This is a genomic window from Methylophaga sp. F7 (assembly GCF_056863975.1).
This window is the reverse complement of record NZ_CM166511.1, coordinates 1,206,716-1,668,088: the sequence shown is the minus strand read 5'-3', so window position 1 is coordinate 1,668,088 and position 461,373 is coordinate 1,206,716. Positions and strand designations below refer to the sequence as shown.

Genomic DNA, 461,373 nt, shown 5'->3' with positions numbered 1-461,373 from the left:
CCGAACAACTCAAACTCGACAGTCGTTACCTGCGTGGCACCATTGCCGAAGGGCTTGAAGATGCCGTTACCGGTGCGATCTCGGAAGATGACAACAAACTGACCAAATTCCATGGCAGCTATATGCAGGATCATCGCGATCTGCGTGATGAACGCCGTCGTCAAAAGCTGGAACCGTTATATTCATTTATGGTTCGACTGCGTATTGCCGGTGGAGTGGTGACTCCACAGCAATGGCTTGGACTCGATGCGATAGCTGATGATTGCGCCAATGGCACGTTACGTATTACTACCCGGCAGACGTTTCAATATCACGAGGTTTTGAAAAAAGATCTGCGTTCATTAATGCAGCAAGTTAATGCATTAGGGTTGGATACAAAAGGCGCATGCGGTGATGTGAATCGAAATGTGGTGACAAATGTCAATCCGCATCAGTCTTCGGTGCATGCCGAAGTTCATCAGATTTCACAAGCTATAAGTGATCATTTGTGCTGGCAGTCGGGTGCCTATGCCGAGATCTGGCTGGGCGAAAAATGTGTCTATCAACCGGGTAAATCTGAAGAACCGTTTTATGGGGATCGCTATTTACCACGTAAATTTAAAATCGGTATCGCCATTCCACCTGAAAACGACAGTGATGTACTGGCCAATGATATTGCGTTAATTGCCATTATTGAAAACGACGAATTAGTTGGATTCAATGTTGCCGTCGGTGGCGGTATGGGCATGACGTATGGTGAAACGGCAACTTTCCCACGCTTAGCCACCATGGCCGGTTTTGTGCCAAAAGACCAGATTGTCAAAGCCTGCGAAACCATTGCTGCCATTCAACGTGACTTTGGTGATCGCAGTGTTCGGGCGCATGCTCGTTTTAAATACACCATTGATGATCATGGTATTGACTGGTTTAACGAAAAATTTACCGAATACCATGGTGAGGCGATGACGTCTGCCAGACCCTTTGAGTTATTATGCAATGGTGATCGATTTGGCTGGATCCAGGGTGAAGATGGTCAATGGCACTTGACCTTATATATTTACAGTGGGCGGGTTAAGGATACTGAAACACTGCAATTACGTACCGCACTTCGGGAAATCGCCAAAGTCCATACTGGCGAATTTCGCATGACCTGTAATCAGAACCTGATTATTGCCAATATCAGCCCTGAACAAAAACCGGTTATTGAAGCATTGGTTGAGCAGTACCAACTGGATATCGGTGAACGCCGTCCGGCCTTGCGTTTAAATGCGATGGCCTGTGTAGCATTGCCTACTTGTGCTTTGGCGATGGCTGAATCAGAACGTTATTTACCCACGTTTCTCAGTAAGCTGGAACAAATAATGAGTGATGTGGGCCTCCCGGAAGAGCTGATTAATATCCGCATCACCGGCTGTCCGAATGGCTGTGCCAGACCTTACCTGGGTGAAATTGCGTTAACCGGTAAAGCGATCGGACGCTATAACCTGAATCTGGGGGCTGATTTCAGTGGTCAGCGACTAAACCGTCTGTATCTTGAAAATGTGGACGAAGCCACCATCCTGAATACGCTAAAACCAATGATTGAACAGTTTGCTGCTGAACGTGAGAAAGACGAGCATTTTGGCGACTTTCTGATCCGTGTCGGTATCCTCGGCGCCGAACGCACACCAGAAATGATGCATAAGCCTTTGAAAGATTGACATAAAACACAGAGACACAGAGGTTTAAAAGAAATCTATCCGCAGATTTCGCAGATTGACGCAGATTTTTGTTAAACGAAATATTTAATTTGTCTCGGGTTACGCTACGCTAACCCGACCTACAAATTTCATTTTTTTATTAATCTGCGAAAATCTGCGTAATCTGCGGATATTTCAAAACCTAATTCATTCGACGGTATTTGATACGTTCAGGCTGATGATCTTTGCCATAACGCTTGAGGTAATCTTCGGCATATTCACTATAGTTACCTTCAAAAAACACCACGCTGGAATCGCCTTCATAGGCAATCATATGGGTACAGACACGATCCAGGAACCAGCGATCATGCGAAATGACCACTGCTGAACCCGGGAAGGCCAATATGGCTTCTTCCAATGCACGTAATGTTTCCACGTCCAGGTCGTTGGTCGGTTCGTCGAGTAATAAAACGTTGCCACCTTCTTTAAGCAGTTTGGCCATATGCAGGCGGTTACGCTCACCACCGGAGAGATCCTTCACATATTTCTGCTGATCTGAGCCCTTAAAATTAAACCGTCCACAATAGGCACGAGAAGGGGTCTGATAATTTCCGACAGTAATCATATCGGCACCATCAGCTATTTCTTCAAATACCGTTTTCTTGCCATCCAGTTCACGTGCCTGGTTTACATAAGCCAGCTGCACGGTACTGCCGATTTCGATTTCACCGGAATCGGGTTTTTCTTCACCGGTAATCATGCGGAACAAGGTAGATTTACCGGCACCGTTAGGGCCGATGATGCCGACAATTGCACCGGGGGGAATCGTCAGACTGAGATCTTCGAATAACAGTTTGTCGCCGTAGGATTTAGTGACGTTATGCAGTTCAATCACTTTGTCACCTAAACGCGGGCCAGGTGGAATATAGATTTCCTGGGTTTCATTACGTTTTTGAAATTCTTTTGAATTCATTTCTTCAAACTGTTTCAAGCGCGCTTTGGATTTTGCCTGACGACCTTTGGCTCCCTGGCGTACCCACTCAAGCTCAGCTTGAATGGCTTTATTGTGTGAGGCTTCCTGTTTCGATTCCTGTGCCAGACGTTGATCTTTCTGTTCCAGCCATGAAGAGTAATTACCTTCATAAGGAATACCACGACCACGATCAAGCTCAAGTATCCAGCCCGCGGCATTATCCAGGAAATAGCGATCATGGGTAATGGCAACTACGGTACCGGGGTATTCCTGCAGGAAGCGTTCAATCCAGGCAATCGATTCAGCATCAAGATGGTTAGTCGGCTCATCAAGCAATAACATGTCCGGGTGATCGAGTAATAACCGGCATAATGCAACACGACGACGCTCGCCACCGGATAACACCGCTACTTTGGCATCCCAGGGCGGCAGGCGTAACGCATCTGCTGCACGTTCCAGAGCATTGTCCAGATTATGACCATCTTTAGCGGTGATCAGATTTTCCAGTTCACCCTGTTTTTTAGCGAGTGCATCAAAGTCGGCATCCGGTTCGGCATAAGCTGCATAAATCGCATCCAGTTCATCCAAAGCGGCTTTGACATCAGAGACTGATTCTTCAACGATTTCCCGAACGGTTTTGCTGTCATCCAGCTCAGGCTCCTGAGGCAGATACCCGACCTTCATATTCGGCATCGGTCTGGCTTCGCCAATATAATCTTTATCCTCACCCGCCATGATGCGGAGCAGGGTAGACTTACCAGAGCCATTTAAACCCAATACACCGATTTTGGCACCAGGGAAAAATGACAGGGAAATATCTTTTAAAATTTCGCGTTTGGGCGGCACGATTTTGCCAACGCGGTTCATGCTATATACGTATTGAGCCATTTTAAAATCCAATAAAACAGGAGTTCAGTAGAAGCGGTGATTCTACCTGAAATTACTTTTGGATTCGCGGGCTGAGCGAAAATCTTTTAATGAAAAAATTAGTCATCAATTAAAATCAGCTTACCGGTTTGTGGATCTCGATATACCTGACCAACAGCTTCGTAACCACTACCATCCTGCACCTGCTGCTGCATAGTATCTGGCATTGTTGGCAGTTCCTTACCGAGAGTGATTTCCTGCGGCTGTACTTCAAAATGATCCTGTAAGTCCGAACTGAACGCGACCAGTGCAGCGATTAACCCACAGGCAAATACCAGCACAATATCAATCAAATTGGCCAATGGACCTAACGGATCTTCATCGGTATCGAGAAATGAACTGCGACGCCATTTATCCATTTTGCTGTTCCAATTCAGTTAAAGCAGCGTCATACCAACGCCGACGCATCCGACCAATGACAAAGCCGATCATGCCAGCCAATAAGCCAATAACCGTGGTATCAAACGCCACTGTCATCGCCGTAGTCAGAATTTTTAGTTGTCCTTCGCCTAATGCGGCGAGGCCTGGGCCCAAGGGAATCAAGGTGCCCATCAACCCGAGCATGGGTGCCAGTCTGGTAATAAAATCGGCCCGTTCAATTCGGCGTTTGCCCAGAGCAATCAATGCTTGGCTATCAGAATGCTGTGATAAACGGGCGATTCCCCAGAAGCGCTCGCCAATGGCAATACCGGTTTCATATACGGCCAAACCGACAAAAAACAATAACGCCCAGACGACCGGGGTTAATAACAGTCCGGTCAGCTGGTGCATTAATTCCAGTGAAAAATGTGGATACATTACATAGCTCCTTTACGACCGCGCCATAATCCTGCGGCAACGATTACTGATAATGCCAGCAACGTCCACAGCCAAAGCATTTTGCTATCGGTGGAGCTGGTTTCTGTAGTGTCCTCAGCAGCTTGATTGCTATTCTCGATTTGCTGGCTATCCTGCTGATTCAATTGTAATTCCTGTATATGAGTTGGAGGGGAGGCTGTTTCTGAAGTCTGTATTCGGCTTCGTGCCAATACGGCTTCCAAAGCTTTAGCCTGATCCGCATCGAGATGTGATTTCACAAAATCATACATTGGATGATTCGCATGGGTATGACCACTTCCGGGAATGCCTTTTTCAATAATATTGGCAGCAAACTGCTCGGCCAATTGTTTTTGAGTATTCAAATCAGCATCCCAGAATTCTTTATCTATGGCGACCAGCATCACTGCCAGGATATTGGTTTGCACATGTTGTTGATGACTATCACTTAAAAACTCATCCAATCCTAATTGCAGGCTGTCATCAACATAAACGGCTTTTACCTCTTCCCACACATGGTCAGTAATGATTTCCGGACTGGTCACCTGCCACCCCCAAAGATATTCGATAAATTCACTGCCCATGGTGCGCGCACCGGCATAACCTTCATTCATTAACGGCTTAATCCATTGTGGATTCAGATAACGGGCACGCAGCTCTCCCAGCAGGACTTGTGGCAAGTCATCGATTCGCAGATTATCGTTGTTACTGTGATTAATCACCGCGCTGCCTGGTTGCTGACCACTAACTGTTTCCACCGCCAGATTAAAACCACCCAGATAATCAAATGCATCATTGTTATCCATCAGGCCATACAGATTACTGGCACGACCCAAAAAGGTTTGTGACACTCCGGCAAGTTGCTGTTTGAACAAGTCCGGTTGCGATTCACCCTGCAAACCACTGCCATAAGCATGTGCCATACGTTTGATAAATACGTCAGCCAGTTCACTGCGATCTTCCCAGGCAGCTGAACGTTCAACCAGACGATTAATGCCAGCACCATAAGCCCCCGGGGCAATACCAAATACACGAAGGCTTGTTTCACGACCTAATTGTGCCGGATCGATATCCGGTTGTTGGGCCAGCCGTTGTATGGCCTCATTTACCCAATTGGTGGCCACCAAGTTTTTATCCAACGCTTCATCGCCGCCTTGTTGCCATTCACCTAAAGCTTCCAAAGCAGCGTTAAGGGCGACAGCCAAAGCAGGATAATCACGGATAATCAGATCTCGACTGGCATCCAAGGCCAATAAGCTGGCTTTATCCAGCAATACCAGATGTTCGCCATATAAATCCCGGAATAAACCTGAAGTGGTAAACAACACATCCAGCCGCTGTGGTTGTTCCTCATTTAATGGCAGACGTTCGAGACCTTTGATAATGCCACGGCTATTCCATATCGGGCGGACACCCAGCAGCTTCATACCAAACGCAATCATGGCACCTTCATCCCGCACTGAATCAGAGGCCCATAAAATCACCCCTTGTTTATTGCGATCGCCTACTTCATGACCTTCAATATTGCCCTTTTCGCCGGCCAAGACCGGTGCGGCCAGTTGTTGACCGATATCAAAACCCACACGGGTTGGCAGCAGGCTGCCATCCAACGCATAAAAATTACGGCCAGTGGGCAGAGCATCCGGCGTGCGAATGGGATCATTGCCTTTCCCCGGAGAGATAAAACGACCATTCAAACCATTCAAAAGCGCTTCAATCTCAGCCGCTGGAGACATTTGCAATTTTTGATAGATAGCTTGACGTTGAGCCTCGCTGGAATCGGTGTTGTCCAGAATTGAGTTCATCATGGTATCGAGTCCATCCGCGGACCAATCCCGGCCAAATACATGCAGACCCAGTGGCATAAAGGTCTCTTGAAAATTTGTCAGATAATGACCGACTTCATGCAGTAGAAAATCATCATCAATTTCATCGAAACCGGCACCACGCACTTGCAGCTCTTCATCCATGCTGGCGATCAATTCATTACGCAGACCCATAGTTTCGATTTGTTCACGCAGGCTGCGAATAGCCCGATCCCGTGTGGCTTTATCTGAAGCAGCTTCGGCGCTTTCAATCAACTGACGTAGTTGTAGCAGATCGTCATAAAGTTCAGTGACGGCGAGCGGGGGAGTCAAATGATCGATGATAACTGCCTGTCCACGGCGTTTGGCCTGTATGCCTTCACCGACGCCATCGACTATATATGGATAAAGACCCGGAACCTCACCGGCAATAATAGCGGGGTAATCATCTTCACCCAAACCTACACTGCGTTTGGGTAAAAACTCATAGGTTGAATGTCGACCAACATGCACCATAGCATCAGCGTTAAATTGCGACTGAATATAGTGATAAAACGCCAGATATTGATGTGGCGGAGGGAAAGACATATTGGCATGCAACAATTCTTCATGGATTTCCCAACCACGCGGTGGTTGCGGGCCGATAAACACATTGCCAAATTGCACGCCGGGAATCAGTAATCGATTATCCCAGACCATCACTTTGCCGGGTACTTCACCCCAACCGCGAATACCTTCAATCTGCATTTCCAATAATGCATCATGTAAGGATTCGCTATGCTGCCAGTCGGGCTGATGGCCTTGAGCAGCTGCATCGATGATCTGCTGATAATCCTGTTCCAGCTGATTTAATAAATCCAATGCTCGACTGCGGCCGGGATGACGTAAACCATCCAGTGCATGATGCAGATCCGTGGATGTTTGCTGCATAAATGCCGTTAGCAAATTGAGTTGAGATTGGCGAGTTGTCACACTGTCCAATGCCAGTGCCTGCTCAATAGCATCACGCATCCGCTGCTGTAATGCTGCCAAAGGACCATCAATCATTTCAGCCTGAACAGTTGCCGGTAACTGTTTGAACCAGCGTTGATATTCATCCGCTGTCATGGTGTTGGCGACCTTGGACATCGCTGATAATGCTTGTGCGTCTTCAGGTAAATTCACCCCTTTAAGTTGCAGCATATCCAGCAAAGATTCCGCATCTTTTGGCAGCTCACCAGTCTGATAACCTGCATTTTTCAGGCTATTCAATATTTCCAGCAGACTTTCAGGCACATTCAGATTATCAGCACCGATATTATGTCTACCGGGGGGATGGTTGTAATACACAATGGCGACACGCTTATCGGCATTGTCTTTTTGTTGTAGAGCCAGCCAGCCTTGCATGCGCAGTGCCTGACGGTTTATATGTTCTTTAATTGGTAGACTTTGCGTCAGCTGGGCCCCGGTTTGTGGGTCCATCTTTGCAGGCTCGGTCAATGCCAGAATCTGTGGCTGACTGACACCTTGCAACTCCGGCATGGCAATCCGATAATGAATCGAATCGCGAGGAATACCCTGTGAAGATAAGGCATAATCCGCCTCACTTAATTTATTAAGACGAATACCTTTTAAAACCGGAACATTAAGCTCAGTAAATAATTGTTCAACCTGCTCACGACCATCACCACCACCAATCACAAAGTCCTGAAAAGAAACGATTCCCCATGGTGTGTTTGGCAAAGATTTGTTCATCACCTTTTTGATCGTCTCAATAGCCTCAACACTGGGTTCGCCCCAGGCGGCCAATACGGAAACACATTGACTGTTCAGCGCCTGACAATACTGCTGATGCAGTTTCCATTCACCTGTTAAATCGCCGGTATCATGATCGACCAACCAGACAACAGGATTTGTTGTATCAAGTTGTTTGGCTAGTTCAGTTGGGCTTAACCATTGAGTTTTATCGTCTTTATGCAAAGCAAAGCGTAAAGCCCCAACAGGTTGTAATTCGGCTTTTTTACTGCCTTCTGTGAGCAACATGTCCAGCAGACTGCGTGAATTCTCTGTCGAACGGTTAACCCAGTAAGCACGAGCCTGTAACCAGTTAGCATACTCGGGATATTGAACCTGTTTGGCCTCTAACAGAGTTGTTGTGCTTAATGAGGCTTTATCACTCAAGATATGATTAGGAATAGATTGTGTAACCGGATCGCTATTTAATTCGATAAGCCGCTGGTCACTATGTAAAACATAGCGTTTTTGATCATTGTTATATTGCCGAACGAGTAATCGTTCCACAGGATCGCCAAATACACCAACCACTAATATGCTTGCACTGTTATCAATTAATTGCTGTAAGTCAGCATCAGTCAAAGCATTAAGCTGACTGACCGTGCGGATTTGAATGTCTGCATCAGGCTGTTGTTGTAATAATTGATGTGCTCCAGAGACCAAAGTCGGGGCAGAGCGATCTGACACAATAACCATTACATGATGCTCACTGGCATACGCACTTGAAGTTATCAGAGAAAACAACAGGGCAAATAGAAAAATGGGTCGGTGAAAACACAAGCGATATTTAACAATATAAGACATCAGACATCCTGCCGTAGCAAAAGCAGCTACCAGTTAGGTAAATAGCGGGCAGGGGACAGTATGGGTCTAATCTCGGAACGTTCAGGCACCCCGCCACGACTCCTTAGTTAGCTTCGGGCCGGTCTCCGGACTTACAGCTTAGCCATATTGGGGGCTGATTTTCTTTCCTGGCCATTACGAATGTTGGCGATGAAAGATAAAAACAGATCCTCGGCATCATGTCTCGTCTTCCCATACTGTTAAGTACAGTGACTGTCGATCTATCAGGCAGATAGCGACCAGAGCAATGAAATAACTGTTTACCGTTGCGGGGGCAGTACAGGAATAGCCAAATAAGAGGCGCACCTGTTTCCCGTTTAACCTTAATCACATGTAGCAATAAAGGCACCTGAAACTGCCTGCGATAATACAGACAAATGGTAATCAGTCAAACTATGCGATATTGGCAGTAATACGTTAATAAGACTGATCGTGATTTTGAGATAGTATTTGGCTGAACGTTAATAGCCCTTAGCTTTCATAGTCAGTAAGCTGTTTAATACTATGGGTAACTAATCCATAATCAATCACGACATTAAATTCAATAGAAGGAGAGTAAATATGGAATGGATATTACTAGGGATTGTCGGCCTGCTGATTTTATATGTGATTATTGAATACAATAAATTGGTTCGGCATCGCAATATCTTCCAGAATGCATTCAAACAGATAGACGTTACACTTAAGCAACGTCACGACATGATTCCGCAGCTGGTCAGCACCGTTAAAGGCTATGCCAAGCATGAACAGGAAACGCTTAATGGGGTAATTGAAGCCCGCAATCAAGCAGAAAAAATGCGTGATCAAACCGACTCGGGCGATGCAAAGTCAATGCTGGCGCTTGGACAGGCTGAAGGTGTGTTAGGTAAAGCAATGGGCGGCATCTTCGCTTTATCAGAAGCTTATCCGGATCTGAAAGCGGATGGTGCTTTCCGTGATCTGATGGAACAGCTGACCAGCATTGAAAACAAAGTGGCAGCTTCGCGCCGCGGCTACAACAATACGGTGCTTGAATATAACAATGTTCTGGAAACTTTTCCGACCAATATCCTAGCCAATATGTTCAGCTTTACTCGCGCCTCAGAGCTGGAGTTTGATGACCGTGAAGCGATTCAAGACGCGCCCAAGGTTGAGTTTTAAAAATGGCTGCAATGAGCAGCTATCAACTGGGTGCAAATGCCCGAAAACAAAGTCGATTGATGATGACTTTGTTTATTTTTTCTGTGGCGTTGATTGCAGCCGTGATTGCCTCGCTGGCTTCTGTCAGGATGAGCGGCGACAGTATTAATCAGACTGAACAGATAATGGTTAACTGGCAACTATTTGGGTTGGTTGCTGCCGGCGTTGCTATGGTGATTGTTCTGACCTCTGTTTGGAAAATAGTCACCATGGGCGGTGACGGTGCAAAGGTTGCTCAGGCTTTGGGAGCGACTGATATTAACGAGATAACCGGTGATCCCTTGGTTACACGTTATCAAAACATCGTTGAGGAAGTGGCGCTGGGAGCCAGCATTCAGACACCGCAGGTTTTTATCATTGAAAACGAACCCGGAATTAATGCTTTCGCTGCGGGTAGCTCTCCCGATAATGCGGCTATTGCCGTGACTCGTGGCGCATTAACTTTATTGAATCGTGATGAACTGACAGCAGTAGTCGCCCATGAATTTGCTCATATTCGTAACCTCGATATGCGGCTCAACCTTCGTGTAATCGGTTTGATTCACGGTTTGATGGCACTTTATGTTGTCGGACGGATTCTGATGCATTCAGGTGGGCGCGGCAGAAAAGGTGGTGCTCAAATACTGTTAATCGGAATTGCTCTGATTCTACTGGGATTACTAGGGGCTTTTATGGGAAAAATCATGCAGGCAGCGATATCTCGTCAACGTGAATATCTTGCTGATGCGGATGCCACACGTTATACCGGTGATCCTATTGCGTTAGCGGGCGCGTTAAAAAAATAGGGGCCCTCAGTCAACAAGGTGCCAATAAAGTCAGACATGATGAACTGGAAGAGGCCAGGCACATGTTGTTTGCCGAGCTTTCAAATAAAATGTCTGGAATGCTGTCTACACATCCACCTTTGGTAAAACGAATACAGGCGCTGGAACCCGGGTTTGACCCGGAGATTAACGGCTGGCCTGAAATAGAAAATGCTCAATAAAAAATTATCCCTCACCCCAAATAATACCTATTTGAAGTGAGAGATAATGGTTAACACTAATTATAGCGTCTGCGTAATAAATCGTTTACCAGGCAAAGTAATACGTAAAAGCCAACCAGTGGAGCCAATCCATAGACTAGTCCGGCTTGCAGTTGTGGTAGGTACGGTAAAGACAAGGCCATTGCAATGGTAAACCAGACATAGGCGACATATAACACCAGGAATAAGAAGCCTTCAAATCGATTTAACGTGCTTCCCAAAAAGAATAAGGGTAAACATAAAATCGCCACAGCCAACATAACAGGGACATCAATCTGCATCAGCTGTTCGCTTGCCAGTAATGGAGTAGGGGAAAACAAACCCGACAAACCCAATACCGCCAGAATATTAAAGATATTGCTACCTACCACATTACCAATAGCAATATCCCGTTCACCTTTGATGGTCGCAACGACAGAGGTCATGACTTCTGGAAGCGACGTGCCAGCGGCGATAATGGTTAAGCCAATAATGGCTTCACTGACACCAAATGATGAGGCAATCGTCACCGCACTTTGAACCAACCAGCGAGCGCCCAAAACCAGCAAGGCTAATCCGACGATGATTAGTAATACATTTTGCCAGGTCGGTACCGGTTTCGCATCAACCTCTACTGTTGCATCAATGCCCGTTTTTTTGCCCTGATAAAACAGAAACACCGTGTATAAAATGACACCACCTAACAAAATGGCTGCTTCAAGTTTGCCAATGGTGCCATCCTGAATCATCCACAATGCGACAAAACTGATGCCAATCATTATCGGTACGTCTTGACGGATCAATTGTTGTGAAACCATCAACGGCATGATTAAAGCCGCGAGACCGAGAATAAACAGAATATTGAAAATATTACTGCCCACCACATTGGCGATGGCCAGTTCAGCCTGCCCGGAAAAAGCCGCTTTGACACTGACAGCCATTTCAGGAGCACTGGTGCCAAATGCCACCACCGTTAAACCAACCACTAAAGCGGGAATTCCGAAACTGGTCGCTAAACGCGAGGCGCCTTTCACCAGTAACTCAGCTCCCATAATCAGTAGAATTAATCCTGCAACCAACATCAACCACGTCATCTTTTTATCCTTGATAAATGCTTTACAGTGAGTTCTTATTCACCATAAAGCATTAATTATTAATTACTTAGCGTTTAAATTTAAATCTGAATTTATCTACATAATGGCGTCCAGTTTCTTTTGCATTTCTTCAGCAGAAAGTCGTAATTGTGGCAGACCTTTGCGTAAGCGCTGCTGGCCCATCCAGAACACAATCGGTGCAGCGATAAACACCGATGAACTTGTACCAATCACGATACCGAATAGCATCGGTAGAGCAAAACTGGCTACTGCGCTGCCACCGGCAACTGCCATCGGTATTAATGCCAGAAATGTGGTGACTGACGTAAAGATCGTTCTAGTCAGCGTTGAAGTGATACTCTCATTAAGTAACTCCAGCATCGGTTTGTCAGGCGTTAAGCGTAGATTCTCCCTAACCCTGTCAAACACTACCACCTTGTCATTCACCGAATACCCAATCAACGCCAATAACGCAGCAACGGCCGTGAGATTAAATTCCACTCCCGCCAACACAAAAAAACCAATGGTTTTGGTTAAATCTAAGCCTATCGTTAATGTTGCCGCCAAGGCAAAATGATACTCAAAGCGAATCCACAAATAGGCCAGCATGCCAAAACCAGCAAATACAATGGCCAGAATAGTGGCATCGCGGAAATCACCACTGACTTTTGGTCCCACCATTTCAACACGCGGAAAACTGGCATCAGCCGATATTTCCGTTACCGTGGTTTTGATGCTTTCAACCACCTTACCACTCGCTACTTGTTCGGCTCCTTCCATAGGTAACCGTACAAGATAATAGTCATTATCTCCAAACTCCTGGATTGCTGCCTGGGTAAAACCTTTATCCTGCAGGGCTTTACGCAGTTGTTCAACATTGGTATCTGGCGCCTGCACCTCCATCACCGTGCCGCCGCTAAAATCGATGCCATATTTCAAACCGGGTTGAAAGAATAAACCAATCGCTGCCAGTGACAGGATGGCAGAAACGGTAATACCTACAAACCGTCCACGCATAAAATCAATCTTGCTATTGCTGAGACGATCCAGCGACTTTATACCCGAAATACTTAGTAATGCCTGTTTTGGCATCCGCTTTACCCGCCATTCCATTAATAACCGGGTAAAAGAAATCGAGGTAAACATTGACGTAATCAGACCAATCGCCATTGCCACGGCAAAACCTCGCACTGGACCACTGCCAAACATAAACAACAGACTGATCGCGATCAATGAGGTGATATTGGAATCCAGGATCGTACTGTAAGCGCGTCTGAAACCGGCATCCAAAGCAATTAGTGCACGTTTGCCACGACGGGTTTCTTCGCGGATCCGTTCATTTATCAGGATATTGGCATCAACTGCCATACCAATGCTCAGAATAATTCCAGCAATTCCAGGCAGTGTCAGTGTCGCACCTAATACACTCAACACACCAAAAATCAGACCTATATTGAGCGTCAGACTCAAACTGGCAATAAAACCCCAGCTGCCGTAAATAGCCAGCATAAAGACCAATACCAATATGGCACCAATCACCCCTGTAGTAATACCCATCGAAATGGAATCACTGCCTAAATCCGGTCCCACCGTACGTTCTTCTATAACGTTTAGTGGTGCAGGTAATGCACCGGCACGTAACAACAAGGCAAGTTCATTGGCTTCTGCCACCGTAAAGGAACCGCTGATTTCTCCACGACCACCAGCAATGACACTGCGGATAACCGGAGCGGTAATAACTTTATCGTCCAATACAATCGCCAAAGAGCGGCCAATATTGTTCTTGGTCATTTCACCAAACAACCGGGCACCTTCTTTATCCAGCTCAAAACTGACCACTGGCTGGCCATTTTCCTGACTGAATACCAGATTGGCGTCCTTAATATGCTGACCTTCAAGCGCCACCCGCTCTTCCAGAGTATAGACTTCACCTTCAGTCATACCCTGAGCTTTGATTACACCCGATGTTTCTTCATTAGCCGCCCAGTGAAAGGTCATTTTGGCGGTGGTTCCAAGCAGGGTGCGGATATAACCTGGATCATCTACCCCCGGTAATTGCACCAGAATGCCATCACTACCTTGTTTAGTAATAGTCGGGTCAACCAGACCGCTTTCGTTCAGACGCTGCCGAACAACTTTCAAGCTATGTTCAACGGCATCTTTCGTAAGATTTTCGCTATGCGCTTTAGTGGGGGTAATGGTTAAGCGATTATGGTCATCCTCTATTGAAAACAAGGCCAAACCACCTTTTGGATCTTTTATATAGGAACGAGCGATTTGCTTGATTTCAGTCAGGCGGTTGGAATCTTTTGGGATGATAATCAGCTGGTTTTTATTGACTGAAACTGGCTGAATAAAGATCCTTGCCTCACGTAAAGCATCTGTGATCTGTTCAGCTAATTGCTGATGATCATTTAGTCGTAAATCATCGATATCCACCTGCATCAGCAAATGGGAACCACCACTAAGATCCAATCCTAATTTAAAGGTATTGTCGGTAAACCAGGAAGGTAAATGTTGTGTCGTAGACTGCGGCAACACATTAGGCAATGCACTAAGCAAGCCCACAATAATAATCAGACTGAATAAAACAGCCCGTGAATAGAATGAACGCATACATAATCCTCGAAGAAAGCTTCGTTAAACAAAAAAGTTTTTAAAAGGATTATTGGAGTGGAGGTGCGCGATTTAACGGTAAATGATATTTGCCGTCACTGATAATCAGTAACGTCAAATAATACAGATCCTCAGCAAGCAATAGTGCCGCAGCAGGAAGTATCAGAACAGATGAATAAACCAGCCAGTGTTGTTCGTTATCACCATCATCTACACTTGGTGTAGCCAGATTTTCAATATCTAACAGGGACCGGAAATGATCACGTTGATTAGCTAAGGTAAGCTGATCGAACTCGGCGACAAAACCGGAGTGGGCTGAAACCGTTACCTGACGGAAATCTACCCAGCCAGCAAAGGCCAGGCTATTAAGCAAAAATAGCAATACAAACAGTTGCCAGAAATTGGCAGGGTGCTGGTCAAGCTGCTGTGTGTGGAGATGTTTCATGAACTTATTCGCTATCAAGTGCACAAATTGTGAGCTTCGCCAATAAAACAGTCAATGAAAATTACAGCAAACATCCAACTATTTTAAGGAAGGTATTTTATGGGTTTATTAATGGAAGGCCAGTGGGTCGATCGCTGGTATGACACAGATTCCAATCAGGGAAAATTTATTCGCAGCAAATCACAGTTCCGCAATTGGGTGACTGCTGATGGAAGTGCCGGTCCAAGTGGAGAGGGTGGTTTTAAAGCTGAAGCGGGTCGTTATCATTTATATGTTTCTTTAGCCTGTCCATGGGCACATAGAACGCTTATCTTTCGCAAACTTAAAAATCTGCAAGATATGATTTCCCTTTCGGTAGTCAATCCATTGATGCTGGAACATGGCTGGACCTTTGATTACGCGGAAGGGGTGATTGAAGATCCGCTGCATCAGGCGAAATTTCTGCATCAGATTTATACCACTGCCGATCCAGATTACAGTGGACGGGTAACGGTACCGGTGTTGTGGGACAAAAAGCAGAACACGATGGTCAGCAATGAATCTGCTGAAATTATCCGTATGTTCAACAGTGCATTTGATTCAATCGGTGCCAAGGCCGGTGACTATTATCCCCAGGCGTTAAGACAAGAAATTGATGCCATTAATGATGATGTCTACGACAACATTAATAATGGTGTGTATAAAGCGGGTTTTGCCACCACACAACAGGCTTATGAAGAGGCTGTTTTTCCATTATTTAATGCATTGGATGAGGTTGAAGAGCGTCTGAGCAAAAATCGCTATTTAGTCGGTAATGATATTACCGAAGCAGACTGGCGATTGTTTACCACATTGATTCGTTTTGATGCCGTGTATCACGGCCATTTCAAATGCAACCTGAAATGCATTGAAGATTATCCGAATATTTCTGAATACATTCGTGAGTTATATCAATGGCCCGGCGTGGCTGAAACCGTCAACATGCAACACATCAAAAATCATTATTATCGTAGTCATAAAACGATTAATCCAACGGGTGTGGTTCCTGCCGGGCCAATCTTAAATCTGGATAGACCACATAAAAGAAGCTAATCAATATGTGGTGGCAAGATAAAACATGACACTAGGGCTTATTGATCTTTCATATCCACCACTGCTGGCGGCTATTTTTGTGTCCGACAAGGCGGAAAGCACGCAGTGTAGCCATCCTACATAAGTGATTGACAACGCAGGCGGCCGCAAAAATAGTCCCAGCCCTACGGGTTGTGACTGAAAAAGCGCCACTCTGCGTTGCTCGTCACTTATTTAGAATAACTAAAAGGCGCTCCTCGTGCCTTGATTGACGCTTTTTCAGCTCACAACAGAGGCGGAGATGAAAGATCAACAAGCCCTAACATCAATAAAACCAAAGGCAATAATCCCCATAACAAGATAGTGCCAGAAAGTTAGTTTGGATCTCATAAAGTCTCCCGTTAATTGATGCTATTAACTTCAAGACAAGATTTAAAACAAAAAGACTGACTAATCAAACAAAATTCAATTCCGTAAGGTTTAGTTAAGTATTGGTGTCGTAGCATTAGCCTCATTTTGAGTAATGGGGCAATTTTGTGGAAAAACATACTGGATGCAAACGGCTGCTTTATGCTTTTGGTTATTCCATACAGGGGCTTTTCGCTGCACTGCGTTATGAAACCGCTTTTCGACAAGCCTTTCTGCTGTTATTAATTGCAGGCATTGGCAGTTTCTTTCTCGAGGTATCATCCGTTGAACGACTAGCCATGATCACGGTTTTATTGCTTGTGGTAATGGTTGAAGCACTGAACTCAGCATTTGAATGCGTTGTTGATCGTATTAGCACCGAACCTCATCTGCTATCGGGACGAGCCAAAGACTATGGTTCTCTGGCGGTGCTTATTGCCCTCATTATCGCTCTGGCTACCTGGCTGACCATCTTGTGGCCATTAATAGTGCGAGGCTGATGATGACTAAATTACAGTCTTTTTTTGGCCCTTATCTGATATTGATAAAGCTGCTTCTCACCGGCTTGGTTATTCTGAGTTTATCGCGTATAGGCTTAGTCGTGTGGCAGTGGGATAGGGTGGTTGCTGCGACATCACTGCCCACTATTTTCTGGCAAGGAATTCGTGCAGATTTGATTATGATGGGTATGCTGCTTGTGCCATTGGCGCTGGGCTTGCCATTACTGGCAAATCAATTAGGATGGAAGATTTGGCAAAAACTGGTGCTGATTTGGGGCGTGCTGGTTATTGTCCTTATCAGTTTTATGGAAGCTTCTACCCCCGCGTTTATCAGTCAGTATGATCTGCGTCCTAACCGCTTATTTGTGGAATATCTACGTTATCCAAAAGAAGTCTTTGCCACACTTTGGCAGGGCTTTCGTTGGCCGTTATTGATTGGAGTGACCCTCACCGTTATTTCCGGCAGCGTGACAGTAAAACTGTTGCAGCGCTGGTTGAACAATAATCAGAAACCCTGGCCAGTATGGAAGATTTGGCTTGCCTGGCCACTGTTGCTGCTGATACTTGCTTTAATGATTCGATCGTCTATTGGTCATCGACCTGCCAATCCGTCCAGCTTTGCTCTGACACCGGATGCCATGGTCAATAGTCTTATGCTGAACTCAGCCTGGTCAGTATATTTTGCGATTTACAATATGCAGCACGAATCCAATGCTGCTGAAGTGTATGGCACGATGACTGATGAAGCGATCCTGTCGGAACTACATAAAAATTATCCATGGATTGATGAAGATACTCAGCGTAAATTTCCCACCTTGAATACCCGTCAGGCCTCTGTACAGCGAGATAAACCACTCAATCTGGTGATTATTCTGCAAGAAAGTATGGGAGCAACGTTTGTTGAATCGCTTGGCGGCGAATATTCTGTCACTCCTGAACTTGAACGCCTAAAGAAAAAAGGCTGGTGGTTTGAACAGCTTTATGCCACCGGCACCCGATCAGTGAGAGGTATCGAGGCGGTAATCAGTGGCTATTTGCCGACGCCTGCACGAAGTGTGGTGAAGTTATCGCTCTCTCAACAAAACTTTTTCACCATTGCCGACCTATTAAAGCAACAAGGTTATTTCACTGAGTTTATCTATGGTGGAGAGTCACACTTTGACAATATGGCGAGCTTTTTTATTGGCAATGGCTTCGAGTCGGTGATTGATCAGCATGATTATGACAATCCGGTCTTTACCGGAAGTTGGGGTGTATCCGATGAAGATTTATTGAATAAAGCGCACCAGCAACTGCAACAAAAACATGCTGAAGGACAACCCTATTTCAGCTTGGTATTCACTTCCAGTAATCATTCACCTTATGAATTTCCCGATGGCCGCATTGAATTAGACAATCCTGTTAAACACAATAATACCAATACAGTGAAATATGCTGATTATGCGTTGGGCCAGTTTTTTGATAAGGCTATGCAAAGCGATTACTGGAAAGATACCCTATTTCTGGTGATTGCCGATCATGACTTGAATGTGTTTGGTGATGCTTTAGTGCCGATAGAGCGCTTTCAGATCCCAGGGCTAATTTTAGGCGCGGATATCCAGCCACGGAGCATACCCACTGTTGCCAGTCAGATTGATATGCCGCCTACCTTGTTATCCTTAATGGGAATAAGTGCGGAAACCCCGATGATTGGCCGTGATTTAAGTCTGGAAAGAGAGCAGCAGTCGAGCGGCCGGGCTTTGATGCAATTTGCCGACTATTACGCCTTGATGCAGGGTGAGAAAGTCACTGTTCTCAGGCCGCAAAATACGGCGCTTGAAGGACATTATTCACCGAGTACCCGGCAATTGAAAATCATCGGGCCTGCCGCTGCAGAAGATGAACGAAAAGCGTTGGCACATGTGCTATTACCCTCATGGCTGTATAGGGAACAACGTTACGATATGCCCAATTTAATACAGTAAAAACAGTCTGGAAATAACCGGCCTGAAATTATCTGTCAGATAGTTTCAGGCTTTTTTTATTTAAAAGCAGCTTAAGCTTTTCTTAAGTATCCGGCTTTATGCTAGGCAACCATAAACATCTGGAGATGATTTATGGAAGCAACCATATTAAATAATACGACACTGAAGACTGCAAAGCATTGGCAACAACGTTTGTTGTTTCCACATAAATCACTTTCGTTCATAGATAATCAATCAATTGATAAACCGGCTGTCCAGTCATTTATCAGTGAGCGGTTTAATGATGCTTTCGGAGCGGAAATCTGCCATTTTTTGCCGTACTTTCTCGCCAGTCATATGGAGGGTGAGATTGATTCTGCAATTGGTTTTCAACCGGTTCAGCAGCACCCATTATTTCTGGAACAATATCTTTCGCAGCCGGTTGAACACACCCTTAAGTTGTACGGTGTCCACACCCAACGGTCGGACATGGTCGAAATAGGTAATTTGGCAGCCAGTTTTAATAGTGGTAGTCCATTATTATTTATTTTACTGGCCGCCGTATTGGATAGGGCTAACTATCAGTGGGTGGTATTCACTGCAACCCGCCAGGTCAGGCATCTGATTTCTCGACTCCAGCTCTCAACCATCATGTTAGGTGAAGCTGATCCCCAGCGTTTGATTGATAAAACTCAACAGTGGGGCAGTTATTACCAACATCAACCGATGGTATTGGCGGGTCATCTTGCGACAGCTATTGCACATCTGCGCCAACATCAGGTGATTCAATCGTTACTGGAAACCCATCAGGATTTTGTGGAAAGCACGGCGAGGATAATTCGTCAATGAACAGCAAAATTTTACAATCCTTTGAAAAACTAGCCATTGAACAGCCAGACAACATTTGTGTGCTAGATGACGTTCAACAACGAACACGTCAACAGGTGATGCAGCAGGTTGAAGCGGTCGCAACCGAATTAATGGAATATCAACATCAGGTTATTGGTTTACTGGCTGATAACAGCGTGCAATGGTTGATTATGGATCTGGCAGCACAGCGCGCCGGAATCATTTTATTGCCATTGCCATTATTTTTTACCCCAGATCAACTGCAACATGCACTACAGAGTGCGGGGGCTATTGGGCTGATTCATGATCGTCCATTAATGATTGATGATGAGTTTCTGGGTGAAAGTCACTTTGTAAAAAGTTTGATGTTGACCTTTACAGCCTGCCGAAATATCTCAGTCATCGCATTGCCTCCTGGCACGGCAAAAATTACATTTACTTCAGGATCAACAGCCGACCCAAAAGGGGTGTGCCTGAGTAACGACAATCAATACCAAGTCAGTCAGAGTTTATTAAGCGTGCTGAAAATGGAAAATGTTCGGCATCTGGCCTTACTTCCATTAAGCACATTACTGGAAAATATTGCTGGGCTTTACACACCTTTATTAAGTGGTGGAGAGATTATATTACTTGGCATGGAGAAAACCGGTTTTTCCGGCAGTCTGTCAGGCAACATTTTTCAGTTATTATCCACCATTTCGCATTATCAACCAGAAAGTCTGATTCTGGTTCCAGAATTATTGTCGTCTTTACTAATCGCCGCTGAACAGGGATGGCAGCCACCTGAATCCTTGCAATTTATTGCGGTAGGGGGAAGTCGCGTCGCCAGCGAAATGATTGAACGTGCTCGTCAGATTGGTCTCCCAGTATATGAGGGATATGGCTTGTCTGAATGTAGTTCAGTGGTCAGTCTCAATACGCCAGTACAAGACAATCCTGGAACAGCCGGAAAGGTATTACCCCATGTAGATATCCAAATTGAAAAGGGTGAAATCATGGTGTCGGGTAATACTTTTCTGGGCTATATCGGCACGGACCTATCACATCAAAATACTGTTTCCACCGGCGATATGGGCTATCTGGATCAGGATGGATTCTTAGTCATCCAGGGACGTAAAAAACAGCTGCTCATTTCCAGTTACGGTAGAAATATAAATCCCGAATGGGTAGAAAGCGAAGTACTTGCTCATCCTGGGATTTTGCAATGTGTTTTGTTTGGTGATGCTAAACCGTATTGCACCGCATTAATTTATACCCATTTAAACGATGCTGCATTGGAAAACTGGCTATCACACGTTAATAAAAAGCTTCCAGTCTACGCACAAATTACCAAATGGCAGCGTCTTGAACAGCCGTTAACAGCAAAAGCTGGACTACTCACAGCCAATGGTCGACCAAAACGCGATCGAATTTTTACTTTTTTCAGCATGATTTGGAAGCTATCTATCAGGAGTCACAGTATGGGATTTTTTGACACACTCTGCCAGCAGACAGACGTTGAGCGACAACACTTATTTTCTGCCCCAATTATTAATCAGGCGATGCGGGGTGAAGTGACGCTGGATCTTTATATAGCTTTTCTAACGCAGGCTTATCATCACGTTAAACATACCGTTCCATTGCTGATGGCCGTTGGCTCACAATTGCCAGAACAGTATGAGTGGTTACGGGAAGCTGTTGCGGAATATATCGAAGAAGAGCTGGGGCATCAAGAGTGGATTCTGAATGATATCGCTGCATGCGGTCATGATAAAGAATTGGTGCGAAACAGTCGTCCAAATTCTGCCACCGAGCTGATGGTGGCCTATGCCTACGATACGGTTTTCCGCATCAATCCACTGGGTTTTTTTGGCATGGTTCATGTACTTGAGGGCACCAGTATTGCCACTGCAGATAATGCCGCGACAGCGATTCAAAATGCGTTGTTTTTGCCTGATAAAGCCTTTAGTTATCTACGTTCACATGGCGCTTTGGATCAGGAGCATGTGAAATTTTTTGAAGCTTTGATGAACCGGATTGACGATCCAGAGGCACAACAACTGATCATTCACAGTAGCAAAATGTTCTATCGTTTGTATGGCGATATTTTTCGGAGCCTTACAGTATGAATACGCCCCTGAATTCATCGTCCAACACTATCGTTTTAACCGGTGCCACCGGTGGACTGGGATCTGCACTGGCTAAAGTCTTGTCTGCTCAAGGTTTTTTATTGGTGTTGTGTGGTCGGAATCATGTTCAACTGGAACAGCTTAATCGTACATTAGGTGGTCAACATCACTGCATTGCCAGTGATTTAACGACAAGTGAAGGCCGTCAGGCAGTGCTTTCGTATTGCCAACAGTTTCCCAGAGGTATTAATGCATTAATTAATAATGCGGCCAGCAATCATTTCGGTCCACTCAAAGAGATGAATGAAAGCAGCATTCAGAAGATGCTCATCACCAACTTAATGGTACCTATCGAATTAACACGCTTACTACTCCCATTACTGGGAAAAGCAGATAAAGCCCAGATCATCAATATCGGTTCGGCATTCAGCCGACTCGGGTTTCCGGGATTCAGTGTTTATAGTGCCTGCAAATTTGGTCTGCGAGGCTTTACGGAAGCAATGCGTCGAGAGTTAGCCGATACACCTATCACTGTACGTTTATTTGCGCCACGCACCATTACTACAGCAATGAACGATGACAACGTGACTGCAATGAATAAAGCACTTGGAAATCATAGTGATAGTGTTGAAAACGTGGCAAGTCAGTTCGTCGATTTTTATCAGAAAACACAACGTAGTGAACAGTTCTTAGGCTGGCCCGAACGTTTATTCGGTTGGTTGAATTCAATCAATAGTCGCTGGGTGGATCAAGGCCTAGCCAAAAAACTTCCGCTGATTCAGCGTTATTGGACAGGAGCAGCAAAATGAAAAAAGTATTTGTTTTATTCTATAGTTTGGGATTATTTGTTTTCAGTCTATCGGCTCAGGCGATATCGCCTGAAGCATTGCAATTGCAATCCGCCTGGGAACATGCCAATTATGAGTTAACTGACAAACAACAGATAGAGGCGTTTGAATCATTAACTGCAAAGGCGGATGAGATAAAAAAACTCTCACCTGATCAACCGGATGTATTAATCTGGCGGGGAATTATTTATGCCAGTTATGCCGGTATTAAAGGCGGCCTTGGTGCGTTATCCATGGCAAAAACAGCCAAAGCGGATCTGGAAAAAGCCATTGAAATTGATGATCAGGCATTGAATGGTTCAGCCTATACTACATTAGGGACACTGTATTATAAGGTCCCGGGTTGGCCCTTGGGGTTCGGTGATAAGGCTACCGCAGAAAAGCTATTAAAAAATGCATTGAGATTAAATCCGCAAGGCATTGATAGTAATTATTTTTATGCTTTATTTTTAGTAGATAAACTACAATATAAAAAAGCGGAGTCTTATCTGTTATTCGCGAAAAAGGCGGCACCCAGAGCAGATAGACCACTGGCTGATAAAGGCCGTTTAATGGAAATTGATAAGGCATTGGCAGAAGTCAACAAACATATGAATAACCAAACGCATGCAAATACTGTTAATTGAAGATGATCTGTCATTGGCGCAAGGTCTTATGCGGTCGCTGCGGCATGACCGGTTTACGGTAAATCATTTAAGTCTTGGTCGTCAGGCGATTAACAGCATCAAAACTACACCGCCTGATATGGTAATTCTGGATCTGGGACTGCCCGATATGGATGGCACCGACGTGCTGGCAGAGATCCGAAAGCACAATGCTACAGTACCTATATTAGTATTAACGGCTCGTGGCAGTATTAATGATCGCGTCATCGGACTGGATGCCGGTGCCGACGATTATCTGGCTAAACCGTTTGATATTGATGAACTGCTGGCCAGATTAAGAGTGTTCGAACGCCGATTGAGCAGTCAGCAACACGCTGCATTACAAATCGGTTCCGTTAGTCTGGACAGCAAAGCCATGCAGTTAAAAGTGGATGATGCGTTGGTGGAATTACCGCGACGTGAATTTATGTTGCTGAAAATCTTAATGGAGAATGTTGGTCGTGTGCAGACCCGGGATAGTCTGGAATCAAAGCTGTACAGCTGGGGTGAAGAGGTCGCCAGTAATGCCATCGAAGTACATGTTCATCATTTACGTAAAAAACTTCCAGAAGGCTTTATTAAAACCATCCGCGGCGTAGGGTATCAAATCAGTAATCCATGAAATCAATCCGACTGTATCTCCTGCTGATATTAGTAGCTACTCTGGTACTGGTGATGTTTGTGTCGTTACTGAAAGGGTATCAGTCCAGTATTGAAACGGCACAACAATTGTTTGATGAACGTTTAATCAACACCGCTGAACTGATTGCCTCCGCTCACATTGGTCAAAATACAGTCGATTCGACGCAAAGTCCCACCAGTGATTATCTTTTTTTCAAATCTGGGATGCCAACGGCCAATTATTAACTCGCTCTAAAACTGCTCCCCATATTGCGCTAAGTCAATTTGAACAAGGATTTTATGACGTCAATTTCAAAGGCTTTCGCTGGCATAACTATGTACATCCTGATCCGCAATTTGAACGATGGATTATCGTCGGAGAACGCAGTGATGTTCGCAGTTCTATGGCGGAAGATATTGTTTTAGCCACCATATTACCGGCGTTTTTCGGCATCGTAGTGGCCGCCATAGTAATCTGGTGGTTAATTGGTACCGGGTTAAAGCCCTTGAAAACGCTTTCTGCGCAACTTTCCAGCAAACAGGCTGATGATTTAAGGCCGATTGAATTGGCCCCATTGCCCATTGAAATGAGTCAGTTGGTGAAAATTATTAACCAACTATTCTGGCGTCTTGACCAAAGTTTTCAACGTGAACAGCGTTTTGCGGCTGATGCGGCACATGAATTACGTACCCCTATCAGTGCCTTGCAGATACATTTACATAATCTTCGACAAACCTACGGGGATAACACAGAAGATTGGCAACTCATGCAGGCTGCTGTTGATCGGATGGGCCATCTGGTCAACCAGATCCTGATGCTGTATCGGACAGCGCCTGAGCAAATTGCAGCGAAAGCCGAAGCCATTGATCTGTACAAATTGGCCAGCGAGGTTATTGCACGAGATTATCAACAGTTTGAGAAGCGTCAGCAATATATTGAATTGATTGGTGAATCCGCCCAGGTGTATGGTCATTTATTTGCCCTGGAAACACTGTTACAGAACCTGCTAAACAATGCCAACAAATATGCACCGTCAAAGGGGCATATTGTCATTCATGTTCATCCCACTGAGAAAGGTGTGCGATTAACCATTGAGGATGATGGTCCCGGTATTCCGCCAGACCAGTATGAGCGTATTTTTGACCGGTTTTATCGATACCAGAACGAAAACAGTGATCTCCAATTACCCGGATGTGGTCTAGGTCTCGCTATCGTTCAACATATTATTGAAATGCATCATGCTGAGATCAAACTGACCAAATCAGCATTTGAAACGGGCCTTAAGGTCATTATAGATTTTCCTTCAGTGATGAATAAATGATGAAGTATTTTTTTATATGCATGGCTATCCTATTGATTCCAATAAAGAGTTACGCTGCGCCACCCGTATTTGAAATCCTCATCAAAGATCATCTATTTTATCCGGATGAACTAGTGATTCCCGCTGATACCAAGGTGAAATTACTGATCAAAAATCAAGATGCTACTCCTGAAGAATTTGAAAGTTATGAGCTTAACCGTGAAAAAGTCATCCCCGGCAATACTCAGGCGATCATTTTTGTCGGCCCATTAAAGCCAGGGACGTATCCATTTTTTGGTGAGTTTTTTCCTAAAACGGCCCAAGGCAGAATAATTGTCAAAGAGAGCGGTAAATAATCATGTTGCTGAATAGCGTTATTCTGGTGTTACGTGAAGTACTGGAAGCCGCCATGGTCGTAAGCCTGTTCATGGCATTTACTACTGTGAGTCAGCAAGCACGTAGCTTTCTGCTCAAGGCAATTCTGCTGGGATTGATTGCCGGTGGCGCTTATGCGTATTTTTTACCCGAGATATCAAACTGGCTGGAGGGCGTTGGTCAGGAAATAACCAATACCATTATTCATATAGGTATTTATGTATTTCTGATGGGGTTTTTATGGCTTATTTCCAGAGATATTGTCCTCCCCAATCGGCTGGTAAAAGGCATGATGATGGCAGCCATTATCCTGGCAATTAGTCGGGAAAGTGCCGAAATCATGTTATATATTTCCGGTTTTCGCAGTGATCATTTTTTGCTGCAATCCGTCGTGTCAGGCAGTTTAATTGGCTTAAGTATCGGGGTTAGCTGCGGTATTTTTTTATATCACCTGATGATTGCTTTAAAACCTGCAGCCGCAGCCAAATTCATCTGCGTGCTGGTTGTGATTGTAGGGAGCAGCATGATGTCCCAGGCCACTCAGTTTCTTATTCAAGCAGATTGGTTAGCCTCAACAGAACCCGTATGGGACAGCTCTCATATTATCAGTGAACACTCGTTACCCGGTCAGTTACTTTATGCATTGATGGCGTATGAAGCGACGCCTACCTGGAGTCAGATAATAATTTATCTGACAAGCTTGTTACTCATGTTGATCGTGATTCTTTCGGGACGATTTTCAAGGGCTATTTCACATGTTTAATTTTCAACGCCTCAGTTTTTTATTTTTTATTGTTACACTCCCGGCGCTCAGTCATGCCGATGGTAATCCGGTCGATAAAGTCTATGCGCCTTATGTACAGCCATTGGAGCGTGAAATTGAATGGAGAATGACCGATTCAGATGGGCAGCAGGTTCAACGATTAGGGGTGGGCAAAAGTCTTACCGACCGGCTGTTTATTGAAGGCTATTTGATTGGTGAAGATAATCAAAATAATGATTTTCGCTTACAGGCATATGAAATCGAAGCGCTTTGGCAACTGACCGAGCAAGGTGAATACGGTATTGACTGGGGGCTTATAACCGAACTTGAACGACAACGTGATGATAATAACTGGGAAGCAGCTGCAGGATTAATCGCTTTGAAAGAGTGGGGGAGATGGGTTGCAACCAGTAATTTCTGGCTTAAATATGAATGGGGCGAATCGCAGGAAAGTGAATTTGAAACCGCTTTATCGTTACAAACCCGTTATCGACTTTCTCGCTATTTTGAGCCGGCGGTTGAATTTTATGCTGGCGAAGATACTCGTGCATTAGGTCCAGTGTTTTTGGGCGATATCAGTCTTTCTCCCGGTAAAAAACTGCATTGGGAAATTGGCGTTCTGACCGGCTTATCTGCCAAAACCGCCGATACCAACTGGCGTGCATTATTGGAATATGAGTTTTAACGCTGTTGCATTTGTGAAATGCATTCCTCAAGCGTTTTGTTTTTAAAATCATCAATAGCTTGCTGCTTACCTTCATTGGTTTCAGCAATCGGTTGTTGATAGGCACTCAGAAGCAAGCCCCGCGTAACATTACCCATGGCGTTTTCCATTGCCTCGTGAATCGGTGTATTCATTTGTCGAAACAGCATATATGAGCCGGCTTTGCTGGCCCATTCCTCACAAACTTGTCCCTGCTCAGCCTGAACGGCAATGGCATTTGTCAGCAAAAAACCACCAAAGAAGAAACTCAACACGATTTGTTTCATTTATAAAATCCTAAATTTTTATACGATAACTTTACTGATAGCGAGATGAAGATTTTGTCAAAGGATTGAGCGAACAACTTTTTTGATGATTTAGGTTATTGTGAATTGGCATAGAGTCACGCCATGATGCTCTGTAGAATTCATAAGACAATAAAGTGATCGCGATGAAAAATAAATTTCTGGAAAGTGGCGAAGCAGGCTATCACCCACTGAAAAAATTTCGCACCATTATTAAAGGACTGCGTTATGCAGTATTAAGTGACTTCAGTGTACTTTACAAAGTAGTTGTCTCAGTCATCGTTGTACTGGTTTCGTTGTGGTTTCACAAATGGGTGGATGCCGCATTAATCATTATGGCAACTGGCTTTGCCCTGAGTGCAGAATTGTTTAATACTGCCATTGAAGCCATGTGTGATTTCGTGGAAGAACGTCATAACCATAAAATCGGCATCATTAAAGATATCGCTGCTGCAGCTGCCGGTGTGGCGATATTTGTTTGGGCTGTAGTGATTCTTTCCAGTTTTCTGGGCGTTTGGCAACGCTTGGTTTGAGTAAGCCAATTCAAAAAGTGGAGAGCAATGATTTGCTCTCCATGCATTTGTCAGATATCGCTATGAGGACCAAAAACTTCGTAATGAATTCGATCTGCAGCCACGTTTAAATCCAACAATTGTTGTTTGATGAAGCGCATAAATCCAACGGGCCCACAAATATAAAAGTGACCATCTGTCAGGGGCAGCTCAAATTGCAGGCGGTCTAATTGCATCAGACCATTTAGCGCCTGATTATCATCAGCATCATCCTGCTTATACCAATAGTAATAATGCAGCTTATCCAGCTGATTTGCCGCGTTTTTAAGCTGATCGGCATAAGTGTGCTGATTCTTATTTTCACAGGCATGCAAAAACCAGGTTGGTTGCTCGGTTTGATTCTCCAACAGGGTTCCAAGCATCGCCATCATCGGTGTGATACCGACACCGGCAGATATCAGCACCGTCGGTTTGTCTAAATGTGCCAAATAGAAATCCCCAGTGGGTGGCATTAACTCAACATGATCACCAACCTGCACTGTGTCGTGTAAATGATTGGAAACCAAACCTGCTCTTGGCTGGGTTTCACGTTTGACACTAATCCGGTAACTTTCGCCATTGAATTTATCAGAAATAGAATACTGACGGATTTCAATATTTTCTGCCTGCTCAGGTTTTACTTTAACGGCCAGATATTGACCGGGTTGGTAATTGGCAATTTCACCACCATCAACCGGAACAAAGGTAAAGCTGGTAACCAGTTCTGATTCCGGTTTTTTATCTTTCACTTTAAATAAACGTGAACCGGTCCAGCCGCCGCTTTTGTTTTGGTATTCGCTATAGATATCCTGTTCACGACCAATTAACACTTTGGCTAATAGTCCATAAGCCTGCACCCAGGCGTCGGCTACTTCATCGGTAAATTCTTCTGGTGCCATTTCTCTCAACGTTTCAATCAAATGATGACCGACAATCTGATATTGATCAGGCTGAATATCAAAACTGACATGTTTATGGGCCACTCTTTCGACCAGTTCACCTAAAGCGCCCAGATCATCAATATGCTTGGCGTACATTGCTACGGCGCTGAACAAGGCAAACTGCTGTCTTCCGGTTGCCTGATTAGCAAGGTTAAAAATATCTTTTAATTCAGGATTGTGACTGAACATGCGTTTGTAAAAATGGTCTGTGACCTCAACCCCGGCATTTTCCAGCAATGGCAGGGTACTTTTTACGATTTCAATGGTTCTGTTATCTAACATAAATAACCTCTTAACTAATTCAAACAACGGATTCTTTTTAGAGGTTGCAGAGGTTGTGCCATTTATAAAAAAGCATATAAATCAATTAAATACATAAATACGCATCAGTAGATGTGTCATATTGACATGGAAAAAACGTGTCTTTTAGACTTTTTAGTGATAGATTGACCTTAATTGAATAATTGAGTTGGCTATGCAAGATTTTGATTCAACATTATTACTTGAAGTCGCGCTGGATCTGGCGAACAGTATTAATAACGATGATCGTTTTGATCGCCTGTTGGCATCCATTCGCAAAGCCATTAAATGCGATGCCGTTGCATTATTGGGCTTGCATGAAAACCTGCTAACGCCTTTGGCCATTCAAGGCTTGTCCTCCGAAGTATTGGGTCGACGTTTTTATCTAACTGAGCACCCGAGACTTGAGCAGCTATGTAATGCCACTAAACCACTTATTTTCCCCGATAACTGTGATTTACCCGATCCCTATGATGGTTTGCTATTAGCCAGAACCGGCGATCTTCCGGTGCATTCTTGTATGGGGTTGCCATTGTATTCTGACCAAAAAGTCATTGGTCTGGTCACCATCGATAGTCTGCAGTCTGGGAGTTTTAATGCAATCAGTCCCAAAACGCTGGAACTGATAGCCGCATTGTCTGCAGCCACATTGAAAACAGCCCTCGAGTTTAAAAAGCTCGAAATTAGCGCCCAGCATGCGCAGCAACTGGTGCAGGAACTGACTCAGGAAGCCTTGTTAAAAGATGGCGGAGAACTGATTGGGCAAAGTACTGCCATGCAGACGCTGAAAAACGAAATCCAGCTGGTCGCCGGTTCGGATTATACCGTGCTGATAACCGGTGAAACCGGCGTGGGAAAAGAGCTGGTTGCACGCACTGTGCATCAATTGTCATTGCGAAAATATAAACCCTTAGTTCATATCAACTGTGCGTCTTTGCCGGAAACATTGGCTGAGGCCGAATTATTTGGTCATACCAAAGGCGCATTTACCGGAGCCGATCGTGAAAGAGCCGGTAAATTTCAATTAGCCCATGGTGGCACTCTGTTTCTTGATGAAATCGGAGAGTTGCCGTTAGCTGTACAAAGTAAGTTGTTACGGGTATTACAAAGTGGTGAAATACAACCGGTGGGTAAAGATAATGTCGAACAGGTTAATGTTCGTGTTATTGCTGCCACCAACCGGAATCTTGAAGAAGAGGTTAGCGAGGGACGTTTCAGAGCCGATCTCTATCACCGTTTGTCGGTCTATCCAATCAAGGTTCCACCATTAAAAGATAGAGATCAGGATGTTTTATTACTGGCAGGTTACTTTCTGGAAAAAACCAGTCGTAAATTAGGTATCAGGCAATTACGACTCGCTCAGGATGCTGAACTGGCATTAAGAAGCTATCACTGGCCGGGCAATGTTCGTGAACTGGAACATGTGATCAGCCGTGCTTCGTTAAAAGCCAAGGCAAAACCGACAACGACCGGTATTATTTCATTAAATAGAGCGTTTCTTGAGTTGCCAGCAACAACTATTGCTGAGAATTCAGTTGCAAAAACGGCTGAAATTAAACCTATGCTATCCCTCGACATGGATCTCAAAACCGCTACCAATGAATTTCAAAAACATTGCATTTTAACGGCCGTTACACAAGCTGATGGAAACTGGAGTGAAGCGGCCCGATCACTGAAAATCGATCGGGCCAATTTGGTCAGAATGGCAAAACGCCTAGGCATTTCGATTAAAAAATCTGTTGTAAATCATTAATTAAGTTATGCGCTTAATGAAGCCATATCAATCACAAAACGATAACGGACATCGGATTTTTCCATACGATCAAATGCCTCATTAATCTCATCCATTTTGATCATTTCGCATTCCGGCAAGATGTTCATACGTCCACAAAAATCCAGCATTTCCTGGGTTTCAGCAATCCCGCCAATTAACGAGCCTGCAATCCGACGTCGTCCGAAAATCATAGGTGCCGTATTTGGCCCTTCAACCGCGCCGATCTGCCCAACCAATACCAGTGTGGCATCATTATCCAGCAATGGAATGTAGGGATTCAGATCATGATTGACTGGAACGGTATCGATAATTAAATCAAAGCTCGAACCTGCGCCTTCCATCGCTGCCTCGTCTTTAGAGACCAGGAAAGCATGGGCACCAAGATCCATGGCATCTTGTTCTTTTTTCGGTGATGTACTGATAACTGTTACGTGAGCACCTAAACCCACCGCCAGTTTAATTGCCATATGACCCAAACCGCCCATACCGACAACACCTACGCGGCTACCTGGACCGACGTTCCATTCTCTGAGTGGTGAATACGTGGTAATACCGGCACAAAGGAGTGGGGCGGCAAGTGCCAAATCCAGATTTTCCGGGATACGTAATACAAACTCTTCACGCACCACCAGATGTTTGGAATAACCACCATGAGTTATATCACCGGTGATTCTATCGGGAGAGCCATAGGTTAAAGTAAATCCATTACGGCAGTATTGCTCATGGTCATTATGGCATTCATCACAATCCTGACAGCTATCCACCATACAACCCACCGCAACGTTTTCACCTGGTTTGAATTTGGTCACCGCAGATCCCACTTCGATTACTCGGCCAACAATTTCATGGCCAGGAACCACAGGATAGGTCGAGCTCCCCCAATCATTTCGCGCCACATGCAAATCAGAATGACAGACACCGCAATACAAAATTTCCAAGGCAATGTCATTGGCACGTAATGCACGTCTTTCAAAAGCTAACGGTGCTAGGGGAGAATCAGAAGATTGAGCTGCATAACCGATAGTTTTCATGAGAACTCCTAATTGAATTAAAGGTGAAGTAGCGGCGGACGCCATATGCTGAAACTAATAATGAGTTTAACAATAGACTAATATCATTAACGCTTTATTAATTTTGAAGATTAACCTTATTCATCATACCTTCATAAAGGTATTGCACCGTTTCAATACACCTCGGTTTTAAGATGATTGCAACCATGGTTCAGTTGTTTTGATAATTTGTAGTTTGTAAACCGTCATTATATTAGTGCGCACACTCTTTTTTGTTAATCACTGATTGGCCGGCATTAACTCTCATGTGATAATATTAATGATATTTATTCGTATTTATTAATTGAGGTCGTGTATGTCATTAATTTCAAAAAGAAAAAAACTCTGTGTTCTAATATCAATGTATTTAGTCACAGGATATGCATCTGCCGATGGCGCTTCAAAGTTGGACGCCATGATTGTCAACTCGGACTGGTTAGGTGAAACCTCTGAAGAGAGAGTTAAAACTTACGCAGGGTCAAGGGAAGTACTCACAAATCAAGAACTGCATGAAAGAGGAGCATTAAACCTTGAAGATGCTTTGCGTGGTGTAAACGGTATTCAAGTACTTGATGAGACTGGCACAGGTATTTTGCCCAATATTGGTATTCGCGGTTTGAATCCATTACGCAGTGAAAGATTACAAATACTAGTGGATGGTTACCCCATAGCTATAGGCCCTTATACAAATGTTGGTGTGTCTTTGTTCCCTGTCACATTACCGAGTATTGAAGCAGTAGATATTGTCCGGGGTGGCGCGGCTGTGCATTATGGACCCAATAATGTCGGCGGGGTGCTGAACTTGGTAACCAAACCGATTTCGCGAGAGTTTAAACAATCCATCCGTGAGCGAATTACCATTGCAGAAGATACGGGAAATGCTTATTACGATACCTATTATCGGGTTGCGGGTTTTGTGGGTGACGATCTCGGTGTGCAGCTTCAGGTAAATCTTCAAGATGGCGAAGGTTTCCGGGATCATTCAGAGACCGATGTACAAAATATCATTCTGGATGCCCAATACTTTCTTGATGATAAAAATGAGCTAGATATGCAATTACAATATTACAATGTCAATGCAGAGTTACCAGGCTCGCTTTCCCCTTCAGCTTACCGTGCAGATAGAACAGATTCACAACGTCCACATGATGCATATGATGCTGACATGTTGAGAGGAAATCTGACATGGACCTATAACCCAAACAGTAATGTAGAATTTCAATGGCGAAACTTTGCTCATAAGGCAGATCGAACCTTTGATTTCGGGCAAGGTGCAGCATTTTCTTTTGATCCGTCACTTGAAGCCGAATACGTTGCTGACTCACCTAGAATTTTTCATGTTTATGGTACTGAGCCCCGGATTACATTCAATCACGGCAATCATACTTTTATGGCAGGCGCACGCTTTGTTAAAGAGCAAGTTAGTTTTGATGTTAATCGTCTAACTCTTACTACTAATGAATACAGCCAAGTACGTAACTGGAATTTTGATACAGAAGCGGTTGCATTATATTTTAGTGACACTATTGCTCTGTTTGAGGATAAATTGAGCATTACTCCAGGTATACGTTACGAAGACGTCAGTACGGATTTTGAAGATAGAATTAACGGTACGACTAATAAAAACGAAACGGATAAATTTCTGCCTGGATTAACTGTTGGTTTTCAGGCCACCGATTCACTCTTTTTATTCACTAATGCACAACGCTCTTTGGTACCTGTTCAAACGGCTCAGGTAACTCGTGAAGGGGCTGTAGCTAATGAACTTGCTTGGAATTATGAAATAGGAGCCCGATCACAGCTATCCGAAAATGTAAGTGTCAGTGGTACTTTGTTTAGGATAGATTACGATGATCAAATTCAGTTTAATCGTACTGACAGCATATTTGAAAACCTCGGTGAAACACGCCATGAAGGTGTAGAACTTACCGCAGATTGGCAGGCAACAACCCGATTGGCGCTTGGCATCGGTTATACCTATCTGGACACAGAACAACTTAATGGTGCAAACAAAGGCAACGAATTGCCAAATGCTCCCGAGCATCATTTCAGTGCCCATGTTAATTATCGTGTGGGGCCATGGAAAACCACTCTAACGGGCCTGCATGTTAGCGAAAGTTATAGTGATGCGAATAATACAGATGAAGAAACGGTTAATGGTAGCGCCGGAAAACTCCCAGCATATACTTTAGTTAATTCGCGATTGAGCCGAGAATTTGTTGTCGGTGGAAATAATCTTGAAATAGCCGTGGCTGTTAATAATTTGCTCGATGAAGAATATTATTTTAGGGGAGTAGATGTCAGTCCTGTTGGCAGACTTCCTGCGCCCGGACGCTCTTTAATTCTTGAAGGCAGTTTAGATTTTTAACATACACTTCGAACATTAACCCGGTTACGCTTATTGATAACCGGGTTATTTTTTTTGGCTTATCTCCAGACTTTCATGAAAATATAAAATAACTTTGGGCAAATCATTGAATGTAATGAATGGCTTAGTTTTGAGGAAGAAAGGGGATTGAGATTTAAAGCTCAATGCCAAATGACCTCAATACAACCAACATAGCGTAGTAACAAATAACTGTGGCACCGATGGCAATCAAAAGGCTCCAGTAAAAATTTACGCCCATGTTCAGCAAAATAGGCAAGGTGATAAACAAAGCCAAAGAGGGAAGAACCAACCAGAAAATATTGGATGCCAAGATACTGATTTTTGTTACATCACCCGTTTCTTGATACAACCAAATGATGGCAATAACTGAAATCAAAGGTACTGAGGCCATAATGGCACCAAAGACGGAACTTCGTTTAGCTAGTTCAGAAATTACGACAATAACAACAGCGCTAACGACAACTTTAGTTATGTAGTACCACATAGGTCACCTGCATTAGTTGATAAAAATTTCGCTAGCCCCCTATAAGACTTTTTATTCTTAAATTATCGTTATTCAACAATATCACAACCATGGTTCAGATATTTTCCCCGCCTTAAATAATGCATTAAGCACTTTTTGAAAGAGCGCATTTTTGGTCTGCTTTTTATGCATCATATACACAGGAAAAGTAAATTCAGGGTAATTATCAACCTTGATCAAATCTCCTGAATGTAAATATTTTTGGACAACGCGCGTTCGAAAATAACCGCTGCCACCATTTTCCAGGATGTGCTGGAGCGCGAGCTGGCCAAGATTGATAGTCAGCTTGGGTCTTGCCAGATGTGGCAGAGCGATATCATGTTGTTTACGGAAATATTCTCCCCAATCTACATAGATATAAGGTTGTGCTTGGTTTTTAGCGGAGACATAGATCAGTTTTTCTTCCAGAACTTGTTCAACCTGAATTCCGGGACCGTATTCAGGTTGATGCACGACAATGACATCGAGTAAACCTTGCTGAAGTTTTTGATGCAACGAGGTTCGTTCACCAATTTCTGCATTAATCGCCGTTTCGGAAATATCCTGACTCAGATTGTTTAACCATTGGAGCATTAACGGACTCCAAAGACTGATTTCGCCAGCAATATTGAAAATGGTTCCGGTACCTGTCGGTAACGGTAAATTTCGCTTGGCACCTTCCCATGCCTGCACCATCGCTACCGCATGTTCAATAAACTTTTCCCCATCAAGCGTCGCGGTAGCACCGGAGCGATTCCTGATAAATAACCTGCAACCAAGCTGATTTTCGAGATTATGTACACGAGCAGTAACGGTCGTTTGAGTGACATTTAGTGCTTCTGCCGCAGCCCCGAAACTACCCAAGCGAATGATTTCCAGAAAAGTACGTGCCTGATTAATATCCATCAATAATTTTGATAATAAATAAAGATATTATTCATTATACATATCTATGATGAGCGTCCAAACTATTCACAACAAAGGTAATAGAAGAGTTTGGATATTCGTATGAATGCAAAAGAACATCAACATTACAATTATGATGTGGTGAAGTATTTCAGTGTCAGTGCGTGTATTTATTTAGTACTTGGCACGGCAGTCGGCGTATGGATTGCCTCGGAGCTCGCCTGGCCATTTCTTAACTTTGATATCCCCTATATTACCTTTGGTCGCTTACGTCCTGTCCACACCAATATCGTTGTATATGGCTTTGGTGGATCGGTATTGATGGCGACAGCCTATTATGTGATTCAGCGAACTTGTGGCGTGCGACTCTGGAGTGATCCCATGGCTTGGTTCACTTTCTGGGGATGGAATTTATATGTCATTGGCGCCATGATCACTTTGCCATTAGGCATTACCCAAGGTAAGGAATATGCAGAACTGGAATGGCCGCTGGATATTCTGCTCGCCGTGGTTTGGATTGCATACACTATTAATTTCATCATGACGCTGAGTCATCGTAAAAGCAGTCACATCTACGTTGCCAACTGGTTTTTCCTGGCCATGATGATCATGTTTACTTATCTGCATGTGATTAACAGTCTGTCGATACCCGTGAGTATGTGGAAGTCCTATTCTATCTTTGCCAGCGTTCAGGATGCGATGGTTCAATGGTGGTGGGGTCACAATGCCATTGGGTTTTATCTGACGGCTGGCTTTTTGGGGATCATGTACTACTTTGTGCCCAAACAAGCTGAGCGGCCAATCTATTCGTATCGATTATCGGTCATTCACTTTTGGGCATTGATTTTTGGCTATGTCTGGCTCGGTGCTCATCATCTCCAATACACCGCGTTACCTGACTGGACAGGCTCTCTGGGTGCAGCCATTTCATTGGCCATGATCATTCCATCATGGGGCGGGGCGTTAAATGGGATGTTTACACTCAGTGGGGCGTGGGACAAACTTCGAACAGACTATATTCTACGTTTTTTAATTGTGTCTCTCGCCTTCTACGCCATGTCCACTTTTGAAGGGCCGGTGATGGCATCCAAAACGGTCAATGCGTTATCGCATTACACAGACTGGACAATTGGGCATGTGCACTCTGGCGCTTTAGGGTGGGTCGCCATGGTTTCAATTGGCGCGCTTTATCATATGGTTGAACGGATGTGGAATACCACTATGTTTTCCGTCAGTTTAGTCAATGTGCATTTTTGGTTGGCCACCATAGGCACAGCAATTTATATCACCTCAATGTGGGTTGCTGGAATCATGCAAGGTTTAATGTGGCGTGCCTATGACGAGTATGGGAATTTGTCTTATACCTTTGTAGAGTCCGTGGCACAGATGCATCCTTATTACATTATGCGAGCCATGGGAGGATTTATATTCTTTTGCGGCGCCGTAGTGATGTTAATTAATGTACTCACAACGATTTATCTTGCTAATAAAAAAGCGTCAGAAGCAAAAGTGTCATTACAGCCAGGTTAATATGATGGATATTTTGTGGTTGTTTGCAAATATTATCGTCGCATTTTTAATGTCACATTGGCTGGTTGTTGTGACGTCTTTTATTGGTCTGTGTTGCATGCGGGTAATAGCGCTATGGGTATTTCACCCGGATAACAAAAAGCTATATGACTCACATGCCCATATTCCCTTAGAGGATTTGCTGGAAGGTGAAAAACATCAACCTTTAAAATCCAAATCATACTTTTCTATATTTTTATAAATGCGTATTACCGGGCTTATATTATTGTTTTTTGTTATATTGCTGATAAGTAATCTTTGGCTTTAATCGCGAAAGTCTACGTTTTCATCTAGGAACGATAATGAATCTTTACCGGCTTTCAAATATATTGGCCATTACGGTCGCTGCAGCATTATTACTGAGTTTAATGGTGATATTGGCCCTTGGTGGTTTTTCGCTTTTGGCTTATCTCAAAACCAGTTTGATCCAGATGTTTGGTTTTGTCATTGCCGCAACGGCTTCGCTATTTTTCTTTCTGCGACTGATTCATCAAATGCACTCCCGTGCTTATGTCATTTCCATGCTGGTTTTTATAATAGGTATCGCCGCGTTTCTGTCCGTTTCAATTGGCAAAATGTATATGTTTCAGTATCCAGTGTATGTTGAATCATATGGCCCGGGCAAAGGCCCTGGGCTTCCTCTTAACAATGTGCTGACATTCTTTCGGCATATCGGACAATTTGAGTGGATTGATGATATTGCCCATGATCCTAATAATGTGCCTGATCAGGTTTCTTCCCATAATAGCGGTTCAGAAAATGTTACCAAAATCACCTTGGAAACCAAGGAGGTTCTTGCAGAACTGGCTCCGGGTATCACCTTTAATTACTGGACTTTTAACGGCACCGTTCCCGGACCGATGATTCGGGTGAAACAGGGTGATACCGTTGAACTAACACTACACAACCACGCGACCAGTTTGCATCAGCACAATATTGATCTGCATGCCGTTACCGGTCCAGGTGGTGGGGGCGAAGCCACTGTAGTTGAGCCAGGCGAAAGTAAAACCATACGTTTCAAAACACTTAATCCAGGTCTGTTTGTTTACCACTGCGCCGTACCAAATATGGCAGTACATATGACGCATGGTATGTATGGCCTCATTCTGGTTGAACCTGAAGCAGGTTTGCCTGAGGTAGATAAAGAGTTTTATCTGATGCAAGGTGAGCTTTACACCACAGGTGCGGTTGGTCGAAAAGGCTTGCAAGTTTTTGATGCAAAAAAATGCTCGATTCTGAACCAGAATATGTGGTGTTTAACGGTCGAACCGGCGCTGTTGTCGACAATATGCAGGTGAATGTCGGTGATACCGTCAGACTGTATATCGGTAATGGCGGAGTGGCGATGAACTCTTCATTTCATCTGGTCGGCGAGATCTTTGACACCGTGTATCCAGAAGCCTCGATGAATGGTGCGCAATTCAAGAATGTACAAACCACAAATATCCCGGCCGGTGGCGCCACTATTGTGGAATTTAATGTGGATTATCCTGGGCATTATGTGCTGGTTGATCATGCCTTGATGAGAACAGATAAAGGTGCCTGGGGCGTCATTGAGGCTATCGGAGAAAAAGATCCGAACATTTTTAAGAAATTAGAAACCAATCCTTAACAAAATTTTCAAGCTGAACCAGCATTGATCTGGTTTTCAGTTATCTATAATTGATTTGGAGGAAGCTTTATGTCTCACAAGTTCAAGGTCGGGTACCATGTCACCTGGAATTCCGAAGCGGGTAAAGTTGGAGGCACGATCAGCAAAATTCACACACATGATTTTGATTACAAAGGTCACACACATCGCGCATCCAAAGATGACCCTCAATACGAAATCAAAAGCGATAAAACCGATCATATCGCCGCGCACAAAGAGTCAGCACTAACAAAAACAGCGAGCAAACAGAAGTCATAATGCTGCCGTTTTATACTGTCGGCCACTCGACTCGTACGGTGAATGAGTTTATCCAATTGTTAAGTCCAGCAGATATAACGCTTGTGGTAGATATTCGTTCATTTCCGCGTTCACGAACAAATCCTCAATATAACGAGGATGTTTTGCCACTCACTTTGGCCAAGCACCATATTGATTACCTCCATCTGACTGAACTTGGTGGACGTCGCAGCAAGATAAAAGCGATTTCAAATGAGGCGAATGGCTTTTGGAAAAATCGTAGTTTCCAAAATTATGCCGACTACGCGATGACGCCTGATTTTCAAGACGGTTTAGAAAAACTCATAAATTTAGGACGAAAAGAATGCTGCGCATTGATGTGCTCTGAGGCTGTATGGTGGCGATGTCATCGCAGAATAGTGGCTGATCATCTTATTGCACGCGGGGAGAGGGTATTTCATTTAATGAACACCGACAAAATCGAACCAGCAAGGTTGACTAAAGGTGCGATTGTGCAAGATGACAACTTAGTCACCTACCCCTATGAAGAGATAAAAATCACTAAGAGTACGACGTGATTTTCGCACTCACTGTAACTCCAGGAAACTAAATTACGACGAAAGAAAGTCAATTATCTGACCAAGAAAAAGCCATCATTCCCTTATTTCGTCAGGCATTCAGACCGTTATTTTTGTTTGGCGCAAGCTTCAGTGTGATTGCCATGTTGTTGTGGGGCTTGGTTATTTCCGGGCAACTTAACATCGAGTTTGTTGGCAACCAGTTGTTCTGGCATAGCCATGAAATGATCTTCGGCTTTGTTGCTGCAATTGTCATTGGATTTTTGTTAACCGCAGTTCAGAGTTGGACAGGGCAGCGAGCACCGCACGGCAACACGTTAATAATCATCGTACTGTTATGGCTGGCCGGAAGACTGGCATTATTATTTGGTGCAGGTTTGCCACTATGGTTAGTAATAGCGATTGATCTCAGTTTTTTACCGGTAAGCGCCTGGTTATTGGCGAAACCTATTTTACGAGCCAAACAAAATAAAAACCTGTTTTTCATTCCGGTGCTGTTATTACTGACTATCTGCAATACGTTTATGTACGCAGGCCTTGTGATGGAGCGCCCGGATATTCAGCAGGCAGGCAGTCTCAATGCCGTTTTACTGATCACACTATTAATGACGGTGATTGGTGGTCGTGTAATTCCCATGTTTACCGCAAATGGTACTCAAACGACCAAAGTGAACAATATTGCCTGGCTGGATAAAACGGCACTAATGAGTATTTGGCTGCTGTTTGCCTTACATTTTTTAATGCTGACGAAATTCATTCCATCCATTGTATTAAGCGTGTTGTTTGCTATTGCAGCAGTGCTGGTATTTATTCGTGGGTTTCGTTGGAAGATCTGGATTACGTTTCACATCCCATTGCTCTGGTCGTTACATATCGGTTACTGGTTCATATCGTTGGGGCTGTTAATGTTTTCAGCCTATTATGCCGGTCTCGCCATACCGTATAGTGTGGCTTTACATGCTTTGACTGCTGGTGCCATGGGGACAATGATTCTCAGTATGATGTCTCGGGTCTCATTGGGACACAGTGGAAGATCCTTAACACCAAAACGATTGATGTCACTGGCCTTTATGTTGATTATTTCTGTCGGCTTGACTCGAACACTGTTGATTTGGTTATTCCCAGCACAAATATCTTTTTGGTTATGGTTTAGCGTCCTTGCCTGGGCAACGGCTTACACTCTTTATGTCATTATTTATTTACCAATATTAACGACACCCAGACCTGATGGAAAGCCGGGTTAGCCCGATAACCATTTCACAAGTTAACAAAGCAGTTTTTTATTCACGCCAATAATCGTTGGCAATAGCTATTGTTTTGAATTCAATTGCCACTAGCTCAGCGGCATCCATTAATAGGGCAGGATCTTCAGCATATTTTGCTCTAACACGATGTTTGGCAGCGGCGTCAGTCTGAATGGTTCCAATGGTTTTTCGTACGATTTTAATGGCCAGCTGCCTGCCTTCATAAGGCGTTTCGGTAATTAATGTGGGACATAATTATCTTCTGCTGCCATCTCGTTGGCAGAGAGGTTAATTGGGAGTAACAACGGCAAAGTCATTAACAATATTGAATAGTACTGTTTCATTTGAGTTATCCTATTGTTTGTTGGCGAAATGTTCGCACACAAACAATATAACCCGAAAACAAGTAAGTCAAGTACCTATTTAAAATTACAGGATATCCATGGGACCGTTACTACAAGATCAAGTGTGTTTTGCGTTGTACTCAACAAGTGGGGAGGTCACCAAGGCATATGGAAAGCTGTTAAAACAACATGGGCTCACCTATCCGCAGTTTGTTGTCATGATGGCGTTATGGCAAAACGATGGTGCATCACCCACGCAGCTTGCAAAAGCAGTTGGCTTGAGCAAAGCGACCTTGTCACCCATTTTAAGAAAGCTGGAATCTAACGGATATCTTGTTAGAGAAAGTGTGCCAGATAACGATAAAACTAAATCCATGGTCTTGACTGCAAAGGGCTGTGAGTTTGCTGATGAGGGTGAAAATATTGCCAAATTGGCATTGTGTGCAACGGGTTTGAATGAGACTGAGGTTAATCAGTTAATAGCAATGTGCAATAAAATCAAAAACAATCTATAAATAAACCAGTCACAGTGTGTACCAGGTCTGTTCTTCTTTCTTCGTCAAGATAATGAGATTGAAAATGCACTAATCAAGACTCGATGAGATTTCACATTGCTTAGTTGATCACTTTTTTTAATATGTCGTTCATTACCTAAGGGTGTTTATCCGATAATTTTTCACTCAGTCACTTGACTTTAAAGACGACTGGTCGTATTTTTTACGCTATGGCAAATCTAAAAGAATTTAAAAGAGAACAAATCCTCAATCAGGGTATTCAACTGATGATGATGCACGGTTATCATGGCACCGGGGTCAAGCTGCTGCTGGATACTGTGAATGTGCCCAAAGGTTCTTTTTATAGTTATTTTGAGAGTAAAGAGAATTTTACGGCAGAAGCGATCACGCATTATATTGAGCCGTTTATAACTCGGTTACAGTCTTACCTGAACAATTCTGAGCTTGATGGCTTAGCCGCGATCAAAGCTTATTTTGAGTCTTTGACCCAAGAGCTGGAAAACTCTGATTTCAAAGGTGGTTGTTTACTGGGTGATTTGATGGGGGAGATCGGTGGTGTCAGTGATGTTTGTCGTCAGGCCTTAAAAACAGCGATTAACCAATATTGCACATTATTGGAACAAGGGCTGTTATCAGCACAGCAACAAGGAATTGTGCGTACCGATATTTCGCCTGCAACGATGGCAAGGTTACTTTTCGATGCCTGGCAGGGCGCATTACTGCATATGAAAATTGAACAATCCATTATCCCTTTGCAACGCTTTACTGCAGAACTTCTGGATAACTACATCACTAATTAATCACGCAAAGCCAAAAGGCTTTTTTTAGGCTCGAATAAAAGACGACCGGTCGCTTTTAAAGGAAGATTAACAATGAAAAAGTTTGTAATAGAAAGAGAGATTGCTGGTGCAGGTAACTTGACACAAGCAGAGTTTGACCAGATTACTGAGACATCCTGCTGTGTATTAAAAGATATGGGCCCACGAATCGAGTGGGTAGAGAGCTATGTAACCGACGATAAAATCTATTGTATTTATCGTGCACCCGATGCCGATACGATTAGAGAACATGCCGAAAAGGGTGGTTTTCCCGCTAATAATATCTCTGAAGTCAAACAAATCCTGAAGCCAACTTTTTAACACGATCACATGTGTTGAAACGGCTGACAACGAAGGAGGGTGACGATGCCTTACCTAACTAAAAATTCTGTCAAATTGTTAATGAAATGCTGCTTATTGATGGCGAGTGTGACGGCTCAAATATCACATGCTGATAATGGTTATGTGGTGAATGAGGTGTCAGAAGGCATTTTTTTCCATGAAGGCGTACATGAAGATGCCAATGAGGAAAATCAAGGCAAAATTGCCAATGTCGGTTTTATTATAGGTAATGATTGCATTGCAGTAATCGACACCGGTGGCAGTTATCTCGAAGGAAAATCATTACTTGCATCCATCAGAAAACAAAGTGATTTACCGATTTGCTATGTCATCAACACGCATGTCCATCCTGATCATATTCTGGGCAATGCGGCATTTAAAGAACCCCAAACCACTTTTGTCGGCAGTGCCAAATTACCCGCCGCAATGGCCGCAAGGAGTAGCTTCTATGAAACCAGGTTCAAGGAAATTCTGGGTGATGCATACGGCAATGCTGAATTTATTGCACCTACCCGCTTAGTCAGTATAGGCGAGCCACAAAATATCGATTTAGGCGACCGAAAATTGACACTTATGGCTTTCCCCACAGCCCATACCGATAACGATTTGGTGGTGCTCGACAACAATACCAAAACTATGTGGACCGGAGATTTGCTTTTTGTTGAGCGTATTCCCGCACTGGATGGAAGTATTAATGGCTGGCTGGATGCAATAGAGCAATTAAAGGATATGGATATTGCCACTGTAATCCCTGGACACGGCCCGGTCCTCCATCAAGACTGGAAAGCAGCACTTGAAAAGGAAAAGAATTACTTCATTCTGATTCGGCAACAAGTTCGGGAGATTATCAATGATATGGGCACCATCAATCAGGCAACTGAAAATGTTGGCGTGAGTGAAGAAAATAAGTGGCTGCTGTTTGAGGAATATCACAAACGTAATGTCACATCTGCATTTACCGAGTTGGAATGGGAATAAGGGGAATTAAAATGTTTAACAATATCTTACGTCACACACTTTGGGCAGTATCTATTACTTTTATGCTATTAAACACCGCTTACGCTAAAACAGAAAAAGAACCGATGTGGCCTGTTCTAAAAGAGATATATTTTGACAATAAAACAATTTTAACCGATGCCGATGACTGGCTGGTTTTGGAAGCTCCATCACGTGCTGAAGATGCTGCCATCGTGCCGCTGACGCTTAAATCACTCAAACCTCAGACAGCGGAAAGTTATATTAAAAATATCCACATCATAATTGATGACAATCCAGATCCTTATTCCGCCAATTTTCATCTAACTCCAGCTATGGAACAGGTGGATTTGACGTTTCGCATGCGCTTTCAGCAATATTCGAATGTCCGGGCTATTGTTGAAATGAATGACGGTACGTTACATATGGTATCGCGTTTTGTGAAAGCGTCAGGTGGCTGTAGTGCACCGGTGCAGAAAGATCCAGAGGCTGTAAAATCACGTCTGGGTAAAATGCTGATCAGGATGCGTAAGCCCGAATTAGGTCATGATGTTACGGCCCAGGTAATGATAAGTCATCCAAACTATAATGGCTTGCAGTTTGACCAGGAAACCAGACGTTATATTCCTGCTCATTATGTAAAAACAATGTCGGTAAATTATGCTGATCAGCCTTTATTTAGTGTTGATATGGGGATTTCTTTCAGTGAAGATCCTAGTGTGCATTTCACCTTCAAACCAACTAAATCGGGCGTTTTGAAAGCGACCGTTATTGACAGTAAAGAGACGACTTACACTGCTGACAAAACTATCTGAATCAAAACCAGATATGGGTAGGGTCCAATATCCGTTTTAATTATTAAAAGATTCAGCGATCTACTCCAGGATATCGGGAGTAGGTCGTTTTGTTTTAATGGTTGCAGCTGATAGGGTGGCTTATTTGAATAACGTACAGTCATAGGTTTAAATGGCAGGCAAAATAAACAATTCGCTATAAAATTATTTTAATTACAGGAAATTATCGTGCTGATTGGCAACTCCATCTATTTAGATTATCAAGCTACAACGCCTTTGGAACCTGAAGTTCGTGAAGCGATGGCGATTTATAGTGATGATCTATTTGCCAATCCACATTCAGCACATTTTCTTGGGCGCCAGTCTGCTGAGGCAGCCGAAATGGCCAGATCCACAGTTGAGTCGTGTATAAATGCATCCGCAGAAGAGATTATTTTCACTTCGGGGGCTACCGAATCAAATAATCAGGCGATTGCAAGCGTCCTGTTTGCCAATACTACAAAGCGTAACAAGATACTAATCAGTTCAATTGAACATAAATGTATTAAAAATGCGGCGTATTTTTTTGCCCATAAACTTGGCTATCAGGTGAACGAAATTCCGGTTGATTCAACCGGGTTAGTGGATATTGATGTATATCAATCCATGCTCAATGATCAGGTCTTGTTTGTTTCAATGATGGCGGTCAATAATGAAATTGGTGTGATTCAGCCCATCCAGAAACTTGTTGAATTAGCCCATAACGTTGGTGCAATTTTTCACTGTGATGCGGCACAAGCGCCTGAAGCCATTGATATTGATGTCAAACAATGGAATGTCGACATGCTGAGTTTATCGGCACACAAGGTATACGGACCGAAAGGTATTGGGGCACTTTTTATCAAAAACTCACTGCAAGCAACATTGCCACCGTTTATACATGGTGGCGGTCAGCAGTTCGGTCAACGTTCAGGTACGCTGCCTACCGGCTTATCAGTGGGGTTTGCCAAAGCGATGGAATTAAGCAGGGAAGGGGCAGAGCACAACAGAACCTGGTTGTCTTCCATGAAACAAAGGTTTATGGCTGGTCTCAGAAACAATGATATTGATTTCACTATTAATGGCACATTGGATAATGCCCATCCGGGATGCTTGAATATCAGGTTTACCAATGTTGACGCCACCAACTTATTGGCAGCGATGCAACCCGAAATTTGCGCTTCGACAGGTTCAGCCTGTAATAGTGAATATCCGCAGGCATCTCATGTTTTATCTGCCATTGGTCTTACAGAAACCGAAGCAACTTCATCGCTGAGATTCAGTTTCGGTCGTTATACCGATGAAGCACAAATTGATCGGGCTGTAGAAATTATTTATCAACAACTGGTAGAAGCATAAATCTGTAAAACGTCTCGAAACCTTAATAATCAACTAGTCAAAAAAATCGAAATATTTGCGCAAAGCAATGATTTGCTAATACAGCTGTCGTGATAAATCCGATGAATTGTATGTTTATTTAAAAATACCAATCCATACAGTTAGTTAAATTTAACTTTTCTGTATGTTTTAATTGCATACAATAAATGACAAGCATAGGATTTCTATCAAATTGTAGGTGTTTCCTACCTGATTTGAAGAGGTCCTCGTATGTGGTCACCAAGAATCCATCATGATGCCAGAGTGAAATATATTGGCATTGTCGAAGCCATCGAAGCGGATATCAAAAGCAGAAAAATAAAGCCGGGCGACCGACTACCTGCTCAACGATTTATTGCTGATGCTCTGAATGTGGATTTAACCACTGTCACACGGGCCATCAACGAAGCCGCAAGAAGAGGCTTAGTTGAAACGCAACCCGGTAGTGGTTGTTATGTTGCTCAAACATCGTTTACTCATTACAACTCAGTGCATTTGAGTGAAGGTAAACCAATCGATTTGAGCATGAACAATCCTCCTAATCCTCCCGGCATACGATTAGAGCAGGAAATTGCTCAATCACTCATCGAATTAAGTTATGCATCTAGTAAACCGATTAACCATCTCAGTTATCAGGAAACAGTTGGCCATCCTGAAGATAGGGAAGCAGGGCAGCTCTGGCTAAAAAATAAAGTCGGTAATATCACTTCAGACTTAGTATTAATTTCATCTGGTGCGCACAGTGCCCTGTTTTCCGTGCTCAGCTACTTGAAAAGAAAAGGGGCCAAGGCAATCGCCGCACCTGACTTGTCCTATCCGGGCCTGCGTTCTATTGCTGATTATCTGCAATTGGATGTGTTTGGCGTGTTGATGGATAACAAGGGAATCATTCCAGAACATCTTCATGATATTTGCCAACACCAAAAAATCGAAGCTTTATACGTTATTCCGAATATCGACAATCCAACCACCTCGACATTAACAGCGGAAAGACGACTCGCGATTGTTCAACTGGCCGAAGAGTTTAATTTTGCGATTATTGAAGATGATCCCTATGCCGTCTTTGTAGATCAAAACATCCCATCGTTTTATAGCTTGGCCTCTCAACGAGTTTGGCATATTGCTACCGTCTCTAAATGCTTATCTCCAGCATTTCGGGTTGCTTATATCGTAGCGCCAGATCTAAATGAGGCACTGGGTCTCGCTGAGGAGATGCGTACCAGCAGCCTTATGGCTCCGCCTTTAATGACAGCTGTCGTCTCAAAGTGGATTTATAACGGACGGTTTGCTTTTATCTCGAATGCAATCAAAACCGAAAATGAAGCTAGACAACAACTCGCGAGCGAGTTTTTCAAACTTAACCATATTACAACTCACCCAGCATCTCCCCATCTCTGGTTACAACTTCCAAATGGTCACAGAGCTTTAGATTTTTCCGAAAAAGCAGATCGAATCGGCGTCTCCATTGTGCCATCAACAGCCTTTGTTACTGAGAGAAGCAGGGTTCAAGCCGTTCGCGTCTCATTAGGGGTGGCGAATAACCATGATGAACTTAAGCGAGGTCTTTCACTATTGGCGGATTTATATCAACCAGGCCGGTTGAAATCCAAATCAATCGTTTAAATCGCAATTACAGAACATATAACAAAGTCCTTCTGGAGACTTAACAATGACAAAGCTATCAGACATACCTGTAAGAGTTGAAATTTATGATGCCCTAGCGGATTGGCAAGTCCATACCGGAGAAGGGGAGAAGGTGGTCGCTCGCAGAGTAAAAGGCCGTTTCCGCACCTTAAAAAACTACAGTATGTCGATATGGTTAATTTATTTTCTAGGCCCATACTTGCGTTGGGATGGCCATCAAGCGGTGTTATTTGATATTCCAAATCAGCAGTTTCATCTGTTTGGTATGACGTTATTTCCGCAGGATATATGGGTGTTATCACTGACACTGCTGTTTTTTGCCATTTTACTAGCTGCAGCGACCAGTATCGCCGGACGGGTTTTTTGTGGTTATTTCTGTTTTCAAACGGTTTGGACAGATATGTTCACCTTTATTGAAGGCAAGCTTGAAGGTAATACCCCATCAAAGGCGCATAAATTTAAAAACGCCCCGATGTCGGCAAATAAGGCTATTCGTAAAGCTACAAAACATGTGATTTGGCTTGCCATTGCAGTGCTTACCGGCATCACATTCTCAGCCTGGTTTATGGATGCGTACCAATTGTGGTCAGAAATTGTGACCTTACAAGCGCCCGTTCCAGTCTGGGTTGCAATGGGGATTTTTACCTTTTTCACCTATTGGTTTGCTGGTTTCATGCGGGAGCAAGTGTGTTTCTGGTTATGCCCATACGCACGTTTACAAGGCGTGATGTATGACCAGGAAACTGTTTTGCCAGCTTATGATGCTGTAAGAGGTGAACCTCGCGGAAAATTATCAAGATCCGGGCAAACCGAAAACCAAGGCTCATGTATTGATTGCAAACTGTGTGTGGCGGTTTGCCCGACAGGGATCGATATTCGAAAAGGTCAACAGGAAGGCTGCATTACCTGTGGTTTATGTATTGATGCCTGCGACAGCATCATGGACAAAATCGATCAGCCAAGAGGCCTGATTCGTTACGCCTCTTATAAAGAACTTCATCATGGAAAAACTAGCGTTAGCTTACTTAAACGGCCAAGAGTGCTGGTGTATTCATCCATCATGATGCTTTCAGTGGTTGGGGTCATCTACGGCTTCGCCAGTTTCTCCCCAACTTTTTTCACGGTTACACCAGAGAGGCAACCTTTGTATGTCCAGATGAGTAATGGTGAAATCCAGAATAAATACACGTTGAAGTTACTTAACAAAACTAATGAAACCCTTAATGTCAGATACAGCATTTCAGGCCTAGATACCGCTAATGTTGAAGGTCTTGACCAAGTGATCAGTATTGAGCCCGGAAAAATGGTACCCACAAACGCTTTAGTCCGTGTCGACCCCGCTAATGTGCCACGCGACAGCCTGAATGACTTTAAATTCACTGTTGAAGCTGACAATGCGGAACACATTTCTGACTCGTATAACGCTGTTTTCATCGTGCCCTGAATACTCTTTAAAGCTAAGGCAATAACAACATGTATCAATATGATTTTTACGATCAAGCGCTGGTTGATCAGCGGGTAAGACAGTTTCGCGATCAAGTTGAGCGTTATCAGAATGGCGAGCTTTCCGAAGAAGAATTCTCACCGCTACGATTACAAAATGGGCTTTATTTGCAAAAGCATGCGTATATGCTCCGGGTCGCCATACCTTATGGCACCTTGTCATCGAAACAGTTAACGATGTTGGCTGAGATAGCTCAAACCTATGACAGAGGCTACGGACATTTTACCACTAGGCAGAACATTCAGTTTAACTGGATAGAGCTTAATGATGTTCCTGCTATTTTGGCTAAATTAGCCAGCGTGGAAATGCACTCGATCCAAACTTCTGGCAATTGCGTCCGAAACGTCACCACGGAAGCTTTTGCCGGCGTTGCAGCAGACGAGATTATCGATCCACGGCCGTTTGCCGAGATCATTCGTCAGTGGTCTACTATCAACCCTGAATTTTTGTTTCTGCCACGTAAATTCAAGATTGCCGTTTCTTCATCAACAGAAGACCGTGCAGCGGTGCGTACCCATGATATTGGGTTGTATCTTTATCGTGACCGCCTGGATGATGAAGTGAAATTAGAAGTTATGGCGGGCGGGGGTTAGGCCGAACACCTATCATCAGCCAATCATTGAAAAAAGGCTTGTCATGGCGGGATTTATTGACGTATTTAGAGGCCGTGCTTCGGGTTTATAACCGCCATGGTCGTCGTGATAACAAATACAAAGCCAGAATAAAAATCCTGGTAAAAAGTATCGGTGTTGAAGCATTTTCCGAAGAAGTTGAAAAAGAATGGCAGCTGATCAAATCCAGCCCCGGTGAACTTACCGAAGAGGAACTGAACCGTGTGGCCAGTCACTTTGTCAACGAAAATTATCTCAATGCCGCCTATTCTGACTATGAACAGCAGTTGGTCGAGGATAGCGACTTTGCCAATTGGATCGCCATCAATACCCATGAACACAAACATCAAGGGTACCTGTCGGTCATCATTTCAACCAAACCTGGACCAGAAAATCCACCGGGTGATGTGAATGCCGAGCAAATGCGTGCAATTGCTGATCTTGCTGATACCTATAGCTTTGGTGAAATCCGCGTCACCCATGAACAAAATCTAGTGATTCCGTCTATACATAAAAAGGATCTGTATACCTTTTGGAATGGCCTGAAAGACACTCGGATGGCGGCGACCAATATTGGCATGTTAACCGACATGATCACCTGTCCGGGTGGCGATTACTGCTCATTGGCAAATGCCAAATCCATTCCTGTTGCAGCAGCCATTCAGAAAAAATTTAATAGCTCCAGTCAATTACAAAACATCGGGGCTTTAAGTTTGAATATTTCCGGTTGTATGAATGCTTGTGCCCATCATCATATTGGCAATATCGGCATTCTGGGTGTCGATAAAAATGGTGCTGAGTGGTATCAAATCACCATCGGCGGCGAGCAGGGGATAGATGCACGTCTGGGCAAAGTTATCGGACCTTCTTTCGGTGCACAGGATGTCCCCGATGTAATCGATAAAATTGTTGATGTCTATCTTGCTCACCGGGAGGAAGACGAGAGCTTCAGCAGCACCGTGGATCGGATTGGCATCGCGCCATTCAAGGAAAAAGTGTATTCAAACGCTGTAGAGGTTGAGGCATGAAAAACCTGATTAGCCATGTCAATTCCGAGCAAGCTTTCATCGATCACCAGGATCCGTGGGTTTATATCGAATCTTTAGATCTGATCAATGCATCTCATGCAAAAGCACAGCTTATTCTGCCGTTCGACGAATTTATTGCGTTAGATGCGTCGCAGCAAAAACTACTCGACATCCAACCGATCAAGGCGTTTTGGTTAAGCAATTCGACGGATATTCAATTATTGGCGCCATTCCTCAATGAACTGGTGTTGGTTTGTCTGAACTTTCCAAAATTTACCGATGGCCGTGCCTACAGCCAAGCCGTTGAATTGCGATCCCACCTGAAATGGCCGGGAGAGATTCGGGCTTTTGGAGATGTATTACGAGACCAGCTGGATCATATGCATCGCTGCGGTTTTAACAGTTTTGCAATACGCGAGGATAAGAATGTTGAAGATGCCTTAAAAGGTTTATCCAGTATCAGCATTAACTACTCAAATTCCGTACTTGAACCCTTACCGCTTTTCCGTCGCAGGTCGCTTTACAGGTAAGTTTTCACAGCAAGTCCACCTTTTATCACATTGAAATAATGAGTAATTTTATGCAGACAGAAAACTACAACTACACCATTGTGAAATGGTTTTCGGTAATGGCATGTATCTATTTTGTTATCGGTACAGCTATTGGTGTATGGATTGCTTCAGAGCTGGCATGGCCGGTTTTGAATTTTGATAATCCTTATTTAAGTTTCGGTCGTCTGAGACCTGTTCACACTAATACCGTCATATTTGGCTTTGCCGGCTGTACGCTGATGGCAACGTCATTTTATGTAGTACAGCGAACTACCGGTGCTCGTTTATGGAGCGATAAGCTTGCTTGGTTTACTTTTTGGGGTTGGAACCTGGTATTGCTCGGTGCCTTTATCACCTTACCGTTAGGCTTAACCCAATCCAAAGAATACGCCGAGCTTGAATGGCCAATAGATATCCTGATTACCGTGGTGTGGCTGGCCTATACATTCAATTTTTTGATGACAATCTCCAAGCGAAAACAGCCGCATATCTATGTTGCCAATTGGTTTTATGTAGCGATGATGATCATGATTACCTATCTTCATGTCATCAACAGCCTAGCCATTCCTGTTGAATTATGGAAATCCTATTCCATTTTTTCAGGTGTACAAGACGCCATGATTCAATGGTGGTGGGGGCATAATGCGATCGGCTTTTTCCTGACCGCTGGTTTCCTGGCAATCATGTACTACTTTGTTCCCAAACAAGCGAACAGACCTATCTATTCATACAGGCTTTCGGTTATCCATTTCTGGGCATTAACCTTTGGTTACGTCTGGTTGGGTGCCCATCATTTGCAATATTCAGCTTTGCCAGACTGGACGGGCTCACTCGGTTCAGCGATTTCACTGGCGATGATCATTCCATCATGGGGTGGGGCACTGAACGGCATGCTGACACTTAGTGGTGCATGGGACAAACTCAGAACAGATTACATTTTGCGGTTTTTAATTGTTTCGCTGGCCTTTTATGCCATGTCGACATTTGAAGGTCCGGTCATGTCATCCAAAACTGTAAATGCCTTATCACATTACACCGACTGGACGATTGGTCATGTCCATGCGGGCGCTTTGGGTTGGGTTGCCATGGTTTCCATTGGTGCTATATATCACATGGTTGAAAAACTATGGAATACCAAAATGTACTCCACAACATTAGTAAACCTACATTTCTGGATGGCAACAATTGGAACCGCTGTGTACATAACCGCGATGTGGGTGTCAGGAATCATGCAGGGTTTGATGTGGAGAGCATATGACGACTATGGAAATCTGTCGTATACATTTGTTGAATCAGTCGCCCAAATGCACCCTTATTATGCGATGCGTGCCGTAGGTGGCGTCATCTTTTTCTTGGGCGCTTGCGTGATGTTATTCAATGTTATCCAGACAATCTACCACGCCAAAAAAGCGCTAGTTGAAACTGATGCACAAACCATTACCCCATAAATAAGGAAGGTAAAATGATCGAAATAGTGAAAACCTTTTTTACGATGAATATGGAAACCATGACGGCAAACGATTGGTTTGGAACCGTCGTCACCATCCTGTCTTTTATACTGATGTGCTGTGCTTATTTTTGGGTTTTCCATCCCACGAATAAACATACAATAGAAGGGCATAGACACCATTTACTGACACATGATAAAGATGAACCGATTTAAGTTTAGATTGATTAGCCTAATTTGATGGCAAAACAGTCGGTACCAAATCATCAGTTTTCTGACTAAAATTGGTGTGTAGGATACTTCATGATGCAGGCTTACTGGCGTATTGCTGATATGGTCCGAACAAGGTTATTAGTTAGATTGATCATGTAAATAGAAATGCACTGTCGAATGTTAGATATATATTTCTGACAGACAGTATTAAAACAAATCCTCAAAAAATCATACTTCGAAACAGTGCCAAATAAACAAGTAAGAACAGCTGAGTATATTGATCAACGAATTTACTGATTATTCAGAATTTAAAATCTTGTGGGGTTTGTATCGTAAAACCGCTCAGATTTTAAATTCTGAACCATCTTAGAAAACCAATCATTTTTGTCATAACACTTATTATCTGAAGTTAACTCGAAACGGGTTTTTGAGGGTGGCTTATCTCTAATTCTTGCTTTTTCATAAGTTCGTATAATGTATATTATGTTAAATTTAATATCGATTAACAAGTTCAATAACGAATGTGAGTACTTAGCAACTTAATTTCGGTAACCCTATCCGTTTTGGCTTACCTCGTACATTTTCAGACCAAAAAGCGATGTTTCTATGTTGGTCCTAACCTAAATTAAGCACCATCCAAACAATTCTGTAGTGAGTGTGAAACTTAATATTGCTTTACACTGACTCTCTTATTAGTTGGTTTATAAAATAATGAGGAAATTAATATGAGCTGGAGAGAAACTGAAAACGAGAAAACCTATTCCGATGCTGAAGTCGAACAACGGCTCAAGGCTGAGTTACCTAACTGGTATCTCGAGAATGGCTGGATCCGCCGTAAATATAAAACCAGCGGTTGGAAATCCACTTTAATGGTCGTTAATACAGTCGGACACTTGGCAGAAGCCGCCTTCCACCACCCTGACCTCACTGTTTCCTATGCTTTCGTTATCGTTAAGCTCACCAATCATGCTGCCAAAGGCATTACTGATAAAGATTTTGAGCTAGCGAGAAAAATCGAAGAAGTCGTTATGTGGCAGCCAGGCCTGATTGAAGGTGGTGCTCTTGTTGGTACGCCCGATGATGCCCGTTTTAAATATATTAAATACGATTAATTATGGAACTGGAAATCAACCCTGCATTAAATGTTCTTGGTGAACCGTTACAAAGTTGCAGTCATGATCCGCTCACTGGCTTTTTTCGCGATGGATGTTGTAATACCAATGATCAGGATTTTGGCTCACATACGGTTTGTGTTGAAGTAACTCAGGCGTTTCTTGAGTTTTCAAGGTTTCGTGGCAATGATTTAAGCACCCCTGTTTCGGATTTTGATTTTCCCGGGTTAAAGCCAGGTAATCGGTGGTGTCTGTGTGCTCAGCGCTGGCTGGAGGCAGAACAACATGATGTAGCGCCCAAAGTCGTGCTTGCCAGTACTCATCAGCGGGCAACAGAGATTGTTCCATTAGCCTTATTAAAGAAATATGCGTTAGATTTGATGTGAGATTTACACTTTTAGTGATTGATTTAACATGACTAAATGGCAGCTTTAACTTGTCGTTGTACAAAGAAATCTTCGACCTGATTGATATCCTGTGTGATCGGCATGGCGGGCAAACTCCGCATAAACACTTTGCCGTATGGTTTATTTAACAGCCGTGGATCACACAGGATCAACACCCCATGATCCTGTTCATCACGAATTAATCGACCTATTCCCTGCTTTAACTGAATGACTGCAGAAGGGATCTGAATACTTCGAAACGGATTACCGCCCCGCTCCCGCAGGTTATTGATGCGTGCTTCCAATACCGGATCGCCAGGTGAGGCAAATGGAATTTTATCGATTAATACACAAGATAAAGCTTCACCGCGAACATCTACACCTTCCCAGAAACTGTTGGTGCCGAGTAATACGGCATTACCATGCTGTCGAAACTCCTCCAATAAAGTGGCTTTCGCTCCACTCCCCTGCACCATCAATGGATAATCCAGATCGGCCAGTAATTCTGCTACTTCATGCATTGCCCGATAACTGGTAAACAATAAGAAGATGCGACCCTGACTGTGCAAAATAACTTCTTTAGCAATATCAGCAACATATTGATTGTATTGCCGATTTGATGGTTCAACTGGAATATTGGGTAAATACAAAAGACTTTGTTTTGCGTAGTCAAACGGGCTTTCCCAACTGGCATATTCAGCGTTTTCTATGCCCAGATGCTGACAGAAGTGATTAAACTTGCCGGCAACGGTTAAGGTTGCTGAGGTGAAAACCCATGCTGCCGGTTTTTCTTCCAGCCATTGTTGAAAATGCTGACTAATTTCAAACGGGGTGGCATGTAAAACAAATCCGGTTGGTCGATTATCTAGCCACAGCACCAGGTTATCGTCATTTTGCTCAGAGAATAACTGAATAATATTGACTAACTCTTTAGCTCGAACATGGCATTGGGATAGGCCTGGGCTCTGTACCGCCAGTGGTTCAAGCTCTGATTCAAACACTTCAAGATAATCCACTAACTCATTGAAGTTATTTTTAATTTCGTCATTGAATAATTGCGTTAACCAGGGTGTACGTTGTTCGACATTGCCAATATGCAGTCGTAATGATTGTAGTTTGGCTTGCAGTTTTTCTGCATGTAATCCCAGAGTCTTGCTGTCGGCTGCGTGTTCCTGAACTTCCTGCACGGTATCACGACATAATTCAACGATTTGATTACTGCTGATTCGATTACCAAGAAACTGGCCTGCAATCGCTGGGAGCTGATGTGCTTCATCGATTATAAAAGCATCGGCGGTGGGTAATACTTCACCCTGCCCTGCAGATTTCAAAGCAAAATCCGACATAAGCAAGTGATGATTAATCACCACAATATCAGCTTCCTGTGCCCGTCGACGGGCTTCCACAATAAAACACTGCTGATATTCAGGACATTGCTGTCCCAGACAGTTATCTACAGTTGAGGTTACTCTGGGCCATAGGTGTGATTGGTTTTCCAGCAAATCTGATTCACTTAAATCGCCATTTTTGGAGCTTTGTGACCAATCACGTAATGACCTTAATGTGTCACTTTGTGAAAGTAATAACGGATCCTGCTCGGCAAGAGTCAGTCGATGATGACATAGATAATTACCACGGCCTTTGAGGATAGCCGCCTGAAACGGTACGGCCAACGCTTTACGCAATGTGGGTAAGTCACGTCTAAATAATTGATCCTGAAGATTTTTGGTGCCGGTGGAAATAAAGACTTTTTGACCCGATAAAATGGCCGGTGCCAGATAAGCGAAGGTTTTACCGGTTCCAGTTCCGGCTTCAGCGACTAAAACTGTAGCAGAGGCCAGAGTATCGGCAATACGCTGAGCCATTTCCTGTTGTGCCTGACGCGGATGATATCCCTTGATTTGCCTGGCCAGAATGCCGCCATCAGCAAAAATCTGTTGTAAATCATCCTGCATAACAACGTCCGTACGACTCCATTAACCAGCCTAGGTAAATCACGTAGCCTGATTATCCCAAATTTCAGGTTCTGCACCATTTTCAGCCGTCCAGATCCGTTCACCGATAATTTTGAATTGGGCGATAGACATGGCGCCGCGTTTTTTACGATTACTCTCACGATCATTCAGTGCTTCCTGAATAACCTGCTTGGAAGCATAAAATATTTCTACCGGCTGATATTCATCATCAAACAATACCAGTAACACCCCATCCCATTCCTGGGCGGGGTTCAATTGACCAATTCGTGGGGTGGATTTACTGGTATCAAAAATGGCGCGACCTTTAATCACCAATTTTTGATCGGCTAATGCGCCACTTTTACCTACGGCGTCATAACTGGAATTTAAATTATCCAGTAACTGCAGATCCAAAGATTTTGCGGCATCAAAACGGGCAATTTCCCCAGTAACTGGCAAAGTGCTGCCAGTTGCCTGACGATAACGTGCGGCCAGTTGTCGCGTTTCATGCATTAATGTATCGATGGAATATAAATCCATTTGTCTCTCTGACCGCCTTTATTCACATTCAAGCATTATACATGGCAAAAAAACGGTCTGCCTGCTTTCGCAGACAAACCGTAAATTTTGTCGAGGCTGTGAATAACCTACATACCTACGACCGTCATTTTTGCAAAAAATTCAATTAAGATTTTTTCGCATCCAGTTCTTTCTGATAATACTTATGAACCAGCTTATCCTGATTTTCCAACAGGTAATCGATGCTTGGTTCATGATTCATCGCTTTCTCGATAGCACGCGTTGTAGCACGACGATGTACATCAAATAACGCTTCATGATCCAGGTTTTCAACCGTGGTGATGCCAGGGTTTAACCAGACAGAAACGATGATGCCTAAATCATTGGCTTTTTCTTTAGGGATAGTACCGTTACGAACAGCATCCAAAACACCATTGGCAATTGCACCTTGAACCGTACCCATCAGAATATTGGTGTAGGCGGTATTTTTAACAGTCACTTTACTGACCATAATTGTTGCAGGACGAACCTGAACATCGGTATTCATCAGCGCTAATACGCGCGAGTGACCTTTAACCTGATCACCCATTAAATTGGCAAATGCGGTTCCTACTGGTCCATCCAGTTCGCCGATAACGACTTCTGGTTCCGCGGCAGTTAATGGTGGACCATCAGCGATCAGTGCTTCACCTGTTCGCATCACAATTCTTTCACTCATAAGCTATAGCTCCTTTAATTAGTGAGAGGGTTAGATAGAACAGTTCATTATCCGTGTCTGAACCTGATGTCGCAACCTTATAACCCTTTATGAGTACATAGATGCAGAGTAAACTGCACTGATTTGAGCATGGATTCAGCATGGCCGATATTGCAACACCTTATGAACGCATTGGCGGTGAACCTGCCGTTCGCAAACTTTGTCATACCTTCTACAAAATTATGTGTGAGACGCCGCAAACCGAAGTAATCCGTGGCTTACATCCGCAAAACATTCAAATCAGTGAAGATAAACTCTTTATGTTTTTGAGCGGATGGCTCGGCGGCCCCTCACTCTATATAGAAAAATATGGACACCCACGATTAAGAGCCAGACATCTTCCCTTTTCAATCGGTATTGAAGAGCGCGATCAATGGTTGTATTGCATGGCTCAAGCCCTGAAAACCATGGATCTGGATCCATTATTTGCTGAACAGTTAATGAGTTCTTTTGCCCAGACCGCAGATTTTATGCGTAATCGACAGGAAACGGAGTAAACATGCATATTGGCGCGGTCATAATTGGCGATGAAATTCTCAGCGGTAAACGTCAGGACAAGCATTTCAATCAATTGCAAATCATGCTGGCCAAACGCGGTCTTGAACTAAGCTGGACCTTGATTGTTGGGGATGATCCACAACAACTTGAACGAGCTTTGCGTTACAGCATGAGCAGTGACGATCTGGTGTTCAGTTTCGGTGGCATCGGCGCAACACCCGATGACAGAACGCGCCAGACTGTTGCGAAAATTGCCGATGTGCCATTAATCCCTCACCCCGAAGCAACTGCTGAAATCGAAGCGCGGTTTGGCGAGGATGCTTACCCCAATCGTATATTGATGGGCTACCTTCCAGAAGGCTCGAGAATAATCCCCAATACAATCAATCGTATACCAGGTTTTTCTTATGCAAACCATCACTTCACTCCGGGCTTTCCAGAGATGGCCTGGCCGATGGTCGAATGGGTTCTGGATAACCTGTATGCGCATTTAAAAAACCAGCGCCCAGCAACAGAGCAGACTATTTTTGTTCAACGTGGACGTGAGTCGGATTTGTTACCGGTAATGAATCAGATTGTTAACGATTATCCACTTCTGAAATTATCCAGTCTGCCTCATCTGGGTGATCCCCCCATATCGAATTCAGTCTGCGCGGCGATTTGGATCAGGTTGAACAAGCCATGCAATTGATTAAACAGGCGGTGGATCAAGCGGGTTTTGTCTGGTCCGATCAGTTAATCCAGTAAAACCACAGCGGTAAACTCGCCATGCAGAGCACGGTCGTTAATGTTACCGCTGCCGCGTAAAGCGATGTATCCAAGCCGTAGCGTTCACAGATCACAATACCAAAGACCATCGTCGGCATGGCAGCCGATAAAATCACCGTGGTCATAATATCGGTCGGCAAATTCAGAACCTGAGTCACCAGCCAAACACCCGCTGGCGCCATAAATAAGGTAATTGCTGCAACCGGTAATAATAGTGGTAACAGGTTCAATCGCAGACTCTGCCAGCGAATGCTCATGCCCAGTGCTATCAACATTAATGGCACCACGCCACCTGATAGCGTTTGCAACGCAGAGTGAATAAAATCAGGACGTTCCACATTGAGCAGATTTAATAGCACTGCGATGGTCACTGCCCATAATGGTGGTATTTTTATCAGGCTTTTTAATGGATGTGAGGACTGATCGTGGCTGCCATAATATCCCGCCATTAACATGCCCACCGTCATCAGTATGGGGGTACAAGCAAATAAATCGTATTGCAAAATAATGGCATTTGACCAGCTGCCAAGCACTTGATCCAATACTGGCAAGCCAAGATAGGTGACGTTGGGAAAAGTTGCCGCCAGGATCAACGCACCTTTTTGAGCATTGGTGACCGGTATCACTTTTAATACCAGCCATATAGACAAGGCTGCTGTCGCCAGACCACTCATTGCCAACAACGATATCTTCATTGAAGTGATATCAAGCGGCGCTTGCCAGATCACATCAATCACCATGGCTGGCAACAGAATATAAAAAACCAGATCGGTCAGAGCCCGGCGATGTGCCAGCGCCGGAATATGCCTGGGAGCCAAGGCCTGCCAAAGCGCACCACAGGCAATTAACACGGCCATTTGCGCCAAAACCATAAACATCGGAAGACTACCTTGAATAGAGGACGGTTGATCGTATCAACCGGTCACTGAAAACAAAAGCCAAAAGTGTATTGTTTTGCCCAATAACACTGGATTTAGCTTGCCTGACGGCAGTTGCACAGGTAATGTTAGCCCGATTACTGGATGATGTTGTAAAACAGCTGTCTCATGCTGACTCCAGCCTGATGATACCTTTAATAATGAGGTTGTTTCTTATGTCTTTATCAAAACAATTACTTATCTTGCTAACACTGATTTTTCTGATTGTGTTCTCAGTAAATTTTGTCATGAGCATGGACAATATCCGTAGTTATCTGCAGGGCGAATCGGAAGTGCATGTACAGGACACGGCAACCTCACTCGGTTTATCACTCAGTCCCCATATGGCTGATGAAACTGATCCGATTTTGCGAACCATGATGAACGCCATTTTTGATACCGGTTATTACAAGGAAATGCGTTTATTGGATGTGGATGGCAATGAATTAATTCGGCTGACCAATCCCGATGAAGTTCATGGTGTACCCAGCTGGCTTCCCCGGTTTTTTCCCATCGAAACTGCCACCGCTGTCAGTGAAATAAGTACCGGCTGGAATATTGCTGGCACCCTGCAAGTCACCAGTAATCCCGGTTATGGTTACCTCAAGCTATACGAACAATTTAAATCCACACTCAAATTTTCATCGTTCATTCTGTTAGGTGCGATTTTGCTGTTGTTGGTGGTACTGAGAATGACCTTACGTCCGTTAAAAGCCATAACAGAACAGGCAAACGATATTTCTGCTGGGAAATTTACCGTTATTGAAAATTTACCCTGGACCAGAGAAGTACGGTCAGTCGCCAAATCCATGAACAGTATGTCAACCAAAATTGGCAAAACCATTCATCACCTGAATTTGCGACTTGATAAGCTCAATGACAATTTGAATCGTGATCCACTTACAAATTTATTAAATCAGCAAACGTTCAAAGTCGATATAAAACAGGCACTCTCCATTGGCGAATTCGGCCATGTTATCTACATCAAATTCGATGACTTGAGTGCAGTGGTGAAAAATCAGGGTAAAAATGCAGTAGATGCACTGCTGAAGGATTTTGCCAGCCAGTTGCAACAACTACCATTTGCCAATCTGCGCAGTTATCGCTGGTACGGATCAGAATTTGCTGTTTTGACAACCGATAGCAATATTCAAGACATAACCCGGATTGCCGAACAGATTCAGGTTCTGGCCAACGAACTGGGGCAACAATATGAGCATAGCGACTTACTACATATGGGGATTGTTTCTTATGAACGTAGCAGTGAAGTTGAGCGACTCATGCCAGCATTGATTGAGGCCTATGAGCAAGCACGTTTGATTGAAGCCAATGCCTTTTACATCAAGGAAAACACCTTAAGTTCAATGTCTGAAATGAGCTGGAAAGCTACTATTGAACAGGTAATTAATACAGATTCGGCAATGATTACCTTTACCAACCAGGCTTACAATTACAGTGACACCGCAAAACCCCATCTGGTAATGCGTGAAGCCTTTACCGAAGTTCGTGATGCAAATGGTGATTTACTGCCTATTGGTACCTTCTTTTCAATGGCTGAAGCTTTTGATCTGGTTGAAACACTGGATAAACACATTGTGCAAAAGGTGTTGGACTTGATGGGCGAAGAATCCAATCCGGCTCCTGTGACAATCAACCTGTCTCTGGCATCAATTGCTTCAGCAGACTTCCGCCAATGGCTTGGCAAAGCAGTCATTCAATCAGGCTTATCCCCTGCCCTGTTAGCGTTTAGTGTGACCGCTTATGCTGCGGCCAAAGATCTGGATACATTCACCAATTTCAGCATCTTTGTCAGACAGTTAGGAGCTCACAGTCTATTAAAACGTTATAGCAGCGATGTGATTCCGGTGAATCTGCTGAAAGATCTGCATATTGATTACATTCGACTGGCACGCGATCTGACCACAGATATCCGTAGTAATACCAATAAACCGGACTTGCTCGATATCATTCAGGAAATTGCCCGCTTACTGGAAGTAAGAGTATTGGCAGAAAGTGCAAAAGACGAACAAGACTTTCTCTGGTTACAACAGGCTGGCTTGTTCGGGATCAGTCGTTAATCAATGTTGCTTCGGCTAAAACCTATTGTATTGACCTTACTGCTGGTTTGGTGGCTGCCGTTTTCTGTTCCATTGCTGGCAGAATTACTGATTTCAGAAGCGTTATTGCAACGCATTGAAAATGAATACGATAGTGAGGCCAGACAACGCGTTGAAGCCTGGCAAATATTGATGCAGGAAAATCAGGATTTATCAGAGCGGGAAAAACTCGCGGTAGTAAACGATTTTTTTAACAGTAATGTCCTGTTTGTCGATGATATTTTTTTATGGAATAAAGAAGATTACTGGGCTACGCCGATTGAAATGCTGTCACTGGGAGCTGGCGATTGCGAAGACTACTCCATTGCTAAATATTTCACCCTGAAACAGCTTGGCGTTGATGAAGATAAACTGCGTATCACTTATGTTAAAGCCATTGATCTGAATCAGGCACATATGGTTTTAACTTATTTTGAAAATAAACGCGCCATTCCCCTGGTGCTGGATAACCTGATTAATGAGATACAACCGGCCAGTCGTCGTCAGGATCTGACACCTGTTTACAGTTTTAATGGCACGGGGTTATGGCTGGCCAAATCCCGTGGCGAAGGACAACGGGTGGGTGATGCCTCGCGCTTATCATTGTGGGAAGATTTAGCTGCCAGAATGCGAGCCGAAACAGTTGCGGATTGAAGACAACGTTTGTCGCTACAGTGTCCGGCCAGCAATCTGATTAATCTGTGCAATCTGTTGTTGAATTTCGATTTCCAGTTGCAAAAGTTGGTGGCGATGTTTGTCGGCTATTTCCTGACTACGTAAAAAGCTTGTTAAATCCACCCCACCCATATCAAAACTACGTTGTTGCATATCAACATATTGCTGACTGACTGCATATTGTTCTTTCAATAGCATCTGTCTCTGTTGCAACGTTTTAAGCGTATCCATCGCGGCAAGCAAGTCAGCTTCAAGCTGACGTTTCTGTTGCTGCTGGGCAATCTGTAAATCGGCTAACTGCCGGCTGGCTTGTGCAATAGCCGGTTGCTGATATTGTTCATCGTTCAGGGCAAAGCTAACACCCACGCCTATGCTGTTGTTATAGGGATCGGCATGTTCATCCCGTTCACGTTTAACGCCTACAGACAGACTGGGATGTTGAACATTGTCATAACGGGCGTTGGCGATTTCACTGCGTTGTCGGGCAATTTGTTGCTCCAGCTCAGCTAATAATGGATGGGCTTTATCTATTTCAGTCGACAACGGTAAATTTTCTTCAATCACATCCGGTAAGACCTGCTGCCCGGTCAGGTATTGGTATTGATTTAAGCTTTGTTGCAAATCCATCTTTGCCGAAGCCAATTGGGACTGCATTTCCAGATGATGACTTTTTGCCAGCAAAGCTTCTGAACTGGCTAAATCCCCCCTCTACCCGATTTTCAACATTGTTAAGCAAGTTCCGGGCATTGTCCCGTAATGTTTCGGCATGGCGAACTTTGGCTGCAGAAAGCATCACTAGCCAAACATGACGTCTTACCTGTGCCGAGGCATCAAGGCGAATTCGTTGTTGATAGTAAGGCAGCTCTGCGGCCAAATGACGTGACAGATTCTGCTGATGACGTTTTTCACCGGGTAGCCAAATCGGCATTTCTACTGAAGATTCCCATTCCTGCAGACCCTCACCACTACCGATTACATCATTGAAATGATTCACCGATAAACTTAAAGGCTCAGCAAATAACTTTCCAGCAAGATCTGAACGGCTTTTTGCCAGCGCATCCATGCTGGATTCAGCTTGTCTGGCAGGGTGCTGGCTGTAAACGTAATCCGTCAGTGTTTTCAGCGTGATAGGATCCGTTTCTTCAGCATTAACGGAATAACTGACTAAAATTGAGCTCAGTCCGAATAATAAACACAGCATACGCAGTTTCATGTTCTACCCCTTATTCGGTGGTTTGTGTCTTGGCATTACGAAGTTTGGCAAAATTTTCGGAAATGCTTTCGTGGAACGACAATAATGCCGGAATGACAAGTAACACTAAAATCGTGGCAAACATCAAACCAAACGAAATCGATACAGCCATTGGAATCAAAAACTGCGCCTGAGGCGATGTTTCAAATAGTAATGGTGTGAGCCCGCCGATAGTAGTTAATGAGGTTAATAATACTGCCCTTAACCGTAAAACCGAGGCTTCAATAATTGCATTTTGGGTCTCCAGGCCTTTTTCACGTAAGTTCTTGAAAAAGGTCACCAGAATAATCGCATTATTGACCACGATGCCCGACAGCCCAAAGATGCCGAATAACGACAGAATTGTCAGGTCGATATTAAGTAACCAATGGCCGACCAGCGCCCCAATCAAGCCAAATGGAATGGCTGTCATAACCACTAGCGGCCAGCCATATGATGCGAATACCCAGGCCAGAATAATATAGATTAACGCAAAGGCCAGCAGTGTGCCCTGCTTCATATCCCCAATTGTATCGGCCTGTTCTTCTGCCCTGCCCTCAAAAACCACCTGAATACCATAACGCGCCATCAAATCAGGCAGAAATTCTTGCTGTAAATCCGCCAGAATAGTGTTGTTATTGGTCACCTGGCTGTCTACAGTCGCCGTGACATGTACCGCCAGACGGGTATCGGTATGGCGCAATACATCAAACCCTCGGCGTGCATCAAAGTGCACCACTGAATCCAGCGGCACACTACCGCCATCTGGCAGGCGAATCATAAAATCGTCCAGTGAGGCCTGAGTATTTCGTTGGCTATCTGGAAACATTACCCGAACTTCAACCTCGTCATCACCATCCTGAAAAATCTGTACCAGACGTCCGTCATAAGCCGAGCGTAGTTGTCTGCCAACGTTCTCAACCGTTAACCCCAACACCTCGCCCTGCTCCTTTAGGCGATAAATCAACTGCGACTGACCATAGGGTAAATCATCCTCAATTGCACTCACACCGGGATAACGTTGTAATGCATCAATAACTTCCCTGGCAGCCGCCTTGAGGTTATCGGTGGTGCCGCCGGTGAGCCGAATATCAATATCACTGCCAGGGGGCCTCCTCGACGTTCCGATATGGTGAAGGTTTCAATACCTGCAGGCATAACGATTTTCTCGCGCCAGGCATTAATAAATGTCTGATTACGCACATCGCGTTGGTCCGGCGAAGTCAATTCAACCTGCATTGAGGCAAAACGGTCATCCACCTGAGCATCAGACATGCCTCCGGCAGTACCCGCCGCGCCCAACTTACTGGTGGCGACATCAACCAATGGCTGATCCCATTGCTGATCAGTTTGCTGCAATGTCGCCGTGAGATGTTGCAGAAATTTATCAGCTTCGCTGCGCGGTGTTCCGGCAACAAAGCGTGCATTGGCTAATACCGTGGTGCCTTCAGGTGATGGGAAAAAGTTAAAACTGATGCGACCACCTGCCAGTAAACCAAAACTGATGATCAGTAACGCCATGGCAATACTCACCGTTAAGCCGCGATTTTTTACAGCATTGGTGACCAATGGACGGAAAAGATCATCACGCAGATAATTGAAAGCATTATCCAGGCGTGCACGTATTGCCGAAGGCTTAGCATGATGAATATTTTGAAAGCTATGGCGCAGATGGCCCGGCAGAATCAGAAAACACTCAATTAACGAGGCGATAATCACGCAAATCACCACAAAAGGAATATCGAACAGAATATTGCCAATCACACCACTGATAAGCATTAATGGAATAAACGACGAAATAGTGGTCAGCGAAGAAGATAAAATCGGTGCCAGCATACGTCTTGCACCACCTTCTGATGCTGTCAGTGATGGTTCACCACTCTGATAATGGGCAAATGCATCTTCTCCCACGACGATGGCATCATCAACAATAATCCCCAGCGACATGATCAGACCAAACAGGCTGATCATATTAATACTGCCTCCCAGTGCATATAACACAGCCAAAGCTGCCATAAACGATACCGGAATACCTACCGCTACCCAGAAAGCAACGCGCCCATGCAGGAACAGAAATAAAATGCCCAATACCAGTAATAATCCACCCAGGCCGTTTTTTAACAGCAGATTGATCCGTTCTTTAATCAGTTGCCAGCTGGCGTCATAGACTTTGAGCTCAACGCCCTCAGGCAGTGTTGCGGATTTTTCATCCAGCCACTGTTCAAGCACCCGCGCACTTTCCAGTGAATCGGCATTTTCCGTACGTTGCAATTCCAGTTCGATGGCTGGCTGCCCCTGATAAAACAGATTCATCTGTTTACGTAAGGGTCGCCTTTCAATAGTAGCCACATCTTCAAGTTTCACTAATCCATTGGCAAAATCGGACTGCAAAGCAAATTCAGCAAATGCTTGCACATCACGACCTTGATCCAGACTGCGGATCTGCCTTGTGCTTTCATCGTTGCCAATTTCACCAGCGGGTAAATCCTGACTCAGCTGGGCAATACGATCAGCAACCTCATCCAGATCCAGTCCCAATGCTTCCAATTTGGTTTTATCCAGCTGAATGGCTATTTCTTCAAGCGGTAATCCACTGATATTGATCCGCGAGATACCGCGATCCAACAGTTCATGCTCAATATCATGTGCAAGATAACGTAGGGACGCCAGGTCGCCAGTTTCACTGGTGATCAGAATGCGCGCCACACTTTCATAATTGGTGACCAGAGTGACTTCAGGTTCTTCACTATCCGTGGGTAAATTGCGGATCTGAGCAATTCGATCCTTGACCTGATCCAGTGCCTGCCCCATATCGCTTTTTTCAATAAACTCAAGGGTGACCCGTGACATACCGTAAGATGAGGTTGAGGTCATCTTTTTCACATAATCCACACTGCGAAGCTCCTGCTCTACCTGGCGGGTAATCGACTCGGCGACGTCCTCGGCACTGGCACCACGCCATTCAATGCTTACCGTAATAATATCCAGAGCAAAGGTCGGGAAAAACTGAGTATTAATACGATTTAACGACAGAACCCCGGCGAGGATCATCACCATCATCAACAGATTGGCAGCAACCCGATGTTGGGCAAAGAGACCAATAAAGTCGCGTTTCACCGTACTATTCATCTTTAATACTTACGGATAACCCATTGATGGCATTTGGTAATTGAGTAGTAATAATCTGATCACCCTGTTGCAAAGCTTCGCTTTGAATCAGCAAGCGGCTTTTGCCATCCTGATTGGAGTAATCACCGATTTTGCTGACTTGCACCGCTTCAAGCTGATTATTACGAACACGATAAACCCGATCCAAACCATATAAAGCACTGTAAGGAATGGCTACAGTATCCTGCCGAACGGGCAAATCAAGTTGGGCGCTGACAAACTGTCCTGCGGCCAAAGGTCCCGGATCACCTTGTAGGCGGAACAGGCCATCCCGTCCTGCGACATTGGCATTCACCTCACCGCTGAGGCGCTGTAATTCAAATTCATATTGCCGACCGGAAACTTCGGCAGTAGCGGTCAATTGCTGTGTTTCAAGCACTGAATAAATATCCGCCAGATAACGCTGCGGAATGGATGCACGCAATTCCAGTTGCTGCATATCATAAAGCGTCATTAAGGCATCACCCACCTGCACCCGGTCACCCTTGGCAATTTGCCGATCCGTGATTCGACCTGAAAATGGTGCTTCGATAATGGTACGACTCAAATCCAGTTCTGCGCGATCCAGTTGTGCCTGAGCCTGTTGACGGTTTGCCTGAAGTTGGGCAATTCGAATGGGATGATCCTGAATATCAAACTGCCGCTGTTTAAGCTCAAGGCTTTGTTGCGCCTGTAAAGAGATGGATTCATCCAATAAAGCCTGGGATGACAACTGGCTCTGTTGCAACTTTTCAGCACGATTCACCGCCGCTTTAGCCAGATCGACTAATTGCTGTTGCGTACCTAACAGGGCTTGATTGCGTTTAAGTTGCGACTTTTCTGCCTCGATCTGTGCATCAATCAGTGCCAGTTCGGCAGCAGCCTGTTCTACCGCCAATTGTGCTTCTCGAGGATCCAGCTCAATCAGCACATCTCCCTGTTCAACATATTCGCCATCAAACACATAAACCTCAGCGACATCTGCGGTAACAGCAGCTCGCAAATTAGCCATTTGCGGGGCTTCAAGACGACCATACAACGTTAATGTTGGTGATAATGCGGCAAAATCAATCGTCTGAGTCTCAACCAAAACACCCTTTACCGGACGATCCTGAACCGGAGCCTGAGGACGGGTACTGATCAACGTACTGAATATTACGATGGCCAATGCCACGACCAGCAAAGGGGGTAACAAACGTTTAATCAAAACCCTACTCCGTTAAATTTTCATGGGTGACTTTGGCAGATCACTCCGCTTCTGTCACGATGATTAAGCGTAACGCATCCAATTTCAGTTCAGCCTGGTGCAAATACTGCTGCAACTGTTGTTGTTGCAACTGCAGTGCTTCAATTTCTGCTGGCTTAATATGGGTGTTTTGTTCTGCAAGATGCTGCAGACGGTTCAATTCATGGTCCGTCAGCTCAGTCATTTTACTGATAGCTTGTTCAATTAACTGTTTTTGATGTTTGTCTGCCATTTTTTTACTAGCGTCAATTAAATTATCGATTCGGGATCTGGCGACCTGCACCATCTGCTGAGCAGTATGTTTGGGAATGCGGCCAGCTTGCTGATTCATTTCCTGCTCGGGTAACTGTTCTTCAAAACAACGGCCATTCTCGTCGATAACAATTCGCAGGTAAGATTCAGGAATATACCGCGTAATATTAAACTGCTTCGGTGCAGGACAATGCATTACAAAGGCGACTTCCAGTAACAAACTTCCAGCGGGGACCAGATTACTTTTTAACTGACAGAATGCGGTATTACCCAGATCAGAACTGATCACCGCATCCATTGCCGATAACACCAATGGATGCTCCCAACTCAAAAACGCCATATCCTCGCGGGATAACGCTCTGGCACGCTGATAAGTGGCCGTTAAACCGTCTTCTGGCAGGTCAATTTCATCACTTCGTAACTCATCACCACGCTGCAATATAATACTGTCAGCACTGTGAGCCTGTTGCTCAACACCGTAAGCATCAAAGAAATCATCCATAAAAGCAGCCAGTTCCAATGGGCTGCTGGCATCGTCTACCTGCATCAGGATTTCTTTTGCAGCGGCTTCATCATAGGAATTCAATGTGAGCAGTCGGTCCCGTCCCTGACTGAGACTTTCGCGTAATTGCTGCTCTGCCTTTTGGGTTTCTTTAAGCAATTTGGCAAAAGCTTTTTTGTCTTCGGGATGTCTTAGACATTGTTCCAGCTGATCAGCAAATTGTTCACGTAATGCGGCACCGGTTTTACAAACAGATTCAAACGCATTTAAACCCTGCTGATACCAGTCCAGCAACAATTGCTGAGCAGTATCCTGATAAAACGGCAGCACGATGTTGACGGTATTACGCTGGCCGATACGATCCAGTCTACCAATGCGTTGTTCCAGCAAATCGGGATTGAGCGGTAAATCAAATAACACCAGATATGAACAGAACTGGAAGTTACGGCCTTCACTGCCAATTTCCGAGCAGATCAGAATTTGTGCGCCCTCTTCATCATCAGCAAAAAAAGCCGCAGCACGATCGCGGGTAATTAATGTCATCTGTTCATGAAATACAGCGCTACGCACACCATGTTGCAGACGCAGATGTAATTCCAGCTCTTTTGCCGTTTCAGCATTGGCGGTAATTAATAAGGTTTTTTCTCCACGGTGCTGTTTCAGCCAGCTCACCAACCATTCAACCCGCGGATCCAGCTCCAGCCAGTCTTCACCTAAAAGTGTTTCTGGTTGTACCAATTGAGTAAGTTCGCTGTTGGTTTCGGGCAAAAACTGCTCTGGAAAATCCAGCGGATAAGTTGTCAACTGCCGCTCAGGAAACCCTTTAACGGTATCGCGGGTATTACGGAATAAAATCCGCCCGGTGCCGAATTGGTCTAGAAACTGCTGTTTAGCCTGTTCACGTGCTGCTTCAAATTCATCACTGTCAGCCAACGCAGATAACAACTCATCATCCAGATAAGGTTTTAATTGCACTTTTAAACGTTTGTTTTTATCGAAATCACTGGCTGATTCAACCGCCATCAATTGCTCGAGTAACAGACTGATTTGTTGATAATGCTGTTGTTCTTCCCGAAATTGCGCTAAGTCATAATAGCGATCGGGATCCAGTAACTTCAAACGGGCAAAGTGACTGTCCATACCCAGCTGTTCAGGTGTAGCAGTTAACAATAAGACTGAAGCAATCTGCTCTGCCAGTTTTTCAACCAGTTGATAACCTTCACTGCTCTCACTGCTCTGATCTTCATGCCACTGTAGATGATGTGCCTCGTCCACTACCAACATATCCCAGCTTGCCTGCAATACATCTGTTTGCATTTCAGGATGATTTTCCAGCGTCTGTAAATCAGTTAATACTAATTGAGCGCTATCAAAGGCATTGCCCTCGTCTAATTCAACCAGCGCTTCATAGCGTTCGGCATCAATCACCGTAAAAGCCAGATTAAAACGTCTTAGCATTTCAACTAACCACTGATGCACCAATGCTGAAGGTACAATCACCAGTACACGACTGGCCCGACCCTGCATGATTTGCTGATGCATAATCAAGCCAGCTTCAATGGTTTTCCCCAAGCCGACTTCATCGGCCAGTAAAACTCTGGCAGAAATACGGTTGGCCATTTGTGAGGCAATATAAAACTGATGCGGCAGACATTGGACCCGAGCGCCCAATAGTCCAAATACCGGTGACTGATGTAAACGATGAAAATATTGATGGGTTCGGAGTCGTAATTGGAACTGGCGATTTTTATCTATCTGACCAGCAAATAAACGGTCTGAGGCCTGGCTAAACTGTACAAAGCTATCCAGATCCATCTCATGAATACTGACAGCTTCTCCCTCAGCGGTTTCCCCCTGATAAATCACACAGCCATTTAAAGGATGTTTTTCACTGATGGTAAAAATCTGTCCCTTACGGGTTTTTACCTTTTCACCCAGCGGATAATCCACCCGGCTCAATGGTGCATTATTAGCGGCGTAACTGCGCTGCTCTTCGGCAGCCGGAAAGGAAATTTCAATTCGTCTTCCGGTGACTTCAATGATGATACCCAGACCTAACTCGGCCTCGCTGTTACTGACCCAACGTTGGCCAACTGCAAAACTTAATTCTGACAAACTGTGCTACCTGATTAATTGCGATGAATTTAGACATTGCCCTACCTGACAGGCGAGCAAAATATGCTGATATGGTAAATTGTCAGGCTGTATTTTCCTATAGTAAATAAGATGTCCAGCCAGTTTTTTATACTTCGCACTCCTTCAATCAGCGAATCGGAAATCAAAAAATCGCGGTTTATTGGCGTAGCTATGCATTGTGACAGTGAACAATCTGCTTTAAAACAGCTTCGACAATTGGCTGCACAGCATGCCTCTGCTAATCATCTGGCCTTTGCCTGGCGGATCCGCGCCGCTGAAGGGTTTATCACCGAACGTTTTTTTGATGCCGGCGAACCATCCGGCACTGCAGGTCGGCCCATTCTGTCACCGTTACAAGGCGAAGATCTGATTAATACGGTGGTGGCGGTCATTCGTTATTTTGGCGGGGTTAAATTAGGCACTGGAGGTCTGACCCGAGCTTATGGAAATGCCGCTAAACAAGCCATCGATGCAGCAGGCAAGCTTCCCTGGGTAGAAATGGCGCAACTCAGTTTAAAGATTGATTACAGCCAGTTACAAATGCTGGAATATCAGCTTAAACAGATCAAAGGACGAATTGTCGATCAGCAATTTACCGATATGGTCAGCGTGGTAATCGAATTGCCCGCTGAGCATCTTGTCGCAATTCGCGAACAATTCAGTTCGTAAACGTTATCAAACGCTGGTTAATGTCAACTGTACTGAAAGCAAATTGTTGCTGAATGAACTTCAGGCTATCGCGATGATAGAAAAACACATGAGTAATATCGTTTTTGTAGTGCCACTTGGCAAAATCAATACCCTCATCAAACAGCTGGGTCATACAAAACAGTTTCCCATCCGCCTTAAGCAATGATTTGAGGCGGGCAAATTCAATTGCTGGCTGATGAAAATGTTCAATAACTTCGCAACAGATAATAAAATCATATTGCTGTATTAACACGCTGTTATCCGGATAAAAAACCGGATCATACAACTTTGTCTGATAGCCTTTTTCAGTAATGATTTTACTGATAACAGGTCCAGGCCCCGCCCCAAAATCCAGACCGATTTTGTCAGAGGTAATCTGGCTTAGAATAGCCTCGGTAATTGGTGAGACAAACTGCTGATATCGTGGATCATCAACATCATTTTCATGGGTCAGATATAACGCTGTTTCGCTTTCCCGATCTGGCAGATGCTGTTTGCCCATCTGCAACGCATGACATTCATCACACTGCCAGTAATCGCGACCACGCCAATGATGATAAAAGGCTACGGGCGCGGCGCATAAGCGACAACTATTCTCGATCCACGGGTTCACAACGGTAAAAAGCTGGTCAGCAGTCCTATCAAGCCACCAAATACCCCGCCCCAGACGACCAGCCAGCCCAAATGCTGACGAATCAGGTCCTGAATCATCTGCTTGACCATTAATGGTGTCAGTTCTTCCAGTCGACTGTGAACGATAGCGTAAATCTGCCGATATAAATCATCGCTGACCGGCCCACTGCTAAGCTTTTCCCGCAGGTGCTGCTGAAAGTGTTCGCTATGGGCAATGTCATTCAACGAATGCTGCATTTTACGAACAAAAGGTTCTTTCAGTGGATTAAGCGCCTTGGCTCCGCCGACCATTGATAACATGCTGCCAAATGATGACTCCATAATGGTTGCCACCAGATTATCAAACACCGGATTCAGGTCAGTTTGATCGATGATTTCGGAAAAATCGAGTTGATGATCGCGCTTATCATCGAGCATCTCGCTGACAAAGCGATCCAGACTTTGCTGATTAAAAAACTGTTCCATTACCAGTTTTTCAATCGCTGTGCGAAACTCACTGAAGCGTGCTGTAATGACACCGGATCCATACAATCCAGGTACTTTCTCAAACAGCATATGAATGGCCAGCCAGTTCGTTATCCCTCCGGCCAAGGCAAACATTCCCATTGATAAAACCGGTTCACGCCAGGGAGTGTCCAACAATAAACCTACGCCAATCACTGCGGCCGCGCAGAGATTGGTTAATAAACTCTTATTCATCGTCAGTTAATTCTATTCAGTCTTTAGTCCAGCGAGTTAATGCTTCAATGATCTGTTGCGCCTGATCGCGGCTGGAGATATTGAATTTTGAACGTTGGCCATACTCACCATTACGTTTTTGATAGCGGCGGATCGTATATTTATCAGGACCAAACTCGCCAGTTTTGCGATCCAGATCCTGATAACGGAACATCACTGTTGCCCAGGCACCTTTGGTAAGAACAACCTTATCGAGTTCCTTGACGGTGGTCACATCGCCTTCCTGATAGGTCACCGTTAACTCATCAACTGTTTCTGACATAGTGTTTATATTCCTTTGATTTAATTAAAAAACTGTTTAAGCGCATTGTATAAATGCGAAGTATCCTGGCTGCCGGCAAGCTCACGAATCGAATGCATGGCAAAAGTTGGTACACCGATATCCAATGTGTGAACGCCAAGGTTACTGGCAGTTAACGGCCCGATTGTACTGCCACAGCCCATATCCGTTCGCACCACAAAATCCTGCACCGGCACATCAGCCAGTTCACAAAGCTGCCGGAAACGTGCACTGCTTTGACTGTTAGTGGCATAACGCTGATTGGCATTACTTTTAATCACCGGTCCTTTATTCAGGATGGGGCCATGTTGTTCATCATGCCGATCAGCATAGTTGGGGTGAATGCCATGCGCATTATCAGCAGAAATTAATAAGGAGTGCTGGATAATTCGTTGATAGCTTTCATTATCCTGGGCCAGACGCTGCAGAACGGCGGGCAAAAAGGTTCCTTGTGCGCCACTGGTCGACACACTGCCGACCTCTTCATGATCTGTGCATACCAGTAAATTGGCCTTATTTTTCGATCCAGCCAATAACGCCTGCAAACCAATATAACAGCTCAGCAGATTGTCCAGTCGCGCCGCACTGATAAAGTCTTCATTAATACCAACCAGTGCCGATGGTTGCGTATCGTAAAAACAGATTTCGTAATCCAGCACTTTACCTACATTCAGTTCACCCTGCTCGGATCTGAGCTGTTGCTCGAGTAAGGCACGGAAATCCGGTTTATCGCCCTCTTCGGTCTGCAGCACTATCGGTGGTAGATGCAGCTGCGGATTAATACTGCGATTCTGATTGACGTCCCGATCTAGGTGGATGGCCAGACTGGGAATAGTTGCCACAGGCTTTTTGAAATTAACCAACGCATGGCTTAATTGACCATCGGCATCAACAAAGCTTACGCGTCCGGCCATCGATAAATCCCGATCAAACCAGGGGTTTAACAGGGCTCCACCATATACTTCAACACCCAGCTGCCAGAATGAATTTTTTACCGTGCCCGGTTGTGGTTTGACTTTTAAACAGGGACTATCGGTATGCGCTCCCACCATTTGAAAACCGGCTTCTGCCAGATTGATATCGGGCAGGTTAAACGCAATTATGGAGGAGTCATTGCGGGTTACATAATATCCACCGGTCGATAATGTTCCCCAACTTTCTTTTTCATTGAGCTGTTTGTATCCAGCAGCCTCCAAAGCCGCTTTCATATTGGCTACCGCATGAAACGGTGTGGGTGAGGCATCAATAAAATCAAGTAAACCACGATTGAGGTTCTGGGGGGACATGCTGCTCATGATGAATTCCGGAGTATGAAACTGGACGATATGTTAACGATTTTGTCGCATCAATGTGACAAATTCAGCCGATTGTTTCAATCTTCTATGATTTGGCCACGATAAATCCGTTTACTTTTAGGCTTTGCAGAAGGTTGTTTGTCAACCGGTTGGGAGGGACTCTTAACCCTATCTGATGTTGAGTCTGTCTGCCCTTTTTCAACAACCAGATGACCACGATACATACGTGGGGTTTTAGAGTGACTGGAAGAGTCAACATTTTCAGATCTCGCCTGGCGTCGTAATCCCAGCGCGGCGAAAATATCTGCTTGATCTTCAATGCTGGCACGTCCACTTAATGGCATTTTCAGCGTACTGTTAAAACTGGTTCGTTCAATGAGTAGTCTTGGCAGTAATCTGGCAACCTCAATACCTTTTACTGAACCAAATGCCATCGCTTCAATTTGACCCTGTTCGAAAATAATATGGCAGGCTTTGTTATCGGCAGTCGTTAAAACTAGGGTCTGTTTATCTTTCAAGGTCCCCCTCTGCTGGAGAATATTTTTTCATCTCGCAAGGCGGAAATGATGAGGTGTAGTTATTTCTACATAAGTCATTTCCAACGCCGTGAGGCGGAAAAATAGTCCCAGCCCCATGGGTTGTGGCTGAAAACTCACCACTCCGCGTTGCTCGTCGTTGATTTAGACTCACTAAACTGCTCTCCTCGCGCCTTGATTGGTAAGTTTTCAGTCACAACAGAGGCGACCTTGAAAGAAAAACAGACCCTGGGTGCCGCTTTTTTGCTCGTTACATAACGTCAGAAGCAGCTTCAGAATTTCCGTTGTCTCAAGCATAAATCCCTCATTCTGTATCGTCCTGTTTTTTAGCTCGGATAATGCGCCGGGCATTACCGCCATGTAAACGACAACGATCAGCTAAAGCGCCCAGCGACCATGCTTCAGGCTGACGGATCGCCACTGATCGTTTGCACTTCTTACCGCCTGGTAATCGTGCACCACATGGTGGACGATAACGTTTGATCTTTTCCCATCCTTCCAGGGTTTGGGTGGCTTTACGAATGACTTTTACTTCCCGGGGTGACAGGCTGTTTTGGTCGACTGGACGTGTTTTTTCATCAGTGTGTCGCCACCAGTAACGCACCACTGGCAATGGCAGTCCAAAACGACGAGCCAAATCATCTGGTTTTCGGTAAATTTCCATCTCAAGCAGCGTCAATGCAGCTTGTTCCAGACGGGCAGTAAATTCGCGACTTTCTTCAGGTGTCATGCGGGTAAACAGGTGGCTGCAACGCAATAACCTCTTCGGTTAGATCTATATCTTCTGATTCGCTAATAGCCACATTGCGAACAGAAACTCCTGCATCAATCACACTTTGCGGATCACCGGTAATCAATGGATGCCATTCTGGTAACGTTTCGCCTTCAGCAAGTAAACGGTAGGCGCAGGTATCGGGCAACCAGTCAAAAAAGTGTGCCTGCTCGACGCTAAGTTGAATACAATCTGGCACAGTCTTTTGCCGATTAGCATAATCCTTACAGCGACACGTTGAAATATCCAGTAATTCACATGCCACACGTGTGTAATACATCCGGTCATCTGAATCATCTTCAAGCTTATGCAGACAGCAGCGCCCACAGCCATCGCAAAGGCTTTCCCATTCGGTATGTGTCATCTGTCCAAGACGTTTGTGTTTCCAGAACTCGGTAGATGTTTTATGCTGGTCAGTCATGAATCAATCAGTCTTATTGTCTTCGCTGCTCAGTACGCTGATACAGCAATTTGATCCGCAATCTGTATTGGTTGCGGGAGAGTCGGCCAAGCTATGCCTGAACGACTGTCAAGATACCAGATCAGAGACGCTGGCGACACCATTTGAACAAGCACAACTGAAGCAAATTCACAGTATCGATCTGGCGGTCATCAGCGACTTGACGGAAACTTTACCGTTACAGGCCGGGCAACAATGGCTGGGCTATTTACGCAATTTACATGCACCGCATATTATTCTGATTACCAATCCTGCGCTGGCGCAAAAACAGGGATGGCAATTTCGCGATTATCTGGCCATGGGCCTGCATCATATTGCCGGAACCAGTGATGGATTACAGGTGTTCAGTTATGCTATTGAAAATTACCAGCCCAAACGTGACTGGCTGAACAGTCGTTTCTGGGCAAATCCGGAAAACTATGACAAATATCGTTGGTAGGCTGTCATCAGATTGTCATCAAATCCCTCTAGTTTGCTTGGGGGTGTCGGGTTACAGAAACACTAAACAAGCTTATCGTTAATTAACCTTCAAACAAGCCATCAAAATGGAAAACATGGAAACACAAATTGATCTGAACAGCTCCGACCTTTACCTGAATCGTGAGTTGAGTCTGCTGGAGTTCAATTGGCGCGTATTACAACAGGCCCTTGACCCCACTGTGCCATTGCTGGAAAGACTAAATTATCTGTGTATTTCCAGTACCAATCTGGATGAATTTTTTGAAGTACGCGTTGCCGGTCTGATCCAACAAATCGAAATTGGTGATCCCTACCTGGAAGCTGATCAAATCAGCGCTCAGGAAGCATTAAGGTTGATCAGCATACGTGCCCATGAATTGGTTGATGAGCAATATTCGGTACTTAATGATGAGTTATTACCGTTATTGGAGCAGGAAGGCATTAAGGTCTTGCCAAGACCAATGTGGACAAGTGAACACAGTGCCTGGCTGGAACAGTATTTTCGCGATGAAATTCAGCCTATCCTTAGTCCTATTGGGCTCGACTCCTCCCATCCATTTCCCCGATTACTCAATAAAAGTTTAAATTTTATTGTATCGATGGATGGCAAAGATGCTTTTGGTCGCAATATCGGTTTTGCCATTTTACAGGCCCCCAGAGCGCTACCACGAGTGATTCAGCTACCTCCGGAATTATGTGAACCTGGGCAATATCACTTTGTATTTTTATCATCGATTATTCATGCGTTTGCCGATGATCTGTTTTTTGGGATGAAGATCAAGGGCTGTTATCAATTTCGTGTTACCCGAAACAGTGATTTGGCCATTGATACTGAAGAAACCAGTGATTTGCTGGCAACCATAGCGGATGAATTGACACATCGTAATTACGGTGACGAAGTTCGACTTGAGATTGCCCATAACTGCCCTGAAGAAATGGTTAATTTCCTGCGTGACCAGTGTGCAATGCATCAGGATAACGTCTATCTGGTCAATGGCCCGGTGAATCTAAGCCGTTTGCAGGCTTTGCATTCAATGGTTGAACGTTCGGATTTGAAATTTAAACCCTTTACTCAGGGAAGACCCAATGGTCTGACATCAGAGGTGGAAATCTTTGGGCTATTAAAACAGAAGGATGTCCTTTTACATCATCCCTATCAATCCTTTACCCCCGTCATTGATCTGATCAAACAGGCAGCTTCGGATTCCAGCGTGCTGGCCATCAAACAAACCTTGTACCGTACAGGTGCTGTTTCACCGATCGTCGATGCATTGGTCGCCGCCGCTCACGGTGGAAAAGAAGTTACCGTGGTTATTGAATTGCGGGCACGTTTTGATGAAGAAGCTAACGTTGCATTGGCTTCCAAGTTACAACAGGCGGGAGCTCATGTCGTATATGGCATTGTTGGCTATAAAACCCATGCCAAAATGCTGCTCATTCTGCGTCGTGAAAATAATAAATTACGTCGTTACGTCCATCTAGGCACCGGCAACTACCATCGTAGTACTTCACGTATTTATACCGATTATGGGTTGCTGACCTCAGATAAACAGATTGGTGAAGACGTTAATAACCTGTTTATTCAGCTGACCAGCCTTGGCAAAATTCCCAAAATGCATAAATTACTACATGCACCTTTCAATCTGCATCAAGGATTACTGGATAAAATTGACCGCGAGATTGCGCATGCCGAAGCAGGCAAAAATGCTCGCATTATCGTCAAGGTCAATGCATTGGTTGAGCCGGAAATGATTAATGCCTTCTACCGAGCTTCTATTGCTGGCGTTAAAATTGATTTGATTGTCCGCGGCATCTGTACTTTAAAACCAGGTGTTCAAGGCGTCTCAGAAAACATCCAGGTGCGCGGCATAATTGGACGGTTTCTCGAGCATACCAGGGTATTTTATTTCGAAAACGATGGACAGGTTGAGATCTGGGCCGGCAGTGCCGATTTGATGAAACGTAACCTGCTGCGTCGTGTGGAAACCTGTTTTCCGATTGAATCCAAACGACTGCAAAAACGCATTATTGCCGATCTGAATTTATATCTTGCTGATAATACCCAGGCGTGGATCCTCTCCGCTGATGGTCGTTACCATCGGGCAGCCCGCAACGAAGGAGATGAAATGATCAGTGCACAGAACACGCTTCTGGAAGAATTGGCGAAAATCAATTAATCATGCAAATCATCGCATTCTTTAATTTGAAAGGTGGCGTGGGTAAAACCACGTCTGCAGTTAATATTGCCTGGCAGGCCGCTAATGAGGGTATTCCTACTCTTTTGTGGGATTTGGATCCGCAGGGGGCTGCCAGCTGGTTGTTACAACGCAAAAGCAAGTCCAAAGCGGAAGCCAAAAAACTGTTATCTGGTAAAACGCCTATCGGTGAATTAGTTAAAAGTACCGATTATCCTTCTCTGGATATTATTCCTGCCGATTTTTCATTCCGGCAAATGGATTTGGATCTGGCAAAAGCCGGTGATAAAAAAATCAACTGGCCAAGCTTTTAGCCCCGTTTGGCGAAAGCTACTCGCTAATTGTGCTCGATTGTCCGCCCAGTTTTTCTGAACTGACTGAACAGATGTTCGCTGCGGCTGATGTGATCTATGTACCGATTATTCCCAGCCATTTGTCGATGCGTACCTTTGAACAGACACGAGACTTTTTCAAAGAAAATAATCTTAAGCCCAAACGTCTTCACCCCTTTTTCACCATGGCAGATCGCCGTCGGAGTCTGCATCGCGTCATGCTGGCCCATCCACCCAAGATGCTGAAACATGGTTTGCAAACAGCCATTCCCTATGCCGCCGTAGTGGAAAAAATGGGCGATGTCAGAGCGCCTTTAGCGGCTTTTGCAGCCAACTCGACTGTGAATAAAGCCTACGAAGCATTGTGGCAGGAAATTAAAGCCACGCTCGATAGTTCAAGCTGATTTTTGTATACGCCAGCAATAATGGATTTTTGAATTTCTTTCAAAATCAGTTGGCAAGGTTGCCTTACTAATGTCTTTTATATTTAGCCCTTGCAACGCTGACGCATCCAGTTTGAAGTCACGTCGGTTGGTGGAAAAGAAAATTTCACCTCCCGGATTTAACATGCCGGCGACTTTATGCAGCATATCGATATAGTCACGCTGTATATCAAACACCCCTTCCATTTTGTTGGAGTTGGAAAAGGTCGGTGGATCAACAAAAATCAAATCAAAACGTAAATTCTGTGTTTCGGGTTCATTTAACCAGGCCAATACATCTGCTCGAATAAACTGATGCTGCTCACCAACAAAGTTATTCAATTGCATATTATCTCTGGCCCAGCCAAGGTAGGTATTTGACATATCTACGGTGGTAGTGGATTTGGCTCCACCTGCAGCAGCATAAACCGTCGCACTGCCGGTATAGGCAAACAGATTCAGAAATGCTTTTCCTCTGCTGTTTTCAGCTAGCATCTGCCGGGTGATTCGGTGATCCAGAAATAATCCGGTATCCAAATAATCCGTCAGATTAATCCAGAAGCGAAGATCATTTTCCCGGACTTCAAAACGCTGGCGTAAAGCCGCCTGTGACTCATACTGGTTAGAACCACGTTGTTTCTGGCGTAACTTTAGCGCAACTTTATCGTCCTTTACACCTAACACAGCCGGAATGATTTGCATGACTTCATCGAGACGTTCGCTGGCTTTTAACGGATCGATATCTGCTGGCGGTGCATATTCCTGCACATGAACGTAGTCTCCATAAACATCAATAGCCACAGCGTAATCTGGTAAATCAGCATCATAAACCCGGTAACAATCCAGCTGGTTTTTGCGTGCCCATTTGGCTAAATGCCGAACATTCTTTTTCAACCGATTAGCGAACATCTCGGCTTGTGGAGAAACATTTTCCACCACCGATGAACTAACAGCAGGCTTTGCTTTGGTTTTCGGTGTTTTATCCCACGGTGAGGGGGATGCCGCCATTTCCTGCTGCACCGGTTTGGCATCACGCCGTAATGGTTTGGGGGCGCGATATGACAAGACTTCACAGGCAATCGGGCCATTGTCAAAAGGCTTGCTGTCAAATAGATTGAGGCCAGTCAATTTACCCAGCTGAGCGTTGTCAGTAATAATGGTCGTTCGCCATGCCGGTAGATGATGATTTACTAAATCACCAAGCGCTTCGTAAACATTATGTAACGAAGCGGCATCACCAATACGTTGCCCATATGGCGGGTTTGAAACGACTAGCCCAACGTCAGGTAGGGTTTGAGCGACCGTTGCCCAGTTCTGCAGATCACGATGGATAACCTGAATACGATCACTCAGTCCGGCGGCTTCTATATTGGCCTGGGCCGCCGCAACGGCAGATTTATCCTGATCCCCGCCCATTATCATCGGCAAACGTGCCAGCCCACTAAGGCGTCTTCTTTCAGCATCCGCCTTTAATTGCTGCCAGGCAGCCTTGTCATGCTGCTTCCAGTAGAGAAAACCAAAATAATCTCGCTGTAAACCTGGCGCAATATCGGCCGCCATCAATGCTGCTTCGATCAAAAAGGTACCACTACCACACATCGGATCCAGCAATGCCCAACCTTCACGGGCAAGTTTTGGCCATTCAGCAGACAATAAGATGGCTGCCGCCAGGTGTTCCTTTATCGGAGCATTCGTCTGACTGACGCGATAGCCGCGTTTATGCAAACTTTCGCCGGATAAATCAATACTGACAATTGCCTGGTTATGTTTAAGGTAGACATTTACCCGCAGATCCGGCTGATGCAAATCAACGGAAGGTCTTTTACCCGATAAATCACGCAGTCGATCAACGATGGCATCTTTAACTTTCTGCGCACCAAACTGGGTATGATGAATTTTCGAACGAAAACTATTGAAATCAATTGCCAGAGTGGTGTCTTCAGCATCGATATGCTCTTCCCAGGCGAACTCTTTAATCCCGTTATAAAGCTGATCAGTCGTTTCGGCGGTGAAGTGAGCGATTGGCATTAGCACTCTGACCGCGACGCGTGACCATAAACAGACCTGATAGGCTTCCTTTAGACTTCCGGTGAAACGAATGCTACCTGCCTCTGTTTTGTACTGTTTGATACCGATTTGTTTGAGTTCGGTTTCCAGCAACGGCAACATGCCCCGTGCTGCGGTGACGGTGAACTTGTGTTTAGTCATGAAACTATCCTGATATAATCACAGCATTTTAATACAGGTAGCTCTTCACATGGCAGTCAATGATAAACAACGCCGATATCTGAAAGGATTGGCTCACCCGCTAAAGCCAGTAGTAATGATTGGTAACGCGGGTCTTACTGAAAACGTACTGGCTGAAATTGAAAATGCTTTGGCCTATCACGAGCTGATTAAAGTCCGAGTTAGCGGCCAGGAAAAAGCTGATCGAAAGCAAATGCTCGATGAGATTGCGAAAAAAACCGGTGCAGATTTAATCATGGTAATCGGTCATATTGGTGGTTTATATCGCCCGGCTGATAAGCCTGTCATCCAGTTGCCGGGTTAATTACAAGGACAATTCATCTTGATACAAAAACCCGCTGAAACTGAACAGAAACTTGCCTCGATTATTGCCGAGCGATGGAGTGGCAAGGCTTATGATGCATCGCAGGCCGTCAGTGATGACATCATCATGGCTCTTTGTGAAGCAGCTTTATGGGCGCCCTCCTGCTATGGCGAAGCACCATGGCGTTACATTATCTGTAACAAATTCAAAGACGAAATAAGCTGGCAAAAAACATTGGATTGTCTTGCTCCGGGCAATCAGGAATGGGCGGTAAATTCACCGTTATTGATCGTGACGGCATCACTGCCCCACTTCACTCGTAACGGCAGCGAAAACCGTTGGAATGGATATGATACTGGCGCCGCCAGTCTTAATTTATGTTTACAATCAACCGCATTCGGTCTGATGTCTCATCAGATGGGTGGATTTGATGCTGATAAATTACGAGAGGCTTTAGCCATACCAACCACGGTAAATCTTTGGTCGGTAATTGCTATTGGTTATCCTGCTGCGTTGGATACGCTGAGTGCTGAAGTGTTAGAACGGGAACTAAAAGCCAGACAGCGACGTCCTTTAAACGAACATTTTTTTGAAAATCGTTGGACCGATTAAAACTTATAACAATGAAATTGAGGTAAGTAAAATGAAATCAATGGTGATTATCACAGTCCTGAGTTTATTCAGTAGCGCCGCTTATGCATACGATAAAATTTATTTGAAAAGACTGCTGGAACAAAACCAATGTCACCATTGCAATTTAAGTGAAGCACCACTTGAAGATCATGATCTGGAAGGTGCTGATATGAGTGAAGCCAATCTTAAAGGAATTATTCTTACCAATGCCAATGTAAAAGGGGCATGGTTCACTCATTCACGTATGCAGGGGGCACAGCTTGAAGGGGCAGATCTGCGTAATTCCCTAATGGATTACGCCCAGTTGATGGATGCCAATCTGAAAAACGCCAAACTTGATGGTGCGCATTTGATTTTTTCAGACATGAGTGGCGCAGACCTAACCGGGGCATCAATGAAAGGCGTTCATGATCGAGGGATTAAATTCTGCAACACCACGATGCCTGATGGTAGCGTAAATAATGATGGTTGTTAGGTTAGAAAGAAAAGCATAGTTACTGCATTATCTCTTTCAGGATGTCGTAATAAGCCTCAATTAATGTTGCTGATAAAAGATAAATCGAGCCCAGGTTAATAGTCCCGATATTTAGAGAAAAATTCCCGGTAAATTACTCCTGACATTCGTCGCAGTAATCGCTAGTATATGGCGGACAATTCAGCCATAGGAACCTATTTTGTTTTTGAAAAAAATCGTCTTCGTTTGTTTGTTGGTACCTGTTTTATCTCACGCTGCGCCCGTTACGTTGATTCTGACCAACGGTGATCGTTTGCAAGGTGATTTATTAGAACGTAATCAGGAATCCCTTACTATTAAACATCAGCTGCTTGGTGAAATGATCATTAACACCAATACAGTTTCCGAAATCAAAACAGATTATGAAGCTCTGGCTCAGCAGACCCCAACGGATGACACCCCCATTATTGAACCGGCTGACCTTGCTGAGGCTGAACCGGAAGATAATGGCCTGCTGGGGACCGGCTGGTTAACAAACTGGGAAAGACGTTTTGATTTGGGGCTGGCGGGCAGCCGTGGAAAATCTGATAACAGTCAGGTTAATGTTGCATTTAATGCTGACCTGGCAACCGAAAAAACCCGGATTAACAGCCGAACGGCATATTATTATGCTAAGTCTGAAGAGGAAACTTCCGACAACAGCTTTTTTACCTCAATTAACCGCGACTGGTTGAAACCTGAGACACCATGGTTCATGTTTGCTGGTGGGCGATTGGATGTCGATAAATTCAAGGATTATGATTATCGGCTCAATGCCAACGCCGGTTATGGTTATGAATTTGCCAATACTGATGATTGGTTATTCGTTGGACGTTCCGGTGCGGGTTTTAACAGAACGTTTGGTGGTGAACGTGAAGAATTTACCCCTGAAGGCTTGTTAGGTCTCGAAACACGCTGGCGCATTAATACTGCGCAACGTTTAGCTTTAGCCAATACGTTTTATCCTAGTTTCGATTCTTTCGATGCCTACCGGAATGTCACCACATTTGATTGGATTCTTGACTTGGATGAACGTGCTGGCGTAGCGTTAAAAGTCGGCATGACCAATGAGTATGACTCTGAAACCGAAGATGAAATTAGTAAAAACGATTTCAAATATACTTTGTCGCTGTCATGGAGTCTCTAAGGCTACGTTGTTTAGCCTAATACGTCTCCAGTAATGGAAGCAATGAACACAGTTCAACCGTTCTGATTACGCGTTTTCAGATGCTACTCTGTATACTGACGCTGAAAATTATTAAGCTCGAAGCTTCCAAGTAAATTGAAAATTAGTGAACAATCAACAGCAACAACTTAAAACTCAAGTAAAAAATACCATGCTCGCCGACCAGCACAAACTGCGTCGGCGATTAGTGCAGTTACAGAATAAATCCGCCAATGAGAGCGAATGGCTGAATCTGCAGCAACAGATTGAACGTTCAAATGAGCGCTTTCAGTTTCGTTTGAACAACCTTCCAAAGCCCTCCCTTAATGCTGATCTTCCCGTTATTGAAAGAAAGGAAGATATCGCAAAAGCCATTCAGCAGCATCAGGTCATTATTCTTTGTGGTGAAACCGGTTCCGGTAAAACCACGCAGTTACCTCAAATATGTCTTGAGCTGGGTCGCGGTGTTGGTGGTCTGATTGGTCATACTCAGCCGCGACGTATTGCCGCCCGGACTGTTGCAACACGTATTGCTGAAGAACTAAAGTCCCAAATCGGTGAAGCGGTTGGTTATAAAGTCCGGTTTCATGATCAGGTAAAAGCCGATAAAAGCTATATCAAACTGATGACAGACGGTATTTTGCTGGCTGAAACGCAAAACGACCCCTACCTGAATCAATATGACACGCTGATTATTGATGAAGCGCATGAACGCAGTCTGAATATTGATTTTCTATTGGGTTATCTCAAACAACTGCTGCCGAAACGCCCGGATCTGAAACTGATCATCACCTCGGCAACTATTGATACTCAACGATTCTCTGAGCATTTTGACAATGCACCGGTGATCGAAGTCAGTGGCCGCACTTATCCTGTTGAAATCCGCTATCGTCCATTATTAAGTCGTGATGATGACAGTGAAGATCTGGATTTTGTTGACGGTATCGTTCAGGCAGTAGATGAATTATGTCGAGTCGGGCCAGGTGATGTACTGATATTCCTCTCGGGTGAACGCGATATCCGTGATGTCTCTGAAGCACTTCGCAAACATCATCCGCCCAATACCGAAATTCTGCCATTATTTGCCCGACAATCAGCCAGCGAGCAGAACCGTGTGTTTAAAACCGGTGGCCCGCGACGTATTATTCTGGCGACCAATGTAGCGGAAACGTCGTTGACCGTACCGGGTATTCGTTATGTCGTTGATCCCGGTCTGGCGCGTATCAGTCGCTACAGTGTACGAAATAAAGTGCAACGTTTACCGATTGAGAAAATATCGCAATCGAGTGCGAATCAGCGTTCCGGTCGTTGTGGTCGTGTTGCCGCCGGGGTTTGTATTCGTTTATACGATGAAGAAGATTTTGCTGCCAGACCGGCATTTACCGATCCGGAAATTCTGCGTACCAATCTGGCCTCAGTTATTTTGCAGATGACCGCATTAAAACTGGGCGACCCGGCTAAATTTCCATTTATCAATCCCCCGCCACCGAAGATGATCAACGATGGTTATCGGTTGTTGGAAGAACTCAATGCTGTAAATGGCAAACGCCAAATAACCGAAACAGGTCGTCAGCTTGCCAAATTACCAATTGATCCGCGTATTGCCAGAATGATTCTGGCGGCAAATGATCAAAACAGTCTGAATGAAGTGCTGGTGATAGCCAGTGCCCTGAGTATTCAGGATCCACGAGAACGTCCGATGGATAAACAACAGGCTGCAGATGAAGCACATAGCAAATACAAAGACGACCGATCAGATTTTTTAGCGTTTCTTAAGCTATGGGATTTGTATCATGACCGTCAGAAACACTTAAGTCAGAACAAATTTCGCAAATACTGCAAAGAAAACTTTCTGTCTTTTCTGCGTCTGCGTGAATGGCATGATATTTATCAGCAACTGCATGTGCAAACCACACAAATGGGCTTCAAACCTAATCAGCAACCCGCTGAGTATCAATCCATTCATCAAGCCTTGCTCAGCGGTCTGTTAAGCAATGTGGCCATGAAAGCTGACCAGCATAGTTATGCCGGCACACGTAATCTGAAACTGAAAATTTTTCCTGGCTCAGCATTACATAAAAAAGGTCCTAAATGGATCATGGCGGCCGAGCTGGTGGAAACTGGACAACTCTATGCCCGGATTGTCGCCAAAATTGAACCCGAATGGATTGAACCCATTGCAGGAGATCTGGTTAAACGCCAATATAGCGATCCGCACTGGGAGAAAAAACCGGCTCAAGTAGTCGCTTTTGAAAGTGTCAGTCTCTATGGATTACCCATAGTCAACCGTCGAAAAATTCACTATGGACCATTGGATCGCCCTACTTCCAACGAGATATTTATCCGTGAAGCTCTGGTCAATGGTGATTTCAACTGTCAGGCCAAATTTTTCCAACATAATCGCCAGCTGATTGATGAAATTGAACTGTTGGAGCAAAAATCACGGCGACGTGATGTGCTGGCAGATGAAGACACTCTGTTTGCTTTTTATCATGAACGTATTCCTGACGATATTATCAATGGCCACGGCTTTGAAAAATGGCGTAAACAGGCAGAAAAGAAAGACCCTCAGTGTTTGTTTATGAGCCGTGAAATTCTGATGCAGCACAATGCTGATCAGGTTACGGTCGATAGTTATCCGGATCAGTTGCTGGTGAATCGTGTTCCGTTGCCACTTGAATATCATTTTGAGCCAGGCAAGCAACATGATGGTATTACCCAGACGATTCCGCTGTCACTGCTCAATCAAAGTGATCCGGAACGTTATGAGTGGTTAGTGCCAGGCTTATTACGTGACAAGGTGATTTTTCTGCTAAAAAGCCTGCCTAAATCCTTGCGCCGTCATTTTATTCCTGTGCCGGATTACGCCGATCGATGCCTGAAAGCATTAACGCCTTATGAAGGAGCATTGTTACCTGCTTTAACTGAGCAATTACGTAAAATGACAGGAGTTGAAATCAAAGCAGATGATTGGCGGCAGGAAGACCTGCCACTGTATCTGAAAATGAATTTTAAGCTGGTTGATGAACAAGGCGAACTGCTGGCAGAAAATCGTGATTTAAATCAGTTAAAGCAGGACTGGTCAAAAGAGGCTGCTGCCAGTTTCCGTCAGTTACCCGATTCTGAATATGAAAAATCCGGGATGACCGGCTGGGACTTTGATGCTTTTCCGGAGCATATTGTGATGCAGCAAAATGGCCTGGAAATGACGGCCTATCCTGCCCTGGTAGATCGTGGTGATCATGTGGATCTGACCCTGATGGATACCTTGCAGCAAGCTAAATCATTCTCAGCTATAGGATTGAGAAGACTATTTATGCTGGCTGAAAAAGATAACGTTAAATATCTGCAGAAAAACCTGCCGGATATACAGAAGATGTGCCTGCATTATGCCAATGTACCAGCTGCGCCATTTGAAGAGAACAAAACCCAGCAGATTTCACCATGCGAGCAGCTGAAACAGGATTTGATAGCCGTTGCCTTTGATCGGTGCTTTCTGAAAGATCAGGACTGGCCACGAGACAAACAACAGTTTGAACAACGCTTACAACAACGTAGAAGTGAACTCATTAATATTGCTAATCAGCTTGCCAGACTGATTGCCGAACCATTAAGTGAATATCATGCGATTGCCAAACGGTTGTCTGGAAATATTCCTCTGGCTGCAATGCATGCAGTTAAAGACATCCGTGAACAATTAAACTATCTGCTGTATCAGGGATTTGTGCATCACACGCCGGATGAGGCTTTACAACGGTTACCCGCCTATTTTCGGGCCATCGGTGCGCGTCTGGATAAACTGAAAACCGATCCAGCCAAAGATCGTCAACGGCAAATGGAAGTCCAGCCCTACTGGCAACGTTATCTGACCAATATCAAACGTGCTGATAATGAAGCAATGCAACAATATCGCTGGATGATTGAAGAATTTCGTATCTCGGTATTTGCCCAGGAAATTGGCACTGCCTATGCCATATCAGCCAAACGTCTCGATAAGCAATGGGCAGAATGTTAAATCTTTAACCTTTCATCACCCATTCAGTCGCAGTTCAGTTAAGTATTGTTACTCTGACTTAAACTTCAGTATGTGGAGTAAGTCATGCACAAATATATTGTTCATCTCGTTGGTATCAACGATACCTATTCTTCTGACATATCTTCACACACTCTACACGGGCAACAGTTCAGATGGATAATGCTTTCTGGAACTCAGCTGATGAAAACCGATGACATGTTAAGCTCAAAAAATCATGTCCTTTCGATCGGTCGATAATCAGCTATGAATTTACGTTTGGCAGGATTTATCTTTCTTTGCAGTAACAATTTCTGGTTGGGGGGCGTTCAGGCTCAGGTTCCCTACACCGTTACTGAAGGCAATAAACTGGATTCACAAACCTATCAAGGCTATTTGCTTTATCGAAACTGGTGTGCCCGTTGTCATGGCACTTTCGCCCAGGGACTGGCTGGCCCCAATTTAGCGAAAAGTCTTAAACAGACCTCAAAAGACGAATTCATGCAGGTATTGGTCAAAGGTAAAAATGGTCGTATCGGCATCATGCCTGGATTTAATGATAATCCCCAGGTCATCAATGGCAGAGAGCAACTTTATAATTATTTACGCGCCCGGGCAGACAATGCTATTGGCCCGGTGCAACCTGAGCAGGGATCAAAATGATACATTCACCCCAAACCTGCAGTTTGCTATTATCCACTTATAACAAGCACACTAAAATTAAGGTTATTACATGAAATTTTCCTGGTATCTGTTACTTCTGATGCTAACGTTACCTTTATCTGGTTACACCGACCATTTGCCGCCTGAAGCAGAGGCGGGAACCAGTATTAACGATATCGCCCTACCGCTGACCAAAAAAACTGCCGCAGAATTAGCTCAGGTTGAAACCGGTGGACGGGTTTTATCGGTAGATCAGGAACAATATCAAAACCATACAATTTTCCGCGTCAAAGTCCTGCATGTTGATGGTAAGGTGAAAACCTACCGCCTGGATCGGCAAACCGGATATCAAATGCAATAGCTATGCGTGTTTTATTAATTGAAGATGAACCTCACCTGCGCGAACAGATCGGTCAGCATTTACGTCAACATCAACTTACTGTAGATATGAGTGCAGACGGTGAAGAAGGCTTATTCCTCGGCTCTGAATATCCGTATGACGTTGCTGTTATTGATTTGGGGCTACCTAAACTTTCCGGAATCGAGGTCATCAAACAGCTTCGCGAACAAAACATCACTTTTCCCATTTTGATCCTGACTGCTCGCGGTCGCTGGCAAGATAAAGTCGAAGGGCTTGAAGCCGGTGCCGATGATTATCTGGTCAAACCCTTTCATTTTGAAGAATTACTGGCGCGTTTAAATGCGCTGGCGCGTCGTGCTGCAGGCTGGTCAAATTCCACTATGCGTTGTGGACCGGTAGAACTCAATCCAGCTTCTCAGCAAGTAACGGTTAATCAGTCGGCAATTGAATTAACTGCATTTGAATACCGTCTATTACATTATCTGATGCTGCACGCTGGAGAAGTTATTTCCAAAACTGAACTGACGGATCACATATATGAACAGGATCAGGATCGCGACAGCAATGTCATAGAAGTATTTGTCAAAAGGCTGAGAAATAAACTGGATCCGGATAAATCAATAAATCCGATAGAAACATTACGAGGCCGGGGTTATCGGCTGACGCTGCCTCGTGAATAAACTCAACTTATCACTGACCAATCGACAGCTGATTGCCGTTACGCTGGTATTAAGTGCGTTTCTGGGTATCTCGGCTTTCAGTTTATTTAATGCCTTTGCTGGAAGCGCCGAAACAGCCCAGAAACAACGTTTATTAAATTATGTTTATACCCTGCTGACTGCTGCTGAAATCAGCCATGACGGTAAGTTACATATGCAGGAAAGTCTGGCTGAACCAAAATTTTCTATTCCCAATTCAGGTCTTTACGCACAAATTACCAGTGGTAATAAAATTGTCTGGCAATCCCCTTCGGCTATTGGTTTATTTTTGGCTCTTCCCTATCATCCTGGCCCTTCAGAACAGTTATATAGTCAGATTAATCTTGATAATGGCATGAAGTTACAGAATCTCGCATTTGGGATTGTTTGGGAAAATGACGATGGTGAACATTTTGATTACACCATTAATGTTTCTGAAGATCAGCATATGCTGGAAGCACAGATAGATGAGTTTCAGTTAAACCTCTGGTACTGGCTCGGTGGAACCGGATTGATGTTGTTAATTGCCCAATGGTTAATCTTGCGTTGGAGTTTACAACCGCTACATAAAGCAGCAGCTGATTTACACGCTATTGAAGCGGGAAAACAACAACGTCTGGGTGATGACTATCCCAGCGAGTTACAACAGCTCACCCGAAATATTAATAACCTGTTGGATCACGAACAATCTCGTCGACAACGCTATAAAAATTCACTCGCGGATCTGGCGCATAGCCTGAAAACCCCCTTGGCTTTATTACGTTCTGAACTGGAAAGCTGTGATGATGTAACCGCCTGTAAATTGACCGGTGAGGAACAGTTGGATCGCATTAATGCTCTCGTCGATTATCAATTGCAACGTGCTGCCACTGAAGGCAAAAGTAACTTACTGGCGCCGGTTTCGATTGGAGAAATCATCACTAAATTGATGAATTCACTAAAAAAAGTCTACCAAAGTAAAAATATCCATACGCAATGCGAAATTGAACGAGATGCCATGCTGCATGCTGACGAAGGCGATATGTACGAGTTACTCGGCAATCTATTGGAAAACGCATTCAAATACTGCGACCAACAGGTCAATATCGTTTTACGCCAGCAAAATCGCAGAATTGTCGTGCGTATTGAAGATGATGGTCCTGGCGTTCCAGCACATGCCAGTGCAGATATCATCAAACGTGGCAGACGTATGGATACCCAGATTGAAGGTCAGGGACTGGGCTTGGCAATTGCCAGCGATATCGTCGAAGCTTATCAGGGCAAAATCAGTGTGCAGCAAAGCTATCTGGGTGGTGCATGCTTTTTAATCGAACTTATCGATCACTGATTTTGCTGTAATTGCTGCAGATATTTAAACAATAGTCGGGCAGATTTTGGCGGCTGTTGTTTGGCGGCTTCCTGCTTGGCATTCCGGACCAACTGTCTTACGTGTTGATTATCAAAATCTTCAAAATAACCGCGTAGATCTGTCACAACAGTATCGTCTTCTGCTAATAAGCGATCCCGCCAGTTTTCCAGTTGATGAAACTGGTCAGTTTGAGCCTGTTTAGGCTGCTTCAGCTGTTCCAGTTTCTGCTGTATTTCTTCATGATCCAGTCGGGCAATAATGCCACCGATATAACCGGTCTGCCGTTTTAAGGCCCCTTTACTCATGGTTTGGGCTTTAAGAACCGCTTCAGTTAAATCTTCGTCCAGCTCCAGTTTTAATAAGTCTTTTTTTGGCAGCTCTATTAAATCCTGACCTAACTTTCTTAACGCATCGAGTTCTCGTTTAATACGCGATTTACTCTTGGGAATCGAAGACCAATCAAATTCCTCATCAAGGTGATCCTGTTCAAATTCTTCATTCATTTTTTATTCACCTTGTACTGTAACGATCACACGACGCTGCTGCCGATGCGTTCTGTGTTCCCATAAATAGATTCCCTGCCAGATCCCCAAAGCACATTTTCCATTACTGACCGGTACCACCAGATCGGGATTAGTCAACACGGTACGGATATGCGCGCTCATATCATCCGGACCTTCATCCTGATGTAAAAACATGGGATCTCCATCGGGGACGATATGTTGCATGTAGGTTTCCAGATCACGTCTGACATCAGGGTCAGCATTTTCACAAATCATCAAAGAAGCACTGGTGTGTTGGACAAACACATGACAGGTTCCGGTAGTGATTCCCGAAGCAGATACAATTTTAGCCACATCATCAGTGATATTGATGGTGCTGCGGCCTTTCAATTCAAATTGTAATTGTTGTTGCAAAATCATTTTGTTCTACCTTTTTCAAAAGCAGCAAAGGCATTACCCGAATCGAGGCTCTTCCTTACTAAATCCCCTGCTCTATTCTGATCTGAAACCAATCCACAGTGCCATAAAGCCATTGCTGCTCCATAAACCAGCAAATCATAAGCCACCCCTTTTTCACCCTGCAATGCCGCAATTCCACGTTGGGCTGACTCTGCTGCTGTCAGTTGATCCAAATCAGGCATAACGCCTCGAGTCTGCTGATCAACACCAAATGCCTGAGGATCCAATGAACAGGGTTTTAATGCACCATCGATCAATAAAAAGTTATCCGAGGTTTCACGTAAGGTTGGCACAATCCCGCCTTCCAGACCACGTACGATCAATGCGCTGTCAAAGCCGCTCTGTTTGGCAAGATAAGCCAACACTGGCGGATAGGCTTTATGTACAAAGCCTATTTGTAGATGCGTTTTCTTAGCCTTAACCGGCATCACCAGCTTTTCCAATGTCGCCAGACTAGGGCGTTTAATCATCAAACGGCGTAAATCCTGTAACGCAAACAAACTGGGTGTGGTAATTGCCTGATCAAGATAGGCCCAGCCGGTATCAGCATGGTTTAGTTGTTCGGCCGCTTCAGCGACCGTCAACTGAATATTCACACCCGCTGCTTCTAACACCTGTGCATGGGTGACACCAAATTTCGGTGCCATTTGGTAAACACCTTGCGATAACGCTGGCAAACCACAAGCTGCCATTACGGCAGGTAAAAATGCCGCTATTGGACAATGGCGGCTAAAGCCATTAAACGGATCGGAAAGTAGCATCACATTATCCACATCAAGTGGATGTTGTCCGGTCTTTTCCTGGATAGCTAACAACAGCCCCAGATTTTCTTCATCGGTTTCCCGTTTCATTCGCAATGCAATCAGCATTACCGCCATTCGCACCGGATCCACTTCACCTGAGAGGATTTCCAGCATCGCTTCACGGCTTTCCTCAAGACTGAGATCTTTACTCAGATGGGGGCCGGTGGCGACTTTTTTGATGGCATCAGCAACTGCACTCATTTAATTAATCCACTGTATTAGGGTCGCTTCATCGACCACGTCAATCCCGAGAGATTGGGCTTTATTCAATTTGGAACCGGCATCTCTGCCCGCCACCACATAATCGGTTTTGGCAGAAACGCTGCCTGCTACTTTGGCACCTAACGCCAATAATTTTTCTTTGGCTTCACTACGAGACAAATTTTCTAAAGTGCCCGTCAGTACAATAGTTTTACCGGCCAACTCTGAATTGGCATACACCGGTTTTTCTTCCGGCCAATTGACCCCGGCTTCTAAAAGCCGCTGAATCACATCCAGATTGTGGGTTTGTCGGAAGAAAGTATAAATATGATGCGCAACTACTGGACCCACATCTTCAATTTCAATTAGCTCGTCTTCTTTAGCTGCCGTTAGTTTATCCAGATCAACAAAGTGTAAAGCGAGTGACCGGGCGGTTGCTTCACCGACTTCTCGAATACCTAATGCATATAAAAATCGTGCAAAACGGGTATTTTTAGCCTGTTCCAATGCATTCACCAGATTTTCGGCAGATTTTTCTCCCATACGTTCCAACGCTGAAAACTGTTCTTTGTTCAGATAAAACAAATCCGCTGGATCTTTAATCAGCTCAGCATCAACCAGTTGCTCAACCAGCTTATCGCCCAGCCCATCAATGTCCAATGCTTTGCGAGAAGCAAAATGTTTTATAGCTTCTTTGCGTTGTGCAGCACAGAATAGACCACCACTGCAACGCGCTACGGCTTCACCTTCTACCCGTTCAACCTCTGCCCCGCAAACTGGACAATGCTTTGGCATTACAAACTCGGTGGCATTGGCAGGACGCTTGTCTTTAACAACCTGAACGATTTCCGGAATCACGTCCCCTGCCCGGCGAATAATCACCGTATCGCCAATTCGTACATCCTTACGTCGGACTTCATCCTCATTATGCAGCGTGGCATTACTTACCGTAACACCACCGACAAAAACCGGTTGTAAACGTGCAACCGGGGTTAATGCACCGGTGCGGCCAACCTGAACTTCAATATCGACAACCTGAGTGCTTTCTTCCTGTGCCGGAAATTTATAGGCAATTGCCCAACGCGGTGCTCGTGAGACAAACCCCAAACGTTCCTGCAAACGGCTGTCATCGACTTTGAACACTACGCCATCAATTTCATAGGACAAACTGGCCCGACGCTCCCCAAGCCGATGCAGATACTCAAGGCATTCATCAACACCTTTCAATTGCTGGGTATCAGGAGAAACGGCTCCTCCCCATTCGCTGATGATCTGCATGGCTTCTGTATGGCTGGATGGACGTTCCATGCCTTGAAGTTCTCCAAGACCATAACAGAACAATGCTAACGGTCGACTCGCCGTTACTGAGGAATCGAGTTGTCTTAATGATCCTGCAGCAGCATTACGTGGGTTTACGAAAAGTTTTTCATTGTTGGCCAGGCGCTGTTGATTAAGCTTTTCAAAACCCGCTTTTGGCATATAGATTTCACCACGGATTTCAACTACTTGTGGAATATTCTTACCGTGAAGTTTCAATGGAACATTGCGGATGGTCCGAACATTTTCGGTGACATCTTCACCCACCGCACCATCTCCACGAGTGGCAGCCTGCAACAGTAAACCATTTTCATATCGAATACTGATGGCCAGACCATCCAGCTTGGGTTCAGCAGCATAAGTAATCACATCATCAGTATTAAGACGATCAAGAACACGCTGATTAAACGCTGTTAACTCGGCTTCATCAAACACGTTATCCAACGACAACATGGGCATCGCATGAGTCACTTGGGTAAATTTATCCAACGGAGCCGATCCCACCCGTTGTGTCGGTGAATCCGCAGTGATCAGTTCAGGATAATCGGCTTCGAGTTTTTTTAATTCAGCAAATAACCGATCATATTCGGCATCCGTTACCTCCGGATCATCCGCGCTGTAATACAGGAAGTTATAACGATTAATTAAGTCTCGAAGCTGTGCGGCTCGCTCGCTGATTTCAGGTGAAATCGTCATCAGATTTATTGCCTGCCTGCAAAGATAAATTTAATTCAAAGATTCGGTTACGCGCGGCTTCCAAATGTTTATCGGTAATCGGTTCACGTTTTTCGTCACAAAGGATGCCACCGAGATAGGCGGTCAGTTGCTGCGCGGTATCCAGCATTGAATCAAATACTGTCAGACCATTTACCGGGCCAGGAAGTCTGGCAAACATTAATAAGCCAGGAGTCTTCATTGAAATCAATTGATCAGGAAGCAAAGTACCGGGATCCAGAATATTCGCCACACTGAACAATGTCTGTCGGCGATTATTAACGGTATAACGATGATATATCTGCATATCACCGAAATGCATTTCCTGCTGTTCAAGTGCAGATTTGATTGCCCGTCCGGTAAACATTTGTGATTCGGGGGCCATAATGGTCAATGCCACCACCATTTCCCAATCGGGCGTATCGTCCTCTTCGTCAACATCGGCAAATTCGTCATCCATTTCCGAATCGTCGAATTCGTCGTTAACATCAGCCACATCTGAATCCATACGAACTTTGGGTCCGTCGGATAAATCCACAGTATCTTGCGCAAAAACTGAGTCAAATCGCGCGTGAAAATCACTATTCTCGTCGTTATCAAAACGATCCAGTTCACGCTCGAATTCCTGGGCACGCTGTTGCTGCCGGGAATGGCTATACCAGCCGCCAATAATCAGCGCCACTAAAACAACTACAGACAGGAGAATGATTTCTAACACTTAATTAAATCTGCCAACTCAGGGATAATAACGGTTTTGTTCACACTTAGAGATTACCTATGTCTACGCTACCAAGCAAACAACTGGAAACCTTCGATAACGCAGTACCGGAGCGGGATTATACCATCCACATCGAAACACCTGAATTTACTTGTCTGTGTCCGAAAACTGGTCAGCCGGATTTTGCCACGATTAAGATCGATTATGTACCGGATTTAAAATGCGTTGAACTGAAATCTCTGAAGCTTTACTTCTGGTCTTACCGTGAAGAAGGTGGTTTTCATGAAAAACTGACCAACCAGATTCTGACTGATTTAGTGGCTGCAACTGAACCCCGTTTTATGCGTGTTACCGGCATTTTCAATGTCCGTGGTGGCGTTTATACCAATGTTGTTGCCGAATATCGCAAAGAAGGTTGGGTCGCACCAACGCCTGTCCAGCTTCCATAAATATGCGCGAGAGCGCATGGATTGGCATTGATTTCGGCACCTCCGGGTGCCGGGTCTGCGCCGTAGACCAAAACGGCAATATTATTGCCCAGATTGAACAAAACCTTCCCGCAGCTCCACACCCTTACCTCTCACCCAAACAGCAGTCTCTTTATCTTTTTGAGGCGCTAAAAAGGCTGGTAAAGCAACTTCCCGCAGTTGTCATTGAATCCATTAGCATTGATGCGACTTCCGGCTCGGTAATGTTATCTGACCACCAAGGAAATCCTCTGACCGAGATGTTGATGTATAACGATCAACGTGCTTCCATGGCGAGTGAAAAAATAGCGGAAAAAGCACCTATCAATTCAGCAGCAAGTGGTCCCAGCAGCGGTTTGGCAAAATTGCTGTATTTTCAATTAACCCTGGCGTTACCTGAAAAATATTATCTGTTGCACCAGGCCGATTGGCTGGCTATTCAGCTCGGCGCGACACCCGGTATAACGGATTACAATAATGCCTTGAAGTCTGGTTTTGATGTAGTGGAAAATCACTGGCCCAGCTGGCTGGAATTAATAACGCCAATGAGCGTTTTACCAAACGTTGTTGCACCAGGTACGGTGATTGGCAAACTCTCAGAAGCCGTTATGCTAAAACTTGGGATAAACCAGTCAGCACCGCCCCTGATTAAAGCCGGAACCACTGATAGCCTGGCTGCATTTATCGCTACTGGGGCTCGCCGGGTTGGAGAAGGCGTAACATCCCTGGGTTCAACGCTGGTCTTGAAACTTATCTGTAAAAATCCGGTATTTGATGCTGAAACAGGTATTTACAGCCACAAATTAGGAAATCGCTGGTTATGTGGTGGCGCGTCTAACAGCGGTGGAGCAGTATTGAGACATTTCTTTACTGACGAGCAATTAATCACGTTAAGCCAGAAAATTGATTTAAACCAGTCTGCACCGGACTATTATCCATTGCTAACGCCGGGAGAGCGTTTTCCAGTTGCTGATCCAAACTATCCAGCAAAATTGTTACCCCGACCAGCGGAAGATCATCTATTTCTGCATGGGTTGCTGGCTGGCATTGCCAGCATAGAAAAAACAGGTTACCAATATCTGCAACAATTAAGTGCTACACCGTTAACGTCGATTCGAAGTGTTGGCGGTGGCGCTAACAATCCTGTCTGGACGAAGCTGCGTGAGTCTTTATTGCAGGTTCCATTTGAAACAGTGGAACATACTGAAGCAGCATATGGCAGTGCATTGCTTGCAAGAGATGGTCTTACATTATTCCAATAAGGTATTGAAAAAATGGGCGATTTTATCCATGGTTCGCGCTATTTATTAAGCGGTTTCAAACTTATCAATCAACCCGGCGTACGTCGCTTTGCCTATATTCCAATTCTGATAAATACCTTGTTGTTTGCTGGAGCGATCTGGCTAGGTATTAACCAGTTTGATTATTGGATGACACAATTGACACCAACCTGGTTACCGGAATGGTTATCCAATGCATTGATGTGGATTCTTTGGCCGTTGTTTGCGGTACTGATTGTATTAATTGTGTTTTTCACTTTTTCCATTCTCGCCAATATCGTTGCTGCACCATTTAATGGACTGTTGGCAGAAGCTGTGGAAAAACGTTTATCCAATCAGGCTCCACCTGAACAAACTGTCTGGCAATTAATTGCTGACACACCAAGAATGATTTTTAATGAATTACGCAAATTGGCCTATTTACTGAAATGGATGATTCCACTGTTTATTCTGTCGTGGATACCCGGACTGAATCTCATTGCTCCATTGTTATGGTTATTTTTTTCCAGCTGGACTCTGGCACTTGATTATCATGACTATCCAATGGGAAATCATTTAATGGGATTTAAGCAGCAACGAGAACTGCTCAGAACCAAGCGATCGTTGGCGTTAGGCTTTGGCATGACAACTTTGGGGGCAACAATGATCCCGGTAATAAATTTTCTGATTATTCCAGTCGCAGTGGCTGGTGCAACGGCCTTATATGTTGGGAAATTACAAAAGAACAATAAAATTGATCTTAACAATAGCTTTCCAACTAAATAAGCTTAAAAAAACGCCTGAAGTCATTCTTCAGGCGTTTTTTTCAACAATTATTCAGTCTTAAATCAGACTTACTTTTTTCGCTTATTTAAAAGTCGATAATTACACCAGCATAAACCGTACGATCAATATTCGGGCGTGCACCAAAAGGTTGGCGAGCCACAATTTCTTGACGGTCAAAGACATTTTCAACTTTCAAAAATACTTCTGGCCCATCCACGAATTGATAACGACTGATCAAATCCATCGTGAATAAACCGTCTGTGCGATCAAAACGACTGTCTGATTTATTACAGCCGACATCCACACAAGTTTCATCTATGTATTTAGCCACTGCGTAATTATTCCAGCCACTGCTATGTTCTAAACCAACTCTCGCACTGAACATATTTTCAGGAATATTTTGCAGTTCTAATCCACTATCAAGTTGATCACCAGATGTGGTTTCGCCGTCAGTATAGGTGTAGGTAATATCCACGGGGATCATAAAGTTACCAGCCGCAAATAATTTACCTGCTTGAAACTCAAGACCTTTAACCTCTGCTCCACCAAGGCTAAATGAACCAGAAACAGCATCATTACTGCATTTGGAAGCGATCGAACACTGCTCGACAAAGTTACTAAAGTCAGAGTAGAAAGCGATTGCCTCACTGTAGAATGTGCCTTGATTAAAACGCACACCGAATTCATAGTTATCGCTCAAACCCGGATCAGTACCATCTTCAGCTCCGGCACTAATCGGAACCATACCTTCATGGTAACCCGCTAATACTTGCCAGTTTTCCGTCAAATCATATGTTGCTGAAATACCCGGTAAAAATTCCTGATAATCATTTTCAACTTTGCTGTTAGTCGTTACGGTTGATCGGCTTGGGTCTGTATATCGCCGAGCTTTGCTTTCAACATCTTCCATACGCAGAGACAAGTTCACTAATAACTTGTCGGTAACCTGGAAATTATCGGTGATCCACATGCTTAGTGCTTGCGCTTCCTCTAAACGATTATCGCCGCCACTCACAGTATCTGCATCGCTACTTTGAAAAACCAGTTGTCCATTAATCTGATCATAGGTATCGACTGGTTGGAAACGATCCGTTTCATCGAAGTGCTGACGAACACCAAAATTCAGATCGTGTGCACCAACCAGCCAGTTGAAATTCAGCTGTGCGCCATAAGAATCATACTCACGATTATTATTCTTGTACTGAAGACCAGCAACATCTTGTGAACCATCAAGTATTGCCTGGGCGTTAGCGTCTCCAGCATTAGCTTGATCAATTAATTTGATGTTGTTGTTATATTTAAACCAGTTACGCTTGAATTCATTATGGTACAGGGTCACTGTTGAATTAAACGTGTCGCTCCATTTGAAATTATGGGTAAGGTTCAGGCCAGTATGGTCGTTATCCATATTGTCTATTTCTGTCAGTCCGTAACGACGGTTTTCATCATTTCGGAAATCATCATCAGTTAAACCTGCATAGGTTTCATTAGAATCTTCGAAGGAACGTTGGAATTTAAATAAAACTTTATTGCGTTCATCTTCCCATGACAATTTGCCGACATAATCCTGAATTTCAAACCCACTGTCCTGTCCACTACGGTCAATATCTTTGAAACCTTCATTATTACGTTGAACAGTCTCCAATAAATAACCAAAGCCACCTTCTTTACCACCGTAATAGGCATGGGTATCAAACGAACCTTCATCACTAAGCATAAACATGGCACGGCCACGATTACTCTCCGGGATCGGCGTAGAAACCAGGTTAACGACACCACCAATAGTTTGAGGTCCATAACGTAATAATGGTGCGCCTTTTAACACTTCAATCGAATGCAAACGCATGGCTGTTGGAAAATAGTAGGCTGCTGGATTGGAATAAGGAGCTGGAGCGATCAACACACCATCTTCCATCAGCGTGATATTTTGGCTGCGTTCTGGTGCTGCAGCGCGAATACCAATATTGGGACGCAAACCTAAACCATCTTCTTCCAATATATAAATACCAGGAACAGTTTTCAGAACCTGATGAATATCTGTGGTGGCCTCAGTTGTAAGCTGATCATTATCAATATAATAAGCCGATCCCGGTAACTCACGAGCAGCTTGTTCACTACCAATAACAGTTACGGAATCTAATGATTTGACATCTTCCTCTGCTGCTACCTGTGAACCATATAGTGTTCCAAGTGCCAATGTCACCACTGAAACGATAGGTTTGAACTTGAAATTTCGCGGCTTGCGAATACCATTTGCCATATTATTTACCTTCAAAATTGCCATACGTAAAGAAATGTAAAGGCGAATGGTAATGGTTCTTATTAACCAGTCAAGAATTTTTCACATCTAAACCAGGAATTTTCGGAACAATCAGTGAGAAGATGTAATAACAAATATTACAAAGCTATGAAAAATAGGTATTTAACAACAATTATGAATATTGTTGCTATTTAACAACAAGCTCATCAAGCAGGTTCTCAATATCATAATCACAGGAACCACATCCTGAAATTGCGCCAGTTTTTCGTGAGATAGTATCGGTATCGACGATACCCTGCTCGAAAAGACTGATGATCTTCCCACGAGTGGTTCCACTGCAATCACAGATCACTTCATCAGCTCTATCTGGGGCGTTATTGTTGTTACTCATGCAAGTTAGCTACCTGACAATAATAATTTTCAGAACAATTTTTCAGTTTGGTTTAGCATATTAGATAGGCTTAACTCAAGTTATGGTGCCTGTTTACTAGATCTGAAATATTGAATTAACCAGATCTAAACCATATACGACCGAGCCTTCCCGAATTCTATCCCGTTTCATTTATCCCGCAATAAGGATTTAGCCCAATGTTGAGTTATTTATCTCTTCATCAAAAAACTGACTCTTCACTCTACACAAAGACCCTTTCCGGGCTTATTACGGCTTTTTTCTCATTCTGTTTATCCAAACAGCGCAGGCAGAAACATCTGTTGAAAATGGCGATGCAGGAACAGAATTTTCACGTAACACAGTGGTTGAGATAGCCCGCCAACTTGCCGAAAAGCCCTTTAAAGCTCCGCCAAACGCGCCCGACGAATTAGCAAAACTTGATTATTCAACTTATCGACAAATAAATTTTCAGGAAAATGCAGCGATCTGGGGCAAGACCCCAACCAAATTTTCGGTTCAATTATTCGCACCTGGCTTTTTGTATAAAGATTTGATTGATATTGATGTAGTCGAAAGTGGCAAGGCTTTTCCACTCGAATTATCTGAAACATCCTTCAAGGTTCCGAATGAGGCAATTGGTAAAAAACTTGTAGAAGTTGGTAAATATGCAGGTTTACGGCTGCACTATCCAATAAACAATGACGACTATCAGGATGAGTTTATTGTATTTCAGGGAGCCAGTTATTTTCGGGTAGTTTCCAAAGGACAGCTCTATGGTATTTCTGCTCGCGGTCTGGCCATTGACGTCGCACAACCCAAAGGTGAAGAGTTTCCTCTTTTCAAACGTTTCTGGATTGAAAGGCCCTCTTCAAGTCAGAATGCCATTGTGGTGCATGCCTTACTCGATAGTAAAAGTGTTACCGGTGCCTATCGTTTCGGGATTCATCCAGGATCGCCCAGTAAAATTGATGTCGATGCCATCCTCTTCCCACGTGTTGATATTAAGCATGTCGGGCTAGCACCACTAACTTCCATGTTTATGCATGGCGGAATGGATCGCGCTGATCAATTAGATTTTCGACCTGCTGTACATGACTCTGAAGGTTTGCAAATGCGTAATGGCAAGGGTGAGCGTTTATGGCGTCCATTGAACAACCCGCAAACACTCCAAATCAGTGCGTTTATAGATGAGAACCCCAAAGGATTTGGTTTGATTCAACGCCACCGTGAGTTTGATTATTATCAGGATCTGGAAGCTAATTACCACAGACGTCCTTCTGCCTGGGTCAAACCTATAGGTGACTGGGGAAAAGGTCAGGTAGAACTTGTTGAAATTCCATCAGCTTCTGAGGAAAACGATAACGTTGTGGCGTATTGGAGACCAGCCGATGGCTTGAAAAAAGGTGAAGCGTTTGAATATGCCTATACCTTAACCTCGCCTGATGATGTTCCAGAAGACACTAATAAACCGCGCATTGTGAACAGTAGCAGTGGTCTCAAGCTCTTTGATGATAGTAAAGAAATAGTGATTGATTACAGCAATATCGATAGTCAGGATATTGAACAGATTGATGTTGTTGCCAGTATTAGCAATGGCAAAATTCTTGAAAGCCGGATTCAGGAAAACCCGCATATCAAGGGTGCAAGGGTATTTATTACTTTCGATCCTGAAGATGCCGATGTAGCGGAATTTCGGGTACAGTTAAATAAAGATGATAAATATGCTGCACCCACATGGCTTTACAGATGGTTGAGCAGGGATTGGAATAATTCTTTATGAGTGTTGATTTACGGATCGATAATACCGAAAAAGGCATGCAATATGAACGTGCCCTGCCTGCCGAATCGCCCCTGGAAATGCCCCGACATGGAGTCTACGAACAAGGACTTTCCATGCGTCATAGCCAGCGCACCTTCTTCTATATTTTGCGAACGCTTATATCGCGGTTATTCGTACTCGGTGTAATGCTTGGATTGTCCTATTACGGTATTACGGAGATTTACGGGGTATTAAGCACTACTAACGTTGTCACCAACCTGCAGTGGTTATTTTTAATTCTTTTCAGTATCAACTTTCTCTGGGTTTCGTTTGCATTTGCTCAGGCACTGCTGGGCTTTTTATTGCATCTAAAGCCTCGACTTATTAAACAGTCCGAGCAGGAACCTGACTATACAACGGCCATTCTGCTGCCCATATACAACGAAGACCCCATCCGTATCAAGGCGGCGCTCAAAGTAATGCGTGAGGATTTATTAGTCAAGGCGCCAGGAAAATATGCGTTTTTTATTCTCAGTGATACCAATAAGGCAGATGCATGGATTGCAGAAGAACAGGCTTTTTTGGATTTGATTAACAAAGACGAATCAGGCTGTCCGGTTTACTACCGTCGCCGTCAACAGAATACTGAACGTAAAGCTGGCAATATAGGTGATTGGGTACAACGCTGGGGCGGTGCCTATGAAGCCATGATCGTACTGGATGCTGATAGTGTGATGAGTGCCGAGTGCATGCTCACCCTATCCCGTCGAATGGCTGCCTCGCCTGGGGTCGGATTAATCCAGACCTTACCAACGATAGTCCGGGCCAATACGCTTTATGGACGCTTACAACAATTTGCCAACCATTGTTTCGGCCCTATTTATGCCGAAGGTTTATCTGCCTGGCATGGCCTGTCATCCAACTTTTGGGGCCACAATGCGATTATCCGAACCCGTGCGTTTGCCGAATCATCGCATCTGCCAATTTTGCCCGGTAAACCTCCGTTTGGTGGCCATGTATTAAGTCATGATTTTATTGAAGCAGCGCTGCTGCGTCGTGCAGGCTGGGGGGTCCGATTTGATACCGATATTCAGTCGACCTATGAAGAGTCTCCTCCTTCGCTGATTGACGTAATGATCCGGGATCGTCGCTGGTGTCAGGGTAACCTGCAACATACCCCTTTTATGTTTGCCCAGGGTTTTGTGTTACCCACTCGTTTACATATATTTTCCGGATTGATGTCATATCTTAGTGCTGTTTTCTGGCTGTCTTTAATTGTGGTCGGTTTGGCCATTGCCGTACAGGCAAGATATGTGCGTCCGGAATATTTCGCCAATCCTTCACTGTTCCCTACCTGGCCAGTATTTGATTCTGAGCGAGCCTTAACGCTTTTTATCGTATCTATGGCCATTGTTATTGCACCTAAGGTGTTTGGCTGGTTTGCGGCGCTGATAAATATTCCACGTTGCATGAAATTCGGCGGCCCTATTCTGCTAACAGTAAGTGTCGTTGTGGAAATGCTTATGTCGGCGCTGTATGCACCGATATTAATGGTGCATCAGTTTGGTGTGGTGGTGGGAATTTTCCGTGGCAAGGACAGTGGCTGGATGCCTCAGTCACGTGATGATGGCGCGTTAAGTTGGGCTGCTGTAGCACGAGCGCATGCTGGACATACATTATTCGGCATCATTCTCGCCATTATTGCTTTGTTACTTAGTATAGAACTGTTTTACTGGCTACTGCCGATCACAGGTGGGTTGATGTTGTCGATCCCTTTGTCATGGCTGAGTGGTGGAACCCGACGCAGCAAACTGCTTAAATGGCTTGGCATACTGCGGGCTCCAGAAGAAAAAAATCCCGCTCCCATTCTGGTGGATTTGGAGCATCAGCTTTCAGCCCTTTCTCCACAGCCCAAACAGCATGCCTTTATTCGGTTGCTAAACAATCCACAACTTTGCAACTGGCATATCGCTCAATTGCCTGACAATGCAAATCAAAAACCTGTATTTCATCCACCCAGAATATTAGCGGAATGGAAAGTACGACATGCCGACAATATGCAACAACTTGAGTCATGGCTTGAACCGCAGGAAGAGCTGGCATTTTTAAGTCAAAGAGATTGTCTGCAACAATTAAAAAGTCTGGAAAACAACTTAACCAAACAAGCGGTATAAATTTAAGAAAAACTTGCTCAGCCAGCTAATTTTGCTGGCTGGAAAAGCACAGCTATAGATTGCTAAACTTGAATCTTAGCCAGGGTTGAACAAACTTTTATCACCTCGATATGATTTTACAGACAGCAAAAATACTGGCTGTCATTCCCACTCTTCTGAAACGAGAAAATCAAAGGAGAAATTCGATGATGCGCGTGAAAGATGTGATGACAAAACAACCTTTTTACCTTGATGCAGATGTCAGCATTCAGGAAGTTTCCCAAACTATGCGAGATAAGAATCTAGGCTTTGTACCACTCAGTAAAAACAACCGAGTGATTGGCGTGATCACTGACCGGGATATTGCACTCAGAGTAGTTGCAGATTCGAAAGACCCGCATCAGAAAGCACGAAACATTGCGACCGAACGGGTTTTATATACTTATGAAGACAAACCTATTGATGAAGTTGTAAACAATATGGCTGATCAACAGGTGCAACGCCTGTTAGTGCTTAACAACCCGAACAACGAAGAGTTGGTGGGTGTTATCACGCTGGGTGACATTGCTGATAAATGCAATGACGAAGCGATGGCAAAAAAAGTGATTAATGCGGCACGGCATTATCACTAACTTTCACCGCAGCTGATAAACCAGGTTCGACTCAGATTTAACTGGGTCGAACCTTTTTCTGCACTATCAGATAAAGATGTAATTCAGGATATTGATCGTTTTCCAGATGCCGGCATACTGCCCCTGTTTTATCAATTAATTTGAGTGTCATTTCAGACGTCAGCTATCTGATCATAACTTTTAGCAACTTGTAGTGGTTTCATCAGGGTTACATCGCTCTATAATTTAGTCAAAGCGGCATGAATCCGTTCAACAGCCTGCATTAAACGCGTTTCATTGGTGGTATAAGCAAATCGCACATGCTGATCGGCCAGATGCTGCCCAAAATCATTTCCCGGGGTAATAGCAACTCCGGCTTCCTGTAAAAGATAACGGGATAAATCCATACTGTTGTTAATGGTGTCGGTTAGGAATTTGCTGCAGTCAGCATATAAATAAAACGCACCCTGAGGTTTCACCGGAATGGAAAATCCAATTTCCTGCAGCGCGGGTAACAGAACATCCCGACGTTTCTCAAACACCTCTCTGCGTTGTTCAAGTATATCCAGACTTTCTCGATCAAATGCCACCAGAGCAGCATGCTGAGCATTGGTCGGCGCAGCTAAAAACAGATTCTGAGCCAGACGATCCATCACGGGTTCAAGACTTTCAGGTACAACTACCCAGCCTAATCGCCAACCGGTCATACCAAAGAATTTGGAAAAGCTGTTAATCACTATCGCTTCGTCGTCTACTTCCAGAATGGAGGGTAAATGAACACCATCGTAATTTAACCCATGGTAAATCTCATCGACAACTAACAGACCTTGTTTAGCCTTAACAGCCTCTGAGAGGGCTTTTAAGCCGTCTTTATCAATAATGGTTCCGGTAGGGTTAGAAGGAGTGGCAACCAGGGCCATTTGGGTATCCTGATTCCAGTATTTTTCGATATGTTCTGGAGATAATTGGTAGGCCGTATCGGCACCCACTGGAACGGAAACTGCTGAGGCTTCCACGAAACGGGCAAAATGACGATTACAGGGATATCCCGGATCGGTCATCAATAAATGCTTGCCAGCCTCTAACAATGCCCCCATCACTAAAAGCAATGCCCCTGAGGCGCCAGGTGTAACCACAATCCGCCGGGGTGAGATATCCAGCCCGTATTGCTGCTGATACCATCCGGCAATTTTCTCCCGTAACGCCATTAACCCCAATGAGGGGGTATAAAAGGTATCGCCTTTATTTAATGAAGCAATTGCAGCATTAATAATCGGTTGAGGCGTCAGAAAATCCGGCTCACCAATTTCCAGATGGATAATATCCCTGCCCTGCGCCTGCAATATCTTCCCTTGCGATAATATATCCATCACGTGAAACGGTTTAATTTCCTGAGCGCGCTGTGTAACGTTAATTGGCTTGGGCATGTAAATCCTGAAGAGATTGAGCTGTTATATAGCTTGTATTAATCGGCGAACCATCGATGACTTGGCATGGGGCATCCGGTTCGCCCAGTTGGTCTACAACACAAATTGCCTGCGTGAAGTCATCATCAACAGTATAGGCATTCAGGGTTACCAATGTAGTTATTCCTGCACCAGTTGATGCCAGCAAGCCATTGGCGGAATCCTCAATGGCAAGACAGTCTCCTGCATCCAGTTGCAATTGTTGTAAGCAGTAGTGATAAATATCCGGAGCAGGTTTTTTGGCAGGCACGACATCACCCGCTGCAATACAATCAAACCAACTGAGGGCAGCCTCGCCCAACGTGGCGTTGATTAATGCTGTGACATTTTCTGCAGTAGTGGTTGTGGCGATCGCCAGGCGAATTTCTTGCTCCCTTAATTCGCCAATTAATCTTTTGATACCAGGGCGTAACTCGATCGTCTTTGCTTCCATTATCTGAGCATAATGTCGTGTTTTATCAGCATGCAGGCTGGCAATTATTTCACTATGATCACCAGCAAAACCACATTGTAAATGGAAGTTTTCCAGGTAATATTGAATACGCTCTTTGCCACCGGTTACAGCTAATAATTGTCCGTAAAGCTGTTCATCCCAATGCCAGTCCAGGCCCGCTTCGGCAAATGCGCGATTGAACGCCTGACGGTGCCCATCCCGCTCGGTTTCAGCGAGGGTTCCATCCACGTCGAATATAACGGCTTTTAAATGATTCATTAGTCTCTTTAGTCTTGAAAATGGGGTAAAATAATCTAATTATTTTGCACATGCCGGAAGCATCTGGTATAGATGCGCCCTTGATTTTTAGAAAGTATGAGGTTTGCCAACATGGACCCGACACAAAATGATGTCAAATTCACTCCGTATCAACCGGGTGATGATGAAGAATATATGAGCAAGGATATGGTAAAACATTTTCGGGGTATTCTCGAAAAATGGCGCTCACAACTGATGGAAGAAGTTGATCGTACTGTTCACCATATGCAGGATGAAGCAGCAAACTTCCCTGACCCTAATGATCGTGCCACTCAGGAAGAAGAATTCACACTTGAACTGCGTACCAGAGATCGTGAACGTAAACTGATCAAAAAGATTGAAGAATCATTGATCGACCTTGAGAAAGGTGATTACGGCTTCTGTGAATCATGTGGCGTAGATATCGGCATTCGTCGTTTGGAAGCTCGTCCAACAGCAACACTTTGTATTGATTGCAAAACACTGGATGAAATTCGCGAAAAGAACCGTGCCTGATTTTATCTGAAGACTCACCTCATACGTGACGAAAAGGTAGGTCCTGAAAGCCCTGTGATGGTCATCATCACAGGGCTTTTTTAGCGTTCGTAGATATACAGTAGATCCACACCGCTTTGCGTACCGGACTCGGCTTGTAAGGTCCAGATTTTACTTAATGTATAACGTAATTGAACAGTGCTAACCGGCTCAAAAATACCAATGCCATAGCCTAAATAAAGTTTAGGCGACAGATATTTGCCGATTTGCACGGCGGCGTTATCCGGACTTTCTCCAGTGAACTCAACAGTATCCAGCCCAAATGTGCTGGCAATTTTTTCACTGACCGCATTGCCATTGGCAATCCCCAGATTAGTGGCCGCTGAGGCCAGCATCGCTGCATCAGCAGCACTAGCCTGCCCTAATGGTCGTCCCAGCACAATATACGACAGTACATCTTCCTGGCTCATAGTTGGGTTTGAAAATAATGTGGCTTGTGGATTATTCGCTGGCCCGGTGATATGAATCCCAGCTTCATAATCTGTGCCTGTGCGAACGGCTTTAATATCCAGATCAGGATTATCAATGGCCGTTCCAGCAAACCGTACCTTGCCGTTATTGATTTTTAATTCGCGACCATAGGCAGCATAAGTACCATCATGGACCGTAATTTCGCCATCGCCTAATAACAGCTCTCCGGCTTCGCCATAAATGCGTAAATTACCTGCGAGACGACCATTAAAACCCAGGGCACGAATCAAGACGTTTTCACCCAGTTCAACCGTTACATCAACATCAGTTGCTAAACGCATTTTCTCGTCTGTCGTATCCTGCCCAACGACGACAACATCCGGGCTGGCTGAAACAGTGGTATTAAAATCCATGGGTGCAAGATCAGCAGTAGGTATTGTTACTTTACCGCCGATTTTGGCTGTTTCAGGAGTAATTCTCAGCGTTAAATCCGGGGAGGCAATCACATAGGCCTCAGGCAAGTTCATTAATTCTAACTTGTCCCCCTTAATCGTCGCATCCAGCAACCAATCAGAATCGGTCATTGTGAAGTCACCGGCCACTTCCAACTGACCTTCTGCTGATTGAGCCTGTAATAATATTTTCAAGCCGGATAAGGGATCACCATTGATGTCGGCATTAATTTCCGTCAGGGTAATCCCCATATCGACCAGAAATATCTGGCCATCACGCAAACTGATAGCAGTCGTTAATTCAGGCTGATTGAAAGTGCCCTCCATATCAACATTAAGTTCCAGTTTGCCTGCAAGTTCATCAAAGGCCAGCGTTTCCAGATTTAATGAGGCAAGGTCTTCGATAGAGTTCTGCAATTGCAAAGTGACTGGCGTATCCATGGGTGCCGCCATTACCGTTTTGATTGGTGCGGTTTGCAATCTGGCTTCAATAGGCTCTACCCCAGCAATGTCCGGCTCAATAGTGATGGCAACCATACTTTCTTCTGCTGTCAGCTGATAGCGAAGATCAACCGCATTAAATGCAATCGGTTGCTGCTGGCTTATCCCTTCAGACTGCAGTTTTAAGATGCCATCATGCAGCGATAAATTACCCGTCCCGGTAATATCTCCCTCGGTTTGCATTGCTAATTGGACTTTACCGGAAATTTCACCTGATAATGTAGCGTAGTCCTCTATCAAAGGCTTGAAAGTCGCCACCGACAATTGATTTATTTCAATTAATGTTTGTGCACCTTCTGCGGTATTTTCACCCTGTAAACAAAGCTGTGCCTGCTCAGAAGATTGCCAGCAGTGTTGGGAAATAATCTGTTTATCGGCTGATAATTGAATCGCACCCGGCTCACGTAATTGCCAGTTGCCAGCTATGTCATTGGTAACGGTCATTGACTGCAACTGTCCAGACCATTGGTCATCTTCATCCAGGCTGCCTTGCAACAGACTGGATAATGTCCCGATTTCAGATTGTATCTCCAGCGCCAATTGATGCTGGTCACGCTTGCCATTCAGGCTCAAATCAATGGAGTCGATATTCTGCTGTGCAATCGTAATTGCGGTGGATTGAATGTTCAGTTTACTTTGCTGATTATCCGTCAGATCCACCTGGGCATCTGCTGAAATCGACCCTACAGTCAGCTCATCTGCCCAACGGATAGCTGAACCTTCCAGATTGGCATTTAATTTTAATTTGGCCAGCTCACCGTAAAGTTGCCCTTCTCCACTCAGAGTGCCAAATAATTCGGGATGAAAATCCTGCAGATTCGGGGATGACAAACTCCAACTCAGGTCCAGTTGTTTTTCTACTTTGCCGTTTAATGACAATTGCGAATCCCCGAGATTTAACTGCAGATTTTCGATATCAATATCGGTATTTACCGCTTGCAGGTTACTGTCCAGTGAGAAATTACGATCACGTAACACACCATTTAAATGTAATTCCTGCACACTGGCATGAAACTCGTTTTCACCTTTATCCTGAAACGTTACCTGCGCCTGACCACTAATCAGCCCGGGCCATTCTGCAACTAAGGCAGCAGGATCGATCTGTCTCAATGTCAGTTTGCCATCAACTGCAAGCTTTTCTTTCCAATTAATGCGACCACTGAATCCTGCCCCGCCATCAGCTATTTTGGTATCGGCCCGTACATCGGTTATGCCTGCTTCCGGACTATTCGCCACCAAATTAAGAATGAGGGGAATCTCATTCACAATGAAATCTGAATCGACTGTTAAATTGAAAAGCTGTTTCTCTCCATCCAGCTTAAATTGCCCGGTATAACTTTCTACCGGCACGCCGGTTAAACTGGCAGGAAGCTGCAGATTTTTCCATTCGCCATCCAGTTGATAGGTTAACTTCGGCTGCCAGCTCACATCGCCACTGACGTCTAGTTGACCTAACGCTGACTTGATTTCAAGAGAATTAATCGAGGCCTTTTGCATATCCCCACGCAGGTAAGAAGTTATATTCCATTCCTGCTCAATGGCCTGCAAAGAACTGCTGAGAATCAAACGATAGTCCTGCAAAGTGCCATCAACGGAAAATTCACCTGAAGCCTGACCAACCAGCAGTTCAGCATCTGTCTGCCAGGGCCATTGTAATTCTGACCAGCTACCATCAATGGAAAAAACACTTTCCGTGGGATCTTCTGTAATGAAGATGTTTCCATGCAATTCGGCAAAACTGTTCTGACTGATGGCGCTCATTAAATCCACTCGCCAACTTTGTAAATCATTGGAATTGACACTTAAACTGGCTGCAACCGGTGGATTTAATGTCTCAGATTCCTGCAACTGAAAGTCGAGTTCTGCCTTGGCACTATCTAATGTACCTTGGGCATTCAGATTTAATGCTGTCAGATCACCAATTTCATTCTTCAGGATCCGTGATAATGGCAGTGTTCCACTCTCAGCCGTAAATCGCCAATCCAAATCATCAAGAATATTACGCACCATCAAGGTTTGCTCGGAAGCGAAAGGTTCGCCTAGCTGCTGACGTAACGTCATTTGCTGCAAATCACCGGTAATCGTCCCGGTAGCAGAAATAAGCCCCAATTCTGGATCATTAAGACGGGCGCCATAGTTCAAATTGGTAGCATGTGGCGAGCTCAGGTTGACGTCGCCAAGCAGTGTAAAAGCCAGAACATCCCGATTCAGTCGCAATGAAGAAATGATTAGCCGATCGTAGTTCACCCGTAATGACGTATCAAAACGATCGAACAATGGTGTTATATCACCTTGAGGACTCACCATTTCTGCATGCGTTATTCGCAAAGAACGCAAATGAATTGCCAATGGAAGACTGATATCCGGCACAGTAAAGTCTTCATCCACGGTAAGGTCTTTATCCAGCCCATCTTTCTGCTTAATTTGCAGCTGGTCGATATGCAACTGATTAATAATCAAACGGGTGGAAAGTAGCGACCATAACTGCCAGCGTGCATCAATACTTTTTATATAAAATGCATCGCCCTCTTCAGGTTCATACGAAACACCTTGCAGATAAATGCCGTCATAAAGTCGGCCACTTGCTTCATCAATTGACAGTGCTGGAAGAGATTGCTGAGTAAAATTGAGTGCGGTGTTAAAACCTGACTTTGTCATCAATAACCAATACATTGCTGCTGGAACAACCAGTAACAATACAATTGCGATTATCCATAATGCGCGTTTTATCACAAATCAGGCCCTATCACGATATGCAAACCGAAAGGCTTGTCTTCATCTGAAATTCCATTGGCTATATCAACCCGAATCAAGCCAACCGGTGAACGCCAGCGAATGCCCACCCCCACACTATACTCTATTGGGTCAGACCAACTATTGAATGCGTTACCAAAATCAGTAAATATTGCCGCACCCCAGTTTTTAACAAACATATGTTCATATTCGACACTCCCTACCGCCAGATAACGGCCCCCAATGACTTCCTCCAGATCATTCTCCGGTCCCAATGATTCATAATCAAAACCACGAATACTGTTATCACCACCGGCAAAGAAACGCAGAGAGCTGGGTAATTTTGAAAAGTCACTGACTTCTGTTGCACCAACTGTCGCGCGAGTGATAATTCGGTTTGACTCACCAAAACCCTGGATATATTTACCACGGATGACTATCTGACTAAAACTGATGTCAGATAAAATACCTTCAGCCGCACCACTTAGTTCCAAACTGACCCGTCCACCCTGTCGGGTATAAAGTGTGTTATCTGCCCAGGTTCTTGCATACGCAATACCGGGAATCAGTAATGATGTGGAAGCAGATTCGTCAGACACATCAAAACTTTCATTTAAAAACTTGATGCTACCTGTTTCTTCCCAGCCCCAACGCATTCGGTTGTAATAACTCCCAACAGCAACTGAGCGACTTTCACTGGTATCGGTATCTTCTTGTTTATATGCCGTATTAAAACCTACCGTATCAATATTTTCACTCCAGAATGGCATCTTGTAATCCGCACCGACCTGAGTGGCAATCTGCGATAGACGACTTTCAACCGAGAGTCTGTGTCCACGATCATTCACGTACCGGTTCTGCCAGCCCAGACTCATTCTGGCGCCTGTATCTGTACCATATCCGATACCTGCACTATAGCGATGCTTGAGATTTTCATTCAGCGAAACGTCTATCGGCACTTCTGCATTTTCCCGAGCTGATGTCATCGCCTGAGCTGAGACAGTGGCGAAGTAACCGCTGTTTTGTAAATTATTTCGAAGTGTGAGTAATTTATTGGCATCGAAAGGTTCACCGGGGTCAATGGGTGACATAGCCTCAAGTAGATCTGCATTGACAACGGTATCGGGAAATTCAATGTCACCGAATCGATAGCGTTGCTTTGAGTCATATTTCAGACAAATATCGGCGGATTCGGCTTCTATATCGACACGGACTTCGCTACAGGTAAACGCACCGTCAAAGTAACCATGCTCAGCTGCAAGTCTCAAAAAAGCTTTTTTGGTATTTTCATAACTTTGATGATCAAAATGGTCCCCAACCTTCAGCGGCAGTTTGTTGAGCATTTTGGTAAATGCTGGATCATTCTTGGCATCTCCCTCCACAGCGGCATCAATTTGGCGAATGATAATTGGCTGACCCAGGTCAATTTTATATTTGGCTAACCAATTATTTTCATCAGTTTCAGTTAACTCGGCTGTAATTTCGGGTGAATAATAACCATAAACGGTAAGCATGTGCTTCAATTCATCAACAGCCTGTTCATGTAAGCGTTGAACACTGCGGGAATCCAATCTTGGGCTGTTTTTTTGCCGATAAATACTTAAACCATTTATCAAGGTTTCACTCCAGTCCTTTTCTATACCCTCAAGCTCGATCTCGATATTTTTTTCGGTGTCAGCCCAAACCATAAAGGATTGAAATAAACACACAAAAAACACAAGGATGATTCTGCTATAGAAAAGTTTCGGGCATAACGGCATAGAGTCTCTGTCATGATTTACGAAGAGTGTAGAAATGAATGCATCTAATTACTGACATTTATTATGACACTTTCAACGCGACAGCGTTCTTAACTCAGGTTATTAGGACTTGCTGATCTTTTATCTCTGCCTCAGTTGTGAGCTGAATAAGCGTCAATCAAGGCACGAGGAGCGCCTTTTGTGAAATACATCCATGTAAGGGGCTGGGACTATTTTTGCCCCCGCAGAGGTGGATATGAAAGATCAACAATCCCTAATCAGTTGGGTCTGGCAGATTTTCTTTTCGAAAAGCACTCGGCGAACAACCAAAAAAATGACTGAAGCGTCGACTGAAGTGACTCAGATCATTAAAACCGTAGTTATAACAAGCCTCAGTGATACTTTGACCACCTCGTATCGCATCAGCGGCTGATTTCAATCGTACCTGCTGATGAAACTCACCCGGAGTACATCCCAGTTGTTTCTTGAACTCTACATACAAACGACTTCGACTCATGCAGGCCTGACGGCAGAGTTGATCAATATCAAGTGGCTGAGTGAGGTTTTGTTCAAGGGTATGCAGTACAGCCGTGATCCCGCTGGTATCGGGAGCTTGTTTACAATAACTCAGTAATACTTCACGTCCCTGCTCGCGAAGCAATCTGATCACCAGCTCTGAAACACCAAGATCAACCATCATTTCTTTATCCGGATCATTTCGGATATAAAAAGACACCATTTTTTCCAGTAAATGCTGCGTATCCTGGGTGTGATGTTTATGAATGATACGTGGTTTATATTCCCAGTTATATTCCGGCACATCCGTTTTGACTAAATCACGCATTCGGCTGGAAATCGCTTCAATGCGTTCACGGGAAATCTCGATAGTCAGACAAGTGGTCGGTTGCTGCTCATTGGCATCAGGAAAATCAATCTCAACATGCTCACCAGGCGGCATAACGTAAGATTCGTGGGGAACAAACAATTCACCTGAAGCATTGTAGTGATCATGCATGACTTTACGACCACTCACCATCCCGCAATACAATAAATGATCAGCATTAAGCGCTACGCCCGTTGAGCTCCGATAAGTATCGTAAATGCTCAGCTCGGTCTCCGGTCCGTTAAACGTTACTTTATTTTCTATAAGCAACTGACGATTTTCGTGCCGACCACTTGTTGGGAATGTATTCAGGCTCATAGTTTGACCTTCATGAATAATGTTGGATTGTGTAGCTGATGTTTAGGATTAGTCAAGTGATAGGAAAGTATAGCGATGAAATTGATGCCGAACTCATTTGGGAATTTTTCATAAATAAAAATAGCAAGCTTATAGAACATTGTGGTAATTTTTTTGTCACTTGTGGACTGACAGTCAAGTAATTGGGAATATGAGTCAAGTAGTTTATCCACTACAGGTCTTATGCTGAACATTTGCAAATATCAAAACAACAAGAGAGAGAGAATTATGATTTACGCAAAACCAGGTACACCAGAGTCGGTGATTTCATTTAAATCACGCTATGAAAATTTTATCGGCGGCGAATGGGTAGCCCCTGTTAAAGGCGAATACTTTAATAATATTACTCCCGTCACCGGCGAAGTTATTTGTGAAATACCTCGCTCGGGTGAAGCAGACATTGAATTAGCGCTAGATGCGGCCCATAAAGCACGCGAAGCATGGGGTAAAACCTCAGTTCAAGATCGCAGCAATATCCTGTTGAAAATTGCTGATCGTATTGAAGCAAACCTTGAAAAACTGGCTGTGGCCGAAACCTGGGATAACGGTAAAGCTGTTCGAGAAACCCTGAATGCCGATATTCCTTTAGCGGCTGACCACTTCCGCTATTTTGCTGGTTGTCTGCGTGCCCAGGAAGGCACCATGGGTGAGATTGATGAAAACACAGTGGCCTATCATTTCCATGAACCTCTCGGTGTTGTCGGTCAAATTATTCCGTGGAACTTCCCACTGTTAATGGCAGCTTGGAAACTTGCTCCAGCACTGGCAGCCGGTAACTGCGTAGTCATGAAACCCGCAGAACAAACACCTGTCTCTATTTTGATTCTTGCAGAATTAATCGCCGATTTACTGCCAGCCGGAACGTTAAATATCGTCAATGGGTTTGGTCGTGAAGCAGGTCAGGCACTCGGTACCAGCAAACGTATCGCCAAAATCGCATTCACAGGTTCAACGCCAGTTGGCTCATTGATCATGAAATACGCTGCTGAAAACATTATTCCTTCAACAGTTGAACTGGGTGGTAAATCACCAAACGTTTTCTTTGAAGACATCATGCAGCAAGAGCAGGATTACATTAATAAATGCGCTGAAGGTCTGGTGCTGGCGTTCTTCAACCAGGGTGAAGTCTGTACCTGCCCTTCCCGTGCGGTTATTCAGGAAAGCATCTACGACGAATTCATTGCTGTGGTCATGGAACGCGCCAAAATGATCAAACGTGGTAATCCACTGGATACTGAAACTCAGGTAGGCGCCCAGGCATCGCAGGAACAGTTCGATAAAATCCTCAGCTATGTTGAAATTGGTAAACAGGAAGGTGCTCAATTATTAATGGGTGGTGGTATCGCCCAACTTGGTGATGAATTCAATAAAGGTTTCTATATCGAACCAACGTTGATGAAAGGCACTAACAAAATGCGTATTTTCCAGGAAGAAATCTTTGGCCCTGTGGTCTCAGTGACCACCTTTAAAGATGAAGCTGAAGCACTGGAAATTGCCAACGACACCGAATTTGGTCTGGGTGCTGGTTTATGGACCCGTGATATGAACCTGGCTTACCGTATGGGACGTGCAATTCAGGCCGGTCGTGTATGGACCAACTGCTACCATCATTATCCAGCTCATGCTGCGTTTGGTGGTTACAAGAAATCAGGTGTGGGTCGCGAAACTCATAAAATTGCTCTGGAACATTACCAACAAACTAAAAACCTGTTAGTCAGTTACAGCACCAGCCCTCTCGGTTTCTTCTAAAGCTCACCAGTAATCAAACTAACTCTCCCCTAAGCAGTGCTTTCGGGAGAGTTTTTTATTGGATGTTCACTACATTTAACGTTGACAGCGTACTATACTCAAAAAGAGAGAATAATAAGGTAAGGTATTTATGGCTCAGAATAATATTGAATCAACTCTTCATGAAAACCGGCACTTTCCACCTTGCGAAAGTTTTTACAAAGACTCCGCTTTAAACCCTAAAAAGCTTGATGCGCTTTATGCCAAAGCAGCTGAGGATCATGAGTCTTTCTGGGGTGATTTGGCGAAACAGGAACTCGACTGGATCAAACCCTTTACTAAAACGCTGGATGACAGCAACGCTCCTTTTTATAAATGGTTTGCCGATGGTCAATTGAATGTTTCCTATAACTGTCTTGATAGACAGCTAAAAGATAACGCTGAAAAAACCGCCATCATCTTTGAAGGTGAACCCGGTGATGTACAACACATCACCTATCGCATGCTGCATGAGAAAGTCTGCGTATTTGCCAACGCTCTGAAAAAACAAGGCATTAAAAAAGGCGATCGGGTCATTATTTATATGCCGATGATCACCGAAGCGGTTGTGGCCATGCAGGCTTGTGCCCGAATTGGCGCCATTCATTCAGTGGTATTTGGTGGTTTCTCCGCTGAAGCATTAAAAGATCGTATAGAAGATACCCAGGCAAAACTGGTGATTACCGCTGACGGCGGGCATCGCGGCGGCAAAATCATCCCGCTGAAAAACACAGCAGACCAGGCATTAAGCAAAGGCTGCGAAAGTGTTGAAACAGTCATCGTTTTTCAACGTTGCAAGAATGATATCTCGATGCAGGAGGGTCGTGATATCTGGTGGCATGATGCTGAACAGGATCAAACAGCAGAATGTGAACCCGAACCGATGAATGCCGCGGATCCATTATTTTTACTTTATACCTCAGGCTCAACCGGTAAACCAAAAGGTATTCAACACTCGTCAGCTGGTTACTTGCTGAATGCCATTACCACCATGCGTTGGGTGTTTGATATTCAGGAAAAAGACGTCTTCTGGTGTACTGCAGATGTTGGCTGGATCACCGGTCATACCTATGTTGCATACGGACCGCTGGCCGTGGGTGCCACAATGATCATTTATGAAGGTGTACCTACCGTTCCGGATGCTGGACGTTTCTGGGATGTTTGCGCCCGTCACCATGTCACTATTTTCTATACTGCTCCAACAGCGATTCGCGCTTTGATGAAAGCGGGTGATGAAATTCCACAGCGTTATGATCTTTCCCATTTACGGTTATTAGGTACCGTTGGCGAACCGATCAATCCGGAAGCATGGATGTGGTATCACCGTGTTATTGGTCAGGAACGTTGCCCAATCGTGGATACCTGGTGGCAAACCGAAACCGGTGCTCATATGATTGCCCCAGTTCCATCCGTTACTGTCACAAAACCGGGTTCATGTACTCGTGCACTGCCCGGCATTGATGCAGCAGTGGTCAATGAACAAGGTGAAGCGCTTGGTCCAAATCAAGGTGGTTTCCTGGTGATCCGTAAACCATGGCCTTCCATGATCCAGACTATCTGGGGCGATGACCAACGTTATAAAGACACCTACTGGCCCTATTTCGATGGTAAATATTATCTTGCCGGTGACAGTGCTCGTCAGGATGAAGAAGGTTACTTCTGGATCATGGGGCGGATTGATGATGTGTTAAATGTTTCAGGTCACCGACTTGGCACCATGGAAATTGAATCAGCTTTAGTAGCGCATGAGGCGGTTGCTGAGGCTGCCGTCGTCGGTAAACCGCATGATATTAAAGGTGAATCCGTATTTGCCTATGTCGTGTTAAAAGGTGAACGACCTGAAGGTGGAGAAGACGAAGCAATAACCAATGAATTACGTGCCTGGGTAGCCGAACAAATCGGACCTATCGCCAAGCCGGATGAAATTCGTTATTCAGACAATCTGCCTAAAACTCGCAGCGGTAAAATTATGCGTCGTTTACTCCGTACGATTGCCAAGGGCGAAGAAATCACCCAGGACACATCAACGTTGGAAAACGAAGGTATCTTATTACAATTGCAAGGTAAGGCTTGATGGCGAAAGCCGAAACCGAAAGTCAGGAAAATCAACGGCTGGACAAATGGCTTTGGGCTGCGCGGTTTTACAAGACCCGTAGCCTGGCCGTTGAGGCTATTAATGGCGGTAAAGTGCATGCAAATGGTCAACGGGCTAAACCCAGCCGAACCATCCGTCCAGGGGATCAATTAACCATTTCGCAACCACCGTATGAATACGTCATTGATGTCTTAGGCCTGCAAAAACAACGTCGACCGGCCAGTGAAGCCCAATTGCTTTATCAGGAAACAGCTGAAAGTCGGGATAAACGTGAACTGTTACGTGAACAAATCAAAAATGAGCCGTTAGGTTTCCGTGATCAAAAAGGCCGCCCCAGTAAACGGGATCGTCGCCATATTATTAAATTCACCCGGGGCGATTAATGGATAAGACTTCCCTGCTTAATGCTGCTGACAAACAGCTTCCCGCATTACGTTATGCTGTTGAATTGCAAAAAACGGCTGCCACTGTTGGCTTTGACTGGCCGCATATTGATGGCGTGATTGCCAAGATTCATGAAGAACTGGATGAGGTTGCTGCTGAACTGGATGATGCCGATCCAAAGAAACTACAGGAAGAAATTGGCGATTTATTATTTGCTATTACCAATCTTGCCAGGCATTTGGATGTCGATCCTGAACAAGCTATAGAGCAATGTAATCAGAAATTTCTCAGCCGTTTTCAATTTATTGAAACGCAGATAATTCAGCAGGGAAAATCATTACAAACGGCTTCATTAGATGAGCTTGACGCCTTATGGGATAAGGCAAAATTATCTGATAAAAAGAATGAAGATTAATCCATAATCTATTGATTTTAAACGTCTAAAGACAGCCTAAATGCCAACATGGATGATTCGATAAAACCGTGTTGTTCATAAAAACGATGGGCAGCTTCATTATCGTTATCGGTTAACAAGGTAATGCGTTTACAGCCTTTCTGTCTGGCAAAATCAATCGCATATTTCAATAACGCTGACCCAATGCCAAGACCCCGGCTTTGAGGAGCTACCACCATATCTTCAAGAATCGCCACCCGGCTACCCAGCGCTGTCGAAATGGTGTACAACAAATTCACCATGCATACAATCTGCCCGGCATCTTTTGCGACCAGAATATCGCCGATACCGTCGCCTTCAATAATCGCTCCCAATCCTAAAGCTTGCATCTCTGCGTCTGGTTTAAATTCGGTTTCCTGACTAAACAAGGTGTCGAGTAACCGGCACAACTCAGGGATATCAGAAGGTACAGCAGTCAGTATTTCCATATTATCCGGCAGAACTTAATGATGTGGCGGTTTGAAACTGTTCCTGACCGGTATACACCAGAAAATGTTTACCTTTGGCGCGAGCGACCATGCCAATACCAATATCCTGTGCAATGCTAAGCCCCATTTCTGTGACACCACTACGTGATAAGAGTAAAGGCACCTGCATCTGTGCGACCTTAATCACCATCTCAGATGTTAAACGCCCGGTGGTATAGAACACCTTGTCATTACCTTTGACATCGTTGAGCCACATCCAGCCGGAAATCGCATCGACAGCATTATGCCGGCCAACATCCTCCACAAAGCTTAATACATCATTTCCCTGGCAAAGCGCACAGCCATGTACTGCACCGGCCTGTTTATACATTTCGTTATATTCGTTCAGGGCATGCAAAACATCGTAAATTGACTGGGCACTGAACTGGGGACATTGCAGTTTCAGTTCAGCCAACGAATCCATTACATGACCAAACATGGTGCCCTGCCCGCAACCACTGGTCGCAATTCGTCGGGACATAAGCGAATCAAGATTATTTTTCTGCTGATGGGTCGTCACCGCAACAGCATCAACGTCCCAATCCACCTGAATGGATTTGATATGGCTGATTTCATCAACCAATCCCTGATTGCGCAAATAACCAAGTGTCAGTAGCTCTGGCTGACCACCAAGCGTCATCAAAGTAACAATCTCGCGATTATCCAGATAAATCGTCAGTGGCCGTTCGCCGGTTAATGACACTTCACGGGCTTCGCCAAATTCATCTAAAACGGTAGTGGTATGCAGGCGGTTGATGCCCTGATTGGTCATTTCCGGCTGATATCTAGCCACCGGTAACACTCATATGACGGAAAATAATCGGTTGTTCTTTGATATTAAAGTCATGGCCTTTTGGCTTGATATCCATTGACTGAATAATGGCCTGTTTGAGTTTATCGAGATCACCAGGATGGCGGCGAATAATATCGCGCAAGTCCATCGAATGTTCCTGCCCCAGACATAATAGTAAACGACCTTCCGTAGTCACCCTGACCCGATTACAGCTTTCACAGAAATTATGACTGTGAGGCGATATGAAGCCGATTTTGCTGTTGCTGCCAGCAACCTGGTAATAACGTGATGGTCCACCGGTATTGGCAATACTGCTTTGCAAATCAAAATGCTTTTGTAATGTGGCCAGCACTTCATCACTACTGCAATAGCTTTCATTACGACTGTGCGTTACCTGCCCCAATGGCATTTCTTCGATATAGGAAATATCCAGATCATTATCGATAGCAAACTGAGCCAGATCGACAATCTCATCATCGTTACGGCCTTTCATGATGACCGCATTCAATTTGATGCGTTTAAAGCCCGCTTGTTTGGCAGCATCAATCCCGTCCAGTACCTGAGTTAATTCGCCAGTACGGGTTAATTCACGGAAACGTTCGGCATTCAAGGAGTCCAGACTGATGTTAATGCGATCCATACCGGCTGCAGCGAGCTTTTCAGCGTACTTGGGTAACTGGGAGCCGTTGGTGGTTAAGTTCAGCTCTTTAAGCGATGTGGTGTGCTTTAACGCGCCAATTTGCTCTATTAACCAATCGACGTTGCGACGTACTAAAGGTTCGCCACCGGTGATGCGGACTTTTTCCACCCCGAGTTCACAAAAAGCTTTTACCAGAAAGGCAATCTCTTCCAGCGTCAGCAACTGTTCGCGTGGCATGAAAGTCATCTCTTCATCCATGCAATACACGCAACGGAAATCACAACGATCAGTGATCGATATCCGTACATACGACACGCGCCGTCCGAAGTTATCGATTAATTGTGTTTGGTTATCCGTCATAATGTCTATTATGCGCTAGCTACGCTCTTTATGAGAAATGTCACAAGAATCTTTTGCAGTGGAAAAGCCAAACAAGGCATAGCCACCACAGCGACCGCTTAATCCGTTAATCAGTAGTCCCAATCCCAGCAAGGCCCACCAACTTTGGTAATACAATGCTATCGCTATTATAAACAGACCGATTATGATACGTAACGTTCTATCAATATTGCCGAGATTCTTTTTCATTGCATTGCTCCAGATACAAACAAGCCCCTTTTCAGGGGCTTGAATGAATCAATCTTATTGATTGCTGAATCAATCGTTGCCAGAGAAGGCACCGATTAAATGCAACAGGCTGGTAAACAGGTTGTAGATACTGACATACAAGGTCACAGTCGCCATGATGTAGTTTGTTTCGCCACCGTGAATGATGTTGCTGGTTTCATACAGAATCAGACCAGACATCAACAGCACGAACATTGCAGAAACCGCCAGCGACAGACCAGGCATGTTAAAGAAGAATGCTGCCAGTCCCGCCAGGAAAGCTACCAGGATACCGACAAACAGGAAGCCACCCATAAAGCTGAAGTCTTTTTCAGATTTAATCGCGTAAGCAGATAAGCCTAAAAAGACAATCCCGGTTGCGCCCAGAGCCTGCATAACAATCTGCGGACCATTGGGTAATCCCAGGTAAGCGTTAACGATTGGTCCCAGTGTCAGGCCCATAAAACCGGTCAGCGCAAATACAGAGGCAATACCCCAAACGCTGTTGCGCAGTTTAGCTGTCAGGAACAACAGACCGAAGTAGCCGATCAAGGTAATAATAATGCCTGGATGCGGCAGGTTAAACACCATTGACACCCCAGCGGTAAGCGCACTGAAGCCAAGCGTCATCGCCAGTAATACATAGGTGTTACGCAATAACTTGTTGGTTTGCAGCGCAGATTCGCGCGAACGCACAACTGTTGATTGAGTATCGTAATTCATCAGTTTATTTCTCCATTACTCAGTAAAGTATTGATGATAGGTAGTTCATCCAATGGACATCATCCTACCGGATAAGTTCTAAATGGCAATAGCAATATAAATTTCGCTTTCACTGTTGTCAGAACAAGTCATTCCTAGTAATATGCCGCGTCTTGGAGGGATGGCAGAGCGGTTGAATGCACCGGTCTTGAAAACCGGCGTGGGTTTATAGCCTACCCAGGGTTCGAATCCCTGTCCCTCCGCCAAAACAAACTAACGGACTTCGGTCCGTTTTTTTGTATCTAAGGTTTGGTAATTGCGATTTTAGCTGTTCTGTATTTAGAAATTGTTTCAGGCTACATCCTCGTGTCTATGCAACCCTTTTATACTGACAACTCCAAATTCTGTCTCCGCCACTCCACATCAACATCTCGTTGTTCTAAACAATGTCATTCCTACCACTTTGTTAGAAACTGCTTACAGCGGCCCATGTATTTAGATATGTGCCAAGCACTCAAAACGTTGCCTTAATAGCCAAATGCCGAGATAAAGTAATAGCGATGTACGTTGACGCACAGACGGTCAGCGCATTGCTGGCTAACATCAGGAGCGAGATCTCTAGCAGATTAATCCGCATGGCAGTGAACAAGGTATGGCAGGTCTCAGCTCAGCGCGATGAACACAGTGGAGAGCTACTTTTACTTAAGATGCGTAGTGTATTGGCGACCTAATCCCTACCCGCATGCTCCATACAAGACCGGCGAAAATCCTTGTGTCCTATTAGGCTTAATCACAGCGAGATCGTGCCGCTCGGCTACCGTTAGTCCTTACATAAAAGGAAGAATTATGGACAAATCTCTTTTACCATTAATATCTATAATTGATTCATATATTTCACGGAACACAGAAACCTCTCTAGTCATATTTTTATCCACAGATTTTTATCAACGAATTTTGCATTCGAACAGAACCTCGTTCAATTTAACTTATGATCCCCCCAAATTGTTGGGACATACTTTTTCCGTACGAGATGATATCGATACTATGGAGAAACAATTTTTTGTTACGAGTGAAACTGCATTATGAGTTGAATCGCCATTACTTTTTGACGCCTTTCAGCCATTTAATGTGGCAACTAGAGAGGCGAAAATAAATCAATGTAGTCACAATCCATTGATTAAGAGCGTTTGAATTCACAGATCTTAAAACCGGCATGGGTTTATAGCCTACCCAAGCTTCGAATCCCTGCTTCTCTGCCAAATAAAAAAACGGACTTCGGTCCGTTTTTTTGTATATGGGGTATGGTAATTGAAATTTTAGCTGTTCTGTATTTGCGTTCCCACGCATGAGCGTCGGAACGACTTGCAATTAAACTTATGTACATCTCCTTCTGTAACGCAGAACTTGCCTCATAGTCATGTGCATTTCCATCCTGGACTTAATCATCTGAAAATCGATATACAAGATAATTCCAATCGCAGTTATGCCAAATAAAAAGAAAAGGTCGCCCCATGTTGGTAAGAACAAGCTCAACAAAAACCGATCAATTATTTCGAGCTGAAATACGAGTAAAAACGAAACCATAATGATGATTTTATAAAAGTGCTGAGATAAGCCTACCTTCACTGCTGAACGTTCTCTTACACCTTTGATGAATATTTTCCGTAATAATCTTTGCATATCCATAACCAAGTTATTAAAGGAAAATCATATTACTCACATCATTTTTACCAGCGCATTAACCTGAAGCAAAGCAGTACTAAAGCGCTTTTTGCTCGAATTTTCGCCCTTATGAACTCACCGCTTTTGCAGATAGTGCCAGTAGCTATTCTTTAATGATAGTTTTCGTAAAATCAGGAAGAGCAGCTGTAATAGGATAGCCCGCCAACCTCAAAAAAAGCGTGAGGCTTCAACCTGTAAAATTTCTCCTCTACGTCTTTCGATTGCTCGTCGTATGGATTTGTCATGACTTCTTGCAGCTCTCGAATGAGTGAGTAGTTCCCCTCCTTCGCTTGCTGATAAGCAGGCACAACTAACCACTCCCGCAAACTGTATTTTGGATTGACCCGTTTCATCTTGTTGGATAGCTCTTCATGAGAAAACGGCTGAGACTCTGTCGTGTTGGCCTTAGCGATAAGCGCTTTCCATTTTGTGAGCCATTCTGCCCAGCGATTATTTATCCGTTCGGGGTCTTGCTTATAGGTCGGGTTCTGATAAAAGCTTTTTTGAGTGGACCAATATCATCCGGCAGCATAGAAAGTTCGCGGAAGAAAATGGTGTAATCAACTGATGTTTGCATCATCAGTGATACCAGTTCGCTAAACAACTCCTCATTAAAAGTATCAAGCCCAAGTTTGGCTGCCCACATTTTCTCCATTTGCACCTGCATTACTGATGCGAAGCTGCTTTGTATCTCGTCGAGTTGTCGCAGACTGTCCTGATGCGAAGTCAGCAATGGACGCAATGCTGTACAAAACATGTGAAAGTTTTTTTCCGCTGCAACAGGTTGATTCAAAAATGCGAAATGTTGCCCTCCTCCCGTCCATGGCTGGTAGTACGGATCAAACAGTTCGCAGAATCCAAATGGACCGTAGTCGAGTGTGAATCCCCCAGCAGCACAATTGTCGCTGTTGAAGTTACCCTGGCAATAGCCGACACGGATCCAATTCGCAACAAGTGACGTCAGTCGGTTTCGGAACTCGCGTGCAAGCATCAATACTTTTTCGGGAGTGCTGAGGTTTTGGTCAATGACGTCTCCATACTCACGATCGATGAGGTGCAAGACGATCTGCTCCAGCTCTTCCATTGCTTGTGGGTGTTCATTCTTTCGGGCACGACGACCGAATAGCTCAATTTGGCCAACCCGAATAAAAGACGGTGCGACCCTTGTCGAGATCGCTGCCGGCTCTAATATAAGCGTATCCGGATCTCTAGAATGTGAGCCTTCTGAATACCACGGACGCTTTACTTTTTCAGTTTGCGAGACGTAAAGACTCAGAGACCGTGAGGTTGGAACCCCAAGCGCGTGCATGTGCTCCTGAGCCAGAAACTCTCGTACACTCGACCGCAAAACAGCGCGTCCATCTGCGCCGCGGCAGTATGGCGTCCTGCCCCCACCTTTTAACTGCATTTCCCAATGATGACCATTGATGACGATCTCTAGTACCGAAATAGCACGACCATCGCCGTATCCGTTACCGGTCTGAAAAGGACATTGCTGGGTGTATTCTGTACCGTAAATGGACAATGCGTAGCCACTCGCCCAGCCAACCTTACGCATCGGCTCTGGAACGTATGCGAGATTGCCGGAGAACACTCGCATGAAATCGGCCGACTGAGCCAAACTATCGGCAAAGCCCAGTTCGCGAAACAGGTTTTTACTATGCGCCACGTACTCGGGATCTTCGAGTGGCGTTGGACTGACAGGAACATAATGGCCTGAGAAGACTTGACGGGGATAGTGGTCGGCTCCGTTTGATGTCGCATCAGGATCAGCATTGAGCGTGTCCATAAACGAGTAACTTACACACTTTGCAAGATTGTCGAGATTGGAGATTGTTTCCATAGAGTCGGTTTGCTGGTGTGGTCGCATTACCATCGGGCTCCTGTTAAGGTGGGGAAAAAGCTGCTTGACCGCTGATTAATCACTTGCATCGGCAGCTTGTCCGATTGCAGATCAACACTTTGAGCATAACTTTGGATCACTTTCTGATTGTCACTTGAGGGTTTGCATCTCTGACAGCTGTCACTCATGTTAGTGCTCAGCTTTTCTTGCCACTTCTCCACAATAGAAATTATCTCGTGAGCCACTATTTCTTGGATTTATAAGTTAAACCGTAGACAAAATTAGATATTGGTTAGGTGAAAGATTGCTTAGAGCGAAAGATCAGATTTAGAAACAAACTATAGGCTTTAAGACATTTTACGCAGATATTTTCGTAGTTTATACGTGGAGTATTTTTGCTTGCCATAGATCTTTAATCGTTAGGTGCAAGTTTTAAGGATAGCCTTATAAACCTGCCGCCAAAAGTTAGCCTAGAAAGCGACAACAACACAAAGTAAGGTGTAGTTACATATGATTCCATTATCCATTCTAGAACTTGGTCGTGTACGCGAAGGGTCTGATCGCAGAACGGCTCTTAATGATGCCCGGACCTATGCGCAGCATGCTGAGCGACTGGGATACAAACGCATATGGGTAGCAGAGCATCATAATATGCCTGGGGTGACGACAGCCGCCACCTCCATCGTCATTGGCCATATCGCTGCTGGGACAAATACCATCCGCGTGGGATCCGGTGGCATCATGCTGCCTAATCATGCGCCATATATAATTGCTGAACAGTTTGGGACATTGGAAGCGCTATTTCCCGGTCGTATCGATCTTGGGTTGGGCCGTGCTCCCGGCACCGACCAAATGACCTTACGGGCTTTGCGTCGAAATCCAGCCAATGCTGACAACTTTCCGCAGGACGTGCAGGAATTACAGGCTTTTCTTGCCCCCAAAGATGCCGCTCAACAAATAGAGGCAGTACCCGGTTCGGGAAGTAATGTGCCTATCTGGATATTGGGCTCCAGCTTATTCGGTGCACAACTGGCGGCGAGTCTGGGATTGCCTTACGGCTTCGCCTCGCATTTTGCCCCACAAGCGCTTTATCAAGCACTTGAGGTTTATCGGATGAATTTCAAACCCTCGGCACAACTGGATAAGCCATACGCAATGGTTGGAGTCAATGTGATCGCGGCTGAAACAGATGAGGAAGCTCGCTACCTCGCAACATCACAGCAAATGTCCTTCACTAACCTCTTTCGTGGTACTCGCGGCTTGATGCAGCCACCTATCGACGATATAGAAACCTACTGGTCGCCTCAGGAAAAAGACCAAGCAGGTCAAATGCTGGGTTGCAGTGTCATTGGAAGCCATGAAACTGTTCAAAACGGTTTGCAAAATCTTATCGAGAAAACGCAAGCCGACGAATTAATGATCGTCTCAGACATATTTGATACCACAAAGCGGCAACGTTCAATTGAAATTACCGCGCAGGCAATGGCTTGAACGTCCCCTAGATTTTGCACCAGCTAACTCTAGTAGCGTACCTTTCCAGCACTGGTTAGATCGCTTTCCAAGACATTTGAATGTGTGTATCTGTGTGGCATATTTTCTCAAAGCCAAGACGTTCATAGAATCGCAGTGCAGGTGAATTCGTTCGAAAAACCTTAAGCTCTAGCGGTACTTAGTTGGCAGCAGCCTTTGACTGTAGTTTCTTAAGTAGATGAGTGCCAATCCCTTTATTCTGATAGTCCGCTATAAGAGCAATATTTTGCAGATAAATCCTCCCGCCATCTACGCAGAACTGAACATAACCAACGATGAGGCCATTGATCGAGACAACTAATGTAGTCGACGATTCGAGCTCACTCGCGAAATTAGCTTTTTGCCATTCCCCCCCCCAAATCTGATGAATGTGTGAGTAAAATACCGTGCGATGTATCTCAAATAGAGCTTCTAATTCACCTCCACCTGCTGGACGAATATTCATACTTTCTTCCCGATCTTACGGCGAGTTAAGTTGTGAATGACACTTATCATATTCGGTAATAGCTACGATCTTCATTTTTGGTATCATAACGCTCAGCGTAACCGACACCCAACGGAGCGCGGCGCAGTTGGCCGTCCGAGTTCACGCCGTGGTTAGGCCGATGTCGCACTATTGCGTTCCTTCGATACATCAGGTCTTCCACTGACAGAGATCATGGTCCATGTTCCACCCTGCTTGAGGTAGACCTCACTCCATCTGCCGGTGACGTTGATGGGCGTTGCATTTTTGGGGACGACCATCGCGGAGTAGGAATAATGAACGACCCCCACTTTGCCCTCGTAAACCTGAACACTCAGAGGATGAAGTTCGTACTCGCGCAATTCTGGAGATTCACCGGATACCGAGTGAACTGCTGCATCTCGGTCGTGCGGGAGCGGGGCGCTCATGTCCCAACCTACATAGTCGGGATGGAGTGTGGAGCGAATCTGGCCCTCCTCCCTTCCCTTCGATAATGCCCACAGATCAACCACGCGCTTCCACAGGTCGCGTTGTTCTGGGGAGAAATCGACAATGGGTAATTGAATCGCCATGCTCTCTCCTAACTGTCCTAACGCCGCCTTAAGCGGACAAAAATAGTTGGCCACACTTTTGTTGAGGCACGAAACAAAGTCAAGTGTTTTTGTTCCGTTTAAAGGCCTTCTTAAATGCCCTTGACTCAAAGGATTAGCTTGTTTTGGTAATCACTCAACAAGGGGGCAGCCAACTTGATTTTGATATTTCGAACTTTTCCGATCCCCTCCGTGAGGTTTTAAGACTGTAATAGCCCCATTTTAAAACGGACACTCAATTATTAAGCGATAGGCTTAGACCTATCTTTAAGGAGTGTCTATGGAACGTATTGAAATTTTTACTGGCGAACAGCGTCGTCGTCGCTATACTCCGCAGGAGAAAGCCAAATTTGTTGCCATGAGTATGCAGCCAGGGTATTCGGTGTCACTGGTGGCCAGACAAAACGGCATCACCCCAAGTTTATTGTTTAAGTGGAAGAAACTCATGCAAGACGGTGGCATGTCGGCAATTCAATCTGGTGATGAAGTGGTCAGCTCAGCTGAGCACAAAGCGTTGCAGAAAAAAGTGAAGCAACTTGAGCAACTGCTTGGCCGCAAAACCATGGAAACGGAAATTCTGAAAGAGGCGCTGGAGATAGCTCAGTCAAAAAAGTTACTATCGCGCATGCCATTGTTGCCACCGGACGATTCCCTCTCATCCGAGTCGTAAGTGCACTGGGTGTGTCGCGCTCTAATCTTTACCAACGGATTAATGGGCGACAAGCCGGCCGTCCGACACGTTACAGCAAATCAGACGATGCCTTGCTGTTGCCACTGATTGAGAATTTGTGTGACAAACGTGCAACCAATGGCTATCGACGTATTACGGCGCACTTAAATCGCCAGTTAAAATCGGGAGAGCATGCATTTGTGAAAGTGAATCCAAAGCGGATTTACCGCATCATGCGACTGAATAATTTGCTGTTAGCGAAGCATACTGGTCGTGTTGGTGATAATCGAGCGCATGAAGGCAAGGTTATTACCCTTCACTCCAACACACGTTGGTGCTCAGATGGTTTTGAGATCGGCTGTTGGAATAAAGAAAAAGTCCGAGTGGTGTTTAGTCTCGACTGCTGCGACCGTGAAGTCATGAGTTATGTTGCCACCACCACTGGCATTAACGCTTTGATGGTGCAGGACGTATTGGTCGAAAGTATTGAAAAGCGGTTTGGTGATGTTCAAGAGCTACCTCGCCAGGTTGAGTGGCTGACCGATAATGGGAGTTGCTATATTGCCGATGACACTCGGCAGTTCGCGAAATCACTGGGCTTTAAGGTATGCACAACCCCCGTGAGAAGCCCTGAGAGCAACGGCATGGCTGAGGCGTTTGTGAAGACCTTCAAACGTGATTACGTGTATTTGAATGACCGACCAGATGCGGCAACCGTCATGGCGCAGTTGTCTGATTGGTTTGAGGACTACAACAATTATCATCCGCATAGCGGATTGAAAATGATGTCACCGAGGGAGTATCGAGCTCTTAAAGTGGCAAGCTAGGTGTGTCCGTTTTAGTGGGGGCAACTACAAAGACTGCATGTCTATCCGTTTGCTTGCAGACCTAATGTTGAAAGTTTTCATAGCCCAGTGCCTATCCCCGAAGAGTGGCATCAGTAATTTGTTGATTTTCTTTCCCTAACGTCGTTTTGTCCATAATGAATTTATAACCAGTAGCTCTTTCTACTTTGGTAGCTGCCAACGCAAGATAAATTGGATGCTCTGTTTTCAACTGTTCTTCTTCGCCAAGTGCATTGTGGTGATAGCTGGACCAAGGATAAAAGAGTAAATGCAGGTGATTTGTCATGATGACATAGGCATGAAGCTGGCAGTTGACTTTATCTAATGACTCTCCAATATCATGGAGAATACGAGCCATATCCCCTTCTTTTTCAAATATGTTTTGACGATTATTGCCTCGATGCATGATTTGCAGAGGCTGACTGGGTAGAACCAATCGAGGAAGTCTTGCCATGTCGTTACATCCTTGTAGCGATAAGGTTTTGGCTACTTTATTACATCAGTTTACGGAATGAAACCAAATCAAGTTGGCTGACCCCTTGATTTCTCAGAGCAGTTGTTCGTCGACTTCATCCAGCACTAGTGTCAGATTGCTATATAACGTCGCGGCGATGATGCTGTTTTGCTGAGTCAGATAACCAATTTGCTTGTGCCAAGTTTGTGTTTGATCTATTCCAGTGTTGTGTAGGGTCAGATTACATAGATTCAGCCGTAATGTTCTCGTTCTCGAATTTGTATATTAATTTTTGTTTATGGGTACTGACATCTCTCATCGCAGTACTCTAAATAGATATATCCTTTATCTCGCATACATTCAGCCCATCCTTTAGTGAGTCGTCCCATCGCTTTTATGTCATTAGGATCGTCAGGTCGTTTGGCGGCCAGGATTTTGTCATCAGAGAAAAGTACATATTCAGTTCTTCCGCTTCCGCACGCTACCGTATCGTCTAACCTGCTCTCTTTAGTCATACCTTCCTTTATCCAATGCGCGCCATAAGGTTTAACATTTACCCCCACGCTTGGATCGCCAGTCATCCAGTAACCACCTATACCACATGCAGCAAGAAAGGCACATAGAACCGCAGTAAGAAATAACTTTATGCGAAATATCATTTTACATTCCTTAAAAAAATGGAAATTGCTTGCCAGACATCTGGCGGCAGTAACTCCGCCATTGCAAATGGCGTGGAAGGTACAATAGCTACGGCGCTCCAGGCTTCATGAAATGTCTTTTCTGCATCGTTTCTGCCACGCGTCGCATTTCCCTGCTCGTCATACAAACCAGTGACTTGCCCCCCAATAAAGTCGTGCGTTCCACCAAAAGCTTCAATCAGCTTGTCCTGCCAGCTACCCGCTTTATAGGGTGTTCCAAATAAAGTGCCCATGTAACCCTGAACACCACCAGTAGCACCGGGCATCTTTTTGCCTTCTGGGTGTTCAGTAATGAAATAGTCAAAGCTCATAGGGGATTTATCATCTTTCTTAGCTGTGAACATTATTTGGCCTTCTTTCAAGGCTAATTTTGGTATGCCATTTTGATCTAGAATTGGCGTGTCATCTGGATTTTTCTGAATTGCACAACGCTCATTCATCGTTCCACACAATTTATCTAAGTCTACCCGCGTACCGCCTGTTCCAATTCCGTCTCCACGCACGCCTTCGCTTTTGCCATCAAGCAGGTTATTCAGCTTATTACCATAAGCATCTACCGCGCCTACAAACTTCTGAGAGTTTTCAATGGTGATGCGTCGCATCTCCTCAGCTGCCGCTGACAACGCTTCCTTGGTGAGTGCAGTTCCCCCAAGTCCAGTCACTCCACCGATCAACACGTTCATCACTTGTTCTTCGATACGTAACTCTTTTAGCTGTGCTTGGATGGAGGCTTTTGCTTCTTCAGTTTCAGCACTTTTGAGCTGTTCATTTAACATTTGTCTCTTGCTCTGCACGTAATCACCTACCGCTTTATTGGCTTGCTGGCCAAATTCTTGTGTGATTTTCACCTGCGCTTCAATTTCCTTGGCGACTTTCTCTGCATCAAAGATAGGGGCGATGGTATTAGCGGTTGAATTTCCTTGGCTATCGACTGCCTCTCCTTGCTCATTAATATGTACATCCCGATTGAGCACGGCTACCGTGGTGGCAGCATCATCGCCAGTGAGGTTTTGTTGGCTATCATTATCCGTGATAGTTAATGCACCCTGACTGATGGCGCTGATTGAAGTGCTTTCTGCTTTATCGTTATCTTTTCCTATACCGGCCCCAGAGAGTTGTGGTAGCCCCGCCTGAATACCCCCGCCGATGGTTGCTGAGGTAGCCTTGCCATCGTATTCAGCATTATTGCTGATGTCTGATACGGTGAGTGTTTCCGTGGTCAGATTGTTCTTGTTGTCCTGAATGGCTTGCTCTGTAGATGCGATTACAGCACCCTTGAGATTAGTATTGCCCGCCACGTTGACTTGAAAGCCTTCATCACCGGCGAATATACCCGCTTGTTCATTGACGCTGGCGTAATCACTTTTGATCTTGCTTTGACTGGAGCTAATCGAACCGCCAGCCATGCCAGCTCCTATCGGAATGCTGACACTGATACCTGCACTTTTCTGTTTGCTATCGTAGGTGCTGGTATCTTGCAAACTCTGGATATTGAGATTGCCCTCTCCCGAGTTGCCGACATCGGCCACTACTTGATTACCCCTCACTTGTGCACCGATAAGGTTGGTGTCGCTGCCGCTTTCCAGGCTAACTTTGTTACCCGCTTCTACCATGGTTTCTGTCCAGCTAACATCTGTGCCATTGGCTTTACCTTTACCTTTAGATGCGCTGGCTGTGATAGCAAGCCCATTAGTGCCAATACTAATACCAACACTTGCACTACTGTTTTTATTTTTGCTGTTGAGTGTGTCGGTGTTTTTAGCAGCAATCAGATTGACTTGATCATCAGCTTTGATTGAGATGTTTTCTCCCGCATTGATAGTACTGCCGATCACATTGACATCGGAATTGTGATCGGCCCCTGTGGCGCTGATAGTGACATCTCCTCCAGCCATCACTTGACTACCTTGAACGTTGGTGCTGGTTTGGGTGGAGGTACTGCTACTCTTAGAAGTGCCAATGGAAAGGCTGAGGTTAATGCCACCAGCTTGATTGGCTGCATCCGTCACGTCATTGCCTGTAGGTGCAGCAGATAATGCTTGTTGAGTGGAATCATAGGCATTTTTAGCTTCTAGTGCCGTCGCGCCTACCGCCAAGGCCTTCATACGTCCATCCGAGGTATCACTGGCAGCTTCAGTCATTTGTTGTGCTGTTTGAATAGCAGAGATAACTGGACTGGTAATGGCAAGCGTTAAGCCACTTTGTTTGAATTTAGTTTCATGGGTTGTATCACGGGTATTTTGCCCGGCAAGGATATTCACCTGTTGGGCACTGATATCGATATTGCCTTGCGGGGCTAGAACCTCACTGGCTTTTGGGTGTAGCGCTTGCCTGCTTCTATTGCCACATCACCTTCAACACTTCCCACGGTGCTGCCAGTTTGCTTTGTACTATTGTGAGTCTGGGTTGTATTCAGTGAGCTGGAACCCAGGGTGACACTGGCACCACTGGTACTTAGGCCACTCGTTTTGGTTTTACGCATATGAAATTCGTAAGCTGTATCCTTGGCAGCAGTGATATTCACGTTATCTCCAGCGTTTAATACGGTGCCATTATCACTGATGATATTGCTGCCACGGATATTCAGATCGTTACCAGCTTCTAACATAACGGTATCACCACTAATGGTGCTACTGATGCTGTTGTCTGCTTTAAACACATCTCGTTGAATCTTGGTTTTACTGCTGAAGGTGCTGCTTCGTTTTACCTTACGTGCCGTATCGAAGTTGCTGGTTTCACGGCCTTCGATGATGTTGATATCTTGCATAGCAGTGACATTGATTGCGCCAGCTTCACTGGTAATGCTAGCGGCAGTTGCATTAACGTCATTGCCTGCATTGAAGCTAATATCGCCCGTTGTTTGAATATCGCTGCCAATCTCCTGCGTGCCGCCATGTTTTACATAGTTTTTCGCATTACGAATGCTGCTGTTCTGTTCGGCAATCTGCACTGTGCCAAGATTGATGTTTTCTTCAGCGTTAATTTGTGTGATGCCCCCTTCACCCTGATTAACGATACTGGCCGCCATCAAGTTAACGTCATTACCTGCTGAAGCAATGAGAATGGCATCGGGATTGCTGAGATACAGTCCGGCAACACGATCTATATTCGTACGACTAAAACTGCTGGCCCCTTCGCTTTGTTTGCTGCTTTGTGTCATGCTCCGAAGATTAATATCATTGCCTGCCTCCAACAACATGGCATCTCCTGCTCTGACTTGACCGCCCATGTTGTTGATATCATCTTTCGCTTTTAATAACGTCGAATCAGCCACAATCTGACCGCCCAGATTATTGATATTGTCAGCATTCAATTCCACGATGTCGCGACCTGCAATCGTCCCCTCATTGGTCACATCCGCAGTGAGATTCATGGTGACCGTGTTGCCTGCCATCAAACCGGTGGTCGGCTGCATATCCTCTGTCTGTGGCCTTATATACACCTGAGGTACCAAGGCTTGATTAACTGTTCCATCAGGTAGCGTGACTGTTTGCTCAACCAGCCAGACAATATCGCTGGTGAGCTGAGCCATCTGCTCGGCTGAAAGTGCCACACCCGGAATAAGCTGTAAATCACTCACCTGTGTAAGAGCCGATGTCATCAACGCCTGATATTGCGCTTCATCAGTAGCGTGTCCATCAAGGAATCGACGGCCTGTTAGTTGGGCTATTTGTTCACGCACCAGACGTTGTTCATAGAAGCCATCCCCCAAACGCTTTTGCGTAGTCGCGGGATCGAATGCCAGTTGCTGCAGCATGTAGTCAGAACTTAACCAAGAGCGATAATTGGCAAAGCGTGGATTGGTTTCAATCAGATAATCTGCTGCAACATCAGGTGTGGGTTGAAATAAGTTGCTGGTGACAATCGGTAATGCCGCCGAGTTAACTGTAGTGCCACTGCCCGCTGGAACGGTATTACCATCCAATTGTGTAGTGGCAAGGTTATAGGTCACGACTTGATTGGCTGGATTGTAAGGGCCTATAACATCAACATCGTAATCATTGTCGTTGCCGTCCCAATCGTAATAATAAGCCGTGCCGCTATAGCTTGTGGTGGTCCGGCCTTCTGAATTCAGGTTTTGTACTGAGGCCCCAGTAACATCAAGGTTGCCACCCGCGATGATTTGGCTATCACTATTAAGCACGGAGCCGCTGATAAACATATCGCCACCCGAGAGAATCTGACCAGGAGCTGAGGATACGATTTGTGTTTCGTAAAATCTTTTTGTACCTAAATAGCGTGTGTATTCGCGGAATGTGTATGACCCTGCTGAACGCCATTCAACATGAACGTTACCAATATGGGCTCCAGGATAGTCAGAGGTTTCATAAATGACACTCGCCCCTCGTGGTGTAAATCGATCAAAACTACCGCTTCCAGTTTGAACAACTTCGGTAATGAGTTCGGCATTCAAGTTTTGTAAATCAGCTATGGTCAAAGCTGCATTACCTAATGCCTCGATAGTAGCACCTTCATTGATGAGTGAATCTGCTACTCCAATAGCTTGATTAGCCCCATCCAGACTACCAGCGATTGCCAGATCACCTGCACTGAATATTAAACTATCATTGCGATTTTCGATGCTCACGGCACCGATATCAAGCTGATCACGGGCGGCGATCATAGCCTCTGCATCATTGCCAAGTTGGGCGACTTGAATGCCGATTTGATCGCCAAAAATGCTACCGGTTTGACTGTTGAACAGATTGTCTGCTTTGATAAGTGTATTTACACCATCAATCATGCCGTGGTTTGTGATCGTGTCAGCAGCGGTAATATTAGTATCAAGGCCAGCTATCTCCCCATTCACCGTATTGTCGATGTTGTTGGCGCTAATTTTTAGCGATTGACTTGCAAGTATGGTCGATTGGTTGGTGATATCACCACTGGTATGTAAGTTAAGATTAGCGCCTGCTTGCAGCTCACTGGTGTGAATATAATCAGAAGCCAGGTTGATGCTAATGTCACCATCTGCTGTAACGCTGCCATCACTTTCCAGACCTGCGACATCCAACTGGATATTGCTTTTAGCACTGATAGCGCCGGTATTTTGTAGCACCCCGTCGGCAGTAATACTGACACTGCCAACGCTTGCGCCAATATCGCTAGCGTTATTTACTCCCACACCAGCTTCTGTCCCAACCATGTGAATTTTGCCTGCATACATGCCTCCCAAGGCAGCAACGTCAACCGCAAAAGCAGGGACAGCAGTTCCTGCATCAGGAGCAATACTGCTTACGTCGGTCTGATGACCATTACTATCGACATTGACCTGGTTCGTACCCGTAGTAATGTTAAGACTGTTAGCCCATATACCGGCGTTCACATCCACTGCGCGTGAAATCACGTCGGTAAAGTTAGTTTGTGAAGTATCGAGTCCATTCCCTAAAAAGTTAATCTTCCCGCCACCGACGCGATAACCAAGCAGATTGCCATTATTCAGGATGGGTTTCCCCGTCGTCAGCGTGGCGCGATTCGCATTGATAAAGCCACAACCACTGCAGCTGATACCTGCCGGATTGGCAATAACAACCTGAGCGCGATTACCGGCCACTTCAATATAACCGTTCAGTAAACTCGGATTTTGACTGTTAACTTCATTCAATATTACTTTAGCTGTGCCCCCGGCAAGGTAGGGATTGCCTTGAACCCAGCCGCCAAGTTGGGTTTGGGTATTTTTATTGCTGTTATTGAGGATAGCGCCTTTCGACTTTACATCGAACTGGCGATAGGTGTTACGTGAGACACCTGCAGCACTGGGGGTCTGAATATTGACCAGTGGCAAGCCATTTGCTGTTTCATTAACAATCGGTTGCTGATTGGCTGGGGCATTTGGATCGGCAATGATGTCTGCATAGGTTGGGCTTGTCATTATTACCAGACTACTGATGACAAGCATTGAGAAAATCAATGGGCGCAGAGTGGCGAGGACCATAGCGCAAGGTGTTGTTGGTACGATAGGGTTACTTCCCGAAGAATGACATCCGACGTTTTCTGCAACCACCATCATCAAACCGCGTGCTCTGTTAAACACCACCCTGAATTTATTTTTGTTCATCTTGTTAATCCCTTATCTCAGATGATTCAACGAAACATAAATCAAAAGGTCAGGTTCAAATTGAAACCTGTTGCCGTACTAGCTGTTTCAAACCCTCTGGGCTTTTTAAGTGCTTTTCCCATAAACACGTCATAACTAAATCCGCCAAAGCCCCCTCTTACCCCCATTACGATTCCTGCCAGCTGCCTACCTAGTAAAAGATCACTGGATTGACCGCCGACTTCGCCATAGTCCAGCCCCCAGTAAACTGCCTGCCCCGTATTGCCGATCAATGCGCTTAGGTCATTACGTAAGAACCAGCCGTTATCCGCACGTAAATTCCATTGACCGTCAAAGCCCCGAACGGTGTAACGATTACCGATAGACAGGCGATCCTGTGGTGTTAATGGTGTGAAATTATATTGGCCACGAAATTGGGTTGAGTAACGCAGAGCCTGCTCACCCCATGGAGCTTTAACAGAAAATGGCAAGTCGAAACCGAGGTCAGCCGTCAGTATTTCCATACGTGAAGTCCCTTCATCAAAGGTTTCTTCAGGCGCCTTGAGAGCATTCATTGCTCCAGTCCCCCGCTTGTAAGCTAATTTGTAATCCAGCAGCGATTGTCCTAAATACCAGGTTTGACGGAAACCGAACTCCCAGCCCGCGGTACGGCGTCTTTGCACTTCAATTTCTGTATCGTTTATGTAGTTAGAGGATTTTCTGAAGAACCCGCGAAATGAAAGATAAGTTTTATTGATGGCATTGCGATATATGAGACGACTGGCCTTGATATCCGAGTTCTGGCTGCGACCACTGTAGGTATAGGATTGATTAATACCTGACACCACTTGATGGTAGTCATAGTTGGAACTGTTAAAGCCGAATAACCAGTAACCAACGGGAAACGAATAATGAATAGTCTGGCCGTCAGATCCACGTTTGCCTGATTCGCCCCCACCCAGATCATGGTTGTAATTGACGTAGAACAAGTCATTTAGCATCAGTAAATTGTCACCAGACAAGGTAACGCCAGCCTGATATTTTCCGGTGGAATCGAACCCGGCATCATCAGCGCTGATAGTCAGTCGAAATGGAAAACGCTGCTGATATTGAATCACCACATCACTTTCACCAGGCACAGCATCAGGCCCTTTTGCTGGCTCTATCTGGATATCGACTTCTGTAGTGGGTACTCGTTTAAAATTCTCCAGACCTTGCTCAATATCCCGCAGATTCAGAATGTCTCCGCGTTGAACAGGAATCGCATTCCATTTGGTCGCTCTTGCAGATACACCTTTTGCAAAGCGAACCTTTCTGACTCTACCGGGTATCACCGTAAGTTGTAATAAACCGGATTTAAGATCCTGTGGAGCGGCCAGCACCCGGGTAGTTACAAAGCCCCGGGCAATAATGGCATTTTGAATACGGCTCATTGCGACATTAATGCCTTGTGCCCCAAGGCAACGTCCTATGGCGGAATCATTGCCATCCGTTATGGCAGATAAAGCAAACTGAAATTCTGCAGCGCTATCGCCAATCAGTGAGACATTGGTGATAGTGAAACAGGGAGATTCACTGTCTGGATAAACGAGGAGTTCTGGCGGAGAAGCTGGATTTGGTATTCGTACATCAGGAGAGATTTCCTGTTGCTCGCGAAGCTGACGCTCGCGCTCTTGATGTAGCAGTTGTTCTTGTGCGGCACGATCGATAACCGTAGCACCAGCATAAGCTGCTAGAGAAAATAAATTCCATATAACAAACGCCCCTACCCGAAGATAGGGTGCTCGTCTTCCATGACGAAATTCCATTTTTTTCTTCTTGAAGTCCTTTCAATTACCAGAAATAGTAATTCAAGAGCAAAGACACAGGCAACGCTCAATCGACATGGAATGACAAAAGTGTGCGCCAGTTAAAATTTTTATGGATAACCGATTATCTTTAATCCAGATTGATTTCAAACATTTGCTTATTATCAACTGCTGGGAAAAACGCTGGCCTTTCATGCATCAGCACGATAAGCATTTTATCCTGCCATTGCGGATACAAACACTGCCAGATGCGTTCTGCCATCTCTACATCAATGCCGTTAAATGGCTCATCCAGCAAGATCAGTTTCGACTCTTTTAATAAAAGTCTTGCCAGACAGATCCTTCGGGCCTGCCCTCCGGAAAGTTGGCTGCCGGTATCACCCAGCCAGCTGTGTAATCCTTTTGGTAGTTGTTTGGCCCAATCATCCAACTCGACTAAAGTCAGTGCCTTCCAAAGTTGTTGTTCGTCGACTTCATCCAGCCCCAGTGTCAGATTGCTATATAACGTTGCGGCGATAATGCTGTTTTGCTGAGTCAGATAACCAATCTGCTTATGCCAAGCTTGTGTTTGATCTATTCGCAATGGAATACCATTTATCAACAACTGATATGGCGTTATAAATGAGTCTGGTATTTCAAGGCCTGCCATTATATTGGCTATTGTCGACTTGCCACTCCCGGAGCGGCCACTTATTAACAGACATTCGGATGGGTTAAGTTCAAAAGCAAAAGCGGTATCTATGCTGCTGATAACCTTGGGGTGATCTGCCAGCATCATCGACAATCGCTGAAGCTCTTCCAGCGTCGATTTCTCTGAAGATGCATGCTCTGCCAGGGGTTGTAGGCGTTCAGCGGCATAACGTGTTCTGCCCCACTGCCCCAGCTGGCCTGGCAGGTTTAACAGTAACTCACCCAATCCAAACACCGCCAAAAACAACATGACGGCAACCGGTCCACTGACAAGCTGATTCTGGTAGGCAAATAACGCTGCAATAGCTACAGCGATGACCAACAGCCCATGGCAGATATTTACTATTAACTGTGCGTTGGCAATATGTCGATTTAGTTTTAGCTGTGACTCGCCAATCTCACTCAATGAACTGACTAATCTTGCTTGATCCGCTTTCTGCAGGTGTGCTGCCTGAAGTTCTAACTGTCCCTGAAGATGCTCTATGGTTTGTGAGCGGGCCTGGTTAATCTGCCGGGCATAATCGCTACTTATCTGCGAGGTTTTCCGGGTAAAAAAGCTGAAATAAATACTCCCTAACAGCAGTGTGATAATTCCGAAAGTAAGCCCCAGCGTGAACCAGAAAAAACTGATAAACACAGCAAGCAACAGCACGCTGGATAGCACAACCATTGGAGGTAACAGTAACTTTAATAACAGGCTGTCGAGATTATCCAGATCCGCAGTTAACCTACTCAGCCATTCACTATCCTGAGTATTTCGCAGTTGTTGAACCGGCAAGTCCATCAGGCCGGTAAACAGGGTTAGTCGAAATCCGGCAATGACTCTTAACACCATATCGTGACTATGCAGCCGTTCAAAATACCGTCCCACTGTCCGACTTAACGCAAAAAATCGAATACCACCACCCGGTCGGTAGATATCCAACAAGACGGCAGTGCCTGCGGTAATCGCCAGCCCGGTGATTGCCGTAGCTGTTATCAACCAGCCGGACAATGCTAATAACCCCATGGCGGATATAGCAGTTAACAAGGCCAGCAATAAAGAGATGATTAATCGCTTTTTCTGGTTTTGCAGAACTTTGAGTAACCAAAACTTAAGTGGCGCAACATTATTTTGAGAATGGCTAGACATCGTTAGTCACTCTCCCGACTGGCAAACTGCAGCTGCTGATCGGCTAGTGCCAGTACATCGGCATCATGGCTGGAAATCACTAAAATACACTGCGGTTTTAATGCAGCAAGCGCCGCCAGAACATATTGACGACTTTCTGCATCCAGACTGGCCGTCGGTTCATCAAGTAATACCAACGGTGCCGGTGAAAGTAATACCCTTGCCAGTGCCAAACGTTGTAATTGTCCTCCTGACAGACCTTCACCATGTTCATTAAGTTGGATGTCTAAATCATTGTTTCTATATGCAATTAAAGTTTCCAAACCTAACTGACTTAATACCTTTTGCATTTCCTTTTTGGTTGCATCTGGTGCCAATACGGCAAGGTTATCAGCCCAGCTGCCGTTAATGATCCACGGTTTTTGAGGCAGATAACGAATCGCTACCGATCCTATCGGCTGGTTATTTAAAAGCACTTTGCCGGATAACGGAGGCAGATAACCGGCCAAGGTATGCAATAACGTGGTCTTGCCGCAGCCGGATGGACCGTTAATCACCAGACACTGCCCTTTGCTCAACTTAAGATTGATAGGGTCCTGAAGAACATCACCAGGCTGATAACCGATACACAGATCGGTGGTAATTAAGATTGAAGAGGAATCGTCTGCAGTGAGTTCAAAAACATCCTCTGCTGGAGACTTTGTAGCGTCGTCGGGTAAATGTTTCGCAATATGTGAAGCCGCTGCCATTGCCGCGGCACGGTCATGATAGAACTGGGATAGATTTCGTAAGGGCTGAAAAAACTCGGGGGCCAGCAACAGAATAAATAAACCGCTGAATAATGTGATATCTGCCGCTGGGCCCCAGCTGATGGAGCCAAACAGGGCAAAACCGATATAGATGGCAATACTGGCAATGGCGACGCTGGTGAAAAACTCCAGAACGGCAGATGACAGAAAGGCCAGTTTCAGGGTTTTCATCACCACCTGACGATAATCCTGACTCCTCTCTTCGACTTCTGTTAAAGCCTCATTCTCTGCTGCAAACAGTTTTAACGTGGTGAGATGTTTGACGCGATCCAGAAAATGTCCGGCCAGACGCTGGCGTTGGTAAAAAAAGCGTTGATTGACCGCTTCAGCTCCCCAGCCTATCAGCATCATAAATAACGGAATTAACGGTGCCGCCACCAGTAAAAACAGTGCAGCCAGCCAGTTGTAATAAAACACCACTATTAAAATCAACAGCGGTGTCAGCAATGCCAGCAATTGTTGCGGCCAGAATCGGGCGAAATAGCCATCCATCGACTCAACATCTTCAATCAACTGGCTGGCCGCTGCACCGGGAGAACGTTGACTATGGATTAACGCACTGGTTTGTCGCCAACCACTGAGGACCTGCTCGCGTAAAAATTCTCGGGCATGCAGACTGGCCAGTTGCGAGTAATGCTCCTGAGCTCTGATCAATATCGATCGTAAAATAAGACTCAGCACCATCAGCACAATCAACATGGATTGTTCAACGAGTGGTTGCTGCTGGATGATTAAATCATAGGTCAGTTGTGCCAGAGCATACCATTGCATAATCATTGCAACGGTCGCCAACAGGCCCATAAAAACAGCCAGAAGCAATCGGCTTCGCTGCTTTTGAGTAAGCTGTTTGAGTAATAAACGTCCGGCTTTATTCAGGGCCTGTTGATCTTTCATAGCCGCCTATTCAATAACTGAAAATACGCCTGATAAAGGCGCGTGCGCGTATGTCTTCGAACGCTATGTTACAGACGCATTCCGCAGGGTATTAAGACCAACTGCCTCCAACAACGTTGGTACCTGCTTAGGTAGAGTACCTAAATTTCAGCTTTTGCGTCGTGTTGGAAGCAATTTGTCTGGGCGGTCGTGACTAGGAATTAGTGATAACCACCTTTCACCTTGCCACGGAAAATATAGTATGACCAGGCGATATAGCCCAGTACAAACGGAATCACAAACAGGAACCCCAGCAACAGGAACAGTTGTGATTCATAGGCCGAGGCTGCATCCCATAGCGTGTAATCGGGTGGCACCAGATAAGGCCATTTACTGGCGAGCAGGCCGAGATAGGTGAATAAAAACAACCCCATGGTCGCCACAAACGGCATGCCTTCCTGTTGTTTTTTAACAGAACGAAATACCAGAAAAGCACAGTAAAGCGCTAATATTGGCAATAACCAGATGATTGACACGCCATTAAACCACCGGTTGAGTACGCCTTGATCAACAAACGGTGTGTATAAGCTGACAACACCAAACACCGCCAATACGGCTATAAGCAAAATGGGAGTGATTTTATAAGCCCACTGTTGCAGTTCACCTTCCGTTTTCATAATCAGCCAAGTGCTGCCCAATAGGGCATAACCTGCGACCAGACCTAAGCCAGTAATAACAGTAAAGGGCGTTAACCAGTCTAATGCGCCACCGACATACACAAAGTTACTGGTTTCAAACCCCTGAACATAGGCCCCGACCACTGCTCCCTGTGCAAATGCTGCCACAAACGAACCACCGGCAAAGGCCCAATCCCATAAGTATTTGGTGGTATTCGCCTTAAAACGAAATTCAAACGCAACGCCACGGAAAATCAAGCCTGCCAACATCAAAAACACGCCTATATATAAGGCAGGCAGAAACACCGAATAAACCAGTGGAAAGGCCGCCAGTAATCCCGCACCGCCTAACACCAGCCAGGTTTCATTGCCGTCCCATACCGGTGCCACGGAGTTCATCATAATGTCGCGTGAATGATCATCCGGCGCGAAGGGATACAAAATGCCCTGCCCCAGATCAAATCCATCCATCAATACATACATCATTACCGCAAAGCCAATAATTCCGGCCCAGATAACTACTAAATCGAATGGCTGATCCATCACAGACCTCCTTCTAAATTGGCATTGGCAGCAGATATTGGCCGTTGAGCTTTTTCAACATCTGAATCAACATGTTCAGCGTTGGCCGTTTCCAGTCCGCCGCGAAATACTGTCATCAGATAAAACACCCCGGCACTGAACACCATGGCATACACTGCGATATAACCAATCAGCGTAAACAAAGCCATACCTCCGGTTAGAGAAGGCGTTAACCCCTGCGCATGAGTCATCTGTTCATATATCAACCACGGCGCCCGACCGGTTTCGGTCACGATCCATCCCGATAACACGGCAATAAACGGTGACAGACTCATCACCCGCAAGCCATTGAGGAAGGTTCTGTTTTCCAGATAGCGTCCGCCTCTGCGTAGCCAGAGTCCTGCCAGGCCAAACAATACCATCAGCATTCCCATCGCTACCATCACTCTAAAGGCCCAGAACACAATAAATACCGGTGGCTGTTTATCCGGCGCCACTTCATTTAATCCGGGCACTTCACCATCCCAATCATGTGTCAGGATAAAGCTGGCCAGTTTGGGAACTTTGATTTCAAAAAGATTCTGCTGATTTTCCTGATCCGGCAAGGCAAAGAGCAACAAGGGCACACCGGTTCCGGTCTCCCAGTTACCTTCCATCGCTGCGACTTTCATTGGCTGGTGTTTCAAGGTATTCAAGCCATGGAAATCCCCCACCAACACCTGTGCAGGTGCCAGGATCAGAATCAACCACAAGGAAATTGAAAGAGCTTTTTTATTGGCTTCCAACTCCCGTTTTTGCATGATGAACCAGGCAGTTACCCCCGCGACTACAAATGAAGCCGTCAAAAATGACGCCAGTGCCATATGCATAAAGCGGTAACCAAAGGAAGGATTGAAAATTGAGTTGCGCCAGGACGCCACATAATAGAGCCCATCGCGAAGTACCAGTCCATCTGGTGTATGCATTAACGAATTAGCGGCGAGAATCCAGAAAGAAGAGATAAAGGTACCTAAGGCCACCATGATGGCCGCAAATAAATGCACGCCTTGTGGGACTTTATCCCGACCAAATAACAGCACACCAAGAAAGGCTGCTTCCAGAAAGAACGCTGTCACAACCTCATAACTGAGCACTGGCCCGAGGAAATTGGCGGTTGCGTAGGAAAAGTTACTCCAGTTGGTACCAAACTGGAATGACATCACTATGCCCGAGACCACGCCCATTCCGAATACCACGGCAAATACCTGAATCCAGAACTTCGACAATCGCTGCCAGATTGGATTACCGGTCTTAAATGACAACGCTTCCAATACAGCGATGAAACTTGCCAGGCCAATCGTAAAGACTGGGAATATGGCATGAAAACACACCACGAATGCAAACTGAATTCGTGACAGTATTAGCGGGTCGAGTTCCATGGTGCCTCCGTTTTTTTGGTCAGCTACAAAAGCCGGGAATGGCCTGTTTACTGACTACAAATATCATAGGAAGTGCGACACAAAAATGATTAAGATCAATTTTTTTGGAATTTCGATAAATAACCCTACTTAAACATAGGTTAAGCATTGTCAGAAATGAATTGTTTAAGATGAGACTTGTCACTTTTATAGAGTGCTTTATGTAAGCACATGAAGATTTATTGGCATTGGGATACTTTCTTTATCAGGATAACAACGATAGTCTGGTATACGAATTTACCGAATGAAATAACGTTTCATGTATCTCAGGAGGAAAGAATATGGAAGTAGAAATTCAAGATGAAAAACATACTGGTCGAGTTGCTGCAGTTTTTGGAGATAAAGACTCAGCGAATGCTGCAAAGCAAAAACTCGTCAATAATGGTATTTCGCCTACGGTCATCAATATCGTCAAACCTGAAGACAACAATATCAGCAAAAAAATTGAACCAGAAAGTCATGGTATTGCCAAAACCATAGTGAAATCACATGGCTGGTTGGGCCTTATTGGGATGATACTCGGTTTAATCATAGCAACTGCCCTGGTCATCAGTGGCCCCGAAATGACTCAGTCCAGTCCGTTATTCACTTATCTGGTTTTTATCTTTTTTGGTTTGACCTTTGGCATGATGATCGCCGGTGCTGTATCAATACGTCCCGATCATGATCCCTTAATTACCAAAACAGTTGAAGCCAGTCATGAAAATCATTGGACAGTGATTGTGCAAACCGATGATCATGAAGAAATTGATTTGATCAAAGACCTGCTGGAAGGATCAGCCATTTCCATCAGTGAAACATTTTGATTTTTCCGTCCACTTATTCAACCAACGAGTCGGTCCTTTCCGGCTCGTTGGGAATAAATCCCAGCAAATTTTTACCTAACAGCCTTTAAACAAAAAAATATTTTTTTTATTCACCAAATTGGATCTATTTCGGTGATCGCGCATGGCATCTTAGTTACCGCCTGATCATCCCAAAGTTATCCACATCTAATGCACAATTTATGTGCAACTTATCCCCTTGCTAAGTCTTTAAAAACACATTATCTTGTGGTTCAATCATGTTGCGACCACAATTTGTTGTGGTTTGCCGTTTTTTAAGTCTTACCACACAATGCAGGGAAAATCACTATGGCGAGCGAAGCAGAACACTACACCCAACCCTCCTCTGAAACCGGTTACAAAGTTATTCGTCGTAACGGCAAAGTCACTGAGTTCAATAGCAGCAAAATTGCTGTTGCGTTGACCAAGGCATTCTTAGCCGTTGAAGGTGAAGCAGCCAAAGATAGCCGACGTATTCATGAAACCGTTGCCGAACTTACCCGTCAGGTAAGTGAAAATCTGCTGCGACGTCTGGATGATGGCGGCACCGTACATATCGAAGATATTCAGGATCAGGTTGAACTTGCTTTGATGCGTGCCGGTGAATATAAAGTCGCCCGCTCCTATGTGGTTTATCGTGAACAGCAATCTCAAAAACGTGCTGAAGAAGAACGTAAACACCCGCAACCAGCCAATGAAAGCAAACTGCATGTCACGTTGAATGACGGCACTCGCCAGCCGTTAGACATCGACCGCCTGCGTAACCTGATTGATGAAGCCTGTGAAGGTCTGGCTCAAGTAGATAACGCAGCCATCCTGCGTGATACCCAACGCAATATCTTCGACGGTGTTTCTGAAAAAGACGTCGAAAAAGCACTGGTCATGTCTGCTCGTACCTTTATCGAAAAAGATCCTGCCTACAGCACCCTGGCTGCTCGCCTGCTGATGGACAGCATCCGTCGTGAAGCGTTGAGCTTTGTTTATCAAAGCCCTCGCCAGGCATCACAAGGCGAAATGGCTGATCAATATAAAGATTACTTCAAGACTTACATTAAAACCGCTATTGAAAACGAACTGATTGATTCAGAACTGGCGTTATATGATCTGGAACGTCTGGGTAGTGCACTGAAACCAGAAAATGATTTCAGCTTTACTTACCTGGGTCTGCAAACTTTGTATGACCGTTACTTCATTCACTGCGATGGCACCCGTTTTGAATTACCACAAGCCTTTTATATGCGTGTGGCAATGGGTCTGGCCATTAATGAAATCGATCGTGAAGCCCGCGCTATTGAGTTCTACAACCTGCTGTCGTCTTTCGACTTTATGAGCTCAACGCCTACCCTGTTTAATGCTGGTACTTTACGTCCACAATTATCCTCTTGCTACCTGACAACCGTACCGGATGACCTGAGCGGTATTTACAGCGCGATGCGTGATAACGCTCTGCTGTCTAAATATGCTGGTGGTCTGGGTAATGACTGGACTCGCGTCCGTGGTCTGGGTGCGCATATCAAAGGCACCAACGGTAAATCACAAGGTGTTGTACCGTTCCTGAAAGTGGCCAATGACACTGCCGTTGCAGTAAACCAGGGCGGTAAACGTAAAGGTGCAGTTTGTGCGTACCTTGAAACCTGGCACATCGACGTTGAAGAATTCCTGGATCTGCGTAAAAACACCGGTGATGATCGTCGTCGTACCCACGATATGAACACCGCCAACTGGATTCCTGACTTGTTCATGAAACGTGTGGCTGAAGAAGGTCAATGGACCTTGTTCTCACCAGAAGAAGTGCCGGATCTGCATGATCTGACCGGTCTGGCGTTTGAAAAAGCCTACGCTGAATACGAAGAAAAAGCGGCACGTGGTGAAATCCGTAACTTCAAAACCATGCCTGCCACTGACCTGTGGCGCAAAATGCTCGGCATGTTGTTTGAAACTGGCCACCCTTGGATTACCTTTAAAGATCCATGTAACCTGCGTAGCCCACAACAACATATCGGTGTGGTTCATAGCTCAAACCTGTGTACTGAAATCACCCTGAACACATCTGATCAGGAAATCGCGGTGTGTAACCTCGGTTCGATCAATATGGTTCAGCACATTGATGCCAACGGCAAACTGGATAAAGAAAAGCTCAACCGCACGGTAAAAACAGCGATGCGTATGCTGGATAACGTTATTGAGTATAACTATTACAGTGTGCCGCAAGCGCGTCATTCCAACCTGCTGCATCGCCCTGTCGGTCTGGGCATCATGGGCTTCCAGGATGCGTTATATAAACTGCGTATTCCTTACAGCACCGAAGAAGCGGTGAAATTCGCTGATGAATCCATGGAAGCGGTCAGCTACTACGCGATTGATGCGTCTTCAGATTTGGCTGCAGAACGTGGCAAATACAAATCCTACGAAGGCAGCTTGTGGAGCAAAGGCATTCTGCCGATTGATTCCATCAAGATCCTCAAAGAAGCACGTGGCGAGTATCTGCAACAAGACGAAAGCAAAACCATGGATTGGGATGCACTGCGTGACAAGGTTAAACGTCAAGGCATGCGTAACTCCAACACCATGGCGATTGCACCGACTGCAACGATTTCAAACATCTGTGGTGTCAGCCAGTCAATTGAACCGACGTATCAGAACCTGTTCGTGAAATCGAACCTGTCGGGTGAGTTCACTGTTATCAACCCATACATGGTTGAAGATCTGAAAGCACGCGGCTTGTGGGATGACGTCATGATCAATGACCTCAAATACTACGATGGCAGCTTGCTGGCAATTGACCGTGTACCTGATGAACTGAAAGCGCTGTACACCACCGCATTTGAAATGGATGCACGCTGGTTGATTGAAGCCGCATCACGTCGTCAAAAATGGCTGGATCAAGCACAAAGCTTGAACCTGTACATGGCGGAACCATCCGGTAAGAAAATGGACAATCTATACAAACTGGCGTGGGTACGTGGCCTCAAAACCACTTATTACCTGCGTTCAATGGGCGCAACCGGTGCCGAGAAAACCAGCACCGCGCCAACCACAGCAACAACTGCTAAACCGACTGCACCACCCGTGTTAAAGCCGGTTGCCAAACAAGAAGATGACTTTATTTCAGGTGAAGGTATTGATGCACCGAAAGCCTGTTCAATCTTGGAACCAGACTGCGAGGCTTGCCAATAATGTTTAACTGGGATGATCCACTTGCCGAAAAACCGGCAACTGACAAAGTCGACAACGACCTGCTTCCTGTGTCTCAGCAAGCGGCCAATGAACTCGACACACCCGAGCCAACCTCGGCCAGTGTCAGTGAACTGCCGCCATCGAATGCCAAAGCTATTAATGCTGATGACAAACGTGTGGTGAATGGACAAGCTGATATCAATCAGCTTGCTCCATTCAAATATCCGTGGGCGTGGAATTACTTCTTAAACGCCAACAAAAACCACTGGACGCCACTTGATATCAACATGGCACAGGACGTTCACGACTATCGTCATAAACTGACGCTGGAAGAACGTCATGTTTATGAAAACGTGCTGTCATACCTGACCACCTCCGATATTCTCGCCATGCGTAATATTGGTCTGGCAGTAATGGAAAAAATGACCGCACCGGAACTGCAGATTTATCAGGCACGTCAGGTGTATGAAGAAGCATTGCATACCTGGACCTACCAGCACTGCATCGAAACCATTGGTCTGGATCAAAGTGAAATCTACAACCGCTACCGCGTAGTGCCGGAGATTTACCAAAAGATCAAACTGGCCAATGAACGTCTGGATACCGTTATGCGTAGCGATATCGATCTGCGTGATAAAGACGAACTGGAAAACTTCGTCATGTCCTATGCGTTCTTCGCCGGCATTTTCGAAGGCAGCTGGTTCTATAACGGCTTCTCACCGATCTTTGCCCTGCAACGTCGTGGCCTGATGAAAGGCACTGGCGAACAGCTGCAATACATCATGCGTGATGAAGTCATGCACGCCTCGTTCGGTATTCGGGTTTGCAAACAAATCATCAAAGAAGAAAACGTCAAACTGGATCCTAAGAAAATCCAGCAGATGTTTGAAGAAGCTGATGCAGCAGAAGCAACATACGGTGGCTATATTCTGCGAGACCCGATTCTGGGTTACTCAAAAGAAGCCCACCACGGCCAATTCCGCTACACCGCGAATCGCCGTGCCAAGCAATTAGGCTTTGAAGAACCCTTCCCCGGCGCCGAAGCCACCCTACCCTGGCTTGATGAACAAGCCAATATGAGGAAGGAGAAAAACTTCTTCGAAACCAAGGTCACCGAATATCAAACCGGTGGCGGTTTGAAATGGGATTGATTGTTTGAAATTTAAAGAAGCCAGAATAAGTGATTATTCTGGCTTTTTTTATTAAATTTAAGGGATATAAATTGTGGGCACTATCTACCAACAAATCAAAAGTGCTGATACCGCTATATGTGAAAATATTGCCTTACTTTCAGATAATCGAGCATTGCTATCACTAAATGCACTTGCCCAACTTCGCAACCTAGTTGAAGGTGTTGCAGCTCTGATTCATACGAACTCTCTTGATGCCGAGTTCAATTATTCAAATATATGTAATGCAATTGAATTCCTAAAGAGTCAAGGAGGATACAAGTACATAAGTCAATTTCATAAATTTCTTCAAAAAGCCGCCTCTCACTACACTGTTGATGGCGACTCATCTGAACGTTTAATGCTCAAGTACTATGAATACCTGTATCGTATTCGTGTTTTACTAGAAAAAAGGTATAACTTTCAAGTACTCATAAATTTAGATCAATTTCCTATTAATCTAGATCCATCATTGCGGGAATATCACGAAAAGATTTCTGAGAAAATTGAGCAATTAAATGCACATGCCGATTCTATTTTAAATACAGATTTATACTACATCCATAAAATACGTCCATTCTTTATAAAGGGCGAGATTTACTACGAAGCCACCTTTTATCGTGCTGTTAGTAGAGCTAACAAATCAGACCGTATTATTGCTTTTACTAATATCGATATATCAGACAAGTACGCCACCTACTTAACACTTGCAGATACGTTTATTGAAGTACTTAATCAGGTAATGCCAATCAAAATTATCCGGTATTGGGAAGTCTCGATACGTCCTTGTGAACTCAATAATTTTGCTCGTCTGCTAGATATAGTCTTGGCTACCCGGAGAGATACTTCTGAATATCGTTATTTAATGCAATGGTTAACATCTCGCTCAGCAACATTGCTTGACTTAGTTGAGATGAATGACGACCAATACGAAATTCATAAAGCCCAAGCGCTTTCAGCAATGACACAAGCTCAGATATTTAAAGTATTAGATTCAGCGCGTCACATCATAAAATCAAAATTAGCTGGTCATAATATTCTTCGTTATCTCATGCTTAGAATGAATAACCAAATTATAAAGTCCCAACTGCATAGCCAAGGATGCAGGCGACTATCACATATGAAGTTAAAATGGGGCTGTATTCCTTTCGATGATATGCCTTTGTGTTCGTCACTAATAGGTCATAACCCAAGGTATTGGGACCTTGTAGAAAGTATTGATATATGCAATCAAGAACATGAACTATTGGCTCGACATGTGAAGAATAACGTAGAGCATAATGGAGTTTTGTATACTCCTGTCAAGGATCTCTCTGAGTTCGAAGATGTTGACAAATTAGTACTTTCATACAATAACAACCTCTACCACTCTCACAAAGAAGAACGGTCAATCATTCAAGATAAAGGGCATCTCTTTATCAAGGGGTACGAAGATAAAGCAGTATCAATCATTGAAACTCTTCAACAAAAAGCATCATCCGGGGTAGGTGGATACACCCAAGCTGTTGGAAAATGGCTTAATGAATCGTCCTATCATATCGATGATTCATTTAAGAAAACGGCATTGCAACAACTATTCAGCGAATCATGCGTTGCTCTTATTTATGGAGCAGCTGGAACTGGCAAGTCAACTATGGTGAATCATATTGCACAGTACTTCGGCGACAAGAGGAAACTATTCCTTGCACATACGAATCCAGCTATTGATAACCTTAAACGAAAAGTAAATACACAAAACTCCGATTTCAAAACAATAAAAAGCCATCTATACCAAAATACTATTTTTCATCAATATGATCTTCTTGTTATCGATGAGTGCAGTACAGTAAGCAATACTGATTTAATTAGTATTTTAAATACTAACTTTAGACTACTAGTTCTGGTTGGTGACGTTTACCAGATCGAGTCAATTCAATTCGGTAACTGGTTTGAAATGATAAGAGCATTTATGCCAAATACAGCTGTATTTGAACTTGAAACCCCATACAGAACTGAAAACAATTCTCTTTTAGAGTTTTGGAGAAGAGTTCGGGAAATCACTGATGACATTACTGAATTTATGGCCCGTAATAATTACTCAATGCTTCTTGATAAAACACTGTTTGAAGCCCGAAAACAAGATGAAATTATCCTCTGTTTAAACTATGACGGATTATATGGCATCAATAACATTAACCGTTTTCTTCAGAGCTGCAATCCTAATATCTCACATAATTGGAGAGCCTATACATACAAAGTCGGAGATCCTATCCTATTTCACGATTCTGAACGTTTTAGACCAGTCATATATAACAATTTAAAAGGTCAAATTAAAAACATATACATTGGAGAGGCTTCAATTCAATTCGAAGTTGAGCTTAATACCTCTGTCAGTGAATTAGACGTGATCAACACAGAACTTGAATGGGTTGAAAACTCAACTGTTCGGTTCACTGTTTACGAATCAAATGATGCCGATGACGATGATGAACCACTTAATACCTCAGTACCATTTCAATTAGCATATGCAGTGTCTATACATAAGGCACAAGGCCTCGAATATGAGTCAGTTAAAATTGTTATCACCGATGCAAATGAAGAAAATATTAGTCACAGCATATTCTATACAGCAGTAACACGCGCTAGACAACATCTACAAATATTTTGGACTCCAGAAACAGAACAACGTGTTATCAGTAATCTTCGCCGTAACTCCGTTGCAAAAGATAGAGCCATACTTACTGTTAGAAACGGCCTTAATGTAGCTTAAGAAAACAAACCCGTAGGTTGGGTTGAAGAATGAAACCCAACATTTTATAAATGACATAACATTAGCGAATCGTTGGGTTTCGCAAGCTCTACTCAACCTACCCTACATTTATTTATTTTTATAATCACATGGATGGTGATTGATGCAATATCGATGGGCTTTTGTTGCCGGGGGTAGGTATTTCTTTACGGTCACTCTGCTTGAACGAGATAAATCACTGTTGACTGATCATATCGATCTGTTAAAAACCGCATTTCGCAAAGTTAAACTCGCCCATCCTTTTGATATTGATGCGATCGTGGTATTGCCTGATCATCTTCATACTATCTGGACTTTACCTGAAAATGATTTTGACTTCGCCACACGCTGGCGATTGATTAAATCGCATTTTCTCGCGGCCTACCCTCTACCGAACGAATCAATAATTCACGAAAACAAAAATCTGAACGTGGTATATGGCAACGCCGATATTGGGAGCATTTAATCTGTGATGATTTGGACTATCAAAGACATGTTGATTATATTCATTACAATCCGGTGAAACATGCTTATGTTGATAAGGCGTTTGATTGGCCTTATTCCAGCATCCATAAATTTATTGAGAGGAAAATGTTTTCGAGTGATTGGGGGGGAGTTGGTAAAACGATAAATGATGTGGATATGGGGGAACGTTAATTGGTCAGGTGTGACTGCTAGCGTTATTCACTTTTATAAGAACAATTAAGCATTAAAAAAATCCTGGCAGCATATGGCTGCCAGAGCATTTGTGTTACCAGAGCTAATTAATTAACGCAAAAGCTCAACATTTATTCATAACGATAGTTATCCCCTACTAGGACTATCAATTTTAATATTGAGACTAAAAATTCTGCTCGATAGCATTTAACAATTTTAATAAAGCATCTAGACGCTGTTGTGGCTGTCTCATTTCAAGTATTTCTTGTTTTATTATTGCTGGCATATCGAATAAGCCGTTAACCATAAAGCTAAATTCAACAGCTGATAGGTTTTGCCATTTATCACTCGCCAGCATTTTTTGAAATTCGTCATTACCATGGCCAAGAACCAATAAACGCTGCATCAGCTTTTCATGACTTTGCCTTAATTTGATCAAGTCGCCATCTTCAATCGGTTCATCTTCAAACGGCTCACAAGCCCATATATAAAAAGGCAATTGCTGTCGCACTTGTTTTAGCTCTAGTCGTTTTTCAAGATGAACAATGACAGCCATACGGCCATCATCTAGTTCCTCTTGAAGCTCTACTTTGCCAGCAGAAAAAACGTCACAAGGCTTATAGGTAGATTGGTTACTGTTAAGCGCTTCATCTCTTGTCTGCATCTGTGTCATGTTACGAACGATACCTTGGATATGACAAACGCCCATCATCACATCGTTATCGATACAGTATCTCACCATTTTTCTATAACGTGGCTCAAACACATGCAATGGAACGGGCACGCCAGGAAAATTAACTGATTCTGGTATCGGGAAAAGCGCTACTTCTATCATAGGGTCAACAGTTCCTGCCTATAGTCTTAAAGGTGACATAGTAGCAAACGTCCTTGCAACAGTGTTTCCATTAAACCCGCTTTGGGTCGCAAGTCGCCAAATTACATCTAGCTAAAAACACCCAAACCTACTCGATTCCAATCTGTTGTCTCTCAGGCTACCTGATGACTAATTATTCATTGGCTTATATGGGCCGGTACCCAGTCCTCAGATTCGTCGGGTGTCCAGAATGTCAGACGAATACCTGTTGCTGAAAATCTTCGCTAGCAAGGTAGTTTGGGCTGAGGCATGAAGCCAAACATTTCAAATATGACAAAAAATCCCATCATAAACTAAAATTACAAATCCCTTGTTGAGCTTCATAAATTCAACCCAACCTACATTTCTTCATATCATGGAGATTTACTGTTTGATCTTTCTAACACACCGCGAACATTAGGATTGAAATCCGTTTCATGCTTTTCTATCACTTTGATTTGATGTCTGGTGTTGTTTGACGACGTCCTTTTTAAAAAGACGGTAAACCCAAAGGAAAAAATAAGGCCCAAAGAACACCACAAAGAAAGTGGTCGTCATGATACCGCCGAGAACACCGATAGAGATCGCATTCTGTGCTCCTGAACCGGGGCCGGAAGCAAAAGCCAATGGCAGCACGCCTAGTATAAAAGTAAGAGACGTCATCAAAATGGGCCTAAACCGCTGTTGTGCTGCCTGATAAGCCGCATCGAAAGCCGTTTGCCCCTCTTCAAAGTTGTTTTTCGCAAATTCAACAATCAATATGGCGTTTTTCGCAGCAAGGCCAATAGTAATTAACAGTCCGACTTGAAAATAAACATCATTAGCCTGTCCAGTGCTCCATGTTGCCAACACGGCGCCTAAAATACCCAGAGGCACGGTGAGGATAATAGCAACCGGTATAGCCCAACTTTCATAAAGCGCCGCCAGGATGAAAAAAACGGCCAAAGCGGATACCAGATAAAGTAAAAGTGTATTGGTGCCTGCCTCCTTTTCTTCATAGGACAGACCTGTCCATGCCACCTCCAGCCCATCAGGAAGTTTTTCAGCTATTCTTAAAACCTCCTGCAATGCTTTACCAGAACTCACTCCTTGAGAAGTGGACCCTTGTATTTCTCTTGAGGCTGCACCATTAAAGCGTGTCAGTTTAGGTGATCCATAAGTCCATTCACCTGTGGCAACTTCTACAAGCTGTACCATATCGCCATTTTTATTTCGTACGTACCAGTCATCAATATCTTCAGGCAACATTCGGAAAGGTATGTCACCTTGCACATAAACGCGTTTTATACGCCCGTTTTCTAAAAAATCATTCACGTAAGTCCCACCGAGTGCGGTGCTCAACGTCTGATTGACAGTGCTTATAGGAACACCAAGAGCACGTGACTTGATGTTATCAATCGTTAGATCATATTGGGGACTGTCGGACAATCCGTTAAAACGAACCTGCGTCAAAAGTGGACTTTGATTGGCCATGCCTAAAAACTGATTGGTTGCATTAACCAGCGCTTGATGGCCTAGTCCCGCGCGATCAACAAGTTGAAACTCAAAACCACCGGAATTACCAAGCGCACTGACCGGTGGCGGCACCAGAGGAAAAATCATCGCATCCCGGACTTTAGATAAAGACTGTGCTGCACGGTTTTTTATATTAAAAACACTGTTTTCTTCACCCCGCTCTTCCCAACTTTTCATTTTGATAAAGGCGATACCTACATTTTGTGCTTGTCCTGAAAAGCTAAAACCTGCAGCGGCAAAAAGACCGTCTACGGCGTCCCCAGCCTCTTCAAGGTAGAAATCTTCTATAGCCTTAACTTTTTCGACTGTTTGTTCAAGTGAAGAACTGGGCGGCCCGTTTAACAGTGTAAACATTCGGCCCTGATCTTCATCGGGGAGAAAGGATGTCGGGATACGAAGGAAAGTTAAGACGGCGATAATAATAAGTACTAAAAACAATGCTGGTAAGACAAATCGATTCTCAAGCAATACGTCCAACATGTTTTTGTGACCTCGACGTAAAGCTTCAAAGCCATGATTGAATGATGCAAAAACGCCTTTATCTTTTTTTGCTTTTCTGGATTTTAAAATCACCCCGCAAAGAGAGGGTGACAAGGTCAATGCTATAAAAAGCGATATTGCCATAGCGACTGAGATAGTCACCGAAAACTGGCGGTATATCACACCCACCGAGCCCTCAAAAAAACTCATGGGTAAAAAAACAGCCCAGATAACCGCCGTAGTGCCGATAAGGGCTCCGGAAAGCTCCTTCATAGCCGATTTTGTGGCTTCCTTTGGGTCACGTTCAGGATCTTTTTCTAATTTACTTTCTACATTTTCTGTTACCACAATTGCATCATCGACCAGCATACCGATTGCAAGAACCAGTGCAAAAAGCGTCAGAACATTGATCGAATAACCGAGTATGAAGATAGCCCCGAAGGTTCCAAGCAGAACGATGGGAATAGCAATTGCTGGAATAAATGTCGCACGAAAATTTTGTAGAAATATGAAGATAACAAGAATAACCAAACCGATGGCCATGAAAAGCGTTTTCACCACATTAACGATCGATGTTTCAATAAAAGTTGAGACATCAATGGGATAAATCACTTCAAGATCGGCAGGAATAATATTATCGAAGTCTTTTATACGGTCCTTGATGCTTTGAATCGTCACCAGTGCATTAGCGCCGGGAGCAAGCTGGACAGCGATACCGGATGCTGGTTGCCGGTTCCAACGTCCGATAATATTATAATTCTCGGCCCCGATTTCAATTCGGGCCACATCTCCTAATGTGACTCTTGAGCCATCCTCGAGAACGGTTAATAAAATGGCTTCAAACTGTTCTGGAGAAGAGAGCAGAGATTGCGACGTAATGGTGGCATTAATCTGCTGCCCTTTTGCTTGTGGTGCGCCGCCTATTTCGCCTGTGGCAAGCTGAACATTTTGATCTTGTATGGCATCAATAATCTCCAGCGCGGTAATATTGAAATTATTCATACTTCGCGGATCGAGCCAGATCCGCATGGCATGTTCTGAACCAAAGCTCTGAATTTGACCAACGCCGTCAACGCGGCTCAAAGGTTCTTCAATATTGGATGCCAAAAAATCGGATATATCATTCCGACTCATTGCCCCTTCTTTGGAATAAAAGCCGATGATCAGCGCTTCACTATTGCCACCTTTTTCAACAGGAACCCCTAACTGCTGAACAATGGTCGGCAAGGAAGATAACGCTTTAGAGACTTTGTTTTGGGTTTGTACCTGAGCGATATCCGGATCAGTTCCAGGCTCAAAGGTTAGTGTAATAGTGGCACTGCCAGAGGAAGAGCTTTGCGCTTGTATATAACGAAGATTGTCGATTCCAGTAAGGTTTTGTTCGATAATCTGCGTAACGGTATTCTCAAGTGTTTCAGCAGAAGCCCCGGGATAGGTGGCAGTAATAGATACTTTAGGCGGCGCAATGTTGGGGTATTGTTCAATCGGCAACTGAAACAGCGAAAATAAACCAAACCCTATGATGAAAAGCGCGATAACCCAGGTAAAAATTGGGCGCCCTATAAAAAAGCGTGAGAACATTTCTAGCGTTTCTCAACTTTATTCTGCTGTCGCTGCCCTACCTTGATGTTTGGGGCCATCGGGGGTGGCGCTTCATCTTTAAGAGAATTCGGTGCAACTTCGAGATTCATGTCCTCATATCCAAGATCGATTGGTTCAGGTTTTACCAAGACTCCCTCACGTAACATCATCGTCCCCTCTACAATCAAACGATCCCCGCTTTCTAGCCCATTAAGAACAATCCAATTATTTCCATAGGCCGCCCCTGTGGTTACAGGAGTTTTGGCAGCTTTATTCTCAGTATCAATAACCCAAACACTTTTCCTACCCTCAGCATCTATTACAACGCTTTTTTGAGGAACCACGATCTGTTTTGTACGGCCAATCTCTTCTATGGAGGCCCAGACAAACATACCCGGCAACAGGATAGTGTCTGGATTATCAAACACAGACCGCAATCGTATTGAAGCAGTCTGTATATCAACAGAAACATCCGTTGAGTCTAAAGTGCCCTTGTGTGGGTATTTTTGTGTTGCATTATTCAGATAAAGATAAACTTGATATTCAGATTGAGATTCTTTATTCAGCCGTGCAGCAGATAAACGCTCCTGTAAATCCCGTACCTCTGATGCAGACTGCGACAAATCCACGTAAACAGGGTCAAGCTGGCGTACAGTCGCCAGCGGAACGCTTTGCTGAGAGGTAACGAGCGCACCTTTTGTAATGCTGGACGGACTTATATAACCGCTTATTGGTGCGTATACGCGCGTGTAGTCTAAATTGATTTTTGCACTTCTAACTTCAGCTTCTGCTTGGCTTACAGCAGCCTGAGCTTGAGCAAGGCTGGCCAGTGCATTGTCATACTCTTGCTGGCTGACTGCATTTGAAGTGATCAGCGTTTCATATCTATTTACCAGGTTTTGGGCATTTTCTCTTCGCGCTTTAGCATCTTGCAGATTAGCCTTGGCCATTTGATAATCCGCTTCATAGCGAGCGGCATCAATCTGATAAAGCTGCTGCCCCTCTTCTACATATGATCCCTCTTTGAATAATCGCGACTGAATGATGCCACTGACTTGTGGCCTGATTTCAGCGACCTGATAAGACACTACACGACCAGGAAGCTGATTCGTGTGTTGTATCCGTACTGGCTTAATTTCGACAAAGCCCACGTCAATAGCCTGTTGACTCATTCCGCCCTGTTCTGATGCGTTCTGTTGATTATTGTCCTGATTATCATCACATGCCGACAATGAGATAATAAGTGCAAAAATGGCAAGAAAAGACAAAAATCTAACGTTCATAGCAAAGATATTCAGCAAGCATTTCTAATCAAGTACTCCATTAATGTTGATTTAACTAAGAAACAGTAAATGCTTTTAAATCAGATGGATGGAAATGAATATGACTGTGAGTAGTCAGCGTAAAAAACTCATCCCTTGAACTTAAAAGAGGGCCAATCCTTATTGAAAGGATATGCCAAACAGCAGGCCCCCTTTAGTCCTATCAGATTGTTGTTAACCACCAAACTTTTCGTTTTCGCCAATATTCGGCGTGGTATGTTTGATATTGGCTTTAGCAAACTCATAAAGCTGGAAGGCTTTATTCTCTTTTGCCATCCAGTGTTCGCCCATTTCAATTTTAACTTCCAGTAAGGCGACATCTGGGTCGTCTTTACCTTCAGGGAACCAAGCAGCAATAAATGGATTCCAGTATTTGTCGATCAGTGTTTGATCATCTGACACCCGAGCACTTCCCGACAGTGAGACATAAACACCTTTGTCCTGATCAGAAAAGGTCAGGCAGACATCATGGTCACGATCCGTTTCGCTAACCTTCTCAGCACTGCGACGGGTATAGAACCAAAGAGTGCCATCATAGGCATCCTGAACTAGGTGCATTGGCCTGGCACGTGGCATGTCGCCATCAAGTGTGACTAACATGCCGACTTTAATATCTTTTATCATTCCCCAAATTTTTTCCTTATGTTCAGGACTAGACATAATGCAAACCTCCTAATGGAACACTATAAATAAAAATACAGCGATTACATCGCTGCTTTTGATATATCAATGACGCTTTACCATTTTTGTGAATAAAGTGATAAATCAGCTTTACACAAAAAAATTTTCTTTCTTGTAATAGTGATAACAAATAGCCCGGAAGGTTCCGGGCTATTAAAGAACTCATTGTTTCTAATGCTTAATTAAATATCCATCCAGCCAGCGTTTTTAGCCTCGTTCCATTCTTTTTCCTCAATATCACCGCTGTTATTTCCGTCGTAATGGCGATAAAGGCCTTCATGAAATTCATTTTCAGATAGTTGTCCATCTCCATCTTGATCCCATGATTCATAAATTAAATTGTATTCATCATGCTGACTCCATTCATCTTCGCTCAATTGGTTGTCATCATTCACATCCCAGTCGTCGAAAACACCACGTTCGCTTACACGATCAATAAATTCATTTTGATCTAAACTTCCGGTAACTTCGTTATCCGGCGTACAAGCTAAAAGGCTGACACTGCCCAATGCGAATATAAATGCCATTGTCAGTTTGTTTTTTCGGAAAAAAACTGTATTTGAATTAAGAAATTTCATACGATTTATCCTTTAAATTTGTTTTGAAGTAGGAAAAGTAAACATATTTATAAAAGTGACAAGTCAAAGACTTGAGTTTCGTCTTGACTGTCGGACTTTTCCTGGCGTTTATTACACTCGATATTCATAGCCATAATGAGCGTATACCTCATCCTGAAAGGCTTCATCAGCCATATTCGGCCAGTTGTCCTTATCAAAACCGGGAGCGTTTTCTAATGTGTCTTTATCCACATTCAAGATGAGACATTCTTCTTGTGTATCAACCGCTATGGCTTGCGGTGGAATGGCAAAAAGCTTATCACCCATCCCTAAAATTCCACCGAATGATAAGACGTAATATTGGACCTGGCCACGTTCGGTATTAATCATGATGTCCTTAACATTCCCCAGATCTTCACCCTGAGCATTTTTAACCTTGTCACCTTCAAGTGACGATGCAGATAAAACTATATTGTTGAATTTCATATCCATTCTCCGTTTTATTAGTTTTATGGGTTAATTACACCGATTTTTAAAATCACGTTGTGTTTTTGTGTTGCTTATAAACCTTGTGACGCTGTTGCTTTATTTAACGCATCAATGAGCCATGCTTCGGCATATTCCAACGCTAACGCGTAATCAAACATTGCGCCCTCCTCCATAAGTCTCCTAAACTCAACTTGGAGCTCTTCCTTATCCGGGCTTTCTTTTTTCATGGTCTGTAAATAAGCATAAGCAGCCGCCAGCTCTTCCGGTGAGCTTGACTCTGTGCCGCCACTATCGATGATCTGAACCACCTCTTCGATAGATTTTGCTTGTTTAAGCGCTTCGGGAATCATAATTTCTCCTTTCGGTATCTAACCTGACAATTGCACAGATTAAATTACGTATAAATGAAATAAAGTACATTTATTAACTTGATGTTTTTATTTATATTATTTTCTCTCTAAGCAAGGGAAAGAAAAACCCAAAGTACCTCCAATCCTCCTTACTCTCATCAATGTAATTATTGAGTGAGAAAGCAGAAACTGAAGACACTTTATATTGAGTTAAAACTGAGTTTGGAATTAATCTCCAAGTTGCTCTTCGAGTTCGTTTGCCATCTGTAAATGTTCTCGTAAAATGGGCAGTTTTTCGCGTGCAAATGCACGGATTGCATCATTGTCTGAATGGCTTGCACGTTCAAACAGCTCAATAGTCTCTTCGTGAGCATTGATTTGATTTTCGATGTAAGCGTCGTCGAATGATTCATCATTTCTAATGCTTAGCATCATGGCTTTAGCCATATCCATCAGTGTCGGATCGTCAGCGACTTCCAGATCTTGTTGTCTTGCGATGTCTCTCAGTTCGTTATTTGCTTTTGTATGATCTTCTATCATCCGATTAGCAAACTCATGAATTTGGGCTGTTCCTTCATCCAGAGCCATACGTGCTGTTTCAATCTCAGCAATTCCTTTCGCAGAAGCTGTTTCAACGAAATCTTCAACATCAACTGGATCTCTCGTCATATCATCCTCCCAATCAGGATTTGGTTCATTCGCAGCGTTTTCCGCTGCTATAGCACTGATAGTATTTTCATCGGGTATATCAACTTCACTTTCGTCAGCTTGAAGCTGTGCCGTTGAAAGCCCCAAAGTCGCTAAAATTGCAACGTTAAAGAGTTTGTTTTTCATATAAATTCTCCATTTCATTTGAAACGCACCCCCATCTTTAAGTGAAAAGAGAGGGCTTTCCTAAAGTTGTAGGTATTTAGCAGGGGAATATTTATGAAACTGCATACAAATTAGGCATTCCCCCGATTTAAATAAGATAAGGGGTATTACTATGCTTAACGCAATATGAATGCCAACACTAATATTGACAGCCCAATTGAGTTATTAAGCAGCTTATGGGAAATATAATATGAGTATAAATAGGCAGTTAAGGAGATGAATAAACTTGCTCACTTAACTTGAAATCGTTTTGACTGACGTTGTTTTTTCTATTTATTAATAAAAAGTGAAAAGAAAATTCAGAGAGATATGAATTTTTTACAACCGATATAACGTAATTGCTTCATGAATCGTCACAATCACCGTAGCCTTGCTGACGGACTGGTTTTACAGAGCTACAGACATTTTTGTTATTTGGGCTTAGATGAGCATTAACAAGGCTGGTTTCTCTATCTTGATCATGCCGGATGAAAGGGCAATTTAAAGTTCGCGCCCAAATGCGCTGTGCAAATCCTTGTTCCTAATAGGCTAAAACCACTATTCGAAATGGGTCATGTCTTTTGTTGTTGCAACTGCCAAAGCTTAGCGTAGACCTCATCCAGCTTTAACAAGGATTCATGGGTTCCTTGCTCAACAATTTGCCCATGTTGCATGACGACAATGACATCGGCATCCACTACAGTAGAGAGACGATGTGCAATCACCAGGCTGGTCTGCCCCTTTGAAATATCGCGAATGGCCTCCTGAATAATACGTTCAGAATGACTGTCCAGCGAAGAGGTTGCTTCATCAAACATCAATATAGGCGGACGTTTTAAAATTGTGCGGGCAATGGCTACCCGTTGTTTTTCACCGCCACTAAGCTTTAATCCCCGCTCACCGACCAGAGTATTTAAACCGTCTGGCAATTCAGTAATAAAGTCTTCTAAATGGGCCAGTTTTATGGCTTGTTCTACTTCGGCATCAGTGGCATCAATACGGCCATATCGGACATTCTCACCCAGTGTTGTATTAAACAAAACGGTATCCTGGGGCACGATACCAATTGCCTGGCGTAACGAGGCCTGTGTGACATCGCGAATATCCTGACCATCAATACGAATACTGCCGCTTTGAATATCGTAGAAACGAAACAACAACTTGATTAAAGTGGACTTGCCCGCCCCACTGCTGCCGACCACCGCGACTTTTTGTTTTGGCAGCACCTTAAAACTGAACTCGTTCAAGATCGGCAATCGGTCACTGTAACCAAAATTCACCGCATCAAACTCAATGGCACCATCCGAAATGACTAACGGCTTGGCCTCCGGTTTATCGTTAATCTGTGGGGATTTATCTAATAACGCAAACATCCGCTCAATATTGGTCATTGAGCTTTTCAACTCACGATAAACGAAGCCTAAAAAGCCCAACGGGATAAACAGCTGCATGGTGAACGCGTTGATTAAGACAAAATCACCCAGCGTGATTTGTCCCGCAATGACCTGAGAGGCTGCCAGCACCGTCATGGCTGTCATCGCGGAGGCAATAATCAACGCCTGTCCACCATTTAATAAAAATAAGGACAACCGATTTTTACGCCGAGCCTGTTCCCATTTAGCTAATTCGTCATCATAGCGGTTGGCTTCAAAAGCCTCATTACCAAAAAATTTGACGGTTTCGTAATTCAATAAACTATCAATAGCACGAGTATTACTAGTGGAGTCAGCTTGATTCGCTTCACGAACAAATGTCAGCCGCCAATTGGTGACTAACACTGAAAATGCCACATAACTGACCACTGCCAGCAATGTTATCCATGCAAAGCCGACATGATAGTTAAGTAACAAAATACCAATCACCAACACCATTTCCAACGCTGTCGGCACGATATTAAAGACCATGACCCGCAGTAAAAACCCCACCCCGGTAACACCGCGCTCAATGTCGCGTGACAAACCTCCCGTACGTCGATTTAAATGAAAGTCGAGTTCTAAAGCATGAAGATGTTGAAAGACCTTAAGTCCGATACGGCGCATTGCTCGCTCGGTAACCCGACCAAACAACGTATCGCGAAGCTCGTTAAATAAGGTTGTGGAAAGGCGTGCAACGCCGTAAGCCAGTAATAATCCAAGTGGCAGCGCAAGCATCTTATCCGATAATTGGTTGCTATCAAGACCATCCACGATGTGTTTTAAAATGAATGGCACCACAATAGTCGCTAGCTTGGCCGCCACAAGACTCAACATCGCGATGACAATACGACCACGATATTCGATAAGATACGGCCATAACGATTTTAGGGTTTTCCAGCTTAGTCTTGCCGGTTCTGCATCTGGCGGAGGAGACAAAGATCGCAATAGACATCCTTTTAATGGCGTAAGTGTTTGGAAAACACCTGAGATAAATTGAGAACGATAATGTTATCGTCTTTTACCGTGCGTATGACCTGTCTCTCACCGGATCTATCCCAATCACTCCCTGCAAAGCACAATTAGGCATGCTGCAAAGATATTGCTAGAAAAATTTAATCCGTGATGATTTAGATGATCTAAGACATATTGATTGCATTCATAGCAATCGAGCGAAAAAGATGCATGTCGATAGAACAGTTGAGTAGCCTTTAGCATTATTCATCACTTAATCACATAAAGGCATGTTTACTAATAGTAAACGCATTTTGAAAAGAAGCTTGTTTTAAATGCGTGCAAAAAGAATGGTTTGTTAAGCTTAGTGGCTCATCCAATACGACTAAAATGCCCCACATTTCAAGTTCATGCTCAAAGACGTTACAATCAATGCGCGAACAAACATGCTGCTTTACAAACTGAATTCGCACTACTAAATCAACTCGATAACATCATCTCTAGGGATAGTATGGAACATAAAATCTTATCGACTGGCGCAAAGGCGCTTGAAGTAAATCTTGATGCTATCCGTTATGGTTCTTTTGCAGAAATCGGGGCTGGCCAAGAAGTTGTTCGCTGGTTCTTTAGAGTCGGTGGTGCTGCAGGCACGATTGCTAAAAGTATCTCGGCATACGATATGAAAGTAAGCGACGATATTTATGGCAAAGCGTCACGTTATGTATCTCGTGAACGTCTGGAAGACATGCTGGATCATGAATATCACTTAATCGTGGAATGTTTAAGCGAGCAACGTGGTGATAACACGGCTTTTTTTGCCTTTGCTGATACCGTATCAGCACGTAACTATCACGGAACCAATGAATGCCACGGTTGGTTGGGTATTCGTTTTCAGACGGAACCACATGCTGCACATAGCGAAATCATTATTCATGTCCGTATGTTGGACCATGAAAATGCATTGCAGCAAGAGGCACTGGGCATTCTGGGGGTGAACCTGGTACATGGTGCATTTCATTTAAGCCATAACCCTGACTTATTGGTGAAATCACTGCTGGATAATCTAACCACGGATCGTATTGAAGTCGATATGATTGATTTTCATGGTGATGCTTTCTTGCATGTTGATAACCGTGTTATCAGTTTGAGACTGGTACAACTTGGCTTGAGTGATGCCGCGATGTTTTCGGCTGATGGCCGAGTGCTTCAACCCTCAGAGCATTTACGTAAGAAGAATGTGTTAGTAGAAAGAGGTCGGTTCCGTCCGGTGACCCATGTCAATATTGATATGTTAAATGCTGCCAGAAAACAGTTTGAAGCCGAGGATGACTCGTCTCCGGAAGAAACTGTTTCCATTATGGAAATCACTATGCATAACCTGCTTGATGGCAATGACAGCATCGATCTGGAAGATTTTATTAGTCGAGCAGATGTGTTGGAGGCCACCGGACACACGGTCATGATTTCGGACTATCCAGAGTACTATCGCTTGGCAACCTATTTATCGCGTTACACCAATCGCCGCATCGGGCTGACGATGGGAGCGCATAGTTTGATTGAGTTGTTTCATGATCACTATTACACCACGTTACATGGTGGGATTCTGGAAGGTTTTGGCCGGTTATTTAAGAATAACGTCAAACTCTATATTTATCCTTTCAAAGACGCTGAAACAAACACGTTATTCAAAGTCGATAATCTCCAGGTCGATGAACAACAGACGTATCTGTATGAGTATCTGAAAAAGGGTAATCACATCGAACAAATCGAACAGTTCAATGAAGATTACCTGCACATTTTTTCGCCGGATGTCTTGAAAATGATCACCAGCAACGAGCCCGGCTGGGAAAAATTAGTTCCTGATGTGGTCGCTGAAAAAATTAAAGCCCAGCAACTGTTTGGTTATAAACCTTCAGATTAGAGGGTGATTGCAAAACTAGGCTTGGTTAAGTTGAGTCGAAACACCACACTGGCGTATTTCACTCAACCTGTGTTGGTCTTTCGTTAAGATTTTACCTTTCGATAATGTTTCGAGACCTTCGCTCGATTACCACAGGTATCCATACTGCACCATCTCCGTTTATGGCTGCGTGAGTTATCCACAAACATCAAAACACAATCTGGATTTAAACAGCGCTTAAGATAAGTCCGTTGATCACTGGCCAGCATGTTCGCTAACTCGTAAGCCAGTAGGCCAATAATATCTGCAGTGGAGTGACAGACATTTTGATTAATTAGCTGGTACCCCTCAGACAACTGCTCAAGCTGATAATGCATTTTATAGTTTTGCAGATAGTTATTTAGTGTAGCTATAGCATCATTCTCAATACTTTCCTTCTCAATAATCTGAGTGAGAATCTGCCTTGCTTTGTCTCTGAAAGCAAGTAATTTCCCAACATCAATACCCCCCGCAAGATCCACATCAATATTGGCTTGTTCCAGCCATGCCATCACATCACTTTCAGTCGGTAATAAATCGACCAACTCACCTTTCACATTAACTTCTGTATTAATGAAATCAACGCCAAGGTTGTTACCCACAAATTCGTATTTTTGTTTTATCTCATTCATGTAACCACTATACATGCATTTGACAGGTTAGTTAAGCACTGGTAATTTATAACCTGTATAAATAACTTATACAGGTTAGTTTTATCTTAAAAGTGGAGCACACAATGAATAAACAAAATTTTAGTAATTTCTATCTAAGTAGCCCTAGAGGAAACGCCTTGGGTAAACTGGGAATTTCTGTTCGGAATGGCATATCTACTATTGGACCTGGTTTGCCATGGCTTAGAAAGTTAATGATGGGGCTGCCGGTTTTATTTATGCTCAGCCCTCAATGGTCGTCTGCACAAGTTGAAGCGGGTAGCAAAACCCAAGCCATCGCTAAATCTCAGATAACTGATGACTCATCTGTGAGATATGGCTATGAAACAGTAGAAGGTCTGGAAATCTTTTATCGGGAAGCAGGCGATAGAAACAAGCCGGTTATTGTTTTACTGCATGGTTTCCCAGCTTCGTCACATATGTATAGAGATGTCTTGGCTGGGTTGGCAGAAGATTATTATCTGATTGCACCCGACTATCCCGCTTTTGGTAATAGCAGCTTTCCAGATCCTGAAAACTTTGAATACACATTTGATAATCTCGCTCGTGTGATGGATCTGTTTTTGAAACAAAAAGGGATTGATCGGTTTTCAATGATGATTCAGGACTATGGCGCGCCGATTGGATTCAGGTTGGCTGTTAAACATCCTGAACGTATTCAAGCCATCATTACGCAAAATGGTAATGCCTACAAAGAGGGTTTGTCGGTAAAAGGTTGGGGACCGATATTCGATTACTGGAAACACAAAACCCCAGAATTGGAAACCACTATTGCGGAAAACGTGTTCACCTTTGACGGGATGAAATGGCAGTTCACTCACGGGACACAACAACCCGAAACGATACTGCCTGATACCTGGGTGCTGGCTTATGCCAACCTTACCAAACCAGGACAAACACGGGCTCAATTGGATCTGTTTTATGACTATCAAAATAATGTGCTGAAATATCCCGAATGGCAAAATTATCTGCGTAAACATCAACCACCGGTACTCGTCGTATGGGGCAAAAATGATGCATTTTTCCCTGTCGAGGGCGCTGAAGGATATAAAAAAGATGTAGAAGATCTGGATTATAACGTGCTGGATACCGGACACTTTGCGCTTGAGGAGGAAGGTCCATTTATCATTGATAAAATTAAGGCGTTTTTAACCTCACGAAATATTCAATAATCTCTGAAGGATGTTTAATTGTAATGACTTGGGCAGGTTTCGCCTGCCCAATTTTTTAATAGTTGAATAAATTATCACTATTTCGTCGAGATGATGTTACTAAGACATTTTCTCGAAAGCATATTGGGGCAAACTGGTTTCAATCTTGAGAAAGACTAGTTGATGTTCAGTTCGACTTTAACAAACCAGAAGCCAACGTCAAAAATGCATCTACCGCTTTGCTTGATGCAGCATGGGGATCCTCTGCATTGGCGATCCATAAGGAGGCGCCAAACAAGGCACCGTTAATCAGACGGGCCATCGCCAGAGAGTCAACCTCTCGCAAGACACCTTCCTCCATCAGCTTTTCAATACTGAGCTGCGTACTACGAATACAACAGTTTTTACGAGGCCACTGCGAAGGATCACCTAATACAGCGGGGCCATCTAAAAGCATGATGCGCTGTATCTCATGTTCACATGCCATATTGAGATAGGCGATGGAACCATTAATAAAGGCATCCCACGTGGTTGGGGCTTGCGACTTTATCGCTGACAGCCGCGTTGTCATTTCATCTTCAATCTGTTGAATAACAGCTTTCAGTAAGCCTTTTTTACCGCCGAAATGATGATAAAGCGCACCGCGTGTCAAGCCGGCTTCTGCCGTAAGATCATCCATGCAACTCTCCGCGAATCCATGTTGAGCAAAAGATTCTCTCGCAGATTTAATGAGCTTAGCCTGGGTCTCGGCAATCATATCTTCACGTTTTTGCGGCATCATTTTCTCCAAATTTTACATACGTAATGCATGTTAGTTGACATACAATACGTATGCGAAATACTATACATTACATACGTCGCGTATGAGCAAGAATTTCCATACTTACGTTAAGGGCAATTATACCTACCTTACACTTGCCTTCTGACATACGTATCGTATGTAAAGTTGCAGTATCAGAAATTTGCTGGAAACCCCATTTCTAAATAAAACCAAGGAGAACCACATGATAAGTACAAGAAACACGTTAAGACTGTTTTTGTTGGGTAGCATCGCTGTAATGGTGCTGTCCGCATGTGGCAATCCGCAAGCGGCTAATCAGGCTGAAGCGCCGGCTGCACCCGAAGTCAGCGTGGCCCAGGTGGTGAGTGAGCGAATTACCGAATGGGATGAATTTACAGGTCGATTGCAAGCACCGGAAACGGTCAATCTTGTGCCTCGCGTATCAGGTTATATCGAACAGATACATTTCACTGAAGGCGCTTTGGTCAATAAGGGCGATTTATTAGTACAAATTGATCCACAACCGTTTGCAGCTGAAGTCGCCAGACTTAAAGCCGACTTACAAAGTGCTGAAAGCGCTTTAGCATTGGCTGAAACCGAATATAACCGGGCAGTGAAACTCAGTAGTGCACGCGCTATATCGGATGAACTTCTGGACACCCGTCTTGCACGTAAACAGCAAACTGCTGCAAGCGTTGCATCGGTTAAAGCTGCCCTGCATCGTGCCCAACTGGATTTAAGTTACACCCGCATTACCGCTCCTATTAGTGGCAGAGTGTCTTATGCCCAAATAACAGCGGGTAATTTTGTTAACGCAGGTCAAAGCCAGTTAACCAGTCTGGTGTCGACCGACAAAATGTACGCTTATTTTGATGTCGATGAGCAAAGCTACTTGAAATACCAGCGTCTGACAGAAGCCGGCAAACGGGCTGATACCCGCGATGCCACAGCAAATCCTGTTTATATGGCGTTGGCCGATGACAGCAGTTACCAACATATTGGCAATATTGATTTTGTCGACAATAGCGTAAACCAGCAAACCGGCTCTATACGGATTCGTGCCAGTTTCCCCAACACTGACGATCGACTTTTACCAGGCTTATTTGCCCGTATCAAACTGGTCGGCAGTGACTCATATAAAGGCATCCTGATTGATGAAAAAGCCATCGGTACGGATTTAAACAACAAGTTTGTGTTGGTCGTGAATGCTGATAATCAATTGGAGTACCGCGCAGTCAAGCTTGGTGAAAAGGTAAATGGTCTGCGAATTGTGCGTGAAGGTTTATCCGCAAACGACAAAATTGTGGTGAATGGCTTACAACGCGTAATGCCCAATATTCAGATCGAACCCAAATTAGTGGATATGGCAACCAAAGAGCAATTAGCGGGTTTGCGTAAGGCTCAACAGTTGTTGGATAAAACCAGCACCTCACTGGCTGCAGAATCTGACAGCTCAGCAGATCAAGGATAAGGATAAGGAAACCTCATGTTCTCGCAATTTTTTATCAAACGGCCAATTTTTGCAGCCGTTATTTCACTGTTCTTTTTAATTACCGGTGCTATTGCAGTATGGCAACTACCCATCACCGAATACCCTGAAGTAGTGCCTCCCACTGTTGTGGTAACAGCCAATTACCCAGGGGCTAACCCTAAAGTAATTGCTGAAACCGTCGCCTCGCCATTGGAGCAGGAAATTAACGGTGTGGAAGAGATGCTCTATATGTCTTCTCAGTCCACCTCGGATGGTCGCATGACACTCACCGTGACATTTGCCATCGGCACCGATGTTGATTTAGCCCAGACTCAGGTTCAGGCCCGGGTAGATCGTGCCATGCCACGCTTGCCACAAGAAGTACAACGCTTAGGTGTTGTCACCGAAAAATCATCACCCGATTTAACCATGGTGGTGCATTTAAGTTCGCCAGATGATCGATACGACATGCTCTATCTGTCTAACTATGCGTTGCTGAATGTTAAAGACGAGTTGGCGCGAATTAACGGTGTGGGCACTGTAGAACTGTTCGGCGCCGGTGATTACAGTATGCGGATCTGGCTGGATCCTAATAAGGTCGCGGCTCTTGGTTTATCTCCATCACAAATTACTGCCGCAATCCGTGAGCAAAATCAGCAGACAGCTGCCGGAAGCTTAGGTGCTCAGCCAAGTGCTGATGCAGAATTTCAGCTGCTGATAAACGTTAAAGGTCGTTTATCTACCGAAGAAGAGTTTGGCAATATCATTATCAAAGTCGGCGACAACGGTGAGATAAGTTACTTAAAAGATGTCGCTCGTATTGAACTGGGTGCCTCAACCTATGCCCTGCGATCGTTATTAAATAATAAAGACGCCGTGGCTATTCCTATTTTTCAAGCCTCAGGTTCTAACGCGATTCAAATCTCTGACGATGTACGCGCCAAAATGGCAGAGTTATCGAAAAGCTTTCCAGATGGGTTGGCCTACGACATCGTTTATGACCCAACAGTGTTTGTTCGCGGTTCTATTGAGGCGGTAATAAAAACGCTGCTTGAAGCATTAGTACTGGTGGTACTGGTGGTTGTGCTGTTTTTGCAAACCTGGCGTGCATCCATTATTCCTTTGGTGGCAGTACCTGTGTCATTAATAGGTACGTTTGCCTTTATGCATCTTTTAGGTTTTTCACTCAATGCTCTATCGTTGTTTGGTCTGGTATTGGCCATCGGTATCGTCGTTGATGATGCCATCGTAGTGGTTGAAAACGTTGAACGGAATATACGCGAAGGCCTAACACCGATTGCCGCTACGCAAAAAGCAATGAAAGAAGTGACAGGCCCTATCGTGGCTACGACATTAGTATTAGCAGCAGTGTTTATCCCGACAGCCTTTATGTCAGGCTTAACCGGGCAATTTTATAAGCAGTTTGCTTTAACCATTACTATTTCTACTTTTATCTCAGCGATTAATTCGTTAACGCTAAGCCCTGCCCTGTCGGCGCTATTATTAAAAGCACCTGGTGAGAAAAGAGATCTGTTAACACGCGCCATGGACAAACTCTTAGGAGGCTGGTTATTTGGTCCGTTTAATCGCTTCTTTGCCCGTTTATCCAAAGGTTATGGCTGGTTAGTCAAAAAGGTCATTCGCTTTGGCGCGCTGGTTGGCATTATGTATGTTGCACTGCTGGGTTTAACGGGCGTGCAGTTTGCCACTACCCCTTCCGGTTATGTGCCAAGTCAGGACAAACAATATCTGGTGGCGTTTGCTCAATTGCCAGATGCTGCGTCGTTAGAACGTACCGAGGAAGTGATTAAGGAAATGTCGAATATTGCGCTTGAACAACCCGGCGTAATCAGCTCTGTTGCTTTCCCCGGACTGAACATTAACGGTTTTACCAACAGTCCGAACTCCGGCATCGTGTTTACCACCTTAAGCGATTTCAAGGAGCGTAACGATCCGTCAATGTCAGCTGATGCTATCGCAGCAGCGTTAAACCAGAAGTTTGCCGGAATTGAAGATGCCTTTATTGCCATCTTCCCTCCTCCCCCGGTACAGGGGCTTGGCACCATTGGTGGATTCAGGCTGCAAATACAGGACCGTGCTAGTCACGGTTACGAAGAGCTCTACAACGTGACTATGCAGGTCATGCAAAAAGCCTGGGCCACGCCTGAACTGACTGGCATCTTCTCCAGTTATCAGGTCAATGTGCCGCAACTGGACCTGGATATCGATCGCACTAAAGCCAAACAGCAAAATGTGTCACTGGATGAGATATTTCAAACACTGCAGGCTTATATGGGCTCGGTGTATGTCAATGACTTTAACCAGTTTGGCCGTACCTATCAGGTCAATATGCAGGCTGATGAGCAGTTCCGTCAGAGTGCATCACAAATCAGCCAGTTAAAGGTACGTAATGGCGATGGTGAGATGGTTCCACTGGGTTCCTTTATCAATGTTACTGATACAGCGGGTCCTGATAGGGTCATGCATTACAACGGTTTTACCACGGCTGAAATTAATGGTGGGCCAGCCCCTGGTTACAGTACCGGTGAGGCTCAGGCAGCGATTGAGAAAATACTGGCCGAAACGTTACCCAATGGTATGACCTATGAGTGGACAGAGCTGACTTACCAGCAAATTCTGGCTGGTAATGCCGGGGTATTTATCTATCCATTGGTGATTATGCTGGTCTTTATGGTGCTGGCAGCTCAGTACGAAAGCTTAAGCTTACCGCTGGCCATTATTCTGATCATTCCGATGACATTATTGTCAGCACTGAGCGGCGTTTTAATCTACGGCGGGGATAACAATATCCTCACTCAGATAGGGTTGATAGTGCTGGTGGGGCTCGCCACCAAAAATGCCATTTTGATTGTCGAGTTCGCTAAAGAACTACAAGACCATGGAATGAGCGCAATGGGAGCCATTCTGGAAGCGGGACGCTTGCGGTTAAGGCCGATTTTGATGACCTCTATCGCCTTTATTATGGGCGTGGTGCCCATGGTATTTTCAACCGGTGCCGGTGCTGAAATGCGTCAGGCCATGGGTGTGGCCGTGTTCTCCGGCATGATTGGTGTCACCTTCTTTGGCTTAATCCTAACACCATTGTTTTATTACATGCTGGCCAAGCGTGGCGAAACAAAAGCGCTGCCTTCGTCAACGGCAATAACCGATAAGGTGGAGAATACCCATGTATAACAAACACAAACTTACAACAATTGCCATATTGGTGATGACATTAAGCGCCTGCGCTGTAGGACCAGATTATCGGTCACCTGACAAAGTGGCTGATATCACTATTAGCAGCCCTTATCAGCAAGCCGAGTTGGCACAAAGCTGGTGGCAAGCCTTTGATGATGAGTCGCTGAATCGGCTAATAGATCGTGCCCTGGACGAAAACCGGACGTTAGCGCAAGCGAAAGCCAATGTCGATCGGGCTTATGCCGTGTTTCAAGATGCGGATAATGACATTCTGCCAAAAGGCACCTTGGACGCGGGCTATCAGGCCAGTGAAAACGCTATATTGCAGCAGGAAAATGAGAGTGTGATTATTCGAGGCTATAGTACCGGAGCCAATTTAAGTTGGGATTTGGACTTGTTCGGTAAATTACGCCGTGCCAGTGAAGCGGCAGAAGCGCAGGCTCAGCAGGCGGACATTCTCTGGCACGATGCTCAGGTCCAGTTAATTAGTCAGGTGGCAACCAGTTATGGTGAATACCGTGGCGCTCAGCTGCGCTTAAAAGTAGCAGAGCAAAATGTGCAAAATCTGCAACAGAGCCGCGGCATTGTCATGGCCAGACTGGAGGCCGGTATGGCCTCAGAACTGGAGCTCGCGCAAATAGATGTGCAACTACATCAAGTAAATGCCTCTATACCGGCATATCGCGTCGCTCTGTTGACTGCAGATGCAACTTTGTCTGCTTTGTTAGGACAGCGGCCCGGTCAACTAGAACTTGATGATGTACCTCGTTTACCTCAGTTAAAACACCCTGTATCCGTGGTGGAAGGTGAAAACTATCTGCGTTATCGAGCGGATGTTGCGAGTAGCGAGCGATTATTGGCTGCCCGTACAGCTGAGATTGGCGTGGCTACCGCCGATTTATATCCGAATGTATCGATAAGCGGTTTTTTGGGCTTTTTATCTGGCCCCGGTTTAACACTGGGTAGCGATACCAAAAGCTGGTCGGTTGCACCCAGTTTAAGTTGGCAGGCTGCGGATTTAGGATCCGTCAGGTCACGTATTCGTCAGGCTGAAGCCAGTTCGCAAATGGCACTCGTACAATTTGAGCAGGAGGTATTTGATGCCATCAATGAAATGCAACTGGCACTTAACAGCTACAACCTTAGCCGTGAGCAACAGTTAAGCACTGAGCTGCAGTGGCAGGCCAGTACCAAAGCGGTAGACATTTCCCGCGAGCGTTATAACGCCGGTAGTGGCGAATTTCTCGACCTGCTCGACTCTGAGCGAGAATTGCTACGCAGCCGCGATCAGTTGGCTCAACTGCAACAACAAAGCTTTCTTCGCTTAGTCGATATTTACCGGAGTTTTGGTGGTGGGATACAGCTGATTTAGTGCGGGTTGTTCCATTAAGTAGCCGCTTCAACGTCCAGCTGTTTAATAATGGAGATCTCTAAAGGTTGGGTTTCGCAGGCTTTATCCAACCAACCAATTTTGGTAGGTTGGGCTGAGGCACGAAGCCCAACAATTAATCTGTTTCACGTGTTGGGCATCATAAATTCAGCCCAATCTACGTTTAATTTTTCACAAGTAGTGTGACCAAAGCCAATAACGACGTATTTATTTTGTGTCTTACTGCTTTAACGGTATCCTCTGCGTCATTGAATCTATTTATAAGCAAGGATAACTTCATCAATGAACAAACTAATATGGCTGTTCGCCTTAATTCTATCTATTTCGTTATCTGGCTGTGGCTATGATGAATTTCAGGGCAGATTTGTGGGCCCGGAAGGTAATATCAGTTATCAGTTTAATACCGATGGAACGCTTGAGATTCATCAGGGAGAAGATGTCACTACTGCCGAGTATGAATATGACAGTGGCGAACAAATGATTAAACTGAAAGCCGAAGAAGATTTACCCACTGATACCCTGACCGTTAAAGATGAAGATCATTTGCAAAGCGGTGATATGACGCTGACTCGTGGTGTCGATTATGCGATGCTTGCCGACACTACCTGGATTGGACAGCAGGGCCAATATACCTTTGCTTTAACGTTCACCATGACTGACAAGGGCATGGAAACGATTTCTGAGCTAGTGACTTATCACGATGAGGATATGACTTATCTTTCCCAGACAGATGACAGCATTACCCGCCTTCGAGGCAATATGCTGTTACTTGATCTTACGCCTTATACAGTTTCAGAAGTTACACGTGATAGTTTCAAAATCACCATTGGTGAAAACAGTATGGTTCTGGAAAAACACCCAAAAGACACTGAAATCACGATTCGGGATGGTTACCAACCAGAAGATGAATAACCTTGATTACTGATGTGCATCCAAACTTTCTGGATAACGTTTTAATTTAATCTAATTGTTTCTCAACTTGAGTTACGTTTGTGTGACCTTGTTGCTTGCTTTGAATGTCCATGGTCAATAAGGTTGCCATCTGCTAAGGCATGTTTGGAGATAACAAAATAATGATTTCACCGATGATTCCCGAAGATGAAAAACAAAGACTTGAAAAGCTTAGAGCGCTTAAAATTCTTGATTCGGCACCTGAAGAAAGATTTGATCGACTGACCCGCATGGCCAAGCGTATGTTTGGAGTAGATATCTCAGTGTTGAGCTTGATTGATGATGGGCGCCAATGGTTTAAATCCAAAGCTTCAGAAAATGAGCTTCCTGACGAGACACCGAGAGAAATTTCGTTTTGTGGTCATGCCATATTAGGTGATGACGTATTTGTTATAGAAGATGCTCTGGAGGATCATCGATTTAAAGATAATCCATTGGTTACAGCTAATCCCAACATTCGCTTTTATGCTGGCTATCCACTAAAGATAAATAATGGTAGCGCCCTTGGCACCCTTTGCATCATTGATGATGAACCAAGAGAATTTGATCCGGAAGATTTGCAGTTATTACGCGATCTCGGCGTAATGGCCGAACAGGAAATTGCTGCTTTGCAATTGGCGACACTGGATGATCTGACGTTAATCTCAAATCGCAGAGGCTTTACGGCGCTGGCTAAACACAGTTTGAATGTTTGCCGTCGCAAAGGACTTTCAGCTTCTATCCTGTTGTTTGATTTAAATAAATTTAAACCCATTAATGACCAGTTCGGCCACGCTGAGGGCGACAGAGCGTTAATCGTATTTGCGAATTTCTTGCGGAAAGTTTTCCGTGATTCTGATGTATTCGGCCGTCTTGGTGGTGATGAGTTTGCCGTGTTAATGATGGATGTTGATGCTGAAAATACGCAACGGGTTATTCAACGCTTTGATAACGAAGTAACGAATTATAATCAGGAAGCAGCTCGGGGTTATGATATTGAATACAGTGTGGGTTTTGTAAATAGTCTGGTTGAAAAAGATATTGATGTTAATGTTTTTTTAGCTGCTGCTGATAAAAAAATGTATGCCGAAAAAGGTAATAATGTTCGTTAATAATTAGCTAAAATTTGAGCGACTAAATACAGTAAAAAATATCCATCACTATTGCATTTAAAAATATAGATAATGTCAGGTTTAAAACGGAATAATTCTGCTTACACCTATAGATAATATTTGGCATAAGTTGTGCGTTACACGACTCATTCAATCCCCCCTTTAATGATTTTTTTCTGGTAGGCGTCACATAAAATTGATTGCCGATCTGATTATATGTAAATATGCTGGAATAATTAGAACATCAGGTTGATGTTAATGGTTCTCACTTTTTCAAATATACATTCAACAAAACCTGATAAATCTAAATAAAAGGAGCCGGGATTGAAAGCACGTTTGCTCTTATGGATGATAGCGACGAGAAACAGCTTTGTCGCACTTTTGCCGCTCACTTTTCTTCGCGTTATTGCCGAACTTATACTGAACTTTCCCTGGCTTTATTATCAGCAGTCAATGGATCATTGGCTTGGTGCAGATTGGCGTGAACCATTAAGACAAATCATCGATAATTCATTTACTTTGTTTGGTTTGTTACTGGCAGCTATCGTCTCTTCCCAACTTGTTTTTCGTATGCCAGGTTTAACCAAACACCGTGAAATTGCCCCTCCATTAATGGTGGCAATCAGTGCGGTAATTAACTTTCTGATCATCACCGTTTCACTACCCAATATTTCTCCAGTTGAGTTCAGTGCAGAAGTTATTCTTATAGGGATTGTTGTTGGGCTGCTTTCAGCCGAACTAATGCTCTGGGCCGCCAGAAAACCCTATCTTGATCTGTTGAACCTGCCTGTTGATACCGATACTACCTTTTATCAAGCGATGCGCTTAAGCCCGTCGATTATTCTTAGCGGAATGATCTTTTTTATAACGGCTCTGATACTGGCTTCAACACCTGATTTTCCCGACTTTACACAACTTATTATTGATTGGGCACATAACAATGAATATGGAACCTGGATTTTAGGTTCCTTTGTCACTTTAATGAACCAATTGTTCTGGTTTGTGGGTCTTCATGGCAGTATCTTCATATACGGTGCAGCGGATGGAGCGCTATTTTTAGCGAACTTGGATGCAGGATTCAATGCTTCATCTCTGGCGTTTAGAGTCCTGTTCAATAACTTTGTGCATTTGGGCGGATCTGGAGCAACGCTCGGCCTATTAATAGCAATTTTTATTGTTACGCGGCGTGGTGCACAGAATAAAATTGCGAAGATTTCTATAGTCCCTTCTCTGTTCAATATTAATGACATATTGATCTACGGATTACCGATTGTATTTAATCCGTTTTACCTGATTCCATTTGTGCTGATACCGGTTCTATTGATGTTGATATCACTGGCCGCTTTGCAGTTTGGATTGATCACTATTTACGATTCCGCAATTGTGGGTTGGACAACGCCCCCTTTATTATCAGGCTGGCTACTGACGGAATCCTGGCGTGGTGTTGCTCTGCAAGTTCTGTTAATCGCTATCAGCACCTTGAGCTACCTGCCCTTTGTGAAAAAAGCTGAAAAACACCGTCAGCAACAGTCTTTAGATGCTTTTACACAGGCATCAGACACGATAATCAAGGTGGGCAATACAAGACAAAAAATTATTACCCGCCAGGATAAGGTTGGCATGATTGCCCGGGATCTTGCTGTTGATATGCAAAATGCGATTAAACAGAATTCGCTGACACTGGTCTATCAACCCAAGCATGATCGTCAGGGGCAAATCGTTGGTGTTGAAGCCCTGCTTCGCTGGACGCATCCAAGATATGGTTTTATCTCTCCTATTGTGATCATCGCTGTCGCCGAAGATAGTGAATTGATTCATCATCTGGGCCGATGGGTAATCAAGCAGGCTTGTGCCTGCAAAGCTCGCTGGAATGCCGCAGGATATAAAGCATTAACTGTCGCGGTAAATATTTCTCCACTTCAGTTAACAGATAAGGATTTACCTTTTTATATTACGAAATATATTAAGGATTACGGTATATCGGCAGAAGAACTTGAATTGGAAATTACCGAATCTTCTGAAATTCCCGATACCAGCCTGACAGATTTGATTTTACAACAGCTGGTCGAAACCGGTGTGCATCTGGCAATGGATGATTTCGGCATGGGCTATTCATCATTGTTATATATGCGCCGCTTTCAAGTGAATGCAATAAAAATTGATGGTTCCATTACACGGGACGTTCTGGTCAATGACACTAATGCAGATATTGTCAGGACAATATGTTCACTGGGAAAAGCACAAAGAGTGCATGTGGTGGCAGAATACGTGGAAACCAAAGAACAACGCGAAGTGTTGTCTGAAATGGGCTGCGATATTTTTCAAGGCTATTATCACAGCCCACCAATAGCAGAATCGAATTGTTTAAACTATTTCCTATTGCACAATGGTTTAGTCCAGGGAAAACTTTTGATTTAACAATAAAATAAGGCTTGAGCGAACACCCCTTACTCTAGCCTTATTTATACCAACTAATTATGGATTTAGTCTTCTACCAAAACTAATTGCATAACTCACAGGGCGAGCTAAAAGAATAGGATCGTCTGTTGGGCTTATGCCTTCCGGGATAGCCAACGGGTTAAACATATTAGCTTTTGCATAACTTTCACCGTCCGTCATGATTTCAGTAAGCGTCAATGTTCCGAGCTGCACTATTTTTCTCTCTGTTGGCCACACAACTGTAGGATCAGTGATTACATCTCCCTCTTCAGCTATTTGCAGGGCAATTGTAAACTTAGCCGCGCCAGTATCATTTAATCTCTCTGGCAATTCATCCTGTAGATAATTGTTAGCAGCGTTTTTTCGTTCTTCATCTGAAAGGTACTCTGTGCCATTCACCGGAGTAATGAGGTAACGGCCATAAACGGTTTTACCTTGTTCATTTTCAAATTCAAATGCATTAATGCCATGGAATTTTTCAGTGGCATAACTCACTGGAGCGGGCTTAGGTAATTGCACAAAGGTTAGCGTTTCGGGATGTTGTTCCAGAAAAGCTTCTATTGGTGTCGGTTTAGCTTGTGAGTTTGCCGAATCTTTGATGGCTGTTAATAATCCAAGAAAATCTTCAGGTGTCTTGACTGGGAATCGTTCTACCGAAATCACCACCATATCGGTATATTCCTCTTCCGGTAACATAAACCTTATCGCCATGCCTTTAGGAAAACCATCCGGGCTTGAATCCGCGATATCGGGCACACCGCTGGCGTTTGAAAACCGAACCACCACATCTGTTTTAGGGGTATTAAAGTGAGGTGCATAGGTGATATCAGAGGCTTCTTTCGATGCTTCAAAATAACCAGAAGCCATGATCCCTTTCGCATGATTAGAACGTATGCCTGGATGAGGGCCACCGGCAAGCTCCGAAAGTGTATCAACCAGTCTTTCGGTGACTGGCAGTTCATCGGCACTCAGCGTATAAGACGACATAATGCCCAGTAGCAAACCAATATTAAGAATTATTTTTTTCATATGACTTTCCTTGTAGATAAATTAAGCAACAACTTTTATGACGTGTGGTACGGCGATATTCCAACAGTTAATTATTAAGGTTTTACGATGCTGACCACTTTTTTTAATCTCTATTTCAATTGCTTGACCGTCATTCAATCAAACACAGACGAATATTAATCTACTTTAAAGTCGCTGAGCATCAGTATTTGGCAATATTATTGAGCGTAAGATTAGATTAATCAGGCCGCTGAAAATGATTAGTCGTTGTACAATAGTCCATTATTTTTCTATCCAACTTCAAGGGAGCTTTCATGAAGATTCAAAGCCATTTTGCCGATCTTGATACACCTACTGGTGTGATGCGTACCTATATTCATCGTCCTGTTGGTGAAGGCAGCTACCCTGTAATTTTGTTTTATTCCGAAATTTTTCAGCAAACCGGCCCGATTGAGCGTGCGGCCAGATTAATGGCCAGTCATGGTTATGCCGTATTAGTCCCCGAAGTATTCCATGAGCTAAATCCGATTGGTACGGTGCTGGGTTATGACGATGCCGGTCGCGATAAAGGCAATGCCGATAAAGAAAACAAAGATGTGCAGGGCTATGACACCGATAACGAAGCGTTAATCAAATTTGCCAAGCAACAATCCTGGTGCAATGGTCAATTTGGAGCGATGGGTTATTGCATTGGCGGTCATCTGGCTTTTCGTGCAGCACTGCAACCTGAAGTGAAAGGCACTGCTTGTTTTTATGCTACCGATTTACATATTCAGAAGATCCCGAATAAACCGGGTCAACACAGTATGGAACGTCTGGCAGATATCAAAGGCGAATTGCTGATGATCTGGGGCAAACAGGATAACCATGTTCCCTCAGAAGGCCGCACACTGATCTACAGCAAACTCAACGAAACAGACATTCCGTTTACCTGGCATGAATTCAATGCCGAACATGCGTTTATGCGTGATGAGGGTGATGGTGGCCGTTATGATGCCCAAACAGCACAGATTGGTTATCAACTGGCGTTGAATCTGTTTAGCAGAACGTTGCGTTAATTAAACTGTTTCGTTCCCACGCAGAAGCATGGGATCGAGATTCAACGGCTAAATATGGCTCCCATGCTCAGCGTGGGAGCCTATTTGAATCTGAGTCTCCGAAGATATCACTTAACTGAGCTGTCCATCGAATGAATAACACAGCTAAATCGGTCTATACCCTGTTCAATTGGAATATTCTGATCCTGCCGACCGATGAGGAAATATTTGTTGGTTTGTGCAATCGACCTGAAACGGTTCCACCCTTTGCGCCACCCGATGCAGCAGATGATTTATTGCCTTTTATCCTGCAAAACAGTAGTGCCATATCAGAATTCAACGATAAAACCGGCGTCGGATTTGATAGTGATGGCAGTCGTTATGTATTGATTGGCAAAGCTTCCGATCCCACCGGTATGATTCGTTTTAGTGTCGGGCAGATGATGAAGCCGGATGAAATTCGCTGGAAGTACGAGTTTATTGATTAGACCATTTGCGTTACCACGCAGGTGTGTGTGAACGAGATCTTACCGTTTCTGGCTCCCATGGTTACCCGTGGTAAGCCCTATCCTCTAGGGCGGTAATGCAATATAAGTACCGTCATTACGTTTGGTCAACTCTCGCATCAATATGCTGAATCTGTCAGTACTGTTAACGGATAAAAAGCCTACACCGTGAATTTTGGCTAGTCGTCGCCCATCGCTGAGTTGCTTGTTCTGTTTGGTTAACCGATCAATAACCGGATCATACGATGAGCCGGTGTAATCATCGCCAAATACATAGATTGAAGTAGTGATATTGGGTTTGGCATATTTTCTCAACGCCATTTCTATGCCTTCCACTGGACTACTGTTGGATACCACTGACCAATTCTCAAACATTTTGATGGCACTGTTTCGTGTAGAGGGCGTATCAGGCATCCAGCGACCATCGTAGCCGGAGATCATCGATGTGCCCATATCATTTAATATCTGGAAGCCTTTCACTTCAGGGTGAATATTCAACACATTCACCACTTCTCTGGATACCCGTGACCAGATCTGTTTCATACTGCCAGACGTGTCGATAATGAACACCACATAATCGCTGTCAACCGGAATACCGCCTACTTCTGCGGAACGCTTATCAGCAGATTTCCTTGGCGTTGGCAAAGCCGCCTGCCTTAGGCGTGATTCCACCAGACTCAGTCCCGAAATACTTTCTTCCAGTGCGGCATTTTTTTGTTGCAGTGCTTTGAGCTGATTTTCCAAAGAAGATTCGGCCTGAGCAATAGCCTGTTTTTCACCCGATAAGGCTTCTAACGTCGAAAGCTCCTGTTCAATTTGCTGACTTACTTCAGCCACCGAGTTTTCCAGACCAATCAACGAGGCCAGTAAACTGCTGATATCATCGGCACCAGCAGTGGAAACATCGACATCGGTTTTAGAGATCAATATCAACATGACGACGGCCCCAAACCCACAGGAAATCACGTCCAGAAAAGACAGACTGAATATATCGATGCCTTTTCTACGATGTTTCATGGCCAGTTACTCGCCGGACTGATCAGTAATCCGCCGGTGGTGGCAGCCCAAATCCAATATTGATTCACGGCATCGGGATCACCTTCTAGCGGCAGCATAATAACATCGACCTGTACGCCCCGCTTCCCGCTTTCGTTGATGGTTTGCTGAAACAATTTCACTCGGCATTCACCCGAAATCGTCTGCGCATTACCGGTAAGCGAACTGCAACTGGAGAAAGGATTCAGACTACGATATTGCGATTCACCTTTGGTCGGTAAACCGTCAGTAATCACGTAGAGGTTGGTTGGTGAAAACTGATTTACGGTATTCAAACCTTTTTGCAGGTTCGTTGCGCCTTCGGGGACAATGGTGTTTAACTCACTGATGATTGATGCAGTCGTTTGTGATGCACTGGCTTTTTGCCAACCTTTTTTATCACCTAATACCTTGGCATCTTCACTAAAAGCCACTACCACCACGTCACTGTTCTCCGGTGTTCGTGCCAGCAACCATTCAACAACATTTTTAGTGCGTTGCCATTTGGCGGCATTCTTTTTGTTTTGCTGGGAACTGCTTTTGGTGCGAATAATATCAATCAGTTTTTCATTGGTCATTGAAGCGCTGGTATCAACCAGAATCGCTATTTTGGGGCCTTCAACTTTCAGTCCTAACAGATAGTTTTCTTCATTGATACGAGGAGCTTCAACCAAATCCTGTTGTTTTTGTGGCACTTTAATGGAGGTAATACTGGATTTAAGTTCATCCAGTTCACTTTCAGATCGTTGGACTTGCTGACTCTGACTCGCCAGTGTTGACTGCTTTTCATCCAGTTGTTTTTTTAACGCCTGATAACGGGCATTTTCACTGCTTAACTGTTCTCTTATTTGACCCAATGTGGTCTCAGCATCATCCCTCACCTGTTCAAGCTGACTGATATCTTGTTTAAGATTATCGATTTCAACCGGGGTTTCATCAATTTTCTGTTTGACCAGCATAAACACAAGAATAACCGCTCCAAGGCCACAGGACATGATATCCAGGAATGCCAGACTGGAACCTTCGGTTTTTTTCGTCGGTAGGCCATTTGCTGTTAGCGAATGCGTCTCAACAGGTATTTGTCGCAATAGCTTTGGGTATCGACAATCTGGCTGTCCTGCATGCGTTGCAGTTGATGGAACAAAAACATCAGAAAGATGCTGATCAACAAGGCGACCAACGTCGAATTAAATGCCAGACCAAGACTATCAGTCATGCCGGAAATATCGCCAGCAAGTGCTTGATCAGCTTGTGAAAGTGCCTGACCGATACCACGCACTGTGCCAATAAAGCCGATAGAGGGAATGGCCCAGATCAGATAGCGGATCATGGAGTTTTCAGAGTCTTGTTTTACAGCCAATGCTTCAAGATTACTTTCAATGGCATCTGACAGGTTTTGCACATTGTTGGTCGAGCTGTAACGCCATAATGAGGCACGTAAAGTCTGAACCAGTGGCGAAGAGATTAAATCCTGGGGGATCTCACTATCCAACCGATGAATAATACGGTTTACATCCAGTTCTTTATGCTCAGATTTATCAATTGGTTGCTCATTATTGTTGGTTGGATCCTCAATTAAATCAACGCTATACAGGTATTTTGTTTTGAGAATCTCACGGTATGAACTGGCAATTAAAAAACAGCCCCAAAACATCAGAATAAAACAGATTTCCTGTTCGTAGTCTTTGATGATAACCACAATATTACGTGGTGATGATTGCTGTTGTTGTAAGGCAAGTTCAACCAGTTGTGCAGCCTCTGGCCGGATAAAACCGATATAAATCATGTGCACCACAATGATCGATACGATCAAGGCAGCAAAGCTTTTCATCAAATCATTCATCTTCAGATATCCACTGGGAACGAAACGGGGGAGTTCAGACTGATAACCGATTTACCTGCCCAGGCATTGTGAATCATCAACGATAAGACCACTAACAACATGATTGAAGCCCCAATCAGTAAAATTCTTTTGAATAGCATCATTCATTCCCTCCAGATAAAAATCGGCTGATTCTAAAGCCCAGAATATCGCGACCCAGCTCTGCACCATCGCGGTAGGACGCTCTTAATTCACTGAGTGATCCAGAACGCCAGTTTGCGCCTTTTATCACACGCATTGCTATGGTTGAAGTATCAAGAACATGTGGATAAATGGTATCCAGTTTCGGCACCGTTAGTGAGTAACTGTCGTGAGTCCATTCGCTGACATTGCCTCCCAAATCGTAAAGCCCAGACTTTTCTCGGTCAAAGCTTTTCACTGGAGCAATTCCGGTATAACCATCATAAAATCTTGGCACATATAGCTTCACACTGCCTTTGGCAGATTCATCGGCAATATTCACGGCTTTGGTTCGGATGGTTTTATCGTTGCCCCAGACGAACAAAGTTTGTTCGGGTTTACCAGCTTTTCGAGCCAGCCATTCCCACTCCGCTTCCATTAATAATCGATAGCCATCAGCATTGCTATTAATTTGATTCAGCTGATTGCCTTGCAGCTGGTAAACGGGGGTTAAACCTTCCTGCTGGCTTAACCAGTTGCAGAATTTGACCGCTTCCAGCCAGCTCAAATTAGTGATCGGTAATTTGCCATCGCCAGATTTACTGCTATCAAATTGCTGGAACTCAGCGTTAGTCACTTCATGTGTGCCGGCATAAAAAGGTCGGTTGAGTCGGACCTGTTTTAAAAACTCGTTGGCACGTTGCCCCGGCTCATCTCTTCCTGCCCCCATTTTAATAATGTCGTTGGGGAAAAAAAGTGCCATTTCACCACCGGCTTTGGTTTTATACACTCTCGGAGCTTCAGCTTTTCTGGCTTTTGCCTCGGGGAGTAAAGTAACGGATATTCTTTGTGGTTCACTCGCCGTTGGAGTAATGCTTTTCGAGATCGTTCGATATCCCTGCAGGCTGAACTGTACATCATGAGGAACGGCATTTAATTCCAGCTCAATTGGCGTATTTCCTACCGCTTTTCCATCAATTTTCACTTCAGCAGTTGGCGTGGATAGAATTTCCACCTTACCCATTTCTTTTTGCAGAGTGAGATCAAGGGTTCTTTTTTCATTGGTGTCCAAAGTGAACGTTTCAGTTTTGGAGAAAAATCCCGGCTTTGAATAGTGCAACCGGTGCTGTTTACCCGCTTCAACCGAAAGGCGATCCTGATTATCGATTCGCAGCCCATTCAATGTCAGTTGACCACCTGAGGGTTGAAGATTTAACCGTACACCCGCCGTTTCTGCAGATAAACGATAGTTTCTTTCTATCGTTGGGCTGGGATTTTTTATCTCAATGGTTTCTTCGGTGGTTTCATATTTTTGCAGTGTTAACTGCACATCATGAAAACCGCCTTGCAGTGGTACTGTAAGCGGTGTTTTGCCAACTTCAACAGCATCTACCTTTACCATTGCGCCACTTGGCACAGAATTTACAACAAACTCACCCTGCAGCGGTTGCAGTTCAACATTCCGGGTGACTGTTTCACCACGGCTGAGTGTCAGATCGAGCGTCGTCATTTGATAATGTGGATGCTTTGCAATGAGCTGATGGTCGCCCGCAGGGAGTTCGTACTCAAGATGATTTGCTACTGCAATGATTTCATCGTCTATCAGCCATTGAGTGAGATTATCGTCAAGCGATGTGGACAATATAATCTTAGCTGGCAACGGGGTTAATGTAACCGTAATGACTTTGCCAGTATCAGCTCGTTCAATGGTTTTTCTAAGAGGGTAAAAGCCTTTCGCAGTTACTTGAATTTGGGTGGATTCAGCAAGCGAATATACTGAATCCAAAATAACCATTGCCAGCCAGGACTCGGCGTTAATTGATACATCAGAAGCATCATCTGGCTGAACCTCAACACGGGTACCCCGTGATGCAAAGATCACTGTCACTATAATCAGGAAAACCATCACAAATATCGTCAATAACCACAGATACATTCTGTGCTGACGTTTACGGGCAAGTTCCAGCTGCTGATTAAATTGGCTCATCACATACCAGTGTCAGACTAAAACGATTTACGTCGTAGGGAATAGTAACTTCAACTAACTTTGACTTGTAACCCTGGCGTTTACCTTCAAAAGTATATTGGCCGGGTTTAAGCTGAATCACTTTTGAATCAACCACACCTACATTACCAACACCCCGCACCAGAATATGTGTTTGATTATCGGAGCGGACTTCAACAGGAACAGTCTGGTTCACTGCGGTTAATACCGTTTCCAGTTCACGACTTTTACGGGTCAGCGAGAGGCTTTGATTACGATATGCTGCGGCAGCATTAATGGCAGCACGTGCCTGCTCTGCCAGTTGGCTGTTTGACAGTCGATAAGGCGATTTCAGGTAGTCATCGATCTGTTTATCCAATGACAATATGTTATTGGCCATGGTCAGTTTTTCTGTGGCCGATTGGTTATTGGGGTTTTCCTTAACCACCTGCTCAAGATTGGTTTTTACAGCTTGCCAGTTATCATTAGACTCTGCCTTTGCCGCGTTGGTCAGACCCGACTGAATCCGCTGGTTTTTTTCATATTGTTGTATCGCAGTATTTACATCACTCAGTTCGACTCGATTGGAGTAGATATTTCGCGCCTGACTCAATGCTGATTTGGCCGCTTCAATGCGACCATCATCAATCGCAGCATAGGATTGGGAGATAAGCGATTGAAATTTTTGATTATTAAGTGTGGTTTGTAACGCCTGAGCACGTTGCTTCAACGCTTCTCTTTCTGGCGTTAGCGTTAATAACTGGTTGATTAATCTCAGCTCGGTCTGGGGATTATTTTCGACATTAGCCACTTCAATTTGCTCAACTAAAGATGCAATCTCCGGTAATTGCTCAATTCTTTCTGCTAACGCCGAAGCCTGATTAGAACTACTATCCAACATCAATGCTTTTGAAGTTGCTGCTTTAGCTTGTTCATACTGATTTTCATCAAAAGCCTGTTGAGCGTTTTGCATGGCCGATTCAAATTGATTCTGGCTGTCCGAAATAGCAGTTTCAGCCAGTTTGATCAAAGCATCTAATGTCGCATTAGCCTGAGCATATTTCGCTTCACCAAACTGTTCTATTGCAGCACTTTCATTTGCATTTAAACGATCAGCGAGCGGTTTATCCCACTTTGGCAGATCGATCTTGTTTAACTCGGGTTTAATTGTATTTTCAAAATTGGCATAGGCTTCGAGATATTGCTGACGCAAATTTTCACTGTCCTGATTGCCACTTTCCAGAGGTGAACTTTCAACAATATCCAGTGGCTGCTCAGTTTCGGCGCTATTGGAAGGGGTTTTGGTGGCTGACGCCCACAAAACTAATGCCACGCAAAACACGCTCAGCAAAATGATAATAAGCAGTGTTTTGAAGAATAATTTTCGTTTAGCGAGTTTAGCCTCAGCGATTTTCTGATGGATCATGATCTATGGCTGAACCTCAAGCGAAATTTAGAGCTGTACATCAGGCGTAGCTTCTAATTGATACATCCGGTTCAGAAAATCTCGCCATTGGCGGAACTGCTCATCAATATCACCCGTTAACTCGACTGATTCTTCTTCATAAGTCATCACCTGTGGTGCCATTTCCAAGTTCACCGATTCACCTAACTCGTTTAATGCCTCTTGATGAAACTTGGCTTCCTCACGAGATTTAAAGCCACTGCTGATCAGCACAGCACCGCCAACACCACCGGCAACAGTCGCAAGATCACGAGCAAAACGTGGATCGTTGGAACTGCCTGACGTAGCGGCAGCAACAGCTGCACCGATTAAAACTGCCCCGCCAATCATTTTCCAGATGCTTTTGGTTTTAGCTTCTTTGCGCAATTGCATTTCTGTGGCACTGGCTTCCTGCCATGCCAGATAGCTGTCATCCATTTGCTGGGAAAATGCACTGTAATTCTGCTGCAGATTATCTACAAATAACTGTTCACGAACCTGAATCGATTTGACTCTTTGAAACATTGGATCAGCATCACTCGGCATACTGACCAGCTTAATTTGTTGACCACTGGTATCGAGATACTCCATAAAGGCCTGTTCATTGAAACTGGCGGCGAAACGCAGATCGTTAATATTCTGCAGTTGCGCCAGTTCGCTTTGCTGTTGTTTAAGCAGGGCTTCAATTATCGCCTGGGCCGCTTTATCAAAAGCGGGATCATAGGGGTCTTTGCCGTCATTTCTCGGATTTTTGTAAAAACCTTCACCAACCTCATATTCAATGGTGTCGTTTAACCACTGCTTACCACTGGCATCAACCACATTGAGGCTAAATTCAAGCTCTTGACCATTTGATTCAATGATCTCGCCGACAGCAAATAAATCACCTGAAGCAGTGCTGTTGGGGGCTACCCGAACCGCACCAAACTTACCACTTTCATCTAAAGCCGTTTTTAATTTATAAGCAAATCGATTGGCTTCTGCTCGTCTCAATTCAGGCCAGATACCTTCTTCTTCATATTCAGCTGCTGAATCGGAAAGCCCTGGCGAAAAGACCGGAATAATGACGTCAAGTTTAACGCCCTGGTAGGGTATTTCTTTGTTTTGTTCCTGGGCCGAGGCCAGTTGTGGACCGGTTTTTAAATTACCTGAGGATGACGTAGTTGCACATCCCGTTAGTACATGGGTCAGGATAATAAGATAGATAAGAAACCTGGAGGGGGCTCTAAATGACTCAGTCTTCAACAATGTTCATCCCCTTATATTTACGATATTCATTCCAGAGTTTCTTTTTAATCTCTGGATCTTGTTCAGCTTCCGCAGCCAGTCTGATTTGTGCAGCAATGGCATCGTCGTTATTGGCGGATGGAATGTCTTCCGGGATAGCACCGTTATCTGCACCTCCCGAAGATACCACTGCCGCACCATTGCTATCAGTTTGTTCAACTGAATCTGCTGTGCCGGCCTGAGCTGGCATCGAGCTTTCCATTTCTGTCTCAGCTTCAGTACCCTGCATTTCCTGGCTGGCGACTGAGTGATTACCAGCATTACCACCCTGATTTTCTCCACCGCCTTGCTCGCCACTATCTCCACCATCACTGCCAGCCGCAGACGTATTATTTGGATCAGACAAATTGCATGACTCAAAGCGGTTAACCGAATCAAAAAAGCTTTTTCCATTAATGCTATTCTTTCTGCGCGAGTAAGCTCCGGGTTATCACTGTAACGAATTTCCGCTTCACCGCAGTCCTCATTCGCCTCAACGGCCTCTTCTGCATTTATGTTGAAACTTGCTGTTAAAACAATCGGGAAAATAATAGATAAGGTTTTATTCATTGAGAATAAAGACAATAAATCCTGGTAACGAATGGTGAATTTTTTCATAGAAATAGCACTAATCCATTCATAATTTTTTCAGAAAACCTGAGTCAATATAGTTTATAGAGCATTTGTCAGTAGAAGGCAGTAATAAGTTTTCACTGCTTTATATAGCGCACATTATTAAACAGTAAACCATTGTTCATGAATGCAGAATGAATAGTCTAATTGTTTCGCAATTTATAAAGCATTTAAATGGATATCAGGAATGGCTCTCAGTTAAAAGGTCGTTACTTGTGTTCCCACGCAGGAGCCGTGGGAACACAAGTAAAAAATTTTTAACACACAAAATTCACATCATCAGGCGCATACTCAACAAATGAAAACATCTGCTCTCGTTATTGGCGGCAGTGGGCAGATTGCTCAGGCCATCATTGAAAAACTATTAACTTACTTAACTGCTGAAAATATTGTGGTGGTTAGTCGTGGACCACAACCCGATAAGTTTGCTGGTGTCATCTGGTATCAGTCTGAATATGACGAAACAAGTATGGGCAACCTGGCGATGCAGTTTTACGACCAGCAACGTAACTTTGAAAAGGTCTTTATCTGTCACGGCATCCTCCATGATGAATCAGTAAAACCGGAAAAACGTCTCGAACAACTTACAGCAGCCTCCATCAACCATGTGTTTAATATCAATACAATTACCCCGGTGCTTTGGCTGAAACAGCTTTTACCAGTGCTTAAACATGCTGAAACCTGTCAGGTGACCATCTTCAGCGCACGGGTTGGCAGCATTAATGATAATCACATGGGGGGCTGGTATAGCTATCGCGCCAGCAAGGCAGCGTTGAATATGCTGTTAAAATCCACCGCCATTGAATATGCCCGTCGCGCCAAAATGGTAAAGTTACTGGCATTTCATCCCGGTACCACTGACTCTCCACTATCTCGTCCGTATAATACAAACGTGCCTGACGATAAATTATTCACCCCGGATTTTGTTGCCGATAGATTGTTTGAAATTCTAAAGGGTTTGCCAGCCGACGGTGAATTGTCATTTCTGGATTGGCAAGGAAAAAACATAGACTGGTAAACAGGTTTTTTACATATCCTGTTTCCGTTCACGTGCATTCAATCTGTCGTAGGCTTCTTTCTCATGATGAATATCACTGATTAAGCCCCGGTGCATAGCCACTGAAATAGCTTCCTGATTCTGAAACCGGCCTCCTTCCTTAAACAGCAAATCAAGCAAATCCCGGGCAGGCATATCCAGATATTTCGATAACTCCTGTGATTCATTGGAAAATTTTTCCAATACTTCCGGGTGTTGTTGCTGAACATTTAATATCGCCAGATTATCAATAATAGCCAGTTCTTTCGCTGTTGGCAGACTCAGACCATTATCCTGAACAAACCTTAAACTGGTCAGCCCTGTCAGCTGATGAAAGGTGTTCTGAACCAGATTCAGATCGGCATTTCGCCCAGCCAGGGCAACCCTCAACCATTTCAAACGATGACGGGCCAGCACTATCATGCTTTGTTCTATTTCTTTGCTCATAGACTTCAGCTCCTTTGGACTTCCTGCACCCTTGTTAGCATAGCAATGCCCTGTCATACAAGCCATTCCTATTAGACTGGTATTATTCTGCAGATAATATGTCATGATGATTCAAAATATTTAGCAGGTTTTAGTAGTGGGGTATGTCAGATGAAACACTTAGTCATGATGACTTTTGCCTTAACTTTCGTTGGTTCGGTCCAGGCAGAAAATCTGGAGCATGGAACCATTACCAGCTGTGCCTATCAGGCAGGAACTGCCTATGAAATCCAGAAAATCCGTCAGACCGAAGGCGACGACTGGGAAACGTTTGAAACAAAAATCAAATCGATTTACAAAGACTCTCAAGGCCGTGATGATTTATTGCAAATTGCCAAACAGGTATTTATCCAGCCCCCCAGTAAATCAGCGGATTTTATCCATGATCAGATATTTGATGCCTGTGTTAAACGTCAACAAGGCACTGAGTCAATTTACTGATTTTCAGCGTTTTGACTCAATGAGTTAGCCCTATCAAAAGATTACACGCCAACACAACAAAAATCAGTGCTGTCGTGCGACTGAGATAAACCTGAGCATTGGGTTTTCTTTTAAGCCAGTCGCCAAGCTTTGAAGCTAATATAGAAATACCACTAAAGATAAAGAGTGAAACAACACCAAACATAGCCCCGAGCAATATAATTTGTGGCGTAATCGCACCATAGTTTGAACTGGCAAACTGTGGCAGAAAAGCCAAAAAGAAAATACTGACTTTGGGATTAGTTACATTCATCACAATGCCGCGAAGATATAAGTTGGCATCACTCAATACTACGCCCTTACCTGATAATTCTTGTGTCTGGCTGTTAAGAATCTGCCAGGCCAGGTAGACCAAATAGATTGCGCCGATTATTTTCAACGCACTCAACGCCCAGTCAGAAGTTTGCATAATAGTGGCAACACCGAATGCCACTAAACAGGTGTGAAAAACCAACCCTGTACATAGACCTAAGGTAATCAGAATGCCACTGCGTTTACCATAAAGTGCTGACTGGGTAAGCACAAAAATATTATCTGGCCCCGGAGCCAGGGCCAGCAACGCTGAAGTAAAAATAAAAACCGCATAGACTTCAATTGGCATGCGTTAGAAAATCACAAACATTGTTTCATTATCTAGTTGAACTTTTAGGCAAAAAGTAAATATTAAAGACGGATGATACAAACTGAAGCTCCTACATCTCTAATAAACTGATTTACAGAAACTCAAATCCTACTTGAAACAGTTTTTCAACCTCATCGACATCCTGCTGTTCGGTCAAAAAGATGACCAGATGATCGCCGCTTTCAATCTGAACATTTTTTTCGGCAAACAAAATCTTTTCTTTGCGTAATATCGCTCCAACGGTCGCCGTTTTAGGCAGTTTGAGTTCTGAGAGTTTACGCCCCACTACTTTCGAGGTTTGCTTATCGCCATGTGCCACGATCTCAATGGCTTCTGCAGCACCCTGTCTTAACGAATGTACGGTAATCACATCACCACGACGAATATGGGTCAATAGGGTCCCAATGGTGATTTGTGCAGGCGATACGGCAATATCAATACTGGTTCCTTCAACCAGTTCAACATGGCTGGCCTTACTGATAATGGAAAAGGTTTTGCGAGCTCCCAGGCGCTTCGCCAGCATCGCAGACAAGATATTGGCTTCGTCGTCGTTAGTCACAGCGCAAAATACATCCGTTTTATGAATATATTCTTCTTTAAGCAGGCTGGCATCACCCACATCACCATGCAAAACCAGGCTGTGATGCAGTTCTTCGGCGATAACCCGTGCACGATTTTCATTATGTTCGATAATTTTAACGTTATGTGACTTTTCCAGCCGCTGTGCCAGTTGTTTACCAATCTGTCCGCCACCGGCAATAAATATTCGTTTATAGGGTTGGTAATCTTTTTTGAATACTTTTACCAGCTCACTGATTTGATGTTTTTCGGCCAGAAAAAACACTTCATCCTCGGCCTGTAACGTGATTTTTCCTCCCAATGAAATAGCACTTTCATTTCGGAAAATGGCCGCGATACGCATTTGTATTTTAGGAAGCAGATCCAGCAAATCATGGATGGCTTTACCATCCATAATACTCCCGGCATCCACTCTAACGGCAACCAGTCGAGCACGATCTTCAAAAAGGTCAGAACCTGCAAGACTTCAGGTTGCTCAATTAGATGGGTAATGTAATCAGTGACTAATTGCTCAGGACTGATAATGACATCAATTGGCACAGCATCCAGCGCGAATAAAGCCGGATATTCCAGATAATCTGCGGCACGTATCCGCGCCAGTTTTTTGGGCGTATTAAATAGTGAGCTGGCAATCTGACAGGCAATCATGTTGATTTCATCATTATGGGTGACCGCGATCAGCATATCGGTGTCTTTGATGCCCGCTTTTAACAAGGTTCCGGGGTGTGCTGCATATCCCACCACCGTGCGAATATCCAAATGTTCCTGCAATCGCTCCAGCAATACCGGATTCTGATCAATCACCGTGACATTGTTACCTTCATTGACCAGACTTTCTGCCGTCGAACTGCCGACCTGTCCCGCACCCAGAATAATAATTTTCATCTGCAAAACCTCTCTGTTAATTGCGCCAATAGGCTGGCAGAAATAGAATCAACAAGGTGAACACTTCCAGGCGTCCTACCAGCATTGCGAAGATCCCGAGCCATTTAACCGTGGCATCCATTGTGGCAAAATTCGAGGCAACCTCTCCTAAACCCGGGCCCAGAAGATTGATCGTTGCAACCACTGCCCCAAAAGCTGAAATCAAATCAAGGCCGGCTGCCATCATTGCAACTGTCAGCATCAATGCTGTGACAATATAAAGCACATAAAAACCCCAAATCGAAAACAATACTGTTTCAGATATTGGCCGTTTTCCCAACTTCACCACAGATACGGAGCGAGGATGCACCAATAACTCGAGTTGCCGTAAACCCAGTTTCGCCAGCAACATGATACGCATAACTTTAATGCCACCTGCGGTTGAACCGGCACATCCACCAATAAATGACAAAATCACCAGAATTAACGGGATGTGTAATGGCCATTCCGCGAATACCGCCGTACCAAAACCGGTACTAGTCATAATGGAAGCCACCTGAAACGCAGCATAACGAAGCGCTTCCCATCCGCCAGAATACACCCCGGCGAAATACAGGCTTACCGCAATAAAAATACTGGCAAACACAAACAATAATCCAAAAGTTCTTACTTCCGGATCTTCGGCATATGAAGATATTAGCTTGCGTCTTAACACTAAAAAATGCACGGCAAAGTTCACCCCGCCAGCTAACATAAATACGATTGCGATAGCTTCAATAAGTGGACTGTTAAAATAGCCGATACTGTTGTCATGAGTAGAAAAGCCTCCGGTCGCCACGGTAGTAAAGGCGTGGCCTACCGCATCGAAGAAACTCATCCCTGCAAACCAGTAAGCTAACGCACAACACACAGTAAGTAACAGATAGATCAGCCACAGGGAACGGGCAGTTTCAGCGATTCTGGGTGTCATTTTTTCATTTTTGGCAACGCCGGAAGTTTCCGCTCGATACAGCTGCATGCCCCCGACGCCTAATAAAGGCAGAATGGCGACCGCCAGAACGATAATCCCCATGCCGCCTAACCATTGGATTTGTTGTCGATGATATAAAATTGATTGGGGTAATTGATCTAACCCAACAATAACGGTCGCGCCCGTGGTGGTAAATCCTGAAATGGATTCGAATACCGCATCGGTAAAACCCAGATGCAGACTGAGGTAAAAGGGTAAAGCGCCGACCAGCCCCAATATAAACCAGAAGAGTGTCACGACCAGAAAGCCATCACGAACGGATAATTCCTGACGTTGATGATAGTTGCTTAGCCACAACGATAATCCCAATAAAAACACAATCAGGCTGGACCCGATAAAGGTTATCCATTGTCCATCGCTGTAGATCCATGAAACGATTAATGAAGGCAGAAAGCTGAGACTGTAAAACATCAACAGCAAACCAAATAACCGGATGATGGCTCGCCAATGCATTAGCTTACGACCTCAATCAAAAATGTAAGCCAAGCAACACACGGTGTAATATGCCTTTGAAACAACTTGGTAAAACTCAACATCAGTCTATTCATCCCTATAATCAACGTGAATGGATTATTGGTTTCAGGAGACTGAAAGTCAGCTAAAAAAAGATAAAAATTTTATATAAATTTTACTTTTTTAAATGCGATTTATTGTTAAAACAACTTTACGAATTTTCCAGAAAAAGCGATCAGCTATGCGTTTTCTTCCAACTAATACTCCGCTCAAACATTATCTGCTCGCGATCGGATTGATTTTTGTGATCGTGTTGTTTGCCCAGGTGCTTAACCGTTATCTGCCCTACACCAGTCTGTTATTACTGTTTCTGGCGGGTGTGTTGCTGATATCAGCCAAAACCAGTTTTGGTCCGGCTTTATTAAGCAGCTTGTTCAGCTTTATGGCTTTCAATTACTTTTTTACTGAGCCTTATTACACTTTTAATATTCTGCACAAAGCGGATGTCGCCACATTAATTATATTTTTGATGGTGGCATTGATGACGGCACATTTAGCGACGCAAATGCGCGAAGCTATAGCCAAGCAGGAAATGGCATTAAACCGGCTGTCTCATTTCTATGAGTTCAGTCAAAAGCTCTCTTTCGCGACCAACACTGAAACCACTATCGAAATTTTATTGGAGGCCTTGCGGCGAGTTCTGAGCAATGATGGTCGTGTGGTGATTGCCATTCAGCAGGAGTCTAAATTGATTTTGCACCCGGAGGGCATATCGAGTGGTCATCCTGGTGAAGAAGTTTTTAAATTAATGCTATCCAAACATCTGGACGGTGAAACCTGGCACAAGGGATGGTTGTTTTTTCCACTTAGCTGGGATGGCAGACAGCTTGGCCTGGTGGCCATTAATGAACGCATTAATGACAAGCAAATTACGGCTACAGAAACGTTCTGCCAGCTAACCGCAGTGGTATTACACCGTACCATGCTGGTGGCGGAACTCTCACAAACCAAATTACTGGCAGAAACAGAACAACTACGTGCCACATTACTTTCTTCAGTTTCACATGATTTACGTACCCCCTCTCTTCCATTATCGGGGCGAGTTCGTCATTACGTGAATATGCTCAGCATTTATCGACTGATGATCAGCAGCTGCTGATCCAGACCATTGAAGATGAAGCGCACAGGTTGGACCGTCATATTCAGAATCTGCTTGATATGACTCGTCTGAGCCAGGGTAAACTGAACCTGAATCGTGAATGGATGGATATCGACGATCTGATTAACGGTGCTATAAGACGGTTGGGCCATCAATTAGATAATGTGCAATTCGAGCTTGAATTAACCGAAGATACCCCGATGTTTTATGTTCAGGGATTAATTATGGAACAAGCCATTTTCAATCTGCTGGATAATGCCATTCGCCACAACACAGCAGAATTGGCAATAAAGTTAATCGTTCAGCATGATGACAATTGGATAACGCTGGATATTATTGATAACGGACCGGGTATTGCCGATACTGAAAAGGAAAAAGTATTCAATATGTTTTACAGCCTCGCTCAAGGTGATCGACACGAATCCAGTTTACCGGGCTCTGGAATGGGCCTGGCAATTTGCCGCGGCATGGTTGAAGCGCATGGTGGCGAGGTGATGACATTGGATAATCCTTATGGCAAAGGCACGATGATGCGGATCAAGCTACCAAATAACCAAGGGGCTGTTGATCTTTCATAGCCGCCAGCAGTGGTGAATATGAAAGATCAATAAGTCCTAACCTCGACAGAGTATTTACATGGCCACAATATTACTCATAGAAGACGAAGCTCAGATTAAGAAATTTTTGAGGATCAGTCTTGAAACACATCATCATGTGGTGCTGGAAGCCAGGCTCGGTGAACAGGGATTAGCCATTATGGTCGAACAAAAGGTTGACCTGTTGATTGTGGACTTAGGTTTGCCGGATATGGATGGACAGGATGTTATAAAAGCATTACGTAAATGGTCACAGATCCCGATTATTGTTCTGTCTGTTCGATCCAGCGAAGATGAAAAAGTGCAGGCATTGGATGCCGGTGCTAATGATTATGTCACCAAACCGTTTGGCATCAGTGAGTTGATGGCTCGGGTTAGAGCGTTACTGAGAATAAGTGACAATACTGTAGCTTCTAACAGTAAACGTGAAATCAATGGCCTGTTTATCGATTTAGCGGAATATCAGGTCAAACTGGATGACAGAATAATTCATTTATCTCGCAAAGAATTCGAGTTGCTTCGATTACTCACAGAACAGCCAGGGCATATCCTGACCCATCGTTTTTTAACCCAGACCATCTGGGGTGAAAGCTTTGTGGATGAAACACATTATTTACGTGTTCTAGTACGCCAGTTACGCCATAAACTTGGTGAAGAACCTATACAACCAAGATTTATTGAAACCGTTCAAGGTGTGGGATACCGGTTTAAAGTTTAAATTAAAAAACTCATTTCACCTTAAATCTGCCTCAATGATATGACAGGAGCCATATCACTGAGGCGTGAAACACATTCAGACATCGTAGTTGCTGGAAGATATATTTCCACCGCGTCCTGTCCAGTTGGTGTGAAAAAATTCACCTCGGGGTTTATCGAGTCGTTCGTATGTATGGGCACCAAAATAATCGCGTTGTGCCTGTAACAAATTGGCTGGCAAACGTTTACTGCGATAACCATCATAAAATGACAAAGCACTGCTGAAGGTAGGTACCGGCACACCAACATCAATCGCTGTAACGACCGCTTTTCTCCAGCCCGGCAATGCTTCGCTGATGGCGTCAATAAAGAACTCATCCAGCAATAGGTTCTGCAAATTCGGATTCCGCTCAAAAGCGTCACGGATTTTGGATAAAAACTGGCTCCGAATAATACAGCCACCACGCCACATCATCGCAATACCCCCATAATTCAACTCCCAACCATAAGTTGCCGCCGCTTCACGCATTAACATATAGCCTTGGGCATAGGAAATGATTTTGGAGGCATAAAGTGCATCCCGAACGGCATCAATCATTTCACGTTTATCACCAGTAAAAGCAACCGCCTTAGCCGGTAATACGCGAGATGCCGTAACCCGTTCATCTTTCAACGCTGACAAACAACGGGCAAATACCGCCTCACCTATCAATGTTAAAGGCGTGCCTAAATCCAACGCATTCATGCCCGTCCATTTTCCGGTACCTTTTTGACCTGCGGTATCCAGAATATGATCGATTAACAAACTGCCATCAGGTTCTTTTACTTTAAGAATGTCGCGAGTAATTTCAATCAGATAGGAATCCAGCACACCATCATTCCATTCGGCAAATACCTGTTGAATTTCATCACCTGACAACCCCATGCCTTCTCGCATCATCTGATAGGCTTCACAAATCAGTTGCATATCGCCATATTCAATACCGTTATGCACCATCTTCACATAATGGCCTGCCCCATCATTTCCTACCCAGTCACAGCAAGGCTCACCATCAACCTGCGCAGAGATTGATTGGAATATATCTTTTATTGCTGGCCATGCAGCTTTATTACCACCGGGCATTAACGAAGGTCCATGGCGTGCCCCCTCTTCACCACCAGACACACCACTGCCAATAAACAGAATCCCTTGCTGATGTAATTCCTGAGTACGGCGATCGCTGTCATTAAACAAAGAGTTACCACCATCTATGATAATGTCACCTTTCTCCAGATACGGTAAAAGTTGCTGGATAAAGCTGTCGACCACATCCCCTGCCTTTACCATCAACATAACCCTCCTGGGCCGTTGCAAGGATTCAGTAAACGCTTTCAAATCGTGACAGGCAATAATTCTGGAACCATTTGCAGGGCCCTGCATGAACTCGTCTACTTTCGTGGCTGTTCGGTTGTAAACAGCAACGGTAAAACCTTTATCGTTCATATTTAAAGCCAGATTCTGACCCATGACAGCAAGTCCGACGATACCAATGTCAGCGGTTTGACGGGTTGTTTTCATATGATTAAATCCCTATATAGTTTTGTTGTAGTGGCTTATTTGTTCAGGGTTGCCACAATACTCATAAAGAATTAACCTGTAAAACAGTTTATTTATACAAAAACAATCGATAAAAACGATTTATATCCATATAAAACGTGATGCAGCCATCATTTTTAGATTATTGTCAGCATTTATTGCGCAGAAAGTGTGACGTGGTTATCATTTATTTGTGGGAAATCGTTATTTTGTTTAAATAACTTTGAATTAAGAGTCTAAATTAGCGGCTCCAAGCTGTTGTAAATTCATGTGTTTTCTGTTTTCCTTAGGTGCTGGTAGGTAAAGTTTCCTGTGAAAACAGGAATTATTCATTTACGCTGAATAGAGTTATAGGAGTATTAATAATTATGTGACTTACCTGTTAGTTCAATAATTGGCCTAACGTAAAACAAAGATGTTTTTAAAATCAGGGAGATATCGATATGGCAAGTTATTACTTAGATTCAAATCCTAACTTACCTAACAACGGATGCGATATTCATCATGTGTGTCCAGAAGGATGCCCTAACCTGCCACCTCTGGTAGAACGGGTTCATTTGGGTGACCTGCCGGATAGCAAAACGGCAATACATGTCGCCAGAAGAAAATTTTACAACCATGCCCATTTAATTGATGGATGTGCACACTGCACCAACTCCACTCCTCACGAAACGCTTAACTAATTAAACAAACTAATTAAAACAGCGGTATAAAAACTTTCCCCAACTTAACTTTTCATGTGATAAAAACTTTGGTATCTGCCTGCAAAAGATTTATCCTTGCAGGCAGATAACCAAAGGATATTTCATGTCTGAACCCAGAATTATTCCCACTCCTTCCCCAGACCCCGTTATGAACGATAATTCAAATCAAGCCAAAACACTGACGATTGTTATTTATGCCCTGCAAGCAGCATCCTTTATTGTTGGCTTAACGTTCCTGGTTGCCGTTATCATGAATTACATCAAACGCGATGATGTGCGTGGTACGTGGCTTGAGTCACATTTTCGCTGGCAGATCCGTACCTTCTGGTTTTGTCTTTTGTGGGGCTTGATAGGTGCTTTATTGAGTGCTGTTGTTATCGGGGTTTTCATTCTGCTGGCCAATGCAATTTGGGTTATCTACCGAATAGCCAAAGGCTGGATGAATGTAGCTGAAAACAAACCAATGTACACTTAAAGTCCACCTGCCATACGCTGTTGTTGTGGGAGTTTCAAAAACGACAGCTTTTTGTTTCAAATCAAATGCTGAATTTCATGTTAGTCTTTGCAATCTTTCAACTTTAAACTCATGTATCACTGGACTGTATGACCAAATATCTCACCCTGGCAATGTTGCTTTTCTTTAGTGTTTCTACTCACGCTACACAAACTTTTTCTGACCCTGCATTGAACGGCAAGCCTACACCGGAAGGTGCAGATATTGCTTTGTATGTTGTCGATACCGCAAGTGGCAAGGAAATTTACTCTGAACGTGCTGAACAGTTCCAACAACCTGCCAGTTTGCAAAAAATCATTACCGGTCTCGGAGCTCGCCTGGTTCTGGATAAAGATTTTCGGTTTGAAACCACAATGGAAACGACTGAAAAAGATGCCATAATCAATTTCAGTGGTGACCCGACTTTTACTCGTACCCATCTGCGTGTTTTGGTCGAAAAGCTTAAACTCAAGCAAACTACTATCGATGGAAACCTCTATTTGAATGGCAGCGCCTTCGACACCTCTGAGCGTGCTGTTGGCTTACCATGGGATATTATGGGTGTCTGTTACAGTGCCCCGTCCAGTAGCATTACGATGAATGGTAACTGTATCTACGGAAAAATTGAGGGCACTACTCCAGCGCCCGTTAAGGAACTGAAAGCCAGTGGCTCGCCGTATATCAGTATCAGTGCTGACGATATCATCATCCGCGAAGGCCTGGAAAATCAGAATATTGATTGTGATCTCAAGCTGACTGCCGACAATAAAAATCACTTCTCACTTAATGGATGCGTGGGCTCGCATCGTTTGCCAGTAAATTTTCATCTTGCGGTACAAAACACCACCTTATATCTCAAGGAGGTTCTTCAGGAGGAGCTGGATCGTGCCGGAATCAGATTACGTGGCAAAATTATTCGTGACGATACCGCACATGGGACCGTTATTGCCTTGCATCAATCAGAACCATTGATGAAACTGATCGATTTGATGATGAAACGGTCGGATAATCTGATTGCTGATAATCTGCTTAAAACGGTTGGTCGTGTTTATTACAAACAACCTGGTAGTTATGAGAATGGTGCGGCCGCCATCAAAGCGGTATTTAAGGAAAAAGCCGGTATTGATTTGTCTCGTGCCATTATCATGGATGGTTCAGGGTTATCACGTAACAATAGGGTCACCGCTAAGCAATTAATGCAGGTCGTCCAGTACATCTTCAGCAATAAGGAACTGGGACTGGTTGATACGCTACCTGTATCAGGACAGTCTGGAACCCTGCGATACCGCAGTAGCCTGATCAATACGCCATTGAGTGGCAAAGTAACGGCAAAAACCGGTTCTATCTATGGTGTTTACAATCTGGCTGGAAAAATAAATACAAAATCAGGCAAGTCATTGTACTTTGTACAGTTACTTTCCAATTATCATTCAGATAGTGACAACCGCAATGTTGCGCGTAAACCACTTCGGGATTTTGAACGTGGCTTTTATGAAAAGTTATTTAACGAGCATTAAATAGACGATTACTTGTCCTGTAACCAAAAAAACCCTCTTTGCTCACACAAAGAGGGTTTTTTAGTGAATACAGCTTTAACTTACCAGGCTGATTCACCCGTTTCTGGATCATACATTTCATGATGGATTTTGTTGCGGTTCGCAATCAGTTCATCAATTGTTGGTGAACCTGACATCGCACGTTTGATGGCCAATTTCATGGCTTCGTAATTCGTGCGGTATAAGTCCTTGCGATCAACATCTGGATTAGCAGCCGCATCTGGCGCGATCCAAATCATCGCCACGATACATAAATCATCAGCATGTTCTTTTGGTATGACGCCTTCAATAACGCTATCCAATACCGCATCGGCCACCGCCGACTGAACCGGTCCACCAAACAATTCCACATAACTGCTCGATTTGATGGTCACTTTAGGCACGATCATGGTTGCCGGTTTAACCTGTTGATTGGTGGCACGAATGGCAAACATACGGGTGTGACCTTCTGTCTGCCCCATCAAATTGGCAAATGCCTGGCCTGCCGGACCTTTGGTGCTGCCAATTAAAATTTCCGGCATCGCATCGGTGCCTTGATCTTCACTGGCAAAAACGGTGGCTTCTGCGGTTCTAAACCAAACGGGTTCTGACATTGTTAAACTCCAAATAATTATAAGAAAAAACGCGCCATTCTATGTTGCTGGTATCTGCGCCCGCAAGCAATAATCCAAAAGGTGTAATTGACCGTCATTTATGCAGTCCGTTTTTGGTATTAATCACATTCAATAAACGCTAACGAACCAATCAAAATGACCTGTATTCAGTATATTTATCAATATAAGCTGAGGAATATTACCTTTTAAGCTTCCAAAATATTGCATCCGGTGAGCAGAGCAGCTGTAATTTTTAAAATAAAAAACTTTTTCCTAAAGGGATTAACCGTTTGCAAATGTATTACAACGCGCGATATCTCCAGTTTCAAATCCCGTTTTAAACCACTGCATTCGTTGTTGCGAACTACCATGGGTAAATGAATCGGGGCTTACATAACCTTGCGATTGTTTTTGCAAGGTATCATCCCCTATCGCACTGGCAGCTCTTAGCCCTTCTTCAATATCACCGGTTTCCAAAAGTTGACGTTGATCATTTGCATGATTGGCCCAGATACCTGCAAAACAGTCTGCCTGTAATTCCTGTTTGACCGAGAGTTTGTTGGCTTCTGTTTCGTTTAACCGGCTGCGGGCAGCATGAACTTTTTCTGAAATCCCCATCAGAGTCTGAATATGATGTCCCACTTCATGTGCAATCACATATGCCTGAGCAAAATCACCAGGTGCTTTGAATCGGTTTTTGAGTTGATCGAAAAAATTCAGATCCAGATAAATCTGTTGATCTGCAGGACAATAAAAAGGGCCGATTGCTGACTGGGCAGTGCCGCAAGCCGAACGTACCACCCCTCTGAACAACACCAGATGAGGCTCCTGATACTGTTCATCATTTTCCTGAAAGATACTGCTCCACGTCTGCTCGGTATCTGCGAGGATTACTGAGACAAATTCAACTAGTTCTTTTTCCTGCGGCGTTTGATTTAACGTTTCGGTGGAAACGCTGGTGGGTGGACTTTCTCCCAGTCCTAGCGCATAGAGCATATTGCCTAAATTACCGGTAAACAAACCATAAGCAACCACAGCGACAATTACTAACAAAGTACCTTTAACACCAAGAAATCGAAAAACCAACGGTAATAATCGTAAACCACCACGTCCTAAGCCTCCAGCTCCAGAAGTACGCATGGCCCGTCTGTCTTCAATATTGCTGCTTTTGGGTCTTCCCTTCCAACGCATTGTTATAAATCCTTATTTATAAGAGCTGAAATGTCGATGAAATTAACGTTATGTGATTCTGCAGACATCATAGTCTTTTCCATAGATGAAGCTAAAGCAGTTTTATAAGCGTCAATGGTTTTTATTTAAAAGCTTATTTTCTACCGAAATAGAAATTTTTCACGGCATATTCACCTGGAAAAAGCTACTTTAATCACGAATCATTAAACGAGCCGTTAATATGCGTAATAGTAAATCTGAGCCAAATTTGAAACACATCCTACAATCGAAACGGTTACCGTGCCGAGGTTGCACTGCTGACTGTAAAAACTATGCTTTTTGCGATGGTAAGCCATGGCGGCAGAATCAAGCCGGTGTCCAAATAGGATCCAAAATTCATTAATTTAAAAGAAAACCCAATAAACCTTTATGATTTATTGGGTTCTAGTTGGATAAGTCAGATTCCGGTGAAGCAATTTTAATATTGCTGCCCAACACCTTGTTCAGTTGCCTCATCTAAACCACTATCTTCTTCATCATAAGGAGGTGTTTCAGGTAAATCGCTATCATCTTTGTTGCGGTTGATTTCTTCAGCTGATTGAGGGTTTTCAATTTCCTCCACATCTTCATCACCATAAGGGTTCTCGCTCCACTGTGGGTCAGCATCCAGCTCAGAGTCCTGCCCCATTTGATTATCCTGTTCATCGGAACAACCGGATAATATGACCGACGAGAAAGCTAATGTCATGGTAAAAAATAGTGCTTTCCACATAGTATTTACTCCTTATCATTAATCTGTGCCATAGAGCTAGGATTAGTTAACGAATTGAGGTTGTTGCGTAATCAAGAAATTTGTTCAAGGGTTGCATTAATCCATGCTCGGTGACGTCTTTCATCTGCCAAACCATTTTGTAAAATGAGTTTTATTGTTCCTGGGAAAGGCTCATCTACCATTTCTTCATAACTTTTATTAGTAACTTCTTCATTCATTTTCATTGCTTTAAGAATGGCCTTATCTCCACCCAGTTCAGCTATCACAACTTTGCCTTTAGTGAGTATCTGTTTTAGATCACCGCCATCAGCCGGATTTCCACCTTCCAGCCTTACTGATTCACTTAAAGCCGTAATGTGGTTTTGATGGTCTTCCATAAATGCGGCTAATTGTTGTTTAAACTGCATGTCATCAAGACGCTCAATCGCCGCTTTATAAGCAGCAATGGCATCGTAATCGAGTTCAATTAAATTATTGAGCTTTTTGATTAGATCTTCCGAGTTCATTTCAGTCATTACGATTATCCTTTCAACATTAGATTTATTACGTTTTACTGAGTGTTAAATAGTAACTTTGGAAATTCTTATCTGGTTGAGCTCACACTTGATATAAGTGCACATTAACCACTATCAGCAATCCTTATGCCAGACCCTGAGAGTAAGCATTAATGAGGTTCTGAAAATTCTAGTTTCCCCCTCGCAAGGGAAATTTCGATTTATTCCTATAAATTTTTCTGTAATGACAGTAATTTTTACCCATATTTTATTTTCTTTTATTCATTGAAAACTTATAAAACTTTCAGCTATATCCAAGCCCACCAGGCTTTAGCAGAGATTTGTTCATCTCGGGTACGTAATTTGCAAAAGGACTGATAGTAATCTACCGAAATCAAAAGGTTTAGAAACATGACTGATACAAAAAAGACACAGCACAACGCCATAACCTTACTGAAAAAAGATCATCAGAAAGTTAAACAGGCGTTCGCCCAATATGAAGAGCTCGGGCCATATGCGTTTGTTCATAAGAAAAAGCTGGCCGATCAAATTTGTGCAGAACTGACACTGCATACCCAGTTGGAAGAGGAAATTATCTACCCAGCGTTTCGTGAAAAACTTTCAGATGAAAAAGATTTGCTCAATGAAGCTAAGGTTGAACATGACAGTGCCAAGGTATTGATCAAAGAAATTCAACAAATGCAGGCAGATGAGGAATTATTTGATGCCAAAGTCAAGGTGCTTTCAGAATACATTGAGCACCATGTTAAAGAAGAAGAAGACGAAATGTTTCCTTTATTGCAGAAAAGTGATGTTGATTTGGCGTTACTCGGCGAAAAACTGTTTCAACGCAAACAACAACTCAATAAATAACACTTGAGTAAAACTTCATAAACCCATCTGGGAATAATGATTATGAATAACAATCATGCAAACAAAGCAGAGATGGAATGGATCTCACTGAAAAAAGAAGCCACCGTGTTCCCCATTTATTCCATGCGTAAAGCCTGGGATGTTTTAGAAAAGGAAATCAATTTCTTATCTGCATCCGCTGACAAACCAAACAATGATTCAATCAAACAGGGCAGGCTTGATATTGGTGAAATCACGGTTTTGGATCCCCGATTGGGAAATCTTATCCATAGTCTGGAATATACCCGTATGAGTATCGAGGGAATCCAATCCCCTCCTGTTTCGATGATCGTGGATTACATTCAAGCCTGTGAAAGAGTGCATTGGATTTTGGATAACTATCGTAAGCTCGCCAGCTGACCTTTCTGACCAACAATATAAAAAGGGAATTTGCAATGGCAAAACTGGTTAAATGTAGAAAATGTGAATATCAGGTAGCACGAACTGCCAATAATTGCGTCCAATGCAATACAAAAAATCCTGGTCTGACCACCACAGATTATTTTATTAATACCCTATGTTTTGCCACACTTCTGCTAGGAATCATGCTGCTCTATAAAATCTCGTTTAATGAACAGTTAATCCAGATTGCAGATGTGGAAGCGGCAGGGTTTGAAAAACAGTATCAACGCCAAACCTTGATTGAAAATGCGGAAGATGGTTGGGTTGGCCAATGGAAGAGTGAACGAATTGAACTGTATCAATTTACCGATACAGTGGCCGTGGACTTGGAATTTTTTTCCAAACGGGCCGCTCCTGATAATGTAAATGGATGGAACGATGCCTGTATACACAAAAACATCATTTTACTTAGTAAAGGGCATAATGCCTGTCAGACACTTAAACAGTTATAAAATAAATTATTGGAGCAGACTCTAAGGGCTTGTTTATCTTTCATCTCCGCCTCTGTTGTGAGCTGAAAAAGCGTCAATCAAGGTACGAGGAACGCCTTTTGTGAGATACATCCATGTATCCCACCCCGTTGGGGCTTACGCTCAAAAACGTTTATCTCCATGGATGGAGTGTATGCAAAAGCAATGTCTGGAACATTGCTTGTCCTGACGTTTTTGTAGTTATTCTAAATAAGTGACGAGTAACGCAGACCGGCGCGCGCCTCCCTGGCGCGCCGGCATACAGTTCATCCGTGGACATAAGTGACGCTTTTTCAGTCACAACCCCAAGGGCTGGGACTATTTTTGCGGCCGCCTGCGTTGTATGAAATACATCCCTGTATTTCACCGCTACGCGGCCAGCTAAGCTGTTCAAATGAATTCCAACTCATTTGTCAATCACTTATGTAGGAAGGCTACACTGCGTGCTTTCCGCCTTGTCGGACACAAAACAAAATAGCCGCCAGCAGTGGTGGATATGAAAGATAAACAAGCCCTAAATCATTAATCCGCATCAAATGTTTCAATATCATCAGTAATCTCATCATATAGACGAAGTTAGGACCTCAGTATCTTTTTTCGTCTTAGCGGGGGATCATTCTGGAACAAGCTTCTAGTTTTCATCTGCTTCAGCTCCTATTACTCCCTGTGTCACAGTACCCCGGCTAGATTTGTACTTGAAATATTATTACTATGAGTAACAGGATTGTCTATCTCGTTTTAATTCATTCATTTCATCTGCCAGTAAAGGCAGACTCGTAATCATGCTGGCAAAAAAAGTCATTTTAATGAGTTGTGTAGCCATTTTAAACTCCTATCCAAAATGCTCAAGAAAGCATTAAGGCTTATATCAAATAAGAATATGAAGTTAGAAGGCCTTAAGGACATCATATTTCATTTGTTAAAATGAAATGCTTAGGTGAGAAATTAGTTTGATAAAAAAAATGAAAACGTAGCGTTACTTCCTTAGTAAATTTGTTGGTCAACACTGAGAAATCAACCAGCTAATTACTCCATTAAAACGCTACGCTCCCATTGAACTTAGAATTTTATTTTACGTTCAATTTATTTTATTCAGGATATCCTTCCTCACCCATTTTGTGGGCAGGGTGCTTATCGTTTCCGCCCTTATCCTTATCATAGGCTTCTTCATCAGGCACCACGTCCATGTCTTCATCCATTTCATCATAGGTGGTTGTATCACCCTGACGGTTTTTGTCCATTTTCTTCTCTTTATCCTGATGTTTTTTGTCCATGTCATGCTGAGTTTTATTAACTTTTTGTTCCCACTCAGGATCATCTTTATTCATTTTTTCATGATCATCTGCTAAGACAGGTGTAACAGCAAAAGCTGTAGCAATTGCAGTTGAAAGAAATAGTTGCTTAAACATTTCATTCTCCTTTTTATTTAACGGCAATTTTTGTATTCAGGTAGAAAATCAAAGAAAGAGCCGAATGCTTTCCTTGTATCAAACAACCTCGCAAGCCTCATGCCAAAATAATTATCACTATAAAATACACGGAAAATTCAAAAAAATTATTATTTAAAATCAGCAGCTTGACGAGACTTTAATGCAAAATACATTAAACTTATGCTCAAGATCTATTATGAATTTTTCATGTACAACTAATGACAAAGTCATGTAATTTTTACAATCACCTCTAAATTTTTTTAGGTGTTTGTTCAGCATTGCCATAAAAATTTCTAAGTAATAAATCAATAGCGGACTAGCATCAGACATTACATTTGAAATAAGGCTATGCCGACTGAGCCAGCATAGCCTGTGTATTTAAAACGATTATGAAGCGCTATAAAGGGTTGTTACATAGTTTGCTTCAAAAACTCGACCTTCAAAAAAGTCGTGATCAATGCTTCCTTGCACGCTTACTCTGTCCCCTACATCAAGCTGTTGAAATCCCTCATTATCAAGCGGATTGTATGTCAATTCATCCACTTCGACAGTCAGCTCCTGAAGTCCGGAATCAAGCGTAAATTGCTCTCCATTCGCATCTACGCTGGTAATCGTCCCCTGCACTACTGTATCCGTTACACTGGGTGAGATTATTGAATAACCTATATCCTCCTCATCCATTGCACTCGCATAAAAATAGGTATCAATATTTTTTACATAAACACTGCTGGCTTCTATAGTAGTCAGATCGTAAAAATCATCATCGATCATGCCTGAGACTCTCACTTCATCCCCCTGGATTAACTTGTAACCATCAGCATCACGGTCGCCATCGTCCATTTCTACAGTGATCTGCCCATCACCATAATCCAGTTCAAACGCATCAGCGGTGACAGAGGTAACTTCACCATTAATACTGATCCAGCTATCATCTTCTAACGCGTAAGGATTTATAGCGACTGCTGGCAATGCAAATAAAGTCAAAGAAGCAAATGTCAGGATTCTCGTGTTATTCATATCTTCCTCCTAATAAACGTCTTCTATAGTCTGAGTAAAAATCAGTCATATTATTTACAAGGAATACGTTTGATGACTCTAAATCAGCAATGCTTAACTTGGTCATCATTATCAACTCTAAAGCTGAATTTGAAATTATTTGGATAATTAAAACACTTTAGATTTATTGCATTAATATCTCGTTATTCCCTGCTCAAAAAATTATGCAACCGTTATACCAGTCCAAATAAAAAAATTAACTGAAAACCGTCAGACTTGGCATTAATTTTATCTAGAGGGTTTTATAGATTTAAATATGTAACTGGCAAGGTTAATTTAGATAATTGTTAATTAAAAATATTTCGAGAGAGTCATGAAATTTTTTCAGATACCTGTAAAAAATTTAAACACGGACGAGTAATATAAAATAGATATTTGTAATACAAACAACAACTAGGCTGAAGATTCTGTCAGGATTGTATTATCAGAGATCAACTTGATTTAGTTTAATCCGGTGAGACTTGTCCTTCGCCATCAAGGGCCATTCTGACCTTGCTGGCCAGCTCTTCACGCTTATAGGGTTTAGACAGAAGTAATACCCCTTTATCCAGTCGACCATGGTGAACAATAGAGTTTTCGGTATAACCTGATGTATATAAAATGCGCAATGATGGTCTTAGCCTCAGGGCATGCTCGGCTATTTTTCGGCCATTTAATCCTTCCGGTAACACGACATCGGTTAATAGCAAATCAATCGTCTGTTCAGATTGCAGAATATCCATTGCCTGTTTGCCATCGGCGGCTGACAGTACCTCATAACCTAAAGCTGTCAATTGAGTTAATACATATTCCCTTACCATAGGATCATCTTCAACCACTAAAATAGTTTCATGACCAATCTGTAAGTTGATGGACTCTTGAGTATTAGCTTTTAGCTGGGGTGTATTATCCATTGCAACTGGTAGGTAAAGTCTTACTGTTGTTCCCTGTCCAGGCTCAGAATAGATATTAACGTGACCGTTACTTTGTTTAATAAAGCCATAAACCATTGCCAACCCTAAGCCTGTCCCTTTGTCTTTCGATTTGGTGGTGTAAAAAGGCTCAAATACTTTATCAAGTTTGTCTGCATCAATACCGCAGCCAGAATCCGAAACGGCTAGCACAACGTAATCACCTGAAGTGATGTCATGATTTTGAGCATATTCTTCCGGTAAATGGGTATTTTTGGCTTCAATAACTAATTGACCGCCTTTTGGCATGGCATCTTTTGCATTTAATGACAAATTAAGCAGCGCATTTTCAAACTGTCCAGCATCGACAAGGACGTGCTTTAATGGACCTTCAGCAATAAACTTGATGACAATCCCTTCGCCAACAGCACGTTCCAATAACGGCCAAAGCTGATCGATAAGTTGTTTGATACTCTCTGGCTTGGGATCAAGCGGCTGTTTACGGGCGAAGGCTAATAGACTGCGGGTTAACTCCGCGCCTCGGTAACCGGCTTGTAAAATCATATCCGCTAATGGTTTGAGTCTGTTGGAATCCTCAAATGATTCTGTAAGGATTTGCGAGTTGCCAATTACCACCGTGAGCAGATTATTAAAATCATGTGCCACACCACCCGTTAATTGACCTACCGCTTCCAGCCGTTGAGATTGGCGCAGTCGGTTTTCAAGCTCCATACGTTCGGAGATATCCTGAAAGGCACCATGAACGCCGATTATGTTTCCTTCATGGTCACGAACAGCTTCACCAGATGTCCGCACCCAGATCGGTGTTCCAGCAGAATTAATGATTTGTAACTCTGCATCATAGGGAATTCCCCGCTGATAGCAGGCAGTAAATAATTCCTGCATACGTGGCTGATGCTCAGCAATATAAAAAGAAAGACCTTCTTCAATGGTTGGGCTATAGCCTTTTGGTTTGCCATGGATGTTGGCCACCATCTCAGACCAAATAACCTGTTTGGTTCTCATATCCACCGACCACCCACCAAACCGGGTGATTCTGCCAGCAATTTCCAGTAATTCAGCTTGTTTTTTTAATTCACTCTGCTGCAGGATGATCTGTTGGTTTGAGCGATCTTTTTGATCCAGCAGCGCATTAAAAGCCATCGATAACTCTGCCATTTCATCTTTGCCAAACACCTCAGCCCGAGCTGTGTTGTCATTAAGCGATATTTTTTTGATTGTATCGATAAGATTTCGGGTAGGCAGAGCGATACGCTGATAAATCATATTGAATGCCAATACACATAACACACCAAAGATCAGCGTAGATAACATGAAAACAAACAAAATACGGTTTATATGACTTTCAATAACTTGCTGATTTTCCTGCATCAATTGATCAATAGAGCTTTCAATTGCAATACCATGATCAGCAACCTGGTTGATAAGCAATCTTGATCTCAACGGCAATGACAGAGGATTCATTTGATAGTCATTAATGATGGGGTCAGTATTTTCCGGAAGACTTTGATAAGCATCTTCTACTGATTTAATCAACTGATCGATATGCCGTATTGCCCGTTGGGCATTAAACTTACCTCGCTCCAGTTTTGAAAGATCTTGCTGGATTTGTCGCGCATCACTCAAAAAAACCTGCCACAGACGTTCGTCAGGCCGAAATATCAATAAATTATCACTGCCGACAGATAATGCATCAATTTTGTTATTTAACGTTGCAAACGAATTAAGTTCAATGCGTTTTAATTCAACCTGGTGGTAACTCCAGGCACCTAACACAATTAAAAATAGTAGTCCCAGCAGACATGAACTGATAAAGAAAATAGACGTTTGAACCAGTTTCATCACTGGTTCTCCTCAGTTTGCATCGTTGGAATCTTAACTAAAAAAGGCTGTATTGCTTTTAAGGGTTCGGGAGCAAACCAGGAGGTCACATTGGTTGGTTTTTCGGATCCGGGAAAATTATTGAGCTTAGCCCATTGAATATTCTGATGTAATTCTGAAATTAAAGACCAGTTTAAATTTAACTGATGTAATCCTGGCTGATAATTTTGACCCAAAATTGCGTTTTCACTCATTTCCTGGCTATACATCTGCATCACGTTATCCGTGTCTGAGTGTATAAGACTGATGGCATCGGCGTAAGCCATTAGCAATTGCTGACAGTTTTGTGGGTTCTGCTCCGTTATTTTGCGAGTTGTTACCAGTAGCCATTTTGCGCTATACACATGACTACCCTCCACCTGTTTGAGCTGGTCACCATATTCCGCAATAAAATGATTGGTCCATGGCTGCCAGGTAACAATTGCATCGACCTTGTCATCAATTAATGCCTTACCCAATTCTGAAATGGGTAAATCGATAATATCTACCTGATCTGTATTTACCTGATAAAAAACCGAATAAACCCACCAGATATATTCTGAATTGGTTCCTTTAGGCAAACCAATACGTCCTCCTGACAAATCAGTAACTGTCTGAATTTGCTTACCATTAGTGGTTGTCAGGATTTGATTCATTAAGGTGGAATGCAGAAGATTCCCCAGAATAACGGGCTCATCATTCTGAAGTTCATTATTTGCATTAGCTAATTTATCCAGCGTAAACGCTGTTGGTGAGACCAAGGCAAAATCAACTTTTCCGGCACGCAAATCGTCAAGACTTTGCCTACCCGAATTATTAAAACTCACATCAACATCAAGCTGATATTTTTTGAATAACTCATTTTTACTGGCGACAAGAGTGGGGAGATCCCCCAAATAATTCACACCAGCCAATTTCAATGATGGGATGTCTGTATTCTCAGAACTACAAGCGACTGAAAACAAGACGAATAATATTAAAACTCTTTTCAGGCCCATCTTATTTTCCGTAATGAGTTCATATGCTTATAGTTATTATTGCGTACACAACGCCCAGAGCTTTAATTTATTTATGTCATCAAAATTAAAGTAGTCCTGATAATTTGTTATACCCTAACAATCAAGATCTTGAAATCCCTTGCCTATAAAAGCGAAGAAACCGTTCGTGAAACATCCTCAGGACCATGCAATATTTCTGTCATCACTGATGAAACAGCAGAAAGTTGTTCATTACTGTCGAGGGCCCGTTGTTTCACGCTATCCATCTTTTGCGTGACATCATGTGTAAGCTTACGGTTTTGCTTAACAACTTCTTTTATTTCCTCCGTGGACTCGCTTGTTCTCGACGCCAGCTTTCTGACCTCATCAGCCACCACGGCAAACCCACGCCCCTGATCGCCGGCACGTGCGGCTTCGATGGCTGCGTTTAATGCCAACAGATTTGTCTGTTCTGCAATGTCATTAATCGTTGAAACGATATTTTCAATATTTTTAGATTCATTATTCAACTGTTCGATATTGGCTGACGTATCCGATACATCCTGCAGAATTGTGTTGGACATTTGTACCGAGGTATTGAGTAATTCAACACCATTTTTAGCTATTTGCGAGGTTTCCTCTGCTGTTGAAAATGACATCTCCGCAGCACGCATTACTCGGTCGTTATGCTCGATTCTCTGGGTAATATCACTGGCAAACTTAATGACCTTAACCACCTTGCCTTCATCATCAAACACTGGATTATAAGAAGCTTCTAACCAGACGGCTTGACCAGAAGATGTTTTCCTTTGGTATTGATCAGAGAAAAATTTTCCCGAACTGATTTCTGACCAGAAATTGGGGTTTTCTTCGTAGAATTGATCGAAACAGAACATGCGATGATGCTTACCAACCACATCATTTAAAGAATAACCAACTACCGAAAGGAAATTATCATTAGCCGTTAAAATTTGTCCATCTGGAGTAAACTCAATAATCGCCATTGAACGGTTTAATGCATTGGAGGCCGCTTCAAGATCACGCATTTTGTTATGTGAACGCGTCACATCTGAAGCAATTTTAAAGATAGCGGTAACGTTATTGTCCTTGTCAGTTATTGGAAAATATGATGCTTCTAACCATATTGTTTGGTCTGGCTTGGTAAGTCTTTTAAACCTGCCGGATTGTTGTTTGCCCCGTGAGAGTTCATCCCAGAATATTTTATACTCCGCAGAACGAATATAATCGTCATGGCATAAAACCTTATGGTGTTTGCCGACCAGTTCTGACTTTTCATAACCCACAACGGATAAAAAGTTGTCATTTACATCCTCGATAATACCTTTACTATTAAATTGAATAGTCGCTACAGATTCCTGTATTGAATTGATAAGGCTGTAAATTTCATTATATTTAGTAGTTACCTCAGCTAAATCACTTTTAAGTTTTTTATTAAACATCTTAATATTGCCCACTGCTGCCGAATAATTTTTATTATGATTATCAACACGAGATAATCATTATTTTTTATGCGGAATTAAAGCGGATAGATTGTGAATTTTATGTCAACAATCGACTGGATCTTGTGAATTTTTTAATGGGCAAGCACACAAAAAAAATCAATGATGCTAGGGCTTGTTTATCTTTCATATCCTCCACTGCTGGCGGCTATTTTTGTGTCCGACAAGGCGGAAAGCACGCGGTGTAGCCTTCCTACATAAGTGATTGATAAATGAGTCTGGAACTCATTTGAACAGCTACGCAGGCGGGTGCAAAAATAGTCCCAGCCCTTCGGGTTATGACTGAAAAAGCGCCACTTATGTCCACGGATGGACTGTATGCCGGCGCGCCAGGGAGGCGCGCGCCGGTCTGCGTGGCCTACATGGATGTAGGTCAGGGGCGTGAGCAGGATGCGGAAGCTTTGCTCGTCGCTTATTTAGAACAACTACAAAAACGCCGGGAGCGTTTTTGAGCGTAAGCCCCAATGGGGTGAGATACATGGATGTATCTCACAAAAGGCGCTCCTAGTGCCTTGATTGACGCTTTTTCAGCTCACAACAGAGGCGGAGATGAAAGATAAACAAGCCCTTATAACTAAACTAAAAATGTTTGCCAGAGGCATGAAAGTTCAAATTTCTGCTTTATATCTGGCAATCAAGGATCCGGCGGTTCCAAAGGTGGCTAAGTGGTTGGGTGTTGCGGTAGTGGCGTATGCGTTAAGCCCGATTGATCTTATTCCAGATTTTATTCCGGTGATTGGTTATCTGGACGATTTGATTATTTTGCCTTTAGGAATTTACTTAGCCATTAAACTGATACCGGAGGCAGTTTGGTCTGACTGTCTGGCTAAAGCTGAGTTACATCCCATTCAATTACCCAGAAATCGTTATGCAGCGGCTGTAATCATTGGCTGTTGGATACTATTTGCAGGCATGTGCAGTTATGGTATTTGGTATCTGATATCAAACTAATCACATTTACAGCATCATCGTGGTCCTAACATTTTTTCCGGCTGGATAAGTTCATCGAATGCTTCTGCAGTGATCAAACCAGAGCGAACAGCCTCTTCTCGTAATGTGGTTCCATGAGAATGTGCCTTTTGTGCAATCAAACTGGCGTTGTCATATCCAATGATCGGTGAGAGGACGGTCACCAGCATCAGTGAGTTATTTAAAAATGCTTCGATTTGTGGCCTATCCGGCTCAAGCCCGCGCAGGCAATATTCTGTAAAACTATTGATGACATCTTTTAATAATCTGATGGATTGTAATAGTGAAAAGATCATTAACGGTTTATAGGTATTCAGTTCTAATTGCCCCTGAGCACCCGCTAGCGTAATCGTTACGTGATTTCCCATCACCTGTGCACATACCATCAGCATGCTTTCACATTGGGTTGGATTCACTTTTCCCGGCATGATTGAGGAACCGGGTTCATTTTCAGGTAAATGCAGTTCGCCTATACCGCAACGAGGTCCTGACCCCAGTAATCGAATGTCAGCCGCAATTTTGTTCAGACTAACCGCCAGAGTGTTTAAAACACCCGATACATTGACCAGACCATCGTGAGCGGCTTGCAAAGAGAGTTTGTTATCACTGGCAGTAAAAGGTAAGCGGGTAAATTCGCTTAACTGTCTGGCAAAGTTTTCAGCAAATTCGGCAGAACTATTTAGTCCTGACCCCACGGCTGTGCCTCCTTGAGGAATAGCATACAGTTCAGCAGTTGCCTGCTTTAACCGATCAATATTAGTTTGTAGTTGGGCCGCATAGGCCGAAAACTGCTGCCCTAACGTTAACGGTGTTGCATCCTGCAGATGCGTTCTGCCAATTTTTATTATGGATTGCCATTGTTTCGAATGTTCCGCCATTACCTGCTGCATCTTTGTTAAGGCTGGTAACAGCTGAAGTTGAATTTGTTCTACCGTAGCAATATGCATTGCTGTCGAAAAACTATCGTTGGTGGATTGCCCCATGTTGCAGTGATCATTGGGATGCACCTGAATCGTCGAATTCAATTGCTGTGTCGCCAGATTGGCAAGCACCTCATTTGCATTCATGTGGGTTTGTGTACCCGAACCTGATTGCCAGATGGTTAATGGAAATTGCTGATCATGTTCGCCATTTATCACTTCAAGGCTAGACTCAGCTATTGCCAAACCGATATTTTTTTCCAATTGCAGACAATCAATATTCGCCAGAGCGGCACAGTGTTTCACCAACCCCAAGGCACGAATAAACTCACGAGGAAAGGTTTCACCACCAATGGCGAAATGTTTCATGGCCATCTGGGTTTGCTGGCCCCAAAGTTCTACAGCAGACATCTAAAGCAATCAGATTTAACGCTTACTGCCGTAACTGAACGTTAAGTTGATCAACGACCTCAGCCCAGTCAGAATCAGAAGCTAAACATTCTTTAATAAAAGCTGATTGAGAGGGTGACCAGAAACTGGCGTTTTCCAGTTTTTCATCTTCCTGCAGCGTATGGCTAGCCATAAATTGCTCGATGGCTGCTTCATTGCTTTCCAACCCCAGCTGCATAAAAAGGTTTTCCATAGTGTGTTGTGTCATATCCATAGCAATGGACCTCAAATTTAAGTTAATTTCTGAACTTAACACTACGCTTACTTAAGCTGTTTTTCAAAGCTTCATTCAGGGGCTGAAATTATGAGTAAAGTCCATTACATTAGGACAAATACATCAGGATGATTGAATCGTCATACTGATACATTTTGACCTTAAGATATTGATGCCAGCCAGTCTTGGTAACTTGGTTTAGCCTCGGCATGTAAACCGGCAGAACTAAAGGCTCTTTCACTATCGATTATTTCACCGTTGTGCTCAAACACATTATGATCTGCATAATGTTTTGCCCAGCTTTCAAGGTCATGTGTCATCGAATTCATTCTCATCGTCTCACTCCATTTTATTTTAAAAAAATCTGCTGATTGCCTTTTACAAGTCAATCAACTGAAGTCGATTCTAAGGACGGAATGTTTAATTTATGTGAAGAATCAATGCTCTGAGGTCAGGATGTGAGATCGCTCACATTTATCTATCAATATTATTCTTCGTTTAACGGTGCCAACCATTGAACACCTCCAAGTCTGCGTTGCTGCTGCAAATTCCATTCGGCACGTTTATGTAAATGCTGCGCCGGTCGGGCCGGGTTGTAATTCAATGGACTGGGTAATGAGGAAGCCAGTAATGCTGCTTGCATCGGTGTCAGATTAGCCGCAGAGCGACCAAAGTGATATTGGCTGGCCGCTTCCAGGCCAAACACTCCCGGCCCCCACTCAGCAATATTCAGATAAATCTCAAGAATGCGCTGTTTGCTCCAGCTGAGCTCAATCAGCAAGGTAAACCAGACTTCGAGACCTTTTCTGAACCAGCTGCGGCCGGTCCATAAATACATGTTTTTTGCCACTTGCTGACTGATCGTGCTTGCACCACGCAAGCCTCCCCGACGCTCTCGTTCTTTTAACGCCTGCTGAATCGCCTTAAGGTCAAATCCACTGTGTAACGGAAATTTCTGATCCTCAGAGGTCACAACAGCTAAAGCCGCATGTTTTGGCATCTCGTCCCAGCTGAGCCAGGTTTTGCGAAGTTGAAAGTCTTCAGTTGACGTTATCCAGCGGTCTGCCATCACCATGGTTATTGGTGGATTTACCCAGCGAAAAGGTAATACCAGCAATAGACTCAACAGGACAAACGCCAATATCGTTAGCAGCAATACCTTTAAAAAGAAACGATATATTCGATGCACAGTTATTCCTAAGCAAAACAGGCATCCTCAGGATGCAAATCTGCACATAATGAAACGTTTATTTTAGTCACGCAAGCTAGGGCTTGTTGATCTTTCATCCCGACCACTGCTGGTTTACCGTCTGGTTATTCCAGCCTTCTTAATAACAACATGGGCGAAACGGTTAATACAGGCGTTAATTGCCAACGTCCAAGGATGGCAAGAATCACTGCACTGATAAAAGGCAGGCTCATCACAACTGGCCAATGCCAACGAAATTCGCCATCAAACATACGATTTTGTAGTGCCCACACGGCAACTTCAGCTGCCAGTACACCCAGAATGCCAGCCAGAAAACCAATCAATGCAAACTCAATAGTTGTAGATTTGACCAGTAATTTCTGTTGGCCACCCAGGGTACGTAATAAGGCGCCCTCACGCTGCCGCTCCGACATCGTTGCACTGACAACTGCGACCATCACGGCAATTGCGGCCAGCAAAATCATCAATAATATCGCTTCCACCGCCTGTGTTACCTGAGCAATGATTTGCTGAATTCGTTCGATAATATGATCAATTTCCAACACTGAAATGGTGGGAAACTGCCGCACAAAATCGTTCAATAACGGTTTATCCTGTTCAGCAAGGTAGAAGCTCGTCAGCGAGGTACTGGGTAATCCATCTATCGTGCCATTGGGCGGAAAAATAATAAAAAAGTTGGGCCGCATGCTGTCCCATTGCACACTGCGAATACTGGTGATGGTTGTGCTGACTTTTTCGGCCCCCACCGTAAAGCCCAGTTCATCACCAACCTCTACCCCAAGTGACTCAGCCAGTGATTGTTCAATCGACAACCCTGTTGTTTCACCTGGCTTAAACCAGCGCCCGGAAACGATTTGATTATCATCTGGATAAGAATCTGACGTTGTCAGGTTTAATTCGCGGCGCAATTCATCATCATCTTTATTGAACGCAACGTCTTGTGCAGGTTGCGCATTAATCTCAGTCAGTCTGCCGCGAACTATAGGATATAGAGGGCTACGGTTTATCTGATGCTGTGAGAAAAATGCTTCTACCTCATCCACTGCTTCCGGAGCAATATTCAGCAGAAAATGATTTGGCGCATCTTCCGGCAACTGCGCCTGCCAGTCGGCTAATAAGGAAGATCGCACCAGAACTAACGTAGCGGCCAACATAATAGTCATGGCAAATACCGACATTTGTGACAGGGTCGCATTACGATGTCGATACAACGCAATCACCGCCAATCGCCAACCACCCTTTCCGGCAGGAAATCTGCGTAATAACCAGATTAGACCCGCACCGACAACCGCCAGTGAAATAACTAAAACAATAACTGCCCCGAGCAATGCTGTTACCAGCTTAATATCATTGACATACACCCATAACAACCCAAATATCACCGCTACAGCTAACAATAAATCTTTGACTAAAGCGGACTTGTCATTGGTAGGCAAGCTGCGAAAAACTCTCATTGCCGGTGTATTGCGTAAACGATCAATCGGAGGGTAGGCAAAGGCAAATAAAGCGACTAAAGCAGTTAGTATGGCTGGCCACAGTTGCCAGAAGTCAACCTCGAATTGTAACGGCTGATCCATTAACTGTGCGGTCATTGAAGCCAATAACCAGGCAGCAGGTATGGCGAGTATTAAGCCAATGATGGTTGCCATTAGGCCCCATACAATTAAGCGTGATAAATACAATATACGAATACGTTTGCCAGTCAGCCCCATGGTTTTTAGTAATGCCACGCGATCCCGCTGGCTTAAGGCATATTGTCTGCTGGAAACAGCTATTGCCACAACTGCAAGCAACACCGCCAGACTGCCGCCAAGTAATAAAAAGCCCTCTGCTTTTTCTAAAGATTCCCCCAGGGTTTCACCTTGCCGGACATCCACCCAGTGGTAATTTTCTGTTAAGCGCGGCTCCAACCATGCTTCAAAATCAGTCAGTTCGGCCTCACTACCGGCAAATAATCCACGGTGCCGAACACGGCTCCCAGGTTGTATCACCTCCGTAGCGGCTACATCATCCACATGCATCATCACTCGTGGTGCGAGAGAAGAAAGCCGAAAGCCACCATCCGGTTCACGCATAATCACGCCGGTCACTTCAAGGGAAGTGGCGCCAATTTCCAGCGTATCACCAGGCCGTAATTTCAATAAGCGCATAAGCCGGGGATTCAACCAGACTTCGCCGGGTTGAGGCCCAGAGGATGAGACTTGCCTCGGACTCTCCAGATCGGCCTGCCATTCAATTTCTCCCCGTAAGGGGTAAGCATTATCAATCGCTTTGACGGCAACCAGCTGGAATTGGCTTTCGTTGAAAACCATGGTGCCAAACTCAATCATGCGGCCAGTTTGAAGACCTTGCTTTTCTGCCTCGGCATACCAGGCGTCTGGAATGGGGGCGTTGGTTCGGCTGTTTAACTGACGATCTGCTGCCAAAAATGCACTGGCCGATGTCATTAATGTTCTTTGCAGATGATCTGCAAAAGCATTAATAGTTGCCACAGTTGCTACAGCTATGATCATCGCCATTAACATGACTTTTACATTTCGCTCACGTAAATCCTGGGTGAAGGAAATCACTTTAGCCGTCACGTTCATGCAGATAACACCTCTGCATTTGCATCTGTTTTCTCATGCAGTACGCCTGCCTCAATAATGAAATATCGCTGACATCGCTCTGCCAGTTGTTGATCATGCGTCACCATTACCAGCGTAGTGCCGTGTTCACTGTTCAGATTCATTAATAATTCAGTAATCGCCTCCCCCGTTCGGGTGTCCAGATTACCGGTAGGTTCGTCTGCAAATAACACTTGAGGATTCACAGCAAAGGCTCTGGCAATGGCTACCCGTTGTTGTTCACCACCCGATAATTGTCGTGGTGTGTGTAGCATTCGCTCACCTAGACCAACCCGTTTGAGCAGGTATTCAGCTTTATCCCGGGCATCAGCTAAACCGGCTAACTCGATGGGTAACATGACATTTTCAATAGCTGATAATGTGGGTAACAATTGAAAAGACTGGAATACAAAACCGACGCGCTGAGAACGCAGACTGGCACGTTCATCTTCTGACAAAGTACTAATGAGATGACCATCCAGACTGACCTTTCCACTGGTTGGTAAATCCAGTCCTGCCAATAACCCCAGTAAGGTGGTTTTACCTGAACCGGAACGCCCGACAATGGCTGCAGACTCGCCTTTACGAATGTCCATATTGACTTGTTGTAAAATTGACAGTTTATCGGTGCCCAAATCAACCGAATGTGACAGATTTTGTACCTGTATCATGAAGTCGTTTGACGGATCCGGTTGTCTATCTGTGGACATACTTTCCTCACATAATTAATTGGCGGTTATGAAAACCTTATTACCTACACAAACATTGTTTATCTGGCTGTTTTTGGTCCTGGTCAGTTTCCAGTCACAGGCGGCTGAACCACAGCAAAAAAATCTGTTAATCGTTGGCGATAGCCTTAGTGCAGCCTATGGCATCGACAGTGATGCCGCCTGGGTTGAGTTACTCAAAGATCGTCTTGAACAGGAAACTCCCGGAAACTGGAATGTCGCCAATGCCAGTATTAGTGGTGAAACAACCGACGGTGGTTTACGCAGATTACCGGATTTGCTGGACAAACATGATCCCGCTATCGTTGTGATTGAGTTGGGAGGCAACGACGGGTTACGCGGGTTCCCACCTAATGTCATTCGAACTAATCTAGCCAAAATGATTCAGTTATCCCAGCAGCATGGTGCCGAAGTATTATTGGTGGGCATCGAAATTCCACCTAATTATGGTCAACGTTATACCACAGCGTTTGCCAATGTTTTTTCCAGTCTTGCAGAAGAATATAATCTGTCTTTTGTGCCCTTTTTCCTTGCTGATGTATATGATGGCGAGGCCATGATGCAGGCTGATGGAATTCATCCTACGGCAAAAGCTCAGCCACAGTTACTCGACAATATCTGGTCTGAATTACTGGCATTACTTGAATAACATACATTCACTGATTTCCTTGAACGCATTATCAGACCTCATTAACAGACAATTGTTGCCTGATGAATCAATTAATTATGTACTATCAAAAATACAAGATTACAGATGATTAAAGCCATCATTTTTGATATGGACGGTGTTTTGATTGATTCCGAGGAAATATGGGATCACGCTGAAAAAACCGTTTTTTCCAGTTATGGCATTTCGGTCACGGAAACGGATCAGTTACTGACTCGCAATATGAATATGTTGGAAGTTTCGGAGTATTGGTCAGCAAAAGCGCACAGACCATTTTCACTGGAAACCTCACAGCAGCAAGTCATTGAACACGTCTGTCAGCATATCCAAAAAAGCCCCTTGCCATGCAAGGTGCACTCAACTTATTGAAACACATTCAGCTCAGTAATCTTCCAATCGGACTTGCCACCAACGCTCCAAAACAGGTTTGTAACACAGTGCTGAGTTGTCTGGACATCGAAGCCTATTTCAACTCGATTCAAACTGCTGATGATGTGGAAAACACCAAACCCCATCCAGAAATTTATCTGAAAAGCGCCGAAAACCTGCAAGTGGAACCACATCATTGCCTGGTATTTGAGGACTCTCCTACCGGAGTTAAAGCAGCACATGAAGCGGGAATGCAGGTTATTTATGTAAACTCAAGGCGAATGGCTGATGCTTCCATCCTCAATATTATTCGCTCTGCATTAAATTCACTCGACCAGTTTTCCTGGCAAGATCAGAGATTTTTTGATTATTGTGAAATAAAAACGTGAAGCTGTTCATAATTTTCAGTATCACTCGTTAATTCACACCCGATAGCGCTTTTTCTTCACAGCTCATTCACCCATTTAAACGTATTCTCATCGCTTTAATCCTCTTAATCATTACTCTTATCGCTTTGATGTTTAGAGTAGCTTACGAACTTGTGAATAATGCCAATACCACCAATCAAAAAAGCTATCCATGTATGTATCACGTTAATGTTGGTGAGTATTGCTTTGCTGATTCTAGTGAGTTCACATCAATTGGTGGCAGCTATCCTGCCAGGTTCACTTAATGGCCTGGAAACCCGTATTCAGCTTGAACCTCAACACCTTGAATTCGATAATGCACTTCCAGCACCTATGTTAATAACTGGTCTTTTCAGCACCTGTAAATCTACCTGCCCAGCCAATATTAATCAGCTACGTTTGGTTAAAAATCAGTATCAGGGCGAAATGAACTATGTTTTTATTGGCTTAAATCCTGAAAACGACTCATCAGAGACATTGAAATCATACTTGTCTGAGTTCTCGCCAAACATGCATTTACGAGTTCCTGCAGATACCCAGGCGGTACAACAACTTATGTCCTTCTTTCCAGAAAATTATTCAATGAGTAAAACTAATATCCATCACGCTGGATACATCTATCTTTATCATCCTAATGCTAAAGGTTTAATTACCTATCGGTCACCAAATAGTCAGCACATTCTTGATGACTTACTGATACTGCAAAGTCGCGGAAAATAACCCAATGAAAACTAAAAATGCTTCAGTACAAACTATTGATGAAAATGTGAACCAACGAAAATGGAAAGATAATGTCAGCAATGACAAGTTTGTACTCTGGTTATTAACCGCTCATTTACCGTTTATCTTTTTTATCGTACCCATGGGCTACGGAACACATCTGAATGGCGCCATTCCTGCTCTCATCATTGTTTTGGCTGCATGGTATGTATATAAAACGCTGCCCGGCACACTGCTTTCAAGAAGTGTTATGTCAGCAGCAATGATGATAATGTCGATGATTTTGATCATGCAGCAGTTAGGTCGTCTGGAAATGCATTTTCATATCTTCGCTGCACTGGCATTTCTTATTATCTGGCGTGATTATCGGGTTTTACTGGTAGCTGCCACCGTAATCGCAGTTCATCATGCGGTATCTGTTCCATTACAACTCTCAGACCTCAGTATTGGAAGCATGCCCTTTGTGGTATACGGCCAACAGTGTGATTGGGCAACATTTGCTGTACACGCTACATTTGTGATTTTGGAAACGGCTGTGTTGGTGTTTTTTTGTTTAAGAATGAATTCACAATATCAATTAGCTAATCAGATTATGGCCGCCATGCAGGTCGCCGCCCAACAAAGTGATCTGACGCTTGATATGAAAAATATTCAGGCGAAAAGTCCTGCGGATTCAGCATTTGTAAAATCAGTACAAGACTTTTACGGGTTGATGAATCGGACGATTGATGAATTTAAAACGGCAGGTACTCAATTAGACGAGCTGACAGAGTTATCTGTTATCAGTTCATCATCAAACCTATCCTCTTTAACGACACAGAGCCAACGCGTCGAAGCAATTGCAGCTGCCAGTCTAGAAATGTCAGCTAGCATCGGTGAAGTTGCCAGAACTACTGATAATGCGGCAAGCCTCTCTACACAGACAGTTGAACAGCTCAATAATTGTCAGTCAATGTCTGATAATGCGTCTATTAAAGTCAACTCACTCATCAATAAACTTAGCGAAGTAAAAATGGAATTCGAGCGTTTACAAGCTGACACAAGTGCTATTCAGAACTCTGTTTCTCTGATAACTGAAGTTGCATCACAAACCAATTTATTAGCATTAAATGCATCAATTGAAGCAGCACGAGCTGGTGAACATGGTCGAGGTTTTGCGGTTGTTGCCTCTGAGGTACGTAACCTGGCAGAAAAAAGCCAGAATGCCACTCAGGAAATTATGGCCGTTGCAGAAAAAATTAATGCATCAACCGATACGGTGATGGGCAGGCTTTTAGAAAGTAATAGCGATGGTGAAGCAGCTATAGAGATAGTCAAACAAACCAATTTCTTAATAAAGGATTCTGCAGAGTTTTCAAATAAAATAAACGTCTTAAATCTATCCATTTCACAAATGATGCAAGAACAAAGTGCCGTTTCAGCAGAGATAAGTCAGACTTTGCACCATATTCAAGATTCGAATAGTGATATTGAAATTGCAGTAAAACAAAACTCTGAGCGTAATTCAGATATCAAACAAATTGGTTCAGTTATCAGGGATAAAGCCAATGTATTTAAAACCTGATTTCCTATAATTACGCCATTGAAGCAATGGTTTTTCGAAAACGACTTAACGATAAACCAAATAGAACACTCCCCAGCAAAATCAAAACCAGAAACTGTGGCCAAACTTCGGTAAAACCGGCTCCTCGATACAAAATCGATTGTGCCAACATCACAAAATGGGTATCAGGAGCCAGTAACATAATGTATTGAATAATATCCGGCATACTTTCTCTGGGTGTGCTGGCCCCTGACAGTACTTGTAACGGTAATAGAATCATTACCAACAATAAGCCGAATTGAGGCATTGATCGGGCAACCGTGCCCAGAAAGATACCCAGTGAAGTGGTCGCAAACAAGTGAAACAAGGTCCCCAGTAAAAACAACCAGACTGATCCCTGTATGGGTACGGCTAACCATGTCTGGACCACCAGCCATAAAGACAACGCTGTTGCTGTGATAACCACTAAAGCCATGGCCCAGACCTTACTGGCCATGATTTCAAAGGGCGTGACAGGCATGACCAGTAAATGCTCAAGCGTGCCATGCTCACGCTCTCTGATAAGCGCTGCTCCAGTTAAAATTATCGATAACATGGTGATGTTATTGATAACCTCCATTACCGCGCCAAACCACTGGCTATTCAATTCGGGATTAAATTTTGCGCGTAACACCAAATCAACTGGTGTCACGCTCTCCTGCCGATGCCTTTGCACAAAGGCGTCAATCTCACCGCTGACAATTGACTGTACATAGTTATTACCGGTAAATGCCTGTCCCATGCGGGTTGCATCAATGTTCAACTGAATAACGGGTTGATGACCAGCCAGTAAATCACGTTGAAAATTAGATGGAATATGCAAGGCAAATGTATCAATTCCCATATCCATCCGGGCATCAATCTCATGCTGTTCAATCAGCACCGGTGGCAAAAAATAGGGTGGATAAAAGGCATCTACAATGCGCATGGATAAAGGAGATCGATCATCGTCAACAATCGCTATCGGCGCGTTATTCAAGGAATCAATCATGGCGGTAGCCGCCGCATAAATCGACAAACTGAACGCGTAAACAATGAAGATCATCAATACCGGATCGCGTAATAAACTACGTAATTCTTTGATACCCAGATGCAAAATATTGCTGATGGCCATTTATCGTTCCTGCTTTTTCAACAGCATAACGCCGACCAGCATTAATACCGGGACAGCAATAAATAACGCAATAAATGCGGAGTGTAAATCCGAATAAGATAGCCCCTTGGAAAACACGCCACGGGAGATAGTTAAAAAATGCGTGGCAGGATAAACCTCCCCAATCCATCGGCCCAGGCCTTGCATTGACGACACCGGATCAATCATGCCCGAGAATTGCACTGCCGGAATCAACGTTAATAACGCGGTACCAAATAACGCCGCAATCTGACTACGTGTGAAGGCTGAAATCAACAAGCCCAGTGATGTAGCACAAACTACATAGAGCAATGCTGCAAACGTCAGGGTGAGAAAACTTCCGGTAAGCGGCACCTGAAAGATAAATACCGCAAACAACACCAACAATACGAAATTCAACATGCCCAGCACGATGTATGGCAATTGCTTACCGAGTAGAAATTCCAACCGACTTACCGGCGTGACATAAAGATTCACGATCGAACCCAGTTCTTTTTCCCTCACTACAGACAATGCCGTCAACATCGATAAAATCAGCATTAGCAACAGTGGAATCATCGCCGGTACCATTGCCACCAGACTTTTCACATCGGGGTTATAACGAAAGCGTGCTTCAATGGTGGCAGGTTGTGACGTGATAGACGATCCCAGTATTTCCCTTGATTTCATAGTCAGCCAATGACTATGCATTCCCTGCACATAACCACGAATATTCTCACCTCGAGTCGGCATTGAGCCATCAATCCAGGCGCCAATTTCCACCGGTCTGCCACGAGCCAGATCCCGGCCAAATCCATACGGGATCTCAATTGCCAGGCTGAGTTCGCCGGACTGCATTCGCTGCTCTATTTCGGCATGGCTATATAACGCAGGTTGTTCAATAAAATAACGTGATCCTGATAAATTAAGCGTGTAATCACGGCTGGTCGCTGATTGGTCGGCATCAAGCACTGCAAATTTAAGATCTTCTACATCCAGACTGATGCCGTAGCCCACCACAAACATCAGCAATAATGTGCCCAGCATGGCCATGGTTAATCTGATGGGGTCTCTAGCTAATTCAAGTGTCTCACGTCGACTGTAACTGTATAAGCGGCGCAGACTGAAGCCTGTAAGCGAAGCAGATGGGGTGTCATTTTTATTATTGGTTTTTATCGAATTTTTAGCGCTTTCATCAGTAATTTGCAGATTTTCCTGGCGCCGTACCTCCTCCTGCAAATAATCGACAAAAGCATCTTCTAATGAGGCGGCATTTCTGGCCTTTTTTAAATTCTCCGGCGTATCAGTTACTAATACCCTTCCCGCATGCATCAATGAAATCCGGTCGCAACGCTCCGCTTCGTTCATAAAATGCGTTGAAATAAAAATGGTTACCCCATCCTGCCGAGCCAGGTCCACCATGATCTGCCAGAACACATCACGTGCAATCGGATCAACTCCCGAAGTCGGTTCATCCAGAATCAACATTTCCGGTCCATGGATCATGGCTACTGCGAGTGACAATCGCTGTCTTTGCCCAAGGGGCAAAGCATCCGGCAAACTATCCAGTACCGCTTCAAGTTCAAAGCGTTTTGCCATCTCATCTATTCTGGCAGCAATACTATGCGAAGGCAGTTTGAATAATCGTGCATGCAAATCCAGATTCTGCTTTACCGTCAGTTCACCGTATAACGAGAATGACTGCGTCATATACCCCACCCGTTGGCGGATACTCAGATCATGTGGATCAATGGTTTTGCCAAATAATCTGGCTTGTCCTTCTGAAGCCGCCAAGAGACCCGTCAGCATTTTCATCGTTGTGGTTTTGCCACAGCCATTGGAGCCGAGAAAACCAAAAATCTCGCCACGTGGAATACGGAAACTCACCTGATCTACCGCGGTAAAATGACCAAATCTTCTGGTGAGATTATCTGCCTCAATGGCAAATTCATCATGAGATGATTCTCTGCGTTGGGGGATAACCACAGGTTGATGACGATTGCGTAGCGCTTCCGGTAACAACGCTATAAAAGCTGATTCCAGTGAGCTGGTACCAGTTTGCTCTAGTATTTGTTGGGGCGTGCCTGTGGTGAGAACCCTCCCCTGATTCATTGCCACTAACCAGTCAAAGTCTGCGGCCTCCTCCATATAGGCAGTTGCCACCAACACACTCATCGCTGGATTATCACTTCGAATACGCTTAATCAATGACCAGAACTGGCGTCGTGATAACGGATCCACACCGGTGGTCGGCTCATCCAGAATAAGGAGCTCTGGATCATGAATCAGTGCGCAACATAACCCCAGTTTTTGCTTCATACCGCCAGATAATTTACCTGCTGGACGGTCAGCAAACGCTGTAAGTCCTGTAGCTTCCAGCAAATCACTGATGCGTTGTTCGCGCTCAAACCGATTATGGCCGAATAAACGACCAAAAAAATCGACATTTTCAAATACGGAGAGTGTGTGATAAAGATTTTTACCAAGCCCTTGAGGCATATAGGCAATTCGGGGACAAACTTTCTGCCGGTGCTGAGTTTTTCGCATATCGCCGCCCAGTACTTCAATCGTACCTTGCTGAATAGCGTGTGCGCCGGAAATCAATGAAAACAAGCTGGATTTGCCAACACCATCTGGCCCGATAATGCCCACCATGATCCCAGCTGGAATGTTGAGACTCAGATCATCTAACGCTTGTGTTTTACCATAGCAAAGACTGATATTTTTCAGCACAGCCACCAGGCGATTGTCATCCAACGCAGACAATGCCGACGCTGTCATCAAGGAATCCTCACTGCCAGATGTTCTGGCCATTCTCCCTGGGAATCTTCAAGAACATATGCGACACCGGGTAGTCCGGTTTTTACACGCAATATGTAGGTATCCAACAGATCCTGCGGGATCTGGGCACGCACTCTAAACATCAATTTTTCCCGTTCAGTAGCGGTTTCAACGGTTTTGGGAGTGAACTGTGCGACATCGGCCACAAAAGACACTTTGGCGGGGAAGACATATTCAGGGGCGGCATCCAGAATAATTCTGACATCGGTTCCTAAGGCTAAACGTCCTGCACTGAGGGTCGGTAAAAAGAAGGTCATATACACATCCCGCAGATCGACCAAATTCAACACCCGTCCACCAGCACCAATAACTTCTCCAGGTTGGGCAATACGATACTGAACTCGACCATCACGGACAGCTTTAAGCTCACTATCAGATATATCAGCCTGAATACGGTCAATGCTGGCTTGTGCACCTAATAAAGCAGATTCCGCTCCTGCCAATTGTGCTCTGGCAGTGACAATAGCTGCATCTGCTGCGGCTACCTGAGCCTTTGATGCACTGACAGCGGCGATGGCACTTTGCTGGCGAGCAAAATCATCATCGGCTTCCTGCTGAGAGGTTGCTCCACGTCCTGCCAAGGATGAAGATCGCTCGTAACGCTTACGCGCCACATTTAGTTCAGCCTGACGCTGGGCAACCAGGGCCAATGCCGCTTGTTTTTCTGCTTCACGCTGTACCAATTGACTTTTAGCGATAGCAACAGAGCTCTCGGCCTGATGAAATAATGCCTGGGCTTCACGTAACTGTGCCATCAGGTTTTCAGTATCCATTCGGGCCACTACCTGACCAGTCGTGACAAAATCACCTTCTCGGACCAATATATCCTCAATTCGCCCCGCGGTTTTAGCGGCCACATCGATTTCAGTCGCCTCAATTCGGCCGTTGCCATAAACCAGACCGGCATTAGGATCCGGTGCCAGATAAAAACGCCATACAAGGAAAATGGATAAGACAATTATTGCTACAACAATTAACGCACGAAGCAAATGAGTATTTCGGTTAAGTGGCATCCGTTTTCCCTTATACAAAGAAATTTGCCAAAACGTCGTAAAATTTCCGAACCTTAGGAATGTTTTTTAAAACGACATTGCTATTGCAGACTATTTGAAGAAAGCAGTGGAGATTATGGATCTCACAAAGCCTTATCAGTTTGACTCAAGTTTACAACAGCGAAGCATAATTAAAACGATGAATATGCTTTAACTTAACAGCTTTTGATGCAGATCAAATGAATTTTGTAACGAAAATTTTCACTCAGGGTTGATGTTGTTCACACCCTTGAAAGACTTGTTGTTCCACTTTATCTTCTGATAAATCATCTGGGAAGGTGTAAGCAAGATTTATCGCCAAATCAACAACACGCAAGAACTCTTCATTGGCAAACTCAGGACGCATTGTCTGCTGAACATCCTGCTTGGATTTTCCGGCTTGCTTATGATGATAGTAATCACCTGTCAGATTGGCGATAAGATCACATTGTTTATTGTTTTCCATCTCATTTGCATGAAGCGCCGAATTACAAAACGCCAACACAGATAAAGCCAGAATAGTTTGAATTTTCATCAGCAGCTCTTGTTTTGATTAATCACACCAATCTTCTGACTCTCGAACAAACAGTAAAATCCTTCAGCCATGAATTATTCAGAAAGTTACTTTTAATGAGTGGTTTTGATTATAGGAATTATTGTCAAAAAAACGGCCAGTAAAGGCCGTCTTTTTATTAATTAATATTAAGGTCTCTGTTGATCTTTCAGAGCCGCCTCTGTTGTGACTGAAAATTCACCAATCAAGGTGCGAGGAATGCAGTTTAGTCGTTCTAAATAAATGATGAGCAAAGCTTCCGCATCCTGCTCACGCCCCTGACCTACATCCATGTAGGTCTCGCAGAGTGGTGCATTTTCAGCCTCAACCCTTAGGGCTGGGGAGTATTAAAGATTTTTACGATCTGTCCATTTTTAATCACTACATGGGTTTCCTGATCTTCCACCATGCGATATAGCCATTTTTCAAAATAATCATTTTCTACGTCAGAATCGGCTACTTTTCTTAGCACCGGGCGGGTATGTTTGCTGATAAAGGCCGGTTCCCAGAATTGACCACAAATTGCTTTAATATCATCAGTGCTCATACCGATTTTGATGCTGTTTGAGCCGCACGCCATGGTTTCTTCATGGGATGATGCACTGCCAGCAAAAATATTGGCAGAAAGCAGTAGTGTCGCCACTGATACTAACAAGGTTGATAAACGCATAACGATCCTCACAAAACGGTCATTGATTCACTGATTTCGGGACAATATGCGACCTTAATGCATTGCTCGTCAACCCATCTGCTTTCCAATCGTTCAAAAAGGTCTATTTATTCACTATTTTATTCGTAGTTCCGTTCAATAAATGTGTTTTTCTTTGCAGGATGATTTGAATTTTGACTGCAACAGATGTTTATACTGCTGGTTACACACTAAAACGGAATATTACAGTGATGCCGCCCAAACCTATTTATATCACTTACGCTGGCCCAACCCTACTGGCGACGTCACTGCTTAATAAAGGCACTGCGTTCAGCGAATTGGAACGGCAACAATTCAATCTCAAAGGTTTGATACCTCAGCGATTTGAAACGATTGAACAGCAGGCTGAGCGTGCCTATCAGCAATATTCCAGTTTTATAGAACCAATAAACAAACACATCTATCTGCGTACCATTCAGGACAATAACGAAACCTTGTTCTATTACCTGCTGGAACATCATCTGCAGGAAATGATGCCGATAATCTATACCCCCACCGTAGGCGATGCCTGTGAGCGGTTTTCACAAATCTATCGTCGGGCCAGAGGATTGTTTATCTCTTATCCCGATCGCCATCATATTGATGAGATTCTGCTGAATGCAACCAAACGCAATGTAAAAGTCATAGTGGTAACCGATGGCAGTCGTATTCTCGGTTTAGGCGATCAGGGCGTTGGTGGTATGGGAATTCCCATTGGCAAGCTTTCTTTATATACCGTCTGTGGAGGCATCAGCCCGGCCTATACTCTGCCCATCATGCTGGATGTCGGAACAGATAATGCTGATTTATTGGATAACCCTCAATATATTGGCTGGCAACACCCACGTATTGATGCTCAGCAATATGATGAATTTATTGATTTATTTATTAGCGCTATCAAAAAGCGCTGGCCCAATGCGCTGTTACAGTTTGAAGATTTTGAACAACGCAAAGCTTTGCCGTTGTTAACTCGCTATCGTGATGAACTTTGCTGTTTTAACGATGATATTCAAGGCACGGCTGCCGTGACCGTGGGTTCATTATTGGCCGCTTGTCGTGCCAAACAACAAACGCTTTCCGAGCAAACCATTGTCTTTGTCGGAGCGGGATCTGCAGGTTGTGGTATAGCGGAACAAATTGTGTCGCAAATGATGACTGAAGGCACCAGCGAAAAGGATGCCCGCAAACGCATTTTTATGATTGATCGACCGGGACTTCTCACCCAATCATTGCCTGGATTACCGGCTTTTCAACAAAAACTGGCTCAGCTGGATCTGGTGTGTGCTACCTGGAATATTTCGGGTATCAATGCCAATTTAGCTGAGGTCATTGATAACGCAAAACCGACGGTGTTGATTGGTGTTTCAGGTCAGGCGGGAATATTTACTGAAGCAATAATCAAATCCATGTATTCACATTGTCCAAAACCGATCATCTTCCCGTTAAGCAATCCATCCAAACAGATAGAAGCTCACCCTCAACAGATTATTGAATGGACAGAAGGTAATGCACTTATTGCTACTGGTAGCCCCTTCACGCCCGTTGTGTATGAAGGAAGTTTTTATCCTATTGCCCAATGCAATAACAGTTACATTTTCCCGGGTCTCGGGCTTGCTGTTGTGGCTGCCGGAATAGAAAGAATTACCGATGATATGTTGATGACCGCAAGCGAGGTGCTGGCCGGAGCTTCACCAATGACTACCCTAGGTAACCAGGAACTTCTCCCACCACTTACCGATTCGGCAACACTCAGTAAAAAGATTGCCTTTGAAGTGGCCAAACTCGCCCAACAAAAACAACTTGCCCCAGAAATGACTGACAGCGCTTTATTACAGGCGATTGAAGATAATTTCTGGCTGCCACGTTACCGTGAATATCAACGGGTGAATGTCTAAACTGTAAACATAAAAAACGGCTTGCAGTGAGTAACTGCAAGCCGTTTTTAAATAGCCAGTGATTGGATTAGAAATCCATCGTCGCGCTTAACGTAACAGTGCGAGGAGCGCCTAATACAAGATAACCTGTACCGACTGTTCCATTAGCTCCTACATATCCACCAGCCGAAGCCCAGTAGTCTCTATCAAAAACATTATTTACTCTGGCACGTAATGTGAGATCTTTACCGTTCACCTGGATTAAATATCTTGCACCTATATCCATTCGGGTCCAACTTGGCAATTTCAGCTCATTAGCAGAATCCGCATAATTAGATCCCGTGTAGATAACTCGGCTATCGAGAGCCAAACCACTGACCTGGGGTACTGCCCATTCAACTCCTATATTTGCCTGATATTCTGGAATACCCACAACGCGGTTCCCATTTAAGTCGTCAGTACCCGTTTTATCCTGTTTGGCATCCAACCAGGTTACACCGCCAAGTAACTTAATATCATCAGTTAATAAACCAAACGTAGTTAGTTCGATACCCTGATGGTTATTCTCGCCAGAAGTTTCAAATACCGGATTCGCAGGATCGGAAGTATCAGTAAAAGAACGAGGCATATCAGTGGTGAAATAAGCGAGTCCCCAACCTAAATAATCGGTGTCATATTTCAAACCGATTTCTTTTTGCTCTGCAATGTACGGAGACTGCGCCTCTCCACCATTAACCAGGTCTGTTCCAGCAAATTTGAGTGGTGCTGTTTCACCCTGGCGTAGACTTTCGATGTAATTTCCATACACAGACAATTGGGGGGTTAGCTTATAAACCACGCCTACTACAGGAGTATTCTCTGTTTCTTTATAATCAGTGGTTTTACTACCCGTAATGAAATCGTAATTTTTTACTTCGATTGTCTGTCTACGAATCCCCAATGTTAATAGTAATTTCTCGTCAATAAACGACAAAGTATCGCCAATTGCGTAGCTTTGGAGTTGAACAGAGTTAGTTAGTCTTGGCTCTAAATCTGCATTACTTTCAAACCCAATTGGTGGTTGCTCAACATCAAACGGGGTATATAAATTGGTGCCGAAAGTTGCCCCCGTCCCATAAGCATTTTTTGAGTCCAATTCAAAAAATGAAGCAGAAATCACCCATTCATGCCCAACATTACCGGTGTTAAATAATCCTCTAAGACCTAACTCCCCCGTATCAACTTCATCTTTTCGGACATTATCAAAGCGAAATGCATTTCCTTGACCAGTATTCGCATCAGATACTCGAATATTTCCCAGAGAATTGTCTTCATCTGTACGACGTAATCCATAAGCAGCCCATGCTGTTGTTGTTTCAGTGAGATCATATTCACCACGCATAGTACCGAACCAGTCTTGCTCATCGGAATAAGACCAAGGCTGTGCCCAATTGCTATCAGAGTCGGGGGCTGAAGGAACATGATCAACTCCTAACAATGTTACATTGGTACGAGTCTCATCTAGTTGGTTATCCTGATAACCAATATCGGCTGACAGACGAGCCCTATCCCCCTCCAGTCAAGCCCCACCGAGAATAAACCCAATTCTGACTCTTGATCTTCAATTGCAGTGCCACCATCACGGTAAGCCGTATTAACCCGTACACCAAACTGTTTTTCTTCACCAAACCGTCTGGCGATATCGGCAGATACCAACCCTTGCTGCCCATGTTCTGTGCCAACTGTAATTCGATTCAATGGTTCATTTGGAGCACGTTTTGGCAGTAGATTAACATTACCACCGATGCCGCCACCGCTTGGCGAAGCACCAGTAAGAAATGATGAAGCACCACGCAAAAGCTCTACCCGTTCAAATAGTTCTGTAGCGATGTACTGACGTGGTAACAGTGAATAAAGGCCGTTATAAGCAATATCATCTGAACTCAATACAAAGCCACGAATAAAATAGGTTTCTTGAAAATTACCAAAACCTCTTGCGACCCGAACCGATGGATCATTCTGTAAAACATCACCAACGCTTCGAGCTTGACGGTCTTGGATAAACTCATTTGTATAGGCAGTAATACTAAAAGGACTATCTAAATGGTCAAGTGTGCCCAGAATGCCCGCTCTTCCACCTACCGCAACCTGACCGCCGCTATGTGCTGGAGACAAACCCTCGGCTGAGGCATCTGCACTGGCTGTGACCGTAATCGATTCCAGTTCTGCCGAATCCGTTTCGCTTTCAGCAGCGGATACAGTTTGTGAAGCTAATAAGGCTAAGCCAATCGATATCGCTAGCGGCGATAATTTGATACACATGAAACTTCTCCGGGGAAGAAAAGAAAAATCATATGCTACGCATCGAACAGATTAATGTAAATACAAATCGTTGTTATTTAGATACAAATAACAGTCAAATTTAAGTATGAAAGATACAGTTCAACTTAACCCCTTCAGTTTTGCTATTATTTGCCAGTCAAATACTGACATGTCGCTGTGTAAACGCGCATGGCTGACGAAAAGAAGCAATGGTTCTGTCGCATGACAGCCATGATTGACCCTCTTATATATTCAGGATTTTTATGCCAGAGATTATTATTGAAAAAAACCCAAGTGAAGCACGCTTAAAAGAACTGGGCGTTGCCGGTTGGGAAATTTGGGATTGCCCAGTTACCGAATTCCGTTTGGATTTTGATGAAACTGAAAAAGCTTACATTCTTGAAGGTGAAATTGTCGTCACTCCAGACGGCGGCGAGCCAGTCACAATCGTTCCAGGTGATTATGCGATTTTCCCAACAGGCTTGAAAAGCATGTGGCAAGTGACCAAACAGCTGAAAAAACATTACAGCTACGATTAGTCAGTAACATTTAAAGGCATCTTCGGATGCCTTTTTTACTTTTGCAATACGTACAACTTTTCGCCACGCTATGTGTCAGTAAACACTGAATACTTTTAACAAGGGAGATTTTATGAAAGTCGTCGCTTTTGCAGCCAGCAATAGTAAACACTCTATCAATAAGCAATTAGTCACTTATGCAGCGAGTCTGCTTGAGAATGCTGATGTAGAAGTGCTGGATTTGAATGATTATGAACTCCCACTGTTTAGCGTTGATATTGAAAAAGAAATTGGTCAACCCGCATTGGCTCAAGCCTTTCTGGATAAATTGGGCAACGCTGATGCCTTGGTTATTTCACTGGCCGAACATAACGGAAATTATTCGGCGGCATGGAAAAATCTGTTTGACTGGTGCACACGAATCGAACAAAAAGTCTTTCAGAAAAAACCCACTATCCTGCTATCAACCTCTCCGGGTGAACGCGGTGGGGCAACAGTTATGGAAATTGCTCTCAACTCAATGCCCCGCTTTGCTGCCGAGATAAAAGGGAATATGTCGCTCCCCTCTTTTTATGATAATTTTGATACTGATAACGGAAAAGTGATTAACACTGAATTTGACAAGCAGTTACATAAGACTATGCATCAACTGCCTCAATAATTGATTGTCATAATTTAGAAATATAGTTGTAGTAATGTGGAAATGTTTATCTATATGCTTTTCGATTGATTCATTCTTCTAAGGATCTCACATGAACGACTCGGTAGCTTTGTTGGATTTAAAGAAAAAGGCTCAAAAACAGCTTTATAAAATCAGTGAAGAAACTTCGGTAAATAGTGGGAGAGCCAAGGCTTTATTACTTTTATCTGAAGGGGCGACTCAAGAAGAAGCGGCTGAAAAAACAGCACTGAGTTTAGGTCAGATTCGCTACTGGCTGGGACGCTACCGTGCAAATGGAATTGATTGTTTTCCTGTGGCTGTTGATACCAAGCCCAAGAAAGAGAAAAAAGACAAACCCAAAAAAGCAAAAAAAGCTGACAAGAAAGCTAAAGATAAACCCAAAAAATCAGAAAAGAATAAAAAGAAAAGTAAAAAAACCAAGTCTAAATAATTATTCACATCCAGCCGCAGTTGCCGAGTCCCAATGAAATCGGGCGGCTGGAACCTTTGAATAGTGTTCATCACCACGCTTTTCACTATTATTTAAGCAATCTCTACTATAATCCCCGCTCTGCTAAACGATAATTAAAATTATCCAGCTCTCTGGCGTTTTCTAGTGCCTGTTTTTTTTGAACCAAATAATTCTAAAAAATATAGCCTAATGCAACGTTACTTTGTCTCAGCTGATAACTGGATATTTTTTGTTAAAGATCCGTCATGAATTGTCGACAACAAGACTGAACAATAGCGCTAAATAAAAAAGTTGGCAATACCAAGTTGCGATCTTTAAGGACAATTCAATGAACATGCATAGCATACGTACCAAAAGCTCTTTACCGGTAATGGTGATGGGGTTAACCATTATTATCGTCATCTCGATGTTCTGGTGGATGATGTCCTTACAGAATAATCTGATTGAAATTCAGTCGCGTAGCTTTATGCCTGCCAGTGAAGTCATTCTTAATGCTGACCGGGATCTGTACCAGGCCAAACTAGCCCAACTCAACATCCTTTCGGGTCAAAGCAACGCAGCCGATGAAGAAGAAATAAATCGCCAGGAAAATATCCAACAGGTGGCGGCTCGTTACGCTGAATACAGGGAATACTTGAAAGAATTTCCTGAAATATCCGGTGACCCGGCGGTGTTTAATCAGGCCTATCAAGAATGGGTAGCTTCCTCTGATGCGCTGGTACAAGCTTATGACAATGGGCTTTCTTTAAATCTCCTTAAGCAAACTGAAGATCAGGAGTTTGCTGAATTACGAGATATTCTGGATAAGTCCGGCGAGGCAGTGATTAATGGTTTTGAGGTCATTGAAAAGCAACTTGCTGCAGATATCCGCACCAAAATGACGATCACATTTATTGCTGTCGCGATCGTTTTGATAATCGCGATGATTTTCAGTTATCTCATTCCAAAAAAACTGACTAACGACATCAATTATTTGGTAAAACGGATTAATGAAATTGCCTCAGGTGATGGCGATCTCACCGCTAGAATTGATGTGTCGTCTAAAGATGAATTCGGTAATCTTGCTCAGGCGTTTAATGTTTTTGTCTCTAACCTGCAGGATTTAATCAAAAATATTCTGTCCCAGGTTGCCAACCTCGGCAATCTCACTGCCAGCCTGTCGGATGCATCAGTTCATACCAAAGATATTAACGATAAACTGAATTTATCGACAGAATCCATTGTAAGTGCTGTTCATGAAATGACGCTGGCCAACAAGGAAATGGCACAAGTTGCAACCAATTCCGCTTCTGAGGCCGATCAAACCGCTGGTTTAGCTGATCGCGGTATGGCCGTAGTCAGAACGTCGAATGAAAAAATCGCCGCATTGATTCGCAATATGGATTTGGTATTGAACTCCTCTCAGGAGCTTGAAACCAATTCCAACAATATCGTTACCGTTTTGGAAGTTATTCGTGGTGTGGCCGAACAAACTAATTTGCTGGCACTGAATGCCGCGATTGAAGCCGCTCGGGCAGGTGAACATGGACGAGGTTTTGCTGTTGTGGCAGATGAGGTCCGAACTCTGGCAACCCGAACTCAGCAAAGTACCAATGATATAGATGAAATTATCCAGAAATTACAATTGTCTGTCGGCGCATCTTCAAAGGCTATTTCTGAAGGTAAGGTAAATGCTGATGAAACAGCAAATACCTTTGTTGAAGCCGATAAAGTTTTCCATGAAATTCAGCAGTCCTCTAACCGGGTAAATGATATGGCGACCCAAACAGCTCAGGCAACTGAAGAGCAGACCTGTGTCGCTGAAGAAATCAGTAAAAACCTGCACGGTCTAAACCAACAGACAGAAGCAGCCAGTGAAGTAGCTGAAACGGGTGAAGAGTTATCACAGGAAATCAGACGTTTTTCTGAAAGCATGAAACAAATGATGAGCCGCTTTAAAGTTTAGTGTTAGTCGGGAGTGGGTCGAAGACCGCACTGTTCCAGCAAATCCTGCCAGGCTTCAGTGTGTTCTTTTATACGTTGTTGATATAACGTCCAGATATTCTGCTTATTATTCACATTTAACGTTTGTTGATAATACGCATTAAACGTCTGCGGCATGACCTCTTTTTGCAGCTGTGCCAGTCTGGCTAAGGGCTGAAACAGCTGATCAGCCCCACTGTTTACAGCTAACATATAGGGTTGGACTTTTTCAATATAAACCTTGAAAAACATCGATTCCAGAATCTTTGCCTGAGTATTCGGTTTGCCCTGTACACATAGTGGTTTTTGCTCAATGCGTTGCTTCAGAATCTGAGTTCCATCATCCAGCCGACTTATCAGTAATCTCGCACTATTCTGTAATTGCCCTGCCCGGCTTCCATATTGCCAACGTTGTTGAATCTCGCCCATATACTTAAGATCCTGTTCATACTCGCCTTGTAGTAGTTGCTGAACCCGTTTGTTTACATAAACAATATCCTGACTATAGCTGCTGATTTCGTATTGGCTTTTCTCAGGATCATAAAGTCCTGATGACAAACTCATTAGCTGCGCGATTTCCTCTGTTCCCCAGGTGGCATTCCAAATCACACGAGGTAAATACTGTTTTTTTATTTCAATGACTTGCGCCAGCTTTGTTCTTAATGTTTCACTTTTAATCTCGACCAGACATTGTTGTGACGCTTCTATAAACCGTAATTCGTAACGTAAATTATTTAAAGGCTGCATCACTCGTCCCAGTATCGAGTTTTTTTCTCCCACCACAAATTGCAGTTCACATCCATATAAAGACAAAAAGTCCAACATATTGATATCGTGTTCAGGTATGAATAATCGACGGTCTCGTGGTCGGGGAATTCGCTCTATATCAATCAGATCTGAATAGACCGGTTCCACATCCAACACATTGGCTAACCGCTTCACATATTCATCCATCAAGGTTTCCGGTTTTGCCAACGGGTCGCAGGCACCAAGCAACGACATAAGGCTAAACAGAACTAAAATTCGATATGGAATATTCATTAAATGGCTGGTCGAAAGGATCTAAAACTCAGAGAATTGACTGTGACACTTTAAATAGGTTAAAGACTCGTTATAAATTTATTGTATGCTCCATAACAGGCTAAACAAATAGGATAGGTATCTTGACGATTACGACAGATACATCTCATCCAATGGTGAGTGATGAATATTTTCAACAATGGCAGGATCTGATTGATCTGTTAGCCGAATTCATGCAAGTGCCTGCTGCACTTCTAACGCATGTAGATGAAAATAATCAGCTTGCGGTCATGGTTAAAAACCGGGCGTCGACCAACCCATATCAGAGTAATCAGAAATTCGATTTAACCGGATCAGAAACATATTCCGAATTTGTCATTCGTGAACAGAAAACGCTGTTTGTTGCCAATGCATATGAAGATACCGCATGGAAGAACAAATATGACCCGACGCTAGGTATGATTAATTATCTTGGCGTGCCCGTCACCTGGCCGAATGGAGACCCGTTTGGCACTTTATGTGTTCTTGACACAAAAACGCATTATTACAGCGAATTACAACTCAAAATGATGGTGCAGTTACGCAATATTTTTGAAGCCCATCTGGATATTCTGGAACAAAATCTTGAGCTGGAAGAAGTGGCCAAAACACTCGAATATCTTGCCAATACAGATGATTTAACAGGTATCTGGAATCGACGGGCTTTTATTGCTCAAGCAGAGACAGAACTGCAGCGAACCTCTCGGCATAATCGAACATTATGCCTTTTAATGTTTGATATCGATAACTTTAAACGCATCAATGATTTGCACGGACATAACACTGGCGATGAAGCCATCAAATTATTTACAGAATGCATTATGAATTCAAAGCGTGCGTACGATATTTTTGGTCGCATTGGTGGCGAAGAGTTTGCCATGATTCTTCCTGAAACCGATCTTGACTCAGCACTGGCATTAGCTGAACGGATGCGTGAATGTGTAGAACAATTGAGCCTGCCATTAGTCAGTGGTGAAAACGTGACGTTCACTGTCAGCATAGGTCTGACAGAATATGGTGAAGAAGATGATGGTATTTTTGCACTGCTCTATCGCGCGGATCGTAAACTCTATGAAGCAAAACATCTGGGCAAAAACTGCGTAGTCGCCTGATACGTGAAAGCGTTTATATCAACTTTCAAAGTTTAACTCGGTTTAGTTTGTTTAATTAATCACTTTGTCCTGGTCGAGCTAAATCCTCAGGAGCGTTAGATGGCGAAAGCCAAAAACAGATTACAGGCTCTAGATGCCTTAAGAGGTATTGCCGCACTCGGCGTAGTACTGTTTCATTACCTGCCTTATTACGATGAACTTTATGGTCACACTTTCTCATCACCTGATGTGCTGGAATTTGGTCGCTATGGCGTTCACCTGTTCTTTATACTGAGTGGATTTGTGATTTTGATGACACTGGAACGAACCGACAATGTGCGCTGGTTTGGTCTGGCCAGAGCTTTTCGGTTGTTACCGGCTTTATGGGTTTGCATTCTGCTGACTTTCTTTATGGTTCAAGTGCTTGGCCCGGATGATCGCTCTGTCTCGTTCAGCACAGCATTAATAAACTTCACGCTTTTACATAGTTACTTGGATTATTCCCATGTCGATGGTGCCTATTGGAGCCTGGTGATTGAAGGTACATTTTATCTATGGATGGCCATCTTGTTTTATGCATTGAAAAGCTGGCAGCAGCTCCGCATGGTTTTGTTTGGTTGGCTGATTATCAGTTACATAGCGGTGTTTAATCTGGAAAATCTATCCCCATCATTACTGTTTTTGACCCATGAATTATTATTTGCCATGTATGCCCCTCTGTTTATCAGTGGGATGTTGCTATACCGCTGGTACAAGTCGGGGAATTTGACCGCCAGTGAGGTGCTGTTCCTCGCTCTGTCGATGAGCCATGCACTCATTGCCTACCCCGCACCATTCAGTCTTTTTGTTTTAGGTTGTTACGCTGTTTTTGTGCTGGCAATAAGCGGTTATCTGGATTTTATTGTCAATCGGCTCACCTTATGGTTGGGCAGCCTGTCCTATTCTCTTTATCTGGTCCACCAAAATATTGGTTACGGAATCATCAATTACAGCTATGCAATTGGGTTATCAGGCGTCACCGGAGTTGCTATTGCCATTGGAGTGTCATTTCTACTGGCCATATTGATTCACCTTCACGTAGAAAAGCCTGCGTTGAATTGGTTTCGCGAAAGACGTTATAAAACTGCCCCGTTAGTTGCGATGAATTAACTAAGCCAATGATTTCTGACTTATGAGTGGCTATAAGGAGTACCTGTGGAGCCAATGCAGATATATTTTGATTATTTATCAAATAGAGTTTGACCTTTACATATAATGTCTATATATTCAATCGTGCTTGCAAGTACGACAGATATTTGTTTTCAAGTTCGATGTTTCCGCTTTAATGTTAGATCCAAAGAGTACTCGTCCTGTTTTCAAAATACCCGCTCCACTTACAGCATACCCGCCCAAATTGGGCATTTTAGATTTACAAAAAATAGGATGATTTATGTCTTCAACTGGAACAGTTAAATGGTTTAACGAAGCTAAAGGCTTTGGTTTTATCGAACAAGAAAACGGCCCTGACGTTTTCGCACATTTCCGTCAAATCCAAGGTGACGGTTTCAAAACATTGACTGAAGGCCAACGTGTAACATTTGATGTTACTCAAGGTCAAAAAGGTCCACAAGCTGAAAACATCGTTCCTGCATAATTGCTACGATAACAGTTTGATTTTCACCTTCGGGTGAAACGAAAAAGCCCCGTTTTCCGGGGCTTTTTTGTATCTGCGTGTTATTAAACACTGTCAGCTTCCACAACATAACGGGCAAAACTCTGATATTTACCCCACATTTCCTGTGCCATCGCATCAGGAAACACATGAAACTGACCAGCTTTGAGACCATCAATAATAGCTTTTGCAACTGTATCAGCGGTTTCTGCAATATCACCAAACCCGGCATCTTTTGCCATATCAGTTGCTATTGGACCAGGATGCACACTCATTACTCTGGTGCCTTGTTCAGCAAACTGCCCCCGTAAGGCCTGAGTTAATGAATAGGCTGCAGCTTTAGAGGCGGCATAGCCTGAAAATGCCGGGAATGATCTTAATGAAGCAATTGAATTGAGTTGGATAAAGGCTCCACCACCATTTGATTTCAATACCGGTGCAAAAGCCTGAGCCATATAGAGCAAACCGTTTACATTAACCGCCATCTGAGTTTGTAGGGCTTCAACCGCATGCTCATCTAACGGCATTGCCATTTGCAAAATACCTGCGTTATTTACTACCAGATCAACATCATTGGCTTTCTTGGCAGCAGAAAATATGGTTTCTGGCTTTGATAAATCCACTGCAATGGCAACAAGCTGTTCGGGATATTGCGCCAATAATGCATCAGTGGATGCGACATCACGCACAGCCAGATAAATTTTGCTGACACCCGCATGGATAAAAGCCTCGACAATCGCTTTACCAATACCCCGGTTAGCCCCTGTCACCAAGGCTATTTTACCTGTTATGTCATAGGTTTCATTCATCTAAAACACTCCCACTATTTCACATCATCAGCCCTGACATCAAAAATCATATTCAGACCAGCTTGATCCAATGCTTGTGCTCACCTACATTAGCAGTCTTTTTAGTAAATATTCGGAATCGTAATGGATATCCAGCAAATTGAAACCCTTTTCTTTCAATCTCTGCACATCGTGATGGACTGGGCTAGTAGTCCAAAATTTTACTCTCAAATCGGACTGATAGTATTAGGCGGTTTACTGGCTTTTTCAATTGCCAGTTTTTTAAAGAGCCGCTCACCACTTTTAAGACAGCTCCCCGCTTCAGGTCCTTTACTTAAATTACGTAACAGCATTTATCGTAGTCGGGATCTGATCTTTCCCTTGATGATAATTCTGGCTTTTTCGATTGCTTCTGATATCAGTCAGTTATGGATAGGTCAAAGCTGGTTAATTCAAATATGTATGAGCTGGGCTGTCATCTATATGCTCTACAAACTGATAAATCGAGTTGTTCATAAGGCTTTATTTAAAAAGCTCGCCCTCTTTATTATTTTACCCATTGCTGTGCTACATCTTTTTGGTTGGCTGGATGCAGTTATCGTTTATCTTGAATCTTTGTCATTTGAGTTAGGCAATATCAAGATTTCTGCTTACGGCATTATTCGTGTGCTGATATTCGGCTCGATTTTATTCTGGCTAGGACGTATTTCCAGTACTGCCGGGCAACAAATTATCCGTAGTCAGGAAGATCTGGATATTGGTACCCGTGAAGTATTTGCCAAACTGTTTCAGATCGCCCTGTTCTTTATCGTCTTTATTCTGCTATTGCAGATCATGGGGATTAACTTAACTGCACTGGCGGTGTTTGGTGGTGCTCTGGGTGTGGGTTTAGGTTTTGGCTTACAGTCAATTGCCTCCAACTTTATCTCTGGCATCATCCTGCTGCTCGAACGTTCTTTGAGTGTCGGCGACTACATTGAGATGGAGGATGGACGCAAAGGTATTATTCGTGAGTTGAATATGCGTTCTTCTACGCTGGAGACCTTCGACGGAAAAGATATCATGGTGCCGAACGAACAGTTCATCACCACCAGTTTTACCAACTGGACCCATAAAAATCTCAAGCAACGCTATTCCCTTGAATTTCAGGTCGCCTATAAAACCGACCTGCATTTTCTGTTTGATTTATTACGACAGGTTGTCGCCAGCCATCCTCGGGTGATAAGTGGTGACGATGTGCCCATAGAAGAACGTCCGGATGCAGAAATTGCGGGATTTGGGGACTCTGGTGTCGATATTCTGATTGAATTCTGGATGGAAGGCATCGATGATGGTGTTAACCGTGTGGGTGCCGACTTATTGTTAATGATTTGGGATGCGTTAAAACAGCATGAAATTGAGATCCCATTTCCACAACGTGAAGTTAAAATTCTTAATGCCAGTGGTGAAGCGATTCGTTAATTCAGGAAAATCCTGAGTGGCAACGGGGTAAATGCTTATTTGATTACATTAGTACAGGTGTATTATTTGAATTGTAAAAAGTAATTTCACTTTTAACAGGAGAAATCGACATGTGGACTAAACCAGAATACTCAGATATGCGTTTCGGCTTTGAAGTAACAATGTACATCTGCAACCGTTAATTTGCAGCTAAGCGAAACCTAAGAAGCCCCGACAAGTTCGGGGCTTTTTTTGCCTATAGTTTTTATGCGTTATGCTGAGCGTGTTTGTTAAATCCTGTTAGCGGAAGGAAAACATGATGAACCAAGACTCCGAATTGTATGAAGCCATTGTTAACACTGCTGTCAGCCTGGCTTCTCATTCTTCATGGGAGTCAGTACGGTTGTCCGAAATTGCTGCCCAACTCAATATTTCACTTGCCGATATTTATTATTGTTTTGCTGAAAAAGAACAAATCGGTGACGCCTGGTTTGATCGTGCCGATCAGAATATGCTGAAGGTGATGCAATCCAGTGTATTTGCAACATTAAATAATCAGCAAAAATTTCATCGCTTGATGATGGCATGGTTGGAACCACTTGCAATCAATCAAAAAGTAACCCGGCAAATGATTTTAAATAAACTGGAACCGGGGCATCTTCATATTCAGATTCCTGCATTGCTACGAATCAGTCGTACTGTGCAATGGCTGCGTGAAGCATCAGATCAGCACTCGACATTACCATGGCGAGCAGTGGATGAAACAGTGCTAACCGGGGTGTATTTGATCACTTTTTGCTGTTGGCTCACCGATAACACTTCAATGTACCAGCGGACACGACGTTGTCTTGAGAGACAATTAAAGCTTGCTTCAGGACTCGGCTTTCTGAAATAGCTATTTCATTTGTTATCTGGTTATTCGGACTATTAATCGCCAGGCTATAAATAAAAAACCAATAGGCAAAATCAGCATTATCAATACAAATTCAGCCAACAAATAGATGGCCGCATTTATCCCCTGTTCTGCTTTGGTCTCAATACTTTGCAATCTGTTTTTAATGTCCAGGTTATCTTTGAATCCCTGATACCAGCCGCGTTCAGAATCATCTGACTCAGGCTGAATCTCAGCTACTTCTTGCTGTGTGCTATGCAAAATAGCAATGGCATCCTGTCTATCTTGCTCCAGCCAGAGCTGTAATTGATTGGAAGCAACTATAGTGACCGGAATCGCCAAACGTAATAAGGTCATGATCAACACCATCTTAAACAGCATGGAAGACCATCGGTCAGGAAGTTTCTGCCATAACAACAGAAGTAAAACGATGGCAGCAAAACCCGCTATTGCCCAACGCAAAATGTCAATATCACCAACTGCTAACAGGATTTTCTGAATGCCCAGCGATGCAGAAGCCACTAATAAAACGCTTGAAAACTGCTCGATCAAATCATTCAGAGGGTCCAGAATTTCGCCAGGAGTCAATGTCAGACCTACCCCCATTGGTTCGATCGATAATTCAGTGCCTTGTGCCGCTGAAATAACCGCATTCAATCCCCGGGCAATCGCATAGACGGTAAGTGTGATCCTGAGCATATGGCCTAATTGAGCCCCCGCATTTGACTCAAAAGGTATCAGCGCCAAAATCAAACACAAAAGCATTAGCAGTACAGCAATAATCTGTGTTCGATGGAATATCGTTTTCAAGAATAACTCCGTTGTCTATCGGGCCGTATATCAAAATACATGTATTTGATTCTTTCCTTGTGATTTAGCTTGATACAATGCCTTATCCGCATCCGACATTAAAGCCATTTCAGACTTATACGACCTTTTGAAGCTTGCGATACCAATACTGATAGTTATCTGTAATAATTTTCCATCTGGCGCTATAAATCGGGTAGATTCCACCTCACTGCGAAAGCGCTCCAGCGCCAACTCACCCTCCTCACTGCTGCACTCTGGAAGAATGACCGCAAACTCCTCGCCGCCGATCCGAGCGGGGAAGTCAATATCACGACAGTTGTCACGCAGAATGTCAGCCAGTTTCTTTAAAACGACATCACCATAATCATGACCATAGGTATCATTAATCAATTTGAAATCATCAATGTCCCAGATAACGAGACAATAGCTTCTCCCTGTACGCACGGCTCTGGCATGTTCAGTTTTCAATCTGGGCATAAAGGCACGCCGGTTTGACAGGCAAGTTAACGGATCACGCTCAGCCGCTTTTTTCCAGGCCTGACGTGAAGCCATCGTAAGATTAATTTGGTTTTGTTGAATAGCGATGACAAATACAGCCAATGCACTGGAAAATATGTAAGCAATCAAACCGGTCAAAGTAAATTGATAATTATTTGTTAAAAACACACTGTTATCAAAAGCCATAATGCTGATAACAATCACAAAGCACAGGCTACTGAACAAGTTGATAAAAACCAGTTTCAAATAAATAGCCATCATCACCATAACTGGTAACAGCAAAAATATTAATGGCCCATAAACGGTAGCAGCCAATATTACGATTAATCCGATTATCGCTGCCCCTGACCACAGCTTATTTAATTCGCTTAGCTGCACCGCCGGGCTATGTGCAAACCCTGTAAAGACCTGATAAATCAGCAGTATCCCCAAGGCATGGGCAATTAGCAGAGTAATATAAAGGTCTATAAACTTTTCAGCTTCAATATATCCATTTAACAGCAGATTGGTGCCTATCAATAACGCTGATAACGCCGGAACAAGGCCACAAAGTAACAACAGAAATTTAAGTAAATGATGGGGTCTGCTTACGCCGTAGGGCAGAAATCGACGCATAAGCAACATTCCCAAAACACTCTCCCCACCCATGATCAATGAAGCGACAATAATATACAGCGAGTTGTGGTGAAACGTGTTTTCTACTATGAGTGGAAAATGGGCTGCAAAGGTTGCCATGACAATAAACGGAAACGCACGAACTCCCCACAAAAGGCACATTACCAGCCCGATACCGGATGAAAGCGATAATAAATTGATATTTCCAGGGGGAAATGAAAACCAGGTAAGACCCAGTCGGGCAAATAAATAATAGAGCGAGGTGGTCAACAGCAGATTCAACAGACCATTGATAGTGCCGGGAAAAATCGTTGTTTTCACCCTGCCTCCCCTTTCAAGAAATAATTTACCTTGAAAGCATCTCTATACAAAAAATGACTCTATTTGATTGTCATAGGCTCAGAAGAAAAAGGCAAGAAATAAGACAAGGATAAACAAGCCCTAATCATAAGGTTCATAGTTTTTATCCGGTTTATCGTCTTTTACAGCTGGGTGCTTTGAATCACGAATACCCAGATAATAAAAAACCAGTAGTAACAGATAAAAAAACAGCAGGCCATCTTCAGAGGCTATACCCAATAACGCCCAGAGTGGCACCACATAAAACACTAAATTGAGCAAAACCGTTAGCGTTTTTCCCAGACGGCGTTTTCCCAAGTCAAACAGATAGCCGGCAAAGAGGCCGGTCATATATCCACCGACAATTGCCAGAATCAATAACAGAATGATGCCAATCGTTGAAAATCTATCCATTTCAAACCTAAATTCTGATAGCTACAGTTTAATAATGACGCTGTAAGCGTTTTTTGTCATTTTTTCCTAGGACTTGTTTATCTTTCATCTCCGCCTCTGTTGTGAACTGAAAAAGCGTCAATCAAGGCACGAAGAGCGCCTTTTGTGAGATACATCCATGTATCTCACCCCATTGGAGCTTGAGCTCAAAAACGTTTATCTCCATGGATGGAGTGTATGCAAAAGCAATGTCTGGAACATTGCTTGTCCTGACGTTTTTGTAGTTGTTCTAAATAAGTGACGAGCAAAGCTTCCGCATCCTGCTCACGCCCCTGACCTACATCCATGTAGGCCACGCCGAGTGGCGCTTTTACAGTCACAACCCGAAGGTCTGGGACTATTTTTGCGACCACCTGCGTTGTATGAAATACATCCCTGTATTTCACCGCTACGCGGCCAGCTAAGCTGTTCAAATGAGTTCCAGACTCATTTGTCAATCACTTATGTAGGAAGGCTACACGGCGTGCTTTCCGCCTTGTCGGACACAAAAAAATAGCCGCCAGCAGTGGTGGAGATGAAAGATAAACAAGCCCTAATAGTTGGTATTTGAAAACAAAACAGGCAATATTGATAGCGAAATAACGCTGGAGGGGTTAGATATGCGTCAACATTTTTTGCTACTCGGTCTGTTCTGCCTGATTGGCTGCGGTGAGCAAATTGACAAAGTTGAGCAGGACAGAGTCGATCCGGTGATTCAGTTAACTGACTGGTGTTTTCAGCATTGGACAGAGCAGCAATGGACATTGGGGGAAACCAATTTACCTGCTGTAGAGAATCAATCATTTGCTGAGGGAATTCGTAAAGTATGTCGCGCCCGCGCTGAACTTTATGCTGAAGGCTATGAAATTTACCCGTTTATTACCGACACCATGCAACGCGAGATTTATGCACTGGTTTTTTCAGCTAGTGTGGAAGATATTAAATCACATCTGAAACAGCATCTTCCAAAGCTACAACGTATTTAAGCTACAGATTTAATTGCTGATGTAGCCCCTGTCGATAAGCGGTGATAGCCGGAATTAAAGCGACCACAAAACTGGCGATAAGCACCATCGGCAGCATAAACATAAACTCATTAATGATGGATAATCGGGTAAGCAAAATCCCATATTCCTGCAATAACCAATCTTTCAATACATACATACTTAGTTGTAAACTGATAAAGGCGGTGAATGCCGCAGCCAGACTGATCAATAACGCTTCAATCTGTAGCAATGCAAACAAGAAGCTTGGCCGATAACCCAATGCTCGGAGAACGGATAATTCATGGCGCCGTTCACGCATTGAAACCAATAGCATATTGGCCATCCCAATCAGCGCACCTAACAGCACCAGTGAAGCAATTAATAACAATAGCTGTTCCACACTGCTCAACATTGTCCACAACGACATCAATGTGGCGCCAGGCAGAATAGCCTGTAAGGGTTCCTGCTGATTTTCATTGATCTGCCGCTGTAAATTAAAGGTCTGTATCCGCGAATTCAGTCCCAGCATAAATGCCGTTATGGCTTGCGGCTGCAGATCTTTAACATTTGGCGTAGCTCTACCTGGTATTTGCACCCCTCCCTGCCAGTTGGCATGAATGGCTTCAATACCTTGCAAACTGACATAGACAGATTGATCTACCGGCGTTCCTGTTGGCGCCAGAATACCCGTGATTTTGAATGGATTATCATCATGATTGCTAAAACTGGTATTGGCAATTCCATGAGAAAGCACGATAGCATCATCGACTTGATATCCAAGTTGCTTGGCGACTTCTGAACCAATTACTGCATCAAAATGATCATCAAATGCTTTCCCTTGTTGAAATTCGAGTGGCTGTTTATTACCAAAGCGAAAAAACTCGAAAAAGTCGGTGCTGGTTCCAATGACCCGATATCCTTTATGTGAATCACCTAAAGAAATTGGAATGGTCCAGGCAACAGCAGGTTGGGAAGCAATTTCCTGATAACTCTGCCAGGAAATATTATTGGTTGGTACACCGATATGAAAGACTGAATATAGTAAAAGATTGACCTGTCCGGTTCGTGCACCAACGATTAAATCCACCCCCGAAACGGTTTTGGTAAAACTGTCTTTGGCCTGATAACGGATAGTTTCAACACTGAGCAGAACAAAAATACTCACCGTCATCATCAATATAGTCAGTAACACGCTAACACGTCTTGCCAGCAGACTTTTCCAGGCCAGTTTAAACAGCATGTTTCTCTCCTGCGACCACAAACGACTGTATATCCAGCTGTCTGGAAAAATGCTGTGCCAAGCTGCGATCATGACTAACAAAGATTAGCGTGGCCTTTGCTGCTTGGACCTGGCCCAGTAACAAATCAACAAAACTATCGCGTGCATCACTATCTAAGGCTGAGGTGGGCTCATCGACGATTAATAACTCAGGTTGATTAACCAAAGCACGAACAATCGCTACCCGTTGCTGTTGACCAACACTCAATTGGGAGGCTGGTCGCTCCAGTAACGCCACCTCCAATTGCAAAGCCTTCATCAATTCCAGAGTACGTTGTTGCAGATGCTTTTTATCCAGCTTAGAAAAGTGGCTGGCTAATTTGATATTGTCAGCTACAGTTAAATATGGAATGAGATTAAATCGTTGAAACACCATGCCAATATGTTGTGCTCGAAATGCATCGCGTTTGCGGTGATTCAGTTGATTGAGTGTCACATCATCAAGCGTAATATTGCCTTGTTGTGGTATTAAAATTCCGGCCAAGAGATTTAATAAGGTCGATTTTCCCGAACCTGAAGGTCCATAAACAAATACCGTTTCACCTTTTTCTATTTGCCAGTGAGCAATATGTAATAAAGCTTTGTCTGAATCTGGTTGATAACGAAATTGGCAGTTTTCGATTTGGATTGCGGGACGATTGGTCATACGTTTACCGGATTGAATGATTGATAATTTTGGCAAGGATGCTAATTGTTATAACATAGCATTTTTGCTCGACTTTTAACCTCTCGGATTTTCCATGACCTCACTGAAACCTGCAAAGTTCTGGCTTTCTCTTCTGGTATTAACTGGTTTGGCATTTGCTCAACCGTTATTCGCTGACAGTAAATATGAGTCTATCGATTGGGTGGATCTGATGCCGGATGATGATTTGGAGGCATTGATGAATCCACCAGAATATCTAGATGAGATTGAAGATGGTTCGATGGAAGACCAAATCAGCAGTCAATTACTAGGAGCCTTGGAAAATTCTGCCGATGACCGTTATCAACAAGCTTTGACTTCAGCCAAGGTCAAGCCTGAATACGATCAACGCCCCATCCGCCTACCTGGTTTTATCGTTCCCGTCGAAATGAATGAACAACAGCTGGTGACCGAGTTCTTTCTGGTGCCTTTTTTTGGCGCCTGCATCCATTATCCCCCACCACCGCCGAATCAGATTGTTTATGTGACCTCCAAAGAAGGCGTTGCTCAACAGAATCTTTATGATCCCTATTGGGTCGAGGGCACGCTGGCCACTACAATCACCGAAAATGAGGTAGCGGTTTCTGCTTATTCCATGAATGCCGATAATATTGAGCTTTATGAAGAATAGTGCTTTATAAGTTAATCGCAGAAAAACGCTCGGGCTGATCAAATAACAAATCGTCTTGTACCCCATAGTTGGATAATTTCATCGAATAAAACCGATCAAAGTAGTCTTTTACTGTGGTTTCAATCTGCCGATCAAAATGTGGTTTAACGGTCATGGTTTGGCCAAACTGACGCTTCACAAACTCTCCGCGTTCAATAACCAGCTGACCGTTTTTGAAGACCCATTGCGCCTTCCTGAACATCGCGGCTTTATCATCTTGCTCATGATAAACCGCAATATCGGCCAAAGCCCCAGGTTGAAGGTGTCCACGGTCATTCAATCCCAGTAATTTTGCCGGGGCCGCCCGCGTCATAATGGCAATATCGTATAAGCTGAATTCCTGTTTCAGATCTTTGAGCAGGGTTAACTCCATGATCTCCGGATCCAGTTCTGCCAGACAGGCCATGCGAAAATCATAGTCCATCAATAAATGCAGTAAATCCGGATAACGGGTAAACGGTGCACCATTAGGATGATCGGTGGTGAAAAACAAACGCCAGGGATCTCCGGATAACAGGAAAATCTCCAGACCAATGGCCCATTGCAAACCATTAACAAAACTTGCCTTTTTATATTGATAAGGCACGATACCGCCACTACCCTCATCTTCGGCATGCCACATCACCCATTTGTGCGGGCTGGCATCGCCTCGACGGGAGAACTGAGCAATGATATCGCCAGACATTGTCACCGTCTGCCCAAATAACACCTGCCCGACATCCATAGTAATATTGGGATGTCGATTAAACGCTTCCATTAGCTGGGCTGCGGCTGAAGAAAAACCACGATTACCCTCTGCGCCATAACCATAAAACTGCACATGCGCCAGATGCATCGGTAAGCCCTGGGCAGCCTCCATGGTAGCAATGGCGGTTTGTACATTACCGGGAACACCCAGATTATTACAATGCACATGTACCGGATGTGGTATACCCAGCTGATGCACAGCAGTCTGCAATGAGGTTAATAAGCGGCGGGAGCTGATGCCATAAACCGGCACTTCATCATCCAGACCAAACTGTTCAACCCCTGCTTTAAACGCCTGCGAACCACCGGCATTAATCACTTTCAAACCTAATGCCTGGGTAGTGTTAATGGTCCAGCTGACATAGTCATTAATCTGATCTTGCGAAGCACCACTGCGCAACATGGATACCAGCAAATCATCACTGCCCAGAATCGCCAGCGCAGCCGTATCAATGATCGGGATATCCGCCATTTCTCGATGTACCTGCGGCGCATTCACTGGCAACGTTGCCGGTTCAACCACCATGCTGTACCCCATTTCGGTGTAGCGATAACCGGTTTCAAAACTCGACCAGCGAGCATTATAAAACGGCAGATTTTCCTGTCTTTGTAGATGATTTCGATGTTGATCGGGCATTAATAAACGTGCGGTATTTACGTTACCACCTGCAATATGACTATGAATATCCACACCGCCCGCCATGGTAATGGCACCGTCCAAATCATGGGTGATGGCCGACTCTCTATCTGTGATCTGACTCGGATCAACGATTCGATCATCTCGGATCCACAGCTCCATGAGTTCACCATCCAGTTTTTGTACCGGGTCATATACTCGAGCGTTTTTAAGACGGGTTAACATGATTTATCCCACACATCTGTAATAATTGGCTTTCCATTTTTTTTGCATCAAGTGGCTTATCGGTAATGAACTCAATACGGCTTTCTGCTGCCTGACTGGCTAGTCCATCAATCGTCAAGTTGTCATCAGCTTGATTGATAGCGACAGAGCCTTCGCTGGTTCGAACAACAGCTTTAAACCGAATCTGTTTAAATTGCTCCAACCACGCTATCAGCGGTTGGTAATCAAAATAGAATGTTGATTTGAACCGCCAGCCATAGCTATACCAGCCACTCAACTGTTGTCCTAACGCCAAGTAACCACAGTCGGGAATAGGTTGAGTTTCATTCTTCAGATCAAAAACCGCGGGCTGCTCTTGCCAGACCGCCTGATTAAATTTAGCGTTTGGCTTTAACCATTCAGGATTAATTTTTGCGTCCTGAGTGATGTGTAAAGATAACTCCTGAAGATGCATTTCATTCAGGTAAGCTTTTAACGCAGCAATTTCGCTCTGACCATACATATCTGACTTGTTCGCCACGATCAGATCGGCGATCTGTAACTGCTGCTGAAAAGTCTCATGCTCGCGATATTTCGCATCAGACATATGACGTGCATCAACCAATGTCAGCGTGGCGCGTAAATCAATGATCGATTGATAAAATTCACCTGACAGCACGGCAATCACTTCTTCTGGATGCCCCAACCCACTGGGTTCAATCAATAATCTATCCGGTTTGGCTTTACCAATAAGCTGATTGAGTGCCACCTTCATCGGCAACCCCGCAGCACAACACATACAGCCTCCGGGTACTTCGCGAATCGTGACCTCACCTAGAGAATGGTCATCGGTTTGCAGCAACTGGCTATCAATACCCACTTTGCCAAATTCATTAATCAATACTGCCCAGCGTTCACCTGGCGGTTTGGTATTTAGTAACTGCTGGATCGCCGTGGTTTTACCAACGCCGAGAAAACCGGTAATCACATTAGTCGGTATCGCTTTTTGAAAAAGCCTGAAAGTTTGTTCAACCACGATTTCGGCGAGTTTGTAGCAAAATTAACCCAATAAAAAATAACCCGACGATCACTAAATTAATCAGAGTTATAAGCGCGTTGTTAGGAACAATTGGTCGATAGTCAAATACTGGAATTTTAGTGAAATCTGCCGCAGTGAACGGCTGGTCAAAAAAATAGAATTGAAAGAAATAATCGCGTAACTGCTGTTGATAGTCAGCAACCTGATCCAGAAAAAACTGACTTGCCAGCATATCGGTATCAGCGAGTCGATTCATACTGTATTGCACTCGCATCACCGGGGATAGCCAGGCAAAAGTTTCTCCGAACCGGTGGGAATGTATCCGGCTATCACGAAATTGATTCACTGCATCCGCTACAATCACATCGCTCATATGTTGCATCGCGTAATACCAGCGCCAGTCGAAAGGCTTTTGTAAGGTCGACTCTGTAGTATGCCACTGAGGATAGTCCTGCAAATAAACATCAAAATCTGCCTGCTTATCCCTATCCCAACTATCATGCATGTATTCACGTTGATCAAACACCATTGACACATGCTCAGCCGGTTGCTGTTGTTGCGTTTGATACAGATAAGCCAATCCTGGCAGCACAAAAGCAAACACAATCCACAGACTGATAAATAATAAACTGTTAAAAATGGCGCTACGTTGCAAACTGATAATCCAGCCTGTGATCACAAACCAGCAGAGTTGATATGCCAATAATATGGCTGCAATCTGCCACCATAATCCATCGAATCTGATATCTGTCAGCACAACAGCCGCCAATAGAATCAGTACGTTCACCATCGCCAGTAAGCCTGCTGCAATGAGCATTTTTTTAGTTAATAATAATCCGCTATTAGCCACTTGGGAGGCCAATAACGACCAGCGTCCGCTGGCCTTCTCTTCTGCCAGCAGATTTAAACTTAATGCCGCAATCAATAACGGCATCAGGTAAATCCAGATAAAACTCAAGTCCAGCTTACCGATGGGCATAGCGGCAATATTGCCCGTCGCCGTATTGCTCAATTGGCTTTGCAAACCTAATAAACGAACCCTTGTGTGGGTGGCCGCTTCACTGCGCTCACCTTGAATCAATGCCGACCAGGCAGAAGGTTTTTGCCAGACAGGATGAAACTGGTAATAACTCATATAACCCGAGTCGTATGGAGCTAACGGAGCATCCTTCTTATAGTCTGCCAATTCGGCTTGGTAATTTGCTTCGCTGATAGCCCGCTGTTGATATTCACGTTGCAGTCCCATCTGGCCCCAGATAATGGCTAATAAAGCTGCTAGAAGATAAGCTGCCATCAGCCATTTAAAGAGCTTGTTCTGCCATAACAAGCGTAATTCAAATTGAATAAATCTCACCTAATCAAACCTCGTTCCGACTACAGGAAAGTAACAACACACCGATGATTAACCACCCCAATAATATTAATAAAGGCGGGTAAATCAGATTCAGTTCGGCCTGCAAGGTAGGAGATTGATAATCAAATTGCTGCAGATTTGCCAAATGCTCATTCGAGACTTTTTGTTCACGGTCATGGGCATGGTCGATTTGTTCTGCATGCATCTGATTCAGCTGCTTGATGAAATTAAAGCGAAATTGCTCAGCAGCGTTTTCATAATGCAAAAAACTATCCGCGTTGGTCGCCGCGAAAATGGACGACAATTTATTGGCTAATAAATAAGGTGAAAACCACGCCACCTTGCTGACCAATTGATTTTGCTGTTCAGCGATTTGCATCAACTTTGCATATTGCTGGGTAAACACCTCGCTGGTAATTCGCTCGCCCTCCTGCATCAACACGCCGCGCCAATTCACTGGTAAATCTTCAACTCGTGAAACGCCGTATTCTGCCAATACCTGCTCACGAAACTCGTTATAGTAAGGATCATCGGGGTCATGTGAATTACCAACTTTGGCAATTTCCTGCGCTGTCTGAATATCAAACACCGCCCGATCAGGTATTGGATATTGCATATCAGCCAGACTGTAAGCCATTTTAGGCATCACAATCACTGTCAGCAGCCAGAACAACAGCAATGCAGACAAGCTTTGTTGATTGGTACGACACCAGTTGGAGAACAGCACCACTGTGAAGGTCCATAACAGGCAGTAAAACAAATACAAAACAAACATAGCGCCCATTCGTAATACATCACTGCCATGTACTGGCGTTTGCAGCATAAAGCCAGTTGCAATAACAAATATCACTAATAGAAATACCAGCGATATCAGGCTGAATGCCAACGTTTTGCCGAATAACAACTGTTTGACGCTAATACCTTGTGAGACCAATTGGCGCAAAGTGCCCTGTACACGCTCACCACTGACACTATTAAATGCCAAAGCAATCAATACCAAAGGCCAGATCACCAGTATGACCGTCGCACCTGACAGATAGCCCAGCCCCATATAGGCCGTACTGCTGACATATTGTTTAAAGCTGCTGCTGTTTTGCCTATGTGCTTCCAGAAATAACGCATTTCCGACAAACGGATTCACTCCGCTATCAATAAAACTCATGGGAGAAATGATGCGAAACACCATGGTGCCGTAATGCGCTGCCCGATGCGGATGCCGATCTGGCTGAGCATCCCAGTTAGCATCATTCTGCTGCTGCCAGAGAGTCTGGGCTTCAATAAAATCCTGCTGCTGTTGCCAATGAGAAAATGCAATTAATGCCGTTAATATTACTAACAACGGCAACAGGATTTTCAGAGTCTGGCTGCGCCACTGGGTGATCAACTCATGACGAGCAATTTCAATAATAGTCTGCATCATGATTAGAACTTATAAGCCACTGAAACACTGGCATTAACGCCATCACCAGGTGAATGGATGGTGTCAACCGGATCGCCTGCATTCCCAAAGTCATATACGTATTCGTAATATTCATTGAACAGGTTATTAACCTGAAAGTTTATATTGCCCCAGCTTGTCTCGTAATCAAGACTGGCATTGACCAGATTATATTGACCAAACTTGCCGCCAGCATTTGCTTCGTTAATATAAGACGCCCCCTGAGCATCGTAATGTAAACGTCCAGTCAGCGTCGGAGTAAACAGATAACTAACACCCGTTGAAGCGGTATAGGAAGGAATACTGCGTAATTCATTTCCTTTGTCAGCTCCGGGACTTTGAATCTCTGAATCCACAGTGCTGAAGTTACCCCAAAGAGTCAGTTTGTCAGTTGCCATCCAACTCATGCCAAAATCCGCGCCCTGACGCAGCGTTTCACCCACATTTCGAGACACGCCATCAACCAAAACAAACTCGTCTTTGGCTTTCTGTTCCCAATAGGACAAGCGAAATTCTAGGCTATAGGTTGGCATCCATTTCACCCCCAGTTCCCAGCCATCATTGATTGAAACATCACGTGCAGAACGGTCACCATCGGTATAGGCACTACTGCTGACCGGGTGCTGGAAACTGCGTCCTGCATTGGCAAACAAAGTCACTTGATCAGTTGGGTAGAGGAACAGATTAAATTTAGGCTGCACAATGGTGCCATAGTCATAACTATCCTGATTACTGATCACCTCATCGGCTGCGTTACGCTGTTTAAAATCTCCATCAATTCGATCAGCACGGATGGCGGCATTCCAGGCGATAAACTTATTCGGTGTGTGAGATACCTGCAGATAGGTGCCTTTGCTGACAAAATCATAATCAAAGTTACGCGACACATTACTGGTATCACGTTGCCGCATATTGCCAATTGTGCCAAAGCGCTGCTCCAATACATCCTGGCGTTCGATGTCCAGCCCCCAGTTTAATACCCACTGCTCATTAATATCCCAGGACAAGGTCGAGATAAAACCATAATGATCCTGCTCATCATAACGATTGCCCAATGAACCAGCTTCACTAAACCTCACCCAGCGCTCACGTTCGTAATAGTTGTAATACGCTTTGGCTGACCAGGTCAGATCATCACGTAATGCGGTATCAAAATGCAGGCTGTAAGATTGAGTTTCCTTATCACCACCATCTTGTCTTGCATACGCTGCAGAGCGAGTCGGATGTTTGCGTGCTTCTTCTTGGGTGAGATATCCCGGTGCATCAGCATCATACTCGGCCATTCGTGCAATAAAACCGAGTGAGGTATCGTCTGATAAGTCATAAAACCAGCGGCCACCGACACTGTATTTATCGATATCGTAATTATCCCGATAGCCTTCTGACTCGCGGTAACCAGCAAAATAGCTGTGTTGCAATGCGCCGGTCTGTTCTCCCCAATAACCCTGAATCTCACGTGCGTTATAACTACCGAGGGTTACTTCAACGTCACGGCCAATATCTGAACGGGTAGCAATATGGTAGTTACCCGCCACATTAAATGTGCCGTAGCGTGGATCACTATTACCCTTGTAAACCTGAATAGTGTCAATGTTGCCTGGAAACAGTTGATCCATCTCGCTGTAACCATTGTGCAGATTAGATGGAATGCCATCGATTAACAGCTTTGCATGAGGAGTACTTCCCTCAGCAGCAAAACCGCGAATACCAATATCAGTATTAATGATGCCCTGATTGTAGCGGGCAAAATAAACACCGGGAATTTTGGTAAACAGCTCCATGGTATTGTTCACGTGACTGATGGATAACTCCTCACGCGAGATAATATCCTGTGAACCGGCCAGATTTTCATCGGCATAATCCGGACGCGTACCCAACACCACCAGGGGATCAATACGAGCAGCGGGTTCATTATCGGTCTCGGCAATAACAACAGATAACGGCAGAGCAGACACAATCAGGCTGCTGATAAAAGTTTTTTTCACGGTAAAGTCCTTTTGTTTTTTTATGCAGCAAACTGATCAAAGTAACGTTGCGTTAGCTGATCCAGTGTTAACGATTGCGTGGTAATGAGATCGGTTAAATGGCCTTGTTTCATAATGCCAATCCGGTCAGCCAGTTGATGGGCACATAAAAGATCATGTGTGACGATCAACACTGCTGCTCCGCGAGATTTAATCGTATTCACTACTTGAATAAAATCCTGAGTGGCAACCGGATCCAGACCAGAAGTCGGCTCATCCATCAAAATCAAACGGGCATGCTTTAACAAAGCAAATGCAATGGCTACTTTCTGTCGCATGCCTTTGGAGTATTCAGCTAACTGCTTGGAAAAGTCTGCCTGTTTAAGCCCTGCACTGATTAACGCTTCATGGATTTGCTGATCGGTTAATTTCATTTTTGGCCAATACCGCCAGATAGTGAATATTTTCAATTGCATCAAACCGGGGATATAGATTGACGTTTTCGGGCACATACATGATTTTTTGTCGACAAGACGATGACTGCTGATAGAGGTCCTGACCTTCTAAAGTGGCGCTGCCACTGGTTGGTGAGGTAAAGCCTAACAACATATTTAAGGTGGTAGTTTTTCCTGCGCCATTTGCACCCAATAAACATAAAACTTCGCCAGAAGCGATTTTAAAGTCGAGATGATCAACGGCAATTCGATTACCAAATGATTTGGTTAACTGGTTCACTTCCAGCATGATTTCTCCTGGATTTAAATATCACAAAAGATGCAAAATATTATAAAAATACGATATATCACATCATTATTAAGCCAAAAAAAGAGTTAACTTTCCTGCTGGCAGGTTTCACATAATCCATGTAGTTCAAGTTGCGGACTGTTTAGTTGAAAATGATTATGTTCAATACTCTCTTCGAGTGCATGAATCAGTTGCTTATCCACTCCTATTTCTCTTACCTGCTGACAGTTGTCACAAATCAAAAACTGTGGTGTCTGGTGTGAATGCGAGCAGGCGATATGAGCACAGGCAATAAATTTATTATTGGAGGCCAGTTTATGCACCAGACTGTTCTGCATTAGAAAATCCAGCATTCGATAGACCGACATGACTGGAATATTTTCCTCGGTTTTCTGACGATATAGCTCAGCAATTTCATAGGCTGAACGTGGGGCCTGTGCATTTAACAACACTTCGAGAATATGTTTGCGTTTGCTGGTTAACCGCACACCATGATCAGCACAACTTCGTTCAGCTTGTTGCATTACTTTATGAGTATCGACTTTCGCCATTACTGGATCCGGATAGAGGTTCGTTGTTGATTAAGTTTTAATTGCTGCTGGCCGGTCGGTAAAACCATCTGCACTTGCATAGTTTCCAGATTACTATAAACATCAAATAAATTGATTTTCAATTCGGTAATATTTCCAGGTTTTTCACAGCGTAAAAAATAGCTGACATCTACGTCAGCGTGCCCTGCTTCGTCAGAGTCAGCAAAAGGTTCTTCGACTTCGATTGATTCAGCTTTACAGCTCGATCCCTTAACTTCTATAAGGGTAGCAAGCATTTCAAGCTGTTGCAGCATATCCTGATAAATGGCTTCTTGCTGTTCTGTTTCCGGCTGGTGTTCAAAACCTAGAAAATTCATTAATGGTGACTTTAAATGCATCATCAATACGTGATCATCCATCACTAAATCCAGTGTGGCCATTCCATGTACATGGGCACCATGATGACGATGATCTGCATCATGATCATGATGTTCGTCCTGAGCATAGACAATAGCGCTCAAGTGCAAGCCACAAAACAGGGTGACTAAATATACTGCAACTCGCATGTCCAACAGTCTCCTACTCACTCGGCAAAATCCAGGGTTAGCAATAACCTTTTATCAGTCTTATTGATATGAGGCGAACGATGCACAATGCCATTCACCTGACTATTAATCCAGCCATCACCCTTGAATAATCCAACCTGTGCCTGTTGAAGTTGGTGAATATCCTGATGATGTCGATATATTCCTGACAAATGATCAGGTAATCCATTAGCACCAGCACCCAGTTTTGAACGATCGACATTGTCTTCTTGCAACCATTCACTGCCCTGTCCGTGATAGGTCGTTACCAACCGACAAGCTAAATGATCAGTATGAAATCTGGGGCACATAGTCTCGTTTATCAGGCTGAGGCGCAAGCCTACAACGTTTAAATCGAACAGATCTGCATACATTTCCACTAACTGACTGACATCCTCAATAAATAAATGTCGTTGAGGATCCTCTGGTAATAATCCACCAAGCCACGCACTGACTTCAGCCGGAGCAATTATTGTGCGTAATTGTAACGCATTGAGTCCTTGCGTTAATGCATCAATATAGTCCTGCAGTGTCTTTTGCAACTGTCGCTGCCAGATAACCAGATTGATATGCGGTTGATAAATTGAGGTCATCACTAAAGCTAAATCTGCTTTCTGCACATGCTCAAATACTGGATTGAGGGCAATAGCACTCTGATTCATTTTAAGCTGCCTCCCAGGCTGGAAAAGGATCGGGCAATGTTTCCCAGAGCTGCTTCCCGGCCAATAATTCACTGTCATTTAATAAACAGGCATCCAGTTCTGCTGTCACCATTTCAGCATTTAAGTTCTGACCAATAAACACCAGCTCCTGACGCATATCACCAAAGGGTTCCTGCCAGTTTTCTTTTATGGTTTGCAGACTCTCCTCATCCTGTGGCCAGCGATTTTCAGGGATAGCTTTCCAGAACATTCCGGCAAAACCATAGCGGGCAATACCACCCGCCTGATTCCACTGCCCGGCAAACTGGGGGCGGCTGGCTAACCAGAAATAGCCTTTGGAGCGAATCAACTTGCCACAGGGCCAATCCTGATGCAGAAACTCAAAAAACTTCTGTGGATGAAAAGGTCTACGGGCGACGTAGGTAAAACTGTTAATGCCATACTCTTCAGTCTCAGGGATATGTTCGCCCCGCATTTCTTTCAACCATCCAGCTGCCTGTTCGGCTTTTTCAAAACTGAACTTCTGCGTCCCCAATACTTTATCCAACGGGATCTGGCCATTTTCTATCAAAATTATCTCTGCTTCGGTATTGAGGCTTTTCAAAATGCCCGTCAGCTCAGTTAGCTGTTCAGCAGTACATAAATCGGTTTTGCTGATCAAAATGACATCACAAAACTCAACCTGATCCACCAGCAAATCAGCCACACTTCGCAGATCATCTTCACCAAGGTTTTCACCGGTTTCCTGCAGTTGTCTGGCTTCATTAAAATCACGCAGAAAATTCACTGCATCCACCACCGTTACCATGGTATCGAGACGAGCAATCTGTGACAGACTTTCTCCCTCTTCATCAGCAAAGGTAAACGTCTCAGCCACTGGCAAAGGTTCGGAAATACCGGTTGATTCAATGACCAGATAATCGAAGCGTTGCTCTGCTGCCAGCTGACGGACCTCAATCAACAGATCTTCCCGCAAGGTGCAGCAGATGCAGCCATTGCTCATTTCCACCAGCTTTTCTTCGGCGCGATTAAGCTGCACATCCTGCTGAATTTGTTGAGCATCGATATTGATTTCACTCATTTCATTGACAATAACTGCCACTTTTCGACCTTCGCGATTATTTAAAATATGATTCAATACGGTGGTTTTACCGGCTCCCAAAAAACCTGATAACACAGTAACTGGCAGGCGTTTATCTAGATTTGTGTTCATAAAGCCCTTCTCCTTGTTCATTTAATAAATCCTGTTTATCCATTTACATTTCCCTCGTAACAGGAAGAAGTCGAAGTGACAGATTTCGGTTCCAGAGATGGGCGGTAATCAACAGCAGTCCGCCACTCAATGTGATCCATGTCTCCAGAGATTCCGGACCGATTAATGCTGAAACCATGGTGGAAAGTCCAATTCCACCGAGTAATAAAGGCCAATGATTTTTATGTCTGCGATAAGCTCCCGGTAAACTCAGAATCGCCAGCAGGATCACCGGAACGAGCATTACCTTATGCACCCATTCAGAAGTAAACCAATCCCCTAACAGTCCCGCTGTGCCAAATCCAATGACTATCGGTGTTACTAAGCAATGGATCATGCATGCACCTGAACAGGCCACGGCCAAATCATCTTTCATTTTCAGTTATCCCATAAATTATGATATATCATATCATTTCAATAACTGCGGCAACTGTCAACAAGTTAAAACGGAATTCTTATTCAGACATTCGTTTGATTAGCACATGTAATTCATAAAGTGTGGTTTGGAACGTGGTTTCCTGGGCATTAAATCCTGCCCGGCTGGCATGCACGTCCCCTGCTAGATAACTGGCCAGTAAATCATTTCCAGATTGAAAGATGTAATGATGAAATTGGCTGATCTGGTCAAGCGTGGCATTGTCCAGATAATGATGGTATCGGGCCTTTTCAAGCCAGATTCCGCAATGAGTATCGGATAATTGGGTTATCGGCCACTCGGTTTTAATCTCAGGCTCAGCAAAAAGTCTTTCCTGAAGTTGATGCAACCAGTATTTAAGATAAAAATAAAACAGACTGAGTCGTGCCTGCTTATGGTTTTTCAATAGACCCGATTGTGAACACCATTGCCTGAAGGGCTGATATGAGCTTAAAAACTTCATCAGTTGATCAATCGGCAAAGGCTTGGCTAACGCGTAGCCCTGTGCTTGATTACAGCCCATTGCCAATAACACTTCACCATGGGCAATAGATTCAACGCCTTCGGCAATAACCTGAATATTGAATGACTGTGCCAACGCAATGACACCTTCTACAATCTTACAATCCTCAGGCTCACTTAACATTCGTCTGACAAATGTCTGATCTACTTTGACAACATCCACCGGTAAAACCCGGATATGGGTCAACGATGAATAGCCGGTACCAAAGTCATCCAATGCCGTAGTAATGCCGAACTCTGATTTACAGAATTCGACTACATTACTGATAAGGCTCAAATCGCTTAACCGATTACTTTCCAGTATTTCAATCTGGAAACGACTGGTGTCCAGGCCAGGATAATGCTGAATCTGATATTGCAGCCAGTCAAAAAAATCTGCTGTCGATAAGTGATATGCGGTGAGATTGATACTCAGCTGATAGTTATGACCGTCCTGTTGCCAGGATGCGAGCTGTTTTAATGCCTGACGAATAACCCACTGGCCAAGACTGACTTCCAATTCAGTATCGTAAACCTGATCAATAAATTTATCGGGTGACAGCAGACCACGTTTGGGATGCTGCCAGCGAATCAAGGCTTCAAAGCCAAAGATATGCCCGGTACTCAGCGTCACCTTGGGCTGATAAAACAAAACAAACTGATCTTCACTTATTGCCGTCGCAATTTCTCGCAGCTGCTGGTTACGCTCGGTAATCTGGACCTCTTCACCTGGATCGTAGGCAACCACGGTAGATTTGCCATCCAGCTTGGCTTTATACATACATTGGTCAGCATGGCGGATTAATGTGTCCAGACTGCCTTTATCTTCGGGATAGAGCGTATAGCCTACTGAAGCTGTAATCATCATCGGCACATCATTAATGATAAAGGGGAGTGATATGGCTGAAAGCACTTTGTTAATAATGTCTGTGGCAGCAGCATGACTGGAAATACCACCGATAATCAGCACAAATTCATCGCCTCCGTAGCGCACGATGCTATCGCTTTCCTTCAGAGCAGTTCGAACACGTTCGGGAACCTTTTCCAATAATTGGTCAGCGGTGACCTTGCCATGAATATCATTAATACTTTTGAACTCATCCAGATCCATAAAGGCCACAACCAGTTTTTCATCCTTCTGGTCTGCCAGGGTACTCATATGACTGAATTCATTTTCCAGCCGGTTTTTATTGAGGATCTGATGTGAATTTCGATTTAGAACAAGATCAGAAAGAACAGCACGATACTTCCTGTCGGTGGTGATATCACTTAAATGACCCAAGTAAAACACTTTGCCGTGGGCATTGATTCGTTTCACACTAAACCGGGCTATGTAGTGCGATCCATCCTTGCGTTTATTGGACACTTCGCCTTGCCAGAAACCGTTGCGCTGCAATGACTGCCATAGAGACTGATTAAATACTTTATTTTGGCTTTCAGCACTAAGGATTTGCGGTTTGCTGCCGATAAGATCAGAACGGGAGTAGCCAGTGATATGTTGCATCGCTTCATTGATATCAACAATTTTCTGATGCTCATCCGTGATGACGATGCCTTCATGTGCAAATTTGAAAGCATTTTCTAATAATGTGTTTCTCACACTACGTGCCTTGTCCTTAACGTTGATCTTTAGCCATTCGTTCCGTCAGCTGCACAAGTCCTATTCACTGGTCTTTCACGTGTACTGAGCAACACTGGCTTTATCTAATACCACGGTGATAGATACCAGTGGTAATGAAACTACAGATGGTAACTAACTATGTCAATAACAACTGTTTACACTCTTTAAATAATGAGCGCGAGAAAAGGACCTTTTGGCCTTAGACTGCCTGCTGAGCTTATGTCTTGGCTACGTTCTGAGGCAACACAGCACAATCGGAGCACGACCAGTGAGGCATTGTTTTTATTACAAAACAGCCTGACGCATCGCTTCGGCAAAACAGCTGTGCGAGAATTTCTGCTGAGACACCCTACCAGCACCTACACTGAGGCTTTCGGGTTGCGCATTCCGGATGATTTGAAAGACCGTTTGCGTGATTTCAGCCATCAGCATGAAATCAGTCTCAACCTGGAAATTGTCATGAGATTGTTTCAGGATTATGAAAAACATCGCCAGCATTCTGTTGCTGCAAACATCAACCGGGGTGGTTACCGCGCAGTTGCTGAGAAACAATTTACTATTTCCGATTCCGAACAGCGATTACTCTGTTTATTTCGCGGTCTGAATGAGGCTAATAAAAAAGTCATAATGACGTTAATCAACAATCTTACGGATAATGATTGACTGGCTCTCTGATTTATTCAAATAAACGTCTTTGCCCCGTTAGAAATTCCGATTATGATCGCGGCCTTGATTGTCTTTTTGGCCCTGATTCATGCAAACCACCGCACCCTCTCCGCTCAGTTTTCAACATAAGTTAGAACGCCTGCGACAAAATCGTTTGTTCGAAATTATCGTGGTCAGCGTTATTTTATTTTCTGCCATGGTCACCGGGGTTAAAACCTATGAAATCCCCCTGCAAATTCTGCGCTTAGTCGACTGGCTGGATTATGCGATTACCCTGTTTTTTGTTGTTGAAATAAGCGTTCGTTTTCTGGCAGAACCCAATAAGCGCGATTTTTTCAAAAGTGGCTGGAATGTGTTCGATACTATTATCGTCGCGGTCTCTTTGATACCGGTCAATGATAGTGAACTGGCTTATGTGGCCCGGTTAATACGTATCTTTCGGGTATTACGGATGGTATCGGTAATCCCCGAACTCCGCCATTTGCTCAACTCTCTGCTCAAAGCGTTACCACAGCTGGGTTATGTTGCCTTGATGATGTTTATTATCGTCTATATTTTTGCCGCCATCGGCACCACGCTGTTCGAGGAGATAAATGAGTTTCTTTGGGGGGATATTGCTGTCTCAATGCTGACGTTGTTCCGGGTAATGACTTTCGAGGACTGGACTGATGTCATGTACGAAACCATGGCAGTGTATCCACTGAGCTGGATTTATTATCTGGTGTTTATCTTCCTCAATACTTTTGCCTTCCTCAATATGCTGATTGGTATTGTCGTCAATGTGATGGAACAGGAGCGTGCCGAAGAGCATGAAGAAGCGCATAAAAATGATATGACCATAGAAGATTTATCCGCACAGCTTGAAGAACTCAAAGCGCTCATCAAAACCCGATCCTGAAGTAATCCGGCGACGTCATTCTGCAAGCCGCCTTCACATTTGATTCACAACAGACATCCGATCATCAGCATCTCTATTTCAGGAGGGATGTCGATGATTGGTCGTAAATTATCTCTGTTGCTGTTTATCACGCTGTTAGCAGGATGTCAGTCAATGTCAAAACCGATTCGTACCGAAAACCATGTAGATATAAACCGATTTATGGGTGATTGGTATGTGATCGCCAATATTCCCACCTTTATTGAAAAAGGTGCACACAATGCTGTGGAATCTTACGAATTAAATGAAGATGGCACGATTGCCACGACCTTTACTTTCAATAAAGGCAGCTTTGATGGCGAACTAAAACAATATCATCCCAAAGGCTTTATTCTGGATGACGAATCTAACGCCGTCTGGGGAATGCAGTTTATCTGGCCTATCAAAGCCGACTACCGAATTGTTTACATAAATGACGATTACACCCAGACAATTATAGGTCGTGAAAAACGCGATTATGTCTGGATAATGGCCAGAACACCGCAAATTCCTGAACAGGATTACCTGCAAATGCTGAAACTGCTTGCTGAGCAGGGTTATGATATTTCGCAGATTAAAAAAGTCCCTCAGCAATGGGATAATTAATATATGTAAACATCATATGTAAATACATATTTATTAATTCTGTTTATATCGATTTCTTGCGATGATAGTCGCCTTGAATATGGCTTGGGCGATAAAAATGTCTTTGGAAGCATGGTTTACGTTAATCGTAACAACTAGTGTGTTACTCGTGTTGATATTCAGTCGTGTTCGCCCACATATTGCTATGATCACTGCCCTCACTGTATTACTGGCAACCGGCATTCTAAATGCCGAACAAGCCCTAGCAGGGTTCAGTAACAGTGGTTTGATTACCGTCGCTGCCATGTTTATTGTCGCTGCCGGTCTGCATGCGTCTGGTGGTGTGGACATTATGGTGAAATCGTTTCTGGGGTCACCCAAAACGGTACGTAGGTCCTATTTACGTATTTTTACTCCGGTCGTTTTCCTCAGTGCGTTTTTAAATAATACTCCTGTTGTGGCTACCATGATTCCTGGCCTTTTGGCCTGGAGCAAACGCATCAACATCAGCCCGTCAAAGATCATGATTCCGTTGAGTTATACCGCTATTTTGGGAGGCACTATAACGTTGATTGGAACCAGTACCAATCTGGTAGTGAATGGGCAATACCAGACATTAACTGGTGAAGCCGGGTTTTCAATATTTTCGATTACCATTATTGGACTGCCTGTTGCGATTTGTGGACTAGTGTTTATGTGGCTTTTCTTTCCTAAATGGTTACCGGATATTGGTAAAAGTCATGCATTCGAAAATGTTCGGGAATTCACGCTGGAAGTGATGGTTGAATCTAATGGTCCACTCGTGGGACAGAGCATTCAGCAAGCAGGTTTACGCGAGCAAAAAAGTGTTTATCTTGTCGAAATCGAGCGCAATGGGACATTGCTGACCGCCGTCACACCAGAACAACGTCTGCAAAGTGGCGATCGTCTGGTATTTGCTGGTGACACGCAGGGCATTACAGATTTATTGAGAATCAGGGGCATTGTCGCTTCCACTTCAGATTCAGAAAGTAGTGTTTTTTCTGCTGATCGTCCCGAACGTAGTCTGGTTGAAGCAGTCGTTTCTCCACATTGCGCCGCGATTGGAGAAACTATTCGCGATGCAAAATTTCGTCAACGTTATGGTGCGGTAATAATGGCTGTCGCGCGAAATGGAGAGCGTATCCCAGGCAATTTGAGCAATATTGTTTTAAAAGCCGGGGATACATTACTGCTGGAAGCCAGACCGGCTTTTGTCAGTCGGCAACGCTATAATAAAGACTTCTTGCTGATTAACGACCTCGGAAAAGAATCACCGAATCATGATAAGGCTGGCATTGCCTGGGTTATTTTAATTGCTCTGGTTACCGCCGCTGGTTTTGGGGTAATCAGCATGCTGAATGCGGCGTTGATTGGGGCTGTAATGATGATATTAACTGGCTGCTGCTCGGTGAGCCAGGCTGAACGTAGTCTGGATCTGACAGTGATTTTGACCATTGCCGCTTCATTTGCATTAGGTGTAGCGTTACAGCAAACCGGTGTTGCCGACGTGATTGCCACCGGTATAGTTTCATTAAGCCAGAATCAAGCCTGGTTAATGCTGGTGATGACATATATTGCTGTATCTGTACTGACCGAAGTAATTACCAATAATGCGGCAGCGGTATTAATGTTACCGATCGTATTGGAATTAACCTCCAAAGCCGAACTGCATAATGAACCATTCGTGTTTGCCATTATGATGGCGGCATCAGCCAGTTTTGCAACCCCATTGGGCTATCAAACCAATTTAATGGTGTATGGCCCAGGTGGTTATCATTTTCGTGACTTTTTAAAAGTAGGTGTGCCGATGAATTTCTTTATTGGTGCCGTAACCCTGACAGTCATTATGTTGATTTGGCCATTAAACTAAATGTTGATAGCTAATACGCCAATACAGCTCGCTTGTGAGCAAGATATCCCAGCGTTAGTCACACTGTTAACGGAGTGTGCCAATCATATGCATCAGCAAGGTATGTCCCATTGGCTGAATGTTTATGACGAAGCGTCTGTCAGACAGAATCTGCTACAAAAAACAGTCTATGTCATCAAGCAGGATTGCCGGGTTATAGGTTGTGTCGCTTTAGGGCTTAAACCAGCCGATTATTATGCAGACTGTTGGCCACAGGCCCCGCGGTCTGACTTCTATCTGACGCAATTGGCCGTACATCCCCAACACCAACAAGCGGGTTATGGACGACTACTGCTTCAGCACTGTTTAGGGTTAATCAGTGATCGGACCCTGCATTTGGATGCAGTAGCACATTATCCTCAATTACTTGAATTTTATCGAAAGTCTGGCTTTAAACAAATTGCCGAAGGCATTGGTCTCGGAGATCGTCGTTATTTGTTTGAGTACAGTCACTCAACCTAATAATGTATCTATCAGCATGATGGCAAATAAGCCGCCCATCAATCCCACTGTCGCTCTTGTCTGATGTCCGTTACGATGCGTTTCCGGTATGACTTCATGCGAAACCACAAATATCATTGCCCCGGCGGCAATGCCTAATCCCAAAGGATAGGAAACCGGTAAACCACTGGACAGGAATATACCCATTACGGCGCCAACCGGCTCGACCAGACCGGTTGCTGCAGCAATCACTACGGCTTTGCCGGAAGATATATTGATACGTCGCAATGCCAATACCACAGCAAGACCTTCGGGGATATTCTGTAAGGCAATCGCTGCGGTTAACGGAATACCCACCGCCAGATTACCATTGGTGTAACTTACCCCAATTGCCATGCCTTCCGGAAAGTTATGCAAGGCAATCGCCAAAACAAACAGTCCAACCCGACCTACCTGTTGATGCCCTGCTCCGCACGGACCAAGATGTTGATGTTCATGCGGCAGATAATAATCCAGCCCTAGCATCAACACCACTCCGCCAATCATGCCAAAAATGATGATAACTACTCCACTGACAGCATTTCCCGTCAATGCAGTACCTACTTCAATCCCCGGCAAAATCAACGAAAAAAACTGGCTCCCAACATCATACCTGCAGCCATGCCCAGCATAGTATCTTCAGTTACGGCGGGAAGCTTTTTAACGAATAAACCCGGTGCTGCACCCAGGGCCGTTGACAAGGCCCCAACGCCTCCACCTATAAGTGCCCATTTTAAAAACTGTGGGTCAACAGTGGACTGCCGATACAGCAAATTCATCAGAAACAATATTGCAAGCCCAGCGATTGACACCAGCAGTAGGATAGAAATTACTGGACGACTATTGAATTGTGTACGCCAACTTATAAAAAAAGCAGAAAGGGTTTGTTTTATTGCCTGTTGCATCGTGCTGTTCCCAGAGTTTATCTATTGGCTTTTTGATCTTTCATAGCCTCCAGCTATGGTGGCTATCAAAGATCAAAATGCCCTATGTCTTACACAAAAATATATTTAATGAATGACAGATTGAACTAATGCATGCCTAAACATTTCTTAACGATAATAAACAATTTTGGAGCATGGCGATGCAAGCTTTACAGGAACAATCCGTAATGTGTCCATATTGCGGTGAAACTATTGAAGTTTTACTGGATGCCAGTGTGGAATACCAACAATATATTGAGGATTGCTTTGTCTGTTGCCGCCCAATCGAATTTTCAGTGAGTGTAAATGCAGATGGTTCATTCAATGTCGTAGCTGTTGATGAAAATGCATAAAATTAAAGTTTCACTGGAGCTTATTGCGTAAACACAGTGTCTTATTGCTGAAAAAATCCACCATGGCGTTAAATTAAATAACGATTTTTAAGTAGATTTTAAGCACGAAAAAAATAAACCCATGGATTTAAAGGAAAAATATCCTGCTTAAACAAGGATAGTTTACTTATTGAAGGATGTTATATTTCGGTTTCTAATGGACTTCTACCAAAGATGGGAATGCACATTGAATCGTATTTGGCATAATAGTTTTTACCCGTTACTCATTGTGGCGCTTTTAATACCAACTGCTCATGCCTCATTGGATCTTTTAGCAGGCGTCGAAGCAGGTATTGAAACCGACACCGCGATGACCACGATTGATCTTGATAGAACTCAGGAAATCCTTTCATCCAATGATTTCGAGTCCGAACATGGCTGGATTAATCACCATACTGGCATCCAATATCAAATCCAGCTGTTGCGAAGTTATTCTTACGGGCACTACCCCTGCCTTGCCTATCAGTTAAAAATCAAAAACGGTGATGACTTACAGGAAAAATCGCTGGATGCCTGCCAGCATCGTAGTGGCAAGTGGATTTCGGTTTCACCCAGTTCAATGGCTTTCTAAAGACATCCTCTAACGATTCCAAACCTCAATCTCAGCTATGGTGCATCAGCAATAAATATCGCTCGTTTTGGTGCCGGGTAGCCTTCAATGGTTTTATGCATATCCTGAGGGTCCAAAAAATCGGCTAACGATTCAAATGTCATCCACTCTGTTGCTCGTTGTTCTTCCAGTGACGTAAGATTTTCATCCACACAGCGCACATTTTTATAACCACATCTACGCAGCCATATCAGCATCGTTGGAATTGATGGAATAAACCAGACATTGCGCATTTTGGCGTAACGTTCCTCTGGCATCAGTCTCATGCCCTCTTCCCCATCAATAATCAGAGTTTCCAATACCAGTTCACCGCCGCTACGAAGACAATGACGTAATTCCATCAAATGGCTTAGCGGTGAACGGCGATGGTATAAAACGCCCATGGAAAAGACCGTATCAAAGAGATGCAATTTTTCAGGCATATGTTCAATACCAATCGGTAAAACAAAATGCTTTTCACTTTGAATAAAGTGCTGCATCAATTGATATTGCATACTGAATACTAATGTTGGATCGATCCCCATTACCATCTGGGCACCCTCACCCACCATGCGCCAGCCGTGATAGCCATTGCCACCACCAACATCCAGAACCTTTCGTCCATGCAAAGGGCTGAGATGCGGTAATACGCGATCCCATTTCCAATCCGATCGCCACTCAGTATCAATATGTATATCAAATAATTGATACGGCCCTTTACGCCAGGGATGAAAGGTTTTGATCAGCTCAATAAATGAAGATGAGTCATAAGCCGCCAAATCTTCTTTTACGCCAATATCAACCCGTTGTTGCAGTTCTATAACAGAAGGTTTTATGGAGGGTAAATCCGCCAACGCTTTTTGCCATAACGGCATCTTGCCATGAAAATCATCAGCCAGTCGCTGGTCAGTAAATTTGGCCAATTGTTTGGCCCAATCAGCTTGTCCAACGGATTCAAGCCAACGATAAAACGGGTCATATACTGTCATTTAAACGCTATCAAAGAGGCAAAGTTAAAACATTGAAACCAGCATTCGCTACGAGAAAAACCGGCTTGGCTAAGGCGTTGTTGGTGCATTGCCAGAGTTTCGGGGATTAATACGTTTTCCAGCGCGCTGCGTTTCTGACTGATTTCCAGATCACTATAGCCATTGGCCCGTTTGAAATCGTGATGCGCTTCAGTGAAAAATGTCTGTTGTTCAGGACTATCAAAAGCCAATTTTTCCGACAGGATAAATACGCCACCCGGTTTCAGGCCCTGATAGATTTTATCAATCAACTCATCCCGTAACGCTGGTGCAATAAACTGCAAGGTAAAGTTCATCACCACTACCGAGGCATTTTCAATAAGCGTTTGGTTAATATCTTCACAGCGTAGCTCAACCGGTACGCGATTATTATCCGCCGCGATGATTTTCTCCGCCCGTTCAATCATTGCTAGAGAATTATCAACAGCAATAATCTGACAACCTTCCGCCTTAATACGCTGGCGCATTGACAAGGTAATCGCCCCTAAGGAACTGCCCAGGTCATAGCAACTGCTGTTTTCCTGAGCATAACGAGCGGCCAGAATGCCGATATTGGAGATCAGGGTGCCATAGCCAGGCACCGAACGCTGGATCATATCGGGAAACACGTCCACCACGCGTTCATCAAAACGAAAGTCCACCATCTGTTCCAGCGGAGAAGCGAATATGTTATCGGCTTTTTTAATCATCCCTGTTGTGCCTTCTTTTTAGCAACATTATTCCGCAGATACACTGGTAGCGCCTTATCAGCACTGACAAACTCACCACGCCGATAAAACTGCTCAGCAAGTTTAAGAATCGTTGCTGCACCAGGATAAATATCGGCTTGCTGGTCAATCAATTGTTCAAAAAAGTTGGCTTGCAACATCTCAGCATAAACCTGCCAGCCATTTCCTGCACCTAACCACTTTTCGGCATTTGCTGGAAAAAAATGTTTAGCAGTACACACTTTTTCCTCGTCGATTAGCGTCACAAACCCATCTTTCACCTGAAAACAACCTGCATAGATTTCATCCATACGGGCATCCATGGCCACGGCTATGTTTTGATGACCAAAAGCATCAAAAGCAGCCTGCGCAACAGCAGCAAGTGTTGAAACAGGGATGACTGGAAGTTCACGGGCAAACGCAATTCCCTGCGCAACTCCGACACCAATGCGCACACCGGTAAACGAACCAGGGCCCCTACCAAATGCCAATGCATCGATATCGGCAATTGAGGCATCGGCTTGCTTGAAAAGTTGATCGAGCATCCCCAAGATCAGGGTCGAATGCCCTCGCTGAGTCATTTGCTGTTGCTGATACAACACACCGTTTATGGTGATTGCAGCAGAACAACTTTCAGTACTGGTATCAAGGGCAAGCAAATTCATAGGTTGGTCATCATCATGTCATTTGTCCGTCACAGTCGCGCATTATAATTCAACCGTGCACTACAAAGGAGTTTTGCTATGGGTTATATCGTTGATACCATCTATATTTTCCGCGAATTGATGAAGCTGCTGTTTGTGGTAGTAACATCACCTTTCGCCGTCGTGGGTAGTTTGTTGATGCTGGGTAGTGTTACCTGGCAGTCATAAATATTGAGGAAACCAATGAGCGTCATACATCTTCAAGCACTGGATAAAATTCGCGAACAGGATTGGCATGGCGCTCATCAACTTATCCAGCAATACAGTGATCCACTGGCCTGTTTAATCCATGGTTACCTGCATCGAATTGAAGGGGATCTTTCTAACGCTGCTTACTGGTACAACCGTGGTCAAGAGGCTGTACCAGCAAACAGTCTAGAGGACGAGCTAAAACGTTTGTTTAAACTCGCCCGACAAGATTAATCAAATCAACTACTGTCTGATACCTTCAATAGACAAAATCAGAAAGACTTCCTGAGAGCTTGGTCCCAACTTGCTGACATCAATGTCATAATCTTCAATGATAAAGCTGGTTTCGCCATAAAAACCGACTCGATAACCACCCCATGGATCATCACCTTCACCGACTTTCTCAACTGGAATGGTCATCGGTTTGGTAACACCGTGCAACGTGAAATCGCCTTTCATCAATAATGTACCGTCTTCCAGCTGTTCGAAGCTGGTGGAAGTAAAGCGAGCATCAGGATATTGCGCCGTTTCAAGAAATTGTTCACGCAAATGTTTATCACGCTCAGCAAAATTGGTATCTACACTGGCAACATCAATTTTCACATCAATTTTTGACGCTTCCGGGTTTTCCGAGTCATAACTGAAAGTCCCTTCAAAATCATTAAAGCGACCGCTCATCCAGCTAAATCCCAAATGCTGAATCCGAAAATCAATAAATGCATGGGCTTTCTGGGTATCAATAACATAGTCAGCCGCATGAGCAGGCAATGTAAACACCGTACTCATAGCCAAGGCAAAGATGGTTTTTTTCATGGTAACTCCTGTTGGTTTAAAGATTAAGCATGCGACGCAACGTTGCATCTTTATTGATGAAATGATGTTTCAACGCCGCCAGGGCGTGGAATGAAGCCAATGAAATAATGAAGTAGCCAGACCATAAATGCAGTTTGCTGACCAGATCACTGGTTTCAACCGATAATTTGGAAATAGCTGGAATACTGAACCAATCGAAAATCCCCAAAGATTCACCCTTTGCAGTGACAATCAGGTAGCCAGTTATTGCCAGGAGGACAATGGCCAGGTTCATTAATTGGTGAACGACTTTGGCTGCCAGTTGCTGCCAAACGGGGGAAGATGAAATACCTTTTGGTTTTCCTGCAATGGGTCGCCAGATCCAGCGCAACACTACCAATAGAAAAACAATAAATCCCAAACCTTTATGCCACCAGGGTGCCTGGTAATACCAGTCGTCATAATAGCCAAGGTCGACCATCCATATGCCAAGAAAGAACAAGCCAATGGTGAGCAGTGCGACCGACCAATGCAGCAGTATGCTGATTAAACCGTAGTGATCTTTGCTGTTGATTAAACGCATGCACTCCTCTCCATAGGAATCTCTTGAGATGGTTTTCAGACCCAGCTTTTACCGGCTGGGTTCCATTCAAATGCTATCGTTTACGGGAACGTTGCGTTCCACTTTTTACCTTTTTGGAGCGAACATGCTGGGTACGGAAAGCCGGTTTTGTTGAAGGCGTTTTTGCCTTACGGGTAATACGTTTGCCTTCACCCATTTCGCCAGTGCCTTTGGGTTGAAAGCTCGGTATAAGATGTTTTTTGCCATTACCGATCAAATCAGATCTGCCCATACTTTTCAGGGCTTCACGTAACATCGGCCAGTTTTCCGGATCGTGATAACGCAAAAACGCTTTATGCAAACGCCTAACTTTCAAGCCTTTCGGAACGGTAATATCGCCGCCCTGACGACGTACTTTGTGTAAGGTATCCTTGCCCGAATGATACATTGCGGCTGCAGCTGACATCGGTGAGGGCAAATATGCCTGAACCTGATCGGCTCGAAAGCCATTATGTTTTAACCATAACGCCAGATTCATCATATCTTTATCAGTCGTACCCGGATGGGCAGCGATAAAATACGGAATCAAATACTGTTCTTTGCCAGCCTGCTTGGAATATTTATCAAACATGGCCTTAAATTTATCGTAGGTTCCAATGCCCGGTTTCATCATCTGTGACAGTGGACCATCTTCGGTATGTTCCGGTGCAATTTTCAGATAGCCGCCCACATGATGAGTGACCAGTTCTTTGACATATTCCGGTGACAGAACCGCGAGGTCATAACGCAATCCAGAGGCAATCAGGATCTTCTTGATACCCGGCAGACTGCGGGCACGACGATATAAATTAATTAACGGCGTATGGTCAGTATTCAGGTTTTTACAGACACCCGGAAAAACACAGGACAGACGACGGCAACTGGCTTCGATTTCTTCGCTGTTACAAGCCAGTCGATACATATTGGCGGTCGGACCACCGAGATCCGAGATAATGCCGGTAAAGCCGGGCGTGGTATCGCGAATGGCCTCTATCTCACGAATAATCGAATCTTCACTGCGGCTCTGGATAATACGACCTTCATGTTCGGTAATCGAACAGAAAGTACATCCACCAAAGCAGCCACGCATGATATTCACCGAAAAACGGATCATCTCATAAGCTGGGATATTGGCCTGGCCATATTCCTTATGCGGCAAACGGCTATAAGGCAGATCAAATACCGCATCCATCTCTTTGGTAGTCAAAGGAATCGGTGGTGGATTGAGCCAGACATCCTGATCGCCGTGTTGCTGAACCAGCGCCAGTGCATTACCCGGATTAGTCTCTAAATGTAGAATCCGTGAAGTATGTGCATAGATTATTGGATCGTCTTTAACGGTTTCGTAACGCGGCAGGCGAATAACGGTTTTCTCAGCATTACGCGGAGAAACGCGATGAATTTTGATTACATTGGTAGCGGGTTCAACTGGAGCAGCATTTTGCTCAGCAGTTTCGGCCTTGGATTGCTCGCAGCTCTCTTCGGTCTGCATCTGATATGGATCAATTGGCGGATTAAGCTGGCCTGGTTTATCAATACTGGTGGAATCTTTTTCCCACCAGTCATCACGCCGCCCATGACGCCTTGTATAGACCGTGCCACGAACATCGATCAGTTCACTAACCGCCTCACCTTGCGCGAGACGATGAGCTATTTCAACTACCTGCCGCTCACCATTTCCGTAAACCAGTAAATCGGCTTTGGAATCCATAATCACGCTGCGGCGTACTTTTTCGGACCAGTAATCATAGTGAGCAATACGACGTAAACTGGCTTCAATGCCCCCAATAACGATTGGCACACCCTTGTAAGCTTCACGACAACGCTGACTGTATACAACAACACTGTGATCAGGGCGTTTACCACCCTCTCCATCGGCAGTGTAAGCATCATTACGACGAATTTTTTTATCTGAGGTGTAACGATTGACCATCGAATCCATATTGCCGCCAGTGACGCCAAAAAACAGATTCGGTTTACCTAATCGCTGAAAATCTTCAGTGCTGTTCCAGTCGGGCTGCGAAATAATTCCGACCCGAAAACCTTGCGATTCCAGTAATCGACCAATTAATGCCATGCCGAAACTGGGATGATCCACATAGGCATCCCCGGTAATGATGATCACATCACAACTGTCCCAACCCAGAGCTTCCATTTCACTGCGTGACATTGGCAATTGTGGCGCAACACCAAAGCGGTGAGCCCAGAATTTGCGGTAAGAAAAAATATCGGGAGCGGCTTGCATACAACCTCAGATCAACAACAGCGAAAAATCAATGGCTTATTGTAGCAAACACCTGATGGCTTGTTCTTAGGTTTTAGGTATCTTCGATGCAGTTAAATATGACGAATACATTTATGTTCTGACAAATGTGGCTGCAATAAACTGGCTAGGGCGTGTTTATCTTTCATCTCCGCCTCTGTTGTGAGCTGAAAAAGCGTCAATCAAGGCACGAGGAGCGCCTTTTGTGAGATACATCCATGTATCTCACCCCATTGGGGCTTGCGCTCAAAAACGTTCCTGACGTTTTTGTAGTTATTCTAAATAAGTGACGAGCAACGCAGGCGGGCGCAAAAATAGTCGCCAGCAGTGGTGGAGATGAAAGATAAACACGCCCTAGGGATTAACTGCCGCTTTAAAAGACTCAAGTGAATCAATAATAATGACCGGTGTGCCTTCATCAACCCACATGGCTAACTCTCGCACTTCAGAGTTGCGCATTGCAATGCACCCTTTGGTCCAGTTCGATATTGCATGAATATCCAGTTTGTCTGGTGTCTCTTCACCGATACCATGAATGCCAATCTGTCCACCTAACGGTGTATTTTGCGGCGGAGTTTCATTGTAGATAAACGCTGCGAGAATCTTGCGGTATTGCGTGCGGGTTATTCTGCCATCTTTAAGCGCTTGTTTTGCATCATCCATATTGGGGTAATCCAGATGCATAAACAGATAAAACTTATCGCTGCTGCGGATATCTTTGATTCGATAATGTCCCTGGGGTGTTCTGCGATCACCTTCCTGCATTTTTGGCTGACGACCCCCACTGCCAAAGGCCACTTTAAAACTGCGTAAGGTTTTGTCGTTTTTTCTAACCAGTAATTTATTTTCTGAACGCACAATCACCACTTCAATAGCCTCTGAATCTGCCATCGTGGCAGCAGCAGGCCAATGAAATAAAAAGACTAAGAAAAGCAGCCTGAGCATATGGCAGTTAATCCGCTAAGAAAAGACAATAGATTTTTATCATAAAACGCCTGAATTATCACCTGTAAATTAATATTTTTAAAGAAATAATCGGTTTAAAAATGAAATATTCTGTTTTATCAGATCATGCAATGATTGCGGTAAACCGATATCAAACTGCTGATTAAGATTTTCGGCCAGGTCTCGATGTCTTTTTAACTGGCTCACATTGAATTTTTGCTTCAACGCCAGACCAATCACATTGCCTTTATCTGCCACCGGTAGCACTAAGGTCTGATTATCAAAACTTTGATTTATACGTTGCATCGATTGACTGAATCCCGGCCGATCGGTTCCCCATAGATTGATACTCATCAGTCCATCGTCATTAAGCACGCCGGCACAGGCATCGAAAAATGCCTGGCCACCCACACTGGCCGACATTCCCACATGATCGAAAGCATCGACCAGCAACAGATCATAAAACGCGCCATTGCTGAAAAACTGGTTACTGACAAACTGATAACCATCATCGTGATGAATCCGCAGTCTGGGATCATTATGCGGCACTTCAAAATAGCGATGTGCCACATCAATCACATCCTGCCGATATTCGATGACATCAATCTGACAATCTTCAAAATGGTGCAACAAAAACTTGACCAGTGATCCACCACCCAGTCCGATAACACAGATAGTTTTGGGATTCGGTTGAAATAATAAGCTGGCCATCATGGCGCGGGTATAACTCAGTTCAAGCAAATGGGGTGATTGCAAGGACATGCTGCTTTGTCGTGGATAAGTTCCGAAATGCAGCGATCGCTGATCGCCAATATCAACGACTTCAATAATGCCCTCATCAGAAGCGGCTTGATAAACTACTGAGCCACCATAGTAAAGGCGCATTAAGACGCATCCTCTTCTTCAAAAAACTGCGTATATAACCAGCCATGAACCAGATTGGTTAATCGCCTGGACGAGCTGGCGAAATAATGAGCCGCCCCATTAACTTGTCGCAATTGATAATTGGTTTTCTGTTCGGTTTTCATCTGTATATGCCGTTGCAGAACAGCTTGTTTAATAGTGTCTTTCTGACGACTGCCCAGAATTTCCAGTATTGGAATCGCCGTTTCAATCATTTTTGTTCCTTCTGCTAATTCACCGGTATTTATCATGATTACTGCGGCAACCGGAACCGCAGTTTCGTTAAGCGTTTTTAAGGCCAGTTCTCCCCCTGCACCCTGACCAATCAAAACAATATTTTCATGACCTTCCTGCTGTAACTTTAATAAAGCTGCATCCAGACGCTGAGCAGTGGTTATCGCTGTAAATTCTGCTTCAGCTGGTTCTGCCGTTTCAGTGGTATCGGCTGTTTCAGTATTTTCATTATCTGCGGACGTATTCTCAGATTCTGTTGCTGCAGCTTCATCTGTTTCAGCCTGTTCTGCTGAATTCGCCTCATCCACAACAGCAGCGCCTTCCTCTGTAGCGGGAGGCTCTTGTTCACTCGCTTCAGTAAACCGAATAATCTTGATTGATAATGTATTCCAGCCATAAGCTGGCAACTGTCGTCTTAGAATACCAATCGCAGCACTGTCGATATGTTCATTGACGTCATGCAGTAACAAAATAGCACCACGAGGTATACCTAAGGTTTGGGGTAAATACGCTGATGCAATGGTTTGATCGCCTACAGCTAATGGCTCATAGCCTTTCGTTATTGAATCCTGACGCAATATTTGCGGCTTTGCTGCAGATGTTTCATCTAAAGCACCGGCCTGTAAAGTCATGCACGGGAGAAACATCAAAAATGTAATAAACAATCGTGGGTGAATTCGCACTTGTTTTCCTATTTAGCTCGGTTGGACAACTGACGCCAGTATAAAGAGCGATAATGAATTTCAAAAGCTGAAAAAACCCGGCTTTTGGGGTAGAGTAACGGGTTTTGATAGCAAATTTTTAACTAACTTAGAGAGAATCCGACATGGCCGAATTCAAAATTGCCCCATCTATCCTCTCCGCTGACTTTGCCCGCCTTGGCGAAGAAGTGGTAAATGTACTGGCCTCAGGTGCTGATATCGTTCACTTCGATGTTATGGATAACCATTATGTCCCTAACCTGACGATCGGACCTTTGGTCTGTGAAGCTTTGCGCAAGCATGGTGTTACCGCTGAAATCGACGTACATTTAATGGTGAAACCGGTTGATCGCATTATTCCTGATTTTGCCAAAGCTGGCGCAAGTTACATCACTTTTCACCCTGAAGCCTCGGATCACATTGATCGCAGCCTGCAACTGGTTAAAGCAGAAGGCTGTAAAACCGGTCTGGTATTTAACCCTGCGACGCCATTAACGCTGGCTGAACATGTTCTGGACAAAGTAGATCGTATTCTGCTGATGTCTGTGAACCCGGGTTTTGGCGGTCAGAAATTTATTCCTCACACGCTGGAAAAATTGCGTCAGGCTCGCAAAATGATTGATGAAAGTGGCTATGATATCGATCTGGAAATTGATGGTGGTGTAAACGTTCAGAATATCCGTGAAATTGCTGAAGCCGGCGCCCGTACTTTTGTTGCTGGTTCTGCCGTATTTGGTGCTGCTCAGGATAATGATCCTAATAAGTATGAAACCGTAATTGCAGCACTGCGTGCTGAATTGGCCCAGGCAAAAATCTAATCAATGGCATTAATCAAGCCAGAGCTTGCGTTAATTGATCTGGACGGCACACTGGTTGACAGTGTGCCTGATCTGGCTTGGTGTACCGATCAGACCATGCGGGCACTCAACCTGCCCGAACGTGGCGAAGCCAAAGTCAGAAACTGGGTGGGTAATGGTGTTGAAAGGCTGATAAAACGCGCCTTGATAAATCAACTTGATGGTGAACCAGCTGAAGCACTTTATGCCCAGGCAGTTCCAATCTTTATGGCGTTATATGCAGAAAACACCAGTAAACGCAGTCTGCTATACCCCGGTGTAAAACAGGGATTGCAATGGCTCAAGGATCAGGGCATTCATCTGGGCTGTGTGACGAATAAAGATGAGCAGTTTACGCTGCCCATTCTGAATAATCTGGGGATCCGCGATTATTTTGAACTGATTGTCAGCGGTGATACCTTGCCGCAGAAAAAACCGGATCCTGCACCGCTGCTTTATGCAGCCAATTATTTTAAAATCGAGCCACAGCAGGCTTTGATGATTGGCGACTCGGTCAGTGATGTCAAAGCATCACGCGCCGCCGGTTTTCAAATCGTCTGTATGAGCTACGGTTATAACCATGGCAATGATATCCGCGCTGCTCACCCAGACGCAGTAATTGATAGTTTTGCTGAGTTAAACACTCTTTTTTAGAAGCCGAAAATGAAACAGGCACAATTCGACCAACTGGCCAGTGAAGGCTATAACCGTATCCCTCTTTATCGCGAAGTCCTCGCGGATTTAGACACGCCATTAAGTACCTATCTTAAATTGGCAGATGCGCCCTATTCCTATCTTTTCGAGTCGGTTCACGGCGGCGAAAAATGGGGACGTTATTCAATTATTGGTCTTCCCTGTGAATCTGTTATCAAAGTATTCGGTGATCAAATCAAAGTTTATCAACGTAATGTATTGATAAATGAAATTCAGCATGACGACCCGTTGAGCTGGATTGCCGATTTTCAGGCGAAGTTCAATGTGCCCACATTGGAACATTTACCTAAATTCAACGGTGGCCTGGTTGGCTATTTCAGCTACGACACGGTTCGTTATGTTGAAACCCGTTTAGGCGAAGCCCCTGCAAATGACCCGCTGGGCTGCCCCGATGTGTTGCTGATGGTGTCAGACGAACTGGTGGTGTTTGATAATCTCAGTGGAAGATTGTTTTTGATCGTACATGCTGATCCAACACTACCCGATGCCTACGACCAGGCACAGCAACGTCTGGATCAGCTGATTACTGAGTTGCGGGAATCCACCCCTAAATTTAACGATAAACGTCCACAGAACTCGATTTCCGAACAGGATTTTGTTTCTGGTTTTACCCATGACGGCTTTATCGATGCGGTCAGTAAGGCAAAACAATATATTAACGATGGCGACATCATGCAGGTGGTACTTTCACAGCGTTTGTCAGTGCCTTTTCATGCGGCAGAAATTGACTTATATCGCGCCTTACGCACATTAAATCCATCGCCGTACATGTATTACCTGAACCTGGAAGACTTCCACATTGTCGGATCTTCTCCGGAAATTCTGGTACGCATGGAAGACAATGAAGTGACGGTTCGCCCGATTGCCGGCACGCGTCGTCGTGGTAAGACGGAAGAACAGGACAAAGCACTGGAACAAGAACTGCTCAACGATCCAAAAGAACTGGCAGAGCATTTGATGTTGATCGATCTGGGGCGTAATGATGTGGGCCGGGTCAGTCAGACAGGTACGGTAAATCTGACCGATAAAATGGTCATCGAACGCTATTCACATGTGATGCATATTGTTTCCAATGTGACTGGACAGGTTCTCCCCGGAATGACGGCAATGGATGCACTGCGTGCTACCTTCCCGGCCGGTACCGTCAGCGGTGCGCCGAAAGTGCGTGCAATGGAAATTATTGACGAATTAGAGCCGGTTAAACGCGGCGTTTATGCTGGTGCCATTGGGTATTTGTCCTGGGCTGGCAACATGGATACAGCCATTGCTATCCGCACAGCCGTCATCAAAGACAAGCAACTGCATATCCAGGCAGGTGCCGGTATTGTCTATGATTCTGTTCCGGAAATGGAATGGGAAGAAACCATGAATAAAGCCCGTGCGATATTTAAAGCTGTTGCCATGGCTGAGGCAGGTCTTGAGCCGCCAAAACCAACTGAATAAATAACAGGACACCTTATGCTGTTAATGATTGATAACTATGATTCGTTCACCTACAACCTGGTGCAGTATTTTGCTGAACTGGGTGCTGAGGTGGAGGTGCAGCGTAACGATAAACTGACCATTAACGACATAGAGACCCTTAACCCTGAACTTATAGTGATCTCACCCGGTCCTTGCACGCCAAATGAAGCTGGAATTTCATTAGACGTTATTCATCAATTTGCCGGCAAAAAACCTATTCTGGGTGTCTGCTTGGGCCATCAGGCAATTGGTCAGGCATTTGGGGGCAATGTTGTGCACGCACGCGAAATCATGCATGGAAAGACTTCACCGGTGCATCACAACAATGTCGGTGTATTTAAGGGATTGAATAATCCATTGCAGGCAACTCGTTACCACTCACTGGTCATAAAAAAAGAAACGCTGCCCGATTGTTTTGAGGTGACTGCATGGACAGAAAATCCGGATGGCAGCATTGATGAAATTATGGGTGTCCGGCACAAAACCCTGCCAATTGAAGGGGTGCAGTTTCACCCTGAATCCATTTTGACTGAACAAGGTCATCAATTATTAAAAAACTTCCTGGATGAACACCATGGCGGACAATGAATTTACCATGCAGGCAGCCATCAAGCTGATCACCCAGCATCAGCATCTGTCTGAGCAGCAAATGACTGCAGCAATGCGGATGATTATGACCGGCGAAGCAACAGACGCTCAAATTGGTGGCTTCTTGATTGGTTTACAGATGAAAGGCGAAACCATTACCGAAATTGCGGCAGCAGCGTCGGTAATGCGTGAATTAGCCACGCCAGTACAGGTAACCGGTGAGCATATTATTGATACCTGTGGTACCGGTGGCGATGGTGCCAGCAGTTTTAATGTCTCCACCGCCAGTGCCTTTGTAGTGGCTGCGGCCGGTGGCAAAGTCGCAAAACATGGCAATCGTTCTGTCAGCAGCACTTCCGGCAGCGCTGATGTATTGGAAACAGCGGGTGTGAATCTGGAACTAACACCTGAGCAGGTAGCCCACTGTGTTGAAACAACTGGTGTCGGCTTTATGTTTGCCCAACGCCATCACGGTGCAATGAAATATACCGTTGGGCCTCGCCGTGAAATGGGTGTCCGCACTATTTTCAATTTGCTCGGCCCACTGACCAATCCAGCCAAAGCCAAACATCAGGTAATGGGTGTATTTGATAAAAAATGGGTTGAACCGATTGCCCAGGTATTGCAAAAACTGGGCAGTAAACATGTGATGGTGGTGCATGCCGAAGATGGTATGGATGAAATCAGCATCGGCGCCGACACCTTTGTCGCAGAGCTTAAAAATGGCGAGATTTCCACCTACACAATCAAACCCGAAGATTTTGTGATGCAACGAGTTGATATCAGTCAGCTGACCGTCACCAATGCACAGCAAAGTCTCGATATTATTCAGCGTGTATTTGCCGGTGAACCTGGCCCTGCCCGCGATATTGTTGTGCTCAATGCCGGCGCTGCCATTTATACAGCAGATTTGGCTGACAACCTTGCTGAAGGCGTTCGTCAGGCAAAACATTATATTGATAGCGGTATTGCTCAACAAAAACTAGATGCACTCATCACCTGCAGCCAACTTTAAAGATCGTTTATGACTGACACACCCGATATTCTGAAAAAAATTCTACAACGTAAACAACAGGAAATTGCCGAGCGCAGTAAACGTTTGCCTATTAATCTGTTACAGCAATTGGCTGAAAACGCTGAACCGGTACGCGGTTTTGTTGAGGCGATTGAACGTAAACTGGCTGCTGGACAAAGCGCCGTTATTGCTGAAGTTAAAAAGGCCTCACCCAGTAAAGGCGTGCTACGCGAAGACTTTCGCCCTGCTGAAATTGCCTTGTCTTATGAAAACGGTGGCGCGGCCTGTTTATCGGTATTGACCGATAAGGATTTTTTCCAGGGCCATGAAGATTATCTGAAACAGGCGCGTACGGCCTGTCAACTACCGGTCATTCGTAAAGATTTTATTATCGATCCCTATCAGGTATTTGAAGCCAGGGCGATCGGCGCCGATTGTATTTTGTTGATTGTTGCCGCGTTGGATGATGATCAACTGGAACAGTTAAGTCAGTTAGCCATTCAGCTGGATATGGATGTGCTGGTTGAAGTGCATAACGAAGAAGAGTTGCATCGTGCATTGGTATTGAATCTGCCTTTGATAGGCATCAATAACCGCGATTTACATACTTTTGAAACGTCGCTGGAAACCACTATCAAGTTACTTAATTTCATTCCCGATGAAACAATTGTGATCACCGAAAGCGGTATCCTTGGTAAGGAAGATGTCACTTTCATGCGTGAGCACGGTGTGAATGGTTTCCTGGTTGGCGAGGCTTTTATGCGGGCAGATGAACCAGGTGAAGCGTTAGCCAACCTTTTTAATTGAGGCATTCACACCACGATGGTCTTCGTCAAACAATACCATCGTTTTACCGTGCGCCCACAAGATGCCGCGTTCCTGTAATTCTTTTAATACCCGGCCGACCATTTCCCGCGAACAGCCAACAATGCGACTGACTTCCTGACGGGTGATCTTGATTTGCCGCCCCTGTTCGTGGCGCATTGCATCAGGTTGTGCGGCCAAATCACGCAGGGCTTCTTCTACCCGTCCGGAAACGTCCATAAATGCCATATTGGTGGCTTTACGAGTCGTGGTCAGCAAACGTTTGGACATCTGCTCACCCAACGTTTCCAACAGATAGGGATAGCAACCTTTTAATTCTGTTTTGGAAAGCGCCTTGAGGGTTTGATAACTGATTTCTTCGGTGCGGCAATCGGTTCTGGCTTTGACCACGGACATGCGGTCATTGATATTATCGTGAAAATAGCCAACTTCACCGATAAAGTCGCCCTGATTGAGATAGGCGACAATTAATTCCTCGCCCTCTTCATTTTCAACACAGATGCTGATAGAGCCTTCTCGAATGTAGTAAAGCCTGTCAGGAATATCACCCGGTCGCGCCAGCATTGTTTTGGCGGGATAGACTTTACTGTGGCAGTGTTTGAAAAACTCTGCCAACTGCTCTTCTCTCTCTTTGTGTTTTAAATAATCCATGTCATGAAGGCCCAGCTTATTTTTATAAGGATTAATTCTGCCCAATTCCGATGAATATGGCAAAATTAAACGTTGTTATACGTATTTTATGCAGGATGAGTTAAATGAAAGCAAGAGTAAAGTGGGTTGAGGATGTTTTATTCGTCGGTGAATCCGGAACCGGACATACCATCGTAATGGATGGTCCTGAAGAAGCCGGTGGTCACGGCACGGGCATGCGTCCAATGGAGCTTCTGTTGCTGGGCCTTGGTGGCTGCACATCATTTGATGTCATCGATATTCTGAAAAAATCACGTCAGGATGTAACCGATTGTGTGGTTGAAGTTTCCGCAGAACGAAGTGAGGAAGCGCCAAAAGTCTTTACCAAAATTCATGTGCACTACACCGTCACCGGTCGCAACCTTAAACAGAATTTTGTCGACCGTGCGGTAAAACTATCTACAGAAAAATATTGCTCGGCATCTATTATGCTGGCAAAAACCGCTGAAATCACTCATGAATATGAAGTGATAGAACAAGCCTAAATACTTTTTCTAATAACGGAGCATAACCATGCAGCGACCAACACGAACTGGCGGTTTGCGTCATGTGGCTTTAACCGTCGAAAATCTCGAAGCCTGCGAACAGTTTTATGTGGACTTACTAGGCATGGAAGTCGAATGGCGTCCTGATGCGGATAACGTTTATCTGACATCTGGCAATGACAATCTGGCGTTACACCGTGGCGAAAATATCAATAAAACACCGGTGCAGCCTCTGGATCATATTGGTTTCATTATTCCAACACCTGAACAGGTTGATGAATGGTATGCCTTTCTGGATCACCATGCCGTTCCAATGCGTCAGCCACCACGTACCCATCGCGATGGAGCCCGCAGTTTTTATTGTTATGATCCGGCCGGAACAGTTGTACAGATCATCTACCATCCCCCGATTTCGTAAATCAAATTTGTAAAGCAGAGTTGTTATGATCAAGACCTTTATTTATAAAAGCCGTAAAAAAGATGAGTTATATCTTTATCTCAGCAAGAAAGATGACTTTTCAGAAATTCCGCTAAGCCTGTATAACTCAATGGGCAACGAACCAATATTTGTGATGGAACTGGAGCTGAGCCCAGATAAAAAACTGGCTCGTGAAGATGTTAATAAAGTAATACATAACCTGGAAACACAGGGCTTCCATGTACAAATGCCACCGACCAATGATTTGTTATTGCACCGTGAGCGCACCGGCCAGTTACATTAATTGAGCGACAGCATTCAGATAAGTTTTTTCAGCTCGTAAAGTAATTCCAAAGCCGCTTTGGGCGTTAATTCATCAGGATTGATTTGCTCGATTTTGTTTATCAAGGCCGAATTATCCGGCTGAGCAAATAAATCCTGTTGCGGCGGTTGTTCCTGCAAATTTGAACCAACGGTACGTTGAGTTTCCAAAGCGGCTAATTTATGTTTCGCCGCCTGAATCACATCGTTTGGCACCCCTGCCAGCTGCGCCACCTGCAAACCGTAACTCTGATTGGCTGCACCCGGTTTTAGTTGATGCAAAAACACAATCTTGTCGCCATGTTCAATCGCATCAAGATGCACATTGCAGGCTTTGTCATATAATCCTGGCAGCTGAGTCATTTCAAAATAATGCGTAGCAAATAAGGTATACGCGCCAATATCACGCACCAGTTTTTCGGCGCAGCTCCAGGCCAGTGCCAAGCCATCAAAGGTACTGGTGCCTCGCCCCACTTCATCCATTAATACCAGGCTTTGAGCTGAAGCATTATTCAGTATATTTGCTGCTTCATTCATCTCCACCATAAAAGTAGAGCGACCCGACGCCAAATCATCACTGGCACCAATACGGGTAAATATCTGATCAATCGGGCCAATAACAGCCGAATCAGCAGGAACATAGCTGCCCATATACGCCATAATCACAATTAATGCTGTCTGCCGCATATAGGTGGATTTGCCCCCCATATTGGGGCCGGTAATCACCAGCATTGACTGTTCATTTAACTGCAAGTCATTGGGACAGAAATGCGTTTTCTGAATGGCTTCGACAACTGGATGTCTGCCCGCCTGAATCGATAAGCCCTGCTCTGCAGTTAACTGCGGCGCGACATAATTAAGCGTTTGCGCTCGTTCAGCCAGATTGGTCAAAACATCAAGTTCTGCCAGAGCCGCAGCACAATGAGTCAATGCGGCCAGCTCTGGGTGAATCAGTTTAAAAAGCTCTTCGTATAAGGATTTTTCCAATGCCAATGCTTTTTCGCTGGCGCTGAGTACCTGATCCTCATGCGTCTTCAGCTCGGCAGTAATATAGCGTTCAGCATTTTTCAGCGTTTGCCGACGCTGATAATCAGCCGGTAACTGAATATTGTGGGCTCGGCTGATTTCGATAAAAAAGCCATGCACTTTGTTATAGCCAACTTTTAAGGTGCTGACACCGGTGCGTTCACGCTCACGCTGCTCCAGTTCACGTAAAAAATCATTGGCATTCAGATGCAGATTGCGCAACCGATCCAGTTCCGCATGATAGCCTTCTGCAATCACCCCGCCATCTCGAATCAACACTGGCGGTTCTTCGATAATGGCTCTATTTAGTAGCTCAAGTAATTCCGGAAAAGTCCCCAATTCGCGATCGATCTGCTTCAGCAATCTGGTTTGAGTAGCCGATAAAGATTGATGCAGATTTGGCAGAGCAGTCAACATGCGACGTAACTGCACAAAGTCACGTGGTCTGGCACTACTTAGTGCTACTCGGGTAACGATACGTTCAATATCGCCTAGCGGTTTTAACAGGGTTTGAATGGTAGCAATGACATCCTGTTCAATAAGGTTGCCAATCGCCCCCTGACGCTGTTGCAAGGTAGTTAAATCTCGTTTCGGTTGTAACAACCAGCGTCGCAGTAAGCGTGTGCCCATCGGCGTAACGGTATTATCAAGTACTGACAATAGAGTATTTTCCCGACCACCTGACAGGTTTTGTTCCAGTTCCAGATTGCGTCTTGATTGTGGATCAATGCGAATACTGTCGGCCGGTGTTTCAACACTTATCTTGCGTAACTGCGGCAGCGCTGTGCGATGGGTTTGCTGGGCGTAATTAAGTAAACAACCTGCCGCCATAATGGCCAGCGGTAAATCATCACAGCCAAAGCCTTTTAAATCGGTGGTCCCAAAGTGCTCACATAAACGTCGCCGCGCCGCATCCAGACCAAAATGCCATTCCGGAACAAACTTCAGTTGTTTGTTATAACTATTTAAGGTGTCGCCATGACTGTCATCAATCAGAATTTCTGCAGGCTGTAATCGGGCCAAATCCGCTAACAAATCCGCTAGCGATTGATGCTGACATACATCAAAACGGCCACTGCTGATTTCGGCTACGGCTAAACCGTATTGATCCTTTTGCCGGGCAATCGCAACCAGCAGATTCTCTTGTTTACTGTCGAGTAAAGCCTCATCGGTTAAGGTGCCAGGAGTTAACACCCGTACTACTTTCCGTTCTACAGGGCCCTTGCTGGTTGCCGGATCACCAATCTGCTCACAAATGGCTACAGCCAATCCACCTTTTAGCAATCTGGCCAGATAACCTTCAGCCGCATGATATGGCACACCCGCCATCGGAATCGGCGCACCATTACTATTACCGCGTGCTGTCAACGTAATATCCAATAACTCGGCAGCTTTATGCGCATCATCAAAAAACAACTCATAAAAGTCGCCCATTCGATAAAACAATAATAATTCTGGATGCTCGGCCTTGATACGCAGATATTGCTGCATCATTGGCGTATGATTGGTTTTTTCGGTCATTTTTATAGTTTAGCGTATGCAAGATTATTCTGACGCAACACTTTATCAGCTTACCCAGCAACTGGCACAAGCGCTTCAATCGAAAGGCTTACGTTTAGTCACTGCCGAGTCGTGCACCGGTGGCTGGCTAGCGAAATGTTGTACTGATCTGGCTGGCAGCTCAGGCTGGTTTGAAGGTGGCATCGTCAGCTACAGTAACCAAATCAAACAACAGCATCTTGATGTTCAGCTCAGCACGCTCGAAAAATATGGTGCCGTCAGCGAGCAAACTGTCATTGAGATGGCCTCTGGAGCCATCCAAAATTTCAACGCAGATATATCCGTCGCAATTAGTGGCATTGCTGGACCAGATGGCGGCTCAGTTGAAAAACCAGTGGGTACCGTCTGCTTTGCCTGGGCAGATAAACAAAGTGTGTTTTGTAATACTTTTCATCTGCGCGGCAATCGCGAATTCATTCGCCGCCAGGCAGTATTTATCGCACTGGATGGCCTGGTGAAAAAATTAGCTTCCACCGAATATTACGCCTGAGCTCAAATACAAAATTAATATCCACTAAATGCCTGTTTGAAACCGTAATCGACGCTGGTGAGACATGGCTATCTGTGTGATAATCCATAGTTTTCTGATATCAGCTAAAGGGCACACCAAATGGATGAAAACAAGAAGAAAGCGCTTGGCGCAGCCTTAGGTCAAATCGAAAAACAATTTGGCAAAGGTGCAGTCATGCGTTTGGGCGATGGAACCGCCCACCGTGATATTGATGCGGTCTCAACGGGCTCAATCGGGTTAGACGTTGCTCTGGGCATCGGCGGTCTGCCGCGTGGACGTGTTGTTGAAATCTACGGCCCGGAATCTTCAGGTAAAACGACGCTCACTTTGCACGCCATCGCTGAAATGCAAAAACTGGGTGGCACCGCGGCGTTTGTTGATGCCGAACATGCACTTGATCCGCTTTATGCTGAAAAACTGGGCGTCAACATTGACGATTTGCTGGTTTCACAACCCGATACCGGTGAACAAGCTCTGGAAATCACCGATATGCTGGTGCGTTCAGGTGCCGTTGATATTGTGGTTGTCGACTCGGTCGCAGCATTAACACCTAAAGCTGAAATCGAAGGTGATATGGGTGACAGTCACATGGGTCTGCAGGCCCGTTTAATGTCTCAGGCTTTACGTAAATTAACTGCCAATATCAAACGTTCAAATACGCTGGTTATCTTCATTAACCAAATCCGTATGAAAATCGGTGTCATGTTTGGTAACCCGGAAACAACTACCGGCGGTAACGCGCTTAAATTCTATGCTTCTGTTCGTCTGGATATTCGTCGTATTGGTGCCATCAAAAAAGGCGATGAAATCCTTGGCAACGAAACCCGCGTCAAGGTGGTTAAAAATAAAGTCGCTCCACCATTTAAACAGGTCGAATTCGATATTCTTTACGGCGAGGGTATTTCCCGCGAAGGCGAATTAATTGATTTGGGTGTCAGCGAAAATATCGTCGAAAAATCCGGTGCATGGTATAGCTACGATGGTAACCGCATTGGTCAGGGTAAAGATAACGTACGTATTTATCTGAAAGAACATCCTGAAATGGCCAAAGATATTGAAGCTAAAATCCGTGCCGTGATGTTGCCAAAGAACATCAAGGTAAGTGCTGAAACACCTGTGGATGATGAAATCGACGCGTGAAGTCCCGCTCAGCAACCGAACAAGCCATTGGCTATTTAGCCAGACGAGAACATAGCGCTGCAGAGTTACAGCAAAAACTTCAACAAGCCGGTCATGAAACAGATAAAATTCATGCCGCTTTAGAAAAGCTGCAACATAGCGGCCTGCAAAATGATGAACGTTTTGCCGAAGCGTTTATCCGATCTCGTGCTCTTCGCGGATATGGTGAACTACGAATTCGGCAGGAAATGAAACAGAAAGGCGTGGCGGATGAGCTGATTAACGCCACCATGCAACAGGCAGAAACTGATTGGTTTGCGCTTGCCATCGAAGTACGATGCAAGCGTTTTGGCGAGCAGAGCCCCGATGATTTTAAAGACCGTGCCAAACAAATGCGGTTTTTACAATATCGGGGCTTTACTCATGAACAAATAACGGAAAGTTTTAAACTGACTAATGAAAACGAGCGCTGATTTACGCAAATTGTTTCTGGACTTCTTTGCTGACAAAGGTCATGAAGTTGTTTCCAGCAGTCCATTAATTCCAGCCAATGATCCGACATTGTTGTTTACCAATGCCGGCATGGTTCAGTTTAAAGAAGTCTTTCTCGGTCAGGAAACCCGAAAATACACGCGAGCTACAACTACCCAACGCTGTGTCCGTGCCGGTGGTAAACATAACGATCTGGAAAACGTTGGCTACACTGCCCGCCACCATACGTTCTTTGAAATGCTGGGTAACTTCAGCTTTGGTGATTATTTCAAACGTGAAGCAATTCAATACGCCTGGGAATTTCTGACCGAAACACTGCAATTGCCAGCCGACAAGTTATGGATCACCGTCTTTGAAGAAGATGACGAAGCAGCAGATATCTGGTTAAAAGAAATCGGTGTTGATGCTTCCAGATTCTCCCGCATTGGCGCCAAAGATAACTTCTGGTCAATGGGCGATACCGGCCCCTGTGGCCCCTGCTCTGAAATATTTTATGACCATGGTCCCGAAGTGGCCGGCGGCCCACCCGGCACACCAGAAGAAGATGGCGATCGTTATATCGAAATCTGGAATCTGGTCTTCATGCAGTTTGACCGCTCTGCAGATGGCACGCTAACCCCACTGCCAAAACCTTCAGTTGATACTGGCATGGGCCTTGAACGTCTGGCAGCCGTGTTACAGAACAAACATAATAATTACGACATCGATCTGTTTCAGAATCTGATTAAAGCGATTCAAAAACTGTCGGGCACTACCGATTCCAGCAATACTTCCCTACGTGTTATCGCTGACCATATCCGCTCATGTGCCTTTATGATCACCGACGGCGTTCAACCTTCAAATGAAGGGCGTGGTTATGTACTGCGTCGTATTATCCGCCGCGCTATTCGTCATGGGCACAAACTGGGGTTAAAAGAAGCCTTTTTCTACAAACTGGTCCAACCCTTAGTTGATGAAATGGGCGAAGCATTTCCAGAACTTACCAAGGCACAGCCCGTTGTCGAACAGGCTTTGCAAATTGAAGAAGAACGTTTTGCCGATACGCTGGATAACGGTCTGAAAATTCTGGACCATGCTATTGAAGAAATGGGCGATAAAGAAATTCCCGGAGAGACCATTTTCCTGTTGTACGACACCTATGGTTTTCCCATTGACTTAACGGCCGATATTGCCCGCGAACGTGGTTTGACGATTGATGTTGCAGGTTTTGAACGTCATATGGAAGCACAACGCAATCGTGCCCGCAGCGCCAGTCAGTTTGGTGGTGGTTTGTCCGAAACGCTGATTATTGATGGTGAAACCGTTTTCTGTGGTTACGATCATATGCGTAATGAAGGCGTGATCACTGCCCTGCTGGTTGATGGCGAAAATGTCGACAAACTGCATGCCGGTCAGCAAGGCATTATCGTTCTGGATCACACTCCGTTTTATGCTGAATCCGGTGGTCAGGTCGGTGATCAGGGTGAAATTAATACGGCGGGTGCACACTTTATTGTCAAAGACACTCGCAAACAGGGTAAAGCCTTTACCCATATTGGCGAATGTAAAGACGGTACCTTTGAAGTAGGCCAACAGGTCATTGCACATGTCGATGAATATAATCGGCAGGCAACGGCACTGAATCACTCTGCGACGCATCTGTTACATGCTGCATTGCGAAATGTGCTTGGTGAACATGTGACACAAAAAGGCTCATTAGTTGATTCACAACGTTTGCGTTTCGACTTTTCGCATTTTGAACCGGTGACCGCTGAACAACTTCGCGAAATTGAACGAATGGTTAATCAGCACATCCGTGTGAACCATGCTGTTGAAACCCGCCTGATGCCAATTGAAAAAGCGCGTCAAAGCGGTGCCATGGCACTGTTTGGTGAGAAATATGATGATGAAGTTCGCGTGCTGAGCATGGGTGACTTTTCGATTGAACTCTGCGGTGGTACACACGTTGGCCGCACAGGGGATATCGGTTTATTGAAGATCATCAATGAAACCGGCATTGCTTCAGGTGTTCGCCGTATTGAAGCGGTCACCGGTGAAGCAGCGCTGAACTATATTGAACAATCAGAAAACCGCCTCAATAGCATTTCCGAACTGGTCAAAGCCAAACCAGAAAATATTGAAGAAAAAACCCAGCAACTGGTGCAACGCACCCGTCAGCTTGAAAAAGAATTGGAATCCCTTAAATCCAAACTCGCCAGCAGTGCCGGATCCGATCTGGCAGCATCTGCTACCGAAATTGGATCGATAAAAGTTCTGGCCGCCAATCTTGAAGGGGCTGATGTAAAAAGCCTGCGTGATACGGTTGATCAACTTAAAAACAAACTGGGCAGTGCCGCCATTATTCTGGCAACTGTAGAAGGTGAAAAAATCACCTTAATCGCCGGTGTCACTAAAGATGTGACCGATAAAATTCGGGCCGGTGACCTGGTATCGCATGTCGCCGCACAAGTAGGTGGTAAAGGTGGCGGCCGACCAGATATGGCACAAGGCGGTGGTAGCGAACCACAAAAATTAACTGCTGCACTCGACTCCGTCACCGAATGGGTGGCATCTAAGCTGGAAAATTAAGTCATGGCACTTATCGTACAAAAATACGGCGGTACTTCAGTCGGTTCTGTAGAACGTATCCAGGAAGTCGCTAAAAAAGTTATTCAATATCGTAAAGATGGTCACGATATCGTGGTGGTCGTCTCCGCGATGAGCGGCGAAACCAATCGCTTACTGGCTTTGGCGAAAGAAATTAATCCAGACCCACGTGGTCGTGAACTGGATGTTCTATTGTCAACGGGTGAACAGGTCACGATTGCCCTGCTCAGCATGACACTTGAGCAAATGGGTATGCCAGCACAATCCTATACCGGATCCCAAGTAAAAATCCTCACTGACGATGCACATAACAAAGCCCGCATCATGCAGATCGATGATGAAAAAATGCGTCAGGATCTCAGCGATGGCAAAGTTGTCGTCGTTGCAGGATTCCAGGGATGTGACGAGCAAGGCAATATTACTACGCTGGGTCGTGGTGGTTCCGATACTACTGCGGTGGCGTTGGCTGCAGCGTTAAAAGCCGATGAATGTCAGATTTATACTGACGTGGATGGTGTATATACCACTGATCCACGCGTTGTCCCGGAAGCACGTCGGCTGGATCACATTACCTTTGAAGAAATGCTCGAGATGGCCAGCCTGGGAGCAAAAGTTTTGCAGATTCGCTCGGTCGAATTTGCTGGAAAATACAACGTGCCATTACGCGTACTTTCATCATTTACTGACGGTGGCGGCACATTAATTACCTCTGAGGAACCCTCAATGGAACAAGCGCTTATTTCAGGTATTGCCTTTAATCGCGATGAGGCAAAACTAACTATTTTAGGCGTCCCTGATCAACCAGGTGTCGCCTATAAAATTCTGGGGCCAATTGCCAAGAAAAATATCGAAGTGGATATGATTATCCAAAACACTGGTCATGATTCCACTACCGACTTCACCTTTACCGTTCACCGCAATGATTATCAAACAGCGTTGAAATTACTGAAAGAAACCTCAGAATCCATGGGTGCCCGTGAAGTTACAGGCGATGAGCATATCGCAAAAATCTCACTGGTTGGTGTGGGTATGCGTTCACATGCAGGTATTGCCAGCACGATGTTTGAAACCCTGGCACAGGAAAATATTAACATCAGCATGATCTCCACCTCCGAGATTAAAATTTCAGTTGTGGTGGATGAAAAATATCTGGAACTGGGCGTAAGAGCGTTACATAAGGCATTCCAGCTAGAACAAGCTAAGTAAACCATTGATATCAGGAAGTTTTTCCTATCGATAAGGTGCAACTATCCTGATATACTTTCCACCAAAGATAAGCGGATAATTTATTGTCCAACGCTGTCATAGAGGAAGGAAGACAAAAGATCTTCCAAAAGGAAATAAACGGAACTGGCACGAGGCCTAGCTCAACGAAAGGAGTCATCACTCTCCTCCCCTCGGTGCCAGATTTTATACTGAAAGGGGAATAACATGTTAATACTTACACGTCGCGTTGGAGAATCTCTCATCATCGGTGATGATGTTGTTGTAAATGTACTGGGTGTCAAAGGTAATCAAGTAAGAATCGGTGTAGATGCACCAAAAGATGTCACAGTTCACCGTGAAGAAATCTATGATCGTATTCAAGCTGAAAAAGATCAATCAAACGCAGGTTAATTAGGCAAATCGACTAGCCAAAAGAATCACAGCTGGTATAATGGCCGGCTTGATGGAGAGCTGGCCGAGTGGCTGAAGGCGCGCCCCTGCTAAGGGTGTATAGGTTAATCCCTATCGAGGGTTCGAATCCCTCGCTCTCCGCCATTTTTTTCTGAAATTATCCTTGTGATAATCAGTAAAAAACAGTACAATTTCACGCTTTAAAGCGCCTGTAGCTCAGCTGGATAGAGTACCTGGCTACGAACCAGGCGGTCGCACGTTCGAATCGTGCCAGGCGCACCAAAAATTGAAGTACATCGAAGCAGTTATCATTAATTTGATAGCTGCTTTTTTGTTTCAATGTCCCATTGATTACTACCTGCCCCATAAAATCAGTATTACCTACTTATAAAACAATCTGAAAAATCATTGAATGAAGAAGATACCGCTTTTACGTTTTCTCGATCACCTGACATAACAGCTGTGAACATTGCTAGCAACCCATTAACTCCGTTTGAACTCTTTAAGACTTGCTTCAATAGTTCTATTGGATACCCTCGACTGTGTCTATCAATGGCGTGAAGACCACCGTGTACATATGAGTTCAACGGCTTCCATTGGTGCTCTTTAAACTCAATGATTGAATCAAAAGCATTTTTAGGGCTTGATGAAGCTAACTCTTCAATCATCTTGCTCAACATAGGCAGTTTTTCAGCGATATTTGCATTCTGTTCATTTAATTGAGAGCCGAGACGTTCGAGCTGTTTTTCCGATGCTGAGTAGAACACCCATACTCCTCTAACTAAACTTTCATATTGACTTCTAAGCATTCCAACAGCTGATGTAAAGTTACCAGAAATAATCAGTATTTTTAGGCTCTCAGCATGCTCAATTGATACGCTACACATGACTTTACTAAGACGTATCCTCTCAGAGTTATCGTAGGATGTCTTGAGTAGCATTTGCGTCGTAAACTCTTCAAATTCAGCAGATCGTTTTAATAAATTATTAAACTGCGCTCCTCGCTGTGCATTAGCATCCATTTTGTCGTCCATGTTTATCTCCATTGAGCAATTAAATGATAATAACTCAACGTTGATTTACTTACCCGTTTCACGTGTCGCTGGCGTAATAACTTCTGGTTTTCTTCGATAAACTCGATCAGTAATAACTGAAGAAGCATGACCAAAAGCTGACGAGCCCGCTCTGATTCATTATCATAAGCCACCTTTGCCCTGAGGTCGTACTCTGTAAAACGTACTGTAGGCTTAGTTTCCTTCAAAGCCTTGGCCATGAATCGCTGCCATATACTGTCAAAAGAATTTGAACGACCATTTTCTGACATACATCCTTGACCCGTTCGCGTACTGAACAGCCATGGTGAATCAGTTTTTTTTCGTAACTTTTTGCATATCTCAACAGCTTGGGTTAATTCTTCAATCCATTCATAGAACACTTTCTTGTCTGTCTTAGCCTGAACATTAAGTGGGAATACGTTTATGCCGTTCTGAAGGTCTACAAGTCGAATAGAAAGCAGATTTCCCCTTCCTCAGTTCTGTTAACGACTTCAAGCATATGTATGCCTCAAATAGAGCAAGTCCGAAATTAAAGAAAGCTGTATGGCTCCTTAAATAGAGCTAAAGCTGATTGTTTCATGCTAAGTTGAGCTTCAAAATCTGAACGTTGCTGAGAAATATTTCTCAACTCGAAATCAATTTCTTTGATTTTTAGCTCAGCATTTTCAATCATTGATTCGTCACCATAATTTTTTAAATGCTCTAAATCTGCAAGTAAATTAAGTCTATGAGACTTCAATGACACCCATTTGGCTTCTACCTGTTTAAGGATTAAATTGAGCTCCATTATTTCCTTATAAATATAACCAATACGTTCTTTGTCATTTTTAAGTCTAAAATTTCTATTTGTTAAATCAGTGATCTCATCTTTACTGCCGGGATTAACATTTTGATTGAGATATTTTGACGAATATTCAAAAAACCTATCTGCTTGATAAATGAGAATTGACTGTTTCGTTTCATTTTCAAACTCTTCAATAAGTTCTGGCTTTGGTCCAATAGTTTTTCCTGTAGAAGAGACATTCCACCAGTCTTCTTTTTTGTCATCAGTTACGAAGATGATATCTGCTTGTTTATTTTTAGCGAAATCTAATATTTGGTTCCAAATGATTAAATCACCATACACTCTCATTTTACTTGCAAATGTATCTTCGTCATTTGCTTTATGTCTGTCTTTATAGCCTGGAGGAATTTTTTCTTTATATCTTTTGGCACCGTCGGAAAATAATTCTTCTAAACGTTTATCGTCATATTTTTCAGTAATCTGCTTGCTAAACAATCGATCAATATCGGTTTTTATTTTATCCTCATCATGAATATATTCTTGTTTAGTATGGCTATTTTTTAATTCTTCTAACAATTCATCCAAGACCTTATCAACATTTACTTTAAGACTGTCTGATACAAATGGATGCTGACGTTTATTATCTAACTTAGCTTTGAACGTATCAATTGAAGTGATCATTTCAAGGTATGATTTAGATTGTTCAGCAATTACTGTGGAACGATTTTGTAGATATTCTTGAGCAGCTCTATAGGGTAACCACAATCTTTTTTGAATTTTTCGATTAATGAGAATCGTAAGAAAGTCCTTTTTTGTTGATTCAGAGTATCGGTATAAATTAAGAAGAATATTGGCATCTATCATAAAGAAAGCATCATTCCAAATATCTTCAATTTGTGAAGAGCTCTTTTTAAAGTGCCCTGGAAATATATCTCTCATGCATTATCCTTTCACTGCCCCATAGCTAAGAACGACCTTAAGTAATATCTTATCTTAAGATAAATTATTGTGTCGGATTCATGGGACATGGAAGGTTTATTTATTATTTAGAATCCATTGCTTGGAAATTCTCACTACCTAACTACGAACCAGGCAGTCGCACGATCGAATCGTGCCAGGCGCACCAAAAATTGAAATACAATCAGGCAGTTATCATTAATTTGATAACTGCTTTTTTGTTTGTATTGCTGTTGTTGTTACGAGCAAATGCTTTGAACGTTCAGGACTAAGCAGCTACCCAGTTAATTTGAAATCTACTGGCACTACGACGGTAAACGATTTATTCGACAGGTTGCCTCGGACGGGCAATTCTCTTACGGCTTTTTCTAACATCTCGCGAGCAGCTCTATCTAATACTTGATGTCCACTGCCTTGTCCTATGATGTTTATTTCTACCATTTCCCCTTTATCAAACCGGACGCTGACCATGACAATGCCTTCCAAATTACGGCGAATGGCTTGTTGGGGATATTTTTTATTTTTGGAAACCATGGCGTAAAGCAATTGGCCGTAACCTTTCCAGGCTTCGTTACGATCAACTTCATCTGTCCCGCCTCTGTTATCTTCGTTGGGGTTATCACCGGTGGCATTGACTGCTTTACTGGTTGAGGATGCATTCTCTGAACTGACCGTGGATGATGGCAACGGTGATATTTCTGCTACCTCCTCATTTATAGGTTCATCAGGTAAGGGCGTGACAGGCTCCTCAATCACTTCAGCCACTTTCGGTTCGGCTATCGGTAATGCCTGTTTTGGCTTCTCAATAACTTTCGGTTTTTCCGGCTTGGGTTCAACCTTGGGTTTAGGCTTTTCAACTTTTTTGGGTTCAGGTTTTACCGGCTCTGGCTTGGGCGGTGGCTCTACCGGTTTTATTTCTTCAACAACTTCCTCTTCAGGTACCTTTTCAAGCACAACCAGCTCTTCGGGTTCTGGTGGCGTATCGTCTTTGGCGACAAGAATTTGTTTATCAATAACTGGAGGCTTTATCAGTTCTACCGGCTCTGGAATCGGCTCCGGTTCGACTATTTCAGGTTCTTCTTCAACCAGCTCAACCTCCTCTTGAAGCTGCGTCACTTGAACAGCAATTCGCATGGGAGCAGCTGGAGGTGAATATTCAATCACTGGTAAAAACAATATGAATAAACCAATGTGTATTGCTAAAGCCAGCAAAAAACCTGGAATAATTCGATCAGAGCCAATGGCCTGAGCTGATGAAAAATCCGGGACCAGAGTAGTTGTCATATCAGGTGTTCACAGCAGTATTCAGCCAATGAATCATGGTTAATTTATCGTCTCAGGCTGCATGACAAATGTGAATTTAGTAATGCCCGCTCGCTGGATGGATGCCATAACCTTAGCTACTTTTCCATATTCGGCTTTCTCATCAGCAAAAATTTCAACGGTACTGTCAGCATTCTCTGCCGTCTGCAGTAATCGCAAATCAAGCTCCTCCTGAGAAACGGCCTCATCGGTAAAATAAACCGTACCGTCATCAGTCACACTAATACTGATGGTATTTGGCTGAGTTAGTGAAAGATCAGACGTTGCTTTAGGAAGATTAACCGGTACCGCGTTGGTTAATAAAGGTGCGGTAACGATAAATATCGTCAGCAAAACCAACATAACGTCTACCAAAGGCGTCACATTGATTTCACTCATTGCAGTGTCATCACTACCCATATTCATTGCCATAACGGAATCCTTAAAAAGTTAAGACGGTTGCTTTTAAAGTCGATCTTTGATTTTAATAAATACCGCTGTCCGTATTTTTGGCTCGATTCACTTCATCAAATTGCCCACCGGATTTCAGTACTAATAACTGAAACGCTGAAGCGAAGTTATCCATGGTGGCAACAGAAAGACGCACCTTACGCAAAAAGTAGTTATAAGCCAGAACAGCAGGCACCGCCGTAGCAATACCGACAGCAGTGGCGATCAACGCTTCACCAATTGGGCCCGCTACGACATCCAGACTGGCTGACCCCGTAGCTGAGATAGCTTTAAGTGCATTCATAATGCCCCAGACGGTACCGAAAAGACCGATAAACGGTGCGGTGGATCCGACACTGGCCAGCACTGACAATCCATTTTCCATCCGGGTTTGTTCGATATGCGCTTGTTGCCGAAGTGCATGCAGTAAAATCTGGCGTTTGTCTTCTGGCGATATGCCATCACCATTCATATCCTGTAATGACGCTAATTCAGCTAATCCTGCCTGACAAACGCGTGATAATCTGCCTTTGGTCGACGCAACTATCTCAGGCACTTCATCAATATGTTTTATCTGCGAAAACTGCCTTAAAAAATGACGGTCATAACCAGTATTACGGTAAAAGACAACAAACTTGGTGATAGCAACAGCCCAGATCAGGACCGATAAAAATGCGAGAAAAATAAGTACCGCATCAACTATATCTGGTACTGAATCCATAGAAGCGCTTTCCTTCGTTAAGTGAGTAGAAAAAACTGACCTAATATCAAAATACTGATGATTTAAACTGCGAACTTGCCTCAGAACACCAAACTATTTGCATATCTTCATCGGTCTGGGTCCCAAAAAAACGTTAAGTTTTTATGGCTCCCTACCTTCTATGCCAATTGAAAATGCAAAAGTGACAATTTTTTTTGGAATTTTTTTAAAAACGTTCTCTATGACTAAAATAATCGGCTCTATTCAGCAGCCTTTCTAGCGAAAACCAACGAAAGTGAAAGGGAAAATATCCTTAATTTGAATTTGGTGACTTAAACGTTAACGGCTGCCAAACTGCTGTTTTAGATGAAATCACGTCTCGCCCATCGTTAATCAGTTCTGGCGGTATCAGTATTACCGTTATGAAGCCATACCCCCCTAAGTAGCTAGATTTTAAGTTGTAAAAATCAATAGACAAATTGTGCCGAATAACATGCAACCTAATTGAATGGACTAGTATTACCATTCTGCATAAGGCGTTCCTTCTGAGGAAGTCAGCTGCGAGCCACTAAACACATTTGCAATACTGCCAGCATATTCATCTGAAATTGGCTTACTAAAGATCCATGTATCTTCACTATCCGTAATGGGATCAATTGGCACCTCTCTCAAATATTTTCCCTCAACCAAATCTTGCAAACTACTGGGGTATTCGTTGTGATCATTCAAATACTGATCGATAGCACTTCTCATCACAATCAAGTCATGGCGCAGCACTTTCTCTTTTGAACGATCGACTGATTCCATATATTGGGGTGCCGCCAAAGTCAGTATGAGAGCAATCAGGATGACTATTATTAATAAGCCAATAATCGTAAAGCCAGTTAATGTTTTTTTGTTCTCCATTCCCTTTCCTCCCATTTCATTCCTTAATGGATTTATATTTTTTATGCTCTCTTCTGCATGAAATTTATCTCTTGCTAATGCTTGCTTTACTTAAACCTTGCACTATTTACCGACTTATTTAGTTTTTCAGGGTTTAGGACCTTTTATGGCACCGCCCCCTAAATCATATAAAAATTTATGAGGATTTCTAACAAAAAAAAGGGTGTACCTGACTGGGGAAACAAGTACACCCTTCGCTCAAGTTCTAAGCAAAAACTTGCGTATCTGTGTCTTAAAAAACTCATCGGATCAAAGTTGGCATCAGATTTACTTCCTATCCAATTCTCATCAGTTTTCTACTGAACCAAACTCAGGTAATGAATAGTAAAAAATCTGCCTCCTTAGAATTTTTACTATGCCTCTGTCCCTAACAATAGACGGGCATTTGTGACTGCCCGAAGCTCCCATTCATCACAATCTTTAATTCGTGCCTTAATACTTACCAAGATTGTGGTTGAATCCCTTTTGAGGCAGTCGCAAATGCACTGCCTTTTTCCCTTATCCCTAAACTATTAAAACCGCCATCTCATGCTAAGCCATGCCCCCCTTGGTGCTCCCGGTGCCACAAAGTTTGTGCTATCCCATTCCAGAGAGTTATGGTTATAACCATCTGGTCCAATTGCGCCATAGGTTCCTGGTGAGAATGGGTTACGCCCTAAGGTTCCAGCGGTAAAGTACTCATGATCAAACACATTATTCACTAACAGATTGACGCTTAAATTTTCATTAAAGTTATAGGTACTTTGGACATTAAACGTCATATAACCGGGCACTTTACCCGGATTACTAGTGGGTTTTCTGGTTACAACCGTTTGTACACCACCATCATCAATTGTTTCGGTGAGTACTACACCACGACGGTGTTTGTTGTTTTCGTTACCACGTACATAACTTTCTGAGTGTGCAATCGCTGTTACCCCAATCTCCCATTTAGGGGTAATCATATAGCTCACCGTGGCATTTAAATTATGTAAAGAAACACCTGGCATCCGATCTCCCGGCCCAACATCTATCAAGCGGCTATAGTCGTAATTACCGATAAAATCTTCATAGGAGCTGCTATTGTCATTACCTGCAATGGTGAAATCATCTTCAAAGGTCGCGTGCGTCAGTGCATAGTTGACACTAAATCCCCATCTGTCTTTTTGACCAGATATACCCAATTCAATCCCTTGTCGGCGGGTATCTCCAATGGTGTCAAAGAAGTTACGATTACCAGGAAAAGTAATCAGATAGAGATCATCTTTTAAATTAGTTTGGTAGGCTGTGATATTCCACTGAATCCATTCATCCCAAAGACCACGGGCGCCAATTTCCCATGTCTCGGCTTTTATCTGAGGCAAATAGGGGTCACCCGATAAATTTGAAGGCAGAGAACATGAACGATTCTCTTGAAGACTTTTATAAGTACCCTTCGAGCCAACAGGTGTTTTATCCAAAGCGCAACCCAGTTCTATTACAGAAGGCACGCGAACACCTTGAGCAAAGTTTGCATAAATATTCAAATCATCCCTAGCATCCCATGCCACGCCCAGAGAGGGATTTAACGAGTAGTAACTAAAATCCTCCCTTTCTTCTGGATTTTTTAAATTTAATGAATCAATTTCTTCATAGCCGGTAGGACAATCAACTCCAGGTGGGCAAATATCATAACTGTCAGGAAATGCTTCCAATTGAGTCAAATCGAAAACAAATGTACCGTAGTTACGGGAAGCAATTTTATTATGCCCTTTAGTATCGTTATACCGCGCCGAAGCATTGAAGTGCCAGTTGCTGACTGGGCTCCACGTTTCACTGAAATAAAGACTTTTGGTTAATTGCTCGCCCTCAAAGTTATTATTGCTGATAGGTATATCCGCAGCGAGATACTGATCACGAATCTCATCAGGAGCATAATAAAATTCACGGTTTGGGGTGAATAAACCCAATTGTTGTGAAGTGGCATATTCAGCTGTGGGACGATCAATTGAGGCACCGATCATAAATTTGTGTTTTTCTGTGTTCCAGTTCAATTGAATGGAAGCGCCATCGGTTATCTGATCAATACTATTATCCGTAAGTACGGCTGTCGGGGTACCATCAATCACACCAGGATTGGTCTGACTATAGTTAGCGCCATCAGCCGTTTGAAACCCACCGTCAGGACCAGTTACTTTCAATTGGTTATTGTTTATATCACCTTGACAAACATCCGCATTAGTAGGGGGTTTGATTAAAAGAAGTTGTTTCACACCATTTTTGGTGTAATGAAAAGCAGCTTGTGATAAAGAATTAACAATAAACCCTTGAAGAAAACCGGGTTGAGCGGTAACAGTTTTTAAACCAGCAAGATTACTCTGCGTCTCGTATAGATAATCGGAACCTGGAGTGGGCTTTTCTAAATTAGTAAGTCCCCCAGGTTGCAGAATGTTACCGGTGTAAAAGTTTTTATCATAAGCAAAATATTTTTGTGCATAATCAACATAATAATCAGGCAACTCTGCATTTAATGCGTCCGGGTCCAATGCCTCAATTGCTGCAAAAGCATCCTCTAGACTTGCGTTTGCAAAACTCGTGAAAGCCGCTTGCTCTGCAGAACCATCAGCAACAACATAATAATCAGGTAGACCATAATCATTACTGGATTCAAACAAACAAGTATATTCCTCTCCTTCATTTAAATTACGCCTGATATAGTCATTGCCTCCAAATTGCGTATAAACATCAGCACCTTGTGAATCCCGTTTACTATTTCGTCTATAGACTTGTCCGGTGACGCTGAATTTATCATTGACTTGGTAGGCAGCTGCTAGCTGAAATTGCTGCAGTCTGTTTTCGGTGACGTCAGGCGAAGTGAAAACACCATTTCGATCTTGTCGATATTCTTCAGTTGGAATCAGCCCATTACCAACCAGATCTGTCTCTACAATTAACGTACTAAGATGTAGATCCAGTTTGTCACCACGATAACTGGCTTTACCAAAAAACTGGTTGACCTCACTTGGTGAATTTTCCCGCCAGCCATCTTCCATAAAAAAGCTGCCTGCCCCGAAGAATGCAATGGTGCCATTATTCCAGCCGCTCTCTGCCAGTAATTGTTCACGACCAAAGGAGCCTTTCATCACGTCAAAAACAGTATCTGTAAAGTTAAAACCATCTTTGGTTTTCATGGTGAATGCACCGCCCAAGGTGTTTAATCCAAAAATTGGATTGGAACCCGGAAACACATCTACACCAGCAATCGCGTTCATCGGAATCATGTCCCAGTTCACTACATCACCGAAGGGCTCGTTGACCCGGACACCATCTAAGAAAACACTTAACCCTTGTGGCGTACCGATTTGTGGCCCCGCCGTAAAACCGCGGTATTGAATGTCCATCTGGAAGGGGTTGCCCTGGTAATCGTTAACCGTGACCCCCTGGAGTTTTGAGTTAAATAAATCGGTCATACTTAGAGATCGGGCATCTCTAATCTCATCAGCACTGATGCTTTGCACGTTCCCGGGAATTTCTTCTTTGGTGAGTCCAAGACCTGGCATTGGGCCAATCTCATAGAAACGTTGTGCACGAACATTGACCTTTTCCAGTGTCAAGGTTGCTTCTTCGCCCAAAGCGGGTAATGCTGGCACTAGAAAATATCCACCAGCTTGATCATCGATCGCTTCGAGACCGCTGTCTTTTAAAAGACGGTTAAAGCCCTCATCAACAGAATATTCGCCATCCAAGCCTTTGGTTTGTTTGTCCTTGGCGATGGAGGGATCAAAGGTTAATCGCACGCCGGTTTCGGCGGCGTACTCTGAAATCGCTTTGCTTAATGGTCCCGCTGGGATGGAATAGTTTTTTCTGGGTGCTTCCTGCACAGTTTCATCTGCTGCCATTGCAATATGATTCAACGGTAAAGTTGAGGCCATACTCAGTGAGGCAACTGATAGACAACGATAAAACTTTTTCTTCAGGCAGAGTTTGCCCTGATTGTGCAAATTCAACATTCTCTCTCCGATCTTTTTTGTTCTTCTATTAGCTATGCCAATCGAAAATCGAAAAGTGACAATTTTTTTGAAATTATTTTTGAATTTTTTTGAAACGAGGGTCTGTTGGTCTTTCAGAGCCACCACTGCTGGCGGCTATTTTTTTGTTCAACAAGGCGAAAATGATGCGATGTAGTTGTTCTAAATAAATCATTTTCAACACAGTTGGGCGGAAAAATAGCCCCAGCCCTTCGGGTTGAGGCTGAAAATGCACCACTCCGTGTTGCTCGTCGTTTATTTAGAATGACTAAACTGCCCTCCTCGCGCCTTGATTGGTGCATTTTTAGTCACAACAGCGGCGGATATGAAAGACCAACAGACCCTGGATATTTGGCCGGTTTAAGCTGGTTTAAGCATAACCAGATAGGGCGTGAAACTTTCAATACGAATAGAAAGTGTTTTAGCAATGCTGAGTAATGCCGCATCCACATCGGTGATTGGAAAAGCGCCTGAGATTTCTAAATCAGCAATCGCGGGATCACATCGCACCACACCATGGCGGTACCGGGATAGTTCGTCGATGACTTTTGCCAGCGGCATGTTATCAACAATGATAAAACCTTTGGTCCAGGCATCGGCAGCTGACATATCAAACAACATTTTTTGCTGGAATAGCATTGAGGTGAATTTCACCTCTTCACCGGCATTGACCACGACTTTATCGCCGAGTCCGTCTATGGGCCTGACTTCTACTGCATCTTCAAATACATTGACGCAGCTGCGATTGTTATAAATGCGGGTACTAAACCGGGTGCCTAACGCCGTCACGGTGCCATGCATGGTCTGAACGATAAAGGGACGATAAACAGGATTGGTTTCTTGAGCGGTTTCAACATAGACCTCGCCTTGCAGGAGTCTGACGCTTCTGATTTGTTCGTCAAAGTGAATCGAGACTTTGGTATCGGTATTTAAAACAAGTCGGGTGCCATCATCCAATCTGAATTTTTGCACCTCACCTTTTGCTGTGGAGTAGTCCGCCATAAAGTGATACCAGGGCTTTTCTTTATAAGTCAGCCAACCTGCTGAACTGACGGCTAACAATAGACCCAGGTTTTTAACGAACTGTCTTCTTCCATTGATTGCAGGTGTGGCCACATACCTTCTATTCAGTACGGCCATGCTGGTTTTTGTATTGAGGCCCATGAAGCAGTTGGTGACTTCTTCGACTTGTTGCCAGGCAAGCTTGTTGGCCGGATCGGCATTAAGCCACTCTTTCCAGGCTTGGCGGTCTTGTTCTGTAGCGCTGCCAGAGGTTAACTGAACATACCAGTTCGTCGCGTCGTGCAAAGCTTTGGTATTAGTATTTGCCATATGTAACTGTGCAAGCCGTTTAGGAAGACATGTTAATGCAGTGTAATAACGCCTTAGCAATGTACTGACGAACTGAGCTCACAGAGACCGATAACCGTTCAGCAATTTGAGCATGTGAGAGTCCTTCAAGCTGAAACCACAAAAAAGCACTTCGCACTCTGTCTGGCAACCCATCTAACATCTCATCGATCTGAGTTAGCGTTTCAATCATGATATTGATGGTTTCGGGTGAAGGCGCTTCTGCCTGAGGTAAGTTGGCAATTTCATCGAGGTAGGCCGCTTCAATATCCCGGCGTCGAACATGATTGACCATCAAACCATGGGCGATGGTGGTGAGATAGGCCCGGGGTTCTTTGATATTGCTCAGGTCATCTTTTTGCAGGACACGGGAGAAAGTATCTTGCATCAAGTCGGCAGCATCAAAACTGCAGCCCAGCTTTTTGCATAGCCATCCCATGAGCCAACTATTATGTGATTGATAAAGCTCTGTAATCAGTGAATCTCTTGTTTGAGTTATGGTATTCACATTACAGACATCTACTTCTTGGTATAAAGCGGCAGTACTCAAATGACCTCTCCCAGTAAACATGTTGAGCGAATTTTTAAAGGCTCGCCCGCCTGTAGCAGTGAAAAGCTGACTCAATTTCCCACCACCACCATGTAGGCCAAGTCTGTGATGCGAATCACAGAGTGGGCTTCAATTTACTACGTAAAGAAGGTCAAAAATATAGGAAATAATCCTAAAGTTATAAGGGAAGATTTATTTATTGGTTTTCGCTATATATCCCGCGCCATCACTGACTTTGAAGTTAAATATTATTTTTATGAAAGACGGAATTACCATGATCACCTCCATATCTTCTCTTAATATCAATTGGTATTTAGGGAGCAGTAACGAGTTGTCCACGTTACTTTTATCCAAACCGGTTGACGCTTATCAAAAGCTTTAAAGCTTCCAACTGGCTCAAGTACTTTGAGTAAAACGGCTATGGAGTGATGAGAATAAATAAACAATTTGGAAGCTAAGTTGGTTAACGAATTATTTTCGTGCAATCAGGTAAAAATTACCTACTGAATAAATACTTTGTTAATGGTCATCTATTGGTTGCTCTTCTCTGAACGCAAATAATCGCCGGGTACAAATTTTGCGTAAAGTTTTTCAATTATTCTTAACCGGGGGCTGTTGATCTTGCATATCCCCGCTTTTTTATTATGGAAATGACATGCTGACATTCATCGGTGCCGTGCTGGTTTTTATTATTATGGTTGATGCGGTCTGGACGACGTTAACGACTCGGGGCAGTGGTTTTTTAGCAGGTCCTTTAACGGTAAGCCTTCGATGGGTGATGAGATCTCTTTCCTATAAAACGGGAAATCGTAATGTGCTCGCCCATACCGGCACATTGACTATTATCACGCTGGTGCTGTTTTGGTTATGTGGTTTATGGCTGGGCTGGGGCTTAATCTTTATTGGTATGCCAGGCAGTGTAATAGAAGATGGGGACATGCAACCGGCAAATCTGGTGGGGTATTTTTATTTTGTGGGCTTTACCTTATCTACACTGGGCATCGGCGATCTGCGTCCGGTGGGAGATATTTCACGGATATTGACCAGTGTGGCAGCTTTTAATGGGCTAATTCTCGTCACCTTGATGATCTCCTACGCTATTCCCTTACTTAACGGTGTTATTAGCCGACGCAAATTGGCTTTTTATTTGTCGTTGTTAGGTGACAATATGACCAATCTGGTGCTGAATGCCTGGAATGGAGAGGATTTCCGCGATCTTGAGTCGACCATCCATTTAGTGTCTGGTGAGATAATCCAATGTGCAGAAAATCGCTTGGCCTATCCGATATTAGATTATTTTTACAGTTACGAACGAGAGTTTTCCTTGGGATTGCAACTGGCAACAGTCGATGAGGCACTGAACTTGTTGGTTTCAGGTGTCGATAAGTCATTGCTGCCAGCAGAATCCACCATCTTAAATATTCGTAAAATCATTCAGCTTTATCTTACTCGCTGCCATTCAGCATTAAGCCACATTGAGGCAGATGTGCCGCCGCTTCCTTCTCTGTCACCTCTCAGTCACTCCGGCCTCACATTGCAAAGTGATAAGACGTTTGAATCCAGCATGGCAGAGTTTAATGAGCGTCGAAGGTTACTGCATAAACTGGTTTTACATGAAGGCTGGGAATGGACAGATGTCAGCCCGGCATAATTGAACAACTTCAATGGGCTTCATGGTCAGTCGCTCATCTGCTTGGATTTTTCACCAATAGCAATGATATCTGTGCGATAAGGATTGGCCTTGAGTGTTTGTGCCAGTTGCACCATGTTATGCACCATTAGCAAGGTCATATTATTGGTGAAAAAGTGTTTATCGCCCCCGGCTTCAATATAACTCGGTCCCGGACCGGCATCACCAACGTAGTAGGTAAACGCATTGACCGGTAGCGTAAATCCTTGCTCGGACAAGTCCAGCATAATACTGGCGGAGGCTTTTTTGGCACCATCTTCATTACCGTCTACCATGACGCCAGCCACTTTATTAAAAGTGGGATATTGACCATTTTTGTTATTGCCTTCACTCATAATGCCATCCATACGTTCAACGACCATTTTAGACACCGAACTTCTATCGCCACGCCAAATCGGTGTCGCGATAATCAGCATATCGGAAGCGTAAATACGTTCGAGAATTTTTGGCCATTCATCCTCACCTTTTTCATCCGAAGTATTACCAAAACTTACATGGTAATCGACCACCCTTATGGTTTCTGTCTCGACCTCCAGATCGTTCAATACTTTGCTGGCAACATCAATAAAGGCATCCGTATTTGAGGTGGCTGGCGACTGTTTTAACGTGCAGTTCAAAAACAGAGCTTTTAACTGATGGTTGGAATCGGTGGCACTCATAAAGTACTCCTGATAGTAAGTTAAAAACGTTACTGGTAATGGTCGTGAAGCAACGTCGCGAAGTGAACTGTTTGAAAATCGGGTGAGAGACAGAAGCGTCCCCTCACCCGTTGGTGAGGCGTTTAATGTGGCTCATGCAGATGATGAAGTGTTGTTTCCAGCCATTCTTTATGACGACGTTCATCTGCCAAATGATCTTGCAAAATTGAATTCACTGGCTCAGGAAAAGCTTCTTGGACATTTTCCTCATAGCGATTATTGGTCATGACTTCATTCAACTGCATGGCCTTCAAAATACCGTCATCACCTGCCAATTGAGCAATGTGTACGCTGCCATTGGTGAGGATTTTTTTCAAATCACCCTTCTCTGGTGGCGCACCACCCTCCTGGCAAACAATCTGGCTGAGGACGGCGATATGATTTTCATGATCCTGCATAAATACATTTAACTGATCTCTGTACTGTGGATTTTCAAGTCGCTCGATGGCGGCTTGATAAGCTGAAATAGCGTCATAATCCATTTCTATAAGATCATTCAATTTCTCAACAATATTTGTTTTTTCCAGGGTTTCACTCATGATAATTTCCTTATTCAATATTAATGAGTGGTCTGGACGCCTTCTTTAATTCCCTTCAAGGCTTGCCCTACCTGGACAGAATTTAAATGTTGAGCCATATCGCCAATACTGACGACGCCCACCAAAGTATTTTCATCATTGAATACAGGCATTCTTTGAATCTGTTCATCATTCATCAGTACAGCCACTTCTTCAATGGTATTTTCTTCGTGGCAGGCAAGGACTTTTACGGTCATCACTTCATCAACTGAAATCTCTGATAAATCATTCACCTGAGATACGCCGCGAGTCACAATATCTCTATCCGTTATCGTACCGACTAAGGTATTGTCATCAGCAATAAGCAGAAAGCCGATATCCTGGTCTCGCATGATTTGAGCCGCTTCTCTGACCAGCGTCGAAGGCAAGATCGTTGTAACTTCAGTGTTCATAATTTCTTTTACATGCATCATGGTTTATCTCCTTTGCATTGAGAGTTTTGATTTCTCTATCTGTCAGGAATTTTTGCAATGCATATGCCAACCTTTTGCTAAGCGCCTAAAAGCGCTCCGTAAGGAAGGTTTATAACGTCAACTGATAAAAAAGATGAGGAAATATAAAACAAGCTCTATAAAAATTTCATTTAACAGGAGTAATTTTTACCAGGGATTTTATTGGACTATTACCTAAAAGGAAGGAGTTTGGGGCTATTAAAAAGAAAATAGTGAATCGGTGTTTGAGAACAGAATTATCGTTCGGTTAACTTAACGTCATACATCCGCTTATCTGCAGCATTTAAAAGCTCATCTGCCGAGGTTGCATCCTGTGGGCAGGCAGCCATACCGATGCTCGCTGTGACCGACAGGCTTTGATCGTTATGAATTAGCGGTTGTTTAATGGTTTCAACAATGGATTTAATAACCCGTTGGGCCTGGCTTGGTGAGGTTTCGGGTAATAAAACTGCAAATTCATCACCGCCCAGTCTGGCTACGGTATCTGTTTCACGCAGGATGCTGCCGAGTTGGGTGGCGGTATGTTTAAGGATCTCATCCCCCACATGATGACCATAGTTATCATTAATTTCTTTAAATCCATTTAAATCAATAAATAAGATGGTAAATTCACGTTTATGACGCCGATAGTTCTGTATCAGTTTATTTAAAAACTCAAAGAACATCAGGCGGTTGGGAAGTCCAGTCAGTCCATCATGAAATGCCTGCCATTCCAGCTTAACTTCAGCCTCTCTTCTACTGGTAATATCAATAATAAACGCCAGTACGTGTTTATCATCCAGGGCGGTGAGACGTTCCAGAAAATAATATTCTTTGCCGTTTAATACCAATGGATATTCAATGGTTGACGGTTCTCCCGTCTTTACTGTGGCAGCCATCAACGCGAGTTTTCTATCTACCAGATCTGGGTCCAGCAGTTGTTTGATATTCATGCCATTTAATTTATCGGCATCAACCAATAAAGGAAAACTATCTTCTACTTCATGGTCAATTATTTTGCCATCCACCCGCATAGTCAGCAGTAAATCAGGCATCGCATCAATAATGGCTTTATTTCGCTGATTAAGCACCGCTAACAGTTTTCTGGATTCAATCTGTTTGAGCAGTTGGTTACCTAAAAATACTAATAACAGCGTGAAAACTATCAAAATGATGATATTTCGCGTCACCACCTGTTGTTCATATTGTCTTATGAGTTGATCGGCCGACGCACGATTTTCAGCGACAATGGAGAACATTCCCCATTTATCGAGAAACTGAAAATCGCACTGGGCATTGTTCTCTAATTGAACCCGATGAATACCCAGCTCAGTTGAGGCCAGATATTTATGATCTTTGCATAAACTATAAATATCACTTTTATGCAGTCCTTCGTACATACTGGATGACCAGATGAGTTTGCCGGACTGATCGGTCAATACAGCAGAAATATTTTTGTTCTTGGTAATGCTTCCAAGCTGAGCAGTCAGGTCTTCATTTTTAAGGGTCGCCACCACCACTCCCCTAAACTTATCTTCACTATCCCGAATCGGATAGCTCATCATGATAGATAGTGCACTTTCTTGAATAATGGATTGCCTCGGTGAGGAAATGAAAAAACTGGTGTGTTCGTTTTGAATGTGTTCGGTAAAATAATCCCTTACCGAAATTGGCTGTTGAGATCCGGGATTGGTAGAAAATGTAATTACACCTTTGCTATCGGCAACATATAGCTGCCATATGGTGGGATTTAGATTTTTGAGTCTTTCAGCGTAAGCAGCGACTTGCTGCGGTGCCTCAATACTCATAGCGCCAAGCTGTCTGAGGTTTGCTCCTACAAAAGAAAATTCTTTATCAATCAACTCGGCTTGTAACACCGATAACATGCCAACCCGCTGATTGATCTGCTCATTAATCGGATTTTTATAACCAGAGACTTGTTGGTGGTAAAAATAACGCAAACTCATCGCACCAATAAACCACACAGAAAGCAGCATAAAGACTACAAGCGTACGGTTAAAAAATAATTGGTTGATATGTTTTGTCATATCTTAAGGATATCGTCTTGATCGTGAAAACACACTAAAAACTCTTTGTGATTCGGATAGTTGCGCACAGTTTTAAAAGAAATATCCGTTGAGAATTTACATCGCACTTTGGGAGATTAGTTTCACTGTAAAATTTACTTTCAAACGAAGTTGTGCGGTTAATTTGCCAGACTCTGACGACCACATATCTAAATTTTCAGGATATTTACATAACACCTTCGAATTCTCTGGCAGAGGGCTTTAACGGTTTTTTATTAATATCATGTACCGCACGCATTAAACGGAAAGCTGCCCAATAATACGATTTTTTGGCAAGTTTAGCGTTGGAATGCCTGATAGTTGCAGAATTGACATCAAGCTGTTGGACACTTATTTCTGGAAACTTAGCAGAATTGTTGGCCAACATTCTGGCGACAGGAGTGTCGGGCATCAGTGTGAACCTATTTAGCATTATTCGTTCAATATATGGAGTGTGTTGGACGATAAATTGTCTCGTCAACATTACATCGTTAACCTCTTCGCCCGGATAACCAATAATAGCCGTCATTCGAACGCTGATTCCCGCGTCATGGGCATCCTTCAGAAATGTTGAGACTCTATCCAGCTTGATTCCTTTGGCCATTAGTTTAAGCATTCGCGGACTGCCTGACTCCAGTCCACAGGTGATTCGAACCAGACCGGCTTTCGCAGCTTTTTGCAAATCGGCTTTTGACAGACCATTATCCATTCTTGAGTCCACATGAACCGAAGCTGTCCATTGTGCATTAGGAAATTCTTTCGGGATCCTTTCTATCAATTCACGCCAAAGCACTAAATCCGAATTGAGCTTTAAATCGAGAAATACAAATAATTGCGAACCGAATTGAGTGCTTTGAAAACGCATTTCTTCAATGACGTTGTCGATGTTTCGACTACGGAAGCTTCTGCCTGAAGCCGTACTCACATCTGAACAGAATGTACAGATATCCCATTCGCAACCACGACCGGTCATTAATGGAATAACTTTATTGGGATAGGCATGCCAGGGAAAGTCAGAAAAATCTGGAAATGGCAGTTTATCCAAATTCAGTAAAGGCAGGGCGATATCAATAGATTGCTGTTCTGCTTTGTAAACACCCGGATAAACATTAAGTTCATTACCTTTTATAACATCTGCAATCAGGGGAATTAATTGGGTTTCAGGTTCGCCTGCATAAACTGCTGTAACACCAGGTATGTCATGCCATAAGGCGGCAATTTCCTGATAAACAAACGCACTCCCACCAATAACGACCGGAATCCCATCCTGCTGGCAGAGTTTACTTATTTCACAAGTGATATCGTAATACATCGTATAGGCTGAAATAAGCACTACATCGGGCTTTTTTAATAATAATTCCTGTAAATACTCCAAAATGACTTTTTTATCTTCTGAGCCACCGGGATGCAAAGCCTGTTGAATGAATTTACGAACTCGCTTGACCAATTTACTTGGGGTAACAGCAGTCCAGTGCTTTAGAAAATTTAAATAGAGTTCACGACGACGTGCCTGTGTCAGGCGAGGATAGCCTGCAACACCCTTGGCAAAGGGCGAAAGAATATCAACTTCAATTTCATTTTTTCTTAGCACACTCGTCAGATAGCCAACTGACAAGGTGGGATAACGTGAAAAGTTATTTAAGTCGATGACAAGCACACGCATATCGCTTCCTTGTAATGATGAGTTGCACAGGCACTGTTTTACTACATCCTACATCGAAATGCTGTATTCGCTATATAAAAAATGGCTTGATGAAAGTGCATACCTCACACTTCCAACAAGCCAGATAGATTTGCTGTTGTAAAAAGTTTTAGTTAATCACAGTAATGACTCAATGGCATCCGTCACCTGTTTATCACTTGGTTTAACTTTGCTGGGAAAAGCGGCAACGACTTTGCCGTCGGCATTAATCAGGTATTTACTGAAATTCCAGCCAGGTTCTTCGCTTTGCTGGTTAATTTCCTGAAACACCGGGTTGGCTTTCTGACCCGTTACAAAACTAGGAGCAATCATGGTAAAGGTCACGCCAAAGTTTTCCCGGCAAACTCGCTCAGCTTCGGCTTCGTCTTTTGCTTCCTGATTAAAATCATTACTGGCAAAGCCCACTACCATCAAACCACTTTCTTGATACTTCTGATGCAAGGCCTCCAGCCCTTCAAACTGGCGCGTATAACCACAGTGACTGGCGGTATTAACGATGAGTAATGGCTTGCCATTGGCCACTTTACAGAGGTTAACTGTTTCGTTGGAATGCAGTTTGGGCAATTCATAATCCAGAAATTCAGGACAGGACTCTGCTGCCTGAGCCGAGAAAGAAAGCATTAAACTTGATATTAATAGTAAGACATAACGCATCATAAAATCCTTTGGCTAGAAGTAAGTCAAACCCTAGGGCTTGTTATCTATGCAGACCTTAGGGGCCACAAAAAGTTGATATAACGTTAAATTAATTATCTATCAGCTTTAAATGGCAGAAGCCAGATAGTTGTCATCTAACCGTGGCACGGCATCCAGCAGGTTTTTGGTATGCTCATTCTGTGGCGATTTCATGATTTCCTGGGTATTACCGGATTCTACTAATTGTGCTCTATGCATGACCACCATGCGATCGGCCAGATAATCCACAACGCCCATATTGTGGGTGATAAACAACATGCCAATACCCTCTTCATCGACCAGCTGTCTTAACAACCGCAAAATACCGGCCTGCACGGAAACGTCCAGAGCTGATGTTATTTCATCACACAATATAAAGCGTGGTTCCAACACTAAAGCTCTGGCAATGGCAAGACGTTGACGTTGACCACCGGAAAACTCATGTGGATAGCGCCATAGACTATCGGTTGGCATCTCAACCCTGTCCAAGAACCGCGCTGCGATTTGGGTGCGTTCAGCATCGCTACTGCCAATACCATGAACCCGCATCGGTTCGATTAACGTGGTATGAATCGGCAGACGTGGATTTAAACTTGACCCCGGATCCTGAAACACTACCTGCATCCGTCTTCGCAGTGGCCGCATCGCTTTAGCAGATACCTGGGTGATATCTTGGCCTTCAAGAAATATACTGCCGGATGTCACTTCCTGCAGACGTAACAAGGCTCGCCCTAATGTTGTTTTACCGCAGCCAGACTCACCTACCAGAGCAACAACCTCTCCTGCATTGACCTGCAGCGAAACGTTTTCAACGGCACGAAAATGATCGACTACCCGGCGCATTAAGCCGCGACGCACTGGAAAATATACGGAGACGTCTTTGACTTCCAATAAGACTTTTTCTGGTTTCACCGGCCTGTCTGGCCTGATCAGCCGTTCCGGTAATGCGGCTATCAGACTCTGGGTATATTCATGTTGCGGATTACGTAAGACATCTGCGGTCTTACCACTTTCCACCAGTTTGCCTTTACGCATCACCCCGACCACATCAGCAATTTGTGCCACCACGCCAAAATCATGGGTAATAAACAGCATGCCCATTCCATATTTGGTCTGTAAATCACGCATCAGCTTGAGAATCTCAGCCTGGACCGTTACATCAAGGGCAGTGGTCGGCTCATCCGCAATCAATAATGCCGGTTCGCAAATCAGCGCCATCGCGATCATCACCCTCTGGCGTTGACCACCGGATAACCGATGGGGATACTCCCGAATCCGACCTTCCGGGTCCGGAATCCTGACTTCTGCCAGTGCTTCCAGAATCTTCTGTTTACGTGCCTCTTCGTCCAGTTCGGGACGGTGTATCAGCAATACCTCTTCCAGTTGTTCGCCAATCGTCTGCACGGGATTAAGTGAGGTCATTGGCTCTTGAAATATCATCGCGATACGACTGCCACGGACTGATCTCAGTGTTTCGTCATCCGCATTGAGTAAGGCTATTTCAGGTAATTGTCCCTGAGGATCCGTTAACCTAATATGGCCGTCAGGATGCCGGTAATGACCATGCGGTAATAATCCCATGATCGATAACGCTGTCACAGATTTACCGCTACCGGATTCACCGACCAGACAGTAGGTTTGGCCGGGTTCAACCGCCAGACTGATATTATCAACCGCCCGTAACCAGTTATCGCCCTCACCCAGCTCTGTTACCAGGTTTTCAACTTCCAGTAACGTCATGACTGCATCCCCCGATTGGTATGGGGATCAACCGCGTCACGCAACGATTCACCCAACAGGTTATAGGCGAATACCGTCATAAAAATTGCACCACCCGGGAAAACCGCCAACCACCAGTTAAATGTCGAAGATTGCACGGCCTGATTAAGCAACTGTCCCCATGAAGGATCATCGACTAAACCCAGACCAAGAAAGCTTAACGTCGCTTCAGCCAGAATCGCAGAGGCCACACCAAAGCTGGTCGCGACCAGCAATGGAGCCAGCCCGTTGGGCAACATATGACGAAATAAAATGGATCGTAGCGGTAAACCACTGGCGATGGCCGCTTGAACAAAATCCTGCTGCCGAAGCTTGAGAAATTCGGCACGTACATAACGTGCATAGCCCGACCAGGCCGTTATACCAATAATCACCATCATCATGTAAATGGAACGGCCAAAAAACGCCACGAATGACAACAACAAAAAGAGGGTTGGAATAGCTTCAAAGATTTCCACCAGCCGCATGCCAATAATATCGACAATGCCTGAAAAATAGCCCATCAGACCACCAATAATGGTTCCGATAACCAAGGCAATTCCGGTAGCTATAAAACCAATTCCCAAGGCAATACGGGATGCATGGATCATTCGGGATGCTACATCTGCCCCATTTTCGTCAGTACCCATCCAATGGGTACGTTCGTTTACTGATAAGGGTGACTCAATCCCGGTATCGGCGTAATCACGAAGATAATCCTTAGCAGAATATGGAATCGGTGCCCGAATGATATTGTCGACTTTACCGGCAGCTTCCATTTCGCGGTAATGCTCATATACCACCAATACCGGCGGTGTTACGCTCGAGTAAGCAATAAATGACACCACAGCAATGCTGGCAACCCACAACAAAATCTTTTTCCCGGCAACAATTGATAAGGCTGAAATCACCAGGGTTATGAAAAAACCACTCAACCAGACCCAGTCCAGTGGTTCCATATGTTGCAGTAATGGGCTGGAAGCCTGTCCGTCCACAACCATGTAAAGCGGGTGACTGCTTGCCAGAAAGGGTGAAAAGGTGGCGATTAACACTAACAGCCCAATCCAGGCCAAACCGATTTTGGCGCTGGTGCGTTTTAACAGTGAAGAAACCACCTGTTGGGTCCAGGATTTAGACGGTTGCTTGACTGGAATATCGACGACTTGCTCAGTCATAACTGACCCTCGGATCAACAATTGCGTAGGCAATATCAGCCAGTAAATAGCCGACTAATGTAAGCAGACCGGAAATCAATGTGACCGATAACACCAGCTCACGATCACGGGTCTGCACCGCTTCAACCGCCAATTTGCCCATCCCATCGATACTGAAAATGCTTTCCACTATGACTGACCCCGCTAACAAACTGGGCAATAAAGTGGCCGATACTGTAATCAGTGGCAAAAGTGAGTTTCTAAAGACATGACGCCATAATACGGTTTCTTCATCCACTCCCTTCGCTCTTGCCGTGCGGGCATAATCAGCGGCTAGGTTTTCCAATAAAGATGAACGCGTCAACTTGGCAAGAAAGGCCAAACCACCATATGAAAGTGCGATAACAGGCAATACCAGATGCCATAACCGATCCAGTAGATAGCCGCCTTGCAGAATGTCCACTCCGAGTAATCGCGATATGGCTAATCCGAGTCCTATTCCAAAGGTTCCGGCTACGATAATTCTCAATGCAATATTATTAAGCCCAGCCAATAGCCTGAACAATAAGGCCATGGATGGAATCAAAAATAGATGCAACACCCCAAAAGCTTGACCATGCAGGTTAAACGCCATTGCATACCCTAGCAGAGCCCCCACAATGACCCCGGCATACTGCCGCTTTTTTAATGAAAAACTTACTGCAGCACTGATCAAAGCAACCGTTATCAATGCCACACAAAACACGGTAATAAACACATCGCCAAAGCTGCTAAATAATGGAAGGAATGTTTGATCCGCCGTTTCGCGGCGCATCAAACCCCCGGTTGGGAACCAGCGCCAATATTGCTCTGAAGCAAAAAAGCCGATAAACAAAACACCAGCCAGCATACTCGGTACTGACCATAAGCCGAGCAGGAAAATATTGGAGGTGACATCGAATCGTCCTCCCCGTTGGCGAGCGGCTTGTACGCCGATACCGATTGCCAGAGCATAAATCAGTGGTATTGAAATCAGATTGAGTAACAAGGTGATTGGTAGTCGTTCAGCAATCATATCGGTGACTGGTCTGCCATAACGAAAGCTGGTGCCGAGATCAGGACCTTTCCACAATGAAAACTCACCAAAACTACCATCAGCTAATCTTTCAAAACCAATCGGTGAAATATTATTTAACCAACGGACATATTGCACCGGGGCGGGCTGGTCCAGACCATACAATTTGTTGTAATAGTCTTCCAGGGCCTGACGGCTTTGCGGTTCCAGTTCCATGCCATCAACCAGCGACTGGGCACTAATACCGCCCGGAGCAGCAGCCATAACAGTAAACACTACAATAGTGATTCCGAGCAGCGTCGGAATCATCAGTAAGATGCGTCGCAGCAAATAATTCAGCATGTCTGTCTAACGCCTAGCGACTATGCTGCAGTTCGGCCGGGACATATATCTCTACCGGGACAGCCATAAGATTAAGCCCCAATGCAGTTTTTTCCAGGTTATGAATGCGCCGGTCAATAAAGGCCATGGTATTGCGACGGAACAGGAAAGTATAAGGCTGATCCTGCACCAGAATTTTCTCTGCCTGATGCCATAAATTCATGCGCTTTTCTTCATTTACTTCACCACGAGCTGCATCAATGATGGCATCCAGCTCAGGATTTCGGTAATTGATAAAATTATCGCCACCTTCAACGGTTTGGCTGGAATGAAACATCTGATAGATGTCGATTTCGATACCTGATGTCCAGGCCAAGGTGATGGCATCGAAGTTTTTCTGTTGGATATTTTCTACCATGACCGACCATTCAGTGGGATTTGGTTTCATGATAATGCCTGAACGAGCATATAAATCTCTCAGAAACAGCACCATGCGGCGAGTATCATCACTGTCCTGAAAGTAAGTCAGCGAAAACTCAAAATTGTCACCATCCGGGGTTTCCAATACACCATCATTATTGCTGTCCTGAAAACCGGCTTCCAATAATAATTCACGCGCTTTTTCAATATTATAGCCAATTGCCTCATTAGCCTTATCATGCTGAGCCGAGCCCGGCATAAAGGGGCTGGCTGCAGGTTGCCCATATCCCAGGAAAATTTCTTCCAATACTCTATCGATATCGGTGAGCATGGACATTGCGATCCGCACCCGTTTATCGGCAAATATAGTCTTTTCACCGCCACGTTCCTGATTCCAGGCAATAAAACTGTAACCTGCGGTAGGACTCATATATTCAAAATTCTGACTGCGTTCGATGATGTCTTTGTCATCCAGTAACGTTTGATATTCACGTGGACGAGCACTGTAGACATCAATATCCCCATTACGGAAAGTGGTTAAACGAGCACTATCATTTTCGATAATTCGCCAGACAATGCGATCAAAAGAAGCACTGACCGGTCCCCAATAGCGAGGGTTACGTACCAGTTCAACGACACCTGCATCGGGAGACCATCCTTCAGGATTGGCTAAACGGAATGGACCTGAGCCGAGCAATAAGCCCCGGCTTTCATTAAACGTCTGGGGATCATCAAGAAAGCGTCCATAAAAATGTTCCGGTAAAATTTCCAGACTGCCGGCCAGTTGTAAGCTATTAAAGTAGGGTTCCTTGAAGACAAATTCCACATGGTAATCATCCAAGGCAGTCACCCGCTCTATGCGCGAAAGATATGCACGACTGCGGGGTGCGGCTATTGCCTCATTCATAATGAAATTAAAAGTAAATTCTACGTCTTTAGCGGTTAATGGTTCACCATCTGAAAACGTAATATCACGACGTAGTGCAAAGGTAATCGTCAAACCATCAGCAGAAGTTGACCAGTCTTCTGCCAGCAATCCATTCCATTCCAGTGTTTCGGGGTTTCTGACCAGTAATGATTCCAGCACATATTGTTGAACTTCGGCGGAGTATGCGTCAGCAGAAACCAGGGGGGTTAAGGTGCGGATATTGCTGCCAAACGCCATCATCAACCAATCTCCCTGGGCATACTCTTCGTGTTCAGTCGCTCGGCGGGCACGTTCAAAAGCATCTGTCTCTTTGGTGACTGATTGGTCTGAAAAGGAGGTGTTGGCAGCACTACTGAAATCGGCCGTACGAATCGTTTTTTCAAGATTACGTAATAAACCACGCGTCGAGCGGATATCCTTGGCCTGCTCTTCCATAATACGGGTCATTTCATCCATCTTGGTCCACTGCCTGTCTATCTGAACCATAAGTAGCAGGAACATCACCACGAATAAACTTAATCCCAGCCAAAACCAGAGTTTACTGATACCTGCATTTCCATTTTTCATGCTTTATTTGCCTATTTCTCTGTAGATGTTTGTTATTTTTTATGACTTTAGTTCAGCCTGACAGTTTGTTGAGCTGCTGTCAGTAGATTTCTACTAAAAATTTAGCTTCACGACTTGACAGTTGCAAATCCGGGTTGGTTCTTGTCGTAGCTAAAATTGTTATGACTGAATTCACTAGAATCTGTTGATCTTCCAGCGTCAGTATTGCAGACGGTTATGTTAAACATCACCAGCCCTTAATCACCCTCTCCCAGACAGAACTTGATTTCAGCCAGATTTTTTTCAACACTTTGTGTGCCCGCCTGTATTGCTTCAGCTGCACGGTAAAATTCCAGCAAACCGATATGTGATAAACGTGGTTGTAACAACACATCTGGTGGGTCACCCGCCATACGACTACGGGTGATACGATCCTGAGTGATATTTACCGACGCAGCAATTGCCGCGAACATATCCGGTACATCTTCTTTGGGCGTTTTCTCTTCACCAAAAAGATTGCCAGTGTAATTGGTGATGAAATCACTAATCCGGTTTCCCAGCAGACTGCTGCTTTGATCATTCTGGGGAACGGGAGGATTCTGATGCAGATGTTTTCCCAAAATATCGCCATTCAGGTTGACTGCAATCACAATATCAGCCCCCAATGCGCGACAAACCGATACTGGTACAGGATTAACTAATCCGCCATCTATCAACCATCGCCCATGATGCTTAATGGCTGGAAATAAACCTGGCAAAGAAATAGAAGACCAGACGGCTTCAAGCAATTTCCCCTCGGTATTCCAGACTTCCTGACCGGTATGAAGATGGGTCGCGACACTAGCATAGCGCGTCGGAAGGTCTTCAATTAATGTGGCTTCTTCAGCCACATACTGTCTTAGGAATTGATGCAACTTATCTTTATTAACGACCCCATTAAATGGAAAACCAATATTAAAAAATCGCGCCGTTTCGAGTTTGGTCAATTTTAAAAGTCGTTGTTGCAGATCGGGCAATTTATTACTGAGATATGCCGCACCAACTAATGCACCTATAGAAGTACCGACCACTACATCGGGCTTGATTCCTGCCTTTTCGAGAGCATTTATCACACCAATATGTGTCCATCCTCTTGCTGCCCCACTGCCAAGTGCCAAGCCGATTTTCAACGAATTTTTCATTTAATGTTCACTTCAAATTTAAGGGAAAACCGTATTAACATGATGAAAAAGCTAAAGATATATACATTCCGACCGTTATAACTAAATGACTCGTGTAACCTTAGGTCAACATGATGGATATATCACGAATTTATCATAACAACTTTTTAATTACCTACAGCACGCAACCGGTTAACCCTGGACAAGCGTCTGCGGAAAAAACCCAGCAAACAATTCATGAAGAGCGAAGGCAGCGTCGTGAACGTCGCAAACGTAAACAGAAAACGCGAATAGAAAGACGGGTTTCCTCAGAGCGCAGGGGCCCTTCGTTTGATGCAAAGGCTTAAATCCGGCTGTTCTTTAAAAGCTTTTACTCATGCGGATCATAAAGATAAACCATTAGTACGCTTTTAAAGCTTTTTTAAAGACTTTCGATCAAACAAGCCCCATCGTCCTGTTTTAACCGCGCCACGACGAATCCCGTTAACCGGTGCTATGTAAAACAAATCACCATTTTGTCCCAAAAGCTGTTGTCTGACCCCACTGGCTTTGGCAATTTTGGCATTGGCTTTCATATGCATTAACTCGCCATGAACCGGGATCGCACATTGTGGCTGTACCCATTGGTACATGGTTTTAAGTTCTTCGCTAGCAGGATGTCCCGAGGCATGAATGGGCAGCGCGCTATTATCAATATCAATAACATCAACCTGCATGACTTTAAGCCGTTCTATCAAAGTGGCAATCGCCAGTTCATTTCCCGGGATGACTTTTGAACTAAAAATAACGGTATCGCCAGGTGATAATTGCATATCCCGAAAACTGTTCAGACTCAGTCGATTTAGCGCTGTTCGTGGTTCTCCCTGACTACCAGTCGCCACCAATAAAACCGTATGTGCAGGTAAAAACCCTAAATGCGCTGAATCTACTGACGTTTTCACACTGTTCCATAAACCAACATTTTTGGCAGCTGACACGGTGTTGATTAATGAGCGGCCAAGCAGGCCCAAATGGCGCCCGGTTTCGTCAGCAATTCTTGCCAGAGTGTGTAACCGGGCGATATTACTGCCGAAACAGGCGACCACGACTCTGCCTTTGGCCTGTTCAACATGGAATTTCAAACCTTGGTATAAATTCGCTTCTGATTCCGACCACCCCTGCACATTGGCGTTGGTCGAATCACAGACCATCGCATCAACCTGATATTCAGCTAATTTTTGAAAGGTACCTGCATCATATGCCGGACCCACCACCGGAGCTTTATCAAGCTTCCAATCCGCGGTATGGAATACTTTTCCTGCTGCTGTAGAGATAAGCAATGCATAAGGTTCGGGGATGGAATGAGTAAGTTTTAACCACTCCACATGAAATACGCCGATCTGTCGTTTGGCATCTGCTTCAACCACAATGACCGGCACTTTATCTGCGATACCACGTTCAACCAGCTTTCGTCGTAACATTTCAGCGGTAAATGCTGTTGTATAAACAGGGCACCGAAAGTATTCCCAAAGATAAGGCACTGCACCAATATGATCTTCATGAGCATGGGTAATAATCAGACCATCCAGCTGTTGACGACGGTCGATCAGAAATTGCGGGTCAGCCATCTGGATTGGCGGGTTCTGACTATTAAGTGGGTCACCAAACTCATCTACTTCAGCTTGAAATGTCACACCACAATCCACAATCAACCAACGCCCGTTATGTCCATACACATTCAGGTTCATGCCTATTTCTGCCACAGCCCCCCAACGGCAGGAACCAAAAATCATCTTTTCCAGGTGTCATCCAGGCCTCTTAATTCAAATGCGTCGGTGTTCATTCTTTTCAGTTAAAACAAGTGTTGCTATGACTGGTAATGTTTTCACCAGTTCATTTTTGCTATCTTCATGATAGCAGTTGCACTTTTGCAACATTATAAATGCAGCCAGAGAAATTCTTTTTCAAAGACACTCCAGCAAAGCCGTGATGTGTCTGTTCCGCTAGTGGCAACAGCTTTTTGTTTTACAAAGTTATCGGTTAACTCCTGAAACAGGACGTTTAGGTTTTCTCTTTCATTTTGGCTTTAACTACATTGTTTGAGTAGATTTTGCCGCTCCGGTCATTAAATCAATCGTCACAATTAACATAGCTACATCGTTGTTATTGAAGCTTATAAGCTGCATTTGGCATAAAGGAAATATCTGACTTAAATCAACAATGCTATACTTTGCGGCTGTTTACAGTTGAAAACGCTGCAGGCTTTTAACTATCCCAAATAATCAGAGGCAAACAGATGGAAAAATCCACCCTTATGTCAGAAGGATTAACGCTCATGGTAACCGGCATGGGTTTTGTATTTGTGTTTTTGACCGTATTAGTACTGGTGACGACATTAATGTCGTGGATAATCACACGTTATGAGAAAAGTGTCGGCGCCCTTCCTGCTGAAGGCATTCCTGCCCCTACTGCTGTATTAGGTCGGAATCAGTCAGGGCAGTCCAAACAGCAATCCCAATCTTCTCAAGATTCAACATTACTGACAGTTTTATCCAGTGCAGTTCACAAATACCGTAAAAACAAGTGACGCCAAGTCGCTCCACGAATTAGTAGTTTAATCAAAGGCCATAATATGACCGAAGCAAATAAAAAGCTTGGCATCACCGATGTCGTTCTGCGTGATGCCCATCAATCACTTTTCGCTACTCGACTCCGTTTAGATGACATGCTGCCAATTGCCGACAAACTGGATCAGGTAGGTTACTGGTCAGTTGAAACATGGGGTGGCGCAACTTTTGATGCCTGTATCCGCTATCTTGGTGAAGATCCCTGGCACCGCATCCGCAGTCTTAAGGCAGCCATGCCCAATACCCCACAACAAATGTTACTTCGCGGACAAAATTTGTTGGGTTATCGTCATTATGCTGATGATGTGGTGCGTAAATTTGTGGAAAGAGCCAGCATTAATGGCGTAGATGTGTTCCGCGTATTCGACGCAATGAATGATCCCAGAAACCTTGAAGTTGCTATCAAAGCCGTTTTGGATAATGAAAAGCATGCACAAGGTACCATGGCCTACACCATCAGCCCGGTGCATGATTTGCAAATGTGGCTGGATATGGCCAAACGCATTGAAGATATGGGTGCCCATTCATTATGTATTAAAGATATGGCTGGTTTGCTTAAGCCTTACAAAGCTTATGAACTTGTTAAAAGCCTTAAGCAAACCATTGATATCCCTATACATATGCAGTCTCACGCGACGACTGGCCTGTCGACAGCGACCATCATGAAATGTGTTGAAGCTGGTATTGATAATGTCGATACCGCTATTTCATCAATGTCGATGACCTATGGCCATTCGGCGACTGAATCGGTTGTGGCCATATTCGAAGATACAGCCAGTGATACCGGTCTGAATATCGAATTGCTTGAAGAAATCGCTGCGTACTTCCGCGAAGTTCGTAAAAAATATGCCAAGTTTGAGGGAAGTTTACGCGGGGTCGATTCACGCATCCTGGTAGCCCAGGTTCCTGGTGGCATGTTGACCAATATGGAAGGCCAGCTACGCGAACAAAATGCGCTGGACCGGATGGATGAAGTGTTACATGAAATTCCTCGCGTGCGTGAGGATCTCGGATTCATCCCGTTGGTAACACCTACTTCACAAATTGTCGGCACCCAGGCAGTTATTAATGTATTAACCGGTGAACGTTATAAATCCATCACAGAAGAAACACAGGGTGTTTTACGCGGGGAGTATGGCTCTGCACCAGCACCATTTAATTCTGAGCTGCAAAAACGTGTGCTTAATGATGAAGAAGCGATTACCTGTCGTCCCGCCGATTTGCTTGAAGACGAAATGGAAAAGCTGACCAGTGAATTAATTTCACTTGCCGAAACAGAGGACTTTAAACTCGAAGAAGGTGAAAGACAGATTGATGATGTTTTAACCTTTGCGTTATTTAATCAAACAGCAATCAAATTTCTTAAAAACCGTGGCAATCCAGATGCATTTGAACCGTTGCCAACCGCGGAATCCACTCACGAATCCTCCACTCCAGCCAAATCGGCAGGTGCGCCTGAAACTTACACCATCACGGTCAATGGTCAGCAATATGTCGTTGAAGTGAATGAAGGTGGTGATATTAGTCAGATTGACAGCTCACAGGCGCCTCAGCCTGCTGCGCAGCCAAGCACAAATGAAGGCGTTGCTGTAAAAGCACCTTTGTCTGGCAATATCTGGAAAATCATGGTTTCTCAAGGCCAGTCGGTTAATGAAGGCGATGTATTGCTTATCCTTGAAGCGATGAAAATGGAAACACAGATAGTAGCCGAACACGATGGTACGGTGACTTCAATCAATGTTAAACCAGGTGACACCGTAAAAGTTGGTGACACTCTCGTTTCTATCGCTTAAGGGCAACTCTAATGGATAAGTTATTACATCTTTGGGAGGCCACTGGCTTCTATCAAATGCAACCTGGCCAGGGCATCATGATCCTGATCGGCATGTTGTTGTTATATCTGGCGATCAAGAAAAACTTTGAGCCTTTACTACTGGTTCCAATCGGCTTTGGTGGCGTGCTTGCCAATATTCCGGGAGCCGGGTTAGCTGAGGCCGGTGGTATTTTGCACCTGTTTTATGTGGTTGGTATTGAAAGTGGCGCCTTCCCGCTCATCATTTTTATGGGTGTCGGTGCAATGACCGATTTTGGTCCCCTGCTCGCCAATCCTAAAACCCTTTTTCTGGGGGCTGCAGCCCAGTTTGGTATTTTTGCAACGTTAATGGGGGCGGTTTTACTCTCTACCTTCGGTATATTTGACTTTAGTCTGGCTGATGCTGCTGCCATTGGTATTATCGGCGGCGCTGATGGGCCTACATCGATTTATGTTGCCAGTAAGCTTGCACCAGACTTGCTGGGTGCTATCGCTGTTGCCTCTTATTCTTACATGGCATTGGTACCATTGATTCAGCCACCGATTATGCGTGCGCTGACTAATGAAAAAGATCGTAAAATACGTATGCATCAGCAGCGTCATGTATCACAACGGGAAAAAATTGTTTTCCCTTTGGTCATATTGATTCTGGTCGCTCTCTTCTTGCCTGATGCAGCGCCATTATTGGGTATGTTCTGTTTCGGTAATCTGATGAAAGAATGTGCGGTAGTAGATCGTCTGAGTAATACTACTCAGAACTCACTGATCAACACTGTGACGATTTTCCTTGGCCTTGCGGTTGGTTCCAAATTAAGTGCAGAAAGCTTTTTGAATCAAATGACATTAGGCATTCTTTTGCTTGGTATGTTGGCCTTTTCTATCGGTACGGCCTCCGGGGTCATCATGGCCAAAATACTCAACAAAATAACCAAAGAGCCCATCAACCCGTTAATCGGTTCTGCTGGTGTATCAGCAGTCCCCATGGCGGCCAGGGTTTCTAACAAGTTAGGTCTGGAAGCTGATAAACATAACTTCCTGTTAATGCATGCGATGGGCCCGAATGTGGCCGGGGTTATTGGTTCTGCAGTAGCTGCAGGTATCCTGATTAACTACGCAGCAGGTTAACCTCTTTTATTGCTCCCTGAAAATAGCTTTTTTCAGGGAGCAATTTGTTTACCTTTAACTATTCTCACTTTTGCAATCTGATCGCCAAAACCTCTTATTTCACAAGCATATCCGGCAAAAGATGCGTGAGATTCAACCAGGCCCTGCCATTTTTCACCCTGGGCATAATCACCATTCATCTGGCTAAAATCCAGCCCAAAGCTTTTCAATAAAACTAACGTATTGCTATAGCTCATACCGGGCTTTATTTGTTCACAAGCAGATTTGATCTTATCGGTTTCCCACACATAATAAAGTGGGTATAACATCAACAGCACAATTGAAAATTGTATCAATTTAACAAGGGTCTGTTGATATTTCATAGCCGCCTCTGTTGTGACTGAAAATGCACCAATCAAGGCGCGAGGAATGCAGTTTAGTAGTTCTAAATAAATGACGAGTAACGTAGAGTGGTGCATTTTCAGTCACAACCCAAAGGGCTGGGACTATTTTTTTGCCCCACGGCGTTGGAAATGACTTATGTAGATCACTACATCGCATCATTTCCGCCTTGTTGGACAAAAAAGAGCCTCCAGCAGTGGTGGCTCTGAAAAATCAATAGACCCTGAATATTTCATGGCCATGTTTCCTTTCATTGAGCCATTTTTAAGTGTGTTGATTGTAGAGTGAGTCACATTGTTAAAACGTGACCTAACGATTATTTTTACAAAATAACAGGAAACTTCCATGTCTAACGAAATAATACCCGTTCATATCACCAAAAGTCCGGTCGAACTTTTCAAGATCCTTAAATTTGAAGGTATTGCTGACAGTGGTGCCGAAGCAAAAAATATCGTTGCTGAGGGACACGTAAAAGTGAATGGTGAAGTTGAAACCCGTAAACGCAGACAAATGGTCGCGGGTGATATTTTTCAAATTGGAGAGGATAGCTGGCAGTTGGTGGATTGACTTAATGGTAGTTTAATATATGATTTACTGCATATATGAATATTCAAATATGATTTAGCTGTGGATTTACTGAGTTTTCACAAATGTCTGGCAGATGAAACACGTCTGCGTATGGTGTTGCTGATTGTTGATCAGGGCGAACTTTGCGTATGTGAGCTGATGTCCGCTATGAAAATAAGCCAGCCGAAAATTTCACGTCATCTGGCGCTTCTCAGACAACATGGACTATTACAGGATAGACGTCAGGGACAGTGGGTTTATTATCGACTTAATCCGGAACTCCCCGCTTGGTCACAACAGTCCATCAATGCTGCTTATCAGAGTAAACCTGACTTCTTCAAAGAAGATTTAACCAAGTTGCAACGCCTGGGTAATTGCTGCTAAAAATTTTCATTAAATATATATGGATAAACATATGTTATGACAGCCAAACCTTTCAAATTTTTATTTCTTTGCACACACAATGCATGTCGAAGCATTCTTGCTGAGGCCATCTTCCGACACTTGGCGGATACCAGGTTTATTGTGGCCAGTGCGGGCAGCAACCCTGCGGGTAATGTTTTCCCTGAAACACTGACCAAATTGCAGGAACATGGTTACAGCGTTGAGGGTTTATCCAGCAAATCCTGGGATGATTTAAAAGATTATCAACCGGATGTTGTAATCACTGTTTGCGATCAGGCCGCAGGTGAAAGCTGCCCGGTCTGGTTTGGTAAGGCGGTAAAAGGACATTGGGGATTGACCGATGCTTCCAAAGTAGCGGATCCACTTGAGCGAAATCAGACTTTCGATGAATTAATCAGTTTGCTCGACGCCCGTATTAGCGCATTACTGCAATTAATGCCAGATGAATTATCTGCCTCTGAACTCAGTGCCGACATTAAACGCATAGGAGCTACATACTGATGGGCATATTTGAACGCTATTTATCGGTTTGGGTCGGACTGAGTATTCTGGCGGGTTTGTTCTTGGGAAATCTGTTTCCCAGCCTGTTCAATCTGGTTGCCAGCCTGGAATATGCACATGTCAATCTGCTGATCGCGATATTTATCTGGTTAATGATTTATCCAATGATGGTGCAGGTGGATTTCACGGCAATTAAAGATATTGGCAAACGGCCTCAGGGAATCTGGCTGACTTTAGTCATCAACTGGCTGATCAAACCCTTCACTATGGCTGCCCTGGGCTGGCTGTTTTTTAAGGTTCTGTTTGCCGGATGGGTCGATCCCCAATCGGCTGATGAATATATTGCTGGCATGATTTTACTCGGTGTAGCTCCCTGCACGGCAATGGTGTTTATCTGGAGTCAATTGGTCAAAGGTGATGCTAATTACACGCTGGTACAGGTGTCTCTCAATGACATAATTATGATTTTTGCGTTTGCACCGATTGCCGCATTTTTACTTGGCATCACGGATTTGACCGTACCTTGGGAAACCTTGCTGATTTCAGTCGTTTTATATGTATTGTTACCCTTATTAGCCGGCTTTTTTACTCGACAACATATTATTAAAAACAAAGGTTTGCCTGAGTTAACCCGATTTTTAAATCACATCAAACCCTGGTCAATTCTGGGATTACTGGCCACTGTACTGCTTTTGTTTGGCTTTCAGGCTGAAACCATTCTGCAACAACCTTTCATTATTTTACTGATAGCAATTCCACTACTGATTCAAACCTATGGGATTTTTGCGCTGGCTTATTTCGCAGCGATCAAACTGCGCCTCCAGCATGATGTTGCTGCACCGGCATGCCTTATCGGTACCTCCAACTTCTTTGAAATGGCTGTTGCCGTTGCTATTTCATTATTCGGGCTTCACTCCGGCGCTGCTCTTGCAACTGTGGTGGGAGTTCTGGTCGAAGTGCCGGTCATGCTGACGTTAGTCTATTTCGCCAATCGCACCAGAAACTGGTTTCCCAAAAAAGAGAATTTATCATGACAATTAAAGTAGGTATTAATGGTTTCGGCCGTATCGGTCGATTATGTTTACGTGCCGCATGGGACTGGGAAGATATTGAGTTTGTGCAGATTAATGATCCTGCGGGTGATGCTGAAACCCACGCCCATTTGTTAAATTTTGATTCGGTACATGGCCGCTGGGATCATCAGGCAGAAGCCAATGGCAATACTATTTTTGTTGGCCATAAAACGCTTGCTGTAACCACCAATAAAGCTATTGATGATACTGACTGGTCAGCTTGTGATGTTGTCATAGAGGCTTCCGGTAAAATGCGCGACACTGGTTTGCTGCAAGGCTATATGGATCAGGGTGTAAAACGTGTGGTCGTTACAGCTCCAATCAAACAACCCGGTATTTTAAATGTCGTAATGGGTGTGAATGATGATCTGTATGATGCCAATAAACATCCTATAGTAACGGCCGCATCCTGCACTACCAACTGCCTGGCACCAGTCGTCAAAGTCATTCATGAAAAACTGGCTATCAAGCATGGCATGATCACTACCATCCATGATCTGACCAATACTCAGTCAATTATGGATACTCCCCACAAAGATTTACGCCGTGCTCGGATGTCCGGCACTAACTTGATTCCGACCACCACCGGAAGTGCTACAGCCATTACTGAAATTTTTCCCGAACTCAAAGGGCGACTCAATGGACATGCTGTACGTGTGCCATTAGCCAATGCTTCATTAACGGATTGTGTGTTTGAAGTTGAACGTGCAACCTCGGTTGAAGAAGTCAATGCACTATTAAAAGCTGCAGCAGAAAATGAGTTAAGTGGTATTTTGGGCTATGAGGAAAAACCGCTGGTTTCCAGTGATTATCGTGGCGATCCGCGTTCCAGCATTATTGATGCACTATCGACCATGGTCACTAATGAGACCCAGGTGAAAATTTATGCCTGGTACGACAATGAATGGGGTTATAGCATGCGGACAATGGAGCTGGTGCGTAAAGTTGGCTTAAGTTAAGTTAGCTTGCCTTGCGAAACGTCAGGTTAAATCGATAAGGCCCGGTCAGTGGATGCTGGCCAGGTTTTAATGTTAATACACCGTGATAATAACGACGCGCTGCCCTGCCCCAGACGATGACATCGCCATGTTCAAGTAGTACACGTTGCTTTGGATCATTTCTGCTGGCACCACCGAACTGAAAAATAATGGGCAACCCAAGTGAGACTGAAACTATTGGCTGAGAAAAATCCCGCTCATCCTTATCCTGATGCAGCCCCATCTTGGCACCGACTTCATATTGGTTCATTAAACAAACATCAGGATTAAAGTCAGAAAAGCCACAAATCTGAGCCGCTTTTTCAGCAAGCTCACGAAAACATTGCGGCATTTCAGGCCAGGGCAAATTGGTCAGTGGATCGATCTCAGTATAACGATAACCATGGCGATCGGTGTGCCAGCCTACATCACCGCAATTGGTAATTGCTGCAGACATATAAAATCCGCCAGGTGTCTGCATTTTGCGAAAAGTTGATTGGGCATTAATCTGACCAATGGCAGTTATTAACTGTGAGGCTTGTTGAAGGGCAAAACCTTTCAGAAGGAAGACATCCGGCAGGATCTCATCACAGTCTTTAAAGACACTCTCAGCAAATAAATCTGCTGTATGCATTAGGGCTTGTTTATCTTTCATATCCACCACTGCTGGCGACTATTTTTGTGTCCGACAAGGCGGAAAGCACGCAGTGTAGTCTTCCTACATAAGTGATTGACAACGAAGGCGGCCGCAAAAATAGTCCCAGCCCTTCGGGTTGTGACTGAAAAAGCGCCACTCTGCGTTACCCGTCGCTTATTTAGAATTACTAAAAGGCGCTCCTCGTGCCTTGATTGACGCTTTTTCAGCTCACAACAGAGGCGGATATGAAAGATAAACAAGCCCTAGGCCAACATCAATCGCTCACGGCGTAACAGCGCTTGTTTACTCTCGACTCCCCAACGATATCCGGAAATTGCACCATCTTTGCGAATCACTCGGTGACACGGGATGATAACCGCAATATTATTGGCTCCACAGGCACTGGCAATGGCTCTTACAGCCCCGGGTTTATGCAGTTTTTCAGCAATATCGCTGTAGCACACTGTTGACCCCACCGGAATTTCCCTTAAGGCTTGCCAGACTTGTTGTTGAAAAGTCGTGCCTCGCAGATCCAGATTAAAATCCGTGTTTTTTTGTGGGTTATGAATAATCTCAATCACTTTTGAAAGTGTATTTTTAATACCACTGCCCCCGTCAACACATTTTGCCGTTGGAAACTGTTTTTGCAGGCTGGCCATTAGTTCTTTAGCCGATTTGCCCAGGTAAACGGCACAAATACCATTTGGAGATTCACCAACAAGCACATTCCCCACTGGACTGATACCAATAGCAAAATGAATTTGTTCAAATTCTGGTGCAATGACACGTAACTCACTTGCCATTATCGATTGTCCTCTGTTCACGTAGCGTTCACCTTAACGTTGTTAGATTACATTTATAAATATTAATTCCTTCATTAGTTTAACAGTAAGGAATTTGCCGATGCAGGTAGTCAGAAATTCCATTAAGCTATACTGCATATAGGAATTTTTCCTGGACAATATTATGAAACTTAAATTAATACTGCTTTTACTCTGTTCTCCGCTGCTGGCACACGCAGGTGCGGTCTCTCAGCTTGGTACAGGTGATCCATTGAAACTGGTTTATCAGGAAATGCTTTATCAGTATCAGGTTGGTTTGCAATTACATGAACAATACGACTTCAAGCAACCAATTGATGTGATGCAATGCAAAAATCAGCATGGATATATTCAAACCCGTGCCAGATCTATGGTGGGCACTGCAAAACAAGTTGAAGAAGAAATTCGCAGTGACGTAATTGATGCGGCATGGTTTGCGCTAAATTGCTCACGTTGCGGCAGTGCAGCTGATAGCTGCGATCAAGTGCCGGAAAAACTTGAGTTCATCAAGCTACAACTTGAAGCCAAACAAAAAGCTAAAGCTGAACAGCAGTAGTTTACAGGCGTTATTTTCGTTAGTACCTGTCGAATTTTATCTTTCCTGCCTTATGCTGAAGGGTGACTCTAAGTGCCTCCAAACAGCGGCTAACATACAGAACCTTTATCTCAGTTTAAATCCAACACCGGTACAGATTTAAACTTGTTAATGAGTTCTTGTTGCTGACAATGCGGTGCCTTTTTCAAAGGATCAGCCGTTTCAACTCCTTTTCACAATTATTTCAGAGGTATTTATGAGCCAACTGCAGGCGAATGATTTGTTATCTCCAATCAAAATTGGGCAGGTTACACTGAAGAATAGAATGGTTATGGCCCCATTAACCCGCAATAGAGCGGGAGAAGGTTTAGTGCCGACCGAAATGAATGTTACTTATTATCGGCAACGTGCCAGTGCCGGCCTGATTATCAGTGAAGGTTCACAAATTGCTGATGATGCATTGGGTTATCCGCATACCCCCGGTATTCATACTGATGAGCAAGTGCTTGGCTGGCGAAAAGTAACGGATGCCGTGCATCGGGAAGAAGGACTGATCTTTATGCAACTCTGGCATTGTGGTCGGGTTTCACACAGCTCCATGCTGCCAAATGGTATGAAACCGCTGGCACCTTCTGCCATCAAACCTGCAGGTGAAGTCTATACCTATGAAGGCATGAAACCATATGAAACACCCCAGGCCATAGAAACAAGCGACATTCCACGGATTATTGAACAATATCGTCATGCCGCCTGCTGTGCGGTTGAAGCTGGTTTTGATGGCGTTGAAATTCACGCTGCCAATGGCTATTTGCTGGATCAGTTTCTTCGGGATGGAAGTAATAAACGCACTGATCAATACGGTGGCAGTATTGAAAATCGCGCACGATTGATTATGGAAGTCACTGCGGCAGTATGCGAAATATGGGATCCCAAAAAAGTGGGGATTCGCCTCTCCCCGCTGCAGCCGTTTAATGATTTATATGATTCCAATCCTGAGGCGACTTTCAGTTACATGGTAAAGGCGCTCAATAAATTTGAACTGGGTTATCTGCATGTCACTGAAATGGGCGCTGAAACTCCCGGTGTTGCCGGCCCTTATTTTGATGTTAGCTCTTTGCGTAAATTATGGAATGGTCTTTATATGACTAACAGTAATTATGATTATGCGTCAGGCAATCAAGCTCTAAAAGATAACAAGGCTGATCTGATTTCGTTTGGCAAACTGTTTATTGCTAATCCGGATCTTCCTGAACGTTTTGCCAAAAATGCACCACTGAACCAACCGGATCCAGATAGTTTTTATGGTGGTGATGCAAAAGGTTATATCGATTACCCTTTTCTTGAACCGGTATAAGTTTATTTTTGATTAAGAGCTTGTTGATCTTTCATTTCCGCCACTGTTGTGACTGAATGTAGTACTCAAAGTGCGATTATTGCAGTTTATGAGTCGGAAAAAAGTTTCCAGCAGTGGTGACGATAAAAGATAGGCACCCCCTAAAAAGCCGGCTATGCCGGTTTTTTTATGCCTGCTTTTTTATTTATGAAAATATGAAAAATATCACTTACAGTTGAATCAGCAGACAAACGAATTAATGGGTATGTAATAATTGAACTTATAGTTATTACAACTGCGTTGAAAATGACTTATGCAGGATGACGACATCTCAACATTTCTGCCATGTTGGAAAAAGTCTCGTCTTCAATATTGACGGCTTTAAAGATAAACAGACCCTCGGTTTAATATGGATTTTATCAATACTCTTTTTCTACTTGGCGGCCTGCTTATTTCCCTAAGCATTCTTGGTAGTCGTCTTTCATCAAAGTTTGGCCTGCCATTACTGATTATCTTTTTAGCCCTGGGCATGTTAGCCGGTGAAGAGGGTGTTCTGGGGATTCAGTTCGATGATTACTCCCTGGCTTTTCTGATTGGCCATCTTGCCCTGGCAATGATTCTGCTGGATGGTGGATTACGTACCCGTTTGAAAACCTTTCGTGCCGGCTTCAAACCTGCACTTTCCCTTGCGACATTAGGTGTTTTACTGACCAGTGGCAGTATCGGCTTACTGGCAATGTGGATATTTGATCTCAAGCTGCTTGAAGGGTTATTGATCGGCGCCATTATCGGTTCAACCGATGCGGCTGCGGTATTTTCCATGTTGAGCGGGCGAGGAATAAACCTGAATGAACGCGTTGGTGCCACCTTGGAAATTGAATCTGGCACCAATGATCCTATGGCAATTTTCCTTACGATTATGCTGGTCGAGTTAATGACCGGTGAAATGGGCGGTGCCTGGGATACGGCTTTATTTTTATTACAGCAATTCGGTTTTGGCCTGATTATTGGTATCGGAGGTGGCTGGCTAATTGCAAAATTACTCAATTGGATGGATTTAGCGCCGGGACTTTATGCCATGTTGGCTCTGGCTCTGGGTTTCAGCGTGTTTGGCTTAACCGGAGTCATTGGTGGCAGTGGTTTTCTAGCCATTTACCTCTGTGGTTTGATGATCGGTAATCAACCTGGCCGTCATTTGAACTTTATTCTTCCTGTACATGATGGTCTGGCCTGGCTCAGTCAGATTGGTTTATTTCTGATTTTAGGTTTACTGGTCAATCCGAGTGAATTATTGCAATACGCCCTGCCTTCACTGGTTATCGCATTGGCATTAATTTTTGTCGCCCGACCCATCGCGGTATTCCTGTCCATTAAACCTTTCTTTCGCTTCCGCTGGCGTGAATTGGGGTTTATTTCGTGGGTGGGTTTACGTGGAGCGGTGCCTATCGTATTGGCTATCTTCCCGGTGATTGGGGGAGTAGAAAATGCCTCGCTGTATTTCAATGTTGCGTTTGCTGTTGTATTACTTTCGCTGTTGATTCAAGGCAGCACCCTGTCACTAATGGCACGTTGGATGCGGGTAGAGGTGCCGATAGGTATCAAACCAAACCATCAGGGAGCCTTGGGCATTTTGCCAACAAATGATTATGAAATGTTTGTTTATCGGATTGAGAACGAACAGCTTGATGGTCAGCAGATCCGTTTACTGCGCTTCCCTTCTGGCACATTGATATCGGCATTATTCCGTAATAACGTGATGCTGCATCCCAAAGGCAGTACTGAACTGAAGTTGAATGACACCATTTGTGTGATAAGTCGTAATGAAGATTTGGATGCACTGAATCAAATCTTTAGTGGTCATTCAAAACTGAAAAATCGTGAGGCATTTTTTGGATCATTTACGCTACGCGGCGATGCCTTATTATCAGACGTCGCAAAAGCTTATGGACTGGTTATCAGTTCTGCAGAACATGGTATGACATTAAGCGAATTTATTTCCCGTCGAGTCGGTGGCCATCCGGTAGTGGGCGATGATGTGGACTGGCATGGCATTCATTGGGTAGTCAATGAAGTAGATGGCGATAAAATCATTAAAGTGGGTCTCAGGCTTTACTGATTATAATCCAGCATAAATTTCCAATACGCCATTAATGACAAATTGCACCGCGATGACCGAAAGAATGATGCCAAAAATTCGGGTAATTATCTCTTTGCCGGTTTCTCCCAGATAACGCACCAGAAAATGGGAATACACCATTGCCAGGTAACAGGATCCTGTGGTCAGCATAATCGCTGCAAACACCAAAATTAAATGCCAGGCTGTCGGTGCCTCACTGGTCAAAATCATCACCGTGGCAATGGCACCCGGTCCGCTCATAAACGGGATAGCTAACGGAATCACCGAGATATCCTTGGCAATTTTGCCTTCTATTGCAGGATCAGATGCACTGCTGGTCTCACCTTCATCCAGTCCCTTGTGAATCATGCTCATCGCAATACCAAATAAAATCAAGCCACCGGCAATACGAAATGCCTCGATGGTAATACCAAATATGTTGAAAATAAGACCACCCAGTAAGGCAAAAACAAAAAATACGCCAGTAGCAATCAGGCTGGAGCGTTTGGCGACTGCCTTACGGGTGGTTTCTGAGGTACGAGGCAACAGCGATACAAACATAAAAGCAGTTGTTAATGGATTCACAATGACAAATAAGGCGGCAATCGCGATGATCCAATAATCAAATAAACCAATTGCATTCATAATGTATCCACTTAAAGAAAACGCTATGTTCGCATAAATGCGTTTTCTGTATTGTCTTGTTGTTTAATTAATAGAGACATATTTTCAATCCGGTTTTTTACTTTTTCTGAAGATCGTTAATCAGCATTTTCATCTCATCAATTTCCCTGCGTTGCGCCTCAATAATTTCATCGGCTAATTGACGTACCCGTGGATCACTAATCTTTGCCCTTTCGCTGGTCAAAATTGCGATCGAGTGATGTGGAATCATGGCTTTCATATAAGACACATCATCAACCGTGGTCTGGCTCCTTACCAGCCAGAGTGAGCCCGCAAAAATTACAATACTGACAAGATAAATAATGATATTGACTGTGACGTTGGAATACATGTGCAGCATAAAGCTCAACATCACTATTGCCATGGTTGCCCCCATTATCAGTGCCATATAACTTCGGGTTTCACTGAAAAACACATGATCAGCCTGATAGGTATTTAGATACATTAAGCCGAACATCACGAGAGTGGATGTCAGGATCATGGCAGCAAATCTTCCATACATTTTCATCAGCTTATCTCCTAATTAAAGACTAGGGTCTGTCTATTTTTCAGAGCCAGCACTGCTGGCGGCTATGAAAGATAAACAGCCCCTCGTTAACACCCCGTGAAATGAGAAAAATATTCTTGTTGTTATATTAAGTTAACATTTATTAGGGCGATTGATCTTTCATGACTGCCATTCTGGACAAAAAATCAGCCATCGGCAGTGGTGGATATGCAAGATAAACAAGCTCTGGTTGATACCGCAAAAAAAAGCCCGGATAATTCCGGGCTCAAAATCAGGCAAACTGACCGCTGCGATAATCAGCAAAAGCCTGTTCCAGTTCAGCACGGGTATTCATTACAAATGGTCCTGCCCGTTCAACTGGTTCATTAATCGGTTTGCCAGCCACCACAATGAATGTGCTGTCCTGTTCTGCCATTACTTTCACCGCATCACCTTCTTTTAGTACCGCCAGCTGCGAGGCACCGATTGAAGTCGGTTTATCGCCAATACTGACTCGACCTGCTGCTACATAAATAAAGGCATTATGAGTAGCTGGTATCTGGTCTTCAAATACACTACCCGCAGGCGCATCAATCACAAAATAAACCGGCTCAATAAAACTATTATCTATAACGCCTTTGGTTCCATTAAGCGTTTCACCGGCTACGACTTTTACCGTTAAACCTGCTTGGCGTGTCTCTATTGCAATCTCGCTGGCTGCTTTTTCCTGGTAGCGTGGTGGCATCATTTTATGTTCAGCGGGCAGATTCACCCACAACTGGAAACCTGCCAACAACCCCGCTTCCTGCTCAGGTTTTTCCGAGTGGATAATGCCGCGGCCTGCTGTCATCCACTGCACGCCTCCACTTTCAATCACCCCCGCATTACCAGCGCTGTCTTCATGGCGCATTTTACCTGCCAGCATATAGGTCACTGTTTCAAACCCACGATGTGGATGGGGTGGAAAACCGGCAATATAGTCTTCAGGTTTATCACTGCCAAACGCATCAAACAATAAAAATGGATCCAACATATCTATTTCATGCGAGGCGATTAACCGTCTTAACGACACCCCCGCTCCATCCGAGGTCATCTGGCCCCGTATCCATTTTTTCACTTCACGTTGTTGTGCCATGATGGCCTCCTTACGCCGCAATCACTGCAGCCAATTTCTCGCTGCTGTCCGGCTGTTCAAAATAGTGGTTGGCATTGACCAATGTGACATCGCTAATGCCAATAAACTGCATAAAAAATTTCAAATACTGACTGGCAAAATCCACATCACTTTCCAGTGGTACGCCACCTGATGCCATCACCAGATAAACTTGTTTGTTTTCCAGTAAGCCGACAGGACCATTTTCGGTATAGCGAAAGGTTTCGCGCGCCCTAGCCACCAGATCAATCCAGGCTTTCAATGCTGCCGGTATACCAAAGTTATAAATCGGTACAGCTATCACCATCACATCCGCTGTCTTGACTTCATTAATCAGCTGATCAGATAAGGCCAATACATTTTTTTGTGCCTCACTTCTATCTGCCGGATCGGTAAAGTTGGAATTAATCCATTCTTCGTTGATGAATGGCAAACCTGAAGCCACATCACGTTGCTGCAAGGTTACATCATGTTGACTAGCCAATATTTCGGTCAACTGGGTCGAGACAGTCCGGGTTAATGATCCGTCATAACGACCACTGGCATTAATATGTAATACGTTTAATTTTTGCATCATTTAATTCCTCTTATAGGTCGGTTAAGTTAGTACTGTGACATTTTATAGTTCTTGAAATTTTGATAAAGAATGCTATAAAGAATTTATTGTTGATATATAAAGAACAATAAAAGGATATGGCAGTGAATCAAATTGAAGATATGCAAACGTTTAAACGTATTGTTGAAGCAGGCAGTATCAGTCTCGCTGCCGAACAGCTTGATACCGTGAAATCGGCAGTTAGCAGGCGGTTAAAAGATTTGGAAAAACGTTTGAATGTGACTCTGCTGCAACGCACCACCCGACGCCAAACGCTCACCGAGGCCGGACACCGTTATTATCAGCATTGTTTGCGATTACTTGATGATATTGCAGAGGCAGAAGCACAGATATCCGATATTGAAGCCGAACTCAGCGGCAAGTTACGAATCTCCGCGCCGGTGTCTTTTGGCTTAATGCATTTGGGGCCCGCCTTACAGGAATTTCAGCAATTACATCCCCTGATTGAAATGTCGATTGATTTCAATGATCGACAGGTTGATTTGATTGCTGATGGATTTGATCTGGCAATCCGCATCGCCAGACTGGATGACTCAACCTTAATTGCAAAAAAACTCTCATCTACACGGCTGCTGGTCTGTGCCAGTCCAGAATATCTGGCCTATCATGGCACGCCAGTCATTCCCATCGATCTTACTAATGACCATGCTATTTTGCATTATCGAAATACCTCTGAAACCTGGGTGTTTCAACACAATGGCAGCCCCATCAGTTTGCATTTGCAGGGCAAGCTTTCAGCTAATAATGGTAATTTTCTGTGTGATGCAGCCATCGCAGGCCAAGGCATTATCTTCTCTCCAGATTTTCTTTGTTATCAGGCTGTGCAATCAGGAAAGCTTGAGGTCATATTGCGTGACTATATGTATGACAACGAGGTTGGCATTTTCGCGGTTTACCCACAAACCCGCTATTTGCCAAGGCGCAGTCAGATTCTGATTGCCTATTTACAGAAATATTTCGTTCGCAATGCACCCTGGTTGGATTGCTGAGCTATTTGACAGTCTTTGGCGACAATGCTCAACTGTCGCCCACAAGAAAAATCTTATAAAGAGAGAGAAACTATGACTGAAATTTATGGCACCCAGCATCGGCAATTACAACAGGAATTCGATAAAGAAAAACTTGCGGATCGGGTCGGCGAGGCCATTATCACTGATTACATTACTGATCAGCATCGTGAGTTTATCGCATCACGTGATTTCTTTTTCCTGTCCACGGTTGATCACCGGGGGTTTCCAACCTGTTCCCATAAGGGCGGCGACATTGGTTTTGTAAAAATTCTCGATGAAAAAACACTCGCCTTTCCCAGTCTTGACGGTAACGGCATGTATCTGTCAATGGGTAATATTGATGCCAATAAAAAAGTTGGCATGTTGTTTATCGATTTTGAAACTCCACACCGGGTTCGGGTTCATGGTACTGCCGAACTGAGTCGCGATCCGGCAGATCTGGCGTTATTTCATGAAGCAGAACTGGTGGTCAGAGTCACCATTGAAGATATGTTTCAGAACTGCCCTCGTTATATTCACCGTTATAAACGCATCAGTGAATCTCGATATGTGCCAAAAGCTGAATGCCAGACACCATTACCAGTCTGGAAGCGTTTAGATGCCGTTCAAGACGTTATAGATGATAAAGAAAAGGCTAAAGTGGCTCTGGAAGGCGGCATTATTACCATGGAAGAATACGAAGTACTGCTGCGAAAAGGTGAAGCGTAAATCATTGAAAAATAAGTAGTTTGCGCACCACTATGTCTCATCTTTACCACATTTATATTTCGGGAAAAATTCCCGCAAGTGATCAATGCCCGACACATCAGGTTTCCGGGTATTGATCATTTTTTACAGCTAAATCCTTGCTTGAAAATCCATATTGCGAAGCGAATACTCAATTATCCAAGGCCTTGTGTCTATTTACCTTTCAAAGCCGCCTCTGTTGTGACTGAAAATAGACCAATCAAGGCGTGAGGAGTGTAGTTTAGTTCCTCTAAATAAATGACGAGCAACGCAGAGTGGTAGATTTTCAGCCACAACCCGAAGGGCTGGGACAATTTTCCACCCTACTGCGTTGGAAATGAATTATGTAGAACAACTACATCGCATCATTTCCGCCTTGTTGGACGGAAAAATAGTCGCCAGCAGTGGTGGTTATGAAAGGTAAACAGACCCAAGAGTTGAGGATAAAAACAATGATTTCGATTCGCCCCAGTGCTGTTGCAGGTTTGTATTATCCCGCCCGTTCAGCAGAGCTTGAAGACTTGTTGGCAAAACAGTTTGATAAGCCCTCAGACCACATTCACCATCATGCTAAAGCGCTTATTGTTCCGCATGGGGGTTATTTCTATTCCGGTCAAGTCGCTGCCAAGGCTTATCAGTCCTTAATGGAAGTAGCCGATGATATTGAACGGGTCATTTTAATTGGTCCCTCGCATCGTACAGATTTCAAAGGCATTGCAATGAGCGAGGCAGATTATTTTGCTACGCCGATTGGCAGTGTGGCGGTAGACAAAAAAATCTACCCTCAGTTAAGCCGCATTAAAGGGGTTGAAACCTACGAAAGCCCGCATGATAACGAACATTGTCTGGAAGTCCAGCTACCTTTTTTACAATATTCGCTAAATCAATTTGAAATTGTGCCTTTACTCACCGGCCAAGCTAGTTCTTCGCTGATTGCCGATGTTCTGGGTACGGCAACCCAGGATGCTAAATCGTTAATTGTGATCAGTTCTGACCTGAGTCACTACCTGGATTATGAGACCGCACGCAAGATAGACCAATATACTTCACAGGCTATTATCAGCATGGATAATCACGATATTGATAAGTTTCATGCCTGTGGCTGTGATGCCATCCGCGGCTTTCTTGAGTATGCCCGCAATGCAAATATGTCCGGTCAAATCATGGCGTTAAGTAATTCCGGTGATATCGTCCGCAAAAAAGAAAGCGTCGTCGGATATGGCGCCTATTTATTCGAATAGGCATAAGTCGGTTTGACCACCTGATTTACTGCCTCGACCACAGAAGGTAATACCCATGCACCGGGATGACGGATTTTATCTTCGTCTCCCGGTGTATATTTTCCGGTCTGCACCAGACAACCTCTTAATCCTGCTGCCAACGCACCTTGTACATCAGCAAACGCATCATCTCCTATCATCAGTACTTCTTCAGCAGCAAAACCAGTAGATTCCACTGCTGTCTGGAAAAATGCTTTTGCTGGTTTGCCTAAAATCTCAGCTTCCACATCACAGGCAAACTCAAGTGCCGCAATAAAGGGGCCAGCATCCAACTGCAACTCTTCGTTTTGCCGGAAATATCGATTCAAACCTATACCAAGCAGCGGTGCCCCATCCATCACCAACTGAAATGCCCGGTTCATGTTCGCATAATTAAATCCATCGCCGGCATCGGCAATGACCACAGCATTGGGAGAACTTTGATCCAGATCGGCAAATTCCGGGCGCAGCTTTTCATGCACCAGGCAATATGGACGCAATTTGCGTTGCTGTAACGCTAACTTCACTGCGCCGGGAGCGGTTAACACTTCCTCAACACTCAGATCGAAGCCCATCTGCAACAGTGACTGCAACATGTCGGTGCTGGTTTTTCGGGAAGTATTGGTTACAAAGCGCACCACTATTTGCTCGTTCCGAGCCAGCTGAATGGCCTCTATAGCGCCATTTACCGGCTCGTTATCAACATGCAATACACCACTGATATCAAATAAAATCGCTTTTATCATCATAATCACCTTGGGCATGTTATGTATGTATAAATTATGCTCGGTTACATGCTGACAAACAAATTACACAATTAATTCTGCTTGATTCAACTGTATAAAATTGCGATCTACCCCGGTGCTGTTAAAAATTCAATGTCATCGCAGAAGTAACTATGAAAGTTCAACAAGCTCTAGGGCTTATTGAACTTTCATCTCCGCCGCTGTTGTGAGCTGAAAAAGCGTCAATCAAGGCACGAGGAGCGCCTTTTGTGAGATACATCCATGTATCTCACCCCATTGGGGCTTGCGCTCAAAAACGTTCCTGACGTTTTTGTAGTAATTCTAAATAAGTGAGGAGTAAAGCTTCCGCATCCTGCTCACGCCCCTGACCTATATCCATGCAGGCCACGCAGAGTGGCGTTTTTTCAGTCACAACCCGAACGGCTGGGACTATTTTTGCGCCCGCCTGCGTTATATGAAATACATCCCTGTATTTCACCGCTGCGCGGCCAGCTAAGCTGTTCAAATGAGTTCCAGACTCATTTGTCAATCACTTATGTAGGATGGCTACATGGCGTTTTTTCCGCCTTGTCGGACACAAAAATAGCCACCAGCAGTGGTGGATATGAAAATTCAACAAGCCCTAATAAACAGTATAGAATAGCGGGCTTTTCTTTCCCAGTTACAGGTTACGCTTATGAAAGCTCCTCAGGTCGGGTTTGTCAGTCTCGGTTGCCCAAAAGCACTTGTTGATAGCGAACGTATCATCACCAAATTACGTTCAGAAGGGTATGAAATTTCCGCCAATTACGATGATGCTGATTTAGTGGTGGTCAATACCTGTGGCTTTATTGATTCTGCCGTTGATGAATCACTGGAAAGTATTGGTGAAGCCATTGCGCAGAATGGCAAAGTTATCGTGACCGGTTGTCTGGGAAGCCGTGACAATACCATTCGAGAAAAGCATCCACAGGTACTGGAAATTACCGGTGCTCATGCGCTCGAAGAAGTGGTAGGCGCGGTTCACAAACATCTTCCACAACCCCATGATCCGTTTATTAGTCTGGTGCCGCCTGAGGGCATCAAACTAACTCCCCGACATTACGCCTATCTGAAAATTTCCGAAGGCTGTAATCATCGCTGTACCTTCTGCATTATCCCCTCCATGCGTGGGGATCTGGTCAGTCGCCCAGTGAATCAGGTAATCGCTGAAGCTAAGCGTCTGGCTGACGCTGGTGTAAAGGAAATTCTGATTATTTCGCAGGATACCAGTGCTTACGGTGTCGATTTGAAATACGCTGAATATGAATGGCAGGGTGAGAAAATTGCCACCCGCTTTACAGCGATGGCCAAAGCACTTGGTGAAATCGGCATCTGGGTACGTATGCATTATGTTTACCCTTACCCGCATGTGGATGATGTGATTCCATTGATGGCTGAAGGCAAAATTCTGCCGTATCTGGATATTCCGTTTCAGCATGCCAGCCCGCGTATTCTCAAATTAATGAAACGTCCGGCTTCATCACAAAATAATCTGGAACGCATCCAGGCCTGGCGGGCAATTTGTCCAGAAATCACTCTTCGCAGTACCTTTATCGTGGGATTCCCCGGTGAAACCGAAGCTGAATTTGAGGAATTGCTGGATTTTCTTGATCAGGCTCAGTTGGATAAAGCCGGTGCTTTCAAATACTCGCCTGTTGATGGTGCAGTGGCAAATCAATTACCCGATCCGGTGCCTGAAGAGATTAAAGAGGAACGTCTGGCCCGGTTTATGGCGAAACAGGCAGAAATCAGTGCCTACCGGCTGCAACAGAAAGTTGGGAAACGCGATTTTGTGATTATCGATGAAGTTGTTGAAGAAGGTGCCGTCGGGCGGAGCCGTGCTGATGCCCCTGAGATTGATGGCCAAGTCTTTATTGATCACGCCACCCATTTAAAAGTGGGAGATATTGTTGAGGTGGAATTTGAAGAAGCCGATGAGCATGACCTCTGGGCAAGACTGGTTTAGAAGTGGTTTATACTTAATCTGCAAGGCATAGTATTAAGAAAATATAGCCCGGCAGCGTGGTTGGAAAAGCATTATGCCGGAGCGTTGCTGATCTATTATTCATGGCTTGTTGAAGAAAAAGCACCTCTCCAGCAATGATGCAGATTAAGAACTGATACGGTTTTTACCAGAGTCTTTAGATTGATAAAGTGCATTGTCGGCGCGGATCGACAAGCGCATAGCTGATTCTCCCTGACGCAGCTGCGCTACCCCGAAACTGGTGGTAATGGTAGCGCGTTTATCCAATTTGGCATCCATGATCAATTGTCTTAATTTTTCAGCGGTATGCGCTGCTGCTTCGAGGCCAGTATTCGGTAACAAAATCATAAACTCATCACCGCCCCAGCGTGCCAGCAAATCGATTTCGCGAATATTCTTTTTTAATAAACGACTCATCTGAACCAACACCATGTCTCCATTGGCATGGCCAAACTCATCATTTACGATTTTAAAATCATCGATATCGAGGGCAATTATTGAGAGTGGTTGCTTGAAACGCTCAGCCCGCTCGACTTCCAGCTCCAATGTTTTTTCCAAACGATATCGGTTGGCTACACCCGTAAGTGTGTCTGTTTCAGCGAGGCGTTGAACTTCGGCAATCTTGCTTTCCAGTTCAGCGTTGGTTTGAATCAACTGGTGAGTACGTTCTTCGACCAGGTCTTCCAGAGAATGATTTTGTTGCGCCAGCCGATCCAGGTTGAGTTTTCGTTCATTGATATCCCGATGGGCGCCAATCATTCTTGCAACAGAACCATCTTCATTCCATTCGATAATTCTGGCACGGTCTTCTACCCACAAATAACTGTTATCAGCCTTTTTCAGTCGGTATTCAATCTGGTATGAACTGCTATGATTATGTATGTAGTTATCGAAGTGGGCTAATACACGCTGATGATCTTCTGGGTGCAGATTTTGCTCCCAGGATGCTACGCTGGCAGGAAGAGTGGCGGCGTTATACCCCAACATTCTGAACCAACCAGGACTACGATAAACGTATCCGGTATTTGCATGCCAGTCCCACACACCATCGCTGATTATGTCCAATACGACTTGCAGACATTGATCGTCTACCTCGCCCAGCCCCGTCTTCATACCCAATCCTTAGTAATCAAACACTTAAGAGCGGAAGTATCTTATAAATATTTATGTGATGCAAGTCACAATATTATTTGGTTGTCGAGAGAGACAGATAATCATAGGAAATGACGATAAATAAGATAGTAATCAGTATTGAGAATGTGGAGCCCAAATATAAAAAATATGGTGACCTGAGAAGACCTCAGGCCACCATTATTCATAGCCATTTAAACTGCTGTTAATTTTCGCTTAAGTCACAATCGTGCTGACGAGATAGGCTGTATAAGCGACAAACACCAGCATTAACGCACTACCTTCAACGCGATTGATACGCCCTTGTCTTCCGCGAAAACCAAAGCCAAAGATAAATATCGCTATGGTCAGACCAGCCATAACGGCAATATCCCGTGTAAGTATTTCTGCTGGAACACCAAAAGGATGAATCAATCCTGCGATACCCACTACAGCCAGGGTATTAAACAGGTTTGAGCCAATAACATTACCCAGCGCAATATCATGCTCGCCTTTTTTACAGCAATCAGTGATGAGGCCAGCTCGGGTAATGATGTTCCGATGGCCACGATGGTCAAACCAATAATCAAATCACTGACACCAAACGCTACGGCAATTTCTACTGCGCCCCAGACCAAAATTCGTGAACTGATAATCAAAAAAATCAGACCGATAAATAACCAAATCAATGCTTTTTTCAAGCTCATTGATTCTGTATTGAATTCAGCTTCCATTTCGGTACCGAATGCATCTGGTGATTTCTTCATGCCCTGATAAATGGTCCAGCCCATCAACATAAAGAACACCAAAATCAACACTCCGGCATCCAGACGCGACAATGAACCATCAGCTAACTGCCAGGCAGCCAAGGCGGTCACTGCGATTAGAATCGGCAACTCTATGCGCAACACTTGTGAATGCACTGCAATCGGACTGAGTACTGCGGTCAGACCCAGAATTAACGCAATATTGGTAATGTTTGAACCATAAGCATTGCCCAGAGCGAGGCCAGGATTGCCTTGCGTTGCGGCCAATGCAGAGACCACCATTTCCGGTGCTGAAGTACCGAAACCGACTATCACCATGCCGATTAGTAACGGCGGCATACCGAAGTAGCGGGCAGAAACTGCGGCACCATCAATAAATCGATCAGCACTCCATACTAATAAAATCAAACCAAAAATCACCGCAGCAAAGGCAAGTGTCATATGTTCTCCGGAAAAAATATTGAGGAATTTATAGCGTTATTATCAGGGGTGAAACCGTTCGCTGGCAATTCGAATCTGTTAACGACGGGTCAATCGTACATGGCGACGCAGTATACGTTGATTTTCACGTTGCACATCGTCACGTTTACGCCATGACCATAAACGATCCCGGCTTTGTTTTGAGGTATCTTTGATATCAACAATGGGATACGGGTAATCTCTCCCCAACTGAAAATTTAACATCATTTCCTCCATAGGTGTGATTTCCCATGGTCGGTGAATAATTTCATTAGGTAAATCGCAGAGTTCGGGTAACCATTCACGGATAAACTTACCCTCGGGGTCCTGTTCTTCAGCTTGCTTGGTTGGATTATAAATACGAATGGTGTTGGTGCCCGTAACCCCTGCCTGCATTTGTAGTTGTGGATAATGAATACCCGGCTCAAAATCCAGAAACACCCGGGCCAGATGATAGGTTCCGCGCCGCCAGTCAATATGCAGCTGATGACATAAAAAACTGACCAAAATGTCGCGCATTCGAAAATTGATATAGCCGGTTGCGTTCAGACAACGCATGCTGGCGTCGACCAGCGGATAACCGGTTTTACCATTTTGCCAGGCTATCAAATCAACTCCCGATTGCTTATCCTCTCGCCAGGGGAAAGATTGATAACCCTGGTTTACCGGCCGAAATTCCATTTCCGTTTCACTTTCAAATTTCTGCATAAAATGACAATGCCAGTGCAACCTTGAAGAGAGTGCTGCCAAGGCTCTTCGCCAGCCGGGGTCATTCCAGTGCTCCAGTAACTGTTGATAGACCTGTCGCAGGCTGATATTGCCCCAGGCAAGATACGGTGACATTCTGGAGCAGGATTGCCGACTCAGATCCGGACTGGAAATCTGTCGGTTATAAAGTTTGCCACGCTTGGCAAAAAATTCAGCCAACACTTTTTGCGCGGTCAATTCGCCACCATATTGAAAAAGCATATCCGTTTGCTGCCATTCGACCGGAGGCGTGAATGGTGTCATCTGCACCTCGGTAATAAAGTCAGCCTGTTGCCAATTACTTTCCGGCACGGATTGCCGCATGACCTGTTGCCAATGTTTATCCCAGTCCTCACGACTGTTTGCGGCACGAATGACCGCACCTTGTGGAAATTGATTCCAGCTAATTTGTTGATGTTTAAACTTTTTATGGAGAATTTTATCTCGCTCATAGGTGATGTTCAGACCTATTTCCTGATGACTGAAAACCGTATCAATCTGATAATACTGCTGTAATTGTTCAAAGACAGCTGGCGCTTCCCCCTCTATCACCACCACACTGGCTTTGTTTACTATCAGCTGCTGATCCAACTGTTGTAATGACTGCCAGACAAATCGCCAATGGCGCAGGCTGTAATGCGCATCATCCACCAGCGAGGGTTCCACAATATATAACAATAAAGTGGGTAAATTCTGTTCACATGCAGCATTAAGCGCTGCATGGTCGGATAAACGTAAATCACGTTTAAACCAGACGACATTGATTAATTGACGGGTCATTTTTTGGGAGGAGGCATGATTGGCCAGTCAGCCGCATCAACTGAATCCAGCGGGATAATATCAATGTCTCCCTGCCAATGACGGATAAATTCACCATCTGGATCGTATTGCCGGGTTTGTTTTTCAATATTAAATTGCCGTCCACCTCGAGGATCAGCCCCTACTCCAGCAATATATTGCCAATTGCCCCAATTGGCAGCGACATCATAGTCAATTAATTGCTGCTCAAAATAAGCGGCGCCAAAGCGCCAATCCAGATTCAACTCATGAACAAAACAGCTGGCAACGATCTGCCGTCCCCGATTGGACATATAACCTGAAGCATTAAGTTGTTTCATACAGGCATTGACCAGCGGATATGGTGTATTACCGTTACACCATTTCTGATAACGTTCCGGGTAATAGCAACGTCGGCTTTTAGTGTTTTTTATTCCGTCAAAGCGAAATAATCTGGCGCCATAACGATGGGCATACCATTGAAAGTATTCCCGCCACAGTAATTCAAAGTAAATCCAGTAAGTCGAATCATTACAGACCTTAGTCTGTTCATAGTTTTTGAGCCGGGAAGCCAGATGTCTTACAGAAAGACAGCCTAACGCCAACCAGGGAGAAAATTTGGTTGAATTGGTCCAGCCGTCCAGTTCATTTCGCACAGTTTTGTAACTGGCTGGCAGGTCCTTGGAGAAATAATCATTGATATGTTTCAGTGCAGCCGTTTCCCCTCCAGTAAATTTTGAGGGTTGAAATACCGGCTGGGGAATCTCATCAACCGCAATTGGTCCTGGCGTTGGTGGCAATTGCTGAGGAATCGACATAGGCCTGGGCAGCGCTAAATCTTCGACTTGTTTACGAAACTGGGTAAATGATGTTGGTAGTTGATTAAGTTGGAAGGGTAAATCATCAGCAGAAAATAATGTGTGACTGGGTTCTGTCACGAATTCACGATCCGGAAATTGTTTTTGTAACAGCTTCCAGTGACGATTTTCATAAACACCTGCATGCTGGCTACGGGCAATAATATCGACGTTATATTTATTGATTAATTCTGTCAGCGCCAGGTGCGGGGTTTGTTGTTTGATAATCAGTACTTGTCCGACATGCTGAAGCTGTTGCTGCAGATCCTTTAGCGACTCGACTAAAAACTGTAAACGACGCTCCCCCATCGCCTTGGCATTCAACCCATTAGGTCTGAACCACTGTGGGTCCAGACAAAACACACAGATAAGTTTATCAACCGACTGCATTTTCCATAATGCAGGCTGATCATGCAGTCGCAGATCATTGGTGAACCAAAATATTCCTGTGGTCATAGGGTTTCAAAACTCCATTGGGGTGAAAAGCTGACAGTTCAGAGACTGCAAAGAGAGATATAGGTTCGATGTTTCAGAACTAAGTAGCGTTGAGAACGTCAGAATGACAACCACTTTCAGTAGAGAACACAAAATGCATCAATTGACGGTATTCTTTGATGGTCAGTGCCCTTTGTGCACTAGAGAAATTGCTTTATTAAAACAATTTGATACGCGACAACGACTGCATTTTGAAGATATTCACGCCACTGACTTTGTTTATCGTTATCCCTACATTGATGTCGTTAGCGCCGATAAAAGATTGCATGGTCAATTGGCAAATGGGCAAATCATTACCGGGCTGGATGTGACGGCTAAAGCCTGGGGCCTTGTAGGTCATCATCGCTGGTTGCAGATATTACGCTGGCCGGTCATTCGCTGGTTTGCAGATTTAGCCTATCTGTTTTTCGCCCGGTTTCGTCATCCGATTGCCCGATTATTCGGTGATAAGTCCTGTCAGGATGATAACTGTAAGTTATAGGTTCTATTGATCTTTCAGTGACGACTATGAAAAATCAACAGACCCTCAAGTTATTCAGACTTCGGTTAACCAGTAACAACCAAACCGCGGGATGACCACTGTATTGCCAAACTTCTCGGGACTTTGTCCGGTAATAGCATCCACCAGATGCCCCTGATAGGATTGTGACCATCTCGGTAACTGGTCCAAATCCAGACGCTGAGATTGTTTATCGAAATTCGCAATCACCAAGACCCGATCGGCAGGTTTTTGCAGATGGTAACGCTCAAAAACAAACAAGTGCGGATTATCTACCTCGACCAAATCCCGATTATTAAAATCAGCAAATGCATCCAGTTCTTTATGCACCGCAATGAGTGTCTTCAACTGGCTGAAAATCAGATATTCAACTGTACCCGGTACATTTCGCTGTTCAGCTTTTTTCCAGTCAATAAATGGTCGATGTACCCAGCGTGAATCATCCATTTTGACTGGATCATCACGATAACTTTCATCATTGGTCGTACCAATTTCATCGCCATAATAAAGTAACGGCAAGCCACCAAATGACAGAATCATGCTATGCAATAACACGATGATGCGTATCGCATCATCAATAGCCTGCTCATCTCCGATATCAATGGCATATTGCAAACCCACCAGCGAGGCCAGAGAGCCGGAAATACGGGCATCACCGGTTTTATCATTCTGACCAAATGGTACACCTCTGGCGTGTGAATCAGCATATTGTCCGGTGAAATAGTCGATCAAAAAGCGTCTGTGTTCACGTGGCTCGTAACCTGCCAGCTCTATGTCTTTATCATCAAACCCCAGACCGATATCGTCGTGACAGCGTATGTAATTTAACCAGGTAGCGCGCTCCAGTTTTACCGGAAGACTTTTTATTCCCTGATTCAGCAATCGGGCATTTTTGGTGGCCACTGCATCCCATAACAACGCCATAAATGTGGCGTTATAGGCAATTTCACATTCTTTAGCGATGACCGCATCTTCGCCAAAATATTTAGTCACTTCGACGGGAGCAACAATGGCCTCAGCAATAAACAGTACACCCGGCGCTGTTACCTGACAGCAGTCTTTCATTAGCTGCAGAATCAGATGGGCTTCGCGTTCGTTCTGACAGGTACTGCCGATCTTTTTCCATAAAAATGCCACTGCATCCAGCCGCACAATATCGGCACCCTGGTTGGCCCAAAACAGGATAATATCGAGCATTTCAATGAATACAGTGGGGTTACTGTAGTTCAGATCCCACTGGTATTCGTTAAATACCGTCATCACCCAGCGTTGCATTTCCTTGTTCCAGGTGAAATTACCTGGAGCTGTTTCCGGAAACACTTCGGGCATGCTCTGCTCAAACATATCCGGGACGTGACGGTTTTCAAAAGTATAAAAATAATCGCGATAAGGCGAATAACCATCACGTGCTTTCTGTGCCCACTCGTGCTGGTCAGAAGTGTGATTTAACACCACATCCATCACCAGCAACATATCACGTTGACGGAGATCACCAGCCAAACCACGCAGATCGTTGAGGTCTCCGGCACGGGGATCAATTTCACGGAAATTACTGACAGCGTATCCACCATCACTTTTCCCTTCAGGGCATTTCATGATGGGCATGACATGTACCAGATTAATACCCAAATCCTGAAAATAATGCAGATGTTCACGCATGCCTTGCAGATTTTTGGCAAACCCATTGCAATACAGCGCCATGCCAACCCACTTCTGACTGAGAAACCAGTTGTAATCCTGTTCCCGCTCTATATCCTTAGCACGTAATTCTTCAGACCGATCGATATATTGTCTGGCAAGTGTCTCAACAAGACGCTGGGCCTGTTCGGCAAAGTCCGGGCGTTTGCCATACAGCCTTTCAAATAACGAATGAATGGCGTAGAAGTTGGCACCCAGCCGCGTGTAGAAATAACGCAGATCATGTTTGGAAAACTCTGGTTCAATCTGATTCAGGATGGCATTCAGAAGTGAATGAGATTGCTGTTCGTACATGTAATTTCCTGATTAAAGAGTCGGATAATTCTGGGGGTGTGGTTATGTGAACTCAGAATAAAAAGCAGGATCCTCGCTGACCGCTCCCCGTAATCCTATCACTTTGCTGGCAAAATGCTGGGCATTCAATAAAATTTTCTGTACTGGCCAACCGGCTAACAACCCGTGAATATACATTGCACTGAAAGCGTCTCCTGCACCCACAGTATCAACCAGCTGCTCAGCAGCAACCCGTTTCTGTTCATAAAAGGTTCCATCGTTGCAGCGCACGATACCTCCTTCCTCTCCCCGTGTCACGATCAGTTGTTCCAATTGAAAATGGGTTTGCATCCGGGTCATATCCTGCTGCAAATCCGCTGAATTAAAGCCCAGTTCATTCAATTCCAAATGATTCAGCTTGCACCACTTCGCACGTTCCAGACATTTGTATATATCTTCCTTGCTCCACCACGGTGTGCGTAAATTCACATCCATAAAAACCGAGACGGATTTGGGACGTGTCAGAAAATCAAAAGCATCTTTCGACACTGAATTTCTTAATGCCAGAGAACCATGATAAACAATGGCATCATTACGCAGGCCTGGCAGCTCTGCTGTTTGTATAAAATCATAAGCCCGGTCAGCTCTGATATCGTATGAAGGCTCGCTGCCCTGCAAAGAGACCTGAACCTCGCCCGTGCGATGTTCATTATCTGTTTGCAGCCCTTCAGTAGAAAGCTGCCAATTTTCCATCGCATTGCGGATCTGCTGACCGGATTCGTCATTGCCAACTCTGGAGATGAAAACCGGATGATCCCCAAAGGCTTGTAAATGCCAGGCGACATTAAAAGGTGCTCCGCCCAGCTTTCGCTCGCCATCCGGAAAGCAATCAAATAATACCTCGCCAAATATGGCTAGCGCGGACTGCTGGCTCATGTATTGTCTCCTGATTCAAGTTGGTTTCTGAATCCTTCAGCATAATGCCAAACACCTTGTAATACCCCTGCACTGTAATTGCCATTCATGCCCAACGGCCCAGGATCAACAGCAATATAAAGCGACTGTGGGTGACCATTTTCAGCGACTAATTGCTGTGCCATGGCTTTGATTTCATCTGAGGCGTTATTGACCACCACCGATTGTATCGGGCTGGCTAAAACCGGCATATCATTACCACTGTCACCAGCAAAAACCACCTCGGTATCCTGATACCCCAAACGGCTTTGCAAAAATTCGATGGCGTGCAGTTTGGTGGCATGTTCCGGTAACACATCCAGTAAACCAACATTGGTCAGCTCATCAATACTCCACATTACTGAAGCGTTGATTCCATTTTTTTGCAGATGGTTATGCACTTGTGCAATGACCTCATCCTTATTGAGATAAAGCGGCAGATAAAAACTCAGTTTGTGGGTGTTTTGCTTACTGAACTCCTGCAATTGCAGATCTTTGATATCACTCAGCAAGGCCTTCAAATCAGAATGTGATTGACCGTTCCAGTCTTTGGCAATTTCATCACACCAGCTCTTTACTTCCTGCCACCGTTTATCTTTGTATTGAAATATTTTAGTTCCCACATCGCTGATAATGTAATCCGGTTGTGGCAGGCTATAGGTACGGATAGCTTTTTCAACCAATTGACGATGGCGGCCCGTCACATATACCAGACAAACATTTTCCGTTTGACAGAACTTTCGGAATCGCCTGCGTGCATTGGGATGTTCAGCCTGCATTCCGTTCGGTATGACAGTGCGATCCATATCGGTACAGAGTAATAATCTTGCACTCATTTAATTTGAACCTGTTGCTTGTTCAGAGGTGGTTTCAAAAAAATTATAATATTCAATCGCTTCCATAATGCCTGCAGCATAAGGCTTATGGGCAAAATAGATATGTGAAAAATCTTCCAGCTGTGACAGTTCTTCATGATGCCTGTTTGCTACAACAACAGCCAGTGTGTTGCCACGCATCATATCCTCATCGGCACCACTTCCACCGGCCACACAGATACGTTCAAGCGGCATTTGCCAGCGATCTGCAACAAACCTCAACGCCATACCTTTTGATGCTCTGAGCGGCAGAATATCCAGATACTGACCAAAGGCGAGTTGAACATGTACCGATAACTCTTCTCGGTGTAACAATGATTTCACGGCCTCAACATCTATCTGTTCGGGATTGATGTAATAACTTAGCTTGAACTGACTCTGTTCTGACTTGGGCTGTCGTTCCAGCCCTGGAATATCATCAAGCAATTTAGTCACCCGATGAGGTAACCACAAATGGTCAATATGTTTGGTCCAGGCCGTATCCGGTGTTAGTTTTGGTGCATAATAAATTTCGCTGCCACTACTGGTAATCAGAATATCCGGCTCGGGAATACGATGTTTTTTCATCAGTTTTAACGCCTGGTCCAAGCGCCGGCCGGTAGCAATAACAAATTTGGTACTTTTACGATTATCCCGCAGCAGACCAAGCAATGCCTGCAAGGATTCATCATCACCAATCAGATTCAAATCCAGATCGGTGACCAGTGCTCTTTCATCGCGTCCCATTTCACGACGTTCAACTGGCAAGCGCAGTAATTTTTCAGTGCGTGCAGCAATCGGTTCAATGATTTCCAGGTAGCGTTTTGCATGTGCTTCCCAGGAATAATGTTCAGTGACGCCTTTCAGGCCATTTTGCTGACACTGTTCCCAGTATTTATCGTCAAGTAATAGTTTCTCTATCGCAGTACTGATACTGGAAATTTCCAGTGGGTCAATTAATTCGCCATTCAGACAATTCGCCATGATATCTCTGGGGCCACCATCTTCGGTGGCAACAATCGGCAAGCCGCTGGCAGCTGCTTCAATCAATGTCAGTCCAAAAGGCTCTGTCAGGGCCGGGTTAACAAATACCCCTTTGGTTGCGGCTGCTATGCGATAAATCAGAGGTACTTCATCACGACGATGATGTTTAGGAATAGTGACTTTGCCGTAGAGATCATAACGATCAATCGCCACCAGAAGCTCATGAAATACTTCCTGTGCCCCTCGTTCCAGATCATCAATATCATCACGATTACCAGCAATCACCAGAATATTGGCATGTTGCTGTAATTGTTCTGACTGCCCATAAGCCTCAATCAGACTGACAATATTTTTACGCTTATCTGGCCGCGACAATGCCAGAATCATCGGTTTTTCCGGTTCATCCAGATGTTTGGTAATGCGTTTAAATAACTCGCTTTGCAGTTCATCTCCCTTTGGTGGAGTGAATTGCTGAACATTAGTACCGGGCGGCACGATACGCATTTGAGCCGGCTGATAGTGATCATAAAGCTCATACTGCTCTTCAATTTCCTGATGCGTACTAGTGATCACCCGCTCTGCGGTAGCCAGCGTAATTTCTTCTGCCTCAATTCGCTGGTTCATCTTGTACTGTTGTTCTAATTGATCGATATCCACGCCACTGGCCAGCAATCTTCTGCGTTTGACTCGTCCCAGTGAATGGCCGGTATGGATTAGTGGTATTCCCAGCTGATTGGCAATATGCGAGGCAACCAGTCCGGAATCAGCATAATGACTATGCAAAATGTCTGGTAAAAACGCCTGTCTACGGAAAAAATCCACCAGATTATCGGCAAAGGTATCGAGATATTCCCATATTTGTTCTTTAGCCAGATATTCTTCAGGCCCGGCATCAATTCTTATGATACGTAATTTTTCGTTGAGCTCTTCAATAGGCTGGGCATAATCAGGCGAAACCTCATCATCCTCGACTCGTCGGGTAATTAGTAAAACTTCACCGACCTTTTCCTGCTCAGACAAAGCCTGAGCCAGCTCAAGCACATACAGTGTCTGACCGCCAGTATCGGCATCTCGACCAAGTTCGAGATCATGACCACGAATAAGACCATGGATATTTAACAGAGCAATCTTAAGTTTTTCATTTTTATCTGACATAGGCGTTTTATGGTTTCTTCACAATGCGTTATATCCGGACACTCAGCTAGAGTCAGACAAGGAATATTCGTCTGTTACTTTGCGATATTCCCTTAAAACTACCCGCTAAGCTGCCAGAAGACAAATCAATCTCGTTCTTAAAGGGGTGTTGCAACCATGAGCGTATCATGCAGTCTGTTAGTTACGTATTAACTTAAATTTAAAAAGGAAAATTTCTATGAGTTTGCAGCGTATTTTTTCTTCTTTATTATTATTGTGTTTACTGCCACTTGGTCAACCTGTTATGGCAGAGGCGTTATTAGAGAAAACAATTGACAGTCCTTCACGGTCAGAAGCCAATAAGCAACGTGATATGTTTCGCCATCCTTCAGCCACCTTGATGTTCTTCGGCATCACCGCTGATATGCATGTTGCTGAAATATGGCCAGGACGTGGCTGGTATACTGAGATCCTTGCCCCATGGTTAAAACATGGTAAGGGAAAATTGATTGCAGCCGGTTTTCCTGCGGACACACAATCGGCTTACAGACAAAATCTTCGCCAGGAATACAATACCTGGCTAAAAGCCTCTCCAGAGCTATATGACGAAGTAGTTGTCACCGAATTTGGCCCGGAAAGCGATTGGCAATTTGCTGATCCACAAAGTCTGGATGCTGTTTTAACCTTTCGCAACGTTCATAACTGGGTGCAGGGTGATTTTGCCGACCAGGCCTTTAATGCCATTTTCACAGCATTAAAATCCGGCGGTATTCTGGGTGTGACTGACCATCGGGCCAAACCGGGAACGCCGCTTGCTGTGATGAAGAAAAGTGGTTATCTCACTGAAGAATATGTGATTTCACTGGCTGAAAATGCTGGCTTTGAACTGGAAGAAAAGTCTGAAATCAACGCGAATCCGGCAGATACGGCGGATCATCCCAATGGTGTCTGGACCTTGCCACCCAACCTGCGCGTAGATAATGAAACAGATAAAACGAAATATCAGGCCATTGGTGAAAGTGATCGAATGACCTTACGTTTTCGTAAGCCTTGATGACGGAAAGCTCAGACACAGAAATCTGTGTCTGAGCTATTATTTATCGAACCACCCTGACAGCAATTTCCAACACCACTGGTTGTTGTAAACGGCGTTCAATTTCCTGTTTTACTTCATCCATCACGGCATGATCCACTGGGGTTTTTGACACCATGGTCAAGCTGATTATCACTGGATCACGTGGTCTCACATTGACATCCACCAGTTTGACACCTGCTATTTCCTGGCCATCCAACTGACGTAACACATTATTTTCGGCCACCATCCGCTCAAAACCGAAAGCCAGCGGAACCGCCAGAATAGCCACCATCACCAGCGTCAGCATCAAACCACGTTTCGCTCGATGAAATGGACTGTAACCCAGAATCATAAAGGTGATTAACGCTGCCAGAATAATGCCAACAAGGTTCGTCAGATATAACAGGAAAGCACCAAAAAACACGGTCAAGTCGAACCAACCCAAGCCAATACCAGCAACCGCCAGCGGTGGCACCAGGGCTACAGCAATAGCGACACCGGCAAGACTTTTAGCCACTTCAGCACGCGCATGAGCATAGGCACCGGCAATTCCCGAAACCACGGCCACACCTAAATCCAGCAAGGTCGGACTGATTCGTGCGGCGATTTCACTATTGATATGATTCAACGGTATAAACCAGGCAATCAGCATGGCACAAAGTAAGGCGAGCCCGGTGCCAATAGCGATACTGCGACCACTATCGATCATCAGATTTTCATCCTGGCGCAGGGTGCCTAATGACATAGAAATAATCGGGCCCATCAATGGGGCCAGAATCATCGCACCGATAACGACTGGAATAGAATTGGCAAACAGGCCAAAAGCCGCCAGCAAAGTGGATAACACCATCAACGTTAAATAGGCTGGAGTAGCCTTTGCGCTTTCGCGCATCATCATAAATAAATCTTTGAACTCTTCCGGCGCAGCATGATGCATCCATGGCAATGGATAACTGACCAGTTCATTACGCGCTTTGCCCAACGGCAATGCCTGGGTGCGAATAACTTCTTTCTGATCCCCACCACTTTCCGATAACGCCAGTAGCCTGCCGGGTATCAACCGAATAGTCCGCCGCTCTACTTTGAACTGCAGTTGCTGTGCCTCGGAGACCATCTCATCATGACTGTATTGGATGGGTTTATTGGTTTCCAACGTAAGCTGGCTACTTTTAATAAAGCCGACAAACGCCGGGTTATTTCGGCTCCAGATAGTTCGCATAAACAAAGAGGCAAACAGAAACCTGAGCATTTCAAAGACACTTCTTGGCGCCAACACCAGTGCATGCAGCATGCCATCATTGGCATTGGAATCGGGCATAAAACGGCGGGACAATACTGAGCTTCGGCCATGCTCAACTGCCACCACGCCAAAGGCTGCTGTTTCAATCACTTTTTCTTTCTGAGTGGTAATAGTGAACGGTGTAAAACGCACCTCTTTGAGACTACGCATCAATCGCCAGAAGCGTCTTACCCTCACCAAGAATGCTTCTACCATTGCTTCGCCAGGGACCAAAGTAAAGGTCTGCCCTACAATCACAGAGTTGAACACCGGTCTTTCATTACAAAGCAACAAATCCAGTTGCGAAGCATCGTTATTCACAATATCGCTAAGTGCATCGTCAAAATTGGCGGCAATCCCAAAACCATAGCGGGCATGTTTCATCTCGGGATGCGGTAACAGCCCAATCGTCCATTTCTGCTCACGTGCCTTTAGCATCAACTTACGCAGCAACTCATCATTCAGATAGCTGATGACCAGCTGATCATCATCAAATTGACATGACTGCTCCAACTCAAAGCTGCTGAGCTCAATATCCCATTGCTGTTCAGGTAATTTCGGCAGAATCTGTTCTTGAACAGTTGATTCATCTTCCGTCGAAAACAACAATACAACTCGGCGTTTATCAGTCATTGAATCAAGTTTGCTGATCAAATCTTCTACCATTCAGGCGCTCCGTAACGGGGATAATTCTGCAATATGTTATCAGACCAATCAGAAACGTCTGGTCTGTAAGGAGATGGAAATGTTATGAACCCAAGTATATTAATCTTTGCTAGCCATTACTGCTGGCGGCTATTTTTTCGTCCAACAAGGCGGAGATGAAAGCTCAACAAGCCCTAGCTTTGATATAACAATTTATTCATCGTCACAATGGTGTCAGTTCGAATCTGTTTGGGGCAGACACGTTCACATTCACGGTAATTACTGCAACTGCCAAACCCTTCAGCTTCCATTTTTGCCAGCATTTTAGCCGGTCGTTTATGGTCTAGTTGTCCCTGCGGCAAGCTACTCAAGTGACTGACCTTAGCAGCAATAAATAACGTTGCTGATGCATTCGGACAAACCGCAACGCAGGCGCCACAGCCAATACAGGTAGCTGCATCAAAGGCTTTATCTGCTACCGGCTTGGCCACTGGCTGGGTATTGGCCTCTGGTGCTGCACCGGTTCTTACCGGTATATAACCACCCGCCTGAATAATACGATCAAACGCACTGCGATCGACCATCAAATCTTTAATCACCGGAAATGCCGTTGCCCGCCAGGGCTCAATCCATAATTCGTTTTGATCCTGATAGTCACGCATATATTGCTGACAGGTGGTCGTCGCCCGGTGCCGACCATGAGGTTCGCCATTAATCACCAGACTACAACTGCCACAAATGCCTTCACGACAGTCATGATCAAAAACAATAGCTTCTTTACCAAGAGTGATCAGACGCTCATTGAGGGCATCAAGCATTTCCAGAAAAGAAGATTCAGCTTCCACTTCCAATTCATGTTTTTCAAAAAAACCTTTGGCTTGGGGATTGGCCTGACGCCATATATGCAGGATAAATTTCATTGGTAGTTGCGAATCCCAGGACTGACAAAATCGAAATGCAGCGGTTCTTTTACCAGCTTCGGCTGAACCACATCACCGGTGAACTGCCAGGCAGAAACAAAACCAAAATCGTTGTCGTGTCGTTGTACTTCACCGTTAGCGGTTAAATGTTCGACCCGAGCATGGCAACCACACGACTCTTCACGGCTTAATGCATCAATACACATTAATTCGCCAAGTTCCATAAAATCGGCAACCCGACCGGCTCTTTCCAGCGTCTGATTAAGCTGTTTGTCATTGCCACTGACTTTGATTTCCCGCCAGAATTGTTCACGCAGTTGCTGGATATCTTCAATGGCCTGTTTCAAGTCAAATTCATTGCGTGCCATGCCGCAGTGATCCCATAAAATCTTGCCCAGACGACGATGAAAATAGTCTGGCGTCTGTTTTGGTTCAGGCGCATTCAACAGTCTGTCCAGTCGCGATTGCGAATAGTTCATGGCCTGCTGCACTTCTGGATAATCTTTATCTTCCAATGGTGTTTGTCGAGCAAGATAATCGGACACCGTGGTTGGTAGAATAAAATAGCCATCTGCCAACCCCTGCATCAATGCACTGGCTCCAAGTCGATTGGCACCATGATCGGAAAAGTTGGCTTCGCCGCCGGCAAACAATCCATCTACAGAGGTCATCAGATTATAGTCCACCCACAATCCTCCCATGGTGTAATGCACGGCAGGATATATTCGCATCGGCTGTTGAGTTGGGTCTTCAGAAGTAATTCGCTGATACATATCAAACAGATTGCCGTATTTTTCATTGATTACGTCAGCACCCTGTTCTTTAATGGCATCGGCAAAATCCAGATAGACCCCCAGCTTCTGCCCATTAATTTCATGACCGACACCACGGCCATCATCACAAATATGTTTGACCGCCCGCGAAGCAATATCGCGTGGTACCAGATTGCCAAAGGCCGGATACATGCGTTCCAGAAAATAGTCCCGATCCTGTTCCGGAATTTCACGCGGGTCACGACCACAGTCTGCCGGATTTTTGGGTGCCCAGATGCGGCCATCGTTACGTAAAGATTCACTCATCAAGGTCAGCTTGGATTGCAATTCACCATGTTGTGGAATACAGGTGGGATGAATCTGGGTAAAACAGGGATTGGCAAATAATGCTCCATGCTTATGTGCTCGCCAGATAGCAGAGGTATTACAGCCCTTGGCATTGGTCGACAGGTAAAAGGCATTACCATAACCACCTGTGCAGAGCACCACACAGTCCGCCAGATGTGAACTTAATTCACCGGTCAATAAATCCCTGACCACGATACCTTTGGCCTTGCCGTCAATTTTGATTAAATCGTGCATTTCACAGCGGGAAAAATGCTCAATATGCCCTTCAGCTACCTGCCGGCTCATCGCCTGATAAGCACCGAGTAATAACTGCTGACCGGTTTGACCTCGTGCATAAAAGGTTCTGGATACCTGCGCTCCACCAAACGAACGATTGGCAAGATAGCCGCTGTATTCACGGGCAAACGGCACCCCTTGCGCTACAGCCTGATCAATAATCGACGTGCTCAGTTCTGCCAGTCGGAATACATTGGATTCGCGGGCACGAAAATCGCCACCTTTGATCATGTCGTAAAACAGACGCCAGACACTGTCACCATCATTATGGTAATTCTTAGCGGCGTTAATCCCCCCTGAGCAGCAATACTATGCGCTCGGCGAGGACTGTCCTGATAGCAGAAGGTTTTCACCTGATAACCCATTTCTGCCAATGATGCTGCAGCAGAAGCACCAGCCAGACCGGTGCCGACCACAATTACTCGATATCGTTTTCGATTAGCCGGACTGACTACCCGCAGATTGTATTTATGCTGAGTCCAACGTTGTTCCAATGGACCTTTTGGGGAAAAGCTGTCTAATGGTTGTTCTTCAGTCATTTATGCTTTCCAATAGGCCAGAATCGGGACAATAGCAAATCCCACCACTAGTAAAACGACAATGGCAGTGCTAATCCAGTAAAACTGTTTTGAAGTTTTGCCCAGTGTTTGTAATACATTGGTCAATGAGTGTTGCAGGTGCAGTCCAATTAACAACACGCCCCCAAGGTAAATCAGCAATTGCCATACTGAACTGAATAACGTGAGTGTCTGCGTGTAAATATCAGCACCGCCAAATGACCACATTTGCGCCATATGCCAGACAATAAACAGCAAAATCAGCGTAATAACGATGGATACCAGCCATGCGGGAATGAAATGGTGTTGCCGGTGCTGATAAGCCTGAACCCTGGCCTTGCTGTTGTGCAATCGAATTTGCACCGCGACAATGACATGAAACACCAATGATGCTGCCACTAATAGCCATAAAGGCCAGCGAATCAGTGGTTGATTATAAAAATCGTAAAACGCCTGGTATTGCTCGGGACTGAAAAAGCTCAGATTAGTGAGCATATGAAAAATCAGATATGCGGTCAGCACCAGACCGGCCATCGCCATCAGGCGCTTTTTAACTTGCAACAGTGCCATCAGCTTTCCCGACTCATTACAATTTGATCGGTCTCTGACAGCGGTTCAAGTTTTTCACGCTGAATGGTTCGCACACAGCTGTTCCAGCGCAGAATGGCTTCATCATTATGATCTGGACGCATTTGCTCTGCCTGCTGGTAACATTCCAGCGCCTTAATAAAATAATCATAGGCAAATGCACGGGACATGGGTTGAGTGAGCATAAATCTGGCACGACGTTCCAGCACAATACCGGTGTAATAGGTCTGTTTGTATTCACTGGACAGCTTGCTGATAGCCGTTTCAATATCCTGAAACGGCGACTGACTGCCACTGATACTGATCTGATCAGTTAACGCAAGTATGTAAACCACCAAAGCCGCCTGATTTTCAGGCTCGATATTGAGAATATCCAGGCAGATGCTTTCCGCAATTTCGGGCTCAAGTAATGAGCGATATTGTCGCGCACGGTCCAGAGCCAGTTCAATTGACTCGGCATGTATATCATGTAAATTCAGGTCCATCGCGCTCTCTTGCTACTAGGATTTGCCGTCACGGCAGATATAGCCTCAATCTAAAGCAATTGGCATGGCTTTTCAACGCAACCATGCCACATTATTCAAAATAGAGTCTGATAAGGTTTGTTAGCCTTTCATGGTGGCCATGAAAGATTAACAGACCCTAGTTAATCTGTTATCTTTGACGGTTTTCTAACGGCTTAATTCCGGTTTATTTATGCAACGAAAGATTCTGGTCACCAGCGCACTTCCCTATGCCAACGGTTCTGTCCATTTGGGACATCTAGTTGAATATATTCAGACAGATATCTGGGTACGTTTTCAAAAGATGCGGGGCCACGAATGTCATTATGTATGTGCCGATGATGCCCATGGCACGCCAATTATGTTGCGCGCACAGAATGAGGGCATTACCCCGGAACAATTAATTGCCGACATCAGCAAGGAACATCAGGCGGATTTTGCCGAGTTTGCGATTGGTTTTGATAACTATCACAGCACACACAGCGAAGAAAACCGCCAACTGGCCAGCCAGATTTATCTGGCAAATCGTGATGCCGGACATATCGAAAGTCGTACCATCAGTCAGGCCTACGATCCAGAAAAAGAAATGTTCTTACCGGATCGTTTTATCCGCGGTGAATGCCCCAAATGTGGTGCAGCCGATCAATATGGTGATAGCTGTGAAGTTTGCGGTGCCACATATGATCCAACCGAATTAAAAAACCCTGTATCAGCCGTTTCTGGCGCTACTCCCATCACTAAAGAGTCTAAGCACTATTTCTTCAAACTAGGTAATTTTGAACCAATGCTGCGTGAATGGACTCAGGGCGACCATTTACAGGCTGAAGTAGGACGCAAACTCGGTGAATGGTTTGACAGCGGTCTGCAGGATTGGGATATCTCACGTGATGCACCCTACTTTGGTTTTGAGATACCGGATGCGCCAAACAAGTTTTTCTATGTGTGGCTGGATGCTCCGATTGGCTATTTAGCCAGCTTCAAAAACTACTGTGATCGCACCGGTGTGGATTTTAATGAATTTATGCGTGCCGACAGCCCGACTGAAATGGTGCACTTTATCGGCAAGGATATTATCTATTTCCATGCGCTGTTCTGGCCGGCCATGCTTAAGGGTGCCGGTTTCAGATTACCAAACCGTGTGTATGCGCATGGCTTTCTTACCGTTGATGGTAAAAAAATGTCCAAGTCGCGTGGCACTTTTATCAAGGCCCGCACTTATCTGAATCATCTGAATCCGGAATATCTGCGTTATTACTTTGCTGCCAAGCTGAATAACACTATTGAAGATATCGATTTGAGCCTGGAAGATTTCCAGAGTCGCATTAATTCAGATCTGGTTGGCAAGGTTGTGAATATTGCCAGCCGCTGTGCCGGTTTTATCAATAAACGCTTTGATGGAAAATTAAGTGACTCATTGACTGATGAAGCATTATTTAACGCATTCACCGATCAATCTGAGTCGATTGCCAGACGTTATGACAATCGCGAATTTGCTCAGGCAATGCGCGAAATCATGGCGTTGGCAGACAAAGCCAATCAGTATATTGATGAACAAAAACCCTGGGTGCTGGCGAAAGAAGAAGGCAAAGACGCAGAAGTACAAGCCGTTTGTAGTATGGGCATCAATATGTTTCGTGTTTTGATTGCTTACCTCAAACCTGTATTACCACGAACGGCTGAACAAGCTGAAGTTTTCTTAAAAATTAGTCCATTGCAGTGGGCTGATATTGGTCAACCATTATTAGGTCATACTATTGAACCGTTCAAACCTTTAATGACTCGGGTCGAACAGGACAAAATTGACGCTATTATTGAAGAGTCCAAAGAGAATATGGCTGCAACAGCTGCCCCCACCAAAACAGCTGAAAATATTGATCCGATTGCCGAAGAAATTCAGTTTGATGATTTTGCCAAAATTGACTTACGCATCGCCAAAATTGTTAATGCCGAACATGTCGAAGGTGCTGAAAAACTGCTGAAACTGACGTTGGATATCGGACTGGCTGAAAAACAGGTATTTGCAGGCATCAAATCTGCTTATGCACCTGAAGATCTGGTCGGTAAATTAACCGTGATGGTCGCAAATCTGGCCCCACGTAAAATGCGCTTCGGTTTATCAGAAGGCATGGTGCTGGCCGCAGGCCCTGGTGGTAAGGACTTGTTTATCCTAAACCCCGATGAAGGAGCAAAACCGGGAATGCGGGTTAAATAATCTTTGAACCGTGAACTAAGCACTCAAAAAAGACCTGATGTAAAACACATAAAAAAAGCCGGCATGATAGCCGGCTTTTTAGTGTTACCAAGACTGATTTTATTGTTTCAGTTCTTTTTCCATACCAATTTCATACAACTCTAAATTGGCTTCTTCAATTTCACCAGTTACGGCATTTACATCTACTTTATATTCGCGGCCATGTTCATTCACGATATCAAATTCATAAGTGACCGAACCTTCGTAACCGATTTCATATTCATTGGAAACTACTTCGCCCGGAATGAAATCCAAAGCCGTTTGACGAGCTGCTGATTCTTCAATTTTGGCGTATTTCTGGAATGTAGGATCATTTGCTTCTACTTCACGCTCGACTTCGGTGACAAAACCTTCTTCAGCATTACATTCGACATTGTAGGTACTGCCATTTGCCGAAGCTTCAATATCAAACTCATATACTGGGTCATCACCTTCCATTTTCATTTCAAGTTTACGAACATTGCCAGGAATGGTATCCAAAGCAGCATCCATACACGTTTCCATTTTGACCAGTTTCCATTCACGGATATCGTCAAGATCATAGTTGTCGTTATCAGCCAATGCCATTGAAGATAAAGACATTGTGACTGCAGCTGTTAATAATGTAGCTGTATGTTTCATAGTATTGCTCCTTAAATATAAAAACCTGCTTCCATTCTCTACCCGCAAGAGCAATGTTGGTTATCTTTTTGAATTGATTAGCTAACCCCTAACCCGGTTATCATTATATTGGGAATTTTTCCTGTATACAAAAAAGCCCCGGAAAATAACTTTCCGGGGCTTTAATTTGATTTTACTGCTGAACATTCACCTCAATGCGTTTGGGTTGAAGCTGTGGCATTTTAGGAATCGTCAACTCCAACACCCCATCCCGTGAAGCGGCATTGATGTTATCTACATCAGCGGTTTCCGGTAGGGTGAAACGCCGCATAAAACTGCCACTGAAGCGTTCAATACGTTTGTAATTATCCTTTTCTTCAATTTTTTTACTGTCACGCACACCTTTAATGGTCAACAGACCATTTTCGGCTGTCACTTCAATATCAGCGGCTTTAACGCCGGGCAAATCAGCGTGAATAATGAAACTCTCTGCGTTTTCCTGAATATCAACTGCTGGTGTCCAATCCTCTTCACTGAAGTTGGTTTCAGCGGCCGGTGACTGGAATAGCGTCGACATTTCACGCTGCAGATTATCAAGCAGACTGTAAGGTCTATAACGTTGAATAGCCATAAAAACACCTCCATAACAAGTTCATCATGAAGACGAATACTGTCTTCTGATCAGCAAGATTGGGATGTGTCAAAAAAAATTCAAGAGGCTTGCAATACTTTTAAATTAACTATTAGTTATCAACTGGATAGCAATTAAGGTTAATGTTTAATAATACCTAATACAACGGCAATATTCGCCAGATCTGCCGTGGTGTTTACATTCAGTTTATTTTTAATCTGTGTGTTGTAGTTCGCCACTGTTTTATAGCCTAAATGTAATTCTGCAGCGACTTCATGTGCAGTCATCCCTTTAGCCGTCAGACAAAACACATCAAACTCTCTTGGCGATAACAACTCCACCACCTGACCGTAATGCAACGTATCACTGGGATGTTTGAAATCATCTATATTGGGCAAAATATCCTGTTCAATATAACGTTTGCCCTGAGATACCGCTAACACGGCTTCTGCCAGTACTTCTGCAGCACTGTTTTTAGTCACATAGCCTTTAGCACCGGCCTGAATGGCACGCTCGACATAGATCGATTCATCATGAATGCTGTAGACCAGTATAGTGGCCTGTGGATCCTGCTTTTTAAGACGACGAATGGTTTCCAATCCTCCAATGCCGGGCATGGATAAATCCATTACCACCACATCAGGACGCTTGCGTTCATATTCATGACAGGCCACTTCGCCACGATCAACATCCACTATGTCGCCAATAAATGGTTGAGAATCCAGTAACATTCTGAATCCGGCTCTCACCACCTGGTGATCATCTACCAGCAATACACTTATCTTTTTATCATTCATTCTCTGTTTTCTCTATGATTGGCATCCATACACTGACATTAACGCCTTTTCCTGCTTCAGACTCGAATCTGAAACGGCCTCCCATATTCTCAACCCGTTCTCGCATGGCCAATACCCCGAACCCATGTCCGGAAGTCTCACCGCCTTGCCCGTTATCATGGATCCGCATAACTACACGTGGAGAGGTATGCTCGCCCTCCTGCCGAATCAGTAATGTTACCTCAGTGGCATTGGCATGACGCACTACATTGGTGAGACATTCCTGTGCAATTCGATAAACATGTATCGCCAATTCATGTGAAACATCATCCAGACAGTCATCATAATCCAGTTTTATCACCAGATCGGGATGCCTACGACGCCACTCATTAACAAGATCGGTCAGCGTTGCCCCCAAGCCTAAATCAGCAAGACTTAACGGATGCAAGGTTCGCATCATGGAACGAACCACGCCGGCCAAATGGTTACATATTTCAGCGATTGAATCGGAAATTTTTGCTACATCCGTACCCGGCTGGCGAATCGCTGTAGACATGGCTTTTATAGCAGTCAACGATTGGCCCATTTCATCATGCAATTCGCGGGATAAGTTTCGTCTTTCGGATTCCTGAATCTGCATTGTATGACGGGCTAACGCCTGATTATTCTCTTTGGCGACTTTCAAAGCATCAGACAAGTGATTGATTTCTGTGGCAATAGCATCGAATTCACTGATTTTGAAGGGCGGTAGTTTACGTCCATATTGTCCAGACTCTACACGCCTAAGCCCAACAACAATCGTCCGCACATTTTGTAGCATGGAATTGAATACAAAATTAATGGCTAAAAATATTACAGCGACCATTGTCATTACTGACCAGAAATAAGCTTCCGATTCCTCCCAGGCTTCAGCAATTTCATCCATCGGATCAGCTCGAACAATAATTTTTTTTACTCTGCCATCAGCAAGTTTTATGTCATATTTTGAAGATGGATAGGTAGTTTTAACAGCTCGTTGAAACCATTGAGGTGGTAACTCTTCATCTATATCATCAGATACAAACCATTCTACTTCCTCATTCTCTTCATTAATAAGACTTATATGTAGATGACGGGTATGTTGAATCGCACTAATTTGCTGAAGCCATTCATATTCAGTCATGGAAGTTCGGGATAAATGGCTAAATCCCAAATCAATCATTTGCAGGGCCAGATTGAACGAAGAATTTACCTCACGTTCAACTGAATGACGTGCTTGCCATATTGTTAACAAGCCCCCCACAAGAATAATAATGATCACCGAAAATATAATTCGACTATTGATCAGGCCTCTTAAGCTCATATAGCGCTCTCGATATCACATGGAATGAGAATAATCATTGCTCCTTAAACTAATGTTATGTGTTTAGTTATTATTAATTAACATAAAAGCTAAACTGATAAAGCATCATTATCAATATAATTCAATGAGTAAACTGAGAAATAAAATTACTGTGAATAGCTTAAATGGCTTTTTCAATCATTATTCACAAAGGAAAAAAAGGTGATTTTTTATTTGAGGTATTTGTTAGAGGCACCCGCTCCTTGCCCAATGAACAATTCAATTCGAGCCTACCGTATCTTTCGAGGTGCTTTTAACTGGCATGTCGATAACAAACCGATATTGCTTACCAAAGTGTAATATGACTTCTTTCTGGCCACGCTTGAGAATCTTAACTTCGATATGAATATCACTGTAGCCGTCATGTGCTAATACATCATCGATCATGTCAGTGAGTTTGAATTTGAGTAATTCGGCAGAGTTTGTGGTGGCAATGTTCATATTATCCGGCTCAGTTTGATTTCTGTGAGTGGATAGTAGACAAAGAGGAAAATATCCCATATAGGATATTTTCCTTATTTTGTTAATGACGCTATAAAAATAGAGAAAAACGGACTTAAGCAATTGTTTTTATATTTAATTATTAATTCTAATTAAATTTAATAATAAATCAGTTCACTACACCGTTTAACATTGATAAACCGAGTCTACACATAAGAAGAATAAAAGGAATTCCTCCTATATGCGGTGGCGTCTAAGATGACTATGATTAACTCCAACAGCTTGCTAATGAGATTCTCTCGGGGCTTAGCCCTGAAATAGTTGCTAACTGTAGTGTTAAAGTTTGTTACCTCTTCAGATTGGTCATGCGATCTGTTTAACCGTGGATAGACCTATCCACGGTTTTTTTTTGCCACAATTCTCTACTTGTCAAAGTTAACCAAACAAACTTAAAACATACCTAGTTGTAATTGAGCGGCTTCGCTCATTTGGTCTCGAGTCCAGGGTGGATCCCACACCAGTTCAACATGCACTTTGTTCACACCGTCAATGCTGCTGATTTTGTTTTCTACATCCCCGGGAAACGTCTGTGCCACGGGGCATCCCGGTGCGGTAAGCGTCATTTGGATAACCACATTTCCGGATTCACTCACATCAATCTCATAGATCAATCCAAGCTCATAGATATTGACCGGGATCTCGGGATCAAAGATGGTTTTGAGCATCTCAATTACATCTTCTTTTATATCTTCAGCGGTAAAAGGTTGTACCTGATTGTCGTTCATAAATTACTCAGTACTAATCGAAATATCATGATCACTGTCTATCGCGGCGTGCACGGTATGCCAGGACAAAGTCGCGCATTTTACCCGTGCCGGAAACTCTTTAACACCACTAAGCACTTCCAGTTTGCCCAGCAGGTTTCGGTCAGTTTCTTCACCGGTCATGGATTTATGTACCTGCTCGTAAATGGCCTGAGCTTCGTCAATGGTTTTGCCTTTCAAAGCTTCAGTCATTAATGATGCAGAGGCCATGGAGATGGCACAGCCGCTGCCTTTGAAACTGACATCATCAATCTTATCGCCATCAAGCTTGAGATAAACCACCAGCTTATCGCCACACAACGGATTGTTGCCATGCGCAAGATGATTGGCTTTCTCAATCTCACGAAAATTACGTGGCCGTTTGTTGTGATCCATGATCACTTGCTGGTAAAGCTCTCTTAAATCACTCATCAGGCAAAAAGCTCCTGTGTCTTTTGTATGGCGTTAATTAATGCGTCGACTTCTTCTTCTGAGTTATAGAAGGCAAATGAAGCACGTGCAGTGGCCGGAATATCATAAAACTCCATTACCGGTTGAGCACAATGGTGCCCGGTGCGAATAGCAACGCCTTGTTGATCAAAAATAGTGCCTACATCGTGTGGATGAACGCCTTCGATCATGAAAGAAATTACTGCAGCTTTCTCGGCAGCGGTACCAATAATGTTGACACCAGGCAAAGACTCAATTTTGCGGGTCGCTATCTCCAGCAAGTGATGTTCCTGGGCGGCGATATTATCGATCCCCACCTGCCACATATAATCAATCGCTGCACCCAAACCGATAACACCGGAGATATTTGGTGTACCTGCTTCAAATTTGGCTGGCAGCTCGTTATAGATGGTTTTTTCAAAACTTACCGAAAGAATCATATCGCCACCACCTTGATAGGGTGGCATGGCGTTTAGTAGATCTTCACGTCCATACAACGCACCAATACCAGTGGGTGCAAACATCTTATGGCCGGAGAACACATAAAAATCACAATTCAGATCCTGAACATCGACTGTCATATGCGGCACAGCCTGTGCACCATCGATTAATACCGGAATATTTTTCGCGTGGGCTTTTTCAGTCATCGCTTTAACTGGATTGATGGTGCCCAGTGCATTGGAGACATGACCGATAGCCAGAATCTTCGTGCGTTCAGTCAGCATGGTATCAAATTGCGTTAAATCCAATTCACCTGTCTGAGTCATCGGAATCACTTTGAGTTTGGCACCAGTCTGTTCACATAGTATCTGCCACGGCACGATATTGGCGTGATGTTCCAAATGACTGATCAGTATTTCATCATTTGCTTGCAGCTTTGGTCTGACAAAGCTTTGCGCCACCAGATTAATCGCTTCGGTGGCTCCACGGGTAAAGATGATTTCTTTATCTGAGTTGGCATTTACAAATTGGCGAACTTTGCCACGGGCTGCTTCATATAAATCGGTAGCACGTTGACTTAACTTATGTACACCACGATGAATATTGGCATTATCGTGCAGATAATAATGACTGACGGCATCAATGACCTGACGTGGTTTCTGGCTGGTGGCGGCATTATCCAGATACACCAATGGATAGCCATTAATCTCCTGATGCAGAATCGGAAAGTCCGCACGGATAGTATTAATGTTCAAATTACTCATGCACACCACCTTTAGGTAAACGTTTTTCAATTACCTGGGTAATAGATTGTTTGAGTTCCTGATTGGTAATGCGTTCAATCACGTCAACCGCAAAGGCAAAAGTCAGCAAGCTACGAGCACTAACTTCATCGAGACCACGGCTACGCAGGAAAAACAATTGATCTTCATTGATTTGACCTACTGCACTACCATGTCCACATTTGACATCATCGGCATAGATTTCCATTTCCGGTTTGGTATCAATTTCACAACCACGAGACAACAGTAAATTGCGGTTGCTTTGATTGGCATCGGTTTTCTGGGCATCTTTATGAACGATTACTTTGCCGTTAAACACCGCATGGCTTTGTTCATCCAATACACCTTTGTAAACTTCTTCACTGGTGGTATTTGGGACGCTGTGATCAATGCGAGTGTGATTATCTACATGCTGTTCTCCGGTCACCAGATACAGACCGTTCATCGTCACATGGGATTGCTCTCCCAATAATTGGCTGTGTACATCGTTTCTGGCGAGTTTTGCACCTAGAGAAATATTGGTGTTATGCCATTTACTGTCAGTAGCCTGTGAGGCAGCCATAGTGGCAACATGATAATGCCCCAGTGATTCACGCTGTAATTTGTAATGAAATAATTCTGCATTTTCAGCCAGACTTATTTCAGTTACTACATCGGTCAAACCATTGGCTTTATCATTGCCAGCATAGGTTTCAATAAAGGTTGCCTGACTGTCTTTTCCAAGCACAATGACATGACGCAGATGCATTGCGTAATGTTGCGTATGGCCGCTGTTTACCACGATTAATTCAATCGGTTTATCAATCTTTGTATTTTCAGTTACCTCTATGAAAACCCCCTCATTCATCAACATGGTGTTCATCGCATTAAAGCCTGGCTTTTCCATGCTGATTTGTTGATTGAGAAATTCGCTGGCGCGCTCAATTGATTGAGATAATGGCGTTACGGTAAGCCCATCAGGCAGTCTGTCAATGGATGATGCAGTCAAATCCACACGACCATCGACAATCACCAGACGATAGGCATCTTCAACCAGCTTCAGCTCATGAATATCAGCATATCCTGGTTGGGATACCTGATGAACAAACTGTTCCTGACCAAACTGCCACAGGCTGGTGTATTTCCAGTCTTCTTCTTTTCTGCCGGGTAAGCCCATTCGTGCAAACTGATGCTGAGCTTGTTCACGCAGGGTTTTCCAACGTGCGTTGTCAGCCACCATAATGTCACGGCTGTTAGCAACAGCAGAAAAATCGGTATGAATGTCTGTTAATACTTTCATGCAGGCTGCCCTTCCGGCTCTGGTGCATCATGCACCCAGCTATAGCCGGATTTTTCCAGTTCTTTTGCCAATTCTTTATCACCCGATTTTACGATGCGACCTTCAGACAACACATGGACAAAATCGGGAACGATATAATCAAGTAACCGCTGATAATGGGTAATCATCACAAATGAACGCTCAGGACTACGCAAGGCATTAACCCCCTCAGAAACGGTTTTCAGAGCGTCAATATCCAGGCCTGAATCGGTTTCATCCATAATGGCCAGTTGCGGCTCCAGTAAGGCCATTTGCAGGATTTCATTACGTTTTTTCTCACCGCCGGAGAAACCTTCATTTACACTGCGGTGTAAAAACTGTTCGTCCATCTTGACCAACGCCATTTTGCTGCGGACCAGCGTCAGGAAGTCGATGGCATCAAGCTCTTCCAGACCCTGATGTTTACGAATGGCATTTAATGCGGCTTTAAGCAGATAGATATTACTGACGCCGGGGATTTCTACCGGATACTGAAAAGCCAGAAACACGCCGCGTCTGGCACGCTCTTCAGGTTCCAGTTCCAGCAGGTTTTGACCTTTATATATGACTTCACCCTGGGTGATTTCATAGCCTTCACGACCTGTTAATACATTTGACAAGGTGCTTTTACCGGCACCATTTGGTCCCATGATGGCATGAACTTCGCCAGCATTGACCGTCAGATTGATACCACGCAGAATTTCTTTGCCCTCAATTGATGCGTGTAAATTTTTTATTTCCAACATTTTCATAATTATTCTCTATTCATTTTTTATAGGTTAAGCGGCCTGACCCGCCCAACATGTAGTTATGTAAGTGAACGCTGTTTAACCAACCGAGCCTTCCAACGACAAGCCCAGCAGGTTCTGAGCTTCAACCGCAAATTCCATCGGCAGCTCACGAATAACCTGTTTACAGAAACCGTTGACAATCATTGATACAGAATCTTCCACATCAAGGCCACGCTGCTTGCAATAAAACAGCTGATCTTCACTGATTTTTGAAGTAGAGGCTTCGTGCTCAACCTGAGCACTCGGATTTTTCACTTCAATATACGGAAAGGTATGCGCAGCACATTTATCGCCCATCAGTAACGAATCACACTCCGTGTAGTTACGCGCATTCTCGGCATTGGGTCCAATCCGAACCAGACCGCGGTAGGCATTGGATGATCTACCAGCCGAAATACCTTTGGAGATAATGGTCGAGCTGGTGTTTTTACCCAGATGGATCATCTTGGTTCCGGTGTCAGCCTGCTGCATATTATTGGTAACAGCCACTGAGTAAAATTCACCTACAGAATTATCCCCCTGCAAAATCACACTTGGATATTTCCAGGTAATGGCTGAGCCAGTTTCGACCTGAGTCCAGGAGACTTTTGAACTTTCACCACGACAGGCTGCACGTTTTGTTACAAAGTTATAAATACCACCTTTGCCGTTTTCATCACCGGGATACCAGTTCTGCACAGTGGAATATTTAATTTCTGCACGATCCAGTGCCACCAGTTCTACTACCGCCGCATGCAGCTGGTTTTCATCACGCATAGGCGCTGTACACCCTTCCAGGTAACTCACATAGGAGTCATCATCAGCAATGATTAACGTCCGTTCAAACTGTCCGGTATTAGCCGCATTGATACGGAAATAAGTGGAGAGTTCCATCGGACAACGCACCCCTTTGGGGATATAGACAAAAGAACCATCGGTAAACACAGCACAGTTCAATGCAGCGTAATAGTTATCTTTATAGGGAACAACACTACCCAGATATTTTTTGACCAGTTCAGGATGCTCATGAATGGCTTCTGAGATTGGCATAAACAGGATGCCCTGCTCGGCCAGTTTATCTTTAAAGGTATTCGAGACTGAAACGCTATCAAACACCGCGTCAACTGCAACCCCTGCCAAACGCGCCCGTTCGTCTAATGGTACACCCAGCTTTTCATAGGTACGCAATAGTTCCGGATCAACTTCATCCAGGCTTTTTGGTCCATCAGTTTTTTTCTTGGGAGCTGAATAATAACTGACTGACTGATAGTCGATTTCAGGATAATGGACGTGTGCCCATTCCGGCGTTTCCATCGTTAACCAATGGCGAAAGGCTTTCAGGCGCCATTCAAGCATGAACTCCGGCTCACCTTTAATAAGGGAGATCTGACGAACCACATCTTCATTCAAACCCGGTGGCAAACTGTCTGATTCAATATCAGTATAAAAGCCAGCTTTGTATTCTTTCTGGGTAATTGCTTCTAGTTGTTGTGTTTGATCATTCATGTTGATCACCATCCTGTAAGGTAACTGTTCTTGCCCTGTAATTGGGCGGGTAAAATTGAACTGTTCGCGGCGCTGAAACTGTTGGCGCCAGCATATCGGCTAACTTGACCTCATCCAGCGCGTGAAATACGGCATTATTGATTTGGTTCCAGTTTGTCTGCACGGTGCAATGCGTTTCCTGATCACAATGCGTAACAGTACTTACGCATTCCGTTAAAGCGATAGGACCTTCAATTGCGGTAATAATCTGCGCGACGGAAATACTGGCGGGATCTCCACTTAATGTATATCCACCCTGCGCGCCACGTTCTGAAGTCAGTAGTCCTCCGGCTGACAACACTTTTAAAATTTTTCGCACCGTCGGCAATGGCATATGCACGGCATCAGATAGCATGTGGGCACTATGCTGTTTGCTTCGGTGCTCGGCTATGTAACTCATCAGCACAATGCCGTAATCAGTCAATTTACTCATGCGTAACATTTGACGCCCTCCTAATTGATACCATTATAGTATCATTTGAACGAATAACCAAGTGTATTACTCGGCTATTCAATCTGAAAGCTGTGAAAAAATATGAGACAATCGCATGGCGAACTTCGCGGCTGATAAGATCTCTAACGCACGCAAGCTAAATTATTTTATTTAAAATTTGAGAGTCATAAGACATGAAACTGAAATATCTCGCTTTCCTTCCCGTTTTATTTGGAGCTAATGTAATGGCAGAAAACGCCACCCTCGATACCGAACAACAAAAACTCAGCTATATCTTCGGCATACAAGTCGGTCAACAAATGATGATGGAAGGTGTAGAGCTTGAAATGGATGCATTCAGTGCAGGTGTTGCCGACATGATGGCTGGCCGTCAACCACAGATGGATCAGGCAACTGCGCAGGAAATCATTGGTAAATACCAGCAGAAAAAATCACAAGAACTGGCTGCAATGATGAACAAAAAACAAGCCGAGTCTAAAGCCTATATGGCAGAAAACGCTAAAAAAGACGGTGTAGTCACAACCGATAGCGGCCTGCAATATGAAATTCTTGAAGAAGGTGATGGCGCAACACCAAAAGCAACTGATAAAGTCATCGCCCATTACGAAGGTACTTTGATTGATGGTACTGTATTTGACAGCTCTATTCAGCGTGGTGAACCAGCAACCTTCCCAGTGAATGGCGTTATTCAAGGCTGGCAGGAAGTCTTGCAGATGATGAAAGAAGGCGGTAAATGGCGCGTGGTCATCCCAGGCAATCTGGCTTATGGTCCACAAGGTGCCGGTGAAATGATTGGCCCCAATGAAACTTTGATTTTTGATATCGAGCTGATTGCGATCACGCAGTGATAATCATTTAAAATCGACTAAAGCCGCCTCCTGGCGGCTTTTTTTATGCTTGCAATAATTGTTTGAAATAGACCCAATCAAAATAGGGCCCGGGATCAGTTTTACGTCCAGGAGCGATATGCTCATGACCGGTAATTCTTTCTTTCGATAATAATGGATAGGCTGCAAGCAGAGCTTTGCTCACATTTGCTAGTTGTTGATATTGATCTTCGGTGAATGGCGTTTCATCATCACCTTCCATTTCAATACCGATTGTAAAGTCATTACAACGTTCACGCCCTTCCCAGCAGGATACCCCTGCATGCCATGCACGTTTTTGAAATGGCACAAACTGCTGCATCAATCCATCTCGTCTTATCAACAAATGCGATGAAACTTTTAGATGCGCGATTTCTGCAAAATAAGGATGTGCATTCGGGTCAAGCTGGTTTAGAAAAAGATCGGCAATCCAGCCTCCGCCGAACTGTCCAGGCGGTAAACTGATATTGTGAATAATGATGCCGCTGATATCGCTCTCATCAGGACGGTCATCATAATTTGGTGAGGGTAAAATCTCCGCCGCATCCAGCCATCCACTTTGCTTGTCGATAATCACTCATCTCTCCAACATAGGTTTCTGAATAGATTATCAGAGCTTTAACAGTTACCCTATCGTCTGTTTAAATTGAACCCCTAACACTATGACGATTCAGAATTTCATTCCAGCAAATTTTATTACCTCACAAGTCAAACTCTCCCTACTTGAGGATATTGGACAACAAGATCTCACCGCAGATCTTATTCCAAAAAATGCGATAGCCAAAGCCAGACTAATTAGTCGTCAGGATGCTGTTCTATGTGGGCAAGACTGGTTTAATGAAGTCTTCAAGCAGCTGGATCCAAGTATTCAAATCCACTGGTTCTTCAACGATGCCGATTTGCTGCGGGAAAATGCGGTGGTATGTGAACTCTCCGGTAATGCCCGGGCATTATTGAGTGGCGAACGTACCGCTATGAATTTTTTGCAGACGTTTTCCGGTACCGCTACTCATACCAAACTTTATGCTGACATCATCAAAGACTTGCCGGTTAAACTGCTGGATACCCGCAAAACCCTTCCAGGATTAAGGCTTGGCCAGAAATATGCGGTACGTTGTGGTGGCGGAGTTAATCATCGCTTTGGGCTGTATGACGCCATATTGATTAAGGAAAATCACATTCTTGCTGCGGGCTCAATTGCAGCAGCGGTAGCTCAGGCCAAAGCTTTGCATCCAAATGTGTCAATTGAAGTTGAAGTCGAGTCTATGGATGAATTACATCAGGTACTCAATACTGCTGTGGATATTGTTTTGCTGGATAATTTTTCACTGGAGATGCTTCGCGAGGCTGTTGTGGTTGCTCAGGGTAAAGTAGCTCTTGAAGCTTCTGGTGGTATTAATAAAGAGACGCTACGAAGTATTGCTGAGACAGGTGTTGATAGAATTTCTGTGGGGCAATTAACCAAAGATTTGCAGGCTGTCGACTTATCGATGCGATTTATTGATTTATAAAAAAGAAAGGCCGCATATAGCGGCCTTTCTTTTAGCTTAACAATTGGATTAAAGAGTAATTTTAAAACCAATCCATCCGGCTCTCGGTGCACCTGCTCCAACAAAGCGGGGATCTTCATAATCCAGACCAGGCGCTTCATCAGGTTCGCCGTACAAACCAAAGTTCTCGTATTCACTATCAAACAAATTGTCGACTTTGGCAAAGAACTGAACATTTTTATTCAGCTTATAACGACCATGGAGATTAACCAATCCATAACCACTGATTTTCTTATCTTCATTTGCCTCATCGCCACGGTAATATTGGCTGGAGTGATATGAAGCTGTCGCACCAAGAGATAATTTCGGTGTAAAGGCATAATCAACACCGATCTTGATATTGTGTTCAGGAATACTTGGCAGACGGTCGCCTTTACTTACGCTGAATAAATTGCCATTACGGGAATAATCAAAATTATCTTCGAAGGTCGCCCGAACATAACTGTAATTACTAAACCAGGCCAGTTGTTGATATTGGCCATTCAGTCCAACTTCCAGCCCTGCACGTGCTGTTTTGTCAATATTTCTGAAGTTACCCAGACCTAAACGCCCACTAACTTCTTCAGAAACTTCTTCATCTTCTGAGAAGAAGAACAAATCATCCGTTAGCTGAGTGTAATAAATGTTGCTATACCAATTAAACATTTCTTGCTGTCCACGCAAACCTGCCTCAACTGTTTTAGCGACTACATCATCCAGAGGAGGATCTGCTAAAAAAGCATTAGGGTAAGCACAAGGTGACTCTGGTTCGGCACAAGTCAGTTCAGATGCAGTGGGAGCACGATTAGATTCGCTATAGTTCCCATACACAGTCAAGTTATCCTGTAACGCGTAAGTTAAACCAACTGTAGGATTAAAGCGTTTGAATACATGTTTATTACCAGACTCATTAAGATCCTGTTCACCACCTTCGCTGGTCCCAGAAATATCAATCTGAATCCAGTTATAACGTCCACCCACAGTTAAATCGAGACGTTCAGTTAATGAATGTGTGTTAGTGAAAAACAAACTGAATGTGTCTGTTTCAATATCACCATCAACTACTGTTTCATCAATAATGAAGCCCGTTCCATCTGTTCCACGCGAATCAGTAAATTCTGCTATTTCAGATTGGGATGAATATTTAACATCTGAAGTATCGTAGGAAGCACCAACAATCAATTGATTTTCCCGATCGAACAAATCATTCAAAAAGGTTGACTGTAAAGCAAAACCATAACTATCTTGTTCAGTTTTACTAGTGTTATTCAGGGCTACATCATCACCATCTGCAAAGCCGAGCGAATCTGTACTAATGATTTCGTCATCACCATCAAATACACCTTCAACACCATCCTCGTCTTCGCCGATTTGCCCACCAATTACACTTAACTCAGAACCATCACCATTAAACGTGCTGCGATCACTTCGACGATAATAGGTGTTAGCAGACAGCATGACATTGTCATTCACCCAATGTGATCCATTCAAAGTGAACATACGCAACTCATTTTGCGTATTATCTGGATGGGTGAAAACAGTTTCCCGATCGTCAGCAACTAACTCAATTGGAGAAGCACCGTTACCATTCAAATCACTATCAACAGCGGTAATACCAAAATCCAGACTACTGGTTTCATTACGATAGCTTAAGTTGGAAAAGAACTGTTCAACTCTGGAAGGTGAAAAATCACGCCAACCATCTTCTTTGGTAATGGAACCGGTCACAAAATAACCAAAATTGCCGTCATTGCCCCCCGTTTCAATAGTGCCCGAATCACGACCAAATGAACCGGTGTAAGCTTCCAGACTATGACCAGGATGGGTAAAACCGTTTTTCGTTTGAATCGATAAAGCACCACCCAGAGTATTCAGACCAAATAATGGATTTGAACCTGACATCATATTCATGCTGGCAATTGCCGATTTAGGCAATAATTCAAAGTTCACCGCATCGCCGAAAGGTTCGTTGATACGAACACCATCCTGATAAACCGATATTCCTTGAGAATTACCGACAAGTGGAGAAGCGGTGAAACCACGGAATTTCAAATCAGGTTGGAAAGGATTATTTTGAGCGGCATTCAGACTCACACTATCCATTGTCTGATTCATAAAATCAGAAATATCCAAGCTTTGGTTACGCTCAATATCTTCGTCAGTTGCAGTTTGAACATGACTTGGAATTTTATCTGCCTCCAGTCCTACCCCATGTAATGGTGTGAGACTGATAACTTCGATATTTTCAAGTTGAAGATCCGGTTCTGCAGCTAAGCTGAGTCCCGGAGTTAATGCACTAGCTAGCAACGCAGGCAGGAGGCCCCGTCGGAATGGAATCGCCATCTTAATCTCCCAGATTTAATATTTGTATTAATTTTTTTATATCGCTTTCTATGAAGCTTAGGGCGATGCTAGCATGACGTTTCGCACATAGAATTAGGAAAAATTCCTAAAACAATAAGGGAATATTAATCTGTTGATTTTATTAGGAAAACCAGGATAGTTGATTATGCAATTGTACAACTTCACCAATAATCAGTAGCGTTGGTGCGACAGGTTGTTGTTTTTTTGCCAATTCAGGAAGCTCGGCAATAGTACTTGTCCAAACCTTTTGATTCTCTGTTGTGCCTTGCTGAACCAGTGCCGCAGGCATATCGGCTTTCATGCCGTGCTGTTGTAGCTTCTGACTAAGAATATCAAGCCCTGCGAGGCCCATATAAACAACCACTGTCTGGCGAGGCTGCACTAAGGCCTGCCAATTCAAATCCAGCTCACCTTCTTTTAACTGGCCTGTTACAAACACACAACTTTGTGAATAATCACGATGTGTTAATGGAATACCGGAGTAGCAAGCAACACCGGAGGCCGCTGTTATTCCCGGCACGACCTGAAAAGGAATTTTCTGTTCAGCCAGCGTGGCAATTTCCTCACCACCACGACCAAATATAAACGGATCTCCACCTTTCAAACGTAAAACACGTTTGCCAGCCTGAGCGTGTTCCAGTAATAGCAGATTTATTTCATCCTGACGCTTGCTGTGCCATGCTCGCTGTTTTCCGACATAAATCATTTCAGCTTCTTTACGTACTAATGCCAGCACTTCCTTGCTCACCAGACGATCGTAAAAAACCACATCGGCCTGCTGCATCAATCGTAAGGCTTTAAAGGTTAGTAAATCGGGATCACCGGGGCCGGCTCCCACCAGATAGACTTCTCCTTGTTGCAAAGCATTATCAGCGGTTTCATCAATCAGGGTTTCGAGGGTTTTGCTGGCCAGTTCATCACGTCCCGCCAATACATGATCGGCGACTGGGCCTTGTAAAACAGACTCCCAGAAACGACGACGCTGTTTAATATGGCCGAACTTTGCCTTCACCCGCTCACGATATTCCCCCACCAGTAAACCCAGTTTACTGTAAGCCGGTGGAATCAGTGTTTCCAGTCTTGCGCGTAATTGTCTGGCAAGAATAGGTGACTGACCACCACTGGATATCGCCACCACAATCGGTGATCGATCCAGAACCGAAGGCAGAATAAAGTCACACATATCGGGTTGGTCAGCCACATTGGTGAGAATATTTCTGGCTTTGGCTTCCTGATAGACCTCAAGATTAACTTTTTCATCATTGGTCGCTGCGATCACCAGCGTTTGCTGATTCAGGTAGCTTGAATCAAATCTATCATTGACCCAACGCAACCTGCCCTTGTAATCAGGCTCTTCCAGCAATTGGCGCGACATCTCTGCAATCTCGGGGGCAACAATGGTTACTGATGCCTGAGCTTTCAACAATAGTGCTGCTTTACGAGCTGCAATTTCGCCCCCCCAACCACCAGACACTGGCGTTGTTTTAAATCTATAAATATTGGTAAATAATCCATCTAACTTCTATTGTGTTAAGGGTAATTCCACGGCCTGCAAAATATAACCATCGGATAAATTTTGAACAATCGCCACCAGTTTCAGTTTGTCCTGCTGCCATTCAGGTGACAATTTCACTTGATGTTCAATAAAGGTTTCACCAGAATCATCAAGCTCAAATGGACCCAACCATCGACGAACCAGGTTTTGATGATTAAAGGTCTGTCCGGCATTATCTCCACCAAGGACAAGACTGCTGACATCATCCTCCGTAATAGCAAAGTACAGTTTGCTGTGTTGACGATTTTCCTCACCCGTTACCAGGCTTCGGCTATCAATCATCAACTGATCATTAATCAGATAAGCCCTTAAACGAATCTGTGCTTGAGCATCAAATTCATTGAGAAAACTTACTGCTTCAGCGAAATTCGCCCGCCAATTTGGCAGGGACTCGCCACTTAACACAAATTCCGGAGTGTAAATAGTTTGATATCGGTTCAGTCGGGCCAATTGTTTCTGGCGTTCAGAAAATACCGGTTTGGCAAATGCATCTACCCAGCCTTTCTTATCATTCAGATAATCCACATGAAAGCCCAAAACAATATAATCAAGCTCTGCCCGCTGCTGTTGATATAACCAGCGTTCCGCAGGTGGACAAAGGCCACAGCCTTCTGAAGTAAATAATTCCAGTACCGCGGTATGTTTATTACCACTCGACGCCTGCCACCGATCTACTGCCTGAACAGAAAATGGCAGGCATAATAAAAACAGCAATAACACCTTAATCATGGAGAGATTCATATCAGCCTCCTTCAGAGATCACTGAATCCTATTCACTAGGACTCGGTGACACTGCGGAAATTTTCTGCGACATATCCTGAATTTCAGCCAGTTCTCGCAAAACAGCCGTTGCATAACTGCCCGGCCCCAATTCAAACTCTAACAGTAAACTGGTTTCATTGATAAATTGCCATTTAAGATTCTGTGGAAACAATCTCAGCGCACGACGTTCCTGCGATAAACCCAGTTTCTCCAGCTGCTGCTGCCAATCCTGCCAGTCTTTTAATACACTCTGTTCCAGAGCCAGCGTATCATTCTTACTGATAGCTTCCCCCTTACCCCAGAGTGGTCCGGTCGGATGGATGTCCATTTCGTTAATTCGCTTTTCAAGTACGTCATCTTTGGTCTCAGCGACAAAATAACTGGCTCTGGTACCAGCCAACAACATAACGTCACCTGCCAACAGTTGATTCCAGTTGCCTTGACGGATTCTTTCGGCCAGCACCAGATTGAACAGCCAGGAACGCGCTGCTGAAATAATAATACTGCGTTGATTACGCTTTTTCGGCTCGGTCCCTTCTGTGAACCATTGCTCTGCTTTTTTCAGATTATTACCGTGATGACCGAAACGTTGTTCGGCAAAATAATTAGGTACCCCCTGCTCCGCAATTAATTGCAGATTCTGCTCCCAGATATTCATGTCACCGACAATGTCGGTTAATCGCAAACGAAAACGGTTTCCGGCAAGTGCCCCACGTTTTAATTTTTTGCTGTGACGAACCGCTTTAAGAATTTTGATTTGTTCATTTTCAAATGCCAGCCAATCCGGTTCTGGCAACCCCTGTAAATTTACACTGAACCATTGTGAAGTAACTGCATGACGATCTTTAAGCCCGGCGTAACCTACTGCAACGGGTGATACACCGGCAAAACGGGCAATTTCCTGGGCCAGCCAGTCGGTGTTGGTATCGGTTTTCTGCACATATAGCCAGACATGCGACCCTTCGCCCTCCGGCGAAAATGGCAGATGCTCCTCCACTTCAAAATAAACGGCTTTCTCACGTAACTTGGCACCACAACTTGACGCAGTGGCAGAATGGCGTGGCAGGGAAAAATAATCAAAATGTTTCAAACAGATACAACCTTTTGGATAAGCGCCACAGCATGAGCCGCTATGCCCTCCTGGCGGCCGACAAAGCCCAGCTTTTCGGTTGTGGTCGCTTTGATATTAATCGCTGAGGACTCAATATGCAGGTCAGTGGCCAGCAATTCTCGCATTTGCGGGATATACGGCGCTAATTTAGGGACTTGTGCTACCACTGTAGAATCGACATTGCTGACCTGCCAGCCTGCCGCTTTCAAATCGTCATAAACACGACGCAACAGTACCCGACTATCAATTCCCGCGAAGGCCATATCATCATCTGGAAAATGGTGGCCAATATCCCACCAGCCTGCAGCGCCGAGCAAAGCATCACATATTGCATGAATCAACACATCCCCATCGGAGTGAGCCTCCAGTCCATGCGTATGAGGGATATTTACGCCACCTATAATTAACGAACAGTTCTCAGCAAACCGATGTACATCATAACCGTGGCCGATTCTCACGCAGCTTCTCCATTATTCTGTTGTTGTAAAAAGAGCGCTGCTAATGCCAGATCCTGTGGCAGAGTAATTTTGATATTGTCAGCATGGCCAGCTACCATTTTGGGTACTAAGCCCATAAACTCCATTGCACTGGCCTCATCTGTAACATTGATATTACTTTGTTTCGCTTGAGTTAATGCCTCAGCCAAACCTCTCAAACGGAACATCTGAGGAGTGGATGCTCGCCATAATCCAGTTCGATCTACTGTTGCTTCAATGGTGTTATCTGTATTCACACGCTTGATCGTCTCACTTAGCGGCACACCTAAAATACCGCCCACCGGATCATCGCTTAATTGCTGCAACATGGAATCAATATCACTGTGCCGAATGCAGGGTCGTGCTGCATCATGAACCAGGACCCAGGGATCCTGCCGGGTAAGATTTTTTAAAAATTCCAACGCATTGCTCACTGAATCTGCCCGATGCTCACCCCCCAGTGTTGTATGGATGGGCCAGTGTGATGGCAGATTCAATGAAGGCCAGTAGGGATCATTGGCTGAAAGCGCGACAACGACCCCTTCAATTGCAGGATGACTGATAAGCCGTTGCAGACTATGAACAATTACTGGTTGATTATTCAGTAGTAGATACTGCTTAGGGCGATCGGCCTGCATTCTGCTGCCGATCCCTGCAGCAGGCACCACCGCCCAGACTTTATTGTTCATCATCATCTGGAAGTTCGATTATGTGAAAAAAGGTCTCTTCTGGCTTAACCATACCCAGTTCACTGCGAGCACGCTCTTCCAACGCATCCAAACCGCTTTTAAGATCAGCAACTTCTGCCGCCAGTACCTGATTACGCTCTTCAAGTTTTGCATTATCAATACGCTGTTTTTCAACTGTGTGATGAAGTCTTAACAAAGCTGGTAAGCCATCATGACTCAACCACAATCTGTATTGCAGCATGACAAAAATTAACGTCAGCACAATCAGTACTGTTTTCATACGTCAAACTTCACTGACAGGCGAAAGCCCGCAACCCCGGATAAATTGCTGCAGCGCCCAGTTCAGCTTCAATACGCAGCAACTGATTATATTTTGCTACCCGGTCTGAACGCGACATTGAGCCAGTCTTGATTTGACCACATTGGGTGCCCACCGCCAAATCAGCAATAAACGTATCTTCAGTCTCGCCACTGCGATGGGATGCAATTGATTTATAGCCTGCTTCAGCGGCCATATTCATTGCATGAAGTGTTTCACTCAACGTGCCAATTTGATTCAGCTTAATCAAGATCGCGTTGGCCACCTTGGCTTCAATGCCCTTCTGCAGAATCGCACTGTTGGTAACAAATAAATCATCACCCACCAATTGAATACGATCCCCTAAACGATCGGTCAGCAACTTCCATCCCTGCCAGTCATTTTCATCCATGCCATCCTCAATGCTGATGATTGGATACTTGTTGCACCAGTTTTCCAGCAAATCGGTTAATTCAGCCGCGGTGAGACTACGCTGTTCGGATTCCAGACGATACATACCGTCTTTATAAAACTCGGAACTGGCGACATCCAGCGCGATCATGACATCACGGCCCGGCTCATAGCCGGCCTGTTTGATGGCTTGCATAATCAGTTCCATAGCGGCTTCATTTGACGCCAGATCGGGGGCAAATCCACCTTCATCGCCCACAGCGGTATTAAGACCCTGGGCTAATAAAACTGCTTTTAACTGATGAAATACTTCTGCTCCGGCACGAACGGCTTCTTTGAAGCTTTTGGCACCGACTGGCACAATCATGAATTCCTGAAAATCAACACTATTATCAGCGTGTGATCCACCATTGATAATGTTCATCATCGGTACCGGCAAGGTCACCGCCTTATCTCCACCAAGATAGCGATATAAAGGCAAACCCTGTTCATCCGCACCGGCTACTGCTGCCGCCATGGAAACCGCCAGAATTGCGTTGGCGCCAAGACGTTGTTTATTATCAGTACCATCACAGGCAATGAGTTTTTCATCCAGGCTGGATTGATCGAGACAATCCATTCCAACAACAGCCGCACGTAACTCAGTATTGATTGCTTCAACAGCTTTGGTTACGCCTTTGCCCAGATAACGTGACTTATCGCCATCGCGTAACTCAATCGCTTCACGTTCGCCAGTTGAAGCACCTGAAGGTACAGCTGCTCTTCCCATAGCACCACTGGCAAGAATAACGTCAGCTTCGACCGTAGGATTACCACGAGAATCAATGATCTCACGGCCACGAACATCTATAATTTTACTCATAATTGTCTCCATCTATAGTTGAAGTTGCCAGACAATAACCCTGTTCTGGCATGCCACCTGTTACAGGTAGGCGTCTTCAATAAAGTCTTGTTGTTTAACTGTTTTATCGATAGCAATCAGCGTTTCCAGTAAAGCCTGCATTTTATGCAGTGGCCAGGAATTCGGTCCATCACTTAGGGCTTTTTCAGGATCCGGATGCGTTTCCATGAACAAGCCAGCAATGCCAGCCGCTACTGCAGAACGTGCCAGTACAGGTACAAACTGTCTCTGGCCACCGCTTTTGCCACCCTGACCACCAGGTTGCTGCACTGAGTGGGTGGCATCGAATACTACCGGGCAATCCATATGACGCATGGTCGGTAAACCACGCATATCTGAAATCAATGTGTTATAACCAAATGAGGTACCACGTTCACATAACATGATCTGCTGGTTACCCGTTGATTTGGCTTTATCCGCGACATGCTGCATATCCCATGGCGCCAGAAACTGACCTTTTTTGATGTTTACCGGTAATCCCTGGCTGGCAACATTAATAATAAAATTGGTCTGACGACATAAGAAAGCTGGGGTTTGCAATACATCGACCACACTGGCAACTTCTGCCAGCGGAGTGTCTTCATGAACGTCTGTCAGAATAGGGAGGCCGAATTCTTTTTTAACCTTTTCCAGAATCGCCATACCCGCTTCAAGACCAGGACCGCGATAGGTATTAGTAGAAGTACGATTGGCTTTATCGAATGAGGATTTGTAGATAAAAGGGATACCCAGTTTGTCTGTCATCTCTTTTAACTGACCAGCCACATCCATGGTCATTTGTTCACTTTCGATAACACAGGTGCCGGCAATCAAAAACAACGGTTGTTTACCACCAACTTCATGACCACATAATTGCATTACTGCTGTCCTCGTTTTTTATGATTCGCCACCGCAGCATTGATAAAACCTTCAAATAATCGATGTCCGTGTCTTGGAGTGGAGGTGAACTCTGGATGGAACTGACAGGCCACAAACCAGGGATGGCCTGGAATCTCGACCATTTCTGCCAGTGAGTTATCTTTTGACATGCCAGAAAACAGTAATCCGGCATCTTCCAGTTTCTGTTTGTAATTATTGTTGAACTCATAACGATGACGATGACGCTCAACGATTTCATCAGCACCGTAAATCTGTTGTGCCAGAGATCCTGGTTTCAGTACACAGGGATAACCGCCCAAGCGCATGGTGCCACCCAGATCTGAATCATGATCACGCTGTTCTACACTGCCATCCTCTTTCTGCCATTCTGTAATAAGACCTATCACAGGATCTGGCGTATTAGGTTCAAACTCGGTACTGAAAGCCTGTGTCAGGCCTGCTTTATGACGAGCATATTCGATGACGGCCACCTGCATCCCCAAACAAATTCCCAGATACGGGATATTGTTTTCGCGGGCAAACTGGGCGGTTGAAATCATACCTTCGACACCACGTTTTCCAAAGCCGCCAGGCACCAGAATGGCATCCATATCGGCAATACTGTTGGTGCCATTTTTCTCGATCATTTCAGAATCGACATAATGCACATTGACCTTGGTACGGGTATGAATACCGGCATGAACCAAGGCTTCGGAAAGGGATTTATAGGCTTCGGTCAACTCCATATATTTGCCGACCATGGCTATATTGACTTCACCCTGCGGGTTGGAGAGATTTTCATAAACCTGCTGCCACTGACTCAGATCGGCCGGTTTAGCATCAAGTCCCAGTTGTTTCACCACAATGTCATCAAGACCTTGTTTGTGTAACTCCATTGGTATCTTGTAAATGCTGTCTACATCAATACAGGTGATAACCGATTTTTCAGGCACATTGGTAAACAATGAAATCTTGCGGCGTTCGGATTCCGGTAGGGGACGATCCATACGACACAGCAAAACATCCGGTTGAATACCGATAGTGCGCAGTTCTTTTACGGAATGCTGAGTGGGTTTGGTTTTGATTTCACCGGCAGAAGCAATATAGGGCACCAATGTCAGATGAATAAACAAGGCACGATCACGGCCTAATTCAGTGGCCATCTGACGAATGGTTTCCAAAAACGGTAATGACTCAATATCGCCGACCGTTCCACCGATTTCCACCAGTGCAACATCGGCATCGCCAGCGCCTTCATAAACACAGCGTTTGATTTCATCGGTTATATGCGGAATGACCTGCACCGTATTGCCAAGATATTCTCCCCGGCGTTCTTTACGGATAACATTTTCATAGATTTGGCCAGTCGTATGGTTATTGCGGCTGGTCATATTGGCATCAATAAATCGCTCGTAGTGACCTAAATCCAGATCGGTTTCAGCACCATCATCCGTTACAAACACCTCACCATGTTGCAGTGGGCTCATTGTTCCGGGATCAACGTTGATGTAGGGATCGAGTTTAATCATTGTGACCTTCAGGCCACGAGCTTCTAGAATCGCTGCCAGTGAAGCCGCCGCGATTCCCTTACCGAGAGACGACACAACACCACCAGTGACAAATATAAATTTAGTCATATTATGGAGAGTTTTTGCAATAGCGGTGCAGCCAGAATAGCCACACTCAAAAATATCGTCATAAAGTATCAGAATTGCCCGAGTCGCTCAATCAAAATATCCCCATCAAGTCTGTTCAATCACTGGTAACCAGCCAGTTTCATCGGATAAAGGCTTGGCTGTTTCTGCACAGGCATACCCAACAATTGCGACTAATTGCTGGTTGGCAAACAACAACGGAATTGAATCGCGTTGCCAAACCGGGATTTGCCATTCCTGGAACAACTTTTTTAATGATTGATGATGAGACTTGCCAGCTAGCTGGATTTTTTCTCCACCCTGACGAAACGTTAATGCTAAACCAGAGCGAAACAATTCGGCACGAATCCCTTCTCCCCTTGCAGCTTTCCAAACTAACTGATGCTCAGCATCCAACAATATGGGCTGTTGATCGTAAAGCAGATTCACGGATGAAGCCGGTAAAGGATGTTGTCTTAACCAACTGATATAAAGTGTGTTCTGATACCGTCTGGCAATGTATTGGCTCCAACTGACCTGAGGCTGCCCATCTGCTGCGGCTTGACAGACTTCCATTAAAATCCGTTGCAAATTTATGCTTGACGGCAGCACCATATTTAACTGTTTTATAAAAAATCGCAGCACATTGCGTTGCCTTGGCTCACTCAAAGCCTGCAATTTGGTAATGTTTAAACTGCCATTAATTGAATTAGCTTCAACAGAAATTAAATCTTGTTCCGCTATCTCATCCAACAGAATTTGGCTTTCCTGCAGGTTATTTGCTGAACGTGCCAGATTTCGGTTTAAGGCAGGCCAACGTTGTTGTAACAATGGCCAGATTTGATGACGTAGGAAGTTACGATTTATCTTGGTATTTTGATTACTGGGATCTTCAATCCACTGCAACTGATGTGTTGTTGCGTATTCAAATAACGCTTCTCTGGAAATAGTCAACAATGGCCGAACAATCTGCATTTTCTGCCATTGAGATATTACTTTCATCGCTCCTAATCCACGAGTGCCAGCCCCTCGCAGTAATTGCAGCATCAAGGTTTCAGCCTGATCTTGCAAATGTTGTCCAGTTAGCAAAATGCCATCATCGTTAATCAGTTGATGAATAGCTTGATAACGCGCAGTCCGTGCGGCCGATTCAAGGCCTGACTGATTAATATCTGTAACTGTCACTTTCAAGCAGTGAAAAGGCATGTGTAATGAAGCAGCAACCTGTCGACAGTGTTCAGTCCAACGGGCAGATTGAGATTGCAGCTGATGGTCGACATGCACGACCTGTATTTTTTGGAGAAACTGCTCACGATGTGTTGCCAGAAAATGCAGCAGCACATGGGAGTCCATACCACCGCTGTAGGCCACCCATAAAGTAGAAGATCCGCAATATTTGCGGATCTTCTGAATAACTAATTCTGTGTCAAAAGACACTTGTATAAACCAGGGCCTGTTTATCCTTCAAAGGCACCATAATTAAGCAAACGTTGTTGACGGCGTTTAACCAGTTCATCAACCGGCATCGCCTGTAACTGTTTAATTTTAGTATTGATTGCTGTTTTCATATTTGCCATCAGTGCTTCAGGATCACGATGCGCACCACCCAGGGGTTCTTTGACAATTTCATCGATTAACCCCAGGGATTTCAGACGATCTGAAGTCACGCCAAGTGTTGCGGCAGCATCAGAAGCTTTTTCAGCGCTCTTCCAAAGAATGGAGGCACAGCCTTCCGGTGAAATAACCGAATAAATACTGTATTGCAGCATCATTAAATGATCTGCAACACCGATTGCCAGCGCACCGCCTGAGCCACCCTCACCGATAACGGTGCTGATGATGGGGGTTTTTAATTTAGCCATTTCAAACAGATTTCGAGCAATGGCTTCACTCTGACCGCGCTCTTCAGCACCGATACCGGGATATGCACCTGGCGTATCAATAAAGGTCAATACTGGCATACCAAAGCGTTCGGCCAGTTTCATCACCCGTAACGCTTTACGATAGCCTTCTGGGCGTGGCATACCGAAATTACGAGCCACTTTTTCTTTGGTATCACGGCCTTTCTGATGACCAATAACAATCACCGGCTGGCCGTTGAAACGGCCCATTCCGGTAATTAATGCCTGGTCATCGGCGTAGGCGCGATCACCATGCAATTCTTCGAAGTCAGTGATCAGATATTTGATGTAATCGAACGTATAAGGTCGCTGCGGATGGCGAGCCATTTGGGTGACTTGCCATGGCGTCAATCCGGAAAAAATCGAGCGCGTAAGCGATTCACTTTTTTCCTTAAGCTTCTGAATTTCTTCGGTGATATTCAGATCGCTGTCATTGCTCATGTAGCGAAGTTCGTCGATTTTAGCTTCCAGCTCGGCAATAGGCTGCTCGTAGTCAAGGAAATTCAACTGCATTACAAAATTACCTTCGAATCAAAATAGTTCGATTATACACGCACTAGGGCTTGTTGATCTTTCATATCTACCACTGCTGACGACTATGAAAGATCAGCAAACCCTATCGTTACGCTCAGCTGAGGATTAATTCGTCTTCTGCATCGCTGTCATCATGGGTTGCCCCCATACGGATTTCCAGACTGAGGTCATTACGTGAATCGGCATTACGCAATGCATCCTCCTGAGAAATCTTGCCTTGCCGATACAGTGTCAACAACGCCTGGTCAAAGGTAATCGTCCCCGGTTCACTACTTTCTTTCATCGCATCCTTGATCGCACCGATCTGACCTTTATTAATCAATTCAGCGATATATGGCGAGCTGAGCATGACCTCCACCGCCGGCACCAGATTGCCATCCTGCACCGAAGGTAATAAACGCTGCGAGATGATGGCACGCAAATTCAGTGACAGATCCATCAGGATCTGACGATGCATCATTTCCGGGAAAAAGTTAATGATCCGATCCAGCGCCTGATTTGCATTATTAGCGTGCAAGGTCGCTAAACACAGATGACCGGTTTCAGAGTAATTGATAGCGTGCTTCATGGTGTCCATGTCGCGGATCTCACCAATCAGAATGACATCGGGTGCTTCACGCAAGGCATTTTTTAATGCATTTTCGTAAGAAAGAGTATCAATACCGACTTCGCGCTGTTGCACAATTGATCGCTGATGGGAATGCACAAATTCCAGTGGATCTTCAATGGTCAGAATATGTGATCCGGAATTTCGATTTCGATGACCAATCATTGCGGCCAACGTAGTGGACTTACCACTGCCGGTGGCACCGACAACTAGAATCAAACCACGTTTTTCCATCACCACATTACCCAGTACCGGTGGCAAACTCATTTCTTCAAAATTTGGAATATGGGTGCGAATATAGCGAATAACCATGGAGACTTCGCCCCGCTGCCGGAAGATATTGACCCGGAACCGGCCAACGCCATGGACTGGAACGGCAAAATTCATTTCCAGATTTTGTTCAAATTCAGCAATCTGTTGCTGATCCATTAATGAATAGGCGAGCTCTTTGACTTCACCTGTCAGCATTTTTTTACTGCCAACGGGGCGTATCACCCCTTGAATTTTGACTTGCGGTTCGGTCGCAGTACAAAAAAACAAATCTGAGGCTTCCTTATCAGCCATCAGTTTCAGGTAAGGCATCATTTCCACGTCAGCAATCCTTAGAATAAACGTTTGAGTTGCATTAATCGTACACGATTGACATCAGCCAACAAAGCGGATTAAGTCGCTTAATAGCGCACCGTCACAGTTTCACTAATTGGTAAATCTGCCAGCTCTTTCAACAGGGTATCCGATGGAGTGATTTGCCAGTCATGCCCCAGTCGGATCACTACTTCAGCATCCTGATTAACATACTTGAGTTCCACTGGAATTACACCACCACAAAATGGTGACATCACAGCTTGCATCTGCGAAATCCATTGTGCATCCTCACCTTGCTGCTTCACCGTCAATTGGACTGACTTACCAAATAATTCACGGGCTTTCTGTAAATCATAAACTGACTCTGCCGTACCAGCGAGACCGCCACTGAAATTATCCTGGCCAATCTTGCCCTGAATCACCACCAATTTATCCGGTTGTATAACATTTTGATATTGCTCATAGACATCGCCAAAAACCCGCACTTCCAGGCGGGCTGTCTGGTCATCCAGAGTAATAAACGCCATACGGCTGCCGTTTTTGGATTTCATCGTACGAATGGCCACAATCAAACCAGCAGTCAGTAATGGAATTTCATTACGTTGATAGCCTTTGGATTCAGGCGCATCCAGCTCACTGATTTTTTTGGAATAAATTGGGCCAGCTCGGCAGCATAACGATCGATCGGGTGTCCGCTTAAATATAACCCCAGTGTTTCTTTCTCAGCACGTAATAACTGCTCTTCCTGCCATTCCGGCACATCTTCCAGCAAATCAGTTTGCGGTTGATCGGCATGAGATGGTTCAGCCAGGCCAAACAAATCATTCTGCCCACTGGCGGCATCACGCCGATGCTGCTCTGCAATCTGCATCGCCCGGCTGAGGCTGGATTCCAGACTGGCTCGATGTCCGCCAAGTGAATCAAATGCACCCGCTTTAACTAAAGATTCCATCACTCGGCGGTTGATTTTTTTCAGCTCAACCCGACGACAGAAATCAAATAATGAGGTAAATGCTTCGCCCTGCTCGCGTTCTGAAACAATACCTGCCAGTGCCGATTCACCTACCCCTTTGATGGCGCCCATGCCGTAACGGATAGTGGTTTCATTTTCTACGGTAAACTGGATTTTGCTGAAATTAACATCAGGCGGTAATACCGTCAGATTCATATCCCGGCATTCATCAATCAGGCCGACAACTTTATCCGTGTTGTCCATATCCGCTGATAATACTGCCGCCATAAACGCTGCTGGATAATGGGCTTTCAGCCAGGCCGTTTGATAGGCAACCAATGCATAAGCAGCTGAATGCGATTTGTTAAAACCGTACTCAGCAAACTTTTCCATCAAATCGAAAATCGGTCCTGCAGTGTTTTCCTCAATGCCACGATTTTTAGCACCTTCCAGGAAAATCTGTCGTTGCTTGGCCATTTCTTCGGGCTTTTTCTTACCCATCGCCCGGCGCAGCATATCGGCTTCCCCCAGACTATAACCGGCCAGAACCTGGGCGATTTGCATAACCTGTTCCTGATAAACGATTACCCCATAGGTAGGTTTCAGAACGGGTTCGAGATCGGGATGCGGATAATCGACTTTGGCCCGGCCATGTTTACGATTAACAAAGTCATCGACCATGCCCGATTGCAACGGCCCGGGTCGGAACAATGCCACCAAAGCGATAATATCTTCAAAATTATCCGGCTGCAGTCGCTTGATAAGCTCTTTCATACCGCGCGATTCCAACTGGAATACCGCAGTGGTTTCACACCGTTTTAATAAGTCGTAACTGGGTTTGTCATCCAGCGGCAGCAAGGTGATATCAATCTTGTCCGCCTCGTCAGCTGACAACATCGCTTTTACATTTTTAACCGCCCAGTCAATAACAGTCAGGGTTTTCAGGCCCAGAAAGTCAAATTTAACCAGACCGACACTTTCAACGTCGTCTTTATCATATTGCGACACCAGACCAGCGCCATTCTGTTCACAATATAACGGTGTGTAATCAGTCAGTTTTTTCGGTGCGATGACCACGCCACCGGCATGTTTACCGACGTTTCGGGTCAGACCTTCCAGCTGCAATGCCAAATCAATCAGCGTGCGAACGTCTTCTTCCTTGTCGTAACGTTCTTTAAGCTGAGGCTCTTGTTCCAGCGCCTTGCTCAGAGTCATTTTCAGTTCAAACGGCACCAGCTTGGCCAGTTGATCGACCATGCCATAAGGATGACCCAAAACACGGCCGACATCGCGCAATACCGCTTTGGCGGCCATGGTGCCGAAAGTAATGATCTGCGAGACATGATCCCGACCATAATGCCGGGACACATAATCGATAACGCGATCCCGGCCATCCATGCAAAAGTCGACGTCAAAGTCAGGCAGTGATACACGCTCCGGATTCAAAAACCGTTCAAACAGCAGATCGTATTGCAGCGGATCTATATCGGTAATTTTTAAAGCATAGGCTACCAGAGAGCCTGCACCGGAACCCCGTCCAGGTCCTACCGGAACCCCGTTATTCTTGGCCCAGCGAATAAAGTCGGCAACGATTAGAAAGTAACCTGGAAAGCCCATTTCATTGATAACGTCGAGTTCAATCTGCAGCCGTGATTCATATTCAGGGCGCTTTTGTTCACGCTCTGCCTCATCCGGAAACAACACCGGTAATCTTTCAGCAAGCCCCTCAAATGATTCCTTGGAGAAGAATTCCGCCAGTGTCATGCCATCAGGTACCGGGAAATCCGGCAGATAATGTTCGCCCAGTGTTAATTCAACATTACAGCGTTTGGCGATTTCGACCGTGTTGGTGATGGCTTCCGGAATATCGGCAAACAAACGCACCATTTCTTCCGGACTACGCAGATATTGCTGTTCGGAGTACATTCTTGGGCGACGCGGATCATCAAGCAACCGGCCTTCATTAATACAGACCTTGGCTTCATGGGCTTCAAACTGATCCGGAGTTAAAAAGCGCACATCGTTGGTCGCCACCACCGGCAAGTCTAGCTCACTGGCCAGTTGCAACGCCTGTTGAATATAACGTTCTTCATCATCGCGGCCAGTTCGCACCAGCTCCAGATAAAAGCGATCTGGAAACAACTGCATCCACTGTCTGGCCAATTGTTCAGCTTCTGTTTGTCGACCGCCCAACAAGTCACGGCCTAACAACCCTTCACGCCCGCCACTTAAACAAATCAACCCGTCAGTTTGTCCATCAAGCCATTCAGGTTCCAGCATTGGCACACCTAAATGCTGTCCTTCTGTATAGGCTCTTGAAATCAATCGTGACAAGTTGTGATAGCCCTTCATCGTGCTGCACAGCAACACCATACGCAGGCTTTTTTTGCTGTCACTGCTGTCCCGCAGCCGGATATCGGCACCAAGAATAGGTTTGACCCCGGCTTGCATTGCAGCGCTGTAAAGTTTTACGGCGGCAAACAGGTTATGTTGATCGGTAATGGCAATTGCAGGCATGCCAGAGGCAGCCGCTGCCTTGACCAGCGGTTTGATACGGACCAGTCCGTCAACCAGAGAATAATCAGTGTGTAAATGCAGGTGTACGAATTGCGAGGTCATTAGACAGTTTTTTAATTCAAAGCAAAATGATAACACTGCCGACTGGCGGTGTAGGGAGAATCAACCGAAAAAATATCAGGCAAGATCCAGTTGCCGATCAGTATCAGGAGCATAATTGGCAACGCTATAAACCGCCTGTTTCCATTGCTCGCTAGCCATTAGCGTCTCGCGGTCAATCGGGTGACGACCATGCAATCGAACCAGACGCATATGTCTTAGCGGATCGGCATCACATTTAAGGTTATCCAGCACACTTTCAACTTCTGAGGGGTTATTGCAAAGTAGCAACAAGTCACAACCCGCAGCTAAAGCAGCTTCTGCACGAGCTGTACTATCTCCCATAATGGCAGCACCTGCCATACTCAGATCATCACTGATTACTGCACCCTGGAAGCCCATACGCTTACGCAGAATTTCCTGGATCCAATAGGGTGAAAAGCCAGCCGGCAAACTGTCGCATTTTTCATAAACAATATGTGCTGGCATGATGCCCGCCAAGGTTTGTGAGCAAAGTTGCCTAAATGGCAGCATATCAGCCTGCCACATATCTTCCAGATAGCGTGTATCGATCGGCAGACCTGAATGCGAGTCGACTTCCACGGCACCATGACCAGGAAAATGTTTACCAACAGCTGCCATGTAAGCCTGTTTCATGCCGCTGATATAAGCAGCAGCCAGTTTGGTAACCGCTTGTGGATCCCGATGAAATGCACGATCACCAATCACTTCACTGATGCCGTAATCCAGATCCAGAACCGGTGCAAAACTGAAGTCCACTCCCACGGCACGAAGTTCTGCCGCCATTAACCAACCGGTTACTTCGGCTTGTTTAAGGGATTGTTGAGGATGTTGCATGTAATGCTGGCCTAACGTGCCAACAGGTGGAAGCCGGCTGAAGCCTTCACGAAACCGTTGTACCCGTCCACCTTCATGATCCACAGCAATGATGAGATGTGGTTGACGTATTGCGTGGATTTCAGAAGTCAGTGCAGCAATTTGTTCCGGAGATTCATAATTACGGCTGAACAGGATGACACCGCCAACCAATGGATGTTGAAGAATTTCTCTTTCTTTCTCACTGATCGTTACGCCGATCAGATCCACCATCAACGGGCCTAATGTCATGTAATTACCTTATTCGTGAATGAGGACTTTCAAACCGGGTTTGACCAGATCAAACAACGTCAGCAAATCCTGATTGTGCATGCGGATACAACCGTGGGATTTAGCGATGCCCATTGGCTCGCTATCCGGTGTGCCATGTATGTAAATATAGCGACGCATTGTATCAACATTTCCCAGTCGATTCCTGCCAAGTTCCAGTCCGCTTAACCAGATTATGCGCGTTAAAATCCAGTCTTTATCGGGAAATTGTTTCGCCAGCAGTGGTGAAAAAATTTCACCAGTAGGCCGTCTGCCACGAAACACGGTATTAACCGGTTGCCCCTCACCAATACATGCCCTGATTATATGCCAGCCTCTGGGAGTGCATCCTGAACCTTCCTGTTCACCGGGTCCATTTAAAGCCGTTGAAACAGATGCAGAAAACAGCACCTTGTCATCCCTTATTAGCTGGCAACGCTGCTGAGACAGAGAAATGTCGAGAAAAAGATTTGTCATGGTTAGATTTAAATTCAACCTGCTATTGGTCAATGACGTGTCGAACGATACGCCCGCGATACACCAAACCAAGTGTATATCTGTGATGCGGTCAGCAGCAACAAACCCACCATTGCTACCCATAGGAAATAGTCTGCCAGTGATTCACGCGGCATTTTGCGTTCGACTAGTAACGTCTGATAATGCTGTTGATCAATATTCTTCATGGCTGCTGCAAATTCATCGAGCGAACCAGCCTCAAAAGCCTGATAAGGAACCGACAGGCTTTTGAAAAAAGTATGTAAATGTCTTTCCGGTGCTCCCTGCCAGAGCACGCTTTCACCGGGCATTTCGTCAAGCGTCATGCCACTGACGGAACGCAGATAGATCCAATATAAACTGAGATTATTGTCCTGTAATATCTGGCTAATCCGTTGTTCCTGCTCAGCGGATAAAATTTGTCCTCCATCGGAAATCAACAACACAATTCGCGCTCCCCGATAGACTTCTCCATCAAACATTTCACCTGCTTTTTTTAATGCCACAGAGATATCGGTTTTGGTCAATCCGCGGCCTAACCCTCCTGCTTCAATAGTGGCCAGTGTGGTTTCCTTACTGTAGGTTAATGGCAAAATTCCGCTTGCCTGTTCACTGAAAAACACATAGCCAAAACGGTCATCAGGACGACTGGAAACAAACTCGGTCAAATAATAACGGGCAACACTGCGCTTGCTTTCCTTGAAATTCATTTTAGTGGAGAGACGATAGGTGTGACGGCGAGCAAAAGGCTGATCCATACTGCGACTGCGATCCAGCAAAATAATGACTTCTGCTCCCTGACCACTGCGCTGCACCGTATGTTCAGGGATATGTGGTTCTGCAACCGCCATGAGTAATGCAGCAATCACAATCGATGTCATTACACGCAGTGTATAACCCATAACTGTGGAAACAGTATCGTGAGGTAATAATGATTCCCAGACAATTTGCTTTTCAGTATTACGACTTACCCACGGCAGCAGCACCAGTGGCAATAAATAAAGCAGATATGGATGTGACCAACTCATGCTTTACAGACAATCAAACAGGTTAGAGAAGTTTCAATATTGAAATTCCATTTCGCCTGATAAAAAAGGTAAACTCCAGCTTACTCATGCTGTTTGGTGAACAGACTGTAAGGTAAAAATACCAGAAGCAGTAAAATTAAGGCGATTGATGCCAACCAGACAAACAAATCATATTTGACCGGTTGCTGCCGGGTGTCAGAAATTTTCTGCATTTCTTTGATCAGTTTCTGTGGGGATGTTGGTGAAGAAATAAACTCAAAGCCAACCCGTCTTGAGACCGTTTCCATATGAGACTTCTTCTGCGAAGATAAATGTTCTGTCCGCGGACGGTTATTATTGAGCTCGGCCGCATCTCCTCGACTTGATGCGTACACATCTTTATGCATAACCTCGTTGATCTCCCAATATCCCTCTATTTCACCAAACTCATTGGTTTTTGGAATAGGCACCAGATCACTCCCCCAATACCGACGATCACTCCAGGTACTTCGCCTGGTGTGTCAGTGAATTTGGGAAAAAGTGTTTCATGAACCGGTGGCGCTTCATGACCATCAGTTAAAAATACAACCGTTGGCTGTGGGGTAATTTCTTTAGCCTGACGAATCGCTGTATAGAGCGCTTTGGATACTTCACTGGAACGAGCCCACGCCATCGTTGGATGAAATTGAGACAGCATCTGCATCAGATCATGATAATTGGCACAGACTTCAACGGGCGTCATCAGAATCAGGCTGCGAGCTTCACTGAAAATTGCCAGGCCGGCATGAGAACCACATGGCATACTCAAAATTGACTGACGGGTATATTCCTTGGCCCAGTCCAGTCGAGTAATGGTTTCACTGCCAAAGCTAACATCTTCCACGTTCATACTGTCGGTTATATCAATGACAAATAGACTGTCCATCACCTCTATTTCGCGATCCACCGGAGGTAACCATAGAGCCGCCATAATCATTAACAGACTGATCAGCATGACCAGAGCTGTTAAAAATATACGTTTAGGATAACTCAGCCTCATGGTAAATCAACCTTGAATGCCTTGGTTTCAATACTGCGCTCGCTGTAGATCTCCTGCTTTTTAAAATTACCATCTACTTCAGGATCTTCTGGCACTAAACGCAGTGCTACCTCAAGATTAAAGCGCGCATCCCAGAAATCCGGCTGTTGTTTCAGAGCACTGCGATAATCCTGTTTAGCTAATTCAACCAGTGGAATCATTTGCGGATCATTGCCATCCATTGCTATCGCTTCACGTAAATTGATGTTGCCACGATTGAAATAGGCAGCAGGTAACAACTCTGTTTGCTGGCTGCCAAGAACCAAGGTGTATTGCTCTAAAGCTGCATCGTTCTCGTTTTGTTCAACCAGATAGCTGCCTTGTGCAAAATGTGCCCGAGGATGCTCCGGAATCGTTTCATATTGTTCGGGAGCAATGACAAAAGCTTCAACTCTTTTTTGCTGCCATAACTGCCAACTTGATAACAACATCACACCAATGCTGATAACAAAAATCGACAGCAACACCCAGCGTAATAATTTTAATGTGTTACTCATGTGCTTTTCGAACTCCCCAGTAACTATATAGATGTGAACTTGCCAACGGCAGCATGGCAAGCAACGCTAACCATAAAAACCAGTCTGCCTTGGGTTCGTGCGGCACCAGCTCTTCGACAATCAAGGTCTGATATTGCTGTTCGTCAATTTCATCCATCGCCGCAGCAAACTCTTCCAATGATCCAGCTTCAAATGCCCGATAAGGAATGCCAATACTTTTAAAGAACTCATGAACTTTACGCTCGGGCAGATCGGTATAGAGAATATTGTCATTTTCCGACGGTTCCAGCGTCATGCCTTGTCTGGCTTTGAGATAAATCCAGTAAATACTAAGATTCATCTCCTTGTAACGTTTGGTGATTAATTCCATGGCTTCATCGGTCATTAACTGACCACCATCAGAGACCAGTAAAACAATTCGCGAACCACGATAGGGCTGATCCTCAAACATTAAAGCCGAATTCATTAACGCATCAGCCAGGTTGGTATCGGATAAGCCCTTACCTAAAGAATTTGCTTCAATCGTATTGAGAATAGCTTCTTTACTATAGGTCAGTGGTAACAGATTGATCGAATTCGTACTGAAGAAAACAAAACCAAACCGATCATCGGGACGTTTTTTTACAAACTCAGTCAGATAGGTTCGTGCAACCCGACGTTTGGAATTGTCGCCTGCAACAGAATAATTAGCAGCCTGAGTGGTCACAGCAAACGCATCGTCCATACTACGACTACGATCCAGCAGTAATACAATCTCAGCTCCCTCACCAAACCTCTCCACGGTTCGTTCCGGTATAGCCGGGCTGGCAACAGCGAGCAATAAAGCAGCAATAACCACGGAAGACAACACTTTCAACGTCAGGCTAATGGTTCGGGATAACGGATCGTGTGGTACTAGCGCTGTCCAGGCCACCGTTTTATCCAGATTGTTATTAAACCATGGTAATAACACCATCGGTAATAACAAAAATACAAGGGGGAAAGCCCATTCGAGCCCAAACAGCATCATGCCATTTTCTCCCTCGCCCGGCAGGCACGAGCCAGTTTAATCAAACTGTCAAAATCCGCATTCTGCTGAGGTTCCCGGCTGAAATAGTGTGATGCTGATTGCTGATAAAACCTTGTGATCTCTGGCTGTAAATCAGCTAACCACGGACAGGCATCCCACAATTGCTGAATCTGACTGTAAATCACCACCGTGCCGGCACTGTCATTAAATGCATGATGCATAACGCGTGTGGCAGCATCCACGTCTTTATGTCCAAACCAGCGTAATTTGTTCATTGAAAATACCGCTCTAGCAAACGGCAGACGTTTGCCCGGGCGTAAGCCAATATGCCAGACCAGCCATATAAGTGCCGTAATCAAAGCGACGGCAATGGCATATGTTAGTTGTTTTTGCAGCGAAGCAAAGTCTGCAGGAAGTAAACGCTGATCACCACGTAACGGAATTTCCATCGCATTTTCTTCAGTGGCATTCAAAAAAGATCCGGCAGAAAATTCAGCTGACGGAATATCCAGCAATTCACCCGCATTGGTTCTGAGGGTATAGGTGGGAGTCTGTAATGTGCGTGTTTCAGCAGGTACATTAACCAACTGATACTGCAGCTCAAGCACATTATTATTACTTGATATCTGCTGCAGATTAAGCCAAGGCCCATGTCGTTTGTTCAATTGCGGCAAACTGTCTGCATCAATATCGCTGACACTTACCGGCAGAACAATGCTGGTCGTTACAATATCACCAATCAAAAGGCCCCAACTGCGATCAATGTTAATGATCACATCCTGAGCCATGAGCTGACTACTGAAAATAAAACTGATAATGAGGATCCAACGGCGCATTATGTGCATTCCTATGATTTTTTCATGGCGGAGAAATACTGGGTCAATTGTTGTGGGGTGACCTCTCCAGAGACAAAAAGCGGCTTAACGCGATAGCGCATAAAACAGGCCGTCAATTTCTCAAAATGTTCATCCAATTGCTGCTGCCAACGTTTTTTGATACCCGGCCGAATCCATACGCTATGACGTTTTCCGGTCTCAGAATCCCTGGTTTCAGTCCAACCGGCATGTGAAGGCAGATGATCCACTTCATCATGTTGCCAGACGATAGGTATCACCGTGTAATGTGCCAACTTGCGTAAAGTGCGATCCACCAGGTCAATATCACAGCAAAAGTCTGATGCAATAAACACCATGGCTTTAGGGCTGGTAATCAAATCTGCAGCATCAAATAATCCTGCCGCGCCAGGCTCTGAAGGTGGCGCTGCATGAATGATTTTTTCAGCGGCCAAAGCAGGCATACTGCGCTGTCTGGTTGGCATCACTGAAACATCTTTACGCCACATGGCGTCAAATCCAGCCATGGCAAACCGATCGCCAAAGCCAATAGAGCTGTGAGCAATCATATGGGCCAGACGAGCCACCCGTTCATTACTGACACTTGAAACCGACATCGATCGGCTTAGGTCGGCAAGTAGCCATAAGGTAATAGAAGAGCGTTGCTGATAACGGCGAACCAGCCAGCGTTCCTGATTACCTAAAGCGGAATCGGCAATATTAGTGCGTAAACTGGCACGCACATCCAGACGCCGTGGGTCGGGGTAATCAAACAAGTCGGCAAAACCGGCAAAACGATCACCACTTCCCATTGCAGTTCCGTTGTGTGCACCTGGCACATGTCCGAAAACCTTATCTGGAAAGCGGTAGCTAAATTCCTGAGGTTGAATAGGCTTCATGATGAGGCCTGCTTACGGCGTAGCGATATGGTCGCGTAACGCCTGTACAAACTGCGGCATCAACTGCTCACGACGGCCATCATAGACCGGCGACAGGAATACACGATGGGTCAATGATGGCAGTAATACATAATGAATATCGTCAGGCATGACATGGTCACGCCCTTCCAGCCAGGCACAAACCTTGGCCGCACGAACCATCGCCGACATACCACGAACACTGGCGCCGGCAACGACCAGATCCTCTACGTAGACATCGGGTAAGGTAATACCGAGTTTATGAGGTTCCCAGCTGGCATCCCACAGACGTACGACATAGTTTTCAATTTCCGGAGAAACATAGACGCTATTCTGAATATCCCGATCCAGAGCATTCAAATCACGATAGTTCAGCAGTGGGTCACCTATTGAACTCAGCAATTCATCTACATCATGAAATGCCGGATCAAAAATCAATTTACGACGCTGTTCATCTTCAAGTGGTCGACTGATATTAATCTCGAACAGGAAACGATCTCGCGCTGCCGCACTAAGTTCAAAGGTTTCCTCTTTTTCCACGGCATTACGATCAGCAAATACGATCATATGCGGAAAACGATACTCTTTACCAAACGCTTCAGCACTTCGCTCGGCCATCGCTCTGAGCAGCAGTGATTGAACCTGGGGACGGGCACGGTTAATTTCATTAAAGAAAAACACCGCGGTTTCTTCGCCTTTGGCAATCAACGGACCAGGTTCGATGACCGGTTTACCATCAGCATTAACCCAGGCACTGTAAAGCAGATCGTTAGGCATTAAGTCCACACTACCTTCGATACGGCCAAATGCACCACCTAATGCTTTTGAGAAAGCCCGTAACAAGGTAGTTTTCCCCACCCCGACCCCGCCTTCAAGCAATACGTGGCCGCGAGCATGCAGTGCGATCAAGATCAAACGAATCGCCTGTTGCTGACCAATCACCACATTATTGACAACCTTTTCCAGTGCCAATGCATGTTCACGAGCAGTAGCTAATTGCTGCTTATCCGACATTCTCTCTCCCCTTTAAATAGGTAATTTTTTATTTTGAGCCTTATTCAAAAATCATTTTTCAAATGAAGGCTGTTTATCTAACGCATCTTTGCAAAGCGAGCAAAACCCTAGACTGACAGCAAATGCTGGAAAATCCCAGTGATTTGCTGTTTTAGTTTTGATTTTTATCGTTTGACTAGGGCTTGTTTATCTTTCATATCCACCACTGCTGGCGGCTATTTTTTCGTCCTACAAGGCGGAAATGATGCGATGTAGTTGTTCTACATAAGTCATTTCCAACGCCGTAGGGCGGAAAAATAGCCCCAGCCCTGCGGGTTGTGACTGAAAAAGCGCCACTCTGCGTTGCTCGTTGCTTATTTAGAATAACTAAAAGGCGCTCCTCGTGCCTTGATTGACGCTTTTTCAGCTCACAACAGAGGCGGAGATGAAAGATAAACAAGCCCTAGGTTTTGTTATCACAGGAATTTATCACTGAATATCAAAATGTGAAACCAGCTAACTAATAATAGATTTAAAATAAATACTCCATAAGCACTTAAAATGTTGTATCAGCTTTACTTGCAGAATGTTGTTTATTAAACAGTGAAAGCCAGTATCACACATCAGATATTTGCCCATGGACATCGGGCAAATATCCCGTTAACTGTGGTTCAGCTTTGCAGAGCCTATATCTGCGCCTAGACTATAGCGATTGTTTAGATGGATACATGATGAATCTCAGACTACAGCTTTTCTTTAGAATCATGCTGATAGGCTTTGTCTGTCTGGTCGTTAGTGCGGGTTATGTGCTTTATCAGACCGATCAGCAAGCCAAACTGGAGGCCGATCTGACTGCTTTGCGTATTGAAAAACAACTTACTCAGCAGTTACTGAAAATGTTCTCCCGTTATGATTACTCGATAGCTTTCCCGGATTCCAATATTTTGCAGCAACTGAATGGCGTGCCTGGCTCGTGTGTACAGTTTTTATCACGTACGGAAAGTCGTCGCCGCAGTTTGTGTAATGAAGTTGTGCATGATGAAACCCGATGGCCACAGTGGTTTGGTGAGCTTTATCAACAACTTTTCCAACCAAACTATGAAGCCAGTCGGCGGTTTTCATTTAATGCCATCACCTATGGCAACATTATTGTTTCGCTGAATATGGAAACTGAGATTGCCCGTGCCTGGAGTAATCTGCGTGCGGTGTTCGGTATTTTATCGGTAAGTATTCTGGCCGTATCGTTATTGGTGTTTATGACCATTCATCGGATGCTGCACCCGGCACAGCTTATCGTTCGTGGTCTGGAAAAAATGCGCCAGGGGGACTTGCAGACTCGTATCCCCAGTTTTGAAATAGGCGAATGGCGCCGCACCAGCGAAGCGATCAATGCGCTGGCCTCCACTCAGCAAGAGATTATGAATGAGAACCGTGAACTCGCACTGAAATTGATTAATGCACAGGAGGAAGAACATCGTTATATCAGTCGAGAACTACACGATGAGTTTGGTCAGTGTCTCGCCGGTATTAATGCTTTAACTACTTCTATCAGTCAGACTGCACGTAAGGACTGTCCTTCAATTATCAGTGAAACCGAAGGTATCAGTCATATAACGGCTCATATGATGTCCGCTTTGCGTGGATTATTAACCCGTTTGCGTCCAGCTGATGTCGATGAACTGGGACTGACAAGAAGTCTGGAAAAACTGATAAAAAGCTGGAATCAGCGCACTGGTGGAGAAACCCGATTTAAGCTTCAGATAGACGATGGGGTTGATTCATTACCAGAACCATTACCGGTCAATCTCTATCGGATTGTGCAGGAATCATTAACCAATATTGCCAAGCATGCTGATGCCAGTGAAGCAAACATCAAATTGAAATATGTTCATCAAAATCAGTTAACGCTGCAGGTTGAGGATAATGGTAAAGCCAAACGTGACAGCTTCAATCAGCATATGGGTGTAGGTTTATTGGGAATATCGGAACGCGTGAATGCTTTGGGCGGTAAAATCACCATGGATATCCAGAGCAAAGGCGGATTGAAACTGCTCATCAATTTACCGGTTAATCCAAAACCTGCACCGACAACGGAGCACCCGCATGTCTGAAAAATCGATTCAAATCCTGTTAGTTGATGACCATGCCATTGTGCGTGAAGGTTACCGCTCGCTGTTACAAAAACAACCCAATTTAACTGTAATAGCGGATGCCCGTGATGCTGCTGAGGCCTATCAGAATTATAAAACCTTCGAACCTGATGTGGTCATTATGGATATTTCCATGCCGGGACAAAGTGGTCTGGAAGCCATTTCACGCATCAGACAATATGATGGTCAGGCACGTATTCTGGTGTTCAGTATGCATCAGAATCCCAGCTTTGCATTACAGGCGATTCGAGCTGGTGCACTGGGGTATGTCACCAAAAGCAGCGATCCGACTTTGTTAATACATGGAATTTATCAGGTCTATGAAAACAAACTCAGTCTCAGTCCCGACGTGGCACAGGCATTGGCCGTAGAAAAACTGGGACAGGATAAAGCGAGGCTGGATGATTTAACGGTCAGAGAATTTGAGATTTTACGACTGTTACTTGAGGCCAATAATAACCAACAAATTGCAGACATTCTGAATATTAGTCCGAAAACTGTATCGAATTCACATTACATTATTAAACGAAAACTGGATGTGAATTCGGATATTGAACTCACCCGCCTCGCCATTCGCATGAAGCTATTAAACTTGCGCGATTTGATTGACGAGGCGGAATGAATTCAGCTTTCGTGGATTAGGCGGCTTTATCCTTATCATCAAACTCATTACGAATCAGATAATCAAAAGCACCCAGAGCTGCTCTGGCGCCTTCGCCCATTGCCATAATGATCTGCTTGTATGGAATGGTCGTCACATCACCGGCAGCAAAAACACCCGGCATTGAGGTGGCACCGTGAGAGTCAATTTCAATCTCACCGTATTTACTCAATGTGAGCGTGTCTTTTAACCAGTCGGTGTTGGGCAACAACCCAATCTGCACAAACACCCCAGCCAGCTCGACATGATGTGATTCCTCAGTTGCACGATCTTTATAATTCAGACCGTTCACTTTCTTGCCATCGCCAGTAATTTCGGTGGTTTGCGCACCAATAATTACCGTTACATTATTCAGACTGTGCAGTTTTTTCTGCAATACCGCATCGGCTTTCAGCTGATCGGCATATTCGAGCAGGGTTACATGTCCAACAATACCGGCCAGGTCAATTGCAGCTTCGACACCGGAGTTGCCGCCGCCGATTACCGCAACATGTTTACCTTTAAATAACGGACCATCACAGTGAGGGCAATAGGCAACGCCATGACCACGGTATTCTGCTTCACCCTGCACGCCCAGCTCACGCCAGCGGGCACCAGTCGCAATGATGATTGACTTACTGGTCAGAGTGGCACCGCTTTCCAGTTCCACTTCAAGCATTTTGCCTTTCTGACTTAATTTGTTGGCGCGCTGTAACTTCATCACGTCTACTTCATATTCCTTCACGTGTTCTTCAAGTGCAGCGACCAGTTTTGGCCCTTCGGTCTCTTTGACTGAAATAAAGTTTTCAATCGCCAGGGTATCCATTACCTGGCCACCAAAACGTTCAGCCACGATACCGGTACGAATTCCTTTACGTGATGCATAAATTGATGCAGAAGCACCAGCCGGTCCGCCACCAATAATCAATACATCATAGGGGTCCCGCTGACTGATTTTTTCTGCTTCACGTTTAATGGCACCCGTATCCAGTTTGCCGATAATTTCTGCCAGGCTCATACGGCCCTGACCGAATACCTCACCATTCAGGTAAACAGTCGGCACTGCCATAATCTGACGTGCTTCGACTTCTTCCGGATACAGTGCACCATCAATCATGGTGTGATGAATATTTGGATTCAACACCGCCATCAGGTTAAGCGCCTGTACCACTTCAGGGCAGTTCTGGCATGACAAGGAAATATAGGTTTCAAATACAAACTCGCCATCAAGCTGTTTGATTTGTTCAATCACTTCAGGCTCGGTCTTCATCGGATGCCCGCCGGTGTGCAGCAATGCCAAAACCAGTGAGGTAAACTCATGGCCCATCGGGATGCCGGCAAAACGGATTTGCTCCTGCCCTTCAGGCTGTTTAATACGGAATGAAGGTTTACGTGCATCGTTATCGGCATCAGAAAAGCTGACTTTGTCTGACATATCAGCAATTTCCACCAGCAACTCACGCATTTCCAGAGATTTTTTGCCATCATCCAGTGAGGCAATGATCTCAACTGGACGTTGCAGATTCTGCAGATAAGTTTTTAATTGCGCAGCAATATTAGCATCCAACATAAGGCACCTGCCTGTCTAAAATTCTATAAAGTATTTGGGTGATGTCCGGGCCGATCGGCCCGGACACACTGATCCAACGGATCAAGAATTTCGTAAGAAGTTGTCGTTAAATTAAACGACAACTTGCTTCAGATTTTCTTTAGATTTTGCCAACCAGATCCAGAGATGGTGACAAGGTTTCTTCACCTGGCTGCCATGAAGCTGGGCATACTTCACCATCATGTGAGGCAACATATTGAGCAGCCTGGATTTTACGAACCAGTTCTTTTGCACTACGGCCAATGCCAAGATCGTGAACTTCGCACACTTTGATCACACCTTCTGGGTCGATAACAAATGTGCCACGCAGCGCCAGACCTTCTTCTTCAATCATGACTTCAAAATTACGGCTGATAGCACCGGTTGCATCACCAAGCATTGGGAAGTTGATTTTCTTGATGGTTTCAGAAGCATCGTGCCATGCTTTGTGTGTGAAATGGGTATCAGTAGATACTGAGTAAACTTCAACGCCCATTTCCTGCAGTTTCGCGTAATGGTCGGCCAAATCACCCAGTTCAGTCGGGCAAACAAAGGTGAAGTCAGCTGGGTAAAAGAATACTACTGACCATTTACCTTTCAGATCAGCATCAGTAACAGGTATGAATTCGCCTTTGTGAAATGCAGTGGTTTTAAATGGTTTAACGGTTGTATTAATCAAAGTCGACATGGTCTACTCCTTGTTGATTGTCAAAAGCGACAATCGTCATTCTATGGCTCGATGATGCAACGGTCAAACAACTTAATTCTATTAATATAATCGGAATAAGCGATTGCAATACAGTCTTAATGAAAAAAGCCCCTGAAGCTAAACTTCAGAGGCTTTTAAAGTACGTTTGAACCGATATTAACGGTTGCAGATGTACATGGTTACTTCAAAACCGAAACGCATATCTGAATATTCTGGTTTAGTCCACATGATCATTTCTCCATTCTATTTTAAGGGTATCGCTATCCGCTTTTCTGGATAACGTGAGGAAGATATTACGCCGCAAAATACAGAAAACTATCAGGCATAATCTTGATCGGACTCAGGATTTTACTGATTCCTCCAACTTATTCACGATAGATTTTATCGCAGTAGTCAACGTAGTTAATTGCTCCGAGGTAATGATGTAAGGCGGCATGACATAAATCATTGAGCGAAATGGTCTTATCCATACGCCCTGCTCCACGATAAACCCTGGCAGCCAGTCCATAAACTTATCCAAAGGCTGATTTAGTTCCACCACCCCAATCGCCCCTTTGCTCCGAACATCTTTAACCAGTGAATGGGAAGATAGTTCATTTAGCTCATCCGTAAGCTGTGCTTCAATTGCCCGCACGCTTTGTTGCCAGTTTGATTCAAGTAATACATCAATACTTTCACAGGCTACGCGACATGCCAACGGGTTACCCATAAATGTCGGGCCATGCATCAACACCCCCTGTCCGTCAGCTGAGATCCCTTGTGCCACTCTGGTTTGACATAGTGTGGCCGCCAACGTCATGTACCCCCTGTCAGCGCCTTACCTAAGCATAGAATATCTGGCACGACACCAGCTGTTTCATAAGCGAACAAATCGCCTGTCCGACCAAAACCAGTAGCTATTTCATCAAAAATCAGCAACACGCTATGCTTGTCACACAAAGTCCGAAGCTCACGCAGATATTGCGGACAATAAAAACGCATGCCCCCAGCGCCTTGCACCAACGGCTCGACAATCACTGCCGCCAGCTGTTCATGGTTGGCTTCAATTAATGCCCGCATTTCAGCAATATCACTGTCCTGCCATTCAACATCGTCGCGACAGGTGGGGGCTGGAGCAAACAGATGTTGTGGAAGTACCTTGGCAAACTGGGAATGCATGCCATTAACCGGATCACAAACCGCCATCGCGCCGAAGGTATCGCCGTGATAGCCGCTTCTTAGTGAAAGCAGTTTCTGCTTCTCTGTTTTACCCTGTGCAAACCAGTATTGAATCGCCATTTTAATAGCGACTTCAACTGATACCGAGCCGGAATCAGCCAGAAAGACATATTGCAGGGCATCATCAGTGATATCGATTAAACGTCGTGCCAGACTGACCGCCGGATCATGAGTCAAGCCGCCAAACATTACATGCGACATTTTATCGAGTTGATCTTTAGCTGCTGCATTAAGACGTGGATGGCCGTAACCATGAATAGCTGACCACCAGGAGGACATACCATCAATGATTTCGCGACCATTAGCCAATGTTAAATACACGCCTTTTGCCGAAATCACTTCATGTAAAAGCGGCGGATTTTCCACGCTACTATAGGGATGCCACAAATGCTGCGCATCAAATTGCAGATTGCTTAGTTCGGTCATGGTCGGAATTAAATCACGCTTAATGGTGGGATAAAACAAAACTGCCCGTACTTGACGGGCAGTATTCATTATAAAAAATTAATCGTTTTATTTTGTCACGCTGAAGCTCTCACCACAGCCACATTCAGAAGTGACATTCGGATTTATGAATTTGAAGCTCTGGTTCAGTCCTTCCTTAACAAAATCCAAAATCATGCCTTCCAACAGAGGCAGGTTATCTTTATCTACCACGACTTTGACATCGTCCTGCTCAATAATCATATCGTTGGCCGCAACGCTATCTGCGTAATCAAGGGCATAGCTATAACCTGAGCAGCCACTTTTGACTACCCCGATTCGTAAGCCAATGCCACTGTCACGCTTGGTAACCATGTCGCGAACGCGTTTTACTGCTGATTGTGTCAATGTAATTGTTGTCATTTCATTACCTGTTCATCAAATGGTTAAAACGACTGGCTTCTTTTTCAATTACGACTGCCAGTTGTTCAATTTGTTCTGTAGTATTTTCCAATGAAACACTCACCCGGACAGCACCTAATGCCGTCATATCATCTACGCCCATGGCTTTAAGCACATGGCTTGGTATTTGTCGTCCCGTGCCACATGCTGAACCACTGGAAACCGAAAACCCCTTGCGATCCAGTGACATCAGTAAGGTGTCGGAATCAAAACCCTGTAATGAAAAAAACACTGTATTTGGCAGACGTTCTGTTGACTGTGCAAAAACCGTCACCCCGGGTATTTCGCGTAATCGAATTTCCAGCAAATCTCTTAATTCACGACAATGTTGCTGATAATGCGTTAATTGTTGCTTGGCTTTCTCAGCTGCCGCCCCAAACCCGACTATTGCCGCAACATTCTCGGTACCACTGCGCTTTTCGTGTTCCTGACCACCACCTAATACATATGCAGGCCAGTCCAGTTTTTTATCAACAATCAGCGCACCAACGCCTTTTGGACCACCGAACTTATGTGCAGACAGACTCATCATCTGAATCCCAGCCGCCTGAAAATCAATTTCCAGCTTACCGGCTGCCTGCACGGCATCACTGTGAAATACGATATCCCGTTGCCTGGTCAGTTCGGTTAATTGAGCAATATTCTGTATTACGCCAGTTTCATTATTTGCCCACATCACCGAGACCAGACGGGTATCGTCGGTCAGTAAGGTTTCAAATATCTCAACATTGATCAGACCATCAGCATTAACCGGAATGAACAGTACTTCAAAACCCTGCTGTTGTAATCTTTTGGCGGGTTCAAGCACGGCAGGATGTTCAGTACTGCCAATTAAAACGCGTCCGGAATCGTACTTCTGAGCAACGCCACCAATGGCCTGATTATTCGATTCTGTGCCACCACTGGTAAATATAATTTGATCGGTTTCTACATTTACCAAATTGGCGACTTGTTGTCGTGCATGATCAATTGCTGCAAGCGTATAACGACCAAAACGATGGCTGCTGGAAGGATTACCCTGTTGCTGTTTAAGATAGGGCAACATCATATCCAGAACGCCTTCAGCCAATCCGGTTCCGGCGTTATGATCTAAATAAGCAAAGGACATAAGACTCAGTAACGAAAATTAAAGTGCATCAAATTTGATGACTTTTTCGCTGTTACCCCGGTTGTTAAGATTTCGTTCGTAGTCACTTACCACATGATGCAAGGTGATACCTGCCAGATAGAGTCGAATCTGATCACTCAGGCTTTGCCATAACTCATGACTGACACATTGCTCATCAGCATGGCAGTTATGTTTGCCCTGACATTGCGTGCTATCCACTTTTTCATCAACCGCTGAAATCACATCCAACACAGTAATTTCGGTAGCTGCCCGACTTAAACGATAACCACCGCCAGGACCACGTGAACTGCTGACTAACCCCTGTTTCCGTAATCTGGCAAATAACTGTTCCAAATAGGAAAGCGAGATACCCTGACGCTCGGATATATCAGCAAGCGTGATCGCGCCGACACCGTAATTCAGACTTAAATCGAGCATTGCTGTCACAGCATAGCGACCCTTCGTCGTTAAGCGCATATTGGTTTCCTATCACAGACTATTCTGATAGTTTTCCATACCCGACTATTTTAGTCAACTTTAGCTGAATCCTGATCTTTATCCAACTCGCATCCTTCCAGTTCAGGCATCGAAACATCTGGCATTTCGCCGCCTAAACGATGAATTGTCTGGCACATGGAATCCATGCGCTTTTCCATTAAATGAATATGTTCAATCAATCCATGAATGGCAGATGCCACCGGATCCAGTGTTTGTGTTGAGGTACCATAAGCATCAAAACCAACGGATTGCGCCAGCTTTTCCTGGGCTTTTTTGTCGGGGTTCTTCTGGCTTCTGACCACTCGTCCAGGGATACCAACAACGGTTTCATTCGCTGCAACATCCTTAACCACTACCGAATTGGAGCCAATACGGGCTCCTTCATGAACAGTAATCGGCCCTAAAACTTTTGCCCCAGCCCCCACAACAACATTATTGGTTAACGTCGGATGGCGTTTGCCACCTTTCCAGGAGGTCCCCCCCAGTGTCACACCATGATAGAGCGTGCAATCATCACCAATTTCGGCTGTTTCACCAATCACCACGCCCATGCCATGGTCAATAAAAAAGCGCCGACCGATTTTGGCGCCCGGATGGATTTCAATTCCGGTCAACCAACGACCGATAGTCGACATAAAACGAGCCAGCCACATCCAGCCTTTTTTCCATAACCAATGGCTGAAGCGATGCAGTGTTAATGCATGCACACCTGGGTAGGTGGTGACGATCTCAAACACATTGCGCGCCGCAGGATCTCTGTCAAATACGCAGTAGATATCTTCTTTAAAACGCTGCCAGCGGGTCACATGTAATTGATCGTTCATTTTGTACTCCTCGCTTTGGTCTCTGCTGCACGCAAAATGCCATGCAAAATCTGAACTTCATTCCGGTCAAGATCTGCACGGTTAAATAAACGACGAATCCGCCGCATTAAATTACGTGGATTGCTCGGATCTAAAAAGCCGATGGTGGTCAGACTGCGTTCGAAATGGTCGTATAAATGCACCAGATCTTCGGCGTGAATGGCCTCACGTTCTTCACCCACACGACCTCGTTCAATGGTCGGATTGAAACTCATGCGTAATTCATATGCCATAACCTGAACCGCAGCAGCCAGATTTAACGAACTATATTCTGGATTTGCCGGAATATTTATCAAGGTATGACATAGATCCAGTTCGTCATTTGATAAACCGGAATGCTCCCGCCCGAATACAATTGCAATATGGGTATCATCATCATATTTTTCAAGCGAGGCAACCGCTTCACGCGGATTCATTAATGGCACTGCAAGGTGTCTGAGCCGGGCACTCATGCCAAACACATGCTGACAACCGGTTAATGCCGACTGCAGGGTGTCATGCACCACTGCTTTCGCCAACACATCATCTGCTCCAGAAGCCCGTGCTGTCGCCTCGGCACTAGGATAGATTTTCGGCGATACCAGATGAAGATTTGATAAGCCCATGGTTTTCATTGCCCGGGCAGAAGCACCGATATTACCTGGATGTGTGGTGCCAACCAGCACAAAGCGAACTTTGTCTAAAAGAGTCATGCAGTTTTCCTGGTGATAAACATGGCGTCACCGTAACTGAAAAAACGATAACGTTGCTCAATGGCGTGATGATAGGCCGTCATTATATGGTCGCGTCCGGCAAAGGCCGAGACCAACATCAATAAAGTCGATTCGGATAAATGAAAGTTAGTGACCATCGCGTCTACTGAACGAAACTGGTAGCCCGGATAGATAAAGATATCTGTTTCACCTGAATAGGACTCAATTTCGCCACTACGTGAGGCGCTTTCCAATGCTCTTACGCTGGTAGTGCCTATTGCAATAACTCGTCCACCTTTTTTGCGAGTTTGACGAACCTTTTCACAAACGGTTTCGCTAACTTCAATACGCTCGGAATGCATTTGATGCGTACGAATATCCTCAACCCGCACCGGCTGAAATGTTCCTGCTCCGACATGCAATGTGACTTCAGTCATGTCTATACCGCTATCGCGGATTCGTTGCATCAGCTCATTATCAAAGTGCAGCCCGGCTGTCGGTGCTGCCACCGCGCCAATTTGCTTGGCATAGACGGTTTGGTATCGATCCAAATCATTTTTATCAACTTCACGCTCTATATAAGGGGGTAAAGGTAATCGTCCGTATTGTTCGAGCGCCTCAATTACGTCGCCTGCAATATCAAACTTAAGTTCAAATAACGCATCCTGACGGCCCAGAACCTCAACACGAAGCTCGGTTTCCAAAATTAAAATTCGACCCTCTCCCGGAGACTTGCTACTGCGAATGTGTGCCAGAACGCGTTTATCGTCCAGGACCCGTTCTACCAAAACCTCAATTTTCCCGCCAGTTTCTTTTTCGCCTAACAGGCGAGCAGGAATGACTTTGGTGTTGTTGAACACCAGCAAATCATTGGGTTTGAGTAAATCCAGAAAGTCGCTGAACAGGCGATCTGCCAGCTCACCACTATTTCCATCAAGTGTCAGCAATCGGCTGGCAGTTCGGTGTTTGGACGGATACTGGGCGATTAATTCGGGTGGGAGTTCAAATTGAAAGTCGGTACGTTGCATGGCGAGATCATAGCAGAGCTATTGCGCTTTTCGTTAGGTAAAATCGCTTCCAGACATGAAAATATCATCAAAACGTTAAAACGGGCTTTCATAATCGGACAGCCCTCGTTATAATGCTCGGCTTGTTGCCGGGGTGGCGGAACTGGTAGACGCGCCGGATTCAAAATCCGGTTTCTTCGGAAGTGCGAGTTCGATTCTCGCCCTCGGTACCAACATTAAACCTTTTATAAATCAACAGGTTTATCCAGAATATTTAAGCCCCATCAGTTATACTGTTGGGGCTTTTTATTTACCGACAGTAAACGTAAATCACCGCCTGTTTTCCTGCTTTACCGCTCAAGAACGATTCTATAACGCACATCTCCTTTACGCAGTTTTTCAATCGCCTCATTTATCTGATCAAACGGATACATTTCCACAACCGGCTTGACCTGATGACGTTGAGCAAATTCCAGCATTTTGTTGCAGGTTTGCATACTGCCGGTATCTGATCCGGAAATACTTCTTTGCGCTTCTGTCAGGTTGAATACTTTAATATCCAATGGATCCATGGTTGCCCCGACAAAATGCAGCCGCCCTTTTGGTTTTAATTTACTCAGGTACAGATTCCAGTCCAGTTTGACGTTAACAGTAGAGAGAAGCATATCGAATTTTCTGGGCAGCTCAGCCATGACGACGGCATCACGCGAATCCACGCTGTAATGAGCCCCCATATCCAGAGCTTCCTGTAATTTTGCTGCGCTGGTAAATGCTGTGACTTCGCATCCCCAGGCTTGCAGAAATTGCAAAGCAATATGTCCTAACCCGCCAATACCGATTACTGCCACCTTATCTGTTGGCTTAATATCAAATTGCACTAACGGATTGAATACCGTCAAACCGCCACAAAGCAATGGCCCGACGGATTTAAGATCAATCGCTTCAGGTAAAGGAATAACACTATTGGCATTTGCCCTTACCTTATCGGCAAAACCACCATGATGGCCGACAATGGTAGGGGTAAGATCTGAACAGATATTTTCATCGCCGTTATGGCACTGTTCGCAGGTTTCACAATAATCAGCATACCAGCCTAATCCGACTGTTTGCCCGACTTCCAGGTTGGTGACAGCGGCACCAATCTGACTTATTGTTCCAACTACCTCATGTCCAGCAACGACCGGGTAAATAGACATCCCCCAGTCATTGTCGATAATGCTGATATCGCTATGACAAATACCGCAATATCGCACCTCAATCTCGACCTCATGCTCTCCTAACAGGCCGGGGTCATATTGATATGGAGTAAGTTTGGCCCCCGCTCCAGCGCAGCATAAGCATTAATCATTTAATATCCTTAATTCGGTCAGGAATGTTAATTACATGATTATTATAGGTCAGCATCGTTTGGACACTTATCCCAAACTGGCAACTTTCGATGAAATAGTGAAGCTAGGAGCAAAATGTATAGTTCACGTTTAATCATTTTGCTTTATTCATCTCCATTACTGAAGCAAATATCACTGTAAATATCCGTTATGCATAATCTGAAGACGCATTTTTCATAACGCTTGTCAGATGTTATAGTCAAAAAAAGCACCATAAAGACATATAGCGCTATATCTATCGCTAGAATCTGTTGATCTTTCAAAGTCACCACTGCTGGAAGCTATTTTTTCGTTCTACAAGGCGGAAATGATGCGAGGCGGCTATGAATTATCAACAGACCCTAGTTTACTAAGCCCTTTTTGCCAAACTTACTTCTGTTTACTCAAATGGATCTGAACTGTCTGCAGAAATGATCCGGAGAGGTATTTATGCATAGGAAATTAACAATTTCAGTATTTTTAGTCTGTTCAGCATGCAGTCAAAATGATGTAAACCTGACATTTGCTGAGTTGGAAGCTGCTGGTTTTGAAAAACATCAGCAACAGTATTTTCAATTAGTAGGAGCAACCAACGCCTGGTCGGGCAAATGGGCCAATGAAGATGTCGAAGTGTATACCTTTGATGATCCCGATCTCGAAAACGCACCTTTTTATAAATCCATTAAAACAGATGGTTCTGATTCAAAGTGGGCCGATAAATGTGTCCACAAGAATGTGATTTTGCTTAGTAAGGGTTATCAGGCCTGTGATCGTCTCTATGAGCTTTAGTGTCTGTTGATCTTTCATAGCCGCCTCTGTTGTGACTATGAAAGATCAACAGACAGTAGATCAGAAGCAGTTGCGGAAAAATGACGATAATTTAATTTACGAGAGGAAATGAAATGAGTGAGGAGTATGCTCAACAACTAATTGATATTCTGCTTTTATCGGATAATTTTCAAATGGATTTAAAAGCCCTGATTTCCAAAGTGGCCCATTTTGATGGCGATTCGGTTGCCGATAGAAAATGTCTGGCAGAAGCATTTGATATGTTAACGAGAGAAAAACTTATTTGGGTAGATGATGAACCCATTTATGAAAGCCAAGGCGATCAAGTGCTTTTCAATGAGATGATTATTGGCTTAACCAAAACCGGATCCAACGCATCGATAAACTAATAAAAAAAGCCCTTTCAATTAATCTGAAAGGGCTTCTGTTAATGAAATATTATTCGGCTTCTTTAACAATCTGTGCCTGATGGAAGTTTTCAATACCCATTTTATCAATCAGGCTGAGTTGTGTTTCCAGCCAGTCAACATGCTCTTCTTCAGATTCGAGAATATTCTTGAATAAATCACGGGTAACGTAGTCACCAATCTGTTCGCAATATTGAATACCTTCTTTCAGGTCTGGTATAGCATCAAGTTCTAATGAAAGATCGGCTTCCAGCATTTCACGAGTATTTTCACCGATACGCAACGCACCCAAATCCTGCAGATTCGGTAACCCCTCCAAAAACAGCACGCGTTCCGTCAGGGCATCAGCATGTTTCATTTCATCAATCGATTCATGATATTCATGCTCATAGAGGTTTTTCAGACCCCAGTCCTTGTACATTTTGGCATGTAGAAAATATTGGTTAATGGCTACCAGCTCATTACCTAATACTTTATTCAACAGCTCAATAACTTTTTTATCACCTTTCATCGGATTCTCCCTTATTCCTGGATCTGATGAAGACGATTATCGTTCATAAAGAATAAATGTCAAAGATAAGCTATTGATATTAAAGGCAAATGATAACAATTATCATCTACATTCTGTTCCATACGAGGTGGAAAAATAAGAATTAGCAATTAAAGCTAAGTAAATTAGTGACTTGTTTGTTTGGCAAAAAGCCACAAATAAACTATGGAAATAAGACTTTGAAATATTCAGGATTCAATTGGAGTTGAGGAGGTTCTACTATCTGCGCAGAGTTAACGCGTACCGTTCACAGTTTGGGCCACCAGAAAGTTATCCTGTTCGATAAGCTGTGGGGCATGTTGCTGCAAAACACGGTTTACCTTGAACTGACATTTACCACAGCTTGCGGCAGCACCAGTGCATTCACGGATAGCTTCCAGCGAGTCTGCGCCAGCATCAATAGATGCTTTAACTTTATCGACATTCACGTTGTTGCAAACACAAACTATCATGAAATAAACCCTATTGGTTAACCGTGTTGTTAATGATAATGATTGTTATTTATTAAGTCAAATGGCTTTTGTTATTTTTTGGGAGAAATTCCCAAAATTGCTACTTGCGATGCGGATGTTAACATCGTAACGTAGCTATAACAGGCCTTAAGAGAACAGTATGAAAGCAATATCAGCGACAGTATTAATAGTTGAAGATCATCGGGACTTGGCTGCTAATGTAGGTGATTATCTGGAAGTTGGCGGTTTTACCGTTGATTTTGCAACAGATGGCATTACCGCATTACAGTTATGTGAAGAGCACCATTACGACGCAATCGTTCTGGATATCATGCTCCCCGGAATTGATGGCTTTGAAGTCTGCCGCAGATTACGTCAGGAAATGCATCTACATACGCCGATCATTATGCTGACCGCCCGTGACACCATTAATGACAAGGTGAACGGTTTTGATTTGGGTGCAGATGATTATTTGATTAAACCTTTTGAAATGCGTGAGCTCGAAGCCAGGCTGATTGCAATGATCAGACGTCAACGGGGAGAGCTAGAAGGTGGAAAGTTAACGGTAGCCGATCTCACCTATGACCTCGATACTATGCGTGTTATGCGAGGTGATAAGCTTATCAAGCTGTCTCCAATAACGTTACACATCTTGCGGATTCTGATGCGCGAATCGCCAAAAATTGTCAGCCGCGAACGTTTGGAAGCTGAAGTCTGGGGTGATGATGCACCCGATAGTGATACGCTACGCAGTCATTTGTATAACCTGCGGAAAAGTCTGGATAAACCTTTTCAAAACCAGTTAATGCATACCTTACCAGGTGTGGGTTATAAGCTTTGCAGAGAAGAAGATCTTTAAAGCTTATTTAGCTTAACGGCTGCGAAACTGCGCTTTGGGAAAGTGCACACTGACCTCGGTCCCCTCGCCCATTTTGCTGGATAAACGCAGATTCCATTCATAGCGATTACATAACCGTTTAACAATAGTCATACCAATACCATACCCCGTAGTCTGTTGCTTCTCATCTGCACGGAAAAACGGTTTAAAGACTTTCTGCATTTGATCCCGGTCCATCCCAATTCCACTATCGGCCACTGAAAACCCGTCCGATCGGATAGAGACAGTAATATTGCCACGCAGAGTGTAATTAAAGGCATTACGCAATAGATTACCAATAAGAATCGGTAACACTCGTTCAGCAGCCAGTACGACTAAAATACCCGACTCTTCCACATTCACCGTGATCGGTTTATCGTGATGAATCATTCGCAGGTTATCCAGTTCCGCAGCTATCAAATCATTCACCGTGATTTCACGTAAAGGTAACGCCTCAACCTGCTCCCTGGCTAATAACAACAGCGTTTCAATCAGCGATTCCATATCCATCAGTGTGCGATACATACGGTTCATTTCTGTCACTGCTTGATCGCCATATTTGCGTTCAACCACCTCCAATGCTCCACGGATTACAGCTATTGGGGTACGTAATTCGTGACTGACGTCGCGGGTAAAATTCCGTTCACGTTCAACAAAGTTTTCCAGCCGGTTAGTAAATTCATCTAACGCCCGGACCAGACTGGAAACCTCGTCATCTGGAATGCTTCTCAAATCATGCAGATCCAACTGGGGAAAATTACCCTCCCGAAAGTCCACTTCGTTGACTGCCCGTGACAGTTTCATTATGGGTGAAACTGCCTTATGTGACTGTCGATAGGCAATCCAGGCCAGCAGATAAAGCACAACTAGAACCATCGCCAGAGGTAATAGACCAAAGACTAAAGCCAGTCGGGAAACCTTCACTTCATCAAAAATCAGATACAGACGACGATCACCTTTGTCCTCGACATAAACAATGGGCTGCTGGCCTGCCAGCTCAGCACGTTTCAAGCCTGGTCCCAGCTCCTGTAAGGCTGGTGGTAACTGAGAATAATTGTCCCGTTCGGCCATGTAAGCTTTTAGGTTCATGGTGTTGGGTAATGGAAACTGCGGATCTTCTGCACGCATATCCCAGAAATGTTGGGCTTCACCCTCTAGAGCAGCACGCACCAATACATCTTCAAGGGTTGCTTTTGCAGCGTAAATTCCGGCGATAGCCACCAGACTAATTAATGCAATTTGTATTAAAAAGACTTTAACCAGCTTGGCATGAAGATTGGTATTGGATTTAGCCATCGACTCAGTTTACTCGCTTTGAGAATAAATAATGCGTGACCAACCACTCGGTTCCATCGCGATAGCCAAATAATTCAGCACAGGCCATAAAGAATAACCGCCATCGCTGTAGCCAGATAGCGCCCTCCCCTTTACCGTAGGTTTCATCAAACAACGCTTTAATCTGTCTGGCATTTTTATCCGTATTTTCCAGCCAGGCTTCAGCTGTTTTCTGATAATGCTGACCATTGACCAACCACTGCTTTTCAATCTGCAGAGCATCCTGAAAATGCAATAACGTGTCTGCTGAAGGCATCAATCCACCGGTAAAAAAGTAGCGTCCCATCCAATTATCATCGCCTTCAGTTTCGAAAGGATAAACGACATTACGATGACAGAAAATATGCACAAAAAGCTTGCCGTCAGACTTTAGCCAGCAACTTACATTGTTGAGCAGCTGCTGATAATTACGCATATGTTCGAACATTTCTATCGAGACAATCCGGTCGTATTGCGTATTCAGTTCCAGTTTATTGACATCGCAGGTAATGATATGAATATTGGTTAATCCACGGGCAAACGCTTGCTTTTCAATATACTCTCGTTGCGAATTGGAATTTGATACAGCAGTGATTCGTGAATACGGAAAACGTTCAGCCATATATAAAGTCAGTGACCCCCAACCGCAGCCCAGTTCAAGAATATCCTGCCCGTTTTTGAAATCACCCCGTTCGAGATAAATATCCAACATGGCCTTTTCAGCCTGATCCAGTGATAAGGTGTAATCATCCCACCAGCAACCGCTGTATTTGAGATGTTTGCCTAAAGACAGCTGATAAAATTCGGCTGGTACTTCGTAGTGTTGTTCATTAGCCGCCTGGGTTTCTATCGCAATCGGACTGTTTCGTAGCATTTCCATGCATTGATTTTTGATTTCACTGGCGGCTTCCGGATCATAGGCATTTTCATCTTGCAGGCGTTGCTTAAGCAGCCTGCGAATGCCAACTCTTATTAACATGTCAGGCACCAGTCCTTTTTCAGCGATAGTGATCAGACTCATATTTTTTCCTCCAGGGAATAAATGCACTGGTTGTTTGTTGATAGCGACGATATTTATCCCCACGACTGCGAATCGCGTGTTGTTCGGTGTAGGGTATGCCGGTTATGAAATACAGAAATAACAACATCACTAATGGTGCCAACCAGAGCCACGCTGCGTGTTCTATGCCAATCGCCATTAAGGGATAGCTAAACCAGTGTAACCATTCGAAAAAGTAATTCGGATGTCTGGAATAATTCCACAAGCCTGTTTCGCAGACTTCACCTTTATTTTTCGGATCAGCTTTGAAATTGGCTAATTGCTTATCGGCAATAGTGACCCCTGTGATAGCAATAATGGCGACAGCAAGGCCGGCATATTGAGCGAGACCTAAAGATTCAATCTGTCCCTGAGTAATAAACCAGACTGGAATGGCAAATCCCCACGCCAATAAAGCCTGGAACTGGAAAAAGAAAAAATGATAAAAATTGGTTCTAGCGCCCCAGTACTGTCTCAGGTATTTATAACGTCCATCTTCATCTTCACCTAACACCCTTTGAGCGAGGTGTGTTCCCAAACGCAAATACCAAAGCATCATGATACCCGATGCCATAATGCTCAGAGGCAGATAGCCCTCACTGGTCAACAAATGAAAGAAAGCCAGAAAACTTAATGAAAAAGCCCACAATACGTCGACAATTCCAGCATTTTTACTGCGAATTTGCCAAAACCAACCGCCCAGCATTATTAAAGAAACAATGAAAAGACTAAACCACAACATGTTGTTTTCCTGATTCCTGATTGCGCCAGTAGATAGCTAATGTCAGTAATAATGGAATTGCCAATCCCCAGCTGATTGCAAGTACTACGATTAATATCTCTGGTTGCAGCCAGTCTAGTGCACCTAAACGACTGCCTGCATAATAGGAAACAGGACTGGCGACCGCAGAAAATATTCCCGCCATCACCCGACGTTTTAATAACCATGACAACGAGTGATTCAGCGTTAACGCAAAGTTAATCCATAAACACCAGATCCACCAGGGTGCAATCGGTTCAATAGTTTGAGCCTGATAGGCCATCAAACTCCAGGCAGACCAACTGGAGTCCAACACGACACCAATTAAAATAGCCGCCAGCACCAGTTTGTAATCTGTCTGCTTCCATAAATAGAAACGAAAATGAATAATCAAAAAGGTGGCGGTAAAAATAACGGCCGGTGAATTCAACTCAGCGGCCCCACTCAACACACAAACAAACCAACCGATTTGAAACAGTAAAAAATTAGCTATCGTCAGACGATCAGGCATATTCTGGACACCACTGGGCCCGGCGGTTATCGACCTTACTAAATAATAAGTGCACGTCACTGATACTCCTTTCGGCAAAACCACCTTCGCAATAGCAAAGATAAAACTCCCACATCCGAATAAATGAATCCGGATACCCCATGGCACGAACTTTATCCAGCGAAGCGTTAAAACGTTCACGCCAGGTGGCCAGAGTAATCGCGTAACTTGGGCCAATGTCTTCAAGGCTGGTGAGTTTAAGCTTGGCTTTGGCTGCAGCATTACTCAGTACTGTGACACTGGGGATAAAGCTGCCGGGGAAAATATAGCGCTTGATAAAATCTACTGATTTTACTGCCTGGGCATAACGGTGATCTTCCAGCGTGATCGCTTGAATGATGGCCAGGCCATCTGAGGTTAATAAGTCGGCACAACGCTGAAAATAGTCATCAATATAGTGATGCCCCACCGCCTCGACCATTTCAATTGAAATCAGCTTGTTATATTGCCCTTGCAGATCACGATAATCTTCAAGCAAAACTGTTATCCGATCAGCGAGACCCGCTTTTGCCACACGCTGAACAGCGTAATCATATTGTTGCCGGGAAATCGTCGTTGTGGTGACTCTGCAGCCATAATGCTGAGCAGCAAATACCGCACAACCTCCCCAACCAGTACCAATTTCCAGCAGATGATCTGTTGGCTGTAAATCCAGCTTGTCACACAATCTCGCCAGCTTTTGCTGTTGCGCAGTTTCAAGGGATTCAGTACCGCTGTAATACAATCCGGACGAATACATCATCCAGTCTTTATCCAGGAACAACTCAAATAAATCATTCCCCAAATCATAATGGGCAGCGATATTCTTGCGGCTACCACTTCGGCTATTGCGATTCAGCCAGTGAAAGCCTTTTAATAACGCACCGGTAATTCTGGCAAAACCTTGTTCGAGTTCATCAGTCAATGACTGGTTACGCACCAGAATTCTTACCAGTGCTGTTAAATCACTGCAATGCCAGTCGCCCTGCATATAGGATTCAGCAGCGCCCACACTGCCACCTTGTACGACAGCCTCAAAAAAGCATCGATCATAGACGGTCAGAGTAATCGATAGATCGGCCTGTGGATCGCCTAATTCATAAACTTCACTGGCTGTATGTAAATGAATACAACCTTTGCGGATCCTTCCTAGCTGGCCGATAACAGCTTTTTCATATAATTTCGACAGTCGGCTGGGTTTGCCATTCTGTGTTTCAATGACGGCCGATTTACTCATTTATCCTCTCCATTCGGTATAACAGGCTGGGTCACGGTATCGGCTTGTTGATCAGGATGACTGAATGAAGGGGTATGCTTGCCCCATAAGCGTAACGCCTGCCAATAAATACGCATAACAACTCTGAGTGTCTGTAGCGGATAGCGGATAGGTAACCAACGCATGCTTTTGGCGGTCATTGGCTGGAAATCAGCCTGTAATGTCGCATCAAACTGGCGTTCTCCCTCACGCATTAACACCATGTTGATATTGATTGCATCTTGCTCCAGCTGAAAACGCCAGTGATATTGAATATCCATCGGCATAAACGGTGAAATGTGAAACTGCTTGTCAAAATCAAAACGCCAGGGCTGATTTTGTTGTTGATTCACTTTCAATACATAGGCATAACGTTCATTCCATGGTGTATTGTTAATTTCAGCGACGATAAACTTGAGCTGTTGCTGCTCGAAACAGAAATAAAACGTTACTGGATTGAATATAAACCCGAGATAACGCGGATGAGTAAGGATCTTTACCGTACCTGAGAACGACTCACCACTACGTTGCTGTATCAACTCCACCACTGCCTGTTTCAAATCAGCCTGGTCGGATTGCAGATAATCCTTACGGTAAAAACTAATCAGATTGAAGCGTTCCAATGACCAGAAACGCGAACGTTTAAAATGTGATTGCAGTTCATCCAGATCCAGCATCAGCATTGCCAGTGGATACTGGAACTCATGATTTTTTGGCAGATGACGCTGATGATGCACCCAGCCACGATAAATTCCATCAGGCAACATTGGCGACTCCCGGCTGAGAATTTTCCAGGGCATCAATCACCCGCAGAGCACTGCTCACACCATCCTCATGAAATCCCCACCCCCAATAGGCACCGCAATAAAAAGTATGCTGCGTATCAGCAACTTCCTGCCAACGACGTTGAGCATTAAGTGTGGAGAGATTATAAATTGGATGGGCATAACGTCGATGCACCAGGACTTTTTTAGGGTCAATCAAATGTCCGGAATTTAACGAGACGATAAGCTCTGCTGGAGCATTCAGACTTTGCAGCGTATTCATGTGATAACTCACCGTACATTGCTGGCGTAATTCAGGGCTTACGCGAACATTCCAGCTGGCCCATGCCTGAGGATTTTTCGGCAATATATCTACATCTGTATGCAGATGCATCTCGTTTTCCTGAAAGCCTATTCCCCCGAGAACGGCCACTTCCGTTTCACTGGGCTGATCAAGCATACGTAATGCCTGATCCGCATGGGCAGCGATGATTACTTTATCAAAATGACGCTTCTCTCCATGTACCGATAAGCTGACACCATGGATATTTCGCTCTATTCGTTGAATGGGTGACCCTGTCATAAACTCTGCATCAGTCTGCTGTACCAGCGCATCAACATAAGTTTTTGAGCCACCTTTAACCACACGCCATTGAGGTCTATCCGTTAACGACAGCATATGATGATTATGCATAAAACGAATAAAATACTGCGCCGGGAAATCCACCACTGAAAGACTGGGGCCCGACCACAAGGCACAAGCCATAGGGATTAAATGGTCGTTAATAAAAATATCACTGTAATTATTGATTGCCAGATATTGGCCCAGTGTCAGACCATCGTCGTCTTCGTTTAATAATAACGGGGCTTCACGATAAAACCGCACCAAATCCCATAACATTCGATAAAAACGAAAGCTCACCAGATTACGACGCTGACAGAATAATTTATTCAAATCGGTCGCGTTATATTCCAGACCAGAAGTGGCATTACTCACACTGAAGCTCATCTCAGTGGGCTGACTGTCCACCCCAAGTTGGGTTAATAACTCACTGAAATTTGGATAGTTCTGTTGATTAAAAACGATAAAGCCCGTATCCACATGAAAAGCTTTGCCAGAAATCTCTATGGAATGCGTATCGGTATGACCACCTAGATAATTACCGGCTTCAAACACGGTTACTTCATGTTTTTTGGCCAGATAATATGCCGAGGTCAAACCGGATATTCCAGCACCAACAACCGCAATTCTCATAAACCGGCCTCAGAAAGGACTTTCTTGCTTTCACGTTTGTGAAGCGGCACTGTGCGGACATCCCAGATGAGTCCTGTTTTTTGCATAAGTTTTAGCAAGTAATAACTTATATCGACTTCCCACCAATAAAATCCTTGCCTGGCAGAGGCTGGATAATGATGATGATTGTTGTGCCACCCCTCCCCCAAGGTCAATAACGCCAGTACTAAATTATTACGGCTTTCATCGCCCGTTGTGTAGCGCTTTTTACCAATTCGATGCGCCATGGAGTTTATCAACAGCGTTGCATGTAACAACACGACAGTTGAAATAAAATATCCCCAAACCAACATTTGCCATCCATTGGTTCCCAGTGCTGGAGCAATCTTTTCCAGTAATACACCAGTGATAAACAAGCTTACTGCCAGTAAAATCGGTGCGATCAAATCGAATCGATTCAGCCAGCGTAATTCAGCAAACCTTTTCCAGTCAGGAACTAGGCTGTAATCAGCTTGATAATGTTTTCCTGAAAGAAACCAGCCCATATGACTCCAAAAAATACCCTGTTTGGGGGAATGTGGATCGGCCAGCTGATCTGCATGACGATGATGCTGACGATGATGTGCTGCCCACCATAACGGTCCGCGTTGTGTTGCAGTTGCACCAATAAAGGCAAAAATAAATTGGACCGTCCGAGATGTTTTAAAGGATTTGTGAGAAAAATAACGATGATAGAACGCTGTTATGGCAAACATCCTTATTAAATATAAAGCGACTGCAACAGCTACTGCGATCGAAGAGATGCCCACCAAAAAAACTGCCAGACATGCCAGATGCATGAACAGGAAAGGCATAACCCTTAACCAATCAATACCGGTATCTGGATTACCAAGTTCGGCAACAGATAAACCGGCTTCACCATTGTCAAACCATTGTCGAATTGATTTCATGAAGTGTCTCTTTTTCGATGTTGAGAAGCTTAGTCAGTAAAGTGTGAATTGCATGTGAAGAGTTTAGGGCGTGTTTATATTTCAGATCCTGACTGTCTCTCTTCACTCCATTTTCACAAACATTACGTTTTGATCGGCCAACTGATAGTGAACATCGGGAAAAAACACCATGTTAAATAAATCTTCAGCGACAAAATTGACGTGGTTATTACCCATATTAATTTTAATAACGGCCTGTAGTGGAAATGCTATGCAAAGTGCTTATGTAAATGACTACCAGAAAGCCCTTGAATCAAAGGGCTCGCAGCCAGTTGTAAACAATGAGGCTGTTAAGGGTTTTATTGAGGTGTTTAATCAGACTCAACATGGCGAGGTGGCAGAGATTATCCGTCAAACTTATGCTGAACAACTTTATTTTAACGACACCTTTCGAACCATTACTGATAGAAATGAACTCATAGAATATATGCAACAGACCGGGCAGCAGGTCGACCGCCTGGAAGTAAATGTTCAGGATATTGCTCGCAGTGGTCACGACATCTATGTACGTTGGATAATGCAAATGCAGTTTACGGTAATGGGAAAACAAGTCGACAGCAAATCTATTGGTATCAGCCAATTACGCTTTAATGACCAAGGCAAGATTATCTTACATCAGGATTTCTGGGATGGTGTGGATGGGTTTTATCAATACTTGCCGATTATTGGTTATTCCCTGAAGAAAATCCGGGAGAAATTATGATCAAGCACATTCTGTTTTTTTCCCTCATACCTATACACCTGGCTCATGCCAACAATTTTGAACAGGAAATACAGCTCGATAATTATACCTTGCAACAATGTTCAGCGGTGCCTATCAAAGTGATGTTGTTCAATCTCGGTGATGTTGCTTTATATCGGGAACAATGCAGTGAGGACACTGCACTGACCAGCCAGCCAATTCAGCTTTCTTTTATTTACAAGCGGAGTTTTGATGCGGAGGATTTTCAAAAATCTTCGGTGGAATTGTTACAGCGTAATCTGGATGATGACTTTTTCAAATCAATTGAAATGGCATTATTGGATTTTAATGCTGGCTATCAGAAAGCAGAAGAAGGTGATCGTTACGATATCCGCTATTCGGCTGAATCAGGTTTATTGTTATTCAAAAATGGTCAACAATTGAGTCAAAGTGATAATGCACAACTTGGCAAAGCTTATTTTGATATCTGGTTTGGCAAGCATCCTTTCAGCCAAGGAATGAAAGAAGACTTACTGGCAGGTCTGAAAAACTAAACCCGCCTATCGGCGGGTTCAAATAAGTTAACTATTTTCTTCACTGGGATATAACAGCTTTTGTAAGCCCGGATGATCCTGCAAGGGCTGTAATGCCGGTTCCTGAGCAATTTCTTCTCGATAACTCTCACTGCGCGAAATAGCTTCTTTAAGATAATACAGCGCCTCTTCAAATTGTCCCATTGTCGTATAGGCACATGCCAGCTGATAAAACGCATGGCTGTTTTGTGGATCAATCAATAAAGCCTGATGACAAAGATTGGCTGCCCATTGAGGCTCACCTAATTCAAGTACCGCGTCAGCCTTATAAGTCAGTGCCTCACAATCATCGCGTTTAATCTTCAGAATATGGTCATAAATACCGATTTTATGTGATGCCGTATTTTCTTGGGCGGCACGTAGCCAGAGTGACTGCAGCTCCTGAGTACGCTCAATCTCTTCACGGTTCTCTTCAATGTGCTGTGTTTTCTGATTGAGTTGTTGCTCAATCGCATGTAAACGCTGTTCATATTCCATCACCAGTTTTGAGATCTCTTCATCTGCCAGTGAATGCACACGCTCTTTGATTTCCCGGATCGATGTCCAGCCCACCAAAACTAATATTGAGGTAGCACCAGCAATAAGATAGAAAAAGTAGGTAACCGTGTTGGTTGAATAAGTGACCGCTTTATCCACCGCGTTAATTTCACGATTCACAATCTGCTGAATCATCTCGTTACGCTGGGCAGCCATATCGGTACGTAACTGTTTTAATTCATCCAATACATAACGTTCTATAAATGGCGAATAAAGCGGCTGCTCCAATACCTCTACTTCTGCTTCGAATTGTTCCAATTGCGCCTCAGGTAAAGGTGCTACCTGAGTTTCCGGCTCTGCGTTTGCCAGCATTGGCAAACATACAAAATACAAAGCAATTAAGATGCGAGGCATATAGCTCTTCCGTGGTCATGCACCTCAACAAGATAGCTGTGCAGATTTTTGATCGCATCTGCATAGTCATCTTCATCAATAATAAATTGCATGTCTACCTGACGCATAGACTGATGCATAGCCAGCACACTGATATTTTTCTCTGCCAGTGCACTTACTGTACGAGCCAGGATACCGGGGATTTTCATATCGCTACCAATCGCCGACACAATGGCTACTTTCTGCTGATTAATTTCTGCTTCCGGAAATTGTTCCTGCAAAGCTTCCCTAATCCGCCGAATATTCTTCAGGCTGGCAGTAAGATAATGCGTAATGGTGTTGGCATTAATATCTTTGGAAATAATGTGGGCCTTATTTCTACGAATCTGAGCCAGGATTTCACGGTCATAATTTTCAATATTGCCCGCCATATCCTGATCAAACAGCTCAAATGCATAAACATGCTTGCAACCGGCGATAATTTCTACACATGGTTTGCTACTGATATAGTCGCCTGTGATTAATGTTCCGGCATGTTCAGGTTCAAAGGTGTTTCTTACCCTTAACGGAATATTATTCTGCCGTAAGCCTTTAGCCGCTTTAGGGTGAATGGCTTCCATACCCAGATTGGCTAATTGATCAGCAACATCGTAATTGGTCCGGCCAATCGGCACCGCATTGTCTTCGCCTACCAAGCGTGGATCTGCACTGCTTAAGTGAAACTCTTTGTGAATAATCGCTTCATTGGCATTGGTTAATACTGCAATACGGCTGAACGTCATCTCGCTGTAGCCACGATCAAAGGTTGACATCAGACCATCATCACTATGGGCGTAGCCCGTGACTATGGGTAACTCTTTACTCAGATCAATCTTGGCAAATGCCTTATCAATACGCTCATCAAGTTTCATGTGCTTATCGGTCTGCCAACCGGTCAAATCAACATAACGGGCATTGATCTTGTCTTTTTTCAGTAACGTTGCTGTATTCCAGGCACTGTGTGCCTCACCAATACTGGCAAGCATTTCACGCACTGTTGCCAGATGCATATCCAGGGCAAAGTGACCGTGCTGGCAAAGACGTTGCAGATCCGCCAATACCCGTTCTGCATCATCAAGACGTTCGCCAATAAACTCATTCGCTTTGTTTAATGTTTTTTTATCTTTAAACAATTGCTGGTTGATGGAAAAAATCTCTTGTTTGAGCTTTTCCATCGCTTCCATCCAGCTATCGTCATTCAAACTATTGGCAAATTCAGCGTAAACGCCAGATGTGCCATTTTTCTTATGCTCAAGCAAAAGGTTAGTAATACCACCATAAGCTGAAACAACAAACACACGATTGTAAATTGACTCGTTATGAACCGGTTTCAGAATAATATTGTCGCGCACGGCGACATAGTCGCTCATGGAAGTGCCGCCTATTTTTTCTACCGTATGAAATTGCATATCTACTCTCTGTTAATTCGTTGTACTCCGGGCTAAACCGGAAAGGCTGCATTGCCTGTTATTCAGTTACTGTTTCGGCGTCTAACTCATAAGCACCTTCCGCGTTGTGAACTTCTTTGCCATTTAATGGCGGATTGAACACACAGGCCAGATGAAGCTCTTTAAATGCACGCAGGATATGACGATCATGTTTATCCAGGTTATATAAGGTACCCGGGGTAATTTTATAGACCTTGCCGTCATCCAACGTTTCCACTTCCCCTTCCCCGCTGATGCAATACACAGATTCCAGATGGTTCTGATAATGCATACGGAAATCGGCACCGGCATAAATAGTGGTAATATGAAATGAATAACCCATATTGTCGTCTTTCAATAACATACGGGTACTTTCCCAGTTGCCGTCCGGTGAAACGATACGACGAGAGGTTTGTTGAGCTTCTTGAAGTTGTCTGACAATCATGATTTTGTCCTCTGTAAATGCTTTGCAATATCCGGTGAACGCAAATCGGCTCACCGGATTATTAATGGTGGGTTGGTCAGTTTATTAACTTGCCGCTTTATTGCTCTCCGGCTCAACCACATCAGATTTACTGGCTTCATCGCTTACTGAATAATCACCTTCAAAAAAGTCCTTCTCTTCCGGAATACTGTCTGCTTTATCACAAACTTCTTTAATCGCCTGCTCCAGAATATCGATACCTTTTTTCAGGTTTTCATCCTTAATGGTGAGTGGGCAGAGGAATTTCACAACATGATCATCTGCACCACTGGTTTCAATAATCAGACCTTTCTGGAAACATTTACGGGTGATTTGTCCAGCGAGTTCGCCATTGACACAATTAATACCGCGGAACATGCCACGGCCATGTGAGTTAAAGTTACCTTCACCGTATTTCGTTACAATGGTGTCAACACGATCAGCAATGTATTGGCCTTTACGCTGTACTTCTTTGGCAAATTTATCGTCTTTCCAGAAATAATCCAGTGCAGCTTTAGCTGTGACAAATGCATGATTGTTGCCACGGAAGGTACCGTTATGCTCACCTGGTGACCATTGATCGACTTCAGGTTTCATCAGCACTACAGCAAATGGCAGACCATAACCACTGAGTGACTTGGATAAGGTGACGATATCAGGATAAATGCCTGCTTCTTCAAAACTGAAGAAGGTACCGGTGCGGCCGCAACCCGCCTGAATATCATCAACAATCAATAACACATCATGACGTTTGCAGATTTCTGAAAGACTTTGTAACCATGTCATTGAGGCTGCATTGATACCACCTTCACCCTGAACGGTTTCAACAATTACCGCCGCTGGCTTGTCGACACCACTACTGGAATCCGACAACATTTTGTCGAGCAGATTAGTCGTATCAAAATCATCCCCTAAATAACCATCATAAGGAATTCGGGTTGAACCATGTAAAGCGATACCAGCACCACCACGGTGAGTTGAGTTACCTGTTACCGATAAGGCACCAAGACTCTGACCATGCCAGCCATTAGTAAACGAAATAATGTTTTCACGGCCGGTTTTTTTACGGGCAATTTTTAACGCGGCTTCGACCGCATTGGTGCCAGTAGGACCGGTAAACATGACAATGTAATCAAGGTCACGTGGCTTCAGAATATTCTCGTTAAAGCTTTCCAGGAACTCACCTTTGGCACGTGTGTGTAAATCCAGCCCCTGAGTAATACCATCACGTTGAATATACTCAATCAGTTTCTCTTTAAATAAAGGGTGATTATGGCCATAATTCAGCGAACCGGCACCAGCCAGAAAGTCGATATATTCATTGCCGTCATCATCATAAATTAACTCGCCTTGGGCTTTGTCAAATAGACGAGGGAACGCGCGGGCATATGAACGCACTTCTGATTCGATCTCTTCAAAAATTTTCATTCGCTTTTCTCTCCTGTGAAAGTTGTGGCCATCGCTGACCTGAATTCAGTATTGATTACGCTATGGGTTTAAACGGACCGACTTTGACTAACATTTCAGTATCATGCTGATCGGCAAAATGTTTTTTTCTATCAAACATCACACTACTACTAATCTCGGTATCCAGCTTACGGGCAAGGCTTTCAAATAACGCCCAAGAAGCTTTGTTGTCTGGGGTTATCGTCGTTTCGATTCGTTTGATGTCGTGGTTTTGTTCACGCGACAGAATCTCTTTAAGCATTCTTCCGGCAAGTCCCTGCCCTCGGGCTTTTTCACCAACGGCAACCTGCCAGACAAATAATGTTTCAGGGCGTTGTGGTATGCGATATCCAGAAATAAACCCCACCAATTCATTTTCAAGGACAGCTGCTACAGCAGTCTCGGCAAAATGGCTGCTTTGCAATAAGTTGCAATACATCGAATTGGTATCTAATGGAGGGCATTCAGAAATAAGTTTATGCACGGCTGCACCAAGCTCTGCCGTTGGTTGCACTAACTCAATAGGTAAAGGTGCAGTCTTTACTTGGCTCATATATTTAATCAACTCTAATATTTATGACACTAAGTACTTAGTGATGTAAAAAAACCAGTAAATTCCATCATATTTGCGTTTAATTAGTATAATCATACGTTTGTGACTTGCAGATGACAGAATCTATATATATAGTACACTAAACAAATTAAAAGTCCAGACCACTTTTTGCTCTATCATTTATTTCGAGCTCTTTACAATGGTCAATATAAAAGTCTGGCTGATAAGCCGATAAGACTCGTAAAGTGGTCCGCCCCAAGTTGAAATATTCATTAAAGAAACGTGGGAAAATATGTTGAATTCAATTCAAATTAATACTGAAACTATAGACGCACTTGGTCTAGATAAAGAGCAAAGGGAACACCTGTTGAATCATATTGAAGAAGTGCTTATCGCATTGCGTCGGGTTATCCGCGCCACCGATCTACATTCCAAATATCTGGCCAAAACCACCGGTTTGACCGCCCCTCAGATACTTTTATTACAAACATTGCGGGATAAGGGGCAAGTAACCATAGGTGAATTAGCTCAGGAGATGAGTTTAAGTCAGGCTACTGTGACCACCATTCTGGATCGGCTGGAAAAACGTGGATTGGTTTATCGACAACGCTCTCAGACTGATAAACGTAAAGTTCATGCGTACCTGACTGAGACGGCTACAGAAACACTTAAAAGCGCGCCTATTCCTTTGCAGGATCGTTTTACCCGTGAATTCAGTAAATTAGATGAATGGGAACAGGCGATGATAATGTCCGCTATAAAACGGGTTGCTCAAATGATGGACGCCCAGCATATTGACGCCTCACCTGTTCTTGATATTGGTTTGTTAGATCGGTACGAGGATGAACAGGATGTGGTTAAAATACCTGCAAAAAAACGATAGTATCTTACGATCTTTAATAGCTCTTAGGGCTTGTTGTTCTCTCATCTCAGGCTCTGTTGTGAGCTGAAAAAGCGTCAATCAAGGCACGAGGAGCGTCTTTTGTGAGATACATCTATGTATTTCACCGCTGTTCGGCAAGCTAAGCTGTTCAAATGCATTCCAGACTCATTTATCAATCACTTAGGATGGGTACACGGCGTGCTTTCCGCCTTGCCGGACACAAAAATAGCCTCCAGCAGTGGTGGAGATCAAAGAACAACAAGCCCTAGGAATTTTGCAGGCCATTTCCGCTCTCAAGCAGACGTTCAATTTCACCCACTGGCAGGGGTTTACTATAGTAATACCCTTGTAATTCTCTACACCCCATTGTCGTCAGCATGTTTACCTGTTCAATGGTTTCGACGCCTTCAGCAATGGTTCTCAACCCTAGGTTATCTGCGAGTTGGACTATGGTACGTGCAATTGCGGCATCTTTAGGATTTTCGACAATTTCATCAACAAAACTTTTATCAATTTTCAACGTATCAATCGGGAAGTTTTTCAAATAACTCAATGAAGAATAACCGGTTCCAAAATCATCAATTGCCAGACCTACTCCCATGTCTTTTAATGCCCTGAGTAACGGAATAGTCTCCATAACATCCTTAAGCATGGCCGTTTCAGTAATTTCCAATTCCAGAGAAGATGCGGGAAGCCCCGAGTTCTTGAGACTTTGGCCAACCTGTTCCAGCAATAACTGCTGATTAAACTGCATCGCAGACAGGTTCACCGAAACCCGCCAGTAGATATCGAAACGTTTTTGCCATTTGCGGGTTTGTAAACATGCCTGCTGCAAAACCCATTCACCTATGGCAATGATCAAACCGGTCTTCTCGGCCACTTCAATAAAGGTGAGTGGACCAAGTAGACCTTTTATCGGGTGCAACCACCTTAACAAGGCTTCAAAACCAATTATCTGCTGCGTTTTAACATCAATTTGTGGTTGATAAAACAACAGAAACTCATTCCTCTCCAATGCCTGACGGAGATCCTGTTCGGTCTGCAAACGCTCATACAAGTAATCATTCATTTCTGCTGAAAAGAACTGGTAATTATTGCGCCCCAGTTCCTTGGCGTGATTCATTGCCACATCAGCATGTTGCATCAAACTTTGGACGTTATCCCCATCTTCAGGAAAAAGGGCAATACCAATACTTACTGTACTGAAAACGTTATAACCTTTTATATCAAATGATTTTTCAAACTTGGCAACAATGCGTTGCGCTATATTTGCCAGTACATCCACATTATCGATATTGGTCAGCATTACAGTAAATTCATCGCCAGCAAAACGGGCGACGCGGTCATCCTTATCCTTACTTACCGCAATCAAATCCGCATCCCGCAGACAATCCTTAATTCTTGCTGCAGCTTCACATAACAATGCATCACCTACTGCATGACCATAGGTGTCATTGATATGTTTAAAGTGATCCAGATCGATAAACATCAACGTTAACGATTGTTTTTTATGCCGGGCCCGAGCAATTGCAGTTTCTAACTGCTCAATAAACAAGCGTCGATTGGGTAAGTCGGTCAGCGTATCGTAATAGGTAAAGTACGCAATTTCCTGCTCAGAACGTTTAAGCGAGGTGATGTCCTGCAAAGTTCCAACAATCTTCCACCCACTATAATCTTCGATAATTTCCGTGCGTTCATGCAGATAAAACAATTGCCCGTTATCTAACTGAATACGATATTCAATATCATAGGGATATTTATTATTTATCGCCCGACGTAAAGCATGCTTAAATAAAGGTCTGTCTTCGGGAAAGATACGACGAAGTATCTGCCTGAATGAAATGCCTTGGGAAAGATCTTCTATACCCAACAACTGATGCAGATCAGCACTGCATTCAATTTCATTTTGTTTGAAGTTCCATTCCCAATAAACCAGATGGGCAATTGCCTGCGCCTTGGCGAGTTTGGAGCGACTCTGACTCAGTTCACGTAAGGTGTTGTTGGCTTTAAGAATGTAACGGATTCGATGGGCAAATAAAGGCCACTTGAAGGGTTTGGTTATAAAATCTGTTGCACCGGCTTCAAATGCTTTTTCAATATCATCAACTTTGTCATGAATGGTCACCATAACAATCGCTGACTGCTGTCCTTTGGGAAGTAAACGTAACTTTCTGCAGCAGGTAAACCCATCCATGCCAGGCATGGAAACATCCAATAGGGTTATATCAGGTAAATGCTCGGCAAATAAATCGATTGCCTGTTCACCATTTTGGGCTTCAATGATGGTTAAGCTTGGATCCTGAAGTGATTGCTTCATCAGCAGGCGAGTCACCGGATCGTCATCAACAATAAGCACGGTATATAAGGATGGACTATCCATGTTGCCAGATACCTGAATTTCTATGCAAAGAAACACTGATATAAGAATGACCAAACAGATCAGCGGCAGTTTATATCAGCAATATTAAAGAAGAATATAAACTACCATAGCGTTATCAGCTTTAACCTGCGCTAGTGCACATTTCTGTAAAGTAAGATTCAGGGTGCCGGGTTAGGTAATGTTTTATGGATATCTTCAATCGAGGCAACAACTTCATCAGAAAGCACTAATTGTTCACTGCCGATATTAGTCTTTAGTTGCTCCATACTGGTTGCGCCGATGATGGTTGCAGCAACAAATGGTCGACTATTCACATAAGCCAACGCCATTTGCGCTGGATCCAACTGATGTTGCTGTGCTAAATCAACATACGATTGCGTGGCTTGAACTGCCTGTGGATTGCTGTAACGGGCATAGTGTGGCCATAAACTCATTCGAGCATTGACAGGCGCATTGTTCTGTAAATATTTTCCGGTTAGTACACCAAAGCCCAATGGTGAGTAAGCCAATAATGGTACATTCTCCCGATAGCTGATTTCGGCACAGCCAATCTCATAGGTACGGTTTAGCAAACTGTAAGGATTCTGTACTGAGGCGATCACTGGCAGATTCATCGCTTTTGCCACTGAAATAAACTTCATCAAACCCCAGGGAGTTTCATTAGATAAACCGATGTACCGGATTTTTCCGGCTTTTATCTGTTTTTCCAAAGCCTGCAGGGTTTCAATGACTGGCGTCATGGCCTCTTCAGCGGCATCGTGTTGATACCCTAATTTCCCAAAATAATTGGTTTGTCGTTCAGGCCAATGTAATTGATACAAATCCAGATAATCGGTTTGCAGACGTTGCAGACTGCTGTCTAACGCTTCGCTGATATTTTTATCATCAAATCGTGATTTACCCTGACGTATATGCCCTACCCAATCAGCACCGGGGCCAGCGATTTTGCTGGCGAGTACCAAATCATCACGTCGGCCACGTTTCGCTAACCAATTACCGATAATCGCTTCAGTGGCCCCATAGGTTTCAGCCTTTGGAGGTATTGCGTAAAGCTCGGCGGTGTCAATGAAATTAATACCCTGCGATACAGCGTAATCAAGCTGTTCAAATGCTTCCTGTTGGGTGTTTTGTTCACCATAGGTCATTGTGCCAAGACAAATCTGGCTGGCTTTAAGATTACTATTGCCCAGGGTATTGAACTGCATAGAGGCTCCTGTGATTTTCAGACGGTAGAAACAAAACAACGCCCATTAAGAGCGTTGTGATGATATTAAAGTTGCGTATGGTCGGGACAGAAGGATTTGAACCTTCGACCCCTTGCACCCCATGCAAGTGCGCTACCAGGCTGCGCCATGCCCCGAGTCGTTGATTTTAAACGATTTACTTATTTCGCTTTTAGGCAAATTAGACGATTTGCGAAAACAACTGCGAAAACAAAAAGTAGATTTGAGATTTGGGGTCAACTTATAACCCCACCATGTCAAGGTGGTATTGTAACTCGCGCAAACCTACTAGGAGAGCGATTCTACACTGTTTTTAGCCACTGTCAAAAATGGCAAAATCGGCATAATAAAAACAATGGGTTATATGATTGTTTCGGATTTTGATATATATTAATTTTGGTTATAAAAGGATATTAATGATGATCAGGGAAATACTTGTAGGATCGGGTTTTGATGGTGCCTTATTGCGACTTCGCGCTAAGGCTGAAATATTAACCCAAGCTAATAAACGCTCGCTGTCTGTCGGGACCGTAATGAACGATCACCTATCCACATTTTTAGTGGTCAGGCTGTGCGACACGCACAAGACCTTTATTGATATAGGCGCTCACATTGGCTCAATTATCTCTGGGGTTAAAGCTCATTCCAGTCCGTCAAAAATAATTGCTTTTGAAGCGATGCCGGATAAAGCCAAAAAGCTGTCATCCAAGTTTAAGGATGTTGAGATCCATTGCTGCGCTGTATCTGACCGCGTGGGCGAGGTCAGTTTTTTTATTAATGAAAAGTTAACTGGTTATAGCTCCCTTAATAAGACCAAAAACACCAAAGAGATTTCTGTCGAAATGAATATGGTGGACAATTTAATTGATCGCAGCGATGTGGATGTTATTAAGATTGATATTGAAGGTGCTGAGCTTGGCGCTCTCCTTGGCAGTACTCAGCTAATCAAACGATGTAACCCTGTTATCATGTTTGAATCTGGCCCCAGTGAAGTACTTGGATACACTAAAAAAGCCATGTGGGATTTTTTTGAGTCGCAAGATTATCAGTTGTTTATACCTAATCGATTGCCACATTCAGCTAGTGGATTAAGCCTTGAAGCCTTTATTGATTCGCATCAATATCCAAGACGAACAACCAATTATTTTGCGGTTCACAACTCGCGGATTGCTGAAATAAAAGCAAAGGCGATGAGAATACTTAAAGTCACCTAAGCCTTGATTGGCATGCGAGTAGCTGCCTGGTTACTCGCTCAATTCCTTCTCGGAGGGAATAATAATCTTGTCTAGCGTCTCTATTAAGTTCGGGGGCGCTTCCATTATCCAAGCTGGAACTGGATCGGGTTTCGGGCAGTCGATCGCTACTGGCTGGACAGGTGGCGTTGACGCGCAACCGCTTACGACCAGCATCAACATCAGTACGAAGCTGGCTGTTTTGCTTCTCTGCATCACGCAATAAAGCGTATTGTTCAACTTCTGCAGCAGCCCATACACGCTGTTTAATATCAAGTTCATCTTGCAATTCTCGTTGTTTGTTTGCTGCAGTAACAGCGATTGATTTCAGTGTTTCGGCGGTTTCGAGATTAATTTCTGCAATCTGCTCACCCATTCGCCAGCCTTGTATCTGCCAGCCAGCAACGAACGTCAGGCACATGGCCGCTATCAGAATGTATTTATTCATAAAGGCCCGCCAAACAAAGATTGTCACGCTCTGCCTGCCTGCGATTATAAAGGCCTTGAATAAACCTGCCGCTTGCATAAGACCAGTTAGGCTTACCACTGAATGTATTAGCCAGTAATCTGCAGCCGTTTAAATAATCACCACGGTTAATGTGACGCACTGATTGGCTCTTACACGCCTTGGGTGCACCTACGTTCCATGCCAGTGACGAAACAGCGTCAAACACGCCTTGTGGCGGCTCATGAGTTAAACAGCTCAACAGCTCCAGCTGAACCTTGGTTAGCGCAACAATCATGACTCGATCGCATTTTTCTTTTGGCCAGTATTCACCAACAATCACCGGCTCATCTGTCACATATTTGGTGATGCCGTGACATGCTGTAGGCAGTCCACCCGCAAACTTATCAGCGTAAACGGTCATACCTTCACTACCGCCCTCCCATAACGCCAGAAACACCATTAAAGGGATGGATGCCAGCGATAAACCACCAACCTTTGCCAATCTATTCATGCTTTACTCCAGGCATAAAAAACCGCCCGAAGGCGGCTTGATATGTCTTTTTACATTTAGCTTCTTGGCGCAGGATCGCCATTAACACCTATGCCGAAGCACTCATAAAATGCAGGTAATGCGTTATCAAACCCAACCGTACCAATCCATCCAGCAGTAAGGGTTAGCTCTGAATCAGTCGGTGATGCTAACCATGAAGCTGGCTCATCTGTTACCCGGTCTCCCACCCAAACCTTGACCTGTATGGTATTTGGCGATCCAGGTGTAATTCTAAGCAGAATGTTACGGTAGCTTGCTGTGCCTTGAACGACAGTGTTGGTTGATAGCTGGGTAAATGTACCGGCAACCCGTTTATATATAACGACATTATCATTTAATGAGCTTAACTGAACACCATACTCGTTATCAGGCCCATCCGAAGCAAAGGCCACCATCCTTAAGGATGCAGGGTTAGTGTCAGAATCCTTACCTCTTGCAAATATCTCCGTAACACCTGATGAGTCTAATGCGTTAAATGCTAACCCTCTAGCATTTGCCGTCCCTGTAGAGTCAAAGCGAAGTACATTTGATCCCGCCTCATCTATAATCTGATAATCACCCACAACAGAGTTGCGCTTCAATGTAGTGTTTGCAGGTTGAGCGCCAATAGTGTCTGTTGAAAAGTCAGTAAAGTACGTGTCTGGGTTGGTGGTGCTAAAATTACCATTGGCAGGGTTTACCCACCCAGGATCTACAGATGTGTTGTTTGTCCCTACCGTAGAATTTAGTTGTGTAATGGTCTGCCCAACACCCCCAATCGTTGCGATATTTCCCGACACCCTATTCGGTGCATAAAGGTTTGTATTGTTGACAGAAATCTTAGTTAAGTCACTATGGAAATTTAAGATGCTAATATCAGCCTCATTGTAAACCGAATCATCATACTGATATAACTCAGAGGCTGCATCCGTTGAATATCCAAACACCATTCCATATACTTTGTTGTCGTTCGAGAACAATTGATATTTAGGTGATGGGCCTAAATCCCAACCAAAATATCTACTAACAACAGTACTATTGCTGGTACCAGAGGCACTCCATACCTCATTGTCAGACAATCTAGCCCGCTTCATGCTGGCATATTGAAATAAACCAAATTGTGCATTGCACTTATTACGAGCGATAAGCATTATATCACCCCATTGATCCGCAACCCCTTGATTTATTTTTGAAGCGTCATATCCTCTCCTAGCCCCTTCTGTAATATAGTTATTTACATAGGATATGTATTTGGTGTCAATACCATTATTTTTAACAAAGTTGGTATTAACTGCGTAATTAAGGTCTGTTCCAGCACCAAATTTTATCCATGCAGCGTGGGCATGTGTGTTATCTCCTGTGTGATATAAATGATGATGTCTTACATTATCATCACCATCAGCTTTTGTTTCAATGCCAATAAATCGCCATCTTGCTCCCTCGTTAAACTTCATTAACGTACCACCACCACGACTAACTGCCCCACTATCTAAGTATCTGTGGTCAAACCCGCCTGCCTGCCAATGGATGGTTTGTTTGTGTAGTTCCCCATTAATTCCAGAAAAATCCATAACCATACCTATGCCTTGGTCTGTTCTGGATAAGGTGTATCTATCCCATAAAGAAACGTGGTTTGCTACTTCTGTTTTTGCCGAAGTATTAGCTCCTCCACAAGCAATATTAACCCACTGCCCATCAACTACAATGTTGCTGGCAATAAATCTATTTAAACCACCAACTTCGGTGGACGAGCTTGCTCTGTAATCAACGACATATGAACCTGTTCCAGTTCTCTGTATTGTAGCTATACCATCGTATGAAATAACATCCAATTCACCTGGGAGGATGGCCTTGTAAGGATCTGTAGCATAGGCGCTCCCACCGCGCAATCTATGCCGAGTGTTGTTAGTAACTGTCGCGGTTAATTTTGGCCCAGTTGAGAATGTAAGGCCAGTATAGTCAGCACCCAACGCGTCTACTAACTCAATCTCGTCATTACTTATTTTTGCCGCTATTTTAAATTGCCCAATAGGGACACCGGCTTCAGTCGCACCAGTGATATACCCTACGTTATAACGGTTAGTGTAATTTCCTGCGGTTGCTGCTGCGTGATCGTAACTGGTAAACATACCTGTCGCAAAAATACGCTTAGTAGCGTTGGTGTATGTGGCTGTACCTGTCCATTTAAATGGACTAAATCCATCGTTCGTATCTACTCCGCTTACACCATCAACCCATCTTTCAGGTAAAGCATTATCTGATACAGGCCCAATTAGTTTTTCAAAAGTTGCAACACGGGCAAATCCGCCGTTTTTACCTCTAACAAAAACTTTCGCTTTGTATGTTTGAGGTAGGCGGCCTATTGCAGAAAACTCAAAGCCGATCTGGTCTGTATATGGATTGACAGAAGCACCAGAAAACGGGTCAACAACGCCCTCTAAATCTTCTAACGGGTTATCATTTTCATCCGTTAACAACCAACGAATGTCGCAGTCTAGCTCTGGTACTATGGGGTTGGAGTTAAACAGGTGTGTCCCTGACGCTCGAATATGTCCACCCACACTTAGCTGAATGGATTTAGGTACTGTATCAGGAGTCTCAAACACAGTTATGTCATCAACAACCAATCCCGTTACGTTTACATCTTGTGGGCCGTAATAATCTGATGGAAAGGCAATCTGCGTCCCCTCGCCCTCAACGCCGGGCACAAAAGGTCTTTTGCGTAAGCCACCTAAAATCAGCTGCAATCCAAGATTCATGTAAAACTCCGGGCAATAAAAAACCCGCACTTGGCGGGTTTGTGGGTGAGGGTTACCTTGTGGTCACATTTTCTTGTTTTGGCGACTCAAAGGCTTGTAAGTGTTTAAGCTTTATTAAAACTCTAATAGCTGGCAAACAAGGCCGGTTCCAGTACTGATTGCAATCGTGCCTTTCAGGTATTCTTTGATTGAGTTAAGCGGGATAGCCACGACAGCATCAGCCGCGATACTGCCGACAGCATAGCCGCCAGATACGTCAACATCGCCCACGCCACGAAGCGCAACGGTAGTGGCTCCATCACCATCAATAACGGGCGATAAGGCTCCAACTGTTGGGTTACTTATAACTAAAACAGGGTTTTTACTCTCGTTGTATGTAAATGTGTCGGCTGTACCTGTTAGGGTTACTGCTGTGACTGCCCGTGAGCCGTTGCCCTGCATGTTTGTCGCTGTAATTGTTGCCATTGTTAAGCCCTCTTATGGTGGGTAGGTAATGAGTATTTGGTTTAATGCGTTGATGGCGTCTCGATACACTTGGGGTGCGGTTGTTAGGGTTTCATCTGCCAGGTTGTCCAGATCGGCTTTGTATTTGATCCGGATACCTTCTATTTTGGGTGCCAGTGTGACGTTCCAAAAGTCGGCTATTCCAATGATTAATTGAGCTGCAGCAATGTTTGTGATGTTTCTGGCTTCGGCTTCAGCGGTGATGTATGGGATCAGGTTGTCTGCCACCAGGTTGTCATCGATGAATAACTTCGCCTGCTCCAGTTTTTGCATATAGACGGCTTGTTGGCCAGGCACGTCGGTGATGTACATTTTGCGTACCTCACCGGCGCGGGTGTCTATTTTGGTTTTAAAGTCACGCACTCGCTCGGCATCATCAGCATGCTTTGAGATTTTAATAAGCATTGAGGGTGACCTCTAAATCTTTATAGTGCAGATGGGTAAAACGCAACCGGCATTGCCCCTCGCTTTCGAGTGCCAGTTCTAGTGTGGTATCTGATGCGAGTCCTTCAACCTTTTCAGATCCAGCATGTTGTATCTCATAAAAGGTATTTAGTGGAATATTGGTGATCTGAAAAACTTCATCCATTGGTTTGGATGGACTGTCGATTGCTATCGGAAAATCTGCTTTATCGCGAACAATTAATGATGGCAGTTCAACATAAAACAAATCATCGGGATATTCCGTCAGTCTTTCCATAACAGCTTCATTCGGCTCGGTTGCCTGTATATCTATCATGGAATTTGGGCATGTACCATTTCTGATAATCGCACCTGTCAAATTGTTATAAACGATAAATTTAGCCATTATCGTTTTACCTCTAATAGCTGCATAAAACGACTGCTTGCTGAAATAGCAAAACTCCCGAACCTTTGACATTCAACAATGAAAGTCGCCGATCCAACGCCTCTGGTGTACATGGTTGAGATGGAAACTATTTCAAGGTTATCAACCAAAATTGAACCCTGCCACAAGATCGCCCCTGTACTCGTACATCGAAGCCTTGTATCAATAGTTGATCCCCCGCCTGCCGATGGACTTAAAACAAATGTAGATGTTACTGCTATTGGTGAACCAGTTGAAGTGATAGATATGGTTGAAATAGTTTGCCATATATTACTCCCTCCAGCCGGTGTACTTCCGGAAGCATAGGTGCTTACAGGAAGAGTCACTGCATTGCCTGCAATCGTTAAGGTTTCAACCGCTGCATCTTGTATCTTGGCTGTAGTAATTGCCGCATCACCAATCAGGGCATTGGTTATTGCTGCCCCTGCAATGTAAGTGGATATATTGAGACTGGTTAATTCGTCAACGCTGGCAAATGCTCCCAAGCCTGTGACGCTCGATGATGGAATATCTCCGCTAAAAGTCCCGCCTGATGATATAACCAGATTGCCTAAATCATCATAAATCTCTAACCCTTTTGCGACCAGATTGCCGTTCACATCAAGGTAAAACTTGCCGTTAGTCGCATCTTTCGCGCCGGTTCCATACCAGATAGGGAAATCACCCGCGCTGGACATTTCGACCCTGTAGCCCGTTAAGGCGGAGGTTTTAAACACGCCGCTGGTGACCTCTCCCATATTGGCTGAGAGTGCTGACAGATTGGCAACCGTGATCTTATCCGCCGTGACTGCGTTGGCCTTTAGCATCGGTGTTTCGATGAAATCATCGGTAATAACGGTTGCGACTATTTCGCCGCTTTGGGCGCTTATCTCATCGGAGAAAAGCAGCTCATCAGTTCCCCACACATCGACGCCGGACGCTTTGAAATACCACGTTTCCCCATAATTGACCGGAAAGGCATACAGCAAGGTGCGAATGTTTGGCTCAACCAGTGTGCCGGCATCAGGCGTAAAACCTAATATTTGACTAGCATATAACCTGAAATTGTTAAAGTCCGGTTCTGCTGATTCTGGAAATTCAATGACGATTTGATCAGCAATGCCAGAAGCCGTTACGCCAGTGAGTTTTGCGACCTGTTGGTTTTTAACCCGTAGCGTTGCTGATGGGCTTTTGACCCCGTTAGCATTAATCGCATATACCACCACATCAAACTCACGCCCTACTCCGTGGATAGCGGCTTGATCGGATCTGAACCGGAATGTATTAGTGGTTAAGACCTCCGAATAACGCACTGCTGCCGTTAAATCCAGCACCTCGACAAACCATGAGGGGGCGTTAGGTTGGTCTGCCCACGTTACATCAACAAACGTTCCGGTAAACGGCGCGGCAACTGCAAGGCCAGTCGGTTGGTCGGGAATACCAAAATCAGATCCAACGTTGACCTGAACCTGAAACCATTGCCCGATCTCTTCATTCTGTGGCGCTACACGTACATCCACCACGCCAAACAAAACATCAATCAGTGCGCTGTTATTGGTGGTGGTGCTGACCCGATTCCACGTAACACCCACATCATAGGAGATATCAACTAAGTAGCGTTTAGCGTTATTCGCTGGCGTCCAGGACAAAATCAATTGTGGATTGGTTAAGGTTCCAGACTGAACCACCACCAGATTGGAAACTTTAAAAAGCTCAATTGGTTTTGGCCCAACACTCGGAGGCGTGATGATGGTTCCGGCATTGATTAATGCATCAAAGCTGTGAACGGTTGGATCGTCAATGACCGCCTGTATTTTGACTTTGGTTTCACCTTCTGCCCTGACATTTTGTGCCAGCATTTTACGCGGCACTTGGGTCGGTGATGAGAACGCATAATAGGTTTTTTGCTTCTCATAGCCCGTATAAAGATACGCGGGCAGTGTGCCGATTACCGTTACTTGATCGTCTGCAACAAATGTACAAGGAAACGGATCAAAGGTGACACCCGAATCATTACGCAAGTAAATTAAGTGATCGCCCGTACCCTCAAAGCTAACAGGCTCAGATAGCGTTAAGGTATTGCCATCGACTGCAACCACCTCACCACCCTTACCCCAGCGGCTAATGTCCTGAACAACTACCAGTTTAGAAAGATAGCTGACATTACGACCATCTAGCTCGGTGCTAAATTCAGCAACCACATTGCGATATTCCTGTTTCGCCGCCATAAACATGGCTTCACGGTGCGCTTGCAAGCGACTGGTGCAACCATCCAGCTTTACCTTTTTAGGCTGACTGGCGGTGCTTCCTGGAACGGCTGCGGTGATAAAGTCCTGCTTCCATGTGCTTGGGTCGGTGTACTCGACCTCTACGGAGTCATCAGCAAACTCGTCAACCGTTAAATAGCTAACACCCATCGAGCCTTTGAGCGTATTGCGCCCATTGAACATATAGGTATTGGTCGTATAGTTGCCATCCCGGACGATACTGAACTGCTCACCGTATTGAATAGGCTCCGCCCTGCCGACCATGCACATTTTTTTAAGCGCTGTCCATAGCGTTGTTTTGGTGTCAAACTGGCCATCGTAATAATCGTTGCGGGCACTCCATTCATCAGCCAGTGCCTTAATACCGGCTAAATCAAGGTTTTTATCCAGATAATTACCGCCATATTCGGCTTTTATCGCATCACAGAACGCCCACGCAATATTACGTGTATGCGCAATCGGTAGCCATTGTGTGCCATCCCAGACCGGCAATTTACGATAGGCAATCAGGTTAAACAGGCGCTCATTCTGGCTGGACAGATTATCGGTTGCTTTCGCTTTGACTGCCCAGGTTGAATGATTATAAGTTTGTGTTGATTCCAGATAGGCTTTAAGCCCCACCCATCGCACCTCATCTGACTCTTTAAAATCATCGGTTGAGTTGTTTACGCGCCGCCCACGAACTTGAACACGTCCTGTGGTGGTGGTAATGGCTTTGCGGATAGTGCGCCGGATAGGTTCAACACTGGCTGCCGTATAGGTCTTGTCTTCAAATAACTTCCAAAGCCCCACCCCTTGATCGAGTGCGTCCACATCACGATACTCAAAATAAACGCGAACACTTCGAGCATCTAACCCGCCGTCCTCATTTGAGTAATACAGCCCTTTTGGGATAAGGATATCAATGGCAATCTCTTCGGCTACGGTATCCACATCATTGGCGATAAACGGGCCGACATCGCCGGTATATTCAGGCTCATTCGGGGCAAATAAGGTTGAATTAGTCACATCAGGCGATACGTTCACCGCATCACGAAACAATGTGATCTTTTGCCCTGGCGAATAGAACTCGTATTCAACTTCATCAAAGTTAGCAATGGGCGTATCACCAATCTTTAAATCAGAATAGTCGTATTCACCCTGACCAATTGAGAATAGTTGATACAAAAACTGATCGCCGCCAATGTATTCACGATAGGGCGTTGATGCAAAGTCCGGATATATCCGAAACCGACCATAACGTGAAGGGATAACCTTGCCGAGACGCGCCTTATTACCCTGTGCATCAATCGAATAAGTTGGACTGGCTTCGGGGATCTCACCACTCTTATCGGCATCGGGAACCGAGGTGAGCCATGATGATACAACTGAAAGGGCAACCGAGATCAAGATGTTCGCCACAATCGCGCCCAATTCCAGACCATGTACCCGATGGCAGACAATAACGGAATCGCCTTCAACTAATAAATGTTCAGTCCATTTATCGGCTGTGATTTCTTCGCCGTTGACCATACATAAAACGTGATCGCATGGCCCATCGTAATTCCCACTTAACTGGCGAAATGTATCATCAATGGAGTTGCCTCCATCGAAATACACCACGTCTTTTGAATAGACGTCCAGCGGTGATTTAAGAACTTTTAGCGATACGCTCATGTATATAGAACTCGATTCGTTTAAAGCCAGTTAATCGGATTGTTTGAAGCGTTTCCTTGCAGACATCAGCCCCATCTTTTGAATGCAGCACAACGCCATCGGTAAATATGCCAATGTGGTGAAATAGCTTGTTCTGTGACATCAGCACCACTGCGCCATCGGTTGGCGTTTCCAGCTTGATCCATTTGCCACCGCTTAACTCGCTGAACACTGCCCGGTTAAAGGCTTTGTGATCGTCCGTTAAAATATCAATGTAGCGGTCAAGCACAATGCCGTAATGCTCTTTCAAGCAGTGCTGAACCAACCCCCAACAATCAAATGCGCCGCTGCCTGTAGCATAAGGTTGCCACCGCATACCGATATAGCCATCAGACCAATGCATCAGGCAAGCCCTGGATGGGTATCAAGCTTGTAAAAAATGGAAGGGAACTGCTTATTAATGACATCGGCAAACGTGGCGGAGAACGACACTGAATCCGATGCTGCAGCAGGATTTAAAACAGTCATGGTGATGGGCTGTGACGCTGGGGCAGTTAAATCACCGGACTCAAATTCTCGGAATGTGATCTTAACCGGTTCACGGTTGGCTTTAGCCTGCAACTCTAACTGCTGAATAATTTCATAACTTGCCCCATATATTGTGCAAGTCAAATCCTGACGGCCCTTAACGCTCTTCTCAGGTATTGAAAGCTTAAAGGCTGAGGCAGTGAAGGTTACCAGTTCAGAGGGGTTATATGGCGCGTCAGATTCGAGTGTAGCCTGCAAATTAGTAAACCCTTGCACCAGTCGATGCACATTAGGCGAAAAGGCCGAATGACTCAGCTCAATGGTGATGTAATAGGTTTTATTGTTGGGGTTGGAGGCAAACAGTTCATCTAGTGCGGTCGTCATACGGTTTCAACCTGTAAAGACATTTGGTATAAATCGCCGCCCATTGGTGTCTGCTGCCCCCTGGCAATGATTTGAACGGTTTTAAGTCCCAGCACACCGCCTTGCATCAGCTCAATGTTGAACGGGTCAACACCGTTGTTTATGTCGGTTTCGTAGAACGCTTCAAACTCGACCAGCTGGCCCAGCGTCATAATGAACGGCAAGGTAATGGTGGATGGCACATTAACGAAACGATTTCGTATCCGTCTTGGTCCCTGCTCCATTTCGGAGACTTCACGCCCATCACCGGGTTGAAGGACATAACCATCTGCATTGGGCTTGGGTAAGGTGTCACGCCAATTGACCGGCATTATCGTCTGCTCCCCACTGCTCGGTTAAGTCCGAAGATACTTTCCATTGCTTTGGATATATCGCCATCACCGCGAATGATTTCAGTTGCCACCGCACGTTTTGATTGATCGACAGCCTCGGCAATGACAATCTGGCGCTCATTGCCATTCATAGTGTCGGACACCACCCGCACAGGCGCGCCATTGTTTACGATTGTGATAGGCTGCGACTGTGATCCATTCATAGTGACTGGAATACTTCTGCCGTCAGGTAATGGCACATACGCTTCATTCATGCGCCCTTCACCAAAAAGGGCCAGTTGTGGGCTATTAGCCACGCCGCCTTTTGAATAGGCTTTTAACGGCATTGAACCACCCGAGGACATTACCCCGCCATCAGCAAAGCCAAAGAATCCGGCGATGCTTCCTCCGATATTGGTTTTTTCAGTGAGCCGCCGACCAGATCGAATATCTTGGACGCTGCCGCTTCTGCTGCCATACGTCTCAGGGAATCAATAAAGCCTTTCGCCATGCCTTTAATGCCGCCCTCAAAGGGATCAAACAGAAAGTCAGCAAATGAATCCTGCATATTACGAGCGGCTTGCTTGGCAAACTCGGTCATTTCTTCATTACTGCCTTTGACCGAATTCTCTAACTTGTCCTGTGCTTCATGCACTCCACGGGTATAGGTTTCATACGAAATCAACCGCTCGTCAGAACCTTCTTTAGTGGTTGCGATTAACTCATTTAATAGGGTGATTTCATCCTGATAGATTTCCTGCGGTGTTTTCAGTGTATCGTTGAGCCTTTCGGCAACCATCGTCAGTTCTTCATAACGCTCCGCGACCAGATCGACTGCTGTTATCTGTTCCTGCGCTCTGATGATGATCGTATCGCCAAAGTCAGCTTCTTTAGGCAGTCCGTTGCCTTGTGTGGTGCTTTGGGGTTTTTCTGGTGCCGGCAGGTTAAGATTGGTATTGGTTTGACCTGCGCCCCAAATGGCCTGCTGTAATCGTTCAGCTTCTTCTCTTGCTTCCGCCAATTCTTCTTTGATGCGGAGTTTTGCCATCGGGTTTTTGGCGCTGGCGAGCCGTCTTTCCAGATTATTAACAATCTCGTTTGCCTGCTCTGCTTGCTCTTCCAGGCTATCGGTGAAAAAGGCACCGACTGCTGCTGCCCGCTCTGCCAAGAAACCACCGAGACGTATTGTGCCGCCGACAAATGCCGCAAAACCTTCCTGAAAGGCAGGATTGCTCACCATGCTTGTGATATCAGCAATCGCGTCTGCCATGCCCTGCATATTGCCGCTGGACATTAGCTCAAAAACGGCATTTCTATATAGATTTATTTGCGACTGCAGTTGTGATGACTTGGCTATTGCTTGATCGCTAAACGTCTCGCTTAATTTTTTTGCAAGTCTTGGTAGTAAGTCCGAAGCCAGAAGCTCGCCGTTATCCAGCATTTTATTGAGTTCTTGCGTGGTGACACCCATCGCATCAGCCGCCAAGTTAAACGCACCGGGTAAACGCTCACCCAGCTGACCCCGCAATTCTTCGGCAGACACATTACCTTTCGATATCATCTGCTCGATAGCGCGTAAAGCGCCTTCTGTGGCAAAGGAGTCACGACCCAATGCGGTCATAGCTTCGGAGACGCCAATAAATATATCTCTTGTGCCCTGACCCTGTAAGTTGGTTCCTCTTGCCGCTGCCGCTAAACTGGAATAAGCATCTGCTGATGTCCTTAAATCCAGACCCAGCCTTGCTGCTTCCTGACGCAGAAATCCAAACTCCGTGGCGGCGGCTTGTGTGCTACCTGTGGCCACTATTAGTGAGCTATTAATAGACTCTATCGCCATCCCTGCATCAGCTGTTGATCGCACAATCCGGGCAATACCCAGAACAGCGATGGCGCTTGCCGCAGCCGTGACCGCTGCCTTAAGACCGCCAAAGCTTTTTGAGAGCTTATTGGTCGATTTCTCGGCCTTTGCGCCCTCTTTATCGAGCTTATTAAGCTCTGCGGTGGTTTTATCCACGCCTTTTGAGGTCACTTTGACGACAAGGCTTGCTAAATCTGCCATTAGTTACCTCTTAGTGCGTTGCGGATGGCGCTTTCATTTCTGGGCGCTTCTCGGTTGTAGTACGGTCTGGGTAAGTCGGTTTTGTCGTATTCTGAATAGGCATTGGTAAAGGCTCTGCCCATTGTGTATATGGCTTCACTTTCAAACGGCGCTAATGCGATCTTTTGCGACTCCGCCCAGGCATTAATCTCGACCCAACTGGTTAACAAGCCGCACTCAATCGACATGCTGGAAAGGTAAGCAGCCCCATCTAACTCGGGCAGCTCAGCTTCCAGCGTGTCAATCCTTGGTTTGTTGGTGTTTTTGTCTCTGGAGTTAAGCCACGCTAGCTGCCTTGCAAACAGGCGTATGTTTTCTAACGTGGCGGCAGAAAATTTCTTACATCATGGATGAACTGGATCACTTGCCCGCGAATCGTCGAAACTTCGTAGACCTTTTTAGCGTTTTCAGGGCTGAACTTTAACGGCTTGCCGCCGGATTCAATGTTTTTCCAGCCAATCGTTAGCACTGATAAGTACTCAATATCGTTCTCAACGCTGTCTTTGGATTTATCCGCTAACAGCTTGCGTGCGATATTGCGGTACTGACTGGATGAAATGCCATACAGCGAGATAACAATGTCCGTCTCTTTCCCGGTTACGGGGTCGACTATCACGCAATCAGCCGTATCCTTTTGGGTAATAAGCGATATATCCATTAAGGAGCAGCCACTTCAACAACACCGGCGCGATCAATACGCACATTAGCCGTCAGCATCCGCATGGTGTCAGCATCGCCGCCATTGGTTACAAAGCTAAAGATAAGGCCCATGAAATAATCTACCTCGCCATTACTGTACTCAATCTTGAACGAATGATTACTATCATTGGCACTACCTGTTTTCATAATGAGCTGTCCAGCATCGGTGCGGTCTGCACCAATCTCAAACGTGGTTTCAGGTTCATCATAAGAGCCTTTGCGGTGAAGTGTTCCGCGCTCTGCCAGGGTTTTATATGAAACGTCAGTGTAGGTGCGCCCACGAGAGCCAACACTGATCACCTCGCCCACATCGGTATAAGTAAGTGCTGCAAAGCCAGCGGCATCATGTGTGGCAGGCTCGCCAGCAGATACGCCAATGGTAGCGCCTGCAAAAGTAACAACATTAGTCATGGTGGACCTCTATGTAAAAGATTGATATGAAATGGAAACAGGCACGACATACCAAGCCCCATCGCGCGCGCCTGAACCACGAGAGACTGAACGAATACGGATTGTTTTATCGTTGTATGTAAGGTTGCCGCGTGGGAAATAGGTCGCGAGCTTATCTGCCAGCACAATGGCTGCGCCCTTTCCCTTGTCGGCATCGGTGAATATGTTTACTTGGTAGATGCCTAAATGCTCGATGGCGCTGGAATTGCCTACACCCATAGGCTCGGAATCTGCCGGTAACAGTGTGGCGGAGAGATAGCTCACGCCCGCTGTTGGTTTATAACTTTTATTTTCCCATGCCACGCTGATGCTGTTGGCTGATGAGAAATTGTTAAGGCGTGAATCAA

General features: G+C 44.3%; 425 protein-coding genes, 5 tRNA genes, 10 pseudogenes and 1 riboswitch (2 of these 441 only partly in view). Of the genes and pseudogenes, 171 read left to right on the top strand and 269 right to left on the bottom strand.

Translation table 11 applies throughout. The features are described 5' to 3' along the window. Positions 1 to 1,679: the 3' portion of an NADPH-dependent assimilatory sulfite reductase hemoprotein subunit gene (locus tag AC08OG_RS08510; protein ID WP_482929299.1), read on the top strand. The gene continues 22 nt to the left of window position 1, outside the view; the window shows 1,679 of its 1,701 coding nt (coding positions 23-1,701); its start codon lies off the left edge, out of view; the stop codon is at positions 1,677 to 1,679. A gap of 181 nt (positions 1,680 to 1,860) precedes the next feature. Here the strand turns inward: AC08OG_RS08510 and ettA are convergent, their stop codons facing one another. The 4 genes from ettA to AC08OG_RS08490 all read right to left on the bottom strand — a co-directional run bounded on the left by ettA (position 1,861) and on the right by AC08OG_RS08490 (position 8,756). Continuing rightward, complete coding sequence (gene ettA / locus AC08OG_RS08505) at positions 1,861 to 3,519, bottom strand: energy-dependent translational throttle protein EttA (protein ID WP_292357158.1); 1,659 nt, start codon at positions 3,517 to 3,519, stop codon at positions 1,861 to 1,863. A 98-nt stretch (positions 3,520 to 3,617) separates the two neighbouring features. Further along, a complete protein-coding gene (locus AC08OG_RS08500; RefSeq protein WP_292357156.1) occupies positions 3,618 to 3,917 on the bottom strand; it encodes a DUF2149 domain-containing protein in 300 nt (99 codons plus the stop codon). Beyond that, a complete protein-coding gene (locus tag AC08OG_RS08495; RefSeq protein ID WP_292398971.1) occupies positions 3,910 to 4,356 on the bottom strand; it encodes a MotA/TolQ/ExbB proton channel family protein in 447 nt (148 codons plus the stop codon). The genes AC08OG_RS08500 and AC08OG_RS08495 overlap by 8 nt, the downstream gene beginning before the upstream one ends. Further along, positions 4,356 to 8,756 carry a cobaltochelatase subunit CobN gene (locus AC08OG_RS08490; protein ID WP_482929298.1) on the bottom strand — a complete coding sequence of 1,467 codons (4,401 nt, stop codon included), beginning with the start codon at positions 8,754 to 8,756 and terminating at the stop codon, positions 4,356 to 4,358. The genes AC08OG_RS08495 and AC08OG_RS08490 overlap by 1 nt, the downstream gene beginning before the upstream one ends. A 99-nt stretch (positions 8,757 to 8,855) precedes the next feature. After that, positions 8,856 to 9,163: riboswitch (cobalamin riboswitch) on the bottom strand. A gap of 193 nt (positions 9,164 to 9,356) precedes the next feature. On the opposite strand from AC08OG_RS08490, the gene AC08OG_RS08485 reads away from it, so the two are divergent. After that, entirely contained in the window at positions 9,357 to 9,935 is a 579-nt protein-coding gene (locus AC08OG_RS08485; protein ID WP_292357151.1) for a LemA family protein, read from the top strand. Between the two features lie 2 nt (positions 9,936 to 9,937). Then, the gene (locus tag AC08OG_RS08480; protein ID WP_482929297.1) at positions 9,938 to 10,759 is read left to right on the top strand and encodes a M48 family metalloprotease; all 822 of its coding nucleotides are present in this window, start codon (positions 9,938 to 9,940) and stop codon (positions 10,757 to 10,759) included. Positions 10,760 to 11,015: 256 nt separating this feature from the next. On the opposite strand, the gene AC08OG_RS08475 is transcribed toward AC08OG_RS08480, so the two are convergent. The 3 genes from AC08OG_RS08475 to AC08OG_RS08465 form a co-directional block, all read right to left on the bottom strand. After that, positions 11,016 to 12,071: a calcium/sodium antiporter gene (locus AC08OG_RS08475; protein ID WP_482929295.1), complete on the bottom strand. Its 1,056-nt coding sequence runs from the start codon at positions 12,069 to 12,071 to the stop codon at positions 11,016 to 11,018. A gap of 96 nt (positions 12,072 to 12,167) precedes the next feature. After that, positions 12,168 to 14,687 carry a protein translocase subunit SecD gene (gene secD, locus AC08OG_RS08470; protein ID WP_482929294.1) on the bottom strand — a complete coding sequence of 840 codons (2,520 nt, stop codon included), beginning with the start codon at positions 14,685 to 14,687 and terminating at the stop codon, positions 12,168 to 12,170. A gap of 49 nt (positions 14,688 to 14,736) precedes the next feature. Continuing rightward, complete coding sequence (locus tag AC08OG_RS08465) at positions 14,737 to 15,132, bottom strand: hypothetical protein (protein ID WP_292357143.1); 396 nt, start codon at positions 15,130 to 15,132, stop codon at positions 14,737 to 14,739. Between the two features lie 99 nt (positions 15,133 to 15,231). Here AC08OG_RS08465 and AC08OG_RS08460 point away from each other — a divergent pair, with 99 nt between their 5' ends. From AC08OG_RS08460 to AC08OG_RS08400, 13 genes are all read left to right on the top strand, one after another. Continuing rightward, entirely contained in the window at positions 15,232 to 16,203 is a 972-nt protein-coding gene (locus AC08OG_RS08460) for a glutathione S-transferase family protein (RefSeq protein ID WP_482929293.1), read from the top strand. Between the two features lie 515 nt (positions 16,204 to 16,718). Beyond that, positions 16,719 to 17,090: a diacylglycerol kinase gene (locus AC08OG_RS08455; RefSeq protein ID WP_292357141.1), complete on the top strand. Its 372-nt coding sequence runs from the start codon at positions 16,719 to 16,721 to the stop codon at positions 17,088 to 17,090. Next, positions 17,090 to 19,054 (top strand): LTA synthase family protein, encoded by a 1,965-nt coding sequence (locus tag AC08OG_RS08450; protein WP_482929292.1) that lies wholly within the window; start codon positions 17,090 to 17,092, stop codon positions 19,052 to 19,054. Before AC08OG_RS08455 ends, AC08OG_RS08450 begins: the two co-directional genes overlap by 1 nt. A 132-nt stretch (positions 19,055 to 19,186) precedes the next feature. After that, the gene (locus tag AC08OG_RS08445) at positions 19,187 to 19,882 is read left to right on the top strand and encodes a thermostable hemolysin (RefSeq protein ID WP_482929291.1); all 696 of its coding nucleotides are present in this window, start codon (positions 19,187 to 19,189) and stop codon (positions 19,880 to 19,882) included. Then, a complete protein-coding gene (locus tag AC08OG_RS08440) occupies positions 19,879 to 21,990 on the top strand; it encodes an AMP-binding protein (protein WP_482929290.1) in 2,112 nt (703 codons plus the stop codon). The genes AC08OG_RS08445 and AC08OG_RS08440 overlap by 4 nt, the downstream gene beginning before the upstream one ends. Continuing rightward, on the top strand, positions 21,987 to 22,799 hold the full coding sequence (locus AC08OG_RS08435) for an SDR family oxidoreductase (protein WP_292357133.1): 813 nt from the start codon (positions 21,987 to 21,989) through the stop codon (positions 22,797 to 22,799). The genes AC08OG_RS08440 and AC08OG_RS08435 overlap by 4 nt, the downstream gene beginning before the upstream one ends. Continuing rightward, positions 22,796 to 23,464 (top strand): tetratricopeptide repeat protein, encoded by a 669-nt coding sequence (locus AC08OG_RS08430; protein WP_482929289.1) that lies wholly within the window; start codon positions 22,796 to 22,798, stop codon positions 23,462 to 23,464. Before AC08OG_RS08435 ends, AC08OG_RS08430 begins: the two co-directional genes overlap by 4 nt. After that, positions 23,445 to 24,104, top strand: a complete 660-nt coding sequence (locus AC08OG_RS08425; protein ID WP_439503366.1) for a response regulator — start codon at positions 23,445 to 23,447, stop codon at positions 24,102 to 24,104. The genes AC08OG_RS08430 and AC08OG_RS08425 overlap by 20 nt, the downstream gene beginning before the upstream one ends. Next, a complete protein-coding gene (locus tag AC08OG_RS08420) occupies positions 24,101 to 24,349 on the top strand; it encodes a hypothetical protein (RefSeq protein WP_482929288.1) in 249 nt (82 codons plus the stop codon). The genes AC08OG_RS08425 and AC08OG_RS08420 overlap by 4 nt, the downstream gene beginning before the upstream one ends. 158 nt (positions 24,350 to 24,507) lie before the next feature. Continuing rightward, positions 24,508 to 25,425, top strand: a complete 918-nt coding sequence (locus AC08OG_RS08415) for a sensor histidine kinase (protein WP_482929287.1) — start codon at positions 24,508 to 24,510, stop codon at positions 25,423 to 25,425. Continuing rightward, positions 25,422 to 25,760 (top strand): cupredoxin domain-containing protein, encoded by a 339-nt coding sequence (locus AC08OG_RS08410; RefSeq protein WP_482929286.1) that lies wholly within the window; start codon positions 25,422 to 25,424, stop codon positions 25,758 to 25,760. The genes AC08OG_RS08415 and AC08OG_RS08410 overlap by 4 nt, the downstream gene beginning before the upstream one ends. Positions 25,761 to 25,762: 2 nt before the next feature. Further along, entirely contained in the window at positions 25,763 to 26,542 is a 780-nt protein-coding gene (locus tag AC08OG_RS08405) for an FTR1 family protein (RefSeq protein WP_292357125.1), read from the top strand. Next, entirely contained in the window at positions 26,535 to 27,227 is a 693-nt protein-coding gene (locus tag AC08OG_RS08400) for a hypothetical protein (RefSeq protein ID WP_292398946.1), read from the top strand. Before AC08OG_RS08405 ends, AC08OG_RS08400 begins: the two co-directional genes overlap by 8 nt. Here AC08OG_RS08400 and AC08OG_RS08395 read toward each other — a convergent pair. After that, positions 27,224 to 27,532 carry a hypothetical protein gene (locus tag AC08OG_RS08395; protein WP_482929285.1) on the bottom strand — a complete coding sequence of 103 codons (309 nt, stop codon included), beginning with the start codon at positions 27,530 to 27,532 and terminating at the stop codon, positions 27,224 to 27,226. The two genes, AC08OG_RS08400 and AC08OG_RS08395, sit on opposite strands and share 4 nt — an antisense overlap. 164 nt (positions 27,533 to 27,696) lie before the next feature. Here AC08OG_RS08395 and AC08OG_RS08390 point away from each other — a divergent pair, with 164 nt between their 5' ends. Beyond that, a complete protein-coding gene (locus tag AC08OG_RS08390) occupies positions 27,697 to 28,083 on the top strand; it encodes a diacylglycerol kinase (RefSeq protein ID WP_292357119.1) in 387 nt (128 codons plus the stop codon). Positions 28,084 to 28,133: 50 nt separating this feature from the next. Here the strand turns inward: AC08OG_RS08390 and hmpA are convergent, their stop codons facing one another. Further along, positions 28,134 to 29,351 (bottom strand): NO-inducible flavohemoprotein, encoded by a 1,218-nt coding sequence (gene hmpA / locus AC08OG_RS08385; RefSeq protein WP_292357117.1) that lies wholly within the window; start codon positions 29,349 to 29,351, stop codon positions 28,134 to 28,136. Between the two features lie 166 nt (positions 29,352 to 29,517). On the opposite strand from hmpA, the gene norR reads away from it, so the two are divergent. Continuing rightward, the gene (gene norR, locus AC08OG_RS08380; protein ID WP_292398936.1) at positions 29,518 to 31,095 is read left to right on the top strand and encodes a nitric oxide reductase transcriptional regulator NorR; all 1,578 of its coding nucleotides are present in this window, start codon (positions 29,518 to 29,520) and stop codon (positions 31,093 to 31,095) included. 5 nt (positions 31,096 to 31,100) lie between these two features. Here norR and AC08OG_RS08375 read toward each other — a convergent pair whose 3' ends face one another. After that, on the bottom strand, positions 31,101 to 32,147 hold the full coding sequence (locus tag AC08OG_RS08375) for an NAD(P)-dependent alcohol dehydrogenase (RefSeq protein ID WP_482929284.1): 1,047 nt from the start codon (positions 32,145 to 32,147) through the stop codon (positions 31,101 to 31,103). A 334-nt stretch (positions 32,148 to 32,481) separates the two neighbouring features. Between AC08OG_RS08375 and AC08OG_RS08370 the strand changes: the two genes are divergently transcribed. Then, positions 32,482 to 34,533, top strand: a complete 2,052-nt coding sequence (locus AC08OG_RS08370) for a TonB-dependent receptor family protein (RefSeq protein WP_482929283.1) — start codon at positions 32,482 to 32,484, stop codon at positions 34,531 to 34,533. Between the two features lie 154 nt (positions 34,534 to 34,687). On the opposite strand, the gene AC08OG_RS08365 is transcribed toward AC08OG_RS08370, so the two are convergent. Next, on the bottom strand, positions 34,688 to 35,038 hold the full coding sequence (locus AC08OG_RS08365) for a DUF3147 family protein (RefSeq protein ID WP_292398927.1): 351 nt from the start codon (positions 35,036 to 35,038) through the stop codon (positions 34,688 to 34,690). 81 nt (positions 35,039 to 35,119) lie between these two features. After that, positions 35,120 to 35,962, bottom strand: a complete 843-nt coding sequence (locus AC08OG_RS08360; protein WP_482929282.1) for a LysR family transcriptional regulator — start codon at positions 35,960 to 35,962, stop codon at positions 35,120 to 35,122. A 102-nt stretch (positions 35,963 to 36,064) separates the two neighbouring features. Between AC08OG_RS08360 and ccoN (AC08OG_RS08355) the strand changes: the two genes are divergently transcribed. From ccoN (AC08OG_RS08355) to AC08OG_RS08330, 6 genes are all read left to right on the top strand, one after another. Next, the gene (gene ccoN, locus AC08OG_RS08355) at positions 36,065 to 37,492 is read left to right on the top strand and encodes a cytochrome-c oxidase, cbb3-type subunit I (protein WP_482929281.1); all 1,428 of its coding nucleotides are present in this window, start codon (positions 36,065 to 36,067) and stop codon (positions 37,490 to 37,492) included. 341 nt (positions 37,493 to 37,833) lie between these two features. Then, on the top strand, positions 37,834 to 38,829 hold the full coding sequence (locus AC08OG_RS08350) for a multicopper oxidase domain-containing protein (RefSeq protein WP_482929280.1): 996 nt from the start codon (positions 37,834 to 37,836) through the stop codon (positions 38,827 to 38,829). Continuing rightward, entirely contained in the window at positions 38,757 to 39,143 is a 387-nt protein-coding gene (locus AC08OG_RS08345; protein ID WP_482929279.1) for a multicopper oxidase domain-containing protein, read from the top strand. The genes AC08OG_RS08350 and AC08OG_RS08345 overlap by 73 nt, the downstream gene beginning before the upstream one ends. Positions 39,144 to 39,212: 69 nt before the next feature. Continuing rightward, positions 39,213 to 39,440 carry a hypervirulence associated TUDOR domain-containing protein gene (locus tag AC08OG_RS08340; protein WP_482929278.1) on the top strand — a complete coding sequence of 76 codons (228 nt, stop codon included), beginning with the start codon at positions 39,213 to 39,215 and terminating at the stop codon, positions 39,438 to 39,440. Further along, entirely contained in the window at positions 39,440 to 39,997 is a 558-nt protein-coding gene (locus AC08OG_RS08335; RefSeq protein WP_482929277.1) for a DUF488 domain-containing protein, read from the top strand. The genes AC08OG_RS08340 and AC08OG_RS08335 overlap by 1 nt, the downstream gene beginning before the upstream one ends. A 32-nt stretch (positions 39,998 to 40,029) precedes the next feature. After that, on the top strand, positions 40,030 to 41,241 hold the full coding sequence (locus AC08OG_RS08330) for an NnrS family protein (RefSeq protein ID WP_482930536.1): 1,212 nt from the start codon (positions 40,030 to 40,032) through the stop codon (positions 41,239 to 41,241). A gap of 36 nt (positions 41,242 to 41,277) precedes the next feature. Here the strand turns inward: AC08OG_RS08330 and AC08OG_RS08325 are convergent, their stop codons facing one another. Beyond that, positions 41,278 to 41,439: a hexameric tyrosine-coordinated heme protein gene (locus AC08OG_RS08325; protein ID WP_482930535.1), complete on the bottom strand. Its 162-nt coding sequence runs from the start codon at positions 41,437 to 41,439 to the stop codon at positions 41,278 to 41,280. 244 nt (positions 41,440 to 41,683) lie between these two features. Here AC08OG_RS08325 and AC08OG_RS08320 point away from each other — a divergent pair, with 244 nt between their 5' ends. From AC08OG_RS08320 to AC08OG_RS08255, 14 genes and pseudogenes are all read left to right on the top strand, one after another. Then, on the top strand, positions 41,684 to 42,100 hold the full coding sequence (locus AC08OG_RS08320; protein ID WP_292356769.1) for a MarR family winged helix-turn-helix transcriptional regulator: 417 nt from the start codon (positions 41,684 to 41,686) through the stop codon (positions 42,098 to 42,100). Positions 42,101 to 42,309: 209 nt separating this feature from the next. Further along, positions 42,310 to 42,900: a TetR/AcrR family transcriptional regulator gene (locus AC08OG_RS08315; RefSeq protein WP_439503359.1), complete on the top strand. Its 591-nt coding sequence runs from the start codon at positions 42,310 to 42,312 to the stop codon at positions 42,898 to 42,900. 72 nt (positions 42,901 to 42,972) lie between these two features. Continuing rightward, entirely contained in the window at positions 42,973 to 43,239 is a 267-nt protein-coding gene (locus AC08OG_RS08310) for a DUF4242 domain-containing protein (protein WP_482929276.1), read from the top strand. Positions 43,240 to 43,284: 45 nt separating this feature from the next. After that, on the top strand, positions 43,285 to 44,238 hold the full coding sequence (locus AC08OG_RS08305; protein WP_482929275.1) for a quinoprotein relay system zinc metallohydrolase 2: 954 nt from the start codon (positions 43,285 to 43,287) through the stop codon (positions 44,236 to 44,238). Between the two features lie 11 nt (positions 44,239 to 44,249). Then, positions 44,250 to 45,050 carry a quinoprotein dehydrogenase-associated SoxYZ-like carrier gene (locus AC08OG_RS08300; protein ID WP_482929274.1) on the top strand — a complete coding sequence of 267 codons (801 nt, stop codon included), beginning with the start codon at positions 44,250 to 44,252 and terminating at the stop codon, positions 45,048 to 45,050. A gap of 207 nt (positions 45,051 to 45,257) precedes the next feature. After that, positions 45,258 to 46,406: a cysteine desulfurase family protein gene (locus AC08OG_RS08295; RefSeq protein ID WP_482929273.1), complete on the top strand. Its 1,149-nt coding sequence runs from the start codon at positions 45,258 to 45,260 to the stop codon at positions 46,404 to 46,406. A gap of 282 nt (positions 46,407 to 46,688) precedes the next feature. Beyond that, positions 46,689 to 48,047: an aminotransferase-like domain-containing protein gene (locus tag AC08OG_RS08290; RefSeq protein WP_482929272.1), complete on the top strand. Its 1,359-nt coding sequence runs from the start codon at positions 46,689 to 46,691 to the stop codon at positions 48,045 to 48,047. A gap of 46 nt (positions 48,048 to 48,093) precedes the next feature. Next, positions 48,094 to 49,512: a cytochrome c oxidase accessory protein CcoG gene (ccoG, locus tag AC08OG_RS08285; protein ID WP_482929271.1), complete on the top strand. Its 1,419-nt coding sequence runs from the start codon at positions 48,094 to 48,096 to the stop codon at positions 49,510 to 49,512. Between the two features lie 29 nt (positions 49,513 to 49,541). After that, positions 49,542 to 50,678: pseudogene (locus AC08OG_RS08280) on the top strand (hypothetical protein). A gap of 62 nt (positions 50,679 to 50,740) precedes the next feature. After that, the gene (locus AC08OG_RS08275) at positions 50,741 to 51,211 is read left to right on the top strand and encodes a hypothetical protein (RefSeq protein ID WP_482930534.1); all 471 of its coding nucleotides are present in this window, start codon (positions 50,741 to 50,743) and stop codon (positions 51,209 to 51,211) included. Continuing rightward, positions 51,208 to 51,741 carry a DUF934 domain-containing protein gene (locus AC08OG_RS08270; RefSeq protein ID WP_482929270.1) on the top strand — a complete coding sequence of 178 codons (534 nt, stop codon included), beginning with the start codon at positions 51,208 to 51,210 and terminating at the stop codon, positions 51,739 to 51,741. The genes AC08OG_RS08275 and AC08OG_RS08270 overlap by 4 nt, the downstream gene beginning before the upstream one ends. Positions 51,742 to 51,791: 50 nt before the next feature. Beyond that, entirely contained in the window at positions 51,792 to 53,210 is a 1,419-nt protein-coding gene (gene ccoN / locus AC08OG_RS08265) for a cytochrome-c oxidase, cbb3-type subunit I (RefSeq protein ID WP_482929269.1), read from the top strand. Positions 53,211 to 54,147: 937 nt separating this feature from the next. Then, positions 54,148 to 54,534: a 4a-hydroxytetrahydrobiopterin dehydratase gene (locus tag AC08OG_RS08260; RefSeq protein WP_292356789.1), complete on the top strand. Its 387-nt coding sequence runs from the start codon at positions 54,148 to 54,150 to the stop codon at positions 54,532 to 54,534. Between the two features lie 14 nt (positions 54,535 to 54,548). Next, the gene (locus tag AC08OG_RS08255; RefSeq protein WP_292357105.1) at positions 54,549 to 54,920 is read left to right on the top strand and encodes a DUF2237 family protein; all 372 of its coding nucleotides are present in this window, start codon (positions 54,549 to 54,551) and stop codon (positions 54,918 to 54,920) included. Between the two features lie 32 nt (positions 54,921 to 54,952). On the opposite strand, the gene yoaA is transcribed toward AC08OG_RS08255, so the two are convergent. The 3 genes from yoaA to fae (AC08OG_RS08240) form a co-directional block, all read right to left on the bottom strand. Next, positions 54,953 to 56,875 carry a DNA repair helicase YoaA gene (yoaA, locus tag AC08OG_RS08250; protein WP_292356790.1) on the bottom strand — a complete coding sequence of 641 codons (1,923 nt, stop codon included), beginning with the start codon at positions 56,873 to 56,875 and terminating at the stop codon, positions 54,953 to 54,955. Positions 56,876 to 56,914: 39 nt separating this feature from the next. Further along, entirely contained in the window at positions 56,915 to 57,415 is a 501-nt protein-coding gene (locus AC08OG_RS08245; protein WP_292356792.1) for a hypothetical protein, read from the bottom strand. Positions 57,416 to 57,560: 145 nt separating this feature from the next. Further along, positions 57,561 to 58,112 carry a formaldehyde-activating enzyme gene (fae, locus tag AC08OG_RS08240; RefSeq protein ID WP_226074375.1) on the bottom strand — a complete coding sequence of 184 codons (552 nt, stop codon included), beginning with the start codon at positions 58,110 to 58,112 and terminating at the stop codon, positions 57,561 to 57,563. 140 nt (positions 58,113 to 58,252) lie between these two features. Between fae (AC08OG_RS08240) and AC08OG_RS08235 the strand changes: the two genes are divergently transcribed. Both AC08OG_RS08235 and AC08OG_RS08230 read left to right on the top strand, forming a co-directional pair. Beyond that, positions 58,253 to 58,648 carry a group II truncated hemoglobin gene (locus AC08OG_RS08235; RefSeq protein WP_292356795.1) on the top strand — a complete coding sequence of 132 codons (396 nt, stop codon included), beginning with the start codon at positions 58,253 to 58,255 and terminating at the stop codon, positions 58,646 to 58,648. Between the two features lie 2 nt (positions 58,649 to 58,650). Then, positions 58,651 to 59,340, top strand: coding sequence for a competence/damage-inducible protein A (locus AC08OG_RS08230; RefSeq protein ID WP_482929268.1), 690 nt, complete (start codon positions 58,651 to 58,653; stop codon positions 59,338 to 59,340). Between the two features lie 40 nt (positions 59,341 to 59,380). Here the strand turns inward: AC08OG_RS08230 and AC08OG_RS08225 are convergent, their stop codons facing one another. After that, complete coding sequence (locus AC08OG_RS08225; RefSeq protein ID WP_292356798.1) at positions 59,381 to 60,295, bottom strand: AEC family transporter; 915 nt, start codon at positions 60,293 to 60,295, stop codon at positions 59,381 to 59,383. Positions 60,296 to 60,510: 215 nt separating this feature from the next. Between AC08OG_RS08225 and AC08OG_RS08220 the strand changes: the two genes are divergently transcribed. Together AC08OG_RS08220 and AC08OG_RS08215 are read left to right on the top strand one after the other, a co-directional pair. Continuing rightward, complete coding sequence (locus AC08OG_RS08220) at positions 60,511 to 62,412, top strand: bifunctional diguanylate cyclase/phosphodiesterase (protein ID WP_292356800.1); 1,902 nt, start codon at positions 60,511 to 60,513, stop codon at positions 62,410 to 62,412. A gap of 3 nt (positions 62,413 to 62,415) precedes the next feature. Continuing rightward, positions 62,416 to 63,084 carry a transglutaminase-like cysteine peptidase gene (locus tag AC08OG_RS08215; RefSeq protein ID WP_292356802.1) on the top strand — a complete coding sequence of 223 codons (669 nt, stop codon included), beginning with the start codon at positions 62,416 to 62,418 and terminating at the stop codon, positions 63,082 to 63,084. A 15-nt stretch (positions 63,085 to 63,099) separates the two neighbouring features. Here AC08OG_RS08215 and AC08OG_RS08210 read toward each other — a convergent pair whose 3' ends face one another. The 5 genes and pseudogenes from AC08OG_RS08210 to rapA form a co-directional block, all read right to left on the bottom strand. After that, positions 63,100 to 63,759, bottom strand: a complete 660-nt coding sequence (locus AC08OG_RS08210) for a TolC family protein (protein ID WP_482929267.1) — start codon at positions 63,757 to 63,759, stop codon at positions 63,100 to 63,102. Continuing rightward, the gene (locus AC08OG_RS08205; RefSeq protein WP_482929266.1) at positions 63,662 to 64,318 is read right to left on the bottom strand and encodes a TolC family protein; all 657 of its coding nucleotides are present in this window, start codon (positions 64,316 to 64,318) and stop codon (positions 63,662 to 63,664) included. Before AC08OG_RS08205 ends, AC08OG_RS08210 begins: the two co-directional genes overlap by 98 nt. A 10-nt stretch (positions 64,319 to 64,328) precedes the next feature. Continuing rightward, positions 64,329 to 67,465: pseudogene (locus tag AC08OG_RS08200) on the bottom strand (efflux RND transporter permease subunit). Beyond that, positions 67,458 to 68,690 (bottom strand): efflux RND transporter periplasmic adaptor subunit, encoded by a 1,233-nt coding sequence (locus AC08OG_RS08195; protein ID WP_292356808.1) that lies wholly within the window; start codon positions 68,688 to 68,690, stop codon positions 67,458 to 67,460. Before AC08OG_RS08195 ends, AC08OG_RS08200 begins: the two are co-directional and overlap by 8 nt. Before the next feature lie 40 nt (positions 68,691 to 68,730). Next, positions 68,731 to 71,598, bottom strand: a complete 2,868-nt coding sequence (gene rapA, locus AC08OG_RS08190) for an RNA polymerase-associated protein RapA (RefSeq protein ID WP_292356810.1) — start codon at positions 71,596 to 71,598, stop codon at positions 68,731 to 68,733. 111 nt (positions 71,599 to 71,709) lie between these two features. Here rapA and AC08OG_RS08185 point away from each other — a divergent pair, with 111 nt between their 5' ends. Next, the gene (locus tag AC08OG_RS08185; protein WP_292356812.1) at positions 71,710 to 72,288 is read left to right on the top strand and encodes a YigZ family protein; all 579 of its coding nucleotides are present in this window, start codon (positions 71,710 to 71,712) and stop codon (positions 72,286 to 72,288) included. Here AC08OG_RS08185 and AC08OG_RS08180 read toward each other — a convergent pair. From AC08OG_RS08180 to AC08OG_RS08150, 7 genes are all read right to left on the bottom strand, one after another. After that, positions 72,278 to 72,922 (bottom strand): class I SAM-dependent methyltransferase, encoded by a 645-nt coding sequence (locus tag AC08OG_RS08180; protein WP_292356814.1) that lies wholly within the window; start codon positions 72,920 to 72,922, stop codon positions 72,278 to 72,280. The genes AC08OG_RS08185 and AC08OG_RS08180 overlap by 11 nt on opposite strands. After that, positions 72,919 to 73,641 carry a DUF445 domain-containing protein gene (locus AC08OG_RS08175; protein WP_014707112.1) on the bottom strand — a complete coding sequence of 241 codons (723 nt, stop codon included), beginning with the start codon at positions 73,639 to 73,641 and terminating at the stop codon, positions 72,919 to 72,921. The genes AC08OG_RS08180 and AC08OG_RS08175 overlap by 4 nt, the downstream gene beginning before the upstream one ends. A gap of 16 nt (positions 73,642 to 73,657) precedes the next feature. Continuing rightward, on the bottom strand, positions 73,658 to 73,942 hold the full coding sequence (locus AC08OG_RS08170) for a hypothetical protein (RefSeq protein WP_014707111.1): 285 nt from the start codon (positions 73,940 to 73,942) through the stop codon (positions 73,658 to 73,660). Between the two features lie 20 nt (positions 73,943 to 73,962). Continuing rightward, positions 73,963 to 75,255: a M18 family aminopeptidase gene (locus AC08OG_RS08165; protein ID WP_292356820.1), complete on the bottom strand. Its 1,293-nt coding sequence runs from the start codon at positions 75,253 to 75,255 to the stop codon at positions 73,963 to 73,965. Between the two features lie 77 nt (positions 75,256 to 75,332). Continuing rightward, entirely contained in the window at positions 75,333 to 75,773 is a 441-nt protein-coding gene (locus AC08OG_RS08160) for a hypothetical protein (RefSeq protein ID WP_292356823.1), read from the bottom strand. Between the two features lie 322 nt (positions 75,774 to 76,095). Next, positions 76,096 to 76,521, bottom strand: coding sequence for a hypothetical protein (locus AC08OG_RS08155; protein ID WP_292356824.1), 426 nt, complete (start codon positions 76,519 to 76,521; stop codon positions 76,096 to 76,098). Beyond that, positions 76,511 to 76,984, bottom strand: coding sequence for a YcgN family cysteine cluster protein (locus AC08OG_RS08150; protein WP_292356826.1), 474 nt, complete (start codon positions 76,982 to 76,984; stop codon positions 76,511 to 76,513). The genes AC08OG_RS08155 and AC08OG_RS08150 overlap by 11 nt, the downstream gene beginning before the upstream one ends. On the opposite strand from AC08OG_RS08150, the gene AC08OG_RS08145 reads away from it, so the two are divergent. The 3 genes and pseudogenes from AC08OG_RS08145 to AC08OG_RS08135 all read left to right on the top strand — a co-directional run bounded on the left by AC08OG_RS08145 (position 76,983) and on the right by AC08OG_RS08135 (position 80,413). Continuing rightward, a complete protein-coding gene (locus AC08OG_RS08145; RefSeq protein WP_292356828.1) occupies positions 76,983 to 77,462 on the top strand; it encodes a DUF6231 family protein in 480 nt (159 codons plus the stop codon). The genes AC08OG_RS08150 and AC08OG_RS08145 overlap by 2 nt on opposite strands. Before the next feature lie 115 nt (positions 77,463 to 77,577). Then, positions 77,578 to 79,659 (top strand): polyphosphate kinase 1, encoded by a 2,082-nt coding sequence (gene ppk1 / locus AC08OG_RS08140; protein WP_292357107.1) that lies wholly within the window; start codon positions 77,578 to 77,580, stop codon positions 79,657 to 79,659. Positions 79,660 to 79,661: 2 nt separating this feature from the next. Continuing rightward, a pseudogene (locus tag AC08OG_RS08135) lies at positions 79,662 to 80,413 on the top strand (ParA family protein). On the opposite strand, the gene rlmKL reads toward AC08OG_RS08135, so the two are convergent. Further along, positions 80,405 to 82,639, bottom strand: coding sequence for a bifunctional 23S rRNA (guanine(2069)-N(7))-methyltransferase RlmK/23S rRNA (guanine(2445)-N(2))-methyltransferase RlmL (gene rlmKL / locus AC08OG_RS08130; RefSeq protein ID WP_292356832.1), 2,235 nt, complete (start codon positions 82,637 to 82,639; stop codon positions 80,405 to 80,407). The pseudogene AC08OG_RS08135 and the gene rlmKL overlap by 9 nt on opposite strands. A gap of 49 nt (positions 82,640 to 82,688) precedes the next feature. Between rlmKL and yhbY the strand changes: the two genes are divergently transcribed. From yhbY to AC08OG_RS08085, 9 genes are all read left to right on the top strand, one after another. Beyond that, the gene (yhbY, locus tag AC08OG_RS08125) at positions 82,689 to 82,982 is read left to right on the top strand and encodes a ribosome assembly RNA-binding protein YhbY (protein WP_292356834.1); all 294 of its coding nucleotides are present in this window, start codon (positions 82,689 to 82,691) and stop codon (positions 82,980 to 82,982) included. 18 nt (positions 82,983 to 83,000) lie between these two features. After that, positions 83,001 to 83,594 carry a nitroreductase family protein gene (locus AC08OG_RS08120; protein ID WP_292356836.1) on the top strand — a complete coding sequence of 198 codons (594 nt, stop codon included), beginning with the start codon at positions 83,001 to 83,003 and terminating at the stop codon, positions 83,592 to 83,594. Positions 83,595 to 83,625: 31 nt separating this feature from the next. Further along, complete coding sequence (locus AC08OG_RS08115; RefSeq protein WP_292356838.1) at positions 83,626 to 84,090, top strand: pentapeptide repeat-containing protein; 465 nt, start codon at positions 83,626 to 83,628, stop codon at positions 84,088 to 84,090. A 205-nt stretch (positions 84,091 to 84,295) separates the two neighbouring features. Then, positions 84,296 to 85,255, top strand: a complete 960-nt coding sequence (locus AC08OG_RS08110; RefSeq protein WP_292356840.1) for a DUF481 domain-containing protein — start codon at positions 84,296 to 84,298, stop codon at positions 85,253 to 85,255. A gap of 145 nt (positions 85,256 to 85,400) precedes the next feature. Then, positions 85,401 to 89,288 carry an ATP-dependent RNA helicase HrpA gene (hrpA, locus tag AC08OG_RS08105; protein ID WP_292356842.1) on the top strand — a complete coding sequence of 1,296 codons (3,888 nt, stop codon included), beginning with the start codon at positions 85,401 to 85,403 and terminating at the stop codon, positions 89,286 to 89,288. A 264-nt stretch (positions 89,289 to 89,552) separates the two neighbouring features. Further along, complete coding sequence (locus AC08OG_RS08100) at positions 89,553 to 89,948, top strand: c-type cytochrome (RefSeq protein WP_292356844.1); 396 nt, start codon at positions 89,553 to 89,555, stop codon at positions 89,946 to 89,948. A gap of 70 nt (positions 89,949 to 90,018) precedes the next feature. Then, positions 90,019 to 90,309 carry a PepSY domain-containing protein gene (locus tag AC08OG_RS08095; RefSeq protein WP_292356846.1) on the top strand — a complete coding sequence of 97 codons (291 nt, stop codon included), beginning with the start codon at positions 90,019 to 90,021 and terminating at the stop codon, positions 90,307 to 90,309. Between the two features lie 2 nt (positions 90,310 to 90,311). Beyond that, a complete protein-coding gene (locus tag AC08OG_RS08090; RefSeq protein WP_292356848.1) occupies positions 90,312 to 90,989 on the top strand; it encodes a response regulator transcription factor in 678 nt (225 codons plus the stop codon). Beyond that, positions 90,982 to 92,334 carry an ATP-binding protein gene (locus tag AC08OG_RS08085; protein WP_292356850.1) on the top strand — a complete coding sequence of 451 codons (1,353 nt, stop codon included), beginning with the start codon at positions 90,982 to 90,984 and terminating at the stop codon, positions 92,332 to 92,334. The genes AC08OG_RS08090 and AC08OG_RS08085 overlap by 8 nt, the downstream gene beginning before the upstream one ends. On the opposite strand, the gene yjgA is transcribed toward AC08OG_RS08085, so the two are convergent. From yjgA to AC08OG_RS08060, 5 genes are read right to left on the bottom strand one after another with little or no spacing between them, the layout of a single operon-like run. Continuing rightward, positions 92,328 to 92,858 carry a ribosome biogenesis factor YjgA gene (gene yjgA / locus AC08OG_RS08080; RefSeq protein WP_292356852.1) on the bottom strand — a complete coding sequence of 177 codons (531 nt, stop codon included), beginning with the start codon at positions 92,856 to 92,858 and terminating at the stop codon, positions 92,328 to 92,330. The two genes, AC08OG_RS08085 and yjgA, sit on opposite strands and share 7 nt — an antisense overlap. Positions 92,859 to 92,861: 3 nt before the next feature. Then, positions 92,862 to 93,278, bottom strand: a complete 417-nt coding sequence (locus AC08OG_RS08075; RefSeq protein WP_292356854.1) for a secondary thiamine-phosphate synthase enzyme YjbQ — start codon at positions 93,276 to 93,278, stop codon at positions 92,862 to 92,864. Further along, the gene (locus tag AC08OG_RS08070) at positions 93,275 to 94,321 is read right to left on the bottom strand and encodes an anthranilate phosphoribosyltransferase (protein ID WP_292398834.1); all 1,047 of its coding nucleotides are present in this window, start codon (positions 94,319 to 94,321) and stop codon (positions 93,275 to 93,277) included. Before AC08OG_RS08070 ends, AC08OG_RS08075 begins: the two co-directional genes overlap by 4 nt. Further along, the gene (gene ligA / locus AC08OG_RS08065) at positions 94,322 to 96,334 is read right to left on the bottom strand and encodes an NAD-dependent DNA ligase LigA (protein WP_292356858.1); all 2,013 of its coding nucleotides are present in this window, start codon (positions 96,332 to 96,334) and stop codon (positions 94,322 to 94,324) included. It abuts the gene before it with no gap. After that, positions 96,318 to 97,070, bottom strand: a complete 753-nt coding sequence (locus AC08OG_RS08060) for a cell division protein ZipA (protein WP_292356860.1) — start codon at positions 97,068 to 97,070, stop codon at positions 96,318 to 96,320. The genes ligA and AC08OG_RS08060 overlap by 17 nt, the downstream gene beginning before the upstream one ends. Positions 97,071 to 97,129: 59 nt before the next feature. Here AC08OG_RS08060 and queF point away from each other — a divergent pair, with 59 nt between their 5' ends. The 3 genes from queF to cysZ are packed head-to-tail and all read left to right on the top strand — an operon-like array spanning position 97,130 to position 99,582. Then, entirely contained in the window at positions 97,130 to 97,519 is a 390-nt protein-coding gene (queF, locus tag AC08OG_RS08055; RefSeq protein ID WP_292356861.1) for a preQ(1) synthase, read from the top strand. 2 nt (positions 97,520 to 97,521) lie between these two features. Continuing rightward, the gene (locus tag AC08OG_RS08050; protein WP_292356863.1) at positions 97,522 to 98,799 is read left to right on the top strand and encodes an FGGY-family carbohydrate kinase; all 1,278 of its coding nucleotides are present in this window, start codon (positions 97,522 to 97,524) and stop codon (positions 98,797 to 98,799) included. 12 nt (positions 98,800 to 98,811) lie between these two features. Next, a complete protein-coding gene (gene cysZ / locus AC08OG_RS08045) occupies positions 98,812 to 99,582 on the top strand; it encodes a sulfate transporter CysZ (protein ID WP_292356865.1) in 771 nt (256 codons plus the stop codon). 85 nt (positions 99,583 to 99,667) lie between these two features. Here the strand turns inward: cysZ and AC08OG_RS08040 are convergent, their stop codons facing one another. Both AC08OG_RS08040 and AC08OG_RS08035 read right to left on the bottom strand, forming a co-directional pair. Beyond that, complete coding sequence (locus tag AC08OG_RS08040) at positions 99,668 to 101,842, bottom strand: TonB-dependent receptor family protein (RefSeq protein WP_292356866.1); 2,175 nt, start codon at positions 101,840 to 101,842, stop codon at positions 99,668 to 99,670. 187 nt (positions 101,843 to 102,029) lie between these two features. After that, positions 102,030 to 102,233 (bottom strand): (2Fe-2S)-binding protein, encoded by a 204-nt coding sequence (locus tag AC08OG_RS08035; RefSeq protein ID WP_292356867.1) that lies wholly within the window; start codon positions 102,231 to 102,233, stop codon positions 102,030 to 102,032. 283 nt (positions 102,234 to 102,516) lie between these two features. Here AC08OG_RS08035 and AC08OG_RS08030 point away from each other — a divergent pair, with 283 nt between their 5' ends. The 3 genes from AC08OG_RS08030 (at position 102,517) to AC08OG_RS08020 (ending at position 106,777) form a co-directional block, all read left to right on the top strand. After that, on the top strand, positions 102,517 to 104,013 hold the full coding sequence (locus tag AC08OG_RS08030; RefSeq protein WP_482930533.1) for a glucan biosynthesis protein G: 1,497 nt from the start codon (positions 102,517 to 102,519) through the stop codon (positions 104,011 to 104,013). After that, a complete protein-coding gene (gene mdoH, locus AC08OG_RS08025) occupies positions 104,010 to 106,166 on the top strand; it encodes a glucans biosynthesis glucosyltransferase MdoH (RefSeq protein ID WP_292356871.1) in 2,157 nt (718 codons plus the stop codon). The genes AC08OG_RS08030 and mdoH overlap by 4 nt, the downstream gene beginning before the upstream one ends. 185 nt (positions 106,167 to 106,351) lie before the next feature. Beyond that, positions 106,352 to 106,777 (top strand): CBS domain-containing protein, encoded by a 426-nt coding sequence (locus tag AC08OG_RS08020; protein WP_292356873.1) that lies wholly within the window; start codon positions 106,352 to 106,354, stop codon positions 106,775 to 106,777. A gap of 218 nt (positions 106,778 to 106,995) precedes the next feature. On the opposite strand, the gene AC08OG_RS08015 is transcribed toward AC08OG_RS08020, so the two are convergent. Then, entirely contained in the window at positions 106,996 to 108,183 is a 1,188-nt protein-coding gene (locus AC08OG_RS08015) for a pyridoxal phosphate-dependent aminotransferase (RefSeq protein ID WP_292356875.1), read from the bottom strand. Next, entirely contained in the window at positions 108,167 to 108,934 is a 768-nt protein-coding gene (locus AC08OG_RS08010; protein ID WP_292356877.1) for an HAD family hydrolase, read from the bottom strand. The genes AC08OG_RS08015 and AC08OG_RS08010 overlap by 17 nt, the downstream gene beginning before the upstream one ends. A gap of 111 nt (positions 108,935 to 109,045) precedes the next feature. Here AC08OG_RS08010 and dksA point away from each other — a divergent pair, with 111 nt between their 5' ends. Continuing rightward, positions 109,046 to 109,468, top strand: coding sequence for an RNA polymerase-binding protein DksA (gene dksA, locus AC08OG_RS08005; RefSeq protein WP_292356879.1), 423 nt, complete (start codon positions 109,046 to 109,048; stop codon positions 109,466 to 109,468). Positions 109,469 to 109,548: 80 nt separating this feature from the next. Here the strand turns inward: dksA and AC08OG_RS08000 are convergent, their stop codons facing one another. The 3 genes from AC08OG_RS08000 to AC08OG_RS07990 all read right to left on the bottom strand — a co-directional run bounded on the left by AC08OG_RS08000 (position 109,549) and on the right by AC08OG_RS07990 (position 116,544). Beyond that, positions 109,549 to 113,604: a translocation/assembly module TamB domain-containing protein gene (locus AC08OG_RS08000; protein WP_482929265.1), complete on the bottom strand. Its 4,056-nt coding sequence runs from the start codon at positions 113,602 to 113,604 to the stop codon at positions 109,549 to 109,551. Further along, positions 113,601 to 115,313: an autotransporter assembly complex protein TamA gene (locus AC08OG_RS07995; RefSeq protein ID WP_349677915.1), complete on the bottom strand. Its 1,713-nt coding sequence runs from the start codon at positions 115,311 to 115,313 to the stop codon at positions 113,601 to 113,603. Before AC08OG_RS07995 ends, AC08OG_RS08000 begins: the two co-directional genes overlap by 4 nt. A gap of 304 nt (positions 115,314 to 115,617) precedes the next feature. Further along, positions 115,618 to 116,544: a helix-turn-helix domain-containing protein gene (locus AC08OG_RS07990; protein WP_482929264.1), complete on the bottom strand. Its 927-nt coding sequence runs from the start codon at positions 116,542 to 116,544 to the stop codon at positions 115,618 to 115,620. 267 nt (positions 116,545 to 116,811) lie between these two features. Here AC08OG_RS07990 and exaC point away from each other — a divergent pair, with 267 nt between their 5' ends. From exaC to AC08OG_RS07970, 4 genes are all read left to right on the top strand, one after another. After that, positions 116,812 to 118,332, top strand: coding sequence for an acetaldehyde dehydrogenase ExaC (gene exaC / locus AC08OG_RS07985; RefSeq protein WP_292356888.1), 1,521 nt, complete (start codon positions 116,812 to 116,814; stop codon positions 118,330 to 118,332). 130 nt (positions 118,333 to 118,462) lie between these two features. After that, entirely contained in the window at positions 118,463 to 120,424 is a 1,962-nt protein-coding gene (gene acs, locus AC08OG_RS07980; RefSeq protein WP_482929263.1) for an acetate--CoA ligase, read from the top strand. Further along, positions 120,424 to 120,828 carry an RNA-binding S4 domain-containing protein gene (locus AC08OG_RS07975; protein ID WP_292398794.1) on the top strand — a complete coding sequence of 135 codons (405 nt, stop codon included), beginning with the start codon at positions 120,424 to 120,426 and terminating at the stop codon, positions 120,826 to 120,828. Before acs ends, AC08OG_RS07975 begins: the two co-directional genes overlap by 1 nt. Beyond that, positions 120,828 to 121,244: a MazG nucleotide pyrophosphohydrolase domain-containing protein gene (locus AC08OG_RS07970; protein WP_482929262.1), complete on the top strand. Its 417-nt coding sequence runs from the start codon at positions 120,828 to 120,830 to the stop codon at positions 121,242 to 121,244. Before AC08OG_RS07975 ends, AC08OG_RS07970 begins: the two co-directional genes overlap by 1 nt. A gap of 17 nt (positions 121,245 to 121,261) precedes the next feature. On the opposite strand, the gene AC08OG_RS07965 is transcribed toward AC08OG_RS07970, so the two are convergent. From AC08OG_RS07965 to AC08OG_RS07945, 5 genes are all read right to left on the bottom strand, one after another. Beyond that, positions 121,262 to 121,711, bottom strand: a complete 450-nt coding sequence (locus AC08OG_RS07965) for a GNAT family N-acetyltransferase (RefSeq protein ID WP_482929261.1) — start codon at positions 121,709 to 121,711, stop codon at positions 121,262 to 121,264. Between the two features lies 1 nt (position 121,712). After that, entirely contained in the window at positions 121,713 to 122,543 is an 831-nt protein-coding gene (locus AC08OG_RS07960) for a formate dehydrogenase accessory sulfurtransferase FdhD (RefSeq protein ID WP_482929260.1), read from the bottom strand. Then, entirely contained in the window at positions 122,536 to 123,543 is a 1,008-nt protein-coding gene (moaA, locus tag AC08OG_RS07955) for a GTP 3',8-cyclase MoaA (protein WP_292356900.1), read from the bottom strand. Before moaA ends, AC08OG_RS07960 begins: the two co-directional genes overlap by 8 nt. Positions 123,544 to 123,558: 15 nt before the next feature. After that, a complete protein-coding gene (locus AC08OG_RS07950; protein ID WP_482929259.1) occupies positions 123,559 to 123,771 on the bottom strand; it encodes a YgaP-like transmembrane domain in 213 nt (70 codons plus the stop codon). A 69-nt stretch (positions 123,772 to 123,840) separates the two neighbouring features. Beyond that, positions 123,841 to 124,512: a Bax inhibitor-1/YccA family protein gene (locus AC08OG_RS07945; protein WP_292356904.1), complete on the bottom strand. Its 672-nt coding sequence runs from the start codon at positions 124,510 to 124,512 to the stop codon at positions 123,841 to 123,843. A gap of 154 nt (positions 124,513 to 124,666) precedes the next feature. On the opposite strand from AC08OG_RS07945, the gene AC08OG_RS07940 reads away from it, so the two are divergent. Further along, a tRNA-Ser gene (locus AC08OG_RS07940) sits at positions 124,667 to 124,757 on the top strand. 1,910 nt (positions 124,758 to 126,667) lie between these two features. Here the strand turns inward: AC08OG_RS07940 and AC08OG_RS07935 are convergent. Continuing rightward, on the bottom strand, positions 126,668 to 128,056 hold the full coding sequence (locus AC08OG_RS07935) for a protein adenylyltransferase SelO family protein (RefSeq protein ID WP_482929258.1): 1,389 nt from the start codon (positions 128,054 to 128,056) through the stop codon (positions 126,668 to 126,670). Positions 128,057 to 128,566: 510 nt separating this feature from the next. On the opposite strand from AC08OG_RS07935, the gene AC08OG_RS07930 reads away from it, so the two are divergent. Continuing rightward, positions 128,567 to 129,547, top strand: coding sequence for an LLM class flavin-dependent oxidoreductase (locus tag AC08OG_RS07930; RefSeq protein ID WP_482929257.1), 981 nt, complete (start codon positions 128,567 to 128,569; stop codon positions 129,545 to 129,547). A gap of 178 nt (positions 129,548 to 129,725) precedes the next feature. Here the strand turns inward: AC08OG_RS07930 and AC08OG_RS07925 are convergent, their stop codons facing one another. From AC08OG_RS07925 to AC08OG_RS07915, 3 genes are read right to left on the bottom strand one after another with little or no spacing between them, the layout of a single operon-like run. After that, complete coding sequence (locus AC08OG_RS07925) at positions 129,726 to 130,031, bottom strand: GNAT family N-acetyltransferase (RefSeq protein WP_482929256.1); 306 nt, start codon at positions 130,029 to 130,031, stop codon at positions 129,726 to 129,728. Positions 130,032 to 130,077: 46 nt separating this feature from the next. Beyond that, positions 130,078 to 130,200, bottom strand: a complete 123-nt coding sequence (locus AC08OG_RS07920) for a hypothetical protein (protein ID WP_482929255.1) — start codon at positions 130,198 to 130,200, stop codon at positions 130,078 to 130,080. Continuing rightward, positions 130,184 to 130,621 (bottom strand): nuclear transport factor 2 family protein, encoded by a 438-nt coding sequence (locus AC08OG_RS07915; protein ID WP_482929254.1) that lies wholly within the window; start codon positions 130,619 to 130,621, stop codon positions 130,184 to 130,186. The genes AC08OG_RS07920 and AC08OG_RS07915 overlap by 17 nt, the downstream gene beginning before the upstream one ends. A 298-nt stretch (positions 130,622 to 130,919) precedes the next feature. On the opposite strand from AC08OG_RS07915, the gene AC08OG_RS07910 reads away from it, so the two are divergent. Next, positions 130,920 to 132,136, top strand: a protein-coding gene (locus tag AC08OG_RS07910; RefSeq protein WP_414673534.1) for an IS3 family transposase whose coding sequence is annotated in 2 segments (ribosomal slippage) — positions 130,920 to 131,235 and positions 131,235 to 132,136 — 1,218 coding nt in all. Because the reading frame shifts where the segments join, the coding sequence is not laid out codon by codon here. A gap of 91 nt (positions 132,137 to 132,227) precedes the next feature. On the opposite strand, the gene AC08OG_RS07905 is transcribed toward AC08OG_RS07910, so the two are convergent. The 9 genes from AC08OG_RS07905 to AC08OG_RS07865 form a co-directional block, all read right to left on the bottom strand. Beyond that, the gene (locus AC08OG_RS07905) at positions 132,228 to 132,608 is read right to left on the bottom strand and encodes a transposase (protein ID WP_482929253.1); all 381 of its coding nucleotides are present in this window, start codon (positions 132,606 to 132,608) and stop codon (positions 132,228 to 132,230) included. Positions 132,609 to 132,904: 296 nt separating this feature from the next. Continuing rightward, entirely contained in the window at positions 132,905 to 133,267 is a 363-nt protein-coding gene (locus AC08OG_RS07900) for a hypothetical protein (RefSeq protein ID WP_482929252.1), read from the bottom strand. Beyond that, positions 133,264 to 135,567 (bottom strand): hemagglutinin repeat-containing protein, encoded by a 2,304-nt coding sequence (locus AC08OG_RS07895; RefSeq protein ID WP_482929251.1) that lies wholly within the window; start codon positions 135,565 to 135,567, stop codon positions 133,264 to 133,266. The genes AC08OG_RS07900 and AC08OG_RS07895 overlap by 4 nt, the downstream gene beginning before the upstream one ends. A 35-nt stretch (positions 135,568 to 135,602) precedes the next feature. Further along, positions 135,603 to 139,364: a two-partner secretion domain-containing protein gene (locus AC08OG_RS07890; RefSeq protein ID WP_482929250.1), complete on the bottom strand. Its 3,762-nt coding sequence runs from the start codon at positions 139,362 to 139,364 to the stop codon at positions 135,603 to 135,605. A 41-nt stretch (positions 139,365 to 139,405) separates the two neighbouring features. Next, positions 139,406 to 141,151 carry a ShlB/FhaC/HecB family hemolysin secretion/activation protein gene (locus tag AC08OG_RS07885; RefSeq protein ID WP_482929249.1) on the bottom strand — a complete coding sequence of 582 codons (1,746 nt, stop codon included), beginning with the start codon at positions 141,149 to 141,151 and terminating at the stop codon, positions 139,406 to 139,408. Between the two features lie 130 nt (positions 141,152 to 141,281). Then, positions 141,282 to 142,973, bottom strand: a complete 1,692-nt coding sequence (locus tag AC08OG_RS07880; protein WP_482929248.1) for an amino acid ABC transporter ATP-binding/permease protein — start codon at positions 142,971 to 142,973, stop codon at positions 141,282 to 141,284. Positions 142,974 to 142,975: 2 nt separating this feature from the next. After that, the gene (cydD, locus tag AC08OG_RS07875; RefSeq protein ID WP_482929247.1) at positions 142,976 to 144,655 is read right to left on the bottom strand and encodes a thiol reductant ABC exporter subunit CydD; all 1,680 of its coding nucleotides are present in this window, start codon (positions 144,653 to 144,655) and stop codon (positions 142,976 to 142,978) included. Positions 144,656 to 144,855: 200 nt separating this feature from the next. Then, the gene (cydB, locus tag AC08OG_RS07870) at positions 144,856 to 145,854 is read right to left on the bottom strand and encodes a cytochrome d ubiquinol oxidase subunit II (protein WP_482929246.1); all 999 of its coding nucleotides are present in this window, start codon (positions 145,852 to 145,854) and stop codon (positions 144,856 to 144,858) included. Continuing rightward, entirely contained in the window at positions 145,854 to 147,251 is a 1,398-nt protein-coding gene (locus AC08OG_RS07865; protein ID WP_482929245.1) for a cytochrome ubiquinol oxidase subunit I, read from the bottom strand. Before AC08OG_RS07865 ends, cydB begins: the two co-directional genes overlap by 1 nt. Before the next feature lie 320 nt (positions 147,252 to 147,571). Here AC08OG_RS07865 and AC08OG_RS07860 point away from each other — a divergent pair, with 320 nt between their 5' ends. From AC08OG_RS07860 to AC08OG_RS07840, 5 genes and pseudogenes are all read left to right on the top strand, one after another. After that, positions 147,572 to 148,096 (top strand): hypothetical protein, encoded by a 525-nt coding sequence (locus tag AC08OG_RS07860; RefSeq protein WP_292356933.1) that lies wholly within the window; start codon positions 147,572 to 147,574, stop codon positions 148,094 to 148,096. Between the two features lie 327 nt (positions 148,097 to 148,423). Next, positions 148,424 to 151,291 carry a ribonucleoside-diphosphate reductase subunit alpha gene (locus tag AC08OG_RS07855; protein ID WP_292356935.1) on the top strand — a complete coding sequence of 956 codons (2,868 nt, stop codon included), beginning with the start codon at positions 148,424 to 148,426 and terminating at the stop codon, positions 151,289 to 151,291. After that, on the top strand, positions 151,291 to 152,442 hold the full coding sequence (locus AC08OG_RS07850; RefSeq protein WP_292356936.1) for a ribonucleotide-diphosphate reductase subunit beta: 1,152 nt from the start codon (positions 151,291 to 151,293) through the stop codon (positions 152,440 to 152,442). Before AC08OG_RS07855 ends, AC08OG_RS07850 begins: the two co-directional genes overlap by 1 nt. A 73-nt stretch (positions 152,443 to 152,515) precedes the next feature. Beyond that, positions 152,516 to 155,209, top strand: a complete 2,694-nt coding sequence (locus AC08OG_RS07845; protein ID WP_482930515.1) for an ATP-dependent DNA helicase — start codon at positions 152,516 to 152,518, stop codon at positions 155,207 to 155,209. Between the two features lie 142 nt (positions 155,210 to 155,351). Beyond that, positions 155,352 to 155,884: pseudogene (locus AC08OG_RS07840) on the top strand (REP-associated tyrosine transposase). 184 nt (positions 155,885 to 156,068) lie between these two features. On the opposite strand, the gene AC08OG_RS07835 reads toward AC08OG_RS07840, so the two are convergent. The 9 genes from AC08OG_RS07835 to AC08OG_RS07795 all read right to left on the bottom strand — a co-directional run bounded on the left by AC08OG_RS07835 (position 156,069) and on the right by AC08OG_RS07795 (position 166,924). After that, positions 156,069 to 156,719, bottom strand: a complete 651-nt coding sequence (locus AC08OG_RS07835) for an LON peptidase substrate-binding domain-containing protein (RefSeq protein WP_482930514.1) — start codon at positions 156,717 to 156,719, stop codon at positions 156,069 to 156,071. Positions 156,720 to 157,172: 453 nt separating this feature from the next. Beyond that, the gene (locus AC08OG_RS07830) at positions 157,173 to 160,313 is read right to left on the bottom strand and encodes an efflux RND transporter permease subunit (RefSeq protein ID WP_482930513.1); all 3,141 of its coding nucleotides are present in this window, start codon (positions 160,311 to 160,313) and stop codon (positions 157,173 to 157,175) included. Positions 160,314 to 160,315: 2 nt separating this feature from the next. Beyond that, complete coding sequence (locus AC08OG_RS07825; RefSeq protein WP_482930512.1) at positions 160,316 to 161,614, bottom strand: efflux RND transporter periplasmic adaptor subunit; 1,299 nt, start codon at positions 161,612 to 161,614, stop codon at positions 160,316 to 160,318. 195 nt (positions 161,615 to 161,809) lie between these two features. Beyond that, positions 161,810 to 162,295, bottom strand: coding sequence for a pyridoxamine 5'-phosphate oxidase family protein (locus AC08OG_RS07820; protein ID WP_292356948.1), 486 nt, complete (start codon positions 162,293 to 162,295; stop codon positions 161,810 to 161,812). 203 nt (positions 162,296 to 162,498) lie between these two features. Further along, the gene (locus tag AC08OG_RS07815) at positions 162,499 to 162,894 is read right to left on the bottom strand and encodes an EF-hand domain-containing protein (RefSeq protein ID WP_292356949.1); all 396 of its coding nucleotides are present in this window, start codon (positions 162,892 to 162,894) and stop codon (positions 162,499 to 162,501) included. A gap of 111 nt (positions 162,895 to 163,005) precedes the next feature. Next, complete coding sequence (locus AC08OG_RS07810) at positions 163,006 to 163,359, bottom strand: PRC-barrel domain-containing protein (protein WP_482930511.1); 354 nt, start codon at positions 163,357 to 163,359, stop codon at positions 163,006 to 163,008. A 74-nt stretch (positions 163,360 to 163,433) separates the two neighbouring features. Continuing rightward, the gene (locus AC08OG_RS07805) at positions 163,434 to 163,712 is read right to left on the bottom strand and encodes a hypothetical protein (RefSeq protein WP_292356952.1); all 279 of its coding nucleotides are present in this window, start codon (positions 163,710 to 163,712) and stop codon (positions 163,434 to 163,436) included. A gap of 228 nt (positions 163,713 to 163,940) precedes the next feature. Continuing rightward, on the bottom strand, positions 163,941 to 164,546 hold the full coding sequence (locus AC08OG_RS07800) for a DUF4142 domain-containing protein (RefSeq protein ID WP_439503306.1): 606 nt from the start codon (positions 164,544 to 164,546) through the stop codon (positions 163,941 to 163,943). A 590-nt stretch (positions 164,547 to 165,136) separates the two neighbouring features. Further along, positions 165,137 to 166,924 (bottom strand): ABCB family ABC transporter ATP-binding protein/permease, encoded by a 1,788-nt coding sequence (locus AC08OG_RS07795; RefSeq protein ID WP_482930510.1) that lies wholly within the window; start codon positions 166,922 to 166,924, stop codon positions 165,137 to 165,139. Positions 166,925 to 167,441: 517 nt separating this feature from the next. On the opposite strand from AC08OG_RS07795, the gene AC08OG_RS07790 reads away from it, so the two are divergent. Continuing rightward, positions 167,442 to 168,851, top strand: a complete 1,410-nt coding sequence (locus AC08OG_RS07790) for a TonB-dependent receptor (RefSeq protein ID WP_482930509.1) — start codon at positions 167,442 to 167,444, stop codon at positions 168,849 to 168,851. Between the two features lie 83 nt (positions 168,852 to 168,934). Here AC08OG_RS07790 and AC08OG_RS07785 read toward each other — a convergent pair whose 3' ends face one another. Beyond that, complete coding sequence (locus AC08OG_RS07785; protein ID WP_439503304.1) at positions 168,935 to 169,501, bottom strand: CGNR zinc finger domain-containing protein; 567 nt, start codon at positions 169,499 to 169,501, stop codon at positions 168,935 to 168,937. Between the two features lie 104 nt (positions 169,502 to 169,605). Here AC08OG_RS07785 and AC08OG_RS07780 point away from each other — a divergent pair, with 104 nt between their 5' ends. Next, positions 169,606 to 170,712, top strand: a complete 1,107-nt coding sequence (locus tag AC08OG_RS07780) for an alpha/beta fold hydrolase (protein ID WP_439503303.1) — start codon at positions 169,606 to 169,608, stop codon at positions 170,710 to 170,712. A 166-nt stretch (positions 170,713 to 170,878) separates the two neighbouring features. Here the strand turns inward: AC08OG_RS07780 and AC08OG_RS07775 are convergent, their stop codons facing one another. Further along, positions 170,879 to 171,448: a TetR/AcrR family transcriptional regulator gene (locus AC08OG_RS07775; RefSeq protein ID WP_292401615.1), complete on the bottom strand. Its 570-nt coding sequence runs from the start codon at positions 171,446 to 171,448 to the stop codon at positions 170,879 to 170,881. A gap of 247 nt (positions 171,449 to 171,695) precedes the next feature. Here AC08OG_RS07775 and AC08OG_RS07770 point away from each other — a divergent pair, with 247 nt between their 5' ends. The 6 genes from AC08OG_RS07770 to AC08OG_RS07745 all read left to right on the top strand — a co-directional run bounded on the left by AC08OG_RS07770 (position 171,696) and on the right by AC08OG_RS07745 (position 181,991). Then, positions 171,696 to 172,943 (top strand): efflux RND transporter periplasmic adaptor subunit, encoded by a 1,248-nt coding sequence (locus AC08OG_RS07770; RefSeq protein ID WP_482930508.1) that lies wholly within the window; start codon positions 171,696 to 171,698, stop codon positions 172,941 to 172,943. A gap of 15 nt (positions 172,944 to 172,958) precedes the next feature. Beyond that, complete coding sequence (locus AC08OG_RS07765) at positions 172,959 to 176,138, top strand: efflux RND transporter permease subunit (RefSeq protein WP_482930507.1); 3,180 nt, start codon at positions 172,959 to 172,961, stop codon at positions 176,136 to 176,138. Further along, positions 176,131 to 177,513: an efflux transporter outer membrane subunit gene (locus AC08OG_RS07760; RefSeq protein WP_482930506.1), complete on the top strand. Its 1,383-nt coding sequence runs from the start codon at positions 176,131 to 176,133 to the stop codon at positions 177,511 to 177,513. The genes AC08OG_RS07765 and AC08OG_RS07760 overlap by 8 nt, the downstream gene beginning before the upstream one ends. Positions 177,514 to 177,813: 300 nt before the next feature. Then, positions 177,814 to 178,443 (top strand): lipocalin-like domain-containing protein, encoded by a 630-nt coding sequence (locus tag AC08OG_RS07755; RefSeq protein WP_292356965.1) that lies wholly within the window; start codon positions 177,814 to 177,816, stop codon positions 178,441 to 178,443. Between the two features lie 161 nt (positions 178,444 to 178,604). Beyond that, the gene (locus tag AC08OG_RS07750; protein ID WP_482930505.1) at positions 178,605 to 179,573 is read left to right on the top strand and encodes a sensor domain-containing diguanylate cyclase; all 969 of its coding nucleotides are present in this window, start codon (positions 178,605 to 178,607) and stop codon (positions 179,571 to 179,573) included. Between the two features lie 324 nt (positions 179,574 to 179,897). Next, entirely contained in the window at positions 179,898 to 181,991 is a 2,094-nt protein-coding gene (locus AC08OG_RS07745; protein ID WP_482930504.1) for an EAL domain-containing protein, read from the top strand. Between the two features lie 57 nt (positions 181,992 to 182,048). On the opposite strand, the gene AC08OG_RS07740 is transcribed toward AC08OG_RS07745, so the two are convergent. Beyond that, the gene (locus tag AC08OG_RS07740; RefSeq protein ID WP_292356971.1) at positions 182,049 to 183,041 is read right to left on the bottom strand and encodes a catalase family peroxidase; all 993 of its coding nucleotides are present in this window, start codon (positions 183,039 to 183,041) and stop codon (positions 182,049 to 182,051) included. Between the two features lie 293 nt (positions 183,042 to 183,334). Between AC08OG_RS07740 and AC08OG_RS07735 the strand changes: the two genes are divergently transcribed. Both AC08OG_RS07735 and AC08OG_RS07730 read left to right on the top strand, forming a co-directional pair. Further along, complete coding sequence (locus AC08OG_RS07735) at positions 183,335 to 184,078, top strand: dienelactone hydrolase family protein (protein WP_439503298.1); 744 nt, start codon at positions 183,335 to 183,337, stop codon at positions 184,076 to 184,078. Positions 184,079 to 184,209: 131 nt separating this feature from the next. Continuing rightward, positions 184,210 to 184,545 carry a hypothetical protein gene (locus tag AC08OG_RS07730; RefSeq protein WP_292401525.1) on the top strand — a complete coding sequence of 112 codons (336 nt, stop codon included), beginning with the start codon at positions 184,210 to 184,212 and terminating at the stop codon, positions 184,543 to 184,545. A gap of 84 nt (positions 184,546 to 184,629) precedes the next feature. Here the strand turns inward: AC08OG_RS07730 and AC08OG_RS07725 are convergent, their stop codons facing one another. Genes AC08OG_RS07725 through AC08OG_RS07690 form a run of 8 tightly spaced genes read right to left on the bottom strand, consistent with a single transcriptional unit; the run spans position 184,630 to position 192,661 of the window. After that, complete coding sequence (locus AC08OG_RS07725; protein ID WP_292401523.1) at positions 184,630 to 185,580, bottom strand: coiled-coil domain-containing protein; 951 nt, start codon at positions 185,578 to 185,580, stop codon at positions 184,630 to 184,632. Next, positions 185,577 to 186,686 carry a VWA domain-containing protein gene (locus tag AC08OG_RS07720; protein ID WP_482930503.1) on the bottom strand — a complete coding sequence of 370 codons (1,110 nt, stop codon included), beginning with the start codon at positions 186,684 to 186,686 and terminating at the stop codon, positions 185,577 to 185,579. Before AC08OG_RS07720 ends, AC08OG_RS07725 begins: the two co-directional genes overlap by 4 nt. Next, positions 186,653 to 187,441, bottom strand: a complete 789-nt coding sequence (locus AC08OG_RS07715; RefSeq protein WP_292356981.1) for a MotA/TolQ/ExbB proton channel family protein — start codon at positions 187,439 to 187,441, stop codon at positions 186,653 to 186,655. Before AC08OG_RS07715 ends, AC08OG_RS07720 begins: the two co-directional genes overlap by 34 nt. Positions 187,442 to 187,443: 2 nt before the next feature. After that, complete coding sequence (locus tag AC08OG_RS07710) at positions 187,444 to 187,584, bottom strand: hypothetical protein (protein ID WP_292401514.1); 141 nt, start codon at positions 187,582 to 187,584, stop codon at positions 187,444 to 187,446. After that, entirely contained in the window at positions 187,581 to 189,587 is a 2,007-nt protein-coding gene (locus AC08OG_RS07705; protein WP_482930502.1) for a PEGA domain-containing protein, read from the bottom strand. The genes AC08OG_RS07710 and AC08OG_RS07705 overlap by 4 nt, the downstream gene beginning before the upstream one ends. After that, a complete protein-coding gene (locus AC08OG_RS07700) occupies positions 189,574 to 191,010 on the bottom strand; it encodes a hypothetical protein (protein WP_482930501.1) in 1,437 nt (478 codons plus the stop codon). Before AC08OG_RS07700 ends, AC08OG_RS07705 begins: the two co-directional genes overlap by 14 nt. Positions 191,011 to 191,037: 27 nt before the next feature. Continuing rightward, positions 191,038 to 192,276 (bottom strand): hypothetical protein, encoded by a 1,239-nt coding sequence (locus AC08OG_RS07695; protein WP_292356990.1) that lies wholly within the window; start codon positions 192,274 to 192,276, stop codon positions 191,038 to 191,040. Next, a complete protein-coding gene (locus tag AC08OG_RS07690; RefSeq protein ID WP_482930500.1) occupies positions 192,263 to 192,661 on the bottom strand; it encodes a hypothetical protein in 399 nt (132 codons plus the stop codon). The genes AC08OG_RS07695 and AC08OG_RS07690 overlap by 14 nt, the downstream gene beginning before the upstream one ends. Before the next feature lie 564 nt (positions 192,662 to 193,225). On the opposite strand from AC08OG_RS07690, the gene AC08OG_RS07685 reads away from it, so the two are divergent. Continuing rightward, entirely contained in the window at positions 193,226 to 193,945 is a 720-nt protein-coding gene (locus tag AC08OG_RS07685) for an SDR family NAD(P)-dependent oxidoreductase (RefSeq protein WP_292356994.1), read from the top strand. A 9-nt stretch (positions 193,946 to 193,954) separates the two neighbouring features. Here the strand turns inward: AC08OG_RS07685 and AC08OG_RS07680 are convergent, their stop codons facing one another. Next, a complete protein-coding gene (locus AC08OG_RS07680; protein WP_292356996.1) occupies positions 193,955 to 194,410 on the bottom strand; it encodes a hypothetical protein in 456 nt (151 codons plus the stop codon). A gap of 150 nt (positions 194,411 to 194,560) precedes the next feature. Between AC08OG_RS07680 and AC08OG_RS07675 the strand changes: the two genes are divergently transcribed. After that, positions 194,561 to 194,890, top strand: coding sequence for a hypothetical protein (locus tag AC08OG_RS07675; RefSeq protein WP_292356998.1), 330 nt, complete (start codon positions 194,561 to 194,563; stop codon positions 194,888 to 194,890). A gap of 16 nt (positions 194,891 to 194,906) precedes the next feature. On the opposite strand, the gene AC08OG_RS07670 is transcribed toward AC08OG_RS07675, so the two are convergent. From AC08OG_RS07670 to AC08OG_RS07655, 4 genes and pseudogenes are all read right to left on the bottom strand, one after another. Continuing rightward, positions 194,907 to 195,530, bottom strand: coding sequence for a LysE family translocator (locus AC08OG_RS07670; RefSeq protein WP_292401499.1), 624 nt, complete (start codon positions 195,528 to 195,530; stop codon positions 194,907 to 194,909). A gap of 112 nt (positions 195,531 to 195,642) precedes the next feature. Continuing rightward, entirely contained in the window at positions 195,643 to 196,524 is an 882-nt protein-coding gene (gene trkA, locus AC08OG_RS07665) for a Trk system potassium transporter TrkA (RefSeq protein WP_482930499.1), read from the bottom strand. 182 nt (positions 196,525 to 196,706) lie between these two features. Continuing rightward, positions 196,707 to 197,015 (bottom strand): annotated as a pseudogene (locus AC08OG_RS07660) (NAD-binding protein); the annotation flags it as partial. Between the two features lie 16 nt (positions 197,016 to 197,031). Continuing rightward, positions 197,032 to 198,477 (bottom strand): TrkH family potassium uptake protein, encoded by a 1,446-nt coding sequence (locus AC08OG_RS07655; RefSeq protein ID WP_482930498.1) that lies wholly within the window; start codon positions 198,475 to 198,477, stop codon positions 197,032 to 197,034. Between the two features lie 241 nt (positions 198,478 to 198,718). Between AC08OG_RS07655 and AC08OG_RS07650 the strand changes: the two genes are divergently transcribed. Genes AC08OG_RS07650 through AC08OG_RS07640 form a run of 3 tightly spaced genes read left to right on the top strand, consistent with a single transcriptional unit; the run spans position 198,719 to position 200,950 of the window. Further along, on the top strand, positions 198,719 to 199,636 hold the full coding sequence (locus tag AC08OG_RS07650; RefSeq protein ID WP_482930497.1) for a DUF4118 domain-containing protein: 918 nt from the start codon (positions 198,719 to 198,721) through the stop codon (positions 199,634 to 199,636). Next, on the top strand, positions 199,567 to 200,214 hold the full coding sequence (locus AC08OG_RS07645) for a sensor histidine kinase (RefSeq protein ID WP_482930532.1): 648 nt from the start codon (positions 199,567 to 199,569) through the stop codon (positions 200,212 to 200,214). Before AC08OG_RS07650 ends, AC08OG_RS07645 begins: the two co-directional genes overlap by 70 nt. Positions 200,215 to 200,272: 58 nt before the next feature. After that, a complete protein-coding gene (locus AC08OG_RS07640) occupies positions 200,273 to 200,950 on the top strand; it encodes a response regulator (RefSeq protein WP_482930496.1) in 678 nt (225 codons plus the stop codon). Between the two features lie 75 nt (positions 200,951 to 201,025). Here AC08OG_RS07640 and gnd read toward each other — a convergent pair whose 3' ends face one another. Continuing rightward, entirely contained in the window at positions 201,026 to 202,486 is a 1,461-nt protein-coding gene (gene gnd / locus AC08OG_RS07635; protein ID WP_292401493.1) for a decarboxylating NADP(+)-dependent phosphogluconate dehydrogenase, read from the bottom strand. Positions 202,487 to 203,311: 825 nt separating this feature from the next. On the opposite strand from gnd, the gene AC08OG_RS07630 reads away from it, so the two are divergent. After that, on the top strand, positions 203,312 to 203,683 hold the full coding sequence (locus AC08OG_RS07630) for a DUF4870 family protein (protein ID WP_482930495.1): 372 nt from the start codon (positions 203,312 to 203,314) through the stop codon (positions 203,681 to 203,683). A gap of 128 nt (positions 203,684 to 203,811) precedes the next feature. Further along, positions 203,812 to 205,218, top strand: a complete 1,407-nt coding sequence (dacB, locus tag AC08OG_RS07625; RefSeq protein WP_482930494.1) for a D-alanyl-D-alanine carboxypeptidase/D-alanyl-D-alanine endopeptidase — start codon at positions 203,812 to 203,814, stop codon at positions 205,216 to 205,218. An 80-nt stretch (positions 205,219 to 205,298) separates the two neighbouring features. On the opposite strand, the gene fae (AC08OG_RS07620) is transcribed toward dacB, so the two are convergent. From fae (AC08OG_RS07620) to AC08OG_RS07605, 4 genes are all read right to left on the bottom strand, one after another. Continuing rightward, positions 205,299 to 205,850, bottom strand: coding sequence for a formaldehyde-activating enzyme (fae, locus tag AC08OG_RS07620; RefSeq protein ID WP_292357016.1), 552 nt, complete (start codon positions 205,848 to 205,850; stop codon positions 205,299 to 205,301). A gap of 282 nt (positions 205,851 to 206,132) precedes the next feature. Beyond that, the gene (gene ypfJ / locus AC08OG_RS07615; RefSeq protein WP_482930493.1) at positions 206,133 to 207,041 is read right to left on the bottom strand and encodes a KPN_02809 family neutral zinc metallopeptidase; all 909 of its coding nucleotides are present in this window, start codon (positions 207,039 to 207,041) and stop codon (positions 206,133 to 206,135) included. Between the two features lie 457 nt (positions 207,042 to 207,498). After that, entirely contained in the window at positions 207,499 to 207,792 is a 294-nt protein-coding gene (locus tag AC08OG_RS07610; RefSeq protein ID WP_482930492.1) for a hypothetical protein, read from the bottom strand. A gap of 71 nt (positions 207,793 to 207,863) precedes the next feature. Next, a complete protein-coding gene (locus AC08OG_RS07605) occupies positions 207,864 to 208,307 on the bottom strand; it encodes a DUF2383 domain-containing protein (RefSeq protein ID WP_292357022.1) in 444 nt (147 codons plus the stop codon). A gap of 390 nt (positions 208,308 to 208,697) precedes the next feature. On the opposite strand from AC08OG_RS07605, the gene AC08OG_RS07600 reads away from it, so the two are divergent. Genes AC08OG_RS07600 through AC08OG_RS07590 form a run of 3 tightly spaced genes read left to right on the top strand, consistent with a single transcriptional unit; the run spans position 208,698 to position 210,052 of the window. Beyond that, positions 208,698 to 209,159 carry a hemerythrin domain-containing protein gene (locus AC08OG_RS07600; RefSeq protein ID WP_292357024.1) on the top strand — a complete coding sequence of 154 codons (462 nt, stop codon included), beginning with the start codon at positions 208,698 to 208,700 and terminating at the stop codon, positions 209,157 to 209,159. 42 nt (positions 209,160 to 209,201) lie between these two features. Beyond that, complete coding sequence (locus AC08OG_RS07595; RefSeq protein WP_482930491.1) at positions 209,202 to 209,558, top strand: hypothetical protein; 357 nt, start codon at positions 209,202 to 209,204, stop codon at positions 209,556 to 209,558. A 35-nt stretch (positions 209,559 to 209,593) separates the two neighbouring features. Then, complete coding sequence (locus AC08OG_RS07590) at positions 209,594 to 210,052, top strand: hypothetical protein (protein ID WP_482930490.1); 459 nt, start codon at positions 209,594 to 209,596, stop codon at positions 210,050 to 210,052. A 1,106-nt stretch (positions 210,053 to 211,158) separates the two neighbouring features. Here AC08OG_RS07590 and AC08OG_RS07585 read toward each other — a convergent pair. From AC08OG_RS07585 to AC08OG_RS07565, 5 genes are all read right to left on the bottom strand, one after another. After that, complete coding sequence (locus tag AC08OG_RS07585) at positions 211,159 to 211,479, bottom strand: hypothetical protein (RefSeq protein WP_439503284.1); 321 nt, start codon at positions 211,477 to 211,479, stop codon at positions 211,159 to 211,161. Positions 211,480 to 211,887: 408 nt separating this feature from the next. Continuing rightward, positions 211,888 to 212,517: a DUF5666 domain-containing protein gene (locus tag AC08OG_RS07580; protein ID WP_439503283.1), complete on the bottom strand. Its 630-nt coding sequence runs from the start codon at positions 212,515 to 212,517 to the stop codon at positions 211,888 to 211,890. A 485-nt stretch (positions 212,518 to 213,002) separates the two neighbouring features. Further along, positions 213,003 to 215,309, bottom strand: coding sequence for an ATP-binding protein (locus AC08OG_RS07575; RefSeq protein WP_482930489.1), 2,307 nt, complete (start codon positions 215,307 to 215,309; stop codon positions 213,003 to 213,005). Further along, complete coding sequence (locus AC08OG_RS07570; RefSeq protein WP_292357036.1) at positions 215,309 to 216,325, bottom strand: ABC transporter substrate-binding protein; 1,017 nt, start codon at positions 216,323 to 216,325, stop codon at positions 215,309 to 215,311. Before AC08OG_RS07570 ends, AC08OG_RS07575 begins: the two co-directional genes overlap by 1 nt. Positions 216,326 to 216,468: 143 nt before the next feature. Further along, positions 216,469 to 217,764 (bottom strand): methyl-accepting chemotaxis protein, encoded by a 1,296-nt coding sequence (locus AC08OG_RS07565; protein WP_482930488.1) that lies wholly within the window; start codon positions 217,762 to 217,764, stop codon positions 216,469 to 216,471. 609 nt (positions 217,765 to 218,373) lie between these two features. Here AC08OG_RS07565 and AC08OG_RS07560 point away from each other — a divergent pair. Further along, entirely contained in the window at positions 218,374 to 218,775 is a 402-nt protein-coding gene (locus AC08OG_RS07560; protein WP_292357039.1) for a YkvA family protein, read from the top strand. A gap of 14 nt (positions 218,776 to 218,789) precedes the next feature. Here the strand turns inward: AC08OG_RS07560 and AC08OG_RS07555 are convergent, their stop codons facing one another. The 6 genes from AC08OG_RS07555 to AC08OG_RS07530 all read right to left on the bottom strand — a co-directional run bounded on the left by AC08OG_RS07555 (position 218,790) and on the right by AC08OG_RS07530 (position 224,903). Then, positions 218,790 to 220,124 carry a class II fumarate hydratase gene (locus AC08OG_RS07555; RefSeq protein WP_292357051.1) on the bottom strand — a complete coding sequence of 445 codons (1,335 nt, stop codon included), beginning with the start codon at positions 220,122 to 220,124 and terminating at the stop codon, positions 218,790 to 218,792. 22 nt (positions 220,125 to 220,146) lie between these two features. Beyond that, positions 220,147 to 220,377, bottom strand: coding sequence for a DUF2789 domain-containing protein (locus tag AC08OG_RS07550; protein WP_292357053.1), 231 nt, complete (start codon positions 220,375 to 220,377; stop codon positions 220,147 to 220,149). Positions 220,378 to 220,538: 161 nt separating this feature from the next. Continuing rightward, positions 220,539 to 220,712 (bottom strand): hypothetical protein, encoded by a 174-nt coding sequence (locus AC08OG_RS07545; protein ID WP_292357054.1) that lies wholly within the window; start codon positions 220,710 to 220,712, stop codon positions 220,539 to 220,541. Positions 220,713 to 220,864: 152 nt separating this feature from the next. After that, the gene (mtgA, locus tag AC08OG_RS07540; protein ID WP_439503280.1) at positions 220,865 to 221,566 is read right to left on the bottom strand and encodes a monofunctional biosynthetic peptidoglycan transglycosylase; all 702 of its coding nucleotides are present in this window, start codon (positions 221,564 to 221,566) and stop codon (positions 220,865 to 220,867) included. A 125-nt stretch (positions 221,567 to 221,691) separates the two neighbouring features. Next, the gene (locus tag AC08OG_RS07535) at positions 221,692 to 224,175 is read right to left on the bottom strand and encodes an ABC transporter permease (protein WP_482930487.1); all 2,484 of its coding nucleotides are present in this window, start codon (positions 224,173 to 224,175) and stop codon (positions 221,692 to 221,694) included. Beyond that, positions 224,172 to 224,903, bottom strand: coding sequence for an ABC transporter ATP-binding protein (locus AC08OG_RS07530; protein ID WP_439503278.1), 732 nt, complete (start codon positions 224,901 to 224,903; stop codon positions 224,172 to 224,174). Before AC08OG_RS07530 ends, AC08OG_RS07535 begins: the two co-directional genes overlap by 4 nt. 28 nt (positions 224,904 to 224,931) lie before the next feature. On the opposite strand from AC08OG_RS07530, the gene AC08OG_RS07525 reads away from it, so the two are divergent. The 5 genes from AC08OG_RS07525 (at position 224,932) to AC08OG_RS07505 (ending at position 228,648) form a co-directional block, all read left to right on the top strand. After that, the gene (locus AC08OG_RS07525) at positions 224,932 to 225,570 is read left to right on the top strand and encodes an arylesterase (RefSeq protein WP_292401459.1); all 639 of its coding nucleotides are present in this window, start codon (positions 224,932 to 224,934) and stop codon (positions 225,568 to 225,570) included. Positions 225,571 to 225,675: 105 nt separating this feature from the next. Then, the gene (locus AC08OG_RS07520; protein ID WP_482930486.1) at positions 225,676 to 225,957 is read left to right on the top strand and encodes an HAD family hydrolase; all 282 of its coding nucleotides are present in this window, start codon (positions 225,676 to 225,678) and stop codon (positions 225,955 to 225,957) included. After that, entirely contained in the window at positions 225,954 to 226,346 is a 393-nt protein-coding gene (locus tag AC08OG_RS07515) for an HAD family hydrolase (RefSeq protein ID WP_482930485.1), read from the top strand. Before AC08OG_RS07520 ends, AC08OG_RS07515 begins: the two co-directional genes overlap by 4 nt. A gap of 159 nt (positions 226,347 to 226,505) precedes the next feature. Beyond that, a complete protein-coding gene (locus AC08OG_RS07510) occupies positions 226,506 to 227,084 on the top strand; it encodes an SCO family protein (protein WP_482930484.1) in 579 nt (192 codons plus the stop codon). A 4-nt stretch (positions 227,085 to 227,088) separates the two neighbouring features. After that, complete coding sequence (locus AC08OG_RS07505) at positions 227,089 to 228,648, top strand: methyl-accepting chemotaxis protein (RefSeq protein WP_482930483.1); 1,560 nt, start codon at positions 227,089 to 227,091, stop codon at positions 228,646 to 228,648. 10 nt (positions 228,649 to 228,658) lie between these two features. Here the strand turns inward: AC08OG_RS07505 and AC08OG_RS07500 are convergent, their stop codons facing one another. The 5 genes from AC08OG_RS07500 to AC08OG_RS07480 all read right to left on the bottom strand — a co-directional run bounded on the left by AC08OG_RS07500 (position 228,659) and on the right by AC08OG_RS07480 (position 234,872). Beyond that, positions 228,659 to 229,780: an ABC transporter permease gene (locus tag AC08OG_RS07500; protein ID WP_482930482.1), complete on the bottom strand. Its 1,122-nt coding sequence runs from the start codon at positions 229,778 to 229,780 to the stop codon at positions 228,659 to 228,661. After that, the gene (rbbA, locus tag AC08OG_RS07495; RefSeq protein WP_482930481.1) at positions 229,781 to 232,558 is read right to left on the bottom strand and encodes a ribosome-associated ATPase/putative transporter RbbA; all 2,778 of its coding nucleotides are present in this window, start codon (positions 232,556 to 232,558) and stop codon (positions 229,781 to 229,783) included. It abuts the gene before it with no gap. Continuing rightward, entirely contained in the window at positions 232,558 to 233,631 is a 1,074-nt protein-coding gene (locus tag AC08OG_RS07490; RefSeq protein WP_292357071.1) for an HlyD family secretion protein, read from the bottom strand. Before AC08OG_RS07490 ends, rbbA begins: the two co-directional genes overlap by 1 nt. Positions 233,632 to 233,875: 244 nt before the next feature. Then, positions 233,876 to 234,184, bottom strand: coding sequence for a hypothetical protein (locus AC08OG_RS07485; RefSeq protein WP_292357073.1), 309 nt, complete (start codon positions 234,182 to 234,184; stop codon positions 233,876 to 233,878). Between the two features lie 349 nt (positions 234,185 to 234,533). Further along, complete coding sequence (locus AC08OG_RS07480) at positions 234,534 to 234,872, bottom strand: DUF2845 domain-containing protein (RefSeq protein WP_292412570.1); 339 nt, start codon at positions 234,870 to 234,872, stop codon at positions 234,534 to 234,536. A 230-nt stretch (positions 234,873 to 235,102) separates the two neighbouring features. Here AC08OG_RS07480 and AC08OG_RS07475 point away from each other — a divergent pair, with 230 nt between their 5' ends. Further along, on the top strand, positions 235,103 to 236,785 hold the full coding sequence (locus AC08OG_RS07475; protein WP_482930531.1) for an NAD-dependent malic enzyme: 1,683 nt from the start codon (positions 235,103 to 235,105) through the stop codon (positions 236,783 to 236,785). A gap of 67 nt (positions 236,786 to 236,852) precedes the next feature. Here AC08OG_RS07475 and AC08OG_RS07470 read toward each other — a convergent pair whose 3' ends face one another. Further along, the gene (locus AC08OG_RS07470) at positions 236,853 to 238,241 is read right to left on the bottom strand and encodes a TonB-dependent receptor (RefSeq protein WP_482930480.1); all 1,389 of its coding nucleotides are present in this window, start codon (positions 238,239 to 238,241) and stop codon (positions 236,853 to 236,855) included. 23 nt (positions 238,242 to 238,264) lie between these two features. Beyond that, positions 238,265 to 239,065 carry a TonB-dependent receptor plug domain-containing protein gene (locus AC08OG_RS07465; RefSeq protein ID WP_482930479.1) on the bottom strand — a complete coding sequence of 267 codons (801 nt, stop codon included), beginning with the start codon at positions 239,063 to 239,065 and terminating at the stop codon, positions 238,265 to 238,267. A gap of 263 nt (positions 239,066 to 239,328) precedes the next feature. Here AC08OG_RS07465 and AC08OG_RS07460 point away from each other — a divergent pair, with 263 nt between their 5' ends. The 4 genes from AC08OG_RS07460 to AC08OG_RS07445 all read left to right on the top strand — a co-directional run bounded on the left by AC08OG_RS07460 (position 239,329) and on the right by AC08OG_RS07445 (position 242,661). After that, positions 239,329 to 239,604 (top strand): cupin domain-containing protein, encoded by a 276-nt coding sequence (locus tag AC08OG_RS07460; RefSeq protein ID WP_292357081.1) that lies wholly within the window; start codon positions 239,329 to 239,331, stop codon positions 239,602 to 239,604. Between the two features lie 112 nt (positions 239,605 to 239,716). Beyond that, positions 239,717 to 240,244 carry an NADPH-dependent FMN reductase gene (locus AC08OG_RS07455; RefSeq protein WP_292400729.1) on the top strand — a complete coding sequence of 176 codons (528 nt, stop codon included), beginning with the start codon at positions 239,717 to 239,719 and terminating at the stop codon, positions 240,242 to 240,244. A 91-nt stretch (positions 240,245 to 240,335) separates the two neighbouring features. Further along, positions 240,336 to 240,695 (top strand): helix-turn-helix domain-containing protein, encoded by a 360-nt coding sequence (locus tag AC08OG_RS07450; protein WP_439503268.1) that lies wholly within the window; start codon positions 240,336 to 240,338, stop codon positions 240,693 to 240,695. Positions 240,696 to 241,044: 349 nt separating this feature from the next. Next, on the top strand, positions 241,045 to 242,661 hold the full coding sequence (locus AC08OG_RS07445; protein WP_292357085.1) for a methyl-accepting chemotaxis protein: 1,617 nt from the start codon (positions 241,045 to 241,047) through the stop codon (positions 242,659 to 242,661). Between the two features lie 2 nt (positions 242,662 to 242,663). On the opposite strand, the gene AC08OG_RS07440 is transcribed toward AC08OG_RS07445, so the two are convergent. Beyond that, positions 242,664 to 243,680 (bottom strand): DUF3080 family protein, encoded by a 1,017-nt coding sequence (locus AC08OG_RS07440; RefSeq protein ID WP_482930478.1) that lies wholly within the window; start codon positions 243,678 to 243,680, stop codon positions 242,664 to 242,666. A 161-nt stretch (positions 243,681 to 243,841) separates the two neighbouring features. Here AC08OG_RS07440 and AC08OG_RS07435 point away from each other — a divergent pair, with 161 nt between their 5' ends. The 3 genes from AC08OG_RS07435 (at position 243,842) to AC08OG_RS07425 (ending at position 246,461) form a co-directional block, all read left to right on the top strand. Then, the gene (locus tag AC08OG_RS07435) at positions 243,842 to 244,849 is read left to right on the top strand and encodes a sensor domain-containing diguanylate cyclase (RefSeq protein ID WP_439503266.1); all 1,008 of its coding nucleotides are present in this window, start codon (positions 243,842 to 243,844) and stop codon (positions 244,847 to 244,849) included. 99 nt (positions 244,850 to 244,948) lie between these two features. Next, positions 244,949 to 245,977 (top strand): acyltransferase family protein, encoded by a 1,029-nt coding sequence (locus tag AC08OG_RS07430; protein ID WP_292357091.1) that lies wholly within the window; start codon positions 244,949 to 244,951, stop codon positions 245,975 to 245,977. Positions 245,978 to 246,257: 280 nt separating this feature from the next. Beyond that, entirely contained in the window at positions 246,258 to 246,461 is a 204-nt protein-coding gene (locus tag AC08OG_RS07425) for a cold-shock protein (protein ID WP_014706925.1), read from the top strand. A gap of 83 nt (positions 246,462 to 246,544) precedes the next feature. Here the strand turns inward: AC08OG_RS07425 and AC08OG_RS07420 are convergent, their stop codons facing one another. After that, complete coding sequence (locus tag AC08OG_RS07420) at positions 246,545 to 247,288, bottom strand: SDR family oxidoreductase (RefSeq protein ID WP_482930477.1); 744 nt, start codon at positions 247,286 to 247,288, stop codon at positions 246,545 to 246,547. A 123-nt stretch (positions 247,289 to 247,411) separates the two neighbouring features. Between AC08OG_RS07420 and AC08OG_RS07415 the strand changes: the two genes are divergently transcribed. The 3 genes from AC08OG_RS07415 (at position 247,412) to AC08OG_RS07405 (ending at position 249,602) form a co-directional block, all read left to right on the top strand. Further along, positions 247,412 to 248,728, top strand: coding sequence for a mechanosensitive ion channel family protein (locus AC08OG_RS07415; RefSeq protein ID WP_482930476.1), 1,317 nt, complete (start codon positions 247,412 to 247,414; stop codon positions 248,726 to 248,728). 110 nt (positions 248,729 to 248,838) lie between these two features. Beyond that, a complete protein-coding gene (gene pqqA, locus AC08OG_RS07410) occupies positions 248,839 to 248,910 on the top strand; it encodes a pyrroloquinoline quinone precursor peptide PqqA (RefSeq protein WP_081443609.1) in 72 nt (23 codons plus the stop codon). 113 nt (positions 248,911 to 249,023) lie between these two features. After that, positions 249,024 to 249,602: a TetR/AcrR family transcriptional regulator gene (locus AC08OG_RS07405; protein ID WP_292483539.1), complete on the top strand. Its 579-nt coding sequence runs from the start codon at positions 249,024 to 249,026 to the stop codon at positions 249,600 to 249,602. Between the two features lie 12 nt (positions 249,603 to 249,614). On the opposite strand, the gene AC08OG_RS07400 is transcribed toward AC08OG_RS07405, so the two are convergent. From AC08OG_RS07400 to AC08OG_RS07390, 3 genes are all read right to left on the bottom strand, one after another. Next, entirely contained in the window at positions 249,615 to 250,409 is a 795-nt protein-coding gene (locus AC08OG_RS07400; protein WP_292357100.1) for a hypothetical protein, read from the bottom strand. Positions 250,410 to 250,439: 30 nt separating this feature from the next. Next, entirely contained in the window at positions 250,440 to 251,843 is a 1,404-nt protein-coding gene (locus tag AC08OG_RS07395) for a sensor domain-containing diguanylate cyclase (RefSeq protein WP_482930475.1), read from the bottom strand. A 120-nt stretch (positions 251,844 to 251,963) separates the two neighbouring features. Beyond that, positions 251,964 to 252,275: a hypothetical protein gene (locus AC08OG_RS07390; protein ID WP_292357103.1), complete on the bottom strand. Its 312-nt coding sequence runs from the start codon at positions 252,273 to 252,275 to the stop codon at positions 251,964 to 251,966. Between the two features lie 638 nt (positions 252,276 to 252,913). Between AC08OG_RS07390 and AC08OG_RS07385 the strand changes: the two genes are divergently transcribed. After that, positions 252,914 to 253,279, top strand: coding sequence for a hypothetical protein (locus AC08OG_RS07385; protein WP_292353386.1), 366 nt, complete (start codon positions 252,914 to 252,916; stop codon positions 253,277 to 253,279). A 1-nt stretch (position 253,280) separates the two neighbouring features. Here AC08OG_RS07385 and AC08OG_RS07380 read toward each other — a convergent pair whose 3' ends face one another. Both AC08OG_RS07380 and AC08OG_RS07375 read right to left on the bottom strand, forming a co-directional pair. Then, positions 253,281 to 254,519, bottom strand: coding sequence for an ABC transporter permease (locus AC08OG_RS07380; protein WP_482930474.1), 1,239 nt, complete (start codon positions 254,517 to 254,519; stop codon positions 253,281 to 253,283). Next, positions 254,509 to 255,204 (bottom strand): ABC transporter ATP-binding protein, encoded by a 696-nt coding sequence (locus AC08OG_RS07375; protein WP_439503262.1) that lies wholly within the window; start codon positions 255,202 to 255,204, stop codon positions 254,509 to 254,511. The genes AC08OG_RS07380 and AC08OG_RS07375 overlap by 11 nt, the downstream gene beginning before the upstream one ends. Positions 255,205 to 255,298: 94 nt before the next feature. Here AC08OG_RS07375 and AC08OG_RS07370 point away from each other — a divergent pair, with 94 nt between their 5' ends. Further along, complete coding sequence (locus tag AC08OG_RS07370; RefSeq protein WP_482930473.1) at positions 255,299 to 255,874, top strand: DUF3299 domain-containing protein; 576 nt, start codon at positions 255,299 to 255,301, stop codon at positions 255,872 to 255,874. A gap of 4 nt (positions 255,875 to 255,878) precedes the next feature. Here the strand turns inward: AC08OG_RS07370 and AC08OG_RS07365 are convergent, their stop codons facing one another. The 13 genes and pseudogenes from AC08OG_RS07365 to AC08OG_RS07305 all read right to left on the bottom strand — a co-directional run bounded on the left by AC08OG_RS07365 (position 255,879) and on the right by AC08OG_RS07305 (position 269,584). Next, positions 255,879 to 257,522 (bottom strand): formylmethanofuran dehydrogenase subunit A, encoded by a 1,644-nt coding sequence (locus tag AC08OG_RS07365; protein ID WP_482930472.1) that lies wholly within the window; start codon positions 257,520 to 257,522, stop codon positions 255,879 to 255,881. Further along, positions 257,506 to 258,537: a CobW family GTP-binding protein gene (locus AC08OG_RS07360; protein ID WP_482930471.1), complete on the bottom strand. Its 1,032-nt coding sequence runs from the start codon at positions 258,535 to 258,537 to the stop codon at positions 257,506 to 257,508. The genes AC08OG_RS07365 and AC08OG_RS07360 overlap by 17 nt, the downstream gene beginning before the upstream one ends. Next, positions 258,530 to 259,894: a DUF3526 domain-containing protein gene (locus AC08OG_RS07355; RefSeq protein ID WP_482930470.1), complete on the bottom strand. Its 1,365-nt coding sequence runs from the start codon at positions 259,892 to 259,894 to the stop codon at positions 258,530 to 258,532. Before AC08OG_RS07355 ends, AC08OG_RS07360 begins: the two co-directional genes overlap by 8 nt. Positions 259,895 to 259,898: 4 nt before the next feature. Further along, positions 259,899 to 261,314, bottom strand: a complete 1,416-nt coding sequence (locus tag AC08OG_RS07350; protein ID WP_482930469.1) for an ABC transporter permease — start codon at positions 261,312 to 261,314, stop codon at positions 259,899 to 259,901. 2 nt (positions 261,315 to 261,316) lie between these two features. Then, on the bottom strand, positions 261,317 to 263,317 hold the full coding sequence (locus AC08OG_RS07345) for a TonB-dependent receptor (protein ID WP_482930468.1): 2,001 nt from the start codon (positions 263,315 to 263,317) through the stop codon (positions 261,317 to 261,319). Between the two features lie 20 nt (positions 263,318 to 263,337). Beyond that, positions 263,338 to 263,634, bottom strand: coding sequence for an AAA family ATPase (locus tag AC08OG_RS07340; protein ID WP_482930530.1), 297 nt, complete (start codon positions 263,632 to 263,634; stop codon positions 263,338 to 263,340). Further along, positions 263,620 to 264,040: pseudogene (locus AC08OG_RS07335) on the bottom strand (ATP-binding cassette domain-containing protein); the annotation flags it as partial. The gene AC08OG_RS07340 and the pseudogene AC08OG_RS07335, both read right to left, overlap by 15 nt. Before the next feature lie 86 nt (positions 264,041 to 264,126). Further along, positions 264,127 to 264,591: a Fur family transcriptional regulator gene (locus tag AC08OG_RS07330; protein WP_292353397.1), complete on the bottom strand. Its 465-nt coding sequence runs from the start codon at positions 264,589 to 264,591 to the stop codon at positions 264,127 to 264,129. Further along, positions 264,591 to 265,136, bottom strand: coding sequence for a ZrgA family zinc uptake protein (locus tag AC08OG_RS07325; protein ID WP_482930467.1), 546 nt, complete (start codon positions 265,134 to 265,136; stop codon positions 264,591 to 264,593). Before AC08OG_RS07325 ends, AC08OG_RS07330 begins: the two co-directional genes overlap by 1 nt. 17 nt (positions 265,137 to 265,153) lie before the next feature. Then, complete coding sequence (locus AC08OG_RS07320; RefSeq protein WP_482930466.1) at positions 265,154 to 265,816, bottom strand: DUF1826 domain-containing protein; 663 nt, start codon at positions 265,814 to 265,816, stop codon at positions 265,154 to 265,156. A gap of 1 nt (position 265,817) precedes the next feature. Then, the gene (gene zigA, locus AC08OG_RS07315; RefSeq protein WP_482930465.1) at positions 265,818 to 267,029 is read right to left on the bottom strand and encodes a zinc metallochaperone GTPase ZigA; all 1,212 of its coding nucleotides are present in this window, start codon (positions 267,027 to 267,029) and stop codon (positions 265,818 to 265,820) included. Positions 267,030 to 267,072: 43 nt separating this feature from the next. Continuing rightward, the gene (locus AC08OG_RS07310; protein ID WP_292353401.1) at positions 267,073 to 267,444 is read right to left on the bottom strand and encodes a MerC domain-containing protein; all 372 of its coding nucleotides are present in this window, start codon (positions 267,442 to 267,444) and stop codon (positions 267,073 to 267,075) included. Positions 267,445 to 267,523: 79 nt separating this feature from the next. After that, entirely contained in the window at positions 267,524 to 269,584 is a 2,061-nt protein-coding gene (locus AC08OG_RS07305) for a sensor domain-containing protein (protein WP_482930464.1), read from the bottom strand. Between the two features lie 192 nt (positions 269,585 to 269,776). Between AC08OG_RS07305 and AC08OG_RS07300 the strand changes: the two genes are divergently transcribed. From AC08OG_RS07300 to AC08OG_RS07280, 5 genes are all read left to right on the top strand, one after another. Beyond that, entirely contained in the window at positions 269,777 to 270,268 is a 492-nt protein-coding gene (locus tag AC08OG_RS07300) for an Arc family DNA-binding protein (RefSeq protein ID WP_292353403.1), read from the top strand. Between the two features lie 91 nt (positions 270,269 to 270,359). Beyond that, the gene (locus AC08OG_RS07295) at positions 270,360 to 271,169 is read left to right on the top strand and encodes an ion transporter (protein ID WP_292353404.1); all 810 of its coding nucleotides are present in this window, start codon (positions 270,360 to 270,362) and stop codon (positions 271,167 to 271,169) included. Positions 271,170 to 271,262: 93 nt separating this feature from the next. After that, the gene (locus AC08OG_RS07290) at positions 271,263 to 271,793 is read left to right on the top strand and encodes a lipocalin family protein (protein ID WP_292353405.1); all 531 of its coding nucleotides are present in this window, start codon (positions 271,263 to 271,265) and stop codon (positions 271,791 to 271,793) included. A 97-nt stretch (positions 271,794 to 271,890) separates the two neighbouring features. Next, positions 271,891 to 273,663: an SLC13 family permease gene (locus tag AC08OG_RS07285; RefSeq protein WP_482930463.1), complete on the top strand. Its 1,773-nt coding sequence runs from the start codon at positions 271,891 to 271,893 to the stop codon at positions 273,661 to 273,663. Then, positions 273,664 to 274,164 (top strand): GNAT family N-acetyltransferase, encoded by a 501-nt coding sequence (locus AC08OG_RS07280; RefSeq protein WP_292400643.1) that lies wholly within the window; start codon positions 273,664 to 273,666, stop codon positions 274,162 to 274,164. It abuts the gene before it with no gap. Here the strand turns inward: AC08OG_RS07280 and AC08OG_RS07275 are convergent. Beyond that, the gene (locus tag AC08OG_RS07275; protein ID WP_482930462.1) at positions 274,156 to 274,734 is read right to left on the bottom strand and encodes a ZIP family metal transporter; all 579 of its coding nucleotides are present in this window, start codon (positions 274,732 to 274,734) and stop codon (positions 274,156 to 274,158) included. The two genes, AC08OG_RS07280 and AC08OG_RS07275, sit on opposite strands and share 9 nt — an antisense overlap. A gap of 29 nt (positions 274,735 to 274,763) precedes the next feature. Next, positions 274,764 to 275,087 carry a hypothetical protein gene (locus AC08OG_RS07270; protein WP_482930461.1) on the bottom strand — a complete coding sequence of 108 codons (324 nt, stop codon included), beginning with the start codon at positions 275,085 to 275,087 and terminating at the stop codon, positions 274,764 to 274,766. A 179-nt stretch (positions 275,088 to 275,266) separates the two neighbouring features. Here AC08OG_RS07270 and AC08OG_RS07265 point away from each other — a divergent pair, with 179 nt between their 5' ends. Next, a complete protein-coding gene (locus AC08OG_RS07265) occupies positions 275,267 to 275,458 on the top strand; it encodes a CPXCG motif-containing cysteine-rich protein (RefSeq protein ID WP_292353409.1) in 192 nt (63 codons plus the stop codon). Between the two features lie 226 nt (positions 275,459 to 275,684). Then, positions 275,685 to 276,068 carry a hypothetical protein gene (locus AC08OG_RS07260; RefSeq protein ID WP_292400635.1) on the top strand — a complete coding sequence of 128 codons (384 nt, stop codon included), beginning with the start codon at positions 275,685 to 275,687 and terminating at the stop codon, positions 276,066 to 276,068. Between the two features lie 35 nt (positions 276,069 to 276,103). Here the strand turns inward: AC08OG_RS07260 and cmoB are convergent, their stop codons facing one another. From cmoB to tsaB, 3 genes are read right to left on the bottom strand one after another with little or no spacing between them, the layout of a single operon-like run. Further along, a complete protein-coding gene (gene cmoB / locus AC08OG_RS07255) occupies positions 276,104 to 277,075 on the bottom strand; it encodes a tRNA 5-methoxyuridine(34)/uridine 5-oxyacetic acid(34) synthase CmoB (RefSeq protein ID WP_482930460.1) in 972 nt (323 codons plus the stop codon). Continuing rightward, a complete protein-coding gene (gene cmoA, locus AC08OG_RS07250) occupies positions 277,072 to 277,803 on the bottom strand; it encodes a carboxy-S-adenosyl-L-methionine synthase CmoA (RefSeq protein ID WP_482930459.1) in 732 nt (243 codons plus the stop codon). Before cmoA ends, cmoB begins: the two co-directional genes overlap by 4 nt. Beyond that, on the bottom strand, positions 277,800 to 278,486 hold the full coding sequence (gene tsaB, locus AC08OG_RS07245) for a tRNA (adenosine(37)-N6)-threonylcarbamoyltransferase complex dimerization subunit type 1 TsaB (RefSeq protein WP_482930458.1): 687 nt from the start codon (positions 278,484 to 278,486) through the stop codon (positions 277,800 to 277,802). The genes cmoA and tsaB overlap by 4 nt, the downstream gene beginning before the upstream one ends. A gap of 78 nt (positions 278,487 to 278,564) precedes the next feature. Here tsaB and AC08OG_RS07240 point away from each other — a divergent pair, with 78 nt between their 5' ends. Both AC08OG_RS07240 and AC08OG_RS07235 read left to right on the top strand, forming a co-directional pair. Continuing rightward, a complete protein-coding gene (locus tag AC08OG_RS07240; RefSeq protein WP_292353414.1) occupies positions 278,565 to 278,693 on the top strand; it encodes a hypothetical protein in 129 nt (42 codons plus the stop codon). Between the two features lie 15 nt (positions 278,694 to 278,708). Further along, positions 278,709 to 278,948, top strand: coding sequence for a hypothetical protein (locus AC08OG_RS07235; RefSeq protein ID WP_014706879.1), 240 nt, complete (start codon positions 278,709 to 278,711; stop codon positions 278,946 to 278,948). A 9-nt stretch (positions 278,949 to 278,957) separates the two neighbouring features. On the opposite strand, the gene AC08OG_RS07230 is transcribed toward AC08OG_RS07235, so the two are convergent. The 6 genes from AC08OG_RS07230 to AC08OG_RS07205 all read right to left on the bottom strand — a co-directional run bounded on the left by AC08OG_RS07230 (position 278,958) and on the right by AC08OG_RS07205 (position 285,135). Beyond that, the gene (locus AC08OG_RS07230; RefSeq protein WP_292353415.1) at positions 278,958 to 279,527 is read right to left on the bottom strand and encodes a YceI family protein; all 570 of its coding nucleotides are present in this window, start codon (positions 279,525 to 279,527) and stop codon (positions 278,958 to 278,960) included. Positions 279,528 to 279,543: 16 nt separating this feature from the next. Continuing rightward, positions 279,544 to 280,089 (bottom strand): cytochrome b, encoded by a 546-nt coding sequence (locus tag AC08OG_RS07225; protein ID WP_482930457.1) that lies wholly within the window; start codon positions 280,087 to 280,089, stop codon positions 279,544 to 279,546. Positions 280,090 to 280,162: 73 nt separating this feature from the next. After that, positions 280,163 to 282,352: a YgiQ family radical SAM protein gene (locus AC08OG_RS07220; RefSeq protein ID WP_482930456.1), complete on the bottom strand. Its 2,190-nt coding sequence runs from the start codon at positions 282,350 to 282,352 to the stop codon at positions 280,163 to 280,165. A gap of 372 nt (positions 282,353 to 282,724) precedes the next feature. Further along, positions 282,725 to 283,261: a L,D-transpeptidase family protein gene (locus AC08OG_RS07215; protein ID WP_292356717.1), complete on the bottom strand. Its 537-nt coding sequence runs from the start codon at positions 283,259 to 283,261 to the stop codon at positions 282,725 to 282,727. Positions 283,262 to 283,393: 132 nt separating this feature from the next. Then, entirely contained in the window at positions 283,394 to 284,200 is an 807-nt protein-coding gene (locus tag AC08OG_RS07210) for a spermine/spermidine synthase domain-containing protein (RefSeq protein ID WP_439503242.1), read from the bottom strand. Continuing rightward, on the bottom strand, positions 284,200 to 285,135 hold the full coding sequence (locus tag AC08OG_RS07205; RefSeq protein WP_482930455.1) for a DUF3530 family protein: 936 nt from the start codon (positions 285,133 to 285,135) through the stop codon (positions 284,200 to 284,202). The genes AC08OG_RS07210 and AC08OG_RS07205 overlap by 1 nt, the downstream gene beginning before the upstream one ends. A gap of 143 nt (positions 285,136 to 285,278) precedes the next feature. Between AC08OG_RS07205 and rpe the strand changes: the two genes are divergently transcribed. The 6 genes from rpe to trpC are packed head-to-tail and all read left to right on the top strand — an operon-like array spanning position 285,279 to position 290,577. Further along, positions 285,279 to 285,971, top strand: a complete 693-nt coding sequence (gene rpe, locus AC08OG_RS07200; RefSeq protein ID WP_292356723.1) for a ribulose-phosphate 3-epimerase — start codon at positions 285,279 to 285,281, stop codon at positions 285,969 to 285,971. Between the two features lie 3 nt (positions 285,972 to 285,974). After that, the gene (locus AC08OG_RS07195; protein ID WP_439503240.1) at positions 285,975 to 286,643 is read left to right on the top strand and encodes a phosphoglycolate phosphatase; all 669 of its coding nucleotides are present in this window, start codon (positions 285,975 to 285,977) and stop codon (positions 286,641 to 286,643) included. 9 nt (positions 286,644 to 286,652) lie between these two features. Beyond that, positions 286,653 to 288,146: an anthranilate synthase component I gene (gene trpE / locus AC08OG_RS07190; protein ID WP_292403500.1), complete on the top strand. Its 1,494-nt coding sequence runs from the start codon at positions 286,653 to 286,655 to the stop codon at positions 288,144 to 288,146. A gap of 15 nt (positions 288,147 to 288,161) precedes the next feature. Next, positions 288,162 to 288,755 carry an aminodeoxychorismate/anthranilate synthase component II gene (locus AC08OG_RS07185; protein ID WP_292403497.1) on the top strand — a complete coding sequence of 198 codons (594 nt, stop codon included), beginning with the start codon at positions 288,162 to 288,164 and terminating at the stop codon, positions 288,753 to 288,755. Beyond that, the gene (gene trpD, locus AC08OG_RS07180) at positions 288,742 to 289,770 is read left to right on the top strand and encodes an anthranilate phosphoribosyltransferase (RefSeq protein ID WP_292356730.1); all 1,029 of its coding nucleotides are present in this window, start codon (positions 288,742 to 288,744) and stop codon (positions 289,768 to 289,770) included. Before AC08OG_RS07185 ends, trpD begins: the two co-directional genes overlap by 14 nt. 9 nt (positions 289,771 to 289,779) lie before the next feature. After that, positions 289,780 to 290,577, top strand: a complete 798-nt coding sequence (trpC, locus tag AC08OG_RS07175) for an indole-3-glycerol phosphate synthase TrpC (RefSeq protein WP_482930454.1) — start codon at positions 289,780 to 289,782, stop codon at positions 290,575 to 290,577. Here the strand turns inward: trpC and crp are convergent. Further along, on the bottom strand, positions 290,557 to 291,246 hold the full coding sequence (crp, locus tag AC08OG_RS07170; protein WP_292356734.1) for a cAMP-activated global transcriptional regulator CRP: 690 nt from the start codon (positions 291,244 to 291,246) through the stop codon (positions 290,557 to 290,559). The two genes, trpC and crp, sit on opposite strands and share 21 nt — an antisense overlap. Positions 291,247 to 291,350: 104 nt before the next feature. Between crp and AC08OG_RS07165 the strand changes: the two genes are divergently transcribed. The 3 genes from AC08OG_RS07165 to AC08OG_RS07155 are packed head-to-tail and all read left to right on the top strand — an operon-like array spanning position 291,351 to position 292,492. Continuing rightward, positions 291,351 to 291,770 (top strand): OsmC family protein, encoded by a 420-nt coding sequence (locus AC08OG_RS07165; RefSeq protein WP_482930453.1) that lies wholly within the window; start codon positions 291,351 to 291,353, stop codon positions 291,768 to 291,770. A 28-nt stretch (positions 291,771 to 291,798) separates the two neighbouring features. Further along, positions 291,799 to 292,188, top strand: a complete 390-nt coding sequence (locus AC08OG_RS07160) for a VOC family protein (protein ID WP_292356738.1) — start codon at positions 291,799 to 291,801, stop codon at positions 292,186 to 292,188. A gap of 25 nt (positions 292,189 to 292,213) precedes the next feature. Next, complete coding sequence (locus AC08OG_RS07155) at positions 292,214 to 292,492, top strand: YcgL domain-containing protein (RefSeq protein ID WP_482930452.1); 279 nt, start codon at positions 292,214 to 292,216, stop codon at positions 292,490 to 292,492. Between the two features lie 14 nt (positions 292,493 to 292,506). On the opposite strand, the gene mutS is transcribed toward AC08OG_RS07155, so the two are convergent. Continuing rightward, positions 292,507 to 295,056: a DNA mismatch repair protein MutS gene (mutS, locus tag AC08OG_RS07150; protein WP_482930451.1), complete on the bottom strand. Its 2,550-nt coding sequence runs from the start codon at positions 295,054 to 295,056 to the stop codon at positions 292,507 to 292,509. A 16-nt stretch (positions 295,057 to 295,072) separates the two neighbouring features. Here mutS and AC08OG_RS07145 point away from each other — a divergent pair, with 16 nt between their 5' ends. The 8 genes from AC08OG_RS07145 to AC08OG_RS07110 all read left to right on the top strand — a co-directional run bounded on the left by AC08OG_RS07145 (position 295,073) and on the right by AC08OG_RS07110 (position 301,702). Further along, positions 295,073 to 295,585, top strand: a complete 513-nt coding sequence (locus AC08OG_RS07145) for a CinA family protein (protein WP_292356744.1) — start codon at positions 295,073 to 295,075, stop codon at positions 295,583 to 295,585. A gap of 120 nt (positions 295,586 to 295,705) precedes the next feature. Continuing rightward, positions 295,706 to 296,746 carry a recombinase RecA gene (recA, locus tag AC08OG_RS07140; protein WP_104934686.1) on the top strand — a complete coding sequence of 347 codons (1,041 nt, stop codon included), beginning with the start codon at positions 295,706 to 295,708 and terminating at the stop codon, positions 296,744 to 296,746. Beyond that, entirely contained in the window at positions 296,743 to 297,198 is a 456-nt protein-coding gene (recX, locus tag AC08OG_RS07135; protein ID WP_292356748.1) for a recombination regulator RecX, read from the top strand. Before recA ends, recX begins: the two co-directional genes overlap by 4 nt. Further along, the gene (gene alaS / locus AC08OG_RS07130) at positions 297,182 to 299,785 is read left to right on the top strand and encodes an alanine--tRNA ligase (RefSeq protein ID WP_482930450.1); all 2,604 of its coding nucleotides are present in this window, start codon (positions 297,182 to 297,184) and stop codon (positions 299,783 to 299,785) included. Before recX ends, alaS begins: the two co-directional genes overlap by 17 nt. A 3-nt stretch (positions 299,786 to 299,788) precedes the next feature. Then, positions 299,789 to 301,009 (top strand): aspartate kinase, encoded by a 1,221-nt coding sequence (locus tag AC08OG_RS07125; protein WP_292356753.1) that lies wholly within the window; start codon positions 299,789 to 299,791, stop codon positions 301,007 to 301,009. A 225-nt stretch (positions 301,010 to 301,234) separates the two neighbouring features. After that, a complete protein-coding gene (csrA, locus tag AC08OG_RS07120) occupies positions 301,235 to 301,420 on the top strand; it encodes a carbon storage regulator CsrA (RefSeq protein ID WP_014706856.1) in 186 nt (61 codons plus the stop codon). A gap of 54 nt (positions 301,421 to 301,474) precedes the next feature. Further along, a tRNA-Ser gene (locus AC08OG_RS07115) sits at positions 301,475 to 301,564 on the top strand. Positions 301,565 to 301,625: 61 nt separating this feature from the next. After that, a tRNA-Arg gene (locus tag AC08OG_RS07110) sits at positions 301,626 to 301,702 on the top strand. A gap of 95 nt (positions 301,703 to 301,797) precedes the next feature. Here AC08OG_RS07110 and AC08OG_RS07105 read toward each other — a convergent pair. The 11 genes from AC08OG_RS07105 to AC08OG_RS07055 form a co-directional block, all read right to left on the bottom strand. After that, entirely contained in the window at positions 301,798 to 302,454 is a 657-nt protein-coding gene (locus tag AC08OG_RS07105) for a DUF6988 family protein (protein WP_482930449.1), read from the bottom strand. 2 nt (positions 302,455 to 302,456) lie between these two features. Continuing rightward, a complete protein-coding gene (locus AC08OG_RS07100) occupies positions 302,457 to 302,855 on the bottom strand; it encodes a hypothetical protein (RefSeq protein ID WP_482930448.1) in 399 nt (132 codons plus the stop codon). A gap of 149 nt (positions 302,856 to 303,004) precedes the next feature. Next, positions 303,005 to 304,198 (bottom strand): PIN-like domain-containing protein, encoded by a 1,194-nt coding sequence (locus AC08OG_RS07095; protein ID WP_482930447.1) that lies wholly within the window; start codon positions 304,196 to 304,198, stop codon positions 303,005 to 303,007. Positions 304,199 to 304,492: 294 nt separating this feature from the next. Further along, positions 304,493 to 305,500, bottom strand: coding sequence for an energy transducer TonB (locus AC08OG_RS07090; protein WP_482930446.1), 1,008 nt, complete (start codon positions 305,498 to 305,500; stop codon positions 304,493 to 304,495). 39 nt (positions 305,501 to 305,539) lie between these two features. Continuing rightward, the gene (locus AC08OG_RS07085; protein WP_292353446.1) at positions 305,540 to 305,950 is read right to left on the bottom strand and encodes an ExbD/TolR family protein; all 411 of its coding nucleotides are present in this window, start codon (positions 305,948 to 305,950) and stop codon (positions 305,540 to 305,542) included. A 52-nt stretch (positions 305,951 to 306,002) separates the two neighbouring features. Beyond that, the gene (locus tag AC08OG_RS07080) at positions 306,003 to 306,689 is read right to left on the bottom strand and encodes a MotA/TolQ/ExbB proton channel family protein (RefSeq protein WP_482930445.1); all 687 of its coding nucleotides are present in this window, start codon (positions 306,687 to 306,689) and stop codon (positions 306,003 to 306,005) included. A 498-nt stretch (positions 306,690 to 307,187) separates the two neighbouring features. After that, positions 307,188 to 307,574, bottom strand: a complete 387-nt coding sequence (locus tag AC08OG_RS07075) for a type II secretion system protein G (protein WP_292353444.1) — start codon at positions 307,572 to 307,574, stop codon at positions 307,188 to 307,190. 551 nt (positions 307,575 to 308,125) lie between these two features. Further along, complete coding sequence (locus AC08OG_RS07070) at positions 308,126 to 311,581, bottom strand: TonB-dependent receptor (RefSeq protein WP_482930444.1); 3,456 nt, start codon at positions 311,579 to 311,581, stop codon at positions 308,126 to 308,128. Between the two features lie 73 nt (positions 311,582 to 311,654). Beyond that, a complete protein-coding gene (locus AC08OG_RS07065) occupies positions 311,655 to 311,837 on the bottom strand; it encodes a hypothetical protein (protein WP_482930443.1) in 183 nt (60 codons plus the stop codon). 122 nt (positions 311,838 to 311,959) lie between these two features. Then, on the bottom strand, positions 311,960 to 312,931 hold the full coding sequence (locus AC08OG_RS07060) for a FecR domain-containing protein (protein ID WP_482930442.1): 972 nt from the start codon (positions 312,929 to 312,931) through the stop codon (positions 311,960 to 311,962). Positions 312,932 to 312,950: 19 nt separating this feature from the next. Next, a complete protein-coding gene (locus AC08OG_RS07055; RefSeq protein ID WP_439503208.1) occupies positions 312,951 to 313,499 on the bottom strand; it encodes a sigma-70 family RNA polymerase sigma factor in 549 nt (182 codons plus the stop codon). Positions 313,500 to 314,154: 655 nt separating this feature from the next. Here AC08OG_RS07055 and AC08OG_RS07050 point away from each other — a divergent pair. Further along, the gene (locus tag AC08OG_RS07050; RefSeq protein WP_482930441.1) at positions 314,155 to 315,150 is read left to right on the top strand and encodes an ion channel; all 996 of its coding nucleotides are present in this window, start codon (positions 314,155 to 314,157) and stop codon (positions 315,148 to 315,150) included. A gap of 26 nt (positions 315,151 to 315,176) precedes the next feature. Here AC08OG_RS07050 and AC08OG_RS07045 read toward each other — a convergent pair whose 3' ends face one another. The 12 genes from AC08OG_RS07045 to AC08OG_RS06990 form a co-directional block, all read right to left on the bottom strand. Further along, a complete protein-coding gene (locus AC08OG_RS07045) occupies positions 315,177 to 315,848 on the bottom strand; it encodes a flavodoxin family protein (RefSeq protein WP_482930440.1) in 672 nt (223 codons plus the stop codon). A 122-nt stretch (positions 315,849 to 315,970) separates the two neighbouring features. Then, positions 315,971 to 316,426 (bottom strand): DUF892 family protein, encoded by a 456-nt coding sequence (locus AC08OG_RS07040; RefSeq protein WP_482930439.1) that lies wholly within the window; start codon positions 316,424 to 316,426, stop codon positions 315,971 to 315,973. Positions 316,427 to 316,446: 20 nt separating this feature from the next. Continuing rightward, positions 316,447 to 316,878 carry a CBS domain-containing protein gene (locus AC08OG_RS07035; protein WP_482930438.1) on the bottom strand — a complete coding sequence of 144 codons (432 nt, stop codon included), beginning with the start codon at positions 316,876 to 316,878 and terminating at the stop codon, positions 316,447 to 316,449. A 275-nt stretch (positions 316,879 to 317,153) separates the two neighbouring features. Beyond that, the gene (locus AC08OG_RS07030; RefSeq protein ID WP_482930437.1) at positions 317,154 to 318,893 is read right to left on the bottom strand and encodes a sensor domain-containing diguanylate cyclase; all 1,740 of its coding nucleotides are present in this window, start codon (positions 318,891 to 318,893) and stop codon (positions 317,154 to 317,156) included. A gap of 256 nt (positions 318,894 to 319,149) precedes the next feature. Next, positions 319,150 to 320,625, bottom strand: coding sequence for a B12-binding domain-containing radical SAM protein (locus AC08OG_RS07025; RefSeq protein WP_482930436.1), 1,476 nt, complete (start codon positions 320,623 to 320,625; stop codon positions 319,150 to 319,152). A gap of 156 nt (positions 320,626 to 320,781) precedes the next feature. Further along, positions 320,782 to 321,321, bottom strand: coding sequence for a glutathione peroxidase (locus AC08OG_RS07020; protein ID WP_482930435.1), 540 nt, complete (start codon positions 321,319 to 321,321; stop codon positions 320,782 to 320,784). A gap of 105 nt (positions 321,322 to 321,426) precedes the next feature. Then, a complete protein-coding gene (locus AC08OG_RS07015) occupies positions 321,427 to 323,079 on the bottom strand; it encodes an ABC transporter ATP-binding protein (RefSeq protein ID WP_482930434.1) in 1,653 nt (550 codons plus the stop codon). Further along, positions 323,076 to 324,272, bottom strand: coding sequence for an ABC transporter permease (locus AC08OG_RS07010; protein ID WP_482930433.1), 1,197 nt, complete (start codon positions 324,270 to 324,272; stop codon positions 323,076 to 323,078). Before AC08OG_RS07010 ends, AC08OG_RS07015 begins: the two co-directional genes overlap by 4 nt. Continuing rightward, the gene (locus AC08OG_RS07005; protein WP_482930432.1) at positions 324,265 to 325,647 is read right to left on the bottom strand and encodes an ABC transporter permease; all 1,383 of its coding nucleotides are present in this window, start codon (positions 325,645 to 325,647) and stop codon (positions 324,265 to 324,267) included. Before AC08OG_RS07005 ends, AC08OG_RS07010 begins: the two co-directional genes overlap by 8 nt. Positions 325,648 to 325,660: 13 nt before the next feature. Beyond that, positions 325,661 to 327,541 carry a peptide-binding protein gene (locus AC08OG_RS07000; RefSeq protein WP_482930431.1) on the bottom strand — a complete coding sequence of 627 codons (1,881 nt, stop codon included), beginning with the start codon at positions 327,539 to 327,541 and terminating at the stop codon, positions 325,661 to 325,663. A gap of 236 nt (positions 327,542 to 327,777) precedes the next feature. Continuing rightward, the gene (locus AC08OG_RS06995) at positions 327,778 to 328,701 is read right to left on the bottom strand and encodes a patatin-like phospholipase family protein (protein ID WP_292353430.1); all 924 of its coding nucleotides are present in this window, start codon (positions 328,699 to 328,701) and stop codon (positions 327,778 to 327,780) included. A gap of 389 nt (positions 328,702 to 329,090) precedes the next feature. Next, positions 329,091 to 330,452, bottom strand: coding sequence for a ribonuclease J (locus AC08OG_RS06990; protein ID WP_482930430.1), 1,362 nt, complete (start codon positions 330,450 to 330,452; stop codon positions 329,091 to 329,093). 503 nt (positions 330,453 to 330,955) lie between these two features. On the opposite strand from AC08OG_RS06990, the gene AC08OG_RS06985 reads away from it, so the two are divergent. From AC08OG_RS06985 to AC08OG_RS06975, 3 genes are read left to right on the top strand one after another with little or no spacing between them, the layout of a single operon-like run. After that, positions 330,956 to 331,246: an OadG family transporter subunit gene (locus AC08OG_RS06985; protein ID WP_292353427.1), complete on the top strand. Its 291-nt coding sequence runs from the start codon at positions 330,956 to 330,958 to the stop codon at positions 331,244 to 331,246. 45 nt (positions 331,247 to 331,291) lie between these two features. Then, the gene (gene oadA / locus AC08OG_RS06980) at positions 331,292 to 333,079 is read left to right on the top strand and encodes a sodium-extruding oxaloacetate decarboxylase subunit alpha (protein ID WP_292403397.1); all 1,788 of its coding nucleotides are present in this window, start codon (positions 331,292 to 331,294) and stop codon (positions 333,077 to 333,079) included. 11 nt (positions 333,080 to 333,090) lie between these two features. Next, positions 333,091 to 334,224 (top strand): sodium ion-translocating decarboxylase subunit beta, encoded by a 1,134-nt coding sequence (locus tag AC08OG_RS06975; RefSeq protein WP_292353425.1) that lies wholly within the window; start codon positions 333,091 to 333,093, stop codon positions 334,222 to 334,224. 32 nt (positions 334,225 to 334,256) lie between these two features. On the opposite strand, the gene AC08OG_RS06970 is transcribed toward AC08OG_RS06975, so the two are convergent. Continuing rightward, a complete protein-coding gene (locus AC08OG_RS06970) occupies positions 334,257 to 334,586 on the bottom strand; it encodes a hypothetical protein (protein ID WP_482930429.1) in 330 nt (109 codons plus the stop codon). A 364-nt stretch (positions 334,587 to 334,950) separates the two neighbouring features. Here AC08OG_RS06970 and AC08OG_RS06965 point away from each other — a divergent pair, with 364 nt between their 5' ends. From AC08OG_RS06965 to AC08OG_RS06945, 5 genes are read left to right on the top strand one after another with little or no spacing between them, the layout of a single operon-like run. Next, the gene (locus AC08OG_RS06965) at positions 334,951 to 335,172 is read left to right on the top strand and encodes an RNA-binding S4 domain-containing protein (protein WP_292353423.1); all 222 of its coding nucleotides are present in this window, start codon (positions 334,951 to 334,953) and stop codon (positions 335,170 to 335,172) included. A 60-nt stretch (positions 335,173 to 335,232) separates the two neighbouring features. Continuing rightward, positions 335,233 to 335,556 (top strand): metalloregulator ArsR/SmtB family transcription factor, encoded by a 324-nt coding sequence (locus AC08OG_RS06960; RefSeq protein ID WP_292353422.1) that lies wholly within the window; start codon positions 335,233 to 335,235, stop codon positions 335,554 to 335,556. 36 nt (positions 335,557 to 335,592) lie between these two features. Beyond that, positions 335,593 to 336,078, top strand: coding sequence for an arsenate reductase ArsC (locus AC08OG_RS06955; protein WP_292353421.1), 486 nt, complete (start codon positions 335,593 to 335,595; stop codon positions 336,076 to 336,078). Beyond that, positions 336,078 to 337,112, top strand: coding sequence for an ACR3 family arsenite efflux transporter (gene arsB, locus AC08OG_RS06950; RefSeq protein ID WP_292353420.1), 1,035 nt, complete (start codon positions 336,078 to 336,080; stop codon positions 337,110 to 337,112). The genes AC08OG_RS06955 and arsB overlap by 1 nt, the downstream gene beginning before the upstream one ends. Next, positions 337,109 to 338,110 carry an ArsJ-associated glyceraldehyde-3-phosphate dehydrogenase gene (locus tag AC08OG_RS06945; RefSeq protein ID WP_482930428.1) on the top strand — a complete coding sequence of 334 codons (1,002 nt, stop codon included), beginning with the start codon at positions 337,109 to 337,111 and terminating at the stop codon, positions 338,108 to 338,110. The genes arsB and AC08OG_RS06945 overlap by 4 nt, the downstream gene beginning before the upstream one ends. Position 338,111: 1 nt before the next feature. On the opposite strand, the gene alkB is transcribed toward AC08OG_RS06945, so the two are convergent. Then, positions 338,112 to 338,783 carry a DNA oxidative demethylase AlkB gene (gene alkB, locus AC08OG_RS06940; protein WP_482930427.1) on the bottom strand — a complete coding sequence of 224 codons (672 nt, stop codon included), beginning with the start codon at positions 338,781 to 338,783 and terminating at the stop codon, positions 338,112 to 338,114. Between the two features lie 245 nt (positions 338,784 to 339,028). Continuing rightward, complete coding sequence (locus AC08OG_RS06935) at positions 339,029 to 339,568, bottom strand: methylated-DNA--[protein]-cysteine S-methyltransferase (protein WP_439504170.1); 540 nt, start codon at positions 339,566 to 339,568, stop codon at positions 339,029 to 339,031. Between the two features lie 163 nt (positions 339,569 to 339,731). Between AC08OG_RS06935 and AC08OG_RS06930 the strand changes: the two genes are divergently transcribed. The 3 genes from AC08OG_RS06930 (at position 339,732) to AC08OG_RS06920 (ending at position 343,570) form a co-directional block, all read left to right on the top strand. After that, positions 339,732 to 340,142 (top strand): hypothetical protein, encoded by a 411-nt coding sequence (locus tag AC08OG_RS06930; RefSeq protein WP_292355725.1) that lies wholly within the window; start codon positions 339,732 to 339,734, stop codon positions 340,140 to 340,142. 235 nt (positions 340,143 to 340,377) lie between these two features. Continuing rightward, positions 340,378 to 341,475: an alkene reductase gene (locus AC08OG_RS06925; protein WP_292403377.1), complete on the top strand. Its 1,098-nt coding sequence runs from the start codon at positions 340,378 to 340,380 to the stop codon at positions 341,473 to 341,475. Positions 341,476 to 341,863: 388 nt separating this feature from the next. Next, the gene (locus AC08OG_RS06920; protein WP_292403373.1) at positions 341,864 to 343,570 is read left to right on the top strand and encodes a potassium/proton antiporter; all 1,707 of its coding nucleotides are present in this window, start codon (positions 341,864 to 341,866) and stop codon (positions 343,568 to 343,570) included. Here the strand turns inward: AC08OG_RS06920 and AC08OG_RS06915 are convergent, their stop codons facing one another. The 4 genes from AC08OG_RS06915 to AC08OG_RS06900 form a co-directional block, all read right to left on the bottom strand. Next, positions 343,571 to 344,215 carry a MarC family protein gene (locus tag AC08OG_RS06915; RefSeq protein ID WP_292355719.1) on the bottom strand — a complete coding sequence of 215 codons (645 nt, stop codon included), beginning with the start codon at positions 344,213 to 344,215 and terminating at the stop codon, positions 343,571 to 343,573. 97 nt (positions 344,216 to 344,312) lie between these two features. Then, the gene (locus AC08OG_RS06910; RefSeq protein ID WP_292355820.1) at positions 344,313 to 344,762 is read right to left on the bottom strand and encodes a DUF305 domain-containing protein; all 450 of its coding nucleotides are present in this window, start codon (positions 344,760 to 344,762) and stop codon (positions 344,313 to 344,315) included. A gap of 271 nt (positions 344,763 to 345,033) precedes the next feature. Next, positions 345,034 to 345,876 carry a pirin family protein gene (locus tag AC08OG_RS06905; protein WP_482930426.1) on the bottom strand — a complete coding sequence of 281 codons (843 nt, stop codon included), beginning with the start codon at positions 345,874 to 345,876 and terminating at the stop codon, positions 345,034 to 345,036. Positions 345,877 to 345,886: 10 nt separating this feature from the next. Further along, the gene (locus AC08OG_RS06900; RefSeq protein ID WP_439504168.1) at positions 345,887 to 346,471 is read right to left on the bottom strand and encodes an FMN-dependent NADH-azoreductase; all 585 of its coding nucleotides are present in this window, start codon (positions 346,469 to 346,471) and stop codon (positions 345,887 to 345,889) included. A 122-nt stretch (positions 346,472 to 346,593) separates the two neighbouring features. Here AC08OG_RS06900 and AC08OG_RS06895 point away from each other — a divergent pair, with 122 nt between their 5' ends. The 3 genes from AC08OG_RS06895 (at position 346,594) to amrB (ending at position 349,487) form a co-directional block, all read left to right on the top strand. Further along, entirely contained in the window at positions 346,594 to 347,499 is a 906-nt protein-coding gene (locus AC08OG_RS06895) for a LysR substrate-binding domain-containing protein (RefSeq protein ID WP_482930425.1), read from the top strand. A gap of 72 nt (positions 347,500 to 347,571) precedes the next feature. Continuing rightward, positions 347,572 to 348,228, top strand: coding sequence for a pyridoxamine 5'-phosphate oxidase family protein (locus AC08OG_RS06890; RefSeq protein WP_482930424.1), 657 nt, complete (start codon positions 347,572 to 347,574; stop codon positions 348,226 to 348,228). 431 nt (positions 348,229 to 348,659) lie between these two features. Next, positions 348,660 to 349,487 (top strand): AmmeMemoRadiSam system protein B, encoded by an 828-nt coding sequence (gene amrB, locus AC08OG_RS06885; protein ID WP_292355832.1) that lies wholly within the window; start codon positions 348,660 to 348,662, stop codon positions 349,485 to 349,487. On the opposite strand, the gene AC08OG_RS06880 is transcribed toward amrB, so the two are convergent. Both AC08OG_RS06880 and AC08OG_RS06875 read right to left on the bottom strand, forming a co-directional pair. Further along, positions 349,472 to 350,254 (bottom strand): TIGR01458 family HAD-type hydrolase, encoded by a 783-nt coding sequence (locus AC08OG_RS06880; RefSeq protein WP_439504166.1) that lies wholly within the window; start codon positions 350,252 to 350,254, stop codon positions 349,472 to 349,474. The genes amrB and AC08OG_RS06880 overlap by 16 nt on opposite strands. A 286-nt stretch (positions 350,255 to 350,540) precedes the next feature. Continuing rightward, a complete protein-coding gene (locus tag AC08OG_RS06875; protein ID WP_482930423.1) occupies positions 350,541 to 350,756 on the bottom strand; it encodes a hypothetical protein in 216 nt (71 codons plus the stop codon). A 171-nt stretch (positions 350,757 to 350,927) separates the two neighbouring features. Here AC08OG_RS06875 and rimO point away from each other — a divergent pair, with 171 nt between their 5' ends. Then, the gene (rimO, locus tag AC08OG_RS06870; RefSeq protein WP_482930422.1) at positions 350,928 to 352,238 is read left to right on the top strand and encodes a 30S ribosomal protein S12 methylthiotransferase RimO; all 1,311 of its coding nucleotides are present in this window, start codon (positions 350,928 to 350,930) and stop codon (positions 352,236 to 352,238) included. A 144-nt stretch (positions 352,239 to 352,382) separates the two neighbouring features. Here the strand turns inward: rimO and AC08OG_RS06865 are convergent, their stop codons facing one another. The 4 genes and pseudogenes from AC08OG_RS06865 to AC08OG_RS06850 form a co-directional block, all read right to left on the bottom strand. After that, positions 352,383 to 353,369, bottom strand: coding sequence for a sensor domain-containing diguanylate cyclase (locus AC08OG_RS06865; protein ID WP_482930421.1), 987 nt, complete (start codon positions 353,367 to 353,369; stop codon positions 352,383 to 352,385). Positions 353,370 to 353,603: 234 nt separating this feature from the next. Next, a pseudogene (locus AC08OG_RS06860) lies at positions 353,604 to 354,574 on the bottom strand (calcium/sodium antiporter). 78 nt (positions 354,575 to 354,652) lie between these two features. Next, positions 354,653 to 356,119 carry a cryptochrome/deoxyribodipyrimidine photo-lyase family protein gene (locus AC08OG_RS06855; RefSeq protein ID WP_482930420.1) on the bottom strand — a complete coding sequence of 489 codons (1,467 nt, stop codon included), beginning with the start codon at positions 356,117 to 356,119 and terminating at the stop codon, positions 354,653 to 354,655. Next, positions 356,116 to 357,429: a DASH family cryptochrome gene (locus tag AC08OG_RS06850; RefSeq protein ID WP_482930419.1), complete on the bottom strand. Its 1,314-nt coding sequence runs from the start codon at positions 357,427 to 357,429 to the stop codon at positions 356,116 to 356,118. The genes AC08OG_RS06855 and AC08OG_RS06850 overlap by 4 nt, the downstream gene beginning before the upstream one ends. A 103-nt stretch (positions 357,430 to 357,532) precedes the next feature. On the opposite strand from AC08OG_RS06850, the gene AC08OG_RS06845 reads away from it, so the two are divergent. After that, complete coding sequence (locus AC08OG_RS06845; protein ID WP_292355845.1) at positions 357,533 to 357,949, top strand: thiol-disulfide oxidoreductase DCC family protein; 417 nt, start codon at positions 357,533 to 357,535, stop codon at positions 357,947 to 357,949. A gap of 54 nt (positions 357,950 to 358,003) precedes the next feature. Here the strand turns inward: AC08OG_RS06845 and AC08OG_RS06840 are convergent, their stop codons facing one another. The 4 genes from AC08OG_RS06840 to AC08OG_RS06825 are packed head-to-tail and all read right to left on the bottom strand — an operon-like array spanning position 358,004 to position 363,885. Next, positions 358,004 to 359,959 (bottom strand): alpha-amylase family glycosyl hydrolase, encoded by a 1,956-nt coding sequence (locus AC08OG_RS06840; RefSeq protein ID WP_292355847.1) that lies wholly within the window; start codon positions 359,957 to 359,959, stop codon positions 358,004 to 358,006. A gap of 42 nt (positions 359,960 to 360,001) precedes the next feature. After that, positions 360,002 to 360,874, bottom strand: coding sequence for a PfkB family carbohydrate kinase (locus tag AC08OG_RS06835; RefSeq protein ID WP_482930418.1), 873 nt, complete (start codon positions 360,872 to 360,874; stop codon positions 360,002 to 360,004). Then, positions 360,871 to 361,728, bottom strand: coding sequence for an HAD-IIB family hydrolase (locus AC08OG_RS06830; protein ID WP_292403337.1), 858 nt, complete (start codon positions 361,726 to 361,728; stop codon positions 360,871 to 360,873). Before AC08OG_RS06830 ends, AC08OG_RS06835 begins: the two co-directional genes overlap by 4 nt. Continuing rightward, positions 361,729 to 363,885, bottom strand: coding sequence for an HAD-IIB family hydrolase (locus AC08OG_RS06825; protein ID WP_482930417.1), 2,157 nt, complete (start codon positions 363,883 to 363,885; stop codon positions 361,729 to 361,731). 217 nt (positions 363,886 to 364,102) lie between these two features. On the opposite strand from AC08OG_RS06825, the gene AC08OG_RS06820 reads away from it, so the two are divergent. Then, positions 364,103 to 364,918, top strand: a complete 816-nt coding sequence (locus tag AC08OG_RS06820; RefSeq protein ID WP_482930416.1) for a class I SAM-dependent methyltransferase — start codon at positions 364,103 to 364,105, stop codon at positions 364,916 to 364,918. A gap of 43 nt (positions 364,919 to 364,961) precedes the next feature. Here the strand turns inward: AC08OG_RS06820 and AC08OG_RS06815 are convergent, their stop codons facing one another. The 6 genes from AC08OG_RS06815 to AC08OG_RS06790 form a co-directional block, all read right to left on the bottom strand. Beyond that, positions 364,962 to 366,884: a TIGR00341 family protein gene (locus AC08OG_RS06815; RefSeq protein WP_292355859.1), complete on the bottom strand. Its 1,923-nt coding sequence runs from the start codon at positions 366,882 to 366,884 to the stop codon at positions 364,962 to 364,964. 173 nt (positions 366,885 to 367,057) lie between these two features. After that, positions 367,058 to 367,783: a succinate dehydrogenase/fumarate reductase iron-sulfur subunit gene (locus AC08OG_RS06810; RefSeq protein ID WP_292355861.1), complete on the bottom strand. Its 726-nt coding sequence runs from the start codon at positions 367,781 to 367,783 to the stop codon at positions 367,058 to 367,060. Beyond that, entirely contained in the window at positions 367,780 to 369,471 is a 1,692-nt protein-coding gene (locus tag AC08OG_RS06805) for a fumarate reductase/succinate dehydrogenase flavoprotein subunit (protein WP_482930529.1), read from the bottom strand. Before AC08OG_RS06805 ends, AC08OG_RS06810 begins: the two co-directional genes overlap by 4 nt. Then, positions 369,408 to 369,719: an FAD-binding protein gene (locus AC08OG_RS06800; protein WP_482930415.1), complete on the bottom strand. Its 312-nt coding sequence runs from the start codon at positions 369,717 to 369,719 to the stop codon at positions 369,408 to 369,410. Before AC08OG_RS06800 ends, AC08OG_RS06805 begins: the two co-directional genes overlap by 64 nt. Next, complete coding sequence (locus AC08OG_RS06795; protein WP_292355864.1) at positions 369,720 to 370,307, bottom strand: succinate dehydrogenase/fumarate reductase transmembrane subunit; 588 nt, start codon at positions 370,305 to 370,307, stop codon at positions 369,720 to 369,722. Beyond that, the gene (locus tag AC08OG_RS06790) at positions 370,307 to 370,810 is read right to left on the bottom strand and encodes a hypothetical protein (protein ID WP_292355867.1); all 504 of its coding nucleotides are present in this window, start codon (positions 370,808 to 370,810) and stop codon (positions 370,307 to 370,309) included. The genes AC08OG_RS06795 and AC08OG_RS06790 overlap by 1 nt, the downstream gene beginning before the upstream one ends. A 211-nt stretch (positions 370,811 to 371,021) precedes the next feature. Here AC08OG_RS06790 and metG point away from each other — a divergent pair, with 211 nt between their 5' ends. After that, positions 371,022 to 373,040, top strand: coding sequence for a methionine--tRNA ligase (gene metG / locus AC08OG_RS06785; RefSeq protein WP_292355869.1), 2,019 nt, complete (start codon positions 371,022 to 371,024; stop codon positions 373,038 to 373,040). Positions 373,041 to 373,139: 99 nt separating this feature from the next. Here metG and AC08OG_RS06780 read toward each other — a convergent pair whose 3' ends face one another. The 12 genes from AC08OG_RS06780 to AC08OG_RS06725 all read right to left on the bottom strand — a co-directional run bounded on the left by AC08OG_RS06780 (position 373,140) and on the right by AC08OG_RS06725 (position 383,438). Further along, positions 373,140 to 373,700 (bottom strand): PepSY domain-containing protein, encoded by a 561-nt coding sequence (locus AC08OG_RS06780; protein WP_292355871.1) that lies wholly within the window; start codon positions 373,698 to 373,700, stop codon positions 373,140 to 373,142. Positions 373,701 to 373,872: 172 nt separating this feature from the next. Then, positions 373,873 to 374,310 carry an Hsp20/alpha crystallin family protein gene (locus tag AC08OG_RS06775; RefSeq protein WP_292355873.1) on the bottom strand — a complete coding sequence of 146 codons (438 nt, stop codon included), beginning with the start codon at positions 374,308 to 374,310 and terminating at the stop codon, positions 373,873 to 373,875. 140 nt (positions 374,311 to 374,450) lie between these two features. Then, positions 374,451 to 375,107 carry a response regulator gene (locus AC08OG_RS06770; RefSeq protein ID WP_292355875.1) on the bottom strand — a complete coding sequence of 219 codons (657 nt, stop codon included), beginning with the start codon at positions 375,105 to 375,107 and terminating at the stop codon, positions 374,451 to 374,453. Continuing rightward, positions 375,100 to 376,428 (bottom strand): histidine kinase, encoded by a 1,329-nt coding sequence (locus tag AC08OG_RS06765; RefSeq protein ID WP_292355877.1) that lies wholly within the window; start codon positions 376,426 to 376,428, stop codon positions 375,100 to 375,102. Before AC08OG_RS06765 ends, AC08OG_RS06770 begins: the two co-directional genes overlap by 8 nt. A 258-nt stretch (positions 376,429 to 376,686) precedes the next feature. After that, entirely contained in the window at positions 376,687 to 376,908 is a 222-nt protein-coding gene (locus AC08OG_RS06760; RefSeq protein WP_292355879.1) for a hypothetical protein, read from the bottom strand. A 449-nt stretch (positions 376,909 to 377,357) separates the two neighbouring features. Further along, positions 377,358 to 377,693, bottom strand: a complete 336-nt coding sequence (locus AC08OG_RS06755; protein ID WP_292355882.1) for an SUF system Fe-S cluster assembly protein — start codon at positions 377,691 to 377,693, stop codon at positions 377,358 to 377,360. Positions 377,694 to 377,696: 3 nt separating this feature from the next. Next, on the bottom strand, positions 377,697 to 378,143 hold the full coding sequence (sufU, locus tag AC08OG_RS06750) for a Fe-S cluster assembly sulfur transfer protein SufU (RefSeq protein WP_292355884.1): 447 nt from the start codon (positions 378,141 to 378,143) through the stop codon (positions 377,697 to 377,699). Next, positions 378,143 to 379,366 carry a cysteine desulfurase gene (locus tag AC08OG_RS06745; protein ID WP_292355885.1) on the bottom strand — a complete coding sequence of 408 codons (1,224 nt, stop codon included), beginning with the start codon at positions 379,364 to 379,366 and terminating at the stop codon, positions 378,143 to 378,145. Before AC08OG_RS06745 ends, sufU begins: the two co-directional genes overlap by 1 nt. Next, positions 379,359 to 380,663 (bottom strand): Fe-S cluster assembly protein SufD, encoded by a 1,305-nt coding sequence (gene sufD, locus AC08OG_RS06740; protein WP_292355887.1) that lies wholly within the window; start codon positions 380,661 to 380,663, stop codon positions 379,359 to 379,361. The genes AC08OG_RS06745 and sufD overlap by 8 nt, the downstream gene beginning before the upstream one ends. After that, the gene (gene sufC / locus AC08OG_RS06735; protein ID WP_292355889.1) at positions 380,660 to 381,427 is read right to left on the bottom strand and encodes a Fe-S cluster assembly ATPase SufC; all 768 of its coding nucleotides are present in this window, start codon (positions 381,425 to 381,427) and stop codon (positions 380,660 to 380,662) included. The genes sufD and sufC overlap by 4 nt, the downstream gene beginning before the upstream one ends. Positions 381,428 to 381,508: 81 nt before the next feature. Then, the gene (gene sufB, locus AC08OG_RS06730) at positions 381,509 to 382,957 is read right to left on the bottom strand and encodes a Fe-S cluster assembly protein SufB (RefSeq protein ID WP_292355891.1); all 1,449 of its coding nucleotides are present in this window, start codon (positions 382,955 to 382,957) and stop codon (positions 381,509 to 381,511) included. Then, entirely contained in the window at positions 382,950 to 383,438 is a 489-nt protein-coding gene (locus tag AC08OG_RS06725) for an SUF system Fe-S cluster assembly regulator (protein WP_292355893.1), read from the bottom strand. The genes sufB and AC08OG_RS06725 overlap by 8 nt, the downstream gene beginning before the upstream one ends. Before the next feature lie 236 nt (positions 383,439 to 383,674). On the opposite strand from AC08OG_RS06725, the gene bamJ reads away from it, so the two are divergent. After that, complete coding sequence (bamJ, locus tag AC08OG_RS06720; RefSeq protein WP_292355895.1) at positions 383,675 to 384,298, top strand: BamJ family beta-barrel-assembly machinery protein; 624 nt, start codon at positions 383,675 to 383,677, stop codon at positions 384,296 to 384,298. Positions 384,299 to 384,341: 43 nt separating this feature from the next. Here bamJ and ampD read toward each other — a convergent pair whose 3' ends face one another. Continuing rightward, the gene (gene ampD / locus AC08OG_RS06715; protein ID WP_292355897.1) at positions 384,342 to 384,893 is read right to left on the bottom strand and encodes a 1,6-anhydro-N-acetylmuramyl-L-alanine amidase AmpD; all 552 of its coding nucleotides are present in this window, start codon (positions 384,891 to 384,893) and stop codon (positions 384,342 to 384,344) included. An 85-nt stretch (positions 384,894 to 384,978) separates the two neighbouring features. Between ampD and nadC the strand changes: the two genes are divergently transcribed. Beyond that, positions 384,979 to 385,827, top strand: a complete 849-nt coding sequence (nadC, locus tag AC08OG_RS06710) for a carboxylating nicotinate-nucleotide diphosphorylase (protein WP_292355899.1) — start codon at positions 384,979 to 384,981, stop codon at positions 385,825 to 385,827. 48 nt (positions 385,828 to 385,875) lie between these two features. Here nadC and AC08OG_RS06705 read toward each other — a convergent pair whose 3' ends face one another. The 24 genes and pseudogenes from AC08OG_RS06705 to AC08OG_RS06590 all read right to left on the bottom strand — a co-directional run bounded on the left by AC08OG_RS06705 (position 385,876) and on the right by AC08OG_RS06590 (position 412,095). Continuing rightward, positions 385,876 to 388,188, bottom strand: a complete 2,313-nt coding sequence (locus AC08OG_RS06705) for a TonB-dependent receptor (RefSeq protein WP_292355901.1) — start codon at positions 388,186 to 388,188, stop codon at positions 385,876 to 385,878. A 142-nt stretch (positions 388,189 to 388,330) separates the two neighbouring features. Continuing rightward, positions 388,331 to 389,724 (bottom strand): annotated as a pseudogene (gene cysG / locus AC08OG_RS06700) (siroheme synthase CysG). A gap of 7 nt (positions 389,725 to 389,731) precedes the next feature. Beyond that, complete coding sequence (locus AC08OG_RS06695) at positions 389,732 to 390,505, bottom strand: DUF1223 domain-containing protein (RefSeq protein WP_292355906.1); 774 nt, start codon at positions 390,503 to 390,505, stop codon at positions 389,732 to 389,734. Positions 390,506 to 390,533: 28 nt separating this feature from the next. Further along, positions 390,534 to 391,616 carry a tRNA pseudouridine(13) synthase TruD gene (gene truD, locus AC08OG_RS06690; protein ID WP_292355908.1) on the bottom strand — a complete coding sequence of 361 codons (1,083 nt, stop codon included), beginning with the start codon at positions 391,614 to 391,616 and terminating at the stop codon, positions 390,534 to 390,536. Continuing rightward, positions 391,613 to 392,095 (bottom strand): 2-C-methyl-D-erythritol 2,4-cyclodiphosphate synthase, encoded by a 483-nt coding sequence (gene ispF, locus AC08OG_RS06685; RefSeq protein ID WP_292355910.1) that lies wholly within the window; start codon positions 392,093 to 392,095, stop codon positions 391,613 to 391,615. Before ispF ends, truD begins: the two co-directional genes overlap by 4 nt. Next, the gene (gene ispD / locus AC08OG_RS06680; RefSeq protein ID WP_339639838.1) at positions 392,092 to 392,808 is read right to left on the bottom strand and encodes a 2-C-methyl-D-erythritol 4-phosphate cytidylyltransferase; all 717 of its coding nucleotides are present in this window, start codon (positions 392,806 to 392,808) and stop codon (positions 392,092 to 392,094) included. The genes ispF and ispD overlap by 4 nt, the downstream gene beginning before the upstream one ends. Then, entirely contained in the window at positions 392,792 to 393,082 is a 291-nt protein-coding gene (gene ftsB, locus AC08OG_RS06675) for a cell division protein FtsB (RefSeq protein WP_292355913.1), read from the bottom strand. The genes ispD and ftsB overlap by 17 nt, the downstream gene beginning before the upstream one ends. A 10-nt stretch (positions 393,083 to 393,092) precedes the next feature. After that, the gene (gene eno, locus AC08OG_RS06670) at positions 393,093 to 394,373 is read right to left on the bottom strand and encodes a phosphopyruvate hydratase (protein ID WP_292355915.1); all 1,281 of its coding nucleotides are present in this window, start codon (positions 394,371 to 394,373) and stop codon (positions 393,093 to 393,095) included. 60 nt (positions 394,374 to 394,433) lie between these two features. Beyond that, complete coding sequence (gene kdsA, locus AC08OG_RS06665; protein WP_014706720.1) at positions 394,434 to 395,270, bottom strand: 3-deoxy-8-phosphooctulonate synthase; 837 nt, start codon at positions 395,268 to 395,270, stop codon at positions 394,434 to 394,436. After that, positions 395,270 to 396,907, bottom strand: a complete 1,638-nt coding sequence (locus tag AC08OG_RS06660; RefSeq protein WP_292355918.1) for a CTP synthase — start codon at positions 396,905 to 396,907, stop codon at positions 395,270 to 395,272. Before AC08OG_RS06660 ends, kdsA begins: the two co-directional genes overlap by 1 nt. A 105-nt stretch (positions 396,908 to 397,012) precedes the next feature. After that, positions 397,013 to 398,341 carry a tRNA lysidine(34) synthetase TilS gene (tilS, locus tag AC08OG_RS06655; protein ID WP_292355920.1) on the bottom strand — a complete coding sequence of 443 codons (1,329 nt, stop codon included), beginning with the start codon at positions 398,339 to 398,341 and terminating at the stop codon, positions 397,013 to 397,015. A 20-nt stretch (positions 398,342 to 398,361) separates the two neighbouring features. Further along, on the bottom strand, positions 398,362 to 399,318 hold the full coding sequence (locus tag AC08OG_RS06650; RefSeq protein ID WP_292355922.1) for an acetyl-CoA carboxylase carboxyltransferase subunit alpha: 957 nt from the start codon (positions 399,316 to 399,318) through the stop codon (positions 398,362 to 398,364). Positions 399,319 to 399,433: 115 nt separating this feature from the next. Continuing rightward, positions 399,434 to 400,537, bottom strand: coding sequence for a PilT/PilU family type 4a pilus ATPase (locus AC08OG_RS06645; protein ID WP_463671362.1), 1,104 nt, complete (start codon positions 400,535 to 400,537; stop codon positions 399,434 to 399,436). Positions 400,538 to 400,617: 80 nt separating this feature from the next. After that, positions 400,618 to 404,102: pseudogene (gene dnaE, locus AC08OG_RS06640) on the bottom strand (DNA polymerase III subunit alpha). A gap of 75 nt (positions 404,103 to 404,177) precedes the next feature. Continuing rightward, positions 404,178 to 405,227, bottom strand: a complete 1,050-nt coding sequence (gene nagZ / locus AC08OG_RS06635) for a beta-N-acetylhexosaminidase (RefSeq protein ID WP_292355928.1) — start codon at positions 405,225 to 405,227, stop codon at positions 404,178 to 404,180. A 9-nt stretch (positions 405,228 to 405,236) separates the two neighbouring features. Beyond that, the gene (locus AC08OG_RS06630) at positions 405,237 to 405,722 is read right to left on the bottom strand and encodes a L,D-transpeptidase (protein ID WP_292355930.1); all 486 of its coding nucleotides are present in this window, start codon (positions 405,720 to 405,722) and stop codon (positions 405,237 to 405,239) included. Positions 405,723 to 405,751: 29 nt separating this feature from the next. Next, entirely contained in the window at positions 405,752 to 406,768 is a 1,017-nt protein-coding gene (locus AC08OG_RS06625; protein ID WP_292355932.1) for a vWA domain-containing protein, read from the bottom strand. An 80-nt stretch (positions 406,769 to 406,848) separates the two neighbouring features. Next, positions 406,849 to 407,217 carry a hypothetical protein gene (locus AC08OG_RS06620; protein WP_482930414.1) on the bottom strand — a complete coding sequence of 123 codons (369 nt, stop codon included), beginning with the start codon at positions 407,215 to 407,217 and terminating at the stop codon, positions 406,849 to 406,851. Beyond that, positions 407,181 to 407,786, bottom strand: a complete 606-nt coding sequence (locus tag AC08OG_RS06615; RefSeq protein WP_482930413.1) for a VWA domain-containing protein — start codon at positions 407,784 to 407,786, stop codon at positions 407,181 to 407,183. Before AC08OG_RS06615 ends, AC08OG_RS06620 begins: the two co-directional genes overlap by 37 nt. After that, positions 407,783 to 408,322 (bottom strand): MxaK protein, encoded by a 540-nt coding sequence (locus AC08OG_RS06610; RefSeq protein ID WP_292355936.1) that lies wholly within the window; start codon positions 408,320 to 408,322, stop codon positions 407,783 to 407,785. Before AC08OG_RS06610 ends, AC08OG_RS06615 begins: the two co-directional genes overlap by 4 nt. Further along, a complete protein-coding gene (locus tag AC08OG_RS06605) occupies positions 408,315 to 409,331 on the bottom strand; it encodes a VWA domain-containing protein (RefSeq protein WP_292355938.1) in 1,017 nt (338 codons plus the stop codon). Before AC08OG_RS06605 ends, AC08OG_RS06610 begins: the two co-directional genes overlap by 8 nt. Then, the gene (locus AC08OG_RS06600) at positions 409,328 to 410,167 is read right to left on the bottom strand and encodes a hypothetical protein (RefSeq protein ID WP_292355940.1); all 840 of its coding nucleotides are present in this window, start codon (positions 410,165 to 410,167) and stop codon (positions 409,328 to 409,330) included. Before AC08OG_RS06600 ends, AC08OG_RS06605 begins: the two co-directional genes overlap by 4 nt. Positions 410,168 to 410,178: 11 nt before the next feature. Beyond that, positions 410,179 to 411,063 (bottom strand): DUF58 domain-containing protein, encoded by an 885-nt coding sequence (locus AC08OG_RS06595; RefSeq protein WP_292355942.1) that lies wholly within the window; start codon positions 411,061 to 411,063, stop codon positions 410,179 to 410,181. 12 nt (positions 411,064 to 411,075) lie between these two features. Further along, positions 411,076 to 412,095, bottom strand: coding sequence for an AAA family ATPase (locus AC08OG_RS06590; protein WP_292355944.1), 1,020 nt, complete (start codon positions 412,093 to 412,095; stop codon positions 411,076 to 411,078). Between the two features lie 707 nt (positions 412,096 to 412,802). Between AC08OG_RS06590 and AC08OG_RS06585 the strand changes: the two genes are divergently transcribed. Beyond that, positions 412,803 to 414,185: a histidine kinase gene (locus tag AC08OG_RS06585; protein WP_292411220.1), complete on the top strand. Its 1,383-nt coding sequence runs from the start codon at positions 412,803 to 412,805 to the stop codon at positions 414,183 to 414,185. After that, positions 414,178 to 414,846: a response regulator gene (locus AC08OG_RS06580; RefSeq protein ID WP_292355948.1), complete on the top strand. Its 669-nt coding sequence runs from the start codon at positions 414,178 to 414,180 to the stop codon at positions 414,844 to 414,846. The genes AC08OG_RS06585 and AC08OG_RS06580 overlap by 8 nt, the downstream gene beginning before the upstream one ends. Before the next feature lie 16 nt (positions 414,847 to 414,862). Here the strand turns inward: AC08OG_RS06580 and ahpF are convergent, their stop codons facing one another. The 10 genes and pseudogenes from ahpF to queA all read right to left on the bottom strand — a co-directional run bounded on the left by ahpF (position 414,863) and on the right by queA (position 423,453). Continuing rightward, positions 414,863 to 416,434: an alkyl hydroperoxide reductase subunit F gene (gene ahpF / locus AC08OG_RS06575; protein WP_292355950.1), complete on the bottom strand. Its 1,572-nt coding sequence runs from the start codon at positions 416,432 to 416,434 to the stop codon at positions 414,863 to 414,865. Positions 416,435 to 416,573: 139 nt separating this feature from the next. Further along, positions 416,574 to 417,140, bottom strand: coding sequence for an alkyl hydroperoxide reductase subunit C (ahpC, locus tag AC08OG_RS06570; protein ID WP_104934625.1), 567 nt, complete (start codon positions 417,138 to 417,140; stop codon positions 416,574 to 416,576). Positions 417,141 to 417,317: 177 nt separating this feature from the next. Next, entirely contained in the window at positions 417,318 to 417,389 is a 72-nt protein-coding gene (pqqA, locus tag AC08OG_RS06565) for a pyrroloquinoline quinone precursor peptide PqqA (RefSeq protein WP_081443609.1), read from the bottom strand. A 112-nt stretch (positions 417,390 to 417,501) separates the two neighbouring features. After that, a pseudogene (gene bioA, locus AC08OG_RS06560) lies at positions 417,502 to 418,805 on the bottom strand (adenosylmethionine--8-amino-7-oxononanoate transaminase). Between the two features lie 87 nt (positions 418,806 to 418,892). Continuing rightward, on the bottom strand, positions 418,893 to 419,225 hold the full coding sequence (locus AC08OG_RS06555) for a HesB/IscA family protein (protein WP_292355953.1): 333 nt from the start codon (positions 419,223 to 419,225) through the stop codon (positions 418,893 to 418,895). A 4-nt stretch (positions 419,226 to 419,229) separates the two neighbouring features. After that, the gene (locus tag AC08OG_RS06550; RefSeq protein ID WP_292355954.1) at positions 419,230 to 420,372 is read right to left on the bottom strand and encodes a cysteine desulfurase family protein; all 1,143 of its coding nucleotides are present in this window, start codon (positions 420,370 to 420,372) and stop codon (positions 419,230 to 419,232) included. An 18-nt stretch (positions 420,373 to 420,390) separates the two neighbouring features. Continuing rightward, a complete protein-coding gene (locus AC08OG_RS06545; RefSeq protein WP_292355956.1) occupies positions 420,391 to 420,849 on the bottom strand; it encodes an Rrf2 family transcriptional regulator in 459 nt (152 codons plus the stop codon). A gap of 50 nt (positions 420,850 to 420,899) precedes the next feature. Continuing rightward, a complete protein-coding gene (gene cysE, locus AC08OG_RS06540) occupies positions 420,900 to 421,694 on the bottom strand; it encodes a serine O-acetyltransferase (RefSeq protein ID WP_292355958.1) in 795 nt (264 codons plus the stop codon). Then, on the bottom strand, positions 421,691 to 422,425 hold the full coding sequence (locus AC08OG_RS06535) for an RNA methyltransferase (RefSeq protein WP_292355960.1): 735 nt from the start codon (positions 422,423 to 422,425) through the stop codon (positions 421,691 to 421,693). Before AC08OG_RS06535 ends, cysE begins: the two co-directional genes overlap by 4 nt. Next, entirely contained in the window at positions 422,422 to 423,453 is a 1,032-nt protein-coding gene (gene queA, locus AC08OG_RS06530) for a tRNA preQ1(34) S-adenosylmethionine ribosyltransferase-isomerase QueA (RefSeq protein ID WP_292355962.1), read from the bottom strand. The genes AC08OG_RS06535 and queA overlap by 4 nt, the downstream gene beginning before the upstream one ends. A gap of 127 nt (positions 423,454 to 423,580) precedes the next feature. Between queA and AC08OG_RS06525 the strand changes: the two genes are divergently transcribed. After that, positions 423,581 to 423,665: transfer RNA gene (locus AC08OG_RS06525), tRNA-Leu, on the top strand. Between the two features lie 117 nt (positions 423,666 to 423,782). Here the strand turns inward: AC08OG_RS06525 and AC08OG_RS06520 are convergent. Beyond that, on the bottom strand, positions 423,783 to 424,715 hold the full coding sequence (locus AC08OG_RS06520) for an NAD(P)-dependent alcohol dehydrogenase (protein WP_482930528.1): 933 nt from the start codon (positions 424,713 to 424,715) through the stop codon (positions 423,783 to 423,785). Positions 424,716 to 425,249: 534 nt separating this feature from the next. Here AC08OG_RS06520 and AC08OG_RS06515 point away from each other — a divergent pair. Further along, positions 425,250 to 425,588: a hypothetical protein gene (locus AC08OG_RS06515; protein WP_292355965.1), complete on the top strand. Its 339-nt coding sequence runs from the start codon at positions 425,250 to 425,252 to the stop codon at positions 425,586 to 425,588. A gap of 113 nt (positions 425,589 to 425,701) precedes the next feature. Beyond that, entirely contained in the window at positions 425,702 to 425,977 is a 276-nt protein-coding gene (locus AC08OG_RS06510) for a hypothetical protein (protein ID WP_292355967.1), read from the top strand. Positions 425,978 to 426,026: 49 nt separating this feature from the next. On the opposite strand, the gene bfr is transcribed toward AC08OG_RS06510, so the two are convergent. Together bfr and AC08OG_RS06500 are read right to left on the bottom strand one after the other, a co-directional pair. After that, positions 426,027 to 426,506, bottom strand: a complete 480-nt coding sequence (bfr, locus tag AC08OG_RS06505) for a bacterioferritin (protein ID WP_292355969.1) — start codon at positions 426,504 to 426,506, stop codon at positions 426,027 to 426,029. Between the two features lie 272 nt (positions 426,507 to 426,778). Continuing rightward, on the bottom strand, positions 426,779 to 426,997 hold the full coding sequence (locus tag AC08OG_RS06500; RefSeq protein ID WP_292355971.1) for a (2Fe-2S)-binding protein: 219 nt from the start codon (positions 426,995 to 426,997) through the stop codon (positions 426,779 to 426,781). Between the two features lie 160 nt (positions 426,998 to 427,157). On the opposite strand from AC08OG_RS06500, the gene AC08OG_RS06495 reads away from it, so the two are divergent. Further along, positions 427,158 to 427,856, top strand: a complete 699-nt coding sequence (locus tag AC08OG_RS06495) for a response regulator transcription factor (protein WP_292355973.1) — start codon at positions 427,158 to 427,160, stop codon at positions 427,854 to 427,856. Positions 427,857 to 427,868: 12 nt separating this feature from the next. Here the strand turns inward: AC08OG_RS06495 and AC08OG_RS06490 are convergent, their stop codons facing one another. The 8 genes from AC08OG_RS06490 to AC08OG_RS06455 are packed head-to-tail and all read right to left on the bottom strand — an operon-like array spanning position 427,869 to position 435,719. Beyond that, on the bottom strand, positions 427,869 to 429,170 hold the full coding sequence (locus AC08OG_RS06490) for a sensor histidine kinase (protein ID WP_292355974.1): 1,302 nt from the start codon (positions 429,168 to 429,170) through the stop codon (positions 427,869 to 427,871). A gap of 4 nt (positions 429,171 to 429,174) precedes the next feature. Beyond that, a complete protein-coding gene (locus AC08OG_RS06485; protein ID WP_292355976.1) occupies positions 429,175 to 430,209 on the bottom strand; it encodes an SAM-dependent methyltransferase in 1,035 nt (344 codons plus the stop codon). Next, the gene (locus tag AC08OG_RS06480) at positions 430,187 to 430,969 is read right to left on the bottom strand and encodes a DUF1295 domain-containing protein (RefSeq protein ID WP_482930412.1); all 783 of its coding nucleotides are present in this window, start codon (positions 430,967 to 430,969) and stop codon (positions 430,187 to 430,189) included. The genes AC08OG_RS06485 and AC08OG_RS06480 overlap by 23 nt, the downstream gene beginning before the upstream one ends. Further along, a complete protein-coding gene (locus AC08OG_RS06475) occupies positions 430,956 to 431,498 on the bottom strand; it encodes a DUF2878 domain-containing protein (protein ID WP_482930411.1) in 543 nt (180 codons plus the stop codon). Before AC08OG_RS06475 ends, AC08OG_RS06480 begins: the two co-directional genes overlap by 14 nt. After that, complete coding sequence (locus AC08OG_RS06470; protein WP_482930410.1) at positions 431,491 to 432,753, bottom strand: class I SAM-dependent methyltransferase; 1,263 nt, start codon at positions 432,751 to 432,753, stop codon at positions 431,491 to 431,493. Before AC08OG_RS06470 ends, AC08OG_RS06475 begins: the two co-directional genes overlap by 8 nt. Further along, positions 432,750 to 433,538 carry a DUF1365 domain-containing protein gene (locus AC08OG_RS06465; protein ID WP_482930409.1) on the bottom strand — a complete coding sequence of 263 codons (789 nt, stop codon included), beginning with the start codon at positions 433,536 to 433,538 and terminating at the stop codon, positions 432,750 to 432,752. The genes AC08OG_RS06470 and AC08OG_RS06465 overlap by 4 nt, the downstream gene beginning before the upstream one ends. Then, complete coding sequence (locus AC08OG_RS06460) at positions 433,528 to 434,790, bottom strand: NAD(P)/FAD-dependent oxidoreductase (protein ID WP_482930408.1); 1,263 nt, start codon at positions 434,788 to 434,790, stop codon at positions 433,528 to 433,530. The genes AC08OG_RS06465 and AC08OG_RS06460 overlap by 11 nt, the downstream gene beginning before the upstream one ends. Then, positions 434,787 to 435,719, bottom strand: a complete 933-nt coding sequence (locus AC08OG_RS06455) for an acyl-CoA desaturase (protein ID WP_482930407.1) — start codon at positions 435,717 to 435,719, stop codon at positions 434,787 to 434,789. Before AC08OG_RS06455 ends, AC08OG_RS06460 begins: the two co-directional genes overlap by 4 nt. A 169-nt stretch (positions 435,720 to 435,888) precedes the next feature. On the opposite strand from AC08OG_RS06455, the gene AC08OG_RS06450 reads away from it, so the two are divergent. Together AC08OG_RS06450 and AC08OG_RS06445 are read left to right on the top strand one after the other, a co-directional pair. Next, positions 435,889 to 436,461 (top strand): nuclear transport factor 2 family protein, encoded by a 573-nt coding sequence (locus tag AC08OG_RS06450; protein WP_482930406.1) that lies wholly within the window; start codon positions 435,889 to 435,891, stop codon positions 436,459 to 436,461. Further along, positions 436,458 to 436,994: a chalcone isomerase family protein gene (locus AC08OG_RS06445; RefSeq protein ID WP_482930405.1), complete on the top strand. Its 537-nt coding sequence runs from the start codon at positions 436,458 to 436,460 to the stop codon at positions 436,992 to 436,994. Before AC08OG_RS06450 ends, AC08OG_RS06445 begins: the two co-directional genes overlap by 4 nt. A gap of 27 nt (positions 436,995 to 437,021) precedes the next feature. Here the strand turns inward: AC08OG_RS06445 and AC08OG_RS06440 are convergent, their stop codons facing one another. The 5 genes from AC08OG_RS06440 to ectA form a co-directional block, all read right to left on the bottom strand. Continuing rightward, complete coding sequence (locus tag AC08OG_RS06440) at positions 437,022 to 437,924, bottom strand: TPR end-of-group domain-containing protein (RefSeq protein WP_482930404.1); 903 nt, start codon at positions 437,922 to 437,924, stop codon at positions 437,022 to 437,024. Continuing rightward, positions 437,909 to 439,351 carry an aspartate kinase gene (locus AC08OG_RS06435; protein WP_482930403.1) on the bottom strand — a complete coding sequence of 481 codons (1,443 nt, stop codon included), beginning with the start codon at positions 439,349 to 439,351 and terminating at the stop codon, positions 437,909 to 437,911. The genes AC08OG_RS06440 and AC08OG_RS06435 overlap by 16 nt, the downstream gene beginning before the upstream one ends. A gap of 58 nt (positions 439,352 to 439,409) precedes the next feature. Continuing rightward, the gene (locus tag AC08OG_RS06430) at positions 439,410 to 439,814 is read right to left on the bottom strand and encodes an ectoine synthase (RefSeq protein WP_482930402.1); all 405 of its coding nucleotides are present in this window, start codon (positions 439,812 to 439,814) and stop codon (positions 439,410 to 439,412) included. An 84-nt stretch (positions 439,815 to 439,898) separates the two neighbouring features. Next, positions 439,899 to 441,260, bottom strand: coding sequence for a diaminobutyrate--2-oxoglutarate transaminase (gene ectB / locus AC08OG_RS06425; protein WP_482930401.1), 1,362 nt, complete (start codon positions 441,258 to 441,260; stop codon positions 439,899 to 439,901). Between the two features lie 55 nt (positions 441,261 to 441,315). Further along, a complete protein-coding gene (ectA, locus tag AC08OG_RS06420; protein ID WP_482930400.1) occupies positions 441,316 to 441,831 on the bottom strand; it encodes a diaminobutyrate acetyltransferase in 516 nt (171 codons plus the stop codon). Between the two features lie 292 nt (positions 441,832 to 442,123). On the opposite strand from ectA, the gene AC08OG_RS06415 reads away from it, so the two are divergent. Next, a complete protein-coding gene (locus AC08OG_RS06415; RefSeq protein WP_482930399.1) occupies positions 442,124 to 442,714 on the top strand; it encodes a MarR family winged helix-turn-helix transcriptional regulator in 591 nt (196 codons plus the stop codon). Between the two features lie 265 nt (positions 442,715 to 442,979). Here the strand turns inward: AC08OG_RS06415 and AC08OG_RS06410 are convergent, their stop codons facing one another. From AC08OG_RS06410 to AC08OG_RS06400, 3 genes are all read right to left on the bottom strand, one after another. After that, positions 442,980 to 445,094, bottom strand: a complete 2,115-nt coding sequence (locus AC08OG_RS06410) for a two-component system response regulator (protein WP_482930398.1) — start codon at positions 445,092 to 445,094, stop codon at positions 442,980 to 442,982. A 158-nt stretch (positions 445,095 to 445,252) separates the two neighbouring features. Then, complete coding sequence (locus AC08OG_RS06405) at positions 445,253 to 446,299, bottom strand: NADP(H)-dependent aldo-keto reductase (protein WP_482930397.1); 1,047 nt, start codon at positions 446,297 to 446,299, stop codon at positions 445,253 to 445,255. A gap of 78 nt (positions 446,300 to 446,377) precedes the next feature. Next, positions 446,378 to 446,454 (bottom strand) — tRNA-Pro (locus AC08OG_RS06400). Positions 446,455 to 446,733: 279 nt separating this feature from the next. On the opposite strand from AC08OG_RS06400, the gene AC08OG_RS06395 reads away from it, so the two are divergent. Next, on the top strand, positions 446,734 to 447,531 hold the full coding sequence (locus AC08OG_RS06395) for an FkbM family methyltransferase (RefSeq protein WP_482930396.1): 798 nt from the start codon (positions 446,734 to 446,736) through the stop codon (positions 447,529 to 447,531). Here AC08OG_RS06395 and AC08OG_RS06390 read toward each other — a convergent pair. From AC08OG_RS06390 to AC08OG_RS06315, 16 genes are all read right to left on the bottom strand, one after another. Further along, positions 447,524 to 447,997 (bottom strand): lysis system i-spanin subunit Rz, encoded by a 474-nt coding sequence (locus tag AC08OG_RS06390; protein WP_482930395.1) that lies wholly within the window; start codon positions 447,995 to 447,997, stop codon positions 447,524 to 447,526. The genes AC08OG_RS06395 and AC08OG_RS06390 overlap by 8 nt on opposite strands. Beyond that, positions 447,990 to 448,508, bottom strand: a complete 519-nt coding sequence (locus AC08OG_RS06385; RefSeq protein WP_482930394.1) for a lysozyme — start codon at positions 448,506 to 448,508, stop codon at positions 447,990 to 447,992. The genes AC08OG_RS06390 and AC08OG_RS06385 overlap by 8 nt, the downstream gene beginning before the upstream one ends. Positions 448,509 to 448,564: 56 nt before the next feature. Continuing rightward, positions 448,565 to 451,285: a hypothetical protein gene (locus tag AC08OG_RS06380; RefSeq protein ID WP_482930393.1), complete on the bottom strand. Its 2,721-nt coding sequence runs from the start codon at positions 451,283 to 451,285 to the stop codon at positions 448,565 to 448,567. Positions 451,286 to 451,399: 114 nt separating this feature from the next. Continuing rightward, complete coding sequence (locus AC08OG_RS06375) at positions 451,400 to 451,750, bottom strand: hypothetical protein (RefSeq protein WP_482930392.1); 351 nt, start codon at positions 451,748 to 451,750, stop codon at positions 451,400 to 451,402. A gap of 12 nt (positions 451,751 to 451,762) precedes the next feature. Then, complete coding sequence (locus AC08OG_RS06370; RefSeq protein WP_482930391.1) at positions 451,763 to 452,194, bottom strand: hypothetical protein; 432 nt, start codon at positions 452,192 to 452,194, stop codon at positions 451,763 to 451,765. After that, a complete protein-coding gene (locus AC08OG_RS06365) occupies positions 452,184 to 452,597 on the bottom strand; it encodes a hypothetical protein (protein WP_482930390.1) in 414 nt (137 codons plus the stop codon). Before AC08OG_RS06365 ends, AC08OG_RS06370 begins: the two co-directional genes overlap by 11 nt. After that, positions 452,597 to 456,538 (bottom strand): host specificity factor TipJ family phage tail protein, encoded by a 3,942-nt coding sequence (locus tag AC08OG_RS06360; RefSeq protein WP_482930389.1) that lies wholly within the window; start codon positions 456,536 to 456,538, stop codon positions 452,597 to 452,599. Before AC08OG_RS06360 ends, AC08OG_RS06365 begins: the two co-directional genes overlap by 1 nt. After that, positions 456,513 to 456,920 carry an NlpC/P60 family protein gene (locus tag AC08OG_RS06355; protein WP_482930388.1) on the bottom strand — a complete coding sequence of 136 codons (408 nt, stop codon included), beginning with the start codon at positions 456,918 to 456,920 and terminating at the stop codon, positions 456,513 to 456,515. The genes AC08OG_RS06360 and AC08OG_RS06355 overlap by 26 nt, the downstream gene beginning before the upstream one ends. After that, positions 456,920 to 457,429, bottom strand: a complete 510-nt coding sequence (locus AC08OG_RS06350; RefSeq protein WP_482930387.1) for a DUF1833 family protein — start codon at positions 457,427 to 457,429, stop codon at positions 456,920 to 456,922. Before AC08OG_RS06350 ends, AC08OG_RS06355 begins: the two co-directional genes overlap by 1 nt. Next, a complete protein-coding gene (locus tag AC08OG_RS06345; RefSeq protein ID WP_482930386.1) occupies positions 457,426 to 457,779 on the bottom strand; it encodes a hypothetical protein in 354 nt (117 codons plus the stop codon). Before AC08OG_RS06345 ends, AC08OG_RS06350 begins: the two co-directional genes overlap by 4 nt. Continuing rightward, positions 457,779 to 458,144 carry a hypothetical protein gene (locus AC08OG_RS06340; RefSeq protein WP_482930385.1) on the bottom strand — a complete coding sequence of 122 codons (366 nt, stop codon included), beginning with the start codon at positions 458,142 to 458,144 and terminating at the stop codon, positions 457,779 to 457,781. The genes AC08OG_RS06345 and AC08OG_RS06340 overlap by 1 nt, the downstream gene beginning before the upstream one ends. Continuing rightward, complete coding sequence (locus AC08OG_RS06335) at positions 458,144 to 459,838, bottom strand: tape measure protein (protein ID WP_482930384.1); 1,695 nt, start codon at positions 459,836 to 459,838, stop codon at positions 458,144 to 458,146. The genes AC08OG_RS06340 and AC08OG_RS06335 overlap by 1 nt, the downstream gene beginning before the upstream one ends. Continuing rightward, positions 459,838 to 460,065 (bottom strand): hypothetical protein, encoded by a 228-nt coding sequence (locus AC08OG_RS06330; protein WP_482930383.1) that lies wholly within the window; start codon positions 460,063 to 460,065, stop codon positions 459,838 to 459,840. Before AC08OG_RS06330 ends, AC08OG_RS06335 begins: the two co-directional genes overlap by 1 nt. A gap of 128 nt (positions 460,066 to 460,193) precedes the next feature. Further along, positions 460,194 to 460,535 carry a hypothetical protein gene (locus tag AC08OG_RS06325; protein WP_482930382.1) on the bottom strand — a complete coding sequence of 114 codons (342 nt, stop codon included), beginning with the start codon at positions 460,533 to 460,535 and terminating at the stop codon, positions 460,194 to 460,196. Continuing rightward, positions 460,535 to 460,987, bottom strand: a complete 453-nt coding sequence (locus AC08OG_RS06320) for a phage tail protein (protein WP_482930381.1) — start codon at positions 460,985 to 460,987, stop codon at positions 460,535 to 460,537. The genes AC08OG_RS06325 and AC08OG_RS06320 overlap by 1 nt, the downstream gene beginning before the upstream one ends. A 9-nt stretch (positions 460,988 to 460,996) precedes the next feature. Continuing rightward, positions 460,997 to 461,373, bottom strand: the 3' portion of a protein-coding gene (locus AC08OG_RS06315; protein ID WP_482930380.1) for a DUF4128 domain-containing protein. 34 nt of this gene lie beyond the right edge of the window; only the last 377 of its 411 coding nucleotides appear in the window; the start codon falls outside the window, past its right edge; the stop codon is at positions 460,997 to 460,999.

Coding starts and splice junctions, on each gene's coding strand:
- AC08OG_RS06800 (WP_482930415.1), bottom strand. CDS start 369,719: ATGACTGAAGAACAACCATTAGACAGCTTTTCCCCAAAAGGTCCATTG.
- AC08OG_RS07835 (WP_482930514.1), bottom strand. CDS start 156,719: ATGATAGAAGTAGCGCTTTTCCCGATACCAGAATCAGTTAATTTTCCT.
- AC08OG_RS08095 (WP_292356846.1), top strand. CDS start 90,019: ATGAAATTTTCCTGGTATCTGTTACTTCTGATGCTAACGTTACCTTTA.
- AC08OG_RS07485 (WP_292357073.1), bottom strand. CDS start 234,184: ATGAAAATTCAAACTATTCTGGCTTTATCTGTGTTGGCGTTTTGTAAT.
- AC08OG_RS07285 (WP_482930463.1), top strand. CDS start 271,891: ATGTCTTTGGAAGCATGGTTTACGTTAATCGTAACAACTAGTGTGTTA.
- AC08OG_RS06490 (WP_292355974.1), bottom strand. CDS start 429,170: ATGGCTAAATCCAATACCAATCTTCATGCCAAGCTGGTTAAAGTCTTT.
- AC08OG_RS07560 (WP_292357039.1), top strand. CDS start 218,374: ATGAAAGATAAACAAGCCCTTATAACTAAACTAAAAATGTTTGCCAGA.
- AC08OG_RS08155 (WP_292356824.1), bottom strand. CDS start 76,521: ATGACACCTGAAGAAAGTCGCGAATTTACTGCCCGTCTGGAACAAGCT.
- AC08OG_RS07785 (WP_439503304.1), bottom strand. CDS start 169,501: ATGAATGAGATAAAACAAAAATACGAATTTGTGGGTAACAACCTTGGC.
- AC08OG_RS08305 (WP_482929275.1), top strand. CDS start 43,285: ATGCCTTACCTAACTAAAAATTCTGTCAAATTGTTAATGAAATGCTGC.
- yoaA (WP_292356790.1), bottom strand. CDS start 56,875: ATGCAGGATGATTTACAACAGATTTTTGCTGATGGCGGCATTCTGGCC.
- AC08OG_RS07185 (WP_292403497.1), top strand. CDS start 288,162: ATGCTGTTAATGATTGATAACTATGATTCGTTCACCTACAACCTGGTG.
- queF (WP_292356861.1), top strand. CDS start 97,130: ATGTCTACGCTACCAAGCAAACAACTGGAAACCTTCGATAACGCAGTA.
- AC08OG_RS07420 (WP_482930477.1), bottom strand. CDS start 247,288: ATGAATGAAACCTATGACATAACAGGTAAAATAGCCTTGGTGACAGGG.
- AC08OG_RS07300 (WP_292353403.1), top strand. CDS start 269,777: ATGAGCGCGAGAAAAGGACCTTTTGGCCTTAGACTGCCTGCTGAGCTT.
- ettA (WP_292357158.1), bottom strand. CDS start 3,519: ATGGCTCAATACGTATATAGCATGAACCGCGTTGGCAAAATCGTGCCG.
- AC08OG_RS08150 (WP_292356826.1), bottom strand. CDS start 76,984: ATGACTGACCAGCATAAAACATCTACCGAGTTCTGGAAACACAAACGT.
- norR (WP_292398936.1), top strand. CDS start 29,518: ATGCAAGATTTTGATTCAACATTATTACTTGAAGTCGCGCTGGATCTG.
- AC08OG_RS08375 (WP_482929284.1), bottom strand. CDS start 32,147: ATGAAAACTATCGGTTATGCAGCTCAATCTTCTGATTCTCCCCTAGCA.
- AC08OG_RS08165 (WP_292356820.1), bottom strand. CDS start 75,255: ATGAGCAGCATGTCCCCCCAGAACCTCAATCGTGGTTTACTTGATTTT.
- ccoN (WP_482929281.1), top strand. CDS start 36,065: ATGAATGCAAAAGAACATCAACATTACAATTATGATGTGGTGAAGTAT.
- AC08OG_RS07770 (WP_482930508.1), top strand. CDS start 171,696: ATGATAAGTACAAGAAACACGTTAAGACTGTTTTTGTTGGGTAGCATC.
- AC08OG_RS07060 (WP_482930442.1), bottom strand. CDS start 312,931: ATGGCAAATACTAATACCAAAGCTTTGCACGACGCGACGAACTGGTAT.
- AC08OG_RS06990 (WP_482930430.1), bottom strand. CDS start 330,452: ATGATTTTTGGTTCCTGCCGTTGGGGGGCTGTGGCAGAAATAGGCATG.
- AC08OG_RS06450 (WP_482930406.1), top strand. CDS start 435,889: ATGTTAAATAAATCTTCAGCGACAAAATTGACGTGGTTATTACCCATA.
- AC08OG_RS07975 (WP_292398794.1), top strand. CDS start 120,424: ATGGCGAAAGCCGAAACCGAAAGTCAGGAAAATCAACGGCTGGACAAA.
- AC08OG_RS07605 (WP_292357022.1), bottom strand. CDS start 208,307: ATGACTGAAATGAACTCGGAAGATCTAATCAAAAAGCTCAATAATTTA.
- sufD (WP_292355887.1), bottom strand. CDS start 380,663: ATGAAAGTATTAACAGACATTCATACCGATTTTTCTGCTGTTGCTAAC.
- nagZ (WP_292355928.1), bottom strand. CDS start 405,227: ATGACATTAGGCCCGTTGATGGTGGATCTGATCGGCGTAACGATCAGT.
- AC08OG_RS06810 (WP_292355861.1), bottom strand. CDS start 367,783: ATGAAATTTATCCTGCATATATGGCGTCAGGCCAATCCCCAAGCCAAA.
- AC08OG_RS07580 (WP_439503283.1), bottom strand. CDS start 212,517: ATGAATAACACGAGAATCCTGACATTTGCTTCTTTGACTTTATTTGCA.
- AC08OG_RS07220 (WP_482930456.1), bottom strand. CDS start 282,352: ATGCAAGCCGCTCCCGATATTTTTTCTTACCGCAAATTCTGGGCTCAC.
- AC08OG_RS06660 (WP_292355918.1), bottom strand. CDS start 396,907: ATGACTAAATTTATATTTGTCACTGGTGGTGTTGTGTCGTCTCTCGGT.
- sufU (WP_292355884.1), bottom strand. CDS start 378,143: ATGAGTGATTTAAGAGAGCTTTACCAGCAAGTGATCATGGATCACAAC.
- dacB (WP_482930494.1), top strand. CDS start 203,812: ATGACCAAATATCTCACCCTGGCAATGTTGCTTTTCTTTAGTGTTTCT.
- cmoA (WP_482930459.1), bottom strand. CDS start 277,803: ATGATTAAAAAAGCCGATAACATATTCGCTTCTCCGCTGGAACAGATG.
- AC08OG_RS07005 (WP_482930432.1), bottom strand. CDS start 325,647: ATGCTGAATTATTTGCTGCGACGCATCTTACTGATGATTCCGACGCTG.
- AC08OG_RS07500 (WP_482930482.1), bottom strand. CDS start 229,780: ATGGCCATCAGCAATATTTTGCATCTGGGTATCAAAGAATTACGTAGT.
- AC08OG_RS08275 (WP_482930534.1), top strand. CDS start 50,741: ATGGCGGCGACCAATATTGGCATGTTAACCGACATGATCACCTGTCCG.
- AC08OG_RS07050 (WP_482930441.1), top strand. CDS start 314,155: ATGCTGACATTCATCGGTGCCGTGCTGGTTTTTATTATTATGGTTGAT.
- AC08OG_RS06385 (WP_482930394.1), bottom strand. CDS start 448,508: ATGAATAGATTGGCAAAGGTTGGTGGTTTATCGCTGGCATCCATCCCT.
- bamJ (WP_292355895.1), top strand. CDS start 383,675: ATGGCAGAAAACGCCACCCTCGATACCGAACAACAAAAACTCAGCTAT.
- kdsA (WP_014706720.1), bottom strand. CDS start 395,270: ATGCAATTATGTGGTCATGAAGTTGGTGGTAAACAACCGTTGTTTTTG.
- AC08OG_RS07240 (WP_292353414.1), top strand. CDS start 278,565: ATGGGTTATATCGTTGATACCATCTATATTTTCCGCGAATTGATGAAG.
- AC08OG_RS08040 (WP_292356866.1), bottom strand. CDS start 101,842: ATGGCAAATGGTATTCGCAAGCCGCGAAATTTCAAGTTCAAACCTATC.
- metG (WP_292355869.1), top strand. CDS start 371,022: ATGCAACGAAAGATTCTGGTCACCAGCGCACTTCCCTATGCCAACGGT.
- AC08OG_RS07650 (WP_482930497.1), top strand. CDS start 198,719: ATGCGTTTTCTTCCAACTAATACTCCGCTCAAACATTATCTGCTCGCG.
- trpD (WP_292356730.1), top strand. CDS start 288,742: ATGGCGGACAATGAATTTACCATGCAGGCAGCCATCAAGCTGATCACC.
- AC08OG_RS08035 (WP_292356867.1), bottom strand. CDS start 102,233: ATGAGTAACAACAATAACGCCCCAGATAGAGCTGATGAAGTGATCTGT.
- AC08OG_RS06545 (WP_292355956.1), bottom strand. CDS start 420,849: ATGCGCTTAACGACGAAGGGTCGCTATGCTGTGACAGCAATGCTCGAT.
- AC08OG_RS07585 (WP_439503284.1), bottom strand. CDS start 211,479: ATGTTTAAGCAACTATTTCTTTCAACTGCAATTGCTACAGCTTTTGCT.
- ccoN (WP_482929269.1), top strand. CDS start 51,792: ATGCAGACAGAAAACTACAACTACACCATTGTGAAATGGTTTTCGGTA.
- AC08OG_RS07820 (WP_292356948.1), bottom strand. CDS start 162,295: ATGTCTAGTCCTGAACATAAGGAAAAAATTTGGGGAATGATAAAAGAT.
- dksA (WP_292356879.1), top strand. CDS start 109,046: ATGGACCCGACACAAAATGATGTCAAATTCACTCCGTATCAACCGGGT.
- AC08OG_RS07505 (WP_482930483.1), top strand. CDS start 227,089: ATGAAAACTAAAAATGCTTCAGTACAAACTATTGATGAAAATGTGAAC.
- AC08OG_RS06555 (WP_292355953.1), bottom strand. CDS start 419,225: ATGACAACAATTACATTGACACAATCAGCAGTAAAACGCGTTCGCGAC.
- AC08OG_RS08400 (WP_292398946.1), top strand. CDS start 26,535: ATGTTTAATTTTCAACGCCTCAGTTTTTTATTTTTTATTGTTACACTC.
- AC08OG_RS06830 (WP_292403337.1), bottom strand. CDS start 361,728: ATGAGTGCAAGATTATTACTCTGTACCGATATGGATCGCACTGTCATA.
- AC08OG_RS07525 (WP_292401459.1), top strand. CDS start 224,932: ATGAAAACCTTATTACCTACACAAACATTGTTTATCTGGCTGTTTTTG.
- ectA (WP_482930400.1), bottom strand. CDS start 441,831: ATGAGCCAAGTAAAGACTGCACCTTTACCTATTGAGTTAGTGCAACCA.
- ccoG (WP_482929271.1), top strand. CDS start 48,094: ATGACAAAGCTATCAGACATACCTGTAAGAGTTGAAATTTATGATGCC.
- AC08OG_RS07705 (WP_482930502.1), bottom strand. CDS start 189,587: ATGAGCCAATTTAATCAGCAGCTGGAACTTGCCCGTAAACGTCAGCAC.
- AC08OG_RS07125 (WP_292356753.1), top strand. CDS start 299,789: ATGGCACTTATCGTACAAAAATACGGCGGTACTTCAGTCGGTTCTGTA.
- AC08OG_RS07215 (WP_292356717.1), bottom strand. CDS start 283,261: ATGGCAGATTCAGAGGCTATTGAAGTGGTGATTGTGCGTTCAGAAAAT.
- AC08OG_RS07640 (WP_482930496.1), top strand. CDS start 200,273: ATGGCCACAATATTACTCATAGAAGACGAAGCTCAGATTAAGAAATTT.
- AC08OG_RS07070 (WP_482930444.1), bottom strand. CDS start 311,581: ATGTTGAATTTGCACAATCAGGGCAAACTCTGCCTGAAGAAAAAGTTT.
- trpE (WP_292403500.1), top strand. CDS start 286,653: ATGAAACAGGCACAATTCGACCAACTGGCCAGTGAAGGCTATAACCGT.
- AC08OG_RS07810 (WP_482930511.1), bottom strand. CDS start 163,359: ATGAAATTCAACAATATAGTTTTATCTGCATCGTCACTTGAAGGTGAC.
- AC08OG_RS07415 (WP_482930476.1), top strand. CDS start 247,412: ATGGATATCCAGCAAATTGAAACCCTTTTCTTTCAATCTCTGCACATC.
- AC08OG_RS06405 (WP_482930397.1), bottom strand. CDS start 446,299: ATGCAGTTCAATACCCTGGGCAATAGTAATCTTAAAGCCAGCCAGATT.
- AC08OG_RS08270 (WP_482929270.1), top strand. CDS start 51,208: ATGAAAAACCTGATTAGCCATGTCAATTCCGAGCAAGCTTTCATCGAT.
- AC08OG_RS06705 (WP_292355901.1), bottom strand. CDS start 388,188: ATGGCGATTCCATTCCGACGGGGCCTCCTGCCTGCGTTGCTAGCTAGT.
- AC08OG_RS06430 (WP_482930402.1), bottom strand. CDS start 439,814: ATGATTGTCAGACAACTTCAAGAAGCTCAACAAACCTCTCGTCGTATC.
- AC08OG_RS08440 (WP_482929290.1), top strand. CDS start 19,879: ATGAACAGCAAAATTTTACAATCCTTTGAAAAACTAGCCATTGAACAG.
- cydD (WP_482929247.1), bottom strand. CDS start 144,655: ATGAAAGATCAACAGGCCCTGAATAAAGCCGGACGTTTATTACTCAAA.
- AC08OG_RS07965 (WP_482929261.1), bottom strand. CDS start 121,711: ATGGAAATACTGACTGCTGTACCTTCTGATATCCCTGAGTTGTGCCGG.
- AC08OG_RS07805 (WP_292356952.1), bottom strand. CDS start 163,712: ATGATTCCCGAAGCGCTTAAACAAGCAAAATCTATCGAAGAGGTGGTT.
- AC08OG_RS07370 (WP_482930473.1), top strand. CDS start 255,299: ATGACCTCACTGAAACCTGCAAAGTTCTGGCTTTCTCTTCTGGTATTA.
- AC08OG_RS06760 (WP_292355879.1), bottom strand. CDS start 376,908: ATGAACATTGCCACCACAAACTCTGCCGAATTACTCAAATTCAAACTC.
- AC08OG_RS08465 (WP_292357143.1), bottom strand. CDS start 15,132: ATGAAACATCTCCACACACAGCAGCTTGACCAGCACCCTGCCAATTTC.
- arsB (WP_292353420.1), top strand. CDS start 336,078: ATGGGCATATTTGAACGCTATTTATCGGTTTGGGTCGGACTGAGTATT.
- AC08OG_RS06935 (WP_439504170.1), bottom strand. CDS start 339,568: ATGGCAAGTGAGTTACGTGTCATTGCACCAGAATTTGAACAAATTCAT.
- AC08OG_RS07790 (WP_482930509.1), top strand. CDS start 167,442: ATGGAACATAAAATCTTATCGACTGGCGCAAAGGCGCTTGAAGTAAAT.
- AC08OG_RS06600 (WP_292355940.1), bottom strand. CDS start 410,167: ATGCGCCGTTGGATCCTCATTATCAGTTTTATTTTCAGTAGTCAGCTC.
- AC08OG_RS07295 (WP_292353404.1), top strand. CDS start 270,360: ATGCAAACCACCGCACCCTCTCCGCTCAGTTTTCAACATAAGTTAGAA.
- AC08OG_RS06910 (WP_292355820.1), bottom strand. CDS start 344,762: ATGAAAATGTATGGAAGATTTGCTGCCATGATCCTGACATCCACTCTC.
- AC08OG_RS07655 (WP_482930498.1), bottom strand. CDS start 198,477: ATGCATTGGCGAGCCATCATCCGGTTATTTGGTTTGCTGTTGATGTTT.
- AC08OG_RS06920 (WP_292403373.1), top strand. CDS start 341,864: ATGGATTTTATCAATACTCTTTTTCTACTTGGCGGCCTGCTTATTTCC.
- AC08OG_RS08490 (WP_482929298.1), bottom strand. CDS start 8,756: ATGTCTTATATTGTTAAATATCGCTTGTGTTTTCACCGACCCATTTTT.
- trpC (WP_482930454.1), top strand. CDS start 289,780: ATGACTGACACACCCGATATTCTGAAAAAAATTCTACAACGTAAACAA.
- AC08OG_RS08390 (WP_292357119.1), top strand. CDS start 27,697: ATGAAAAATAAATTTCTGGAAAGTGGCGAAGCAGGCTATCACCCACTG.
- cmoB (WP_482930460.1), bottom strand. CDS start 277,075: ATGACAGTATATGACCCGTTTTATCGTTGGCTTGAATCCGTTGGACAA.
- AC08OG_RS08070 (WP_292398834.1), bottom strand. CDS start 94,321: ATGAGTGCAGTTGCTGATGCCATCAAAAAAGTCGCCACCGGCCCCCAT.
- AC08OG_RS07675 (WP_292356998.1), top strand. CDS start 194,561: ATGAAACACTTAGTCATGATGACTTTTGCCTTAACTTTCGTTGGTTCG.
- AC08OG_RS07165 (WP_482930453.1), top strand. CDS start 291,351: ATGAAAGCAAGAGTAAAGTGGGTTGAGGATGTTTTATTCGTCGGTGAA.
- AC08OG_RS08010 (WP_292356877.1), bottom strand. CDS start 108,934: ATGAATCATTTAAAAGCCGTTATATTCGACGTGGATGGAACCCTCGCT.
- AC08OG_RS08090 (WP_292356848.1), top strand. CDS start 90,312: ATGCGTGTTTTATTAATTGAAGATGAACCTCACCTGCGCGAACAGATC.
- AC08OG_RS07425 (WP_014706925.1), top strand. CDS start 246,258: ATGTCTTCAACTGGAACAGTTAAATGGTTTAACGAAGCTAAAGGCTTT.
- fae (WP_292357016.1), bottom strand. CDS start 205,850: ATGTCAGAACCCGTTTGGTTTAGAACCGCAGAAGCCACCGTTTTTGCC.
- AC08OG_RS08315 (WP_439503359.1), top strand. CDS start 42,310: ATGGCAAATCTAAAAGAATTTAAAAGAGAACAAATCCTCAATCAGGGT.
- AC08OG_RS08480 (WP_482929297.1), top strand. CDS start 9,938: ATGGCTGCAATGAGCAGCTATCAACTGGGTGCAAATGCCCGAAAACAA.
- AC08OG_RS07735 (WP_439503298.1), top strand. CDS start 183,335: ATGAAGATTCAAAGCCATTTTGCCGATCTTGATACACCTACTGGTGTG.
- AC08OG_RS06995 (WP_292353430.1), bottom strand. CDS start 328,701: ATGAAAAATTCGTTGAAAATCGGCTTGGCACTTGGCAGTGGGGCAGCA.
- AC08OG_RS07340 (WP_482930530.1), bottom strand. CDS start 263,634: ATGCGACAGAAAGTAGCCATTGCATTTGCTTTGTTAAAGCATGCCCGT.
- AC08OG_RS06840 (WP_292355847.1), bottom strand. CDS start 359,959: ATGTACGAACAGCAATCTCATTCACTTCTGAATGCCATCCTGAATCAG.
- AC08OG_RS07730 (WP_292401525.1), top strand. CDS start 184,210: ATGAATAACACAGCTAAATCGGTCTATACCCTGTTCAATTGGAATATT.
- AC08OG_RS08100 (WP_292356844.1), top strand. CDS start 89,553: ATGAATTTACGTTTGGCAGGATTTATCTTTCTTTGCAGTAACAATTTC.
- AC08OG_RS08495 (WP_292398971.1), bottom strand. CDS start 4,356: ATGTATCCACATTTTTCACTGGAATTAATGCACCAGCTGACCGGACTG.
- alaS (WP_482930450.1), top strand. CDS start 297,182: ATGAAAACGAGCGCTGATTTACGCAAATTGTTTCTGGACTTCTTTGCT.
- AC08OG_RS06790 (WP_292355867.1), bottom strand. CDS start 370,810: ATGGACCTGAATTTACATGATATACATGCCGAGTCAATTGAACTGGCT.
- AC08OG_RS07715 (WP_292356981.1), bottom strand. CDS start 187,441: ATGAATGATTTGATGAAAAGCTTTGCTGCCTTGATCGTATCGATCATT.
- AC08OG_RS07040 (WP_482930439.1), bottom strand. CDS start 316,426: ATGAGTGAAACCCTGGAAAAAACAAATATTGTTGAGAAATTGAATGAT.
- AC08OG_RS07105 (WP_482930449.1), bottom strand. CDS start 302,454: ATGGACGACAAAATGGATGCTAATGCACAGCGAGGAGCGCAGTTTAAT.
- ppk1 (WP_292357107.1), top strand. CDS start 77,578: ATGGAAACACAAATTGATCTGAACAGCTCCGACCTTTACCTGAATCGT.
- ahpF (WP_292355950.1), bottom strand. CDS start 416,434: ATGTTGGATGCTAATATTGCTGCGCAATTAAAAACTTATCTGCAGAAT.
- AC08OG_RS08015 (WP_292356875.1), bottom strand. CDS start 108,183: ATGCCCAAGCCAATTAACGTTACACAGCGCGCTCAGGAAATTAAACCG.
- AC08OG_RS06515 (WP_292355965.1), top strand. CDS start 425,250: ATGCATAGGAAATTAACAATTTCAGTATTTTTAGTCTGTTCAGCATGC.
- AC08OG_RS07755 (WP_292356965.1), top strand. CDS start 177,814: ATGAACAAACTAATATGGCTGTTCGCCTTAATTCTATCTATTTCGTTA.
- AC08OG_RS07935 (WP_482929258.1), bottom strand. CDS start 128,056: ATGGAAACAATCTCCAATCTCGACAATCTTGCAAAGTGTGTAAGTTAC.
- AC08OG_RS07015 (WP_482930434.1), bottom strand. CDS start 323,079: ATGACGTTACTGGAAGTTGAAAACCTGGTAACAGAGCTGGGTGAGGGC.
- AC08OG_RS06820 (WP_482930416.1), top strand. CDS start 364,103: ATGAGTTTGCAGCGTATTTTTTCTTCTTTATTATTATTGTGTTTACTG.
- AC08OG_RS07235 (WP_014706879.1), top strand. CDS start 278,709: ATGAGCGTCATACATCTTCAAGCACTGGATAAAATTCGCGAACAGGAT.
- moaA (WP_292356900.1), bottom strand. CDS start 123,543: ATGACGGATAACCAAACACAATTAATCGATAACTTCGGACGGCGCGTG.
- AC08OG_RS06765 (WP_292355877.1), bottom strand. CDS start 376,428: ATGAGCTTAAGAGGCCTGATCAATAGTCGAATTATATTTTCGGTGATC.
- AC08OG_RS08075 (WP_292356854.1), bottom strand. CDS start 93,278: ATGATTTTGCAACAACAATTACAATTTGAATTGAAAGGCCGCAGCACC.
- AC08OG_RS07480 (WP_292412570.1), bottom strand. CDS start 234,872: ATGCGTTTATCAACCTTGTTAGTATCAGTGGCGACACTACTGCTTTCT.
- AC08OG_RS06780 (WP_292355871.1), bottom strand. CDS start 373,700: ATGAAACATACAGCTACATTATTAACAGCTGCAGTCACAATGTCTTTA.
- AC08OG_RS07390 (WP_292357103.1), bottom strand. CDS start 252,275: ATGGATAGATTTTCAACGATTGGCATCATTCTGTTATTGATTCTGGCA.
- AC08OG_RS07595 (WP_482930491.1), top strand. CDS start 209,202: ATGAATAACAATCATGCAAACAAAGCAGAGATGGAATGGATCTCACTG.
- AC08OG_RS07265 (WP_292353409.1), top strand. CDS start 275,267: ATGCAAGCTTTACAGGAACAATCCGTAATGTGTCCATATTGCGGTGAA.
- AC08OG_RS06495 (WP_292355973.1), top strand. CDS start 427,158: ATGAAAGCAATATCAGCGACAGTATTAATAGTTGAAGATCATCGGGAC.
- recA (WP_104934686.1), top strand. CDS start 295,706: ATGGATGAAAACAAGAAGAAAGCGCTTGGCGCAGCCTTAGGTCAAATC.
- AC08OG_RS06985 (WP_292353427.1), top strand. CDS start 330,956: ATGGAAAAATCCACCCTTATGTCAGAAGGATTAACGCTCATGGTAACC.
- AC08OG_RS07090 (WP_482930446.1), bottom strand. CDS start 305,500: ATGACAACTACTCTGGTCCCGGATTTTTCATCAGCTCAGGCCATTGGC.
- AC08OG_RS08225 (WP_292356798.1), bottom strand. CDS start 60,295: ATGTTTATGGTTTTGGCGCAAATGGCCGTGTTAATTGCCTGTGGTGCG.
- AC08OG_RS07320 (WP_482930466.1), bottom strand. CDS start 265,816: ATGAATCAGAGTGCTATTGCCCTCAATCCAGTATTTGAGCATGTGCAG.
- AC08OG_RS08320 (WP_292356769.1), top strand. CDS start 41,684: ATGGGACCGTTACTACAAGATCAAGTGTGTTTTGCGTTGTACTCAACA.
- trkA (WP_482930499.1), bottom strand. CDS start 196,524: ATGGATGGTAAAGCCATCCATGATTTGCTGGATCTGCTTCCTAAAATA.
- nadC (WP_292355899.1), top strand. CDS start 384,979: ATGACGATTCAGAATTTCATTCCAGCAAATTTTATTACCTCACAAGTC.
- AC08OG_RS07160 (WP_292356738.1), top strand. CDS start 291,799: ATGCAGCGACCAACACGAACTGGCGGTTTGCGTCATGTGGCTTTAACC.
- ligA (WP_292356858.1), bottom strand. CDS start 96,334: ATGACGATTTCACCTGAAATCAGCGAGCGAGCCGCACAGCTTCGAGAC.
- AC08OG_RS06475 (WP_482930411.1), bottom strand. CDS start 431,498: ATGCCTGATCGTCTGACGATAGCTAATTTTTTACTGTTTCAAATCGGT.
- rimO (WP_482930422.1), top strand. CDS start 350,928: ATGAAAGCTCCTCAGGTCGGGTTTGTCAGTCTCGGTTGCCCAAAAGCA.
- AC08OG_RS06605 (WP_292355938.1), bottom strand. CDS start 409,331: ATGATGCTGTTTGGGCTCGAATGGGCTTTCCCCCTTGTATTTTTGTTA.
- AC08OG_RS07740 (WP_292356971.1), bottom strand. CDS start 183,041: ATGAAAAAAATAATTCTTAATATTGGTTTGCTACTGGGCATTATGTCG.
- AC08OG_RS08115 (WP_292356838.1), top strand. CDS start 83,626: ATGAAATCAATGGTGATTATCACAGTCCTGAGTTTATTCAGTAGCGCC.
- AC08OG_RS07405 (WP_292483539.1), top strand. CDS start 249,024: ATGATGAACCAAGACTCCGAATTGTATGAAGCCATTGTTAACACTGCT.
- AC08OG_RS06585 (WP_292411220.1), top strand. CDS start 412,803: ATGATGAATCTCAGACTACAGCTTTTCTTTAGAATCATGCTGATAGGC.
- AC08OG_RS07465 (WP_482930479.1), bottom strand. CDS start 239,065: ATGTGTATCAAATTATCGCCGCTAGCGATATCGATTGGCTTAGCCTTA.
- AC08OG_RS07510 (WP_482930484.1), top strand. CDS start 226,506: ATGCCAATACCACCAATCAAAAAAGCTATCCATGTATGTATCACGTTA.
- AC08OG_RS06485 (WP_292355976.1), bottom strand. CDS start 430,209: ATGAGTCTGATCACTATCGCTGAAAAAGGACTGGTGCCTGACATGTTA.
- AC08OG_RS08335 (WP_482929277.1), top strand. CDS start 39,440: ATGCTGCCGTTTTATACTGTCGGCCACTCGACTCGTACGGTGAATGAG.
- AC08OG_RS06390 (WP_482930395.1), bottom strand. CDS start 447,997: ATGAATAAATACATTCTGATAGCGGCCATGTGCCTGACGTTCGTTGCT.
- AC08OG_RS07990 (WP_482929264.1), bottom strand. CDS start 116,544: ATGAGCCTGAATACATTCCCAACAAGTGGTCGGCACGAAAATCGTCAG.
- AC08OG_RS07945 (WP_292356904.1), bottom strand. CDS start 124,512: ATGAATTACGATACTCAATCAACAGTTGTGCGTTCGCGCGAATCTGCG.
- AC08OG_RS06610 (WP_292355936.1), bottom strand. CDS start 408,322: ATGAGTAACACATTAAAATTATTACGCTGGGTGTTGCTGTCGATTTTT.
- AC08OG_RS07430 (WP_292357091.1), top strand. CDS start 244,949: ATGGCGAAAGCCAAAAACAGATTACAGGCTCTAGATGCCTTAAGAGGT.
- AC08OG_RS06325 (WP_482930382.1), bottom strand. CDS start 460,535: ATGGATATATCGCTTATTACCCAAAAGGATACGGCTGATTGCGTGATA.
- AC08OG_RS07365 (WP_482930472.1), bottom strand. CDS start 257,522: ATGTTAACCCGTCTTAAAAACGCTCGAGTATATGACCCGGTACAAAAA.
- AC08OG_RS07700 (WP_482930501.1), bottom strand. CDS start 191,010: ATGATCCATCAGAAAATCGCTGAGGCTAAACTCGCTAAACGAAAATTA.
- AC08OG_RS07280 (WP_292400643.1), top strand. CDS start 273,664: ATGTTGATAGCTAATACGCCAATACAGCTCGCTTGTGAGCAAGATATC.
- oadA (WP_292403397.1), top strand. CDS start 331,292: ATGACCGAAGCAAATAAAAAGCTTGGCATCACCGATGTCGTTCTGCGT.
- AC08OG_RS07575 (WP_482930489.1), bottom strand. CDS start 215,309: ATGAAACTGGTTCAAACGTCTATTTTCTTTATCAGTTCATGTCTGCTG.
- AC08OG_RS06725 (WP_292355893.1), bottom strand. CDS start 383,438: ATGTTACGCATGAGTAAATTGACTGATTACGGCATTGTGCTGATGAGT.
- AC08OG_RS06615 (WP_482930413.1), bottom strand. CDS start 407,786: ATGAGGCTGAGTTATCCTAAACGTATATTTTTAACAGCTCTGGTCATG.
- AC08OG_RS06320 (WP_482930381.1), bottom strand. CDS start 460,987: ATGACTAATGTTGTTACTTTTGCAGGCGCTACCATTGGCGTATCTGCT.
- AC08OG_RS06965 (WP_292353423.1), top strand. CDS start 334,951: ATGTCTAACGAAATAATACCCGTTCATATCACCAAAAGTCCGGTCGAA.
- AC08OG_RS06835 (WP_482930418.1), bottom strand. CDS start 360,874: ATGAGCCAGCAGTCCGCGCTAGCCATATTTGGCGAGGTATTATTTGAT.
- AC08OG_RS06340 (WP_482930385.1), bottom strand. CDS start 458,144: ATGTCCTCGGGTGGTTCAATGCCGTTAAAAGCCTATTCAAAAGGCGGC.
- rbbA (WP_482930481.1), bottom strand. CDS start 232,558: ATGACAGCGTCGGCATTGTCTGCGTTGGATGACAATCGCCTGGTGGCT.
- AC08OG_RS07450 (WP_439503268.1), top strand. CDS start 240,336: ATGAACGACTCGGTAGCTTTGTTGGATTTAAAGAAAAAGGCTCAAAAA.
- amrB (WP_292355832.1), top strand. CDS start 348,660: ATGAAAGGTAAACAGACCCAAGAGTTGAGGATAAAAACAATGATTTCG.
- AC08OG_RS06975 (WP_292353425.1), top strand. CDS start 333,091: ATGGATAAGTTATTACATCTTTGGGAGGCCACTGGCTTCTATCAAATG.
- AC08OG_RS08175 (WP_014707112.1), bottom strand. CDS start 73,641: ATGAATAAGAGTTTATTAACCAATCTCTGCGCGGCCGCAGTGATTGGC.
- AC08OG_RS06465 (WP_482930409.1), bottom strand. CDS start 433,538: ATGTTGCCTGATGGAATTTATCGTGGCTGGGTGCATCATCAGCGTCAT.
- AC08OG_RS07325 (WP_482930467.1), bottom strand. CDS start 265,136: ATGCGAGTTGCAGTATATTTAGTCACCCTGTTTTGTGGCTTGCACTTG.
- zigA (WP_482930465.1), bottom strand. CDS start 267,029: ATGAACACAAATCTAGATAAACGCCTGCCAGTTACTGTGTTATCAGGT.
- tsaB (WP_482930458.1), bottom strand. CDS start 278,486: ATGAATTTGCTTGCCCTTGATACCAGTACTGAAAGTTGTTCTGCTGCA.
- AC08OG_RS07765 (WP_482930507.1), top strand. CDS start 172,959: ATGTTCTCGCAATTTTTTATCAAACGGCCAATTTTTGCAGCCGTTATT.
- AC08OG_RS07685 (WP_292356994.1), top strand. CDS start 193,226: ATGAAAACATCTGCTCTCGTTATTGGCGGCAGTGGGCAGATTGCTCAG.
- ypfJ (WP_482930493.1), bottom strand. CDS start 207,041: ATGCGTTGGAAGGGAAGACCCAAAAGCAGCAATATTGAAGACAGACGG.
- AC08OG_RS07775 (WP_292401615.1), bottom strand. CDS start 171,448: ATGATTGCCGAGACCCAGGCTAAGCTCATTAAATCTGCGAGAGAATCT.
- queA (WP_292355962.1), bottom strand. CDS start 423,453: ATGCAACGTACCGACTTTCAATTTGAACTCCCACCCGAATTAATCGCC.
- mutS (WP_482930451.1), bottom strand. CDS start 295,056: ATGACCGAAAAAACCAATCATACGCCAATGATGCAGCAATATCTGCGT.
- AC08OG_RS08360 (WP_482929282.1), bottom strand. CDS start 35,962: ATGGATATTAATCAGGCACGTACTTTTCTGGAAATCATTCGCTTGGGT.
- AC08OG_RS08170 (WP_014707111.1), bottom strand. CDS start 73,942: ATGTCAGAAACAGTTGATGAGTTAACGGTGACCTATCAGGAAGGCGAT.
- AC08OG_RS08370 (WP_482929283.1), top strand. CDS start 32,482: ATGTCATTAATTTCAAAAAGAAAAAAACTCTGTGTTCTAATATCAATG.
- AC08OG_RS07075 (WP_292353444.1), bottom strand. CDS start 307,574: ATGGAGAACAAAAAAACATTAACTGGCTTTACGATTATTGGCTTATTA.
- AC08OG_RS07350 (WP_482930469.1), bottom strand. CDS start 261,314: ATGATGCAGACTATTATTGAAATTGCTCGTCATGAGTTGATCACCCAG.
- AC08OG_RS07850 (WP_292356936.1), top strand. CDS start 151,291: ATGTTTAACTGGGATGATCCACTTGCCGAAAAACCGGCAACTGACAAA.
- AC08OG_RS08145 (WP_292356828.1), top strand. CDS start 76,983: ATGAATCAATCAGTCTTATTGTCTTCGCTGCTCAGTACGCTGATACAG.
- AC08OG_RS07815 (WP_292356949.1), bottom strand. CDS start 162,894: ATGAAATTTCTTAATTCAAATACAGTTTTTTTCCGAAAAAACAAACTG.
- AC08OG_RS07880 (WP_482929248.1), bottom strand. CDS start 142,973: ATGTCTAGCCATTCTCAAAATAATGTTGCGCCACTTAAGTTTTGGTTA.
- AC08OG_RS07760 (WP_482930506.1), top strand. CDS start 176,131: ATGTATAACAAACACAAACTTACAACAATTGCCATATTGGTGATGACA.
- eno (WP_292355915.1), bottom strand. CDS start 394,373: ATGAGTAAAATTATAGATGTTCGTGGCCGTGAGATCATTGATTCTCGT.
- AC08OG_RS07890 (WP_482929250.1), bottom strand. CDS start 139,364: ATGAACAAAAATAAATTCAGGGTGGTGTTTAACAGAGCACGCGGTTTG.
- AC08OG_RS06930 (WP_292355725.1), top strand. CDS start 339,732: ATGAAACTTAAATTAATACTGCTTTTACTCTGTTCTCCGCTGCTGGCA.
- AC08OG_RS07545 (WP_292357054.1), bottom strand. CDS start 220,712: ATGAGAATGAATTCGATGACACATGACCTTGAAAGCTGGGCAAAACAT.
- AC08OG_RS06355 (WP_482930388.1), bottom strand. CDS start 456,920: ATGCATTGGTCTGATGGCTATATCGGTATGCGGTGGCAACCTTATGCT.
- AC08OG_RS07670 (WP_292401499.1), bottom strand. CDS start 195,530: ATGCCAATTGAAGTCTATGCGGTTTTTATTTTTACTTCAGCGTTGCTG.
- AC08OG_RS07080 (WP_482930445.1), bottom strand. CDS start 306,689: ATGGATTCAGTACCAGATATAGTTGATGCGGTACTTATTTTTCTCGCA.
- AC08OG_RS08410 (WP_482929286.1), top strand. CDS start 25,422: ATGATGAAGTATTTTTTTATATGCATGGCTATCCTATTGATTCCAATA.
- AC08OG_RS07035 (WP_482930438.1), bottom strand. CDS start 316,878: ATGATGCATGTAAAAGAAATTATGAACACTGAAGTTACAACGATCTTG.
- mdoH (WP_292356871.1), top strand. CDS start 104,010: ATGAGTGTTGATTTACGGATCGATAATACCGAAAAAGGCATGCAATAT.
- yhbY (WP_292356834.1), top strand. CDS start 82,689: ATGGCAGTCAATGATAAACAACGCCGATATCTGAAAGGATTGGCTCAC.
- AC08OG_RS08050 (WP_292356863.1), top strand. CDS start 97,522: ATGCGCGAGAGCGCATGGATTGGCATTGATTTCGGCACCTCCGGGTGC.
- AC08OG_RS07900 (WP_482929252.1), bottom strand. CDS start 133,267: ATGATATTTCGCATAAAGTTATTTCTTACTGCGGTTCTATGTGCCTTT.
- AC08OG_RS07195 (WP_439503240.1), top strand. CDS start 285,975: ATGGCATTAATCAAGCCAGAGCTTGCGTTAATTGATCTGGACGGCACA.
- AC08OG_RS07085 (WP_292353446.1), bottom strand. CDS start 305,950: ATGGCAATGAATATGGGTAGTGATGACACTGCAATGAGTGAAATCAAT.
- AC08OG_RS07885 (WP_482929249.1), bottom strand. CDS start 141,151: ATGGAATTTCGTCATGGAAGACGAGCACCCTATCTTCGGGTAGGGGCG.
- AC08OG_RS07020 (WP_482930435.1), bottom strand. CDS start 321,321: ATGATGCGTTATGTCTTACTATTAATATCAAGTTTAATGCTTTCTTTC.
- AC08OG_RS07530 (WP_439503278.1), bottom strand. CDS start 224,903: ATGTCCACAGATAGACAACCGGATCCGTCAAACGACTTCATGATACAG.
- AC08OG_RS06435 (WP_482930403.1), bottom strand. CDS start 439,351: ATGCAATTTCATACGGTAGAAAAAATAGGCGGCACTTCCATGAGCGAC.
- AC08OG_RS06880 (WP_439504166.1), bottom strand. CDS start 350,254: ATGATGATAAAAGCGATTTTATTTGATATCAGTGGTGTATTGCATGTT.
- AC08OG_RS06415 (WP_482930399.1), top strand. CDS start 442,124: ATGTTGAATTCAATTCAAATTAATACTGAAACTATAGACGCACTTGGT.
- AC08OG_RS07865 (WP_482929245.1), bottom strand. CDS start 147,251: ATGGAACTCGACCCGCTAATACTGTCACGAATTCAGTTTGCATTCGTG.
- AC08OG_RS06470 (WP_482930410.1), bottom strand. CDS start 432,753: ATGAGTAAATCGGCCGTCATTGAAACACAGAATGGCAAACCCAGCCGA.
- AC08OG_RS07445 (WP_292357085.1), top strand. CDS start 241,045: ATGAACATGCATAGCATACGTACCAAAAGCTCTTTACCGGTAATGGTG.
- AC08OG_RS07460 (WP_292357081.1), top strand. CDS start 239,329: ATGCCAGAGATTATTATTGAAAAAAACCCAAGTGAAGCACGCTTAAAA.
- AC08OG_RS07570 (WP_292357036.1), bottom strand. CDS start 216,325: ATGGGCCTGAAAAGAGTTTTAATATTATTCGTCTTGTTTTCAGTCGCT.
- gnd (WP_292401493.1), bottom strand. CDS start 202,486: ATGAAAACAACCCGTCAAACCGCTGACATTGGTATCGTCGGACTTGCT.
- AC08OG_RS07270 (WP_482930461.1), bottom strand. CDS start 275,087: ATGCAACAGGCAATAAAACAAACCCTTTCTGCTTTTTTTATAAGTTGG.
- ahpC (WP_104934625.1), bottom strand. CDS start 417,140: ATGTCGACTTTGATTAATACAACCGTTAAACCATTTAAAACCACTGCA.
- AC08OG_RS07440 (WP_482930478.1), bottom strand. CDS start 243,680: ATGTCGTTGCTTGGTGCCTGCGACCCGTTGGCAAAACCGGAAACCTTG.
- cydB (WP_482929246.1), bottom strand. CDS start 145,854: ATGGATCAGCCATTCGATTTAGTAGTTATCTGGGCCGGAATTATTGGC.
- AC08OG_RS06440 (WP_482930404.1), bottom strand. CDS start 437,924: ATGCCTCGCATCTTAATTGCTTTGTATTTTGTATGTTTGCCAATGCTG.
- AC08OG_RS06380 (WP_482930393.1), bottom strand. CDS start 451,285: ATGAATCTTGGATTGCAGCTGATTTTAGGTGGCTTACGCAAAAGACCT.
- AC08OG_RS07915 (WP_482929254.1), bottom strand. CDS start 130,621: ATGGCGATTCAATTACCCATTGTCGATTTCTCCCCAGAACAACGCGAC.
- AC08OG_RS06865 (WP_482930421.1), bottom strand. CDS start 353,369: ATGAAGACGGGGCTGGGCGAGGTAGACGATCAATGTCTGCAAGTCGTA.
- AC08OG_RS06695 (WP_292355906.1), bottom strand. CDS start 390,505: ATGAATCTCTCCATGATTAAGGTGTTATTGCTGTTTTTATTATGCCTG.
- AC08OG_RS07590 (WP_482930490.1), top strand. CDS start 209,594: ATGGCAAAACTGGTTAAATGTAGAAAATGTGAATATCAGGTAGCACGA.
- AC08OG_RS06755 (WP_292355882.1), bottom strand. CDS start 377,693: ATGAACGACAATCAGGTACAACCTTTTACCGCTGAAGATATAAAAGAA.
- AC08OG_RS06550 (WP_292355954.1), bottom strand. CDS start 420,372: ATGTCCTTTGCTTATTTAGATCATAACGCCGGAACCGGATTGGCTGAA.
- AC08OG_RS08420 (WP_482929288.1), top strand. CDS start 24,101: ATGAAATCAATCCGACTGTATCTCCTGCTGATATTAGTAGCTACTCTG.
- AC08OG_RS07210 (WP_439503242.1), bottom strand. CDS start 284,200: ATGCGCCTTTACTATGGTGGCTCAGTAGTTTATCAAGCCGCTTCTGAT.
- AC08OG_RS08185 (WP_292356812.1), top strand. CDS start 71,710: ATGTCCAGCCAGTTTTTTATACTTCGCACTCCTTCAATCAGCGAATCG.
- AC08OG_RS06365 (WP_482930390.1), bottom strand. CDS start 452,597: ATGGCTAAATTTATCGTTTATAACAATTTGACAGGTGCGATTATCAGA.
- AC08OG_RS07855 (WP_292356935.1), top strand. CDS start 148,424: ATGGCGAGCGAAGCAGAACACTACACCCAACCCTCCTCTGAAACCGGT.
- AC08OG_RS06625 (WP_292355932.1), bottom strand. CDS start 406,768: ATGAGTTGGTCACATCCATATCTGCTTTATTTATTGCCACTGGTGCTG.
- AC08OG_RS06410 (WP_482930398.1), bottom strand. CDS start 445,094: ATGGATAGTCCATCCTTATATACCGTGCTTATTGTTGATGACGATCCG.
- AC08OG_RS07550 (WP_292357053.1), bottom strand. CDS start 220,377: ATGGATATGACACAACACACTATGGAAAACCTTTTTATGCAGCTGGGG.
- sufC (WP_292355889.1), bottom strand. CDS start 381,427: ATGTTGGAAATAAAAAATTTACACGCATCAATTGAGGGCAAAGAAATT.
- AC08OG_RS06945 (WP_482930428.1), top strand. CDS start 337,109: ATGACAATTAAAGTAGGTATTAATGGTTTCGGCCGTATCGGTCGATTA.
- AC08OG_RS08425 (WP_439503366.1), top strand. CDS start 23,445: ATGCAAATACTGTTAATTGAAGATGATCTGTCATTGGCGCAAGGTCTT.
- AC08OG_RS06775 (WP_292355873.1), bottom strand. CDS start 374,310: ATGGCTATTCAACGTTATAGACCTTACAGTCTGCTTGATAATCTGCAG.
- AC08OG_RS08435 (WP_292357133.1), top strand. CDS start 21,987: ATGAATACGCCCCTGAATTCATCGTCCAACACTATCGTTTTAACCGGT.
- csrA (WP_014706856.1), top strand. CDS start 301,235: ATGTTAATACTTACACGTCGCGTTGGAGAATCTCTCATCATCGGTGAT.
- AC08OG_RS07225 (WP_482930457.1), bottom strand. CDS start 280,089: ATGCGTTTAATCAACAGCAAAGATCACTACGGTTTAATCAGCATACTG.
- AC08OG_RS06795 (WP_292355864.1), bottom strand. CDS start 370,307: ATGGCACTGTTGCAAGTTAAAAAGCGCCTGATGGCGATGGCCGGTCTG.
- AC08OG_RS08310 (WP_482929276.1), top strand. CDS start 42,973: ATGAAAAAGTTTGTAATAGAAAGAGAGATTGCTGGTGCAGGTAACTTG.
- AC08OG_RS07555 (WP_292357051.1), bottom strand. CDS start 220,124: ATGTCTGCTGTAGAACTTTGGGGCCAGCAAACCCAGATGGCCATGAAA.
- AC08OG_RS08215 (WP_292356802.1), top strand. CDS start 62,416: ATGTTGCTTCGGCTAAAACCTATTGTATTGACCTTACTGCTGGTTTGG.
- AC08OG_RS06350 (WP_482930387.1), bottom strand. CDS start 457,429: ATGACGACCGCACTAGATGAACTGTTTGCCTCCAACCCCAACAATAAA.
- AC08OG_RS06855 (WP_482930420.1), bottom strand. CDS start 356,119: ATGACCCGTCAATTAATCAATGTCGTCTGGTTTAAACGTGATTTACGT.
- AC08OG_RS06850 (WP_482930419.1), bottom strand. CDS start 357,429: ATGACCACAGGAATATTTTGGTTCACCAATGATCTGCGACTGCATGAT.
- AC08OG_RS08020 (WP_292356873.1), top strand. CDS start 106,352: ATGATGCGCGTGAAAGATGTGATGACAAAACAACCTTTTTACCTTGAT.
- AC08OG_RS08300 (WP_482929274.1), top strand. CDS start 44,250: ATGTTTAACAATATCTTACGTCACACACTTTGGGCAGTATCTATTACT.
- AC08OG_RS07925 (WP_482929256.1), bottom strand. CDS start 130,031: ATGAATATTCGTCCAGCAGGTGGAGGTGAATTAGAAGCTCTATTTGAG.
- AC08OG_RS06370 (WP_482930391.1), bottom strand. CDS start 452,194: ATGCTTATTAAAATCTCAAAGCATGCTGATGATGCCGAGCGAGTGCGT.
- AC08OG_RS07930 (WP_482929257.1), top strand. CDS start 128,567: ATGATTCCATTATCCATTCTAGAACTTGGTCGTGTACGCGAAGGGTCT.
- fae (WP_226074375.1), bottom strand. CDS start 58,112: ATGAGTGAAAGAATTGTGATGCGAACAGGTGAAGCACTGATCGCTGAT.
- AC08OG_RS06460 (WP_482930408.1), bottom strand. CDS start 434,790: ATGAGAATTGCGGTTGTTGGTGCTGGAATATCCGGTTTGACCTCGGCA.
- AC08OG_RS07095 (WP_482930447.1), bottom strand. CDS start 304,198: ATGAGAGATATATTTCCAGGGCACTTTAAAAAGAGCTCTTCACAAATT.
- AC08OG_RS07565 (WP_482930488.1), bottom strand. CDS start 217,764: ATGTTTAATAAAAAACTTAAAAGTGATTTAGCTGAGGTAACTACTAAA.
- AC08OG_RS06500 (WP_292355971.1), bottom strand. CDS start 426,997: ATGATAGTTTGTGTTTGCAACAACGTGAATGTCGATAAAGTTAAAGCA.
- ectB (WP_482930401.1), bottom strand. CDS start 441,260: ATGAAAATTTTTGAAGAGATCGAATCAGAAGTGCGTTCATATGCCCGC.
- AC08OG_RS08365 (WP_292398927.1), bottom strand. CDS start 35,038: ATGTGGTACTACATAACTAAAGTTGTCGTTAGCGCTGTTGTTATTGTC.
- AC08OG_RS06845 (WP_292355845.1), top strand. CDS start 357,533: ATGACAACCACTTTCAGTAGAGAACACAAAATGCATCAATTGACGGTA.
- AC08OG_RS06330 (WP_482930383.1), bottom strand. CDS start 460,065: ATGTCGATTGAGTGCGGCTTGTTAACCAGTTGGGTCGAGATTAATGCC.
- AC08OG_RS06360 (WP_482930389.1), bottom strand. CDS start 456,538: ATGAGCGTATCGCTAAAAGTTCTTAAATCACCGCTGGACGTCTATTCA.
- AC08OG_RS08405 (WP_292357125.1), top strand. CDS start 25,763: ATGTTGCTGAATAGCGTTATTCTGGTGTTACGTGAAGTACTGGAAGCC.
- AC08OG_RS06535 (WP_292355960.1), bottom strand. CDS start 422,425: ATGACTCTTTTAGACAAAGTTCGCTTTGTGCTGGTTGGCACCACACAT.
- AC08OG_RS07600 (WP_292357024.1), top strand. CDS start 208,698: ATGACTGATACAAAAAAGACACAGCACAACGCCATAACCTTACTGAAA.
- AC08OG_RS07535 (WP_482930487.1), bottom strand. CDS start 224,175: ATGAACGTGACGGCTAAAGTGATTTCCTTCACCCAGGATTTACGTGAG.
- AC08OG_RS06580 (WP_292355948.1), top strand. CDS start 414,178: ATGTCTGAAAAATCGATTCAAATCCTGTTAGTTGATGACCATGCCATT.
- AC08OG_RS08500 (WP_292357156.1), bottom strand. CDS start 3,917: ATGGATAAATGGCGTCGCAGTTCATTTCTCGATACCGATGAAGATCCG.
- AC08OG_RS06455 (WP_482930407.1), bottom strand. CDS start 435,719: ATGAAATCAATTCGACAATGGTTTGACAATGGTGAAGCCGGTTTATCT.
- AC08OG_RS07145 (WP_292356744.1), top strand. CDS start 295,073: ATGCAAGATTATTCTGACGCAACACTTTATCAGCTTACCCAGCAACTG.
- AC08OG_RS08485 (WP_292357151.1), top strand. CDS start 9,357: ATGGAATGGATATTACTAGGGATTGTCGGCCTGCTGATTTTATATGTG.
- AC08OG_RS07970 (WP_482929262.1), top strand. CDS start 120,828: ATGGATAAGACTTCCCTGCTTAATGCTGCTGACAAACAGCTTCCCGCA.
- AC08OG_RS07330 (WP_292353397.1), bottom strand. CDS start 264,591: ATGGCGAAAGTCGATACTCATAAAGTAATGCAACAAGCTGAACGAAGT.
- AC08OG_RS06650 (WP_292355922.1), bottom strand. CDS start 399,318: ATGCAGTTGAATTTCCTTGACTACGAGCAGCCTATTGCCGAGCTGGAA.
- AC08OG_RS07800 (WP_439503306.1), bottom strand. CDS start 164,546: ATGAAAAACAAACTCTTTAACGTTGCAATTTTAGCGACTTTGGGGCTT.
- AC08OG_RS07045 (WP_482930440.1), bottom strand. CDS start 315,848: ATGAGTGCCACCGATTCCAACCATCAGTTAAAAGCTCTGTTTTTGAAC.
- AC08OG_RS08460 (WP_482929293.1), top strand. CDS start 15,232: ATGGGTTTATTAATGGAAGGCCAGTGGGTCGATCGCTGGTATGACACA.
- yjgA (WP_292356852.1), bottom strand. CDS start 92,858: ATGAATGAAGAATTTGAACAGGATCACCTTGATGAGGAATTTGATTGG.
- rlmKL (WP_292356832.1), bottom strand. CDS start 82,639: ATGACTAAACACAAGTTCACCGTCACCGCAGCACGGGGCATGTTGCCG.
- cysZ (WP_292356865.1), top strand. CDS start 98,812: ATGGGCGATTTTATCCATGGTTCGCGCTATTTATTAAGCGGTTTCAAA.
- AC08OG_RS06815 (WP_292355859.1), bottom strand. CDS start 366,884: ATGGTAGAAGATTTGATCAGCAAACTTGATTCAATGACTGATAAACGC.
- bfr (WP_292355969.1), bottom strand. CDS start 426,506: ATGAAAGGTGATAAAAAAGTTATTGAGCTGTTGAATAAAGTATTAGGT.
- AC08OG_RS07025 (WP_482930436.1), bottom strand. CDS start 320,625: ATGCGTGTGCTTGTCATCGACTTAAATAACTTTTCACGTTATCCCACC.
- AC08OG_RS07010 (WP_482930433.1), bottom strand. CDS start 324,272: ATGACTGAGCAAGTCGTCGATATTCCAGTCAAGCAACCGTCTAAATCC.
- AC08OG_RS07290 (WP_292353405.1), top strand. CDS start 271,263: ATGATTGGTCGTAAATTATCTCTGTTGCTGTTTATCACGCTGTTAGCA.
- AC08OG_RS08430 (WP_482929289.1), top strand. CDS start 22,796: ATGAAAAAAGTATTTGTTTTATTCTATAGTTTGGGATTATTTGTTTTC.
- cysE (WP_292355958.1), bottom strand. CDS start 421,694: ATGAACGATCAATTACATGTGACCCGCTGGCAGCGTTTTAAAGAAGAT.
- AC08OG_RS06955 (WP_292353421.1), top strand. CDS start 335,593: ATGACAGCCAAACCTTTCAAATTTTTATTTCTTTGCACACACAATGCA.
- AC08OG_RS08210 (WP_482929267.1), bottom strand. CDS start 63,759: ATGCAGTCCCAATTGGCTTCGGCAAAGATGGATTTGCAACAAAGCTTA.
- AC08OG_RS07380 (WP_482930474.1), bottom strand. CDS start 254,519: ATGCTGTTTAAACTGGCCTGGAAAAGTCTGCTGGCAAGACGTGTTAGC.
- AC08OG_RS07230 (WP_292353415.1), bottom strand. CDS start 279,527: ATGAAAAAAACCATCTTTGCCTTGGCTATGAGTACGGTGTTTACATTG.
- AC08OG_RS06745 (WP_292355885.1), bottom strand. CDS start 379,366: ATGAGTAATTTGAACATTAATACTATCCGTGCGGACTTTCCGATTCTG.
- AC08OG_RS08245 (WP_292356792.1), bottom strand. CDS start 57,415: ATGGATTTATATTCCATCGATACATTAATGCATGAAACGCGACAACTG.
- AC08OG_RS07710 (WP_292401514.1), bottom strand. CDS start 187,584: ATGATGCTATTCAAAAGAATTTTACTGATTGGGGCTTCAATCATGTTG.
- AC08OG_RS06825 (WP_482930417.1), bottom strand. CDS start 363,885: ATGTCAGATAAAAATGAAAAACTTAAGATTGCTCTGTTAAATATCCAT.
- AC08OG_RS07630 (WP_482930495.1), top strand. CDS start 203,312: ATGTCTGAACCCAGAATTATTCCCACTCCTTCCCCAGACCCCGTTATG.
- AC08OG_RS06900 (WP_439504168.1), bottom strand. CDS start 346,471: ATGATGCAAAAATTAAACGTATTACATATTAATGCCAGTGGTCGTTAT.
- AC08OG_RS06890 (WP_482930424.1), top strand. CDS start 347,572: ATGACTGAAATTTATGGCACCCAGCATCGGCAATTACAACAGGAATTC.
- AC08OG_RS06905 (WP_482930426.1), bottom strand. CDS start 345,876: ATGGCACAACAACGTGAAGTGAAAAAATGGATACGGGGCCAGATGACC.
- AC08OG_RS08205 (WP_482929266.1), bottom strand. CDS start 64,318: ATGAAACTGCGTATGCTGTGTTTATTATTCGGACTGAGCTCAATTTTA.
- AC08OG_RS08235 (WP_292356795.1), top strand. CDS start 58,253: ATGGCCGATATTGCAACACCTTATGAACGCATTGGCGGTGAACCTGCC.
- secD (WP_482929294.1), bottom strand. CDS start 14,687: ATGCGTTCATTCTATTCACGGGCTGTTTTATTCAGTCTGATTATTATT.
- AC08OG_RS07750 (WP_482930505.1), top strand. CDS start 178,605: ATGATTTCACCGATGATTCCCGAAGATGAAAAACAAAGACTTGAAAAG.
- AC08OG_RS06915 (WP_292355719.1), bottom strand. CDS start 344,215: ATGAATGCAATTGGTTTATTTGATTATTGGATCATCGCGATTGCCGCC.
- AC08OG_RS06480 (WP_482930412.1), bottom strand. CDS start 430,969: ATGTTGTGGTTTAGTCTTTTCATTGTTTCTTTAATAATGCTGGGCGGT.
- AC08OG_RS06770 (WP_292355875.1), bottom strand. CDS start 375,107: ATGAATGATAAAAAGATAAGTGTATTGCTGGTAGATGATCACCAGGTG.
- AC08OG_RS07830 (WP_482930513.1), bottom strand. CDS start 160,313: ATGTTCTCACGCTTTTTTATAGGGCGCCCAATTTTTACCTGGGTTATC.
- AC08OG_RS07725 (WP_292401523.1), bottom strand. CDS start 185,580: ATGAAACATCGTAGAAAAGGCATCGATATATTCAGTCTGTCTTTTCTG.
- AC08OG_RS07385 (WP_292353386.1), top strand. CDS start 252,914: ATGCGTCAACATTTTTTGCTACTCGGTCTGTTCTGCCTGATTGGCTGC.
- AC08OG_RS07680 (WP_292356996.1), bottom strand. CDS start 194,410: ATGAGCAAAGAAATAGAACAAAGCATGATAGTGCTGGCCCGTCATCGT.
- AC08OG_RS08260 (WP_292356789.1), top strand. CDS start 54,148: ATGAGCTGGAGAGAAACTGAAAACGAGAAAACCTATTCCGATGCTGAA.
- AC08OG_RS07475 (WP_482930531.1), top strand. CDS start 235,103: ATGCCGCCCAAACCTATTTATATCACTTACGCTGGCCCAACCCTACTG.
- AC08OG_RS08340 (WP_482929278.1), top strand. CDS start 39,213: ATGTCTCACAAGTTCAAGGTCGGGTACCATGTCACCTGGAATTCCGAA.
- AC08OG_RS06925 (WP_292403377.1), top strand. CDS start 340,378: ATGAGCCAACTGCAGGCGAATGATTTGTTATCTCCAATCAAAATTGGG.
- AC08OG_RS08475 (WP_482929295.1), bottom strand. CDS start 12,071: ATGACGTGGTTGATGTTGGTTGCAGGATTAATTCTACTGATTATGGGA.
- AC08OG_RS06595 (WP_292355942.1), bottom strand. CDS start 411,063: ATGAAGCCTATTCAACCTCAGGAATTTAGCTACCGCTTTCCAGATAAG.
- AC08OG_RS07375 (WP_439503262.1), bottom strand. CDS start 255,204: ATGACCAATCGTCCCGCAATCCAAATCGAAAACTGCCAATTTCGTTAT.
- AC08OG_RS06510 (WP_292355967.1), top strand. CDS start 425,702: ATGAGTGAGGAGTATGCTCAACAACTAATTGATATTCTGCTTTTATCG.
- AC08OG_RS07455 (WP_292400729.1), top strand. CDS start 239,717: ATGAAAGTCGTCGCTTTTGCAGCCAGCAATAGTAAACACTCTATCAAT.
- AC08OG_RS07780 (WP_439503303.1), top strand. CDS start 169,606: ATGAATAAACAAAATTTTAGTAATTTCTATCTAAGTAGCCCTAGAGGA.
- AC08OG_RS08230 (WP_482929268.1), top strand. CDS start 58,651: ATGCATATTGGCGCGGTCATAATTGGCGATGAAATTCTCAGCGGTAAA.
- AC08OG_RS07950 (WP_482929259.1), bottom strand. CDS start 123,771: ATGAAAAAGAATCTCGGCAATATTGATAGAACGTTACGTATCATAATC.
- AC08OG_RS06630 (WP_292355930.1), bottom strand. CDS start 405,722: ATGACAAATCTTTTTCTCGACATTTCTCTGTCTCAGCAGCGTTGCCAG.
- sufB (WP_292355891.1), bottom strand. CDS start 382,957: ATGAATGATCAAACACAACAACTAGAAGCAATTACCCAGAAAGAATAC.
- crp (WP_292356734.1), bottom strand. CDS start 291,246: ATGGATTATTTAAAACACAAAGAGAGAGAAGAGCAGTTGGCAGAGTTT.
- AC08OG_RS07490 (WP_292357071.1), bottom strand. CDS start 233,631: ATGCCACTTAACCGAAATACTCATTTGCTTCGTGCGTTAATTGTTGTA.
- AC08OG_RS08395 (WP_482929285.1), bottom strand. CDS start 27,532: ATGAAACAAATCGTGTTGAGTTTCTTCTTTGGTGGTTTTTTGCTGACA.
- AC08OG_RS06395 (WP_482930396.1), top strand. CDS start 446,734: ATGATGATCAGGGAAATACTTGTAGGATCGGGTTTTGATGGTGCCTTA.
- acs (WP_482929263.1), top strand. CDS start 118,463: ATGGCTCAGAATAATATTGAATCAACTCTTCATGAAAACCGGCACTTT.
- rpe (WP_292356723.1), top strand. CDS start 285,279: ATGGCCGAATTCAAAATTGCCCCATCTATCCTCTCCGCTGACTTTGCC.
- AC08OG_RS07905 (WP_482929253.1), bottom strand. CDS start 132,608: ATGGCAAGACTTCCTCGATTGGTTCTACCCAGTCAGCCTCTGCAAATC.
- AC08OG_RS07860 (WP_292356933.1), top strand. CDS start 147,572: ATGGAAGTAGAAATTCAAGATGAAAAACATACTGGTCGAGTTGCTGCA.
- exaC (WP_292356888.1), top strand. CDS start 116,812: ATGATTTACGCAAAACCAGGTACACCAGAGTCGGTGATTTCATTTAAA.
- AC08OG_RS07000 (WP_482930431.1), bottom strand. CDS start 327,541: ATGAAAAATGGAAATGCAGGTATCAGTAAACTCTGGTTTTGGCTGGGA.
- AC08OG_RS06970 (WP_482930429.1), bottom strand. CDS start 334,586: ATGAAATATCAACAGACCCTTGTTAAATTGATACAATTTTCAATTGTG.
- AC08OG_RS07610 (WP_482930492.1), bottom strand. CDS start 207,792: ATGTGGAAAGCACTATTTTTTACCATGACATTAGCTTTCTCGTCGGTC.
- AC08OG_RS06335 (WP_482930384.1), bottom strand. CDS start 459,838: ATGGCAGATTTAGCAAGCCTTGTCGTCAAAGTGACCTCAAAAGGCGTG.
- AC08OG_RS08220 (WP_292356800.1), top strand. CDS start 60,511: ATGTCTTTATCAAAACAATTACTTATCTTGCTAACACTGATTTTTCTG.
- AC08OG_RS07520 (WP_482930486.1), top strand. CDS start 225,676: ATGATTAAAGCCATCATTTTTGATATGGACGGTGTTTTGATTGATTCC.
- AC08OG_RS06590 (WP_292355944.1), bottom strand. CDS start 412,095: ATGTCGGATAAGCAGCAATTAGCTACTGCTCGTGAACATGCATTGGCA.
- AC08OG_RS08450 (WP_482929292.1), top strand. CDS start 17,090: ATGATGACTAAATTACAGTCTTTTTTTGGCCCTTATCTGATATTGATA.
- AC08OG_RS07310 (WP_292353401.1), bottom strand. CDS start 267,444: ATGAAAGATGATTTGGCCGTGGCCTGTTCAGGTGCATGCATGATCCAT.
- AC08OG_RS06345 (WP_482930386.1), bottom strand. CDS start 457,779: ATGCCGGTCAATTGGCGTGACACCTTACCCAAGCCCAATGCAGATGGT.
- AC08OG_RS07155 (WP_482930452.1), top strand. CDS start 292,214: ATGATCAAGACCTTTATTTATAAAAGCCGTAAAAAAGATGAGTTATAT.
- AC08OG_RS08415 (WP_482929287.1), top strand. CDS start 24,508: ATGGCGGAAGATATTGTTTTAGCCACCATATTACCGGCGTTTTTCGGC.
- AC08OG_RS08445 (WP_482929291.1), top strand. CDS start 19,187: ATGGAAGCAACCATATTAAATAATACGACACTGAAGACTGCAAAGCAT.
- AC08OG_RS06445 (WP_482930405.1), top strand. CDS start 436,458: ATGATCAAGCACATTCTGTTTTTTTCCCTCATACCTATACACCTGGCT.
- alkB (WP_482930427.1), bottom strand. CDS start 338,783: ATGAAAGATAAACAAGCCCTAATGCATACAGCAGATTTATTTGCTGAG.
- AC08OG_RS06375 (WP_482930392.1), bottom strand. CDS start 451,750: ATGGCAACAATTACAGCGACAAACATGCAGGGCAACGGCTCACGGGCA.
- AC08OG_RS08345 (WP_482929279.1), top strand. CDS start 38,757: ATGCTCGATTCTGAACCAGAATATGTGGTGTTTAACGGTCGAACCGGC.
- ispD (WP_339639838.1), bottom strand. CDS start 392,808: ATGATGATGAACAATAAAGTCTGGGCGGTGGTGCCTGCTGCAGGGATC.
- AC08OG_RS08350 (WP_482929280.1), top strand. CDS start 37,834: ATGAATCTTTACCGGCTTTCAAATATATTGGCCATTACGGTCGCTGCA.
- AC08OG_RS07030 (WP_482930437.1), bottom strand. CDS start 318,893: ATGCTGCTTTCTGTGTGGTTTATTGGTGCGATGAGTTTGCGTTATTTT.
- ftsB (WP_292355913.1), bottom strand. CDS start 393,082: ATGAAAACAGTACTGATTGTGCTGACGTTAATTTTTGTCATGCTGCAA.